Genomic DNA, 458,681 nt, shown 5'->3' on the forward strand with positions numbered 1-458,681 from the left:
GAAGGAAGTCCAGAACAAGCTCGCCGACGCGCGCAAGCTCCTCAACACCCTGACCGCGCAGGAGCAGGCGGCCCTGAAGACCGCGGACACGCGTGCCAGCCGGGACGCCGGGGACCGCATCGAGCTCGGCAACGAGGTGCCCGCCTCCGAGCGCGGCGCCGCCGCCCTCGCCGCCGCCAAGACCCAGATGGGCAAGCCGTACGTCTCCGGCGGCAGCGGCCCCAACTCGTACGACTGCTCGGGTCTGACGCAGTGGGCGTACGGCCAGGCCGGTGTGTCGATATCCCGGACCACCTACACGCAGCAGAACGACGGCACGAAGATCGGCCGCGATCAGCTCAAGCCCGGCGACCTGGTCTTCTTCAACAGCCTCGGCCACGTCGGTCTGTACGCGGGCAACGGCGTCATCGTGCACGCCCCGAAGCCGGGCGCCGTCGTCCGTCTCGAGTCGATGAGCACGATCGGCACCTTCCAGTTCGGCGTCCGGGTCTGATCCCCGGCTCCCTCGCCCGCTCGTCCGCGAGCTGATTCCCCGTCCGGCCCGGAACGTCTCCGGGCCTGCGGGGAGGTTGATCGCCACGCCGCCCGAACGGGCGAATTCCCGTAACCCGCGCTGACCCCACGCCCCGCTGATGACCTGCGTCTGAGGCGGGGCGTCACGTTGTGTACCCGTATGGGTCTTTGGCCACCGCGTAGTCGCACGGCTACTGTCTGCCGCGTTTCCCCCAACTCCGGGGGCACGTCAGCGGAAGGGAGTGCGGCTTCCTGTGGGGTCCCATCGCCGCCTTGTACCGTCCGGCTTCGACCGGGGCGCCCGAGGCGCCACCCTGTGCGTACTGACCGCCGCGGCCGCGGCCCTCGGCGTCCTGCCGGCCGGCGCCGCGCCGCAGGACGACACCCGTGCAGAGGTGGACCGGCTGTACGAGGAGGCCGAGCACGCCACCGAGTCGTACAACAAGGCCGACGAGCGCTCGGACACCCTGCGCGACCAGGTGGACAGGGCGCAGGACCGGATCGCCAGACAGCAGGACCGCATCAACACCATGCGGGACGCGCTCGGTTCGCTCGCCGGGGCCCAGTACCGCTCCGGCGGCCTCGATCCCTCGCTGGCGCTGATGTTCTCCGATGACCCCGACGAGTACCTCGACAAGGCGGCCGTGCTCGACCGGATCAGCTCCCGGCAGGCCGGGGAACTCAAGGAACTGCAGGGCGCCATGCGTGATCTCTCCCAGGAGCGCGAGGAGGCGACCCGCAAGCTCACCGAACTGGACAAGAGCCGTAAGGCCGTCGCCCGGCACAAACGCACCGTCGAGCAGAAGCTGTCCAAGGCACGGCAGTTGCTCAACGCGATGCCGGACGCCGACCGTGCCGCCTACGACCGGGCCTCCCGCTCGGGCGGCCGTGTCCCCGACCTCGCCGGCGCGGTCCCGTCCTCCGGCCGCGCGGCGGCCGCCGTCGCCGCGGCCCGCTCGGCCGTCGGCCGCCCGTACGTCTGGGGCGCCAACGGACCCACCGGGTTCGACTGCTCGGGCCTCACCCAGTGGTCGTACGCGCAGGCCGGTGTGGGGCTGCCGCGCACCTCGCAGGCCCAGGCGCACACCGGACGGTCGGTGCCGCTCTCCCAGGCGCAGCCCGGCGACATCGTCACCTACCGGGGCGACGCCAGCCATGTCGGAATGTACGTGGGCAACGGCCAGGTGATCCACGCGCCCTACCCGGGCGCCCCGGTGCGCTACGACCCGGTGGGCATGATGCCCGTCAACACCGTGACGCGCCCCTGACCTCGGTCCTGTCGTCACATTCCCGTCTGCCCCGCGGCGTCCGGCACGCACGCTCGCGGCGTTGCCGGAGAGTCCAAGTAGCTCCGCTACGAGGGCTCTCCGGCGCCTTGCGATCGCACGCACCGGACGCCGCGGGGCCCGCCCTCCGGGCGGACGACGGGAATGTGACGACAGGACCGCGGCCGGGCGCCGTACGATCAGGGTCGTGGCTGGTCGTGGGCGTGCGCCGAGGTGGGTCGTGGGGCTGTTGTTGGCCGCTCTCACCGCGTCGGCCGGCTGCGGCGGCGGCTCCGGGAACGACAGCGCCTCCGGTGACGTCCAGCGCGTGCTCGACACCCGGGCGGCGGCGGTACGCGACGGCAGCGAGCGGGAGTTCGTGGCGACGCAGGCACCGGCCGATCTCGTCGCCGGGGAACGGGCCGCCGCGCGCACCGAGTTCAGGAACCTGCGGGCGGTCCCACTCGCCGACTGGGCGTACCGCGTGACCGGCCTCCGTCGCTCCGGCGACCGTGCCACGGCCGACGCGGAGCTCCGCTACCGCATAGAGGGCTACGACAAGGCCCCCATCGTCACCGCCCGCACGCTGAGCCTCGCACGGGCCGACGGGCGCTGGTACGTGACCGACGACCGGCCCGCCAAGGACTCCAGCCAGCAGCTGTGGGAGCAGGGGGCCGTCCTGGCCGTACGCGGCGAGCACAGCCTCGTCCTGGGCGTCGGTCGCCCGCGCGACGCGCTGCGCCACTACGCGGAACTGGCCGACCGGGCGGTGCCCGCGGTGCGGGAGGCGTGGGGCGAGGACTGGTCGCGGCGGGTCGTCGTCCTCGTACCGAAGTCGCTGGACGGGATGGCGGGGCTGCTCGGGGCGCCCGCGTCCGGGTACCGGGGGATCGCCGCGGTCACCACGGGCGAGGCGGGCGGATCCGCGAAGGCGCCCGCCGACCGGATCATCGTCAACCCGGACGCGTACGGGGTGCTCGGCGCCTTCGGGCGGCAGGTCGTCCTCACGCACGAGACGACCCATGTCGCGACCCGCGCGTCGACCTCGGCGGCCACCCCGCTGTGGCTCTCCGAGGGGTACGCGGACTGGGTCGGCTACCGCGGCACCGGGCGCACCGCGCCACAGGCCGCGCCGGAGCTGGCGCGGGCGGTGGCCGAGGGCCGGGTGCCCACCGCGCTGCCTGGCGACGGGGACTTCGGCTTCGGCGGGGACGCGGGGGCGCTGGCACGGGCCTACGAGGGCGGGTGGCTGGCCTGCCGGTTGATCGCCGAGCGGTGGGGCGAGGTACGGCTGGGGGAGTTCTACCGGGCCGTGGGGGAGCACGAGAAGAGGGCGGGAGCGGTGGAGGCGGGGATGAAGGAGGTTCTGGGTACGTCGCTGGAGGAGTTCACGGGGTTGTGGCGGGCGTATGTGCGGGACCGGCTGGGCTGAGGGCCCTGGTGGCGCCCCGCCGGCCGATCAGCTCTCCAGTTGGGTGATCGCCTCTGCGAGCCATGCCCGTTCCGCCTCGCCCGTTGCCCGGGCCACCCGGAGCATGCCCTGGCGGAAGAGGTCGGCCGTCTCTTCCGCCCGTACCGGCCGCTCGTCCCGGTAGAAGAAGCTCGTCGGAGTGTCGAGGAAGTCCAGGCGCCTTCGGAGTACCGCCGCCTGCTCGTGGCGGTCGGGGAGATGCCGAAGGAACGCGAGCAGCGTGTTGAAGCGGACCTGGTCGGTGATCTCGACGTCCTTGGGGTGGCGCAGGCGTTCCAGGAGGGTCTCGCGGCCCTGCCCGGTCAGGGACAGGATGCGGCGCGGGGCGGCGCTCGACCCCGGCTCGGTGTGCTGGTCCAGCAGGCCCGCCGTGACCAGGCGGGTGATCGCGGGGTAGAGCGCGCCGTCGCTGACCGGCCGGACATGGCCGCTGAGCGCCTTGATGCGCTCCTTCAACTCGTATCCGTGCAGCGGCTCTTCGGAGAGAAAGCCCAGGATCGACAGCTCCAGCACTGGCGGCTGCTCCTTCGCTCGTGTGTCCTTGCGCGCCTCGTACCAGGCATGCTACCTCTTATCGAGCTACCTCTAAACGAGGTAGCTCGGATCGAGGGGGGTTCGGTGAACGACCACCGCAGGCAGCTGATATCGCTCGCTCATCCCGTGTACTTCTCCCTGCTGGCGAGCGTCACCGCCGGAATCATCAACACCGTCTGGGTCTCCCGGCTCGGCCCCGATGCCGTCGCGGCCGTCGCGGTCGCCACCAACGCCGAGAACGTGCTGCTCGGCGTCGCCCTGGTCTTCGCCTCCGGCACGACCGTCCTGGTAGCGCACGCAAGAGGTGCCCGGGACCCGGGCGCGCTACGGGCCGCCGTGCGAGGCGGCTGGGCCCTGTTCGCCCTGGTCACACCGGTCGTCGCGGTCGGTGGCCGGCTCCTGCGGGAACCGCTCGCGCGGCTCGTGCTCGGTGGCGACGACGGGGCCGCGCTCGCCCTCGCCGTCGGCTACTTCGCGATCTCCCTGCCGGGCATCGCCGTCTTCTTCGCGCAGAACCTCGTCGACGGCATCCTCAAGGGCGCGGGCGACACCAGGACCCCGATGCGGCTCGCCCTGCTCGCCAACGGGCTGATCCTGGTCCTCGACCCGCTGCTCATCCACTCGTACGGCGTCCGCGGCGCCGCCGCCTCCACGGTCCTGTGCCGTGGTGCGGCCCTCGCGGTGGGTCTGTGGGCGCTGCGCCGCAACAGCGTGCTCCGGGCGGCCGCGTCGGCCCGCCCCGCCGAGGCCACCGGGTCCGCGCTGCGCCGGACGCTCAGGACCGGCCTGCCCATGTCCGCCGACTTCACCGTGCGCCAGACCGGCGCACTCGTCCTCGTCGCGGTGGTGGCCCGGCTCGGCGTGAGCGCCGTGGCCGCGTACGCGATCGCGTACAAGGTCATGTACGTCGCCACGATGGCCTTCTACGCCGTGCGGCAGGCCGCCGCCATCCACACCGCGCACACCCGGGGGGAGGGGCGGGAGGAGCGGCGGGCCATCGGGCGGCAGGCCGTGCTGGTGTCCGGGGTGCTGGGTCTGGTGTCCGGGGTTCTGCTGCTCGCCCTCGCGCCCTGGATCATGCGGGCCTTCGGCGCCGGGCCCGATGTGGCGCACCAGGGGGTGCTGTTCCTGCGCTGTGCCGGGCCGTATCTGCTGCTGATGGCCTGCTGCATCGCGCTGGGCGGGGTGTTCGAGGGCGGCGGAGGCGCACCCGTGCTGCTGCGGGTGACGGCACTCGGCACGGCGGTTCAACTGGCGCTCGCGTACGCCTTGTCGGGGCTCGGTCTGCCCGGGATCTGTCTCGCGATGGCGCTCGCCATGGCCGTGCAGTGCGCGGTGCTCCTGCCGTGCCTGCGCCGTCAGGAGTTCAGCGGCTCCTGGGTGCGGGCCGTCTGAGCGGGCAGCTCGGCCCGGGTCGCGTACGACACCGTGTCGCGCCAGAGGAGGGTGCAGGCGGTGACGGACGCGGCGACCAGCAGGCCGTTGCGGATCACCAGCAGGGTGATGCCGAGGCTGTCACTGCCGACGACGTTCGCGAAATAGACGGGGAACTCCAGGACCGTGAAGAAGCACGCCGTCAGGACCATCCCGGCAGGCAGCCCCATCCGGCTGCCGCGGAAGGCCAGGCACACGGCGGCCAGACCGACCAGCCACACCATGTACTGCGGGCTGATCACCCGGCTGGTCGTCGTGAACAGGAGCACCGCCACGAAGGCGGCGTCCGCGAGCGTGTGCGCCAGGAAGCGTGTCGCCAGCAGCCGCCACATCAGCAGCCAGCCGAACGCGAGCCCCGTCAGCAGCAGGGCCGCCGTGCTCACCAGGGCCACATGCGGGCCGAGGAACTCCACCGAGCCGTAGTTGAGCAGGACCTGGCCCTCCCAGCCGTGGTGCCGGGCGATATGGAAGACCAGGGAACCGAGTGACTCGACCTCGGTCCCACGGTCGCGCTGGAAGGTCATGAACGCGAACGCGCCGGGCATCGACACCGCGAACAGCAGTGCCAGCCCCGCGGCCGTCGCCGCCGCCGAGCCCCACGCCTTCCGCTTCGCCGTGCCCACGAGCAGCAGCGCCGGCCACACCTTCAGCATCGCGCCGAACGCGACGAGCACGCCCATCACGCGCGGATGCCGGGCGCCCACGAGGATCGCGGCCACGACGACGGCCGTCACCATCACGTCGTACCGCGAGTAGACCGTCGGCCCGAGCAGCGGTACGCCCACCACCCACACCCAGGCGCCGCGCAGCGACTTGCCCGGGCGCCGGCCCGCGTACAGGAGCAGGGCGAAGGCGACCAGGTCGGCGAGGAAGGCGAGGACGAAGAACGCCGAGGTGTACTCGAGGAAGGGCAGCAGCGCGGGGGAGAGGATCGCGAGGGCCGCGGCCGGCGGGTACTGCCAGGTCACGTCGTCCAGCGGGAAGGTGCCGGTGCGCAGGATCTCGTACCAGCCCTGGTAGATCACCGAGACGTCGCTGGTGACATCGGGGCCGGGGAAGATCCACACCTTGAAGACGAAGAGCAACAGCATCAGCCTGGTCAGGCCCCAGGCCCCCACCAGCGGATACGGGAACCTCGCCCCCCTTGCTCCCGTCATGCCCACCTGTCCTCTTCCGTACGGATCCTGTGTGCGGCCATGATTCCCCGCGCGCCTGTGCGAGAGCCATGAAGCGCGGCCGTGCGGAGCTGCCGGGTGCGGGTTCGGTACGTCCGTGCTTTCGGTACTGTCGACGGCGATGCACAAGACCCTGATCGTGACCAACGACTTCCCGCCGAGGCCGGGCGGCATCCAGGCCTTCCTGCACAACATGGCGTTGCGCCTGGACCCCGAGCGGCTCGTCGTCTACGCCTCCACGTGGAAGCGGGGCCGGGAGGGAGCCGAGGCGACGGCCGCCTTCGACGCCGAACAGCCCTTCGTCATCGTACGCGACCGAACAACCATGCTGCTGCCCACTCCGAGGGTCTCCCGGCGGGCCGTGGGGCTGCTCCGGGACCACGGCTGCACGTCGGTGTGGTTCGGTGCCGCGGCACCGCTCGGGCTGCTGGCGCCCGCGCTGAGGAAGGCCGGCGCCGAGCGCCTCGTGGCCACGACGCACGGTCATGAGGCGGGGTGGGCGCAACTGCCCGGCTCGCGCGAACTGCTGCGCAGGATCGGCGAGTCGACGGACACGATCACGTATCTCGGCGAGTACACCCGCTCGCGGATCGCCGCCGCGCTGACGCCCGAGGCGGCCGCGCGGATGGCCCAACTGCCGCCGGGTGTCGACGAGAAGACCTTCCATCCCGGTTCGGGTGGTGACGCGGTCCGAGCCCGGCTCGGCCTGACCGACCGCCCGGTCGTCGTCTGCGTCTCCCGGCTCGTCCCGCGCAAGGGCCAGGACACGCTCATCCTCGCGATGCCGCGGATCCTGGCGAGCGAGCCCGAGGCGGTGCTGCTGATCGTGGGCGGCGGGCCGTACGAGAAGGACTTGCGCAGGCTCGCGCACGAGACCGGTGTCGTCGACTCCGTCCGCTTCACCGGGGCCGTTCCCTGGTCCGAACTCCCCGCCCACTACGGCGCGGGCGATGTCTTCGCCATGCCGTGCCGCACCCGTCGTGGGGGCCTCGACGTCGAGGGCCTCGGCATCGTCTACCTGGAGGCCTCCGCGACCGGGCTTCCCGTCGTCGCCGGCGACTCCGGCGGAGCGCCCGATGCCGTCCTCGACGGCGAGACCGGCTGGGTCGTCCGTGGCGGCTCCCCGGAGGACGCGGCCGATCGCATCGTCGCGCTGCTCGGCGATCCGGAGCTGCGGTGCCGGATGGGGGAGCGGGGGCGGGAGTGGGTCGAGGAGCGGTGGCGCTGGGATTTGCTGGCGGAGCGGTTGAAGGAGCTGCTGTAGGGCTGCGGCTTGCTGGTTCTTGGAGCTCGGCGGGGAAGGTTGTCGGGTGGGTGCGGGTGCGTCGTGGCTGATCGCGCAGTTCCCCGCGCCCCTAAAGGGGCTGGGGCTGCACCTGCCGTCTTTTCAGGGGCGCGGGGAACTGCGCGATCAGCCCCCACCGGGCCGCAGCCATCACAACCACCGGGCCCGTGCCACAAGAAGGACTCAGTGAGGCTCAGCCTCGATAGATGGCCTCGATCTCGTCCGCGTAGTCCTTCGCCACCACATTGCGCTTGAGCTTCAGGGACGGTGTGAGGTGGCCGGAGTCCTCGGTGAACTGGTGGGCGAGAATCCGGAACTTCCGCACCGACTCCGCCTTCGACACCGCGGCGTTGCCGTCGTCGACAGCGCTCTGGATCGCCGCGAGCAGATCCGGATCCTGTCCGAGCGACGCCGCGGTGGAACCCGCCGGCTTGCCGTGCTCGTCGGCCCAGCGGCCCAGGAACTCGTCGTCGACGGTGATGAGCGCGCCCACGAACGGACGCCCGTCACCGACGACCATGCACTCCGCGACCAGCGCGTGCGCGCGGATGCGGTCCTCGATCACGGCCGGGGCGACGTTCTTGCCGCCCGCGGTGACGATGATCTCCTTCTTGCGGCCGGTGATCCGCAGATAGCCGTCCTCGTCGAGCGTGCCGATGTCACCTGTGTGGAACCAGCCGTCGGCGAGCGCCTCGGCGGTCGCGGCCTCGTTGTTCCAGTACCCCTTGAACAGGTGCTCGCCGTGCAGCAGCACCTCGCCGTCGTCCGCGATGCGGATCACGGAACCCGGCAGCGGCTGGCCGACCGTGCCGATCTTCTGCCGGTCCCACGGGTTGAAGGCGGTGGCCGCGCAGGACTCGGTGAGGCCGTAGCCCTCCAGGACCGTGAAGCCGATACCGCGGAAGAAGTGACCCAGACGCTCACCCAGCGGGGCGCCGCCCGAGATCGCGTACTCGCCCTTGCCGCCGAGCACCGCGCGCAGCTTGCTGTAGACGAGCTTGTCGAACGTCTTGTGCTTGATCTTCAGGCCGATCGACGGGCCCGACGGAGTGTCCAGCGCGCGGCTGTACGCGATCGCCGTGTCCGCCGCCTTGTCGAAGATCTTGCCCTTGCCGTCCGCCTGCGCCTTGGCCCGCGCCGAGTTGTAGACCTTCTCGAAGACGCGCGGCACACCGAGGATCAACGTCGGCCGGAACGAGGCCAGTTCGTCCGTGAGGTTCTTGATGTCCGGGACCATGCCCAGCTTGATCGGCGCCATCATCGGCGCGACCTGCACGAGCCGCCCGAAGACGTGCGCGAGCGGCAGGAAGAGCAGTACCGAACACTCACCCGTACGGAACAGGGGGCGCAGCCGCTCCACGATGTTGCCGCACTCGGCGAAGAAGCTGCGGTGGGTCAGCACACAGCCCTTGGGGCGCCCGGTCGTGCCGCTCGTGTAGACGATGGTCGCCGGGTCGTCGGCCTTGGCGAGCGAACTGCGCTCCTCCACGGCCGCGTCCGAGACGTCCTTGCCGGCCCGGCCGAGCTGCTCGACGCCGCCGCCCTCGATCTGCCAGATGTGTTTGAGGTGGGGCAGCCCGTCGCGGACCGACTCCACGGCGGCCGCGTGCGCGTCCAGCTCCACGACGACGGCGGTCGCGCCCGAGTCGCCGAGGATCCACTGCACCTGCTCCGCCGAGCTGGTCTCGTACACCGGTACGGTGACCGCGCCCGCGCTCCAGATCGCGAAGTCGAGGAGCGTCCACTCGTAGCGCGTACGGGACATCAGGCCGACCCGGTCGCCCGGCGCCACGCCCGAGGCGATCAGGCCCTTGGCGGCGGCCTGTACCTCGGCGAGGAAGGTCGTGGCCGAGACATCCGTCCAAGTGCCGCCGACCTTACGGGCGATGACCGCCACGTCCGGATGCTGCGCGGCGTTTCTGCGGACGATGTCGGTCAGATTGCCGTCCGCGGGGACCTCGTACAAAGCCGGAAGGCTGAACTCGCGCAAGACTGCTGCTCCTCATAGGGCGCCGACGCCACGACTTCGTGTGATGCGACGGAGCGGTCCAAGGCTCGGGCGTGTGCTCTGGGACTCAGGTGGTTGAAACCCTGAGCACGACTGGACTGCCCGGACGTTACCCGCCGGTACTGCCTCTACGACAGGGGGGTCGGGTGAGATGTTCCCCGCGTCACACGCGTTGGTGTTCCTCTTGAGTGTTTCTCCACGCAGGGTAGTCCACCACGTTACTGACTGGGAGGTAACCGCAGGTCCGCCCGCGTCTACACACGTTTGCTCCACAGGCTTACCCTTGATCGCCATGGCAGGCACACAAGGCGGCGACGCCGACGACATCGGGGGCCCGGGCGGCGAGGCCCGAAAGACGCGCATCCATGTGGTGAGCGACGTGCACGGCAACGTCCGTGACCTGGTCAGGGCCGGTGACGGCGCGGACGCCCTGATCTGTCTCGGCGACCTCGTGCTCTTCATCGACTACGCCGACCACTCCCGCGGCATCTTCCCCGACCTCTTCGGCACCGAGAACACGGACCGCATCGTCGAGCTGCGCACAGCCCGCCACTACGAGGAGGCCCGGGCCTTCGGCGCGCGGCTGTGGGCGGGCGTCGACCGCGGACCCGCCATCGAGAAGGCCGTACGCAAGCAGTACGCCGAACTGTTCGCGGCGTTCCCCATCCCGACGTACGCCACCTACGGCAACGTCGACGTGCCGCCCCTGTGGTCGGAGTACGCCGGACCCGGCACCACCGTGCTCGACGGCGAGCGGGTCGAGATCGGCGGCCGCGTTTTCGGCTTCGTCGGCGGGGGCCTGCGTACGCCGATGCGGACGCCGTACGAGATCAGCGACGAGGAGTACGCGGCGAAGATCGAGGCGGTCGGAGAGGTCGACGTGCTGTGCACGCACATCCCGCCGGAGGTGCCCGAGCTCGTCTACGACACGGTGGCGCGGCGCTTCGAGCGGGGGAGCCGGGCACTGCTCGACGCGATCCGGCGCACCCGGCCGCGCTATTCGCTCTTCGGTCACGTCCACCAGCCCCTCGCCCGGCGGATGCGCGTCGGCGCCACGGAGTGCGTGAACGTGGGTCACTTCGCCGGAACGGGGAAGCCGTGGGTGCTGGAGTGGTGAGGGCCACCGGCGGTCGCAGGGGCGGGGGCGGCGGGCCGTCCGCCGCGCGGTAGCCTTCACGCTGCATACACAGGTAGGAAGCGTTCGTACCCCGACGAACACCCCTATGTCCGGACCGCATCTGGAGGAGCCACAGCGATGGCGGAACACACCAGCTCGAGCATCACGATCGAGGCGGCACCGGCCGATGTCATGGCGGTGATCGCCGACTTCGCCCGCTATCCGGACTGGACCGGAGAGGTGAAGGAGGCGGAGGTGCTCGCCACGGACGAGAAGGGCCGCGCGGAGCAGGTACGCCTCGTCATGGACGCCGGCGCGATCAAGGACGACCAGACCCTCGGCTACACCTGGACCGGCGACCACGAGGTCTCCTGGACCCTGGTCAAGTCCCAGATGCTCCGCTCCCTCGACGGCTCCTACATCCTCAAGCCCGCGGGCACCGGCGCCACCCAGGTCACCTACCAGCTCACCGTCGACGTCAAGATCCCCATGCTCGGCATGATCAAGCGCAAGGCGGAGAAGGTCATCATCGACCGCGCGCTGGCGGGCTTGAAGAAGAGGGTGGAGTCGGGCGAGAAGTAGGCGGCGCGGGTGAGTGGGGGCTGACTTCCAGCCCGTCCGGCGTTTGAGGACGAGGCCGTTCAGGCCGATCTCTCACCCACCCCCATCAGCCCCGCCCACCCCACCCAGCCCGTCCGGCGTTTGAGGACGAGCGCGTTCAGCGCGATGCCGGGGGTCTGGGGGCGGAGTCCCCAGGAACGTGATGGGACGGGTAGGGGCGGCGGGGGCGAGACCCTCTCTGCTCAGCCCGCCGGCCAGGCACAGGTACCGTTGACAGACATGCGCACCATCCTGATCACCGGCCCCGGCGGCTCCGGCCGCACCACCGTCGCCGCGGCCACCGCCCTGGAAGCCTCCCGCCAGGGAACCCGCACCCTGGTGCTCACAGCCGACCGCACCGACACCCTCGGCGCCACCCTCGGCACCCCCACCGGCGCCACCCCCACCGAGGCCGCCCCCCACCTCACCACCTGGCGCCCGGACGCCACCGACGCCTTCCGCACGGACCTCCTCGCGTTCCAGGACCGCGCCACCACCGCCCTCGACCTCCTGGGCGCAGCCCGTCTGGACGGCGAGGAACTCACCCCCCTCCCCGGCGCCGAGGAACTCGCCCTGCTCCGTGCCCTGCGCGACGCGGCCACGGCGGACACGTACGACCTCCTGGTCGTCGACCTGCCGCCCACCCCCCAGGCACTCGCCCTCCTCGCCCTGCCCGAACAGCTGCGCCGCTACCTCCGCCGTCTGCTCCCCGCGGAGCGCCAGGCCGCCCGCGCGCTGCGCCCCGTGCTCGGCCGTCTCGCCGGTGTCCCGATGCCCTCGGAGTGGCTGTACGAGACGGCGGCCCGCTGGGACGTCGAGCTGGCCGCCGTCCAGCTGGCCGTCGAGGACGCGGCGACGACCGTACGGCTGGTCGCCGAGCCGGGCCCGGCCGGCACCGACGCCGTACGCACCGCAGCCACCGGCCTCGCCCTGCGTGGTCTGCGCACCGACGTCCTGGTCGCGAACCGCGTCCTGCCCGACGCGTCCCCCGACACCTGGCTTGCCGCTCTCGCCGTACAGCAGCGCAAGGCGCTCGACGAGTGGCGTGACGAGTGGGGGCGGACGTTCGACGTGCGCGAGCTTCCGCACCTCGGCCGGGACCCGCGCGGCGCCGAGGACCTCGCCGCGCTGCCCGTGCCCGCGCCGGGCGAGGCCCCGGGACCGGTCGAGTGGCCGGTCGCCGACCGGCTCGCCGACGACGGCGTGCTCGTCTGGCACATCCCCCTTCCCGGTGCGATACGGGAGGAGCTGGACCTCGTACGACGTGGCGACGAACTCGTCGTCACCGCCGGGCAGTTCCGCCGGATCGTGCCCCTCCCGTCCGCCCTGCGCCGCTGCACGGTGGACGGCGCCTCCCTGCGCGACGGCGAACTGGCCGTCCGCTTCGCACCGGACCCGGACCTGTGGCCCCGGGAAAGGTGACCGAGTCCCGTTTCTGTGGCCGCGCACACGATGAACGGCGTACCCCCGTTCGGGTAACGTCGAGAGATACAGATCCCACGCTTGGAGTCCGCCATGAGCGATGAGCGCCCCACGTCCGACGCCGACGCCGCCAAGGACGCGCTCGACGAGGTGCGCGCGACCGACGCCGATGCCTGGGCGAAGGCGTGCGCCGAGGACCTCGCGGCGGAGAAGGCCCGCCGCCGCACCCAGTACGGCCAGCCGCCCGGCTCGGCCGCCGAGGAGCTGCGCAAGCTCGTCGACGCCGTCGCCGACAAGCTGTCCGGACTGCAGTCGCCGCTGCTCGGCGCGGTCGCCGGCGGCGCCGCCCAGCAGATGGTCAACCAGGTCGTGCAGCAGGCCAAGGCCGCCGTCGAGCCCGTCATCGAGCGCAACCCCGACGTCTTCGACCACCTGGCCACCGCCGGCTCCGAACTGCTCGCCGCCTACCGCTCCGCGGTCGAGGCGCAGGAGCGGCGCTGGACCACCCGTGACACCGCCCAGGGCCCCCGTGACGAGGGCACCGGTCCCGGTGAACACATCGACCTCGACTGAAGCCCCTCGGGTACGGTTGGCCGTAGCGGGGCTCGACCGAAACTGAGGGATTCATGGGACTCACCATCGGCGTCGATATCGGCGGCACGAAGATCGCGGCCGGCGTGGTCGATGAGGAAGGCAACATCCTCTCGACCTTCAAGGTGCCGACTCCGACGACGCCGCAGGCCATCGTGGACGCGATCGCAGCGGCCGTAGAGGGCGCCCGGGCGGGGCACGAGATCGTCGGCGTGGGCATCGGTGCCGCCGGATACGTCAACCGCCAGCGCTCGACGGTCTACTTCGCGCCGAACATCGACTGGCGGCAGGAGCCCCTGAAGGACGAGGTGGAGGCCCGCGTGGGCCTGCCGGTCGTCGTCGAGAACGACGCGAACGCGGCGGCGTGGGGCGAGTACAAGTTCGGCGCGGGCAAAGGCCACCGCAACGTCATCTGCATCACCCTGGGCACCGGCCTCGGCGGCGGCATCATCATCGGCAACAAGCTGCGCCGCGGGCACTTCGGCGTGGCCGCCGAGTTCGGCCACATCCGGATGGTCCCCGACGGCCTGCTGTGCGGCTGCGGCTCCCAGGGCTGCTGGGAGCAGTACGCGTCCGGTCGCGCCCTCGTCAGATACGCGAAGCAGCGCGCCAACGCGACCCCCGAGAACGCGGAGATCCTGCTGTCGCTCGGCGACGGCTCCCCCGACGGCATCGAGGGCAAGCACATCTCGATGGCCGCGCGCCAGGGCGACCTGGTGGCCGTCGACTCCTACCGTGAGCTGGCCCGCTGGGCCGGTGCCGGGCTGGCCGATCTGGCCTCGCTCTTCGACCCCTCCGCGTTCATCGTCGGCGGCGGTCTCTCGGACGAGGGCGAGCTGGTCCTCGACCCCATCCGCAAGTCGTACAAGCGCTGGCTCGTGGGTGGCAACTGGCGCCCGGTCGCTGACGTCATCGCCGCCCAACTGGGCAACGAGGCGGGGCTGGTGGGCGCGGCGGATCTGGCTCGGGAGCCCGACCCGATCATGTAGCCACGCTTCGACCGCCCGCCTTTCCCTCCGGGGTGGGCGGGCGGTTCTGTTTGTGGGGGTGCGGGTTGTGGGTTGTCTGCGGGTACGTGGGGGCTGGTCGCGCAGTTCCCCGCGCCCCTAAAAGATTGCGCAGTTCCCCGCGCCCCTGAAGGCGATAGCCCCCTGCGTTTAAGGGGCGCGGGGAACTGCGCGACCAGCCCCCACCGGCCCGCGGTAAAACCACGACCCGACACCCCCCGCCCTATATCTTGATCACCATGCCGACCAGCCCCGCAGCCAGTCCGCTACCAGCGTCCCGTACGGAATCCGACGGCTCGGCCGTCATCCGGGTCCTCAGCTACAACATCCGCTCCATGCGAGACGACACCACCGCACTCGCCCGCGTGATCGCCGCCTGCGAACCGGACCTCGTGCTGGTTCAGGAAGCCCCCCGCTTCTTCCGGTGGCGCAAGAAACTGGCCCGGCTGGCCGCCGCGTCCGGCCAGGTGATCCTCTCCGGCGGCGGCACGGCATCGGGCCCCGCCCTCCTCTGCTCGCTGCGGGCGACGGTCGAGCACACCGAGGACGTACTGCTCCCGCTCACCCCGGGACTGCACAGACGCGGCTTCGCCACCGCGGTCGTCCGCTTCGGCGGCGCCCGTCTCGGCGTACTGAGCTGCCATCTCTCCCTCCAGAAGGACGAGCGCCACGAGCAGGGCGGCATGCTCCTCGACCGCCTCGCAGCCCTGGGCACCCCGCACGCCGTCGCGGGCGGCGACCTCAACGAACGACCGAACGGCCGCACCTTCAAACGCCTGGCCACAGAGCTTCAGGACGGCTGGGCGGTGGCCCCCTGGGGCGCGGAGTACACCTCGACCCCCGCCGACCCCCATCAGCGCATCGACGCGCTCTTCGCCACGGAGGGCGTGGAGGTCCTGGGCTGCGGGGTACCGCTCGGCCACCCCGGCGTGACGGAGGCCGATCTGCGGGCCGCCACGGACCACCTGCCGGTCCTGGCGGCCCTCAGGGTGCCCGCCGCTCCCCGGCCATAGACGGGGCCCTTCCATAGGCGAGGGCCCGCCCGGAGCGTCTCCGGACGGGCCCTCGTACATGTACCGATACGGGCCGGGAACAGGGTCAGACGACCGCGCCGCGCCCCGGGTCGTCCTCGTCTTCGTCGTCGCCGCGCATACGGCCCACCAGCGTGGCGAAGCCGCCGAGGAAACCGCCGATGCCGATGGTGGCGAGCCACCAGGTCATGGTCCAGCCGAGCAGGACGGCGAGGAGCAGCAGGAGCGGGCCGCCGATCACGGCCAGCCAGGCGAACTTGGCCGTCGCGTCCGCGGCGGGCAGCGGGGGCGGCTCGGGCGGCACGAAGTGGCCCTCGTCGTCCTCGTCGAAGTCCTCCTCGGCCGGTTCGGGCATCGAGTAGTCGCGTGGGCCGGAGACACCGGGCGCGAAGGCGACGGAGCTGCCGAGCGGCTTCTCGGCGGAGGGCTCGTCCTCCGCCGCCGGCTCCGCGGCCTCGGTGGCGTCCGTTGCGCCCTTCGTGTCCTTGGAGGTCTTGGGGTTTCTCGCGCTCTTCGTGTCGGTGTCGCCCGAGTCGTTCGTCTCGGGCTCCAGGAGCGCCAGGTCCTCGATCGACTTGAAGGGCTTGGCGCCGGGCGGGTCGGGCGGTTCGTCGCCGTACCCCGCGACGATCGCCTCCCACGCCGCGGCCTCGTCGAACGACGGGCCCTGTTCCTCGCCGGACGGCGCGTCCTTCTCCTCGGGTTCGCGGTCCGCGTCGTGCTCAGCCACCAGTGGCCGTCCCTTCCTGCTGACCCGCCTGGCCCGCGCCGGTCTCCTTGCCGGCGCCGGGTGCGAGCCGGGAGACGAAGGCGAAGCTCTCCTCGAAGATCCGGTCCGCGTCGTGGTCCAACGTCGCGACGTGGTAGCTCTGTTCCAGGAGTATCTCCGCGACGTCGGTCGACGACACCCGGCTGAGGATGCGGGCCGAGTCGGCGGGCGGCACGACATGGTCCTGCGGGCTGTGCAGGAGCAGCATCGGCTGCGTCACCTGCGGGAGCTCGCCGTCGACCAGCCGGAAGAAGTTCCGCAACGAGTGCGCCGCGTGCAGGGGCACCTTGTCGTAGCCGACCTCGAAGCTGCCCTCCTTCGCGATGTCGCTGGTCAGACCCTTTGTCGTACGGACGAGATGCCGCAGTACGGGAAGGGCGTACGCCGACAGGCCGTGCACCTTGTTCGCCGGGTTGACGACCACGATGCCGCTGATCTCGTCGCCGTGCTTGGCGGCGAGCCGCAGGGTGAGGGCGCCGCCCATGGAGAGGCCGAAGACGAAGACCTGGGAGCAGCGCTCGCGCAGGGCGCGCAGCTCGCGGTCCACCTCCGCGTACCAGTCCTGCCAGCCGGTGAGCTGCATGTCCTCCCAGCGCGTGCCGTGCCCGGGCAGCAGCGGCAGCGCGACGGTCAGACCGCGCTCGGCGAGATACTCCGCCCAGGGGCGCAGCGACTGCGGAGAACCGGTGAACCCGTGGCAGAGAAGGACCCCGACCTCTCCGCCCTCGTGGCGGAACGGCTCGGCTCCAGGAAGGACCGGCACCTTCGGTCTCCTGTTCATTGAAGAGGGACGACTCATGGGACGACTCATGGAAGAAGGAGGCTCTTGGACGATGGCGGAAGGACGCTCTGGGAAGAAGGACGACTCATGAAGAGGGACGGCTGTTCATCGAGAACTGTTCATTCGGGAGAACGGTTCCCTGTTCATTCCGGGGCGACGCGACGACCGCCCCGAAGCTTCGAGGCGTACTTCACCGTACGCGACCGCACTGACACCGACCAGGGCCGTCGGGCCCTTTGACAGTGCTCCGAGTTAAGGTCTGACCGACAGACACAGGAGGCACTCGGTTGATCTACGGCGCAATGAAGTTTTCCATCGGAGGGCCCCTGAAGCTCGCTTTCAGGCCCTGGGTGGAAGGCCTCGAGAATATTCCCGCCGACGGCCCGGCCATCCTGGCGAGCAATCACCTGTCGTTCTCGGACTCGTTCTTCCTGCCCGCGGTCCTGGACCGCAAGGTGACGTTCATCGCGAAGGCCGAGTACTTCACGACACCCGGCGTCAAGGGCCGGATGACGGCCGCCTTCTTCAAGGGCGTCGGCCAGCTGCCGGTGGACCGCTCCGGAGGACGTGGCGCGGGCGAGGCGGCGATCAAGAGCGGCGTGGACGTCATCGAGCGCGGCGAGCTGTTCGGCATCTATCCCGAGGGCACGCGGTCGCCCGACGGCCGCCTCTACCGGGGCAAGCCCGGCGGCCTCGCGCGCGTGGCGCTCGCCACCGGCGCTCCCGTCATCCCGGTCGCCATGATCGACACCGAGAAGATCCAGCCGCCGGGGAAGGTGATGCCCAAGCTGATGCGCCCGGGCATCCGCATCGGCAGGCCGCTGGACTTCAGCCGGTACAACGGCATGGAGCACGACCGGTTCGTCCTGCGCGCCGTGACCGACGAGGTCATGTACGAGATCATGAAGCTCTCCGGGCAGGAATACGTCGACATCTACGCGACCGCCGCCAAACGGCAGATCGCGGACGAGGCGAAGGCGCAGAAACAGGCGCACAAGGAAGCCCAGAAGGAAGCCGAGCAAGCGCAGAAGGAAGCCGCACAGGCGGAGAAGCAGGCGGAGAAACAGACCGAGAAGGACGAGAAGGAACGGTCCGACTCCTAGACGCGACCGTCGGGGATGGGGTAGTGGGGGACATGGCCAAGCGCGAGAGAGTCATGAGGATGTCGGTCGAGCAGCCCCTGTGGCGTGCGCTGACCGGGTACCGGGTCCTGACGATGTTCTACGCGATCGGCCTCTTCGCCACCCACTACGGCAGCTTCGTCCGTCCCGAAGTGGCCATCGGCTACTACCTGGTGCTCATCGCCTGGACCTTCGGGACCCTGCCCAGGGTGGCCAACGCGGCCAGCTGCACCAAGCGCTTCCTCGCCGTCGACCTGACGATCGCGCTCACCGGCATCCTGCTCACGCCGGTCGCGGACGCCCACGACCGGATCGTGGCCGGCGGCCCGACCCTCCCGTCGATATGGACCGCGGGTTCCGTGCTGGCGTTCGCGATCAAGGGCGGCTGGCGCTGGGCGGCCTTCGCCTCGGCGCTCGTCGGCGTCGCCAACGTCGTCCAGCGCGGCGCGCTCAGCCAGGACACCCTCCACAACGTGCTGCTCGTCTGGGTCGCCTCCATCGCCATCGGATACGTCGTCGAGGTGGCCCGCGCCTCCGAGCGCACCCTCGCCCGCGCCCTGGAGATCGAGGCCGCGACGCGCGAGCGGGAGCGGCTCGCCCGCGACATCCACGACGGCGTCCTGCAGGTGCTGGCCATGGTGCAGCGGCGCGGTGCCACGCTCGGCGGAGAGGCCGCGGAACTGGGCCGCCTCGCGGGCGAACAGGAGGTCGCGCTGCGCACACTGGTCTCGGGCGGGCTCGTACCGGTCTCACGCGTGTCCGAGGACGAGGCCGAGGGCGCCCTGGTGCGCGCGGTGGACGAGCCGGACCCGGACGACGGAAGCCCCTGCGACCTGCGCTCGCTGCTCGCCCCGTACGCCACCGCGAAGGTGACCTTCTCCGCGCCGGGCACCCCGGTGCCGCTCGACCCGGCCGCCGCGAAGGAGCTGGCCGCCGCCGTCGGTGCCGCCCTGGACAACGTCCACCGGCACGTGGGCGCGGACGCCCGCGCGTGGATCCTGGTCGAGGACGAGCCGGACGAGGTGATCGTGACCGTACGGGACGACGGTCCCGGCATCCCCGAGGGCAGGCTCGCCCAGGCCGAGGGGGAGGGCCGCCTCGGCGTGGCCCTCTCGATCCGCGGACGGCTGCGCGAGATCGGGGGCACGGCCGAGCTGATCTCGGTGCCTGGCCAGGGCACCGAGGTCGAACTGAAGGTCCCGAAGGCGGACGTGACGAACGTGAAGGACCCGAAGGGTCCACGGGGGAAGGCGGAGCAGCGATGACAAGGGCGACAGGGAAGCAGACGAGGAAGCCGACGGGGAGGACCACGGAGGTCATGGCGAAGGCGAAGGCGGGACGGCGATGAGTGACGGACAGGGCGGCCCGATCAGGGTCATGGTGGTGGACGACCACCCCATGTGGCGCGACGCGGTCGCGCGCGACCTGGCCGAGTCGGGGTTCGACGTGGTCGCCACGGCGGGCGACGGCGAGCAGGCGGTGCGCCGTGCGCAGGCCGCCGCCCCCGATGTCCTCGTCCTGGACCTGAACCTGCCGGCCAAGCCCGGGGTGCAGGTCTGCAAGGAGCTGGTCGGGGTCAATCCCGCCCTGCGTGTCCTGGTCCTCTCCGCGAGCGGCGAGCACGCGGACGTACTGGAGGCGGTCAAGTCGGGGGCCACCGGCTATCTGCTCAAGTCGGCGTCCACGGACGAAGTGATCGACGCGGTGCGCCGCACGGCCGTCGGCGACCCCGTCTTCACGCCCGGGCTCGCGGGCCTGGTCCTCGGCGAGTACCGCAGACTCGCGTCCGACCCCGGGCCCGCCACGGGCGGCGACGAGCCCAAGGCGCCGCAGCTCACCGACCGTGAGACCGAGGTGCTCCGGCTGGTCGCCAAGGGCCTGAGCTACAAGCAGATCGCCGAGCGCCTGGTGATCTCCCACCGCACGGTCCAGAACCATGTGCAGAACACCCTGGGCAAGCTCCAGCTCCACAACCGTGTGGAGCTGGTGCGCTATGCCATAGAGCGGGGCCTCGACGACGCGTAAACCGTCCGCGTACCACCAAAGAGTGAAGACGCATGATCAACCCCCGCACAATTCACCGGAATTGACCTTCCGCCCTCTGCTGAAGTGACCTGGATCACTATTAGCGTGAGTCCCATCAGCCAACCGCGGCGAAGGGACTTTTCCATGCGGGTCGGAGTACTGACCGGAGGCGGCGACTGCCCCGGGCTCAACGCCGTCATCCGGGGCATCGTCCGCAAGGGCGTTCAGGAGTACGGCTACGACTTCACCGGCTTCCGGGACGGCTGGCGGGGGCCCCTGGAGGGTGACGCCGTCCGGCTCGACATTCCCGCCGTGCGCGGCATCCTGCCCCGTGGCGGCACCATCATCGGCTCCTCGCGCACCAACCCCCTCAAGGTCGAGAACGGCATCCGCCGGATCAAGGAGAACCTCGCCAAGCTGGAGGTCGACGCGCTCATCGCGATCGGCGGCGAGGACACACTGGGCGTCGCCGCGCGTCTCACCGACGAGTACGGCGTCCCGGTGGTCGGCGTCCCGAAGACCATCGACAACGACCTCTCCGCCACCGACTACACCTTCGGCTTCGACACCGCCGTCGGTATCGCGACCGAGGCGATCGACCGGCTGCACACCACCGCCGAGTCGCACATGCGGGTGCTCGTCTGCGAGGTGATGGGGCGGCACGCGGGCTGGATCGCGCTCCACTCGGGCCTGGCGGGCGGCGCGAACGTCATCCTCATCCCCGAGCAGCGGTTCGACGTCGACCAGGTCTGTGCGTGGGTGACCTCGCGCTTCAAGGCCTCGTACGCGCCGATCGTGGTCGTGGCGGAGGGGGCTATGCCGAAGGACGGCGACATGGTCCTCAAGGACGGGTCGCTGGACTCCTTCGGTCACGTCCGCCTCTCCGGGGTGGGGGAGTGGCTGTCCAAGGAGATCGAGCGCCGCACGGGGAAGGAGGCCCGCACGACGGTCCTGGGCCACGTTCAGCGTGGCGGAACTCCCAGTGCCTTCGACCGCTGGCTGGCCACCCGCTTCGGCCTGCACGCCATCGATGCCGTCCGGGACGGTGACTTCGGCAAGATGGTCGCGCTCCAGGGCACCGACATCGTGCGTGTCCCCATCGCCGAGGCCACGGCCCGCCTGAAGACGGTGGACCCCCGCCTCTACGAGGAGGTAGGAGTCTTCTTCGGCTGACCCAGGCTTTCCTCGCCCCCGCCGCCCCTACCCATTCCCGTCCCTTACTCAGGGGCTCCGCCCCCGAACCCCCGTATCGCGCTGACGCGCTCGTCCTCAAACGCCGGACGGGCTGAAGTTGTCGGCCCGGGCCGCGAAGATCCAGCCCCTCCGGCGTTTGAGGAGCGGGGGTTCGGGGGCTGGCCCCCGAGTAGTGACGGGAATGGGTAGGGGCGGCGGGGGCGAAAAACCTCCGGCACGCTTCACGAGCGTGGCGGCGGCCGGACTCTTCGTCCTCGACTACACGGCGGGCCGCCGCTCCGAGAACGTGCTGGTGCCCGCCCCCGCGACCACCTGAGCCACCAGTTCCCGTACGACGTCCGTGCCGCGCAGCGTCAGCACCGACTCCGGATGGAACTGGACCCCGGCGAAGCCAGGCCCGCGCAGCGCGTGCACCTCGCCCGCCGCGCTGCGGCTGACCTCGACCCCATGGGCCGCCAGTTCCACCGCAGCCTCGTCGTCGCAGCGCGCCACGAAGCTGTTGTAGAAACCGACGGTCTCCGTCCGGCCGAAGAGGTCGATGTCCGTCTGGGCACCCTGGTAGGGGATCTCCTTGCGGACGGTCTCCAGGCCCAGCTCCGCCGCGATCAGCTCATGCCCGAGGCAGACCCCCAGCACGCCGTGCCGGTGGCCGCGGATCACCTCCGCGGTCAGGCCGCGCAGGAAGGCCATCTTCGGGTCCGTCGTGTCCGAGGGGTCACCCGGACCCGGCCCCAGCACCAGCGGACCCTCGTGCGCGAGCACCGCCTCCCGCAGCCCCGGCTCGTCGTACCGCCGGACGGTCACCTCAAGCCCCGACGAGCGCAGCAGATGCGCGAGCATCGCCGTGAACGTGTCCTCCCCGTCCACGACCAGCGCATGGCCCTCCAACTCGGCCGACCGCTCCTGCATCCGCAGCCAGAACGGCGCCAGCGCCGCCCGCCGCCCGTCCAGCGCCGCCCGCACCCGCGGGTCGTCCGCGAGACTCACCCGTACGTCCGTGTCCCGCGGCCGGCCGGGGCGTACCCCCAGCGCAGCCAGCACCCCGGCCGCCTTCGCATGCGTCTCGGCGACCTCGCTCGCCGGGTCCGACCCCCGTACGAGCGTCGCGCCGACCGGGACCCGCAGCCGGCCGTCCCCGTCGATGTCGGCGGTCCGGATGAGGATGGGGGAGTCGAGGGTCTGGGCCCCACCCGAATCGCGCCCGATCAGCGCCAGGGCACCCGCGTAGTACCCGCGCCCGCCCACCTCGTGCCGCTCGATCACCCGGCAGGCGTTCTGCACCGGCGACCCGGTGACCGTCGCCGCGAACATGGTCTCCTTGAGCACCTCCCGCACATCCAGCGACGACTTGCCCCGCAACTCGTACTCGGTGTGCGCGAGATGGGCCATCTCCTTCAGTCGCGGCCCGATCACGACTCCGCCCATGTCACCGACCGTGCACATCATCTTGAGCTCCTCGTCGACGACCATCGAGAGCTCCTCGATCTCCTTGCCGTCGGCCAGGAAGCCCAGCAGGTCCTCGGGCGTCGGCCCCTCGGCGGGATAGCGGTACGTTCCGCTGATCGGGTTCATCACGACCGTCCCGCCGGACATCCGGACATGCACCTCCGGGCTCGCCCCGACCAGCGTCCGCTCTCCCGTGTGCACGACGAACGTCCAGTACGCGCCCCGCTCACCCACCAGCAGCCGCCGGAAGAGGGCCAGCGCGTCGGCCCGTCCGAACCCCGGGATCCTGCCCTCGTACGTCCGCCGGATGACGAAGTTCGCGCCCTCGCCCCGCCCGATCTCCTCGTGCAGCACCCGCCCGACGATCTCCGCGTACGCCTCGTCCCCGACGTCGAAGCCACCGCTCTCGACCCGCACGTCGTGCGCGGGCAGCTCCGACAGGGCCTGCTCCAGGGGGAGTTCGTACGACTCCTCGGGGGTGAGCACCGCGAGCGGGGTGCCGTCGTCGCGGACGTCGAAGCCGCGCTCCCGGATCTGGCGGTACGGGACGAGGGCGAGGCCCTCGGGGATGTCGGCCAGCCGCTCGTACTCGGTGACCGGGCCGAGCAGCAGCTCCACGGTGTCGTTCTTCTCGGCGGAGCGGCCCGGCGTACGGCGGCGCAGCAGGGCGAAAGGGCGGGGATCGTCCAGCAGGTCGAGCAGATTCATGGGTCCGGGTTCCTTCTCGGCGTCTCGTGGGAGAGGAGTGGAGAGGAACGGTCCCGGTCGCGAAAACACCGAAGGCCGCCCCTCGGGCGGCCTTCGCGAAGTCTTGCGTACGCGCAGTCAGTGGGCCGCCGGATGAGCGGTCCACCACCAGTTCTGGATCAAGTTCTGGATCGAGTGCGCGAACATGCGCCGCACCTTACCCCATGCGAAACCCTGTGTGACGGCGTACATACGGCGTACGCACGGCGTGCACATCGGGGCGTTCGATCGAGCGCGCCCCGTCTCAATTGATGAGCATGGGGATGGACGCCCGACACGACCCCGTAATGTTGAGGTCGTGACCGTGAACGCTAAGTCCAGCGCAAGCGCTGGCAACACCTGGCGAGACCTGCCCGCGGCGCAGCAGCCCGAGTACCCCGATGCCGAGGCTCTGCGCGATGTGATCGCGGACCTCGAGTCGTATCCGCCGCTCGTCTTCGCCGGCGAGTGCGACCAGCTGCGCGCCCGGCTGGGAGCCGTCGCCAAGGGCGAGGCGTTCCTGCTTCAGGGCGGCGACTGCGCCGAGGCCTTCGACGCCGTGTCCGCCGACCACATCCGCAACAAGCTCAAGACCCTGCTCCAGATGGGCGCCGTCCTCACGTACGCGGCGTCCGTGCCGGTCGTGAAGGTCGGCCGCATCGCCGGCCAGTACTCCAAGCCGCGCTCCAAGGGCACCGAGACCCGCGACGGCGTGACCCTGCCGACCTACCGCGGCGACTCGGTCAACGGCTTCGAGTTCAACGAGAAGGCCCGCATCCCGGACCCCGAGCGCCTGAAGCGGATGTACAACGCCTCTGCCTCCACGCTCAACCTGGTGCGCGCCTTCACGACCGGCGGCTACGCCGACCTGCGCCAGGTGCACGCCTGGAACCAGGACTTCGTGAAGACCTCGCCGTCGGGCCAGCGCTACGAGCAGCTGGCGCGCGAGATCGACCAGGCGCTGAACTTCATGCACGCCTGCGGGGCCGACCCGGAGGAGTTCAAGACCGTCGAGTTCTACGCCTCCCACGAGGCGCTGCTCCTCGACTACGAATCGGCGCTGACCAGGGTCGACTCCCGTACGGGCCACCTGTACGACGTCTCCGGGCACATGGTGTGGATCGGTGAGCGCACCCGTCAGCTGGACGGCGCGCACATCGAGTTCGCCTCGAAGATCCGTAACCCGATCGGCATCAAGCTGGGCCCGACGACGACGGCCGAGGACGCGCTGCAGTACATCGAGCGCCTCGACCCGGACCGTGAGCCCGGCCGGCTGACCTTCATCGTCCGCATGGGCGCCGACAAGGTCCGCGACAAGCTGCCCGAGCTGGTCGAGAAGGTCACCGCCTCGGGCGCGACCGTCGCCTGGATCACCGACCCGATGCACGGCAACACGTACGAGGCGGCCTCCGGCCACAAGACCCGCCGCTTCGACGACGTGCTCGACGAGGTCAAGGGCTTCTTCGAGGTCCACAAGGGCCTGGGCACCCACCCGGGCGGCATCCACGTCGAGCTCACCGGTGACGACGTCACCGAGTGCGTGGGCGGCGGCGACGAGATCTTCGTCGACGACCTGCACCAGCGCTACGAGACGGCCTGCGACCCGCGCCTCAACCGCAGCCAGTCCCTGGACCTGGCCTTCCTGGTGGCGGAGATGTACCGGGACCAGTAGTGGGCCGGCAGCCGTTTCGGCTGTTACAGGAGCATGCATTGGGGCGCGGATCACATACGATCCGCGCCCCATCGCACTTTTGCGGCTCAGGTCAGGCGGGTAAGGTTAGGTTAGCCTCACCGATTATCGGGATGGCACGACGACCCAACGAATCCCGTCGGGAGGTGATCCGCGTGTACGTCTGCAACTGCTTCGGGGTGACCGAGGCGCAGGTGAAGAAGCACGCGGACGAGGGTGCCTGCACCCCCCGGCAGATAGCGTCGGCCTGCAAGGCGGGCACCGACTGCGGCTCGTGCGTACGACGCATTCAGGCACTGCTGGGCAGGGGTGACTGCCCCCGGCGCGAGCTGGCCGACCAGGGCATGCCTGTGCTCTCCGAAGTGGAAGCGCTGGAAGAGGCCGCCTAGCTGTCCGGCCGGTTCAGCTGTCCGGCTGCTCGATGAGCTGCGCGATGTAGAGCGCCTCGCCGAGCTTCTCCACCAGCTCCAGCTGGGTGTCCAGATAGTCGATGTGGTGCTCCTCGTCCTCGAGGATCGACTCGAAGATGTTCGCGGACGTGATGTCGCCCTTGGTCCGCATCACCTCGATACCGCGCTTGAGCCGGTCGATCGCCTCGACCTCGACCTGCCGGTCCGCCTGGAACATCTCCGTGACCGTCTGCCCGACGCGGACGTGGAACAGCCGCTGGTAGTTCGGCAGGCCGTCCAGGAAGAGGATGCGGTCGGTCAGGATCTCCGCGTGCTTCATCTCGTCGATGGACTCGTGCCGCGTGTACTTCGCGAGCTTCGTCCAGCCGAAGTTCTCCTGCATCTTCGCGTGCAGGAAGTACTGGTTGATCGCGGTGAGTTCGGCGGTCAGCTGCTCGTTGAGGAATTCGATGACCTCGGGATCGCCCTGCATCGCAGAGGCTCCTTCCAAGCGGGGGGAACTGGCAGGTTGCGCCGCATGATTGCACCGGCGTAGAAGATCGTCCAGTAAGTGCATGCTTAGTAAGTAAGTACTTGCTTAGTCCTGGTTGTACCGAGTTGTCGGGGTCGATGCGTACCTGGTCATGCCCATCGTCCGAGGTCTGTCAGGATGGAGTCATGGGTCAGCCGGTGGGTCGTGAATCTGGAGAAGCAGCGCAGTCCGAGCTTCCGCCGGGGCAGCGACTTCAGCGGGGCTGGCCGGTCACGCACTACGGGCCCGTGCCGAAGTTCCGCCCCGAGCGCTGGGAGTTCAGGGTCTTCGGCGCCACCGCCGACAGCGAGAAGCACTGCTGGACCCACGAGGAGTTCACCGCCCTGCCGTACGCCACGGTCGTGGCCGATCTGCACTGCGTCACCAAGTTCAGCATGATCGGTGCGGAGTGGGGCGGCATCCCGGCCCGTACGATCCTGGAGATCGCCCCGCCCGCGCCCACCGTCACCCATGTGATGGTCTGGGCCGAGTACGGCTTCAGCTCGAATCTGCGCCTCGACGACTTCGCGTCCGACCGCTCGATCTTCGCCACCCACAAGGACGGCGAACTGCTCACCGCGGAACACGGCTTCCCGCTGCGTCTCGTCGTGCCGCAGCTGTACGCGTGGAAGGGTCCCAAGTGGGTGCGCGGCGTCGAGTACATGACGGCCGACCGCCGCGGCTTCTGGGAGGAGCGCGGCTACCACAACATCGGCGACCCCTGGCGCGAACAGCGCTACTCGTACCAGGAGGAGCCCGGGGACGGACCCGAGCTCTGAGCCCCGCGCTTTCCTGAGTTCCCGAGCCGGGTTTTCCGAGCCGAGCTTCCTGAACTGAGCCTTCCGGGCTGAGGTTCTTGAGGCTTCGCTCAGCCGTCCCGGAGCTTCTTCAGCCGCTCCACGTCCGCAGCGTGCCCCTCCTTGCCGCCGGGCGTCTCGATGATCAGCGGTACGCCCTCGGTGGCGGGGTGGGTCATCAGTGCACGGAACGGGTCCTCGCCGATGTGCCCGGCGCCGATGTTCTCGTGGCGGTCCTTGTGGGCGCCGGCCACGTCCTTGGAGTCGTTGGCGTGGATCAGTTTCAGCCGGCCCTCGCCGACCGTGTCCACCAGCAGGTCGAGCGTCTGGTGCATCCCGCTGGGCCCGGTGAGGTCGTGGCCCGCCGCGAAGATGTGGCAGGTGTCCAGGCAGACGCCCAGCTTCGGATGGGAGTCGAGCGCCTCGAAGTACGGTCCGAAGTCCCAGGTCCGTGAGCAGAGCGAAGAGCCCTGTCCGGCGGTCGACTCCAGCAGCAGGAACGGGTCGTCGTCGTGGGTCAGCTCGTCCAGCAGCGGCAGCAGGTGCTCGCGGACCTGCTTCAGCGCGACCGATCGCTCCCGGCCACCGGTCGCCGACCCCGTGTGCACGACGACGCCCAGCGCCCCGATGGCCCGCCCGCGCCGCAGCGAGTGCCGCAGCGACTCCACCGACTTCTCCACGGTCGCCTCGGTGTGCGAGCCGAAGTTGATCAGATAGGGCGCATGGACGTACGCGGGGATCGACTCGGCGGCGCAGGCCGCGCGGAACTCGTCGTCCTGGAGGGGGTTGCCGGGCGGAGTCGCCCAGCCGCGCGGGTTGGCGACGAAGACCTGGACGGTCTCGGCGGCCAGCTCGCGGGCGTACGAGAGGCCGACGGAGGCGAGGCCTCCGGCGACGGGGACATGGCCGCCGACGGGGTTGCGGGACTGCTGAGTGCTCACCCCTTCAGGGTGTCACGCGGTCCCGGTAACCCCGTCGGCGGCCATGTCCCTGCGGGTGCCTGGGCGCGCCCGGCATGCCTGCCTGTGCCTGCGCGCCCGTCTGCTGTTGTGCCCGTCTGCGTCTGCGTCCGCGTCAGCGGATCTCGATCGTGATCGTCGATCCCTCGGGTGCCGTGTCGCCGCCGTCCACCGACTGGCCCTTGACCGTGTCGCCGAAGAGGCCCAGCAGACCGCGGTCCTCCTCGACCTTGAAACCGGCCGCCTCCAGCTCCTGCTTCGCGTCGTCGACGCTGTCGCCCACGACGTCCGGGACCTCGATCATCTCCGGGCCCTTGGACACCGTCAGCGTCACGGTGTCGCCGCCGGCCGCCCTGGTGTCGGGGTCCGGTGACTGCTTGGCGACCTGGCCGGCCTCGTACTCGGACGTGACCTGCTCGGAGGCGACCTCGACCGTCAGACCGGCGTCCTCCAGCTCCTGCCTGGCGTCCTCCAGGTCGTCACCCACGACGTCGGGCACGTCCACCGGGTTGCCCTTGCTGACGGTGAGCGCGATCGCCGAACCGCCGCGGCGCTCGGTGCCCGCCCCCGGCTCCGTACGGATCACGAAGCCCACCGGTACGTCGTCGCTGAAGCCCTTGGTGACCATGCCCGCCACCAGGCCCTCGCTCTTCAGGCGCTGCTTGGCCTTGTCCAGCGAGTAGCCCTCCAGGTCCGGCACGCGCACGATCTCCGGGCCCTTGGAGACCGTCAGCGACACGGAGTCGTTGTCCCGGATCCGGGCGCCCGGTTTCGGGTCACTGCTGATGACCCGGCCGGGCTTGACGGTGTCGCTGAAGCTGCGCTTGACGTCCTTCACGTCGAGACCGGCGTCCGTGAGCTGCTTCCTGGCCTGCGCCTCGGTCTTCGAGAGCACCGCCGGGACATTGGTGAACTGGCCGGAGTTGATGTACCAGACGCCCGCGCCGAGGCCGAGGGCCAGCAGCACCACCGCGACGATCGCGAGCAGGCCGCGACGGGGCGCCAGCGAACGGCCGCCACGTCCACGGCGCGGCGGTTCGGGCGGCGGGGACGGCAGATAGCTCGTGCGGTTCAGCTCGGCGTCGTCGTCGTTCACCGGGAGCGGCCGCGGTACCGACAGCGAGAGCGGGATCACGCTCGTACGGTCGTCGGCGTTCTGGTGGTCCGTCGCGACCGCTTGCGGCGGGACGGCGTCCAGCTGGTCGGCGCTCAGCGCGTTCCGTGCGTCCAGGACCCGCGAGAGCAGCTCCACCGCGTCGTACGGACGGAGGTCGGGGTTGCGCGCGGTGGCCGTCGTGACCAGCTCGTCGAGCTCGTAGGCCAGGCCCGGCACGGACGCCGACGGCGGGGGCACGTCCTCGTGGAGGTGCTTGTAGAGCACGGTGGCGGGTGAGTCCCCGTAGTGCGGGCGGTCGCCGGTCAGCATCTCGAAGAGGAGGATGCCGCAGGCGTACACGTCGACCCGGGGGTCGGTCGTGCCGTTCTCTATCTGCTCCGGCGCGAGATACGACACCGTGCCGAGCACGGCCCCCGTCGTGCTGGTGACCGTGTCCACGGCCCGTACGAGGCCGAAGTCCGCCACCTTCACCCGGCCGTCGTCCCCTATCAGGACGTTCTCCGGCTTCATGTCGCGGTGCACGAACCCGGCGCGGTGCGCGGCGCCGAGCGCGGCGAGGACCGGCTCCAGGACGTCGAGCGCGGCCCGGGGCTGCAGCGCCCCGCGCTCGCGCAGCACGTCACGCAGGGTGCATCCGGCCACGTACTCCATCGCCAGATAGACGAAGTTGCCGTCCGTGCCCTGGTCGAAGACCTGCACCACGTTCGGGTGGGCGAGCCTGGCCACGGACTTGGCCTCGCGGATGAAGCGGTCGACGAACGTGGCGTCGGCCGCCAGCGTCGGGTGCATCACCTTGAGCGCGAGCACCCGGTCCAGGCGGGTGTCCACGGCCCGGTAGACCGTGGCCATCCCGCCGACCGCGATGCGCGCGTCGACGCGGTAGCGGCCGTCGAGCACGTGCCCGACGAGCGGGTCCTGAAGGGTCGTATCCACGCAGGTGAGTGTACGAGCCGCCACTGTCAACGCCGCCCGCACGGGCAAATCCGGGGCGGTACTGCAGCCGAGCTGTGACGGACGTCGCACGGTGACCGATCCGTGCGGCGCCTGGATTCAGACAGGTGTTCAGGCCAAAGGTCAGAAAGCCGGCCTTTCCGGGTCCAACCGGGCGACACCCTCCACGGGAGACGACGCCTCGGCGAAGTGACGGCGCGGGATACGCCCCGCGCGGTACGCGAGCCGGCCCGCCTCGACCGCGTGCCGCATGCCCTCGGCCATGAGCACCGGCTCCTGCGCCCGGGTCACGGCCGAGGCGAGCATCACACCCTGGCACCCCAGCTCCATGGCGAGCGCCGCGTCCGACGCCGTACCGGCGCCCGCGTCCAGGATCACCGGCACGCGCGCGTGCTCCACGATCAGCTGGAAGTTGTGCGGGTTGCGGATGCCCAGCCCGGACCCGATCGGCGACCCGAGCGGCATGACCGCGGCGCACCCCACGTCCTCCAGTCTGCGGGCGAGCACCGGGTCGTCGTTGGTGTACGGGAGGACCGTGAAGCCGTCGTCGACCAGGGTCTCGGCCGCGTCGAGCAGCTCGATCGGGTCGGGCAGCAGCGTGCGCTCGTCGGCGATGACCTCCAGCTTCACGAGGTCCGTGCCGAGCGCCTCACGCGCGAGCCGGGCCGTCAGCACGGCCTCCCCGGCGGTGAAGCAGCCCGCCGTGTTGGGCAGCACGCGGATGCCCAGCCGTTCCAGCACGGACAGGACCGAGCCGTGGGCCTCGGGGTTCACGCGGCGCATCGCGACCGTGGTCAGCTCGGTGCCGGACGCGACGAGCGAGCGCTCCAGGACGTCGAGGCTGGGCGCGCCACCGGTGCCCATGATCAGACGGGACGTGAAGGACGTACCGCCGAGGACGAAGGGATCGTCGGCCATGGGTCAGCCTCCTTGGACGGCGGTGAGGACTTCGACGCGGTCTCCCTCGGAGAGGAGGGTCTTCGACCACTGCGCGCGCGGGACGACGGTTTCGTTGAGTGCGGCGGCGACACCGGAGGGAGCCGCGGTGAGCGCGGCGACGAGGGTGTCGAGGGCGGTGTCCGGGGCCAGCTGCCGCCGCTCCCCGTTGACGAAGATGCTCATGCTCATGCGTGCTGCTCCGAGAGTGCGGCGGCGCCGAACCGCCTGGGTGTGAAGGGGCGGGCCACGTCCGGGAGTTCACCGGTGGTCAGGGCGTGCGCCATGGCGTCCCCGGTGACGGGTGTGAGGAGTACGCCGTTGCGGTAGTGGCCGGTCGCCAGCAGCAGCCCGGGGAGTCCGGTCGGGCCGAGCAGGGGCGCGTTGTCGGGGGAGGCCGGGCGCAGTCCGGCCCGCGTCTCGGTCAGCGGCAGTTCGGTGATGCCGGGGACGAGTTCGTGGGCGTCCCGCAGCAGTTCGTACACACCGCCGGCGGTCACCGTGGTGTCCCAGCCCTGCTCCTCGCTGGTCGCGCCGACGACCAGTTCGCCGCTCTCCCGCGGCACCAGATAGATGTGGCTGCCGCGCACGACCGCCCGCACGCTGCGGCTCAGGAAGGGCGCGAACCGCTTCGGGACGGTCAGTCGCAGCACCTGTCCCTTCACGGGGCGCACCGGCGGCAGCACGTCGTCGGGGACGCCCGTCAGACGCCCGCTGAGGCTGCCCCCGGCGAGTACGACCTGGTCCGCCGAAAGCTCGGTGCCGTCCGTCGTCACGACTCCGACGGCCCGGTCCCGTACGACGGTCAGACGGTCCGCCCACGTCCGGTGGAAGGTCACTCCGGCCCGCTCGCAGGCCGTGACCAGGGCGGCGGAGAGCCGCCGGGGATCGACCTGGTGGTCGCTGTCGACCCGGAGCCCGCCGCGCACGCCCGGCGCGAGCATCGGCTCCAGCCGCCGGCACTCACGGCCGCTGAGCCACTCCGACTCCAGGCCCGACCGGACTTGCAGGGCGTGCACTTCGCGCAACTGGGCGCGGTCGTCGGCGTCGAGCGCGACGGCCAGCGCGCCGCACCGCCGGTATCCGATGTCCTGGCCGGCGGCCTCGGTCAGCTCGGCCGCGAAGTCCGGATAGCGGCGCGCGGAGGCCAGGTTGAGGCCAAGCAGGGTCTGCTCGCCGTAGTGGAGTTCGGTGACGGCGGCCAGCATCCCGGCAGCGACCTGCGCGGCGCCGCCGCCGGGCTCCGGGTCCACGAGCGCGGTCGTGAACCCGCGCTGCGCGGCCCGCCAGGCCGTGACCAGGCCGATGATCCCGCCCCCGACGACCAGGACGTCCGACGTGCGCCTCGTATCGGTTGCATGGGAAGCATGGGTCGCATCGGTTGTGCCGGGTGAAACGGATGTCTCCGGTGTACGCGACATGGGCGTCCAGCCCCTCCCTTCGCCGGCATGACCCGGATCAGGTTCGTACGGTCGGAGGCCGTCCCAGCCTCCCTCTCAGCCCGGTGCGTCCGGACTCCCGCGAGTGCTTTACGTTGGCCACCCTAGCCCTTCGCCCCAACAGCCTGTAAGGGAGCCTTCACGCATGGCCCGCTCGCTCGACGGTCTCCTCCTCTCGCCGGTCGCCGACCAGGCGCCAGGTCAGGTGGGCACCCGCACCCGGTTCTCGTACCACGAGAAGGACGGCGAGATCTGGGCCGAGTACGCGGGCGGCGATGTCGTACGCGGTCACCTCGTGGGCACGCGCGAGGGCGACCGGCTCGACTTCCGGTACGTGCAGCTGAAGGTGGACGGCACCACCTCGTCGGGGCACTGCGTCTCCTCGGTCGTCGAGCTGGCCGACGGACGGGTGCGCCTGGAGGAGACCTGGGAGTGGGAGTCCCAGGAGGGCAGCGGGACGAGTGTGGTCGAAGAGGTCAACGAGGGCTGACGCTGTGCAACAGCTCACGGATCGCGCCCCTGACCGACGATTTCACCAGTGTCTATGGTGATCGTGTGAGCGAGCAGACGCAGGGACGGAGCCCGGCGGCGCGACGGAGCGCCGTGATCGTCGGGGCGGGCATGGCAGGCGTACAGACGGCCGTCGCCCTGCGGGAACGGGGCTTCACCGGAAGCGTGACCCTGATCGGCGCGGAGCCCCATCAGCCGTACGACCGGCCCCCGCTGTCCAAGGCCGTGCTGCTCGGCAAGGCCGAGGGCTCCGCCTTCGACGTCGACTTCGAAGCGCTCGACGTCGAACTCCGCCTGGGGCTCGAAGTGACCGGCGTGCACCCCTCGCGGCACGAGCTGGACACGGTCGACGGCCCGGTTCCGTACGACGTCCTCGTCATCGCCACCGGCGCCGAGCCGATCCAACTGCCGGGCGCCCAGGGCGTACCCGGCGTCCATCTGCTGCGCACGCTCGACGACGCCGAGCGGCTGCGCCCCGTCCTCGCCCGGCAGCACGACATCGTGGTGGTGGGCGCGGGCTGGATCGGCGCCGAGTTCGCCACGGCGGCGCGTGAGGCGGGCTGCGCGGTGACCGTCGTGGAGGCCGCCGACCGTCCGCTCGCCGGTGTGCTGCCCGAGGAGGTGGCCGCTCCGATGGCCGCCTGGTACGCGGACAGCGGGGCGGTGTTGCGCACCCACGCGCGCGTGGAGCGCGTCGAGCACGGCGAGGTGGTGCTCGACGACGGCTCGCGGCTGCTCGCGGGCGCCGTCGTCGTCGGTATCGGGGCCCGGCCCGCGACGGCCTGGCTGGCCGGTTCCGGGATCGAGCTCGGCGACCGTCGCGAGATCGTCGCGGACGACCATCTGCGCACCTCCGCCCCGGACGTGTACGCGGTCGGCGACTGCGCCTCGTTCCCGTCCGGCCGCTACGGCGAGCGACTGCTGGTCCACCACTGGGACAACGCCCTCCAGGGGCCGCGCACGGTCGCCGCGAACATCGTCGGCGAGACGTCCGCCGCGTACGACCCCGTGCCGTACTTCTGGTCCGAGCAGTTCGGCCGCTTCGTCCAGTACGCGGGCCATCACGCGTCCGCCGCCGCCCTCGTGTGGCGCGGTGACCCGGCCGGACCGTCCTGGTCGGTGTGCTGGCTCCGCGAGGGCCGCCTGGTCGCGGTCCTGGCGGTGGGACGGCCGCGGGACCTGGCGCAGGGGAAGCGGCTGATCGAGGCGGGGACGCCGATGGATTCCGGGCTTCTGTCCGATCCCGCGTTGCCGCTCAAGGGCGCGACCGCGTAGACGCTCCGCTGGGCCGCACGGTTGGAGGTCGTCCCGTGTCTGCGGGCCGTCCGTGGCTGGTCGCGCAGTTCCCCACGCCCCTGACGGGCGCGGCCCTGCGTGAGGGGGCCTGCGTGACACGGTCGCACCGGTCCGGGTACCGACTGTCAGTCCGAGATGGCAGGCTTGTGTTCGTGACCGAGATTGACGCAAAGATCGATGCTCTCGTCCCCGCCTGGCTCACCCTCCCCGACATCGCCGAACAGCTCGGCGTCGAGGTGACCCGCGTCCGGCAGCTGGTCAAGGAAGGCCAGCTCATCGCCGTACGCCGTGGTGAGAACCGAGCGCTGCACGTCCCCGCCGCTTTCATCGACGGGGCCGAACAGAAGGTCGTCAAGGGCCTGACCGGCACCCTGACGCTCCTGCGGGACGACGGCTTCACCGACGAAGAGATGCTCGAGTGGCTCTTCACCCCCGACGAGAGCCTGCCCGGTACGCCCGCGCAGGCTCTGAGCGAGAATCGCGGCACGGAGGTGAAGCGTCGCGCCCAGGCGCTCGCCGTCTGACCTGATCACGCCGTTCGGCGTACGGGCCGCGATCCTCACGGCCCGTACGCCACCGACACGACACGGGGGACCCACGCATGCCCGAATCCACCGCACGCGCCCGGCTCGCCGACGCCCGGGTGTACCTCTGCACGGACGCCCGCAGGCGCCAGGGCGACCTCGCCGACTTCCTGGACGCGGTCCTGGCGAACGGCGTGGACATCGTGCAGCTGCGGGACAAGGGCATGGAGGCGGCCGAGGAGCTGGAGCACCTCGCCGTCCTCGCGGACGCCTGCCGTCGGCACGGCAAACTGCTCGCGGTGAACGACCGGGCGGACGTCGCCCACGCCATCGGCGCCGACGTGCTGCACCTGGGCCAGGGCGACCTTCCGGTACCCGCCGCCCGGGCGATCCTCGGCGACGACGTCCTGATCGGCCGCTCCACGCACGCCGATTCGGAGGCAGCTGCCGCCGCCGTCCAGCAGGGCGTGGACTACTTCTGCACCGGCCCCTGCTGGCCGACCCCCACCAAGCCCGGCCGCCACGCGCCTGGCCTTGACCTGGTCCGGTACACGGCCGCACTGGTCACGGAGCGCCCCTGGTTCGCCATCGGCGGCATCGACCTCGGCAACCTCGACGAGGTGCTCGAAGCGGGCGCCCGCCGAGTCGTCGTCGTACGGGCCATCACCGACGCCGACGACCCGGGCGCGGCGGCGGCGGAGTTCGCGAAGCGCCTGCGTCACGCGTAGGTGTCCCGGGGCCGCGGTTGTCCGAGTGGTGGACAACAAATCGACAAAGCGGGCAAATTTCCCGGATCCGGTTGGGGGACCGCCGCACCCTGACTAACCTGCGGGTATGGCCCTCGGATCTGCTTCCACCAGGACGGACCGCGCACGCACGGTGCGTGACATGCTCGCGACCGGCAAGGAGACGTACTCGTTCGAGTTCTCCGCGCCGAAGACCCCGAAGGGCGAGCGGAACCTGTGGAACGCGCTGCGCCGGGTCGAGGCCGTGGCCCCCGACTTCGTGTCGGTGACGTACGGCGCGGGCGGTTCGACCCGGGCGGGCACGGTCAAGGAGACCCAGCAGATCGTCGCCGACACGACCCTGACCCCGGTCGCCCACCTCACCGCGGTCAACCACTCCATCGCCGAGCTGCGCAACATCATCGGCCAGTTCGCCGACGCCGGGATCCGCAACATGCTCGCCGTGCGCGGCGACCCGCCCGGCGACCCGATGGCCGACTGGGTGGCGCACCCCCAGGGCCTGACGTACGCGGCCGAACTCGTCCGGCTCATCAAGGAGTCCGGCGACTTCTGCGTGGGCGTCGCGGCCTTCCCCGAGATGCACCCGCGCTCGGCCGACTGGGACCGTGACGTGGCGCACTTCGTCGACAAGTGCCGGGCCGGCGCGGACTACGCGATCACGCAGATGTTCTTCCAGCCGGAGTCGTATCTGCGGCTGCGTGACCGGGTCGACTCGGCGGGCTGCGAGACCCCGGTCATCCCCGAGGTCATGCCGGTGACCAGCGTGAAGATGCTGGAGCGGTTGCCCAAGCTGAGCAACGCCTCGTTCCCGGACGCCCTCAAAGAGCGGATCCTCACAGCCAAAGACGATCCGGCGGCTGTACGCTCCATTGGCATTGAGTTCGCCACGGAGTTCTGCGCGAGGCTGCTGGCCGAGGGAGTCCCCGGACTGCATTTCATTACGTTGAACAACTCCACCGCGACGCTGGAAATCTACGAGAACCTGGGCCTGCATCACCCACAGCAGGCCTAGACCGGTCGCATCGTCGTACGACACACTGCGTAGCGGTCACCTGGGAGAGGGGCGTACATGGGCTGGACGGTCCTCTACATCGCATTCGGCATCGTCGCGCTATGGCTGCTCGGCGAGGTGCTGCTGCAGTACAAGGCGCGGCTGCGCTGGCGGCTGCTCGCCTTCGCCGGCTTCCTCGGGGTGGTCCTCGGTGTCCTGATTCCGAACGTGCTGGTCATCGGCCTGGGTGCCGCGGCCTTCGCCGTCGGGCAGACGTACGTCACGCTCTCGTTCCGCAGCGGCTTCGCATCCGGCTGGGCCGTCAACGGCCTCGGCGGCGGCGCCCGCCCGGGCGCCAGCAAGCGCCGCCGCGGCGAGGAGCGCAAGGACCCGACGCTGGAGGTCTCCGACCTCCACGCCGCGGAAACCACGACGTTCCCCAGCCAGGACTTCGGCCAGGACGACCCCTACGGACGCGACGACTCGGTCTTCGGACAGCGCCCCGAGACTCCCGCCGAGTCGACCTCGGTGTACGAACCGCAGCCGCTGCCCGACGACACGGGGCAGTACGGCGTCTACAGCGACGCCGCCTACGCCGCGGCCACCGACCCGGCGTACGCGGCCGCCGCGCAGGCCCAGGGACAGGCCCAGGGCCAGGACCCGCTCGGCCAGAACTACTCGTACGACGGCTACTCCGGCTACGACCAGCAGCAGTACGGCTACGACACCGGGCAGCAGCAGTACGCCGCCTACTCCGACCCGTACATCGGCACGCAGGCCTATGACGCCGCGTCGTACGGCCAGCCCTACGACGCCTCGCAGCAGCAGTACACGCAGCAGGGCTACACCCAGGACCCGTACGCCACCAACGGCGGTTACGTCGGCGAGACACCGGCCGGCGGTGTCTGGGTGCCGCAGCAGCGCAACACCGAGGACCCGTACGGCGGCGAACTCCCGCCGGAGCAGTCGTATCCGTACGACGGCAACGGGAACAACGGGACCAATGGCGGCAACGGACAGCAGGGCGGCGGGTACGACGAGCAGTACCGGTTCTGAGTCGGTACCGGTTCTGAGTCGGTACCGGTTCCGAGTCGGAGCCGGTACTGAGTCGGAGCCGGTACTGAGTGAGCCGGGCTCGACCGGGGCTCAACGCGCCCCGGTCGTCGCCCCGTCGCCGTCACTCACTGCGAGCCCCGGAAGTCCGGCCCCTCCACGACGAGTCCGGCGACCAGTGCGCCGGACATCCCCGCGTGCGGCAGTCCGCCGCCGGGGTGCGCCCAGCCGCCGACCGTGAACAGGCCCGGTACGCGGGTGCTGTTGGCGGGCCGCAGCAGGGTGCCGTCCACACCGGCCAGCGCGGGAGCGGGCACGGCGCCGCCCCCGGCCCCGGTCTCCCGCTCGGTGTCCACCGGGGTGCGCACCTCGCGCCACAGCACGCGCTCGCGCAGGCCCGGCATGGCCCGCTCGGCGGCCGTGACCATACGGTCCGCGAAGGCGTCGGCGGCACCCTCGGCGGTCCAGTCGTGGTGCGCCAGGGACGGCACCGTCGCCGTCAGCACCACGGACTCGTGGTCGTCGTCCGGACGCAGCAGCGCGTCGTCCGGCCGGTCCACCCACACGGTGGGCCGCTCCGCCGGCTTCCCGGCCCCGAAGACGTTCCGCTCGTCGGCGGGGTCCGTCGTGTGAACCACCGTGCGGTGTACGGCGCCTGGCTCGCGCGGGCCGCGCAGGGCGAGGCAGACGACGACCTTGCCGCAGGTCAGGGAAGCGGGGTGTGACTCGGGCACGTCACCCTCGTACAGACTGCCGCGACCCGTCAGGGTCTCCAGCAGCTCCGGCGGGCCGCCCACGACGAAGTCCGCCTCGGCGACCGTCCCGTCGCGCAGCTCCACGCCCGCCGCCCGGCCGTCCTTCTCCGTGACCGAAACGACCTCGGCGTCGAAGACGAACTCCACCCGGCGGGCCAGGCACCGCTCGTGCACGGCGCGCGCCAACTCCCGGATTCCGCCGCGCAGATACCAGGCGCCGAACGCGTGCTCCATGTACGGCAGGACCGCCGCGCTAGCCGGGGCGGTGTGCGGGTCGAGGCCGTACGCCAGCGCGTGGCTCTCCAGGAGGGCGGCGAGGCGTGGGTCGGCCAGCTCCCACGCGCCGACCTCCGCGAGGGTCCGGGCCGTGCGGGTGCGCAGCAGTCTGCGCTGCCGCAGCGCGGGGTAGGGCTCACGCTCCGCCAGCACCTGCCAGTTGGGCCACAGCGGCTCCTCCAGGAGCGGGCGGCGCGTCCGGTCCCAGGCCTCGCGCGCCCGGACCAGGAAGTCGCCCCAGCGCTCGCCCGCGCCCGCCCCGAGGGCCTCGTCCAGGGCCGAGACGACCCCCGCGCGGGAGGCGTTGGGCAGCGAGACCTCCGTGCCGTCGGCGAAGACGTGCCGTGCCGCCGGGTCGACCTGGACCAGGTCGACGCAGGCCTCCAGGGGCTCCTTGCCCGTCTTGACGAACAGGTCGCGGTAGACCGCGGGCAGTTGGAGCAGCCCCGGGCCGGTGTCGAAGGCGAAGCCGTCACGCTCGAAGCGGCCCACCGCCCCGCCGTACGTCGCCGCGCGCTCGTACACCACCACCCGGTGGCCCGCGACGGCCAGCCGGGCGGCGGCCGCCATCGCGCCCATGCCTGCGCCGATCACCGCAATTCGTGCCATGCCAGGGACTTTATCGGCCGCCACTGACAGCCGGTCTCCGGGCCTGTGCGGCAGGGGGACGCCGAACCGGGTCGGCCAAGGGACGACCGGGGCCGTCCAGAGGGACCGGGGCCCGCCAGGAGTCGGCTGGGGCCGGCCTGGAGCGGCTGGGGTCGACCTGGAGCGGCTGGGGCCTGGGGCCTGGGGCCGACGAGGAGTCGCAGGGGGCCGGTCAGGGCCGCCAGGTCCGCCGGCCAGCCGCCGGTCAGCCACCCGGTGGGCGTCCCACCCGTTCCGCGAGGCGTCTCTCCTCGCGGCGCTGGGCCCTGCGGCGCAGGAACCGTCTGATCCGCGAGACCAGGAAGTAGAGCACCACCAGACCGGTCACCAGCAGGACGCCCGCGATGATCGCCGCGGCCTGCGGGTTGAACATCGCGAAGGTGATGATCCCGGCGACCCCGAGATCCTCGGCGGTGCTCAGCACGAAGTTGCTGAACGGCTCCGGCGAGGTGTTGACCGCCATCCGCGTCCCGGCCTTGACGACATGGCTGGCCAGCGCCGACGAGCCGCCGATCGCCCCGGCCGCCAGCTCCGACAGCGAACCGCTCTGCCCGGCAAGCAGCGCCGCGACGACGGCCCCCGACACCGGGCGGATCACGGTGTGGACGCTGTCCCACACCGAGTCCACGTACGGGATCTTGTCGGCGACGGCCTCGCAGGCGAACAGCACGCCCGCAGCGATGAGGACCTCGGGGCGCTGCAGGGACTCGGGCACCTCGTCGGTCAGCCCGGTCGCGCCGAAGATGCCGAGGAGCAGCACCACCGCGTACGCGTTGACACCGCTGGCCCAGCCGCTGGTGAAGACCAGGGGGAGTACGGACACGGAGGCGATCGTAACCAGTCGGCAACGGCGCGTCCTGGGCATGAGTGCGTACGGCTGAGTATCCGTACCTAGGGAGTGAGTTGAGTACGCGCGCGGATGGGTGCCGACCTGCGTGAACGAGAGAGTGGAGGCACGGAAAGGGGCGCGGCTCCGGTACCGCCGACACGGGGCGGCGGAACGGTGCAGCGCCCTTGTCCGCTCCTTCCGCCGAGAAACTCGGCGGGAGCGAGACACGGGGGGACCCGGGGGAGACCGGAACGGGGGAACCAACGGGGAGTACGGGGAAACACGGGGGAGCACAAAAGGGGCGCCGGTCCGGCGTGGCCCGCGGGGGACGCGGCCACTTCGGACCGGCGCTTCACTTGTGTCCGAGCCCGTCCCCGCTGACCCTTCCCTGAAGCAGCCGGGACAGCGCCGAGTGGACGTCGTCCAGGGAGCGCTCCGGCTGGAACGCCTGCCAGTCCAGAGCCGCCACAAGCACCATGCCGACCAGCGCCGACGCCGTCAGCGGGGTGTCGATCTCGTCGCTCAGCTCGCCGTTCGCGATCCCGTCGCGCAGGACGTTCTCGACCACCGCGACGGCCTCCTGACGGACCACCATCAGGGTGGACTGCCAGGCCCGGTTGGTGCGCCACAGCTCGGCCACGTACAGCTGTGTGAAGGCCGGGTAGCGGTCGATGAAGACGAGGCCCGCGCGGATCATCGCGTCCAGTGCGTCGACCTTGCTGCCGCCGTCCCGGGCGGTCTTCTCGGCCGCCTCCCGGAGGGAGGCGGTGAGGAGTCCCACTCCGTGCCGGAGGAGCTCTTCGAAGAGGACGGATTTGCTCGCGAAGTTGTAGTAGACGGTGCCCTTGGCCACGCCGGCGCGTTCGGCGATCTCGTCGACCGTCGTGGCGGAGAAGCCCTGCTCCGCGATGAGGGTCACCGCCGCCTCGTAGAGCTTCTGCCGGGTCGCCTGTCTCCGGCCGCCGCCGCTGTCCACCGTCCTGCTGCTTTCCATGGCCCCGATTGTCACAGGCTCAGCTCCGGGTGCAGCCGGTCGAGGGTCCATACCTGCCGTCGCCGCGCGGACACGGCGCTGAGCGCGAGGGCGCCGACGGTGAACGCGGCGAGGACGGCGCACGCCTGCCAGACCGGGCCGAGGCCGCCGCCCGTGATGAGCCTCCTGAGGGCGTCGACCACGTAACTCATCGGCATGAAGGGGTGGATCGCGTTGAAGAACCCCGGACTGGTCTGCACGGGATACGTGCCGCCGGCCGACGTCAGCTGCAGCATCAGGAAGGCGAGGACGAGGATCCGGCCGGCCGCTCCGAAGCGGGCGTTCAGCCACTGCACGATCGCCGCGAAGCAGGCCGTCACCAGGAACAGGAAGCCCACCGTCCCGGCCGTCCGCGCCATTTCCAGGCCGATTCCCCAGTGCAGCACGGACATCAGCGCGACCGTCTGGAGCGCCCCCAGGGCGGCCACCGGCAGCCAGCCCGCCAGCGCGATGCGCCAGGCGGAGGAGCCCGCCGCGAGCGCGCGCCGGTTGAGCGGCGGAATCAGCATGTAGGCCACCATCGCGCCCACCCACAGGGAGAGCGGAATGAAGTACGGGGCGAAACCGGTGCCGTAGTTGGGCGCCTTGTGTAGGTCCTTCGAGGCGAGTTGTACGGGGTCGGCCATGACCTCGGTGCGCCGGTCGCGGTCGCTCTTGTCGTAGTCGGGGATCCGGCCGGCGCCGTCGTGCAGTCCGCCGGCGAGTTCGCCCGAACCGTCGACGAGCTTGTACATGCCCCCTTCGAGGTCGCCCGCTCCCGTGCTGAGTTCGCCGACACCGGTGTCCAGGTCGGCCGCGCCGGACTTCGCCGTGCCGAGCCCCGTGTGCAGTGTCTTCGCCCCCTTGGCGACCTTTCCGGCCCCCTTGTTGAGCGCGTTGACCTTGGAGACGGTCGTGGCGAGGTCCTCGGAGAGGTGCGGCGAGCGGTCGGCCAGCGCCTGGGCCTGCTTCTCCAGGGCGGCCAGATGCTTGTCGAGCGTGTCCAGGTCGCCGTCCTGGCCGGCCACCAGCGTGTTGACGTCGTCGGCGACCTTCGCCACGTCGGCGGCGGCCTCCTTCGCCTTCTTCAGCTCCGGACAGGCGGCGTCCGGCAGCGGCAGGGTCTCGCAGCGCGCTTTGTAGACGCTGTTCAGCGTGTCGGAGGCCGTGCGGGCGTCCTCGGCGGCCTTCGGGGCGGTCTTCACCAGCGTGTCGAGGTTGCGGCGGATGGCCGCGGCGGAGTCCGCGACGAGCTGGGCCGTGTCGCCGATCTCCTTCTCGTTGCCCTTCAGGAAGGGCCCCACCTTGTCCGCGACGCCGTTGACCTTGTCCGCGAGCGTCTGCGTCCCCTCCGAGACCTGCCGTGAACCGTCCTCCAGGTCGCCCGCGCCCTTGTCGAGCTTCTTCAGGCCGGCGGAGAGCTTGCCGCTGCCCGTCTCCGCGTCCTTCAGCCCGTCCGCGAGGTCCTTCGAGCCCTTCTTGGCCTTCCCGATCCCGCCCTTGAGCGTGTCGGCCCCCTTCGCGGCCTTCTCGGTCTCCCCGTGGATGTCGGAGAACGAGACGAAGATCTTGTCGAGGAACGACCGCGACGCCTTGGTCGAGGCGGCCGTCCGCACCTCCGCGAAGACCGTCCGCGAGATCTGCCCGACGATGTAGTTGTTCGCGTCGTTCGTACGCACCTGGAGGGCGCCCGTCTCCGGCGAGTCGCCCGAACTGGACGCGATCCGCCTACTGAAGTCGGACGGCATGGTCAACGACAGGTAGTACGTGCCGCTCTCGACCCCTTCGCGGGCCTCGGCGGCGCTCACCTCGTGCCACTCGAAGGTCTTGCTCTCGCGCAGCCCTTTGGTGATCTCGTCGCCCATCACGATCTTCTTGTCGGCCGCCGTCGCCCCCTTGTCGTCGTTCACGAGAGCCACGGGGATGCGGTCGAGACGGCCGTACGGGTCCCAGAACGACCACAGGTAGAGGGCGCCGTACAGCAGGGGCAGCAGCAGGAGCGCGACCAGGGCCGCGCGCGGGAGCCTTCCCCTGCCGAAGCGCCTGAGCTCAAGCGCGGCCAGCTTCGGCGAGCGCATCCGCGGCCTCCTTGTCTTCCGTGTCGTCCCGGCCGTCCTGATCGCCCTGGTCGGCTTGGTCCTGCGGGTCCTGCGGGTCCTGCCGGCCCTTCTGGACCTTCCGGGTCTTGCGGCCTTCTTCGCGGGCCGGTTCGTCGGCGGGCACCGTGGACACCACGACCGCGTCCTCGGGCGCCTCGCTGCACACCGCCACGACCGTGGTCCCGGCCTCGGTCAGGGAGCGCAACAGCGCCCAGACCTCGGCCCGTTCGGCCTGCGAGAGCTTCAGGTCGGTGTCGTCGATGCCCAGCAGCCGGGGACGGCCGATCAGGGCGAGCGCCACGGACAGCCGCAGTGCTTCGACGCGTTCCAGATCCCGAACCGCGGTCCGGGACCCCTTGGGCAGGGACTCGCGGTCGAGGCCGGCGGCGGCCAGAGCGCCGTCGACGCGCAGCCGAGCCTCCGTCACCCGCTCCGAGCGCGGCCGCAGCAGCCCGCGTACGGAACCGCCGAACCGTCGCTGGAGCAGGGCCCGTTCCCGCAGGTGCTCGGCGACGGACAGGGCGGGCTCCAGATCGGTGACACCGGGCACGTGGGCCAGCGCGCTGAACCTGCGGACGGCCGCCATCTGCTTCGGCAACTCCGACTGCCCGACCCGCGCGTGCCCCTCGGTGGGTTTCATCCGCCCGGTGAGCGCGAGCAGCAGACACGTACGCCCCGAGCCCGACGGCCCCTCGATCGCGATCAGCGAGCCGGGCTCCGCGTCGATGCCGACACCGCGGAACGCCCACCCGCGGGGCCCCTTGAGCCCGAAGTCCTCGGCCCTTACGCCGAGTCCGTGCGGACCGTCCACAACTTCCCCCACCCTCCGAGTCCTTGAGCCGACCGGTTTTTGAACTGACTGGTCAGTGCAAAAGCTATACCGAACCTGTGATCGAGGCAAAAGCCCAGGTCAGAACGGATTGTCAGTGGCATACCTCACGATGGACACATACGGCCACAGAGCCGTCACACAGACGACAGGAGGTTCGTCATGGCCACCTACCCCGCAGCCGCCGCCCGTCGGCGACGCGTCACCGGCCCTGCCCCCTCACTGACCGGCCCGGCGAGCGACGTGCACCCCGTGCTCCGCCGGGCCACGGCCCCGCCCGCCGCCCTCGACCTGCTCGCCCAGGCCCGTGCCGGACTCGACGAGGCAGCCCTGCTGGAAACGCCGAACGAGCGGTATGCCACGGCCCATCTCGCCGCCCTGCGCACCGCCGCCGCCGTGCTCGCCGCCCGCGGGCGCCCGGAGCCCAGCGCGAGGCGCCGGGCCAAGATCCGGAGCGCCTGGGAAGTGCTCCCCGAGATAGCGCCCGAACTCGCCGAGTGGAGCGCGCTGTTCGCCGCCGGTGCCCGCCGTCGTGCCCGCGCGGAGGCCGGTATCCAGGGCGCGGCGACCACCCGCGACGCCGACGACCTGCTGCGCGATGTGGCGATGTTCCTCCGTCTCGTCGAGCGCATGCTGGTGCTCCAGCCGGTCCTGCCGCAGCCTCGGCAGGAGCCCGAGCAGCCCGACCAGCGGTCTGACCGTGAGGCACCGGACGTGCCGGACGCGGGATGAACGGCTTCCGGGACCGCTGCGGACGGGTCACCAGGAGCCGCTGGAGACCGTCTCGGTGGGCCTGTACGGGCCTGTGGGGGCCTGTACGGGCCTGTGGGGGCCTTGTACGGGCCGCGGGGTCGGTCGGGGTGCACGGGGCCCCGGGTCGGTGTCGGGGCGCCGGGGCCGCCCAGGTCGTCCGGTACGGCTCCTGTCCTGTCCGGTACGGCTTCTGTCCTGTCCCGGCGCGGCTGCCCGTCGTGGCGCACGCCCGCCGCCGGGCAGGCCGGTGCCGGGCAGGTCCGCCGGTTCGCCCGGCAGGGCGGGGCCGCAGACGGGCGACGTCCGGCGCGCGAGACGGAGGGCCGGTGACGGGGCACGAGGCAATAGGGTTGGCACGCCTGCATCTCCCCGGCGCCGAACAGGGCGGGGGAGACATCCCCATCGCCCCATCGCTCCGCCGTACGCAAGGGCGGCGGCCGTGCCGAGGAGTCAACTGCCGTGTCGGACCCGATGCGCCCGCCCGTCTCCCACCACCGCCCTCAGCCGACGTCGCTGCGCTCCGACCCCTCGCGCCCCCGCGCCTCGCTCCGTACCGCCGTGGTCTGGGACGTTCTGAAGGACGCCCTCGACCGCCGGGTCAAGGCCACGGGCCGGGAGTCGCTGGACGTCCTCGACACAGGAGGCGGCAGCGGCAACTTCGCGGTGCCCGTCGCCCGGCTCGGCCACCGCGTCACCGTCGTGGACCCCAGCCCGAACGCGCTGTTCGCGCTGGAGCGCCGGGCCGCCGAGGCCGGCGTCGCCGACCGCGTCCAGGGCGTCCAGGGCGACGCCCACGGCCTCTTCGACGTCGTGGAGCGCGGCGGCTACGACGCGGTGCTCTGCCACGGCGTACTGGAGTACGTGGACGATCCCGCCGAGGGTCTCCGCAACGCGGTCGGGGCCCTGCGCCCCGAGGGCGTGCTCAGCCTGCTCGCCTCCGGCCTCGGCGGCGCGGTGCTCGCGCGCGCCCTCGCCGGCCACTTCACGGAGGCCCGGCACGCCCTCGGTGACCCGGACGGCCGCTGGGGCGAGGGTGATCCCGTACCGCGGCGCTTCACGGCCGACCAGCTCACCGATCTGGTCGAGGGCGCGGGCCTGCGCGTCGGTGCCGTGCACGGCGTACGGATCTTCGCGGACCTGGTGCCCGGCGTCCTCGTGGACACCGAACCCGGGGCCCTGGACGCCCTGCTCAAGCTGGAGGCCGCGGCGGCCGAACTCGCGGCCTTCCACTCCGTGGCGACGCAGCTGCATGTGCTCGGTGAGACTCGTGAGTCCGGCGAGACCTGAGCCGTCTCCCGTGAGGGAGCTGTGGAGGCGCGCCGCTGATCAGGGGCGCGACGGCAGATGGAGTACGCCACAGGCCCCCCGATCGGGCGCTCGGAGCCGTATGATCGAGGGAGACCGTCCGGCATGACGGGCCGGTCGCTGGGGAATCTACGCCTCAGTGGATCGGAACGCCATGGCGGGTTCCGGTTGGCGAATTGGCGCAGAGGGGCGGGTTTCACGGGGGCGATTCCCTGCCTATCCTGAAGGGGACCCCCGGTCGCCCCGGCGACTGCACGATGAGGAGGACGCCGTGCCGCTCTCGGAGCACGAGCAGCGAATGCTCGAGCAGATGGAGCGAGCGCTGTACGCCGAAGATCCCAAGTTCGCGACAGCGCTTGAGGGAAGCGGGCTGCGTACGTACACCCGGCGACGGGTCTACCAGGCGGTCGCCGGCTTCCTCGTAGGTATCGCGCTCCTCATGGCCGGAATGGTCGCACAGCAGATCTGGGTCAGCGTGGTGGGTTTTCTCGTCATGCTGGGCTGCGCGGTGCTCGCCGTCACCGGTTGGCGCAAGGCCCCCAAGCCGGGCGAACAGCCCGCCGCGGGTGCGCCGAGTGCGCCGGGCGCTCCGCAGGCCCGTCGTCAGGGCCGGCAGCGGCGCTCCATGATGGATCGCATCGAACAGCGCTGGCAGAAGCGCCGTGACGAAGGCGGCCAGTAGCCTCCGGGCCCGGGCCGACAGACGCACACACGTAAGGGGTGACCACCTTGGGGTGGCCGCCCCTTAGGCGTGCCCACGGGACTCAGCTCACCGGACTCAAGGGCGCCGCACGCTCAGGGGCGTCGCACGCCCAGGGCCGGAGCACGGGGAAAGCGAAGGGGGGTGTCCACCCGACCCGGGTGGACACCCCCCTTCCTGCTTGCCGAGCCGGACGGTCTCAGCCGCTGCTCTGCCCCGACGGGCGTCCTGACGGGCGGCGCACGGCCGCCGTCCAGCGGGCCATGGCCCGGGACTTCAGCGCGATCCAGCCCTCGGAAGCCGCCCACGCCACCCGTACGGCCGAGCGCGGTGCGAGCAGTGCGCGCAGACGCGTACCGCGGCTGACCGTGGCGTGCAGGCCCGCCGTCATCCGGCGTACGTCATCGGCGAGACCGGCGGTCGGCCGAGGACGTGGCGCGTACAGGACCTGCTCCACCGCGTCGGCGACCCGGTGGACGGAGGCCGCGGCCTCCGGTTCGAGATGCCCGATGCGGACGATCCGTGCCGCCGCCTTGCGGGGCGTCTGGGAGTCGTCCGGCGCGATACCGAAGTCCCACGCCGTATCGGTCACCTCCTGCCAGGCTGCCAGAGCGGCGGCCGCGGCGTCCTCCTCGGTGCGCCCGTGCGAGCCGAGCCGCACGGACCGGGCCCGCATCCGCCAGAGCATCGGCAGCAGCGGCACCGCGAGCGCGGCGAGCCCCGCCAGGGTGAACCCGAGGATCGCGAACCACGGCGGTCCGTCGTCCGTCGCTCCGAAGGCCGCCTGCGGAGACTCGCTGCCGCAGGGCTGCTCCAGCTTCTTCTCCGCCGCCGTGCAGCTCTCGCTGCTCGACGGTTCGGCGGACGGCGCCGAGGACGAGGAGCGCGAGGGGAGGTCCGGGTTGGGGAGCGTGGTGCCCGGCGTGTCCGTGCGGGTGTACTCCGGAACCGTGCCCCGGTTCGGGGTCGGCTCGAAGCGGGTCCAGCCCACGCCCTCGAAGTACAGCTCGGGCCAGGCGTGCGCGTCCCGCAGGCCCACCGTGTTCGTGCCGTCGGCCTGCGGCGAGCCCGGTGTGAAGCCCACCGCGACGCGGGCCGGGATGCCCAGCGTGCGGGCCATCGAGGCCATCGCGAAGGAGAAGTGGACGCAGAAGCCCTCCTTGTCCCTCAGGAAGCGCGCTATGGCCTGCGACCCACTGCCGACCTGCACCTCTGTGTCGTAGGTGAAGCCGCCTTCCAGGGCGAACCAGTCCTGGAGCTTCACCGCACGCTCGTAGTTGTTGGCCGAGCCGACCGTGACCGCGCGGGCAGTCTCCGCCACCACCGGAGGCAGTGACCCGGGGACCTTGGTGAACTCGCGCCTCAGCGCCGCGGGCGCCTCCGGCGCGTTGGCGAGCTGCTCCGCGGTCGGCTGCACTATCAGGCTCTTGACCGTGTACTCCTGGCCGCGCGTGGTCTGCCCGTGGTCGCCGACGAGCGTGCGGCCCACGGGCTCGTACCGCCACTTGCCGTCGATCCCCACCGCGCTGGCGGGGTAGGGCATGGGCAGCCAGTCCTGCGCGTACCAGTCCGCCGCGGAGATCCTCGTCTGGATCTCGGTGCGCCGGACGTCGTCACTGAGGCCCGGCGGCGTCGGGAACGACCCGGGGACGTCCTCGACATGGCGCTTGGCCGGCTTCCACGCCGTGCCGTCGAACTCGTCGAGCGAGACGATCCGCAGATAGAGGTCCTGCGTCTCCTCGGAGTTGGTGCGGTACGACATGACCTCGCGGTCCTCGTCCACGTTCAGGCTGTCGCGGAGCGAGACCAGCGGGTTCACCGCGGAGATCGTGCCGCCACCGCCGGAACCCGTGCCGACGCCGGCCCCGGTGCCGTCCAGCAGACCGCCGTCGAGCGCGGGCAGGGCGAGCGGCACCACCAGGGCGATACCGAGCGCGACGGCACCGATGCGCCGCCCCGTGCGAATCGGCGCGACCGCGCCCGCCGAGGGATCAGTCCCCGGAGTCCGGGGTCCGCCGCCGAAGACGCGGCCCCACTGCGAGAGCCGGTCACGTCCCTCGGCCAGCAGCAGCACCAGATAACCGGCCGCCGCCATCACGAACCACAGCCAGCTCGCGCCACCGCCCTCGGAGAGACCCGCGGCGACCGAGTACAGCGCGAGCAGCGGCAGTCCGGCCGGGGCCGCGCTGCGGAACGTCACCGCGAGGGCGTCCACCGCGAGCCCGATGACCACGACCCCGCCGACCAGCATCAGCCGGATACCGGGGGACAGCGGAGCCGGGATCGAGTACCGCCCGACGTCGTCACCGCCGGCCTGCAGCAGCTCCCCGAAGTGCCGGAACGCCTCCGGGCCGGGCAGGAGCCCGGCGATGGCCTGCTCGCGGGCGAAGAACAGTGTCAGCAGCGTCAGCGTCACGAGCGCCTGAACCGCGATCGTCACGGCCCGTGCCAGGGGCACCCGCCGGGTCGCCGCACCCACCGCGGTCTGCACCCCGAGCAGGAACGCCGCCTGAAGGATCCAGGTCGCCGGATCGACCAGCGGCAGCAGCGCCCCGGCCGCCATCAGTGTCGCCGCCACGGCGCACAGCGCGAGTCGCGCGCGTCCGCTCATGAGCCACCGCCCCCTGCCGTGCTTCCCGTCGACGCGACCCCGTTGCGCTGTCGGTCGGCCTCCCGCCACAGGTCGGCCAGGCCCGTGCCCGGCGGTACGGCCAGGGCGGTCCAGCCCGCCTCGCGAAGCATCCGAAGCCGCTCCTCGCTCTGTTCGTCGGCCGCGCCGCGCACCCACGTCTCACTGTCCAGCAGGAAGGCCACGGCCCCGCCGCTGCGCTGACGCATCTTGGCGAGCACGGTCGCCTGCTCCTCGTCCAGGTCGCCGAGGAAGGCCACCAGCAGCCCTTCGTTGCCGCCCCGCAGAACGTCGTACGCCCGTGACAGGCCCGTACCGTCGGAGTGGTCGATCACCGCGAGGGTGTCCATCATCAGCCCGGCGGCGTCCGCGGACTCCTGGCTGGCTCCGGCGAATCCGTCGGCGCCCTCGCCGGGCACCGAGGTGCCGGTGTCGGTCAACAGCCGTACCGAAAAGCCCCGCTCGAGCATGTGCACCAGCGTCGACGCCGTGCCCGACACGGCCCATTCGAAGGCCGAATCGGGGCCCGCGCCGTCGAAGGCGATGCCCCGGGTGTCCAGGAGCACCGTGCAGCGGGACCGCTGCGGCTGCTCCTCGCGGCGCACCATCAACTCGCCGTAGCGAGCGGTCAGTCGCCAGTGGACCCGGCGCAGATCGTCGCCGTAGCGATAGCCGCGAGGTATCACGTCGTCCTCGCCGGCCAGGGCCAGTGAGCGCTGCCGCCCGTCGCCGTACCCCTTCGCCTCGCCCGTCAGCCGCACCGGCGGCAGCGCCTCCACGCGCGGGATGACGGTCAGGGTGTCGTACGTCGAGAAGGAGCGGGTCAGTTCGCACATCCCGAACGGGTCGCTGAGCCGCAGCTGCAGGGGCCCCAGCGGATAGCGGCCGCGCAGGTCCGAGCGCACCCGGTAGGACACCTCGCGACGGCCGCCCGCCTCGACCCGGTCCAGTACGAACCGGGGCCGCGGCCCCAGCACGTACGGAACCCGGTCCTGGAGCATCAGCAGGCCGGTGGGCAGTCGCGAGACGTTGTCCATCCGCAGATGGACCCGTGCCTCGGACCCCGAGGGCACCCGCCCGGGGGAGAGGCGACGGCTGCCGGCGACCCGGTAGCGCGTGCGGTACAGCACGGTCGCGCAGACCAGTGGCAGCACGGCCAGCAGCAGCCCGACCCGGAGCAGATCGCTCTGCCCCAGGACGTACGCGCAGATCGCGGCCGCGATGCCGGCGGCCAGGAAGGACCGCCCGCGCGTGGTGAGACCGGCGAGTGCCGTACGCAGCCCGCCCTTGTCCTCCTCGGCCTGCGCCGTCGGCATCCCCCCGGTGGTCATCACAGCCTCCGGGGCGGCTGCTGGCCGAAGGCGGACGAGCCCCGGCCCATCGCCAGACCGCTCGGCGACTGGGGCGCCGCGGGCACGGGCGTGCGCTGGAGGATCTCCAGGACGACCTGCTCGGCCGTACGACGGTTCAACTGCGCCTGGGCGGTGGGCAGCAGCCGGTGGGCCAGGACCGCCACCGCGAGGGCCTGGATGTCGTCCGGCAGCGCGTACTCCCGGCCGCTGAGGGCCGCGGACGCCTTCGCCGCGCGCAGCAGGTGCAGCGTGGCACGCGGCGAGGCGCCGAGTCTCAGATCCGGGTGGTTGCGTGTGGCGCCGACCAGGTCCACGGCGTACCGCCGCACCGGGTCGGCGACGTGGACGTTGCGGACCGCGTCGATGAGCTTCACGATCTCGTGCGCGTGCGCCACCGGCTGGAGGTCGTCCAGCGGGGACACACCGCCGTGGATGTCCAGCATCTGCAGCTCGGCCTCCGCGCTGGGATAGCCGATGGAGACCCGGGCCATGAAACGGTCGCGCTGTGCCTCCGGCAGCGGGTAGGTGCCCTCCATCTCGACCGGGTTCTGCGTCGCCACGACCATGAACGGGCTGGGCAGCTCGTAGGTCGTGCCGTCGATCGTGACCTGGCGCTCCTCCATGGACTCCAGGAGCGCCGACTGTGTCTTGGGCGACGCGCGGTTGATCTCGTCGCCGATCACGATCTGCGCGAAGATCGCACCCGGTTTGAACTCGAAGTCCCTGCGCTGCTGATCCCAGATGGACACACCTGTGATGTCCGAGGGCAGCAGGTCGGGCGTGAACTGAATACGCCGCACGGAGCAGTCGATGGACCGCGCCAGTGCCTTGGCCAGCATGGTCTTGCCGACGCCGGGGACATCCTCGATCAGAAGATGTCCCTCGGCGAGCAGTACGGTCAGCGAAAGCCGCACGACCTCAGGCTTGCCCTCGATCACTTCCTCCACCGAACTGCGGACTCTCTCCACAGTGGCGGTCAGATCTGTAAGGCTCGCTCGATCGTCATAGGTCGTCACCCGGCCCTCCTCGGCCCGTTCTTTCCCGGGCCGACGCTCTGCGATGCGGACCGGCCCACCCCGAAACACGGACACCACGCGCGAATAGTTCCGCGTGACGCCACACCCGCATTCTTGTTGCCGTTACCTGTTCGTGTCACTCGCCTGTGGATAACTGGCCGCGATATGTCACGGCCTGGGGCCTTTGAGAGGGTCCAACTCGCGTCAGGTGGGGTCTATCTCACGCAGCAGGCCCGTCTTCACATCGAACACGAAACCACGTACGTCGTCCGTGTGCAGAAGGAATGGGGAGGTGCGCACCCGCTGCATGGACTGCCGCACGTCCTGTTCGACGTCCCGGAAGGCCTCCACGGCCCACGCCGGGCGCTGGCCGACCTCCATCTCCAGGTCGTGCCGGAACTCCTCGGTGAGGGACTCCAGGCCGCAGCCGGTGTGGTGGATCAGTACGACACTGCGGGTGCCGAGCGCGCGCTGGCTGATCGTGAGGGAGCGGATCACGTCGTCGGTCACCACGCCGCCCGCGTTGCGGATGGTGTGGCAGTCGCCGAGCTCCAGGCCCAGCGCGTCGTGCAGGTCGAGGCGGGCGTCCATACACGCCACCACCGCGACGTGCAGCACGGGACGGGCGTCCATGCCGGGGTCGGTGAACACGGCGGCGTACCGCTCGTTCGCCTCCACGAGGCGGTCGGTGACGGTGCCGCCGTTGGACATGGCGTCTCCGGAGTCTGTGGGAACGGATGCGGAAGTCGTCATATCTATAACGGTAGTGGTCACACGTCGTCCGGGCCTGCTGTGAGAGGGGACAAAGAACATCAATGAGCGTTGTTGTGAGGTAACCCACAAGGGTGGATCGACTACACCCGTACGGGTGGAAAAACCCGGTTTGGTGCTTCATTCGGGCCGAGAGCCGCGACGCGCAGGCCGGTTCGTTGACCGCGAGAGACCGTGGACTAAAGTGACGCGAAGCGGGAGACGGACACTCTCCCTGCTGGACTGCTACCCCCGGAGGACCGGTGACGAGCCGGGATCTCCCCACGTGCGCGGCGCGTACGTACGGCTCGGCCTCCTCCCGCTCCCGGTCGGCTGACGCTTCCGGCGCCGGCAGGCCTCCCCTTCACGGAGCGGGCGGGGACCCGGCGGTGCGTGCGCGCCGTGCCGGACCTGAGAGGGCCCCCTTGACCCAGAGCCGACACGTCCCGGTGATGCTCCAGCGATGCCTGGACATGTTGGCACCCGCGCTGGAGAGGCCGGGAGCGGTCGTCGTCGACTGCACGCTCGGCCTCGGCGGCCACAGCGAGGCCCTGCTCGCCCGCTTCCCCGAGGCCCGGCTCGTCGCCCTGGACCGCGACAAGGAGGCGCTGCGGCTCTCCGGCGACCGGCTCGCCCCGTTCGGAGACCGGGCCACCCTGGTGCACGCGGTCTACGACGAACTCCCCGACGTGCTCGACCGCCTGGACCTCCCGCGCGTCCAGGGCGTCCTCTTCGACCTCGGCGTCTCCTCCATGCAACTCGACGAGGCCGACCGCGGCTTCGCGTACGCCCAGGACGCCCCGCTCGACATGCGCATGGACCAGACGACCGGCATCAGCGCGGCCGAGGTGCTCAACACCTACCCGGCGGGTGAACTCGTCCGGATCCTGAGGGCGTACGGCGAGGAGAAGCAGGCCAAGCGGATCGTGTCCGCGGTCGTGCGCGAACGCGACAAGGAGCCCTTCAGCAACAGCGCGCGGCTCGTCGAGCTGATCCGCGACTCCCTGCCGCAGGCCGCCAAGCGCACCGGCGGCAACCCCGCCAAGCGCACCTTCCAGGCACTGCGCATCGAGGTCAACGGCGAACTCACCGTCCTGGAGAGGGCGATCCCCGCCGCCGTGACGTCACTCGCCGTCGGCGGCCGGATCGCCGTGCTGTCCTACCACTCCCTGGAGGACCGGCTGGTCAAGCAGGTGTTCGCCGCGGGAGCCGCCAACACCGCACCGCCCGGCCTGCCGGTCGTCCCCGAGCGCTACCAGCCCCGGCTCAAGCTTCTGACGCGCGGTGCCGAACTCCCCACCGAGGAAGAGGTCGCGGAGAACCGGCGCGCCGCCCCGGCGCGGCTGCGCGGGGCGCAGCGCATCAGGGAGGACGCCGAGTGACGGGAGGGTGTGTGAGTTGGACAACCGAACTCACCGGACGCGTGGGTCGCAGGCCCGGACCCATCAGCCGAGAACGCCGGCCCGAGGGGAGGGCGAGTGAGTAGCAGACCCGAACTGAGGGGGAGGGCGGCCCGGCTCGCGCGACTCTTCCCCACGGGCCCCGGACAGGCCGCCCGCACGCCCTTCGTGCTCCTGGTCGTGCTGCTGCTCGGCGGCGGCCTGATCGGACTCCTGGTCCTGAACTCCGCGCTCAGCGAAGGGTCGTTCCAGCTCGACGACCTCCAGAGGGACACCAAGAGCCTCACCGACGAGGAGCAGGCGCTCCAGCGGGACGTGGACGCCTACTCCGCCCCCGACGCCCTCCAGCGCCGCGCCCGCGAGCTGGGCATGGTGCCCGGCGGCGACCCGGCCTTCCTCAACCCCGACGGCAGTGTCCGCGGTGTGCCCAGCGCGGCCGCCGAGCAGTCGTCCGTGTCGGTCCCCGTGACCCGCCCGCCCGACGTGCTCCTCCCCTCGCCGTCCCCGACGCCCACCGAGAGCCAGGGACCCGCCGGGCCCCCGACGCCCGCCGAGGCCCCGGCGCCGGCGGCGTCCGCCGTGCCCACCGCGGCGCCCGAGCCGCTCGCGGAGACGCTCACGGAGCCGTCCCCCCAGACCACGCAGCCCGCTACGAATCCCGGCAGGTGACGGAAGTGTCCGACAGGGAACCCCCGCGCCGCCGGGTGCCCGCGCCCGCCAGGCCCGTACGGCCCGGCAGCCAGCGGCGGCCGGGGCCGGGCGCACGCCCCGCCCGCCGTCCGGCTCCCTCCCGGGGCCAGGGCCCGCGCGTCATCCGCCTCGGCAGCCCCCGCCCACGGCTGCGCCTGGTCAGCCTCGCCCTGGCCCTCGTACTGATCGCCTTCGTCGTCCGGCTCCTCCAGGTGCAGGCCGTCGACGCGAGCGAGTACACGGCCAAGGCCGAGAAGAACCGGTACCTCAGCCGCACGCTGGCCGCCGAGCGCGGCGGGATCACCGACCGCAACGGCGTCGACCTGGCGATCAGCGTGGACGCCAACGACATCACCGCCGACCCCACGCTGTTCACGCGCAAGGCGACGAAGATCGGCGACGCCCCCGAGCAGGCCGCCGCCCTGCTCGGCCCGATCCTCGACAAGGACCCCGACGAACTCGCCGCGAAGCTCCGGACCAAGAACACCCGGTACGTCGTGCTCGCCCGGCGCCAGACCCCCCAGGTCTGGACGCAGATCAAGGACCTGAAGAGCACGCTCGCGGAGAAGGCGGGCGAGGACGGGTCGGAGGTGAACGTCCTGGCGGGCGTCCTCCAGGAGCCCAGCAGCAAGCGGGTCTATCCCAACGGCGAGCTCGGCGCCGGGATACTGGGCTGGGTCAACGCCGACGGCAAGGGCGGCGGCGGCATCGAACAGCAGCTCAACAAGGAGCTGTCCGGCAAGGACGGCGAGATCCGCTACGCCCAGTCCGGCGGCCGGCAGGTGCCGACCGCGGGCTCCACCGAGAAGCCCGCCGTGGCCGGTTCCGAGGTCGAGCTGACCATCGACCGCGACATCCAGTGGGCCGCCCAGAACGCCATCGCCGAGCAGGTGAAGGAGTCCAAGGCGGACCGCGGTTACGTCATAGTGCAGGACAACAAGACCGGCGAGATCCTCGCGATGGCCAACTCGCCCGGCTTCGACCCGAACGACCTCTCCAAGGCCGACGGGAACGCCCTGCACAACTGGGGCCTCGAAGACGCCTACGAGCCCGGCTCGACCGCCAAGGTCATGTCGATGGCCGCCGTCCTGGAGGAGGACGCCGCCACGCCCGCGACGCACGTGACCGTGCCCAACCGGCTGCACCGCGGCGACCGGCTTTTCCGCGACGACATCGACCACCCGACCTGGTACCTGACGCTCAACGGCGTCCTCGCCAAGTCCAGCAACATCGGCACCATCCTGGCGACCGGCCAGCTGGGCAAGACGCAGCAGGAGGCCAACCAGGTCCTCTACTCGTATCTGCGCAAGTTCGGCATCGGCGACTACACGGGTCTCGGCTTCCCCGGCGAGACGAAGGGCATCCTCGCGCCCGCCGGCCAGTGGTCGACCTCCCAGCAGTACACGATTCCTTTCGGCCAGGGTGTGTCGATCAACGCGATGCAGGCGGCCTCCGTCTACTCGACGATCGCCAACGGCGGTGTCCGGATCGAACCGACGCTCGTCCGCGGCACGAAGGGTCCCGACGGGCGCTTCACCCCGGCCGCCAAGCCCAAGGAGACACGGGTCGTCAGCGAGAAGACGGCGAAGACCCTGGCGCAGATGCTGGAGTCCGTCGTGGACGACCGGGAGGGTACGGGCACCAAGGCGCGCATCCCCGGCTACCGCGTCGCGGGCAAGACCGGCACGGCCAACCGTGTGGATCCGGCCACCGGCCGCTACCACGGCTATACCTCCTCCTTCGCCGGATTCGCGCCCGCGGACAACCCCCGGGTGACCGTCTACTGCGCGATCCAGAACGCCACCAAGGGAAGCTACTTCGGCGGTCAGATCTGCGGGCCCGTCTACAAGGAGGTCCTGGAGTTCGCCCTGAAGACGCTCCAGGTGCCGCCCACCGGGGCCCAGGCCGCCAGACTTCCCGTCACTTTCACGCCCTGACCCGACCCGACCAGCCCCGACCACCCCCGGCCGGGCCGTCATCGGCACCGACCGGAACGCCATGCTCCAGCACCCCGGATCACCGACCAGGAACAGCTCGTGACAACGATCACTCCCGACCCCGGGAACCGCGGCACGCCGCACACACCGCCACGCCCCTCGCTTCGCTCCGGCGGGGGTGTGCCCGGTACGCTCACCGCCGTGCCACACGCTGATCAGTCCCAAACCACCCAGAAGGGCGTTCCTGTGACATATCCGGGGCCGCCGCGACCGGTTCAGAACTCCGCCACACCCCTCGCGGAGCTAGTGGCGGTAGTCGCCGATCAGATGGCGTCCCCGGCGCCGCAGGGCGCGCAGAGCGCCGTCGAGGTCACGGGCATCACCCATGACTCCCGGGCCGTGCGCCCCGGCGACCTGTACGCCGCGCTGCCCGGCGCCCGGATGCACGGCGCCGACTTCGTGACGCAGGCGGCCGGCCTCGGCGCCGTCGCCGTGCTGACCGACCCGACGGGTGCCGAGCGCGCGACGGCCACCGGTCTGCCGGTCCTCGTCGTCGAGGACCCGCGCGGGCAGATGGGCGAGCTGGCGGCCTCGATCTACGGCCACCCGGGCCGCGACCTGCTCCAGATCGGCATCACCGGCACGTCCGGCAAGACCACGACGGCGTACCTCGTCGAGGGCGGTCTGAAGACGGTCCGCAGCACCGGGCTGATCGGCACCGTGGAGATGCGCATCGGTGACGAGCGCATCAAGTCGGAGCGCACGACCCCCGAAGCGACCGATCTCCAGGCCCTGTTCGCCGTCATGCGCGAGCGAGGCGTGGACGCGGTCGCCATGGAGGTCTCCAGCCACGCGCTGGTCCTCGGCCGGGTCGACGGCTGTGTCTTCGACATCGCGGTCTTCAACAACCTCAGCCCGGAACACATGGAGTTCCACTCCGACATGGAGGACTACTTCCGGGCCAAGGCGCAGCTGTTCACGCCTAAACGCAGCAGGCTCGGCGTGGTCAACCTCGACGACGAGTACGGCCGCAGGCTCGCCAAGGAGGCCACGGTGCCCGTGGTGACGTTCTCCGCGGAGGGCCACCCGGACGCCGACTGGCGGGCCGAGGAGGTCCAGGTCGGCCCGATGGACTCGGTCTTCGTCGCGGTCGGCCCCAAGGGCGAGCGCATCACCGCCAAGTCGCCGCTCGCGGGCCCCTTCAACGTCGCCAACACCCTCGCCGCGATCGTCTCCCTCGCCGTCGCCGGGCTCGACCCGCAGACCGCCGCGGACGGCATCGCCGCCGTGCCGGGCGTGCCGGGCCGGCTGGAGCGCGTGGACGCCGGACAGCCGTACCTCGCGGTGGTCGACTACGCGCACAAGACCGACGCCGTGGAGTCCGTGCTGCGGGCCCTGCGCAAGGTCACCGAGGGCGAACTCCACATCGTCCTCGGCTGTGGCGGGGACCGGGACAAAACCAAGCGGATGCCCATGGGCGCCGCCGCGGCCCGGCTCGCCGACACCGCCGTACTGACATCGGACAACCCCCGCTCCGAGGACCCCCTCGCGATCCTCGCCACGATGCTCGCGGGTGCCGCGGAGGTGCCGGCGTACGAGCGCGGAGAGGTCCAGGTCTTCGAGGACCGGGCCGCCGCGATCGCCGCGGCCGTCGCCCGCGCACAGCCGGGCGACACGGTGCTGGTCGCGGGCAAGGGTCATGAGCAGGGCCAGGACATCGCCGGAGTGGTCCGTCCCTTCGACGACCGCCAGGTGCTTCGCGAAGCTATCCAGAAGACCCAGGGATGAACTTGTGATCGCCCTCTCTCTCGCCGAGATCGCCTCAGTCGTCGGCGGGCAGACACACGACATACCGGATCCGTCGGTCAAGGTCACCGGACGGGTCGTCAGAGACTCCCGTGAGGTGGAGCCAGGCAGCCTCTTCGTCGCCTTCGTGGGCGAGCGCGTGGACGGTCACGACTTCGCGGCGAGCGTCGTCGAGGCGGGCGCGGCGGCCGTGCTGGCGTCACGGCCCGTCGGCGTGCCCGCGATCGTCGTGGACGACGTCCAGGCGGCCCTCGGCGCCCTCGCACGCCATGTCGTCGAGCGGCTCGGCGCGACCCTCGTGGCCCTCACCGGCTCCGCGGGCAAGACCAGCACCAAGGACCTGATCGCCCAGGTGCTGCAGCGCAAGGCGCCGACGGTCTTCACACCGGGCTCGCTCAACAACGAGATCGGGCTGCCGCTCACCGCCCTCAGCGCCACCGAGGAGACCCGCTTCCTCGTCCTGGAGATGGGGGCCCGCGGCATCGGGCACATCCGCTACCTCACGGGTCTGACACCCCCGAAGGTCGGCCTCGTCCTGAACGTCGGCACCGCCCACATCGGCGAGTTCGGCGGCCGGGAGCAAATCGCCCAGGCCAAGGGCGAGTTGGTGGAGGGCCTGCCCCCGGCGGAAGCCGGCGGCGTGGCGGTCCTGAACGCCGACGATCCCCTCGTACGAGCCATGGCCTCGCGGACGAAAGCACGCGTGATCCTCTTCGGAGAGTCCGGCGAAGCGGACGTACGGGCCGAGAACGTGACGCTCACGGAGAGCGGACAGCCCGCGTTCAGGCTTCACACACCCTCCGGGTGCAGCGACGTGACCATGCGCCTGTACGGTGAGCACCACGTGTCGAACGCGCTCGCCGCGGCCGCCGTCGCCCATGAGCTGGGCATGTCCGCAGACGAGATCGCCACCGCGCTCTCCGAGGCGGGCACCCTCTCCCGCTGGCGGATGGAGGTCACCGAGCGCCCGGACGGCGTGACGGTCGTCAACGACGCCTACAACGCGAACCCCGAGTCCATGCGAGCCGCCCTGCGCGCGCTCGCGGCCATGGGCAAGGGGCGGCGGACCTGGGCGGTGCTCGGTCAGATGGCCGAGCTCGGGGACGAGGCGCTCGCCGAGCACGACGCGGTCGGACGGCTCGCCGTCCGGCTCAATGTCGGCAAGCTCGTCGCGGTCGGGGGCAGGGAAGCGTCCTGGCTGCAACTGGGCGCATATAACGAGGGTTCGTGGGGTGAGGAGTCGGTGCACGTGTCCGACACACAGGCGGCGATCGACCTGTTGCGCAGTCAACTGCGCCCGGGAGACGTCGTACTCGTGAAGGCGTCCCGGTCGGTCGGCCTGGAGCGGGTCGCAGAGGCGCTGGTCGAGGGCACCGAGGGTGAGGTTGCCGTCCGATGAATCAGATCCTCTTCGCGGGAGTCATCGGCCTCTTCCTGACTCTCGTGGGCACCCCTCTGCTGATCAAGCTGCTGGCACGCAAGGGCTACGGCCAGTACATCCGCGACGACGGCCCGCGCGAGCACCACGCCAAGCGCGGTACGCCGACGATGGGCGGTATCGCCTTCATCCTGGCCACGCTCCTGGCGTACTTCCTCAGCAAGGTGATCACCGGCCAGCCGCCGAGGTTCTCCGGAGTGCTGGTGCTCGGCCTGATGACGGGCATGGGCCTGGTCGGCTTCCTCGACGACTACATCAAGATCGTCAAGCGGCGTTCGCTGGGCCTGCGGGCCAAGGCGAAGATGGCCGGCCAGCTGATTGTCGGTGTCTCCTTCGCGGTGCTCGCGCTGCAGTTCGCGGACAACCGCAACAACACCCCGGCCTCCACCAAGCTCTCCTTCGTGCAGGACTTCGGCTGGTCCATCGGCCCGGTGCTGTTCGTGGTCTGGGCGCTGTTCATGATCCTTGCGATGTCGAACGGCGTGAACCTCACGGACGGTCTGGACGGCCTCGCCACCGGTGCCTCCGTGATGGTCTTCGGCGCGTACACGTTCATCGGTGTCTGGCAGTTCCAGGAGTCCTGTGCCAACGCGCAGACCCTCACCAACCCGGCCGCCTGTTACGAGGTACGGGATCCGCTCGACCTCGCCGTCGTCGCCGCGGCCCTGATGGGCGCCTGTTTCGGCTTCCTGTGGTGGAACACCTCGCCCGCCAAGATCTTCATGGGTGACACCGGTTCGCTGGCCCTCGGCGGCGCGCTCGCCGGCCTCGCGATCTGCTCCCGCACCGAGCTGCTGGTCGCGCTGCTCGGCGGTCTCTTCGTCCTCATCACCATGTCGGTCGTCATCCAGGTCGGCTCGTTCCGCCTCACCGGCAAGCGCGTCTTCCGAATGGCACCGCTCCAGCACCACTTCGAACTCAAGGGGTGGTCCGAGGTCCTTGTGGTGGTCCGCTTCTGGATCATCCAGGGCATGTGCGTGATCGTCGGACTCGGCCTCTTCTACGCCGGATGGGCAGCCCAGAAGTGACCACCGCGCCCGACTGGCAGAGCATGCACATCACCGTCGCCGGTCTCGGCGTGAGCGGCATCAGCGCCGCCCGCGCCCTGGCCGGCCTCGGCGCGTCGGTCACGGTCGTCGACGGGGGCTCCTCGGAGGCACACCGGGAACGGGCCGCCTCCCTTGAGGGGCAAGGCATTTCGGTACGTCTCGGAGATGCCGAGACGCTTCCCGAGGGCACCGACCTCGTCGTCACCTCGCCGGGCTGGAAGCCGGCCAGCCCCCTCTTCGAGGCCGCCGCCGAGGCGGGCGTGGACGTCGTCGGCGACGTGGAGATCGCCTGGCGCCTGCGCGGCCCCGACGCCGCCCCCTGGCTCGCCATCACGGGCACCAACGGCAAGACCACCACGACACAGATGCTCGCCTCGATCCTGGCCGCCGCGGGCCTTCGTACGGCCGCGGTCGGCAACATCGGCACGCCGATCGTCGACGTGGTCCAGGAAGGCGACGACGCCTACGACGTACTGGCCGTCGAGCTGTCCAGCTACCAGCTCCACTGGGCGCCCTCGCTGCGCGCCCACTCCGCCGCCGTCCTGAACCTCGCCCCGGACCACCTCGACTGGCACGGCTCCATGGAGGCGTACGCCGCCGACAAGGGACGTATCTACGAGGGCAATCGGGTCGCCTGCGTCTACAACATGGCCGACAAGGCCACCGAGGACCTGGTGCGCGGGGCGGACGTCGAGGAGGGCTGCCGGGCGGTCGGCTTCACGCTCGGCACCCCGGGCCCGTCCCAACTCGGCGTCGTGGAGGGCATCCTGGTCGACCGCGCCTTCGTCGAGGACCGGCACAAGCAGGCCCAGGAACTCGCCGAGATCGCGGACGTCCAGCCGCCCGCCCCGCACAACATCGCCAACGCCCTTGCGGCGGCGGCCCTGGCCCGCGCCTTCGGGGTGCCCGCCACGGCCGTACGGGACGGTCTGCGGGCCTTCAAGCCCGACGCCCACCGCATCCAGCACGTGGCCGACGTGGACCGGGTCGCGTACATCGACGACTCCAAGGCCACCAACACGCATGCGGCGGAAGCCTCTTTGGCGGCGTACGAGTCGATCGTGTGGATCGCCGGCGGGCTCGCCAAGGGCGCGACCTTCGACGGGCTGGTCGCCAAGTCGGCAAAGCGACTGCGGGGCGTCGTCCTGTTCGGCGCCGACCGGGCCCTCATCCGTGAAGCGCTCGCGCGACACGCGCCGGAAGTACCCGTGGTCGACCTCGACCGGACCGACACTGGGGCGATGCTCGCGGCGGTTCGTGAGGCCGCACGGCTCTCCGAACCGGGGGACACTGTCCTGCTGGCGCCGGCCTGTGCGTCCATGGACATGTTCACCAACTACAACAAGCGCGGCGACGCTTTCGCGGAGGCGGTTCGCGAACTCGGCGCCGTCGACGGCTGACCCGGGTCCGCCTCGCCCGGCGGCGCCGGGCACACCTGGGAGGGACGCGTGACACGGATCCGGCTGGGGCTTCGTCGGTGGCACTCCGCCGATGGCACGGCACTGCGCCGACCCGTCCCGCCCCCGGGGCCCGAACGTGCCGGGGGAATCCCGGGCGAACACTCCGGAGGGGTCCCGGGCGAACGGTCCGGAGGGATCCCCGGCGAACGGTCCGGGGAGATTCCCGGCGGGACGCCCTCCCACGGCATGGCAGGCGCCGCCGATGTCCAGTAGCCGTACCGGGCGTCCTCCCGTCCAGCGGGCCCCCCGCCGGCCCTCCGGCCCCCGCCCCCCTCGTGACAACCCCGTAGGCCGCCTCTACACGCGTGTACGCCGTGCCTGGGACCGGCCGCTGACCGCCTACTACCTGATCCTCGGCGGCAGCCTCCTGATCACCGTCCTCGGTCTGGTGATGGTGTACTCGGCCTCGCAGATCACCGCGCTCCAGCTGTCGCTGCCCGGGTCGTACTTCTTCCGCAAGCAGTTCCTCGCCGCCGTGCTCGGCGGTCTGCTGCTGCTCGCCGCCTCACGGATGCCGTCCAAACTGCACCGGGCGCTGGCCTATCCGATGCTGCTCGGCTCGGTCTTCCTGATGATCCTCGTCCAGGTGCCGGGGATAGGAGTCGCGGTCAACGGCAACCAGAACTGGATCTCGGTCGGCGGCCCCTTCCAGCTCCAGCCCAGCGAGTTCGGCAAGCTCGCCCTCGTCCTGTGGGGGGCCGACCTGCTCGCCCGCAAACAGGACAAGCGGCTGCTGGCGCAGTGGAAGCACATGCTGGTGCCGCTCGTTCCGGTGGCCTTCATGCTGCTCGGGTTGATCATGCTCGGCGGCGACATGGGCACGGCGATCATCCTCACCGCGATCCTGTTCGGCCTGCTGTGGCTCGCGGGGGCGCCCACGCGGCTCTTCGGGGGCGTCCTCGCCGTCGCCCTGACCATCGGCTTCATCCTCATCAAGACCAGCCCGAACCGCATGGCCCGTCTCTCCTGCCTGGGGGCCACCGAACCCCAGTCGGGCCCCGTCGACTGCTGGCAGGCCGTGCACGGCATCTACGCCCTCGCCTCCGGCGGGCTCTTCGGCTCCGGCCTCGGCGCCAGTGTGGAGAAATGGGGGCAACTGCCCGAAGCCCACACCGACTTCATCTTCGCCATCACCGGTGAGGAACTGGGCCTCGCGGGGACGCTGTCGGTACTCGCACTCTTCGCGGCTCTAGGCTATGCGGGTATCCGCGTGGCCGGACGCACGGAGGACCCCTTCGTGAGGTATGCCGCGGGAGGCGTGACCACCTGGATCACGGCCCAGGCCGTGATCAACATCGGTGCGGTGCTCGGCCTGCTGCCGATCGCCGGCGTCCCTCTCCCGCTGTTCTCCTACGGGGGTTCCGCCCTGCTTCCGACCATGTTCGCCATCGGACTCCTCATCGCCTTCGCGCGTGAGGATCCCGCTGCGCGGGCGGCGCTTGCGATGCGGCAACCCCGCTTTGGCAGAAAGCGGGCTGCGGTGAGAGGCTCCGCAGGGGCCGCGGGGCCTCGGAGATGGAACACGATGCGACGGCGCGCCGCGGCGCGTTCGTCCGGAGAGCGGTGAATTTCGGTGCATGTCGTACTCGCCGGTGGGGGGACCGCCGGCCACATCGAGCCCGCGCTCGCCCTCGCGGACGCCCTGCGCAGGCAGGACCCGACCGTGGGTATCACGGCCCTGGGCACGGAGCGCGGACTCGAGACCCGACTCGTACCAGAGCGAGGCTACGAACTCGCGTTGATCCCCGCGGTACCGCTGCCGCGCAAGCCCACCCCCGAACTGATCACCGTCCCCGGGCGGCTGCGCGGCACGATCAAGGCGGCCGAGCAGATCCTTGAGCGCACCAAGGCCGACGCGGTCGTCGGCTTCGGCGGCTATGTCGCCCTGCCCGCCTACCTCGCGGCCAAGCGCCTCGGCGTGCCGATCGTGATCCACGAGGCCAACGCCCGCCCCGGCCTCGCCAACAAGATCGGTTCGCGGTACGCCGCCAGGGTCGCCGTCTCCACACCGGACAGCAAGCTGCGCGACGCCCGTTACATCGGCATCCCGCTGCGCCGCTCGATCGCCACGCTCGACCGGGCCGCCGTACGCCCGCAGGCACGCGCCGCGTTCGGGCTCGACCCCGCCCTGCCGACCCTGCTGGTCTCGGGCGGCTCGCAGGGCGCCCGCCGCCTCAATGAGGTGGTCCAGCAGGCCGCTCCGTACCTCCAGCAGGCCGGCATCCAGATCCTGCACGCGGTCGGCCCGAAGAACGAACTGCCGCAGGTCCACCAGATGCCGGGGATGCCCCCGTACATCCCGGTACCGTACGTGGACCGGATGGACCTCGCGTACGCCGCGGCCGACATGATGCTCTGCCGCGCGGGCGCGATGACCGTCGCCGAACTCTCCGCCGTCGGGCTCCCGGCCGTCTACGTCCCGCTGCCCATCGGCAACGGCGAACAGCGGCTCAACGCCCAGCCGGTGGTCAAGGCCGGCGGCGGACTGCTGATCGACGACGCGGAACTGACGCCGCAGTGGGTGCAGACCAACGTCCTGCCCGTGCTCGCCGATCCGCACCGGCTGTTCGAGATGTCCCGCGCCGCCTCCGAGTTCGGCCGCCGGGACGCCGACGACCTGCTCGTCGGGATGGTGTACGAGGCGATCGCGTCACGCCGTTAGCGCGTGGCAGAAGGCAGGGGAGCGTGGCCGGACCGACCACCGCCGAACGCGGCGAACGGCAGCATCTGGACTCCGGCCCGCCCCGGCCACCCCTTCTCAGGAGGCTCCCGAAGCCTCGTAGGCTCATCATTCCGGTGGTCTGCCTCGCTCTGCTCGGCGCGGGCTGTCTCTGGGTGCTCTACGGCTCGCAGTGGCTGCGCGTGGAGCGCGTATCGGCTTCGGGGACACGGGTCCTGACGCCCGATCAGGTCGTCGAGGCGGCCGACGTTCCGGTCGGATTGCCGTTGATTTCAGTCGACACCGATGTGATTGAGGCGAGACTGCGCCAGAAATTGCCCCGAATTGACTCGGTTGACGTCGTGCGTTCCTGGCCCCATGGAATCGGGCTGAAAGTGATCGAACGCACTCCGGTTCTCATTGCCGAAAAGGGCGGAAAGTTCGTCGAAGTGGACGCCAAGGGCGTGCGTTATGCCACGGTTTCGCGCGCCCCGAAGGGCGTTCCCGCGCTGGAATTGGCGGTGTCCCGGTCCGCGGGCCTGCGCCGCTTCGGGACCGACCGGCTGATGCGCGAGGCGGTGCGCGTCACGGGTTCCCTTCCGGCCGCGGTCGCGCGTGACACCCAGGTCGTCAAGGTCCGTTCGTACGACTCCATCTCGCTGGAGTTGAGCGGCAACCGGACCGTGTTGTGGGGAAGTGGCGAGAAGAGCGGCGTCAAGGCCCGTACGCTCAGCGCTCTCATGAAAGCCGCTCCAGAGGCGCGGCACTTCGATGTCAGCGTTCCCACCGCCCCTGCGTCATCGGGGAGTTGACGCACATCCGCGCAGGCCAGCACCCTGGTTGGGCAGCGCTACGGCTGATCACATAGGGTGAAAAGAAAAACGGGAGGTTCGGCGTGTTCGTTGAACGTGCGCCACTTGTCGACTTAGTGTCCTGTTCGGAAGAGTCCAAGGAACAGACACACTGGTAACCCTAAACTTCAGCGTTAGGGTTCGGGTCGGCGTTCGGACCGTCCCATTCGGCATCAGTCGTCGGATCGCGAACGTGCGAGGCGGCGACACGTAACTCGAGGCGAGAGGCCTTCGACGTGGCAGCACCGCAGAACTACCTCGCAGTCATCAAAGTCATCGGTGTCGGCGGCGGTGGTGTCAATGCCATCAACCGGATGATCGAGGTCGGTCTCAAGGGTGTCGAGTTCATCGCCATCAACACCGACGCCCAGGCGCTGTTGATGAGCGACGCCGACGTCAAGCTCGACGTCGGCCGCGAACTCACCCGCGGACTCGGCGCCGGAGCCAACCCGGCCGTCGGCCGCAAGGCGGCGGAGGACCACCGCGAGGAGATCGAGGAGGTCCTCAAGGGGGCCGACATGGTCTTCGTGACAGCCGGCGAGGGCGGCGGCACCGGCACCGGCGGCGCACCCGTCGTGGCCAACATCGCCCGCTCGCTCGGCGCGCTCACCATCGGCGTGGTCACGCGTCCGTTCACCTTCGAGGGACGGCGCCGCGCCAACCAGGCCGAGGACGGCATCGCGGAACTCCGCGAAGAGGTCGACACCCTCATCGTCATCCCGAACGACCGGCTGCTGTCCATCTCGGACCGCCAGGTCTCGGTCCTCGACGCCTTCAAGTCGGCGGACCAGGTCCTGCTCTCCGGTGTTCAGGGCATCACCGACCTCATCACCACGCCCGGTCTGATCAACCTCGACTTCGCCGACGTCAAGTCCGTGATGTCCGAGGCGGGTTCGGCGCTCATGGGCATCGGCTCGGCCCGCGGCGACGACCGCGCGGTGGCCGCGGCCGAGATGGCGATCTCCTCGCCGCTCCTGGAGGCGTCCATCGACGGCGCCCGAGGCGTGCTGCTCTCCATCTCCGGCGGCTCCGACCTCGGCCTGTTCGAGATCAACGAGGCCGCCCAGCTGGTGAGCGAGGCCGCGCACCCCGAGGCCAACATCATCTTCGGCGCGGTCATCGACGACGCGCTCGGCGACGAGGTCCGGGTCACCGTCATCGCGGCCGGCTTCGACGGCGGACAGCCCCCGTCCAAGCGGGACACCGTCCTCGGTTCGTCCTCCGCCAAGCGTGACGAGCCCACACCGGCCCGGTCGGGCGACAGTCGCCCGTCCTTCGGCTCGCTGGGCAGTGTCACGCCGAAGGAGGCCCCGGAGCCCACTCCGGAGCCGGTCAGCAACGAACTGCCGTCGGTCTCCCCGCCGGTCCCGCCGTCGCGGACGTACTCCGACAGTGCGGCCGAAGAGCTGGACGTGCCGGACTTCCTCAAGTGATACGACAGCGCGAGACCGTGAGCGGCGCGCACTTCGCCTTCACCGACCGGTGGGGCGGGGTGAGCGCCGTTCCGTACGAGGAGCTCAACCTCGGCGGAGCGGTCGGTGACGACCCCGCTGCCGTACTGACCAACCGGGCGTGGGCCGCCAAGTCCCTGGGGCTCGACGCCAGTCGTGTGGTCTGGATGAACCAGGTGCACGGCAATGACGTCGCCGAGGTCGACGGGCCGTGGACCGACCCCCGGTCCACTCCGCCGGTCGACGGCCTGGTGACCGCGACCCGGGGCCTCGCCCTCGCCGTACTCACCGCCGACTGCGTCCCGGTCCTGCTGGCCGACCCGGTCGCCGGAGTGGTCGCCGCGGCCCACGCCGGCCGGCCCGGCATGGTCGCCGGGATCGTGTCCGAGGCGGTCGACGCGATGGAGTCGCTGGGCGCGGACCCCGCGCGGATCATCGCCCGCACAGGCCCCGCCGTCTGCGGCCGTTGCTACGAAGTACCCGAAGCGATGCGCGCCGAAGTGGCCGCCGTCGAGCCCGCGGCGTACGCCGAGACGAGTTGGGGCACGCCGGCGGTCGACGTGACCGCGGGGGTGCACGCGCAACTGGAGCGGCTCGGGGTGCGCGACCGGGAGCAGTCGCCGGTGTGCACGCTGGAGTCCGATGATCACTTCTCGTACCGCCGCGACCGCACCACCGGTCGGCTCGCGGGCTATGTGTGGCTGGACTGATGGGGCATGACGGACCGTAAGGCTCAACTCGCCGGAAACCTGGCGAAAGTGGAAGAGCGTATCGCGGCGGCCTGTGTGGCCGCCGGGCGCAAGCGCGAAGAAGTGACCCTGATCGTGGTCACCAAGACCTACCCGGCCGACGATGTGCGGATCCTGTCGGAACTCGGTGTGCGCCACGTCGCCGAGAACCGTGACCAGGACGCGGCGCCCAAGGCCGAGGCCTGTTCCGATCTGCCCCTCTCCTGGCACTTTGTCGGTCAGTTGCAGACCAACAAGGTGCGTTCCGTGGTGGGTTACGCGGATGTCGTGCAGTCCGTCGACCGGGCCCGGCTCGTCGCCGCCCTGTCGAAGGAGGCGGTGCGGCAGGAGCGCGAGCTGGGGTGCCTCATTCAGGTCGCACTCGATGCCGAGGAGACTGGACGGGGGGAGCGCGGTGGTGTAGGGACCGGTGGTATCGAGGAGTTGGCCGGTCTCGTGGCCGGGGCTCCGGGTCTCAGGCTCGACGGACTGATGACCGTCGCCCCGCTCACCGGACCGTACGCGGGGCGTGAACCGGCGGCGTTCGAGCGGCTGATGGATTTGTCGACTGACCTGCGCAGCGCCCATCCGGCTGCGAACATGGTCTCGGCAGGGATGAGTGCGGACCTCGAACAGGCCGTGGCAGCCGGAGCGACACATGTGCGCGTCGGTACTGCGGTACTCGGAGTCCGCCCCAGGCTCGGGTAACGTCGCCAAGAAGTCGGACCACAGCAGAAAATATGGTCATTACCACCATAGGTGGGCATAACGACCTCGTGGATCGCGGGCACTTGGCAACAGTCAGCCGATCCACCACAGAGCGGAGGACTCAGAGCATGGCCGGCGCGATGCGCAAGATGGCGGTCTACCTCGGCCTCGTGGAGGACGATGGGTACGACGGCAGGGGCTTCGACCCCGACGACGACTTCGAGCCCGAGCTTGATCCGGAGCCCGAGCGGGACCGCCGACGGCATGAGCCGTCGCATCAATCACACCAGCCGCATCAGTCTCAACGGGACGAATCGGTACGAGTGGTACAGCCGCCCGTGCAGCGGGATCCCGTGTCGCATTCCGCTTCGCTCACCGCGGAATCCGGGCGTCCCGCGCGAATCGCCCCCGTGGCGTCCATCACACAAGAACGTCAAAGCATGGAGAAGAACGCACCGGTGATCATGCCCAAGGTCGTGTCGGAACGAGAGCCGTACAGGATCACCACACTGCACCCCCGGACCTACAACGAGGCCCGTACCATCGGGGAACACTTCCGTGAGGGCACTCCGGTGATCATGAATCTGACTGAGATGGATGACACAGACGCGAAGCGACTTGTCGACTTTGCGGCCGGTTTGGTGTTTGGTCTTCACGGGAGCATCGAGCGGGTGACGCAGAAGGTGTTCCTGTTGTCGCCTGCTAACGTCGATGTCACGGCGGAGGACAAGGCTCGCATCGCAGAGGGCGGGTTCTTCAACCAGAGCTGAGACGCAGGACCGGACAAGGCACGGAAACAGGGGAGAGGGAAGCACGGATCATGAGCGTGGTTGCGCAGGTTCTGTACGTCGCGCTGATGTGTTTCCTCATCGTGCTGATCTTCCGGCTGGTCATGGACTACGTCTTCCAGTTCGCCCGCTCATGGCAACCCGGCAAGGCGATGGTGGTCGTTCTGGAGGCCACCTACACTGTCACTGATCCACCGCTCAAGCTTCTGCGGCGGTTCATCCCGCCGCTGCGTCTCGGGGGCGTGGCGCTCGACCTGTCCTTCTTCGTACTGATGATCATCGTCTACATCCTGATCTCCGTTGTGAGCCGGCTGTGAACGATACGGTCTTGCCGAACGCCGACGATGCCGACGACTACGTTGAGGTGAAGAGATGCCGTTGACCCCCGAGGACGTGCGGAACAAGCAGTTCACGACCGTCCGCCTCCGAGAAGGCTATGACGAGGACGAGGTCGATGCCTTCCTCGATGAGGTCGAAGCCGAACTGACCCGCCTGCTCCGCGAGAACGAGGACCTGCGCGCCAAGCTGGCCGCCGCCACACGCGCCGCCGCGCAGAACCAGCAGCAGGGCATGCGCAAGCCGCCCGAACAGCAGGATCCGCAGCAACAACAGGGTCCGCCGCAGGGCATGCGCGGTCCCGGTGCTCCCGTGCCCGCCGGCATATCGGGTCCGCCGCAGCAGCAGATGGGCGGCCCCATGGGCGGCCCGCCCCAGCTGCCGAGCGGTGCGCCGCAGCTTCCCGCGGGCCCCAGCGCCCAGGGTGGCCAGCAGGGTCCCGGCCCGATGGGGCAGGGTCCGATGGGCCAGGGCCCCATGGGTCAGGGTCCCGGTCAGATGCAGCAGCAGATGCAGGGTCAGATGCAGCAGCAGATGCCCCAGCAGATGGGCGGCCCGATGGGCGGTCCCATGGGTGGCCCGATGGGCGGTCACGGTGGCCCGCAGATGGGTCAGCCCGGTCAGGGCCCCGGTGGCGACAGCGCCGCCCGCGTGCTCTCGCTTGCGCAGCAGACCGCCGACCAGGCGATCGCCGAGGCCCGTTCCGAGGCCAACAAGATCGTCGGCGAGGCCCGCAGCCGCGCCGAGGGCCTGGAGCGCGACGCCCGTGCCAAGGCCGACGCTCTTGAGCGGGACGCGCAGGAGAAGCACCGCGTGGCGATGGGCTCCCTGGAGTCCGCCCGCGCCACGCTGGAGCGCAAGGTCGAGGACCTGCGCGGCTTCGAGCGCGAGTACCGCACGCGTCTGAAGTCCTACCTGGAGTCGCAGCTGCGTCAGCTGGAGACCCAGGCCGACGACTCGTTGGCTCCGCCGCGTGCTCCGGCCGCCGCGTCGCTTCCGTCGTCGCCGAGCCCGTCCATGGCTCCGGCCGGGGCGAGCGCGCCGTCGTACGGCGGCCAGCAGATGGGTGGCCCGGCTCCGGCCCCGCCGTCCTACGGTGGTCAGCAGCAGATGTCGCCGGCCATGACCCAGCCGATGGCGCCGGTCCGGCCGCAGGGCCCCTCGCCCATGCAGCAGGCGCCCTCGCCGATGCGTGGCTTTCTGATCGACGAGGACGACAACTGACGGCCTCCCGTACGCCTTAGGCGTCGGCAGCGTTCAGGGCGGAGCCCCGGATTACATCCGGGGCTCCGCCCTTTTGCGTGGGCGTGTGCGGCTCGGCCGAGTGCGTGTGCGTGTTCGGAGGACGCGGGCAGCTGTACGCGGGCACGCAACGCCGAAGGCCCGGTCCCGCCAAGATCTTTGGCGGGACCGGGCCTTCGAACTGTTGCTACGCCTTGCGGAGGCGGAACGTCAGCGACAGGGACTCGTCCGTGAACGGGGCGCCGTACGTGTCGTCCGCCTCGCCCTGGGCGAAGTCCGTGGCGAGGACCTCGTCGGCGATCAGGGCGGAGTGCTCGGTGAGCGCCGCGGTCACCTTCGGGTCCGTGGACGTCCAGCGCAGGGCGATCCGGTCGGCCACGTCGAGGCCGCTGTTCTTGCGGGCCTCCTGGATCAGGCGGATCGCGTCACGGGCCAGGCCGGCCTGACGCAGCTCCTCGGTGATCTCCAGGTCAAGGGCGACCGTCGCGCCGGAGTCCGAGGCGACCGACCAGCCCTCGCGCGGGGTCTCCGTGATGATCACCTCGTCCGGGGCGAGCGTGATGGTCTCGCCGTCGACCTCCACCGACGCCGTGCCCTCGCGCAGGGCCAGGGACAGCGCGGCCGCGTCGGCCTCGGCGACGGCCTTGGCCACCGCCTGGACGCCCTTGCCGAACCGCTTGCCCAGCGCACGGAAGTTGGCCTTGGCGGTGGTGTCGACCAGCGAGCCGCCCACCTCTGAGAGGGAGGCCAGCGCGCTCACGTTCAGCTCTTCCGTGATCTGCGCGTGCAGTTCACGGTCGAGGGCCGCGAACCCGGTCGCCGCCACCAGTGCGCGGGACAGCGGCTGACGCGTCTTCACACCCGACTCCGCGCGCGTGGCACGGCCCAGCTCCACGAGACGGCGTACGAGCACCATCTGTGTGGACAGCTCCGGATCGATGACGGACAGGTCCGCCTCCGGCCAGGACGTCAGGTGTACGGACTCGGGGGCGCCCGGGGTCACGGGCACCACCAGGTCCTGCCAGACCCGCTCGGTGATGAACGGGGTCAGCGGGGCCATCAGGCGCGTGATCGTCTCGACGACCTCGTGCAGGGTGCGCAGCGCCGCCTTGTCGCCCTGCCAGAAGCGGCGACGCGAGCGGCGTACGTACCAGTTGGACAGGTCGTCGACGAACGCCGAGAGGAGCTTTCCGGCGCGCTGGGTGTCGTACGCCTCCAGAGCCTGTGTCACCTGGTCGGTGAGCGCGTGGAGTTCGGACAACAGCCAGCGGTCGAGAACGGGCCTCTCCGCCGGGGCCGGATCGGCCTCGCTGGGCGCCCAGTTGGACGTGCGGGCGTACAGGGCCTGGAAGGCGACCGTGTTCCAGTACGTGAGGAGCGTCTTGCGGACGACCTCCTGGATCGTGCCGTGACCGACGCGGCGGGCCGCCCAGGGGGAGCCGCCGGCCGCCATGAACCAGCGGACGGCGTCCGCGCCGTGCTGGTCCATCAGCGGGATCGGCTGCAGGATGTTGCCCAGGTGCTTGGACATCTTGCGGCCGTCCTCGGCGAGGATGTGGCCGAGGCACACGACGTTCTCGTACGACGACTTGTCGAAGACGAGCGTGCCGACCGCCATCAGTGTGTAGAACCAGCCGCGGGTCTGGTCGATGGCCTCGCTGATGAACTGCGCGGGGTAGCGGGACTCGAAGAGTTCCTTGTTCTTGTACGGGTAGCCCCACTGTGCGAACGGCATCGAACCCGAGTCGTACCAGGCGTCGATGACCTCCGGCACGCGCGTGGCCGTCTTCTCGCACTGGGGGCACGCGAAGGTGACCTCGTCGATGAACGGGCGGTGTGGGTCGAGGCCCGACTGGTCCGTGCCCGTCAGCTCGGAGAGCTCGGTGCGGGATCCGACGACCGTGAGGTGGTCGTCCTCGCAGCGCCAGATCGGCAGCGGGGTGCCCCAGTAGCGGTTGCGGGACAGCGCCCAGTCGATGTTGTTGTTCAGCCAGTCGCCGTACCGGCCGGTCTTGACCGAGTCCGGGTACCAGTTGGTCTTCTCGTTCTCCTGGAGGAGGCGGTCCTTGATGGCCGTGGTGCGGATGTACCAGGACGGCTGCGCGTAGTAGAGGAGCGCGGTGTGGCAGCGCCAGCAGTGCGGGTAGCTGTGCTCGTACGGGATGTGCCTGAAGAGCAGGCCGCGCTGCTGGAGGTCCTCGGTGAGCTTCTCGTCGGCCTTCTTGAAGAAGACGCCGCCGACCAGGGGGACGTCCTCCTCGAACGTGCCGTCGGGGCGGACCGGGTTCACCACGGGCAGGCCGTACTCACGGCAGACCTTGAGGTCGTCCTCGCCGAAGGCGGGGGACTGGTGAACCAGACCCGTGCCGTCCTCGGTCGTGACGTACTCCGCGTTCACCACGTAGTGCGCGGGCTCGGGGAACTCCACGAGCTCGAACGGACGTTGATACGTCCAGCGCTCCATCTCGGTGCCCGTGAAGGACTGGCCGGTGGTCTCCCAGCCCTCGCCGAGTGCCTTCTCGACGAGTGGCTCGGCGACGACCAGCTTCTCGTCACCGTTCGTCGCGACGACATAGGTGACGTCGGGGTGGGCGGCGACCGCGGTGTTGGACACCAGGGTCCACGGGGTCGTCGTCCACACCAGGAGCGCGGCCTCGCCCGCGAGCGGACCGGAGGTGAGCGGGAAACGGACGAACACCGAGGGGTCGACGACCGTCTCGTAGCCCTGCGCCAGCTCGTGGTCGGAGAGGCCCGTGCCGCAGCGGGGGCACCAGGGGGCGACGCGGTGGTCCTGGACCAGCAGGCCCTTGTTGAAGATCTCCTTGAGCGACCACCACACGGACTCGATGTACTCGGGGTCCATCGTGCGGTACGGGTCGTTCAGGTCGGTCCAGTAACCCATGCGGGTCGTGAGCTCTTCGAAGGCGTCGGTGTGGCGGGTCACGGACTCGCGGCACTTGGCGTTGAACTCGGCGATGCCGTACGCCTCGATGTCCTTCTTGCCGTTGAAGCCGAGCTCCTTCTCGACCGCCAGCTCCACGGGGAGGCCGTGGCAGTCCCAGCCGGCCTTGCGGGCCACGTGGTAGCCGCGCATGGTGCGGAAGCGCGGGAAGACGTCCTTGAAGACGCGCGCCTCGATGTGGTGGGCACCGGGCATGCCGTTGGCCGTGGGCGGGCCCTCGTAGAACACCCACTCCGGGCGGCCCTCGGACTGCTCCAGGGTCTTGGCGAAGATCTTCTGCTCGCGCCAGAAGTCGAGCACGGCGTGCTCGAGGGCGGGCAGGTCGACCTGGGCGGGGACCTGGCGGTACTGCGGCTGTGTACTCGGCTGCGTATTCAACGAGCTTCCTCCGGCGGACTTTCTGCCTTCCGTCCGGAGGGACGAGAGCTGTGTTGTCACCTACGCCGTGTGCGGCGCGCTCCCGCGGTACCACCCTCCTTGGCTCTCCGCCGCTTCCTGCGCGCCGGTGAGCCCCCTCATTGGGGTCGCGATGCCGGGTCTACCGGCCGCTGCCTTTCGTGCCTCTCGGCTGCGGCTTTCTTCCGGCGGCTCCGGGGTGATCTTCACGTCGCGCCGGCCCCCGGGCTCGCACCGTCCCCGGGTCGCTCCTGGCTGCGTACGCCGCTACTCGTCCCCATCCACGCTTCTCGCTCCGCCCAGTGTACGGCGCCGGGCGGACAGCGGCCGACCGGTTTTCCCGGGCCCGCGGGCGAGGGGCGGCGGGGCGCCGGGGAGGTGCCCGGACTGACCCGAATGCCGAGGCGGCCGTGTTCGCATCCTGGGACGGCCGACTCGGCGGATTACCCGGCGGGGAGCTGGGCACAACGCTTGCAGGCTCGCCGCGCGGTACGGGCGGGGCGGGCGAATCGGGCGGCGTGCCCCGTTGCCGCGGGACTCAAGTCGATTTATCGTCCCAGCACGATTCGCGAGCAAGATCACAATATGTGAAGGGGCCGCGGCCATGGTGGCGAAGAAGACCGCCGTACAGCAGTCGGCATCCGGCAGATCCACGGGGGCGGAGCGTTCCGAGAAGGGCGCGGCGAAGCAGGGCGGGGCCAAGAAGACGGTCGGCGGCACGAAGACGGCCGGTCGGAGAACGGCCGCTACGAAGGAAGCCGGTACGAAGGAAGCCGGTATGGAGGCGGGCGTTACGAAGGCGGGTGCCACGAAGGTCGGCGTCACGAAAACGGCCGCTGTGAAGAAGGCCGCGGCGAAGAAGGACGCCGTGGGGACCGCTTCTCCGGAGAAGGCCGTTTCGAAAACGGCCACCAAGAAGGCGGTCGCGAGGAAAGCGGTCACCAAGAAGGTGGCCGCCAAGAAGTCGGTCACCACGAAAGGTGCCACCAAGGAGTCGGCCACCAGGAAAGTGGCTGCTCCGAAGAGGGCCGGCGCGGGGGCGGCCGTACCGAAGAGGGCGGTCGCGGCGGCCTCCACGGAGGGTGCGATCGCCGAAACGGCCGCCACGAAGAGGGTCGGGACCAAGAAGGCCTCCACCAAGAAGGCGGCCGCCAAGGGGGTTCCTGCGAAGAAGGCCGCCAGGAAGAGTGCCGCCGGCAAGGGGGCGGGTGAGGCGGGCGTCTCCGCCGCGGAGCCCTCGCGGAAGGCGGGCGGGAAGGGCACACGTACGGCCAAGAAAGCGGTCGCTGCAGCGGCCGAGGGTGCGGCGGAGGCCGCGAAGACGACGGGAGCCACGACGGTGGTTGCGAAGAAGACTCCTGGCACGGCCACGGCCACGGCGGCGAGCAAGGCCGGCGCGGTCCCCAAGGCACGGCTCGCCGCGGCGGAGCCAGGCGAGCTCGCGGTACGCCCCGGTGAGGACCCCTGGACCCCGGAGGAGGTCGCGGAGGCACGCACGGGGCTGATGTCGGAGGCCCTGCGGCTGCGGGCCGAGATCACGCACTCCGAGGAGTCCCTGGCGGGCCTGATGCGCGACTCCGGGGACGGCGCGGGCGACGACCAGGCCGACACCGGCACCAAGAACATCACGCGCGAGAGCGAGATGGCGCTCGCGGCCAACGCCAGGGAGATGCTGGAGCAGGACGAGCGCGCCCTCGAACGCCTGGACGCGGGCACGTACGGGCTCTGCGAGAGCTGTGGCAACCCCATCGGGAAGGCCCGTATGCAGGCCTTCCCGCGTGCCACCCTGTGCGTCGAGTGCAAGCAGAAGCAGGAGCGCCGTTACTGATCGGCCAATGATCCGATACTGATCGGCCCGGTGCGCCTCCTGAGCACATGGGCGCGGTGGGCCGTGCCGTACTCTCGTCCTCAGTCAGGCACCTAGGTTGAGGGACTCACGTGGCAGAGGCGGAGCGGATCATCGGTACGCCGGATATCCCGGAGGCGGCTGGCGCCGAGCCGGAGCAGACCGACCAGAGCGCGGCGGCGGGCGAGCGGTCCGACGCCCAGGGGGCGCAGGACCCGGCCGGGAGCGAGGGCTCCGACTCCGGTTCCGAGGAGGCGGCGGCCCCGGCCGGGCCCTCCAGGGGCAAGCGCCGGATCGCCGTGCTGTTCACGGTCGCCGTCCTCGCGTACGCGCTGGACCTGATCAGCAAGATGATCGTGGTCGCGAAGCTGGAGCACCACGAGCCGATCGAGATCATCGGCGACTGGCTGAGGTTCGAGGCGATCCGCAACGCGGGCGCGGCCTTCGGTATCGGCGAGGCCTTCACCGTCATCTTCACGGTGATCGCGGCGGCCGTGATCGTGGTGATCGCCCGGCTCGCCCGCAAGCTCTACAGCCTTCCCTGGGCGATCGCGCTCGGCCTGCTCCTCGGCGGTGCGCTCGGCAACCTCACCGACCGGATCTTCCGCGCGCCGGGCGTCTTCGAGGGCGCGGTCGTCGACTTCATCGCGCCCAAGCACTTCGCGGTCTTCAACCTCGCCGACTCCGCGATCGTCTGCGGCGGCATCCTGATCGTGCTGCTGTCCTTCCGGGGGCTCGACCCGGACGGCACCGTCCACAAGGACTGAGAGCCCGCCCACGGGCTGTCGGGAGGCACTGTTGTTCGGGCTCTGGTCAGGGGTGTCGGACCTGTCCGGCATACTCGACGGGTGAGCACCAGTCCCGAGATCCGTACCCTGCCCGTGCCCGACGGCCTGGAGGGCGAGCGTGTCGACGCCGCCATCTCCCGCATGTTCGGCTTCTCCCGCACGAAGGCCGCCGAGCTTGCCGCGGCGGGGAAGGTCACGGTCGACGGCTCGGTGGTCGGTAAGTCCGAGCGGGTGCACGGCGGCGCCTGGCTCGAGGTCGAGATGCCGCAGGCGCCCGCGCCCGTGCAGATCGTCGCCGAGCCCGTCGAGGGCATGGAGATCGTGCACGACGACGACGACGTGGTCGTGATCGTCAAGCCTGTCGGCGTCGCCGCGCATCCCAGCCCCGGCTGGTCCGGGCCGACCGTGATCGGCGGCCTCGCCGCTGCCGGGTACCGGATCTCGACCTCGGGAGCCTCGGAGCGCCAGGGCATCGTGCACCGCCTCGACGTCGGCACCTCGGGCCTGATGGTGGTCGCCAAGTCGGAGTACGCGTACACGTCGCTGAAGCGCCAGTTCAAGGAGCGCACGGTCGACAAGCGCTACCACGCGCTCGTCCAGGGCCACCCGGACCCCACCAGCGGCACCATCGACGCCCCCATCGGCCGGCACCCGAACCACGACTACAAGTGGGCGGTCACGGCCGAGGGCAAGCCCTCCGTGACGCACTACGACCTGATCGAGGCGTTCCGTGCGGCCTCGCTGCTCGACATCAAGCTGGAGACCGGGCGCACGCATCAGATCCGCGTCCACATGTCGGCCCACCGGCACCCCTGCGTCGGCGACCTGACGTACGGCGCGGACCCCACGCTCGCCAAGCGGCTCGGGATCACCCGGCAGTGGCTGCAGGCCGTGAAGCTCGGCTTCGAGCACCCCGGGGACGGCCAGTGGGTCGAGTTCGAGAGCGGCTACGCGGAGGACCTGCAGAAGGCGCTGGACCGTGTCCGGGAGGAAAGCTACGCATGAGTTCGCCGTCCTACGTGGTGCGTGTGGCCGAGGACCCCGCCGACCGTGAGGCCTGCTTCGCGGTGCGCAAGGAGGTCTTCGTCGTCGAGCAGGGGGTCCCTGAGGACCTCGAGTACGACGCGTACGACGCCGATGCCGTGCATGTGGTCGCGGTGCGCGAGGACGGGCTGCCGTTCGGTGCGGGGCGGCTGCTGTACGGCGAGGTGGCGGCCGCCAAGACCGGCGGTGAGCCCGGTGTCGGGTCCCTGGGGCGGCTCGCCGTCCTCAAGGCCGCGCGTGGACTCGGTGTCGGGGTCGCGCTCGTGCGGGGCATCGAGGACGCGGCACGCGCGCGTGGGCTGACGGCGGTGGATCTGCATGCGCAGACTCATGCGCTCGGGTTCTATGAGCGGCTGGGGTATGTGGCGTACGGGCCGGAGTTCTTCGATGCGGGGATCGCGCATCTGGCGATGCGGCGGGGGCTTTAGGGCGGCTGGGGTCCGGTTGTGGGATCGGCTGCGGGGTGGTGGGGGCTGGTCGCGCAGTTCCTCGCGCCCCTGAAAGACTGCGCGGTTCCCCGCGCCCCTGAAACACTGCGCGGTTCCCGGCGTCCCTGAAAAACTGCGCGGTTCCCCGCGCTTCTGAAAGATTGCGCAGTTCCTCGCGCCCCTTGAAGGGGCGCGTTTGTTGTTGAGTGGCACGCTTGGGGTCTGGCCTGTCTTGATCGTCTAGACCCAGTCCGGAGTGCTGACCGTGGATCAGTTGGCCCTGTTGTTCGTGATGTTGCTCGGGGCTGTGCTGAGCGTCCCGTTGGGGGACCGGCTCGGGCTTCCGTCGCCGGTGCTGATGACGCTGCTCGGAATCGTGCTGGCCGTCCTCGATTTCGTACCGAACGTGGACATCCCGCCCGAGCTGATTCTGCCCGCGCTGCTGCCGCCGCTGCTGTACGCCGCCGTACGACGTACCTCCTGGCGGCAGTTCACCGCAAACAAACGGCCGATCTTCCTGCTCGCCGTGGCTCTGGTGTTCGTCACCACCGCAGTGGTGGCCGTGGTCGCCCATGCGATCGTGCCCGGGCTGCCGATCGCCGCCGCCGTGGCACTGGGGGCGCTGGTGGCGCCGCCCGACCCGGTCGCGGCCACCGCCGTCGCGGGGAAGCTCGGGCTGCCGCGCCGGCTGGTGTCGATCCTGGAGGGCGAGGGGCTGTTCAACGACGTGACGGCCATCGTGCTGTACCACGTCGCCATCGCCGCGGCCGTCAGCGGCACCTTCTCGCTGCCGGGCGCCGCGCTCGACTTCCTGCTGTCCGCCGTCGTCGCCGTGGCGATGGGTTTCGGGCTCGGATGGGGCACCAACCGGCTGATGGACTACCTCGGGGACCCGACGCTGCAGATCGGGCTGACCCTGCTCGTGCCGTACGCCTCGTACGTACTGGCCGAGGAGCTGCACGGGTCCGGGGTGCTGGCGGTGCTCACCACCGCGTTGTTCCTGGCGGAGTACGCGAACGACGCCGACGACGTGATGACGCGGCTCGCCGGGCACACGTTCTGGGACATCGTCGACACGTTGGTCACCGGGGTGGCGTTCGGGCTCATCGGGCTGGAACTGCACAACGCGATCAGGACGGCGTCCGGGCGGTGGGAGGAGATGCTCGGGTGGGCCGCCGCGATCGTGGGGGTCGTCGTGTTCGTACGGCTGGCGTATCTGCTGCCCGCGACCTGGCTGACGAAGCGGTTGCACGCGAAGCGGGACCACGACGAGGACATTCCGACGAGCTGGCGGGAGACCGTCGTCATGTGGTGGGCCGGGATGCGCGGAGTGGCCTCCGTCGCCCTCGCGCTGGCCATTCCGCTGGAGACGGACAGCGGGGCGCCGTTTCCCAACCGGGACGAGATGGTGTTCATCGCGTTCGGGGTGATCATGGCGACGCTCGTGGTGCAGGGGCTGAGCCTGCCGTGGCTGGTCCGGAGGCTGGGGGTGCGGGCCGATACGGATCGGGAGCAGGAGTTCGAGAAGGCGCTGGCCCTGCGGGCGGCGAAGGCGGCGAAGCGGCGGCTGCGGGAGATCGAGGAGGTCGAGGAACTTCCGGAGGAGCTTTCCGAGCAGTTGTTGCGGCGGGCCTTCGACATCGGGTTCCGGATCAGTCCCGACATGGGGGAGGACGAGCGGCGGGAGGGGCACGAGCATCGCGTTCGGCGGATCAAGCGGGTTCGGCGGATTCAGGGGGAGATGTTGTCCGCGGCTCGGCATGAGGTGTTGGCCGCGCGTAGCGAGGCCGGGGCCGATCCTGAGGTGGTGGATCGGGTGTTGCGGCATTTGGATGTGCGGAGCCTTCGGTGATCTTTTGGGGCTTTCCCGCCCGCTCCGCCCGTTTCAACCTCTCCTGCAAGGCGGGGGTTTCTTGTGGGGGCTCGTCTTCGTCGGCGAGTGTGCGTTCGCTGTGGCTGAGCGCGCCGTTCCCCGCGCCCCTTTGGGGCGCGCCCCCGGCCTGCTAGCCCCGGCCCGTCCTCGGTGGTTCCACCGCTCGGCCCCGTGTTGTTCTCGGGGGTTGGCCTTCGTTGCCGTTCGGGTTGGTGCCCGGGGGGAGGATCGCGTCGGCCGTGTTGACTCGGGGCAGGGCGTAGGGGTGGTTGGCGGTCAGCCAGCGGACCATCTGTTCGCGGACGGTGACGCGGACCGTCCAGATGTCGTCCGCGTCCTTCGCGGTGACCAGGGCGCGCACCTCGATGGTGCTGGGGGTGGCGTCGGTGACGGCGAGGCCGTAGTCGCGGCCGTCCCAGGCGGGGCACTCGCGAAGGATGTCGCGGAGCTTGTCGCGCATCTCCTCGACGGGCGCGCTGTGGTCCAGGTGGAAGAAGACCGTGCCGGTCATCTGCACACCGCCGCGGGACCAGTTCTCGAACGGCTGGGACGTGAAGTACGAGACCGGCATGGTGATCCGGCGCTCGTCCCAGGTGCGGACGGTCAGGAAGGTCAGGGTGATCTCGTCGACCGTGCCCCATTCGCCGTCCACCACGACCGTGTCGCCGATGCGCACCATGTCGCCGAAGGCGATCTGCAGCCCGGCGAACATGTTGCTGAGCGTGGACTGCGCGGCCACACCGGCGACGATGCCGAGGATGCCGGCCGAGGCGAGCAGCGAGGCGCCGGCCGCGCGCATCGCGGGGAACGTCAGCAGCATCGCGGCGACCGCGACCACACCGACGATCGCCGACACCACACGCTGGATCAGCGTCACCTGCGTACGGACTCGGCGGACCCGGGCCGGATCGCGGTGGGCGTTGGCGTAGCGGGAGTACGAGGAGTCGACGATCGCCGTCGCGATACGGATCACCAGCCAGGCCGTGGAGCCGATGAGGACCAGCGTCAGGAGCTGGCCGATCCCGGCGGAGTGGTCGACGGCGATCTCGGCCTGGTCGTAGGACCCTCTCAGCAGCGCCGTGCACATCACGACCTGCAGTGGCAGGCGGCAGCGGCGCAGCAGGCCCCACAGAGGGACCCCCTGGTGGCGTTGGACGGCACGCTTGAGCAACAGGTCGGCGATCCAGCCGACCAGCAGCGTCACTACGAGCGAGCCGCCGACGACGATCAGCGGGCGCAGCACGTTCTCCATGCCCTCGACCGTAACCGGACAGGGGCCGTCATGAACATGTGGTCTCGGCCCCATCGCCCGTGGCCATCACCCGGTCCCGCCCGGCCCCGGCATTGTCGGTCGCGGCTGGCACCATGGGCTCATGAACATCATGCTCTTCCATTCGACCTACGGGCTGCGGCCCGCGGTGCGTGACGCGGCGGACCGGCTGCGTGCGGCGGGACACGAGGTGTGGACGCCCGATCTCTTCGAGGGGCGCACCTTCGAGACCGTCGAGGAGGGCAGGGCCTTCAAGGACGAGCTCGGCAAGGAGGAGCTGCTGAAGCGCGCGATCCTGGCCGCGGCCCCCTACTCGGACCGGGGAATCGTGTACGCCGGGTTCTCGCTCGGCGCGGCGACCGCCCAGACCCTCGCGCTCGGCGACAGCAAGGCCCGCGGGCTGCTGCTCCTGCACGGCACGTCCGACCTCGCGCCGAACGCCTCGGTGGACGATCTGCCGGTCCAGCTGCATGTCGCGGAGCCGGACGCCTTCGAGCCCGACGACTGGCTGAGCGCCTGGTATCTGCAGATGGGGAAGGCGGGCGCCGACGTGGAGATCTACAGATACGCGGGCGCCGGGCACCTCTACACCGACCCCGGCCTGCCGGACTACGACAAGGAGGCCGCCGAGGCCACCTGGCAGGTGGCGCTCGGCTTCCTCGACAGCCTGTAGCGCGGCTGTGGTCCGGTGGTAGCCGGCTGGGGTCCGGCGGCGACGGGCTCCGGCCCGGCCGTGCCGGATCAGACCGGGTCGTACACCCGCTCCACCTTCTGCGTGCCGCTGCGCGTGCGGTACGAACGGGCCCAGGACGTCGTCGCGTTCGCGGACGTGCGGCTGGACAGCACGTAGTAGTCCATCTGCGCCCGCTCGGTGGTGAGGTCCAGGACGCCGTAGCCGTGGCGGTCGGTGTCGACCCAGTGGACATGCCGGTTGGCGGCCCGGATCAGCGGTGAGGCGAGGGCGGAGACCGTGCCCTCCGGGACCTTGACGAGGTCGTCGAGGTTGTCGGAGGTCACCGACGTGACGACGAACTCGGTGGCGGCGGACGCCGACAGCGGATACGTACCGGCGTTGTACGGCACGTCGTTGGCCCAGGCCATGTGGATGTCGCCGGTGAGGAAGACCGTGTTGCGGATCGCGTTGTCCCGCAGATGCGTGAGCAGTTCGCGGCGGTCGTCGGTGTAGCCGTCCCACTGGTCGGTGTTGAGGGCCAGGCCCTCCTTGGGCAGGCCGAGCAGCTCGGCGAGCGGTTTCAGGAGTTCGGCGGAGAGCGAGCCGAGGGCGAACGGCGCGATCATGACGGAGTTGCCGACCAGCCGCCAGCTGGTGTCGGAGGACTTCAGCCCCGCTTTCAGCCAGTCGAGCTGGGCCCGGCCGGTGAGCGTACGGTCCGGGTCGTCCACCGAGCCGTTGCCGACCTTCACCTGCTGCGAGCGGTAGGAGCGCAGGTCGAGCAGCGAGAGATCGGCCAGCTTGCCGAAGCGCAGCCGCCGGTAGGTGGTCCCCTCGATCGCGGGCCGCACCGGCATCCACTCGAAGTAGGCCTGCTTGGCGGCCGACTGGCGGGCGGACCAGGTGCCCTCCGCGCCCTCGGTGTGGTTCTCGGCACCGCCCGACCAGGTGTCGTTGGCGAACTCGTGGTCGTCCCAGATCGCTATGGCGGGGGCGGCCGCGTGCAGGGCCTGAAGGTCCGGGTCGGTCTTGTAACGGCCGTGCCGGGTGCGGTAGTCGGCGAGGCTGACTATCTCGTGCGCGGGGGCGTGCGGGCGTACGACGGTGTCGCGCGTCCCGTACTCGCCGGTGCCGTACTCGTAGATGTAGTCGCCCAGATGCAGCCAGGCGTCCAGGTCGCCGCGCGCGGCCAGGTGCCGGTAGGCGGAGAAGTAGCCGGCCTCCCAGTTGGCGCAGGACACCACGCCGAAGCGCATACCGGCCACGGCCGCGTCATGGGCCGGGGCGGTGCGGGTGCGGGCGGCCGGTGAGTCCGTGCCCCCGCTGGAGAAGCGGAACCAGTACGCCGTGGCGGGCTTCAGACCGCGGATGTCGGCCTTGACGGTGTGGTCGGAGGCGGCGGTCGCGGTGGTGGAGCCCTTCGCGACGACGTTCGTGAACGCCTTGTCCGTGGCCACCGTCCAGCCGACCTGGACGTCAGGGCCGAGACCGGAGCCGGGTGTCGCCTCGGGCGTGGGCGTCACCCGGGTCCACAGCAGGACGCCGTCCGGCAGCGGGTCACCGGAGGCGACGCCGTGCAGGAAGGCGGGGGCCTCGGCGGCGCGGGCCGGCAGCGCGGCGGCGAGCGGGGCTCCGAGCACGGCGGTGGCCGCGGCCGCCTTGACCACCGTACGGCGGCGCGGGGCGGGGGAGTTGGGACTGGAGAGGGATCTGAGTCGACTGGTCACGGCCGATCAGATTACTGACGGGTAGCGCTTTCGGTAAGGCAGAAAACGTGAAGGGCGGGCGAACCCGGAAGAGTTCGCCCGCCCTTTCGCCGTGCGTAACGTGCGCCGCGCGTGTTGCTCGGGCTACTTGGTGACGCCCGCGTCCTTGAGCGCCGTCTGCCAGTCGGCGACGGTGCTCGGGTTCTTGATCACCTTGTCGTTGATCTTGATGGTCGGTGTCGAGTCGACACCCTTGGCGTCGTCGAAGGTCTTGCTCATCTTCATCGCCCAGGCGTCGTAGGTGCCCTTCTCGACGGCGTCCTGGAACTTCTTGTTGCCCTTCAGCGCGTCCACCGTGTCCGCCACCTTGATCAGGTAGCTGTCCTTGGAGAACTCGTCCTTCGTCTCCTCGGGGTGGTACTTCGTCGAGTACAGCGCGGTCTTGTACTCAAGGAACGCGTCGGTGCTCACATTCAGCGCGGCGCCGAGCGCGCTCAGCGCGTTCTTCGAGCCGTCGCCGCCGAGGTTGCCGTCGAGGAAGGTGCCGAGGGTGAAGGACAGCTTGTAGTCGCCGTCCGTCATGCCCTTGTTGACGGTCTCGCCGACGGTCTGCTCGAAGGAGGCGCAGGCCGGGCAGCGCGCGTCCTCGTAGAGGTGGACCGTGTTCTTGGTCTTGGAGTCGCCGGCCACGATGGTCGTGCCGTTCGTGCCGCTGGTGTTGGCGGGGGCGACGACCTTCGCGTCGGCGGCCGCGTCCCACTTCGAGGGCTCGTTGTTCTGTACGACGGCGTAGCCGATGCCGCCGGCTATCGCGAGCACCGCGACGATCGAACCGGCGACGATGAGCTGCCGCCTGGCCTTCTCGCGCTTGGCCTGACGCTCGCGCTCGACGCGCAGCCGCTCACGGGCCGCCGACTTCGCGGCCTGGCTGTTCCTCTTGCTCATGATGGTGTTCTCCGTGGTGATGACAGGTGGATGGGGACTGGCGTGCTCAGGCGAATACGGCCGAGCACGGCGGTCCACGCCGTCCCAGGGAGTGCACGAACAGGCGCGTACGCGTGGCGGCGACCCGGCGCGTGGGGCGCGGCAGCCGGCGTACGGGAGTGAAGTGGACGGTCACCGCGGCGACCGCGATCAGCAGGGGCCGGAAGGTGGCCGCGGCCACGGCGTCCAGGAGCTGGGCCAGGGCCCGCTCGCCGCGCCGCAGCCAGGCGGCCGCGAGCAGCCCCACACCGATGTGCGCGCCGAGCAGCAGCCAGGCGGCTGCCGGGTCGGCGTTCGCGAGCAGGGCCGCGGCGGGCTGGGTTTCGCCGCCGGTGACGCGCGCCAGCGGGGTGCCGACCTCGCCGCCGCACAGCACGTCGAAACCGACCGAGCGCAGCGGGCCGGCGACCGGGCCGCCCGCCTTGCCGTAACAGGCGTGCTGGCCGGCGGTGAACAGCGTGTCGGCGGCCAGCTCCAGCGGGATCAGCAGGGCGGCGATCCGCCCGAAGCCGCGCTCACGGCCCGCCAGCGCGTACGCGACGACGAAGACGGCACCCGCGATCACGGCCACGGTGGTGAGCGGCAGCGGGACCTGGGACAGCAGCACGTGCGACGCGGTGCTGAGTGTCACGACGAGTGCCGTGAACAGCGCCGCGCGCACGGCTCTGAGCTGGGTCCCGGATATGTCCATAGCGGTGGAGAGTGTCCCACGTACTCCTGTAAGAGGTCCCTAAAGGGTTCCTGTGCGTTGTGCGATGCCTACAGGCCCGGAATCCGGCCGTTACGGAAGAGGTCCACGAAGATCTGGTGGTCGGCACGCGCCCGTGCGCCGTACTCATGCGCGAAGTCGACAAGGAGGTCGCCGAAGCTGTCCTCGTCGCCCGCGATCGCCGCGTCGATGGCGCGCTCCGTGGAGAACGGCACCAGCTCCGAGTGGCCGCTCTCGTCGTCCGCCGCCGCGTGCATGGTGGCGGTGGAGCGGCCGAGGTCCGCGACGACCGCCGCGATCTCCTCCGGGTCGTCGATGTCGCCCCAGTCCAGGTCCACCGCGTACGGCGAGACCTCGGCGACGAGCTGGCCCGCGCCGTCCAGCTCGGTCCAGCCCAGCCACGGGTCGGCGTGCGCCTGGAGGGCGCGCTGGGAGATCACCGTGCGGTGGCCCTCGTGCTGGAAGTACTCACGGATCGAGGAGTCCGTGATGTGCCGGGAGACGGCCGGGGTCTGGGCCTGCTTGATGTAGATCACCACATCGTTCTCCAGGGCGTCGGTGGCGCCCTCCAGAAGGATGTTGTACGAGGGCAGCCCCGCCGAGCCGATACCGATGCCGCGGCGGCCCACGACGTCCTTCACGCGGTACGAGTCGGGGCGGGACAGGGACGCCTCGGGCAGCGTCTCCAGATAGCCGTCGAAGGCCGCGAGGACCTTGTAGCGCGTGGCCGCGTCCAGCTCGATGGAGCCGCCGCCCGGCGCGAAGCGGCGCTCGAAGTCGCGGATCTCGGTCATCGAGTCGAGCAGCCCGAAGCGGGTCAGCGAGCGGGCGTCACGCAGGGCGTCCAGGAGCGGGCCCTGCGCGGTGTCCAGCGTGAAGGGCGGCACCTCGTCGCTCTTGGCACCCGTCGCCAGGGCGTGGATGCGCTCGCGGTAGGCCGCCGCGTACGTCCGGACGAGGTCGGTGATCTGCTCGTCGCTCAGCGCCTTCGCGTAGCCGATCAGGGCCACCGAGGCCGCGAGGCGCTTGAGGTCCCAGGTGAAGGGGCCGACATACGCCTCGTCGAAGTCGTTCACGTTGAAGATCAGGCGCCCCTGGGCGTCCATGTACGTGCCGAAGTTCTCCGCGTGCAGGTCGCCGTGGATCCACACGCGCGAGGTGCGCTCGTCCAGGTACGGTCCGCCCCGCTTCTCCTGCTCCAGGTCGTGGTAGAAGAGGCCGGCCGTGCCGCGGTAGAAGGCGAACGCGGAGGCCGCCATCTTCCGGAACTTCACGCGGAACGCGGCCGGGTCGGCGGCCAGCAGTTCGCCGAAGGCGGTGTCGAATACGGCGAGGATCTGTTCGCCGCGTTGCTCGGCGCTGAGCTGCGGAACCGACATCGCTTGGTGCCTCCTGGTGCAGGTGGTGCATGACAAGTGGGACGGAAAGTGCCGTCCGCCGGAGCGGATGCCTCCGTCGTCTTCCAACGGACGAAGGTACGCGGGAGTGCCCGTTCTCCCCTCACGAAGGTACGGGGGAGACCGCTCCGAGTGTCAGTGCCGAGGCATAGACTTCGACGCTGTCCGCCAGACTGTTCGCAGCCGGTCGGACCGTCGTCGACACCTGTTCTTCTTGGAGGCCGAAGCCGTGTCAAAGCCGCCGTTCACGCACCTGCACGTCCACACCCAGTACTCGCTGCTGGACGGTGCCGCGCGGCTGAAGGACATGTTCGACGCGTGCAACGAGATGGGCATGACCCATATCGCGATGTCCGACCACGGCAACCTGCACGGGGCGTACGACTTCTTCCACTCGGCCAAGAAGGCGGGCGTCACGCCGATCATCGGCATCGAGGCGTACGTCGCCCCCGAGTCGCGACGCAACAAGCGGAAGATCAAGTGGGGTCAGCCGCACCAGAAGCGGGACGACGTCTCCGGCTCCGGTGGTTACACGCACAAGACGATCTGGGCGGCCGACAAGACGGGCCTGCACAACCTGTTCCGGCTGTCCTCGGACGCGTATGCCGAGGGCTGGCTGCAGAAGTGGCCGCGGATGGACAAGGAGACCATTTCCCAGTGGTCCGAGGGGCTGATCGCTTCCACGGGATGTCCTTCTGGTGAGCTGCAGACCCGCTTGCGCCTGGGCCAGTTCGACGAGGCGGTGAAGGCGGCCTCCGAATACCAGGACATCTTCGGCAAGGACCGGTACTTCCTGGAGCTGATGGACCACGGCATCGAGATCGAGAGCCGGGTCCGTGACGACCTGCTGCGGGTGGGCAAGAAGCTCGGCATCCCGCCGCTGGTGACCAACGACTCGCACTACACGTACGCGCACGAGGCGACCGCGCACGACGCGCTGCTGTGCATCCAGACCGGCAAGAACCTCTCCGATCCGGACCGCTTCCGGTTCGACGGGACCGGTTACTACCTGAAGTCGACGGACGAGATGTACGCCGTCGACTCCTCGGAGGCCTGGCAGGAGGGGTGTGCGAACACTCTCCTGGTGGCCGAACAGATCGACACGACGGGCATGTTCGAGGCGAAGAACCTCATGCCCAAGTTCGACATCCCCGACGGCTTCACCGAGGTCACCTGGTTCCAGGAGGAGGTGCGCCGCGGCATGGCGCGCCGCTTCCCCGGCGGCGTCCCCGACGACCGCCAGAAGCAGGCCGAGTACGAGATGGACGTCATCATCCAGATGGGGTTCCCGGGGTACTTCCTCGTCGTCGCCGACTTCATCATGTGGGCCAAGAAGCAGGGCATCGCGGTCGGCCCCGGCCGTGGTTCCGCGGCCGGTTCGATCGTGTCGTACGCCATGGGCATCACCGACCTCGACCCGATCCCGCACGGCCTGATCTTCGAGCGGTTCCTCAACCCCGAGCGCGTCTCCATGCCCGACGTCGACATCGACTTCGACGAGCGCAGGCGCGTCGAGGTGATCAGGTATGTGACGGAGAAGTACGGGGCCGACAAGGTCGCCATGATCGGCACGTACGGAAAGATCAAGGCGAAGAACGCCATCAAGGACTCCGCGCGCGTGCTGGGCTATCCCTACGCGATGGGCGACCGGCTCACCAAGGCCATGCCCGCCGACGTCCTCGGCAAGGGCATCGATCTGAACGGCATCACCGACCCCAAGCACCCGCGCTACGGCGAGGCGGGCGAGATCCGGGGGATGTACGAGAACGAACCGGACGTGAAGAAGGTCATCGACACCGCGAAGGGCGTCGAGGGCCTGGTCCGGCAGATGGGTGTGCACGCGGCCGGCGTGATCATGTCCAGCGAGCCCATCGTCGACCACGCCCCGGTCTGGGTGCGGCACACCGACAACGTCACGATCACACAGTGGGACTACCCGCAGTGCGAGTCGCTCGGCCTGCTCAAGATGGACTTCCTGGGCCTGCGCAACCTCACGATCATGGACGACGCCATCAAGATGGTGAAGGCCAACAAGGGCATCGACCTGGAGATGCTCGCCCTCCCGCTGGACGACCCCAAGACCTTCGAACTGCTCTGCCGCGGTGACACGCTCGGCGTCTTCCAGTTCGACGGCGGCCCGATGCGCTCGCTGCTCCGCCAGATGCAGCCCGACAACTTCGAGGACATCTCCGCCGTCTCGGCCCTCTACCGGCCGGGCCCGATGGGCATGAACTCGCACATCAACTACGCGGAGCGCAAGAACAAGCGCCAGGAGATCACACCGATCCACAAGGAGCTGGAGGAGCCGCTCGAAGAGGTCCTGGCGGTCACCTACGGCCTGATCGTCTATCAGGAGCAGGTCCAGAAGGCCGCCCAGATCATCGCCGGCTACTCGCTCGGCGAGGCCGACATCCTCCGTCGCGTGATGGGCAAGAAGAAGCCCGAGGAACTGGCGAAGAACTTCGTCCTCTACCAGGCGGGCGCCCGGAAGAACGGCTACAGCGACGAGGCGATCCAGGCCCTGTGGGACGTGCTGGTCCCCTTCGCCGGATACGCGTTCAACAAGGCCCACTCGGCCGCGTACGGACTGGTCTCGTACTGGACCGGCTATCTGAAGGCGAACTACCCGGCCGAGTACATGGCCGCGCTGCTCACCTCGGTCAAGGACGACAAGGACAAGTCGGCGGTCTATCTCAACGAGTGCCGGCGCATGAAGATCAAGGTGCTGCCGCCGAACGTCAACGAGTCCGAGCAGAACTTCGCCGCGCAGGGCGACGACGTGATCCTCTTCGGCCTCTCGGCGGTGCGCAACGTCGGTACGAACGTCGTCGAGTCGATCATCCGCAGCCGCAAGGCCAAGGGCAAGTACGGCTCGTTCCCCGACTATCTCGACAAGGTCGAGGCGGCCGCGTGCAACAAGCGCACCACGGAGTCGCTGATCAAGGCCGGCGCCTTCGACACGATGGGGCACACCCGCAAGGGCCTCACCGCGCACTTCGAGCCGATGATCGACAACGTGGTCGCGGTCAAGCGCAAGGAGGCCGAGGGCCAGTTCGATCTCTTCGGCGGCATGGGCGAGGACGACAGCAGCGAGCCCGGCTTCGGGCTCGACGTCGAGTTCACCACCGACGAGTGGGACAAGGCCTACCTGCTCGCCCAGGAGCGGGAGATGCTCGGCCTGTACGTTTCCGACCACCCGCTCTTCGGCCTGGAGCACGTGCTGTCCGACAAGGCCGACGCGGGCATCAACCAGCTCACCGGCGGCGAGCACGGGGACGGCGCGGTCGTCACCATCGGCGGCATTATCTCCGGGCTGCAGCGCAAGATGACCAAGCAGGGCAACGCCTGGGCGATCGCCACCGTCGAGGACCTCGCGGGCTCCATCGAGTGCATGTTCTTCCCGGCGACCTACCAGCTGGTCTCGACCCAACTCGTCGAGGACGCGGTGGTGTTCGTCAAGGGACGCCTCGACAAGCGCGAGGACGTGCCCCGGCTCGTCGCGATGGAACTCCAGGTCCCGGACCTGTCGAACGCGGGCACCAACGCGCCCGTGATCCTCACCATCCCGGCACTGAAGGTCACTCCGCCGATGATCAGCAGGCTCGGCGAGATCCTCAGCCACCACAAGGGCGAGAGCGAGGTGCGGATCAGGCTCCAGGGCCCGAGCAAGACCACGGTCCTGCGGCTCGACCGGCACCGGGTGAAGCCGGACCCCGCGCTCTTCGGTGACTTGAAAGTGCTGCTCGGGCCGTCCTGCCTGGCGGGCTGAACCGGTGGCCGACGTCTGAGACGGCCCGGACCGGCAGTCGGCAGACGAGAGCATACGAGAGGGGCGCATCCGTCGCGGATGCGCCCCTCGTCGTGCGTCTGGGCTTCGGCAGCCCTCAACAGGCCTCAACAAGCCTGGCGCGGGCCTCAGTTGTGGCCGAAGCGCTTCTGGTGCTTACGGGCAACATCGGCGGGGCTGCCCTGGGCCTGCGACATCGGCGAACGCTGCGCCTCCGCCGAGGACCGGTCTGCCTGCTCCTGCGCGCGCTCGGCCTGCGAGGAGCGGTCCTGCTGCCCGCCCTGCTTGCGGTTCTTGTTCTTGGCCATGGTGATCTGCCTCCTACGGGGGATCTCGGGGCCAGGGCCGGGACCAGACTCACATAGCGCGACAACAAGCGCATTTCGGAGAATTACCGTGCGTAATAAGCCCTGTCGGTGAGTGATCTCCCGATCCGCCACGCCGAAGATCGAGTTCCGGCCGTTAACCTCCGCAGGGTCGGGCAGACTCGAAGGAAGCCCGAAGCAAACCTCCCGGAAAGAGGGTGGATCGCGTGGACCGCTGCATTGTCCTGGTGGACGCCGGGTACCTGCTCGGGGCTGCTGCCAGTCTTCTCGCCGGGGATTCCTCCCGCTCCCGGATCACCGTCGACCACGCCGCCCTCATCCAGGGCCTGCGCGAGCGCGCCGAGTCCGACACGGAACGGCCCCTGTTGCGCATCTACTGGTTCGACGGCGCCCCCGACCGCGTACCGCAGCCCGAGCACCGCAGACTGCGGGTGATGCCGCGGGTCACGGTGCGCCTGGGTGCGCTGACCCGCAGCGACGGGCGCTGGGCGCAGAAGGGTGTGGACGCCGCCATGCACGCCGAGCTCACGGAGCTGGCGCGCAACCGGGCCTGCTCCGACGTCGTGCTCGTCACCGGGGACGGGGATCTGCTGCCCGGCATGATGGCCGCGAAGGAGCACGGGGTCGCCGTGCACCTGTGGGCCGTGCAGGCTGCCGACGGCGACTACAACCAGTCCGAGGACCTTGTGGCCGAGGCCGACGAGCGGCGTGTCCTCGACCGCGTCTGGATCACCAAGGCCGTACAGGCCAAGGATCTCGGCGGGGTCTGCGCGCCGCCGCCCGTCCCGCGGCCGGAGATCGCCGCGATCCTCTCCGCGCCGTTGCCCGAGTCCGCGCTGACCTCCGCGGGTGAGCGGCCCTCGCGGGACGCCGAGCACACGCAGGCCGCGCCCAGTGAGAACGGCACGGAGGAGAGGGTGCCGGCCGCAAAGGGCGGCGTTCCGACGCCGAAGGATCTGGCCGCGTTGCGGGCGCCCGGGACGCATGCGCATCCGCAGCCCGCGAACGCGACGCTGCGGTGGTCCTCCGACAAGGGGTGGGTCGACCGGCCCGGTACCGCGGCGGAGTCCGCGGAGGCCGCGCTGCTGCCCACGCTCGCGCAGCTCACGTCGGCCGAGCAGCGGTGGGCCGATCGTGAGGAGGACATCACGACGGTGGGTGGGGATCCGTACGAGGTCGGGCAGGTTTTTGCCCGGCGGTGGATGGGGCGGTTGTCGGACCAGGCCCAGTTGCAGAAGCTGTCGACGATGTATCCGCGGGTGCCGCATCGCATCGACGGGGAGTTGTTGCGGTATGCGGCTCGGTTCGGGCTGCTCGCGCACAAGGACGATCAGATCGATGAGCATGATCGGTATGCGATTCGGGCGGGGTTCTGGCGGGAGATCGATGTGCGGACCGCGGCCGAACATGCTCCCGCAGGGGAGTAGGGGGTTCGCTGAGGTTGGCTTGCCGCCGGCCTTGGAGGTTGTGTGTTGTCTGCGGGGGTGTGGGGGCTTGTCGCGCAGTTCCCCGCGCCCCTGGAGGGGCGTGAACCGGCGTTGTCGACCGCGGGTTCGTGGGGGTTGCTCGCGCAGTTCCCCGCGCCCCTGACGGGGCACGGGCCTGCGTTGTTCGCTGCGGGGCGTGGGGGTTGCTCGCGCCGTTCCTCGCGCCCCTGGCGGGGCCGATATTGGGTGTATGCCCGCCCCGGGCGTCGTTGTGGGGGCGGGACCCCGTACCCTCAGTCCTCGTGAGTATGCGCGCCGCACAGGGAGTCCGGAATGGGCACGGTGGGGATGTCGTGTGCGCGGTGCGGGATCTGACGAAGACCTATCCGGCGGTGCGCGGGCGGCGCGGAGCACCCGCGACGCCGGAGGTGCGGGCCACCGACGGGGTACGGCTCGACATCCGGCGAGGTGAGATCTTCGGGCTGCTCGGGCCGAACGGAGCGGGCAAGACCACCCTCGTACGGCAGCTGACCGGGCTGATGCGCCCCGACCGCGGCAGTGTCGAGATCCTCGGCCACGACATCGTGCGCCACCCCGAGCGGGCGGCGCGGATTCTGGCGTACCTGGGACAGGAGTCCACCGCGCTCGACGAGCTGACCGTGTCACTCGCCGCGGAGACCACCGGGCGGCTGCGCGGGCTCGACGTGCGCAGCGCGCGGGCCGAGCGGGACGCGGTCCTGGAGGAGCTGGGGCTCACCGCGCTGGCCTCGCGGCCGCTGAAGAAGCTGTCCGGCGGGCAGCGCAGACTCGCCTGCTTCGCCACCACACTCGTCGGCGCGCGGCCGCTCCTCGTCCTCGACGAGCCGACCACCGGCATGGACCCCGTCGCCCGCCGTGCCGTCTGGGGCGCCGTCGACCGGCGCCGGGTCGAGCACGCCACGACGGTCCTCCTGGTCACCCACAACGTCATCGAGGCGGAGACGGTCCTCGACCGGGTCGCCGTCCTCGACCGGGGCCGCGTCATCGCCTGTGACACCCCCTCCGGGCTGAAGGAGCAGGTCGCAGGCGAGGTGCGCCTCGAACTCGTCTGGCGCGAGCGCGCTCCCCTCGACGTGCCCGAGGTCGCCGCCCTGCGCGACCGGGCCGTAGAGTCGGGCCGTCGCTGGTCGCTGCGGCTCGCCCCCGAGGAGGCCCGCGCGGCCGTGGCGGCCGTCACCGGCGGCGCCGCCTTCGCGGCCCTGGACGACTTCACGCTCGCCACGCCGAGCCTGGAGGACGTGTACCTGGCGCTGGGCGGCAGCGCAGGAAACGTACGGGGGTTGGTCAAGGCATGAGCGTGCGGGCCTCCACAGCCGTACGGAACAGGTACAGGACGACAGCCGAAGCGAACAGGAGCCGCTCGACGTGAGTGTCGTACCCGCCGAGGTCCTGCCCGGCGCAGCCCGTGCGGACGGGAGCCGGCCCGGTGATGGCACGGACACGGAGGACGGAGTCCGTGCCGTAGCCGGGCTCGGGCCGCGCGCGCGGCTCTGGCCGGCCCTGGCCGCCGTCTACCGGGCGCAGCTCTCCCGGGCCCGGGTGGCCCGGATCCCACTGCTGTTCGTGGCGACCTTCCAGTCCGTCGGGATCATGGTCCTGATGCGCGGGGTCGTGGACGGCGGGGACGAGGCACACGCCGTGGTGGCCGGTTCGTCGGTCCTCGTGGTCGCGTTCGTGGCGCTCAACCTGCTCGCCCAGTACTTCGGCCAGCTGCGCGCCAGCGGCGGCCTCGACCACTACGCGACGCTGCCCGTGCCACCCGCCGCCGTCGTGCTCGGCGCGGCCGCCGCGTACGCCTCCTTCACCGTGCCCGGCACCCTCGTCACCGCCGTGGTCGGCTGCATGCTCTTCGGGCTGCCGCTGACCCATCTGTGGATCCTCATCGCCGTCATCCCGCTCGCGGGCGCTGCGCTCGCCGGACTCGGGGCGGCGCTCGGACTGCTCGCCCCGCGGCCCGAACTCGCCACACTGCTCGGACAGTTGGGCATGTCCGCCGCACTGCTGCTCGGCGTACTGCCGCCGGACCGGCTGCCGATGATCGTCCAGTACGCGCGTGACCTGCTGCCTTCCACGTACGGCGTCGAGGCCTTCGCGCTGGCCTTCGGGGCGAACCCGGACTGGGGTGTCGTCCTGCTCGACCTCGCCGTGTGCGCGGGCGTCGGCGTCGCCTCGCTGGCCGTGGCGACCTGGGCCTACCGCCGGGCGGCCGTCCGGTGACGCGGCTGACAGGCGGGCCTGGCACGATGTCGGTGTGACCGCACCGCTGACTCCGCCTCCACAGCCGAACCACCAGCCTCCGCACCACGTCTGGCAGGCGCCGCCCCCCGGGTACGCGCCCGGTCATGAGGAGGACGGCCCCGGGATGAAGACCGAACTGCGCGAGGCCGCCGTCATCACGGTCGCGACGGCGATCGGCGGCGTACTGCTCGGACTGCTGTGGTGCTGGCTGGCGCCGCGTGTGCCGCTGGTCTCGGACGGCGCGGCGGTCTACCCCAAGGATGTGGAGGGGGAGCAGGTCATCGGCGTGGACGGCACCTTCTCCCTGCTCGCGGTCGGCTTCGGCCTGGTCACCGCGGTGGTCGTCTTCCTGCTGCGGCGTCGCGGCGGCATCCCGCTGATCGTCGCGCTCACCGTCGGAGGCATCCTCGCCTCCCTGCTCGCCTGGCGCCTGGGCATCTGGCTCGGCCCCACCCAGGACGTGATCGCCCACGCCAAGGAGGCCGGCAAGGGCGTCACCTTCGACGCCCCCCTCGAACTCAACGCCAAGGGCGCCCTGCTCGCCTGGTCCGTCTCGGCCCTCCTGGTCCACCTGGGCCTGACAGCCCTGTTCGCCCCGAGAGACCCGGACCCGTACGGCCAGCCCCAGTTCCCTCAGAGCGGCCCGTAAGGGGCGCGGGGAACCGCGCGAGCAACCCCCACGCACCCGCAGCTGAAGGCGGTCCTACGCCGGGCGGTGCCCGTGGTTGGACCGCCCCTTCTTGACCCGCCACTTCCGCTTGCGCGTCTTCTTCGACATGCCCTCGGTACTTAACCGAAAACGGGCACCCCGTCGAGGGGTCACGCACGCCCGATGGGTGCCAGAACCGCATCCGTGAGCTTCGCAAGATCCTCCGGAGCGAGCTCCACCTCGAGCCCCCGCCGCCCCGCGGACACACAGAGGGTGGCGTGGGCCGAGGCCGACGCGTCCAGCACCGTACGCAGCCGCTTCCGCTGCCCGAGCGGCGAGATCCCCCCGCGCACGTACCCGCTGGAACGCTCCGCGGCGGCCGGATCGGCCATCGCGGCCCGCTTGCCGCCCACCGCCGAGGCCAGCGCCTTGAGGTCGAGCGAGCCGGCCACCGGCACGACGGCGACGGTGAGCTCCCCGTCGACGTCCGCGACCAGCGTCTTGAAGACCCGGTCGGGGGAGACACCCATCGCCTCGGCCGCCTCCTCCCCGTACGAGGGGTGCGAGGGGTCGTGCTCGTAGGCGTGGACCGTGAACTCGACGCCCGCCGCGGTGAGCGCCACGGTCGCGGGTGTCCCGCCCGACTGCTGCTGCTTCTTCGACTTCTTGGCCACGCCCCGTGCCCTTCGCCCTCGCCGGTCCACTTGCCCTTGCCGGTCCGCGTCGGTTGAGATCCGCGTCAGTTGAGACTCGTCGGGCCCCGCGTCAGCTCCGACGCGGGCAACGACGGCAGGTTGCGGATGATCGCGGTCTCCGCCCGCAGCAGCGTCAGCTCCTCGCGGAGCCGGGACGCCGTGTCCGGCGCCTGGAGCAGCCGCTGCTTCGCCGGTACGTCGAGCATCGCCGCGGCCGCGACCAGGTACGAGACGACGGCCGGCTCGTCCGGCAGCTCGGCCCCGGTCGACAGGGACCGCTCCCGGGCCCCCGCGAGCCGCTTCTGATACTGCCTGAAGGCCCGCAGCACGCCCTCGGCCAGCGCGCCGGCCTCCTCGCCGGGGTCTTCCTCCAGCTCCTCCAGTTCGGCCGTCAGAAAGGCACCGGAGGCGTCCACGGAGAGCAGCCGCACCCGGGTCGTACCGGTGGCCAGCACCTCGAAGCTGCCGTCGGCCCGTTCCCGGATGGTCGCCGCGTCCGCGACGCAGCCCACCTCGTGGAAGGCCTTCGCCGGGTCGTCGCCGAAGCCCGCCGCGGGCCCGCGCTGGGGTACGGCGGTCTGGTCGGGCATACCGGGCGCGGTGGACGCGACCTCGTGGCCGTCGCGGATGGCGACGACGACGAACCGGCGCGGATCGTCCTCGGGGGTCTTCAGGAGCTCGCGCATCATCGCGCGATAGCGCTCCTCGAAGACGTTCAGGGGCAGTACGAGCCCGGGGAACAGCACCGAGTTCAGGGGGAAGAGGGGGAGCCGGACGGTGGTCACGACGAGAAAGCCTAATGGTCACCGGAGGGCGCACGTCCGCCGTGCTCACTCCGTGGATACGGAAGATCCCCGTTGCGTAGTTTCAGGGGCATGCCCGAGGCCACCTCGATCCGTATTCCGTCGCGCAGTTCGAGGAACTGGCCGAGCGGGTCGTCCGAGACGCGGTCCCAGGGGAACGAGGTGGCGTACGGCCCGATCCGGTGCAGCTCCGCCAGCGCGTCCTGCCAGCGTTCGAGGCGGATCAGCACGTAGGTGAGCAGGTTGCGGACCTCCGCGGGCCAGGGGTCGGCGGTCGCGTACTCCCCGGAGACGGCGATCGCCAGGTCGGCCGCCGCGTCGAGGCGTTCGCGCGGCACGGCCGCTCCACCGCCCTCGGTCAGATACGCGAAGGCGGCGCGCACCGGCAGGGCCTGGACGAGGGAGCCGGGCAGCGCGTCCTGCGCGGCCCGCTCGGCGAAGTCGAAGCACTCACGGTGCGAGCCGTACCAGGCCGCGGACAGGTACTGGAGTGCGGCCACATGGCAGCCGTAGTGGTGCGGGGAGCGGCGTACGGCCTCGGTCCACAGCCGCTCGAACGCGGTGTGCGGGGTGTTCGTGCCCCGGGCGTGGTCGAGCGCGATGCGCCACGGCACCGGGTCGCGCGGGTCGCCCTCGGCGGCGGCGGTGATCAGCGGCCCGACCTGGCGCAGCAGTTCGGCGCGGGCCGGTGACTCCCAGCTCCGGCACACCGCGAGCTCGGCCTTGACCAGCAGGGCGTCCGGGTCGTGCGGGGCGTCGGTGCACCAGGCGTCGAACCACTCCGTCCGGGAGCGCGCGAAGGCGGCCAGGCGTGTCGCGTACCGGTCGCGGTTCTCCCACTCGGCGGCCTCCCGGGTGGTGGACAGCAGCTTCGCGGCGGTTCCGTACTCGCCACGGCCCGCGGCGACGAGAGCCGGTCCGAGCCGCTCGTCGGGCGCGTCTAGCAGTACCTCGTCGTCGGCGGACAGACCGGCGGCGAGGCGCGAGGTGTTCCGTGCCATCCGTGCGGTACGGAGGAGCGCGCGCAGCAGTGCCATGGTGGTGCCCATTGAAAACCCGCAGGTCGGACGGGTGCCAGGGGGTACGCGGTGACGCTTTTGTAACCGTGGTTTGGTTGCGTGCGGAATGGTCAAGGCCGGGTAAAAGGTGACTGTTGTTCAGGTGTCCGGCGGCTGTGCGCGACCCGGGTGAGAGGCCTGCTCAGACCCTGCTCGGCCGTTGCTCATCCCCTGCGCAGCAGCCGTGTCGCGCCCGCCGCCACCGTCGTGGCGAGGATCCAGCCCAGCAGGATCACCGCCGCGGACAGCCACTGCCAGCCGCCGCGCAGCTGCCAGTAGCCGACCTGGCCGAGATCGATGACCGGGAGCAGCAGGTCCAGGGCGAACAGCGAGGGGTTCCACGGCGGATGTTCGCCGCGTTTGAGCGGCGGATGGTCGGCGTGTGCGAAGGCTATGGAGGTCGCCGCCCACAGCACGGCCATCCACACGGCCGCCCGCCCCGGCCGGTATCCGTAGGCGACCGTCCAGTCCTGTGCGTACCCCCAGAGCTTGGCGGCGATCGGCAGATTCTCGCGGCGGTGGCGCTGCTTGGCGAGCAGCACCTCGCGGGCGTCCTCGTCCTCGCCGCCGTTGCGCAGCACGGTCGCCAGCCGCTCGTACGGCTCCGGGTTGTACTCCGGAGTCGCCGCGGCCACCCACTCCAGGCGCCGGGCCAGCGGGAACGGGCCGCGCGGTACGAGGTACTCGTACTGGAAGCCGCCCATCTGCAGCTGGCCCGCGCCCGGCCAGCTGGTCGCCTGGTCCATGAGGTTGACCACCTTCGCGCCGTTCAGCACGACCCGTCCGCGCTGTGGCCGCTCGCCGAGGAAGCGCAGCTCGGGCACCTGGACGCGGCGCAGCGAGACCTCCTCGCCGTCCCGCAGGATCAGGCGGGCCTGCTCGAAGTCGACCGCGTCCCCGAAGCGGCCGTCGTCGAGCCGGATCCCGCCCTCGCACTCGAACCGCTGGACGCGGGTGCCGCGCGCCGGGGTGCGGCCGCTGGTGTGGAGGGGGTCACCGACGCTCGCCGGGGTCAGATACAGCGTCCGCTCGACGGTCAGCTGCGGTGCGTTCAGCGCGCGGCGGCTCCCGTACGGATTGGCGAGCCGGCTGCCGCGCAGGCTGAGCGAGACGCCGACCTTCGCGCCGCGCAGGCTCAGCTCGCCGTGCGACTCCAGCATCTCGGCCTGGAGGTCCTGCCCGACGGTCATCCCGTCGCCGGTGAGGGAGCGCCCGCGTCGGTCCCGGTAGACGATCGCCTGGTTGAGCAGCAGGTCCGTGCCGATGTGCGCGTCGGTGAGGCGTACGCCGTTGTGGAAGCGGCAGCGCGGCAGATGCAGATCGCCCTCGGTGTGCACCCGGGCCGCCTCGAGACGCGGCACCGCGCAGTCCACCAGGCGCACGGTCGTGAACCGGGCCTCCGGCAGCAGGATCTCCTTCTCGAACCGGCAGCCCTTGATCTCGACGTACGGCTCGATCGTGCCGCCCGCGAGGTCGAGCACGTCGATGATCTGGACCCCGGTCAGCTTCAGGGAGGCGACGCGGCCGTCGAGCGCGGGCGGTCCGTCCAGCAGCAGCCAGGCCACTATCCGGGCCCGCACACAGCGCTCGGGACCCCATGGATGGCCGCCGTGCGGATCGTCGACGGTCGTGTCCCCGGCGCGCAGGTCGTACACGCTGCCGTTGCGGAACGCCTGCCACATCCCGGCTTCGGCGGCGGTCAGGTCATCGGGCAGTTCTCCGGCGCGGACGCCGGCCCCCTGGGTCACGGTCTTCCCTTTCTCCCCCGCTACTCGCGGGTTTCGTACAGTCGTTCCTGTGATGCCCGCTGGGTGACCGCCTGAACGCCAGTGGTGAAGGCGATCTTCCGGAACCCGCGCCAACAACGAAATCGGGCCACGTGCCCACCGGTGATCCGAGGCCTGTATCAGCGATTGATACAGCCGTCCGGCGCCCGATCCCCGTCTGAGAGAATTGGTTCGTGATCTCCCGAATCGATCTGCGCGGCGACGCCCTCCCCGAGGGCTCCGCTCTGCGCGACCTGCTGCCCCGAGCCGACTTCGACGTTTCGGCCGCCCTGGAGAAGGTGCGGCCGATCTGCGAGGCCGTGCATCATCGGGGAGACGCGGCGCTGATCGACTACGCGGAGAAGTTCGACGGCGTACGTCTGGAGTCCGTGCGCGTCCCGGCGGGGGCGCTCACCGACGCGCTGGAGCGGCTCGATCCGGCCGTCCGCGCGGCTCTGGAGGAGTCGATCCGCCGCGCCCGTATCGTCCACCGCGAGCAGCGCCGCACCACGCACACCACCCAGGTCGTGCCCGGCGGCTCCGTCACCGAGAAGTGGCTGCCGGTCGACCGGGTCGGGCTGTACGCGCCCGGCGGCAGGTCCGTCTACCCGTCGTCCGTGATCATGAACGTGGTCCCGGCGCAGGAGGCGGGCGTCGAGTCCATCGCCCTCGCCTCGCCCGCCCAGTCCGAGTTCGGCGGTCTGCCGCACCCGACGATCCTGGCCGCCTGCGCGCTGCTCGGGATCGACGAGGTGTACGCGGCGGGCGGCGCGACCGCCGTCGCGATGTTCGCGTACGGCACCGAGTCCTGCCCGCCCGCCAACATGGTCACCGGCCCGGGCAACATCTGGGTCGCCGCCGCCAAGCGCTACTTCGCGGGAAGGATCGGCATCGACGCCGAGGCCGGTCCGACCGAGATCGCGATCCTCGCCGACGAGAGCGCCGACCCGGCGCACGTCGCGTCCGACCTGATCAGCCAGGCCGAGCACGACCCGCTGGCCGCCGCCGTCCTGGTCACCGACTCGGTCGCGCTGGCCGACGCGGTGGAGAAGGAGCTGGAGCCGCAGGTCGCGGCCACCAAGCACATCGAGGACCGGATCGTCCCGGCGCTGAGCGGCAGGCAGTCCGCGATCGTGCTGGTGGACGGCGTGGACGAGGGCCTGCGGGTCGTCAACGCCTACGGCGCCGAGCACCTGGAGATCCAGACCGCCGACGCGAGCGCGGTCGCGGACCGCGTACGCAACGCCGGTGCGATCTTCGTCGGCCCCTGGGCGCCCGTCTCGCTCGGCGACTACGCGGCCGGCTCCAACCACGTCCTGCCGACCGGCGGCTGCGCCTGCCACTCCTCGGGTCTGTCGGTCCAGTCCTTCCTGCGCGGGATCCACATCGTCGACTACACGCGCGACGCCCTCGCAGAGGTGGCCCACCACGTGGTGGCGCTCGCCGAGGCCGAGGACCTCCCCGCCCACGGTGCCGCCGTCAAGGCAAGGTTCGACTGGAAGGTGCCCAGCAAGTGACCGGCATCGACGACCTCCCCGTACGTGACGAGCTGCGCGGCAAGTCCCCGTACGGCGCGCCCCAACTCGACGTCCCCGTACGGCTGAACACGAACGAGAACCCTTACCCGCTGCCCGAGCCGCTCGTCGAGCGGATCGCCGAGCGGGTGCGCGAGGCCGCGCGGAACCTCAACCGCTACCCCGACCGGGACGCGGTCGAGCTGCGCACGGAGCTGGCCAAGTACCTGACGAAGACCGGCAAGCACGCGGTCGGCCTCCAGAACGTGTGGGCGGCCAACGGTTCGAACGAGGTCATCCAGCAGCTGCTGCAGACCTTCGGCGGGCCCGGCCGCACGGCGATCGGCTTCGAGCCCTCGTACTCGATGCACGGCCTGATCGCGCGCGGCACCGGCACGGGATGGATCTCCGGCCCTCGCAACGAGGACTTCACGATCGACCTCGCGGCAGCCGAGCAGGCGATCGCCGAGAACAAGCCCGACGTCGTCTTCATCACCACCCCCAACAACCCCACGGGCAACGCGGTTCCGCCCGAGACGGTCCTCGCGCTGTACGAGGCCGCGCAGGCGGCGAAGCCGTCGATGGTCGTGGTCGACGAGGCGTACATCGAGTTCAGCCACGGCGACTCGCTGCTGCCGCTGCTCGAAGATCGGCCGAATCTCGTCGTCTCGCGCACGATGTCGAAGGCGTTCGGCGCGGCCGGGCTGCGCCTCGGCTATCTCGCCGCGCACCCGGCGGTCGTGGACGCCGTCCAGCTCGTACGGCTGCCGTACCACCTGTCGGCCGTCACCCAGGCGACCGCGCTGGCCGCCCTGGAGCACACCGACACACTGCTCGGGTACGTCGAGCAGCTGAAGACCGAGCGGGACCGGCTGGTCCTCGAACTGCGGGCGATCGGCTTCGAGGTGACCGAGTCGGACGCCAACTTCGTCCAGTTCGGGCGGTTCGACGGCGAGAACGGCTCCCACGAGGCCTGGCAGCGGATCCTCGACCGGGGCGTCCTGGTCCGGGACAACGGCGTACCCGGATGGCTGCGGGTCTCCGCCGGAACTCCCGCCGAAAACGACGCGTTCCTCGACGCGGTACGTGAGTTGAAGAAGGAGCAGAGCACATGAGCCGCGATGGACGTGTTGGAAGAGTCGAGCGGGTGACCAAGGAGACGTCGGTCCTCGTCGAGATCGATCTCGACGGATCCGGCAAGGTCGATGTGTCGACAGGAGTCGGCTTCTACGACCACATGCTCGACCAGCTCGGCCGGCACGGTCTGTTCGACCTGACCGTGAAGACCGAGGGCGACCTGCACATCGACTCGCACCACACCATCGAGGACTCCGCCCTCGCGCTCGGCGCCGCCTTCAAGCAGGCGCTCGGCGACAAGGTGGGCATCTACCGCTTCGGCAACTGCACGGTCCCGCTGGACGAGTCGCTCGCCCAGGTGACCGTCGACCTCTCCGGCCGCCCCTACCTCGTGCACACCGAGCCCGAGAAGATGGCGCCGATGATCGGCGAGTACGACACGACGATGACCCGGCACATCTTCGAGTCCTTCGTCGCGCAGGCCCAGATCGCCCTGCACGTCCACGTGCCGTACGGGCGCAACGCGCACCACATCGTGGAGTGCCAGTTCAAGGCGCTCGCCCGGGCCCTGCGGTACGCCTCCGAGCGCGACCCGCGCGCCGCCGGAATCCTTCCCTCCACGAAGGGCGCGCTGTAAAGCCATGACAGGCCTCAACACCATCCTCATCGTCGTCGGGCTCTTCCTGCTCGGCGGCGTCTACTCCTTCATCAAGCAGCAGATGCCGAAGGGCCTCATCGTGCTGCTGTCGATCGGTGCCGGCATGTGCCTTGTTGCGGGCGTCCTGAGGCTGGAGGTGTGGAATTGAGCTCCCCTTCCAAACGCGTAGTCGTCTTTGACTACGGCTTCGGGAACGTGCGCTCGGCGGAACGCGCCCTCGCGCGCGCGGGTGCCGACGTCGAGATAACGCGTGACTTCGACAAGGCCATGAACGCGGACGGCCTGCTGGTGCCCGGCGTGGGCGCCTTCGCCGCCTGCATGAAGGGGCTGAAGGAGGCGCGCGGCGACTGGATCGTCGGCCGTCGCCTCGCGGGCGGCCGGCCGGTCATGGGCATCTGCGTCGGTATGCAGATCCTCTTCGCGCGCGGCATCGAGCACGGCGTCGAGACCGAGGGCCTCGACGAGTGGCCCGGCTCGGTCGAGCCGCTGCAGGCCGACATCGTGCCCCACATGGGCTGGAACACCGTCGAGACCCCGGCGGGCTCCCAGCTCTTCGCCGGCCTGGACACGGACGCGCGCTTCTACTTCGTGCACTCGTACGCCGTCCACGACTGGAACCTCGAAGTCGCCAACCCGGCGATGCGCGCCCCGCTCGTCACCTGGTCGACGCACGGCAAGCCCTTCGTCGCGGCCGTCGAGAACGGCGCTCTGTGGGCCACGCAGTTCCACCCCGAGAAGTCCGGCGACGCCGGAGCGCAGCTGCTCACCAACTGGATCGGAACCCTGTAGACCATGGCCAAGCTCGAACTCCTTCCCGCCGTCGACGTCCGTGACGGCCAGGCGGTCCGCCTCGTGCACGGCGAGTCCGGTACGGAGACCTCGTACGGCTCTCCTCTGGAGGCGGCGCTCGCCTGGCAGCGGGCGGGTGCCGAGTGGCTGCATCTCGTGGACCTGGACGCCGCGTTCGGCACGGGGGACAACCGCGCGCTGATCGGCGAGGTCACCAAGGCGATGGACATCAAGGTGGAGCTGTCCGGCGGCATCCGCGACGACGCCACGCTCGCCGCGGCCCTCGCCACCGGCTGCACCCGGGTGAACCTCGGCACGGCGGCCCTGGAGACCCCCGAGTGGGTCGCCAAGGTCATCGCCGAGCACGGCGACAAGATCGCGGTCGGTCTCGACGTACGAGGTACTACCCTGCGCGGCCGCGGCTGGACCCGCGACGGCGGCGACCTCTACGAGACGCTGGAGCGGCTCAACAAGGAGGGCTGCGCGCGGTACGTCGTCACGGACATCGCGAAGGACGGCACGCTCCAGGGCCCGAACCTGGAGCTGCTGAAGAACGTGTGCGCGGCGACCGACCGCCCGGTGGTGGCGTCCGGCGGCGTCTCGTCGCTGGACGACCTGCGTGCCATCGCCGAGCTCGTGCCGCTCGGTGTCGAGGGCTCGATCGTCGGCAAGGCCCTGTACGCGAAGGCGTTCACCCTGGAAGAGGCCCTGGAGGCGGTGGCCAAGTGAGCGGTCTGCGACGCGTCTCGACCGGTGCCCCCTGGGAGGAGGCCTTCGGGTACTCCCGCGCGGTGGAGCTGCCGAACGGCCTTGTGCTGGTCTCCGGCTGCACGTCGATAGTGGACGGCGAGATCGCCGGAGGCGGCCCGTACGAGCAGGCGGTCAACGCGTTCAAGGTCGCGCTGGCTGCGCTGAAGCAGCTGGATCTCGGCCGCGAGGACGTCGTACGGACGCGTATGTACCTCACCCACGCCCGGGACGTGGAGGATGTCGGACGTGCTCACAAGGAGCTGTTCGACTCCGTCAGACCCGCCGCATCCATGATCATCGTCTCCGGTTTCGTGGACCCCAGCCTGGTGGTCGAGGTCGAGGTGGAGGCGTACCGAGAGGCACCCGAGTCATGACCCTGGCCGTTCGAGTCATCCCCTGCCTGGACGTCGACAACGGCCGGGTCGTCAAGGGCGTCAACTTCCAGAACCTGCGCGACGCGGGCGACCCCGTCGAGATGGCCAAGGTGTACGACGCCGAGGGCGCCGACGAGTTGACGTTCCTTGACATCACCGCGTCCTCGGGCAACCGCGAGACCACGTACGACGTGGTGCGCCGCACCGCCGAGCAGGTCTTCATCCCGCTCACCGTGGGCGGCGGTGTCCGTACGGCCGAGGACGTCGACAAGCTGCTGCGGGCGGGCGCGGACAAGGTCGGCGTCAACACGGCGGCCATCGCCCGCCCCGACCTGATCCGCGAGATCGCGGAGCGGTTCGGGCGGCAGGTGCTGGTCCTGTCGGTGGACGCGCGCCGGACCGCCGAGGGCACCTTCGAGGTCACCACCCACGGCGGCCGCAAGGGCACCGGTATCGACGCCGTCGAGTGGGCGCACCGGGCTGCCGAGCTGGGCGCGGGCGAGATCCTGCTCAACTCGATGGACGCCGACGGCACGAAGGACGGCTACGACATCGAGATGATCGAGGCCGTACGGAAGCACGTCACGGTCCCGGTCATCGCCTCCGGCGGCGCGGGCCGGCTGGCCGACTTCCCGCCGGCCGTCGCCGCGGGCGCGGACGCCGTGCTCGCCGCGTCCGTCTTCCACTTCGGCGACCTGCGGATCGGCGAGGTGAAGCAGGCGCTGCGGGAGGCGGGGCATCCGGTGCGGTGACGCTCCGGAGACTTGCTCTCGCGTAGGAGAGGTTCGGTAAGCCCCGGTCACCTGGTGGCCGGGGCTTACTCGCGGCGGGAAGGGAAAGGAAAGTTGCGCAATTTATGTTGCGCAACTTTCCTTTCGTATCTACCGTAGGGGCATGGTCGAGAAGGAGAACCGGGAGAACCGCCGGATCACGGACATGGGCACGCTCAAGGCGATCGCCCACCCCCTGCGGCTGCGGCTGTACCGGTCGCTGTTCGTCGCGGGTGTTGCCACCGCGTCCCAGCTCGCCGAGCAGGTCGACGAGGCCGTGTCACTGGTCAGCTACCACCTCCGCAAGCTCGCCGAACACGGGCTGATCGAGGAGGCCGAGCCGCGCAGCGCGGACGGCAGGGAACGCTGGTGGCAGCCCGCCTCGGAGGGCGTGAGCGTGCGGGACGAGGACTTCCGGGACGCGCCCGAACAGGCGGCGGCGCACACCGCGTTCGCCCGGCTCCTCGTCGACCAGCGCAGCGAGCTCTACCGGACGTACCTCGACGGGCGCCACGCCTGGGGCCCCGAGTGGAACCGCGCCGCCTCCGACTCCGAGACGACGCTCCGGCTGACCGCAGCCGAACTGAAGCGGCTCAACGAGGAGTTGCTCGCCCTCGCCAAGAAGTACGACGACGAGGGCCGCGCCGCCGAGGCGGCCGGTGACACCGAGGGGCGCGAGAACGTCGCGCTGCACCTGTACGGATTCCCGTTCCGCACCTGAGAGTTCGCCGCGCCCGCGCCGCGCGCCCGAGAGAGGCCGTCGTGACCGTCACCCCCGCGATATCCGAACCGCTCGCCGCCGAACGGGCCGCCCATCGGGACCCGAATGTCTTGCGGTGGCTCGGTGCGTACGCCGCGTCCATGGTCGGCGACAACGTCTACTACCTCGCGCTGACCTGGGCCGCCGTCCAGGCGGGAACGCCCGCGCAGGCGGGGTTCGTGGCGGCCGTGAGCGCCGTGCCGCGCGCCCTGCTGATGCTCGGCGGGGGAGTGCTGGCAGACCGGTTCGGTCCCCGGAAGGTCGTCATCGGCAGTGACGCCGTGCGGTGCGCGGCCGTGCTCGCGGTGGCCGCGCTGCTCTTCACCACGACTCCCGGGCTGTGGCCGCTGGCGCTGCTCGCCCTCGTCTTCGGCACGGTCGACGCGGTCTTCATGCCCGCGGTGGGCGCCCTGCCGGCCCGTATCACCGGCCGCGGCCAGCTCACCCGCGTCCAGGGCATGCGGGGCCTCGCCATCCGCTTCGCCAACGTCGTCGGCGCGCCGCTCGGCGGTCTGGGCATCGCGCTGGGCGGGCCGGCCGCCGCCTTCGGACTGGCCGGGCTGCTGATCGCCGTGTCAGTGCCGCTGCTGGTCTCCCTGCGGGTCGCCGACCTTCCCGGGGACGACAGGGCCGCCGAGCGCCCCACCGCCTGGAGCGACCTCCGCGACGGGTTGCGGTACATCCGCGGCCACCGCGTCCTCGCCCCGCTGATCGTCGTCATCGCCCTCGGGGACCTCGGCTTCGTCGGCCCGCTCAACGTGGGGCTGACCCTGCTCGCCGACGAGCGCGGCTGGGGCGCCTCAGGGGTGGGCTGGGTGCTCGCCGGGTTCGGCGTGGGCGCGGGCGCCGCCGCGCTGCTGCTCGCCGTACGCGGGGGCCTTCCGCACGCCGGACGCGTCATGGCGGTGACGATCCTGGCGGGCTCGGTCGCGGTCGGCGCCCTGGCCTACGTACCGAACGTCGTGGCGGCCGCGGGCGTCGCCGTCGTCGTCGGCCTGCTCACGGTCCTCAGCGGCGCCCTGTGCGGCGCACTGCTGCAGACCCGGTCCGACCCCGCCTACCTGGGCAGGGTCAGCTCCGTGGCCGGCATCGTCAGCCTCGGTCTCGCCCCGCTCAGCATGCCGCTGTCCGCCGCCGCGATCGGCGTGTGGGGCACGGGCCCGGTCTTCCTCGTCAGCGCGGCCGTGTGCGGCCTCGGCGGGGTGCCGGCGCTGTGCGTCCGTGACCTCCGCCGGGCCGAACTGCCGAAGTAGCCGAACGCCGAAGCAGCTGTCAGATGCCCAGCTGCTTCGCCTCGTGCAGCTTCACGATCGCGTCCTTGTCGCCCTCCAGTTCCACCTCGGCCGCGTTCTTGCGGCCGTACAGGAACAGCAGGAGCTCCGAGGGCTCGCCGGTGGCCGTGACGACCGGGGTGCCCCGGTGGGCGACCGCCGTCTGGCCGTCCGGGCGGCGCAGGACCAGGCCCGTGGGGGTGCCGCGGCCCATCAGACGGGCCGTGCGTTCCAGACGGGACCAGAGGGCGTCCTGGAAGACCGGGTCGAGCTCGCGCGGAACCCAGTCGGGCTGGGCACGGCGTACGTCCTCGGTGTGGACGTAGAACTCGATCGCGTTGGACGCCTCGTCGATCTGCTTGAGCGAGAAGGGCGAGAAGCGCGGCGGCCCCGTACGGATGAGCTGGATCAGCTCCTCGTACGGCTTGTCGGTGAACTCGGCCATCACCCGGTCCAGGCGTGAGGCGAGCTGCTTGATCAGGATGCCGCCCGCGGCATCCGGGCGGCGCTCACGCACGACCACGTGCGCGGCGAGATCACGGGTGTTCCAGCCCTCGCACAGAGTGGGGGCGTCCGGGCCCTCCGTCTCCAACAGATCCGCGAGGAGAAGTCGTTCACGCTTGGCATGGGTCGACATGCCTGCCAGCCTACGACTGCCTCCGGGGTCCGCCCAGTGGACAAGGGCACAGGAGTGTCGGACCGGCGCGGCACAATGGGCGTCATGACCAGCACGCCCCCGCCCAGCAGGCCCAGCGGCCTGGATCCCGAGATCGCCGCACGCCTCAGGCGCAGCGCCGACGGGCTCGTCCCCGCCATCGCCCAGCAGTACGACACCGGAGAGGTGCTGATGCTCGGCTGGATGGACGACGAGGCGCTGCATCGCACGCTGACGACCGGCCGGTGCACCTACTGGTCGCGCAGCCGCCAGGAGTACTGGGTCAAGGGCGACACCTCCGGTCACTTCCAGTGGGTCAGGTCCGTCGCCCTCGACTGCGACGCGGACACCGTGCTGGTCAAGGTCGACCAGGTGGGCGCCGCCTGCCACACCGGCGACCGCACCTGCTTCGACGCCGACGTGCTCCTCAAGGACGCGGGGGGCGCCGAGGGTGCCGTCGACACCACGGGCGCCGATTCCGGCGTACCGGCCGTGGATCAGTAAGGTCAGCCGCCATGGACCTCGAGACCTTCCGCAAGCTGGCCACCGACCGGCGTGTCATCCCCGTCAGCCGCAAGCTCCTCGCGGACGGCGACACGCCCGTCGCGCTCTACCGCAAGCTCGCCGCCGAGCGCCCCGGCACCTTCCTCCTGGAGTCCGCGGAGAACGGCCGCTCATGGTCCCGCTACTCGTTCGTGGGCGTCCGGTCGGCGGCGACCCTGACGGCCCGCGACGGCCAAGCCCACTGGCTCGGTACCCCGCCCGTCGGTGTCCCCGTCGACGGCGACCCCCTCGCGGCCCTGCGCGCCACCATCGAGACCCTGCACACGCCCCACGACCTCGTGCACGGCCGTGGCTCGTCCGGGCTGCCGCCCTTCACCGGCGGCATGGTCGGCTACCTCGGCTACGACATCGTGCGCCGACTGGAGAAGATCGGCCCCGGCGAGCGCGACGACCTGAAGCTGCCCGAGCTCACCATGCTGCTCACCAGCGACCTCGCGGTCATGGACCACTGGGACGGCTCGGTCCTGCTGATCGCCAACGCGATCAACCACAACGACCTCGACACGGGCGTCGACGAGGCGTACGCGGACGCGGTGGCCCGCCTCGACGCCATGGAGGCGGACCTCTCGCGGTCCGTCTCGCAGCCCCCGGCCGCGCTTCCGCCCTCCGAACTTCCCGAGTACACCGCGCTGTGGGGCGGCCCCGACTACCAGGTCGCCGTCGAGGACATCAAGGAGCGCATCCGGGCCGGCGAGGCCTTCCAGGTCGTCCCCTCCCAGCGCTTCGAAACACCGTGCACGGCAAGCGCGTTGGACGTGTACCGGGTCCTGCGGGCCACCAATCCGTCCCCGTACATGTACCTCTTCCGCTTCGACGGCTTCGACGTCGTGGGCTCCTCCCCGGAGGCCCTGGTCAAGGTCGAGGACGGACAGGCGATGGTGCACCCCATCGCGGGCACCCGGCCGCGCGGCGCCACGGTCCAGGAGGACCAGGCCCTCGCCGACGAGCTGATCGCCGACCCCAAGGAGCGCGCCGAGCACCTGATGCTCGTCGACCTGGGCCGCAACGACCTGGGACGGGTCTGCGAGCCCGGCTCCGTCGAGGTCGTCGACTTCATGTCCATCGAGCGGTACTCGCACGTCATGCACATCGTGTCCACGGTGACGGGCAGGGTGGCCGAGGGGCGTACGGCCTTCGACGTACTGACCGCCTGCTTCCCCGCGGGCACCCTCTCCGGCGCCCCCAAGCCCCGCGCGATGCAGATCATCGACGAACTGGAGCCCTCTCGGCGCGGGCTGTACGGCGGCTGCGTCGGCTACCTCGACTTCGCGGGCGACTCCGACACCGCCATCGCCATCCGGACGGCCCTGCTCCGGGACGGCACGGCGTATGTGCAGGCCGGCGCCGGAGTCGTCGCCGACTCGGACCCCGTCGCCGAGGACACCGAGTGCCGCAACAAGGCGGCGGCCGTCCTGCGCGCGGTCCACACGGCGAACCGGCTCGGCCGACCGTAGGCCGCACATCGGCCCGGACCGCGGGAAACGGCCCTACAGCCGGACGTACGCGGACAGTGGGACGCGAGTCACGTGAACCCCGGGTGACGGTTCGCCCGGTGTTCAGGCGATAGTGGAGTACGTGACTGCTGTTCCGCACCCCCGATCCGAAGCCCCCGGACCCGCCAGGTCCGGCCGCCGAAGCCTCGCCCTCGCCCTGCTGTTCGGCGCGCTCGGCGCGGTCGTCGCGCTGCTCGCCTCGCGGCAGGGCTGGGCCGAGGGCACCGCGACGGTGGCCGGCGGCGACTTCCCGCTGAGCGCCAAGGGCGGCGATGTGACGGGCGTGCCCGCGTCCCTCGCCATAGTGGGCCTCGCCGCTCTCGTCGCCGTCTTCGCCGTCCGCCGCGCAGGCCGTTTCCTGGTCGCCGGGCTCCTCGCGCTCTCAGGCGCGGGCACCGTCGTCTCGGCGCTCCTCGGCGCCTCCGACACCTCCGCGCTCGACGAGAAGGCGGCGCAGGCCTCCGGCGACAGCGGGGCGACCGTGGACGCCATGACCCACACCGCCTGGCCGTACGTGGCCGCGGCGGGGGGTGTGCTGCTGCTTCTCGCCGGCCTGCTCGCCCTGCGGTACGGGCGGCTGTGGCCTGCCATGTCCGGTCGGTACGAGCGCGACGGGGCTCCGCGGGTGCGCAAGCCCCGGGTCCCGGCCGACCCGGACCGGCCCGAGGAGATCTGGAAGGCGCTGGACCGGGGTGAGGACCCGACCGGTGCCTAGCGACCAGTGAGGATGCCGTACGTGGACTGCGGGCCGGTGGGGGCCGGTCGCGCAGTTGCCCGCGCCCCTTACGGGGCGCAGACCACCGCGTACCTTACGGGGCACGGACCCCGCCCCTGACGGGGCTCGATACCCCCGCGCAGGCCGCACGCGCGCGTGCGGGACAATGGTCGGCGAGCGTCCGACTCACACACGCACAGAGCAACACAGATCATGAGGAGCTAAGTCATGGCGGGCAGCAACCACGGTCACACTCCGGCCGCCTGGACCGGTGTCACCATCGCGATCATCGGGTTCTGCATCTCCGGTGCCTTCATGGTGATGGCCAGCCCGCTGGGCTTCTGGGCCGGCATGGTCGTCGTGGCCCTCGGTGGCGTCGTCGGCATGGCCATGAGTGCGGCGGGCCTGGGCAAGCAGAAGGCCGCCCCCCGGACCCACCAGGTGGCGTCCGCGTCCGCCGAGAGCTGACCTTCACGGCGTGCTGAGAGGCGGGCCCGGCTCCGAGTGCCGGGCCCGCCTCTTTCGCGTACGGACGCGCCCCTTCGCGTACGGGCATGTGTGCGGTGTGCGCCCCGGCGCGGCAGAATGCGTGGGGTGAACGCCGAAACCCGGAGGGTGACGCCCGCTCCAGGACCCGTGCCGCAGGGGTCCGTGGCCCGGCGGCTCCTCGTGCCCGGCGGGATCCTCGCGGCCGTGGCAGGCGCCTTCGCGTACGTGGGGGCCGTCGATCCGAACGAACCCGGGCACTACCCCGCCTGTCCGCTGCTCCAGTACGCCGGCGTGTACTGCCCCGGCTGCGGCGGACTGCGCAGCGCGCACGCCGTCGCGCACGGGGACCTCGTGGCGGCGCTCGGGGCCAACGCGGTCGCCGTCGTGGGGTATCTCGTGTTCGCCGTCGTGTGGACCGTCTGGGTGATCCGTACCGTCCGGGGGAGGCCGCTGCGCATCGATCCCCGTCCGTCCGTCCTGTGGGCCCTGGGCGCGTTGCTGCTGGTCTTCACGGTTGTCCGGAACCTGCCGTTCGGTGGCTGGCTGCATCCTTGATCAATCGGTGAATGTCCAGGTAGTGGGACCGGCGTCAACCGGATGCGAGGCCTAAGCCCTCCTCCGGATACCATCGCAGTGACCATCGGTTTCGTCTCAAGCGGGACGGACCCCGGTCAACCGCAGAAGCGCTTCAACTGTCAACCGTCAGGGAAGGGGGCCGCTCGCGTGAGTGTGCTCGACGAGATCATCGACGGAGTCCGTGCCGACCTCGCGGAGCGGCAGGCGCGCGTCAGCCTCGACGAGCTCAAGGAGCGCGCCGCGAAGGCTCCGGCTGCCAAGGACGGTGTCGCGGCCCTGCGCGGTGACGGCGTCAAGGTCATCTGCGAGGTCAAGCGCTCCAGCCCGTCCAAGGGCGCGCTCGCCGCGATCGCCGACCCCGCCGCACTCGCCGCCGACTACGAGGCGGGCGGCGCGGCCGTCATCTCCGTCCTCACGGAGCAGCGCCGCTTCGGCGGATCGCTGGCCGACCTGGAGGCCGTCCGCGCCCGGGTCGACATCCCGGTGCTGCGCAAGGACTTCATCGTCACCTCCTACCAGCTGTGGGAGGCCCGGGCGTACGGCGCGGACCTCGCGCTGCTCATCGTGGCCGCCCTCGACCAGCCCGCCCTGGAGTCCCTCATCGAGCGCGCCGAGTCCATCGGGCTCACACCGCTCGTCGAGGTGCACGACGAGGACGAGGTCGAGCGGGCGGTGGACGCCGGCGCGAAGGTCATCGGCGTCAACGCGCGCAACCTCAAGGACCTCAAGGTCGACCGCGGCACCTTCGACCGCGTCGCCCCCGAGATCCCGGCGCACATCGTGAAGATCGCGGAGTCCGGCGTCCGCGGCCCGCACGACCTCATCGCGTACGCCAACGCGGGCGCCGACGCCGTGCTGGTGGGCGAGTCCCTGGTCACCGGCCGGGACCCGAAGACGGCCGTCTCCGACCTGGTCGCCGCGGGAGCCCATCCCGCGCTGCGGCACGGACGGGGCTGACCCTTTCGGATGTGCGCCGACCGTTCCCTCGCCGCCACGACCACCCGTCCGGGCCCCGGCCCCGACGGTGGTCCGGCGCGCGTACGGTCGGCCGCCGCGGGCCCCTCGGTGGCCCGCGGCCCCTACGCACGGCTCGCCCGCGGCTGCCGTCCGCGCGGCTGCCGGGCCCCCGCGCGGCGCGTGCACGGACGCCGGGTGCGGTACGTCATCGGTGACGAGCCCGGTCAGGTCAACGGCATGCGATGGCGCCGGCGTGTACGCGCCACCGCCGACAGTGGGCTCCGCCCCGTCTCCTGACGGGAGCGCAGCCCCGTACGGCACCGCCGATCACCGCCGTGGGGCCTCGCGCCGTCGCGGCGCGGAGTGGTACGCCTCCACATGAGCGAACCGCCGGCGGCCGTGGCGCACACGTGACCGCCCGTCCGACCTGTTGACCGGGGCTGTCGCCCCTGCGAGGTAACCGCATGTCCAGCGAGTTCTTCATTCCCGACCCCGAGGGTCAGGTCCCCAGCGCCGAGGGGTACTTCGGTGCGTTCGGCGGAAAATTCATCCCGGAGGCGCTGGTCGCCGCCGTGGACGAGGTCGCCGTCGAGTACGACAAGGCGAAGTCCGACCCCGAGTTCGCCCGGGAACTGGACGACCTGCTCGTCCACTACACCGGCCGCCCCAGCTCCCTCACCGAGGTGCGGCGCTTCGCCGAACACGCCGGTGGCGCCCGGGTGTTCCTCAAGCGCGAGGACCTGAACCACACCGGCTCCCACAAGATCAACAACGTGCTCGGGCAGGCCCTGCTCACCCGGCGCATGGGCAAGACCCGGGTCATCGCCGAGACCGGCGCGGGCCAGCACGGCGTCGCGACGGCCACTGCCTGCGCGCTGTTCGGCCTCGAATGCACCATCTACATGGGCGAGATCGACACCCAGCGCCAGGCGCTCAACGTGGCCCGGATGCGCATGCTCGGCGCCGAGGTCATCGCCGTGAAGTCCGGCAGCCGCACGCTGAAGGACGCCATCAACGAGGCCTTCCGCGACTGGGTCGCCAACGTCGACCGCACCCACTACCTCTTCGGGACCGTCGCCGGACCCCACCCCTTCCCGGCCATGGTCCGCGACTTCCACCGCGTCATCGGCGTCGAGGCCAGGCGGCAGATCCTGGAGCGCGCGGGCCGTCTCCCCGACGCGGCCGTCGCCTGCGTCGGCGGCGGGTCCAACGCCATCGGCCTCTTCCACGCCTTCATCCCGGACGCGGACGTACGCCTCATCGGCTGCGAGCCCGCCGGACACGGCATCGAGACCGGCGAGCACGCGGCCACCCTCACCGCGGGCGAGCCCGGCATCCTGCACGGCTCGCGGTCGTACGTCCTCCAGGACGAGGAGGGCCAGATCACCGAGCCGTACTCGATCTCGGCCGGACTCGACTACCCGGGCATCGGCCCCGAGCACGCGTACCTCAAGGACAGCGGCCGCGGCGAGTACCGTGCCGTCACCGACGACGCGGCGATGCAGGCCCTGCGCCTGCTCTCCCGTACCGAGGGCATCATTCCGGCCATCGAGAGCGCGCACGCGCTGGCCGGCGCCCTGGAGGTCGGCAAGGAGCTGGGACCCGACGGGCTGATCGTCGTCAACCTGTCCGGGCGCGGCGACAAGGACATGGACACGGCCGCCCGTTACTTCGGCCTGTACGACGAGGGTGCCGACGCCGTCGTCGAGGCGGACGCCGACAGCGACAACGCGGAGATCGAGGGGGACGTCAAGTGAGCGGCAACATCCAGCTGTTGAGCGACACCCTCGCCGGTGCGAAGGCCGAGGGGCGGTCCGCGCTCATCGCCTACCTGCCGGCCGGCTTCCCGACCGTCGACGGCGGGATCGCGGCCGTCAAGGCCGTCTTCGAGGGCGGCGCGGACGTCGTCGAGGTCGGTCTGCCGCACAGCGACCCCGTCCTCGACGGACCGGTCATCCAGACCGCCGACGACATTGCCCTGCGCGGCGGCGTCAAGATCGCGGACGTCATGCGCACGGTCCGCGAGGCGTACGAGGCGACCGGCAGGCCCGTCCTCGTGATGACGTACTGGAACCCGATCGACCGCTACGGCGTCGAGCGCTTCACCGCCGAGCTGGCCGAGGCGGGCGGGGCGGGCTGCATCCTGCCCGACCTGCCCGTTCAGGAGTCCGCGCTGTGGAGGGAGCACGCCGAGAAGCACGGCCTCGCGACCGTCTTCGTCGTCGCGCCCAGCAGCAAGGACGCCCGGCTCGCCGAGATCACGAAGGCGGGCTCCGGCTTCGTCTACGCGGCCTCGCTGATGGGCGTCACCGGGACGCGTGAGTCCGTGGGAGCGCAGGCCCAGGACCTGGTGCGGCGCACCAAGGCCACCACCGACATCCCGGTCTGTGTCGGCCTCGGCGTCTCGAACGCCGAGCAGGCCTCGGAGGTCGCCGGCTTCGCCGACGGCGTCATCGTCGGCTCGGCCTTCGTGAAGCGGATGCTGGACGCCCCGGACGAGGCCGCGGGCCTGGACGCCGTACGCGCCCTCGCCGCCGACCTCGCGAAGGGCGTGCGCGGCACGGCGTGACCCATGTCCGTTCGAGCACGTAACGGACAATCCGCTCACTCGAACGGGTGGACCTGGGGCCGGGGAGGCGCGGTGCGCCTCCCCGGTTCGTTCTGCGGGATGTGAGCGAGAAGAACCGTGACGGAAAGCGCACCGCCCGCGAGCGGCTGGCGGAAGAGCGAGCGAAGCAGAAGACGGCCGAGAAGCGCCGGCGCGTGCTGATCGTGGGCGGTGCCGTCGTCTGCGTGCTGGCACTGGCCGCGGTCGGCGGTGTCCTGGCCGCGAACGCAGGCAAGGACAAGACCGACACGGCGGGCCCGGTGACGGCCCCCTCGGGGGCGAACGGCGACGACAGCCTCGCCATCCCCGTCGGCAAGGAGAGCGCCAAGTCGACCCTCACCGTGTGGGAGGACTTCCGCTGCCCGGCCTGCAAGAGCTTCGAGGACGCCTACCGCTCGACGATCCATGAGCTGACGGACGCCGGACAGCTCAAGGTCGAGTACCACCTCGCGACCCTGATCGACGGGAACATGGGCGGCAGCGGCTCCCTGCGCGCGGCCAACGCCGCGGCCTGCGCCCAGGACGCCGGGAAGTTCACCGCGTACCACGACGTGCTGTTCGAGAACCAGCCCGCCGAGACGGACGACGCGTACGCGAAGAACGGCAGACTGATCGAGCTGGCCGGCAAGGTCGACGGGCTGGACACCGGCACGTTCAAGAAGTGCGTCGACGACGGCTCGCACGACAGCTGGGTCGCCAAGTCCCACCAGGCCTTCCAGGGCGGCGGCTTCAGCGGCACGCCCACGGTGCTGCTGAACGGCAAGAACATCTACCAGGACCAGTCGATGACCCCGGCGAAGCTGAAGCAGATGGTGCAGCAGGCCGACAAGGCGTGAGCCGCGGAGCCTGAGGTCGAGCAGGAGGCCGGTGGGTCGCGCGGGCTTCTCGGGTGTCACATCCGCACCGGAGGCCCCGTGGGTCCCGTCGGTCTCGTTATGGAGCCGTAGCCCGGGCGGGTTGCCGTACGTGCCGCCCGGCAGGGTAGCGTCGACTCCGCCATGGAAATTGCCTACATCCCCAGCCCGTCGCGCGGTGTGCTGCACATCGGCCCCATTCCGTTGCGCGGCTACGCGTTCTGCATCATCATCGGCGTCTTCGTAGCCGTCTGGCTCGGCAACAGGCGATGGATCGCGCGCGGGGGCCGACCAGGCACCGTGGCGGACATCGCCGTGTGGGCCGTGCCGTTCGGTCTCGTCGGCGGGCGGCTCTACCACGTCATCACCGACTACCAGCTGTACTTCAGCGAGGGTCAGGACTGGGTCGACGCCTTCAAGATCTGGGAGGGCGGCCTCGGTATCTGGGGCGCCATCGCGTTCGGCGCGGTGGGTGCCTGGATCGGCTGTCGCAGCCGTGGGATCCCGCTGCCCGCCTGGGCCGACGCCCTCGCGCCCGGCATCGCCCTCGCGCAGGCCATCGGCCGTTGGGGCAACTGGTTCAACCAGGAGCTGTACGGGCGGGAGACGGACCTCCCCTGGGCGCTGCACATCACGTCCTCGACGGACGGCCGGGTGCCTGGCTACTACCACCCGACCTTCCTGTACGAGTCGCTGTGGTGCATCGGTGTCGCGGTCCTCGTCATCTGGGCCGACCGGCGCTTCAAGCTCGGCCACGGCCGCGCCTTCGCCCTGTACGTGGCCGCGTACTGCTCGGGCCGCTTCTGGATCGAGTCCATGCGGGTCGACGAGGCCCACCACTTCCTGGGGCTCCGCCTCAACGAGTGGACCTCGATCGTCGTCTTCCTCCTCGCCGTCCTCTACATCGTCCTGTCGGCCCGGCGCCGTCCGGGACGCGAAGAGGTCGTCGAACCGGGTGCCTCCGACGGGGACACCGACGACGGCGCGGCGGTGAAGCTGGACAAGAAGTCCGAGGACAAGGATTCGGCGGACGAGGACTCCGCGGACGAGGACTCCGCGGGCAAGAAGTCCGACGCTGAGAAGCCCGAAGCCGAGACGTCCGAAGCCAAGGACGAAGCCAAGGACGAAGCGGAGTCGGCGAAGAAGGCCTGATCTCTGTGGCCTGACGGCTGTTCGTACGTGGAGGGGGCGCCCCGAGCACTTGGGGCGCCCCCTCCACGCGTACGTGTACGACTAGCGGCGGCGGGCCAGTGCCAGGGTGCGATGGGCCGCCGCCACCACCGCCGCGTCGATGAAGCGGCCGTCCGGGAGGGCATGGGCGCCGGGGTGGGTGGCCGCGGCCTTGACGACCGACTCGGCCGATTCGATGTCCTCCGGGGTCGGGAGGTAGGCCGTCTCGATCACCGGGAGCTGGCGGGGATGGATGGCCGCGCGGCCGAGGAAGCCCAGCGCGCGGCCGTGGGCGCAGGACGCGGCCAGACCGGCGAGGTCGCGTACGTCGGTATGGACGGACTGGGGCGGCGGGGCAAGGTTCGCCGCCCGGGCGGCCAGGACCACTCGGGACCGTGGCCAGTCGAGGCCCGCGTCGTCGCGTACGCCGAGGTCGGCCCGGAGGTCGGCCTCGCCGAGCGCGATACCGCGCAGGGCGGGGTGGGCCGTGGCGATGGCGTAGGCGTGCTCGACGGCGAGGGCCGATTCCAGGAGGGCGTACAGGGGGATGTGCGGGACCCGGCCCGCCGCACGTACGACCTGGGCGGGGGCCGTGACCTTGGGCAGGCGGATGCCCGAGAGGCTCGACAGGTCCGGGAGCGCGGCGAGCGTCCGGAGGTCGGCGGCGGACTCCGGGCTGTCCAGGGCGTTGACGCGGACGTGCACCGGGACCGGGAGCGGGGACGGCTCGGACAGGAGGTCGGCGGTGGCGGTGCGGGCGTACTCCTTGCGGTCGGGAGCGACCGCGTCCTCCAGGTCGACGACGACCACGTCGGCCCCGGCGACCAGGGCCTTCGCCACCACTTCGGGGCGGTCGCCGGGAACGTACAGCCAGGTGAGAGGGAAGGCGTCGGTCGCTTCCGTGGTGTGGCCGGCTTCCGGGGTCACAGGGCGCCCTCCGATCTGAGCGTGGTGATCTCGGCCTCCGTCAGGCCGAGTTCGGCGAGGACCGTGTCCGTGTCGGCGCCGTGCGGGCGGCCCGCCCAGCGGATTCCGCCGGGGGTGTCGGTGAGACGGAAGAGGACGTTCTGCATGCGCAGCGGGCCCAGTTCGGGGTCGTCGACGGTCGTGACCGTGTCGAGGGCGGCGTACTGAGGATCCGTCATGACGTCGCGTACGTCCTGGATGGGGGCCACCGCCGCCTCCGCCTTCTCGAACTCCGCGATGACCTCCTCGCGGGTGTGGTCGGCGATCCATGATCCGACCGCCTCGTCGAGGACGTCCGTGTGGCGGGCCCGTTCCGCGCCGGTGGTGAACCAGGGTTCGGCGGTCAGGTCGGGGCGGCCGACCAGGCGCATCACGCGTTCGGCGATCGACTGGGCCGAGGTCGAGACGGCGACCCAACTGCCGTCGGCGGTGCGGTAGGTGTTGCGGGGCGCGTTGTTCTGGGAGCGGTTGCCCGTGCGGGGCTGGACATGGCCCAACTGGTCGTACCAGAGCGGCTGCGGGCCCAGGACCGTGAGGATCGGCTCGATGATCGCCATGTCCACCACCTGCCCGCGGCCCGTGCGGTCGCGGGCGGCGAGGGCCGTCATCACCGCGTACGCCGTGGCCAGGCCCGCGATCGAGTCGGCGAGGCCGAAGGGCGGGAGGATCGGCGGGGCGTCCGGTTCGCCGGTGATCGCGGCGAAGCCGCTCATGGCCTCGGCGAGTGTGCCGAAACCGGGGCGGTGCGCGTACGGGCCGAACTGGCCGAAGCCGGTGACGCGGGCCAGGACCAGGCGGGGGTTCGCGGCCGACAACTCCTCCCAGCCGAGGTCCCACTTCTCCAGGGTCCCGGGGCGGAAGTTCTCGATGATCACGTCGGCGGAGGCGGCCAGGCGGAGGAGCGTCGTACGGCCGCCTGTGGTGGAGAGGTCCAGCGTCATCGTGCGCTTGTTGCGGCCGAGGAGTTTCCACCACAGGCCGATGCCGTTCTTCGACGGGCCGTGGCCGCGGGACGGGTCCGGTCTGCGGGGGTGCTCCACCTTGATGACCTCCGCGCCGAAGTCGCCGAGCATCGTGGCGGCGAGGGGGCCGGCGAAGAGGGTGGCGAGGTCGAGGACACGGAGGCCGGTGAGGGGTGCCGGTGCGGTCACGGCGGTGTGGGTCATGGGTGGGGGGACTCCTGGTGGGGAGGGGTTCGCTCAGGTGGACGACAGTTGCGCTGTCAGGTCGGCGAGGGTGTCGAAGCCCGTGCCGTTGAAGTCGCCGATGGATGTGGCCAGTCGGTTCTTGAGAGGGGTCGTCCAGCGGGACGGGATCGCTTCGGGGTCGCCCGCGAGCAGGCCCGTGATCGAGCCGGCCGTCGCGCCGTTCGAGTCCGTGTCCCAGCCGCCCGACACGACACGGCAGATGGAGGCCGTGAAGTCGCCGTCCGCGTGGGTGAGGGCGGCGGCGAGCAGCGCCGTGTTGGGGATGGCGTGGACCCAGTGGTACGCGGCGTGCGTGGCGTGCAGTTCGTCGACGACCGTGTCGAAGTCCCGGTGTTCCATGGCCAGTTGCATCGCGTGGCGGACGGCTCGGGCGAGGCGGGAGTCGGGTGGGACGACCGTGAGGCCTGTGCGCAGGCAGTCGTGGATGTCGTTCGTGCCGGTGGCCGCCTCGGCGATGGCGGCCGCCGTGAACATCGCCGCGTAGACGCCGTTGGCGGTGTGGGTGAGGGTGGCGTCCCTGTGGGCCTGTTCCGCGGCGGTCGATGGGTCGCCGGGGTTGGTCCAGCCGTGGGCGTCCGCGCGGATCAGGGCGCCGATCCATTCACGGAACGGGTTGCGGTGGTGGGCCGTGTGCGGGGGTTCGATGCCTTCGAGGAGGTTGCGGTAGGCGACGCGTTCCGCGGTGAACGTGCGGCCCGCTGGGAGTTCGTCCAGCCAGAGGCGGGCCACGTCCGTGGTGGTGAAGTGCTTGCCGTGGCGTTGGAGCAGCAGGAGGTTCAGGAGGGGGTAGTTGAGGTCGTCGTCCTCCGGCATGCCGTCGATGTTCTCGGCGAGGGAGGTGGTCGCGGAGCGGCGGTTCCAGGGGTGGGTGGCCTTGAGGTGCGGGGGGACGCCCCGTTCTGTGAACCAGGTGGTCAGGGGCCAGTTGCCGGTGGCCCTGGCCAGTGCTCTGATGCCGTCCAGGGGGAGTTTTTCCACTGGCTTGCCCAGGAGGCAGCCTGCGGCTCTGCCCAGCCAGGCGGCTTCCAGGCGGGGGTGGAGTGTGGCGGGGGTCTGGGATGTCGTTTCTTCCCCAGACCCGCCCCTTCCCGAAACTGGGGGCGCTGCCCCCAGGCCCCCGGAGCTTCGGTTGAGGTCTGCTGTGCCCACCCTCCCCATCGCCCTTGCGGAACGCCCGCCCACAGCGGTGGAGAGGGGGTGCCAGTCAGGGCACAGAGCCCTGATCCTGGGCAGGGCTGTTGGCTCTTTGTCTGCCAACCTGCTTGGTAGGTCCGCCAGTTCGTCCAGGAGGTCCTGGGCCAGGGCCCGTAGGTAGGGGGAGGCCGGTTGGGGGGAGGCGCCTGCCCGTTGGGGGGACCGGGGGCCGCCCGCTCTGTGCCAGCGGGCGGCGATGGCCGATGGTTCGCGGCCGTCCTCCTCCGCCTGGTGGAGTTCGTGGCCCAGGAGGTCCTCCGGTTGGACCCAGGTCAGGCGGAGGGGGGTCATGACAGCTCCGCGTAGGCCGTCTCGTGGGTGCGGCGGCGGGTGGTGTCGCGGGTGAAGATCTCGCGGGTCACCTCTGTGAGTGTCGTCGCGGGGGACTGCAGGTCCAAGCGGCTGGACTCCGCCACCGTCTTGGCCCAGTCGGGCGGGATCTCCGCACCGAGGGCGCCCGCGAGGGCCCCGGACATCGTGGCGATGGAGTCGCAGTCGCGGCCGTAGTTCACCGAGCCCAGGACCGCGTGCCGGTAGTCGCCTCGGGAGATCAGCAACATGGCGAGGGCGACCGGGAGTTCCTCGATGGAGTGGATGCGGGAGGGGCGGCGGGCGCCGAGGGACGGGGTGCGGTAGTCGGGGCCGACCGTGTCGTAGGGCGCCACCGCCTCGCGCAGGGGGCGTAGTGCCGACTCGAAGTCCGAGTAGCGCGACGCCGTGTCGCAGACCGTTTCGATGGCCGCCCGTGTGCCGTCCTTCGCCAGGGACAGACAGGCGTCGACGACCGAGTCCGGCGTCGCGCCCGGTGTGCAGGCCGCCGCCACCCCCGCCGCGAAGACGCCCGCCGCCTCTCGCCCGTACGACGACTGGTGGGCGCCCGCGATGTCGAGGGCCTCGGCGTACGCGCCCGCCGGGTTGGCCGCGTTGACCAGGCCGACCGGGGCCATGTACATCGCCGCACCGCAGTTGACGATGTTGCCGGCGCCGGCCTCGCGCGGGTCCACGTGGCCGTAGTGGATCCTCGCCACCAGCCACTTCTCCGCCAGGAAGATCCGGTGGAGGGGGAGCGCCTCGGCCTCAAGTTCCGGGATCCAGCGCGGTGTCGTCATCAGGTCGGGGACCAGGTGGTCGGCGACGGCGTACGCGTCCAGGTGGTCGCGGACCTTCGCGTACACCCGTACCAGCGCGTGCGTCATCAAGGTGTCGTCGGTGACGTGGCCGTCGCCCTTGTGGTACGGGGCGATGGGGCGGGCCGTGCGCCAGTCGTCGCCGTTCCAGGGGCCGACGATGCCGTGGACCCGGCCGCCGTGGCGTTCGGCGATCCGCTCGGGGGAGTAGCCCTCGACGGGACCGCCGAGCGCGTCGCCGACGGCGGCTCCCACGAGGCTGCGGGTGATCCGTTCTTCCAGAGTTGCGGGTGCGGTGGGCGTCATGTCCGAATCATCCCCCTGAGAGGGCCAGTTCCGTGGCTGCCAGCAGTTCGGCGAGTTCCACCAGGTCCGTGCCGGTCAGCCGGGGGAGTGCGCAGCCCGAGAGCGTGCGGCACGCGTCGCGCCAGGAGTCCGGGATCGCCGTGCCGCCGCCGATCGCGCCGGTCAGCGCGCCGACGAGCGCGGGGGCCGAGTCCGCGACCCGGGACAGACAGGCGGCCGCGGGCACCGCCTCGGCGATCCGGCCGTGCGAGGCGGTCGCGAGGGCGAGGGCAACCGGGACGGTCTCGGCCGCGGCGATGCCGTAGCTGTAGACGTGGTCGACGATCTGGTGTTCCAGGAGCGGTACGAGGCTGAAGGCGCTGTCGGCCCCGCGGGCGAGCGTCAGCGCGTGGCGGGCGTTGCGGCCGATCTCCGTGGACTCCGGGAGTTCGGCGAGCGCGGCTGTCACACAGGTGTCGGCGTCCGCGCCGGCCAGGGCGAGGGCCAGCGCCGCCGCCATCGCCCGGGCGCCGTGCACGCCGTCGCCGTCCTGGGTGTAGCGGGCGTCGAACTCGGCCAGTTCCGCCGCGAGTCGGGGGTCCCCTGCGTGGGCCACCGCGAGCACGCAGGCCCGTACGCAGGCCGCGTCGTCGAAGTAGTGGGGGTTGTCGTGGCCGGTGGCGGGCGGGCGCAGGCCGGTGGCGAGGTTGCCGAGACCGGCTCGTACGGAGATGCGGGCGCGCAGGGGGAGTACGGCCGACTCGACCTCGGGGGCGCGGTCCGCTGCCGCGGCGACTTCGCTGGCAATGGCGTTCCAGGAGAGGTCGATGGCCGCGCGCATGCGGCGTTCTCGGCTCAGGTCGCCGAGTGCGCCGGGGTCGGTGGCGCGCAGGACCGCCTCCGCCGCGAACGCCGCCCACTCGGCGTCGTCCGAGGGTCCGAGTCTGAGGGGTTCGGGGGGTTGGTTCAGGGCGATGGGGACGGGGAGGGTGGTGGTGGCGTTCTGTTCGGCGAAGGTGTCCAGTTCTCGGGTGAGGCGTCTTGTCCATTCGGGCATGCGGGCGGCTCTGTGTCTGGCTGCGGGCCAGCCGGCGGCGTCGCCTGCGGCCAGGCCCAGCAGGAGGCCCTCGATTCGCCGTGGGGCCTCGGTCCGGTGTGCGATGTGCGGGTCCGTTGTGGCTTGTCGCGCAGTTCCCCGCGCCCCTGACGGGGCGGGGGTTCGGAGTGTGATGTGCGGGGCCGTGGGGGTTGGGCGCGCCGTTCCCCGCGCCCCTGAAGGGGCTGTAGTTCCCCGCGCCCCTGACGTGGGCGACTCTGGCGGGGCGCCCTCGTTCGGGTCGTTGAGTAGTTCTGGTGTCACTGGATTACCTCGTCCTCGTCCGGGGTCAGGAGGTCCGCCACGTCCAGGATGTGGTGGCCCTGCATGGATGGGAGGCAGCTGCCTTTCGCCGGGCCGATCGCCGCCGACCAGGTCGGGGGGATCGACGAGACGCCCTTCGTCGCGCCGGCCAGGGCGCCCGCCACCGCTGCCGTGGTGTCGGCGTCGCGGCCCATGTTCACGGCGGTGAGGACCGCTTCCGTGAAGTCGCCGTCGGCGGCCGCGTACGCGCCGAAGGCCAGGGCGACGGCCTCGGGGGCGAGGTCGGTCCAGGGGTAGCCGCCGATGACGACGGCGGAGCGGACGGCGCGTTCGCCGCGGTGGGCGCAGGCGACGGCGCGGCGCAGCGATCGGGCCGTCCAGGAGTCGTCGGGGATCACCGCCAGGGCCGAGGCGACCACCACCATCGTCGGGGCGCCCGCCATCGCCGCGGCCACGCCCGCCGCGACCGCCTGGCCGCCGTAGATGCCCTCGCCGTCGTGGCTCACCGAACCGTCGATGGCCACCAGGCGGGCGGCCTCCGCGGGGCGGCCCGCCGCGAAGACGCCGAAGGGAGCCGCGCGCATGGCGAGGCCGTCGCTCCAGGCGTGCCGGTGCTGGGCGGAGATCGGGGCGGCCAGGCCCCGCCGCAGGTTCTCCAGCGTGCCCCGCTCGCTGAAGCCCGCGCCCCGGAACGGACCCTCGTCCAGGTCGGCGATCCAGTGATGCCAGGCCGCCTCCACATGCCGGGGCGTGAGTGCCGAACCGTGCCGGGCCAGGAGCAGCCCGGAGAAGATCGCGTACTCCGTGTCGTCCGTGCCGGCCGGGGTGTCGGTGACGTATCCCGTGATGCGGCCCCAGCGTGCGCGGATCTCGGACGGCTTCATGTTCTCGGCGGGCGCCCCCAGCGCGTCCCCGACGGCGAGTCCCAGCAGCGCGCCGCGCGCCCGATCGCGGAGACCGGCGGAGTCCCCGGGGGCCGGGACCGAGGGAACGCAGGCAATCGAAGCCATGACGGTGCCTCTCCATCGCGGGGTCCCGGAAGGTCTGAGGGACCCTTTGCGGATCTGTCCCCACCAAGCGGTTCGGCGGAGCCTCGCGCGGCTCAGCGTCACCCGGTCGACATCTGTGCGCAGGTCTCTACGGATGAGCGAAGGGCGGTGAAAGCCCAGGTAAGTACGGCCTTCCTTGCTGGCGGGGGCGAAATTTCGGGCGTAGCTTGGGTGTTGTCCAAGAGTGGAAACAGTCTAAGTTTCAGTTCCTAGTAGCACTTCGGGAGACCCGGGCATGGCCATCATCGAGACCGAGGCGGCGCTTCACGAGGCGCACCGCGACAACCACACCCACCGGGACGTCAACGGCGGCTGGTTGCGCCCCGCCGTCTTCGGGGCGATGGACGGTCTGGTCTCCAACCTGGCGTTGATGACCGGTGTGGCGGGCGGTGCCGTGTCCCATCGGACGATCGTGATCACGGGGCTCGCGGGGCTGGCGGCCGGCGCCTTCTCCATGGCGGCCGGCGAGTACACCTCCGTCGCCTCGCAGCGCGAGCTCGTCGAGGCCGAACTCGACGTCGAGCGGCGGGAGTTGAGGAAGCACCCGAAGGACGAGGAGCGTGAGCTCGCCGAGCTGTACCAGACGCGGGGCGTCGAGCCCGATCTCGCCCGTGAGGTCGCCCGGCAGTTGTCGAAGGACCCCGAGCAGGCCCTGGAGATACACGCTCGCGAGGAGCTGGGCATCGATCCCGGTGACCTGCCCTCGCCGACCGTCGCCGCCGTGTCGAGCTTCGGCTCGTTCGCCCTGGGCGCCCTGCTCCCCGTACTTCCCTATCTGCTGGGCGCGACCGCCCTGTGGCCCGCTCTGCTGCTCGCGTTCCTCGGGCTCTTCGCGTGCGGTGCGATCGTGGCCAGGGTGACCGCGAAATCCTGGTGGTACAGCGGGCTGCGGCAGCTCGCGCTGGGCGGTGCCGCGGCCGGTGTGACGTACGCCCTGGGCAGTCTGTTCGGTACGGCCGTAGGATGACCGGCGCGCCGCCGAGTCGAGCAGCTATGCAAGGGACTGCATAAGTAGTCGTTACTCGGCGGTTTCGAATCCTTAACCACTGGGCATGAGCCGTAAGCGCTGCGGGCAATGACGCCTGCACAGCAATTGAAGCGTTGGGCGACGTTGCCTGCCGCGATCGGGCCGACGGTCATTGATCTGTCCGAAAAGGTCCCCTTGTTCAGCCGCCACGAGCGGCCTCCGCCGCGACCCGCGGCGTCCGCATGTTGGAACGCCGTATCCGGTTCCCGAGAACGGCTCCATCATGTAACCTGCACGAAATTTTGCACCTTTCGCAGAGGGCCAACGTCGTCCCTCGGCACTTGCATATGCCACGACGACGACGGGAGAGCCGATGCGTACGCCGCGCCAGCCGTCCCAGCACTCCGCGAATGGCCAGAACTGGTCCTTCATGGATGCTCGCCCTGCCGCGCAGGGGATGTACGACCCGCGCAACGAGCACGACGCTTGTGGCGTCGGCTTTGTGGCCACCCTCACCGGTGAGGCGAGCCACGCGCTGGTCGAGCAGGCGCTGACCGTGCTCCGCAATCTGGAGCACCGCGGCGCGACCGGCTCGGAGCCCGACTCCGGTGACGGGGCCGGCATCCTCTCCCAGGTGCCCGACACCTTCTTCCGTGAGGTGGCCGAATTCGAGCTGCCCGAGGCGGGCTCGTACGCGGTCGGTATCGCCTTCCTTCCGGAGGACACCGCCACCGAGGCCGTCTCACGGATTGAGACGATCGCCGCCGAAGAGGGCCTGACGGTCCTCGGCTGGCGCGAGGTCCCGATCGCCCCCGAACTCCTCGGCGCCACCGCCCGCTCGACGATGCCCCTCTTCCGTCAGATCTTCGTGACTGGGGGCACCTCCCGGACGGAGTCTGGGGGAGGTTTCAGCCAGGACATCGATCTCGACCGCAAGGCGTTCGTGCTGCGCAAGCGCGCCGAGCGTGAGGCCGACGTGTACTTCCCGTCGCTCTCCGCCCGGACCATCGTCTACAAGGGCATGCTGACCACCGGCCAGCTGGAGCCCTTCTTCCCGGACCTGTCCGACCGCCGCTTCGCCTCCGCGATCGCGCTCGTGCACTCCCGGTTCTCCACGAACACCTTCCCGAGCTGGCCGCTCGCCCACCCGTACCGCTTCGTCGCGCACAACGGCGAGATCAACACGGTCAAGGGCAACCGCAACTGGATGGTGGCCCGCGAGTCCCAGCTCGTCTCCGACCTCTTCGGGGACAAGGGTCTCGACCGCGTCTTCCCGATCTGTACGCCGGACGCCTCCGACTCCGCGTCCTTCGACGAGGTGCTCGAACTCCTGCACCTGGGCGGCCGTTCCCTCCCGCACTCCGTGCTGATGATGATCCCGGAGGCGTGGGAGAACCACGACTCCATGGACCCGGCCCGCCGCGCCTTCTACCAGTTCCACTCCACGATGATGGAGCCCTGGGACGGCCCGGCCTGTGTCACCTTCACCGACGGCAAGCAGGTCGGCGCCGTACTGGACCGCAACGGTCTGCGCCCCGGCCGCTACTGGGTCACCGACGACGGCCTCGTCGTCCTCGGCTCCGAGGTCGGCGTCCTCGACATCGACCCCGCGAAGGTCGTCCGCAAGGGCCGCCTTCAGCCCGGCCGCATGTTCCTCGTCGACACCGTCGAGCACCGCATCATCGAGGACGACGAGATCAAGGCCGGCCTCGCCGCCGAGAACCCGTACGCGGAGTGGCTGGAAGCCGGCGAGATCGAGCTGGAGGACCTCCCGGAGCGTGAGCACATCGTGCACACGCACGCCTCCGTCACCCGCCGCCAGCAGACCTTCGGCTACACCGAGGAAGAGCTGCGCGTCATCCTCGCGCCGATGGCCAAGTCCGGCGGTGAGCCGCTCGGCTCCATGGGCACGGACTCGCCGATCGCGGCCCTGTCCGAGCGCCCGCGGCTGCTCTTCGACTACTTCACCCAGCTGTTCGCGCAGGTCACCAACCCGCCGCTGGACGCCATCCGCGAAGAGCTCGTCACCTCGCTGCGTTCCTCCCTCGGCCCCGCCGGCAACCTCCTGGAGCCGACCGCCGCGTCCTGTCGCAGCGTCACCCTGCCCTTCCCGGTGATCGACAACGACGAGCTGGCCAAGCTCATACACATCAACGCCGACGGCGACATGCCGGGCATGAAGGCCGCGACGCTCTCCGGCCTGTACCGCGTCTCCGGCGGCGGCGACTCGCTCGCCGCGCGCATTGAGGAGATCTGCACCGAGGCCGACGCCGCCATAGAGAACGGCGCCCGGCTGATCGTCCTCTCGGACCGTCACTCCGACGCCGAGCACGCGCCGATCCCCTCGCTGCTGCTCACCGCGGCCGTCCACCACCACCTCATCCGCACCAAGCAGCGCACCCAGGTGGGCCTGCTGGTCGAGGCCGGCGACGTCCGCGAGGTCCACCACGTGGCCCTCCTCATCGGCTTCGGCGCCGCGGCCGTCAACCCGTACCTCGCGATGGAGTCCGTCGAGGACCTCGTCCGCGCGGGCACGTTCCTCCCCGGCATCGAGTCCGAGCAGGCCATCCGCAACCTGATCTACGCGCTCGGCAAGGGCGTCCTCAAGGTCATGTCCAAGATGGGCATCTCCACCGTCGCCTCCTACCGCGGCGCCCAGGTCTTCGAGGCCGTCGGTCTCGACACGGCCTTCGTCCAGAAGTACTTCATCGGCACGGCCACCAAGATCGGTGGCGTCGGCATCGACGTCATCGCCAAGGAGGTCGCCGCCCGCCACGCGAAGGCGTACCCGGCCAGCGGCATCGCGCCCGCGCACCGCGCCCTCGACATAGGCGGCGAGTACCAGTGGCGCCGCGAGGGCGAGCCGCACCTGTTCGACCCGGAGACGGTCTTCCGCCTCCAGCACTCCACGCGCACCCGCCGCTACGACATCTTCAAGAAGTACACGGACCGCGTGAACGAGCAGTCCGAGCGGCTGATGACGCTCCGCGGCCTGTTCGGCTTCAAGTCCGGCCGCGAGCCGATCTCCATCGACGAGGTCGAGCCGGCGAGCGAGATCGTCAAGCGCTTCTCCACCGGCGCCATGTCCTACGGCTCCATCTCCAAGGAAGCCCACGAGACGCTCGCCATCGCCATGAACCAGCTGGGCGGCAAGTCCAACACCGGTGAGGGCGGCGAGGACGCGGACCGCCTGTACGACCCGGCGCGCCGCTCGTCGATCAAGCAGGTCGCCTCCGGCCGCTTCGGCGTGACCTCCGAATACCTGGTCAACGCCGACGACATCCAGATCAAGATGGCCCAGGGCGCCAAGCCCGGCGAGGGCGGCCAGCTGCCCGGCCACAAGGTCTACCCGTGGGTCGCCAAGACCCGGCACTCCACCCCGGGCGTCGGTCTGATCTCCCCGCCGCCGCACCACGACATCTACTCCATCGAAGACCTCGCCCAGCTGATCCACGACCTGAAGAACGCGAACCCGCAGGCGCGGATCCACGTGAAGCTGGTCTCCGAGGTCGGCGTCGGCACGGTCGCCGCGGGTGTCTCGAAGGCACACGCGGACGTCGTCCTCATCTCCGGCCACGACGGCGGTACGGGCGCCTCCCCGCTCACCTCGCTGAAGCACGCGGGCGGCCCCTGGGAGCTCGGCCTCGCCGAGACCCAGCAGACGCTGCTGCTCAACGGCCTGCGCGACCGCATCGTCGTACAGACCGACGGCCAGCTGAAGACCGGCCGTGACGTCGTCATCGCCGCGATGCTCGGCGCCGAGGAGTTCGGTTTCGCGACCGCGCCGCTCGTCGTCTCCGGCTGCGTCATGATGCGCGTCTGCCACCTGGACACCTGCCCGGTCGGCATCGCCACCCAGAACCCGACCCTGCGCGACCGCTACACCGGCAAGGCCGAGTACGTCGTGAACTTCTTCGAGTTCATCGCCGAGGAGGTCCGCGAGATCCTCGCCGAGCTGGGCTTCCGCACCATCCAGGAGGCCGTCGGCCACGCCGAGAACCTCGACGTGGAGCGCGCGGTCACCCACTGGAAGGCGCAGGGCCTCGACCTGAGCCCGCTGTTCTACGTGCCGGAGCTGCCCGAGGGCACCCCGCTCCACCAGGTCATCGAGCAGGACCACGGCCTGGAGAAGGCGCTCGACAACGAGCTGATCAAGCTCGCCGCCGACGCGCTGGCCGCGGACTCCGCGACCGGTGCCCAGCCGGTGCGCGCCCAGGTCGCGATCCGCAACATCAACCGCACGGTCGGCACCATGCTCGGCCACGAGGTGACGAAGAAGTTCGGTGGCGCGGGCCTGCCCGACGACACCATCGACATCACCTTCACCGGGTCGGCCGGCCAGTCCTTCGGCGCCTTCCTGCCGCGCGGTGTGACGCTGCGCCTGGAGGGCGACGCCAACGACTACGTCGGCAAGGGCCTCTCCGGCGGCCGGGTGATCGTCCGTCCCGACCGGGGCGCCGACCACCTCGCCGAGTTCTCGACGATCGCGGGCAACACCATCGCGTACGGCGCGACCGGCGGCGAGCTGTTCCTCCGGGGCCGTACCGGCGAGCGCTTCTGCGTCCGCAACTCCGGTGCCACGGTCGTCTCGGAGGGCGTGGGCGACCACGGCTGCGAGTACATGACCGGCGGTCACGCGGTCGTGCTCGGCGAGACCGGCCGCAACTTCGCGGCCGGCATGTCGGGCGGCATCGCGTACGTCATCGACCTGAACCGCGACAACGTCAACGTCGGCAACCTCGGCGCGGTCGAGGAGCTCGACGACACCGACAAGCAGTGGCTGCACGACGTCGTGCGCCGCCACGCCGAGGAGACCGGCTCCACCGTCGCCGAGAAGCTCCTCGCCGAGTGGACCGTGTCGGTGGACCGCTTCAGCAAGATCATCCCCAGCACGTACAAGGCAGTGCTCGCCGCCAAGGACGCCGCCGAGCGAGCCGGTCTCACCGAGACCGAGATCACCGAGAAGATGATGGAGGCGGCGACCAATGGCTGATCCCAAGGGCTTTCTCAACCACGGCCGCGAGGTCGCCAGGACCCGTCCGGTGGACGTGCGTCTCAAGGACTGGAACGAGGTCTACGTTCCGGGCTCGCTGCTCCCCATCATCCCCACGCAGGCCTCGCGCTGCATGGACTGCGGCATCCCGTTCTGCCACAACGGCTGTCCGCTCGGGAACCTCATCCCCGAGTGGAACGACTACGCGTACCGCGAGGACTGGTCCGCCGCCTCCGAGCGCCTGCACGCCACGAACAACTTCCCGGAGTTCACGGGCCGGCTGTGCCCCGCCCCGTGCGAGTCGGCGTGCGTCCTCGGCATCAACCAGCCCGCCGTGACCATCAAGAACGTCGAGGTCTCGATCATCGACAAGGCGTGGGACAGCGGCGATGTCGCGCCCCAGGCCCCCGAGCGGCTCTCCGGCAAGACGGTCGCGGTCATCGGCTCGGGCCCGGCGGGCCTCGCCGCCGCCCAGCAGCTCACCCGGGCGGGCCACACCGTGGCGGTCTACGAGCGCGCCGACCGCGTCGGCGGCCTCCTGCGCTACGGCATCCCCGAGTTCAAGATGGAGAAGCGGCACATCAACCGCCGCATCGAGCAGATGCGCGCGGAGGGCACCCGCTTCCGTACGGGCATCGAGATCGGCCGCGACCTCAAGGCGACGGACCTGCGCAAGCGGTACGACGCCGTGGTCATCGCGGCCGGCGCGACCGTCTCCCGCGACCTGCCGGCCCCCGGGCGCGAGCTGAACGGCATCCACTTCGCCATGGAGTACCTGCCGCTCGCCAACAAGGTGCAGGAGGGCGACTACGTGGCGCCCCCGATCACCGCCGAAGGCAAGCACGTCGTCGTCATCGGCGGCGGCGACACGGGCGCGGACTGCGTGGGCACCGCCCACCGCCAGGGCGCGGCCTCCGTCACGCAGCTGGAGATCATGCCCCAGCCGGGCGAGGACCGTGCCCCGCACCAGCCCTGGCCGACGTTCCCCATGCTCTACAAGGTCACCTCCGCGCACGAGGAGGGCGGCGAGCGGGTCTACTCCGTCTCCACCACCCACTTCGAGGGCGACGAGGACGGCAACGTCCAGTGGCTGCACCTCGTGGAGGTCGAGTTCATCGACGGCAAGCTGACGCAGAAGGCGGGCACCGAGCGCAAGATCCCCGCCCAGCTCGTCACCCTTGCCATGGGCTTCACGGGCACCGACCAGGAGAACGGGCTGGTCTCCCAGTTCGGTCTCGACCTCGACGAGCGTGGCAACATCGCCCGCGACGCCGACTTCGCGACGAACGTGCCCGGCGTGTACGTCGCCGGTGACGCCGGCCGTGGCCAGTCCCTCATCGTGTGGGCCATCGCGGAGGGCCGCTCGGCCGCCCGCGGGGTCGACCGCTTCCTGACCGGGGAGAGCGAACTGCCCGCTCCGATCCGCCCCACGGACCGCTCCCTGATGGTCTGACGCTCCACCTCAACAGACGTCCCGTACAAAGGCGTACGGAACTGAACGCGGCGCCTGCCTTTTGTCCCCGACCGGACGATGGTGGGCGCCGTGGTGCGTCCGGGGTCTTTTCTCGCCCCCGCCGCCCCTACCCATTCCCGTCCCTTTCTGGGGCTCCGCCCCGGGCCCCGTGGGGTGCGGGTTCGTTGTGGCTGGTCGCGCAGTTCCCCGCGCCCCTGAAGGGGCGCGGGGAAACGGGGTCAGTCGAGCTTGTACGGCATGCCGTAGACCTTCCACTCCAGTGGGGTGCGGAGGTCGAGGTTGCCGTCGTACAGGAACCTTCGTTGGGCCGTGTCCACGCGGGTCGTGTCACGTTTTTCGGACTTCATGGTCGCGCGCCGGGTGTCCAGGAAGATGTCGAGATAGCTCTGCTCGTCGCCGCCCTCGGCGGGAGTGTCGGCCTCGGCCATGGCACGCTCGCGGATGCCGTGGAAGCCGGGGTCGCCAGGACCGTGCATGACCATGGCGTCGTAGTAGATGAACTGACCGAGCGCGCCCAGACCGTCCCGCTTGGCGAGGCGGACCGCCGGGTCGAAGTAGACACGGTCGCGCTGGGAGTCCTGGACACGCTTGAAGGCATCCTTCCGCGCCTCCTTCTTCCAGGCGGCGGTGAAACCGGGATCCAGGCCCTCGTGGGAGTCCGAGCCGTCGACGGAACGCAGGGCAGGGAGGTACGGCTCCAGGGCGTTGTCCGGGTGGGACTCGGTGTACAGCTCGACCAGCGTGAGCAGATCGTGCGTGCCGGTCGTGAAGCCGATGATCCCGGCGGTGTAGCCGCGGCCGTCGCCTATGTCCTCGATGTAGTCGTACTGGGCACGCCAGTCGAGGCTGGAGTTCTCGGCACTCGACACGATCCGCTGGGCCAGCTCCTTCTTCTCCGGGGAGTCCAGGTCGGCGTCGGCCGCCCCGGAGGAGGCCGACGGGGAGGAGGAGCTCCGGCTGTCGGAGGGCCCGCCGTCGCCCTTCTCACCGGGCACGGCGACGTACACCGTCACCGCGACGAGAGGGACGGCGACGAACATCAGACGGCCAGCGCGTTTCATGGGCAAAGAGTACGATCGGCCCGGAGTGCCGTGCCGCATCGGGTGGAGAAACCAGTGAGCGTCGGGGGAGGACCTGTGAGCGCGGAGGAACTGGCGCTGCTGCGGGCGGAGTTGGGCTCTCCGCCGCCGGAGAGCTTCGGATCGCTGGACGACACACAGGCCCGGACCCTCACACAGGCGCTGCGCCGGGCACGGGAGCGCCGGGCGTCCGGGCTGAACGAGGCCGTCGAGGACGCCCTGACCCTCGTACCGGCCCTGACCAGGGAACCCCTCCGCCGGATGCTCTTCCGTTAGCCAGGAGACCCCTCCCGCATGGACACACTGCGCAGCAGGGCCGAGATCCTGAAGCTCGCCCGCCTGCTGGATGTCGAACCACGGCAGCTGACGTTCCTCGAAGCACTGCCCGTCGAGGACGTACGGGCCTTCCGTGAGAGATCCGTCGCCGCGCTCTTCGACGACGCCCCCGGGATCCTCGACCGCATCGCCGCGAAGACGAAGCTGCTGCCCGCCGGTATCGCCGCGGGCATCTCGCAGAAGGCACTCGGACCGCAGCTGGCCGCCGCCCTCGCCGGACGCCTCGAACCCGGCCGCGCCGCCGACATCATCGAGCGGCTCCCGCCCGAGTTCACGGCCCGCTGCTGCCACCATGTCGACCCGCGCCGGATCGCCGGGATCATGGGCAGACTGGACGACGACATCGTCGTACGCATCGCCCTCGTCCTCGCCGACCGCCGCGACCACCTCACGATGGGCCGGTTCGTCGGGCATCTGCGGGACTCCGCGCTGCTGCGGATCCTGCCGCGGCTCGACGACGCGACCCTGCTGCTCACCGGCTTCGTCATCGACCACCCGGAACGGCTCGGCCGCATCGTCGAGCTGCTGGGCGAGGAACGGGTGTCGTCGGTCATCGCCTCCGCCGCCGACGCCGGGCTGTGGCCCGAGGCCATGGCCGTCGCGAGCATGGCCTCCGGTGAACAGCGGGCCAGGATCGCCTCCCTCACCGCCGCCCAGCCCGAGGCCCGGCTCGACTCCCTCGTCCGCACCACCGCCGAGCAGGACCTGTGGGAGTCGCTCCTGCCGATCGTGGCCGCGCTCGACGAGGACGAGCTGCGGGCCGTCGCCGCGCTGCCCGCTCTGCGGGACCGCGCGGTGCTCGACGGGCTCGTCCGCGGGGTCGTGGCGACCGGGCTGTGGGCGGAGTTCCTCCCGATGGTGGCCGCGCTGCCGCCGACCGCCCGGCGGATCGTCGCGAGGGCCGCGGGCGCGCTCTCCGATCCCGACCTCGACGCGCTGGCCGTCGGCGTCGAGAAGGAGGACCTCTGGGAACTGGTGTTCCCGCTGGTCGAGTTGATGGGCGACGGCGCCAGGCGGCGGCTCTTCGAGCTGCCGGCTTTCCGGGAGCGGGCGGCCGGTTAGGCTCACCCGGTCGGATCATGGCCGGAAGGAGCCCGCATGGCCGGGATCAGTCTCACCAAGGTTGAGGAGACCGCGCCCGCGCTGGTCAGCCTCTACAAGAGCGCGGGGGTCTCCCTCACCAAGCACGGCCTGAGCGGGCAGCGGGCCGCCGTCTATCTCGTCGTCGACTACTCGGGGTCGATGAAGCCGTACTACGCCGACGGCAGCGTGCAGGCACTCGCCGACCGTGTGCTCGGTCTGAGCGCGCACTTCGACGACGACGGGACCGTGCCTGTCGTCTTCTTCTCCACGGACGTCGACGCAGTGACCGACATCGCGCTCGACAGCCACGCCGGGCGTGTGGAGCGGATCGTCGCCGGGCTGGGACACATGGGCAAGACCAGCTACCACCTGGCGATGGACGCCGTCATCGACCACTACCTCGACAGTGGTTCCAAGGATCCCGCCCTGGTCGTCTTCCAGACCGACGGCGGTCCGATCAACAAGCTCGCCGCGGAGCGGTATCTGTGCAAGGCGGCGAAGCTGCCCCTGTTCTGGCAGTTCATCGGCTTCGGGGACCCGTCCAGCAAGCAGTTCGACTTCCTGCGCAGGCTCGACGACCTGGCCGTTCCGGGGAAACGGGTCGTCGACAACGCCGGGTTCTTCCACGCCGGCTCGGACCCCCGCCGGGGTGTCTCCGACGGTGAGCTGTACGACCGGTTGCTGGGCGAGTTCCCCCGGTGGCTGTCCGCGGCGCGGGCGGCGGGGATCGTCGCGTGACATCGTGCGGCCCGGCGGGGGCTGGTCACGCAGTTCCCCGCGCCCCTGAGGTGTGAGGTGGCTGGGGTCGTAGCTCGGCCGCGCCCCGCCAGGGGCGCGGGGAACTGCGCGACCAGCCACGACGGACCCGCGCGTCTCCACCGGCCTGAGCCACGTTCCTAAGGGGCGCGGGGAACTGCGCGAGCAACCCCACCGGGGCCGCAGCCGAATCGTGGACCCGTACAACCCCTTTGGCTTCGCAGAACGTCGTGACACTCTGAACTGAGCCTATGGGGAGGGCCAGGAATGGACGCGCGGAACAAGGTGCGAGCGCCACAGACGGGCAAGGGCGAGAAGGTGGCCGACTGGGCCGACGGCCGGCTCGGCATCTACACGCTGGCCAAGACCCAGATGCGCAAGGTGTTCCCGGACCACTGGTCCTTCATGCTGGGCGAGGTCTGCCTCTACAGCTTCCTCATCCTGATCCTCACCGGCGTCTACCTCACCCTCTTCTTCGAGCCCAGCGCCGCCGAGGTCGTCTACAACGGCTCGTACGAACCCCTCAACGGCATCATCATGACCAGGGCGTACGAGTCCACCCTCGACATCAGCTTCGACGTGCGCGGCGGACTGCTGATCCGGCAGATCCACCACTGGGCCGCGCTCGTGTTCGTCGCCGGAATGCTCGTGCACATGATGCGCGTGTTCTTCACCGGCGCGTTCCGCAAGCCACGCGAGCTGAACTGGCTGTTCGGCTGGACCCTGCTGTTCCTCGGCATCATCACCGGCCTGACCGGCTACTCGCTCCCCGACGACCTACTCTCCGGCACCGGCCTCCGCTTCGCGCAGGGCGCGATCCTCTCCGTACCGATCGTGGGCACGTATCTCGCGTTCTTCCTCTTCGGAGGGGAGTTCCCGGGACACGACATCATCTCCAGGCTGTACCCGATCCACGTCCTCCTGCTGCCCGGGATCATGCTCGGCCTGGTCGTCGCCCATCTGATCCTGGTCTTCTACCACAAGCACACCCAGTACCCCGGGCCCGGCCGCGAGCAGAAGTCCGTGGTGGGCATGCCGTTCATGCCGGTCTACATGGCCAAGGCCGGCGGTTTCTTCTTCCTGGTCTTCGGTGTGCTGTCGATGATGGGCGCGATCGCGACGATCAACCCCGTGTGGGCCTTCGGGCCCTATCGTTCCGATCTGGTCACCACCGGCGCTCAACCAGACTGGTATCTCGGCTTCTCCGAGGGGCTGATCCGGGTGATGCCGGGATGGGAGATCAACGCCTGGGGCCACACCCTGCAGCTGGGCGTCTTCATCCCCTTCTCCCTCTTCCCGCTGATCATGGTGGCGATCGGCGTCTACCCGTTCATCGAGGCGTGGATCACCGGGGACAAACGCGAGCACCACATCCTGGACCGGCCCCGCAACGTCCCCACACGCACGGGGCTCGGCGTGGCCTGGCTGAGTCTGTACGGGGTGCTGCTGATCGGCGGCGGCAACGACATCGTGGCCACGCATCTGCATCTGTCGATCAACGCGATCACCTGGTTCGTACGGATCGGCTTCTTCGTGGTCCCGGTGATCGCCTTCATCATCACCAGACGTGTCTGCATGGCGCTCCAGCGCAGCGACCGCGACAAGGTGCTGCACGGCAGGGAGTCCGGCGTCATCAGGCGGCTGCCGCACGGCGAGTTCGTCGAGGTGCACGAACCCCTCACCCCGGCCCAGCTGTTCACCCTCACCCAGCACGAACAGGACCCGCCCTACGACGTGGGCCCGCTCGTCGACGCGAACGGTGTCGAGCGGAAGGTCAAGCCGTCCCAGCGGCTGCGGGCGCGGCTCGCCCGGGCCATGTACGGGCAGAACGCGCAGATCCCCAAGCCGACCGTCGAGGAGTACCGCGAACTCACCAGCAGCGACGATCACCACCACTGAGCGGGCGGCTCCCCGCAGGGTCCAGCTATTCGAGGACCAGCTCCCGGCACTCTCCGGGCGTGCCCCAAGCCGTGCGCAACGCGCGGGCCTTGGTCAGCCACAGGGAGAGGTCGTACTCCGCGGTGTAGCCGATCGCGCCGTGCAGTTGCAGGGCGGTACGGGCGGTCGTGTACGCAGCCTCGCAGGCCGTGACCTTGGCGGCGGCCACGTCGGCCGGGTCCATGGTCAGGGCCGCGCCGAAGAGGAGCGGGCGCGCGAACTCCAACGCGATCTTGGCGTCCGCCAGTCGGTGCTTGACCGCCTGGAACGAACCGATGGGGACACCGAACTGGCTCCGCTGCTTGACGTACGCCACGGTCCTGTCGAGCAGGGTCAGTCCCACACCGAGCGCCTGCGCGGCGGTCGCGAGCCGGGCCCAGGTGAGGGCGTGGGCGGCGGTCGCGGCGAACTCGGGTCCGGCGGCCAGGAGTTCGCCGCCCGGCTTTGGGCGGGTGAGGCGCCGGGCCGGGTCGATGGACGTACGGACCGGGCCGTGCCCCTGCCCTTGGGCCAGCCTCAACTCGCCGCCTGCACCGCCTTCACCACCGTCCTCGCCGCTCTCGATCGTGAGGTGGATGGTGGCCGCATCCCCGTCCAACGCATACGAGCCGTACGGGCCGTCCAAGGCGGCCACCGTCGCGATCGTCTCCCCGGACGCCAGCCCCGGCAGGAACCTCTTCGCCAGGCCCGGTTCCGTCAGCAGCGCGGTCGCCGCCACCGTCTCCACCAGCGGGCCCGGTACCGCATGCCGCCCCAACTCCAGGAAGGCGACGGCCAGTTCGACGGGAAGCGGCCCGACCCCTTCGTACGCCTCGGGGACCGCCAGTGCGAACACCCCCGCGTCGGCGATACGGGACCACAGGGCCAGCCCGGCCGTATGGTCACCGGCACTCCACGACCGTACGACCGACGGGGTGTCCGCCGCCGTCAGCAGGGCGTCCAGCGAGTGGGCGAAGGCACGCTGTTCGTCGTCCAGGAGGAAACGCATCAGCGGCGTCCCTTCGGCAGGCCCAGGAGGCGTTCGGCGATGATGTCGCGCTGGATCTCGTTCGTGCCCGCGTAGATGGGACCGGCGAGGGAGAAGACGTACCCCTCGGCCCACCCGCTGTCCTCGTCGTCAGCGGTGGCCGCCAACTCCCCGTCCCCGCCCAGGAGATCGAGTGCCGTCTCGTGCAGCGCGATGTCGTACTCGGACCAGAAGACCTTGTTCAGGCTGGACTCCGGGCCGATCGGCTCGCCTTCGAGGAAACGGGAGGCGCCCGCGTAGGTGAAGAGCTGGTAGGCGCGGGCGCCGATCACCGCGTCGGCCACCCGGTCGCGGGTGAACGGGTCCCGGCCGCGCGCCCGCCAGAGCGCGGCCAGGCGGTCGGCCGAGGCCAGGAAGCGGCCGGGGGAGCGGAGGGTCAGACCGCGTTCGTTGCCCGCTGTCGACATGGCGACCCGCCAGCCCCGGCCGGGCTCGCCGATCACGTCCTCGTCGGGCACGAACACGTCGTCCAGGAAGAGTTCGGCGAAGGCCGGCCTGCCGTCCAGGCGGCCGATCGGGCGGACGGTCACGCCCGGCGCGCGCAGGTCGAACATCAGGTAGGTGAGGCCCTGGTGGGGCTTCGGGGTGTCCGGCTCGCTGCGGAACAGGCCGAACGCGCGGTCGGCGAACGCGGCCCGCGACGACCACGTCTTCTGCCCGCTCAACAGCCACCCGCCGTCCGTACGCACCGCCCTCGACCTGAGGGAGGCGAGGTCGGACCCGGCCTCGGGTTCGGACCACGCCTGTGCCCAGACGACCTCGCCGGACGCCATCGGCGGCAGGATCCGGGCCCGCTGCTCCTCCGTGCCGTGGTCGAAGAGGGTCGGCGCGAGGAGGCTGATGCCGTTCTGGCCGACCCGGCCGGGCGCGCCCGCCGCGTAGTACTCCTCCTCGAAGATCAGCCACCGCAGGAGCCCCGCGTCCCGTCCGCCGTACGCGGCCGGCCAGGACACCACCGACCAGCGGTCCGCGGCGAGTTCGGCCTCCCAGGCGCGGTGGGCCGCGAAGCCCTCCTCGGTCTCCAGGGAGGGCAGCGGCGGTGACGGGACGTGCGCGTGCAGCCAGGCGCGCGCCTCGGCGCGGAAGGCGTCCTGGTCGGCCGTGAAGTCGAGGTCCATCAGCGGCGATCCTTCCCTAACAAGTGTTTGGTAGGTTAGCGTGGCGTCATGACAGGCGTCGAGAGTCCGGCATACGTGCCCGGACACGGGCTGCTGAAGGGACGCACCGCGGTGGTGACCGCCGCCGCGGGCGCGGGCATCGGCGGGGCCACCGCGCGCCGCTTCCTGGAGGAGGGCGCGCGCGTGCTGATCAGCGACGCGCACGCGCGACGGCTCAAGGAGTACGAGGCCGAACTGGCCGGGGAGTTCGAGGGCGTCTCGGCGCTCGCGTGCGACGTCACCGACGAGGCCCAGGTCCAGGCGCTCTTCGACGCGGCCGTGCGGCAGCACGGGCGGCTCGACATCGTCGTCAACAACGCCGGTCTCGGCGGGACTTCGGACCTCGTCGACATGACCGACGAACAGTGGTCCCGGGTTCTCGACGTGACACTCAACGGCACGTTCCGGTGCACGCGGGCCGCCCTGCGGCTGCTGAAGAGGCAGGAAGGCGGCGGAGTGATCGTCAACAACGCCTCCGTCGTCGGCTGGCGCGCCCAGGCCGGCCAGGCGCACTACGCGGCGGCGAAGGCAGGGGTCATGGCGCTGACCCGGTGTGCGGCCCTTGAAGCCGCCGCGTTCGGCGTGCGGGTCAACGCCGTGTCACCCAGCCTCGCCATGCACCCGCACCTCGTGAAGGTGACCACCCCCGAACTGCTGGAGGAACTGACGGCCCGCGAGGCCTTCGGGAGGTACGCCGAGCCCTGGGAGGTCGCCAACGTGATCGTCTTCCTGGCGTCCGACTACTCCTCGTACATGACCGGAGAAGCGGTCTCCGTCAGCAGCCAGCATGCCTAGGACCACAATGGCTCCGTGCCCCCTACGAACGTGCCTCCCAAGAAGAAGCCCCAGGTGACCGCCGCGCCCGCCCGTCGTCGCGAACTCCTCGACACCGCCGCCGAGGTCTTCGCCGAGCAGGGCTACAACGCCACCACCGTCCGCAAGATCGCGGACCACGCGGGCATGCTCGCCGGCAGCCTCTACTACCACTTCGACTCCAAGGAATCGATGCTGGAGGAGATCCTGCGGACCTTCATGGACGAGCTGTGGGACGGGTACGACACCGTCCTGGAGGCCGAGCTCGGCCCGCGCGAGACGCTGGAGGCCCTGGTCACCGAGTCCTTCCGGGAGATCGACCGGCACCGCGCGGCCGTCGCGATCTACCAGCGGGAGTCCAAGCACCTCGTCGCGCAGGAGCGGTTCGCGTTCCTCGCCGAGTCGCAGCGCAAGTTCGAGAAGACGTGGCTGGCCACGCTGGAGCGGGGAGTGGCAGGCGAGGTCTTCCGGGACGACCTCGACATCCGGCTCACCTACCGGTTCGTGCGCGACACGGTGTGGGTCGCCGCGTCCTGGTACCGGCCCGGCGGACAGCACAGCCCGGAGGAGATCGCCCGGCAGTACCTGTCGATGGTCCTCGACGGAATCGCCGTACGGACGTAACCCCCTGGACCTGCTCAACCCACTGAACCTGCTCAACCCACTGAACCTGCTCAACCACTGGACCCACCGGACCCACTGAACCCATTGGAACCCACTGAGGAGCCCGAGGAGTCGTCATGGCCGAGGCCTACATAGTCGAAGCGGTCCGTACGCCAGTGGGGCGCCGGAAGGGTGGCCTCGGCGGGGTCCATCCCGCCGATCTGGGCGCGCATGTGCTGAAGGCCCTGGTCGCGCGGTCCGGTGTCGACCCGGCAGCCGTCGAGGACGTCGTCTTCGGGTGCCTGGACACCGTCGGGCCGCAGGCCGGGGACATCGCGCGGACGGCCTGGCTGGCGGCCGGTCTGCCCGAGGAGGTGCCCGGGGTGACGATCGACCGGCAGTGCGGGTCCTCGCAGCAGGCCGTGCACTTCGCCGCGCAGGGTGTCCTGTCCGGCACGCAGGACCTGGTGGTCGCGGGCGGCGTCCAGAACATGACGCAGATCCCCATCGCCTTCGCCTCCCGCCAGGCCGCGGAGCCGCTGGGGCTCACGGAGGGGCCGTTCGCGGGGAGCGAGGGCTGGCGGGCGCGGTACGGGGACCGGCCCGTCAACCAGTTCCACGGCGCCGAGTTGATCGCCGAGAAGTGGGGGATCAGCCGACGGGACCAGGAGGAGTTCGCGCTGCGGTCGCATCAGCGGGCGATCCGGGCCATCGACGAGGGGCGTTTCGAGCGGGAGACCGTGCCGTTCGGGGACGTCGCCGTGGACGAGGGGCCTCGGCGGGACACCTCGCTGGAGAAGATGGCCGGGCTGAAGCCGGTGGTGGAGGGCGGCACCATCACCGCCGCCTGTTCCTCCCAGGTGTCCGACGGCGCGGCCGCGATGCTGCTCGCCTCCGAGCGGGCCGTGCGGGAACACGGGCTCACACCTCGGGCGCGGATTCACCATCTGTCGGTGCGGGGGGAGGATCCGATACGGATGCTGTCGGCGCCGATTCCGGCTACCGCGTACGCCTTGAAGAAGGCCGGGATGTCCATCGGTGACATCGACCTCGTCGAGATCAACGAGGCGTTCGCGCCTGTGGTGCTCGCCTGGCTGAAGGAGACCGGGGCGGATCCCGACCGGGTCAATGTCAACGGGGGTGCGATTGCCCTCGGGCATCCACTGGGGGCGACCGGGGTGAAGCTGATGACCACGTTGCTGCATGAACTGGAGCGGACCGGTGGGCGGTTCGGGTTGCAGACGATGTGTGAGGGTGGGGGGCAGGCGAACGTGACGATCGTTGAGCGGCTTTAGGTTGTTCGGTCGGGTGCGGGTGCGGGTGCGGGTGGGGTGTGGCTGGTCGCGCAGTTCCCCGCGCCCCTGAAAGAGTAGGGGGCGCCTCCTGACGGGGCGCCCCACAATGGTGCCCTCGCAGCGCCGCGCCTCTAAGGATGAGCATGGCGCTGGTCCGGGAGCCCGCGCAGGACCGCCCCCGCTTCCGCCATTACGCGTTCCACCAGCTCCGCACACGACGGCAGGTCCTCTATCAGGCCTGCCACCTGGCCCGAGGCCATCACCCCCAGGTCCGTGCGGCCCTCGACCATCGAGGCGCGCAGCAGCATCGGGGTGTTGGCGGCGAGGAGGACCTGGCTCCAGGTGAGGTCCTTGCCGTGTTTCATGGCCAGGCCGTCGCGGACCATCTGCTGCCAGGTGAGGCCCGAGAGCTTTCGGAAGCGGGCGGCCCGGCGGATCGCCCGGGTCAGTGTTCTCGTACGGCCCGCCTCCTCAAGGGAGTTGACCAGGTCCGTGCGGAGCATGCGGTGGGGGAGGCCGTCCACGGCTGTCGTCACCGTCACGTCCTTCACCGTGGCCGCGAGGTACCGGGCCTTCACCGCGTCCGGGACCGTGGAGTCGGAGGTCAGGAGGAAGCGGGTGCCCATGGCGATGCCCGCCGCGCCGTACGCCAGTGCCGCGACCAGGCCCCGGCCGTCGAAGAAGCCGCCCGCCGCGATCACCGGTATGTCGACGGCGTCCACGACCTGGGGAAGGAGGACGGTGGTCGCCACCTCGCCGGTGTGGCCGCCGCCCTCGCCGCCCTGCACGATCACCGCGTCCGCGCCCCAGGCCGCGACCTTCTCGGCGTGACGGCGGGCGCCGATGGAGGGGATGACGACGACCCCCGCGTCCTTGAGCTCGGCGATCAGCTCACGGGAGGGCGCCAGCGCGAACGAGGCGACCCTCACGTCCTCCTCGATGATCAGCCGGACGCGGTCGCGGGCGTCCCCCGCGTCCGCGCGCAGATTCACACCGAACGGCGCGTCCGTACGGGACCTGACGTCCCGGACCGCCTCCCGCAGCTGGTCGAGCGTCATCGTCGCGGAGGCCAGGATGCCCAGCGCTCCCGCGTTCGCCGAGGCGGAGACCAGACGCGGGCCCGCCACCCAGCCCATCCCGGTCTGCACGATCGGATGCCGGACGCCGACCAGTTTCGTGAGCGCGGTCTCCATCAGCCTGGGACCCCACGGTCGCGCAGCCCCCGCGGGTCGATGACCTCGCGGATCAACTGCAGCTCCGCCGGGGTCGGTTCGCGGGTGTACGGGACCTCGTCGGGGATCGTCGGCTCGAACCCGGTCGCCGCCAGGACCTCCGCGACCGTCGCCCCCGGATGCAGCGAGGCGAGCCGCATCGAGTGGTCCGGCGTCGCGAAGTCGAACACTCCCAGGTTCGACACGACCCGGGGGATGCGGTGATAGCGGGTCGCCGTGGGACCGGCCGCCGCCGCGCTGTCGTACCCCACCCCGCTGATCATGTCGACCTTCTCCACGAAGACCCGCGTCGAGTGCTTGGGCACCCAGTAACTCACCGGGTTGTTCAGGGTGTTGACGGGCGCGCCCCGCACCCCGAGCAACTGCCGGGCCGGCCGCTCCCAGTCCCCGATGCAGGAAATGTTCTGGTTGCCGAACCGGTCGATCTGGCTCGCGCCCATCATCACGTGCCGACGCCCGCCGGTGACCATCGCGAGATGCCTGCGGTAGGGCAGCCACCCTTCGGGCGTGCCGTCCGGGCCGACGAGCATCGCCTCGCCGTCGGTGAGCAGGAGATCCGGGGCGAAGGTCCGCCTCGCGAGCCGGGCACCGACGGAGGGGACGGCACCCATGGGGCTCGCGAGCACCTCGCCGTTGTCCCGCCACGCCTCGGCACAGGCGATCACGCAGTACTCGGCGCGGGTGGGCGGGGGAAGAGGAGCGCCGCTGGGCGGGAGGAGCGGGGTGCCGGTCGGCCGGACCGGGTCGGGGAGGGTCGCGTCCGTCATCGCCGCTCCTCGTGCCAGGCCTGTGCGGCCGACTGGTAGGCCTTCTCGTCCCCGTACAGGAACCGCTCGGTGAACTCGGGCCACGGCGTCGTCGCGTACAGCTTCTGGAAGGGCTCGTCGCGGTCGTGGTCGGGGACGCAGGAGGTGGGGTGCGCGCCGCCGGGCGTCTCGACGACTCCCGTGACCGAGTGCCGGTTGACGAGGAGGGTCTGCGGCACCGCGTCGTCGAAGCGGTCCACCAGCCGCTCGCAGGAGACGTACGCGTTGTCCGCGGCCTCGCAGAAGAGGTCGTCGAAGTACGGGTCCGGGCCCAGATACTGGCCGTTGCCCGAGCGGTCCGCGCGGTTGACGTGGACGAGGGCCGCGTCCATGCGCAGGGCCGGCATGGCGACGAAGGTCTCCCGGATCCCGGTCGACGGGTCCTCGTACGGCGAAGTGACCGTCCGTAGGCCGGGGTTGACCCGCATGACGTCCGAACCGATGCCGGCCCGGACCGGCATGAACGGCAGCCGGTTCGCGGCGGCGTGCAGCCCCCACATGAACATCGCCTCGTCGACCTCCGTCAGCTCGAGGGCCCCGCTCTGCCGGGCTGCCCGGAAGTGCGGCTCCAGGGGGATCGAGTCGAGCGTCACGAAGGCCGCGACAAGCTTGCGGATCCGCCCCGCGGCGGCGAGCATCCCGACGTCCGGGCCGCCGTACGACACGACCGTGAGGTCCGTGACTTGGGAGCGGAGCAGCGCTCTGACCAGGGCCATCGGTTTGCGGCGCGAGCCCCAGCCGCCGATACCGAGGGTCATCCCGCTGCGGAGCCGGGAGACGGCCTCGTCGGCCGTCATCGTCTTGTCGCTCATTCCGTACCCCCTCCTTCCCGGTCCTTCCCGAACGTGTCCCTGACCCGGTCGCCCACCCCCGCGAGGTTCGCCTCGAACGTGAAGCCCTGCTCGAAGCGGTAGCTGCGGCGCACGTCCACGGGGTCGATGCCGTTGATCGCGGCCTTGGCCAGCCGGATCAGCTGCCCGTCCTTGCTCGCGATCTGGCCGGCCAACTCCAGCACGGCGGCACGCAGTTCGTCGCGTGGCACGACCCGCCACACCGACCCGTGCCGGTGCAGCTCGGCCGCGGTCGCCGTGCGCGAGGTGTAGTACAGCGCGCGCATCAGGTGCTGCGGCACCAGCCGGGCCAGATGCGTGGCCGCGCCCAGGGCGCCCCGGTCCAGCTCGGGCAGGCCGAAGGTCGCGTCCTCGCTCGCCACGATCGCGTCCGCGTTGCCCACCAGGCCTATTCCGCCGCCCAGGCAGAAGCCGTGCACCTCCGCCACCACGGGGACCTCGCACTCGTACACCGCGGCGAAGGCGTCGGCACAGCCGCGGTTGGCGCCGAGCAGGGCGCTGCCGCCCTGCGCCTGTATCTCCTTGATGTCCACGCCGGCGTTGAACCCCCGCCCCTCGGCGGCCAGCACCACACAGCGGACCTCGGCGTCGCGGCCCGCCGCGCGCAGGGCGTCGGCCAGCTCGAACCAGCCGCGCACCGGCAGCGCGTTCACGGGCGGGAAGTCGACCGTGACGACGGAAATCCCCTTTTCCGGGGACGAGGTGGAGACACCCATCAGCTCATCAGCTACCTTTCGACCAAACATTTGTTAGGTGCGCCGGTTGTGAAGGTAACAGCGAATACCGACGAGTGGGAGGCCCTGTGGACAAGCTGTCGGACGAGCCGTCAGGCAGGCCGTCGAAGGGTCCGTCGGACGAGCCGTCCGGCAAACGGCTCGTGGTGGTCACGGGCGGCACCCGGGGCGTGGGCGCCGGGATCGCCCGCGCGTTCGTGGAGGCGGGCACCGAGGTCGTGGTCTGTGCGCGCAGACCGCCCGAAGTTCCGGTCGACGGCGTCGAGTTCGTCCCCCTCGATCTGCGGGACCCACCGGCCGTGCGCGCCTTCTTCGACGGGCTGCCCCGGGTCGACGTGCTGGTCAACAACGCGGGCGGCGCCCCCTACCGGCTGCTCGCGGAGACGGACGCCGAGCGGCACGCGCGCGTGATCGAACTCAACCTCACCGCGCCGCTGACGGCGTCCCTGGCGGCGTACGAGCAGCTCAGGCGCGCGCGTGGCTCCGTCGTGATGATCGGCAGCGTCAGCGGGACACGGCCCTCGCCCGGCACGGCGGCCTACGGGGCGGCCAAGGCGGGACTGGAGAACCTCGCGCGCTCGATGGCCGTGGAGTGGGCACCGGACGTGCGGGTGAACACCCTCGTCGTGGGGATGGTCCGCACCGAGCTGTCCCATCTCCACTACGGGGGCGAGGACGGCATTGCGGCCGTCTCCCGCACCGTCCCCATGGGGCGGCTCGCCGAGCCCCTGGACGTCGGCAGGGCCGCCGTCTTCCTCGCGTCGGACGCCGCCGCGTACATCACCGGGGCCGGCCTCCTCGTGCACGGCGGGGGCGAGCGGCCCGCCTTCCTGGACGCGGCTACCGCCAACAAGGAGAAGGCCGACGAGCAGAAGGCCGACAAGGAAAAAGAGGGAGGAGAAGCGGGATGACTGCAGGCAGCGGAATCTGCGACGGGCGGGTCGTGATCGTCACGGGCGCGGGCCGCGGGCTCGGGCGGGCGCACGCGCTCGCCTTCGCGGCGGAGGGCGCGCGCGTCGTCGTCAACGACCTGGGCGTCGGACTCGACGGCTCGCCAGGGCCCGACAGCCCGGCCCGGCAGGTCGTCGAGGAGATCACGGCGGCGGGCGGCGAGGCGGTGGCGCACGGCGGGGACATCGCCACGACCGAGGGCGCCGCATCCCTCGTACGCACGGCCGTGGACGCCTTCGGGCGGCTCGACACGCTCGTCAACAACGCCGGGTTCCTGCGTGACCGGATGCTCGTGAACCTCGACGAGGACGACTGGGACGCCGTCATGCGCGTCCATCTGAAGGGCCACTTCCTGCCGATGAAGCACGCCGCCGCGCACTGGCGGGCGGAGGCGAAGGCGGGGCGGGTGCCGCAGGCGCGGATCGTCAACACCAGTTCCGGCGCCGGGCTGTTGGGGTCGGTCGGGCAGGGGAACTACAGCGCCGCCAAGGCCGGGATCGTGGGGCTCACCCTGGTGGCCGCCGCCGAGATGGGGCGCTATGGAGTACAGGTCAACGCCATCGCGCCCGCCGCGCGGACCCGGATGACCGAGGGCACCTTCGCCGAGACGATGACGGCGCCCGACAGCGGCTTCGACGCGATGGCGCCCGGGAACGTGTCGCCGCTCGTCGTCTGGCTCGGCTCCGCCGCGAGCGCCGGCGTCACCGGCCGGGTCTTCGAGACCGAGGGCGGCCGCATCACGGTCATGGAGGGCTGGCGGCCCGGCCCGAGCACCGACAAGGGGGCGCGATGGACCCCCGCCGAGGCCGGGGACACCGCGCTCAAACTGCTCGCGGAGGCGCAGGCACCCCAGCCGGTCCACGGAGCGCAGTAGTGCGATCGGCGTACGACACCTAGGAGGCCGACGCGCGGGGAACCCTTTGACCCCGCACCCCGTGCTCGCGAGGATGCCCAGCAGGGCGGGCCGTGCGGAGGTGGCTCAGGTGGAGTTCGTAGGGCGAACGGACAGCCTCGCGCTCCTCGCGGCGACGCGCGAGCGCGCCCGCGCGGGACACCCTCAGCGCGTACTCGTCGAGGGTCCGGCCGGGATCGGGAAGACCGCCCTCATACGCCGCTTCCTGCGCGACGACACACATGTGCTGTACGGGGCGGGGGAGGAGGCCGAGTCGGAACTGGCCTTCGGAGTACTGGAGCAACTGCTGGGCCGGGGCGGCAGTGGCACCGGGGACGGGACCGGGACTGGCGGCGGGCGCTGGGCGGACGCGCACGCGGCCGGGGCGGCGCTGCTGGAGGCCCTGGACGAGGCACAGGGGGCGAGCGGTGGCTCGGGCTCCGACGGCGGGGCCGCGCGCGACGCCGACGCCCCGGGCTCCGACGATCGGGCAGTACGCGGCCCCGGCGCCCCGGGCTCCGACGATCGAGCCGCGCGCGGCTCCGGCGCCCCGGACACTTTCGTGCCCGCCACCTCCGCGCCCGATACCCCCGCCCGCGACACCCGCGACACCCGCGACACCCCCGACACTCCCGCCCCCGGCACACCCGACACCCCCGTCGCCCTCGTCCTCGACGACGCCCAATGGGCCGATCACCTCTCCCTCCAGGCCCTCGCCTTCGCCGTGCGGCGGTTGCGGGCCGATCGGGTGCTCGTTCTCGTCGTCGTGCGGGACGCCGAGGACACGCGGCTGACCGCGGGGCTGCGGAGGCTGTTCACGGCGGACGACGCCGTGCGGGTACGGCTCGACGGGCTCGGGCCCGCCGAACTGGCCGAACTCGGCGGCGGGCTGGGCGTACAGGGGCTCACCGCACAGGCCGCCGCACGGCTGCACGCGCACACCGCGGGCAACCCTCTCCACGTGAAGGCGCTCCTGGAACAGGAGGGAGCCGGGCTCCTGGAGGCGCTCGGGGAGCCCGATGTGACGCCGCCCGCCCCCAAGTCGTTCACGGCCCTCGTGCTGGCGAAGCTCGCCGCCTGCTCGACGGCCGCCGACGCCCTGGTCTGCGCGGCCGCGGTACTCGGCACACACTGCACGGCGGCCGACGCCTGGGAGGTCGCGGGCGCGGACCTGCTCGACGAGGAGCGCGGGGCCGCCGACGTCCTCACCGCACTCGAAGAGGCCGTCCACACGGGCCTGTTGACCGAGACCCCGGGCGATCCGGTGATCCGCTTCCCGCACCCCCTCGTACACGCCGCCGTCTACCACCAGCTCGGCCCCTCCCGCCGCGCGGCCCTGCACCTGAGCGCCGCCCGCACCGTCCGGGACCAGGCACACCGACTGCGTCACCGGGCGCTCGCCGCGGCCGGTCCCGATCCGGAGCTCGCCGCCGAACTCGCCGCCCTGGGACGCAGGTTCGCCGCCGAAGGCGCCTGGGCGATCGCGGCAGGACAACTGACGGCCGCCGCCCGGCTCTGCCCGGACCCGGCGGTGTACGAGCAGTACACCCTCGAAGCCGTCGAGTGCGCCCTGCTCGCCGGAGACGTACCGGACATGGGCGAAGTCGCCCAGCGGATCGCGCAGTTCACCCCCGGCGGCTGGCGCAGCTATCTCCTGGGCAGGCTGAGCCTGTTCGACCTGGACCGCGCCGAGGCACTGCTCACGGACGCCTGGCACCGGTGCGACCCGGCGGCCGAACCCCTCCTCGGGGCACGTATCGCGGGCCAGTTCGCCGCCCTGCACGGCAGCATGTCGCACGGCGCCGAGATGGCCGAATGGGCCGACCTCGCGATCCGCCTCGCACCCGACGACACGGCCACCGACATGATCCGCGTCCTGCGCCTCAACGGCCTCGCCATGAGCGGCCGGGCCCCGCAGACGCTCGACGCTCTCGGCCCGCTGCCCGACCCGGCGCTCGCCACCCCCGCCCAGCTGGAGGAACTCCTCGGCCGCGGCACGCTGCGCGAGTGGACCGGCGACCTCACCGGCGCCGTACGGGACCTGGGCGGTGTCTTCGGCGCCTGCCACGGGCGCGCCGCCTCCTTCCGGGTGGTCGCCGCGACCGCGCTCGCCTCCGCCGAGTACCGCGCGGGCCGCTGGGACGACGCGATCGTCCACACCGACCTCGCGCTGTCCCTGGCCGCCGACACCGACCAGCCGCACATCGCCCTGTACTGCCGGATGCTCGCCGCCCAGGTGCACGCGGTGCGCGGCGCGTTCGCCAAGGCACAGGCACACGCACGCGTGGCCCGCGTCTACGCGGCGGGCGGCCATGTGAACCCCGCCCTGTGGGCCGCGCTCGCCGAGGCCCACCTCGCCCGCGCCCAGGGCAGGCCCGAGGAGGTCCTCACGGCCCTGGGGCCCCTGCTCGCGCTCGCCCCGCGCGGCGACCTGGAGGAGCCCGGCACGGTCCCCTGGGCCGACCTGCTCGCCGAAGCCTGGGCCGCCCTCGGCGACGAGAAGCGCGCCGTCCAGGCCCTCGCCCCGTACGAGGTCCTCGCCACCCAGCGCGGCCACCACGGGGCGCTGCTCGTCGCCGCCCGGGCCCGCGGCACCCTGGAGGCCGCGCGCGGCGACACCGTGGCCGCCGAGCGCGCCTTCCGCTCCGGCCTCAAGCACGCCGCCCATGTCGAGGCACCCTTCGACCGCGCGCTGCTGCACCTCGCCTACGGCGGCTTCCTGCGCAGGGCGGGCCGCCGCACCCGCGCCGGCGAGCAGCTGCGCACCGCCCGCGACCTCCTCGTACGCCTCGACGCGCCGCCCGATCTCGGGCGCTGCGAACGGGAGTTGGCGGCCTGTGGACTCGGGCCCGTCGGGTCCGCGGCCGAGCGGGAGCCACGGACACGTGGAGCGGCACTGCTCACGCCCCAGGAGCTGGCCGTCGCCCGCCTCGTCGCGTCCGGGCTCACCAACCGGCAGGTGGCACGCGAACTCGTCATCAGCGTCAAGACCGTCGAGTACCACCTCGGCCGGATCTTCCCCAAGCTGGGCGTCGACTCCCGTACGCGGCTCACGGCAGCGCTGGCCGCCGACGGGCCCGGGTCCGGACGATCCGAGTCCGGACACGCACCCTAGGGATTCCCCCGGGGCGCATCCCGGGGCGCCCGGACTCCCCCTGTCCGTACCGTCGGTCGGGCCTTCGCGGAAACAGTCGCGAAGGGAGCAGTAACCAACGGGGGATGAACAGAAATGCCGGAGAACACCCATCGAATGGTGACCGACGTCCCGCATGCCAAGGTGCGGGCCGTCACCGAGCGCGTCGTCCAGGAACTCACACTCGCCGCCGACAAGGTCGCCGCCCACTACGCGGAACCCGCCAAGTACCCACTGCCCGCGGACAGGACGGCCGCCGAGCACCTCGTCGCTCGGCGCTTCGACAGCCTCACCGACGAAAGGAAGAAGAAGGCGGCGGCCACGGTCCTCGCCGACCTCAAGACCGGCGCCGTACGGTCCCGACGCCTCGGTGACCTGGCCCGCGTCGACCTGCGCTCGCCCGCGTCGGTGGACACACAGGTCAAGCGCCTCGGCTTTCCCGAGCGGCTGAAGTTCCCGGCCGACGAACTCAGGAAGCCGCCGACTTCTCTCCTCCCCGAGGAGTCGGCCCCGCAGGGCCTGGCCGCCGTACCGGCCGCCCTGCACAGACTGGAACTGCGGATCCACCGGGTGAAGTGCGTGGACGAGACGTCCGAATGGGGATCCGACGAGATCCATCTCGCCGGGACCAGCGTGGACGAGAGCGGCGACACCCTGAAGATCGGCCAGTTCAAGGTCCGCAGCTTCGACGACGGCGACGTCAAGGTGTACGACCCGCCGCGCCGCTTCCACTGGTTCGGCCTCGACGAAGGCACCAAGTACCCGAAGTCGTACTTCGTCACGCTGGTGCTCGCCGAGGTCGACTGGGGCGGCCTCGCCGACTACGTGGGCGCACTGCTCGACCTCATCAAGAAGAAGGTCACCGCCTACCTCGCCGCGGCCATCGGCGGCGCGATCGGCGCCTCCGGCGGACCGGTCGGCATCCTCATCGGGATGGCCGTCGGCGCGGCCGTCGGCTGGGTCTTCGACCAGCTCAAGGGCCTCTTCGGCGACGAGGTGTTCAAGCCCGTCACCGTCAACGCGGTCATCCCCTCCCTCACCGGCCGCTGGGCCGGCCGGCCCTTCACGGCCCCGGCGGTCGCCGACTACCGAGGCCACGGCGGCCACTACCAACTGACGTACGACTGGCGCATGTACGACTGAGTACCGAGCAGCCCGCCCGGACCGGACCTCGGGGGACACGGGGGGACACGGGGGGACACGGGGGGATACGGGGGCCGGAAGGCCGCCGCCCGTCAACGGCACAGACGGACGGCGGCCTTCCGCTGCGCACCGACATCCCTCGCTGTTTGGGCATGGGCCGAGGGCAACTGGTCAAGGGGCGCGGGGAACTGCGCGACCGGCCACAACGCACCCGCACCCTCCCCACGGCCCATCACCCCGTCTTCACCCCGCCTTCGACTACGTGTCGCACTCCAGAACAGTCCGACACAACCCACACCGGGCCCGAACCCGCCCCCGCACAGGCACCCGAATCCGCTGATGACAGGTCGGACAGGGAAACGACACCCGCAACGGCCCGCGCCCGTCCGGCGCGTCAGGCCCGTCCGGCGTGAAGGCGTACGGGACGCCGACGGGCGCCGCCGCGACGACACGGTCCTGCGCATGACGCCGGTCCTTCGCGTAACGCCGCCGCCCCGCCCACCCCGCCGCGGTCAGCGGCGGCTGCCGTTCGTCGTGACGGGCCCGCGTCAGGCCCTTCGTGTACGCGGTGTACGCCTGCGGGCTGGTGAACCAGGTCGACGGATCCTCACCGAAGACCAGCGACCGCTTGGCCAGCACGTACCCGAACTCCTCCGGTGTCAGATAGCCCAGCTTCTGCGAGGACGCCGCGTCCTCCCGGTACGCGTCGAGCAGCAGCCAGCCCGCGCCGAGATACGTCGTCGCCGTGTCCGTGAGGATCTCGTTGTCGCGCGTGCCGGGGAACGACAGGTCGAGGCGGTGCAGATAGACGTGCATCACCTCGTGCGCGAGCGCCGCGCCGATGTCCCTGCGGTGGGTGCGGAACCGGTCGTTCAGCTCGATGAAGTACTCGGGGCCCGCGGCGAGCTCGACGTTCGCCGCGTGCTCCATCTCGCGGAAGCTCACGATCATGCGGGCATCCGGGAGACGGAAGTGCCGCACCAGCTCACGGGCCACCCGCTGGGCGCCCAGATGGAGATCGTCCGTGTCGCAGAACGCCACGTCGGCGGGGGCCACGCTGGTGGCGAAGGCGTGGATGGTGTCGTACGAGAGCCGTTTGTACAGCGCGGTGACCGCCGCCCGCACCGTGTCCAGGTGCGGGTAGCCGTGCTCGACCGGACCGCCGTTCGTCACGTCCGTACCCCCAGAGAGGCCCTGAACCCCCGTTCCACTTTAAGGGGACGCGAGCGGATTCTCCCGGGTTGGGTTGCCCGGTGGGGGAGTGAGATCCACCCTTGCCGCCCATGCGTCATGATCCTCATACTTCTGTGCGCTCTTCTGCGCACTCAACCCCCCATGAAAGGGATCATGTTGACAAACAGGGCAGTCAGTCTCCTCAAGAGATCCGCCTTCAAGCGGGCCGCGGCGATCGGTGCCGTCGCCCTCGCGACCGCCAGCCTCCAGCCCGTCGCCGCGCAGGCGGCGCCCGTGCCGGTCGTCGGCGGTACGCCCGCGGCGCAGAACGAGTTCCCGTTCATGGTCAGCCTCTCCATGGGCTGCGGCGGTGCCCTCTACAAGAAGGACGTCGTCCTGACCGCCGCGCACTGCGTGGACGGCTCGGGCAACACCACCCGGATCACCGCCACGGCCGGCGTCACCGACCTCAACGCCTCCGGCGCGATCAAGGTCAAGTCCACCAAGGTCCTCCAGGCCCCGGGCTACAACGGCAGCGGCAAGGACTGGGCGCTCATCAAGCTCGCCCGGCCCATCAACCTGCCCACGCTGAAGCTCGCGACGAACACCCGCTACAACAGGGGCACGTTCACCATCGCCGGGTGGGGCGACACCTCGGAGAACGCGGGTACGGGCTCCACGAAGCTCCTCAAGGCCAAGGTGCCGTTCGTCGCCGACCGCCAGTGCAAGCGGCACTACGGCAGCCGGCTCATCGCCGGGCAGGAGATCTGCGCCGGGGTTCCGCGCGGCGGGGTCGACACCTGCCAGGGCGACTCCGGCGGACCCATGTTCCGCAAGGACGACAGCGGGAAGTGGCTCCAGGTCGGGATCGTCAGCTGGGGTGACGGGTGTGCTCGGCCGCTCGTGCCGGGGGTGTACACCGAGGTGTCCACGTTCTCTTCGGCGATAGCCCGGGCTGCGGCGACGCTTTAGCCCCCGGCGGGGCGGGGTGGGCGTTCGCGGTGTTTGTGCCGTGGGCGCCTGCTTGTTTTCGGGTGCGGGCCGGTGGGGGCTTGTCGCGCAGTTCCCCGCGCCCCTTGGGAGTGGGGGCAGTGACGCGGTGACGGCGCTCTGTGTTCGCTAGTCTCCGCCGCCTGCCTCGCCTGCCTCGCCTGCCTCGCCTGCCTCGCCTGCCTCGCCTGCCTCGCCTGCCTCGCCTGCCTCGGCCGTGGCTCGCAGGGTCGGGGGGTCGGATGCCTCCTCGAATTCCAGCAGCCAGATCTCGTTGGTGCCCTCACGCAGGGCCGGGCCGGGGACGTACAGGGAGCGTTGGGGGCCGACGGACCAGTAGCGGCCCAGATTGAAGCCGTTGATCCACGCGAATCCCCTTGTCCAGCCGGGGAGTTCCAGGCGGGCGTCTCCCGCGCCGCGGACCGTGACCGTGCCGCGGTACAGGCCGGGGGCACCGGAAGCGGGAAGCGGGCGGAACGGCACCGGCTCCACACCGGTGTCGAAGGCGTCGAGGCGCAGCGCCCTCGCCCGCACCCCGTGCAGATACTGCCGTTCGTGCAGTACGCCGCCGGTGATGCCCTTCGGCTCCCCGGTGCGCGGGCCGTAGTTGACCCGGCCCAGCGACTCCACCCACAGGTCCACGCGCGCGGGACCGGCGACCGGCTCCTTGAGCTGCGGCTCGTCCTCGGTGAGCACTCCGGCCGGCTCTCCGTCGACGTACACCGTCGCCAGATCCCGCAGACCGCGCACGGTCAGCGGGTACGGACGGCGCGGTCCCGGAACGTCGACCGTGTAGCGGACCAGCCCCCGGTCGACATCCAGCTCCTCGAAGGTCGGCGGCACGGGCCGCTCGGTCTCGGGCCCGCCGAGCGCGTCGAGCACGGCGGACAGGGGTGACCAATCGGTGAGATCCACGGTGGCCGGGGAGCCCAACGAGGCCGGTGCGGAGGGCAGTTCGGGCAGCGGGCCGTCCGTGTACGCGGCGAGGAGCGACCGGAACCGCCAGAACTTCTCCGTGGGGCGCCCGTACTCGTCGATCGGCGCGTCATAGTCGTACGACGTCACGTCCGGCTCCAGCGCTCCGTCGTGCAGCGCGCCGCCGCCCCGGTTGGCGCCCGCCCAGCCCGCGAAGTTCGTGCCGCCGTGCGCCATGTAGAGATTGACCGAGGCCCCGCACTCCAGGATCTCCCGCAGCGCGTCGGCGGCGTCACCGGGATCGCGTACGACGTGCTCGGCGCCCCAGTGGTCGAACCAGCCGCACCAGAACTCCATGCACATCAGCGGACCCGTCGGCCGGTGCCGGCGCAGCGTCTCGAAGGCCACGCGCGCGTGCGACCCGAAATTCGCGGTCGCCAGGACACCGGGCAGGGAGCCCCCGGTGAGCATGTGGTCCTCTGGACCGTCCGACGTGAACAGCGGCACGCTCACGCCCCCCTCGCGCAGCAGGTCCGCGAGCCGGCCCAGATACACCTGGTCCGAGCCGTAACTCCCGTACTCGTTCTCCACCTGCACCATCAGCACCGGACCACCCCGGTCGATCTGCCGGGGCACGATCTCCCGCAGCAGGTGGGCGAACCAGCGCTCCACATGGCCCAGGAACCCCTCGTCACGGGTGCGCACGAGCGTGCCCGACCCGCCGGTCACCCAGTGCGGCAGCCCGCCGTTCTCCCACTCGGCGCAGATGTACGGACCCGGCCGCACGATCGCCCGCAGCCCGGCCCGCTGGGCGGCGTCCAGGAACCGGCCGAGCGCCTGGACGTCCCGGAAGGAGCCCGGCCGCGGCTCGTGGAGATTCCACGGGACGTACGTCTCCACACAGTTGAGGCCCATCGCCCGCAGCATCGCCAGCCGGTGCCCCCACTGCCCCTCGTGCACCCGGAAGTAGTGCAGCGCCCCCGACAGCAGCCGCACCGGCCGCCCGTCCAGCAGAAAATCGGTGTCCCCCACCGCGAACTCGGTCATGAGCACCACCCTGACCCCTGGCGGCGACCGGGTCCATGGACAAAGATCAGCGGTGATTGGACGCAGCTGACGGAGCACGGAACGGGCTTGCCGGCCGGGTGGGAGGACAGCCGATGTACCACACATGGATGCGGTTCTTCAGCCCCGGACCCGCCCATCACAAACTCGGCCTCGTCTGCCTCGGCGTCGGCCTCCAGTACGGGGCACTGCCCATCGTCGGACCCCGCACCCTCGACCACCACGTGGCCGTCGTGGTCAGCGCGGGACGCGGCTGGTTCCGTACCGTCGACGGGCGGTCCACGGCCGTCACCGCGCCCGCCCTGCTCTGGCTCACCCCCGGCGTACCCCACCACTACGCGCCCGACCCCGAGACCGGCTGGGACGAGGCCTTCGTCGACTTCACCGGGCCCACCGCCGACACGTACACCGAACTCGGCTACATCGAACCGGCCCGGCCCGTCGTCCCCCTCTCCGACGCGGGCCCCGCCCGCACCACCGTCGCCCGCATCGCCCGCGCCGCCCGCCTCGGCAACCCCCTCCTGGAGGTCGAGACCAGCGCAGCCGTCCACGAACTCCTCGTCACCCTGCGCCGCGCCCGCGCCGACACCGCCCCCGACGGCGAACAGGTCCTCCAGGCCCTCGCCCGCGACGCCTTCAAGCCGCTCTCCGTCGCCGACCACGCCGCCCGCCACGGCATGACCCCCGCCGAACTGCGCACCGCCGTGCGCCGCGGCGCCGGCTGCAGCCCCAAGGACTACCTCCTCGGGATCCGCCTCGGCCGCGCCAAGGAACTCCTCGCCGCCACCGAACTCCCCGTCGCCGCCGTGGCCAGACGCGTCGGCTACGACGACCCGGCCTACTTCTCCCGCCTGTTCACCCGCCGCGTCGGCACCGCGCCCGTGCGCTTCCGGGAACAACAGGGACGCACCGTCCCCGGCGGCTGGAGCAACCAGGTCCCCGATCCCGACGATCCGCCGATGCTCCATTCCCCGGGAACGCGATGACGGGGATTCTTCGGGAACCCGTTGATCGAACGGCCGCGCGCCACCCGCGGTACGCCACGTAGGGTTGCTCACCATGACCACCAGCAACACCGGAAACGCGGGCGGCGTCGACCCGGCCGTCCGCGCCGAACTCGCCCGGCTGCGCGAGAGCATCGACAACATCGACGCGGCCGTTGTCCACATGCTCGCCGAACGCTTCAAGTGCACCCAGCAGGTCGGCCACCTCAAGGCCGCCCACCAGCTGCCGCCCGCCGACCCGTCCCGCGAGGCCCAGCAGATCGCCCGGCTGCGCAGCCTCGCCGAGAACGCCAGACTCGACCCCGCGTTCGCGGAGAAGCTCCTCAACTTCATCATCGCCGAGGTCATCCGCCACCACGAGAGCATCGCGGACAGTGCCGGTGGCGCGGGCGGCGCGGACAAGTTGTAGGCCCGCCCTCTCGGCGTGCGCGCCGAAATGAGGCATCCTGCGCTGAGCACTCCTTGTCAGTACACGAGTACTCCCTGTCGGTCGGTTCGGACATAAGCTTGTCGTCCAAGCGAGGGGATTTCGCTCCATGCCGCCGGATGCCAAGATCCTCATAGTCGACGACCATGAGGAAACGCTCTACGCCCTGGAAAGCGCCCTGGCCCCGCTCGGCTACCACCTGACGCGGGCGACCAGCGGCGACGACGCGCTCAAGGAAGTCCTGCGCGGCCACGTCGGCCTGCTCCTCCTCGACGTACGCATGCCGGGCGTCAGCGGCCTCGACGTGGTCCGCTACATGCGGGGCGTGGAACAGACCCAGCTCATCCCGATCATCCTGGTCACCGGCTTCGGCCCCGACGCCGAACTCACCGCCACCGCCTACCGCCTGGGCGTCGCCGACCTCGTCATGAAACCCATAGACCCCTGGGCCCTGCGCACCAAGGTCCGCTACCTCTACGACGCCCACCAGCGCTACCGGTCCCTGGAACGCGAAGTACGCGAACTCCGCGCCCTGGTGAAGGAACCGCCGAGGGCCGGGCGCTACGTGGGCCCGGGAACGTAATCCCGGCCGAGGGGAACGCAACCCTGGCCGACGGGCAACGCAACCCCGACCGACCCGGGGCGCAACCCCGCCCGGACCAGGACACCCCTGTGCCGGATCACGCCCATCAGGCAGCATGGCACCCATGTCCGTACTGACGCGCGACGAAGCGCAGACCCGTGCCAAGCTCCTCGACGTCCACCGCTACCAGATCGAACTCGACCTGACGCGCGGCGACGAGATCTTCGACTCCCGTACCGTCATCCGCTTCACCACCCGCGCGGACGGGGACACCTTCGTCGAGCTCAAGCCCGCCGAACTGCGCTCCGTCACCCTCGACGGCCACCCCCTCGACCCGGACACCCTCTCCCTGGACGAGAACCGGCTGCCGCTCAAGGACCTCACGGCCGGCGAGCACGAACTGCGCATCGACACCACCATGCGCTACTCCCGCACCGGCGAGGGCATGCACCGCTTCACCGACCCCACCGACGGCGAGACATACGTCTACACGCAGCTGTTCATGGACGACGTGCAGCGCGTCTTCGCGGCCTTCGACCAGCCCGACCTCAAGGCCGTCTTCGAGCTGACCGTGACGGCCCCCGAAGGCTGGACCGTACTCGCCAACGGCATCACCGAGCGGCAGGACGACGGCAGTTGGCGGGCCGCCGCCACCCCGCTCATCTCCACGTACCTCGTCGCCGTCGCCGCCGGACCCTGGCACTCCGTACGCACCGAACACCGCGGCCTGCCCTTCGGCATCCACTGCCGCCGCTCGCTCGCCCCCCACCTCGACACCGACGCCGACGAGATCCTCGACATCACCCGCGCCTGCTTCGACCGCTACCACGAGAAGTTCGAGGAGCCCTACCCCTTCGACTCCTACGACCAGGCGTTCGTCCCCGAGTTCAACGCAGGCGCCATGGAGAACCCCGGACTCGTCACCTTCCGCGACGAGTTCGTCTACCGCTCCGCCGTCACCGACACCGAACGCCAGACCCGCGCCATGGTCATCGCCCACGAGATGGCCCACATGTGGTTCGGCGACCTCGTCACCCTGCGCTGGTGGGACGACATCTGGCTGAACGAGTCCTTCGCCGAGTACATGGGCTACCAGACCCTCACCGAGGCGACCCGATTCACCGACACCTGGACCGACTTCGGCATCGTCCGCAAGGCCTGGGGCTACGACGCCGACCAGCGGCCCTCCACCCACCCCGTCGCCCCCGACCCCGAGGCCGTCCCCGACACCGCCTCCGCGATGCTCAACTTCGACGGCATCTCCTACGCCAAGGGCGCCTCCGCACTACGGCAACTCGTCGCCTGGCTCGGCGAGAAGGACTTCCTCGCCGGCATCAACACCCACTTCGCCCGCCACAGGTTCGCCAACGCCACCCTCGCCGACTTCATCGAATCCCTCGCCGCGGCCACCGAACGCGACGTCCGCGCCTGGGCCGACTCCTGGCTGCGCACCACCGGCGTCGACACCCTCACCGCGTCCGTCACCGACCGGCCGGGGGAGTGGACCCTCACCCTCGACCGCGCGGGCAGCCGCCCCCACCGCGTCACCGTCGGCGTCTACGACCGCGACCTCAACGACAGCCGCGCACTCCTCCTGCGCGAGCGCTACGAGACGGACGTCCCGCAACAGCCGGCCCCCGAGCCCCGCACCGGCCCCCGTCCCGCCCTCGTCGTCCCCAACGACCTCGACCTCACCTACGCCAAGATCCGCCTCGACGAGGTGTCCTCCCGGACCGCCCTGCGCGGCATCTCCGACGTCCCCGACGCCCTCACCCGCGCCGTCCTGTGGAACACCCTGCGCGACATGGTCCGCGACGGCGACCTCGCCCCCGCCGCCTACCTGGAGACCGCCCGCGCCCACCTCCCCGAGGAGACCGACCTCGCCGTCGTCCAGGGCGTCCTCGGCTTCGCCGCCGCCCAGGTCGCCAACCGCTACCTGGCCGCCCACGAACGGCCCGCCGCCCTCGCCACCCTCACCTCGCTCTGCCGCGACCTCATCCGCCGCACCGAGGACGGCGACCACCCCGGCCTGCGCCTCATCGCCGTACGCCACCTCATCGACGTCGCCGCCCAGCCCGACACCATCAGCGCCTGGTTCTCCGAAGGGACCGTCCCCGGCGGCCCCGAACTCGACCCCGAACTGCGCTGGCGCATCCTCGGCCGCCTCGCCGTCCTCGGCGCCATCGACGACGCCGTCATCGACACCGAACTCGTCCAGGACCCCAGCGCCACCGGCCAGGAAGGCGCCGCCCGCTGCCGAGCCGCCCTCCCCGACCCGGTCGCCAAACGCGCCGCCTGGGACGCGATGTTCACCACCGACGACCTCTCCAACTACCTCTTCACCGCCACCGCCCAGGGCTTCTGGCAACCCGAACAGACCGACCTCGTGCGCCAGTACGTCGACCTCTACTGGACCGACGCGACAGCCGTGGCCGCCCGCCGCGGCCCCGCCATCGCCGAAGCAGCCGGCCGCTGGGCCTTCCCGGCCTACGCCATCACCCCCGAAACCCTCCACGCAGGCGAACAGTGCCTGACCGAAACCACCCCCACCCCCGCCCTCCGCCGCAAACTCACAGACCAACTGGACGACCTGGCAAGGGCATTGCGAGTACGAGAGGCATAGAGAACGGATCGGCGGGCCCGCACCCTTCGCGAACAGGGGCGCGGGCCCGCTTTCCTACCGGGCGTGGGCAACCGCCTGCTTTCGGTTTTCAGGGGCAGTCGGGCCGGCTTTCTCACTGGGGCGCCGCGAACCGCCATCTCTTAGGGGCGCGGGGAACTGCGCGACCAGCCCCCACCGACCCGCACGTCACCCACAACCCCGGCGCGAAGCGCCAAGAACCCCGGCGCGAAGCGCCAATACCCCCTTTCGAGTGCTGATCACCGCACTCTCCGGGCACGCAGCCCCAAACACAGACACGCTGGAAGTCCCCGCCCGCGCCCCGGAGGACGACCATGAGCCCGCTCGCATCAGGCCCCCAAGGCCCAGACACCCTGCGACCGCTGCTCACCACCGTGCTCGAAGCACTGAAGGCCGGCGCAGCCACCCGCGACGGCCCCCTCCCGCCCGGCGGCCCCACCGAGGTGGCCGCCTGCCTCCGCGAGGCCCTCGGCAACCCCCTCCCGGACCACGGCGACGAAGACGCCCTCCGCACCCTCGTCCAAGCCTTCGCGGCGGGCGCGGCCGACCCCGCGGACCCCCTCTGCACGGCCCACCTGCACTGCCCGCCCCTCGCCGTCGCCACCGCCGCGGACCTCGCCGCCTCCGTCCTCAACCCCTCCCTCGACTCCTGGGACCAGGCCCCGGCCGCCTCGGAACTCGAAGCCCTCGTCACCAGGGCCCTCGCCGCCGAGGTCTACACAGAGGTCCACGCGGCGGCAGGCCAAACCCAGACAGACAGCGACGCCCTCGTCACCACAGGCGGCACCGAGTCCAACCAACTCGCCCTACTCCTCGCCCGCGAACACCACGGCCACACCCAGCTCGTCTGCGCCGAGAACGCCCACCACTCCCTCCGCCGCGCCACCTGGCTCCTAGGCCTCCCCGAACCCGTCACCGTGCCCGCCCCCGCAGGCACCATGGACCCCACCGCACTCAACGAAGCCCTCACCGCACTCCAGGGCCCCCGCGGCTCGCTCCTGGTCGCCGCCACCGCGGGCACCACCGACGCCGGCCTCATCGACCCGCTCCCCGACATCGCCACCCTCTGCGAAGCCCACGGCGCCCGCCTCCACATCGACGCCGCCTACGGCGGAGGCCTCCTCTTCAGCGACCGCCACCGCCCCAGACTCGACGGCCTCGCCCGCGCCCACACCGTCACCCTCGACCTGCACAAACTCGGCTGGCAGCCCATCGCCGCGGGCCTCCTCGCCGTACGCGACCGGCACGATCTCGCCCCGCTCGCCCATCACGCCGACTACCTCAACGCCGACGACGACACCGAAGCGGGCCTGCCCGACCTTCTCGGCCGCTCCCTGCGCACCACCCGACGCCCCGACATCCTCAAGATCGCCGTCACCCTCAAAACCCTCGGCCGCACCGGACTCGGTGATCTCGTCGACCGGGTCTGCGAACAAGCCGCGCAGTTCGCCGAACTCGTCCACCGGCACCCCCGCTTCGAACTCCACGACCGGCCCACCATCAGCACCGTCCTGTTCCGGCCCACCGACGCCACCGACGCCACCGTGGCCGCCGTACGCCGCACCCTCCTCACCGAAGGCCGGGCAGTCCTCGGCCGCGCCCGCCTCGACGACCGCCTCTGGCTCAAAGCCACCCTGCTCAACCCGCACACCGGAGCCGACGACCTGGCCGCGCTCCTGAAACTGGTGGAAGGACACACCCCGCGATGACGCCCCCCACGTCCCCGACACCCCCCACGCACCCCAAACACCCCGTACACCACGAGCCCGAAGCCCCCCGCGACCTCGTGGGCATCGGCATCGGCCCCAACAACCTCTCCCTCGCCGCCCTCGCCCACCCCCTGGCCGAACTCGACACCGCCTTCTACGAACAGCGCCCCGCCTTCGACTGGCACCCCGGCCTCCTCATCGAAGGCACCACCCTCCAAGTCCCCTTCATCGCCGACCTGGTGACCCTCGCCGACCCCGCGAGCCCCTGGACCTTCCTCAACTACCTCAAGGCCCGCGACCGCCTCTTCCCCTTCTACTTCGCCGAACGGCTCCACATCCACCGCGCCGAATACGCCGCCTACTGCCGCTGGGTCAGCGACAGCCTCCCCGGACTCCACTTCGGCCACCAGGTCGACGCCGTCCGCTGGAACCCCGAACGTGACGTGTTCGAAGTCGACTTCACCCAACTCGACAGCGACGGCGAAGCCGAAGCACTCGGCCGCACCTACACCAGGAACATCGCCCTCGGCATCGGCACCGCCCCCTACATCCCCGAACCGCTCCGCCCCCTCGTCGAAGCCCCCGGCGTGCCCGTCATCCACGCCGCGGACTACCTCGAACACCGCGAACGGTTCCTCACCGCCGAACACATCACCGTCATCGGCTCAGGACAGTCCGGCGCCGAAGTCTTCCTCGACCTCCTCAGAAACCGCCCCGCCGGCCGCGAGAAGATCCACTGGCTCGCCCGCACCGAGGCCTTCGCACCCATGGAGTACTCAAAACTCGGGCTCGAACACTTCACACCCGACTACACCCGCTACTTCCACGCCCTGCCCGAACCCGTACGCGACCGGCTCGTCCCCGCCCAATGGCAACTCCACAAGGGCATCGACGCCGACACCATCGCCGCCATCCACGACGAGCTCTACCGCCGCACCCTCGACGGCGGCTGGCCCGACACCGTCCTCACCCCCGGCGTCCACGTCCGCACCGCGGGCCGCATCGCCACCACCAAGGTCGAACTCCACCTGGAACACGCCCAACAAGCCAGCCGCTCCCGCATCACCACCGACGCCGTCGTCCTCGCCACCGGCTACCGCGAACGCCCCCTCGGCCAAATCCTCGCCGGACTCGACCCCTACATGCGCCGCGACGCCTCCGAACGCCCCCGCATCGACGACCGCCACCGCCTCGTCCTCGACCCCTCCGTCACCGGAGCCGTCTACGTCCAGAACGGCGAACGGCACACCCACGGCGTCGGCGCCCCCGACCTCGGTCTCACCGCCTGGCGCAGCGCGAGCATCCTCAACTCCCTGACGGGCAAAGACCCCTACCCACTGCCGAGCCGAACGGCCTTCACGACCTTCGGACTCGCCCAGCAGCCCCAGATCCCGCCCGCCAGGCAGCAGCCACGGATGCTCACACCACTCGCCGAATAGAACCGAGCCAACCGAACAGCAGCCAACCAGCCGCGCAGCGGCCGGCCGACCGAACGGAAGCCGACTAGAAGACGGGCGTCCCCTCACGCGTCAGCTTCCAGTCCACCGACGCGAACTCCTTCGGGTCCAGCGAACCCTTCGCCGTCACCCACTCCGCGATCCGCGTACGGATCTCCGTCGACTCCGCCCACAGCTCCTTCGCCGACGCCACATGCGGGAACGCCCCACCGCCATTGGCCCGGTAGTTGTTCACCGCGAACACGAACTGCTGCGCGTCGTCCAACGCCACACCGTTGTACGAGAGGTTCTTGATCCGCGAACCCGCCGCCTGAGCGATGTCGATGTCGTACGCCAGACCCGACACATAGTCGTAGTTGTAGTCCGGCCGGTTCCCCGCGTTCGTCAGCTTCTCCACATCGACCGCGGCACCGACCGCCGTCTGCACGAAGTACTGCGCCGAGAACTCCAGGTACGCCCGCACCTGCGCACCCGTCATCAACTTCGCGACCAGCGTGTTGTCGTACACATACAGACTCGACAGATCCCGGATCGTCACATCCCCGGCCGGGATCTCCGACGTACGCGAGAACGGCGACGCCTGCGACAGCACCGGCAACGACGCGTACTCCGTCCCCGCCAACGCCGCCTTGACCACGTCCTCCTGGACCTTCGTGATCAGGTCGATGATCGGAGCGTCCTTGTACCGCGCTTCGACCGTCGTCAACGTCTGAGTCGCCGTCCCGACCACCTGGTTGACGTACGCCACGACCACGTCGTGCTCGTCCTTCAACAGCTTCGTGATCCTCGGGTCGTCGGCCACCGAGTTCGAATTGCGGACCGACGCCGACACCGACTCGACCGACCAACGCCCCTTCTCGAAGACCAACTCGAAGTCGAACAGCGACAACCGCTCCGCATACGCCAACGGCTCCGACAGAACGACCGTCTTCCCCGTCTTCGTGTTGGTGACCTTCAGCTCCGGAATCTCCACATGCGCGTGCCCGACCAGAATCGCGTCGATCCCCGGCACCTGCTGCGCCACCAACCCCGCCGAGTTCTCCACGTACGGCAACTGATCACCGTACGAGGACGTGCCCGAGGAACCCGAGTGCGCCGACACGACCACCACGTCCGCACCCATCGACCGCAGCTTCGGCACCCACTTCGCCGCCTGCTCCTCAAGACCGGGGAACGTCAACTTGCCCTGCACATAAGCCTTGTCCCAGATCGCGATACCCGGGTTCGTCAGACCCAGCACGGCCACCTTCACCGGCGGGGCGCCCTTCACATGGAACTTCTTCATGAAGTACGGAGGAAAGGCCGGCTTCAGCGTCTTCGCGTCCAGCGCGTTCGCACCCAACAGCGGGAAACGGCACTGCGACTCGAACTTCCGCAGCGTCTCGATTCCGTAATTGAACTCATGGTTGCCGAGCGCCACCGCGTCATAACCGATCGCGTTCATCGCCTGCGCCATCGGATGCACCGGACCACCCTTGGCGGTGATCGGGTCCACCTTCGCGTAGTAGTACGTCAAAGGCGTGCCCTGAATGGTGTCACCGGCGTCCAGCAACAGCGTGTTGCGCCGGCCCTTCTCCTTGCGGACCGCGTTCACCAGCGTCGAGATCCGCGCCAGACCCTGAGCGTTGCCCGCCGCGTCCTTGTACTCCGCGTCCTTGAAGTAGTCCCAGTTGAAGATGTGACCGTGCAGATCGGTCGTACCCATCACCGTCAGCGAGTACCGCTTCGGCTTCCTGCCACCCTTCGCCACCGCAGCCTCCGCCGCCTGAGCACTCGGCGCCACGACCGCACCGGCCAGGGCGACCCCCGCGCCGGTCACGGCGGACTTCTTCAGGAACTTCCGGCGGTTCAACGCCATGACGGGCCACTCCTCGGGAAACGGTCGACAACACGAGCAGATACGCGCGTAGATTCTGACCCGGTCATGACGTACGGCAACAGCCCCCGCAGGTTTCGATCTGATGACCGACAAGCCCCGGAAACGGGCCGCCGGTGACAGAGTGGGACGTATGACCTCACCCTCCGAAAGCTCCGAGGAAATCCGGTCCGCGGTCCCCTACGGCACACCCGACGCACCCCGAATCGCCGTCCGCGGCGAAGCCCACCTCGAAGTCGACCCCGAGATCGCCCGCATCGGCATCACCGTCAGCGCCCGCGGCACCGACCGCCGCGACGCCCTCACCGACCTGACCCGCCGCAACACCACCGCCCTCGACCTCGTCAAAACCTACGGCGACGCCGTCGAGAAACTGGAGACCGGCGCCTTCTCCATCACCCCCGAACTCACCAAACACGGCCGCGGCGAACGCATCCGCGCCTACCACGGCCGCGTCCACATCACCGCCGAACTCACCGACTTCACCGCACTCGGCGAACTCACCACCCGCCTCGCCGACCTCGACCTCACCCGCGTCGACGGCCCCTGGTGGGCCCTGCGCCCCGACTCACCCGCCCACCGCCAGGCCAGGCAACAGGCAGTACGCGAAGCCGTCCAACGAGCCCGCGAATACGCCGAAGCCCTCGGCACCACACTCGCCGCCCTCGTGGAACTCGCCGACATCGGCGCAGAGAACGCCCACCCCTACGGCATGGAAGCCCAGGCCACCCGGTCCATGCGCACCATGGCATTCGACGCGGCCGCCCCCGAAGGAGCCCCCGCCCTCGACCTCGAACCCGAACGACAGCATGTCTACGCACAGGTCAACGCCCGCTTCACAATGTCACCGCCGGTGCTCTGAGAGCCCTCCGAAATGCTCATCGGAGCGGCCCCCTGCACAATTCAACACTTGTCAACAGCCCTTCACGCAAAGGTTGTTGAGTAGTCATGCCCGGCCAATTCCCTACCCGCTGGTAAGGCCTAGGCTCGAACCATGCGCCGAGCAAAAATCGTTTGTACATTGGGCCCCGCCACCGACTCGTACGACCAGATCAAGGCACTGGTCGAAGCCGGAATGGACGTAGCCCGCTTCAACCTCAGCCACGGCAGCCATGCCGACCACGAGGAGCGCTACCAGCGCGTGCGAAAGGCCTCCGACGAGACCGGCCGCAGCGTCGGAATCCTCGCCGACCTTCAAGGCCCGAAGATCCGACTCGGCCGCTTCACCGAAGGACCCGTACTCCTTGAACGCGGAGACACCTTCACCATCACAGTCGAAGAGGGCACGGAGGGTGACCGCCAGACCTGCGGAACCACCTACTCCGGCCTCGCCGCCGACGTCACCACCGGCGAACGCATCCTCGTCGACGACGGCAAGGTCTGCCTCGAAGTCACCTCCGTCGACGGACCCCGCGTCCACACCACCGTCATCGAAGGCGGCATGGTCTCCGACAACAAAGGACTCAACCTCCCCGGCGTCGCCGTCTCCGTCCCCGCCCTCTCCGAAAAGGACGAGGACGACCTCCGCTGGGCCCTGCGCACCGGATGTGACGTCATCGCCCTCTCCTTCGTCCGCAGCGGACGCGACATCGAGGACGTCCACCGCATCATGGACGAAGAGGGCCGGCGCCTCCCCGTGATCGCCAAGGTCGAGAAACCCCAGGCCGTCGAGAACATCGACGACATCGTCGCCGCCTTCGACGGCATCATGGTCGCCCGAGGCGACCTCGGCGTCGAAATGCCCCTCGAACAGGTCCCGATCGTCCAGAAGCGCGCGGTCAAACTCGCCAAGCGCAACGCCAAGCCGGTCATCGTCGCCACCCAGATGCTCGACTCGATGATCGACAACTCCCGCCCGACCAGGGCCGAGGCGTCGGACGTCGCCAACGCGGTCATCGACGGCACGGACGCGGTGATGCTGTCCGGCGAGACGAGCGTCGGCAAGTACCCCATCGAGACGGTCCGTACGATGTCCCGCATCGTCGAGGCGGCCGAGGAGGACATCCTCGCGAAGGGCCTCCCGCCCCTGACCGACCGGAACAAGCCCCGTACGCAAGGCGGCGCGGTCGCCCGAGCGGCCGCCGAAATGGGCGATTTCCTGGGCGCGAAGTACCTGGTCGCGTTCACGCAGAGCGGCGACACGGTCCGCCGCCTGTCCCGCTACCGCTCCCCGATCCCGCTCCTCGCCTTCACCCCGGACGAGGCAACCCGCTCCCAGCTCAACCTGACCTGGGGCGTCGAGACCTTCCTGGGCCCGCACGTCGACTCCACCGACGCGATGGTCGACCAGGTCGACGAGCTGTTGTTGAAGTACGGCCACTGCGAGAAGGGCGACATCGTCGTCATCACGGCCGGCTCCCCGCCCGGAGTCTCCGGCTCGACGAACCTGGTGCGTGTGCATCACATCGGCGAGGACGACAGCCCCAAGTAGATCCAAGTGGGGGTGTGGGGTCAGTACTTGGGCCCCACGTGGGCGTCCATGAGGGCTACGGAGGCGCGGCGGGCGACGGAGATGTTGAAGGGGTCGCTGCCGCGGGCGAGAGTGGTCCACTCGACTCCGACCTTGTCGAGGGTGTCGCTGAAAAGCTTCCGGATGTCGTCCGACTTGTTGGCGAAGAAGTAGCGCGGGTACTCATAGCGCTTGCGCTCGCCGGCGACGAGCCGGGTCGTCCAGTTGGTGATGCGGCAGCCGTCGGAGTGGATGAGTCCGCGGATGAATTCCCATGGGCGGGCGTCGACAATCTCCTGTTGCCAGGGGGCGAGGACGATGGAGCGATTGTGCTTCTTGCCCGGACCGTGTTGGGGAAACAGGCAGTGCAGGTGCTTCGAGTACACCTTCACGTTGCGGCAGCCCGTCTTGCGGACGCGGCAGACGGAGTTGTCGGGGAAGACTGCGCGCATGGCCTGCTCGCAGTCGTCCATGAGTCCCGGCCAGGAGTCGGCACACGTAACCATGAGGTTGGGTACGCGGTGCTCGGAGTAGTGGCTGATGTGACCGTCTCCCAGATACAGGCCGAGTAGATAGCTGTACGCCTGTTCGTCGAGGTCTCGTCCGTCGCACCGGGGGCACTTCGGGTCGTGCTTCCCCGGACACTCGCCGCGTTTCGCGCGGTCCATGTGCTTCCAGTAGCTGACTGTCCCGGGCGGAACGTTGAATTGCCGCGCCACGTCCGCGTTCCTCGCGCCGCCGCGCAGGAGTGTGACTGCCTTCTGTCGTACCTCAGTGCCATGAAAGTTCATGCGAACACTCTGTGTGACTGATCGCGACTGTGCGCAGCAAAAAGCGGATGTTCACGAGAATGGGAACATCCGCTTAGCGGGAAACTGTGCCGGGTGCGGGATTCGAACCCGCAAGCCCTCTCAGGCAGAGGTGTTTGAGACCTCCGTGTATACCGTTCCACCAACCCGGCTTAAGTGGCTGCCGGAAGCATACCGGGTCCCCGCAGGTCGCTGCAGCTAGGTAGGCTCTTGAGCAGCAGCACTGCCCGGCCCGTACCAAGGAGCCCCCGTGACCGCCCCCGAGTCGCCCCAGCCCGTAGACGCGCCCGACGACGACAAGTCGCACGTGCCTCCGCTGACGACCCGTGTCGTCATCGCCGAGGACGAGGCGTTGATCCGTCTCGACCTCAAGGAGATGCTCGAAGAAGAGGGGTACACGGTCGTGGGCGAGGCCGGTGACGGTGAGCAGGCCGTCGAGCTCGCCCGGGAGCACCGCCCCGACCTCGTCATCCTCGATGTGAAGATGCCGAAGCTGGACGGCATCTCCGCCGCGGAGAAGATCGCCGAGGAGTCCATCGCCCCGGTGCTGATGCTGACCGCGTTCTCGCAGCGCGACCTCGTCGAGCGGGCGCGTGACGCGGGCGCGATGGCGTATCTGGTGAAGCCGTTCAGCAAGAGCGATGTGGTTCCGGCGATCGAGATGGCCGTCTCGCGCTTCACGGAGTTGAAGGCGCTGGAGAAGGAGATCGAGGATCTCACGACGCGTCTGGAGACGCGGAAGCTGGTGGACCGTGCGAAGTCCGTACTGCAGACCGAGTACGGGCTGACCGAGCCGGCCGCGTTCCGTTGGATTCAGAAGACGTCGATGGATCGTCGTATGTCGATGCAGCAGGTCGCGGAGGCGGTTATTCAGGACGCCGACGAGAAGAAGGCCGCGAAGGGCTGAGCAGCGAGCGTACGTACGGCTGAGGCCCGCACCCCGTGTCATCGGGTGCGGGCCTCAGCCGTATGAGAGGGGCAGGACTGAAAAGGGGCTCAGTCCTCGCCGAGGTACGCCTTGCGGACCGATTCGTCGTGGAGGAGGTCCTGGCCGGATCCGGAGAGGACGATGCTGCCGACCTCCATGACGTGTCCCTGGTCGGCGAGCGAGAGTGCTGCCTGGGCGTTCTGCTCGACGAGCAGGATGGTGGTGCCCTGGGACTTGAGTTCGGAGATCGTGGCCATGATCTTCTGCATCATGATCGGCGAGAGGCCCATGGAGGGTTCGTCGAGCATGAGCAGTTTGGGCTGGGACATCAGGGCCCGGCCCATGGCGAGCATCTGCTGTTCGCCGCCGGAGAGGGTTCCCGCGGCCTGCTTCCTGCGCTCCCCGAGGATGGGGAAGAGGTCGTAGGCGCGCTGGATGTCCTTCTCGATGCCTGTCTTGTCGTTGCGCAGGAAGGCTCCGAGGCGGAGGTTGTCCTCGATCGTCATGCGGGGGAAGATGTGCCGCCCCTCGGGGGAGTGCGCGAGTCCGAGGGAGACGATCTGGTGGGCGGGGGTCTTCTTCAGTGACTTGCCCTGGAACTTGATCTGGCCGCCGACGGGCTTGAGGAGGCCGGAGAGGGTGCGCAGGGTGGTGGTCTTGCCGGCGCCGTTGGTGCCGATGAGGGTGACGACCTGGCCGGCGTCGACCTTGAAGGAGATGCCCTTGACGGCTTCGATCTTGCCGTAGGCGACCCGGAGGTCCTCGACTTCGAGCAGTGCGGTCATCGGTCGTTCTCCTTGCGGGGCGCGGCGTCCGTGGAGGCTTCGGCCTGCGCCTCGGCGGCTTCGACCTCGGCGACCTCCTCCTGGCCGGGTGCGTCTTCGAAGGGTTCGCCGAGGTAGGCGGCGATGACGCGTTCGTCGCCCTGGACGGTTGCGCTGTCGCCTTCGACGAGTTTTTCGCCCTGGACGAGGACGGCTACGCGGTCGCAGAGGTTGAAGATGAACCGCATGTCGTGCTCGATGACGAGGACGGCGATGCCCATGTCCCGGATGGCGAAGACGAGTTCTTCGGTGGCCCGGGTTTCCTGGGGGTTCATGCCGGCGGTGGGCTCGTCGAGGAGGAGCAGGCCGGGTTCGCTGGCGAGGGCGCGGGCGATTTCGAGCTTGCGCTGTTCGCCGTAGGGGAGGTTCCTCGCGAGGTGGTCGCGCTTGGCGGCGAGGCCGATGAACTCGAGGAGTTCCATGGCGCGGTCTTCGGAGGCTTTTTCGGCCTTCTTGAAGCCGGGTCCGCGCAGGAGTGCGGACCAGAGTCCTTCTTTGGTGCGGGTGTGGCGGCCGACGAGGACGTTTTCCAGGACCGTCATGTTGGCGAAGAGACGGATGTTCTGGAAGGTGCGTGCGACGCCGGCCGCGGTGACCTTGAAGGACTGCGACGGCAGGACCGTGCCCTTGTAGCGGACCTCTCCCTCGGTGGGGATGTAGAGGCCGGTGAGGCAGTTGAAGAAGGTCGTCTTGCCGGCGCCGTTGGGGCCGATGAGGCCGACGATTTCTCCGCTGTTGACCTGGAGGTCGACGTTGCGTACGGCGGTGAGGCCGCCGAAGCGCATGGTGACGCCGCGTGCGTCGAGCACGGTTTCGCCGGGGGCGGTCGCGCCGGGGGCGGCGCCCTTGGTGGTGATGTCGGTAGTCATCGTGGTCAGGCCCCTGCCTTGCTGAGGACTGTGGGAGCTTCCGCTTCCTCGTGGAATTCGAGCTGGCGGCGCCGGTTCGGGATGAGGCCTTCCGGACGGAAGCGCATCAGCAGGACGAGCGCGAGGCCGAAGGCGAGGAGCTGGTAGTCGCCGAGGAACTGGAGCTTGGCGGGGATGAGGTAGAGCAGTGCGGCGCCGACGAGGGGGCCGCTGATGGTGCCCATGCCGCCGAGGACGACCGCTGCGAGCAGGAAGGCCGAGTTGGGCGGGACGACGTGGGCGAACTGGTACTGCTCGGGGGTCACGGTGTAGGTGACGTGTGCCTGGACGGATCCGGCGAGGCCGGCGAGGGCCGCGCCGAGTGCGAAGGCGATGAGCTTGACGCGGAAGCCGTTGATGCCCATGGCGAGCGCGGCGGTCTCGTCCTCGCGGATGGCGACCCAGGCGCGGCCGATGCGGGAGTCGCCGCTGCGGCGGAAGACGATCACGACGACCAGCGTGATGAGGAGCATCAGCAGGAAGTAGTTGGCGAAGCGCGCGATGGTGAATCCGGCGATGCTGTGCTCTTGGCCGAAGTCGAACCCGAGGATGTTGAGGTTCGGGATCGAGGAGATGCCGTTGGAGCCGTTGGTGATGTCGGGTCCGCTGGTGCCGTCCATGTTGAGGACGGTGATGCGGAAGATCTCACCGAATCCGAGGGTGACGATGGCGAGGTAGTCGCCGCGCAGTCGGAGGGTCGGGGCGCCGATGAGGACGCCGAAGACCATGGCGACGGCCGCGCCGAGGAGGGCGGAGGCCCAGAACGGCAGGTGGATGTCGAAGGGTGAGGAGGGGGAGCCGGAGACCATGGCCGCGGTGTAGGCGCCGACGCCGAGGAAGGCGACGTATCCGAGGTCGAGGAGTCCGGCGAGGCCGACGACGATGTTGAGGCCGAGGGCGACGGTGGCGAAGATCAGGATGTAGACGCCGATGGTCGCGTACTGGTCGTCGGACTGGGTGAAGGGGAATGCGGCGGCGGCGACGAACGCGCCGATCATGGTGACGTTGCGGTGCTTGGAGGTGAGTGCGGACAGCCTGTTGACGAGTCCGGCCTTGGCGGCGGCGGCGAAGCCGAGGCCCGCGGTGATGAGGAAGCCGATGAACTGTTCGTCGTATTCGGTGCCGATGCCGTAGGTGAAGACGGTCAGGCCGAGGGCCAGTGCGGCGACGATGACGAGGATTTCGGCGTACGCGGGCAGCTTGTGGGCCGGGGCCTTGGTGGTGCCGGAGGCGAAGGCTGCCTTGACGACGGTGACGTCGTAGCGCCGCTGGTGGCGGAACTGCTCCCAGGCGGTGTCGTCGGGGTCGTACGGGTCGGGTGCCGGCCGCTGGAACGGCAGGGAGAGCGAGCCGACCAGGGCGGCGAGGGTGGCGACGGCCACGACCCAGCCGCCGGGTTCGAGGTTGGCGAGGCCGCCGAGCTTGCTGCTGATCGCGATGATCGTGTACCAGGCGGTGGCGAACGCTGCGAGCGCGGCGAGCTTGATGGCGCTGTCGGCGCCTGCGGGGGTGAGCCAGCGCAGGCCCTTGACGCCGTAGGAGGAGAGGCCGAAGAGGGTGGTGAGGGCGCCGCCGATGAGGACGAGGACCTGCAGGCCGCCGGGGTAGCCGTAGAAGGTGAGGTCGCCGGGGAACGCGGAGGTCCAGGTCCAGGCGAGGAAGGTGGAGATGATGGTGAGGATGCCGCCGCCGGTGGCGAGGGCGCGTCCGATGTTCGGGGGGATGCCGATGAGTCCGGCGGTGGAGCCGGCCGGCTCCTTGGCGGGCGTCTGGGGGCTGGTGGTCTGTGTGGTCATAGGTCTCACGCCCTGTCCGCGACGCGCTCGCCGAGCAGGCCCTGTGGCCTGAAGAGGAGCACGAGGATGAGGAGTACGAAGGCCCAGACGTTGGCCCAGGACTGGCCGCCGAGCTGTGACATGCCGGGGACGTCGGCGATGTAGGCGGTGGCCATGGTCTCGGCGAGGCCGAGGACGACGCCGCCGATCATGGCTCCGTAGATGTTGCCGATGCCGCCGAGGACGGCGGCGGTGAAGGCCTTGAGGCCGAGGATGAAGCCCATGCGGAAGTCGATCTGGCCGTACTTGAGGCCGTAGGCGAGGCCTCCGACGGCGGCGAACGCGGCGCCGAGGGCGAACGCGACCACGATGATGCGGTCGGTGTTGATGCCCATGAGCTTGGCGGTGTCCGGGTCCTGCGCGGTGGCCTGCATGCCGCGTCCGGTCCGGGTCTTCATGACGAAGTAGGCGAGGACGGCCATGCTGATGGGGGCCGCGACGAAGAGGAAGACATCACCGGTCTGGATGGTGACGCTGCCGATCTCGAAGGGGCCGCCTTCGATCTGCGGGAAGGTCCGCGCCGACTTGGCGTTGGGGTACCAGGCCCATACCGCCTGCTGGAGGGCCAGGGAGAGGCCGATGGCGGTGATGAGGGGGGCCAGGCGTGGTGCGGTGCGCAGGGGGCGGTAGGCGAACCGTTCCGCTCCGACTGCGACGGTGACGGCGACGAATATGGCGCCGACGAGCATGAGCGGCAGGGCGATCCACATGGTGGTGCCGTTGGGGAGTACGTACAGATAGACCGTGAGCGCGCCGAAGGCCCCGGTCATGAAGATCTCGCCGTGGGCGAAGTTGATGAGCTGGACGATGCCATAGACCATCGTGTAGCCGATGGCGACCAGCCCGTACATGGATCCCAGTAGCAGGCCGTTGACCAGCTGCTGCGGCAGTTCGTTCACCGCATGTCCTCCGAGCGTTCGGATAGTCGAGGGAAGTGACCGGATGCGAGTCCGCGCGGGGCGCTTGTGGTGCAGCGCCCCGCGCGGCTCATTGATTGGTGCGGGTGTGGATCAGCCCGTGTAGGTGCCGGACTTGACCGCCTTCCAGGTCCCGCCCTCGACGGAGTAGACGGTGAGCTGCTTGTTGGTGGCGTCGCCGTACTCGTCGAAGGCGACCTTGCCGGTCACTCCGTCGAAGGTGACACCCTGCATGGCCTCGGTGACCTTGGCGCGGGCGTCGTCCGGAAGCTTGCCGTCGTTGTCCTCGACGACCTTCTTCACGGCCTCGATGATCGCCCAGGCCGAGTCGTAGGAGTAGCCGCCGTACGCCTCGTAGGCCTCCTTGTAGCCCGCGGCCTTGTAGCTGGCGACGAACTCCTTGGCGGAGGGGAGGTCCTCGACGGGCGCGCCGACCGAGGTGGCGAGGTCGCCGGTGCCGCTGGCGCCGGCCAGCTTGATGAAGTCGGCGCTGTAGATGCCGTCACCGCCGACGAGCGGGATCTTGGCGCCCGCGGCCTTGATCTGCTTGCTGAGCGGGCCGGCCTGCGGGTACTCGCCGCCGTAGTAGACGACGTCGGCACCGGAGCTCTTCACCTGCGTGGCGACGGCGGAGAAGTCCTTGGTGTCGGGGTCGATGTGCTGCGTACCGACGACCTTGCCGCCGAGCTTCTTGAACTCGTCGGTGAAGGTGGCGGCGAGGCCGGCACCGTAGGTCTTCTTGTCGTCGATGACGTAGACGCTCTTCTTCTTGGCGTCGTTGTAGACGTACTGCGCGGCGAACGGGCCCTGGATGGCGTCCGTGGTCGCGGTGCGGAAGTACGACTTGTACGGGCGGGCCTTCTCGCCGCCGTTCCACTTCGTGCCCTGGGTCAGGGCCGGGTTGGTGTTGGCGGGGGAGACCTCGACGAGCTTGGCGTCGTCGAAGACCTTCTGCATGGACTCGGCGACCGAGGAGTTCAGCGGGCCGACGACACCGAGGACGTCCTTGTCGGCGACCAGCTTGGTGGCGTTCTGCTGGCCCGAGGAGGGCTGCGCCTGGTCGTCGAGGGCCTCGACCTTGAAGGTGACGCCTTCGACGGTCTTCTCCTTGTTGGCCGTCTTGGCGGCGAGGTCCACGGAGTTCTTGATTCCGAGGCCCAGCGCGGAGAGGTCGCCGGTCAGCGGGGCGTCGACGCCGATGACGACGGTGGTGCCACCGCCGTTCGAGTCCGAACCGCCGCCGTCCTCGTCGCGCGAGCCGCAGGCGGTGAGGGTGAGTGCTCCCGCCGCCAACGCGGCGGTGATGGCGATGAGCGAACGTTGACGCACGATCAGCAGTCCTTTCCCTGGCACGGCCCTTCCTCGTGGAACGGGCCGAGTCGAGCGCTGGGCCGAAAATAATTCGAATCCGATGGCGCGGTGACTGGCCGTGACTCTAAGCGTGTCGGGGGAACGTGGAGGAGAGTCTGACTCATGCTGTGACGCTCTTGTTATGACACGAGGTAATGCAGAGCGGTACTCAGTGGGTGGATGGGCAGAATTCCGGCCGATTCGTCCCGTCCACATAGTGAGAACCTGCAGGACGCGCCGCGGTCATTTCAGGAGCGTCCTACCGTTTTGGTGATGACCGGGAGTCGTTGCTGCAGGCTACTTGCAGGGCTCCTGAGAGGTCGTGCGCATATCGCTCACCCAGGATGAAGCTGTGGTCTTCTATTGCACGCGTATTACGCAGAGTTACGTCCAGGAAAGGCAGAGCGGCGTTTGACGGCACATTCGCGCATTCCGTGACATGCATCGTGACGACGATCTTGTGGCCGAAACCGGGCTTGGTCCGGAACGGCGGGCGTGGGACCGATGTCAGCGAGAGGGTCGCGTAGGGCTGCGAGATGCGCACGATGGTGATCGTGGGTCCGGACTGCGCGGTGACCTGCACCGCGAAGCTGAAGCTTCTGCTGGGAGCGTCTGCGGGCGGGCCCTCCGTGCCGAGGTAGGTGACGGTCACCGCCTGGGACGGGTAGGGCGCTTCGGGCGGTGGCGGATCGTGGGGCCGGGTCGCGAAGAGGTAGCCGCCGCCCGCGACGACGGCGACCGCGGTGGCGGAGGCGAGCACGACACGGCGACGCCGCGCGTACAGGCTGGTCAGACGCTCGCGCGGGGACCCGGGGAGGAGTCGCGGGGCCGGTTCGACGGTGTCCCACGCGCGCGTGCCCTCGCCCGGCTCGACCGGACCGACGCCGCTCAACTCCAGGGCCCTCCCGTCGGATCGCCGTCGCGGTACCGCTTCGCGCAGCGTTCGCGCGCGTCGCGGTCGATCAGTTCCCGCGCCGCCTGTTCGCCGGAGCGCTTCTTCTCGGCCCGGGCCGCGTCCACGACCTCCATCAGGATCTCGTACTGCCCGTTGGACAGGCCCATCGACTGATAGTCCCCGTAGGTGTCGCTGTCCAGCACCTTCCGCGACCAGTGGGCGACGATCCGGGCGCACAGGTCCTCGGGAGGCGTGGCGGGCGGTGACGACGGAGTACCGGAGGCGGCCCCCGTGCCCGCCGCCTCGCCCCGCGGGCCGGACTCGCCGCATCCGGTGGCCAGCGCGCCGGTCAGGAGCGCCAGCGCAAGCACCGGCCCCCGCCAGGGGGCCCCACCCGTTCCCATCCCATGACGCTATGCCGCCCGGTGCCCGGGATCAACGCCGCCCGCGGACAAGGGTTTTCCGGTGGGTCAGTTCGTCGCGTTGACGCGCGCCGCGTCGCTCGGATTCACATCGCGCAGCATGCACGTCAGCCGCGCGCTGCACACCCGCTTGCCGTCCTCGTCACTGATCACGATCTCGTACGTGGCCGTCGAGCGGCCCCGGTGCAGGGGCGTGGCCACTCCGGTCACCAGGCCGGAACGGGCGCCCCGGTGGTGGGTGCAGTTCAGGTCGACGCCGACGGCGATCTTGGAGCTGCCGCCGTGCAGCATGGCGCCGACCGAGCCGAGTGTCTCGGCGAGCACGGCGGAGGCGCCGCCGTGCAGGAGCCCGTACGGCTGGGTGTTGCCCTCGACCGGCATGGTGCCCACCACGCGGTCCGCGGAGGCCTCGACGACCTGGACGCCCATGCGCGTGCCGAGGTGTCCGGCGGAGAACATGGCGACCAGGTCCACGCCGAGCGCCGCGTACTCGTCGATGACCTCTTGCGGGAACTTCGCGTGGTGCTGCTCGCCCATGGGTTCTGCTCCTTCGTCGTCGATCACGCCGCCCGAGCGGCCGCGCTCGCTAAGCGAACGCTCAGTTGGCTGCCGATTGTTCCAGACGTACGACGACGGACTTGCTGGCGGGCGTGTTGCTGGTGTCGGCGGTGGCGTCCAGCGGCACCAGGACGTTCGTCTCCGGGTAGTACGCGGCCGCGCATCCGCGGGCCGTCGGGTAGTGCACGACCCGGAAGCCGGGGGCGCGCCGCTCCACGCCGTCCTTCCACTCACCGACCAGATCGGTGTACGAGCCGTCGGCGAGGCCGAGCTCGCGGGCGTCCTCGGGGTTGACGAGGACGACCCGCCGGCCGTTCTTGATGCCCCGGTAGCGGTCGTCCAGGCCGTAGATCGTGGTGTTGTACTGGTCGTGCGAGCGCAGCGTCTGCAGAAGGAGCCGGCCCTTCGGGAGCCTCGGGTACTCGACGGGCGCGGCCGTGAAGTTGGCCTTGCCGGTGGCGGTGGGGAAGCGTCGCTCGTCGCGCGGGGCGTGCGGCAGGGCGAAGCCGTTCGGGTCGGCCACGCGCGCGTTGAAGTCCTCGAAGCCCGGGATCACCCGCGCGATGCGGTCGCGGACGGTCGCGTAGTCCTTCTCGAACTCCTCCCAGGGCGTGCGGGATCCGTCGCCGAGGACGCGGCGGGCGAGGCGGGCCACGATGGCGGGCTCGGACAGCAGGTGCTCGCTCGCGGGCTCGAGGCGCCCGCGTGAGGCGTGCACCATGCCCATGGAGTCCTCGACGGTCACGAACTGCTCGCCGCTGCCCTGCAGATCGCGCTCGGTGCGGCCGAGGGTCGGCAGGATCAGGGCGCGCGCGCCCGTGACGGCGTGCGAGCGGTTGAGCTTCGTCGACACGTGCACGGTGAGGCGGGCGCGGCGCATGGCCGCCTCGGTGACCTCGGTGTCGGGCGAGGCCGACACGAAGTTGCCGCCCATCGCGAAGAAGACCTTCGCCTTGTCGTCACGCATCGCGCGGATGGCCCGTACGACGTCGTAGCCGTGTCCGCGCGGCGGGGCGAAGCCGAACTCCTTCTCCAGGGCGTCCAGGAAAGCGGGCGCGGGGCGCTCGAAGATGCCCATCGTGCGGTCGCCCTGCACGTTCGAATGACCGCGCACCGGGCACACGCCCGCGCCCGGGCGGCCGATGTTGCCGCGCAGCAGAAGGAAGTTGACGACCTCGCGGATGGTCGGCACGGAGTGCTTGTGCTGGGTGAGCCCCATCGCCCAGCAGACGATGGTGCGCTCGGAGGCGAGGACCATGCGCAGGGCCTCGTCGATCTGCTCGCGCGTGAGGCCCGTCGCGGTGAGCGTCTCGTCCCAGTCGGCGGCGCGGGCGGCCTCGGCGAACTCCTCGTAGCCGTGGGTGTGTTCGCCGACGAACCTCTCGTCGACGGCACCCTCCGTGTCGAGGATCAGCTTGTTCAGGAGGCGGAAGAGGGCCTGGTCGCCGCCGATGCGGATCTGCAGGAACAGGTCGGTGAGCGCGGCGCCCTTGAACATGCCCTGGGGGGTCTGCGGGTTCTTGAAGCGCTCCATGCCCGCCTCGGGTAGCGGGTTCACCGTAATGATCCTCGCGCCGCCCGTCTTCGCCTTCTCCAGGGCGGAGAGCATGCGCGGGTGGTTCGTGCCCGGGTTCTGCCCGGCGACGATGATCAGGTCGGCCTTGTAGAGGTCCTCCAGGAGGACGCTGCCCTTGCCGATGCCGATCGTCTCGTTGAGTGCGGAACCCGACGACTCGTGGCACATGTTGGAGCAGTCCGGCAGGTTGTTCGTGCCGAACTCGCGGGCGAACAGCTGGTACAGGAACGCCGCCTCGTTGCTCGTGCGCCCCGAGGTGTAGAACAGCGCCTCGTCGGGGGAGTCGAGGCCAGTGAGCTCCTCGGCGACGATGTCGAAGGCGCGCTCCCAGGGCACCGCCTCGTAGTGGTCGGCGCCCTCCGCGAGATACATGGGCTGGGTGAGACGGCCCTGCTGGCCCAGCCAGTAGCCGCTGCGGGTCGCGAGATCGGCGACCGTGTGCGCGGCGAAGAAGTCCGGGGTCACACGGCGCAGGGTGGCCTCCTCGGCCACCGCCTTCGCGCCGTTCTCGCAGAACTCCGCCGTGTGCCGGTGCTCCGGCTCGGGCCAGGCACAGCCGGGGCAGTCGAAGCCGTCCTTCTGATTGACCCGCAGCAGCGTCAGCGCCGTGCGCTTCACACCCATCTGCTGCTGGGCCATGCGCAGGCTGTGCCCGACCGCGGGCAGTCCGGCGGCGGCGTGCTTCGGGCCGGCGACCTGCGGCGCGTCCTGAACCGGATCACTCTGGGGCGGCTTGCCGGCCATCTCGGCCTCCTCTTCGAGCACACGTATGAGGTACGCCTTCGATCCTCCCACGTGGTGGTGACAACGATCGCGGCCCGTCCGGGGCGATGATCGTGCGCGGTGTGAAAGTTGTGACGGACCACGGCGCGAGGGCGGTCGTGGAGGGCGGGGCGGGTCCGACTGTCAGTGGGGCGTGGCAGGATCGGGGGCGTGGCAGATTCAGCATCGAAGAAGACCGAGAACACCTCCGGCGGCGGACGCCCGCGGCTGATGCTCATGGACGGGCATTCGCTGGCGTACCGAGCGTTCTTCGCGCTGCCCGCGGAGAACTTCACGACGGCGACGGGCCAGCCGACGAACGCGATCTACGGCTTCGCGTCGATGCTCGCCAACACGCTGCGCGACGAGGCGCCCACGCACTTCGCGGTGGCGTTCGACGTCTCGCGCAAGACCTGGCGCTCCGAGGAGTTCACCGAGTACAAGGCGAACAGGTCGAAGACCCCGGACGAGTTCAAGGGCCAGGTCGAGCTGATCGGCGAGCTCCTCGACGCGATGCACGCCGAGCGGTTCGCCGTGGACGGCTTCGAGGCGGACGACATCATCGCCACGCTCGCCACCCAGGCCGAGGCCGCGGGTTTCGAGGTGCTGATCGTCACCGGCGACCGCGACTCCTTCCAGCTGGTCTCCGAGCACACCACCGTGCTCTACCCCACGAAGGGCGTCTCCGAGCTGACGCGGTTCACTCCGGAGAAGGTCTTCGAGAAGTACGGCCTGACGCCCGCGCAGTACCCCGATTTCGCGGCCCTGCGCGGCGACCCGTCCGACAACCTGCCGGGCATCCCCGGGGTCGGCGAGAAGACCGCCGCGAAGTGGATCAACCAGTTCGGGTCGTTCGCGGAGCTCGTCGAGCGCGCCGACGAGGTCAAGGGCAAGGCCGGGCAGAACTTCCGCGACCACTTGGACGCGGTCAAGCTCAACCGCCGCCTCACGGAGATGGTGCGTGACGTCGAGCTGCCGAAGGCGGCCGCCGACCTGGAGCGCGCTCCTTACGACCGCACGGCGGTCGCGATGGTCCTGGACACCCTGGAGATCCGTAACCCCTCGCTGCGGGAGCGGCTGCTGGCCGTCGACCCCGGGGCGGAGGAGGCGGACGCCGGTCCGCCGGCCGCCGCGGGCGTCGCGGTGGACGGCACGGTCCTCGGCGCGGGCGAGCTGAAGCCGTGGCTCGCCGAGCACGGCACCGCGGTCCTGGGCGTCGCCACGGTCGACACCTGGGCGCTCGGCACGGGCTCGGTCGCCGAGGTCGCCCTCGCCGCGGCCGGCGGCGCCGCCGCGTGGTTCGACCCGTCCCAGCTGGACGAGGCCGACGAGAACGCGTTCGCGGCCTGGCTCGCCGACCCCGACAAGCCCAAGGTGCTGCACAACGCGAAGGCCGTGATGCGGGTCTTCGCCGAGCACGGCTGGAGCATCGAGGGCGTCTCCATGGACACCGCGCTCGCCGCCTACCTCGTCAAGCCGGGCCGCCGCTCCTTCGACCTGGACGCACTGTCCCTGGAGTACCTCGGCCGTGAGCTGGCGCCCGCCGCCACGGCCGACGGGCAGCTCGCCTTCGGCGCCGACGAGGGCGCCGAGGCCGACGCGCTGATGGTGCAGGCCCGCGCGATCCTCGACCTGGGCGAGGCCTTCACCGAGCGCCTGAAGGAGGTCGGCGCGGCCGACCTGCTGCGTGACGTGGAGCTCCCCACCTCCGTGCTCCTGGCCCGCCTGGAGCGGCACGGCATCGCGGCCGACAGGGCCCACCTGGAAGCCATGGAGCAGATGTTCGCGGGCGCCGTCCAGCAGGCGGTGAAGGAGGCGCACGCGGCCGCCGGGCACGAGTTCAACCTCGGCTCGCCCAAGCAGCTCCAGGAAGTCCTCTTCGGTGAACTGGGCCTGCCCAAGACGAAGAAGACGAAGACCGGCTACACGACGGACGCCGACGCGCTCGCCTGGCTGGCCGGCCAGACCGACAACGAACTGCCGGTCATCATGCTCCGCCACCGCGAGCAGGCGAAGCTCCGCGTCACCGTCGAGGGTCTGATCAAGACGATCGCCGCGGACGGCCGCATCCACACCACGTTCCACCAGACGGTGGCCGCGACGGGCCGCCTCTCGTCGCAGGACCCGAACCTGCAGAACATCCCGGTCCGCACCGAGGAGGGCCGCGCGATCCGCCGCGGCTTCGTCGTCGGCGAGGGCTTCGAGTCCCTCATGACCGCCGACTACAGCCAGATCGAACTGCGCGTGATGGCCCACCTCTCCGAGGACGAGGGCCTCCTGGAGGCCTTCACCTCCGGCGAGGACCTCCACACCACCGTCGCCTCCCAGGTCTTCTCCGTCGAGGGCACGGCCGTCGACGCGGAGATGCGCCGCAAGATCAAGGCGATGTCGTACGGCCTGGCGTACGGATTGTCGGCCTTCGGCCTCTCCCAGCAGCTCAACATCGACGCCGGCGAGGCCCGCGCGCTGATGGACACGTACTTCGAGCGCTTCGGCGGTGTACGGGACTATCTGCGCCGGGCGGTCGACGAGGCGCGGGCGACGGGATACACGGCGACGCTCTTCGGGCGCCGCCGCTACCTCCCCGACCTCAACAGCGACAACCGCCAGCGTCGCGAGGCGGCCGAGCGGATGGCTCTGAACGCGCCGATCCAGGGCACGGCGGCGGACATCGTCAAGATCGCCATGCTCAATGTGGACCGGGCCCTCCGCGAGGCCGACCTCAAGTCCCGCATGCTCCTCCAGGTCCACGACGAAATCGTCCTGGAGATCGCCCCGGGCGAGCGCGCCAAGACCGAAGAACTGGTCCGCCACGAGATGGCCAACGCGGTGCACCTCCGAGCGCCCCTGGACGTCTCGGTCGGCTCGGGCGCGGACTGGGAATCGGCGGCGCACTAGCTCCGCTGGGGTGCGGTATCCGGGTGCGGCCCGGTGGGGGCTGATCGCGCAGTTCCCCGCGCCCCTGGGTGGGTGGGGGTCGGTGTGGTTCGTCGGCTGCGAGTGCGATGTGGCTGGTCGCGCAGTTCCCCGCGCCCCTTACTTTTAAGGGGCGCGGGAACTGCGCGACCAGCCCCCACCGGCCCGCACCCGACGAACAACGCCCCCCGACCCCACCCAACCCCCGGAGGCCCCGTCACCCACGTGGCCCCCGACCAGAAGCCCCCAGCGGAGCGCCCCGCAAGGATGCGGGCATGGGTCCTCACATACGACACATACGGCGCGTACACGCACAGCGCGCACAGCGCATACAGCGCGCACGGTGCGTACGCCACTGCCGCACCGCCCTGGTCGCAGCCCTCGCCTCCGTGCTCCTCACCCCGGTCCCCGCCATCGCGGCAACCGCGGCCAGCCCCAGAATCCCGGCCGGCGCCACGACCAGACGCGTCCCGGCCGACACGGCCGAGTGGACGGACTGGCAGCTCCGGCAGGGCGCCCCGGGCCACCACGCCTCCTCGGCCGACCCCACCGACACCGTCACCTGCCAGGCACCCCACGCCCCCGACCTGGCCGCCCGGCTGTCCCAGGACATCCAGGCGGCCCTGTCGGGGAGGGACGGCACGGTCTCCGTGGCGGTCCACGACGACTCCGGGCTGACCTGCGAACGCGCGGGCGAGCGGCAATACGACTCGGCGAGCGTCGTCAAGGTGCTGATCATGGAGGGACTGCTCCGCCGGGCCGAGGAGCTGGGGCGCCGGCTCACGCAGTGGGAGGAGACGAACGTACGCCCCATGATCGTCAGCTCCGACAACGACTCCACCGCGCGCCTCTGGGCCGACCTGGGCCGCAGCTATCTGAGCGACTTCCTCACCCGCGTCCGTACCAGCGCCACCCTCCTGGGCCCGGGCCGCTACTGGGGCCTCACCCGCACCACGGCCACCGACCAGTTGCGTTTGCTGGCCGTACTGACGAACGCCCAGTCCTTCCTCCGCACCCGCGCCTACGGCCTGAAACTGCTCTCCGAGGTCCGCTCGGACCAGCGCTGGGGCGTCCCCGCCGGCATGCCGCAAGGGCTGACGGCACACGTCAAGAACGGCTGGCTGCCCAGAGCCACCCACGGCTGGCGCGTCCACAGCATCGGCGCCTTCACCGGCGAGGGCCGCAGCTACCGCATCGTCGTCCTGTCCCACGACAACCCGACGATGGCGTACGGCGTCCGCACCATCGAGCGCATAGCCCAGGCCGTCCACCGGGGCCTGGGCCAGGGCCGCGGCGTCGGCCGCGACCTCACCCCGGAGACCGCGATCAGCGAGGAGTCGGACGGCTCGGCTCCGTACGAGCCGCTGCCTGGCTGGGACGAACCGGAGCCGGACGCCACACCCTGACCGCCACGCCGTACAGCGCGAGGCCGACGGCGAGACCCGCCCCCGCCCCGAAGCACACGGTGGGAATCAGCTCCCAGGGCTTCGCGTCGGCCGACCAGTGGTCCCACCAGCGCGTCGCCCGCCGCACCGCGGCCACCGTCGCGCAGCCACCGATCACGGCCGCCGCGAGCCACCGGTCCCGTACGGACAGCACCGGCACCCCCACGGGCTCGGTGTCGCGCTGCCGTCGGAGGGCGACCACCACGAAGGCGGCGATCACCACCGCGGCGACCGCCGAACCGCCGTACTGCAGATACCAGTAGAGCGGCGAGCCCGCGATCTCCTGCCCGAGGACCGGAAAGACCCGCATGCCCCACCGGTCGAGATGCGTGAACGCGTCCCACACGACATGCGTCAACGAACCGACCACCGCGGACACGTACCACCACAGGGCCAGTGACGGCCGGACGCGGGCGCGCGGCGCACCGCAGCGCAGAAGAGCCCCGACGCGTCCCTGCCGGGCGCGCGGCAGCAGAGCCACCAGCGGCTCGCGCAGCACCAGCCAGGCGCCCACGAGCGCCCAGGCGACCAGGACATCGACCGTGAACACTCCGGTGAAGGAGTGCGTGAAGTCGCCGAACTCCATCGCCTCCGGCAGCACACTCGCCGCGTAATAGGTCATGTCGGGCGCGAACGAACCGGCCACGAGCAGGGCCGGAACCAGTCGGCCGCGTCCGGTCCCGTCGGTGCGCATGGCCGGCAGAACGGCCGCGGCATGGCTGAGGGTGAACGGCAACGGGGCTCCTTGCGAACGGCATTGACCGCGATCGACCGCGCGCGACGGCCTGTCGGCCCCGAACGGTCCGGGCGATCCCTTGATCGATGACGCTCAGTATGAGGTCAGCAGTTCCCGTGGGTCCCGCATGTCCCCAGGAGGCCAGGGCAGGAGAAACGGGATATGGCCAACCGGTGAAAAACGGGCACGAACGGGTGTCTGCGCAACGGAAGTTGTCGTAGGGTCGCCTGGGTCGCCGTGCTGGGGAGTGCGGCCGGACAACAGGAAACGCGCGAGGCGCGGGCGATCGTCCACGGGAGGGGTTCACGCAATGGCGGCGCAATTCGGCAGGCGAGTTGTCAAGGGGGCGGCAACCACCGCTGTGGCCGCGGTCGCGGTCGCGGCGCTGTCCGCGTCCCAGGCGCCGGGCGTGACCGACACCGCGCAGGGCAGACAGAACACCGGTTCCCAGCCCTCGTCCGACCCGGACGCCGACAACAGCGCCACCGGCAACTCGCCGTACTACACCGACCTCCCGCCGCTCAACAGCCCCACCCCGACGCCGACTACGGGCACCGGAACGCCGACCGGCACGGGCGAGGCCGAGGCCGGCATACCCGCGACCGTCCTCGACGCCTACAAGAAGGCCGAGGCGGCGCTGGGCGAGTCCAAGCCCGGCTGCAATCTGCCCTGGCAACTCCTCGCCGCCATCGGCAAGGTCGAGTCCGGCCAGGCACGCGGCGGCCGCGTCGACGCCAACGGCACCACGATCACCCCGATCCTCGGCCCGGTCCTCAACGGCAACGGCTTCGCGAACATCACCGACACCGACGGCGGCGCGTACGACGGGGACACCACCCACGACCGTGCCGTCGGCCCCATGCAGTTCATCCCCTCCACCTGGGAGTGGTCGGGCCGCGACGGCAACGGCGACGGCAAGAAGGACCCCAACAACATCTACGACGCGGCTCTCGCCGCCGGCGGCTACCTGTGCCGGTTCGGCTGGGACCTGTCGGACAAGGCCGACCTCAGGCGCGCGATCCTCAGCTACAACAACTCGACGCACTACCTGAACACGGTCCTGTCGTGGCTGGAGTACTACCGCAAGGGCACCCACGAGGTCCCGGACGGCACGGGCACGCTGCCCTCCGGCCGCAGCGACGACAACAACGGGTCGAGCTCCTCCCCGACGCCGACACCGACCCCGCCGGGCACGACCCCGCCCAGTTCCCAGCCGCCGGGCGGCGGCGGTTCCACGAGCCCCAGCCCGAAGCCGCCCACCACGACCCCGCCGCCGAGCACGCCGCCGACGACTCCCGCCACGCCCACCGACACGGTGGACCACCTGGAGGACGCGGGCACGGCCAAACTCACCGCGACCGCGGGCGACGCCTTCGCCGAGAAGATCGCCACCCGCACCGAGACCGAGGCAGGCAAGGCCGTCGCGAAGGTCCGGGTCCGGTTCACGATCGTCGGCGACACCGACTCCGTCTTCACCGGCGGCGAGAGCGTCGCGACCGTCGTCACCAACAGCTCCGGCGTGGCCACCGCGCCCGCCCTCAAGGCCGGCGAGAAGACGGGCGACTTCACGGTCCGCGCCACCGTCGTCGGCCGTGCCGTCTCCGGCCTCGACTACAAGGCGACGGTCACCGCGCGCCAGGCCGACGCACTCGCCCGCACGAGTGACACCGCGCTGACCTGCGTCGCGGGCGGCGAGTTCGCGGACCAGGTCGAGCTGAAGGCGACCTACAAGGGTGCCGCAGCGGACGGCGTCGCGGCCACCGCCACGCTCATCAAGGCGGCGGACGACGCGACCGCGAACGACAAGGGCCCCTACTTCAAGGACGCGGACGGCAAGACCGTACGGACCCTCGCGGGCCTCAAGACGGACGCGAACGGCCTGTTGAAGCTGCCGAAGCTGTACGCGGACGACACGGCCGGCACGTTCCTGCTCCGCATCAACACCACCGGCGGCGCGACGCTCACGGTCGAGCTGAAGGTGACGGCGGCGGCAGCGACCGCCTCACCGAGCCCCTCCGCCTCGTAGCCCCGTAGGCCTGCGGAACGACGGTGCCCCTCCACCCGGCCGGGTGGAGGGGCACCGTCGTTCTGTGTGTGCAACGTGTTCTCATCTCGCCCGCCCGTTGCTACGGTGCCCGACCTGACGATGTATCAGCTTCGCCGAGTCGGGAGGCCCCGCATGCGTGCCCTGATCGCCGCCGCGACCGGTCTCGCCGTCGCGCTCGCGCTCGTCCTCACCATCACTGCCATGGGTTCACCGGCGGGCGAGACGTCCCCCAAGCCGCTGCTCACCACCGTCCCCAGCCACCCGTGACACACGCCCGCACCGCACGCCCGTGACGCACACCCCCGACGCACAGGGAGGGCCGCCGAGATGCGCCGCAAGGCCAGCCTGATCCTGCTCGCCCTCGCCGTGTTCTTCGCGGCGCTGTCCCCGCTGACGCGCTGGTACGCCTTCCCGCGCCTCGCCAAGATCCCGGCCGACCAGTACCAGGACATGGTCCTGGAGGCGAAGGACGCGACCCTCCTCGACTACGGCACGATGACGGCCAAGAAGGTCGACAAGGTCACCGTCGTACAGACCCTCAAGGGCAACGTCGAGGCCTCCGAGAAGATCGAGAAGACCGCGGGCCGCGACGTCGTCGTCTGGGACGGCCTCTCCTACGTCCAGGGCCCCGACGGCAAGATGGTCTCCAAGATCCCCGAGCGCTACATCTTCGACGCGCACACCCAGGAACCCGTCCACGCCACCGGCGAGATGGTCGACGGCGACCCCGTCAAACGCGAGGGCATCGAGTTCAAGTGGCCCTTCCTCACGGAGAAGAGGGACTACGAGTACTTCGACGCACAGGCCCGCATCACCGCACCGATCCACTACAAGGGCGAGCAGGACTTCCGGGGCGTAAACGTTTACTACTTCGAGCAGACCATCCCCTGGACCAAGGTGCCCTTCCCGAAGATCATGCCGGTCGAGGGCATCACTCCGGAGTCGGTCGCCAAGACGGGCACGACCCGCTGGTACACCACGGTCCGCAAGTTCTGGGTCGAACCCACCACCGGAGCACCCGTCTACGGAGAAGAGATCCACAAGGAGGAACTGCGCGGCGGCACGCTCCTCGGGGACCGCGAAAAGGTGACCGCCTTCGCCGGGCACGTGAAGATACGCGAGGACTACATCCGCTCGACGGTCGACCTGGTCAAGTCCCAGCGGCTGCTCGTCCTGCTGATGACCTCGTACCTGCCGTGGGGCTTCCTGATCCTCGGCGCAGGCCTGCTGTCGCTCTCCCTCTACCTGGAGGCCCGCAGCCGCCGCCCCGGCGACCCCTCACCGACGGAGACCCGCGAACCGGAACCGGTCAGCGCCTGAGGCGCGCGTTCGTGTGCCGGGTCGGTTCGGCGGTGGCTGGGTCCTCGGGCCACGGATGCTTCGGATACCGGCCGCGCAGCTCCGCCCGTACGCCCCGGTAGCCGTCCCGCCAGAAGGACACCAGGTCGGCCGTCACGGCGGCCGGGCGGCCCGCGGGCGACAGCAGATGCACGACCACGGGCACCCCGGCGACGGCCGGCGACTCCCGCGCCCCGAACATCTCCTGCAACTTCACCGCCAGCACGGGCCGTTCCGGATCCGCGTAGTCCACCCGGATCCTGGACCCGCTCGGCACCTCGATGCGCTCCGGCGCCAACTCGTCGAACCGGGCCGCCTCCCCGGACGCCCACGGCAACAGCCGGCCCAACGCCTGCCCGGCGTCGATCCGCTCCAGATCGGCCCGCCGCCGAGCCCGGCCCAACTCCGGCTCCAGCCACTCGTCCACGCGCGCGTGGAGCGCGTCGTCCGACACATCGGGCCAGGGGGCACCGAGCCGGTGACGCAGGAACCCGAGCCGCTGCCGCAGCACCTCGGCGTCCCGGGACCACCGCAGCACCCCGAACCCTTCCTCCCTCAACCCCTCAAGAAGAGCCTCCCTTACGAGCCCGGGCTCGGCGTTCCGCAACGGCCGTACGGTCAACTCCACCGCGCCCAGCCGCTCGACCCGCCGCGCCACGACGTCCCCGTCGGCCCAGCGCACCTCGTCGCTCTTGCCGTACAGGGCCCCGGCCGCCTCGCGCGCGACCGCCTCGTCCACCACGGCCCCGAGCCGCACGCGCGCGTGCCCCGCACCGACGGGCCGATCGGCAACGGCGACAGCGATCCACGAGGCGTCCCGCAGCCCACTCCCGTCCCCCACCTCGGCCCGAGTACCGGACACCATGAGAAAAGAGCCCCCTTGCTTCCGGGCAACCCGCTCGGGAAAGGCGAGGGCGGCGACGAGCCCCACGGCACGGTCGTCGGTAGGGGCTTCGCCAAGGCGCGCCCCATCAGGGGCGCGGGGAACTGCGCGACCAGCCACGGACGGCCCGCATGTATCGAACAGCGCATCCCGCGGAGCGCTCGGCGCGGGCGCCGACGCGGACCGCAGTCGCCGAACTTCGGTGCGCCACCGCCCGGCATAGGCGTCACCCCCACGCCGCGCCGCCCGCAAGGCAGCGGCAAGATCATCCCCGTACTCCCGAGGCGGCTCCTCACTCAACAGGGCAACCACCTCAGCAGCGCGCTCCGCACCCACGGAGTGCCCCGCGTCCAGCAACGCCCGCCCCAGCCGCGGATGCAACCCGAGCCGAGACATCCGTACACCCCGCTCCGTCGGACGCCCGTCGGAGCCCACCGCGCCGATGGCCTCCAGAACGCCCCGAGCGGCCGCCATGGCGCCTCCCGGCGGCGGATCCAGCAGCGCCAGCCCCGACGCGTCGGGATCGCCCCAGCAGGCCGCCTGGAGGGCGAACGCCGTCAGGTCGGCCACCTTGATCTCCGGCGCCGGGAAACGCGACAGCCGCCCGTCCTCAGCCTCGGCCCAGCACCGGTACACCGCGCCCGGTGCCTCGCGCCCGGCGCGCCCCGCCCGCTGCCGGCCGGCCGCCTGCGAGGCCCGTACCGTCGCCAACGCGCTCAGCCCCCGCGCGTGATCGACCCGGGGCTCGCGCGCGAGCCCGGAGTCCACGACCACCCGCACGCCCGGAACCGTCAGCGACGACTCGGCCACCGACGTCGAGAGGACCACCCGGCGCCGCGTACCCCCGGACAGCACCGCGTCCTGCACCGCGGCCGGCGCCCGCCCGTGCACCTGAAGCACCTCGACATCACCGAGCCCGCCGAGCTGCCCGGCGACCCGCGCGATCTCCCCGACACCGGGCAGGAAGCACAGGACGTCCCCGTCGCGTTCGGAAAGCGCCCGCCGCACCACCGACGCCACGTGCGTCAGCAGCACCGGGTCCACCCGCATGCCGTGCGGCGGCCGTACGGGGCGTACGGGCGGCGCCCAGACCACCTCGACCGGGTAGGACACGCCCTCCGCCTCGACCACCGGAACCTCGCCCAGCAGCCTCGCCCACCCCTCGGCGTCGGTCGTGGCGGAGGCGGCCACCAGCCGCAGCTCGGGGCGCAGCGCGGCCTGTACGTCCAACAGGAACGCGGCCACCGTGTCGGCGTCCAGATGCCGTTCGTGGCACTCGTCGAGCACGACCACGTCGACGCCCGCCAGTTCCTGGTCCCGCTGCAGCCGTTGCAGCAGCACACCGGTCGTGACGACCTCCACGCGCGCGCGTGGCCCGACCACCCGCTCCCCGCGCACGGTGTACCCGACGCTCTCGCCGACCTTCTCGCCAAGCAGCCACGCCATCCGCCGCGCGGCCGCCCGCGCCGCGATCCGCCGCGGCTCGGCGACCACGACACGGCGCATGGGCCCGTCGCCGACCAGACCGGCGAGCACGAGCGGCACGAGGGTCGTCTTGCCGGTGCCGGGCGGCGCGACCAGCACGGCACCGCCGTGCGCGTCCAGGGCGTCGCCCAGGCCGGGCAGCGCACCGCGGACGGGCAGGAGGTCCAGAGCGTCGTAACGGATCACATGCTCAGTCTCTCCCGCAGCCTTCGGCCGGGGGTGCCCCCAACTAGCTTCGCTCGCACACGAAGATCGCCGAGCCGGGGATGAGGTTTCCCCGAAGGGGCGACCAGCCGCCCCACTCCTGGGTGTTCCAGGCGGGCCACTGCGGCTCGACCAGGTCGACCAGCCGGAAACCGCCCGCCACCACGTCCCGGACGCGGTCGCCGACCGTCCTGTGGTGCTCGACGTACACCGCGCGGCCCGCGTCGTCCTGCTCGACGTACGGCGTGCGGTCGAAGTACGAGGAGGTCACGGTCAGTCCCTCGGGGCCGGGCTCGTCGGGGAAGGCCCAGCGGATCGGGTGCGTGACGGAGAAGACGAACCGGCCGCCGGGCCGCAGCACCCTGTGCACCTCCCGCAGGACCTTCACGGGGTCCGCGACGAACGGCAGCGCCCCGTAGGCGGAGCACGCGAGGTCGAAGGAGGCGTCCGCGAACGGGAGTGCGCCGGCGTCCGCCTCGACGAGCCCCACCCCCTTGGCGCCGATCCGCAGCGCGTGCTGGAGCTGGCGGTGCGAGAGGTCCAGGGCGACCGGACGGGCCCCCTGGGCGGCCAGCCAGCGCGAGCACTGGGCGGCACCCGCGCCGATCTCCAGGACGTCCTTTCCGGCCAGTTCCTCCATCGGTCCGAGCAACTCGGCCTCGATCTCGTCGAGGCCCTCTGGGCCCCACACGAAACGGTCGTCGCCGAGAAACGTGCCGTGCTCGACCTGGTACTCGTCCGCGTTCCGGTCCCACCAGCCACGATTGGCGCGGGTGCTCTCGCCGGACCCCGCCTCCCGTCGTGTCGCCTCGGGCTCGAACGGTTCGGGCTCTTGGATGATCGGCTCCCTCGTACTAATCTGCGGTCTCTTCCGTCCGACCCGTCCGCGGCGGCCGTCACGCAAGGGGTGCCGCAGGGCCCTGGTGGCCTCGTGAGACGGGTCTTGTGCCGGGTATGCGGCGATCCGCCCCGGGTGTGCGCCTTCGCGCATTGACCCTGTCCGGCTGCCCCCGTATGCTACAAGTTGCGCTGCGGGCCTGCGCTCCTCAGACGTAGCAGGCTGCGCTCGCATCTGTTGTATGTCCCCTCGGTTTTCGAGGCGCCACCGGCAAGTGTTCGTCATCGAACACGCCCGGATTCGGCGCTTCCTTGGCTGTCCGGCTTCTTCAGAGCGAAACGGGCTCCCGGCGTAAGCAGTACCTACGACTCACTGTCCGTACCGGAGCCCTTACCCACATGACGAGCAGCACCGAGACCACCGCCACCACCCCGCAGGTTGCGGTCAACGACATCGGTAACGAGGAAGCCTTCCTCGCCGCGATCGACGAGACGATCAAGTACTTCAACGACGGCGACATCGTCGACGGCGTCATCGTGAAGGTCGACCGGGACGAGGTCCTGCTCGACATCGGTTACAAGACCGAAGGTGTCATCCCGAGCCGCGAGCTCTCGATCAAGCACGACGTCGACCCCAACGAGGTCGTCAAGGTCGGCGACGAGATCGAAGCCCTTGTTCTCCAGAAGGAGGACAAGGAAGGCCGCCTGATCCTCTCGAAGAAGCGCGCCCAGTACGAGCGCGCCTGGGGCACCATCGAGAAGATCAAGGAAGAGGACGGCATCGTCACCGGCACCGTCATCGAGGTCGTCAAGGGTGGTCTCATCCTCGACATCGGCCTCCGTGGCTTCCTGCCGGCTTCTCTCGTCGAGATGCGCCGTGTCCGCGACCTCCAGCCCTACGTGGGCAAGGAGCTCGAGGCGAAGATCATCGAGCTGGACAAGAACCGCAACAACGTGGTCCTGTCCCGCCGCGCCTGGCTCGAGCAGACCCAGTCCGAGGTTCGCCAGACGTTCCTCACCACCCTGCAGAAGGGTCAGGTCCGCTCCGGCGTCGTCTCCTCGATCGTCAACTTCGGTGCGTTCGTGGACCTGGGTGGCGTCGACGGTCTCGTTCACGTCTCCGAGCTCTCCTGGAAGCACATCGACCACCCCTCCGAGGTTGTCGAGGTCGGCCAGGAAGTCACCGTCGAGGTCCTCGACGTCGACATGGACCGCGAGCGTGTCTCCCTGTCGCTCAAGGCGACGCAGGAAGACCCGTGGCAGCAGTTCGCCCGTACGCACCAGATCGGTCAGGTCGTCCCGGGTAAGGTCACCAAGCTCGTTCCCTTCGGTGCGTTCGTGCGCGTCGACGAGGGCATCGAGGGTCTGGTCCACATCTCCGAGCTGGCCGAGCGCCACGTGGAGATCCCGGAGCAGGTCGTCCAGGTCAACGACGAGATCTTCGTCAAGGTCATCGACATCGACCTCGAGCGTCGCCGGATCTCGCTGTCCCTGAAGCAGGCCAACGAGTCCTTCGGTGCCGACCCGGCCTCGGTCGAGTTCGACCCGACGCTCTACGGCATGGCCGCGTCGTACGACGACCAGGGCAACTACATCTACCCCGAGGGCTTCGACCCCGAGACCAACGACTGGCTCGAGGGCTACGAGTCCCAGCGCGAGGTGTGGGAGAACCAGTACGCCGAGGCGCAGACGCGCTTCGAGCAGCACCAGGCTCAGGTCATCAAGTCCCGCGAGGCGGACGCCCAGGCCGAGGCCGAGGGTGTCGCCACCCCGGGTGCGGCTCCGGCCGCCTCCGGTGGCAGCGGTGGCGGCGGTTCGTACTCCTCGGAGTCGGACGACAACTCCGGCGCCCTGGCGTCGGACGAGGCGCTGGCCGCCCTCCGCGAGAAGCTGGCCGGAGGCCAGAGCTGATCGCACACCTTCTAGGCAGTAACTAGCTGGTGACTGCGGGCCCGCACCCTTCTGGGTGCGGGCCCGCAGTGCGTTGCCGGTGCCCGGAGCCTCGCGTCGGCCCCGACCGGAGCCTGGAGTTGACCCTGCCCTGGGCCTGCGCACAGGGGGCCTCGCCGGCGCGGGCACGAAGGCGGACGGCCCGCTTCTGCGACGACGGCGTTGCACTGTCATGGCAAGGTCAAAGCCGGTGGCAGCGCATGAGAAGCAGGTAAAAGGGGGCAGCGAACGGGGGTGAGCGGGGAATGCTCGTGTCCTGGTCCGCGTTGTGGAGTACGAACACGAGGAGGAGCGGTCACTGTGCTTGATCCGCAGGGTTTGTACGCATGGGAGCCGAAGGGCCTGGCTGTCGTCGACATGGCGCTCGCCCAGGAGTCGGCCGGTCTTGTCATGCTCTACCACTTCGACGGATACATCGACGCGGGCGAGACCGGCGACCAGATCGTCGACCGGCTGCTCGACTCGCTGCCCCACCAGGTCGTGGCCCGCTTCGACCACGACAGGCTCGTGGACTACCGCGCCCGGCGCCCACTCCTGACGTTCAGGAGCGACCGCTGGGCCGACTACGAGGAGCCCACCCTGGACGTGCGACTCGTCCAGGACGCCACCGGCGCACCGTTCCTGCTGCTGTCAGGACCCGAGCCGGACGTCGAGTGGGAGCGCTTCGCCGCGGCCGTCCAGCAGATCGTGGAGCGCCTCGGCGTGCGCCTGTCCGTGAACTTCCACGGCATTCCCATGGGCGTACCGCACACGCGCCCCGTGGGCCTCACACCGCACGGCAACCGCACGGATCTCGTCCCGGGCCATCGCAGCCCCTTCGACGAGGCCCAGGTCCCCGGCAGCGCCGAGTCGCTGGTCGAGTACCGCCTGATGCAGGCCGGACACGACATCCTGGGCGTCGCCGCCCACGTGCCGCACTACATCGCCCGCTCTCCGTACCCGGACGCCGCGCTGACCGTCATGGAGGCCATCACCGCGGCCACCGGTCTGGTCCTGCCCGGCATCGCACACGCCCTGCGCACCGAGGCGCACCGCACGCAGACCGAGATCGACCGGCAGATCCAGGAGGGCGACGAGGAACTCGTCGCGCTCGTCCAGGGACTTGAGCACCAGTACGACGCCGCTGCGGGCGCCGAGACGCGGGGCAACATGCTGGCCGAGCCGGTGGAGATTCCGTCCGCGGACGAGATCGGGCTCGAATTCGAACGGTTCCTGGCGGAGCGGGAGGGCGACGCGTAGGCGCTCCGCTGAGGGCTCGTATTTGGCTGCGGGTTCGTTGTGGCTGGGCGCGCAGTTCCCCGCGCCCCTGTAGGGCGCCCCGTCGGGGCGATTCCTGTGGCGGGGCCTAAGCTCGTGGGCATGTTGAAGGTTGGTCTGACCGGTGGGATCGGTGCCGGTAAGAGTGAGGTGTCGCGGCTGCTCGTGGAGCACGGCGCCGTGTTGATCGATGCCGACAGGATCGCGCGGGAGGTCGTCGCGCCGGGAACAGCGGGGCTCGCGGCGGTCGTGGACGCCTTCGGCGAGGACGTGCTCGCCGAGGACGGCAGCCTTGACCGGCCCAGGCTCGGATCGATCGTCTTCGCGGACGCCGAGAAGCTCGCCGTGCTGAACACGATCGTGCACCCACTGGTGGGCGCCCGCTCCCGCGAACTCGAAGAGGCCGCCGCGGAGCACTCCGTGGTCGTGCACGACGTCCCCCTGCTCGCCGAGAACGGCCTCGCGCCGCTCTACGACCTCGTGATCGTCGTCGACGCCAGCCCCGAGACCCAGCTCGACCGGCTCGTGCGGCTGCGCGGCATGACCGAGGAGGACGCCCGCGCCCGCATGGCCGCCCAGGCCACGCGCGACAAGCGCCTGGAGATCGCGGACGTCGTCATCGACAACGACGTACCACTGGAAGCCCTGCAGCGGCGCGTACGGGACGTGTGGGCGGATCTGGTCCGGCGGGCCCGGGCGGCCTCGGAATAGTGGGCCCCTCGGGGGCGTTGATTCCGTGCAGTGAGGGAAGGACTCAGCCGTGCCCGAGACCAGCGGATTCACCGGACGTACTCCGGAGACGCATGTCATCGACTTCCGTGCCGCCGAGCAGTTGCTCGCCGCGCGGGATCCGCGGGGTGCGGTGAAGCTGCTGGACCGAGTCATCGCCGCACATCCCGAGAACACCGCGGCCCGGCTGCTGCGCGCGCGTGCCTTCTTCGCGGCGGCGCAACTGCGGCCCGCCGAGCTGGAGTTCACCATCGTGCTGGAGCGCGAGCCGGACAACGCGTTCGCGCACTTCGCGCTCGCCCGCACCTACGAGCGCTCCGGCCGCTCCGACCAGGCCCTACGCCACTTCAGGCTCGCGGCGGCGCTGGATCCGCAGCCGGAGTATCTTGCCGCGGCGCGGTTCGACTCCTGAGGCGCGGGGCGAGTTCTGCGCGCGGGACGACTCCTGACACGAGCCTGTTGGCGCCGAGAAGCTGAGAGCCGGGCCGCGAAGTACGCGAAGTACGCGCTCTAGAGGCGGTGTTCCGGCGGGCGGTACGGCGGGATGTCGGGGCCAGGCTGGTAGTGGGGACCCTGGCGGATGTGTCTGAGGACCATCCACAGGTCGACGGTGACGATCAGCCACAGCACTCCGCAGGCGATCGCCCAGCCCGGCCGCCCGACGAGGAGGAACGCGACCGTCCCCGCGATCGCCCAGACAAGACCCCACACACTGAGCCACAGGCGCGTTCTCAGCACACTGCGCGCAGTCGTCGGTTCACTACCCGTACGCATCGGGACCACTACTCCTACGGGGAAACGTACTCTTCGTGGTGCACGTTCACCAAGAGGCGGACGAACGGGGAGCAACTGTGCTGGTGGAGGAGCTGCGGGCGGACGAGAGGCTCGCCGGATGGCTGAAGGACCTGGAGAGCGAGGGAGAGCCCGACGGTCCACGGGCGGAGGACGTCCTGCCTGACGCGATCGCGCTGCCGGACGTCCTGCTCGACCTGTCCGTGCCGCACGAGTACGTCAACGAACTCGTCGCGCTGCGCGGCAGGCTGGTGGCGGACCCGGAGGCGATGACGCTGCTGCGGCGGTGCGTCGCCCGGTTCGTACGCGGCATGGGGGAGATCGGCAAGGGGTGGGAGCCGCCCGCGTTCCCGGAGTCCACCGGAGCGCTGGGGCGCACCTTCCATGTGTTCGTCTTCCTCGCCGCGCTGCCGTATGTGCGCGCCTATCACCTGCAGCGGGGCGTTCCGGCGGACGTGTCCCGGCGCACCCTCGCCGACCTGGGCCGGCACATGGCCGTGCACCGGCGACGCGTCGGCACCAGCGGGCTGCTGGTGCCCTGGTGGATCGGGCTGCACTTCCACGGGGAGCTGTACCAGCTGGGGCGGCTCCAGTTCCAGCGCGCGCGGCTCGGCGGCCACACGGGGGAGGCGGCCTCGGCCGCGGGACTCGACACCGGCCCCGGAGACCTCTGTCTGAGCGTGCACATCGCCGACTTCCGGGGACCCCTGTCACCGGAGGCCTGCGACCAGTCGCTGGACCTGGCAAGGGAGTTCTTCGCCCGCCACTACCCGGAAGAGCGGTACGCGGTGGCGGAATGCCACTCCTGGCTGCTCGACCGGCAGTTGCAGCGGTACCTTCCGGCGGACTCCAACATCGTGAGTTTCCAGGAGCGGTTCCGGATCGCGTACGAGGAGACGAAGGCGGACGACAAGGGTCCCGTCGGATTCGTCTTCGGCGACCCGGAGCTGCCGGTGGAGGGGTTGCCGCGGCGCACCAGGGTCGAGCGGGCGGTCGGTGACCATCTGCGGGCGGGCGGCCACTGGTACGGCGGGCATGGCTGGTTCGCGTGGTGACCGGACCGGGAGGACCGGGAGAGCCGGGAGAACCGGGAGAACCGAAAGATTTGTGACCGGCTCACGCCATCGGTGGTCAACTGCCGCTCAGTTCCTGGCCAGTTCGAGGTGTCACTCGAACGAGTGGTGTGGGGGGTGGCGGGAACGGGGCGGCGGGCACGGGCCGTTGGGCTGGTATGACGATCGAGATGCGTGAGGGACACGAAGGGACAGGGCCCGGCGCCATCACGCCGGACGGCTGCGCGGTGGAGCTGTACTCGCGCCTGTCCGTCGGGGACGAGCCGGACATCATCGCCGGGGCCGTGCCGGCGGGGGCGCACATTCTCGAACTGGGCAGCGGCGTGGGGCGTATGACCCACCCGCTCCTGGAGCGGGGATTCACGGTGACGGCGGTGGACGAGTCGGCCGAGATGCTGGAGCGGGTGCGTGGGGCGCGCACGATATGCAGCCCCATCGAGACACTCGACCTGGCGGGGGAGAGGTTCGACGTGGTGATGCTCGCGTCGTTCCTCGTGCACGACGGAGACGACGCGGTGCGGCGCGGGCTACTCGACGCCTGCCGGAGCCATGTCGCGGACGACGGGTGCGTGCTGATCCAGCGCGAGGGGGAGGACTACCACACGAATCTGCCGCGCGAGCGGCAGGATCCGAGCGGGTTCACGATCCGGATTCTGTCGGCGGAGCCGGTCGGGAACGGGGTCAACTCGGTGCGGGCGGAGTATGTGTTCCCGGACGCGGTATGGACGCAGACGTTCCTCGCCCGACCGCTCACGAAGGAGGCGTTCGAGGAGGCGCTGGGGGAGGCGGGGTTGAAGGTCGACCGGTATCTGACGGAGGACCGGGTGTGGGTGCGGGCGGTGCCGGCGTGACGGTCTGACGACTTGAAGTGGTGAAGCCCCTTGCGGGGCAACGAGTTCTTCGTGCGGCGATGAGTTTCGGACACCGGGCCGGTCTTCCTCTGTGACAGCAACGCGCACCGCTTCTCACAGGAGGCCCCCATGTTCGAGACCACTGCCACCGTCACCTCCGGCACCGGCACCGGCACCGGCACCGGCACCGGCCCCCGTACGGTCATCGCCGAGTCGGCGACCGCTCGTGGGCGTCGTGCCCGCCTCGCCCTGCGGGGACTGCAGGTGCTGCTCGCTCTCTTCTACGCGTTCGCGAGCGCGCTTCCCAAGCTCATCGCGCACCCCTCGGCGGCCGAGGTGTTCAACGAGATGGGCTGGGGCAGCGCGGGGATGTACAGCATCGGTGTGCTCGAACTGGCCGGTGCCGTCGCGCTGTTGATCCCGGTGCTCTCGTCGGTGGCGGCGGTGTCGCTGGGCGCGCTGATGGTGGGCGCGTTCATCACCCAGGTCACGGTGTTCGGAGGGGAGAACGCGGCGACCCCGCTCATTCTCATACTCCCGCTGGCTCTCATAGCCTGGGCCCGGCGAAGGGATGCCGCCGAGCTGTCGAGGCTGATCCGCCGACGCGCCTGAGCGCGGACGGGGTTCGGACGGCCGTCCGGCGGGGCCTACCAAGGCCCTGCCGGACGCTGGGCTGCCTGCTCGCCGTGGAGTTCCGGGTGCCGAATCCGAGGTGCCGGGTCTGGGCATGCCCCTTCAGGGGCGCGGGGAACTGCGCGACCAGCCACGGACGGCCCGCACCCAGCGTCCTAACCCTCCTGCGGCTGCGGCTGCGGCCACGGCCTCGGCCAGGGTCAAGACGTAGGAGGCGCCCCGGGGCCACCATCAGGCGCCCCAAGCCCCCGCAGCCGTTCCAGTTCCCGCCGATCCCGCTTGGTGGGCCGCCCCGTACCCCGGTCACGGACACCCGCCGGGGCGACGGCCTCGCGAGGCGGAGGCGGCGGACTGTTGTCGACAAGGCACTCGGCGGCGACCGCCGCCCCGACCCGCTTACGGATCACACGCTTCACGACCACGACCCGCTCCCGGCCGTCGTGCCGCAGCCGGACCTCGTCGCCGACGCGGACGGTGTGCGCGGGCTTGACGCGTTCGCCGTTCACCCGGACATGGCCTCCGCGGCAGGCGCTGGCACCCATCGAACGCGTCTTCACGAGGCGTACGGACCAGATCCAGCTGTCGACGCGCACGGTCTCACCGGTCGCGGGCGCGGCCGCGACCGCTTTCTCGGCCACGTTCGCGTCGGCCACGTTCGCGTCGGCCCCGGCGGCGTCGGAGCCGCCCCCGCCGGTCCCGTCCTTGCCGTTGCCCTGAGTCCCTGAAGCCATGGTCCGACCTTAGTCCTCGACGGCCGGGCAGTCGGAACCGTTTTCCGCCGGGCATACCGTGGAGGCATGGAGCAGGAGCGCAGCCTGGCCGAGTTGGACGAGCGGATCGCCGGGTGTCGGGCCTGCCCGCGGCTGGTCGACTGGCGGGAGGAGGTGGCCCGGACGAAACGGGCCGCCTTCGCGGACTGGACGTACTGGGGCCGCCCGGTGCCGGGCTTCGGGCCGCCGGACGCCTCGCTGCTGGTGGTCGGACTCGCGCCCGCGGCACACGGCGGGAACCGTACCGGGCGGATGTTCACGGGAGACCGGTCCGGGGACGTGCTGTACGCGGCGCTGCACGATGTGGGGCTGGCCTCCCGGGCCACCTCCGTGAGCATCGACGACGGGCTTGCCCTCCACGGCGTACGCGTCACCTCACCCGTGCACTGCGCGCCGCCCGCCAACAAACCGACGCCGGAGGAGCGGGACACCTGCCGCCCCTGGCTGGTGAGCGAACTGCGGCTGCTCAGGCCCACCCTTCGCGCGGTCGTCGTGCTCGGTGCCTTCGGCTGGCAGGCCGCGCTGCCCGCGTTCGCCGAGGCGGGGTGGACGGTGCCCCGGCCCCGTCCTGCCTTCGCACACGGGGCACGGGTCACGTTGGAGGGCCCCGATCGGCCGCTGGAGCTCTTCGGCTGCTTCCACGTCAGCCAGCGCAACACCTTCACGGGTCGGCTCACCCCCGAGATGCTGCGAAACGTGCTGCGCACGGCGGCGAAGGCGGCGGACCTGCCGACCCGAACGTACGAGGGCTAGCGTCGCGCCCGGTCCCGTTCGCCCGCCGACTGCACGAACTGCAGCTCAAGGGTGGCCGGGGGAGGGGCGATACCGGGGCCGCCGGCCTGCGCCCAGCGGAGTATCTCGTCGGTGCAGTCGTCGCCCATCGACCAGCCGATCCAGACGGGCCGGCCGCCTCGCCTGCGGCCCTCTCCCGACGGCTGTACGACGATGATGTTGGCTTGATCGCACGGGCCGAGGCAGTCCGTCGTACGGACCGCGAGGCGGCCGGCGGAAGCCTCGGCCGCCGCGCGCAGCCGGTCCAGCTGCCACTCGTGGTCGTAGTCCGGGTACTTGCGCGCGTCGCCGCAGCAGCAGCCGCGGCAGACGACGAGCGTGCAGGGACGGGTCCTCGCGGCACCTATGGCCGTACGGACGGTCACACTTCTCCCTCGGAGCCGGAGCCGGAGCCGGAGCCGGAGCCGGAGTTGGCGTTGGCGTTGGTACTGGCATGGGCGGCGGGGCCGGGCCCGGTGTCGCCGTCGCCGTCGCCGAAGAGGTGGCGCACTGTCGAGCGGTAGTTGGCCTGTACGTGGGCCAGGGCGCGGGCGCGGGCTCGTTCACGGTCGCCGGAGGCGATGGCCGCGTACAACTCGCGGTGTTCGGCCAGGAGTTGGGGCCACTCCTCGTTCTGGCGGGTGAGCCAGCGCAGTCGGCCGTCGACCGGCTCCATCACGGAGATCAGCAGACTGTTGCCGGCCATCGCCAGGATCCGGTCGTGGAAACGGGTGTTGATGTCGGTGATCGCCTCCGCGTCGTCCGCGCGGGTCGCGGTCGCCGCACGGTCGAGGAGCTCCTCCAGCTCGGCGAGATCGGCCCGGGTGGCGCGCTGCGCGGCCAGACCGGTGGCGTACACCTCCAAGGCCTCACGCAGCTCGAAGAGTTCCGCGACGTCCGTCGGGGTCAGGCGGCGTACGACCGTGCGGCGCGGGGTCTCGAAGAGGACGAAGCCCTCCGCGACCAGGGCCCGGATCGCCTCGCGGACCGGTACGCGGGAGACCCCGAACCGCTCGGCCAGCTCGCGTTCGACCAGCCGGTCGCCGGGCAGCAGCCGCCCGGCGATGATCTCCTGCCGCAGCGAGCCGAGGACCCGCTCGCGTACCGCCCCCAGCGGTTCCACCGTTGTCATGGGTCCATCCTCGCCGAACCAGGGACGGTTTTACCGAGCTGTAACCGTACGGACATGGCGAGATGTCGTCGGCGGCGAGACCATGACGTCAGTTTGGTATACCAAAACTGCGAGCGGCTGCTCCTCGGCCTCAGCTCTCAGCCTCCCCCACACTCGCCACGCTCCCCGCAGTCCTCCCGTCGTCCCCTCGCTCATGGAGGCCTTGTGTCCCTCGCCGATCCAGCCACAGCCACCGGCACACCGGCGTTCGTCCCCGATCCCCGGCTCACCAACGAAGACCTCGCGCCCGCGGGCAAGCGAAACTGGAAGGTCTTCGACCTCTTCGCCATGTGGATGTCCGACGTCCACAACCTCGGCAACTACACGTTCGCGGCGGGCCTGCTGGTCCTCGGTATGAACGTCTGGCAGATCTTCACGTCCCTGCTCGTCGGCTTCGTGCTGATCTACGTCGGCATGAACTGGATGGGGAAGATCGGACAGCGCCACGGCGTGCCATTCCCCGTGATCAGCAGGATCAGCTTCGGCGTGTGGGGCGCCAACATCCCGGCCTTGATCAGGGCCGTCATCGCCATCATGTGGTACGGCATCCAGACCTATCTGGCCTCCGTCGCCGTCAACATCATGCTGCTCGCGGCCTGGCCCGGCCTGGAGTCCTGGACCCACAGCTCCTTCCTCGGCCTCGACGCGCTCGGCTGGGTGTCCTTCCTCTCGCTGTGGCTGCTCCAGGCGCTGATCATCAGCCAGGGCATGGAATCCGTACGGAAGTTCCAGGACTTCTGCGGTCCGGCCATCTGGCTCGTCATGATCGCCCTCGCGATCTGGATCCTCGCCAAGGCCGACTGGACCATCTCGCTCACGACGACTCCGAACCCGGTCTCCGTCGGTGAGCAGTGGCGCCAGTGGTTCGGCGCGATCGGGCTGATCCTCGCCACGTACGGCACGCTGATGCTCAACTTCTGCGACTTCTCGCGCTTCGCGCCCGACTACAGGACGGTCAAGCGCGGCAACTTCTGGGGCCTGCCCATCAACTCGACCGCCTTCGTGATCGTGTCGGTCATCGTCACGGCCGGCTCGCTGGAGGTGTTCGGCAAGGCGATCACCGACCCGGCCCACCTGGTCGCCGAGATCGGCAACACCTGGGTCCTGGTGCTGGGCGCGCTGACCTTCGCCATCGCCACCATGGGCGTCAACATCGTCGCCAACTTCGTCTCGCCCGCGTACGACCTGGCCAACGTCTGGCCGCAGAAGATCACCTTCAAGGTCGGCGGTCTGATCAGCACGGTGGCCGCGCTGGTGGTGACCCCGTGGAACCTCTTCTCCAACCCCACAGTCGTCCAGTACTTCCTCGGCGGTCTCGGCGCCTTCCTCGGCCCGCTGTTCGGTGTGATCATGCTCGACTACTTCTGGGTCAAGCACGGCCGCATCGACGTCGACGAGCTCTTCAACGCCGAGCCCGGATCGCGCTACTACTACCGCAAGGGCGTCAACCCCAAGGCCCTGTGGGCGTTCCTGCCCGCGGCGGCGGTCTCGGCGGTGCTCGCACTGGTGACGACCTTCAGCGAGGTCGCCCCGTACTCGTGGTTCATCGGGACGGCCCTGGCCGCCGGGCTGTACGCGCTCCTGTGCCGCTCCGAGCGCGCCGCGGCCGCCGTCACCGAGCCGGCGTCGGCTTCGACCTCGGCTCCCGTGGAGGGCTGAACGTGCGGATCGTCGTCACCAACTGCAACACGACGCAGGGGATGACCGAGGAGATCGTGCGAGGTGCCCGGGCCGCTGCAGGCCCGGGCACCACCGTGCTCGGACTCACCCCCGCCTGGGGACCCGAGTCCGCCGAGGGCTGGCTCGACAGCTATCTCTCGGCGGCCGCCGTCATCGACACCCTGCGGACGTACGAGGGTCCGTACGACGCCGTCGTCCTGGCCGGCTTCGGGGAGCACGGGCGCGAGGGCGTACGGGAACTCGTGGACGTACCCGTCGTCGACATCACCGAGGCGGCCGCCCATCTCGCGTGTCTGCTCGGGCGGCGGTACGGCGTCGTCACCACGCTGGAGCGGTCGGCCGGGCAGATCGAGGACAGCCTGTACGGAGCCGGGGTGGCCCAGAACTGTGCCGCCGTCGTGGGCACCGGGCTCGGCGTCCTCGACCTCGGCGACTCGGAGCGTACGGAAGCCGCCTTCGTGGCCGCCGCCGAGCGGGCCCGGGACGCGGGCGCCGAGGTCCTGGTGCTCGGGTGCGCCGGGATGACCGGGCTGCAGCGGGCGGTGGGGGACAAGCTGGGGCTGCCGGTCGTCGACGGGGTGGGCGCCGCGGTGAAACTCGCCGAGTCGCTGGTGTCGCTGGGCCTGACGACGAGCAGGGCGGGAAGCTACGCCAAGCCCCTGCCGAAGCGGCGTACTTGGGGGCCGCCGTCGGAGTGATTCTCCGGGCCCCCGAGGCGGCGAACGAGGTGGCCGGGCGCGGCTGACCGCAGACTCCGGGGGAGCGGTGCCGGCACGTGGGCGGTGCCCCGCAGAGGAGTCGCCGCCGTTGCCTCCGGCGGTGGGAACGGAGTCGGTCGTGGTCGCTGGTGTGGGTCCGGGTGCCTGTGTCCGGTTGCTTGCTGGTGGCCGGGGTCAGGGTCGGGGCCGAGGCCGTGCCGGGGGGCGGGTCCGGGTGGTTGCCGGTGTGCTTGCCGCTCTGGTGGTCGCCGCGTCGACGGTCGTGTGTGGTGCCGGGACTTCGGGTGCACGTGAGGCGTCGGGTGCACGTGGGGTGTCGGGTGCACGTGGGGTGTTCGGTGTCGGTCCGGCCGGTCCGGACGTGAAGGGGCGCGACGCCGTGGATTCCTTCTGGGTCGATCCCCGTTCCCGCGCCGCCCTGCAGGCCGCCGAATGGCGACTCACGGGACGGACCGCGGACGCCCTGCTCATGGACCGGATCGCCACGCGTCCCCAGGCCGAGTGGCTCAACGGCCCCGCGTCCCGGGCGGTGGTACGGGCCCGCACCACCGCCGCCGCACGACAGGGACGTACGGCCGTACTCGTCGCGTACTACATCCCGCACCGCGACTGCGGGTCCTACTCGCAAGGCGGGGCCCGGAACGCCGCGGGCTACCGGAAATGGGTCGACGAGTTCGCGGCGGGGCTCGGCGACCGGGACGCGTATGTGATCGTCGAACCGGACGCCGTGGCGCAGACGGTGGCGGGCTGCGCCTCGGTCGTGGCCGAGGAACGGTACGCGCTGCTGGCGTACGCCGTGGACCGTCTCAAGCGGCAGCCCGGTACTCGTGTCTACCTCGACGCGGGCAACTCCGCCTGGCTGCCGGACACTTCGCGACTGGTCGAGCCACTGACACAGTCGGGCATCGCCCGCGCCGACGGCTTCGCGCTGAACGTCTCCAACTTCCAGACGGACGCGGCCAGTTCCGCGTACGGGAATCAGCTGTCGGCGGCTCTCGGCGGCAAGCACTTCGTGATCGACACCAGCCGCAACGGCAACGGGCCCTACACCGGCACCGATTCCTGGTGCAATCCGCCCGGCAGGGCCCTGGGAACACCGCCGACCACGGCCACGGGCGCCCCGCTGATCGACGCCTATCTGTGGATCAAGCGGCCGGGCGAGTCCGACGGCACCTGCCGGGGCGGCCCGACCGCCGGGCAGTGGTGGCCGTCGTACGCGCTGGAGCTGGCCCGGAACTCCCGCGGCTGAACCGGGCTGGTCCAGGAGGTCAGTCGGTCGAGGGGGTGTCGTCGAGGACGCGGTCGTCGAGGTGTGCCGAGAAGTGGTCCGCCTGCCGCGCCATGATGTCCCGCATGGACGTGCCGCGCGGTACGTCGTACACCGTGCCCGGGAAGTCCAACTCCCTTTGCACCTCCCACAGTTCGTCATGCCGGCCAGGCGCGAAGAGCTGGGCCTCCGGGGCCCCGACGGCGATCCAGCCGATGGGTACGACCGAGCCGGGCGGCAGGATCGAGTTGACCTGCAGCACGCTGTTGATCCGCAGCTCCGAACCGGCGCCCGCGACGGCTCCGGGGAAGACGGAGGCTCCGGTGGCCACGAAGACCTCGTCCTCGATCCGGGCGCCGTTGACATGGGCGTGCGGTCCGATCAGTACGGCGTTTCCGATGAGCGCGGGGTGGCGCCGCCGTCCCCGTACGAGGGCGTTCTCCATCACGACGACGTCATCGCCGGTCCTCACCTCCCCGTCCTCCGCGGTGAGCACGGCACCGTGCAGTACACGGGCCCGTTCGCCGAGGGTGACCGCGCCACAGAGGACGGCGGTCGGCGCGACGTACGCGGAGGCCGGGACGACGGGGCGCTGCCCGCGGTGTTCGATCAGCATGGGGGGACTCTAGGCCTGGTCGGAAGCGGGGTCCGGGACCACGGCCGTGGCCGTGATCTCCACGAGCTGGCCGGTGTATCCGAGGCACGAGACGCCGAGGAGGGTGGAGGAGTGCGGGCCGACGCTGAGGCGGGAGGCCTCCACGACCTCCCACACCTCGGAGAGCACCGCGGGGTCACCGCTCACGACATACACGTCGGTGTACGCGACGTGCTCGAAGTCGCTGCCGATCGCCCGGAGTTGCTCGCCCAGGTTCGCGATCACCCGCTCGGCCTGCCGTACCGGATCGCCCGGGCCGACGAGCTCGCCGTCGTCGTTGAGAGGCACGGACCCGGCGAGGAAGGCGAGACGCGTGCCCGCTTCGACGACGGAGGCGTGGGAGTAGGTGGGCGGCTTGAAGAGGGTGGGGACGGTGACGCGCTTCAGCATGGGTGGCCTCCCGCGGACGGATCGGTGGATGTCGAGGGAATCGGTGGCTGTTGAGGGGCAACCCGCCGATCATGCGGCCCCGGCTTGCGGGGCCGCATCCGAATATCCTCCGCCGATCCTCCGCGAGGTGTTGTCGGCCACCGTCGGCCGTCACCTGATGGCCGACTCGGCCGTCACCCGATGGTGGGCTGGGCAGTCACCTGGTGGTGAACTGGGCCGTCCCCAGGGTCGCGAACCACTCGCGTATCAGCTTCTCGTCGTTCGTCGCCGCGAGTGAGAGGAGCAGCAACAGCCGGGCCTTCTGCGGGCTCAGGTCCTCGGCACCTATGACGCCGGTGGTGCCGGTCGAGTCGTACACCGCGCCCGATCCGGTACGGGTGGTCGACGCGAACGTCACCCCCTTCTTCACCGCGTCCGTCCGCGCGGTCGACATCGCGGGTGATATGCCCCCGGCGCCCGTGCCCGCCGTCACGACCCCCTTGGCGCCGCCGTCCGCGAATGCCTTGATCGCCTCGCCGCCCGCGTCCTGGTACGAGTACGCGATCTCCACCTTCGGCAGCGGCTTGCTCTCCTCCTTTGTCTTCTCCTTTGTCTCCTCCTTGGCGCTCACCCTGCCGACGATCCGGTCCAGGTCGAAGGGCGTACGCCAGCCGGCCTTGCCGCACTTCTGGACGCGGGCCGGTGCCCGGTTGAGCCTGATGTTGTCCTGGTCGACCGTGCCGAGCACCCCGGAACGTCCGCTCTCGAAGGTGTCCATGCGCAGTGCGTTGGTCTTGCGGACCTCCCGGGCGGCCTGGATCTCGTCGTTGAGCATGACGACGGTTCCGAAGCACTTGGTCTTGCGGCTCGCGGCGAGCTTGATGGCGTTGTAGAGGTTGGCCGGCGCGTCCGTGCCGATGACGGTCCACGGCCGCATCGATCCCGTGAGGACGACCGGCTTGTCGCTGCGCACGGTCAGGTCGAGCCAGTACGCGAACTCCTCCATCGTGTCCGTACCGGTGGTGACCACGACGGCGTCGTTCTTCTTCAGCGCGGCGTCCACGGATGCGGTGAGCTTGCGGTAGTCCGCGATGGAGTACCCGCTAGACCCTTTGTTCCCGAACTGCTCGGTCGTCACGTCGGCCAGGCCGTCCACCTCCGGCCGCAGCTCGTCCACCATCTTGGAGATCGCGAGCTGCCCCGACCGGTAGTCCTGGAACGAGACGCGGTTCGTACTGACCCCGGAGATGGTCCCGCCCGTACCGATCACCGCCACTTCGGGCAGATCCTTCCTCTCCTCGGCATGGGCGCTCGCGCCTGCCAGCGAGACTCCGGCGGCGACGGCGAACGAACAGAGCAAAGCGGCTGTACGGTGGGCGATTTTCACGGGTGGCACGGCTCCTTGCGGGTCGGTGATCGGCGCTCGCCCGCCGACCGTAGGAAGCGGTGTTTTCCCGGGCGTTGCGTGTAGGTGTCAATCACTGTGCGCGCCGATCTCCCCGGCCGGCGGGCCGAGTTGCCGGTCGCGCACCTGCCGCTCGCACTCCTCCGCGAGCTCCGGATACGCCTCGGCGATGGCGGCGTGGATCCGCTGCCGCAGGTAGTCGACCTTCCATTGGTCGAGCGATGCACGATCGCTGCTGGGAGGGCTGGGAGGGCTGGGAGGGCTGGGAGGGCTGGGAGGGCTGGGAGCGCTGGGAGGGCTGGGAGCGCTGGCAGGGCTGGGAGGGCTGGAGGTGTCGAGGGTGCCTGCGGTGCCTGCGATGGCTGTGGTGCCTGCGGCGTCTGTGGCGGTCTCGGTCTCCCGCCGGGCGCGGTGCTCGACGGCTCGTCGCGTCAACTCACCGGCGTCCATCCGCGGTACTTCGATGGGCGCGGCCAGAATCCGGGCCAGTACCTCCCGCCGCCGGCGCGCCACGGCCTCCCGCCCTCTGCGGCCCACGGCCTTGCGCACCGCACCTGATCGCCGCGCCGCGAACGCCGCTCCCGACCGGAACTCCGCGCTCTCCTCGGCGGCTTCGACCCGCTCGACGCGATACATCCGGATCCAGGGCGCCGAACGGAAATGCGGATGCGCACTCAGCCGGTCGGGCTCCCCCAACAGCCGGCGCACTGTCCCGTCGGACCACCCCCGCGCCCGCAACCCGGCAGCCGAGACATGCGTACGAGCCGGTTCCCTCTGTGATTCCCCCGGATCGGGCGCACCCTGCATCGTCATCACTACCTCCCCCGTCGTGACGCTGCGTGACACATCAATTCGTAACGCACGCCACTGACAATCAGGAGAAAGAGCAGGTCAGAGTGGTTCAGGCAGTTCAGAGGAGGTCAGGGCAGGTCAGACGGTGGGCTGAGGCTCCCAGCCCTGGTTCCGCAGCACGTCCGACACGTCCGGAGCCCGGTAGTGGTCCCCCTTGAGGACCTTGCCGTCGGCCCGGCGGCTCACGCGCCCGTCGGGCCCCAGCTTCGTCATGTTGGCGCGATGGATCTCGGCGATCACCGCGTCGAGGTCGATGCCGTGGACGAGCGCGGTGCCGTACGCGACGTACACGACGTCCGCGAGCTCGTGCGCCAGCCGGTCGAGCGGCCCGGCGACGGCGACCTCCGCCACCTCGGCGGCCTCCTCGGCCAGCAACTCGCCGCGATGGGCCGCGAGTTCAGGGGAGACCTCGGTGGGTGTCGTGCGGGCGTCGAGTCCGAAGGCCAGATGAAATTCATGGACGAGACGTGCGGGGGAGGAGGGGGAGGAGTGCATCCGGGGATTTTATCGAGGGGCGTCGACAGGGCCGGTAACCGGAACCCCTATGCTCCGTTGAGTCTTCAAGCATGGCTGGAGTGTGGGCCCCATACGCCCCGCCGCCGTCAGGAACGACCAGGAACACCAAAGGAAGCCCCATGACTGTTCCCCCCACCACCCCCACCCCTCCCACTCCTTCCTCCTCTCCCACGTCCCACCGTGCCCGGTCCCGCGTCACGCGGCGCGGGCTGATCGGTGCGGCGGGCGCGGTCGCGGCGGGCGCCGCGCTCACCCCCGTCGTGATGGCCAACACCACCTCGGACGCGGCCGGTTCGGACACCACCGACGCCGAGCCCGGTACGACCTCCGAGACCTTCCCGAAGACCCGCGCCAAGGAGGCCACGGGCGAGGCGCCGGTGGAGGCCGCCTTCCCCATCGGTTACGTGGGCGTGCGCTGGGCCGGCACCCGTGAGGCCACCGGCGGCGGCATCCGGTTGACCGACGCCGACGGCGGCAAGGGAGCCTGGAAGTCCCTGAGCGGCAACGGCTGTTCGGACAGCAACGGCGGCGCGCTGCTCATCCCCGTCGACCGGGCCGCGGGCTACGAGCTGAAGGCGCCGGACGGAGCCACCGGGCTGCGTTCGCTGGCCATCGACACGACGCGCGGCCCGAGCCGCAAGGTGGCGGTTCCGGCGGACACGACCCGGGTGCGTGGTGTCGCCTACCTCTCGCGGGCGGCCTGGGGCGCGGACGAGAAGCTCCGCTTCAAGCCGGACGGCACGGAGAACACGCCGACGGCGTACTACCCGTTCCAGACGTTCACGGTCCACCACACCGCCACAGCCAACGATGACCCGGACCCGGCCGCCACGGTGCGCGCGATCTACCAGCTCCACGCGATCACGAACGACTGGGGCGACATCGGCTACCACTTCCTCATCGATGCCAAGGGCACCGTCTACGAGGGCCGTTACTCGGGCGACGACGGCGTCGCGGCCCACGACGCCGACGGCAAGCTCGTGACCGCCTTCCACGTGGGCGGTTTCAACTCGGGCAACCTCGGCATCGCCCTCCTCGGCAACCTGATGGAACAGGGCCCGACCGACGCCGCCCGCGCGTCCCTCACCAGCCTGGTCCGTGCCTTGACCCGCTTCCACGGGGTCGACCCCCAGGCCCAGGTCACGTACACCAACCCGATCAACGGCACCACGAAGGACGTCCACGAGATCAGCGGCCATCGCGACTGGCTGTCGACGGAGTGCCCGGGCGACGTGATGTACGGGGAGCTCGCGACGCTGCGAAAGGCTGCGGCGGGCACCGGCTGAACAGCATCGCCGGGTGCCGCGGGGGTACCGTCTGGTGCCCCCGCATCGCTGTCTCCCGCGCTGCCCTCCCCGTACGCAATACGTCCGTCGGGCACGGGCGTTCGGGATCACTCCCACCGGAGTGTCCGCCCGACCTCGCGTACGGGGATGGACCGGTACTGGCGCACGCGGAAACGGCCGGACGGCGTACGAGGACACGGATGCGCGCTGATTCAGGAGCCCCGGCAGTCGACGTACGGCACAGCTCTCACGCCTTCGGCCGGAGGACGGGAGCGGGCGCGCCGATGCGCGACTCGCCCGCCCCACGCGACCCGCACGAGTGGCCTCGCGTGGCCGCTCCATGCCCGCTAGGGATGGCTTCCGTAGGCCTCGACGGAGACCAACGGAGACCACACGGGGGACGGAGTCGACCATGACGACGGAACGACCGCAGCCGAATCCGCAGCCGAATCCGCGGCGGAATGCGCAGCCACAGCCTGACGACATCGGTGGAATCCTCATCCACCGCGGGCTGCGCGAGGAACTGAGCCGGCTGGCGGACGCCGCCGAGTCCGGCCGACGGGCCGAACGGGTCCAGGAACAGATTGAGCTGGTGATCGCCGTTCTCCATCAGCACCACCATGGCGAGGACGAAAAGCTTCACCCCCTGGTACGTGACCGGGAGCCGAGCATCGGCACCATCCTCGACGAGCTGGAAAAGGAACACACCCTCATCCAGAAACTCGCCGACGACGCGGCCGACCGCACCCGCCCCCTTCCCGAACGCGCCCCGGTCATCCGCGAACTGCTGGACGTCCTGCGCCCTCACCTCGCCCTGGAGGAGGCCGAGGTCTTCCCGGCGATCACTCGCCAGATCAGCCAGGCCGAGTTCGAGGAGTTCGTCAAGGGCGAGCTCAAGGCAGCGGGCCCCCGACTGCCCGCCCTCTTCGGCATGCTCCTGCACTACGCCCTGCCCGGCGAACGCAAACGCTTCCTCGCGGATGTGCCCACGCTGATCGCGCTGCTGTGGAGGGCGTTCTGGAGGCGGGGATACGAGCGGAGGGTGGCGCGGGTTTATGGGTGAGCGCGTGCCATAAAGGGGCGCACCCCGGGGAGTCCTCGGTTGCCGTGCGGGGGCGTTGTCGGTCGCTCCGGCTACCGTGGAAACCCTTACGCGTATTCGAAGGGGGCCCGATGGACGCGGAGTTGGCGGCGCTGGCGGCGGCCGGGGCGACGGCGCTCGTGCAGCAGATGGTGACCGACGGCTGGGCGAACGTACGGGATCGGGTCGTCGTTCTCTTCTCGCGAGGCCGGGACGAGCAGGCCGTCGTGGGCGAGTTGGAGGAATCGCGGGCCGATCTCGTCGCCGCGAGGGACGCCGACGACGAGGAGGCCGCGGCGGACGTCCAGGCGTCCTGGCGCACCCGCCTCCGGCGCACGCTGCGCGACGATCCCGCGGCCGCCGCCGAACTCCGCGCCCTGCTGGACGAGTTGACCCCGCCCTCCACGGCCCCCGCCCCGGGCTCCCTCCGCAACACCATCACGGGCGACGTGCGGCACAGCGCCGTGGTCCAGGCGCACACGGTCAGCGGCGGAGTAACGATCGGAGTGCCACCGCGACGACTGTGACGCGCACCCCGCGACGATCGTGACGCGCACTCCCGGAGCGCGGCCCGCGCCTGGAATGACAGCGTCGTGATTGACGCCCTGTCCCCGTGACCACGAGCCCTGTGGCCGAGAGCCCTGTGAGCAGCGACCCTATGAGCAACAACCCTGCGAGTGAGCGACCGCCTGTGAACGACCATGCTTTCCTCGACACCGTCACCGACCGCCTGGCCGCCCTCCCGGCGGTCCGGGCGGTGGCGCTCGGCGGCTCCCGGGCCCAGGGCACGCACACGCCCGACAGTGACTGGGACCTGGCCGTCTACTACCGCGGCGACTTTGCCCCCGCCGCCCTCCGCGCCATCGGCTGGGAGGGCGAGGTCTCAGAGATCGGCGGCTGGGGAGGCGGTGTCTTCAACGGCGGCGCGTGGCTCACGATCGACGGCCGCCGCGTGGACGTCCACTACCGAGACCTCGACGTCGTCGAACACGAGCTGGCGGAGGCGGAGGAGGGCCGCTTCCACGTAGAGCCGCTGCTCTTCCACCTCGCCGGAATCCCCAGCTACCTGCTGGTCGCCGAACTGGCCGTCAACCAGGTGCTCCACGGCACACTGCCCCGACCGGCGACCTACCCGGAGAAGCTCCGCCCCACCGCCCACACCCGCTGGCACGACACCGCCCGCATGACCCTCGCCTACGCCAAGGTCAACCACGCCCCGAACGCCCGCCGCACAGAGGTCGCAGGCGCCATCGCCACAGCCGCCATGCAGGCCGGGCACGCGGTACTGGCGGCACGGGGCGAGTGGGTGACGAACGAGAAGCGGCTGCTGGAGCGGGCGGGATTGAGGGGCGTCGACGACATCATCGGCTCCCTGTCCGCGGAATCGGACGTGGCTCCGTTGCTCCAGGCCATTGAGGCGACCCAGGCGCTCTTCGAAAGGGCGAGTCCGCAACGGACGACGAACTCCTGACCCTGACAACGAACTTCATAGCGTAAGGAAATACAGAGTGCGGGTGCTCATCTCCCCCTCGTACGGGAGTGCCGGGACACGACGCCATTGGGCGGACACGGTCGATCAGCTGGTGGACTTCACGCTCCCGCGCTACGACGCGGTGCTCACCACCGAACAGCGCGACCAACTCCGGGCATTGCACGAGGACGGGAACGCCCGGTTCTGGGGCGCGACGCCCGCGCATGACCGGAAGCTGGCCGACGTGGTCACCGGCGACGTGGTTCTGTTCACCGGCCAGAACCAGGTGCGCGCGATAGGCGAGGTGGGGGCGATCTTCCGCAATCGCGCGCTCGCCGATCTCCTGTGGCCGCCGCGGGACGGTGAGCAGAGCTGGCACACCGTCTACAGCCTCTTGGACTTGGTGCCGACAGACATTCCGTACGTGGAGCTGAACGCCGCCATCGGGTACAGCCCCGCGTACAACTTCCCTGGCCAGATGGTTCTGCGGGACGACAAGGCACGTTCGGTACTGGAAGATTTCATGATCACGCCGGACACGGAATGGCAGACGCTGGTCCCGCAACTGACCGGGCGGCAGTCGGGCATTCGGGACCGGGATGTGGTGCGAATTGCGGCCATGGAGGAACTGCGGACGCATCGGACCGGGTATCGGCGGAGCCGACGGCTGATCGTCGTCGATCGCCGCGAGGCGGTACTGGTTCGCGAGTATCGGCAGCATCTCGCTGATCGTGGTCTGACGGCCCAGCGGTTCTACTGTGCTTCCGGTATCAGCGACATGTATGTCGAAAGCGTCGATGGCTCGGAAGTGATAGAGGCCAAGAGCACGGCGAGTCACCTCCATGTGCGTCAAGCCCTGGCCCAGCTTCTCGACTACGGACCGCACAGCCCGGTTCCCGCACAACGGCTCACAGGGTTGTTCCCCGAACTGCCGGCGCGTGAGGACGTGGAGCTGTTGCATCGCTATGGCGTCGACTGCGTCCACCGGGAGAGCCCGGGCGTCTTCCGGAGGCTGCCCGCGGTGAGCGAGCGGCGGATCGTGATGCGTGAGATCTGGTCCGGAGCGGACCACGTCGCCGAATAACCCTTGGAAAAGGTCAAGTTGACACTGCTACCGTCACCGACGTGGCGAAACTCAATCAGATCATCGCGGTCGAGAAGGGCATCAAGTCCAAGTCTCATCAGGACCTGACGGCTGCTCATCATGGGCTGCAGAAGCCGGCGTTGCTGGCCGGTATCTCGCGTACGTATCAGCCCAAGGACGAGGAGGGTGAGCAGTTGCCGCCCGAGTCGACTCGGGTGCAGGTGCAGGCCGAGGATGTGCTGCGGGACACCGCGGCCACGCTGACCCGGCTGTTCGACGTGACCGCCACCAAGGACTGGGCCAACTGCACGGCCCGCGCGGACGTCAAGGTGGACGGGCGGGTGCTCGTCGCCGACGTTCCGGTGTCCTATCTGCTCTTCCTGGAGAAGCAGCTCACCGATCTCAACACCTTTGTGCGGAAGCTGCCCGTGCTCGACGCCTCCGAGTCGTGGGTGCAGGACCCGTCGACCGACGCGTGGAAGACCGAGCCGGTCAGGACGCTGCGTACGAAGAAGGTCCCGCGCAACCACGTGAAGGCGGAGGCGACCGACAAGCATCCGGCGCAGGTCGAGGTGTACTACGAGGACATCCCTGTCGGGTACTGGACGACCGTGAAGTTCTCCGGCGCCCTGCCCGCCCGCCGCGTCAACGAACTGCTCGACCGTGTCGAGAAGATGCAGCAGGCCGTCAAGTTCGCCCGGGAAGAGGCGAACGGCGCCGACGTCACCGACCAGCGCGTCGGGGACGCCGTGTTCGGCTACCTGTTCGGGTAGCCTCAGAGACTCCCCGGCCAACAAGAAGGACGGCCGGGGTGCGCGAGGAGCGCAAGCTGAAACTGAAGCTTGTCGTGACTTCGCGGTTCCAGTGGAGGTTCGAGTCCTCCCCGCGGCACCAACCCGGCACCCGTACCTCTCGTACAGCCCGTACAACTCGTACGAGGTGCCCATCGCGCCGCGGTAGCCCAACTGGCAGAGGCAGACCGCGATCAATCTCAGACTATTGCTCCAGACTCAGCATTCGCCGCCGATCGCCGGATCGACCGGACTCAGGCTCCGGGCGTCGAAATGCCGGTTCAAGTCCGGCCCGCACAGCTCGATGTGCGGTGGTCCAAAGGCAGGACGCGGCGACATAACACTGACCTGAGTTCTCAAGCGTGCCGGTGTGCGACATGGGTGGCATCACAGGGCTCGGAGGCCGGCTACGCCTCCGAGCCCGCTCCCGTCCGCCCGCGATGCGATGGGCTCGCCCGGACTGCCTCTGCCGCTGCAGGGCCGCCGCTGCCTGACCGCCTCCGGAAGGCGTGCGCCGGGCCCGCCCCCGATTGCGTACATAAAGAACGCGGCCATCACGACATTCGTCACACCCGCGAAACGCATAGGTCCCTTACTCTCCAGGAACCCGACCTACCGTAAGCACCACCGCCCAGGCCGACGTCGCCCGAAGGCATGCCATCCGCAACCGCCCTCGTCCCGACAGGAGCCCCGTGCCCGTGCCGCGACCTTTCTCCGTTGCCCTGCCTCCCTGGCTCACGCATGCGCTGCGTGCGCAAAGGGGGCCCGTGCCGTGGAACGCCGTTGTGCGCGGGGCGCTCGCCGCCGGGCCGCTGTTGCTCGTGGCCGTGGTCGTCGGGCAGGAGTCCGTCGGGGTCATGGCCGCTCTGGGAGCCATGCTCGCCGGGATCAACGACCGGCCCGGGAGCCGGCGGACCGCCGTGCACCGCATCGGGGTGCCCGGGCTCGCCGGGGCCGCGGGGCTCGTCGTGGGCACGTACGCGGGAGAGGGCCTCGGAGCCGTTCCGCTGACCTTGATACTCACCGCCCTCGGTCTGCTCGCCGGGGCCGTGAGCGCCATTGGGCCCGTGTCCTCCGGGGCCGGTACGCAACTGCTCGTCGCCGCGGCCATCGGGGCAGGAATGCCACTGCCCGAACCCGGGTGGCAGCGGGCGTTGTTCTTCCTGGCCGGAGCCGCCTGGCTGATCGTGCTGCGGCTGGTGCTGCCCACGCCCGGCGCCCTCGCCCATGACTTCCGGTTCGACGGCGAGCGGGTGGCCGTCGCGGATGTCTACGACGCCATCGCCGAGTTGCTCGCCGCCGCCGGCGGCGAGCAGGCCGGGGCCCGTCGGGCCGCCCTCACCGCCGCGCTCGATCACGCACAGGACGCGCTCGCCGGGCCGAGGCTGCGGCGGTACGCCAGTTCCTCCGCCGAGCGGCGGCTGCGGGCGCAGTACGCCGCCGCGCTGCCGCTCGCCGAGGCCGCGACCGCCCTGGCCTGGGCCGGAGACCCGCTGCTCGCCCGTACGGCGGAGGGGCCGCGACGGCTCGCCGCCGCCGTACGGACCGGCGAGCCCTGCGGACCGCTGCCCGCGCCCGCCCGGTCCGTACCCGGACTGCGCGCCCTCGACGACGCACTCCTGCACGCCGCCGAGACCTTCGACCGCGGCGGCAAGAAGTCCGGCGGCCGGCAGATCGACGGGAACACGGCCGGTGACGAACACGGCGCTGCCCCCCACAGCGACGCCGGCACCAACCCCCTCGACCGTGGCGCCCGGCAGACCGCGCACAAGGGACTGCGCCTGCGACCCTTCCGCACCAAGGCCCTGCTCCGCACCGTCACCGGCGCGGGCGGCCGTGAGTACGGCTTCCGCGTCGCCCTCTCCTACGGAGCCAGCGCGGCCGTCGCGCAGGCCCTGCACCACGTGCACTGGTACTGGCTGCCCGCCACCGCCGTCTTCCTCGTGAAGCCGGACCTCGGTCCGCTCGTCTCGCGCGTGCTCAACCGGGCGGCCGGCACCGTCCTGGGCGCCCTCGTCTTCGCGGGGTTCGCGGCCGTGCTGCCCCGCCCCGAGGGGCTGGTGGCGCTCGTGGCGATCAGCGGCGCCCTGATACCCGTCGCCACCAGGCACTTCGCCGCGCAGACCGCCGTCGTCACCGTCCTCGTACTCGCCCTCGTGATGGTCGGCGGGGAGCCGGAAGCCTCCTGGAGCCGTATCGGCGAGACGCTGCTGGCCTGCGCGATCGTGCTGATCGTGGGCCATCTGCCGGCTCCGGGACAGCGCGGCGGGAACGTGAAGACCCGCCTCGCCCTCGCCACCGACGCCGCCCACGCGTATCTCACCCACGTGCTGAGCGGCGCCGACGACCGCGCCGCCCGCTGGGCGCTGCGCCGCGAGGCCTACCGGAAGCTGGCCGAGGCCCGTGCCGCGATCGACCGGGCCGCCGCCGAACTGCCCACCCTGGCCCGGCACACGGAAGGCACCGACGAGGTCGCCGCCACCCTCGAACGCCTCGTCGACACCACCACCGCCTGCGCCGTCCACCTCGACGACACGGGCCGGCTCACCCCGCGGCACACCGAGCGCCTCGCCACCCTCCTCGACGAACTCGTGGAACAGCGCGAGCGCGCCGGCCTCGCGGACCCGCCGGCCAACCTCCTCAGCGCCTGAGCGGCCCGTCCGCCAGGACTCCCCTCGGCCTCAGGGCCCGAAACGCTTCCCTCAGGGTTCTATCCGCGCCCACACCGGCGCATGGTCCGAGCCCGCCGCGTCCCGTCGTGCCCCCGGGTTCCCGTCGACCGACGGCAGCGGGGTCGGCCGGACCGGCGTCCCCGTCCCCGCCCCGGTCACATGGTCGAGCAGCAGCCGGCTGACCAGTATGTGGTCGATCAGTTCGGGACGGCCGGAGTGGACGCGGGAGAAGCGCTGCTCCTCCGGAATCAGGGGCGCGATGTTCCAGAGCCGGGCCGCGTCGCCCTTGTCGGGCCGCTCGAAACCCGGCGTACCGATCTCGGAACCGGGCGGGCCCTGCAGGATCTGGGTCGTGGCGGCCGCGACCTCGTCGTTGAGGTCGCCGAGCACGGCCACGTTCCGCTCCTTGCCCCTGCCGTCGAGGAGGTCGTCGGCGACGGCACGCAGCGTCGTGGCCTCGGCGGCCCGCCGGTACAGGGCGTACGCGCCGTAGCGGGCCCGCTCGCCCTCGTTCCGCGGCTGGAACCGGCCGCCCGGGAACGTCAACAGCTTCGACTTGAGATGGCAGACCGCCACGGTCAAGGTCATCCCCTGCATGGTTATCTCCGTGGCCAGGAAGCCGCGGCCCGTCCGGGAGACGGGCTCACCGTCGTCGTCACCCTGAACCGGTCGCAGCGGTGCGGGGAAGGCGTTCGTGTCGATGATCGTCCGCGGTTCCGGGCGGCTGAGGAAGCCGACCCTGATGCCGCGGCTGTCCGGATGCTCCGAGAGCGCGATGTGCCAGTCGCCGTCCAGCATCCCCGCCAGGTCCGCCAGCGCCTCCGGATCGCCGACCTCCTGCACGCCGAGCAGCGTGGGGTCGAGTTCCGTGACGACCGAGGCCAGAGCGGTGAGCTTCGCCTTGTACGCGGCCTCGCTGCGCGGTCCGAACGCGCCGCCGGGCCGGTACAGGTTCTCCAGGTTCCACGTGCCGAGGAGCATGCCGGGCTCCTTCCCGGACGCGCCGTCCAAGGGGCGCCGCCCGTCGAATGGTGAGGCCAGCGTGCGCGGGAAACCGCCGGGGCGACAGGGCCGGGACAGGATGCGTGGTTCACGTCACCCGACGGCACGATCCCGTCGTACCGTGGCGTGATGACCTCGCCCGAGCCCACGCCCGACGCGACGACCAACAGCTCTGCCGGTTACGGGGCCCACCCGCCCGGCACGAAGACCCCGGCCGATGTCCCGACAGATGTCCCGGCCGATCTCATCATCACCCGGTGCACCGCCCTCGTGCACGACGATCACGAGCAGATCGGCTTCGTCGAGGACGCCACCATCGTCGTACGGGGCGGCCGCATCGAGAGTGTCATCGCCGGGCCGGTCGACGTCGACGTCCCCGCCGCGGAGCACACCGTGCGCATCGACGCGCGTGGCCAGGTCGCGATGCCCGGCCTCGTCAACTGCCATACGCACGCCCCGATGGTCACCCTGCGCGGCATCGCGGAGGACCTGCCCATCGAGGAGTGGTTCAACGACTTCGCCTGGCCCATCGAGTCCAACCTCCAGGAGAAGGACGTGGAGTTGGGTGCGCGGCTCGCCTGCGCCGAGATGATCCGGGGCGGCGTCACCTGCTTCGCGGACCACTACTTCTCGATGGACACCGTCGCCGCCGTGACCGCCGAGAGCGGGATGCGCGCCAACCTCGGACAGGCCTTCTTCTCCTCCCAGGGCGCCGAAGGACGCGAGCAGTCGCTGGAGTTCGCCCTCCGCCACCGGGACACCGCCGACGGCCGCATCACCACGTCACTCGCCCCGCACGCCCCGTACACCGTCGAGGACGCCGACCTCGCCGCCACCGCCCGACTGGCCCGGGAACACGGCCTGTTGGTGCACATCCACGCCTCCGAGAACCGCGACCAGGCCGACACCAGCCTCGCCCGCCACGGCCGCACCCCCATCGAGGTGCTGGCCGACGCCGGGCTCCTCGACACCGACCTGCTCATCGCGCACGGCACCGGAATCATGGAGCGCGACCTGCCCGTACTCGCCCGCGCCACCGGCCGGATCGCCGTGGCCAGCGCGCCCCGCGGCTACCTCAAGTTCGCCTGGCCCACGACGACTCCGGTACGGGCCCTGCGTGAGCTCGGCATCCCCGTGGGCCTCGCCACGGACGGGGCCGCGTCCAACAGCTCCCTGGACGTGTGGGAGTCCATGGCCCTCACCGCGCTGGTGCAGAAGTTCACCGAGAGCGACCCGCGCCTGCTGACCTCCCGACAGGCACTGCACCACGCGACACTGCAGAGCGCGCGGGCGGTCGGCCTCGGCGAGGAGATCGGCAGCCTCGCGCCGGGGCGCCGGGCCGACATCATCCTCGTCGACGTGAGCGGTCCGCACACCCAGCCCGTGCACGACCTCGCCGCGACCCTCGTGCACAGCGCCCGCGCCGGCGACGTACGCACGACGATCGTCGACGGGCGGGTGATCATGCGCGACCGTGAGCTGCTCACGCTCGACGTGCCCGCGATCGTGCGGGAGATGAACGAACGGATGCCCGCGCTGATCGACCGGAGCCATGGCAAGCGGATCCAGGACTACGACACGTGAGCGCTCCGCTGGGTGTGCGGGTGTGGGGGTGTGCGGTTCGTTTGCCGCGGGCCGGTGGGGGCTTGTCGCGCAGTTCCCCGCGCCCCTTTCGGGGCGCTTAGGGTTGGCCCATGTCCACTGACCAGGACCTTCCTACCGACGGCCTCCTCACCCATCCGTACGCCGTTTACGATCGGCTGCGCGATTCCGCCCCCGTGCATCGCATCACCGGTCCCGACGGCAGTCCCGCCTGGCTGGTCACGCGGTACGGCGATGTGCGCGAGGCGCTGGCGGATCCGCTTCTCTCGCTGGACAAGCGGCATGCGCTGCCCGGTGGTTACAAGGGTTTCGCTCTCCCGCCCGCCCTGGACGCGAACCTTCTCAACATGGATCCGCCCGACCACACCCGCATCCGCCGCCTGGTCGGCCGGGCCTTCACAACGCGCCGCGTCGAGCAACTGCGCGTCCCCATCAGGCAGACCGCCGACCGGCTTCTCGACGCACTGGGCGCGCACGGCGGCACGGACCTGATCGCCGCCTACGCCGCGCCGCTTCCCATCACCGTCATCTGCGACCTGCTCGGCGTACCGGATGAACACCGTCGCGACTTCCGGGCCTGGACCGATGTGCTCGTCGCGCCGGACCCGGCCAGGCCGCAAGCCGCCAAAGAGGCCATCGTGGCGATGCTCGGCTTCTTCACCCAACTCCTCGCCGACAAGCGGAAAGAGCCCGCCGACGACCTGCTCTCCGACCTCATCGCGGTCAGGGACGAGAGCGACAGCGCGGAGAACGGCCGGCTCACCGAGGACGAGTTGATGTCGCTCACCTTCCTCATCCTCTTCGCGGGTTACGAGAACACGGTGCAGCTCATCGGCACCGCGGTCCTCGCGCTGCTCCAGCACCCCGACCAACTGGCCGCTCTCCGCGCGGACCCCACCCGACTCCCGGCGGCCGTCGAGGAGTTCATGCGCTACGACGGACCGGCCCTGCTGGCCATCCGCCGCTTCCCGCTGCAGGACGTGACGATCGGCGACGTCACCGTCCCGGCGGGCGAGACGGTCCTGCTGTCCCTGGCCGCCGCCGACCGCGACCCCCGCCGCTTCCCCGACGCCGACCGGTTCGACCTCGGGCGCGACGCCACCGGACATCTCGCGCTCGGACACGGCATCCACTACTGCCTGGGCGCACCACTGGCCCGACTGGAGACGGAGATCGCCCTGGCCGCACTCCTGGAACGCCTCCCCGACCTGAAACTCGACGGCGACCCGGACGACCTCCGGTGGCGACCGTCCCTCCGCGCCCGGGGCCTGCTCACGCTTCAGGTGACGTACTGAGAAAAGAAATTCCGCGCCCCACCGATGAGTTCCGTTCCCTCCTCCGGTCCACCCAGGGAAAGCACCGCACCGGAGGAGGGGCAAATGACGCTTCCGCGGATCGTGTCGCGCGACGAGTGGCGCGGCGCACGCGAGGAACTGCTGGTCAGGGAGAAGGCGGCGACCCGCGCGCGTGACGCTCTGAACGCCGAGCGGCGGCGACTGCCGATGGTCGAGATCGACAAGGAGTACGTCTTCGAGGGCGGGGACGGCAAGGCGACGCTGTTCGACCTCTTCGAAGGGCGGCCTCAACTGGTCGTCTACCACTTCATGTTCGCGCCGGAGTGGGACGCGGGCTGCCGCAGTTGCTCGGGCTTCGTCGACCAGATCGGGCACCTCGCGCATCTGCACGCGCGGGGCACCGAGTTCGCGGTGGTCTCCAGGGCGCCGTACACGAAGATCCTGCCCTTCAAGGCGCGGATGGGATGGACGGTGCCCTGGTACTCGTCGTACGACAACGACTTCAACCACGACTTCCAGGTGTCGTTCGAGGGGCATGACGGCAGCGTCGGAGGCCAGAGCCACGAGCCCTATGAACGGCCGGGGCTGAGCTGTTTCCTCCGCGACCGTGAGCGGATCTTCCACACGTACTCGACGTACGAGCGCGGACTCGACGGACTGGGCTCCGCCACAAGTCTTCTGGACCTCACCGCCCTCGGCCGGCAGGAGGAATGGGAGCTGCCGGAGGGGCGCGCGTCGGCACTGGGCGCGCCCGCGGGCAGCGAGCGCGTCCGATACCACGACGAGTACGAGGACTGAGTCCTGGCCACGCGAAGCGTCAGGTGTTTCACAAGGTGTGATGACCGCGTGTCAGCTACGTCTCAGTAACGTCACTTCGCGAGACGTCCACCCCATGTTTGGCGTTTAACTCTTCAAGGGCTCTCAAGAGGTCTCAGGAGAGCAGCGCTAGATGGAGGTGCAACGTGGTGAACGGGCGAACGGTGCTGGAGCGCTTTCCCGCCGGTGGGCCGCGTGGTTCGTGGCCGGCCGAGGAGTTCGCGCAGGCGCGCCGCCTGGAGGGGCAGCACGTCGAGGTCGTGATGGACCTGTCGACGGATGCCTTCCTGGTGGTCGTACGGGAACTCGCCGAGTGAGCCGGGCCGACCACCGCCGCCGGAAGCCTCATCCGGCCTTCGGCGCCGGAACCTTGGCCGCGAACTGCTCCGCCTGGAGCGAGTACAGCTCGGCGTAGACCCCTCCCGAGGACAGGAGCTCCTCCGGAGTGCCGGACTCCACGAGTCGGCCCTGGTCGAGGACGTGCACCAGGTCGGCGTGGCGCACCGACGCGAGGCGGTGTGTGATGAGAATGACCGTCTGACCGGTACCCGCCAGGGCCCGGATCTTCTCGAAGACCTCCAGCTCGGCACGGGCGTCGAGAGCCGCCGTCGGCTCGTCCACGACCAGGATCGCGCCCCTGCGGTAGGCCGCCCGCGCGATACCGAGCCGCTGCCACTGGCCGCCCGACAACTCGTGGCCGCCACTGAACATTCGGGCCAGCAGCGTGTCCAGACCGCGCGGCAGATCGTCTACCACGTTCTCGGCGCCCGCCTCCGTGACGGACGCGCGCAGCCGCTCGTCGGTGAGCGGCGCCGACGTCCGGCCGATCGCGACGTTCACCCGGGCCGTGAACGGCCACCTCTTGAAGTCCTGCGCCACCATCGCGATGCGCTCGGCGAGCTGGTGCCGGTCGACGGTCGCCGCGTCCACGCCGTCCCACAGGATCCGGCCCCGCTGCGGTGCGTACAGGCCCGACAACAGCTTGACCAGAGTGGTCTTCCCGGAGCCGTTCTCCCCGACCAGCGCCACGATCTTGCCGAGCGGCACGCTGAGCGTCAGGTCCGACAGTGCGGGGCGGGCCGCACTGCCCGGGTAGGTGAACGTGACGTTCTCGAAGCGGATCTCGCGCGGCTCCTCGGGCAGCGGCTCGCCGCCGACCGGGATCGCGCGCTCGGCCGCCTCCACGTACAGGCGTTGAAGATCCCCGACGAACAGGGCGTCCTCATGGAGGCTGTTGACCTCCAGGACGAGTGTGTCGAGATTCCCGGAGCCCGTACGGATCGCGATCACCGCCGTGCCCGCCACGGACAGTGCCATCGCACCGCCCAGCAGCAGCCCGCCGAGCGTCGCGTACGTCGCCACGGTCGCGAGGCCCGTCCAGGCGGCCGCGATCAGCCCGGTCCGTGCCCCCAGCCGGGCCAGCCGGGCCTGTTCCGCCTCGGCGGACTCCGACATCGCGCGGAAGTGCCGCAGCAGGAAGGGGCCGACCCCGTGGACGCGGATCTCGGGCGCCGCGGCGGGCTCGGTGAGCAGACCGCTGATCAGCTGGCCGGCCCGGGCATGCTGCACCCAGGCGTGGAACGACGCGTAGCGGTGCCGCGCCATGGTCAGCGCGCCCCAGGCACTCGGCAGCGTCATCGTCACCAGCAGCGGCAGCAGTGCCGGGTGCAGGACGGTGAGGACACCTGCCGCCGCGACCAGCGAGATCATCGCGTTCACCACGCGCGCGGCGATCCGGATCATGCGCCGGGCGGACGAGGCCCCGTACTGTGCCGTGTCCAGGAGCTTGTGGAAGGCCTCGTCCTCGATCGCGGACAGTTCGACCGCAGCGGCCCGCTCCAGATAGAGCTCCGTCGCGACGCGCTCCACCTTCGGTTCGAGGCGGCCCGTGGCGTACGTCGAGGCGGCCCGCAGCAGCGCGGCGAGCAGCATCACGACGGCGACCGTGACGAGTGCGGGCACCGCGTCACGCAGCCGGTCCTGCACCGAGCCGGTCGCCATCAGCCGCCCCAGGACGCTGTTGACGGCGAGCAGACTCACCGCCTGGGCGAGGCCCCGGCACACCTCGGCGCCCAGCACGATCCGTGCGGCCTGGCGGTCCGCCTGCCAGGCGAGCCGGAAACTGGACGCCAGCAGCGCGGGCAGCCGCGTCACCATGGCCCGGAAGTTCAGCTCCAGAAACGCGTCGGAGTGCTGAGACCAGCCCATGTCGTAGCGCAGGGGACCGCCGAAGAGCAGCCGCTCGGACTCCGAGGGCTCGGGTCCGGACGGCTTGGGCTGGGACGGGTCGGATTCGGACGGCTTGGGCTCGGACGGTTCGGGCTCGGGTTCGGCCGTGCCGGCCGTCCCGTTCACGGATCCGGTCTCCGCGGATCCCGTCTTCACGGGTCCCGTCTCCACAGACCCCGTCTTCGCGGGCCCCGTCGGCCCGCTCTTCTTCGTGGTTCTCCGCCCGGTCTTCTTCGCAGCTCCCGCAGATTCCGTCGGTCCCACCGGTGACCTCCCCCGATCGTGGACGAACGGCCACTATCGCGGCGCGGGACGTCATCGGGCAGGGCGCGCGCCCGGTCCGCCACGGCGTAACCGGAGCACGCCCGGGCGCTCAGGACCGCGCGCTGTGGGGGCGCGCCGCGAAGGGCGCGGGGCTGTGAAGCAAGCGGCTCCGCCGCGGGGCGCGGCCGCCCACGACTACCCGCAGACGAATGCAGCCACCAGCGGAGCGCTCACGCGCTGACCGGCCTCGTCCAGGCAGGCGGAGTCCCCGTCAACCGGCACAGCGCCAGATAGAGCGGGATCGGCGGAGTGTAGGGAAGCGTGCCGCCAGGCTTGTGGATGAGCCCGGGGAGGCCGGGCGAGGCGGGTACGAGCGCCCCCGTGGCGTAGTGCGCGGGCGCAGGCCACTCAAGAGCGACGTCGGAGTCGGAGGGCACGAGCCACCACCAGTGCGTGCTGTCGGCGTACACACAGCCGACGCGTGGCAGGCGGGGCATCAGGAGCGGGCCGAGTCTCGCGGGCATGGCCACCGCGTCACAGCCCAGCGGTGCCCGCATGCCCTCCGGCACGGTCAGCCGCCGCGAAGGCCCGGTCCCGGACGTCGTCCGCAGGCCGCGCTCCAGGCGGACCAGCGTGTCCAGGTTCAGCACCCGTGGCGCACCGGCCGACGTTGCCCTCACACCCATTCAGCCCCCGTCCGTTCTCCAATTTTTCCGAACCATCCGGAAACGGCTGTCGCCGCACCAGCCGGAAAGCGGCCGGAACGGTCAGGTCACTACCAGTCGTGCCCGGCCGGGGGCGCCTGCGAGCCGCTCGGCTCCGCATGCGCGTGTTCCCCGTGCGCGTGTTCCCCGGTCGGCGAGGAGCCGGCTGGGGCCGGCCGGCTCCTCGCACTCCAGCCCAGGTCCGACCGCGGTTCGGCGCCGTTGTTCGCCGACCGCGGCAGTTCGGCCCAGACCAGCAGTCCGGGACCGGTTTCCTGGGCGCCCCAGGCTGTGCACATCGCCGCGACGAGAAGCAATCCCCTCCCGTGCTCCTCCTCGGGACGTTGTGGCGACGGGTGGGGCTCACCCGGCGCACACCCCTCGTCACGGACTGCTATCCGCACCAGGTCGCCGCCGTCGTGCAGCTCGCACACCACATGACGGCTCGCCGTGTGCACTATGGCGTTGGTGACCAGTTCGGAGACGACGAGCTCCGCCGTGTCGCAGGTGTCCTCACAGACCGACCAGCCCGAGAGCCGGGCACGCGTCAGATGCCGGGCCTGTGCTGCGGAGCCCGGATGTGCGGCCAGCTCGAAGCGGAACCGGCGCTCGGCTGCTGCCTCGGGGCATGCCCCAGCGGCGGCACCGAGACGGAACCGGTCCTCGGCTGCGTCTGTTCCTAACGGCGCGGACGGAATCACGTTTGCCACTATCTCCCCGTCGTGAACACTTGGCAAGTGTCACTCTGAAAATTGCAGAGTGCAGTGTTCCGGGCCGTATGGCCATGGCACACTGCTCGCAACAGCACGTGGCGCGGCGTCAGTTGGGTACCCGGTTCGGGGCCCGAACGGGCGCCGCCCGGGCTGTCCGGACAAAGTGGAGGTGGACGTGAGCGAGCCGCGGTCCGCGCCGACGGTCGGGCAGGTCGTCCTCGGACGGCGCCTGCTTGACCTGCGGGAACGCGCGGGGCTCAAGCGCGAGGAGGCAGCACGCATCCTGCGTGTCACCTCCGCCACCGTCCGCCGTATGGAGATGGCCGAGGTAGCGCTCAAAATCCCGTACCTCCAGCTCCTGCTGAAGTCGTACGGCGTCTCCGACGAAGAGGCCGAGGCCTTTGTCGCCCTGGCGGAGGAGGCGAACCTGCCGGGCTGGTGGCAGCGCTTCCATGACATCCTGCCGGGCTGGTTCTCGATGTACGTCAGCCTGGAGGGCGCGGCCGTCCTCATCCGCTCGTACGAACCCCACTTCGTTCCCGGAGTGCTGCAGACCGAGGAGTACGCGCGTGGCGTCATGGAATCCGGCGCCATCGGCCAGACCAGACCCGAGGACATCGAGCGCCATGTGGCGCTGCGCATGCAACGCCAGGAGCTGCTGACGCGCGAGGGCGCGCCCCGGTTCTGGGCCGTGATGGACGAGACCGCCGTGCGCCGCCCCGTCGGCGGCCCCGAGGTCATGCGCGCCCAGATCGACAGGCTGCTCGAGGCCACGAAGCTGCCCAACGTGACACTGCAGATCGCCCCCTTCTCCTCGGGGCCGCACGCGGGCACGTACGGGCCCTTCGTGCTGTTCCGCTTTGCCATGCCCGAACTTCCGGACATGGTCTACAGCGAGTACCTGACCGGCGCCGTCTACCTGGACGGACGTACCGAGGTGGCAACCCATCTCGAGGTCATGGACCGCATGGCGGCGCAAGCCGCCACGGCACATCGCACGAAGGAGATCCTGCTGGATCTCCGCAAGGAGCTGTGAATGGATCGCATCAAGACCCGGATACGCAACGCGCGGATCTACAACGGCATGCCCGCCAGGGAGCTGGGCAGCGAAGGCTGGCACAAGCCGTGGAGCGGCGGCAACGGCGGCAACTGCCTGGAGGCGATGAAGCTCTCCGACGGCCGGATCGCGGTCCGTCAGTCGGCGGATCCGGACGGTCCCGCCCTCATCTACACCCCCGGCGAGATGACCGCGTTCATCCAGGGAGCCAAGGCGGGGGAGGCCGACTTCCTGCTCTCCTGAGGCCGCCGACCGGCCGTTCCTTGATCCGCTTCCACTTGTCCCACGTGCTTCCTACCTTGGCATTCAGTTGATCCAGTGACCCAGTCGATTCACCACCAGGACCACATGCGCCTAGGCGCGTCCACCAGCCGGCTCACCGCCACGATCGGGAAGGGCGGCTGCTCGGCACGGTCCTGGCCGAGGCTCAGCGCGTAATAGATCTGCTCGATCGAAGGCGGTCCGACCGCGAGGTTGCGCCGGACCGCCGCCGACGGGGACTCCTGCCCGGACTGCACGAGATACGCCGCGGCCATCGTCCCCGTACGGCCCACACCCGCCCCACAGTGCACGAACACCGGCCCCGGGGCCGCGCCCACGACGCTCAGGAAGCGTCGTACCTGGTGCGGCGTCGGGGTCTGTCCGTCCCGGATCGGCAGCCGTACGGCATCGAGACCGGCCCTGGCGGGCCCGGCCAGCTGGGAGGCGCTCAGGTCCTCGGCCCGCAGGTCGACGACCGTGGTGAAGCCGAGCCGGGCCAGCTCCCGGTAGCCCGCGGGGGAGGGCGCGGCGCCCCGCCACAGCGCCCCTTCGGCGTCCACGGGCTGGAAGTGGTGGATGCCCTGGACCGCGTGCGTCCCCTCCGGCTCGGGGGTCTGTTCCCGGGTCCAGTACGACAGCGCGAGGATGCCCAGCGCACCGGTCGCCCAGAGGGCGAGATAGCCGAGACCGAGTGCGGCGAGGGCACGCAGCACCGTTCTGCGCAGGGATCTGCGCGGACGGCCGGTGGGCAGGGTGGTGCGGGGAGGAGACGGGGCGACGACAGCCATGGGCGACCCGGAGGCTCGGGGACGAGGGGCGCGGGCTCGGGGAGGAGGGGCGCCTTGGCATCGTAACCCGGGCCGCCGGGGCGAGAGTTGTCCGTGTATGGCAGAAGTTGCACATGTGGGGGAGGGGGCGGAAGCGACCGGAGTTTCCGGTTCGTCGGGTGCGTGCTCAGTCGTCGTCCGCGTCCGCGTCGCCGATGCCGACCACCGTGAGGTGCGTACGGTCCAGGCCGGTGTCCTCCAGACAGCCGCGCAGCCGCATCCGGTCGTGGTCGGTCAGCGCGGGCTGGACCACGCCCGCGAAGAGACCGTCGCCCAGTTTGCCGAGGGTGGCGCGGTTCAGCGGTACGGACGTCGAGTCCCGGCAGCGTTCCCAGAGCTGGTGCGCGGCGAGCGATTCCCGCTCGGCGGTCATGTTCGTACCGCGCATGTCGACCTTCAGCAGCAGGGAGGTCGCCTCGGAGTTCTTCGCGTCCTCCTCGCGGGTCTGGGTGAGGTCGGCGAGCCCCACGACGAGCGCGCCGATCAGCGCGGCCCCGACCACACCCACGGTGAGCACGCGCACGGTACGGCCGTGCCGCCCCCGCGCCCCGATGGGTGGCAGGTCGTCCAACTCCTCCACCTCGTCCAGGTCGTTCTTGCCGTGCGGATCGGCGTTCCGGGCCGGATCGGGTGCCGCCAGGACGGCGAGCCGCCCCGCGAGCCGTCGTTCCGCCGTGGGCCGGGCCGTGGCCGACGCGATCCGTTGCACGATCCAGGCGAGCCCGGAGAGCAGCACACCGGTGACCATCAGGACCGGCACGAAGACGTACGTACGACTCGTCGGCTCGTCCAGCCAGCGGAACCGGTCGCCCGCCGGCCGGGCGTCCTTCTCCCGCAGCCGCGCCAGCACGTCCTCCTGCCGACGGTCCGCGTCACGCATCCGCTCCTCGATCCGCGCGAGCCGCCCGAGCAGCACGATCCCGAGCAGCATCACCTCGACGACCAGCAGCAACACCCCGCACAGGATGGCCCGTTGCCACTGCCACCGGTACAGATAGATGACGACGTACGTCCCCGCCCCCGCGGCCGCCGCGCTCCCGAAGAAGTAGGCGACGCGTCTCATCGGAGGTCTCCCCGGGGCTCCTGACCGAGGACCTGTCGTCGTGCCTGTTGTGCCTGTTGTACCTGTTGGTCCTCCCGTTGTTCCTCTTCTTCCCGCTCCCGCACATGTACGTCGCCGGTGGTGCCGTCGACCGTGAGACGGGACCCGGGCGGGAAGCGGCGTACGGCGTCCGTGGCGCCGACGACCGTCGGCAGGCCGAACTCCCGGGCCAGCACCGCGAGATGGGACAGCGGGCTGCCCGTCTGCGCGACGAGCCCCGCGAGACCGGGGAGGAGCGGGGCGAGCGCGGGGTCGAGCGTGCGGACGACGAGTACGGGGTCGGCGGGCCGGGGTCCGGTACCGTCCCAGGCGGTTCCGGCGGCCCGTCCGCCGGACACGCCTTGGCCCGCGCCCGGACTCCTGCCCTTGCCCTTGTTCTTGAATTTGCCCTTGCCCGTGGGCTGTTCGGCGACGACCGTGCCGCCCTCCGCGAGCCGGAACGCGTCGGGCAGGGGAGCCGACACGGCTCGTGGCAGACGTTCCTTGAAGTCGCCGGGGAGACGGCCGTGTTCGAGTGCCTCGACGAACTCCCGCCACCGCAGCAGCCCGACCTTCGACGCCTCGCCCAGACCGCCCCGTACGACCAGCCGCCGCGCCGCCTCCCGGACGAGCCGCACCTGGAGTTCCTGCACCCAGCGGATCCGGAGGCGCAGGGCCTCACGGGGAGGAAGCGAGGGGAGGCGCGGGGCCGGGAGCGTGTCCACGGCGGGGAGGGTGTCCGTGGGAGCGGCGCCCTGGTGTGACGCCGGTGCACCCTCCGGGCGTCCGGGATCCGCCGGGAGCCTCAACTCCCTGCCCAGACCGGGGGCCGTCAGCGCCAGTACCAGCGGCTGCGCCGCCACCATTCGATCGTCCGGTACGCCGAGAGCGCGGGACTCGGTGAGGGCGGCGAGGGCCGAGCCCGCGGCCGTGGCGCGGGGCTCGGGGAGGAGAGCGCCCGCGAGAGCCTCCTGGGCGTGCAGGGAGACCAGCACGGTTCGGGTCCAGCGGAGGGTGGAGAGGAGGTCGGGGCGGGTGAGCCGGTCCGCGGACGGTGTCTCGGCGAGCCGGCGGTCGACGTCCGCGACGAGGTCCACCGCGAGACCGGGCAGCGCCGACGTCAGCCGGCCCACCCGCCACGCGGCGGCCAGCCGGCGGGCACCCGGCGCCGGGTTGAGCAGCGCGAGCCACCGGCTCCGGGGCGGTGCGGCGCCCAGCAGCCGCAGATCCGCCGCGGCCCGCCCGCCGACCGACGTGACGACCGGGACCGAGCGCAGCTGCCGCCGGGGCGCGGTGCCCCCGATGTCCAGCGCGGCGGCCAGCCCCCGCGCCATCGGGGCCACCCACAAGTCCTCTTCCAGCGGCTCCAGTTGATCCGGCAGCGTCTCCGCCACCGGGCCGGGGCCGAGCAGCCGCGCACCGCGCGCGGGCCGCGCCGCCATCGCCGTGATCGGCCTGCTCTGGAAGAGCCACAGCCGCCCCGACGCGTCGAACCCGAACTCGATGTCCTGTGGCCCGCCGAAGACCCCGCGCGCCCGCCGCGCCAGCCGGGCCAGGCGACGCAGTCCGTCGGCGCCGAGCAGCCCTTCTGGGTCGTCGGGCTCGGTGCGCAGCAACCGTCCCCAGCGGCTCAACCAGTAGTTCGTGCCGGGCTGTTCGCCGCTGACCAGGGAGTCGGGCCCGCCCCGCACCGCACTCACCAGCATCCGGTCCGTCCGCCCCTCCACGGGGTCCGCGCCGAACATGACCCCGCCGACTCGGGCCGCGAGCATCGGCTGCACCAGCACGGCCATCGGAGCCACCGTGCCGTCGGGCCGGTGCGCCGAGTCGAGCACGGTCCGCACGGCCGCCCGGAACTCGTGCCAGCCCTGTACGTCCAGCACGGACGCGAACTGGCCCGCCAGGGACGACTCCTGGGTGTCCTCCTGCGGTGAGGAGGACCGTACGACCAGGGGGCGTGTGCCGTCGGCGGAGAGCTCCCGCCAGGCGCGGCGCAGCGCTTCCAGGTCGCCGTCGTCTGCCCACTGGCCTGCCCACTCGCCCGCCCAATCGCCGTACGGCACGACGAACCCCGGCAGCACCGGCAGCCCGGCCAGCGCGGCGCGCGCCAGATGAGCCGCCTTGGAGCCTGCGAACGGGATGCGTGCCGCCCGCGGATCGCTCAAGGGGACCGCTTCCGCGGCGAGTCGAGGAACTTCGGGGGCGGTCCGAGGAAACCGGGAGGCCAGCGGATCGCGTATGCGGGGGACACCGCCCTGGTCGTCCCCGTCGCGTGCACCGTCTCCATGACGTTCGTCGACCGTCGTCATCGAACACCCTCCAGGACCGACCGCCAACAGGGGGGACGCGCGGGGGTGGCCCTGCGCCTGACGACGGAACGAAGGATGGGGGCGAGCTGCCGTCCGACCGGGGTACGGCCGGGGCGACAACGCGCCTCCTACAGCCGAGGATCCCACTTGCTGTTGTGTTCCATGTCATCCGGAAGTCGGATTCCGGCCGACTGCCTGCTCCTCACCCAGTACTCACTCGGCAGCACGCGCTCCTCACCCGGTACTCACGGTGGCGGCAGCGCCGCGCACAACGCCTCCAGCGCGGCCCCGTACGCATGCTCCGAAGGCGTCGCGTACCCCACGACCAGACCGTCCGGCGCGGCCGTGGACGCCTCCGGGTGCCGGAACTCCGCGAGCCCGTCCAGCGCGAGGCCCTGCCACACGGCGGCCTTCACCGCGGACTGCTCGCTCCCGGGCGGCAGCCGCAGCACCGCGTGGAGCCCGGCCGCGATCCCGGTGACCTCGACGTGCGGCGCGTGCACGGCGAGCGCGTCGACCAGCCGGTCCCGCCGCCTCCGGTACCGCTGGCGCATCCGCCGCACATGACGGTCGTACGACCCCGAGACGACGAAGTCCGCCAGCGTCAGCTGGTCCAGGACGCTGGCCCACGCCTCCCGCTCGCCCTTGGCCTCCAGGACCCCCTCGACGTACCGCTCCGGAAGGACCATCCAGCCCAGCCGCAACGCGGGCGACAGGCTCTTGCTGACCGAGCCGATGTGGACGACCCGCTCCGGGTCCAGGCCCTGTACGGCCCCCACGGGCTTGCGGTCGTAACGGAACTCCCCGTCGTAGTCGTCCTCCAGAATCACCCCTCCACGCGCGCGTGCCCAGTCGATCACGGCGGCTCGCCGCGCGGGATGCAGCGGTCCACCGGTCGGGAACTGGTGGGCGGGCGTGAGGAGTACGGCCCGCTCCCTGTCCAGGCCGTCGACCCGGGCGCCGTCCTCGTCGAGCGGCAGGGGGACGGTCCGTACGCCCGCCGCCGTCAGCAACTCGCGGTGGAAGGCGAGGCCGTACGACTCGACGGCCAGCGGACCGCGCAGCACCTCGGGGAACAGCAGCCGCAGGGCGTGCGCGAAGCCGGAGCAGATCACGATCCGCCCCGGCTCCGTACGGACGCCACGCGCGCGTGCCAGGTACTCCGTCAGCGCCACCCGCAGTTCGATCCGGCCGGCGGGATCACCGGGCCCGAACGCCTCGTTGGGCGCCTGCCGCAGAGCCCGCCGGTACGAGGCCAGCCACGCGGCGCGCGGGAACGACGACGCGTCCGGCGTGCCCTGCCGCAGGTCGTGGCGCGGTCCACGCGCGCGTGGGGGTGCCTTTTTGGGTACGCGCGCGTGGACGCCCAGCGGTTCGGCCCGCTCGGCGACCAGGGTGCCCGAACCCTGCCGCGCGGTCAGCCAGCCCTCGGCCACGAGCTCGGCGTACGCGTCGGCGACCGTGTTGCGGGCCACACCCAGATCGGCGGCGAGCGAGCGGTACGGAGGGAGACGGGTGCCCGGGGCGAGGCGCCCGCTGCGGACCGCCTCGCGCAGGGCGCGGATCAGAGCGGCGCGGCGGCCACCAGGACCCGACAGTTCCAGATGCAGGTCGGCGCCGATGCGCTCCGCCGAATTGACCCACGAATTCGCCATGGAAATGCACCCTACAGGGGGTCTATCCGGCTCGTAGATTCATGGTCATGACGACGAACACGACACCCACCATGAATGTGACGCACACGGCGGCGAACGCCCGGATCAACTTCGCGAAGGCCGCTCCGAAGGCGTTCCGCGCCCTCGTCGGCTTCGACATCGCGGCCCGTGAGGGCCTCGACCCGGCACTCGTCGAGCTGATCCAGATCCGCGCCTCGCACCTCAACCACTGCGCCTACTGCCTCCACATGCACACCAACGACGCACGCAAGGCGGGCGAGAGCGAGGACCGGCTGCACATGGTCGCCGTGTGGCGCGAGGCCCCGCACTTCTTCACCGAGAAGGAGCGCGCGGCCCTCGCCCTGACGGAGGCGGTGACCCTGGTCGCCGACGGCGGCGTCCCGGCCGACGTCTACGCCGAGGCCGCGGCCCGGTTCGACGACGAGGAACTGGCCCAGGTCCTGGCACTGATCTTCGCGATCAACACCTGGAACCGGGTCGCCCTGTCGACGGCGAAGATGGCGGGGACGGACGAACGCTGAGGAGCGGGAGCGGGAGCGGGAGCGGGAGCGGGGAGCCGGGAGCCGGGAGCCGGGTGGTGGGTGGTGGGTGGCGGGAGCCGGAGCCGGAGCCGGAGCCGGGTGGCGGTCGGCGGGTGGGAGTGGCGGTGCCGGGTGCGTGGTGGCTACGCGGTCATCGGGCGGTCGTACGGTCCGATCGGCGCCGGCAGCCGAGAGGTGCCCGTCAGATGGCGGTCCACCGCCGCCGCCACCGCCCGCCCCTCGGCGATCGCCCACACGATCAGGGACTGGCCGCGCGCGGCGTCCCCCGCCGCGTACACGCCGGGCACGTTCGTCGCGAAGTCCGCGTCGCGGGTGATCGTGCCACGGGGGTCGAGCCCGAGTCCGAGCTGGTCGACGAGGCCGTCGGAGCGGTCGGGGCCGGAGAAGCCGAGCGCGAGCAGCACGAGGTCGGCGGGGAGCACTCGCCCGGTCCCGGGGCGCGGGCGGCGCTCCGCGTCGACCTCGACCAGATGCAGCGAGCGCACCCGCCCGGCCGCGTCACCGGTGAAACGGAGCGTCGACGCCGCGAAGAGCCGCGCGTCCGCGTCCGCCGCGGGCGCCGTCTCCAGGTCCCTGGCCTCCTCGTGCGCCGCGGACAGCCGGTAGATCCTCGGGTACACCGGCCAAGGGTCGGCGTCCTCGTCGCGCTCCTCGCCCGGCTGTGTGTAGATGTCCAGCTGCGTCACGGATCTCGCGCCCTCGCGCACCGCCGTACCCAGACAGTCGGCGCCCGTGTCACCACCACCCACGATCACGACATGCTTGCCCGCCGCCGACAGCGGTGACGTCTCCAGATCCCCCTCGCACACCCGGTTGGCCAGCGGCAGATACTCCATCGCCTGATGGATGCCGCTCAACTCCCGCCCGGGAACCGGCAGTTCACGCCAGGCCGTGGCACCCACGGCGAGCACGACCGCGTCGTACCTGGCCCGCAACTCGGCCGCCCCGACGTCCCGGCCGACGGCGGTCGACGTACGGAACTTCGTCCCCTCCGCCCGCATCTGCGCGACCCGCCGCTCCAGGTGCCGCTTCTCCATCTTGAACTCGGGGATCCCGTACCGCATCAGGCCGCCGATCCGGTCGTCCCGCTCGTACACGGCGACCGTGTGCCCGGCCCGGGTCAGCTGCTGCGCCGCGGCGAGCCCGGTGGGCCCCGAGCCGATCACCGCGACCGTCCTGTCGGACAACCGGTCCGGCGGCCGTGGCGGCGCGAACCCGTCCTCCCAGGCCCGGTCGGCGATGGCGACCTCGACGTTCTTGATGGTGACCGCCGGCTGGTTGATCGCCAGGACACAGCCCGCCTCGCACGGCGCGGGGCACAACCGGCCGGTGAACTCGGGAAAGTTGTTCGTCGCGTGCAGCCGGTCGCTCGCCGCCCGCCAGTCGTCGCGCGAGACCAGGTCGTTCCATTCGGGGATCAGATTGCCCAGCGGACAGGCGTCGTGGCAGAACGGGACACCGCAGTCCATGCACCGGTCGGCCTGCGTGCGGATGATCGGGAGCAGCGCCCCCGGAACGTACACCTCGTCCCAGTCATGGACCCGCTCCCCGACGGGGCGCCGCGGCCACTCCTCGCGGGAGGCATTGAGGAAACCCTTGGGATCGGCCATGGCCGTCTCCCTCACGTACGTGAACGGGGCCCCTGCGCTCTCCGTCTCCGACGCCATCGTCCGGGCGGCGGGCCGAGGGCCTGTCGGCAGACTCTTCCCGCCACGATACGACGCCGTGGCCGCGCCCGCCTCGGACGTGCGCGGGCACATCCACCGGAGGGCGCGGCCACGTGGGCCGACGAGCGTGACCGGGTACGCCTCAGGTCAGCGCCAGTACGTACGAGATCGCGGCGGCGGCCGCCGCGACCGTGCGGACGTGGTTCCACATCGTCCACTCGCTCACATACGTGGGCCAGTACGCGACGGCCTCCGGCGTACCGGCCTCCATCGTGGCCAGCTTGTTGTTGCGCGGGACGTTGGCCGCGATCGTGACCCCGAAACAGCCGAACAGATACAGCGCACTGCCCAGCAGCATCTCCACCGTGCCCTCGTCGGGCCACAGCACGAACGTGACCACCGCGAGCACGGCACACATCACGGCCGACCCGATGAACAGGAACATGAACGCCGGCATCAGCGCGGTCACGTTGATCGCCTGCATCGCGGCGACTCCCTGCGCCGGCGGCAGGGCGGCGAGGCCCTTCATGACGAATGTCGAGAACCCGATGAAAACGCCGGCCACCAGCCCCGTGCCGAGCACCCCCACCATGGTGATGACGAAGAACGGTCCCTCGATCATGGCAACTCCCGCGTAAGTAGAACCCTTGGGCAACAACCCGCGCACCGCTCCCAGAACCGCCGGTCCGGACGACCCCGAACCCCAAGATCCTGCCCGGCACTCCCTGTCACCACAAGTGAAATGCCGTACGGGAAGCGTGACCATGGCCGAGGAACTCGGGGGCATGTTCGGTCGTCTCGGGACGGGGTCCGGGTGGGATCCGGACGGGATCCGGACGGGATCCGGGGCAGACCCGGGATGGGCGTGGGATGGGTGCGGGATGGACCTGAGACAGCCCTGGGGTGGGGGCGGCCGGAGAGTCGGGGTGTGGCCGAGGGCTGTTCGGGTGAGTGGCTGGGGGGTCTCGCTCTCTCCCCCCGCATTTGCCTCACCTCCGCTCTGCCTCACCCCTGCTTTGCCTCACTCCTGGCTTTGCCCCGCCCCCGCCTGCGCGCCACCCCGCGAGCGTCGCCTCGACCGTGGGAGCGATCCGGCGCCGTGCCTCATGCCGCGGAACGCCGCTCATCAACAACTGGTCGTACGGGGTCTCCGTGTGCCGGACCGCGGCGCGCACCGCCGATGTCACCGCGCCCTCGGACAAGGCGCGCCCGGCAGCACTGCGGCCCACGCGCCCACTGCCCCGCACCGAGGCGTGTCCGGCGATCGCGCACGCTCGATCGTCCGGACAACCGGGAAACAGCCGCCGGATCTCCTTGGCGAACGCCTCCGTGAACCGCACATCCTCCGCGGCCCGCCGCCGCGCGTCCCGTGCCCGGCGCCGGCGCCGCGCCTCCGCGTCCGCCAGGCACCGCTCCTCGGCCCGCGCGAGCGCCGCCTCCTCGACGAGCACACCCTGCCGCTCGTACCGGCCCCGCCGCCGGTGGAACCGTACGACCACCGCCGACAGCGAACTGCCCTCCCGCGATCTCCGCGTCAACGCCGTGTCCCCTCGCGGCAGGAACACCAGATGCCCGAGGTCGGCGCAGTCGAGACACCGAGGTGTCCCCTCCTCCAGCACGAGCAACGAGAGCGGCCCGCCCCGGCACTCGGCACAGTGTCGCCGCTTGACCGGCTGGACGACGAGAAGCCCGGTACGGGGCGGGGGAGTTGCCGTGGTCGTCATGGGTGTGTCATTCCCGCCCGCCGAGGCGGCCCGTCCGGCTCACGCCAAGAATCCAGTTCACGCCGAGAACCCGGTTCACACCGAGAAGCCGACGATCCGCTCGGGCACGACACGGACGATCACGCGGACCTCGTCCTCCTTCTCCGAGGGAGGGTCGACCCCGAGGTACTTGTGCGAGAGCTCGTACGGGAGGCGCTTGCCCTCGTCGGGGAGGATCTCGGCGGTGCCGCGGATCTCCACCGAGGTGTAGGGGTTGGCGAGGTCGTAGACCGAGACGCTGATCCGGGGGTCGCGCCGGAGATTACGGATCTTCTGCCGACCTTCGGTCGACGAGAAGAGGACGGTGTCGCCCTCGCGCTTGAACCAGACCACCGAGTTCTGGGGAGCCCCGCCCGGGCCGAGGGTGGCGACGCTGGCGAAGTTCTTGCCGTCGAGGAGTACGCGGACCGAGTCGTCGAAGGAGATCGTCATGCCGTCAGACTAACTATATGCGCATGCATGTAAAAGTCCTTTCGTGAGAATCGTGGGAATCGTGAGACGGACGCCCGGCCTCGGGTCATCCGTTCCACGCCGGGTGGCGCGGGTCGTCCGCGCGCACCAGGACGTCGGCCGTGTCGCCCGGCCCCGTCTCGCTCTCGTAGCGCTCGTACGCGGGAAGCGTCCAGTGCTCGCTCTCGGGGGTGCGCCGGCGCAGCGCGGCCGGTGAGAGGCGTACATGGACGGTGAGGTCGAACGGGAACCAGTGGTGCAGCAGTAGTGGACCGTGCAGCAACAGCACGGCGCCGGGCGGGAGTTGGACGTACGGGCTACGGGTTGCCCGGTCGGTGGCCGGGTCCCAGAGGTCGGGCAGGACACGGCCGTCGCCGCCGGCTTCCAGCGGGCCGAAGACCTCGCGCCACAGGGCACCGGTGTCGAACCAGCCGTCGTAGTACGCCTCGACGTCCTGGTGGCCGTACTCGAACCGGAGCGAGGCGGGCCGCAGGAAGTCCTCCGTGCCGACGACGAGCGCGGACCGGCCGCGCGGGCGCAGGGCCTCGGCGACGAGTTCGGCGAGATCACCGGGCCGGGCGGCCGGAGCCCCGTCGAAGGCGACACGCGGCCAGGGGCTGCCGTCCGCCGGCTTCAGGTCGAGCAGACGCTCGGCGAGGAGGTCGCCGAGCCGGTCCCAGGTGATCGCTTCGAGTCGCACCCGGCCCATGATGCCGCGCGGGCGGACGGGAGCGGCGGGCCGGGATGTCGGGCGGAAGCCGCGAACTTCCGGGTGCGTATCTCCTCGTACCCGGCGAGAATGTAGGGCGCCGGGACTAGCGGTGCCTCCCCGCGCCGCGCCGGCCGTCCGGCACCGGGAGGTACTACATGACCACCGCCGGAGACATCATGCACCGCGGCGCCCAGTGGATCCCCGCTCACGAGACGCTGGACCGTGCCGCCCAGCTGATGCGTGAGCTCAATGTGGGCGCGCTGCCCATCAGCGACGAGAACGAACGGCTCTGCGGCATTCTCACGGACCGGGACATCGTGGTCGGCTGCGTGGCCATGGGCCATGACCCGGCACGCATCACCGCGGGGGAGATGGCCAAGGGCACACCGCGCTGGATCGACGCGGGCGCCGACGTGAGCGACGTACTCGGCGAGATGCAGGGGCACCAGATCCGCCGCCTTCCTGTGATCGAGAACAAGCGCCTGGTCGGGATGATCAGCGAGGCCGACCTGGCCGCGCATCTGACGGACGAACAACTCGCGGGCTGGGCCGAGAGCGTCTACGCGAAGAGCGCGGCACGCTGACCCCGAGGTCCCAGCGGCGCGACCGGGAGATCCGCCGAGCCCGGCCGACTGACGCGCGCTCGTCCGGCCGTACGCGCCGGACGAGCGGTGTCACAGCCAGCCATTGCGCTTGAACCCCCGGTAGAGCGTGGAGCACACGATGGCGATCACGCCGACCGCCATGCCGTAACCGAACTTCCAGTGCAGCTCCGGCATGTAGTCGAAGTTCATGCCGTAGACCCCGCAGACCATGGTCGGCACCGCGATCAGCGCCGCCCATGCCGTGATCTTCCGCATGTCCTCGTTCTGCGCGACGCTGACCTGCGCGAGATGCGCCTGCAGAATCGAGTTGAGCAGTTCGTCGAACGCGGCTATCTGCTCGGCGGCCCGCAGCTGGTGGTCGGAGACGTCGCGGAAGTACGCCTGTATCTCCGGGTCGATCACCCTGATCGGCCGGGTGGCGAGATCCATGATGGGGCGGCCGAGCGGGACCACCGCCCGCTTCAGCTCAAGGAGTTCACGCTTGAGCTGGTAGATGCGCCCGGGGTCGGCCCGCGCGCCGTTCGCGGCGAACACATCCGTCTCGACCTGGTCGATGTCCTCCTGAACCGAGTCCGTGACGTTCAGATAGTCGTCCACCACATGGTCCGCGATCGCGTGCAGCACCGCGGCCGGGCCCTTGGCGAGCTGCTCGGGGCGGGCCTCCAGTTCCTCGCGCAGCGGTCCGAGCGAACCATGCCTGCCGTGCCGCACGGTGACCACGAAGTCCTGGCCGACGAACACCATGATCTCGCCGGTGTTCACCACCTCGCTGGTCGCGGTCAGTTCGGTGTGCTCGACGTAGCAGACCGTCTTGAACACCGCGAACAGTGTGTCGCCGTACCGCTCCAGTTTCGGGCGCTGATGGGCGTCCACCGCGTCCTCGACGGCCAGCGGGTGGAGGTCGAACAACTCGGCGATGCCCGCGAACTCCACCTCCGTCGGTTCGTGCAGCCCGAGCCAGACGAATCCGCCGTCGGCCTTGCGGATCCGCTGCACCGTCTCGACCAGATCGCGGCCGGCGGGGACCCTCGACCCCTCTTCGTACGCCACGCAGTTCACCACCGCGGTGCCCAGCGGAGACCGGGCGGGGTGACTGAGGTCGACACGGGCGCGCCGTCGAGTCAGCCGTGCCACCCTGCGGAGGCCGCCGACCTTGCTCAGGCCCGTGACCTTCCGCAGATTCCCTGCCATGGACATCTGGATCTCCTCGCGTGGATCTCCCCGCGCCGCACTCTGCGCCTTGCCGCGGCCAGTCTGCCAGGATGTTTTGACGGCCGGGAAAGCCTGTGGGAACGGAGTATTCCGTTCCGTATCCACTGTCTCTGCCGGTACTGACGAGGCGTCGACGGCCGTTGGTGGGCCGAGCGCGACGCGCTTGACATCGGGAGCGTCAACCATCATGGACAAGCGGGACAACTGGGATGATCGGCGCATGACGCGAACCGACGGGTATCTCCTCGACAACCGGCAGACCGAGGCGGGTCAGCGTTTCGACGCCCTCGCCGCTCTCTTCGACCCCACGACGTTCCGGCACATCGAACGGTTCGGCATCGGATCCGGCTGGCGCTGCTGGGAGGTCGGTGCGGGCGGCACGTCCGTGGTGTCCTGGCTCGCCAAGAAGGTCGGCCCCACCGGCAAGGTCGTCGCGACCGACGTCGACACCTCCTGGGCCACCTCGGCGTTCCGCCCTCCCGTCGAGCTGCGCGTCCATGACGTGGGCGTGGACGAGCCGCCGGGGGAGGGCTTCGACCTCGTGCACGCCCGGCTCGTCCTGGTCCATGTGGCGGACAGGGAGCGGGCGTTGTACTCGATGATCAGAGCGCTGCGGCCCGGCGGACGGCTCCTGGTCGAGGACGCCGACCCGGCGCTCCAGCCGCTGGCCTGCCCCGACGAGCGCGGCCCCGAACAGCAGTTGGCCAACCGGCTGCGCCACGGGTTCCGTGAGCTGCTCACCGAGCACGGCGCCGACCTCGCGTACGGGCGCCGGCTTCCGCGTCTGCTGCGCGAGGCCGGGCTGCGACAGGTCGAGGCCGACGCGTACTTCCCGATCACCTCGCCGGCCTGCGGCGCGCTGGAGTCCGCGACGATCCGTCAGGTCCGCGACCGGCTCGTCGCCGCGGGCCTCGCCACGGACCAGGACATCGACCGGCACCTCGCGAACGTGGCCACGGGCGGGATGGACCTGGCCACGGCACCGCTGATCTCGGCGTGGGGGCGCAAGGTGTAGCGGTGCGTGGTGAGGGTGCAGTGCACCGGCCGCAGTGCCCTGCAAGGGCGTAGTGCCCTGCGAGGGTCGAAGGGCTTGCGCCTCGCCGAGGCGGGCCTCGGACGCTCGCGCCTCCGCAGCCGGCCCGGAGCGGCCTGGGGTGGATCGGGGCGGTCCGGGAGGTCCGGGTCGGCTATCGAGGCGGATCGGAGTGGCCTGCGGGCCGGATCGGAGTGGCTCGCGGGCCCGGGAGGCCTACGCGTTCGTCGTCGGCCTCCCGCCCACCTGTTCCACCGCCCGTGCCCCGGCCCGGCACCCCTCCGCGGCGGCGTCATCCGGTCGGGTGCCCGCGAGGAGCGCGGCGAGGAAGGCTCCGGTGAAGGCGTCCCCGGCACCCGTGGTGTCGACCGGGGTCGCGGGCACCGCCGGAACCCGGGCCAGGACCTCCCCCGACCGGGCGACCAGGGCTCCGGCCCCGCCCTGCTTGACGACCACCAGCGGAACGTGGCGGCTCAACTTGGCCGCCGCGTCCGCCGGATCGGGCAGACCGGTCAGCAGACAGGCCTCGTCCCGGCTGGGCAGCAGGATGTCGACGCCCTCGGTGAGCGCGAGGAAGCGGTCCACCCCCAGCTCCGTGAGGAACCCCGCCGACGCCGGATCCACGCTCACCGGCACCCCACGCGCGCGTGCCGATTCCATCGCAACCGCCACCAGCGCGCGGCACGGCTCCGAGAAGAACAGATAGCCCGACAGATGCAGCCGGGCGACACCGTCGAGCAGTGACTCCGACCAGTCGCCGGGGGTGAGGCGCAGGGACGCGCCGCTGTCCGTGAGGAAGGTGCGCTCCGCCGAAGCACCCGTGTCCACCAGGCAGATCACCGTCCCGGTCGGCGCCTCGGGGTCGATGACCAGGAGGGGGCGTACCCCCGAAGTGGCCAGCTCGCGCTCGTGCCACGCGGCCGAGTCCATGCCCACCTTGCCGAGCAGCCGTACCTCCGTGCCGTCCCGGCGGGCCGCCCAGCACGCGACGTTGGCGCCCGCGCCGCCCGGCACGGTCCGGACGACGGCGGCCGTGTCGGTGCCGGACGCGAGCGGCCCACGGTGCCGGGCGACGACATCCGTGACGACGTCTCCGACGACCAGGAGAGCCCCGCCCGGAGTACCACCGGGAGCCCCGCCGGGAGTTCCGCCGGGGCCACTCGCCCCGGTCACGCGCCTGCCCAGGCCGTCGCGATCCGCCCCGCGAGCCGTACGTTGCCGCGTACCGCCGCCAGGTTGGCGCTCAGCGATGCCCCTTCGGTGTGGCGCACCAGATAGCCGAGGAGGAACGGTGTCACCGCCTGGCCGCTCACGCCCTCCGCCTCGCACGCGTTCAGCGCGTCGGCGAGCACGCGCGCGTGGAGCTCGGGATCGAGCTGCTCCGCCTCCGGTACCGGGTTGGCGACGATCAGCGCCGACTCGGGCCCGTCGAGCGCGTCCTGCGCGCGCATGACGGCCGCGACCTCGCCGGGCGACTCCAGGGTCCAGTCCACCGGGTGACCCGAGTCGGACAGATAGAAGCCGGGGAAGTTCGTCGTCCCGTATCCGGCGACCGCGACCCCCAGCGTCTCCAGCCGCTGCAGGGTCGCCGGCACATCCAGGATCGACTTCACCCCCGCGCACACCACCGTGATCCGGGTGCGGGCCAGGAGCCCCAGATCGGCGGACTCGTCCTGCGTCACCGTCCACTCCCGGTGTACGCCCCCGAGCCCGCCCGTCGCGAACACTCGTACGCCCGCCTGCGCGGCCAGCAGCGCGGTCGCGGACACCGTGGTCGCCCCGCTGACCCCCGCGGCGACCGCGAGCGGCAGATCGCGATGCCCGAGCTTGCGGATGCCGTCCTCGTTGGCGACCCGCTCCAGCTGCTCCTTGTCGAGACCCACGCGAGGCTGCCCGTCGAGCACGGTGATCGTCGCGGGAACGGCACCTTCCTGGCGTACGGCGTCCTCCAGCTCCAGCGCCACCTGGAGATTGCGCGGACGCGGCAGCCCGTGCGCGATGATCGTGGACTCCAGTGCCACCACGGGCCGCCCCGCGGCGAGCGCCTCCCGTACCTCTTCGGAAACCACCAGCACGCGCGTGCCTCCTGTCTGTCGGTTCTCCCCTCATCCCTGGCGGGCGACGCGCCCGGCCAAACCCTTGCGACCAGCACAACGGGGCAGCAGCCTGAGGCCATGACGGACAACTCGACACGTCTCGACCATGTCGTCCTCTGGGTACGCGACCCCGTGGCCTCGGCCGACTTCTACGAGAAGGCGCTGGGCCTTGAGCCCATCAGGGTCACCGAGTTCGCCGCGGGAAAGGTGGCCTTCCCCTCCGTGCGCCTCAACGAGGAGACCATCTTCGACCTCGCGCCCCTGACGATGGCTCCCCGCATGGACGTCGTCCCCGACGCGGCCGCCAGTGCGGGCCACCCGGTCAACCACGTATGCCTGTCCCTCCCGGGGGAGGACTTCGACGCGCTCCGCGCCCGCCTGGAGGAGCGGGCCGTCCCCCTCTCGGACTTCACCCACGACGCGTACGGCGCCCGCGGGAAGGCCAAGCGGAGCTTCTACTTCCGCGACCCGGACGGGAACGTCTTCGAAGCGCGCCACTACGAGTAGCTCCCAGGCCTGGGAGCAGCGCTCAGAACGGGAAAAGGGGTGTCCACGCGCGCGTGGACACCCCCTTTTCCCTTCGGGGCTCAGACAGACCTCGCCCCGTTCAGTGCCCCGTGCGGATCGAGGACGTACTTGCGGCTGGCGCCCTGATCGAACTCGGCGTAGCCGCGTGGAGCGTCCTCCAGACCGATCACCGTCGCGTTGACGGCCTTGGCGATGTGCACGCGCTCGTGAAGGATCGCCTTCATCAGCCCCCGGTGGTACTGCATCACCGGACACTGCCCGGTCGTGAAGCGGTGGCTCTTCGCCCACCCCAGACCGAGCCGCACCTTCAGCGTCCCGGTCCGCGCGTCCTGGTCGATCCCACCGGGGTCGTCCGTGACGTACAGGCCCGGAATGCCGAGCGCGCCACCCGCGCGCGTGATGCCCATCAGCGAGTTGAGGACCGTGGCGGGTGCCTCCGGCGCGTCGGGACCGTGCGCCCGCGCCTCGAAGCCGACCGCGTCGACGGCCACGTCCACCTCCGGCTCACCCAGGAGCTGGTCGATCTGCTCGCCCACCTCGCCCTGGCTGACGTCGACCGTCTCGCAGCCGAAACTCCTGGCCTGCGCGAGACGTTCGGCGTTCAGGTCGCCGACGATGACGACGGCGGCGCCCAGCAGCTGCGCCGACGCCGCGGCCGCGAGACCGACCGGCCCCGCCCCGGCGACGTACACCGTTGAACCGACCCCGGCGCCCGCGGTCACCGCGCCGTGGAAGCCGGTCGGGAAGATGTCCGACAGCATGGTCAGATCGAGGAGCTTCTCGCGCGCCTGGTCCCGGTCCGGGAACCGCAGCAGGTTGAAGTCCGCGTACGGGACCATGGCGTACTCCGCCTGGCCGCCGACCCAGCCGCCCATGTCGACATAGCCGTAGGCCGCCCCGGGGCGGGCCGGGTTGACGTTCAGACAGATGCCGGTCTTGCGTTCCTTGCAGTTGCGGCACCGCCCGCATGCGATGTTGAACGGCACCGAGACGATGTCCCCGACCTCGACGAACTCGACGTCCGGGCCTCGCTCCACGACCTCCCCGGTGATCTCGTGCCCGAGGACGAGCCCCTCGGGCGCTGTCGTCCGGCCGCGCACCATGTGCTGGTCGCTGCCGCAGATGTTGCTGGCGAGCACCTTGAGAATGACTCCGTGCCGGCACTTGCGGCCGATGTTCGCGGATGCCACCCCTGGCCCGTCCTGCAGTTCGAGCGTCGGGTAGTCGATGGTCCTGACTTCCACCGCGCCCGGCTTGAGATACGCGACTGCCCTGTTCCCGCTCATACGTGATCGCCGTCCCTTCGGCCCCGTGACTTCGGATGCCAGTGGCTGTGCGCATGGCGGAGTCTGCTACCGCCTCACCGTTCCGGCCAGCCTTCGCGCGGGTCTCCGTGGGGACGTCACGAAGTGGCGGGCCGGCCCCGGGTGAACAGCGCCAGGGCGCCGAGCGGCAGCAGCAGACAGGCGGCGACGAGATTCAGCCAGCCGTAGCTCGCCTGGGCGACGACGAGGCCGGCCGCCGCGCCGCCGAGACCCGCCGCGGTGTTCATGGTCAGGTCGGACAGGCCCTGTGCGGCGGCGCGGGCGGGCTGCGGAACGGAGTCCGTCAGGAGCGCGGAGCCGGAGACGAGACCGGCCGACCAGCCGAGACCCAGCAGGAAGAGCCCGGCGGCGGTCTGTGTGTGACTGCTGCCGGCGGTGCCCGCGAGCAGCGCCGCACAGGCCAGCAGCCCCACGGCGAGACCGATCACCGCCAGCCGCCCGAACCGGTCGGACAACCGGCCCATGACGGGCGAGAACGCGAACATGCCCGCGATGTGGATGCTGATGACCAGCCCGATCAGATCGATGCTCGCGCCGTGGTGACCGAGATCGACCGGTGTCATCGACATGACCGACACCATCGCCGTGTGCGAGACCGCCACGGTCACCAGGGCCAGCCGGGCCCGCGGCGAGGCCCGGACGGCGGCCGCCCCCGCCCGTATGGAACGCGCGGCGGGGGACTGCTCCTCGAGCGGCGCCAGCGCACGCGCGGTGAGCAGCGGGTCGGGCCGCAGCAGCACCGCGATCAGGAGCGCCGCCATGAGGAAGACCCCGGCCGCCCAGAGGAAGGGGCCGGCCGCCTCCGGTATGCCGAGCCCGGAGACGCTGCGACCGGCGGGCGCGGCGATGTTGGGGCCGAGGACCGCGCCGATCGTCGTGGCCCACACGACGTTGGAGATGGCGCGTGCCCGCCGCTCCGGCTCGGCCAGGTCCGCTGCCGCGAAGCGCGCCTGCAGATTCGCGGACGAGGCCGCGCCGAACGCCGCCATGCCGAGCAGCAGCAGCGGAAAGTTGTCCATCGCCGCGGCGACCACGACGATTCCGGCGCCCAACGCTCCGATGAGGTAGGCCAGCACGAGCCCCGGCCGGCGGCCGCGCGCGGTCATCAGTGCGGCGAGCGGCACGGAGAGCACGGCCGTCCCCGTGACCGTCGCGGTGGGCGCCAGTCCGGCCAGCGACTCGGTGCCGGCGACCTCCTGGGCCAGTACGACCGCGAGCGCGATACCCGTGGCCACACCCAGCCCGCCGAGGATCTGGCCGACGACGAGAACGGCGGCCGTCCGGCGCCGCAGTGCCGGCAGCGCCTCCGCGTCGACAGGCCCGCCGACCGGCCGCTCGACGGCGGTCACCGACACCGTCCCGCGGCACTACAACTCAGCGCGCCTACCCTGCCCGCAGCCGCGAACCGCACCGTTTCGGACACATCCCCGCGCGTGATCGATGTGGTCACCGGCGCATCCTCCCCCTGGTCCTGACCTCAGAACAACGGCTCCGGCAGCACTCCTTCCAGCGCCAGCAGCTTCCGCTTGGTCTCCAGGCCGCCCCCGAACCCGCCGATCCCGCCGTCACTCTCCACCACCCGGTGGCACGGCACGACGACCGGCAGCGGATTGGCGCCCATGGCCATGCCCACCGCCTGAGCGGCCCCCGGCTGGCCGACCCGCCGGGCCAGGTCGCCGTACCCCACCACAGAGCCGTACCGAACGCCGGACGCCAGCTCGCGCAGCACCTGGCGGTTGAACCCGGAGATCAGGGACCAGTCCAGCGGCAGGTCGAAGTCCTTGCGCTCGCCCGCGAAGTACGCCGAGATCTGACGTATCGCCTCGGCCAGGAGCGGGGACTGAGGTGCCTCGACGGGCTCGGTGCCGAACCTGGAGGCGAGCCGGTCGAGTGCCTTGTCGCGCACCGCGTCCGTGGCGTGGAAACCGACGCTGACCAGGCCTTCGCCGGTCGCGGCCAGCAGCAGCGGACCGATGTCGCTGTCGACGACGGCCCACACCACTCGCTGCTCGTTCTGCCCATGGCTGTCCATGCGCTCCACGGTACGGCGCACCACTGACAACGCCGGTGGCACGGACGCGTGCGAGCGTCCGTGCCACCGGCGAGAGCTTGTGAAGGCGGGCTCAGCCCTCGTTCAGCGCCTCCTGCACCACGTCCGGCTTGTTCGTGATGATGCCGTCCACGCCGAAGCCCGCGACGCGCCGTGCGTCCGCCGCGGTGTCGACGGTCCAGGTGGAGATCTCCAGCGGCTTGCGGTGCGGTCCTTCGAGCGCGTGGATCGCGGTGACGTAGCCGAGGGAGATCGTCGTGTGCGACGAGTTGATCTGGTCGGCGAACTGCGCGTACGCGGGCAACTCCGCGACCGACGGCGTACCCAGGAAGCCCGTCTTGATGTCGGGCCGCAGCGCGTGCACGGTCCTAAGGCTGTCCGCGCTGAAACTCTGTACGACCAGCTTGCTCCGAACGTGGGCCGGACCCAGCCAGCCCTCGTTGCCGAGGACCTTGAGGGTCTCCCGCTCGATGCCCGGGTAGAGAGCGGGATTCTTGATCTCCAGGACGAGCTTCTGGTGATTCCGTGAAACCCGGTTCATGTACTGCTTCAGGGTCGGTACGTGCGCGCCCGCGTACCGCGGGCTGAACCAGCTGCCCGCGTCCAGCTGCGCGATCTCCGCGGCGGTGAAGTCCTTGACCTTCCACGGGGCCCGCCCGGGGAAGACCTCCTCGACGTTGGTCGTGCGGTTCAGGCTGTCGTCGTGGATCACCACGAGCTGGCCGTCCTTGGTGCGCTGGACGTCGTTCTCGACCCAGCGGAATCCCAGGTCGTCGGCCTTGTCGATGGCGGCCAGGGTGTTCTCGGGGGCGTAGGCCGAGGCGCCTCGGTGGGCGATGACCTGAGTCCGGTCGGTGTCCGGTGCGGCGTGGGCGGTGGGTGCGGGGAGAACAACGACAGCGGCTCCCAGGAGCGCGGTGGTCGTGGCGGCGGCAGCGCGCGCGTACATGCGTACTCCTTGCGTCTGTGTTCACGGACCGTCCTAGAGTGACAGCAGAGGGTCAACAGTAGGGGGGTGCAGGATGGCCACAGATTGAATGGAGTTGCCCATGTCCGATCACGCTTGCCGCACAAGTGCGGCAAGGTCGTGATTCTTTGCCGGAAAATCGTTCGAGCGTTCCGGGGCGAGTCATACTCTCTGCGTCAACCCTGACCGCCGTGGCGGTCCTGGGACGGGGGCATCTCACGAATTTCCGGGACTCATCAGGGCGGAAGGGCAACCGCGCATGCAGGGCACGGTCGACGGATTCAGCTACGGACTCGTCACGCCGCTGGTGGCGTACCTGATGGCCTGCCTCGGTGGAGCGCTGGGTCTGCGCTGCACCACGAGATCGATGCTCGTCACCCGCTCCTGGCGACCAGGCTGGCTCGCCCTCGGTTCGGCGGCGATCGGTTCCGGCATCTGGACCATGCACTTCATCGCGATGATGGGCTTCTCCGTCCAGGAGACACCGGTCCGCTACGACAAACTGACGACGTTCGCGAGCCTCGGCGTCGCGATCGTCATGGTCGGCATCGGGATCTTCATCGTCGGCTACAAGGGAGCCTCCGGAACCGCCCTGTTCACCGGGGGCACCATCACAGGTCTCGGCATCGCCTCGATGCACTACCTGGGCATGGCCGGAATGCGACTCAACGGAAAGCTCGAGTACAACACCTTCACCGTTTCCGCCTCGGTCGTCATAGCCGTCGTCGCCGCGATCGCGGCCCTGTGGGCGGCGGGTCAGGTCCGCGGCTTCATGTGGAGCGTGGGCGCGAGCCTGGTCATGGGTCTCGCCGTCAGCGGTATGCACTACACCGGCATGGCCGCCCTCAACGTCCATCTGCACAGCGCCACCAGCACCCCGTCCGGGGACTCGCCCGCGACCCTGCTGGCCCCCCTGATGGTCGGCCCCCTGGCCTTCCTGCTGCTGGCCGGTGTCGTCGTGATGTTCGACCCGCTGATGGTCATGGGCAAGCCCGACTGGAGCCCCGCCGAGCAGAAGCCCGGCATCCCGGCCCACACCGTCCGCCACACCGGCCGCCGGTCCGTGCCGGGCCAGCGCCGGAGCTCCAGGCGCCCCGGTTCCCGCACCCCGCAGAACTGGTGACGCGACCCCGTTGTCAGTGCGGGGTCGTACGGTGGAACCCATGCGGCCCGTATCAAAGATCGAACGCACGGTGGCGCCCTTCGAGGTCGTCAGCCCCTACCAGCCCAGCGGCGACCAGCCCGCTGCCATCGCCGACCTCGAGCGGCGTATCCGCGCAGGTGAGAAGGACGTGGTCCTTCTCGGCGCGACCGGCACCGGCAAGTCCGCCACCACCGCGTGGATGATCGAGAAGCTCCAGCGCCCCACTCTCGTGATGGCGCCGAACAAGACGCTGGCCGCCCAGCTGGCCAACGAGTTCCGCGAGCTGCTGCCGAACAACGCCGTCGAGTACTTCGTCTCGTACTACGACTACTACCAGCCCGAGGCGTACGTCCCGCAGTCGGACACCTACATCGAGAAGGACTCCTCGGTCAACGAGGAGGTGGAGCGCCTGCGCCACTCCGCGACCAACTCGCTGCTCACCCGCCGGGACGTCGTCGTGGTCGCCTCGGTCTCCTGCATCTACGGCCTGGGCACGCCGCAGGAGTACGTGGACCGCATGGTCAACCTCAAGATCGGCGACGAGATCGACCGGGACGACCTCCTGCGCCGCTTCGTCGACATCCAGTACACGCGCAACGACCTGGCGTTCACCCGCGGCACCTTCCGCGTCCGCGGCGACACCATCGAGATCTTCCCGGTCTACGAAGAGCTGGCCGTCCGCATCGAGATGTTCGGCGACGAGATCGAGGCCCTCTCCACACTGCACCCGCTCACCGGCGAGATCATCAGCGACGACCAGCAGCTGTACGTCTTCCCGGCCTCCCACTACGTCGCGGGGCCCGAGCGCCTGGAGCGCGCCGCCAACGACATCGAGAAGGAACTGGGCGAGCGTCTCTCGGAGCTGGAGAAGCAGGGCAAGCTCCTGGAGGCCCAGCGGCTGCGGATGCGCACGACGTACGACCTCGAAATGCTCCGCCAGATCGGCTCCTGCTCGGGCGTCGAGAACTACTCGATGCACTTCGACGGCCGCGAGCCCGGCTCCCCGCCGAACACGCTGATCGACTACTTCCCGGACGACTTCCTGCTCGTCATCGACGAGTCGCACGTCACGGTCCCGCAGATCGGCGCGATGTACGAGGGCGACGCCTCCCGCAAGCGCACCCTCGTCGACCACGGCTTCCGGCTGCCGTCCGCCCTGGACAACCGCCCCCTGAAGTGGGAGGAGTTCCAGGAGCGCATCGGCCAGGCCGTCTACCTGTCGGCGACACCGGGCAAGTACGAGCTCTCGCGCGGCGACGGCTTCGTCGAGCAGATCATCCGCCCCACCGGCCTCATCGACCCCGAGGTCGTCGTCAAGCCCACCGAGGGCCAGATCGACGACCTGGTGCACGAGATCCGCAAGCGCACCGAGAAGGACGAGCGCGTCCTGGTCACCACCCTCACCAAGAAGATGGCCGAGGACCTCACCGACTACTTCCTCGAACTGGGCATCCAGGTCCGCTATCTGCACAGCGACGTCGACACCCTGCGCCGCGTCGAGCTGCTGCGCGAGCTGCGGGCCGGCGAGTTCGACGTCCTCGTCGGCATCAACCTCCTCAGGGAGGGCCTCGACCTGCCCGAGGTCTCCCTGGTGTCGATCCTCGACGCCGACAAGGAGGGCTTCCTGCGCTCCGGCACCTCCCTGATCCAGACCATCGGCCGCGCCGCCCGAAACGTGTCCGGTCAGGTCCACATGTACGCCGACAAGATCACCCCGGCGATGGAGAAGGCCATCGAGGAGACCAACCGCCGCCGGGAGAAGCAGGTCGCGTACAACACGGAGCGGGGCATCGACCCGCAGCCCCTCCGCAAGAAGATCAACGACATCGTGGCGCAGATCGCCCGCGAGGACGTCGACACGGAACAGCTGCTCGGCTCGGGCTACCGCAAGTCGTCGGACGGCAAGGGCGCCAAGGCCCCCGTGCCCGCGCTCGGCGGGAAGGCGGCCAAGGGAGCCAAGTCCGCCAAGGGCAAGGCCAAGGACACCGTCCCGACCGACCGGCCCGCGGCGGAACTCGCCGAGCAGATCGAGGAGATGACGCAGCGGATGCGCGCCGCCGCCGCGAACCTGCAGTTCGAGATCGCCGCCAGGTTGCGTGACGAGGTCTCTGAGATGAAGAAGGAACTGCGACAGATGAAGGAAGCCGGCATCGCCTGACACCCGGAGTGGCGCGCTGTGTTGCAAGACCGACACAAAGTGTGCACCAGGGTTCGGCGCTGTCAGTGGCTCTGCGTAGGGTTGCTGGTCAACCGCAGGACTCTGCGGCAACAGGGGACAGTTCGAGAGGGGAACAGCGCGTGACGGTCAACATGACCAAGGGTCAGGCCATCAGTCTGCAGAAGAACGACGGAGGCACGCTGACCGCGGTCCGCATGGGGCTCGGCTGGCAGGCCGCCCCGCGACGTGGCCTGTTCGGCTCTCGCACCCGTGAGATCGACCTTGACGCGTCCGCCGTGCTGTTCGCGGACAAGCAGCCGGTCGACGTGGTGTTCTTCCGCCACCTCGTCAGCGACGACGGCTCCGTGCGCCACACCGGTGACAACCTCGTCGGCGGCGTGGGCCAGGGCGGCGACGACGAGGCGATCCTCGTCGACCTCGCGCGCATCCCGGTCCACATCGACCAGATCGTCTTCACCGTGAACTCGTTCACGGGCCAGACCTTCCAGGAGGTGCAGGACGCGTTCTGCCGCCTGGTCGACGAGACCAACGGCCAGGAGCTGGCCCGCTACACCCTGGCCGGCGGCGGCCAGTACACGGCGCAGATCATGGCGAAGGTCCACCGCGCGGGCACGGGCTGGCAGATGACCGCTCTCGGCACGCCGGCCAACGGCCGCACCTTCCAGGACCTGATGCCGGCGATCCTGCCGCACCTGTAGGCAACCCGGCACCCGGCGCACGAGCACATAGGGGGAACGAAGGCGATGACGGCTGAGCTGGTCCGGGGGCAGAACCACCCGCTGCCCCAGGCCCGACTTGAGATCCGGGTGTCGGCCGGAAAACCGATCGTGGCCGGGGCCACGCTCAGCGACGAACAGGGCACGGTGCACGGTGTCGAGTGGGTGGCCCATCCGGGCTCACCCACTCTGCCCGGCCTGGAGGTCTCCAAGCAGGCGGCGGCCGACCACCGCCTCGCGTGCGACCTGGACGCCCTGCCCGAGTCCGTGCACCGGGTCAGCGTGCTGCTCGCGCTGCCCTCCGGAGGCAGCGGGCCCGTCAGGTTCGGCTCCGTCGCCGCGCCCTTCATCGCGGTCACCGGACTCGACGGCTCCGAGGTCGCCAGCTACACGATCACGGGGCTGGACGCGGAGTCGGCCGTCGTCGCACTCGAGCTCTACCGCAGGCAGGGCGCCTGGAAGGTCCGAGCCGTGGGCCAGGGATACGCGGGCGGCCTCGCCGAACTCCTCGCCGACCAGGGCCTGCCCGAGGCCCGCCAGCTCGCGGGCAGCATCAACGAAGCGGTCGCCCAGGGCCTCGCCCGTTCGGTGGCAGCGCCCCCGCCGCGCACATCGGAGGGCGACCGCTCGCGGCACGCGGCGACCCCGGCGCTCGGCCAGAACCAGGGCGGAGCCACGCCCCAGGGCGCCCCCGGCCACGTATCACCGCAGCACGGACACCCGGGCGGGCAGGGACACACGGCGTCCGGCGCTCCCGGGCACGCGACACCGCAGGGCGGCCACCCCGTAGGGCCCGGGCAGCCGGACCCGTCCGCCGTCACGCAGCCCGCCGGTCCCGGAGCCGGCGGACCCGTCAACTACAGCCACCCGGGGCGGCAGGCCGCCGCGCCTCCGCCGCCCCCGCCGACAGCGCCCCCGGCCCGGCCGGGACAGCCCGCGCAGCCCGTCGCGGGCGACGCGACCGGCTGGTCCATGGAGGAACGCCTGTACAACCAGGTGTGGGGCATGTTCGAGGACCTGGCCCGCGCCACGGCCGCGTACCGCAGCGCGGTCGACTTCGCCGAGTCGCGGATGGAGCAGGAGCTCGACAAGGTCCTGTCCGACCCGCGCAGCCGCATCGGCGGACAGGGCGACGCGGCGCGTGAGGCAGCCCGCGCCAAGCATTCCCAGCTGATCGACCGGGCCAGGGAGGCACTCGACCGCGATCTCGCCCAGCTCACCGCCGAGGCAGAGGTCGTCGAGCCCGCGCTGCCGCCCGCCTTCGCGCGCTGGGACAACCCTGTCTGGCAGGGCTACCGGGTCCCGATGGAGATCCCCATGGCCCTGCGCCTGGGCGACCTCCATCTGCCCGAGAGCGCGGGCCTGAGCATTCCGATGCTGGTGCGGCTGCCGCTGGAGCGCGGTCTGTGGATAGACAGCGGACGCGCCGGATCCTTCGACGGTTCGATCGCAGATTCCGACGACCTGCGCCGCCTCGGCATGGACACGGCGGTGGCGATCGCGGCCCGGCTGCTCGCCGTCTACCCGGCGGGCGAGTACACACTGCATGTCATCGACCCGGCGGGCTCCGGTGCCTCGTCCCTCGCGCCTCTCGTGCAGACCGGTGTGCTCAACGGCCCGCCTGCCGCCGGTGCCGCCGGGGTGACCGACGTTCTGGCCCGGCTCACGCAGCGCGTCGATCTCGTACAGATGGCGATCCGCGGCGGCGCGGCCGACTCCCTGCCGCCCGGCCTCGACACGGCCGAGCAACTGCTGATCGTCAACGACTTCCCGCACGGTTTCGACGACCGTGCCGTGACCCAGCTGCGCTATCTCGCGGACGAGGGCCCGGCCGTCGGCGTCCATCTCATGCTGGTCGCCGACCGGGAGGACGCCACCGCCTACGGGCCGCTGCTCGACCCGCTGTGGCGCTCGCTGCTCCGGCTCACGCCCACGCCCGACGACCACCTCGCCGACCCATGGGTCGGGCACGCGTGGACCTACGACCCCTCGCGCGTCCCCCCGGGCAGCCAGGTGCTCCAGCACGTCCTCACCCAGGTCGCGGCGGCCCGTCGCTCCTGGAACCGCTGAGGCCCCGCGCACCCTTTACCAAGAGTTCTTCAAGTCGCCTGACCAGCACTTTTGGTTCTTCTTTTACCAATCTCTTTACCTTTCCTTGGTGATTGGGGTACTGTCGTCCGTGCGGAGGGGAGTACTCCCTACCTACTGCGGCGTACCCGTCAATACGGATCTGGTTCAGATCCCGGGGCGTCGGCCCGAGTGCACCGGGCGCGTCACGCGCCCCACATGCATCGGGTGGAAGAGACCTCCGGCAGCGACGACGCTGACACTTGCCGTTACGTACTGCCGGAGGCGCAGTGGATGTTTCCGTGACCCTTTGGGTCCTGACGATCGTGGGCCTCGCGGCCCTCATCGCGGTCGATTTCTTCATCGGCCGCAAGCCGCACGACGTATCAATCAAGGAAGCCGGAATCTGGACGATCGTCTGGATCGTCCTGGCCGCGCTGTTCGGCCTCGGACTGCTCGTCTTCTCCGGGGGCCAGCCCTCCGGAGAGTTCTTCGCCGGCTTCATCACCGAGAAGTCGCTGAGCGTCGACAACCTCTTCGTCTTCGTCCTGATCATGGCGAAGTTCTCCGTGCCCACGCAGTACCAGCAGCGGGTGCTGCTGGTCGGTGTGCTCATCGCGCTCGTCCTGCGCGCGATATTCATCGCCGCGGGCGCCGCGATCCTCGCGAGCTTCGCGTGGGTGTTCTACATCTTCGGCGCGTTCCTCATCTACACCGCCTGGAAGCTGATCCAGGAGGCCCGGGCGGACGAGTCGGACGAGGACTGGGAGGAGAACAAGCTCCTCAAGGCCGCCGAGAAGCGCTTCGGAGTCGCCGACCGCTACCACGGCACCAAGCTGTGGATCCAGCAGAACGGCAAGCGGGTCATGACGCCGATGCTGGTCGTCATGCTGGCGATCGGCACCACCGACGTGCTCTTCGCGCTCGACTCGATCCCGGCGATCTTCGGCCTGACGCAGGACCCGTACATCGTCTTCACGGCCAACGCGTTCGCGCTGATGGGTCTGCGGCAGCTGTACTTCCTGATCGGCGGACTGCTCAGGAAGCTGGTCCACCTCAGCTACGGCCTGTCGGTGATCCTCGGCTTCATCGGCGTCAAGCTGGTGCTGCACGCCCTGCACGAGTCCGGCGTCCATGTCCCGGAGATCTCCATCCCGGTCTCGCTGGGCGTGATCTGCGCGGTCCTGGTGGTCACCACGATCACCAGCCTCATGGCCTCCAAGAAGCAGGCGGCGGCCGAGGCGGCGCAGAGCGACGACGAAGGCGCTCCGAAGGACAGCATCGAGGCCTGACCACGTCGGACGTAGAAACAACCAGCACCGGGAGCGGCCCGCGGCGAATTGCCGACCACCGCTCCCGGTGCTTGCTTGTTTCATGAGCGCGTTTCCCGGCCCGGGGACGCCGTGGCCGGATGGAGGCACCGATGAAGTTCGTGCAGATCATCGACTTCGAGACCGAGCGCCTGGACGAGATGCAGCAGCTGCTCCAGGAAGCCGGGGAGCGCAACGCCGGGAAGCCTGGTGGGCCCACGTACCGCGTGCTTCTCCAAGACCGCGACAACCCCCGTCGCTACATGGCCCTGATCGAGTTCAATTCGTACGAGGAGGCCATGAGCAACAGCGACGACCCCGAGACGGCCAAGCTGGCCGAGCAACTGGGCGCGCTGTGCGTCGGTGAGCGCGTCTACACCAACTGCGACGTACGGGAAATGGGCCCGCTCAAGTAGCCCGTGCGAGCCGTGAACGGGGCCCGTGCGACCGGAGTGCGGGCCCCGTTCACCTCTGCGACGATCGCTGCATGATCGTTGGGCTCCGGTCACTCGTGACGCAGTGGACGGCCGTCGTGCCCGCGCTGGCGGTCGTCCTGCTGGTCTTCACCTGGGGCCGCGATCTGCCCGGCGCCGTCGTCGCCGTGGTGACGCTGGTACTGGCCGGGGCCGTGCTGGCCGCCGTGCACCACGCCGAGGTGGTCGCGCACCGGGTCGGCGAACCGTTCGGCTCACTGGTCCTCGCCGTCGCCGTCACGATCATCGAGGTCGCGCTGATCGTCACCCTGATGGCGGACGGCGGCGACAAGAGCTCCACACTCGCCCGCGACACCGTCTTCGCGGCCGTGATGATCACCTGCAACGGCATCGTCGGACTGAGCCTGCTCGTCGCCTCGCTGCGGCACGGGATCGCCGTCTTCAACGCGGAGGGCACCGGCGCCGCCCTCGCGACCGTCGCGACGCTGGCAACTCTCAGCCTGGTGCTGCCGACCTTCACCACCAGCAAGCCGGGCCCCGAGTTCTCCACCGCCCAGCTCACCTTCGCGGCGCTCTCCTCGCTCGTCCTCTACGGCCTGTTCGTGGCGACCCAGACCGTCCGGCACCGCGACTACTTCCTGCCCATCACCCGGCAGGGCGAGGTCATCGACGCGGACGACCACGCCGACGCCCCGTCCTCCAGAAGCGCCGGCATCAGCCTGGGCTTCCTTGGACTGGCCCTCGTCGGCGTGGTCGGCCTCGCGAAGGGCGTGTCGCCCACCATCGAGTCCGGAGTGGAGGCGGCCGGGATGCCGCACTCCGTGGTCGGCGTGATCATCGCCCTGCTCGTCCTGCTCCCCGAGACGATCGCCGCACTGCGCTCCGCCCGCCGTGACCGGGTGCAGACCAGCTTGAACCTCGCCCTCGGCTCGGCGATGGCCAGCATCGGCCTCACCATCCCCGCCGTGGCCATCGCCTCCGTCTGGCTCTCCGGCCCGCTCGTCCTCGGCCTCGGCGCCACCCACATGGTCCTGCTCGCCCTGACCGTGGTGGTCAGCTCCCTCACCGTGGTCCCCGGCCGAGCCACCCCCCTCCAGGGCGGCGTCCACCTGGTCCTGTTCGCGGCGTACCTGGAACTCGCGATCAACCCATAGAGGCCGCGGGCCCGCCCCGTAGGGGCGCGGGGAACTGCGCGATCAGCTACGGACGGCCCGCAGCCGCCACTCAACCTGTTATTCGAGCTCTTGGGCGTATCAGTGAACCCAGTAAGGGTTCACCCCGTGGCCGGCTCCGTAGCCACAACAGCCACCGGCCGAGTCTCCGGCAGCAACGCGAAACACCCCAGACTGAGTAGCGCGATACCCGTCAGATAGGCGGCCACCCCCCAGGGCACCCGCCCGCTCTGCTCGGCGACCGCCGTGGCCACGATCGGCGTGAGCGCACCCCCGAGCACACCGCCCAGGTTGTAGCCGACGGCCGCACCGGTGCACCGCACCCGCGGCTCGTACAGCTCCGGCAGATACGCGGCGATCACGCCGAACATCGTCACGAACGCGATCAGCGCGACCAGGAAGCCGAAGAACATCAGCAGCGGTTCACCCGTCGACAGCAGCGCGATCATCGGGAACATCCACAGGGCGGTACCCGCGCAGCCCGCCAGGCACAGCGGCCGCCGTCCGTAGCGGTCGCCGAGAATCGCCACCACCGGAGTCAGCGCACCCTTCACCACGACGGCCGCCATGATGCAGGCCAGCATGACCGTACGGCTCACCCCGAGCCGCTCGGTCGCGTAGGCGAGGGACCAGGTCGTCACCGCGTAGAACACCGCGTATCCGATCGCGAGCGCCCCCGCCGTCAGCAGGACGAGCCGCCAGTGCTCGCGTACGACCTCGGCGAGCGGCACGCGCGCGTGCTCGCGCAGTTCGAGGAACTGAGGGCTCTCCGCCAGAGACGACCGCAGCCACAGCCCCGCCGCCGCGAGCACGCCCGCCGCCCAGAACGGCACCCGCCAACCCCAACTCGCGAACTGCGCCTCGGAGAGCGTCGCCGAGAGCACCAGCATCACCCCGTTGGCGAGGACGAACCCCACCGCGGGCCCGATCTGCGGGAAGCTCGACCACAGCCCGCGCCGGTCGGGCGGAGCGTGTTCAGCGGTCAGCAGCACCGCCCCGCCCCACTCCCCGCCGAGCCCCAGCCCCTGCAGAAAGCGCAGCACAAGGAGCAGCACGGGAGCTGCCGTACCGATGGAGTCGTACGTCGGTACGCAGCCGACCGCGACGGTCGCGGCGCCGGTCAGCAACAAGGAGATGACGAGAACGGGCCGTCGTCCGTGCCGGTCCCCGATGTGCCCGAACAGGACCGAGCCCAACGGCCGCGCCACGAACCCGACCCCGAACGTCCCGAAGGCCGCCAGCGTCCCCGCCACCGGCGAGAACGTGGGGAAGAAGAGCGGGCCCAGGACGAGCGCGGCCGCTGTCCCGTAGACGAAGAAGTCGTAGAACTCGATGGCCGTCCCGGCAAGGGAGGCCGCCGCGAGCCGCGGCATGGAAGGGGGCTTTACTGTGCGTGCACGGTGCATGCCGCGTCAACTACCCACGGTCACCCAGGGTTACGGGGGCGCGTGGGGGCCCGGTGGCCTCAGTAGGTCACCGTGATGCGCCGGGCGGGTCCGTCCACACGGATCACGCCCCCGTAGGGGATGACGATCTGCGGGTCGGTGTGTCCGAGGTCCACATCGAAGACGATCGTGGTGTCGGGGGCGTACGCCCGCATGGCGCGCAGTATGGCCTCGCGCTGTTCCGCCGCGTAACGGGCGCCCTCCGCAGGGCTGTTGGGGCGTTCGAAGGACCACGTCTTCGCCCGGCCCATCAGCAGCGCGGAGAAACGCCGGAGCAGTCCGCGCTCGCCCATGCTCCGCAGGACGCGGAAGACCTCCTCACCGCTCGGCAGTTCCTCCGAGGTCTCCAGGAAGAGCACGCCGCCGTCGTGAACGGAGAGGTCGCGCGGGATCTCCCGGTCGGCCATCAGCAGCCAGGCCAGGATCTCCAGACAGCCGCCCCAACTGCGGCCCTCCACCACCCGGTCGGCGTTGACCCAGGTCCATCCGGTGCCGGGCCGGGTCTCCGGTTCCGACTCGAAGGTCGCCGGGTCCGCCCAGTCGCGGTCGACGTCGCGCCACCGCTCGGCCGGACGCAGTTCGTACTCGCCCGAGCCGAAGAGCGCCGCCCGCACGGATTCGGCGGTCAGCGGGTCCATGGCGCCGGGCCGGCCCAGCTCACACATCACGCTCGCGCCGTGGTAGCCGACGATTCCCGTGTTCCACAGGTGGGCGAGCAGGTTCGTGTTGTCGCTGTACCCGAAGAACGGCTTCGGGTTGGCGCGGATCAACTCCCGGTCCAGCAGGGGCAGCACGGTGATCTGGTCGTCACCGCCGATCGACGCCATGACCGCCCTGACGTCCGGGTCGGCGAACGCCGCGTGGATGTCGTCGGCCCGTTCCTGGGGCGTCGAACCCATCCTCCGGGTCGCCGGGTACTCGACCGGTTCGAGGCCGAACTCCTTGCGCAGCCGCTCCAGGCCCAACTCGTACGGCAGCGGAAGGACCCCCGGCAGCGCGGCGGACGGCGAGATCACGGCCACCCGGTCGCCGGGCACGGGCTTGGGCGGGTACGCGGGAGTCGTCATGCGAGGGAGGGTAGGGGCCGTCCCGGTGTCGGCGCACCGTGATAAACCGGGTCCGAGCAGCGGTCCCGAACGGGCCGAGCCATTCGACCGGACCGGAGGAACCGTGCCCCGCACCCTCGCCAACGCCCCGATCATGATTCTCAACGGCCCCAACCTGAATCTCCTCGGGCAGCGCCAGCCGGAGATCTACGGCTCCGACACCCTCGCCGACGTCGAGGCGATGTGCGCCAAGGCGGCGGCAGCGCACGGCGGCACGGTGGACTTCCGCCAGTCCAACCACGAGGGCGAGCTGGTCGACTGGATCCACGAGGCACGCCTCGGCCACTCAGGAATCGTGATCAACCCGGGCGCCTACTCACACACCTCGGTCGCGATCCTGGACGCCCTCAACACCTGCGACGGGCTCCCGGTCCTGGAGGTCCACATCTCCAACATCCACAAGCGCGAGGAGTTCCGCCACCACTCGTACGTCTCGCTCCGCGCCGACGGCGTGATCGCGGGCTGCGGGGTGCAGGGTTACGTGTTCGGGGTGGAGCGGGTCGCTGCGCTGGCGGGAGCGGCCCAGGCGGAGGCCTGACGGGAGGGTCTGACGGTGCCTGGCGGAAAGCCTGACAGAAGGGCCTGACGGAGGCGCGAGGCCGTCGACTACAGCCGGCCCGCCTCCACGATCCGGCGCAGAAAGCGCCGCGTGCGTTCCTCCCGCGGGTCGCCGAACACCTCCTCGGCCGTGCCCCGTTCCAGTACGACGCCGCCGTCGAGGAAGCAGATCTGGTCCGCGACGTCACGGGCGAAGCCCATCTCGTGGGTGGCCAGCACCATGGTCATACCGTCGTCCTTCAAGTCCCGCACGACAGCGAGGACTTCACCCACCAGCTCCGGGTCGAGGGCCGCGGTGATCTCGTCGAGGAGCAGCAGCCTGGGGCGTACGGCCAGGGCGCGGACGATCGCGGCCCGCTGCTGCTGGCCGCCGCTCAGCCGGTCCGGGTACTCGCCCGCCTTGGCGCCGAGGCCGAGCCGGTCGAGCAGCTCACGGGCGTGCGCCTCCGCCTCCGCGCGGTCCACGCCGTGCACACGGCGCGGCGCCAGCGTGATGTTCTCCAGGACGGTCATGTGCGGAAACAGGTTGTACGCCTGGAAGACCACGCCGATCCGGCGGCGCACCGCGTCCTGGTCGGCCCGGGGGTCGGTGATCTCCTCGTCGTCCAGCCAGATGGCGCCGTCGTCGATCTCCTCCAGCAGGTTCGCGCAGCGCAGCAGCGTCGACTTGCCCGAGCCGGAGGCCCCGATCAGCGCCGTCACCGTGTGCGGGGCGACCTCCAGATCGACGTCCCGCAGGACGACCGAGTCGCCGAAGGTCTTGCGGACGGCCTCCATCCGCAGCACGGGCACGCCGGAGTCCTTGGGTGTCTCGCTCATATGTTCCCTCCCTGCGCCTGTCGCCGGTCCATCCGCGCCGTGACCCAGTCGGTGAAGCGGGTCATCGGGATGGTCAGCGCGACGAAGACGAGTCCCGCGACGATGTACGGCGTGTAGTTGAGGCTGCGGCCCACGATGATGTCCGCGGCGCGCACGGCGTCGACCGCGCCGCCGATCGAGACGAGCCCGGTGTCCTTCTGCAGCGACACCAGGTCGTTGAGCAGCGGCGGCACCTGACGGCGTACGGCCTGGGGGAGCACCACGTACCGCAGCGCCTGCCGGTTGTTCAGCCCCAGCGAGCGGGCCGCGGCGCGCTGCGAGGGGTGGACCGACTCGATGCCGGCGCGGAACACCTCGGCGACGTACGCCGAGTACGTCAGGGTGAGCGCCGTCCCGCCGAGCAGCACCGGATCGACCGTGATGCCCTGCAGTCGCAGTGCCGGCACGCCCAGTACCACGATCATCAGGTTGATGATCAGCGGCAGCCCGCGGAAGAAGTCGGTGTACGCGGCGGCCAGCGCCCTCAGCGGGAAGAACACCGGACCGCGCAGGGTGCGGGCGACGGCGATCAGCATGCCGAGGACGAGGACCGCGGCGCCGCACACCAGCAGGAGCCGGACGTTCAGCCACAGCCCTTCCAGGACCTTGGGGAACGCCTCGCGCGCGTACTGCGCACTGAAGAACGTCTCCTTGGTGCGCGGCCAGCCGGGCGCGTTGACGACGACGAGGTAGAGGACGACGCCGGTCACGAGGGTGGACAGGGCTGCGATCGCCGTCGCGCGGCGGGCACGGGCGCGCTTGTACCGCTCCCGCTCTATCCGCCGCGGCGACGGGACGTACGCCTCGCGCGCCTCTCCCTCGCCGGAGTCTCCTTCCGGATCCCCGCCCGACTCCTCCTTCACGACCGTCACTTGAGGACCGGTGCGTCGACGGCGTCGGACAGCCACTGCTTCTCGACGGCGGCGAGGGTGCCGTCCTCGCGCAGGGCGTCCACGGCGTCCGTCACGCACGAGGTGAGTGCGCTGCCCTTGTCCAGGACGAGCCCGAACTGCTCGGGCGCAGCGCCCTGGTTCTCGAACTGCCCGACGATCCGCGCGTCCGTCACCTCGGCCGCGGTGATGTAGAACGCGGTCGGCAGGTCGACCACGATGGCGTCCACCTGGCCGTTCTTCAGCGCGGACTTGGCCTGGTCGTTCTTCGCATACGCGGCCGGCTCCTCGGTCGGCTTCACCACGTCGTTGATGTAGTTCAGGCTGGTGGTGCCGACCTGGGCGCCCAGCTTGACGCCCTTGAGGTCGGCGATGCTCTTGGCCTTCGCGGCCTTGGAGTCTTTCAGCGCGATGACGGCCTGACGCACGTCGTAGTAGCCGGACGAGAAGTCGACGGCCTTCTTGCGCTCGTCGCTGATCGACACCTGGTTGATGTCGAAGTCGAAGGTCTTCTCGCCGGGCGCGAAAGCCTTGTTGAAGGGCACGGTCTGCCAGACGACATCACTCTTGTCGTAGCCGAGCTGCTTGGCCACGGCGTATGCGACGGCCGACTCGAAACCTTCGCCGTTGGCCGGCTTGTCGTCCTTGAACCAGGGCTCGTAGGCGGGTTCGTCGGTCGCGATGGTCAGCTTCCCGGAGACCTCGGTGCTCAGTTCGCCCTTGGCGCACGCCTCGGCGCCGGAACCGGAGGGCTTGTCGGAGGCCTTCTCCTCGGGCTGCGGGGCGCAGCCGACGGCGACGGCGAGCAGAGCGACGGTGGCGGTGGACGCGGCACGGCGCAAGGCGCGTTGGGCAAGATGCATGGCGGGAGAGTGGCAGTGGGCAGGCCCGTCTGTCGAGGTCACAGGGGCAACTGTCCGGATGATGGGAACCGGTGTTGCAATGGTGTGAACTCGTGGGGCGCCAGGGCGTCATGGCGTCGGCTTCCTGGGCGGTGGCCGCCGGACGTCGGCCACCGCTGCCAGGGCGGGGCCGCCGGCCGAGGGCGGGGATCGATAGGCCGGCGACCCGTCCGCGCAGGAGCCGTCATCCTGTGCGGGACCAACTACCAGTGGACCGCGCGCGCCCCGTGCGCCGGGAGCGCGTGCGGGGCACCGGAGTGTGCGCTCCGTTCACACGGGGCGCGCACCGGCGCGCACGGCCGGGGACCGCACACCCGACATCGGACGCCTCACCAACTCCGGCCCGGTGCCCGAGAGTTCGCCGGGCCTGGGTCCGAACAGCTCACCAAGGCCCACTCGGTGGCGTTCACCAACCCCGCGCGTGCCACTCCGGCAGATGCGGACGCTCGGCGCCCAGCGTCGTGTCGTCGCCGTGTCCCGGGTAGACCCAGGTCTCGTCCGGCAGCGCGTCGAAGATCTTCGTCTCGACGTCGTGGATCAGACTGGCGAACGCCTTCGCGTCCTTACGTGTGTTGCCCACACCACCCGGGAAGAGGCAGTCCCCCGTGAACACATGCGGATGCCCGTGCGGGTCGTCGTAGACCAGGGCGATCGAGCCGGGCGTGTGGCCCACCAGATGGCGTGCGGTCAGTTCCACGCGACCCACCCGGATCGTGTCGCCGTCCTGGACGGGCACGTCCGTCGGGACGGGGATGCCGTCGGCGTCGTCCCGTCCCGCGTACGTGCGCGCGCCCGTGGCCGTCACGACCTCCGCGAGTGCCTGCCAGTGGTCGCCGTGCTGATGCGTGGTGACGACGGACGCGATGCCGTCGTCACCGATCAGCGTGAGCAGCGTCCCGGCGTCGTTGGCCGCGTCGATCAGCAACTGCTCGTCCGTGGCACGGCAGCGCAGCAGATAGGCGTTGTTGTTCATCGGGCCGACCGCGACCTTGGAGATCATCAGATCCCGCAACTCGTGCACATCCGCAGGGCCGCCGACCGTCACCGCTCCGCTGTACGTCATGACGCCCAGCCTATAGCGGGGGGAGGGCGGGCAGCGGACCGCCGTCGACGCTCAGCGCGGACCCGTCGAGGCGGCCCGCGAGCCAGCCGAGGAGGGCGGGCGCGGGGCCGGTCACGGTCACTTCCGCACCACCCTCAGTGTCCACCGCTCGCTCCGGGCCGCTGTCTGCGGAGTCGCGTCCCGTCCTCCACGCGCGCGTGCCGTCGGTCACGCGCGTGTGCGGCACCTCGGGGTGCCCGGCGAAGCGGTCCGTGAGGAAGACGATCTCGCGCTCAACGAACTCCGCCGGGAGGTCCTCCAGGTCGTATCCGATCCCCAGATCGACGTGGTGCAGCTCGACCTCGATCCACCGCCGGAACGGCACCCGGGACGCCGAGTCGGTGACGCCGTTGCGCAGCTCCACCGTGCGGGACCAGTCCGCGGGCGCGGCCCCCGTCTCCTGGAAGCGGGCCGCGCTCTCGCGCAGGTCGGTGAGCTGTGTCTCCAGGGGGCGCGGGGCGTCCCGCCCGATGTCGGCGTCCCGGGCCTCCCCGGAGACGTACATCGGCCGGCCCTCGAGGACGTTCACGAGGGCGTCCGCGTTGCGGGCCAGGTGGGCCAGGACATGGCCGCGGCTCCAGCCGGGCAGCCGTGACGGCTCGGCCACGGAGACGTTGTCCAGTTTGCCGACTGCGGTGAGGAGCCGCTCGGTCGCGTCACGTACAGACGCCAGGTCGCGCACATGATCGTTCATGGGCCCGACGATAGTCCCGCCACACGTTTGGGTGAAGGTTGCGGGTGGCCGCCGTTAATCGAATGCGCGTGCTATATGGTCGGGTGCGGCGTCGGGCATGCTGGAGGGCCCGGGATTGTTGTGAAGCAGGGAAACCAGACCGGCGCTGTCAGTGGCTCCCTCTAGTCTGAAAAAGACGGGGGCCCCGTCGTCTGAAAAGCCGGGGGCCTCGCCCCTGTCACTTCTCTCAAGAAAGGTGCGGACCGGCGTGGCCGACCGTCTCATCGTCCGTGGAGCGCGCGAGCACAATCTCAAGAATGTCTCGCTCGACCTCCCGCGCGACTCGCTCATCGTCTTCACGGGCCTGTCGGGGTCGGGCAAGTCCTCGCTGGCCTTCGACACGATCTTCGCCGAGGGCCAGCGGCGCTACGTGGAGTCGCTCTCCTCGTACGCCCGGCAGTTCCTCGGCCAGATGGACAAGCCGGATGTCGACTTCATCGAAGGCCTCTCCCCGGCGGTCTCCATCGACCAGAAGTCGACCTCGCGCAACCCGCGCTCGACGGTCGGCACCATCACCGAGGTCTACGACTATCTGCGACTGCTCTTCGCGCGCATCGGCAAGCCGCACTGCCCCGAGTGCGGGCGCCCGATCACGCGCCAGTCGCCGCAGGCCATCGTCGACAAGGTCCTGGAGCTGCCGGAGGGAAGCCGCTTCCAGGTCCTGTCGCCGCTGGTGCGCGAGCGCAAGGGCGAGTTCGTCGACCTCTTCTCCGATCTCCAGACCAAGGGCTACAGCCGCGCCCGGGTCGACGGCGAGACGATCCAGCTCACCGAGCCGCCCACACTGAAGAAGCAGGAGAAGCACACCATCGAGGTGGTCATCGACCGTCTCACGGTCAAGGAGGGCGCCAAGCGCCGTCTGACCGACTCCGTGGAGACCGCCCTCGGTCTCTCCGGCGGCATGGTGGTTCTCGACTTCGTCGACCTCCCCGCCGACGACCCCGAGCGCGAGCGCATGTACTCGGAGCACCTGTACTGCACGTACGACGACCTGTCCTTCGAGGAGCTGGAGCCCCGCTCCTTCTCCTTCAACTCGCCCTTCGGCGCCTGCCCGGACTGCACGGGCATCGGCACGCGCATGGAGGTCGACCCGGAGCTGATCGTCCCGGACGAGGACAAGTCCCTCGACGAGGGCGCCATCCACCCCTGGTCGCACGGCCACACCAAGGACTACTTCGGACGCCTCATCGGAGCCCTCGCGGACGCGTTGGGATTCCGGACCGACATCCCCTTCGCCGGTCTTCCGCAGCGCGCCAAGAAGGCACTGATCCACGGACACAAGACGCAGATCGAGGTCCGCTACCGCAACCGGTACGGCAGAGAGCGTGTGTACACCACGCCCTTCGAAGGGGCCGTCCCCTTCGTGAAGCGCCGGCACAGCGAGGCAGAGAGCGACGCGAGCCGCGAGCGCTTCGAGGGCTACATGCGCGAGGTGCCCTGCCCCACCTGTCAGGGCACGCGCCTCAAGCCGGTCGTCCTCGCGGTCACGGTCATGGAGAAGTCCATCGCCGAGGTCTCCGCGATGTCCATCAGCGACTGCGCGGACTTCCTGGGCGAGCTGAAGCTCGACGCTCGTGACAAGAAGATCGCCGAGCGCGTCCTGAAGGAGGTCAACGAACGACTGCGGTTCCTGGTCGACGTAGGCCTGGACTACCTCTCGCTCAACCGCGCCGCGGGCACCCTCTCCGGCGGCGAGGCCCAGCGCATCCGCCTGGCGACCCAGATCGGCTCGGGCCTGGTCGGCGTGCTGTACGTGCTGGACGAGCCCTCCATCGGCCTGCACCAGCGCGACAACCACCGGCTCATCGAGACCCTGGTCCGGCTGCGCGACATGGGCAACACGCTCATCGTCGTCGAGCACGACGAGGACACCATCAAGGTCGCCGACTGGATCGTCGACATCGGTCCCGGCGCGGGCGAGCACGGCGGCAGGGTCGTGCACAGCGGTTCCCTGAAGGAGCTGCTCGCCAACGACGAGTCGCAGACCGGTCAGTACCTGTCCGGCAAGAAGGCCATCCCGCTGCCCGACATCCGGCGCCCGCACGACCCGTCCCGGCAGCTCACGGTGCACGGCGCCCGCGAGAACAACCTGCAGGACATCGACGTGTCGTTCCCGCTGGGCGTCCTCACGGCCGTCACGGGAGTCTCCGGATCCGGCAAGTCCACGCTGGTCAACGACATCCTGTACACGCATCTGGCCCGCGAGCTGAACGGCGCCAGGAGCGTTCCCGGGCGGCATACGCGCGTGGACGGCGACGACCTCGTCGACAAGGTCGTGCACGTCGACCAGTCGCCCATCGGCCGCACCCCGCGGTCGAACCCGGCGACGTACACCGGAGTCTTCGACCACGTCCGCAAGCTGTTCGCCGAGACGACCGAGGCGAAGGTCCGCGGCTACATGCCCGGCCGTTTCTCCTTCAACGTCAAGGGCGGCCGCTGCGAGAACTGCGCGGGCGACGGCACGATCAAGATCGAGATGAACTTCCTCCCGGACGTGTACGTCCCGTGCGAGGTCTGCCACGGTGCCCGCTACAACCGGGAGACCCTGGACGTCCACTACAAGGGCAAGTCCATCGCCGACATCCTGAACATGCCGATCGAGGAAGGCATGCACTTCTTCGAGGCGGTCCCGGCGATCTCCCGCCACCTCAAGACGCTGAACGACGTCGGCCTCGGCTATGTCCGGCTCGGCCAGTCCGCGACGACCCTGTCCGGCGGTGAGGCCCAGCGGGTGAAGCTCGCCAGCGAGCTCCAGAAGCGCTCCACCGGACGCACGGTGTACGTCCTGGACGAGCCGACCACCGGTCTGCACTTCGAGGACATCAGCAAGCTGCTCACCGTGCTGTCCGGCCTGGTCGACAAGGGCAACACGGTCATCGTCATCGAGCACAACCTCGATGTCATCAAGACCGCCGACTGGGTCGTCGACATGGGCCCCGAGGGCGGTGGCGGCGGTGGCCTCGTCATCGCGGAGGGCACACCCGAGGAGGTCGCCGGGGTTCCGGCCAGCCACACGGGCAAGTTCCTGCGGGAGGTCCTGGGCGCCGAGCGCGTCAGCGACGCCTCGGAGGTGAAGGCCCCGCGCAAGACGGCCGCCAAGAAGGCGGTGGCCGCCAGGTCGACGACGAAGAAGACGGCGACGGCCAAGACCACCACAGCAAGGGCCACGACCAAGGCCACCACCGAAAAGGCCGCCAACAACACGGCCACCAAGAAGGCGGCCGCGGTCACGAAGAAGGCGACCCCGGCGAAGAAGACGACGAGGGCCCGCAAGGCCTGAGGCGGCTTCGCGGCCCACGTCCGACGCGCCGCGCTCCCTGGGAACTCACCAGGGGGCGCGGCGCGTTGCCGCTCTCTAGAAAACGCCCACCTCATGCGCGTACGGCGGTTCCGCGCCCGCACGTGAGCAGGTGATCGCCGCGGCCCGTGCGGCGAACCGCAGCAACTCGTGCCAGCCGTCGGCGCCCAGACCCGCGAGCGCCGGCCCGGAGAGCGCGTCGCGGGCGGCGAGGCCGTGCAGCAGCGCGGCGTTCACCGTGTCGCCCGCGCCGATCGTGTCCACCACGTCGACGGGTTCGCCTGGCACGGAGTACTCCCCGCCGTCACGGGTGAAGGCGGTCAGCCCGTCGCCGCCCCGCGTGACGACCACGGCGGAAGGGCCCGAGGCCAGCCACTCACGCGGAGTGCCGCCGAGCCACTCCGCGTCCTCCTCGGACAGCTTGAGCAGCGACACCGACGGCAGCCAGCTCTTGAACCGGGCCCGGTAGGCGTCCGCGTCCGGGATCAGCACCGAGCGGATGTTGGGGTCGAGCGCGGTGAACACACCCTGCGAGGACGCGATCCGCATCAGCTCCTCGTACGCGGTCGCACCCGGCTCCAGCACGAGCGAACAGGTGCCGAACGACACCGCCCTCGTCCCGTCCGGGAGTTGGGAGGGCGCCGAGAACAGCCGGTCCGCGGTGCCCTCGACATAGAAGGAGTACCGGGCCGAACCGCCCGAGCCGATCGACGCGACGGCGAGGGTGGTCGGCTCGTTGCCCCGCTGCACGGACGACACATCGACGCCCGCCTCGCGCAGTCCGCCGACCAGGGCCTCGCCGAAGGCGTCCTGCGAGATCCGCGAAGAGAAGGCCGCGGGGGAGCCGAGCCGGCCCAGCGCCACCGCCGTGTTGTAGGGGCCGCCGCCGCGCCGCGGGTCGAGCCCCGCGAGCGCGCCCGCCTCACGCGGCACCAGATCGATCAGGGCCTCACCGGCGACGACGATCACGAGTCGGATCCTTTCTCGGGGCAGCCGCACGAGGTGCGGTGCACGAAGGCGGAGGGCAGCCGGACCGTACGGGCCTCGCGGCCGGGGGAGTCCAGCCGGTCAAGCAGCAGCCGTACGGCCTGGGCACCGATCTCCCTGCTCGGCTGGGAGATCGCGGTCAGCCGGGGCGAGAAGAGGTCCGCCCAGGAGAAGTCGTCGAAGCAGCACAGGGCCAGGTCACGAGGCACGGACAGGCCCCGCTCGCGCACGGCCCGCAGCGCGCCGATGGTCATCGCGTTGTTGGCGGTGACCAGTGCCGTCGGCGGCGCCGGGAGCGACAGCAGGGCGTCGGTCGCACGCTCGGCGCCCGCCGCCTCGGAGTTGCCGGGGACCACGAGCCGCTCGTCGTACGGGAGTCCCGCGTACGCCAGGCCGTGCCGGTAGCCGGAGATCCGCTCACTCGTCGTGCTGAGCCCCGGCAGGCCCGCGACCAGGCCGATCCTCTTGTGACCCAGCTCGGCGAGATGCCTGACCAGGAGCGTGAGGGGTTCGGTGTTCTCCGCGCAGACCTGGTCGAACACGAAACCTGGTGCCGTCCGGTCGCCGTCGACCAGCCGGTCCAGGAACACCGTCGGTACGTCGTGCCGCCCGAGGTAGCCGAGAAGCTCCTCCGGATGCGCGGACGGCGCGACCAGCATGCCGTCCACCCGCCGCTCGTGCAGCAGTTGCACCACCTTGCGCTCATGCGCCGGATCGTCGTGCGGGTCCGCGATCAGCAGGCTGTAGCCGCGCTCCAGGGCACCGGCCTCCACGCCCTGAAGGATCTCCGTGAAGTACGGGTTGCTGATCGCCGACACCGCGAGCCCGATCGACCGGGTGCGCGAGGTGACGAGAGATCTGGCCAGGGTGTTGGGCGTGTAGCCGAGTTCGTCGATGGCGTCGAGCACGGCCTGGCGGGTGGCCGGCCGCACCGGGCGGGTGTCGTTGAGCACGTGCGAGACCGTCGCGACGGACACGCCCGCGCTCCGGGCCACGTCGACCATGGTCGCCATGGGTGCGCCCCTCCCTCGCCCTCGCCGACGCCCGCGTCGGGCGCCGTCCCGGATCGGACCGTACCCGATGCCACGGGAGACGTAAACGCTTACGTAAACGTTTACGTCTCGGGCTCCCGAGTCAGGCCCTCGCCATGGCTGCTCGGCGCGTCACCACGGCGGCCCGGCCCCTCACGACGGCGGCCGGCCCCTCACTCCCAGTCCCACCCGATCCCCACGATCCCCGACCGCACCCGCTGCTCCACCACATGGACCGACCGGTGGCGGTCGCTCAGTGCCAGCTCCTGGCGGCCGCTCCGTGGTGCCGCGGCCGAGTGCTGGGTGAACCGGTGGCAGCGCACGGGCAGCGTGTCCTCGGCGAAGCGCACCTGAAGGGCGTACTGCCCGCCGGAGAAGCCGAACCCGCGGACGTACTCGGTGCACGCGCCGGCCGTGCCGTCCTCGACGCCGTACCGGAACAGGAAGGTGTCGCCCGCGCGCAGCCGGGTGTCGAAGAGCAGCTCGGCGACGAGGACACCGGTGTCGTGGTGCCACAGGACGCGTCCCGTGCGGCAGTTCTCCAGGGCGTGCACCGCCATGTCCTCCGGGGTGCATCCCGGGTCGCCGTGGTGGATGGCGACGAAGCGGTCGATGCCCTCCTTGTGGGCGCGCACGATGTGCTGGGAGTCGCGTCCCAGCAGCTCGCGCCGGGCGCCGATCCGTACGCGCTCGTGGTGGCCGATGGTGTGCAGTCCGCCGTCGAGCGGTGAGTCCAGCTCGGCCAGCAGCTTCTCCAGGGCGCCGGATGCCTCCACCAGGGAGCGGTACGAGCGGGCCGCGGTGCGTTCCGCCTCGGGGCGCTCGTCGGCCTTCGCGAGCAGCCGGATCAGCGACTCGTCCGGCAGCTGGAGTATCTCCTCCAGGGCGCGCACGGCCCGCAACGACTCGGGACGCTGTGGACGCCGGGCGCCCTGCTGCCAGTAACTCAGGCTCGTCACACCGACCTTGACCCCGTACCGCGTCAGATGGTGCTGCACACGCTGCAGCGGCAGTCCACGGGTGGCGATCGCGGCGCGCAGGGCGACATGGAAGGGGCCGCCCCGCAGGGCCGTCTCCAGCTCCGCCGTGGCGGCGTCCGCGTGTTGTGTGCCGTCCCGCATCCAGGGGCCTTTCTGTGAGTGCCCGCAACGGCTGGTCGGGCCGTTCGGGCTGGTCATAGGGGCCACACGGTCGGCGTGCGGGGGGCATTCGCGTCCCCGCGCGGTGGTGCCCGCCCCAAGTCACCCCGCATTGAAGCGTGTTGATCAGGCCCGGACAACACCTGGTGCGCAACCTCGCTGTCATGACGCGTTCCCCACCATGTCGGTCAGGGCGTTCGTCTCAGGGCTCCAGCAGGTCCCGGATCGTCCGTGCCGACAGTGCCGACTTGGGCAGGAAGCCGCGGGCGGGGCTGTCCGCCACCAACTCCTGGAAGTCCTCCAGGGAGTGCGTCGAGATGAGGATCACGGCGGGCACGGTGTCCGCGAGCAGCCCCGCCACGTCGAGGCCGCTCTCGCCGTCGAGGTCGAGATCGACGAGGGCGACGTCCGGGGCGAGTTCACGCGCGCGCGTGAGTGCCTCCGCGCCCGTCGAGGCGACGCCGACGACCCGGACCCCGCCACGCTCCAGCAGGGCGCGCGCGGCCTCCAGGAACCGGGCGCTGTCATCGACGATGAGACAGCGCATGGACATGCGGACAGCTTCCCAACCAGCTGCCGGGTTGGCTTTCCGGCTAGCCGGTAAGTGCTGAAGTCCCATGCCGGAAAACTTCGTTCGAGCTCACGCAGCGCAGTGGCGGGTGACGCGCGGTAGCATGTCGCTGCCCTGGGGTGACCGTGTCCTTTCGGTCTGGTGGGGGTGCGTGATGAGGAAGCTCGACAGGGAAGCCGGGACGCACCGTACGCGCCGTGCGGTCCTCGCGGGATTGCTGTCCGCGGCGCTGACCGTCGCCGGCTGCGACGGGGGCGGGGACGAAGGCGGAGGCGGAGGCGGGGACGAGCGCTCCGCGAGGCGCGGCGGCGACACCACGTGCGACGGCAGGCTCGAAGGCACCACCGACATCACCGTGTGGTTCCACGCGGGACCGAGCGGTGAGCTCGACACACTGCGCCGCCAGGTCAAGGACTTCAACGCCGCGCAGAAGGACGTACGGGTCGAGCTGATCACGCTTCCCGAGGCGCGCCCGTACGACGAACTGGTCGTCTCCGCGGCCGCCAGCGGCGAACTGCCCGACCTGCTCGACTTCGACGGCCCGAACCTCTACAACTACGCCTGGTCGGGCAAGCTCAAGCCGATCGACTCCTGTGTGCCCGAGGCAGTGAAGGCCGATCTCCTGCCCTCGATCCGCAAACAGGGCACCTATGAGGGCCGGTTGTGGGGTGTCGGCACCTTCGACTCCGGGCTCGGCCTCTATGTACGCCCCTCCATCCTCAAGAAGGCCGGCATCCGTGTCCCGAGCGGCCCGGACGACGCCTGGACGGCCACCGAACTGACCGGCATCCTGCGGAAGCTGCGCAAGGAGGGCTACGAAAAGCCCTTCGACCTCCGCCTCAACTACGCGCGCTCTGGCCAGGAGTGGAACACGTACGGGTTCGCGCCCGCCGTCTGGTCGGCCGGTGGCGACCTCATCGACCCCAAGGACCTGCGGACGGCGGAAGGTTTCCTCAACGGGCCCGAGGCGGTCGGGGCGATGACCACCCTCCAGAACTGGGTCGAGGAGGGTCTTGTCGATCCGAACAAGGACGACAAGGCCTTCACCGGCGGGCGCAGCCCCGTCTCCTGGGTGGGGCACTGGACGTACCCCGAGTTCAGCGAGGCGTTCCCGGACGACGTGCGGATCGTTCCGCTGCCCGACTTCGGCAGGGGAACCGTCACCGGGATGGGCTCCTGGCAGTGGGGTGTCACCGCGGGCGCCGTCGACGGGGACGCGGTCTGGCGGTTCCTCGCGTACCTCCTGGAGCCCCGGGAGGTCCTGCGGATGAGCCGGGCCAACGGGGCGATCCCGGCGACGGACAGCGCCGTCGAGCTCTCGCCGAGGTTCGCCGAGGGCGGTGCCGAGCACCTTTTCATCGAGCAGCTGAGGAGCGGAGTCGCGCGGCCGCGGTCGCAGACCCCGGCCTACCCGGCGGTCAGCGGTGCCTTCTCGCGGGCCTTCGCGGAGATCATGCTCGACCGTGCCCCGGTGAAGGCCGCCCTGGACAAGGCGGTCCGCCGGATCGACAAGGACCTGGCCGACCACCAGGGTTACCCGTCGGCCGGGCCATGAGACCCGGCGGACGACGTACCCCGGGCGGTACACGCGGGCCCGAGGACGCGGAACGAAGGCTGCCGGGCATCGTACGGAGATCGGCCGGCGCGCGCGGCCCTCTCCGCCTGCGGAGGCCCGGCCGGGGCGGACGGCCCGGACTTCCTGGCGGGCCCGGACTTCCTGGCCGGTCCGGACCCCCTGGACGGACCGGACGAACCGGCGGGCCCGGACGAACCGGCCGCACCCGCACCGGAACCCCGCTGCTCGCCCGGCTGCGCGTCGGCACCAAGCTCATGCTGTTGGTGCTGCTGCCGGTCTCCGGGCTCCTCGCCTTCACGGTCTTCTCGGCCGTGACCGACTGGCGCGAGGCGCGCACCCTGCGGGAGTTCAGGACCGCCACGCGCGTCTCCTTCGCCCTGACCGGGCTCACCGAGGCACTGGCCCGTGAGCGCCTCGCCGAGGTCCTCGCGGCGGTGGACCCGGACCGGCCGGGCGTGACGGCCGAACGGGACGCCGCCCGGCGCGCCACGGACCGGGCGCTGGCCGCCGCGCGGGAAGGCGCCGAGCACGGCACCGGGCAGCCGGACGTCCTCGGACAGCTCGACGCCAAGGGCCGGCAGCTCTTCGCGACCAGACTGGAGGCGGGCAGCGGCTCGTTCACCCCGATGGAGACCGAGCAGACGTACGCGAGCCTCACCAACGACCTGCTCAACACCGTCCACCATCTCGACTCGGGCCGCCCCTCACGGGCCTCCGGCCGTGCCGCGGACGGCTATCTGGCCGCACTGGAGGCCATCGAGGCCGCCGAGCGCGAACGCGCCGACCTGGCCGTCCTGTTCGCGACGGGCCCCGGCAACGCCCCTGGAGCCACGGGCAACGCCCCCGGTGCCACGGGCGACCCCTCGCAGGCACTGAGCGACCCCTGGCAGGCCCTGGAGGCCGCCCAGCTCGACACCTTCCGGCAGAACGTCTCGGGACGGCTCAAGGTGCGGCTGTCGGGCGTGCTGCTCCAGCCCGCGGGCCGTACGGTCCGGGCCACGCGCGAGGCCCTCGCCGCGGGTGACACCGCGAAACTGCCCTCCCTGGAACGCTGGTTGGCCGCCTCCACCAGCCGCCTCACCGCCCTGCGCGCGATCGCGGACGCCGCCGAGGACGAGCTGGCGACCGCCGCCGACCGTGATCTGCGGGCCGTGAAGGAGCGCGGCGAACGCGAACTGGGCCTCTCCGTAGTGGTCCTTCTCGCCGTCACCGTCCTCGCGCTGACCCTGCGCCGCTCGATCAACCGCCCCCTCACCGAGGTGTCCGAGGGCGCCAAGGCACTCGCCGACGGCGACCTGTCGTACGACATCCGCTACACGGGACGCGACGAGATCGGCGACGTGGCCGACACCTTTCGCGAACTCCACGTGACCAGCGAGCGGTTCGCCGCCGAGATCCGCGCCATGAACACGGCGATCGACGACAACCGGCTCGGCCACCGGGCCGATGTCGCGGCGTTCGGCGGGACCTGGGCGCAGCTGCTGCGCGGTATGAACGCCACGATGGCGTCGTTCGCCGCCGCCCACGGACGGCGCGACAAGGCCGAACAGGAGCTGGAGAGCATCTTCAACCTCTCCCTGGATCTGCTGTGCATCAGCGGGCTCGACGGCTACTTCAAGCGTGTGAACCCGGCCTTCGAGAGAACACTCGGCTACCCCGGCAGGACCCTGCTGTCCAGGCCGTACCTCGACTTCGTGCACGAGGAGGACCGCGACCGCGTCCAGGCCATCCTCGACCGGCTGGCGACCGGCGCCGAGGTCGTCGAGTTCGAGAACCGCTACGTACGCGGCGACGGCACCGAGTGCTGGCTCCAGTGGAGCTGCCGTCCCGTCATCGAGGAGGGCCTCATCTACGCCGCCGCGCGCGATGTCACCGAGAGCCGCCGCGCCGCCCGCGAACAGGCCGCGCTGCGCAGCGTCGCCACCCTGGTGGCCCGCGGCGTCCCGCCGCACGAGGTGTTCACGGCCGTCGCGCACGAGGTGGGACTGCTGCTGAGCACGAGTTCCGCGGCCGTCCTGCGGTACGAGGCCGACGGCGCCGCCACCGTCCTCGGCTCCGCCCGTACGGCCGCGACGGAGGGGCAGGAGGCGGCGCGGGCGGTGGCCGCCACCGGGCGCGCGGCCCGCGTCGGCCGTTCCGTCGGGGCGCCGATCGTCGTCGACGACCGCCTCTGGGGCGCCGTCGTCGTGTCCGCCTCGCGCCCCGAACCGCTGCCCAGGGGAACCGAGTCGCGCCTCGCCGACTTCACGGAACTCATCGCCACCGCCATCGCCAACGCGGACAGCCGCGCCCAACTGGCCGCCTCACGCGCGCGCGTGGTGGCCGCCGGTGACGCGTCCCGGCGGCGCCTCGAACGCGATCTGCACGACGGCGTCCAGCAGCGTCTCGTCTCGCTCCAGCTGGATCTGCGCACGGCCGAGTCCATGACGGAGGACCAGCCGGCCGAGCTCGTCGAGCAGCTGGCGCACATCGGCAAGGGCCTGGACGACGCCTTCGAGGACCTGCTGCAGATCTCCCGGGGCATCCATCCGGCGATCCTCTCCAAGGGCGGCCTCGGCCCCGCCCTGCGCGCCCTGGCCAGGCGTTCCGCCGTACCCGTGGAGCTGGATCTTGAGCTGCCGGGAGCCCGCCTCCCGGAACGGATCGAGGTGGCCGTCTACTACGTGACCTCCGAGTGCCTCACCAACGCCGCCAAGCACGCGCGCGCGACGGTGGTCGAGGTACGGGCGAGGGTGTACGAGGACGTCCTGGAGGTCGTCATCGGCGACGACGGGGTCGGGGGAGCCGAACCGGGCGGCGGCTCCGGGCTGATCGGGCTCACCGACCGGGTCGAGGCGACCGGCGGCAGGCTCACCGTCAGAAGCCCGCCGGGCAGAGGGACCACACTGATCGCACGGCTGCCCCTGCCGAGGTCCGCCGCGGAGTGACCGGCGGCTCTTCCTGTTCCGGCCGGCGGCCCTCCCCGGACTGAACTGCGGTCGTCTCCCGACCGGTCGACAGCCGTCTCCGGCCCGACCGACGGTCGTTTCCGGTCTGACGGCGGTCGTCCCCGGACACGTGACTGCCCGGAACGCACGCGGTGTCGGACGTCCAGCGAGGGGGAGTCCTGGACTCGGTGACGTACGCACGCTCCGGGCGGTCTGCACGGACGGTGAGGCGGCCGTCCGGCCTCAGGGGCGGGGCGTCCCGCCGTTCGGTGCCGACCGCAGGCGCTTGGCGCGCACGATGTCGGGGTCGCGGGGGTCGAGGCCGGACAGCAGGCCGTCCGAGTACCGCTCCTCGTCCCCGTACGGGGAGAACTCGTCCTCGTACGGCCGCACACGGACCGACCGCCGTCGCTTCTCGATCCGTGTCTGTCGCATCTTCCGCAGCCTTTCGGTCATCGGCCCGCCGCCCCTCGCCCGGGGCGGCGGACCACCTGCATCTGCACTGCTACGAGCATTCCCTCGAACTGTCTTCGTGTCGTCACGGCCAGCCCCCGAAACGGCTTCCGGTTCTCCACCATTGCCCACCTGCGGCTAGCCGTAACCGGCCATGTCCGGCAGGCTGTTGGAGGCGTACCGCAGACGCGCACCGCACCGGTCGGCCGAGCGGACGGGGAGCACCATGGACGCAGCACAGCCGCCCGCGCGCGGGACGGTCGTCCTGGCCGACGACGACGTCCTGCTCAGAGAGGGTCTGGCCAGCCTCTGCGAGCGGCTCGGCTACGAGGTGGCGGGCCAGGCCGGCGACGCGAACGGGCTCCTGGAACTGGTGGCCGAGCACGTGCCGGACCTGGTGATCGTCGACATCAGGATGCCGCCCACCCAGTCCACGGAGGGGCTGAAGGCGGCCCGGGGCATCCGTGAGCGGTATCCCGACCTCGGCATCCTCGTGCTGTCCGCCTTCGTGGAGGTCGAGGACGCCCTGGAGCTGCTCGCGAGCGGGCGGCGAATCGGCTATCTGCTCAAGAGCCGGGTCACGGTCGTGGACGAGTTCATCGAGGCGCTGGAGCGCATCCGCAAGGGCGGCTCGGTCGTCGACCCCTCCCTGGTGCGGGAGCTGGTCTCGGCCCAGCGCCGGGACGACCCGCTGTCCTTCCTCAGCACCCGGGAGCGGGAGGTGCTGGAGCTCATGGCCGAGGGCCGCTCGAACGCCGGCATCGGCCGGCGGCTGTGGGTGACCGAGGGCACCGTCGAGAAGCACGTCCGCAGCATTCTCGGCAAGCTCCGGCTGCCGGAGGCCGCGGACGACCACCGGCGGGTGCGGGCGGTGCTCACGTTCCTGGAGTCACGCTGACCCGCTCCGCTGGAAGGGGCGCACGAAGGTCGTGCGCAGTCTGCGGGCCGGCCGTGGCTCGGCGCGCAGTTCCCCGCGCCCCTTACGGGGCGGGTCAAGGGGCGCGGGGTGTCCGGCACGGCGTCCGCGGTGTCACACCCCGCCAGTAGGGTGTGAGACATGGCCGACCCCTCCAGCTACCGCCCCAAGCCGGGACAGATCCCCGACTCGCCGGGGGTCTACAAATTCCGCGACGAGCACCGCCGGGTGATCTACGTCGGGAAGGCGAAGAGCCTGCGCCAGCGCCTGGCGAGTTACTTCCAGGACCTCGCCGGCCTCCACCCGCGCACGCGCACGATGGTCACCACGGCCGCGTCGGTGGAGTGGACGGTGGTGTCCACGGAGGTCGAGGCGCTGCAGCTGGAGTACTCCTGGATCAAGGAGTTCGACCCCCGGTTCAACGTCAAGTACCGCGACGACAAGAGCTATCCGTATCTCGCGGTCACCATGAACGAACAGTTTCCGCGCGTGCAGGTGATGCGCGGCCAGAAGAAGAAGGGCGTGCGCTACTTCGGTCCCTACGGACACGCGTGGGCGATCCGCGACACCGTGGACCTCCTCCTGCGCGTCTTCCCCGTACGGACGTGCTCCGCGGGCGTGTTCAAGAACGCCGCGCGCACCGGCCGCCCCTGTCTGCTCGGCTACATCGGCAAGTGCTCCGCCCCCTGTGTCGAGCGGGTCTCCCCCGAGGAGCACCGCGAACTCGCCGAGGAGTTCTGCGACTTCATGGCCGGCCGCACGGGGACGTACATCCGCCGCCTGGAGCGACGGATGACGGACGCGGCGGAGGAGATGGAGTACGAGCGGGCCGCCCGCCTGCGCGACGACATCGAGGCCCTCAAGAAGGCCATGGAGAAGAGCGCCGTCGTGCTCGCCGACGCGACGGACGCCGACCTGATCGCGCTCGCCGAGGACGAGCTGGAAGCGGCCGTGCAGATCTTCCACGTACGCGGCGGCCGGGTCCGCGGCCAGCGCGGCTGGGTCACCGACAAGGTCGAGGCCGTCACCACGGGTGACCTGGTCGAGCACGCGCTGCAGCAGCTCTACGGAGAGGAGACCGGCGACTCCGTACCGAAGGAGGTGCTCGTCCCGGCGCTGCCCGAACCGGTGGAGCCCGTCCAGGAGTGGCTCGCCGAGCGCCGCGGGTCGAACGTGTCGCTGCGGATCCCGCAGCGCGGCGACAAGAAGGCCCTCATGGAGACGGTCCAGCGCAACGCGCACCAGGCGCTGGGCCTGCACAAGACCAAGCGGGCCTCCGACCTCACCACCCGCTCCCGGGCCCTGGAGGAGATCGCCGAGGCCCTCGACCTGGACAGCGCGCCGCTGCGGATCGAGTGCTACGACATCTCGCACCTCCAGGGCGACGACGTCGTGGCGTCGATGGTCGTCTTCGAGGACGGGCTGCAGCGCAAGGGCGAGTACCGCCGCTTCCAGATCAAGGGCTTCGAGGGCCAGGACGACGTCCGGTCCATGCACGAGGTGATCACCCGCCGCTTCAGGCGGTACCTCGCCGAGAAGGAGAAGACCGGCGAGTGGGCCGACGGCGAGAACGGGCTCACCGAGGAGGACGGGCGGCCCAAGCGGTTCGCGTACCCCCCGCAGCTGGTCGTCGTCGACGGCGGACAGCCGCAGGTCGCCGCAGCCCAGCGCGCGCTGGACGAGCTCGGTATCGACGACATCGCCGTGTGCGGCCTGGCCAAGCGCCTCGAAGAGGTCTGGGTGCCCGGCGAGGACGACCCGGTGGTGCTGCCACGTACCAGTGAAGGGCTCTATCTTCTTCAGCGTGTGCGCGACGAGGCGCACCGCTTCGCGATCACCTACCAGCGCACCAAGCGGGCCCGGCGGTTCAGGGCGAGCCCGCTGGACGACGTGCCGGGCCTCGGTGAGACGCGCAAACAGGCGTTGATCAAGCATTTCGGCTCGGTGAAGAAGCTGCGGTCCGCGACAATCGACCAGATCTGCGAGGTTCCCGGCATAGGCCGCAAGACGGCCGAGGCGATCGCCGTGGCCCTCGCCCAGGCGGTCCCGGCGGCACCCGCCGTGAACACCGCGACTGGAGAGATCATGGAAGACGAGGAATTCGCGACAGAGGAGTACGCGACAGACGCGGAATCCGAGACGACGGCGGGTTCCGCGGGGGAGCCCGTGTCCGCGGGCTCCTCGGACGAACGACGGGGGCAGGAGAGATGACCGAGCACGAGCAGGAAGAACCCTCGGCAGGGCGCACGGCGGAAACCGAACCGTCCGCGGCCGGAACCGGGGAACCGCACACGGCTGAAACAGAGGCATCGCACAGCGAGGCACGCGAGGATCGAACGCAACGAGAGGCGGCCGGCGAGGCAACCGGCCAGGAAGCCGACGAAGCGGCACAGAAAGACGGAGCGGAAGTGAACACGGGCACGATCATCGAGACGGCCGGCGTCCCCGAGGCGGCCATTCCGGAGCTGGTGATCATCTCCGGGATGTCGGGCGCGGGCCGGTCCACCGCCGCCAAGTGTCTGGAGGACCTCGGCTGGTTCGTCGTCGACAACCTGCCGCCCGCGCTGATCCCCACCATGGTGGAGCTCGGCGCCCGCTCGCAGGGGAACGTGGCACGGATCGCGGTCGTCGTCGACGTCCGCGGGCGGCGATTCTTCGACAACCTGCGCGAGTCCCTCGCGGACCTGGAGACCAAGCACGTCACCCGGCGGATCGTCTTCCTGGAGTCCTCGGACGACGCCCTGGTGCGCCGCTTCGAGGGAGTGCGCCGACCGCACCCCCTCCAGGGCGACGGCCGCATCGTCGACGGCATCGCCGCCGAGCGCGAGCTGCTGCGCGAGCTGCGCGGCGACGCCGACCTGGTGATCGACACCTCCAGCCTGAACGTGCACGAGCTGCGCGCCAAGATGGACGCCCAGTTCGCGGGCGAGGAGGAGCCCGAGCTGCGGGCCACCGTCATGTCCTTCGGCTTCAAGTACGGCCTGCCGGTCGACGCCGACCTGGTCGTGGACATGCGGTTCCTGCCCAACCCGCACTGGGTCCCGGAGCTGCGCCAGTACACCGGCCTGAACGAGGAGGTGGCCGCGTACGTCTTCAACCAGCCCGGCGCCAAGGAGTTCCTCGACCGGTACGCCGAGCTGCTCCGGCTCATCCAGACCGGCTACCGCCGCGAGGGCAAGCGCTATGTGACCATCGCGGTCGGCTGCACCGGCGGCAAGCACCGCTCCGTCGCCATGTCGGAGAAGCTCGCCGCCCGTCTGGTGTCCGAGGGAGTGGAGACGGTCGTCGTCCACCGGGACATGGGCCGCGAATGACAGGACGTAGTCCGCGGCTGAGCAGACTGCGGCGGATGGCCCCCGAGGCACGCGGGGGCAAGCCCGTCGAGGGCCGTGGCGCCAAGCCGCGCCGCCGCGGCGCCCAGCCCAAGGTCGTCGCGCTCGGCGGCGGCATGGGCCTGTCCGCCTCGCTCGCCGCGCTGCGCCGCATCACCGGCGACCTCACCGCGGTCGTGACGGTCGCCGACGACGGCGGATCCAGCGGCCGGCTGCGCGACGAGCTGGGCGTGCTCCCGCCCGGCGACCTGCGCAAGGCCCTGGCCGCGCTGTGCGGCGACGACGACTGGGGCCAGACCTGGGCGCGCGTCATCCAGCACCGCTTCCAGTCCAAGGGCGAGCTGCACGAGCACGCGGTCGGCAATCTGCTGATCGTCGCCCTCTGGGAGCAGCTCGGTGACCATGTCCAGGCCCTCGACCTGGTCGGCAGGCTGCTGGGCGCGCACGGGAGGGTGCTGCCCATGTCCGCCGTGCCCCTGGAGCTCCAGGCGCTCGTCAAGGGCCACGACCCGGAGCGGCCCGAGGACATCGACACCGTCCGCGGACAGGCGACCGTGGCGCTCACGCCCGGCGAGGTGCAGTCCGTGCACGTCGTGCCGCACGACCCGCCCGCCGTCCCCGAGGCCGTCGCGGCGGTCCTCGACGCGGACTGGGTGGTCCTCGGCCCCGGCTCCTGGTTTTCCTCGGTGATCCCGCACCTGCTCGTGCCCGAGCTGCTCGACGCGCTCACCGAGACGAAGGCCCGCCGGGTCCTCTCCCTGAATCTCGCTCCGCAGCCCGGAGAAACCGATGGCTTCTCCCCGCAGCGTCATTTGGAGGTTTTGGGACGACACGCCCCTAAACTCGCCCTGGACGTGGTGCTGGCCGACGAGGCCGCCGTGCCCGACCGCGATTTACTGACCGATGCCGCCAAGCGGTTCGGCGCCGCGGTCGAGCTGGCGCCCGTGGCCCGGACCGATGGGTCTCCGAGGCACGATCCGGAGCTGTTGGCCGCCGCGTACGACCGTATTTTTCGGATGCATGGAAGGATCGGCCCATGGCGATGACGGCAGCGGTGAAGGACGAGATCTCCCGGCTTCCCGTCACCCGGACCTGCTGCAGAAAGGCGGAGGTCTCCGCCATCCTGCGGTTCGCGGGCGGCCTTCACCTGGTGAGCGGCCGCATCGTGATCGAGGCGGAGCTGGACACGGCGATGGCGGCGCGCCGGCTGAAGCGGGACATCCTGGAGATCTTCGGCCACAGCTCCGAGCTGATCGTGATGGCTCCGGGCGGTCTGCGCCGCGGCTCCCGTTACGTCGTACGGGTGGTCGCGGGCGGTGACCAGCTGGCCCGCCAGACGGGGCTCGTGGACGGCCGTGGCCGCCCGATCCGGGGTCTGCCGCCGCAGGTGGTCTCGGGGGCCACCTGCGACGCCGAGGCCGCCTGGCGCGGGGCCTTCCTGGCGCACGGCTCGCTCACCGAGCCCGGCCGCTCGTCCTCCCTGGAGGTGACCTGCCCGGGCCCGGAGGCCGCGCTCGCGCTGGTCGGCGCCGCCCGCCGCCTGTCGATCGCCGCGAAGGCCCGCGAGGTACGGGGCGTGGACCGGGTCGTCGTCCGGGACGGGGACGCCATCGGCGCCCTCCTGACCCGCCTCGGCGCCCACGAGTCCGTGCTGGCCTGGGAGGAGCGGCGGATGCGCCGCGAGGTCCGCGCCACCGCCAACCGGCTCGCCAACTTCGACGATGCCAACCTGCGCCGCTCGGCCCGCGCGGCCGTCGCCGCCGGGGCCCGCGTCGGGCGCGCCCTGGAGATCCTCGGCGAGGAGGTCCCGGAGCACCTCGCGGCCGCCGGGCGGCTGCGCATGGAGCACAAGCAGGCCTCCCTGGAGGAGCTGGGCGCGCTCGCCGACCCGCCGCTGACCAAGGACGCCGTCGCGGGCCGGATCCGCCGGCTGCTCGCCATGGCCGACAAGCGGGCCCAGGACCTCGGCATCCCGGGGACGGAGTCCACGCTCACCGAGGAGATGGCCGACAACCTCGCGGGCTGAATCAGGGAGACCGTCGCGGGCCGAGCCACGGAAATCGCCGCGGCCCCGGCGCGCCGCAGCTCCCCGGGCCGGTCCGCGGACCCGTCGGTGGCGCTCCACCGACACCGTGGCTGTCGGCCCGAGATCCTCAACACGCCGGTGCGTGCGCCCATTTGGGGTAACCGCACCGGCGTTTTGCTGTCCTCGACGCGCTCTTGACTTGACCATGAAGTGTCATGAGCCTGGCATCTGTTCGCTGCTGTGGCGGACAACTGCAAGGGGGGCTCATGAGACGAAGAGCGAGATCGATCCTCGCTGCCGGCGCGCTCCTGCTCGGCGGAGTGGCCATCGCACCCATGGCACAGGCAGAACCCGGCGCCGCGAAGGCCCCGGGCGCGGACGAGGTCAAGGTCTTCCGCGCGGACGTCACGAAGGAACAGGTACCCCTGCTCCTCGCGGCCGGCCAGGACAGTCACGAACTGGGCGAACAGGTCCCGGACAAGGGCACGGCCACGGTCGAGGTCTACCTCACCGACAAGCAGGCCGACCAGCTGGAGAACAAGGGCGTCGACCTCGCCGAGCACAAGCTCTCGGCCAAGGCACGCGCGCGCGTGGCCGCCGCGGGGGACGGGGTCTACCGGCCCTACAGCGGCAAGGGCAACCTCCAGGAGGAGATCCTCAGGACCGGGCAGCAGAACCCGTCCCTGACGAAGGTCGTCTCCATCGGCAAGACCCTCCAGGGGCAGGACATCCTGGCCCTCAAGCTCACCAAGGGCGCCAAGAAGACCAAGGACGGCGCCAAGCCCTCCATGCTGTACATGTCCAACCAGCACGCCCGTGAGTGGATCACGCCCGAGATGACCCGGCGTCTGATGCACTACTACCTGGACAACTACGGCAAGGACCAGCGGGTCACCAAGCTCGTGAACTCCACCGAGCTGTGGTTCGTCCTGTCCGCCAACCCGGACGGCTACGACTGGACGTTCAAGGCCGAGGGCGACCGTCAGTGGCGCAAGAACATGCGCGACGTCAACGGCGACGGCGCCTGGACCACCGGTGACGGCGTCGACCTCAACCGCAACTTCTCCTACAAGTGGGGCTACGACGACGAGGGTTCGTCGCCGTTCCCGACCAGCCAGACCTATCGCGGCGCGAGCCCCGGCTCCGAGCCCGAGACCAAGGCACTGGACGCCTTCGAGAGGCGGATCGGCTTCGACTACGGCATCAACTACCACTCCGCCGCAGAGCTGATCCTCTACGGAGTCGGCTGGCAGGTGGCGACGCCGAGCCCGGACGACGTGCTCTACAAGTCGCTCGCCGGAACCCCCGAGAACCCGGCGATCCCCGGCTACCGCCCGCAGGTCTCCTCCGAGCTCTACACGACCAACGGCGAGGCCGACGGCCACGCGTCCAACGTCAACGGCACGGCGATGTTCACCCCCGAGATGTCGACCTGCCAGACCGCGTCGAACGTCGACCCCAACGACGCCTGGAACGCGGTGGACTGCGAGTCGATCTTCACCTTCCCGGACGACGAGAAGCTGATCCAGCAGGAGTTCGCCAAGAACGTCCCGTTCGCGCTCTCCGTCGCCGAGGCCGCGGCCAGGCCCGACCAGCCGAAGTCCTCCGTCGGCATCGACGCCCCCGACTTCACCCCGGCCCCCTTCACCACGTCGTACTCCCGCGGCGCCGACCAGGAGATCACGGTCGTCGCCCGAAAGTCCGTACGCGACAAGGAGCTCAGGTACCGCGTCAACGGCGGTCGTACGGAGGACATGGCGCTCAAGGCCTGGAAGGGCGGCGAGACCTTCGGAGGCGAGGACAACCTCTACTTCGACGAGTACCGCGCCTTCGTGGCGGACGGCGACCCCGGCGACAAGGTCGAGGTCTGGTTCACCGGCGAGACGAGGAGCGGGAAGCCCACCTCCAGTGAGCGCTTCACCTACACCGTGGCCGAGCGGCCGCGCGCCGACACGCTGGTGGTCGCCGAGGAGGGTGCCGCCGCCGCGACGCAGGCACAGACCTACGTCGACGCCCTGAAGGCCAACGGCCGCAAGCCCCTCGTCTGGGACGTCGCCACCCAGGGCGTGCCGGACGCGCTCGGCGTCCTCGGCCACTTCAAGAGCGTCGTCCACTACACCGGCGCCGACCGCCCCGGATACGCCACCCAGCTGCAACTGCGCGCCTATCTCAACGAGGGCGGCAAGCTGATCGAGGCGGGCGAACAGGCGGGCGGCAACGTCGCACTGCCGGGCGCCCTGACGAACGACTTCAGCCAGTACTACCTCGGCGCCTACTCCCGTACGACGACACCGGGCGTCACGTCCTTCACCGGCTCGGGCAAGCTCGCCGGAGCCACGGGAGCGCTCGGCGGCGCACCCGGCAACCCGCTGAACGCGGCGGGCGCGTACAGCGTCACCTCGGACACGCTGCCCGTCGGGACGTTCCCGCAGTTCGCGAGCGCGGGAGCCGGGGCGTACCCGGGGACCGTCAACCCCTACGGTCCCTTCGCGGGCGCCTCCATGGCGGCGGTCACGCACTCCGACTACGCCTGGAACCGTCTCACCCGCACCATCGACCTCACCGGGGTCACCGCGGCCGACGCGCCCACCCTGCGCACGCAGCTCCTGTGGGACACCGAGGCCGGCTACGACCACGCGGCGCTCGAAGCGCACACGGCCGGGGCCGACGACTGGACCACGCTCCCCGAGAAGGGCGGCGCCACCAGCACCGCGGTTCCCGCGGAGTGCGAGGCCGGGTACTTCATCCAGGCGCACCCCGCCCTCAAGCGCTATCTGACCCCGGGCTCCGCCGGCTGCACCCCGACCGGCACGAGCGGTGCCTGGAACAGCTTCACCGGGGCCTCCGACGGCTGGCAGGAAGTCGACTTCGATCTCTCCGCGTACGCCGGAAAGACGGTGGAGGTGTCGCTGAGCTACATCACCGACCCGGGATCGGGCGGCCACGGTGTCCTCGCCGACAACGCCTCCGTCGTCCTCGGCGGCACGGCCGGCCAGACCGACGGATTCGAGACCTCGCTCGGCGCCTGGAGCGTTCCCGGACCGCCCGCGGGCAGCCCCGCGGTCGTGAAGGACTGGGGTCTGTCCGGCGAACTCTTCAAGACGTACGGAGCGGTCACCACGCGTGACACCGTGCTCCTCGGCTTCGGCCTGGAGCACGTCACCGCGGCCGCCGACCGAACGGCCCTGCTGGGCAAGGCCCTGGCGGCTCTGCGCAGCTGACAAGGGCGAACAAGGGCGTCAAGCCCGGGCGGTCCGTACCCCTACTGGTGGGTACGGGCCGCCCTGCCGTGTATGGGGCACTCGATGTCACTCCGGGAGCGTCAGGGAGGTAGGGTCGTAGGCGGTCGGGGACATCCCATACAAACTCGCCGGCGTCCAAAGCCGGCGTTCCTAACGAGGAGATCGGTTCGTGACGATCCGCGTAGGCATCAACGGCTTTGGCCGCATCGGTCGTAACTACTTCCGCGCGCTGCTGGAGCAGGGTGCAGACATCGAGATCGTGGCTGTCAACGACCTGGGTGACACCGCGACCACCGCTCACCTGCTGAAGTACGACACCATCCTGGGCCGACTCAAGGCCGAGGTGTCGCACACCGCCGACACGATCACCGTCGACGGCAAGACGATCAAGGTTCTTTCCGAGCGCAACCCCGCCGACATCCCGTGGGGCGAGCTGGGCGTCGACATCGTCATCGAGTCGACCGGCATCTTCACCAAGAAGGCCGACGCCGAGAAGCACATCGCCGGTGGCGCCAAGAAGGTCCTCATCTCGGCCCCGGCCAAGGACGAGGACATCACCATCGTGATGGGCGTCAACCAGGACAAGTACGACCCGGCGAACCACCACGTCATCTCGAACGCCTCCTGCACCACCAACTGTGTGGCGCCGATGGCCAAGGTTCTCGACGAGAACTTCGGCATCGTCAAGGGCCTGATGACGACGGTCCACGCGTACACGAACGACCAGCGCATCCTGGACTTCCCGCACTCGGACCTGCGCCGCGCCCGCGCCGCCGCCGAGAACATCATCCCGACCACCACGGGTGCCGCGAAGGCCACCGCCCTGGTCCTCCCGCAGCTCAAGGGCAAGCTGGACGGCATCGCGATGCGCGTCCCGGTCCCGACCGGCTCGGCGACCGACCTGGTCGTGACGCTGCAGCGCGAGGTCACCAAGGACGAGGTCAACGCCGCGTTCAAGAAGGCCTCCGACGACGGCGACCTCAAGGGCTTCCTGACCTACACCGAGGACCAGATCGTCTCCTCGGACATCGTCGGTGACCCGGCCTCCTGCACCTTCGACTCCTCCCTGACCATGGTCCAGGAGGGCAACACGGTGAAGATCCTCGGCTGGTACGACAACGAGTGGGGCTACTCCAACCGCCTCGTGGACCTCACGGTCTTCGTCGGCGGCCAGCTCTAAGTCCCGGAGCAAGGCCTCTCGATGTGAGCACAGGGCTCGGGCAGCGCACCGCCGCGCTGCCCGAGCCCTGTGCCGCGTGCTGATCGATCAGCCCTCTCGGACCACTTGAGCCCTCTTTAGGAGCCCCCTCATGAAGACGATCGACGAACTTCTCGCCGAAGGCGTGGACGGCAAGCGGGTCTTCGTCCGCGCCGACCTGAACGTGCCGCTGGCCGACGGCCTCATCACCGACGACGGCCGCATCCGCGCCGTCCTGCCGACCGTCAAGGCCCTCGCCGAGGCGGGTGCCAAGGTGGTCGTCGCCTCGCACCTGGGCCGCCCCAAGGGCGCCCCGGACCCCGCCTTCTCGCTGCTCGCCGCCGCCGAGCGCCTCGGTGAGCTGCTGGGCGCGCCCGTGGCGTTCGCCCAGGACACGGTCGGCCCCGCCGCGCACGACGCCGTGAACGGGCTGCAGCCCGGCCAGGTCGCGGTCATCGAGAACCTCCGCTTCAACGCCGGCGAGACGTCCAAGGACGACACCGAGCGCGGCGAGTTCGCCGACCGGCTCGCCGCCCTGGCCGATGTCTACGTGGGCGACGGATTCGGTGCCGTGCACCGCAAGCACGCCTCGGTCTTCGACCTCCCGGCGCGGCTGCCGCACTACGCGGGCTACCTGATCGCCACCGAGGTCGGTGTCCTGAAGAAGCTCACCGAGGACGTCAAGCGCCCCTACGTGGTCGCGCTCGGCGGCGCCAAGGTGTCCGACAAGCTCGCCGTGATCGACCAGCTGCTCGGCAAGGCCGACCGGCTGCTCATCGGCGGCGGCATGGCGTACACCTTCCTCAAGGCCAAGGGCCACGAGATCGGCAAGTCCCTCCTCCAGGAGGACCAGATCCCGGCGGTCCAGGAGTACATCGAGCGGGCCGAGAAGAACGGCGTCGAGCTGGTCCTCCCCGTGGACGTCCTGGTCGCCTCCGAGTTCCCGGACCTGAAGACCAAGGCTCCGGCCAACCCCACCACCGTCGCCGCGGACGCCGTCCCGGCCGACCAGATGGGCCTGGACATCGGTCCGGAGTCCCGCAAGCTGTACGCATCGAAGCTCACCGACGCCGCCACGGTCTTCTGGAACGGTCCGATGGGCGTCTTCGAGCACCCCGACTACGCCGAGGGCACCAAGGCGGTCGCCCAGGCCCTTCTCGACTCCCCGGCCTTCACGGTCGTCGGCGGTGGCGACTCCGCCGCGGCCGTCCGCATCCTGGGCTTCGACGAGACGGCATTCGGCCACATTTCGACCGGCGGCGGCGCCTCCCTCGAATACCTCGAGGGCAAGACGCTCCCCGGCCTCGCCGCACTGGAGGACTGACCCCGTATGACCACTCGTACGCCGCTGATGGCGGGCAACTGGAAGATGAACCTCAACCACCTCGAGGCCATCGCCCATGTCCAGAAGCTCGCCTTCGCCCTGGCCGACAAGGACTACGAGGCCTGTGAGGTGGCGGTTCTGCCGCCCTTCACCGACCTGCGCTCGGTGCAGACCCTGGTCGACGGGGACAAGCTCAAGATCAAGTACGGCGCCCAGGACCTGTCGGCGCACGACTCCGGTGCCTACACCGGCGAGATCTCCGGCTCGATGCTGGCCAAGCTCAAGTGCACCTACGTGGCGATCGGCCACTCCGAGCGCCGCCAGTACCACAACGAGACCGACGAGGTCGTGAACACCAAGGTCAAGGCCGCCTACAAGCACGGCCTCACCCCGATCCTGTGCGTCGGCGAGGAGCTGGACGTCCGCGAGGCGGGCAACCACGTCGCCCACACGCTCGCGCAGGTCGAGGGCGGTCTCAAGGACCTCCCGGCCGAGCAGGCCGAGACGATCGTGATCGCGTACGAGCCCGTCTGGGCCATCGGCACCGGCAAGGTCTGCGGCTCCGACGACGCCCAGGAGGTCTGCGCGGCGATCCGCGGCAAGCTCGCCGAGCTGTACACGCAGGAACTGGCCGACGCCGTCCGTATTCAGTACGGCGGCTCCGTGAAGGCCGGCAACGTCGCCGAGATCATGGCGAAGCCCGACATCGACGGTGCCCTGGTCGGCGGCGCGTCCCTGGACTCCGAGGAGTTCGTCAAGATCGTCCGCTTCCGCGACCAGTGAGCCGCGTTCCGTGGCGATCCGACGACCTGTGAGTAGGCCGTAGCGGCGTTACGTCGTACCCTTGCGGGGGCCGGGCGGCTTCGTACCCGAAGCACCGGCCCCCGTCGTCCGTTCCAAGTCCGAGGAAGTTGGTCCAGCCGTGGTTATGGGGTTCTCGATCGCCCTGATCGTCTTCAGCCTGTTGCTGATGATGCTGGTGCTGATGCACAAGGGGAAGGGCGGCGGCCTGTCCGACATGTTCGGTGGCGGCATGCAGTCCTCCGTCGGCGGCTCCTCGGTCGCCGAGCGCAACCTCGACCGCATCACCGTGGTGGTCGGTTTGCTGTGGTTCGCGTCCATTGTGGTGCTGGGTCTTCTGATGAAGGTCAACAACTGATCACCGCCCGACACCGCTGCACCAGCACAAACGCACATTACGCAAGCACATTCCGCACGTAAGGCCCCATGTACGGTACGCGCCCGCAAGCGCGGCCTATCATGGGGCTTGCGTCTTGCGGCGGGGTGTAACTCCATCTACTAGACGCGCGTTGGGCCTTACGTAGACTGAGGCGCTCGCAGCGAAGCGAAACGCCGACTCGCTTTGCGGCACCATTACGCAGGGAGTTACGACCGTGGCAAGTGGCAACGCGATCCGAGGAAGCCGGGTCGGGGCGGGGCCGATGGGCGAGGCCGAGCGTGGCGAGTCCGCGCCGCGGCTGCGCATCTCCTTCTGGTGCTCGAACGGGCACGAGACGCAGCCCAGCTTCGCCAGCGACGCGCAGGTCCCCGATACGTGGGACTGTCCGCGCTGCGGCTTCCCCGCAGGACAGGACCGGGACAACCCGCCGGACCCGCCGCGCACCGAACCGTACAAGACGCACCTCGCGTACGTACGGGAACGGCGCAGCGACGCGGACGGCGAGGCCATTCTCGCCGAGGCGCTCGCCAAACTGCGGGGCGAGATCTAGGAGTCGAGGTCCGGCCGGACACCCACGGGTGTCCGGCCGGACACGTTTGGGACGCGCACCGGGACTGTGCCCGTGCCTTCCTCCCCTGCCGCGCTGATACGCGTGCTCCAGCCGGACGTATCTGTTGTTGAGCCGGACGACGGCGGGACGACAGCTCACGTCCCGCCCTGATCAATTAGGTTGGGACCGGCAGCGGGGCAAGGTACGCAGCACAGGCAGGAAAGAGGCGGAAGTCCCACATGAACGCAGACAGCCGTACCAGGCTCGACCAGACACCCGAGTGGACCGCTCTGGCCGGGCACCGGGAGGAACTCGGCGAGGCGCAGCTCCGTGAGCTGTTCGCCCGGAACCCCGGACGCGGTACCGGATACACGCTTCAGGTCGGCGATCTGCACGTCGACTACTCCAAGCACCTCGTCACCGACGAGACGCTGCGGCTGCTGCGCGCGCTGGCCGCCGCCACGGACGTGTTCGGACTGCGGGACGCCATGTTCCGCGGCGAGAAGATCAACACGACCGAGGGCCGCGCGGTCCTGCACACCGCGCTGCGCGCCCCGCGCGACGCGGTGGTCGAGGTCGACGGCGAGAACGTCGTACCGGCCGTGCACGCCGTCCTCGACAAGATGGCCGGCTTCGCCGAGCGCGTCCGTTCGGGCGAGTGGACCGGGCACACCGGCCGCCGCATCAAGAACGTCGTGAACATCGGCATCGGCGGCTCCGACCTCGGCCCGGCGATGGCCTACGAGGTGCTGCGGTCCTTCACCGACCGCGACCTGACGGTCCGCTTCGTGTCGAACGTGGACGGGGCCGACCTCCACGAGGCCGTACGGGACCTGGACCCGGCCGAGACGCTGTTCGTCATCGCCTCGAAGACCTTCACCACCATCGAGACCATCACCAACGCGACCTCCGCCCGGAACTGGCTCCTCACCGAGCTGAAGGCCGGTCAGGAAGCCGTCGCCAAGCACTTCGTGGCGCTGTCGACGAACGCCGAGAAGGTCTCGGACTTCGGTATCGACACGGCCAACATGTTCGAGTTCTGGGACTGGGTCGGCGGCCGTTACTCGTTCGACTCGGCGATCGGTCTGTCGCTGATGATCGCGATCGGGCCGGACCGCTTCCGGGAGATGCTCGACGGCTTCCACCTCGTCGACGAGCACTTCAGGACCGCGCCCGCCGAGTCCAACGTGCCGCTGCTCCTCGGCCTGTTGGGCGTCTGGTACGGCAACTTCCACGACGCCCAGTCGCACGTGGTGCTGCCGTACTCGCACTACCTGTCCAAGTTCACGGCGTACCTCCAGCAGCTCGACATGGAGTCCAACGGCAAGTCCGTGGACCGCGACGGGCGTCCCGTGGAGTGGGAGACGGGCCCCGTCGTATGGGGCACGCCGGGCACCAACGGACAGCACGCGTACTACCAGCTCATCCACCAGGGCACGAAGCTGATCCCGGCGGACTTCATCGGCTTCGCCGAGCCGGTCGCCGATCTGCTGCCGGGGCTTGTCGCCCAGCACGACCTGCTGATGGCCAACTTCTTCGCGCAGACGCAGGCGCTGGCCTTCGGCAAGACGCCGGACGAGGTGCGGGCGGAGGGCGTGCCCGAGGAACTGGTGCCGCACAAGACGTTCAAGGGCAACCACCCGACGACCACCATCCTCGCCCGCGAGCTCACCCCGTCGGTGCTCGGCCAGCTCATCGCCCTCTATGAGCACAAGGTGTTCGTGCAGGGCGCGATCTGGAACATCGACTCCTTCGACCAGTGGGGCGTCGAGCTCGGCAAGGTCCTCGCCAAGCGTGTGGAGCCCGCGCTGACGGAGGGTGCGGACGTGCCGGGCCTCGACGAGTCCACCACCGCGCTCGTGGCCAAGTACCGGGAACTGCGGGGCCGGAAGTAGTCGTGGAGTAGTCGTGTGGGTCGAGAGGCGGACGGCGGTTCAGGCGTCCGCCTCCCGTAGAATTCCCGGCGATCATGGCGTCGAGGGCTCGGGGGAGCTGAACATGGCTGGTTCGCGCGGAAGATGGCTCAGCCGCAACCTGTCGGTGGCGTCGATTCTGCAGCCCAAGGCCGTGGCCCAGGCGGTGTTCCACCCGGCGTGGATCCCACCGGCGGTCGATCCGTCGGTCGAGCGCCTCAAGCGTGTACGTGTCATTGCCGGAGCTGTGGCGGCGTTCGGCGTGTACACGTTCGTGGAGGGCAGGTTCGACTTCAACGAGGTACTCGAGAACATCGTGGTGGCGGCCCTCGTGCTGCTGTTCATCACCCCGCTGACCGTGGGCGTGATGCTCTTCGTCTGGCGGCGCACCGGCAGGATCCGCGAGTTGCGGGGATCCCTGTTCAACTCGCTCAAGCTGCTGCTCCTCTTCATCGTCATGGTCGTCGGGACGGTGCTGCTGTGGCTGTTGTCGATCCAGCTCGGCACCATCTGGACTGTGGTGCTCGGCCTGCCGGCGATGTGGATCACCGGCATGCTGATGTACGGGGCCGTGCAGCTGTCCGGGAACTTCTTCGGTTCCGCCGTCGTGCACCGCGCCCTGCCGGCGCTGCTCGCCACCGTGACGACGTGGCTGATGGCCCTTCCGGACCTGGTCACCGGTGATCTGCACGGGCTCAGCTTCAAGCTGGGGATCGTCTTCATCCTGGGCGCCCCGCTGACGGTCACGGGCATCGCCGCCCTGGAGCTGCACCGGCTCCGACGCCACCACGGCATCCGGCTGTCCGCGCATCCGGCGACGCTCCCGCCGCCGCGGCCGTACGCCCCGAACAACGGGTTCGTGCCGCCCCAGGGGAACATGTACCCGCCGCCCGGTCAGCCGTACGCGCCTCCCGGTCAGCCGTACATGCCACCGGGGCAGCCGTACGGACCGCCTCCGGGCCAGCCGTACCCGCCGGGCAACGGCGTTCCGCACCCGCCGTACGTCCAGGGCAACCCGTACGGACCGCCCCAGCCGCCGCAGTCGCCGTACCGGTCCTGACCGACCTGATCCAACCGATCTGATCCAACCGACCTGATCTGACCGATCTGATCTGACCCGGCGGCTCAGGCCACCGCGCTCAGGGTGTCCGCGAGCCGGCGGCGGGCCGACCGGGCCGCGGGCAGGGCGGCCAGCGCGGCGGCGCCGAGCACTGCGGCCGTGCAGAGGAGCAGCAGGAGTCCGGGGGAGGGCGCCTGGGCGATCCCGGCGCCGATACCGCTCGATCTGCCCTGTGCGTCGATCAGCCAGTGGGCGAGCGGCACCCCCAGTGCCGCGGCGACGAGGACCGCGGCCAGCGCCGTGCACCCCGTGGCCGTCACCGTGATCGCGGTGATCTGCCGCGGGGTCAGCCCGATGGCCTTCAGCGCCAGCAGATCCCGCTCGCCCTCGCGCACCGTGCCGCCGATCGCCGTGAGCAGCTCGATGAGACCGATCAGCGCCAGCACGGCGATCAGCCCCACGACGACCCCGCGCAGCGGCGACAGCCCGTCGGCCGGGTTCGGCACGGCGTGCACGCTGATGTCTCCGTGCGCGGCCTCGGTCAGCTCGGCGGCCACCCGCTGCGGGTCCGCGCCCGGGCTCAGCTGGAGCTGGTAGAGGGCAGGTCCGAGCCCCGGGTGGTTCTCCCGGAGGGTGTCGAGCGAGGTGGAGATGACCCGGCCGCCGTTCTCCGGCTCGATGCTGCGCCCGACGATGTGCAGGATCTGCGGCTCCGCGCCCACCGTGATCCGCACCCAGGCCCCCACGCGCACGTCCAGCAGGTCGAGCAGACCCTGACCGGCCACGGCCTCGTCGGGGCCGCGCGCGGCGCGTCCCTCCGCCAGCGAGAACGGGTACGGATCCTTCTGCGTGCCGAGCCCGCGCAGGGCGATCGTGCCCGTCTGGCCGGGGACCAGGGCGGCCACCTCGACGCCCGGGTGGACGGCGTCGACCTGCGGGTTCCGGGCGAGCAGGGCGCGTACGTCCGGATCGGTCAGGGTCTCGTCGGCCCGCACGGTGAGCGCGGCCGCGAGACCGAGCTGGTCGGGCCTGCTGTGGAAGCGGTCGATGGTGCTCCAGGCGCTCATGGCCACCACGATCAGCAGCAGCGGCAGCGCGAGGCGGGCGAGCGTGGCCAGCGAGCGGGGCCGGCGTGAGAACGCCTTGTGCCAGCCCAGGACCAGCGCGGACGGCAGCCGCAGCCCGAGCGCCCCGCGCGCCAGGCCCGAGAGCCGGCCGCCGAGCGGTGCCCCGGCCCGCAGCCCCGGCACCGGAGGCACCTGCCCGGCCCGCCAGGCCGCGAGCCCGGTCGTCGCGGCGATGAACAGCACCGCGGCCACGGGCACGGCGAGCAGCGCCGCCGTGTGCCCCGGCAGCCCCTGCCACACACCGACCGCGTCCCCGAGACGCCCAGGGACCCGGCTGCCCAGGGCCTGGATGACGACGGTGGCGAGCACGGCGCCGAGGAACGCGAACGCCACATGCTGGAGCAGGAAGATCCGCACCACCTGGCCCGGGGTGAAGCCGATCGCCTTCAGGACCGAGATGTCCCGCAGATGGCCACGGATCCGGGTGCCGATCGCCCCGTGCACGGCGAGCGCGGCGGCGACCAGGGCGCCGAGACCGAACAGGCCGAGGACCTGGCCGAGCAGCCGGTTGCCGCCCTGGGCCTCCGACCGCGCCTGCTGCCAGTGCGAGACGTCGGTGACCGCTCCCGGACCGAGCAGGGTGACGGCACGCTGGACGGCGTAATTCGTGTCACCGGGATCGGTCAGCCGCAGGCCGGTCACCTGGCCGCCGCGCCCGTCCGTCTGGCGTACGGCGGAGGGCAGGGCCCACACGAGGCCCGACCGCTCCCCGGGGCTGTAGCGGGGTTCGGCGCTGTCGGCGACGCCGAGGACGGTCAGGGTCCGTGCGGTGCCGGGGACGGTGAGTGTGTCCCCGGGCTCGGCCCACAGCGCCCGGGCGAGGCTGCTCTCCAGCACCACACCGTCCGGCGCGGCGGGGTCGAGCCAGCGACCGGAGGCGAGCAGCGGACGGCCGGTCGCGGGCCGGCCGACGATGCCGCGCAGCTCGACGGAGGCCCGGGTGCCGCGCGACTCGACGGTGGCCGCCGCGGTGGGGTAGGGGCCCGCGACGGACGTGACGTCGTCCACCTCGGCGAGTTCGCGCGCGTCGGCCGACGGGCCGGTGTGGATCCACACGTGCGCGCCCTGAGACTGGGTGAAGACACGCTGCCAGGGGTTGGTCGCGTACCCGAAGAGTGCCGTGGCCAGGAGCAGCGAGGCGACGATCCCGGCGGTGGCGAGCACGATGAACAGCGCCTCGCCGCGATGCGTGCGCAGATCGGCGTGCGCCCAGCGCAGGGTGGCCCGCACGGCGGCTCAGCCCCTCGGCTCGCGCACGAAGGGCCGGTTCCGCGGCCCGTGCACGAGGGACCGGTTCCGCGGCCCGTGCACGGCGGAGAGGTCCTGGCGGATGGCCTTCGACAGAGGCTCGCGCACGGCGCTCAGTCCCTCAGTTCCAGCACGCCGGATATCCCCGTGCCGCGCGCGGGCGCGGTGCCGAGCTCCGCGTCGTCGGCGATACGGCCGTCGAAGAAGCTGATCACCCGGTCCGCGGCGCTCGCGAGCCGTGCGTCATGGGTGACCAGCACGATGGTCTGGCCGCGCTCGTGGAAGCGGGACAGCAGCCGGGTCACCTCGCGGGTGCCCTTGCTGTCGAGGCTGCCCGCGGGCTCGTCGGCCAGCAGCAGGGGCGGATGGTTGACCAGGGCACGGGCCAGCGCGACCCGCTGCTGCTCGCCGCCGGACAGCTCGCCCGGCATGCTGCGCTCCTTGCCCTCCAGTCCCAGCTCGGCGAGGAGCTGCTCACGCTCGGCGCGCGCCTGCCTGGGGGAGAGGCCGGCGAGCAGGGCGGGCAGCTCGACGTTGTCGGCGACCGACAGGTTCGAGACCAGGTTGAAGAACTGGAAGACGATGCCGATACGACGCCGGCGCTCGACCGCCCAGCGGGCCTCGCTGTAGGCGTCCGTGCACGTGCCGTCCAGCCAGATGCTGCCGGAGTCCGGTCGCTGGAGCCCGCCCAGCAGATGCAGCAGCGTCGACTTCCCGGCGCCCGAGGGGCCCGTGACGGCGACGAACTCACCCTGTCGTACGGCGAGATCCACGCCCCGCACGGCATGCGCGGGCGCGCCCTCGCCGTAGTGGGTCTTGACCAGGCCCTCGGCACGCAGCAGGGGAGCGCCCTCGGCGCGCGACGAAGGAGCGGTGCGGCTCACTCCAGCTCCTCCAATTCCTCCTGGCAGCGTTCCAGCCAGTCGAGGTCGGCCTGCAGATGCAGCATGGCGCCCTCGATGAGCAGCTGGGAGATGCGGTTGTCCCGGCTCTCGGTGGCGGCGAGTTTCGACAGACTGCGCATGGTGTTCAGGTACTCGCGCCGCTGCTTGTTGATCAGGGTGATCTGGTCGGCGAGTCCGGTCTGCGGCGCGAGCGCGAGCTTCATGAAGAACTCGTCCCGCACACGCGGCTCGTCCGCCGTCTCCTCGTACCAGGCGCGCAGCGCCTCACGCCCGGCGTCGGTGAGGTGGTAGATCTTCTTGTTGGGCCGGCTCGACTGCTCGACTTCCTCGCCCTCGATCAGTCCCGACTTCTCGAGGCGGCCGAGCGTCACATATATCTGGCCGACGTTCGGCTGAGGGTACGCGGAGCCCAGCAGTTGCTCAAGGTCCTGCTTGAGCTCGTATCCGTGGGCCGGGCCGCGCGCCAGCAGGGCCAGGAGGGGCAGCCGCACCAGTGCTCTCCTCCGCCTTTTCTCTCGGTTCGCCTTCGGGGCGCTCCAGCCGGTGTTGAGGGGCCGATGTGCCGCAGGCCCTAGTATCGCCCATACCTAACAGGTATACATGGCCTCTGACTCCGGGCGAAGGTGTCCGGCAGCCGGTGCACCAAGGAGGAACCTATGCGGTGGATACGTGCCGCGGGTAGGGGACTCCTGGTCGCGGCGGTGGTTCTGACCGGTTACGTCGCCTCGGGCGCACAGGCCGACGGAGCGCGCGGCGGCGGCCGGGGTCCGCTCACGCTGGCCACCGCAGGGGATCTCACCAGCTATCTGGGGCCGCTGCTGGACGGCTGGAACCGTACCCATCCCGGCGAGAAGGTCACGCTCGTCGAGCTCCCGGACTCCGCCGACGAGACCCGGGCGCAGATGACCACCGATCTGCGCGGCGGTGACCGGAACCGCTTCGACATCCTGAACATCGATGTCGCCTGGACCTCGGAGTTCGCCGCCGCCGGCTGGATCTCCCCGCTGTCCCGGGACCGCTTCCCGCTCGACGGCTTCCTGCCGCAGGTCGAGGACACGGCGACGTACGACGGACGGCTGTACGCGGTCCCGTACGTCACCAACGCGGGACTGCTCCTCTACCGCAAGGACATCCTCGACAAGGAGGGCGTCGAGCCCCCGCGCACCTGGGCCGAGCTGGAGAAACAGGCGAAGGACATCGCCCCGAAGTACGGACTCGACGGTTACGCGGGCCAGTTCCTGCCCTATGAGGGGCTCACGGTGAACGCGGCCGAGGCGGTCTACTCGGCGGGCGGCACGATCCTCGGCGACGAGGGCGAGCGCGTCACCGTCGACTCGGCGGCCGCCCGCGAGGGCATCGGCTTCCTCGCCCGCGGCGTGCGGGACGGCTGGATCCCCAGGAAGGCGCTGACGTACAAGGAGGAGGAGTCCAAGCAGGCCTTCCAGGACGGTCGGCTCCTCTTCCTGCGCAACTGGCCGTACGCCTATGTCGGCGCCTCCGCCGAGGGCTCGGCGGTCGCCGGGAAGATCGGCGCGGTGCCGCTGCCCGGGCCCGACGGGCCGGGCGCGAGTGTGCTCGGCGGCTCCAACCTCGCGGTCAGCGCGCATGCCCGCCACCCCGACTCCGCCGCACGCCTCATCACGTACCTGACGAGCGAACGGGTGCAGCGGCAGGTCCTCACCAAGGGCGCGCTGCCGCCCGTGCGGGCCGCCCTCTACCGGGACCCGGAGCTGATCCGGCGGTTCCCGTACCTGCCGACGCTCCGCGCGAGCGTCGCGGCGGCGGCGCCGCGTCCCAAGAGCCCGCGCTACGACCAGGTCAGCCTGGCCGTGCAGGCCGTGGTGCAGGACGCGATGACCGGGCGCCAGACGCCCGAGGCCGCGGTGCGACGCCTCGCCCGCGAGCTGGCGGACATCTCCCGCCGGGGCTGAGCCCTCTCCCGGCACGCTCGACGGATCCTAGTTACTTGTTAGGTAACGCGCACGTCTCACCTTCGGTCTCGGTGGATAGAAATATCCTCATATAAAATCCCAACTTCTCGGGACTCTCCGCCTACTCGTTGACACCTGCGCGACACGGCTACTTAACATGCATGCATAACCGGAGGCACGCACAGACAGGTCAACGGGTGACGATCGACATGCACCGCTGGTGGCGCGACGCAGTGATCTACCAGGTCTACGTCCGGAGTTTTCTGGACAGCACCGGCGACGGCATCGGCGATCTCGCCGGGGTCAGGGCCGGACTGCCGTATCTGAAGAAGCTGGGCGTCGACGGCGTCTGGCTCAGCCCCTTCTACCCCTCGCCGCAGCACGACCACGGCTACGACGTGGCCGACTACTGCGACGTCGACCCGGTCTTCGGCGATCTCAGCGAGTTCGACCTGCTGATGACGGACGCCCGGCGGCTCGGCATCAAGGTGCTCCTGGACATCGTCCCGAACCACTGCTCGGAGGAGCACCCGTGGTTCCAGGAGGCACTGGTTGCGGCACCGGGCAGTGAGACCCGGGCCCGCTTCCACTTCGCCGACGGCCGCGGCCCGGACGGCTCCGAGCCGCCCAACAACTGGCACTCCATGTTCGGCGGCCCCGCCTGGAGCCGGGTCACCGAGCAGGACGGCACCCCCGGCCAGTGGTACCTGCACATGTTCACGCCCGAGCAGCCCGATCTGAACTGGCGCAACCCCGAGGTCGGCGCCCACTTCGACCACGCCCTGCGCTTCTGGCTCGACCGGGGCGTCGACGGCTTCCGCATCGACGTCGCCGCCGGCCTCTACAAGCACCCCGAGCTGCCGGACGCGCCCGACCCCGAGGCCGACGCCCGCACCCGCGACTCGGTCAACCCGCTCGCCTGGAACCAGCCCGAGGTGCACGACGTCTGGCGGCACTGGCGCTCGGTGTGCGAGGAGTACACCGCCCGCGACGGCCAGGAGCGGCTGCTCGTCGGCGAGGTCTCCGTGCCGACCGCCCGCGAACACGCCCTGTACGTACGCCACGACGAGCTGCACCAGGCCTTCTTCTTCGACCTGCTCAGCGCGCCCTGGAACGCGGACGCCTTCCGCAAGGTCATCTCCCACGCCATGCAGGACATCGCGGGCACCGGCTCGACGGTCACCTGGGTCCTCAACAACCACGACCAGGTCCGCACGGTCACCCGCTACGGCGAACTGGGCACCGAGGGCAGCGGCCTGGGCGCCGCCCGCGCCCGAGCCGCCGCACTGCTGATGCTGGCGCTGCCCGGAGCCGCGTACATCTACCAGGGCGAGGAGCTCGGGCTGCCCGAGGTCGTCGATCTGCCCGACGACGTGCTCACCGACCCGATCTTCCGCCGCACCGGCAGCCGCGCCCGGATCCGCGACGGCTGCCGGGTGCCGCTGCCCTGGTCGGGGCACGCCTCACCGTTCGGCTTCACCTCCGGCGCCGAGAGCGCCAAGCCGTGGCTGCCGCAGCCCGCCTACTTCGCCGAGTACGCCACCGACCGCGCCCTCGCCGACACCCATTCCTTCTGGCACCTCTACCGCGACGGACTCCAACTGCGCGCCGGACTGCCCCAGTTGGGTGAGGGCGCGCTGCGCTGGCTGGACACCCAGCCCGGCGTCCTCGCCTTCGTCCGCGGCGACGGCCTGGTCTGCGCCGTCAACTTCGGTACGGCGCCGACGCCCGCGCCGGTCTCCGGCACCCCCCTGTTGTCCAGCGGCCCCTGCGCGCCCGGCGTCCTGCCCGGCTCGACGGCCGCCTGGTGGATCAGCGACTGCACCAACCCCTGAGCGGCCGACTCCCGCACCACCCATCTCGGCCGACCGCCCGTCAATTCCCCTGCGCCCGAAGGAACATCAACGATGATGCGACGACGTACGACCCTGCTCACGAGCTGCATAGCCCTCGCCCTGTCCCTCGGTGCCACCGCCTGCGGAGGCGGCGACGTCTCCGCAGGCGGTGGCGACAAGCCGCTCAGCGGCCAGACGATCAACGTGGCCGGTGTCTGGTCCGGCAGCGAGCAGAAGAACTTCCAGAAGGTCCTGGACGCGTTCACCGAGAAGACCGGCGCCAAGACCCAGTTCACCTCCACCGGTGACAACGTCTCCACGGTCGTCGGCAGCAAGATCGAGGGCGGCAACGCCCCCGACGTGGTGATGGTCCCGCAGGTCGGCGTGCTCCAGCAGTTCGCGAAGGAGGGCTGGCTCAAGCCGCTCTCCAAGACGGCTCAGAAGTCCGTCGACGGCAACTACGCGAACGTGTGGAAGAACTACGGCAGCGTCGACGGCACCCTGTACGGCCTCTACTTCAAGGCCGCCCACAAGTCGACCGTCTGGTACAGCCCCGACGCCCTCGACGAAGCGGGCGTCGAGACGCCGACGACGTACGACGCCATGCTGGAGGCAGGGCGGACCGTCTCGGAGTCGGGCCTCGCGGCCTTCTCCGTCGCCGGACAGGACGGCTGGACACTCACCGACTGGTTCGAGAACGTCTACCTCTCGCAGGCAGGACCCGAGAAGTACGACGCCCTGGCCGCCCACAAGATCAAGTGGACCGACCCGACCGTGGTCGAGGCCCTCACCACCCTCGGCAAGCTCTTCAAGGACAAGGAGCTGCTGGCCGGCGGCCAGAAGGGCGCGCTGAACACCGACTTCCCCGGCTCCGTCGAGAAGGTCTTCGGGCCCGAGCCCTCGGCGGGCATGGTCTACGAGGGCGACTTCGTGGCCGGTGTCGCCAAGGACCAGTTCGGCAGGAAGATCGGCGAGGACGCGGACTTCTTCCCCTTCCCCGCGGTCGGCACCGGCAAGGCACCCGTGGTCAGCGGCGGCGACGCGGCCGTCGTCCTCAAGGACGGCAAGAGCCAGAAGGCCGCCATGGAGTTCCTGGAGTACCTCGCGACCCCCGAGGCCTCCGCCGTCTGGGCCGAGGTCGGCGGCTTCCTCTCACCGAACAAGAAGCTCGACCTCGCCTCCTACGGCGACGACATCACCCGCGAGACCGCCAAGTCCCTGGTGGACGCCGGGGACTCGGTCCGCTTCGACATGTCGGACCAGGCCCCGGCCGCGTTCGGCGGCACAAAGGGCGCCGGCGAGTGGAAGCTCCTCCAGGACTTCCTGCGCGACCCGTCCGACCCGAAGAAGACCGCTGCCGCGCTGGAGCAGGCGGCGGCCAAGGCGTACAAGGGCTGATCGCCGTGACCGCCACGCTCCTCAAAGAGGCGAGTCCGCCGCCCACCGCCCCGGCGGACCGCGACCGCAGGCGGCGCGCCCGGCGCCGGGCCCGGATCATCGCCCTCGCGTTCGTCTTCCCCGCCCTGCTCCTGCTCGGCGCGCTCGTCGTCTACCCCGTGCTGTTCTCCGTGGGCCGCAGCTTCTTCGACGCCTCCGGCAACCGGTTCGTGGGCGGCGACAACTACACCGAGATGTTCCGCGACCCCGCCACGCTCAAGGCCGTCCGGAACACGGCCATCTGGGTCGTCGTCGCACCGACACTGCTCACCGGTCTCGGCCTCGTCCTCGCCGTCCTGGTGGAGAAGATCCGCTGGGCGACGGCGTTCAAACTCCTGCTGTTCATGCCGATGGCCGTCTCCTTCCTCGCCGCGGGCATCATCTTCCGGCTCGCGTACGACGAGGACCCCGAGAAGGGCGTCCTGAACGCCGCCGCCGTCTCCGTGCACGACGCCTTCAAGGACGCGTCGTCGTACCCGAACGCCCGGGCCCGTGACGGCCAGGGACTGACCAAGGCCGCCGACGGCTCGTACGGTACGACGGCCACGGCGTCGCCCGGCGACACCGTCGGGCTCGGCCTGGTGGGCGTACGCGCCGAGGACCTGCCGGGGAGCGCGCGACCCGCGTATCCGGCGTCGACCGGGAAGGCGTCGGCCGACGAACTGCGCGGCGTCGTCTACCTGGACTTCACACGGGGCGGGGGAGGGGAGCAGGGCAAGGTCGACAAGGCCGAGAGCGGGCTGCCGGAGATGAAGGTCGAGGCGGTGCGCGACGGGAAGACCGTGGCGAGCGGCACGACCGCGGCCGACGGCTCCTTCCGCTTCCAGGGCCTCGATCCGGGCTCGTACACCGTGCGGCTGCCCGCGTCGAACTTCGCCCCGCCGTACGAGGGCGTCTCCTGGCTCGGCCCCGCGCTCGTCACGCCCGCCATCATCGGCGCGTACCTGTGGATCTGGACCGGCTTCGCCATGGTGCTGATCGGGGCCGGGCTCGCCGCCCTGCCGCGTGACGCGCTGGAGGCGGCCCGGATGGACGGCGCCAACGAGTGGCAGATCTTCCGCCGGATCACCGTGCCGCTGCTCGGGCCCGTCCTCACCGTGGTCTTCGTGACCCTGGTGATCAACGTGATGAAGGTCTTCGACCTCGTCTACATCATCGCGCCCGGCCCGGTGCAGGAGGACGCCACCGTGCTCGCCACCCAGATGTGGCTGGTGTCCTTCGGCGGCGGCAACAACCAGGGCCTGGGCAGTGCGCTGGGCGTGCTGCTCCTGCTTCTGGTGATCCCCGCCATGGTCTTCAACGTCCGCCGTTTCCGAGGGAGTCAGCGATGAACGCGATCAGGCGGGGGCTCGCGAGCAGCCTCGTGCAGGCGTTCCTGGTGCTGGTCGGCCTGATATGGCTCACTCCGCTCGCCGGGCTGTTCCTGTCCTCGCTGCGGTCCGCCCAGGAGACCGCGACGGGTGGCTGGTGGACCGCGCTGGCCTCTCCCGCGCAGCTCTCCTTCGACAACTACTCGGCGCTGCTGGGCAATTCGGGGATGACTCAGGCGTTCTGGAACACGGTGCTGATCTCGGTGCCGACGACAGTCCTTGTCGTCGTCATCGCCGCGCTCGCCGGGTATGCCTTCGCGTGGCTGGACTTCCCCGGCCGTGATCCCCTTTTCCTCCTGGTGGTCGCGCTGTTGGTGGTGCCCGTGCAGATCGGGTTGCTGCCGGTGGCCAAACTCTTCGGGCAGATGGGGCTGTTCGGCACGATTCCCGGAGTCGTGTTGTTCCACGTCTCGTACGGGCTGCCGTTCGCGATCTTCCTGCTGCGGAACTACTTCGCGGAGATGCCCAAGGAGATGCTGGAGGCGGCTCGGATGGACGGGGGCGGGGAGTGGCGGATCTTCACGCGGCTCGTGCTGCCTGTTGGGCGGCCCGCCATCGCCAGTCTTGCCATCTTCCAGTTCCTGTGGGTCTGGAACGACATGCTGGTCGCGTTGTTGTTCGCCGACAGTTCTTCGCAGCCGTTGACGGTTGAACTCCAGTCGCAGATCCGGCAGTTCGGCAGCAACATCGATGTGCTCGCGCCTGGGGCGTTTCTGTCGCTGGTGGTGCCGGTGGTTGTCTTCTTCGCCTTCCAGCGGCACTTTGTGCAGGGGGTTATGGCGGGGTCTGTGAAGTGACCGCCGGTGGGGGCCGCCGACGGGTTTTCGCCCCCGCCGCCCCTACCCATTCCCGTCCCTGACTCAGGGGCTACGCCCCCGAACCCCCAAAGGACCAAAAGATTGCGCAGTTCCCCGCGCCCCTAGGTACCCAGGTACCTAGGGGCGCGGGAACTGCGCGACCAGCCCCCACCCACCCGCACCCGAAATCGCTCCGAACGGGGCCTGGGGCGGAGCCCCAGAAAGGGACGGGAATGGGTAGGGGCGGCGGGGGCGAAAAAAGGCCCCCGCCGCCCCTGCCGTCCGTCAGGGTGAAGCCGGTGGATACAGCGAGCGCGGGAGTTGGGACGCCGCGGCGGAGTCCAGCAGCCACAGGGTGCGTGACCGGCCGCGGGCGCCCGCGGCCGGCGCCTGGATCTCGCCGGCGCCCGAGAGCGCGATCGCCGCAGCCTGCGCCTTGTCCGAACCCGCCGCCAGCAACCACACCTCCCGCGCAGCCCGAATCGCAGGCAGCGTGAGAGTGACACGGGTAGGCGGCGGCTTGGGGGCCCCATGGACCCCCACCACAGTCCGCTCCGTCTCACGGACGGCCGGCAGTTCGGGGAAGAGGGACGCCACATGCGTGTCCGGACCGACGCCGAGCATCAGCACGTCGAAGGACGGAACCGGACCGTGGTTCTCCGGCCCGGCGGCCACGGCGAGTTCGGCCGCGTAGGCCTCCGCCGCCGCGTCCGCGTCCTTGCCGTAGGGCCCGTCCGACGCGGGCATGGCATGCACGCGCTTGGGATCCAGCGGCACCGAGTCGAGCAGTGCCTCACGGGCCTGGGTGACATTGCGCTCGGGGTCGCCCTCGGGCAGGAACCGCTCGTCGCCCCACCACAGTTCGAGCCGCCCCCAGTCGATGGCGTCCCGGGCGGGCGCGGCCGCGAGCGCCGCGAGGAGCCCGTTGCCGTTGCGGCCACCGGTCAGCACGACCGAGGCGTAACCGCGCGAGGCCTGTGCGTCCACGACCTTCGTGATGAGCCGGGCCGCGGCGGCCTGGGCCATCAGTTCCTTGTCACGGTGGACGACCAACTGGGGAGTGCTCACTACGAGTCCGCCTTCTTGACCGGGGGCATCTGGGCCGGAGTCGGACGGCCGGCGTCGCTGTCGCCCGCAGAGGAGCCCGCCGAGGAGCCGGCCGGGGAGGCGGGCAGTGCCAGTGCGGACGTCTTCGCGGGGTCCGCCGACGCCTCCGAGTCCGGCACCTTCTGCCGGACCGGGAGCGACTCCGGGCCGCGCGCGGACGCCTCGGCCCGCTGCGTGGCCGACGGGATCCCGCCCAGCCGGTCCACCCCGAACCGCAGCGCGGAGGCGTATGTGTCGTCCGGATCGAGCCTGCGCAGCTCCTCCGCGAGCAGCTCGGACGTCTCACGCCGCTTGAGTGCCACCGCGCGGTCCGGCTGGCCGGGCAGCGCCAGCGTGGCCATCGCCCCGTCCGACCGGTGCAGCGTGATGGGGCCGCCGGTGGTCTCCAGCCGCACCTGGGTCAGACCGGGACCGGCGGAGACGGCCCGCCGGACGTGCACGTGGAGGCGGTCGGCGAGCCACATGGCGAGCAGCTCGACGCTCGGGTTGGCCTCCTCGCCCGCCACCTCGACGGAGACGACCTCGCACTCGATCTGGTCGAGGGCGGCGGCCAGCATCGAGCGCCACGGGGTGATCCGGGCCCAGGCCAGATCGGTGTCGCCCGGCTCGTAGCTCTCGGCCCGGGACCGCAGCTCCTCGACGGGCTTCTCGGCCGCGTAGCTGTCGGTGACCCGGCGCTGGCCCAGGGCGCCCAGCGGGTCGCCCGCCGGATCGCGCGGGGCGTCCACCGACCACCAGACCACCACCGGCGCGTCCGGCAGCAGCAGCGGCAGGACGACGGACTGGGCGTGGTCGGAGACCTCGCCGTACAGCCGCAGGACCACCGTCTCGCCGGTGCCCGCGTCCGCGCCGACCCGCACCTCGGCGTCAAGACGCGACTTCGTGCGGTCGCGGGGAGAACGCGAGACGCGCTTGATCACCACGAGCGTGCGCGAGGGGTGCTCGCGCGAGGCGTCGTTGGCGGCGCGCAGGGCGTCGTACGCGTTCTCCTCGTCGGTGACGATGACGAGGGTGAGGACCATGCCGACGGCTGGGGTGCCGATGGCCCGGCGGCCCTTCACCAGCGCCTTGTTGATCTTGCTGGCCGTGGTGTCCGTGAGATCTATCTTCATGGGCGACGCCAGCTCCGTCCGTCTCGCTTGAGCATTTCGTCCGCCTCGACGGGGCCCCACGTTCCGGACGGGTACTGCGCGGGCTTGCCGTGCTTGTCCCAGTACTCCTCGATCGGGTCGAGGATCTTCCAGGACAGCTCGACCTCCTCGGTGCGCGGGAAGAGGTTCGAGTCGCCCAGGAGGACGTCCAGGATCAGACGCTCGTACGCCTCCGGGCTCGACTCCGTGAAGGACTCGCCGTACGCGAAGTCCATCGAGACGTCCCGGATCTCCATGGAGGTGCCGGGGACCTTGGAGCCGAAGCGGACCGTGATGCCCTCGTCGGGCTGGACGCGGAAGACGATCGCGTTCTGGCCCAGCTCCTCCGTCGCCGTGTGGTCGAAGGGGGAGTGCGGTGCACGCTGGAACACGACCGCGATCTCGGTGACACGGCGGCCCAGGCGCTTGCCGGTCCGCAGGTAGAACGGAACGCCCGCCCAGCGGCGGTTGTCCACCTCCACCTTGATCGCCGCGTACGTGTCGGTCTTCGACTTGGGGTCGATGCCGTCTTCCTGGAGGTAGCCGACGGCCTTCTCGCCGCCCTGCCAGCCCTCGGCGTACTGCCCGCGGACCGTGTTCTCGCCCAGGTCCCGGGGCAGCTTCACCGCGCCGAGGACCTTGGTCTTCTCGGCGGCGAGCGCGTCCGCGTCGAAGGAGGCGGGCTCCTCCATGGCCGTGAGGGCCATCAGCTGGAGCAGGTGGTTCTGGATGACGTCACGGGCGGCGCCGATGCCGTCGTAGTAGCCGGCGCGGCCGCCGATGCCGATGTCCTCGGCCATCGTGATCTGCACGTGGTCCACGAAGGACCGGTTCCAGATCGGCTCGAACATCTGGTTGGCGAAGCGCAGCGCCAGGATGTTCTGGACCGTCTCCTTGCCGAGGTAGTGGTCGATGCGGAAGACCTGGTCCGGGGCGAAGACCTCCTCGACGGTCGTGTTGAGGTCCTCGGCCGACTTGAGGTCGTGGCCGAAGGGCTTCTCGATGACCGCGCGCCGCCAGGAGCCGCTCGTCTGGTCGGCGAGGCCGTGCTTCTTCAGCTGCCGGATGACCACCGGGAACGCGGACGGCGGCACGGAGAGGTAGAAGGCGAAGTTGCCGCCCGTGCCCTGCGCCTTGTCCAGCTCGCCGATCGTCTCGCGCAGCCGCTCGAACGAGTCGTCGTCGTCGAAGGTGCCCTGGACGAAGCGCATCCCCTGGACGAGCTGCTGCCAGACCTCCTCACGGAACGGTGTGCGGGCGTGTTCCTTGACGGAGTCGTGGACCTCCTGGGCGAAGTCCTCGTTCGCCCACTCGCGGCGGGCGAAGCCGACGAGCGAGAAGCCCGGGGGCAGCAGACCGCGGTTGGCAAGGTCATAAACGGCAGGCATGAGCTTTTTACGGGACAAATCGCCCGTGACCCCGAAGATGACGAGGCCCGACGGCCCCGCGATACGCGGGAGCCGTCGGTCCGCCGGGTCACGCAGCGGATTGCTGCTTGACAAGATTTCAGCCCTCCGAGGGGGCGAGGCGCTCGAGCTCTGCCTCGGTCGACTTGAGCAGGTCGTTCCAGGACGCCTCGAACTTCTCGACGCCCTCGTCCTCCAGGAGCTGGACCACGTCGTCGTACGAGATCCCGAGCTTCTCGACCGCGTCGAGCTCGGCACGGGACTGCTCGTACGTACCGGCGATGGTGTTGCCGGTGATCTTGCCGTGGTCCTCGGCGGCGGCCAGGGTCGCCTCCGGCATGGTGTTCACCGTGTTCGGCGCGACCAGGTCGTCGACGTACAGGGTGTCCTTGTAGGCCTTGTCCTTGACGCCGGTCGAGGCCCACAGCGGACGCTGCTTGTTGGCCTGCGCCTTGTCGAGCGCGGCCCAGCGGTCCGAGGAGAAGACCTCCTCGTACGCCTCGTAGGCCAGTCGCGCGTTGGCGAGACCCGCCTTGCCGCGGGCGGCCTTCGCCTCGGGGGTGCCCAGGGCGTCCAGCTGCTTGTCGATCTCGGTGTCCACGCGGGACACGAAGAACGACGCCACGGAGTGGATGCCGGACAGGTCGATCCCGGCGGCCTTGGCCTTCTCCAGGCCCGCGAGGTAGGCGTCCATGACCTCGCGGTAGCGCTCCAGCGAGAAGATCAGCGTGACGTTGACGCTGATGCCCCGGCCGATCGTCTCGGTGATCGCGGGCAGGCCCGCCTTGGTCGCCGGGATCTTGATGAGCGTGTTCGGACGGTCGACGAGCCAGGCCAGCTGCTTGGCCTCGGCGACGGTCGCCTGCGTGTTGTGCGCCAGGCGCGGGTCGACCTCGATGGAGACCCGGCCGTCCTGGCCCTGCGTGGAGTCGTAGACCGGGCGCAGGATGTCGGCGGCGTCACGGACGTCCGCCGTCGTGATCATGCGGATGGCCTCTTCGACGGTGACCTTGCGGGCGGCGAGGTCACTGAGCTGCTGCTCGTAACCGTCACCGCTGCTGATCGCCTTCTGGAAGATCGACGGGTTGGTGGTGACGCCCACGACGTGCTGCTGGTCGATCAGTTCGGCGAGGTTGCCGGACGTGATCCGCTTGCGCGACAGGTCGTCCAGCCAGATCGCGACGCCTTCCTCGGAGAGGCGCTTCAGTGCGTCTGTCATGGAAAATGCATCTCCTACGTGTCGTATGTCAGCGTCAGCGCTGGGCTGCGGCGATCGATTCCCGCGCTACGGCGGCCACGTTCTCGGCAGTGAAGCCGAACTCCTGGAAGAGCACCTTGCCGTCGGCCGAAGCACCGAAGTGCTCCAGGGAAACGATGCGACCGGCGTCCCCCACGTACTTGTGCCAGGTGAGACCGATACCGGCCTCGACCGCGACCCGTGCCTTCACGTTCGGCGGCAGGACGCTGTCCCGGTACCCCTGGTCCTGCTCCTCGAACCACTCCACGGAAGGCATGGACACGACCCTGGTCGGGGTGCCCGCGGCCTCCAGCTGCTCACGCGCGTCGACGGCCACGTGCACCTCGGAGCCGGTCGCGATGAGAACGACCTCCGGGGTGCCGGTGGACGCCTCGAAGAGCACGTAACCACCCTTGGCCGCATCCTCGTTGGCCTCGTAGGTCGGCACGCCCTGACGGGTCAGCGCGAGGCCGTGCGGGGCACCCTTGCCGAAGACCTTGGTGTAGCGCCTGAGGATCTCGCGCCAGGCGATCGCGGTCTCGTTGGCGTCCGCCGGACGGACGACGTTGAGGCCCGGAATGGCGCGCAGCGAGGCGAGGTGCTCGACCGGCTGGTGCGTCGGACCGTCCTCGCCGAGACCGATGGAGTCGTGGGTCCACACGTACGTCACCGGCAGGTGCATCAGCGCGGACAGGCGCACCGCGTTGCGCATGTAGTCGGAGAACACCAGGAAGGTGCCGCCGTAGATACGGGTGTTGCCGTGCAGCGCGATGCCGTTCATCTCCGCGGCCATCGAGTGCTCGCGGATACCGAAGTGGATCGTGCGCCCGTACGGGTTCGCCTCCGGCAGCGGGTTGTCCGCCGGGAGGAACGACGAGGTCTTGTCGATCGTCGTGTTGTTCGAGCCCGCGAGGTCGGCCGAGCCGCCCCACAGCTCGGGGATGACCGCGCCGAGGGCCTGCAGGACCTTGCCGGAGGCCGCACGCGTGGCGACGCCCTTGCCCGCCTCGAAGACCGGGAGCTTCTCCTCCCAGCCGGTGGGCAGCTCGGTCGCGGCGATGCGGTCGAACTCGGCGGCACGCTCGGCGTTGCCGTTGCGCCACTCCTGGAACGACTTCTCCCACTCCGCCTTGGCCTGACGGCCGCGCTCGCCCAGCGCGCGCGTGTGGGTGATGACCTCGTCCGAGACCTCGAAGGCCTGCTCCGGGTCGAAGCCCAGCACACGCTTGGTGGCCGCGACCTCGTCGTCGCCGAGCGCCGAGCCGTGCGCGGCCTCGGTGTTCTGCGCGTTAGGGGCCGGCCAGGCGATGATCGAGCGCATCGCGATGAACGACGGCTTGTCGGTCACCAGCTTCGCGGCCTCGATCGCGTCGTAGAGGGCGTGCGGGTCGAGGTCGCCGTCCGGCTTCGGGGCCACGCGCTGCACATGCCAGCCGTACGCCTCGTACCGCTTGACCGTGTCCTCGGAGACCGCAGTCTCCGTGTCGCCCTCGATCGAGATGTGGTTGTCGTCCCACAGCAGGACCAGGTTGCCCAGCTGCTGGTGGCCGGCCATGGAGGACGCCTCCGCGGAGATGCCCTCCTGGAGGCAGCCGTCACCGGCGATCGCGTAGATGAAGTGGTCGAACGGGGAGGAGCCGGGGGCCGCCTCCGGGTCGAACAGACCACGCTCGTAGCGGGCGGCCATGGCCATGCCCACCGCGTTGGCGACACCCTGGCCGAGCGGCCCGGTGGTGGTCTCCACGCCGGGCGTGTGCCCGTACTCCGGGTGGCCCGGGGTGCGGGAGCCCCACGTCCTGAACGACTTCAGGTCGTCCAGCTCAAGACCGAAGCCGGCCAGGTAGAGCTGGGTGTAGAGGGTCAGGGACGAATGACCGGCTGACAGCACGAAGCGGTCGCGGCCGGTCCAGTCGGGGTCCGCCGGGTCGTGCCGCATCACCTTCTGAAAGAGGGTGTAGGCGGCGGGCGCCAGGCTCATCGCCGTACCCGGATGGCCGTTGCCGACCTTCTGTACGGCGTCGGCGGCCAGGATGCGGGCGGTGTCGACGGCCCGCTGGTCCAATTCGGTCCACTCGAGGTCTGTTGTGGTCGGCTTGGTGCTCACCCTGGGTCAGGGCTCCTCTCCACATGTTCCACATGTCGAATGCCGGTGCACGTCGCGCCCACCGGCTCGCTGTCGAGCCTACCCCCGTAGGAACGCGCATTTTTTCGAGTCATTCCAGACTGCCGGGACTCTCCCTCTTCCGCCTCCCGACCGGCGCGTTCCGTGTTCGGCAAGTGAATACGGAGCCGCTCATCCGACTGCTCAACGCATTGCCGATCAGTCCTGCGCGGGGGCCTTTCAACACGACCCGACCCCCGCGAAGGCCGGGGTCTGGGCAACGTCTACAGTGGCGTGGTACGCGCGAGCCTTTACCGGGAGTTCACACCCGGAGCTCGCTGAAATGTCTCTGTCAGGGGTGTGCGTGACGGCCGTTGAATCCCGTCCTGCGGGTGTGCTCGGGGCGAGTCAGGGCGCGAAGCGGGGCACGAACCACCGGCCGTTCTGGGCTCGGGTCAAGGCGTTCGTCGCTCTCACCAAGCCGCGGATCATCGAGCTGCTGCTGATCACCACCGTTCCGGTGATGTTCCTGGCGCAGCAGGGCGTGCCCGATCTGCAGCTGGTGCTCCTCACCTGCGTCGGCGGCTATCTGTCGGCGGGCGGCGCGAACGCCCTGAACATGTACATCGACCGTGACATCGACGCGCTCATGGAGCGCACGGCACAGCGTCCACTGGTCACCGGCATGGTCAGCCCACGCGAGTGCCTCGCCTTCGGCATCACGCTCGCGGTCGTCTCGACGCTGCTGTTCGGGTTCGCCGTCAACTGGCTGTCCGCGTGGCTGTCGCTCGGAGCGCTCCTCTTCTACGTCGTCGTCTACACGATGATCCTCAAACGCCGTACCTCGCAGAACATCGTGTGGGGCGGGATCGCCGGCTGCCTTCCGGTGCTCATCGGCTGGTCGTCCGTCACGAACTCCATGTCGTGGGCGCCGATCATCCTCTTCCTCGTCATGTTCTTCTGGACGCCGCCGCACTACTGGCCGCTCTCCATGAAGGTGAAGGCGGACTACGCCCGCGTGGGCGTGCCGATGCTGCCGGTCATCGCCTCCAACAAGGTCGTCGCGCGGCAGATCGTCCTCTACAGCTGGGCCATGGTCGCCGTCTCCCTGCTCCTGACGCCGCTCGGCTACACGGGCTGGTTCTACACGGTCGTCGCCCTGGTGACCGGTGGCTTCTGGCTCTGGGAAGCACACGGGCTGCAGACCCGGGCCAAGGACGGCGCCGTGGGCGCCAAGCTGAAGGAGATGCGGCTCTTCCACTGGTCCATCACCTACGTGTCGCTGCTGTTCGTGGCTGTGGCTGTGGACCCGTTTCTGAGGTGACCCTCCGGTAGAGGGGTGGTCGGGGCGTTGTCGGCTGCGGGCCGGCCGTGGCTGGTCGCGCAGTTCCCCGCGCCCCTGAGGGGCACTATGGCCGGCGTGGGTGCGTGGGCAAGGCCACTTGACCCGGGCGTCGCCGAACGATCTACCCGTCGGTAGCATCCTGGGCATGGCAGACACCCAGCAGGTTGACGAGGGCGCCGGTACCAAGCAGGCCGCCAAGGCGGAGCGCCATGCGGCGAAGCTCGCCAAGCAGATCTCCTCCTTCGCGCAGGCCCACGGCGGCGCCGAGGGACAGATCGCGTACATCGGCCAGAAGGGCGCCCGCATCGTCCTCGTCGGTGAGGACGGCGGCTGGGGCGACCTCGTGGCCCCCACCTTCGCCATCGCGGAACAGGCCGTGAAGAAGTCCGGCATCACCACCCACGAGGACTTCGACGGCGAGTTCGCCAACAAGGTCAAGACAGGCCCGTACGAGTGGACCCGCATGGCAGGCATCCAACTCGGCGGCCCGAGCAACACCTGAATCCGGCCCCAGCCCCGTGCCCCAAAGGGGCGCGGGGAACTGCGCGAGCAACCACATCCGACCCGCAGGTCAGCAACACCCCGCGCCCCCCACCACCCACCCGCCAAACCCGCGGAGCGCTTCGCACGGGGTGTGGGCGCCCAACACCTGACACCCGGTTCACCCGTTAGGCCCTTTAATAAAGGCAGGGCCCATTCGCGGGGAGTCCGGATGATCGAAACGCCGTCGCTGGTGGATCAGTACTGCCACGGCGTGCTGCGGACGGAGCTGGGTCTCGGCACCTTCGAGGCCCACCTCGCCCGGGGCGAGGGCCCGCCCGCAGCGGGGACCACGTTCTTCGACACACAGACCGGTTTCGCCGTACGCCGCTGGTGTCCGCCCCTGCTGGGGCTAGAACCCCACTGTCCGCCAGCCCGCTACCTTGCCCGACGCCGGGAACTCGGCGTCCTGGAGGCGGGGCGCAGGCTGCTGCGGGGGAGCGGGATCACGACCTATCTGGTCGACACCGGTCTGCCGGGTGATCTGACGGGGCCCGGCGAGATGGCCTCCACGGGGGCCGCGCACGCCCACGAGATCGTCCGTCTGGAGCCGCTCGCCGAGCAGGTCGCCGACACCTCCGGAACCGTCGAGTCGTTCCTCGCCAACCTCGCCGAGTCGGTGCACGGGGCGGCCGCGAACGCCGTGGCCTTCACCTCGGTGGCGGGCTTACGGCACGGACTGGCGCTCGCGCCCGAACCGCCCGGGCCGGGAGAGGTGCGCGGCGCGGCGGCGCGGTGGCTGGCCGGGCGCCGGGTGGGCGGCGAACTGAGCGATCCGGTGCTGCTCAGGCATCTCCTGTGGATCGCGGTCGCCTCCGGTCTGCCGCTCCAGTTGCACGCGGGGCTCGGCGAGCCCGGCCTGCGCATCGACCGCAACGACCCGGTCCTGCTCACCGACTTCGCCCGTGCGACGGCCGGCCTCGGCACGGACCTGGTCCTGTTGCACGGCTACCCGTACCACCGCCACGCGGCGCATCTCGCCGGGGTCTTCCCGCATGTGTACGCCGATCTGGGCGCCGCCCTCGTCCGCACCGGGGCCCGCGCGTCGGCCGTCCTCTCCGAGATCCTGGAGCTCGCCCCCTTCGGCAAGCTCCTCTTCTCCAGCGGTGCACATGGTCTGCCCGAACTTCATGTGGTCGGGGCACGTCTCTTCCGTGAGTCGCTCGCCAAGGTGCTCGGCACCTGGGTGGCCGAGGGCGCCTGGTCGCTGACCGACGCACAGCGGGTGGCGGGACTGATCGCGGCGGGGAACGCGCGACGGGTGTACGGGGTGGAGTGAGACGGGGTGGAGTGAGACGGGTGTACGGGGTGGAGCGGGCTGTACAGACTGTGTATATGACACGCAGCGACGCGACCGACCGGCTCCTCGACCGCTTCCGTACCGAACTGCGCGATCTCGCCCCCGCTGCCGTGTGGGCCCATGGCTCGCTCGGCGGTGGCGACTACCGGGAGGGCATCAGCGACCTGGATCTGATCGTCGTCCTGGACGGCCCGATCACGGCGAGGACGCTCTGGAAGGTGGCCCGGCTGCACGCCCGTCTGCGTGCCGAACCGCTCGTCGCCAAGCTGCACTGCAGCTATCAGACGCGCGACACGGTCGACGGCGCAGAGCGGCGGCACCTCACCTGGGCGCACCAGCAACTCTTCAAACGGACGGTCACACCGGTGACCCGGCGCGAGCTGCACACCTTCGGGCTGGTCCTGGAGGGAGAGCCGCCCGGAACTCTGCTGCCCCAGGTGACGGACGACGAACTCGCCGAGTTCGTCGTCCGGGACCAGCGCGACTTCTGGCGACGGCAGGTGGACCGGGCCGACAACTGGACGCAGGACGTCTGGGTGGACCTGGGGCTGGTCACCCACGCCCGCGCCACGGTCACGCTGAAGGACGGGCGGCTGATCACCAAGCGCGAGGCACTCGATCTGCTGCCCGGTCTTGGCGCGCCCGCCGAGCTGGTCGCGGACATCAGGCGGCGGCGGTACGAGGAGCCCGGAGCACCGGTCCAGGAGTGGACGGCCCGCAGGGCGGAGCTGACCCGCGGCTACCTCGGCCCGGCGATCGACCGCCTGGTGGCCGCGTACGAATGACCCTCACGCGTCACGTGACGCACGTGACGCGTGACCTCACATGACTGCGCGGCGCTCACGACGTGACGTGCGCGTCGCTCACGCGCGTGTGAGTGACGACTGTGTCGACTGGGCGGGCAGATCCGCCACGACCTCCGGCCGTTCCCGCAATGCCAGCAGCACGCGGAGCGTGGCGATCCACACCAGGCAGGAGCCGAACATGTGGAGGCCGACCAGGACCTCCGGAAGGTCGGTGAAGTACTGGACGTACCCGATGGCCCCTTGGGCGAGGAGCACCAGGAAGAGGTCGCGGGTGCGGTGCAGGGGCCCCTTGGGCGCGTCGACGGCCCTGAGGACGAACCACAGGGCGAAGGTCAGCGTCACCACGATCCAGGCCAGCACGGCATGCAGCTTGGTGACGTTCTCCCAGTTCAGCGGGATGCGCTCGACCTCGCTGGAGTCGCCCGCGTGCGGGCCCGCGCCGGTGACGACCGTACCCACCGCGATCAGCAGGACGGTGACGGCGACGAGGATCCACGCCATCTGCTGCACCGGCCTGCCGACCAGCGGGCGCGGGGCGTCGTCGCCCTCGCGGGTGCGCTGCCACATCACCGTGGCGACGGCGATCAGGGCGGTGGAGAGGAGGAAGTGGGCGGCGACCGTGTACGGGTTGAGGCCCACGAGGACGACGACACCGCCGAGGACCGCGTTGCCCATGACGACCCAGAACTGCGCCCAGCCGAGCCGGGTGAGGCTGCGCCGGTAGGGCTTCTGCGAGCGCGCGGCGATGATCGCCCAGCCCACCGCGGCACACAGGACGTACGTCAGCATGCGGTTGCCGAACTCGATGACGCCGTGCACGCCCATCTCGCTCGTGGTGGTGAGCGAGTCGTCGGTGCACTTGGGCCAGGTCGGGCAGCCGAGACCCGAGCCGGTCAGCCGGACGGCACCTCCGGTCACCACGATCAGTACCGCCATGACGAGCGCGGCGAGGGCGGCGCGCTGAACCGTCCGGGGCGAGGGGGTCCAGCGTTCGGCGATGAAGGCGAGCGGGTTGCGCACGGCTTGGGCGGCATCGGCTCGGGTCACGTTTGGCACGGGCTCCATCGTAGGGGGCCGCTTGTGCACGCTTTCACGAGCCCCCTCCCCGCGTCGGTCGCCCGCCATCGCCCGATCACTCCCAGCGGAAGAACCTCCCGGCGGCGGCGAGGCCCACGACCGCCCATACGGCGAGGATCCCGAGGTTCCCCCACGGCATCCCGGACCCGTGCTGGAGGACGTCCCGCAGGCCCTCCGACAGGGCCGAGATCGGCAGCAGGCCGAGCAGGTCCTGGGCCGCGTCCGGGAACTTGTCCAGCGGGACGACGACCCCGCCGCCCACGAGCAGCAGCAGGAAGACCAGGTTCGCGGCGGCCAGCGTGGCCTCCGCCTTCAGCGTGCCCGCCATCAGCAGACCGAGGCCCGAGAAGGCCGCCGTGCCCAGGACCAGGAGCAGCAGCACGGCGAGCGGGTTGCCCTCCGGCGACCAGCCGAGGGCCAGGGCGATCACCGTCACGAGGAGCACCTGGAGGACCTCGGTGACCAGGACGGAGAGGGTCTTGGCCGTCATCAGCCCCCAGCGGGGCAGCGGCGAGGCGGCGAGCCTCTTCAGCACGCCGTACCGCCGCTCGAAGCCCGTGGCGATCGCCTGGCCCGTGAACGCCGTCGACATCACGGCGAGCGCGAGAATGCCGGGCGCGAGGAAGTCGACCGCCTTTCCCTCGCCCGTGTCGACGACGTCCACCGCGCTGAACAGCACCAGCAGCAGCGTCGGGATGATCACCGTCAGGAGCAGCTGCTCGCCGTTGCGCAGCAGCATCCTCGTCTCCAGCGCCGCCTGCGTCGCGATCATGCGGGGGAGCGGGGCGGCTCCCGGCTTCGGCGCGTACATGCCCGTGCCTTCGCTTGCGCCTTCGCCCGTGGTCCGGGCGTCCGTTCCCGCGGTCATCCGCGCAGCTCCTTACCGGTGAGCTCCAAGAAGACGTCCTCCAGGGTGTGCCGCTCCACCGAGATCTTCTCCGGCATCACCCCGTGCTGGGCGCACCAGGTGGTGACGGTCGCGAGCAGCTGCGGGTCGACCTTGCCGCCCACCCGGTACGAGCCCGGTGTCAGCTCGGCCGCCGTGCAGTCCGCCGGGAGGGCCTTGAGGAGGGAGGCCACGTCGAGGCCGGGGCGGCCGGAGAAGCGCAGGGTGTTCTCGGCGCCGCCGCGGCACAGCTCCTCGGGGGTGCCCTTCGCCATGACACGGCCCGCGTCGATGATCGCCACGTCGTCGGCGAGCTGCTCGGCCTCGTCCATGTGGTGCGTGGTGAGGATGACCGAGACACCGTCGGTGCGCAGATCGCGTACGAGGTCCCAGGTGGCCCGGCGGGCCTGTGGGTCGAGTCCCGCGGTCGGCTCGTCCAGGAAGACCAGTTCGGGGCGGCCGACCACGGCCATGGCGAGCGCGAGGCGCTGTTGCTGGCCGCCGGAGAGCCGCCGGTACGTCGTGCGGCCGCAGCTGCCGAGGCCCAGGCGCTCGATGAGCGCGTCCACGTCCAGCGGGTGCGCGTGCAGCTTGGCCATGTGGCGGAGCATCTCGTCGGCGCGGGCGCCCGAGTAGACACCGCCGGACTGGAGCATCACACCGATGCGGGGGCGCAGCGCGGAGGCCTCGCGCACCGGGTCGAGACCCAGCACCCGGACCGTTCCGGAGTCGGGCCTGCGATATCCCTCGCAGGTCTCGACAGTGGTCGTCTTGCCGGCGCCGTTGGGTCCGAGGACGGCGGTGATGCCCGCCCGGGCCACCAGATCCAGGCCGTCCACCGCGGTTTTCCTGCCGTACCGCTTCACCAGGTTTTCGACCTGGACGACGGTCTCACTTCGCATGGGCGGCCTCGCTTCGCATGAACGCCAAGTCTAGGGACGGCCGGGCGGGACCCGGAGGGCGGGTCGAGTCACGAGCGGCGTGAGGCGGGCGCGTCGTCGGTGACCCACTCCTCGCGCGAGCGGTGTGTCTGGAGCCACCGCTCCGCGTACGCCACCGCGTCGGCCACGGGGAACAGCCGGGTGTCGGCCGCGCCCACGAGGCCCCGTACGACAGGGCGGTCCCGTTCGAAGTCGGCGCCCAGTTCGTCGAACCGCTCCGAGCTGATCGAGACCTCGGTCACGACCTCCCAGCGGGAACCCTCGGGCGTACGGACCGGCCGGCCCACCGCGACACGCGGGGAGGGGATCCGGTATTCGGCGAGGTGGAAGGCGGTGCAGGAGTCGTAGCCCGCGCCGAGCAGCAGGACGCGGGCGCCCATGGCCTCCAGGCGGGCCAGCGGGCTGCGCTCGCCGAGGCGGCAGTCCGGGGCGTGGTCCTCGACGATCTTCGACGCGCGCGGCCCGATCGCCGCGAACGAGGTCTGCGGGTGCACGCTGCGCAGGGCGCCCGGCCAGGTGCGTACGGTCTCCGGGACCACGCCCACCCCGCGCGTGGGCGTGATGAGCGGGTCGTACCCCGGCATCGTGGCGCGGATCGTCTCCCACCAGGCCTCGGGGACGGGCGGGCTGGTCCACAGGGCGGGGTCGGAGAGGCCGCCGGACTGAGTGGGGACCACGAGTGTGCCGTCCGGACCGAGCGCGTCGAGCAGTCCCTCGACGACCGCGATCGGGCCACCGTTGACCCATCCGAGGGAGCTGAGCGACGAGTGCGCGAGCAGGATCTCGCCGGGGCGTACGCCGAGCGTGCGCAGGTCCGCCGCGAGGGTGGCTCGGGTGACTAGTGGGCCGGTCGGAGGGGGTGTCGGCATGGTTCGGCAGTCTCCCCGACAACCCCTCGCCCTGCCACCGAATTGATCGATCAAAGATCATTCCCGCAGGTCAGATTAGGTTTACCTAAGTGATGCACCGCACCCCGGGTGGCGTGGACGCGGCTTGTCACTCTCTGAGGAATTACGCAACAATGGCGTTGTGAAAAACGTTGGCGAGGCCCCGCAGGAGGAACTCGCGACCGGTGAGCGCTCCACGCGCAACCGTGTCGCGCGGTCCATCCTGGACCACGGCCCGTCGACAGTGACCGACCTCGCGGGCAGGCTGGGCCTCACCCAGGCCGCCGTGCGACGGCACCTCGACGCGCTCGTCTCGGACGACGTCGTGGAGGCCCGCGAACAGCGGGTCTACGGCGCTCGTACGCGCGGGCGGCCCGCCAAGGTGTTCGCCCTGACCGACTGCGGCCGGGACGCCTTCGACCAGTCCTACGACAAGCTCGCCGCCGACGCCCTGCGCTGGATCGCGGAGCGCGAGGGCGGGGACGAGGCCGTCGTGGCCTTCGCCCGCGCCCGTATGGCGGCCCAGGCCGACACCTACCGCAAGGCGGTCGACGCCGCCGCCCCCGAAAAGCGCGCCGAAGCCCTGGCCAAGGCCCTGAGTGCGGACGGGTACGCTGCTACGGCGCGCAGCGCACCGGTCGGCGAGCAGCTCTGCCAGCACCACTGCCCGGTCGCCCATGTCGCCGAACAGTTTCCGCAGCTCTGCGAGGCGGAGACCGAGATCTTCTCCCAGCTGCTCGGCACGCATGTCCAGCGGCTGGCCACCATCGCCCACGGCGACGGTGTCTGCACCACCTTCATCCCAAAGATTTCCAAGCACGATTTTCACGGCCATGACGCATCTGCAAGTACCGCCGGGAGGAACCCCGCATGACGCTCCCCATTGAGGAGACTGCCCACCCCGAGCTCGAGGGTCTGGGTACGTACGAATACGGCTGGGCCGACTCCGACGTGGCCGGTGCCTCTGCCAAGCGCGGCATCAACGAGGACGTCGTCCGGGACATCTCTTCGAAGAAGAGCGAGCCGGAGTGGATGACCAAGCTCCGCCTCAAGGGCCTGCGCCTCTTCGAGAAGAAGCCCATGCCGAACTGGGGCTCGGACCTGTCGGGCATCGACTTCGACAACATCAAGTACTTCGTGCGCTCCACGGAGAAGCAGGCGGAGTCCTGGGAGGACCTGCCCGAGGACATCAAGAACACGTACGACAAGCTCGGCATCCCCGAGGCGGAGAAGCAGCGCCTCGTCGCGGGCGTCGCGGCCCAGTACGAGTCCGAGGTCGTCTACCACCAGATCCGTGAGGACCTGGAGGAGCAGGGCGTCATCTTCCTGGACACCGACACCGCCCTGAAGGAGCACCCGGAGCTCTTCAAGGAGTACTTCGGCACGGTCATCCCGGTCGGCGACAACAAGTTCGCGTCGCTGAACACCGCGGTGTGGTCCGGCGGCTCCTTCATCTACGTGCCGAAGGGCGTGCACGTCGAGATCCCGCTCCAGGCCTACTTCCGTATCAACACGGAGAACATGGGCCAGTTCGAGCGGACGCTGATCATCGTCGACGAGGACGCCTACGTCCACTACGTCGAGGGCTGCACGGCGCCGATCTACAAGTCGGACTCCCTGCACTCCGCGGTGGTCGAGATCATCGTGAAGAAGGGCGCCCGCTGCCGTTACACGACCATCCAGAACTGGTCGAACAACGTCTACAACCTGGTCACCAAGCGCGCCGTGGCCTACGAGGGCGCGACCATGGAGTGGGTCGACGGCAACATCGGCTCCAAGGTCACCATGAAGTACCCGGCCGTCTACCTGATGGGCGAGCACGCCAAGGGCGAGACCCTGTCCATCGCCTTCGCGGGCGAGGGCCAGCACCAGGACGCCGGCTCCAAGATGGTCCACATGGCGCCGAACACCTCCTCCAACATCGTCTCGAAGTCCGTGGCGCGTGGTGGCGGCCGTACGTCCTACCGCGGGCTCGTCGAGATCGGCGAGGGCGCCCACGGCTCCAAGTCGAACGTGCTGTGCGACGCGCTGCTCGTGGACACCATCTCCCGCTCGGACACGTACCCCTACGTGGACGTCCGCGAGGACGACGTGTCCATGGGTCACGAGGCCACCGTCTCCAAGGTCAGTGACGACCAGCTCTTCTACCTGATGAGCCGGGGCATGACCGAGTTCGAGGCGATGGCCATGATCGTGCGCGGCTTCGTCGAGCCCATCGCGAAGGAGCTGCCCATGGAGTACGCCCTTGAGCTCAACCGGCTGATCGAGCTGCAGATGGAAGGCGCGGTCGGCTGACGCACCCTTGCGTCCAGGCAGCAGGCGGCGCGTCCTCAGTGGCGAGCCGAGGATCGTAATAGAAAGCGAGCACTACGACAGCCATGGCTGAGGCTCAGAACTCCACGGTGGGGTCCTCCACCACCGCCGGATCGATCGCGGTGGCCGCCGAGTCGACCGTCGCCACGCGCATGAGCGCGCCCCCGTCCTTCGACGTGGCGGACTTCCCGGTCCCCCACGGCCGCGAGGAGGAGTGGCGGTTCACCCCGCTGGAGCGCCTGCGCGGGCTGCACGACGGCACCGCGGTCGCGACCGGCGTCGGCGTGAAGGTCGACATCGACGCGCCCGAGGGCGTCACGGTCGAGACCGTCGGCCGTGACGACGCCCGGCTCGGCAGGGCGGGCACTCCGGTGGACCGCGTCGCCGCCCAGGCCTACTCGGCCTTCGAGAAGGCCGGCGTGATCACCGTCCCCAAGGAGACGGTCCTCACCGAGCCGATCCGCATCGCCGTGCACGGCGAGGGCGGCGTCGCCTACGGCCACCAGGTCGTGGAACTCGGAGCCTTCGCCGAGGCCGTCGTCGTCATCGACCACACCGGTGACGCCGTGCTCGCCGCGAACGTCGACTACGTCCTGGGAGACGGCGCCAAGCTCACTGTCGTCTCCGTCCAGGACTGGGACGACAAGGCCGTCCACGTCGGCCAGCACAACGCGCTGATCGGCCGCGACGCCACCTTCAAGTCCTTCGTGGTCACCTTCGGTGGCGACCTCGTACGCCTCCACCCGCGGATCGCCTACGCCGGCACCGGCGGCGAGGCCGAGCTCTTCGGCCTGTACTTCACGGACGCCGGCCAGCACCAGGAGCACCGCCTCCTGGTCGACCACAACGCCCCGCACTGCAAGTCGAACGTGGCCTACAAGGGCGCGCTCCAGGGCGACGGCGCCCACGCGGTGTGGATCGGCGACGTCCTCATCGAGGCCACGGCCGAGGGCACGGACACCTACGAGATGAACCGCAACCTGGTTCTGACCGACGGCGCCCGTGTCGACTCCGTGCCGAACCTGGAGATCGAGACCGGCGAGATCGTCGGCGCCGGACACGCCTCGGCGACCGGCCGCTTCGACGACGAGCAGCTCTTCTACCTGATGGCCCGCGGCATCCCCGCCGACGAGGCCCGCCGTCTGGTGGTCCGCGGCTTCTTCGCCGAACTGGTCCAGCAGATCCGCGTCGCAGACATCCAGGAGCGCCTTCTCGCCAGGATCGACGAGGAGCTGGAGGCGTCCGTCTGATGAGTACGTTCGTACGCGCCTGTGGGCTGGGCGAGCTGGAGGACGACACCCCCAAGAGGGTGGAGCTCGACGGCACGCCGGTCTCGGTCGTGAAGACCGAGGGGGAGGTGTTCGCGATCAACGACATCTGCTCGCACGCGAACGTCTCGCTCTCCGAGGGCGAGGTGGAGGACTGTCAGATCGAGTGCTGGCTGCACGGCTCCGCGTTCGATCTCCGCACCGGCAAACCGTCCGGCCTGCCCGCGACGCGCCCCGTCCCCGTATACCCCGTAAAGATCGAAGGGGACGACGTGCTCGTCTCCCTCACCCAGGAGTCCTGAGGAACCCATGGCAACGCTTGAAATCCACGACCTGCACGTCACCGTCGAGGCCGACAACGCCACGAAGGAGATCCTCAAGGGCGTCGACCTCACCGTGAAGCAGGGCGAGACGCACGCCATCATGGGCCCGAACGGCTCCGGCAAGTCGACGCTCGCCTACTCGCTCGCGGGTCACCCCAAGTACACGATCACCGGCGGCACCGTCACCCTCGACGGCGAGGACGTCCTGGAGATGTCCGTCGACGAGCGCGCCCGCGCGGGCCTGTTCCTGGCGATGCAGTACCCGGTCGAGGTCCCCGGCGTCTCGGTCTCCAACTTCCTCCGCACGTCCGCCACCGCGATCCGCGGCGAGGCCCCCAAGCTGCGCACCTGGGTCAAGGAGGTCAAGGAGGCCATGGAGCGCCTCAACATGGACCCCACCTTCGCCGAGCGCAACGTGAACGAGGGCTTCTCCGGCGGCGAGAAGAAGCGCCACGAGATCCTCCAGCTGGAGCTCCTCAAGCCGAAGATCGCGATCCTCGACGAGACCGACTCCGGCCTGGACGTCGACGCCCTGCGCGTCGTCTCCGAGGGCGTCAACCGCGTCCGCGAGTCCGGTGAGGTGGGCACCCTGCTCATCACCCACTACACGCGCATCCTGCGCTACATCAAGCCCGACCACGTGCACGTGTTCGCGAACGGCCGCATCGCCGAGTCCGGCGGCGCGGAGCTCGCCGACCAGCTCGAGGCCGAGGGCTACGACAAGTACGTGAAGGGTGGCGCATCCGCGTGACACAGCTGCCGGGCCTCCTCACGAGTACATCCCTGCTCGACGAGGCGATCCGCAAGGACTTCCCCATCCTGGACCGCACGGTCCACGACGGTAAGAAGCTCGTGTACCTGGACAACGCGGCGACCTCGCAGAAGCCGCGCCAGGTACTGGACGCCCTGAACGAGTACTACGAGCGCTACAACGCCAACGTCCACCGCGGTGTGCATGTGCTCGCGGAGGAGGCCACGGCGCTGTACGAGGGCGCTCGCGACAAGGTCGCCGCGTTCATCAACGCGCCGAGCCGCGACGAGGTGATCTTCACGAAGAACGCCTCCGAGTCGCTCAACCTCGTGGCCAACATGCTCGGCTGGGCCGACGAGCCCTACCGCGTGGACCACGAGACCGAGATCGTCATCACGGAGATGGAGCACCACTCCAACATCGTGCCGTGGCAGCTGCTGGCGCAGCGCACGGGCGCGAAGCTGAAGTGGTTCGGCCTGACCGACGACGGCCGGCTCGACCTGTCCAACATCGACGAGATCATCACCGAGAAGACGAAGATCGTCTCCTTCGTGCTGGTGTCGAACATCCTGGGCACGGTCAACCCGGTCGAGGCGATAGTGCGCCGTGCGCAGGAGGTCGGCGCGCTCGTCTGCATCGACGCCTCGCAGGCGGCCCCGCACATGCCGATGGACGTACAGGCCCTGCAGGCCGACTTCGTGGCCTTCACCGGCCACAAGATGTGCGGCCCGACCGGCATCGGCGTCCTCTGGGGCCGTCAGGAGCTCCTGGAGGACCTGCCTCCGTTCCTCGGCGGCGGCGAGATGATCGAGACCGTGTCGATGCACTCGTCGACGTACGCACCCGCCCCGCACAAGTTCGAGGCGGGCACCCCGCCGATCGCGCAGGCGGTCGGGCTGGGCGCGGCGATCGACTATCTCTCCGCGATCGGCATGGACAAGATCCTCGCCCATGAGCACGCGCTCACCGAGTACGCGGTGAAGAGGCTCGGCGAGGTTCCGGACCTGCGGATCATCGGCCCGACGACGGCCGAGGACCGCGGTGCGGCGATCTCGTTCACGCTGGGTGACATCCACCCGCACGACGTGGGCCAGGTTCTCGACGAGCAGGGCATCGCGGTGCGCGTGGGCCACCACTGCGCGCGGCCCGTCTGCCTGCGGTACGGAATTCCTGCGACCACACGAGCGTCGTTCTATCTGTACTCCACGCCGGCCGAGATCGATGCTCTGGTCGACGGCCTGGAGCACGTACGGAACTTCTTCGGCTGAGGAGCTGGCTGAGTCGTGAGGCTTGATTCGATGTACCAGGAAGTCATCCTGGACCACTACAAGCACCCGCACGGGCGCGGTCTTCGAGATGGCGACGCCGAGGTGCACCACGTCAACCCGACGTGCGGCGACGAGATCACGCTGCGCGTGAAGTACGACGGCACGAAGATCAGCGACGTCTCGTACGAGGGCCAGGGCTGCTCCATCAGCCAGGCATCGGCCTCCGTGCTGAACGAACTGCTCGTCGGCAAGGACCTGGCCGAGGCGCGGAAGATCCAGGAGACCTTCCTGGAGCTGATGCAGTCCAAGGGCCGTATCGAGCCGGACGACACGATGGAGGAGATCCTCGAGGACGCGGTCGCGTTCGCGGGGGTCTCCAAGTACCCGGCCCGCGTGAAGTGCGCGTTGCTGAGCTGGATGGCCTGGAAGGACGCGACGGCCCAGGCCCTGGGCGAGGCCGACGCCGAAAGGAAGACGGCATGAGCGAGACCATCGAGATGAAACCGGCCTCCGAGGAAGAAGTCCGCGAGGCCCTGTACGACGTCGTCGACCCCGAACTGGGCATCGACGTCGTCAACCTCGGGCTGATCTACGGCATTCACATCGACGACGCGAACATCGCGACGATCGACATGACCCTGACGTCGGCGGCCTGTCCGCTCACCGACGTCATCGAGGACCAGGCCAAGTCCGCCACGGACGGCCTCGTGAACGAGCTCCGCATCAACTGGGTGTGGATGCCGCCGTGGGGCCCCGACAAGATCACGGACGACGGCCGCGACCAGCTTCGCGCGCTGGGCTTCAACGTCTGATTCCGTCTGTACGTGTTGTACGTGTGCGGCCCCCGGCATGATGCCGGGGGCCGCGTTCGTTTGTCGTCCGGGCCGGAGCCGGAGCCGGAGCCGGAGCCGGAGCCGGGGTCGGGGTCGGTCGGCCCCGGCTGCCGGGGAGTTGCTCAGCCCAGGCCCTTCACGAGCCTGAACGCCGAGTCCGCCCGGTAGAGGTGGCTGTTGTCGAACGATTCGAGGCGGATCTCGAAGTTGCGGTGGCGCAGGAAGCGGCCGCGGTAGTTGTACGACTCCAGCATGACCGCGTCGTTGAAGGACGATGGGCGGGGGCAGAACGTGGCGTCCTGCTTGAAGAGCTCGGAGCCGTTGTGGCGGTCGGCGCGGAGCCGGAACTGATAGTGGCGCAGATAGCGGTTGTCGCCCAGGGAGAAGGACACACAGCTGGAGTCGGCGATACCGGGGACGACCTTGAAGGTGGCCTCGTCCCTGGTCCGCGACGAGCTGTGGGAGCCCACCTGGTCGAGTCGCACCGAGTCGCGGTCGAGGTGCCAGTAGCGGTCGGGGTAGTTGACCGCCTGGACGGACTTCCCCGAGGAGGCGGGCCTGGACGCGGGAGGCTTGGCGGAGGCGGACTTGGACGGCCGCGGGTCCGAGTCCGGCTTCGTGCCGCCCTGCTGCTGGGCCTCGGGCGAGGCGGAGCCGTCCGCGGCGGCCTTGGAGGACTCGGGGGCGGCGAGGCCGCTCTTCCCGCTGGGTGCCGTGGCGGGGGGCGGGCTGGGTATGAGCGGCTCGTCCGCCGCGGAGGTGGTGTTCTTCGTCTTGTCCTTCGCCGAGGTGTCCGGGTCGTCGTCGAGCACGACGACGGCTGTGACGGTGGAGGCGAGAACCGCCACGAGGAGTGCTCCCGCGAGCCAGAGCCTGCGGGTTCCGGGTACGCGTGACTCGTCCACGGTTTCGCCGGTCTCCCACACCTTCGCGGGGCGGGCGGACGGGTCGGGAGCGGACCCGGGGTTTCTTTCAGGCATGCGAGGTTCCCCCAGCGTCGCCGAAGGCGGACGCGGATCGGTCATGTGGGTCGTGGCACAAGAGGAGGCGGAGGCCGCGGACACGCGTGACGGCTGTGGCCGGAGGATCCGCGTGCGCGACGAGGGGAACATTAGTAGAACTTGTGGGCCCCGCGTAGCGTTTCTGAGAGCGGTTTCTGCCAGGAACGCCGGGGGTTCTGCGGCCAGTTGACGGTGATCGTCGGGTCCGGCGGCCCGGGGAAAGATAGTTCAAGGCTTAAGGATTCGAGATCAGGGCCGCGGGAGGGGCGATCTCGGCGCCCGGGGCGGGGGGTTCGGACGCCGAGATCGCCGGCTCTCCCGGTGGAGGCGGAAGTTCCTCTCAGGGCCAACACGTTATGAAAGAAGGCGCCCGAGGCGTCGCGTGGACCGATGCCCAATCGTGTCCGTGCCGCGAGGGCCGGTGCCCGACGTGTGTGGCGAGGACCGGTGCCCGGCGCCGCCCGCGAGGAGCGGTACTAGCGCGTCGCGAAGGCCGACAGGAGTGCGGCGATCCGTTCGCGGGAGCCGCCGTTCTGGACCGGGGCCGCAGTGAGCACGTCCAGATGCTGGTAGCCGGGCAGGACCACGGGGTTCTTCTCCGCGGGGATGTGGTCCGCGAGGATCCCGTCGCCAGCGACGAAGGTGATCGTGGGGTTCGCGGTCAGGCCGCCGGGGTGCGCCATGTTCCGTGCGATCCGCGGGTCGTCGACCAGGGAGAGGTCGGTGACCAGCTTCGTCGGGAAGTAGTCCTCGGTGAAGTCCAGCGGCTGCTCGGAGAGGCTGCGGGCCAGCTCCCCGATGTCCGAGACCTCCTTGGCGGCCGTCGTGAACGGCGTGCCGTCCGCCGAGCGGTGCACCGGGTCGTCCGGCGCTCCCACCCGGTCGAAGTTCCGCCAGGTGTGGAGCGGGCCGGCCGGCTGGTCCGGGATCGCCTTCAGCTCCGTACCGAACAGGGCCGGTGAGCCCTGGACGTCGTTCGAGACCGGGAAGTTCTTGTCCACGAGCCGGCCGCCGTCGAAGAGGCCCACGCTGGTCTGGATGAAGGACAGGGGCGCCGAGTTGTCGTCCATGAAGGCGCCGAGGACCGCCGCGTTGGTGAGCCGGAAGTCGCGGATCGTGGGCCTGCCCGACAGGAAGACGGCCGCGTCCTTGGAGAACATCGTGCGGGACGTCGTCTCGATGTTGGCGTTCGACGGCAGGTCGTCCTGGAGGGTGGAGCGCGCGTCGGGTGCGGTGCGCGCCGCGAGGCCGCTGATCGCGAGGACGTTCATGATCTCGGGGTTGATCACCGCGGGGAGCGCGAGGAAGCGGGGCAGGACACCGCTGCGCAGACCGGCCTGTACGACGGTGTGGCCGAGGCCCGTCTCCGGGACCGTGCCCCTGGGCAGCAGGCCGCCGTTGAGGGTGCCCGAAGTGCCGTTCAGGTCATCCAGGTTGGTGGCGATCGTCGTGTCCAGGGCGAAGTAGCCCGCGCACTGGCTGAAGCCCGCGTCCGTCGTCGTCGCGGGGTTCCCGTCGAAGTCCCAGGTGGCGAAGACACCGGTGAGGACTCCGCCGAGCGAGTGCCCGCCGCACATCACCTTCTCCTTGCGGAGCCTCTGGTCGGGCAGTTCGGCGGACAGCAGGTCGTACTGGTCGCGGACCGTGCGCTCCAGACCGACCTCGGCCAGCCAGCCCACCTGATTACTCGTCAGAAAGCCGTCGAAGGAGCGTCCGTCGACCTTCTCGCCCTCGTAGTAGTAGCCAACAGCCTTGGCGGTACTGCCCGTTGAGATCCCGGTGTTGTCCTCAAGGCAGTTGGAGCGCCGGTCCAGGGCCCAGAACTCGATGTGCTCGCCCTTCTCGGCGGCCGCCCTCACCGTGTTGCGGGCCACGCTGTCGAAGGCGCCCGCGCCCTCCAGGATGCCGGGCTGGGCGACCAGGATCCGGTCGGCGTCGGCGGACTTCGACGGCCCCTCGGAGGAGCGGTAGCGCAGGTACGACAGCCGGTCGCAGCGCTCCGGGTGACCGCCCACCGAGGCGGGCAGCGGGATCCGTACCGAGACCACGGTCTCGGTGATGCCGGGGACCGGGGAGCCCGAGGCCACCGGGGTCTCGGTGCGGGCGGCCTCGGCGCCGGCCGGTGCTCCGTCGGCCGACGACGTCACGGTGAGCGCGGCCGCGCCGAGCGCTCCGGCGGTCAGGGCGCGCAGCCACCGGCCGCGTGGGCGGGGGACTCCTGTGCTCATGGTCTCTCCATCGGGACGACGGCGGGTCCGGGGTACCGAACGGTAACCATCGGTAACTTCCGTATGCCATAAGGAAAATGAGCAAACAGGCGCGGCCGGTCGCGCACATTCGCACAGTGGCTCGGTGGCGGGGCCCGGTGCGCGGCGGGAGACTGCGGCGTATGGCTGTCTCCTGGTATCAAGTCGTCGTCGACGCCCACGACCTGCCGTCGCTGGCCCGCTTCTGGTGTCAGGTCCTCGACTGGCGCGTGCTGTTCGAGACCGAGGACGAGATCGTCATCGGGGCCGACCCGAGTGCCCTGCCCGGCATCTGCTTCGTACCGGTCGGCGAGCGCAAGACAGGCAAGAACCGGCTGCACATCGACCTCACGCCCGACGACCGGGACGCCGAGGTCGAGCGGCTCCTCGCGCTCGGGGCCCGGCGGGCGGACGTCGGCCAGGGCGAGGACGTCACCTGGGTCGTCCTCGCCGATCCCGAGGGCAACGAGTTCTGTGTGCTGCGGCCGAAGAAGACACTCCTCGACTGAGGTCGGCCCGGCTGGGGCGGTGGAGTTGTGTACAGGCGTACGTATCGATGCGTACACTCGTACACATGGGATACGTGCTGCTCGCCGGAGCCATCGCCGCAGAGGTGGCCGCCACCACAGCCATGAAGTACAGCGACGGCTTCAGCAAACTGTGGCCCTCGCTGGTGACCGCGATCGGTTACGTCGTCGCGTTCGCGCTGCTCGCACAGACGCTGAAGACCGTCGCGGTCGGCACGGCCTACGCGATCTGGGCGGGGATCGGCACGGCGGCCGTCGCGGGCATCGGGATGATGTTCCTGGGCGAGGGCATGAACACCGCCAAGTTCGCCGGGATCGTGCTGATCATCGGCGGGGTCGTGGTGCTGAACCTGGGCGGGGCGCACTGATGCGGCACCGCCCCGTGGGAGCCTGCTCGCGCCGCCCGGCGGGAGTCCGCTGATGGTCCGGCGCTACGACCCCGAGCGGCGGCAGCGGATCATCGACGCGGCGATCCGTGTCGTCGCCGACAAGGGCATCGGCGGGCTCAGCCACCGCTCGGCCGCGGCCGAGGCCGATGTGCCGCTCGGCTCGACGACGTACCACTTCAAGACCCTCGACGAGCTCATGGTCGCCGCGCTGCGCCAGACCAACGAGGGCTTCGCGAAGGTCGTCGCCTCGCGGGGCGCGCTGGAGGACACCGGGGCCGATCTGGCCGGTGAGCTCGCCGGTCTCCTGGGCGAGTGGCTGGGCGGCGACCGCACGAGCGTGGAGCTGGAGTACGAGCTCTATCTCGCCGCACTGCGCCGCCCCGTGCTGCGGCCCGTCGCCGCCGAGTGGTGCCAGGACCTCGCCGAGCGGATCGGCCGCCGCACGGACCCCGTCACCGCGCGGGCCCTCGTCGCGGTGATGGACGGGATCTGTCTGCAGGTACTGGTGACAGGGGCGGAGTACGACGAGGAGTACACACGCGAGGTGCTGGCCCGGGTGATCCCCTGAATCCCGCTGTCCGTCAAGCGTGAACCTTTCGCGGCCCTGCGGGGAACAGGGGTGAAAGGCTCGGCACGACGAAGCAGGGGGAGGACTTGTGACCGGACCACCGGCACCTGAGGCCGGGGTGCACGACGACGCGGAGGTCGTCGCCCAGTCGCTGGAGGACCCGGAGCTGTTCGCCCGGCTCTACGACCGGCACGCGCCCGACATCCACCGGTACGCGGCCCGGCGCCTCGGGGACGGCGCCGCCGACGACATCACGGCGGACACCTTCCTCACCGCGTTCCGCATCCGCGGCCGCTACGACCTCACCCGCGCCAACGCACGCCCCTGGCTGTACGGCATCGCGGGCAACCTCATCGGTAAACAGCGTCGCGCCGAGGTGCGGGCGCTCAAGGCGCTGGCCCGCACCGGGCACGACCCCGTCGCCGCCTCCTGGGTCGAGGAGACCGAGAGCCGGGTCGCCGCACAGGCACCGCTCGCCGGAGCCCTCGCCGCACTGCCCGCGGGGGACCGGCACGTACTGCTGCTCATCGCCTGGGCCGACCTCAGCTACCAGGAGGTTGCCGAGGCACTGGACATCCCGGTCGGGACGGTCCGCTCACGGCTCAACAGGGCCCGGCGCAAGGTGCGTACGGCGCTGGGCGCGGACCCCGCGTTCCTGCCCGACACCCCGGAGGTGGTCTGACGTGGACGAGATGACCGCGGTACGCGAACTGCGGGCCGAGACACCCCTGCCCCCGCGCACACGGCTCGTGCCGGGGCGTGACGCGCTGCTGGCGGAGGCCGCGCGCGGTCGCCGGAGCCGGGGACCGCGCGCCGACTGGCGGCTCGCCGCCGTGGGCGCCGCGGCCGCGATCACGCTGGCGGCGGTGCTCGGCACCCAGGTCGTGGGCGACGGGGGGCACGAGACGCTGCCGGGGGCCCGGTCGACGTATTTCCTGGAACTGGGCAGTGCGAAGGACCTGTTGACCGACGCCGCGGACGTGATCGCGGCCGGTCCCTCGGTCACCGCCCGCGACGGCCAGTGGATCTACGTCAAGAGCGGCGAGGTGAACCTCACGGACGACTCGCAGCCGGGGACGAGCGAGACCTGGATGAGGTACGCCGATCCGTCCATGGAGGACGGGAAGGCGGGCGACGACCATTCGCCGAGGGAGGAGTACGAGTTCCTCAAGGGCCTGCCCGACGACCCGAAGAAGGTACGGGCGAAGGCGCGCGCGTTCTTCTACGCCACCGACAGGACGGAGACCCGCACCCAACACGAGTACCGGGCCCTCACCGCGGTCCTCGGCCGGGCCTACGCGTACGACGCCGGGGATCTCGCCAAGGTCTACCGGGCCCTGGCCACGATTCCCGGCGTACGGGCCGCGCAGGTCCAGGACGCGGCGGGACGCGACGCCGTCGCGGTGTACCTCAAGAGCGAGGACCCGACGGCGAACCGGGACGAACTCCTCCTGGACCCGGAGACCTACCTCTACAGCGGTCATCGCTGGGTGGCCCGGAGCGACGGCGGCCAGTGGCAGAAGGGGGACGCCGTCATCGGCGGGGTGCGACTGGCCGTGGCGGTGGTCGGCAAGAAGGGCGAGCGGCCCTGACCTGGACTGCCCGGGTTCGTCCGGCACGACCCCGCCGGACAGGCCCCGGTGCGCCCGGCACCTGAGACGCCGGGCGCACTGGTTGGCACCCGCGGGCCCCGGCCGGTTAGGTTTCCCTCATGACCGACACGACTGCTACTCGCACCACCGGCGCCGTCGCCGCCGGGCTTGCCACGCTCGCCGCCGACGGAACTGTCCTCGACACCTGGTTCCCGGCCCCCGAACTGGCCGCCGAGCCCGGCCCCTCCGGCTCCGAGCGGCTGTCCGCCGAGCGCGCGGCGGAGCTGCTCGGCGAGGGCGCCGTGAAGGCGATCGGCCCGGACGCCCGCCGTGGCGTCGAAGTGGTCGCGGTCCGTACGGTCATCGCCTCGCTCGACGAGAAGCCGGTCGACGCGCACGACGCGTACCTGCGTCTGCACCTGCTCTCGCACCGCCTCGTGAAGCCGCACGGGCAGAGCCTCGACGGCCTGTTCGCCCACCTCGCCAACGTCGCCTGGACCTCGCTCGGCCCGGTCGCCGTGGACGACGTGGAGAAGGTCCGGCTGAACGCCCGCGCCGAGGGCCTCCACCTGGCCGTGACGTCCATCGACAAGTTCCCGCGCATGACGGACTACGTGGCGCCGAAGGGCGTCCGCATCGCCGACGCCGACCGGGTCCGCCTCGGCGCGCACCTCGCCGAGGGCACCACGGTCATGCACGAGGGCTTCGTGAACTTCAACGCGGGCACGCTCGGCACGTCGATGGTCGAGGGCCGTATCTCCGCCGGCGTCGTCGTCGGCGACGGCTCGGACATCGGCGGCGGCGCGTCCACCATGGGCACGCTGTCCGGCGGCGGCAATGTCCGCATCACGATCGGCGAGCGCTGCCTGATCGGGGCGGAGGCGGGCGTCGGGATCGCCCTCGGTGACGAGTGTGTCGTCGAGGCGGGGCTGTACGTCACCGCCGGGACGCGGGTCACGATGCCGGACGGGCAGATCGTGAAGGCCCGTGAGCTGTCCGGGGCGTCCAACATTCTGTTCCGGCGGAACTCGGTCACCGGGACGGTGGAGGCGCGGCCGAACAATGCGGTGTGGGGTGGCCTCAACGAGATCCTCCACAGTCACAACTGAGCCCCGCGGTTGTTTTGTGAACCTGGCGCCCTCCCACTTGCTGTGGGAGGGCGCCAGGTTCTTTGGGGTCGGACGTCGGGTGCGGGCCCGGTGGGGGCTGGTCGCGCAGTTCCCCGCGCCCCTGAAAGCGGGGCTGCGCCCCTGGCTTTTATCTTCTAGGGGCGCGGGGAACTGCGCGACAAGCCCCCACCCACCCGCACGTCACCATCGGACCGCAGGAATTCCGCGCCGTCAGGCATAGCGGGGGTCCGCCCGGGACGTCAGTACGGGTGGGAGCGGGGGAGAACCCGCTGGGGAAGAGAAGGTGACGATGGATGCCCAAGGGCACGAGCGGTTCCGGGAATTCGTGGAGAACCGGTCATCGGCGCTGCTGAAGACCGCCGTGCTGCTCAGCGGCGGCGACCGCCACGCGGCCGAGGACCTGCTGCAGAACGCGCTGGTCAAGGCAGCCGGACGATGGCAGCGGATCGACGAGCCGGAGGCGTACGTACGGCAGATCCTGTACCGCCAGCAGGTGAGCCGATGGCGGCTGAAGTGGCGCCGACGGGAACTGACGGTCGCCGAACCGCCCGAGGGGACGGGCGGGGCCGCGGCGGACGCCTCCTCCGCGGCCGACCTGCGGATCGTGATGCGCGGAGCGCTGGCGCGGCTGACCGCCCGGCAGCGGACCGTGCTCGTACTGCGCTACTTCGAGGACCTGCCGGAGGCCGACGTGGCCCGGATCCTCGGCTGCTCGGTGGGGACCGTGCGGTCCACCACCCACCGCTCGCTCGCTCGGCTGCGGGCTCTCGCGCCGGAACTGGCCGCTCTGGGACCCGCCGACGCGGAACAGAGCCCGTCCCGCGACTTCTCACCGGTGGAGGTACGTCCGTGAACATGGATCAGCTGGTGCGCGACGCCCTGCACGAGCAGGCCGCGGACACCACGACGACACCGTCCGGCTTCGCGGGCCGCGTCCTCGCCGTCCGGCGACGCCGCCGGACCCGTACGATCGCCGGCGCCGCGGTGGCCACGGCGGTCGCCGTCGCCGTCGGGGTGGCGGTTCCGATGCTGGACGGGGGCAGGGACGAGCCCCGGCTCGCCAGCCAGAAGAACCAGAGCGACATCATCGCCCACCCGGACCAGTCGCCGCCGCGCGACCTCATCGCGGCGGGCAACACCGCGATGGCCGCCTACTACACGTACAGCACCGTCAAGGAGAGTGCGGACCGGGGCGTCACCCGGCGCACGTACCACCTCCTCGACCAGGAGACCGGCAAGTACGTGAAGACCACGAAGTGGTCCATCCTCGACGTCGCTCCCGGCATGCGCACCGCCGCCGTCCTGGAGCAGAAGCTGCCGACCAAGCGGATCGGGCTGCTCGACCTGCTCACCGGCGAGGTCGAGCGCTGGATCCCGGTCGACCGCGGTGTCGCGGGGGTCAGGTTCTCTCCCGACGGCAGCAAGCTCGTCGCGACGACGTACAGCGAGAACCCCGACCTGCGGGTCAAGGCGGACTACGACAGCGACGGCGACGGCAAGAAGAACGACTGGACGACGCAGTTCGGCGAGTCGTACCGGACCGGCTTCTACGTCCTCGACGTCGACTCCGGCAAGGGCTCCTGGAGCAAGGTCACGGTGCACGACGACGAGGACATGCCCGGGGGATCCCTCAACGCCCGTCAGGACTTCGCCTTCAGCAGTGACGCCAAGCTGGTGTACTCGGGGCTCACCATGGAACCCCACGTGCAGTACTACGACTTCGAGGGCAAGGAGGCCGCCACGCCCGCGAACGAGAAGTACCTGCACTGGTCCGTCGGCGCCCGCCTGTCCCCGGACGGCAAGCTCGCCGCCGGCGACTTCGCGGGGGGCATCAAGACCACCGCCTCCGAGATCAACGACCCCTACACCGGCAAGCGGCTCCACAAGATCCCCGGACAGCAGCTGCTCGCCTGGGTCGACAACAAGCGGCTCATCGCCTTCGACATCGCACCCGGTACGAACGAGTTCCACAACCGGCTCGTGCTCGTCACGATCGGCAGCGACAAGACCGTCCCGCTGAGCGGTTTCCGCAAGGGGAACGACGGTGCGGCGGGGCGTTGGACGCCGGTCTTCGCCGAGCGCTGAGCGAGCTCCGATCACACACCGGCCGGGGCTGCCACCAGCCGCTCGTACGCCGTCCGCAGCCCGTCGACCGTCTCCCGGCCGGCGGGCCGCAGTGGTGCCCGGACCGGACCCGCGGGCAGGCCGAGGGCGCCGAGCAGGGCCTTCGCCGTCACCGTGCCGGGCAGGCCGGAGCCCATCATCAACTCCGTGAGGGGGATGGTGAGTTGCTGCCGCCGGATCGCCTCGTCCGGGTCGCCGCCCTCGAACGCGTCCAGGATCGAACGGAAGTGACGCGGAATCACATTCGCCACCGTGCTGATGTATCCGGCACCACCGATCGCGTACATCGCGAGGACGTACTCGTCGCAGCCCGTGTAGTACGCCAACTCCGTCGCGGCCAGCACCTTCTGGGTGCCGAGCAGGTCGTACGCGCAGTCCTTCACCGCCACGATCCGCGGATGCCCGGCCAGCCGCAGCATCGTCTCCGGCTCGATGCGTGTCCCCGTGCGGCCCGGGATGTCGTACAGCGCCAGCGGCAGTCCGGAGGCGTCCGCGATCGCGCGGAAGTGTGCCTCGACGGCGTCCTGCGGGGGCCTGCTGTAGTACGGCGTGACCACCAACAGGCCGTCCGCGCCCGCCTTTTCGGCCTCCAGGGCGAGCTCGGTGGTGTGGCGGGTGTCGGCGGTCCCGATGCCCGCGACGATCGCGGCGCGGTCCCCGACGGCGTCCGCCACCGCCCGCACGAGCGCCGACTTCTCGGCGTCCGTCGTGGTCGGCGACTCCCCGGTCGTCCCGGACAGCACCAGCCCGTCGCAGCCCTCGGAGACCAGCCGGTCGGCCAGCCGCTGCGCACCGTCCAGGTCCAGCAGTCCCTCGTCGGTGAAGGGCGTGATCATCGCGCAGAGGGCACGGCCGAAGGGCGGGGTACGTCGTGAGGTCATGGAGGTAGTCTCGGCACCTCCATCCTGAAGCTCCACTTAATTCTTCTACGGGATATGGGTAAGCGGTTCTTATCGGTTGCCGCATTCGAGGTGGCAGGGGCGCTCTAGGAACTCGCCCCCGTTTCGGTCACCATGGCGGGGACGGTAGAAGGTCGTCTGTCACGGGAGGCGTCATGAAGCTGGGCAAGGCACTCGCCACCGGGGTCGCGGAGGAGCAGCCGCACCGGGAAGAGGAGGAGCTCCGACTCCCCGAGGAGATCGAGGAGTTGGAGTCCGCGGTCGAAGAGGTTCCGGTCGCGCGATGAGGATGCGGCTCCCCGAGGAACGTCCGGCGGAGCCGCCGACCGGATTCAAGATCGCCCACCCGATGCTGTCCCAGGACGGCACGAGGGCCGGGTTCACCGGTGTGTCGCTGGGCGGCGCGCTGCCGTACGGAGTGCTGGACGAGGCGCACTGCGTCTACGGCCTGAGGCACCGGGCACCGCACCGCCGCTGCGACTGCGGTTTCCACTGCGTGCACGAGCGCACGGCGGCCGAGGCCATGCTGTGCACCGCCGAGCACCGGAGCGCCGTACTCCTCGAAGTGACGGTCCTCGGCGCCTACATCCGCTTCGAGCTGGGCTTCCGGTACGCGCGGCAGCGGGTGCGTACCGCCACGGTCGGCCCCTGCGCGTGCGGCGCCGTCGCCGTGGCGCTGGCCGACGCGGGATGGGGCAGGCCCGGCTGGCGGGGCTTCGCGGCCTCCTGCGCCGGCTGCGTGCGCGGCCGTACGGCGGTGTCGCTCGCGACCTTCGCCCGGCTGGGCGGGGAAGGGCTGGGGGTACGGGCCGGGGGCGGTGTCGTGCCGGGCGCCGGTGACGGACTGCCCGAGGGGCTCGGGGTCTCCGAGCTCGTCGCCGAGGCGGCGCTGCTGCAGGCCCGGCTCGACTGGTTCCAGAGCCAGCTGGCACGACTCGGCGATCGCGGGGCCGGACAGGGGTGACGTCGGCCCGGCAGGGTACCCGGGCGTCCCGGACGAAAGGAGGCGGGACGCCGTGACCGGAACCATGGACCGGCGGCCGGGCGAGCAGCACTCGGTCGGTGAACTCGTCGGACAGGCCACCGAACAGCTCTCAGAGCTCGTACGACAGGAAGTGCGGCTCGCGAAGGAGGAGCTGGCGCAGAAGGGCCGGCGGGTGGGACGCGGCGGCGGGCTGCTGGGCGCGGCCGGTGCCGTCGCCTACGTGGGGCTGATGGCCCTGGCCGCGACCGGTGCGGCCGCGCTCTCCCTCGTGCTGCCCGTGTGGGCGGCGGCGCTCATCGTCACGGCCGTGCTCTTCGTGGTCGCGGGCGTGCTGGCGAGGACCGGCCGGGCCCAGCTCGGCCGCGCCGCCCCGCCGATGCCCGAGGAGGCGCTCGACAGCGTCCGGGCCGACGTCGACGAGATCAAGGAAAGGGCGCACCGATGAAGGACATGAACGATCCCGCGGAGCCCGGCAAGGCGGCGGACAAGGCCGCCGGCGGAGCGAAGGGCCCGGACGAACTGCGACAGCAGATCCAGGAGACCCGGGGGCAACTCGGCGACACCGTCGAGGAGTTGGCGGCGAAAGCCGATGTGAAGGCCCGCGCGCGGGCCCGGGGCTCCGAACTGAAGGGCAAGGCCTCCGAGGCCGGACACACCGTGCAGGACAAGGCCACACAGGCAGGCCATGTCGTACAGGACAAGGCCACCGAAGCCGGTCACGTCGTACAGGACAAGGCCGTCCAGGCCGGCCACGTCGTGCAGGACAAGGCCGTTCAGGCCGGGCACGTGGTGCAGAGCAGGGCCACGCGGGCCGGACACGCCGTCCAGGACAACGTGCCCCGGCCGGTGCGCACGGCCGTGACCAACGCCGTCCAGGCCGGAAAGCGGCACCCCGGGCCCGTACTGATCGCAGGGGCCGGAGCGGTGGTCGCGGTGGGCCTGCTGCGGCGGCGCCACAACGGACACCACTGATACACACCTTCGGCGACGGTCACTGACCGGCGCTGCACGACGAGCGGCGGAGCCCAGGCTTTGGGCTCCGCCGCTCGTCGTGCGCCTGTTGTCTGGGGGCGTGGGCCTGGTCGGTTCCGTCGCCCGGGGCGAACCCCCGCCCGCGATGCCGGTGCTTGACCTGAAGTCCGGTTGAGGTCCGAGGGTGGAGCCGTAGGCACCGATCAGCGATCACTGGAGTTCGTGATGACCCGTCGTACCGACGCGCACCCCGCGATGACCCGCCCCGAGGTGGGAGCGCCCTTCTTCAGCACCTGGCGGGTGGGGACGCCCGAGCGGCAGAAGGAGACGGTCGAGGCGATCGCCGCCACCTGGGAGCGCAGGGCGTGGCCGGCCGAGGGGCTGCTCGGCTACCACGTCTACACCGGGGAGGACGGCACGACCCTGCTGCACCACTCGCAGTGGCGGAGCGAGCAGGACTACGAGGCGTTCGTGAAGGTCCACCGGCAGGAGCGCGTGGACGAGGTGGATGTGGCCGTGCCCGGGATCGAACGGGTGGGGCTCGGCCGCTACCGGCGCTACCGCAGCGGCGCCCAGGAGGCGGAGACCCGGGTGCCGGGGTGTGTCGTGATCGTCGAGATTGAGTTCGAGGGACCGGACCCCGACCGGCAGCGCGCCTGGGTGGACGCCGTGTTCGAGGCCCTGGAGAGCGAGCCGAACCTCAGTCCCGGCGGTATCTCCGCCCACTTCCATCTGAGCACCGACGGCACGAAGGTCCTCAACTACGCCGAGTGGGAGACCGCGCAGGCCCACATCGACGCGCTGGCGGCCCCGGGCGGCGGCGTCGGCTCCCGTACGCCGCAGTGGGAGCGCGTACAGACGTACCCCGGTCTGAAGCAGTCCACGGTCCGCCGCTACACCCACGCCCTCGGCCTCGTCCCCGAGTGATCACCGGCACCCCCAGGAAGAGAACCCCCAGGAAAACAGCCGACAGGAAAACAACCGACAGGAAGAACCGTCTGGACAAAAAAAGTTTTCGGTGAGACGGTGGAGTCATGTTGGACGTGACCGTGATCGAGGACCCGGCGGCTGCCGCCGCCTCGCTGGACCCCATAAGGGCCCGGCTCCTGGCCGAGCTGGCGGCAGGACCCGCGTCGGCCGCCATGCTGGCCGGCAAGGTCGGACTGCCGAGGCAGAAGGTGAACTACCACCTGAAGGCGCTGGAGCGGCACGGCCTGGTCGAGCTCGCGGACGAGCGCCGCAAGGGGAACGTCACCGAGCGGCTGATGAGGGCGACCGCCGCGTCGTACGTCATCTCGCCGCTCGCGCTCGCCGCCGTGCAGCCCGACCCGGACCGCTTCCGGGACCAGCTCTCGGCGCGATGGCTGCTCGCGCTCGGCGCCCGGCTGGTGCGGGACGTCGGCACGCTCATCACGGGCGCCACGAAGGCCCGCAAGCGGCTCGCCACGTACGCGCTGGACGGCGAGGTGCGCTTCGCCTCCGCCGCCGACCGGGCCGCGTTCATCCAGGAGCTGACGGCCGGCGTCGGCGCCCTGATCCGCAAGTACGACTCCGCCGACGCCGAGGGGGGCCGTGACCACCGGATCGTCGTGGCGGTCCATCCCACGGTCAAGCCCGGTACGGCCGGCCCGGCCGGCGCATCTGACGCATCCGGTACGGCCGAGGGGCCCAAGGCTTCCGAGGCGTCCGCAGCGGCGCCCGAACTCACCGACTGACACGCCTAGTTGACGCGCAGGAGCAGACCATGTCCAAGGAATTCGAGATCGCCCGCGAGTTCGAGGTCGACGCCACACCCGACCAGGTGTGGGACGCCGTCACCAGCGGCACCGGCGGCTGGCTGTGGCCGATGGAGCCCCCGGAGCCGCGCGAGGGCGGCCGGGGCCCCTGGGGATCCACGGTCACCGCCTGGGACCCGCCGCACAAGTACACCAACCGCCTTGAGGGCGTCGACGAGAACTCCGAGCAGACCCTCAACCAGCTCGACTACACCGTCGAGCCGCGCGACGGCGGCCGGCGCGCCTGGGTGAGGTACGTGCACAGCGGGATCTTCGTCGACGACTGGGACAACCAGTACGACGGGGCGAGCAGGCATACCGACTTCTACCTCCACACCCTGCGCGAGTACCTGACGAGGTTCGCGGCCAGGCCGGCCGCCTTCGCCACGTTCGACGGGCCCGAGGCGTCCAAGGGGGCCGACGCCTTCGCCGCCGTGGGCCGTGCGCTCGGCCTTGGCGACGACACCGCGGAGGGCACGCGCGTACAGGCCCAGGGCCCCGACGGCCAGGTGCTGGACGCCGTCGTCGACTTCCGCAACCCGTACTTCATCGGGCTGCGCACCGACGACGCCCTCGTCCGCTTCTTCGGCCGCAACCACTGGGGTGCGCCCGTCGGCATGAGCGTCCACGACTTCGCCCCGGGCGCCGACGCCAAGCGGAACGAAGCCGCCTGGCAGGGCTGGCTGAACCAGGCCTTCGGAGCCTGACGCCCCACGCGGACACCGGTGAGCCCGGCCCCCCTGACGTGGGGCCGGGCTCACCGGCGTGTTCGTGCGGCGACCACGGGCTTCCTGTGCTGACTACGGGCGGAAGCGCAGCACCTGCGGGTCGTGGTCGCTGATCTGGTCGGAGAACTCCGAGTTGATGTGCACGCTGTCGTACGTGAAGTCGCAGTCCTTGCGGATCGACGGGCTGATCAGGATCTGGTCCAGGACCTGGCTGTTGCCCTGGTAGTCATAGCTGTAACGCTCGCTCTTCGGAAGGGACTTGACGGCCGACCACAGGGCGCCGTCGTCCTCCAGGAGCTTCGTCGTCTGCGAGAACTCGAAGTCGTTGATGTCGCCGAGCGTCACGACGTCCGCGTTCCTCTGCTTCGCCAGGATGTCCTTGACGAAGGCGTTGACCGCGGTCGCCTGGAGGTGGCGCTGCGTCTCCGAGCTGCGCGCCGGCGGCTGGAACTGCGAGTGCAGCGACTGGTCGCCGCCCTTCGACGCGAAGTGGTTCGCGATCACGAAGACCGACTTGCCGCGGAAGGTGAACTCGCCCGCGAGCGGCTTGCGGCTGTTCGTCCACGCGGCGTTCGCCGGGTCGATACGGCCCGGCGAGACCGTGAGCTGCGCCTTGCCGTGCACCTTCGTGACGCCGACGGCCGTCGTGGCGTCGCCGCCCGCGCGGTCCACGAACGACACGCGCTCCGGGTTGTAGAGGAACGCCTGACGGATGTTGCCGCCCGGCTCGCCGCCGTCCGCGAGGTTCACCGGGTCGATGGAGCGCCACTCGTACGCCGGGCCGCCCGCGGCGACGATCGCGTCGATCAGCTTCTGCATCGTCTGGTCGGCGGCGACCGTACCGTCGTTCTTCGCGCCGTTGTTGTCCTGGATCTCCTCCAGGGACAGGATGTCCGGCGACTGCAGGTGGTCCACGATCGCGGCCGCGTGGGCGGCGAACGTGGCGTCCGTCGGGTCGAGGTTCTCGACGTTGTACGTCGCCACCGCCAGCTCCGAACGCGACTGCTTGCGCGTCGTCTCGCGCTCCAGGCCGCCGGCCTCGACCGTGCCCAGGGTGCGGGCGGTCAGCGTGTAGCCGCCGAACTGGGTGTAGTCGAGCGGACCTTCGGTGGTGCCCTTGAGCGTGTCGCCGACGTTCGCCGTCGGGAACGGCTCGGTGGCGGTCGGGATCAGCGACTGGATCTGCAGCCGGCCGGTGTTCTGCGAGGAGTACGCGCCGTAGACCGTGCCGCCGCGGCGGTTCGGGTTCTCGTGCGGCTTGACCGTCACCCAGAGCTCGGAGAACGGGTCGGTCGCGGTGACCACGCGCGACGAGCCGATCGCGACGTTCATGCCCTCCAGGGACTCGTAGTGGTCGAGGGCGTACTTCTTCGGCCGCAGCGTCAGACCGTTGACCGAGCCGCTCGCCGCCGCGTCGCCCTCGGGCGTGTACGCGTCCGGTACGGAACGGCTGTTGATGACGGTCGCCTTGGGCAGCGCGTTGCCGCTCGACACCACCGTCACCGTCGGCCGGGTGATCTCCGTGACCGACTGGTTGCCGGACGAGGCGCCGCCCGGCACGAACTCCGTGACCGTGCCGGAGACGGTGACCGAGTCGCCGACCGCGACCTTCGGCGTGGAGCTGGTGAAGACGAAGACGCCCTCGCTGGTGGCCGGGTTGTCGTCCGCGGACGGACCCTGGATCCAGAAACCGCGGGACGAACCGTAGGTTCTCGTGCCCGTGACGATGCCGGCCACATCCGTGACCTGCTGGCCCGCGAGCGGGGACGTACGGGTGGAGCCCTGGATGTCATGGACGGCCACGGCGTCCGCGTGGGCGGGCGAGGTGACGACCACCGCGGAGACCGTGGAACAGACGGCGGCGACGGTGAGCGCGGCTATGCGTGCGGAAGACTTGCTCGGCAACGGGATCCCTCCGGGGACGTGCGTGGGCGCCGGGACGAGGGTGGCGCGGTGAACGGACGAGGGTGGAGCTGTGGAACACGTCGTACGTGGGTGGAGCGGTGGAACGAAGGCGAACGAAAGCAAGGGTGGAGCCGTGGGGGGAGCCGTAACCTGTGGGGCGGTCCGTGACGCGCGTAGAAGCCGCGGCGGACTGCTACTCGCGAGTTTCTACGCGCGTCAATCTCGTGTCTGGCCACGGCACTTGTCAAGGTTTCCCGAGTTAACACTTCTGACAGGTTCATGAACCGGGCGGCATGGGTCCAAATCCGTCTAGGCTGAGGCTGCGTGTCCGGGGCGGCCGGCAGGCGTTTTCCCGGGCGGCCCGCGGGCCTCGTGTACGTCCGAGATGTACGCCCGAACGTTCGTCCTAGGAGAACCAGCCGATGTCAGACAGTTCCCCCCTGCCGCCGGTGCGTCTGCACTCCGAAGCGGAGCTCGCGCGGGACGCCCTCGCCACGCCGCTTCTCTCGCGTGCCGTGCGGCTCGCCCGCTGGGCCGGTCCGGAGACCAGGGTCGGGGCCGGCGGCGAACTCGTCGAGGAACAGCTGCCGGCCGCCGCCGCGGAGCTCGGCCTCGACGGAGGGGACGCCGCGGCCTACGCGAGCGAGGCCTGGCGGGTGGCCGTCGACACCGGGCTCGTCGAGGTTGTGGACGAGGAGGAGGGCACCGTCACCGCGGGCGCCGACCTGGCACTCGTCGTCTCGGGAGCACCGCAGGACGTACTGGGACTGTGGCTCGGCGCCCTTGAGGCGGTGCTGGCCGACGCCGGCGTGCCCGACCTCGACGACCTCGTGGAGGCCATGGGCGAGGGCGGCGAGGTCGACTTCTCCCAGCTGGACTGGGATCCGGAGGCCGAGGCGGAGTTCCTCGACGGGGTCCTCGGCAACCTCTACCTGCTGACCTCCAGCGAGGACGGGCCCGGCGACGGCCCGGTGCCGCTTCCCGCGCTCGCCGCCTCGATGATCGTGCCGGACGACATGGGGGAGCCCACCAATGACGTCCTGGAGCAGGTGTCGGACGCGATGATGCGGCTCGACGACCAGTTCCGGCTGCTTGAGCCGATCGGGCTCGTCGACTTCCAGCCCGTCGACGAGGCACTCATGGCCGACGCCGACGAGGAGCCCGCGGCGCCGGTCGACGACACCGACGTCTCGCGGTACGGGATGGTGCGGCTCACCCCCCTCGGGGTGTACGGGATCCGGGCGCGGCTCCTCGAAGCCGGGTTCGCGGCGCCCGCGGTGGGCGACCTCGCGGACAAGGGGGCGGACGTGCTGCTCGACGGCACCTCCGCGTTTCCGCCTGCGGCCGCGCAGGCCGAGACCGAGCAGTGGCTCGACCGGCGTGAACCCCTTTCCGCGGCGCGGGAGTTGCTCGCGGCGGCGAAGGGTTCCGACGCCGGGGCGCCGCTGCGGCGGCTGCGCTGCCAGCAGGCCCTTTCGCTGGTCGGCGCGGAGGCCTCGCCCGCGCTCCGTGAGGTGCTCGACGATGCCGAGCTGGGCGGGCTCGCTCGGGTCTGGCTGACAGAGCGGGGGGCCTCGGACGTGCCCGCGCCTTCCGAGGGGATGGTGTTCTGGCTGACCGTCGACACGATTGCCGCGCAGCTTGCCGCGGAGGGGAATTCCGCGGAGTTGCAGGCGCTTGTCGAGGGGCTTGCGGCGCAGCACGGGTCGTTTTTCGCGGCGGCCTGGCGGGTGGATCATCCTGCTACGCCGGATGTGCTGGAGGCGATGGGGCGGCTGCATCCCGACAAGAAGGTCGCCAAGGAGGCGCGGAAGGCTGCGTTCAAGGCTCGGTCGCAGCAAGGGGGGTAAGGGCGGCGGGGGCGAAAGAAATCCTGGTTGTCAGGGCTCGTCCTCGCCCATGGCCAGGACTCGGACCGGGATGCCCTCCAGCTCGTCGGGGACGACGTCCTCGGGGCGGAGCCGGTCGCGGGGGACCTTGCGGGTGACGAAGACGACGATGACGTCCTCGCCGGACTCCTCGTCACGCCCACTGCCGACACCGCTCACATTGGCCAGCGCCATCAGCCGTTCCTCATGGCGGTGGCTTGCCTGACGCGCGTCCACTTCGGCTCGCCTCCCATGGGTCGTACGGGTCCTTGGTAGGGAGATTATTCCGACCAACAGTTCGCATGCGAGGACTGATGGGCCGTACGGGGCGGCATTGCTCCGGACGGGCGGAAGCGACGGAAGCGGCGGGATCCGGCTGGTCAGGCCGGATCCGACCGGATTCACGTAAGCGGGCCCTGGGAAGTCGGCCCGCGTTCAACCGGCGTTCAGCCACGGGCGGCACGGTGTGGCCGACAGTCGGGTCCGCCACCCCCCACGCGTCACCGCCTCGCCACGGTCACACTCCACCGTCACAGGAGACAGCATGTCGCTCACCCGCAGGGACTTCGCCAGACGATCCGCGATCACCGGCGCCGGTGTCGCCCTGATCGGCAGCGTCGGCACACTCGCCACCGCGCCCGGCGCCCTCGCGTCCACGGACACCGAGACCACGGGCGACGCCGACGACGATGCCGACCACGCCGACAGGCACGGCGGAGCCGTCGGCTACGGCCCGCTGCTGCCCGACCCCAAGGGCGTCCTCGCGCTGCCCGCCGGGTTCCGGTACCGCGTCATCACGTACAGCGGGAAGACCAAGCTGGAGTCGGGCGAGTTCACCCCCTCCAACCACGACGGCACGGCCACCTTCGACGGCCCGCGCGGCACGACCCTCCTCGTCAACAACCACGAGCTGAAGGGCCCGCGCGCCAACTGGAAGTACCCGGTCCCGCTCACCGAGGGCCTCGTCTACGACCCGGCCGCGTCCGGCGGCTGCACGGTCGTCGAAGTGCGTCCGGGCGGCGCGGTCGCCGAGTGGGTCGGCATCGCGGGCACCTCCACCAACTGCGCGGGCGGCAGCACCCCCTGGGGCACCTGGCTCACCTGCGAGGAGAACTCCGACCGCGCCGGCGTCAACGGCATGACCAAGGACCACGGCTACGTCTTCGAGGTCGACCCCTCCGACCGCCGCGCCAACCGCAATCCCAAGCCCCTGAAGTTCTTCGGCCGCTACGACCACGAGGCCGTCGTCATCGACCCCAAGCGCGGCCACGCCTACCTCACCGAGGACGCGGCCGGCCCCAACGGCCTCTTCTACCGCTGGACCCCGCCGAAGGGCTTCCACTACGGCCCCGGCAGGTTCCGCACCCTCGCCGACGACGCGGGCGTGCTCCAGGCGCCCAAGTGCTACGACTCCGGCGGCCGCCCGGTCGACGACCTCTCCCGCGCCACGAAGATCGGCACGGTGTACGGCGTCGACTGGGAGGACGTCCCCGACCGCGACGCGAAGACCGTCGACGTGCGCAAGCAGTTCGGCCCCGGCGAGGTCACCCGCGCCCGCAAGCTCGAAGGCATGTGGTGGGGCGACGGCGGCGCGTACATCGTCTCCTCGTACGCCCGTGCCGAGAGCCCCGTCCAGCACGACGGCCAGGTCTGGTTCTACGACCCCAAGCGCCGCACGCTGACCCTGAAGGTCCTCCTCGGCGTGAACCCCGACCCGTCCAAGGACGGCGCCTTCGACGGTCCCGACAACATCACCGTCTCCCCGTACGGCGGCCTCGTCATCGCCGAGGACGGCGAGGGTGTCTCGCACCTCTTCGGCGCGACCGACAGCGGCCGTACGTACCCCATCGCCCGCAACGACCTCAACATCGGCACCGAGGCGGAGCCCGAGTTCAGCGAGTTCACCGGCGTCACCTTCTCGCCCGACGGAAGGACGCTGTACGCCAACATCCAGGAGCCGGGCATCATGCTGGCGATCACCGGTCCCTGGCGGCGTCAGAAGCGCGGCTGAGCCCCGTTTCGTACGCCAGACCCCTGGACGTGGAGTAAACCCGTCGCCCCCCGTGTTGTGACACCTGTTGCCACCTGGGAGGGGACGGGAGCCGATGAGCCTTCGCCAGTACGAGTACGCCCTGGCCGTTGCCGAGGAGGGCTCGGTGACGGCGGCGGCGGAGCTGCTGCACGTCGCTCAGCCGTCGGTGTCCCAGCAGATCCGCGGTCTGGAGCGGGAACTCGGCGTGCAACTGTTCGCCCGTACGCCGACCGGACTGGTGCCCACCGTGGTCGGCCGTGCGTTCCTGCGGGAGGCGGAGGTCGCGGTCAGCGCGTCGCGGCGGGCGAGGGCCACGGCACGGGCCGGTGCCGACGAACTGGTGGGCGAGCTGGTGGTCGCGGCGCAGATGGGCTTCGGCACGCGGCAGCTGCCGGGCGCCCTGGGCACGTTGCGTCGCCGCTTCCCGCGGCTGGAGGTCACCGTCTTCGAGGAGCCGAGCTCCGCCGAGCTGGAGCGGCTGTGCCGCCGGGGCGTGTTGAACCTTGCCCTGATGGCCGCCTGCGAGCGGAGCCCCTCCGACGCCCACCACCTCGGCGACGAGAAGTTCGTCGTGGTGCTGGGCGCCGGGCACCGGCTGCTCGCCGCGGACGCGGTCGAGCTGCGCGAACTGGCGGGGGAGCCGTGGGTGAGGTTCGACCGCGACAGCGCGCTCGACGGCGTGCTGCTGAACGTGCTGCGGGACAACGACCTGACCCCGACCACGGCCGCCCGTGTGTCCCAGACCGCGACGGCCGTGCGCTGGGCCGCCCACGGGCTGGGGGTGACGCTCGTCCCGGCCTCCGCGGTGCCCCACGGCTATGAGCACCTCGTGCGTCCGGTGTTCCCGGTCGTGTCCCAGCCCGTCATCGCCGTGCTCAGGCCCGGCGCGGGCCCGGCGGAGACTGCCCTGCTCGAACTCCTGCGTGAGGAGACCTGGTCCGAGTCCGTTTCCCTCTCGCCTTCCCTCTCACCCTCTCTCTGATCTTCCTTTTCCCTCTGACCTTCTTTCTCGCCGGTGTCCTGAATTCCGTCGGTGTCAGCCCCTGGGGAATTCGCCGCCGTCCACGACGAGATTGCTTCCGGTCACCCAGCTCGCCCGGTCGGACACCAGGAACACCACCGCGTCGGCGATGTCGTCGGGCTGCCCCTCGCGCCCCAGCGGCACCGGGCTGTTGTTCTCGCCCTGCGCCGGGTCCAGCCGCGCCCACTGCTCCCGTGTCAGTTCGCCGCCGGGGGTGGCGGTTCGGCCGGGAGTCACGGTGTTGACCCGGACTCCGGACGGGGCCAGCTCCAGGGCAAGCCCCCGGCTGTAGTTCTCCAGCGCCGCCTTCGCCGCCGTGTAGTGCAGGAACGGGGGCGGTGTGGCGGGGACCGCGGCCGAGGAGATGTGCACGATCACTCCCGAACGCCGTTCGCGCATCCCCGGTACCAGCAGCGAGTCCAGCCGCACCGAGGCCAGGTAGTTCAGGTCGAGTTGGTCCTGCCACTCCTCGTCGGGGATGGCCGAGGTGCTCTCGTACGGTCGTGCCCCGCCCGCGTTGTGGACCAGGATGTCCACCCCGCCGAGCACCTCCTGGGCGGCCGCGGCGAGCGTCTCCGCCCCTGCCCGTGTCCGTACGTCGGCCGCCACGAAGGCGGCTCCCTCCGGCACCGTGCTCGTCGCCGACCTGGCGGTGGTGAGCACCTCGGCGCCCGCGTCCAGGAGTTGGCGCACTATGGCCTCTCCTATTCCGCGAGAACCACCTGTGACCAGGGCCCGCTTTCCCTTGAGTTCCTGCGTTCCCGATCCGTTTTCGATCGTGGTCATGCCACCGGCCCTCTCGATTGCGTATTCGTCCGCTCGTTGAGCATCTCGTCGAGCTGTTTCACCGTACGTTCGGAAAAGAACGAGGGGCAAAGACGAAAAGTCAGCAGGTGCCATAGGGAGTTCCTATGGCGGCCCGGTCGCCCCGGCGACCCCTGGCCTCCTCCGGCTCAGGGGCCTTGTGCGGAGGTGACCTGTCCAGTGCGCCCGTACGAAATAATCGTTCGCCCGGCCCGCGGTGCGGGTCCTACAGTGATGAACGTCCAGGTGCGAAGGCAGGACCTACTTCCACTGATAATGGGGCGGCCGCGGGTTCGAGTCCCGTCACCGGTACAACGCGCCGGTGTAGCTCAGGGGTTAGAGCACCTACGTCGGTTCCGCCGGCCTTGAACTCTGGACACCACAACTTCATGCACCTCCCGGTGCGATGGTGGCGGCTACTTCTCTTCCAAAGAATCCAGGCCGCCGCCGACTTGATCTCGGGAGGCGCAGCAAATGGTGTGTGCCCGGTGCGTAGGCAGCGGATACTTCGGGGACTTGGTGGGAAACCGTGCGGGTTCGAATCCCGTCATCGCTTCGGGCGATGTGGCGGAATGGAAGACGCGCCAAGTGATAAGACCGCCGCCGACCCGATCTCGGGCACGCTCCATTTGCTGTGCCTCCCGCCGAAACACCCACTGAATTCGGGGGAATTCATCATGGCGCGATTCAACACCAAGGCGGCGAAGGCCCAGGGCACTTCGCGGGTCACCTCGACCGGGCGCGTACTGCGCACCTACGAGGGCGGCCGCGGCCGTGAGCGCGACGCTCGTTCCGAGCTCTTCCTGCTGGCGATCGCCAACCTCGTCTCGCAGAACACCTTCTACGAGACCGGCGACGCCCGGGACGACCGGTTCGCCGCGCTCGTGCGTGAGCTGGCCGTCAGCGACCCCTCGTGGACGGCGAGCATGCTGGCCTGGCTGCGCGGCGAGGGCAACATGCGGACCGCGTCCATCGTCGGCGCCGCCGAGTACGTCAAGGCGCGCCTCGACGCGGGCGCCACGGACGGCCCGGCGAACCGGCAGGTCGTCGCGTCCGTGCTGCGGCGTCCGGACGAGCCCGGCGAGCTGCTCGCGTACTGGACCGCGCTGTACGGCCGCAACATCCCCAAGCCCGTGAAGCGCGGCATCGCCGACGCCGTACGCCGGCTCTACAGCGGCAAGTCGCTGCTGAAGTACGACACGGCGTCCAAGGGCTACCGCTTCGGCGACATCCTCAACCTCGTGCACGCGGCACCGGACCCGGACAAGCCGTGGCAGGGCGACCTGTTCCAGTACGCGCTCGACCGGCGGCACAACCCGGACACCGCGGTCGTGCCCAAGTCGCTGCCCGTCCTGGCGGCCCACCGTGACCTGATGGCACTGCGGCCCGCCAAGCGGCGCAAGGTGGTGACCGGTGCGCACGGCGCGCAGCGCCTCGCGGACGCGGGCATCACCTGGGAGGCGCTGGCCGGCTGGCTGCAGGGCCCGATGGACAAGGCGGCCTGGGAGGCCGTCATCCCGTCCATGGGTTCGATGGCCCTGGTACGGAACCTGCGCAACTTCGACGAGGCGGGGGTCTCGGACGAGGTGGCCGCCCTGGTGGCCGCCCGTATCAGTGACCCCGCGGAGGTCGCGCGTTCTCGGCAGTTCCCGTTCCGGTACCTCGCCGCGTACCAGCACGCTCCTTCGCTGCGCTGGTCGTACCCGCTGGAGCAGGCGCTCGGTCACTCGCTGGCCAACGTGCCGGCCCTGGGCGGTCGCACGCTCGTACTCGTCGACCGGTCCGGGTCGATGTTCTACTCGCGGCTGTCCGACCGCTCGGAGCTCAACCGGGCCGACGCGGCGGCGATCTTCGGCACGGCGCTCGCGCTGCGGGCGGCGGACGCGGATCTCGTCGAGTTCGGTACGACCAGCAAGCGGGTGAGGTTCCGTCGGGGCGAGTCGGTGCTGAAGGTGCTGGAGCGTTTCGGCGACCTCGGCGGGACGGACACGACCGAGGCCGTCCGCAAGCACTACAAGAAGCACGACCGCGTGCTGATCGTCACGGACGAGCAGGCCACGTACAGCCACTACGGCGACCCGACCGAGCAGGTTCCGGCGAACGTGCCGGTCTACACCTGGAACCTTGCCGGGTACCGGGCGGGCCACGGGCCGTCCGGGGCGGGGAACCGGCATGTCTTCGGTGGTCTGTCGGATGCCGCTTTTCGCATGGTTCCGCTGCTTGAGGGGGCCCGGGACGCGGACTGGCCCTGGGCCTGTTGAGCGAGCCGTGCTCTGGTGCTCTGCAGCTCTGTGTGAGTGCGGCCCGTACTTCTGTGCGGGTCGCACTCTTGTGCCGGCTTCCATCTGACATCTAACATTTCAGTTCATGGGAGCGATACGGCCCGTGCCCCGGACCCTGCTCAGGGACCGTGCGTACGAGGCGATACGGGACGCCATCGTCGCCGGCGACATCGCGCCGGGTGCCGTCGTGCGGGACGCCGAGCTGGCGGAGCTGCTCGGGCTCTCGCGGGCGCCCGTACGGGACGCCTTCTCGCGGCTCGTAGACGAAGGCCTGCTGGAGTCCAAGCCGCAGAGCTACACGCGGGTGACGCCTGTGGTGGCCGCCGATGTGCGGGACGCCGCGGCCGTCGTCGGCGCCATGCACGAGCTGGTCACCCGGGCGGCGCTGTCCCGGCTTCGCCCCGGCGATATCAGTGCCATGCGGGAGGCCAACAAGTGTTTTGCCGCGGCCGTGCGCGACGGTGACGTGGCCGCCGCGCTGCGTGCCGACGACGAGCTGCACGACGTACTGGTCCGGGTGAGCGGGAATCGTGCCGCCGCCGCCACCGTCGCCCGCTACACCCCGCTCATCCGGCGCCTGGAGCGGCGGCGGTTCGGTGAGGGCGGCAACTGCCGTTCGGCCGGGCTGCACGACGAGCTGATCGACGCCTGTGCCGTCGGCGATGTGGACGAGGCCGTCCGTGTCACGGCGGAGATCTGGCGTGGCCTCGAAGACCTGGCCGATCTCGACACCTGATCCGTGGAGGGTCCATGTCCCTTGCCTCGTACGAGCGTTATCCGCTGTTGTTCGGACCTTCGCCTGTTCATCCGCTGGAGCGGTTGACCAAGCATCTTGGCGGGGCCTCGTTGTGGGCCAAGCGGGAGGATTGCAACTCCGGGGTCGCCTATGGGGGGAACAAGACTCGCAAGCTGGAGTATCTGGTTGCTGACGCGCTTGCGCAGGGGTGCGACACGCTTGTTTCGATCGGGGGCGTGCAGTCCAATCACACTCGGCAGGTCGCGGCCTGTGCCGCGCGGGCCGGGCTCAAGTGTGTTCTGGTGCAGGAGAGTTGGGTGGAGTGGCCCGACTCCGTCTACGACAAGGTCGGGAACATTCTGATCAGTCGGCTTGCGGGGGCCGATGTGCGGCTTGTGCGGGCCGGGTTCGGGATCGGGTTCAAGGAGAGCTGGGAGCGGGCGCTGCGGGAAGTTGAGGAGGGGGGTGGGAAGCCTTACGCCATTCCTGCTGGGGCTTCCGATCATCCGCTGGGCGGGCTCGGGTTTGCTGGGTGGGCCTATGAAGTCGCCGAGCAGGAGCGGGAGTTGGGGGTCTTCTTCGACACCGTGGTCGTTTGCTCGGTGACCGGGTCCACTCAGGCTGGGATGGTTGCCGGGTTCGCCTCGCTGGAGGAAGGCGGGGGGCGGGGGCGGCGGGTGCTTGGCATTGATGCGTCGGCCGATCCTGTGCGTACTCGTGAGCAGATCGCCCGGATCGCCCACGGGACGGGACAACTCATCGGTGTGGAGAAAGAGTTGACCCAGGCTGACGTCGAGCTGGACGAGCGGTACCACGCCGGGACCTATGGCATTCCGGACGAGGCGACTCTCGAAGCGATGCGGCTTGCTGCTCGTACCGAGGGGATGGTGACTGACCCTGTGTACGAAGGGAAGTCGATGGCCGGGATGGTTGATCTCGTCGGGCGCGGAGAGATCGAGCGGGGCTCCACCGTGTTGTACGCCCATCTTGGAGGGCAGCCTGCCTTGAATGCCTACAGCGCGTTGTTCTGAGGGTGCGCCTGGGGTTGTCCGGGGTGGGCGGGGCCGTGCCGGTATGTCACGTTCGCGACCTCCGGGCGTACTGCCCTGGGTTTCGTCGGTGGGCGTTTCCAGTGGGAGCCGTACGTCGCGAACGTTGACATACCGGCACGGCCCCGCCCCCTTGTGCGCTCGCGGCTGCGGGGGGTTTGGGGGTGTTCCCTCGGTGGGTGTGTCGTGGTGGGCGGTTACAGTGCACTTCGTGCGGGGTGATGAGCGGCTGGGGTCGAGTGGCGGGCAGGTCGGCGGGGGGCGTCGGCGGGCCACCATCCATGACGTTGCCCAGATGGCCGGGGTGTCGCGGCAGACTGTTTCGCGGGCTGTCAATGACAAGGGTGAGATCGATCCGGGCACCAAGGAGCGGGTGCTGGAGGCCGCTCGGGTGTTGGACTATCGGCCCAGCCGGTTTGCTCGGGGGCTGGTGCGGAAGGGGACCGTGACGGTGGGTCTGGTGATTCCGGACCTGATGAATCCGTTCTTTCCCGAGGTGGCCGCCGGGGTGCTCGAGGCCGCCGAGCTGCGTGGGTGGCAGGTGGTCGTGTGGGACTCCCGTACCGATGAGGCCCGGGAGCGGGAAGCGCTTGATGTGCTGTCCCATCAGGCCGATGCAGTTGTGGGGTACTTCAAGAACGAGGACGACGTGCTGGCGCGGCGGCTGGGTGGTGTGCCGTTGGTGCTCTTGGAGCGTGGGCCGCAGCGGACTCGGTTCGGGGCCGTCGGGATTGATGTCGCCGGTGGGATGGAGCAGGGGCTCGCTCATCTGGTCCGGGCCGGGCATCGCAGGATCGGCATGCTGGACGGGGAGCGGAGTGAGGGTCCCGGTGAGCGCCGGGAGGCGTTTCTGCGCGAGGTGCGGCGGCATGGGCTGGCTGTCGACGACAGTTGGGTCGTGCTGTGCCCGGAGCAGAGCGTGGCTGGTGGTGAGGCGGGTGCGGAGCAGTTGCTGCGTGTTCGGCCGGAGGTCACCGGCGTGGTGGGCTTCAACGATCTGATCGCCGTTGGGGCCATGCGTGCCGCTCGGCGTCGGGGGTTGCGGATTCCGGATGATCTGGCCGTTCTGGGCTTCGACGGGCTTTCCCTGGGGGAGCTGGTGGAGCCCGCCCTCACTACCCTGCACATCGACAAGCGGCGGTTGGGGCGGCTGGCCGTCGAGCAGGTGGCTCGGCTGCGGGCCGGCGAGGAGCCGCTGAGCGGCACGGACGCCTGGGTCATTCCCGAGCTGGTGGTGCGGGCCTCCGCCTGAGTTCCCCACCGCAACAGATAGCGCTTACACATGTCTTGACACTCATTTTCGGCCGCCTCGATACTCGACGGCAACGTTCACGTGAACGTTCACGGAGCTCGACATCGTTGTCCCTCCCGAAAGTGAGTGCGCGCCTATGCCACACCGAACGATGTCTCGCAGGGGGCTGCTGGGGGCCTCCCTCGGCGCCGCGCTGCTCGGTCTGCCGGGATGCGGGGCGGGCAATGGCTCGGCCTCCGCGGGCACCGATCATCTGAGCCTCTGGTACTGGAAGGGCTCACTGAGCGACAAGCTGCTCGCCACCGCTCGGCGTGCCGTACCCGGTGTGCCGGGGCTGAAGGTGAAGGGCTCTCAGATACCCGACGGGGACATCGACTCGAAGGTCCGTACGAGTCTTGCCGCCCGTGCCTATGTGCCGGATCTGACGGTCGTGAACTCCGACAATCTCGCCACGTTCTTTCCCGACGAGAACGAGTTCCTCGACCTGCGGACGCTGGGTGCGGAGAGCGTCCGTGATCAGTACCTCGACTGGAAGTGGAAGGGGTGCTTCGCTCCGTCGGGGCGGATGATCGGCTTCCCCCTCGATGCAGGGCCGACCGCGCTCTACTACCGCCGGGATCTCTTCCGGCGGGCCGGGCTGCCCGACGAGCCGCAAGCCGTTGCCGAGGAGGTCTCCACCTGGGAGAAGTACCTCGCCGCCGGGCGGGCGCTCCGGAAGGGGCCCGGCAAGCCGTATCTGGTGAGCAACGTCGGCAACGTCTTCCAGCAGGTGCTGCTCCAGAGCCCCAAGCAGTTCGTGGACGCCGACAATCGGTTCATCGGCGACCAGGCGCACGTCAAGCGTGCCTGGGACCTGTCCGTGGAGATACTCCGGCAGGGGCTCAGCGCCCGGATCGTGGACGGCACGCCCGACTACAACGCGGCCATGGGCGGGGGACGCATCGCCTCGATGACCACGGCGGTGTGGGCCATCAACGGACTGAAGGACACCGCGCCGAAGACGTCCGGGGCCTGGCGACTGACCACCATGCCGGACGGGCCCGCCAACTACGGCGGGTCGTACGTGACCCTGACCCGCTACTGCCGTGACCCGGAGGGCGCCTTCGCCTTCGTGAAATGGCTGCTCGGCCCGGCGAACCAGCTCAAGAGCTACCAGGAGATGGCCCTGTTCCCCACCACTCCGGCCGCCTACGCCGACCCCGCGATGCACAGGCCCGACCCCTTCTTCGGCGGTCAGCGGCCCATCGACGTCTTCGGCCCGGCCGCCCAGAAGGCTCCCGTCGTCTACTTCAGCCCGTACGAGGAGACCGCCAACACCCCGTTCTTCCAGGAGCTGACCAATGTGGAAGCGCTCGGCAAGAAGCCCGAACGGGCCTGGCGGGACGCGGTGAACACCGCCGAGACCACGCTGACCCGACTGGGGGTGAGCTGACATGGCCACAGTCGCAGACCCGGCGGAGGCCGGCACCCCCGCGGCCGACGAACGGCGACCTGTCCGTCGCTCTCGTGCCACCGCCCCGGGCGGGCGTCGGCGCCATGGGCCGCCGCTCCTCGCCATCTCGCCGTTCTATGTGCTCTTCGCCGTCTTCGGCGCCTTTCCGGTGGTCTTCTCGCTGTACCTGTCCTTCCAGGACTGGGACGGCATCGGTGACATGCGCTTCGTCGGTTTCAAGCAGTACGGCTGGCTGCTCGAGGACTCGGTGTTCTGGCACTCGGTGCTCAACACCTTCGAGATCTGGTTCCTGTCCACGGTGCCGATGCTGTTCCTGGCCCTGGTGCTCGCGTTCCTGCTGCACTCGCAGGTCCGGTTCACCGGTGCGTACCGGGTGGCGTACTTCATCCCCAACGTCACCTCGATGGTCGCCATGACCGTCGTCTTCGGATCGGTCTTCGCCCAGACGGGCCTCGCCAACTCGGCGCTGAGGATGGTCGGGATGGACGGCGTCGGCTGGCTGTCCTCCGAGTGGGGGATCAAGGTGTCCCTCTCCATCATGATCATCTGGCGGTGGGTCGGCTACAACGCCCTGATCTTCCTGGCGGGCCTCCAGGCCATTCCCACCGAGCACTTCGAGGCCGCCCGCGTCGACGGGGCGAACAGCTGGCAGACCCTCTTCCGGGTCGTGCTGCCGCAGTTGCGGCCGGTGGTCCTCTTCGCCGCCGTCACGTCCACCATCAACGGCCTGCAGATCTTCACCGAGTCCCAGGTGCTCTTCCAGTCGACCGACGTCGGAACCACCGGCGGACCGGGTCAGGAAGGCATGACCATCGTGCTCTATCTGTGGCAGAAGGCCTTCAAGGACCACCAGTTCGGCTATGGCGCCGCGATGGGCTGGCTCCTCTTCGCGATCATCGCGGTCTTCACGCTCATCAACTGGCGGCTGGTCTCCGGCTCCGACCGCGAGGACCGCGCAGGTATCCGGTCACTGCTGCGACGCAAGGGGGCCCGCAATGGCCGTTGACGGCAAGGAGCGGACTACCGGCAGTGCGGGGCTCGCCATCGGCTCCGGCAGTCGGCTCACTCGGATCTGTGTGCGGGTGGTGCTGCTGCTCGGTGTGCTGATCTCGCTCTTCCCCTTCTACTGGCTGGTGGTGATGGCCTCCGGCACCACCCAGGACATCTACAGCTATCCGCCCAAGCTGGTGCCGGGACCGCATCTCCTGGACAACATGGGGCGGGTGCTCGACACCGTCGACTTCTTCGGCTCGCTGTTCAACACCGTCGTCGTCGCCGTGGTCGGGACCGCGCTGGTGCTGTTCTTCGACTCGCTGGCCGCGTTCGCCTTCGCCAAGTACGAGTTCCCGGGCAAGAAGTTCCTCTTCGGTGGCCTGATGGTCACGTACATGATCCCCGCGCAGCTCTCCCTGGTGCCGCAGTTCGTCACCATGGCGGAGTTCGGCTGGGCCGGCTCACTGAATGCGCTGATCATTCCCGGGGCGGCCAACGCCTTCGGCATCTTCTGGATGCGCCAGTACGCGCAGAACTCGCTGCCCGACGAACTGCTCGACGCCGGGCGGATCGACGGCGCCGGATTCTTCCGGCTCTACTGGCAGGTCGCGATGCCGTTGTTCCGGCCCGCGCTGGCGTTCCTCGGCATCTTCACCTTCATCAGCATCTGGAACGACTACATCTGGCCGCTGGTCGTCATGATCGACCCCGACAGGGTCACCCTCCAGGTTGCCCTGGCCAACCTCAACGTCCTCTACAACACCGACTACTCCCTGGTGATGGCCGGTGCGTTGATGAGTGTCGTCCCGCTGATCATCGTGTTCCTGATCGGGGCGCGGCACTTCCTCAGGGACCTCGCCGCGGGGGCCACGAAGATGTGACCCGACCACGAAGATGTGACCGGCCGCTGAAGATGTGACCCGGCCACGAACGTGCGGGGCGCCACCCATCGATGGGTGGCGCCCCGCACGTTCGTGGTGGACGGGAGGACTACAGGGCCTGGGCCGACGGCTTCACCATGCCGCGGACCGTGCGGGACTTGACGAAGTTGCCGAGGGCCGTCATCTCCCACTCGCCGGAGAACTGCTTGATGAGCTTGGCCATCATCACGCCGGTCTGCGGCTCCGCGGTCGTGAGGTCGAAGCGGACCAGCTCCTCGCCCGTGGCGGCGTCGAGGAGACGGCAGTAAGCCTTGGCGACCTCGGTGAACTTCTGGCCGGAGAAGGAGTTCACCGTGAAGACCAGGCCGGTGACCTCCTGGGGGAGACGGCCCAGGTCCACGACGATCACCTCGTCGTCACCGCCGCCCTCGCCCGTGAGGTTGTCGCCGGAGTGCTTGATCGCGCCGTTCACGATCGAGAGCTTGCCGAAGTAGCAGCTGTCGATGTGGTTGCGCTGCGGGCCGTACGCGATGACCGACGCGTCCAGGTCGATGTCCTTGCCGCGGTACGCCGGCTCCCAGCCGAGGCCCATCTTCACCTGGGAGAGGAACGGGCGGCCGCCCTTGACCAGGGACACGGTCTGGTTCTTCTGGAGGCTTACGCGGCCCTTGTCGAGGTTGATCTTCCCGGCGCCCGGGGCGGGGGCGGCGGGTGCCGCCGGGGGCGCGGGCGGTGCCGCCGGGGTGGTGACGGGCGGGGCCGGGGGCGCCACCGGGGTCTGGATCGTGGGGGCCGGCGGGGCGACCGGGGCCGCTGCCGGGGCCGCCGGCTCCTCCACCGTCACGCCGAAGTCCGTGGCGATGCCCGCCAGGCCGTTCGAGTACCCCTGGCCGACCGCTCGGGCCTTCCACGCGCCGTTGCGCAGATAGACCTCGACGATCACCAGGGCCGTCTCCGAGCCGAGCTGGGGCGGGGTGAAGGAGGCCAGTACGGAGTTGTCGTCGGCGTTGCGGATCGTCGCCGTCGGCTCTACGCCCTGGAAGGTCTGGCCCGCGGCGTCCGGGCTCGCTGTGACGACGATCTTCTCGATGCCCGGGGGCACGGCCGTCGTGTCGACCGTGATCGAGTCGGGGCTGGTGCCGCCGCCGGAGCGGTACGTCACGCCCTGGCCGGTCGGCTGGTTGTAGAAGATGAAGTCGTCGTCGGAGCGCACCTTGCCGTCGGCGGTGAGCAGCAGGCCCGATACGTCGAGCCGCACCGGGGCGGCGACGTCCACCGTCACGCGGGTGACGGGGAGAGGGATGTTCGAGCCGGGGGTCATAGCTGTCATGCCCCGTGAACGACCGGGCCCGCTTTACCGTTCCCTTACCTGACCGCCAATTGGGTCAACGCGCGTCTGTGCAGGTCAGAGGCGGTCGTGGGCCGTCAGTGGCGGTTTCGGGGGTGGTTGCGGGCCGTTCGTTCGTTGCCCCGCTTGTAGTTGCCCGTCCAGCGGGCCATGACCAGTTGGGGGTCGCCGGATTCCACTTCCGCGAGGAACTGGGTGGCTCGGGGGCCGCGGAGGGTGGTGGCGGGGTGGGTTCCGTGGGTGATCTTCACCGTGCCGTCGGGGTGATGTGTGTAGGCGAAGCCGTGTGGGCGGGGCATGGGGGGATGGTAGGTCGGCGGGGTGGCCGGCCCAAGGGTTTTTCGCCCCCGCCGCCCCTACCCATTCCCGTCCCTGACTCAGGGGCTACGCCCCCGAACCCCCAAAAGACTGCGCAGTTCCCCGCGCCCCTTAAAGGGGCGCGGGGAACTGCGCGATCAGCCACAACGCACCCGCACCCGAAATCGCTGCGGACGGGGTCTGGGGCGGAGCCCCAGGGGATGGGAATGGGTAGGGGCGGCGGGGGCGAAATCCTCCTACGGGACCACCACGATCTTTCGGCCGACGCCCGAGGCGAACTGGTCCAGGGCCTGGGGGTACTGGTCGAGCGGCAGGCGGTCGCTGATGAAGATGTCCGGGTCCAGGACACCTGTCGCGAACAGCTCCGCCGCCCGCTCGAAGCTATGGAGAACGGCCATCGAGCCGGTGATGGTGATCTCCTGGTTGTAGATGCGGTACGGGTCGATCGTGACCCGCGTCGCATAGTCGGCCACGCCGAACTGAAGGAACGTGCCGGCCTTGGCGACCCGCTCGAGCCCGTCCTGGATCGCCGCCGCGTTGCCCGTGGCGTCGACGACGAGGTCCCACCCCTGCGGCCGGTCCAGCTCGTCGGCCCCGGTGGCGGTCGCCGAGACACCGAGCCGCTCGGCCGTGGCGAGCCGCTGCGGATTGATGTCGACCACGTCGACGCTCGCCGCACCCGTCCGCTTCGCCAGTTCCAGCATCATCAGGCCCATGGTTCCGGAGCCGTAGATCAGGACGTGGGCGCCCAGCCGGGAGTTCAGCACGTCGTAGCCGCGGACCGCGCAGGAGAGGGGCTCGACCAGGGCCGCGTCCTGGGTACGGATGTGATCGGGGAGCTTGACGCAGTTCGCCACGGGGGCCACGGCGTACTGGGCCGCGCCGCCCGCCGTCGTCACGCCGATCGCCGCCCACCGCTCGCAGAGGTTGTTGTGGCCCGTACGGCAGAACCGGCACTCGTAGCAGTAGAGGGAGGGGTCCACGGCCACCCGGTCGCCGAGCGACAGCTCGGTGACCTGGGTGCCCACCCCGACCACCTCGCCCGCGAACTCGTGGCCCGGCACGATGGGCAGCTTGGGCGCGAACTCGCCCTGGAGGATGTGCAGATCGGTGCCGCACAGGCCGCAGGCGGCGACCTCGACGACGACCTCGCGGGGGCCCGGCGTCGGGTCCGGGACCTCGGCCACGACGGCACGGCCCACGGACTCGATGACTGCGGCCTTCATTTCACGGCTCCCAACGACAGGCCCTGGACCAGTTTGTCCTGGGCGGCGAACCCCGCGGCGAGCACCGGCAGGGAGATGACGAGCGACGCGGCGCACACCTTCGCCAGGAACAGGCCCTGGCTGGTGATGAAGCCGGTGAGGAAGACGGGGGCCGTCTCCGCCACCACGCCCGTGAGCACCCGGGCGAACAGCAGCTCGTTCCAGCTGAAGATGAAGCAGATCAGGGCTGTGGCCGCGATGCCCGGCAGGGCGATGGGGGCCACGACCCGCGCGAGGATCGTGGGCAGTTTCGCGCCGTCGATCTGCGCCGCCTCGATGATCGCCACCGGGACCTCGGAGAGGAACGACTGCATCATCCAGACCGCGATCGGCAGGTTCATCGAGGTGTAGAGGATGACCAGGAGCCAGATGTTGTCCAGCATTCCCGTGTTCTTCGCGAAGAGGTAGATCGGCAGGAGGCCCGCCACCACCGGGAGCATCTTCGTGGAGAGGAAGAAGAACAGGACGTCGGTCCACTTCTTCACCGGGCGGATCGAGAGCGCGTAGGCCGCGGGAAGTGCCAGGACGAGGACGAGGAGCGTCGACGTCAGCGATGCCACCGTCGAGTTGATCAGCGACGGCCAGGGGCTCGCCCCGCCGCCCGTGCCGAAGAACTCGCGGTAGCCGTCGAGGGTGAGCGCGGCCCCGAAGGACGGCGGATTGGTCGCCGCGTCCTCCTCGGAGTGGAAGGACGTCAGGGCCATCCAGGCGATGGGCAGGAAGAAGACGATTCCGGCCAGCCAGGCGACCAGGCCGAGGCCCCTTCCCCTGGGGCGGCGGGGGCCGGGGTTGCCGGCTTCGGTACTACGGGGACGTACACGGATCGCGGTGGCGCTCATGCGCGGCCCACCTCCTCGCGGAACAGGGACGAGACCACGCGCAGCGCGAAGGTCGCGATGATGATCGAGCCGATGACGACCAGGACGCCGGCCGCGGAGGCGAGGCCGTTCTCATGGGCCTGGTAGAAGCTCTGGTAGACGGTGTAGGGCAGGTTCGCGGTGCCCAGGCCGCCGGATGTGATGGTGAAGACCGCGTCGAAGTTCTGGACGATGTAGATCGAGCCCAGCAGGGCGCCCAGTTCGAGGTAGCGGCGCAGGTGGGGCAGGGTCAGATAGCGGAAGACCTGCCAGTCGCTCGCGCCGTCGACCTTCGCGGCCTCGATCTGCTGGTGGTCGCGGCTCTGCAGTCCTGCCAGCAGGATCAGCATCATGAAGGGCGTCCACTGCCAGACGAGGGACATCTCGACGGCGAGCAGCGGGGTGTTGGAGATCCAGTCCGGCTCTGGTCCGCCCACATAGTGCAACAACCCATTGAGCAGGCCGTATTCGGGGTTGTAGAGCACATGCTTCCAGAGCAGGGCCGCCGCCACGGGCACCACCAGGAAGGGCGCGATCAGGAGCGTACGGACCACACCGCGGCCCCGGAACTTCCGGTCCAGGAGGAGGGCGAGGCCCAGGCCCAGGATGAGGCTGGCCAGGACGACGGTGACCGTCAGCAGGATGGTCGTCCAGACCGACTTGCGCAGGGCCGCGTCGGTGAGGACCTCGGAGTAGTTGCCGAAGCCGGTGAAGCTCCGGGCGTCCGGGTAGAGGGAGTTCCAGTCGAAGAAGGAGATCACCAGCGTGGCCACGAAGGGGAGCTGGGTCACGGCGACCATGAAGATCAGGGCGGGGAGGAGCGGGGCCCGGGTCGCCCAGGCGCGCATGCGGCCCGAGGGACGCTTCTCGGTGCGTACGGATGGTGCGGCTACTGGAGCCGTTGTCGTGGCGGTCATCGTCCCTCGTACTCCTCGGCGATCTCCTCGGCCAGCTTCTGGGACTTGTTCAGGGCCGACTCGACGGACTGGCGTCCGGCGATGGCCGCGCTGATCTCCTGCGAGACCTTGGTGCCGAGATCGGTGAACTCGGGGATACCGACGAACTGGATGCCGGGCGCGGGCCGCGGCTGCACGCCGGGGTCGGTGGGCCGGGCGCCCTCGATGGCCTCCTTGGTCATCTCCTGGAACGCGCCGGCCTCCTTGCGGTAGTCGGCGTTGGTGTATGTGGAGGCGCGCTTGCCGGCCGGGACGTTGGACCAGCCGATCTCGTCGCCCACCAACTGCTCGTACTCCTTGCTGGACGCCCAGGAGACGAACTTCCAGGCCTTGTCGGGGTTCCGGGACGCGTCCTGGATGCCCCAGGCCCAGGTGTAGAGCCAGCCGGAGGACTCGGTCTTCTCGACGGGCGCCGGCACGTAGCCGATCTTGCCCTTGACCGGGGACTTGGCGGACTCCAGGGAACCGGCCGCTGACGTGGCGTCGTACCACATGGCGACCTTGCCCTGGGTCATGTTGTTGAGGCACTCGGCGAAGCCGGCCTGGGGTGCGCCTGCCTCGCCGTGGTCGCGGACGAGGTCCACGTAGAACTTCACCGCCCGTTCCCACTCGGGGGAGTCGAGCCGCGCCTTCCAGCTCTTGTCGAACCAGGTGCCGCCGAAGGTGTTCACGACCGTGGTGAGCGGGGCCATGACCTCGCCCCAGCCGGGCAGGCCGCGCAGACAGATGCCCTTCATGCCCGACTCGGCACCGTCGGCCTTGGCCGCGAGGTCGGCCACCTGGGTCCAGGTCGGTCGCTCGGGCATGGTGAGGCCCTTCGCCTCGAACACGTCCTTGCGGTACATCAGGAAGGACGACTCGCCGTAGAAGGGCTGTCCGTAGAGCTTGCCGTCGTCCGCGGTGAGGGACTGGCGCATGGGCTTGAGGACGTCCTGCTCGTCGTAGGCCGGGTCCTTGGCGACGTACGAGTCCATCTCGTGCAGCCAGTCGTTCTTGGCGTAGATCGGTATCTCGTAGTTGGACAGGGTGGCGACGTCGTACTGGCCGGCCTGGTTGGCGAAGTCCTGGCTGATCTTGTCGCGGACGTCGTTCTCCGGCAGCACGGTGAAGTTCACCTTGATGCCGGTCTCCTTGGTGAAGTGGGCGGCGGTGAGCTTCTGCAGCTCCACCATCTGCGGGTTGTTGACCATGAGGACGTTGATGGAGTTGCCACCTGAGCCCGCTCCGCCCGCTCCGGCCCAGCAACCGGAGAGCAGCGGGGCGAGCAGCGTCCCTGCGGCGACCGCGACGAGCGTCGCGCGCGGCCTCCGTCGGCTCTGGGTTCGCATGGATCGCTCCTGGATGTATCAGTACATATGGGATGAAGCAGGGGAGTGTGATGCCTCTGTAGTGGGTCAGTTGGTTTTTCGAACTCTGTGGGGACCGGGGTGCGGTCTCTGTTTCAGACCCGGATGACCTGGGGGCCCTGCATCGAGTAGCGGTGGGCCTCGGACGTGGGCAGGAGGGTGCTGGTGACGATCGCCTCCAGTGCACTGATCTCCGCGAACCGGCAGAAGCTCACGGCGCCGAACTTGGTGTGCACCCCCGCGAACACCGTGCGCCGGGCTGCCCGGATGGCCTGTGACTTGACCTCGCTGACGGCCGGGTCCGGGGTGGTGAGGCCGTGTTCGCGCGAGATGCCGTTGGCTCCGATGAACGCCAGGTCGATGACGAACCCGGCGAGCATCTTCGTCGTCCAGTGGTCGACGGTCGCGAGGGTGCCGGGCCTGACCCGGCCGCCGAGCAGCAGCACCGTCGTGTTGTCGGCCTCGGCGAGCGCTCCCGCCGTGGCCAGGGACGCGGTGACCACGGTCAGCGGCCGGTCCCTGGGCAGTGATTCGGCGATGAGCTGAGGGGTGAACCCCTCGTCGACGAAGACCGTCTCGGCGTCCCCGAGCAGCTCGGCCGCGGCGGCCGCGATCCGGCGCTTCTCGGGCACATGGCTGGTGGCGCGGAAGGCGAGCGTCGTCTCGAAGCCGGCGCTCTCCACCGGATAGGCGCCGCCGTGCGTGCGGCGGACGAGTCCGTGGTCCTCCAGGGCGCGCAGATCCCGTCGTACGGTCTCCTTGGCGACGCCCAGCTCGGCGGCGAGCTCGTTCACGTCGACGGCGCCGGTGCGGCGGGCGCTCTTCACGATCTCCCGCTGACGTTCTTCCGCGCTCATGCCCGACACCCGCTCTCCGTGCTCACTGCCCGTTCGGGCCCGGTGGGGCCCATGGGGGAAGTTCTACAGCGGGTACGCGCCACTGACCAGGTCTGTTGCGGGCCCGATGGCGCCCGTATGTGACCGTAACGAGCGACGGCTGCCCGTGCCGGACCTGCGGTGGAGCGGAATTCGGGCAGTGGGCATGCCCGAACGGCGGGACGGGCGGGCCCGTTCGGTGCCCGCTCGCCCCGTGAGGCGGTCCGTGCGCGGTGGCCGGACGGGTCGGCGGTGGCGGATGTGGCCGGACGGCAACCCCGGCCCGTGTCCGCGCGTACGCGTGTGTCAGTACGGCCAGACCGGCGGGTTGGTCACGAAGTGGCCGCCCAGACGGGTGTGGTCCGGGTTCCGCGGATCCAGCTCGCCCTGCTCGGCGATCAGCTTCTCGGCGTACTGCTCGGAGTCGTCCTGCGGCTCGTAGCCGAGGCCCCGGGCGGTGGTCAGGTCCCACCACAGGCGGGTGTTCGCGGAGGAGCCGTAGACGACGGTGTGCCCGACGTCCTCGGCGGTCAGGGCCGCGTGGAAGAGGCGGGCACCGTCGCCGGGGCTCATCCAGACCGAGAGCATGCGCACGCTGGTCGGCTCCATGAAGCAGGAGCCGATCCGCACGGAGACGGTCTCCAGGCCGTGCTTGTCCCAGTAGAACTGCGCCAGGTCCTCGCCGAACGACTTCGACAGTCCGTAGAAGGTGTCCGGGCGGCGCGGGGTGTCGATGGGGATGAGCGTTTCCGGGGCGTGCGGCGCCTCGCCCTCGGGGTGCGGGGCGAAGCCGACCGCGTGGTTGGAGGAGGCGAAGACGATGCGCCGGACGCCCTCCTCGCGCGCCGCCTCGTACAGGTTGTAGGTGCCCTCGATGTTCGCCTTGAGGATCTTCTCGAAGGTGGACTCCAGGGATATGCCCGCGAGGTGGATGATCGCGTCCACGCCCCGCACGGCCTCGCGCAGGGCCTCCTTGTCGCCGAGGTCCGCGGTGACCGCGCCCGGCTCGCCGTCGATCGGGAGCAGATCCAGGAGCCGCAGCTCGTAGCCGTAGGCGGGCAGCAGTCCTCGCATCAGGGTGCCGAGACCGCCTGCGGCGCCGGTGAGCAGAACGGTGCGGGGAGCGGGCATCCTCGGGTCTCCTTGAATCGATAGCCGTCACCGTGTACGGCATTCACATCCGTGGACACGCTAGGGATCGTCGACGGACCGCGTCAAGTGTCGCGCGGAGTGGTGAAATCCGCTCCCCTTCCGTGCTCTTTCTGCTCCCTTGTTGCTCCCGCAATGCATGCCGGTCCGCTTGACCGCCCCCAAGAGGGCGCCTTAGCGTGGAAGTGTTCAGGGATATGGACATGGATCAGAAACGTGCACGAGTCGGCGTGTGCGTGCATGCTCATGCTCTAGGGAGAGCCCGTGACGTCAGCCCCCCTTGCCAGTCGACTCAGTATCCCGAGCGGGCCGCTGTTCTTCCCCGTCACCGCGTACGACCGCGACGGAGCCGTCGACCTCGACGTCTACCGCGAGCACGTCCGGCGGGGCGTCGAGGCCGGGGCCGCCGCCGTCTTCGCCTGCTGCGGGACCGGGGAGTTCCACGCGCTCACGCCCGAGGAGTTCCAGGAGTGCGTACGGGCGGCCGTCGAGGAGACGGCGGGCCGTGTCCCCGTCGTCGCGGGCGCCGGGTACGGGACCGCGCTCGCCGTGCGGTACGCGCGGCTCGCAGAGGAGGCCGGCGCGGACGGGCTGCTCGCCATGCCGCCCTATCTCGTCGTCGCCGGGCAGGAGGGGCTGCTGCGGCACTACACGGAACTGGCCGCCGCCACCTCGCTCGACGTCATCGTGTATCAGCGGGACAACGCCGTGTTCACGCCCGAGACCGTCGTCTCGCTGGCCCGCGCCGAGGGGATCATCGGCCTCAAGGACGGGCTCGGCGACCTCGACCTGATGCAGCGCATCGTGAGCGCCGTGCGGTCCGAGTACCCGGGCGACTTCCTCTACTTCAACGGACTGCCGACCGCCGAGCTCACCGGCCTCGCCTACCGCGGCATCGGCATCACGCTGTACTCCTCCGCCATCTTCTGCTTCGCGCCCGAGATCGCCCTCGCCTTCCACCAGGCCCTGGGCTCCGGCGACGACGCCACCGTGAACCGGCTCCTCGACGGCTTCTACCGGCCTCTCGTCGAACTGCGCGCACAGGGCCGCGGGTACGCTGTCTCGCTGGTCAAGGCGGGCGTACGGCTGCGGGGGCTCGACGTGGGCGAGGTGCGGCCGCCGCTGCACGAGCCGTCCGAGGACCACGTCAAGCAGCTCGCCCAGCTGATCGAGCGCGGATACGCGCTTCTGGAGGAGGGCAAGTGAAGGCGTCGACCTTCGTCTATCCGTGGGACGTCAACGGCGACCCCGACGCGGCGGCACGCATCGCCGGGCTCGGCGTACAGCAGGCGACGCTCGCCTCCGCGTACCACTCCACGCGCGCCCTGACCCCCCGCCACCCCCGGCACCGCGTCGTCACCGCACCGCACGCCGCCGCGCTCTACCCGACGGACGCCGCACGCTGGCAGGGCCGCAGGCTCCGGCCGTACGCCGCCGGGGACTGGGCGCCCGGCGACGCGTACGGGGAGGCCGCGTCGGCTCTCGCGGGGGCGGGGCTCGACGTGCACACCTGGGTGGTGCTCGCGCACAACTCCCGTATGGGCGTGGAGTTTCCGGACACCTCGGTGGTCAACGCCTACGGGGACCGCTACTCGTGGGCCCCCTGCATCGCTCAGCCCGACACGCGCGCGTACCTCGTCGATCTGGCCGTCGAGGCGGCCGTGCGTCCCGGCGCCGCGGGCACGGAACTGGAGTCCCTCGGCTGGTACGGGCTGCCGCATCTGCACGCCCACGACAAGACGGCGGGCGTGGCACTCGGGGACGCCGGCACGTATCTGATGTCGCTGTGCTTCTGTCCCTCCTGCGGGGACGGCTATACGCAACTGGGGCTCGACCCTGACGAGTCGGCCGCCTCGGTCCGGCGTGCCCTGGAGCCCGTGTGGCGGGGCGAGGCTCCCGTCGAGGGCTGGGAGGACGTCGAGAAACTGCTCGGCGCCGAGCTCGCGACGGCCACGCGCGCGTGGCGTGACTCGGTCGCCCGGTCCCTCCAGACGGAGGCCGTCCTCGCCGTCCGCGCGGCCGCGCCCGAGGGGTTCCAGATCCTGCTGCACGCGGACCCGGTCTCCTACCGCGTCGGTGCGAACGTCGGTGTGGACCCCGGGCACATCCTGTCGGTCGCCGACGGAGTGGTCGTACCGTGCGCCGCCGGGCCCGAGCCGCTGATCCCCTTCGCCGAGCAGGGAGTTGACGGGGCCGTGCTTGCGGCCAACTTCACCGTGGTGAGCGGGATGGGCGGCCGTCCCGCGACACTCGTCGAGGACGTGACGCGGGCGGTCGGGCTGGGAGCGACCGAAGTGCGGCTGTATCACGCGGGGTTGGCGTCCGACGCGGATCTGTCGCTCGTGGTCGAAGCGATTGGGGCTCTGCGGTAGGCGTAGTGATCAGTCTGCGGGTTCGGTGGGGGCTGGGCGCGCAGTTCCCCGCGCCCCTGTCGGGGCGCGATGGCGCAGTCGCAGCAGAGGCGTGACCGTCACGAGTCGTACGAGCCCGAGTGCCGTCAACAGCACGCGGTGGTCGACCAGTTCGACCAGGCCCGCGCCCAGCGCCAGTCCCACCGCCGTCGGGGCGAACAGCAGGGTGTTGGCGGTCGCCGTCGTGCGGCCCAGCAGGGTGTCCGGGGTTTCGCGCTGGACCGCGGTGAGTGCCGCGATCAGTACGCAGGGCAGTCCGATGCCGACCGCGGCCGCCGAGGCGAGGACCACCGTGTCGTGGGGGAGCGCGCGAGCCGTCACGGCCACGGCGGTGAGCGCGATGCCGTATCCGGCGAACCGGCGCTCGCCCAGGCGGCGCAGGAGCGGGCCCGCGGCCAGGCCGACCGCCACCGAGCCGACGCCCTGGGCGACGTACAGGACACCCACGTACGCGGGGGAGTGGCCGAGGCCATCCACCACCGCGTAGATCAACGCGCCGTTGACGCCCGAGAAGAGCATGGTCGTGCCGCCCGCGACGACGAGCGGGCGCAGGGTCGCGTGGCCCCACAAGTAGCGGGCGCCTTCGGCCGTTTGGGCGCGCCAGCCGGCCGTGGTGGTGGCCGTGGGCGGCTTCGGCTCGTGTACGCGCAGGAGCGTGTAGAGGCCCGCGGCCAGGGCGAAGGTGACCGCGTCCAGGAGCGCGACACGGGCGCCCCCGTACGCCGCGTAGAGGCCCGCTCCCGCGAGCGGTGCGAGGAGCTTCATGCCCTCGTTGGCCGTCATGCGCAGGCCGTTGAAGTCGCCGAGGAGCTGTTTGTCGACGGCCGTGGCCACCAGGGCCGACTCCGCCGCGTCGTGGACGACGCCCGCCGCTCCATAGACCAGGAGCACGGCGAAGAGGACCCATAGGGTGCCGGGGGAGTCGACGGTGAACAGGGGCAGCAGGAGTGCTGCCAGGCCCAGGTTCGTCCACACCAGCAGCGGCCGGCGGCGGGTGCGGTCCGCGAGGGTGCCGAGGGCCGGGCCGATCAGCGTGGGCGCCCAGAGGGCGAAGACGCAGAGAGCGGCCAGGCCGTCCGAGCCGGTCAGATCCTTCACCCAGATCCCGGACACCAGCCACATCGCCGACGAGCCGAACCCGGAGACCACGACTCCGCCGAGGTACAGACCCGCGTTGCGGTCTCGCAGGACACGGGTCACCGCCCATGTCTGTGTCGATGTCGTCATGCCTGGTCATCGTGGGGCTAAGGCCCCGGGCCGGACATCGGGCAGGTGCCTTAGCGGGGACGCCGCCGGAGCGGCAGCGGGGCCGTCGGGATGAGGAGAAGCCTCGCCGGGAGCCCGCTGGAAGCCCGCCGGGCTTCAGCCTGGCTCCCGCCGGGCTTCAGCCTGGCTCAGATGGTGAGGACGATCTTGCCCCGGGGATGACCCTTCTCCAGGTGGCGGATGGCGTCGGCGGCCTCGGCGAGTGGGTAGGTGCGGTCGATGGCCGGGGCGATCTTGTCCTGCTCGGCGAGTTCCTTGAGGGTCAGCAGGTCCTCGCGGCGCGCGACCGAGATCAGGTTGCCGAGGTTCTGGCCGATGAACGGCGAGAGCATCACGGCCCGCAGGCCGCGGCTCATACCGCCGAAGAAGTCGGTTCCGCCCTCGCCGCCGACGATGACGAGGGTGCCGCGCGGGGTGAGGGCGCGGCGGAGGACGGGCAGGGGGCGAAGGCCCGCGTTGTCGACGATGACGTCGTAGCGGTGCGGGCCGTCGGTGATGTCCTCGCGGGTGTAGTCGATGACGTGCGAGGCGCCCTGGGACCGTACGAAGTCCGCGCCCGTGGGGCCGCAGACGCCGGTGACCTCGGCGCCGTACATCGCGGCGAGCTGGACGGCGTAGCAGCCGACGCCGCCGGATGCGCCGATGACTAGGACCTTCTGGCCCGGCTGCGGACGGCCCTTGCCGCTGAGAGCCTGGAGGGCGGTCATGCCGGAGACGGGGAGGGCGACGGCCTGCTCGAAGGTGAGGTTGGCCGGTTTGAGGGCGATCTTCGCGGCCTTGGCGCGCGCGTACTGGGCGAACGAGCCCTCGCAGTTGCCGAAGATCTCGTCGCCCGGCTTGAACTCGGTCACCTTCGCCCCGACGGCCTCGACCCGGCCGGCACCGTCCCAGCCCCGTACCGGGTTCTTGGGCTTGCGGAGCCCCAGGGCGACGCGTGCCACATAGGGCCGGCCCGTCATGAGGTGCCACACCTCGGGGCCGACACCGGCCGCGCGCACCTCGACGAGCACCTCGTCGTCGCGGGGCACGGGGCGGTCGATGTCGCGCAGTTCCAGGAGGTCCGCTGTTCCGTAGGCATCCTGAACGATCGCCTTCATGGCGTGGCTCCCCTTCACGGTCCCCGGCACCGGACATCCCGGTGACATCCGGTATCCCGGTGTGCACCGAGCATCTCGACGGCTCGAACGCCTGACCAGACTCCTGAGCACGATCTTGGGGGTGGGAGCGATGAGTTTTCGTACGGCCGACGGTCTACCCCCTGAAGACCCCCTGACGAGAGGAGCCCGGAATGGGCGACGGCGGTACCACTCCCAGCACCCTTGACCTGGGGCCGCAGGCCCTGATCGTGGCACGCCTCGCGGAGGAGGTGGGCGAGGAACAGCTGGACGCCGTGACACCGTGTCCGGAGTACGCGGTGCGTCATCTGCTCGGGCATCTGGCCGGGCTGTCCATGGCCTTCCGGGACGCCGGGCGCAAGGACCTCGGGGCCACGACGGACACCGACCCCACCTCCCGGCTGCCGGACGTGACGCCCGGCTGGCGCGCCGAACTGCCCAAGGTGCTCGGCGAGTTGGCCGAGGCCTGGCGCGATCCGGCCGCGTGGACGGGCGAGACCCGCGCGGGCGGTGTGGACCTGCCCGGCGAGGTCGCGGGCATCGTCGCCGCCGACGAACTCGTCGTGCACGGCTGGGACCTGGCCCGGGCGACCGGTCAGCCGTACGCCCCCGACGCGGCGGCCCTCGACGCGGCGTACGAGATGCTCGCGCCCTCGGTGGACGATCCGTCGCGCGGAACCATCTTCGGGCCGGTCGTGCCCGTGCCTGAGGGGGCGCCCCTGCTGGACCGGGTGATCGGGTTGAGCGGCCGGGACCCGGAGTGGGCGCCCACCGGCTGACACGGCACACTCCCGGCGAAGTGCCTTCGCCGAGTTGCAATGGCACATGAGTGGCACATGGATGGTGCGGGGCTCGTGGTGAGCCGGATGGTCGTGTGCGGCGGGTTCACTCCCGCCGTGCGCGAGGTCGGCGCCTGTCGGCATCGCGAGGGCGAACGGATTCGCCTGTCTTCGGAGAGCGTCGGAGCGGCCTCGGGCCCCGACCTCGAATCGAACTTCTTTTGTCAGAAGCGTTGACGAAACACAGGGGCGCTCCTACTTTCATCGCGTCGTACTTCGTACGTCATATATGAGACGCGATACGTGAGATCAGATACGCGAGCCCCTGATCCCTTGGGGACTCCGTTACCCCGAGAGGCGCGCATGACCTCTGTGCCCACGCCGATCCCCTCCCGCACGCAGTTCGTGCTGGAAGGGATCAAACACCGCATCCTCACCGGGCAGTTGACCCCGGGACAGGCCCTGGTCGAGACCGAGCTCGCCGCACAGTTCGGGGTGTCCAAGACCCCGGTGCGCGAGGCGCTCAAGACCCTGGCCGGCACCGGGCTCGTCGTGATGAACCAGTACAAGGGCGTCACGGTGCGCATGGTGGACGCGGACATGGCGCGCGAGGTGTACGACGTGCGGCTGCTCCTTGAGCCGGAGGCCCTGCGGCGCTCCGTCCGGCGCGGCTCCTCCCTCGACACGGCGCGCGAGGCGCTCGAACGCGCCGACGCCGCCACCGACACCGCCCAACGCTCCCTCGCCAACCGCGAGTTCCACCGTTCCCTCTACGTCCGCTGCGGCAACCCGCTGCTCGGCCGGATGCTCGACGAGGTCCGGGACCAGGCCGCCCTGGTCTCCGCGGTCGCCTGGGCCGCCAACCCGTCCTGGGAGCGCGAGGCCGCCGAGCACCGGGAGATCCTGCGGCTCGCCCTCGACGGCGACTCGGACGGCGCGGCGCGCGCCCTGCACTCGCACATCGCCTCGTTCGTGCAACGGGCCTTCCCCGAGGCCCAGGGAAAGGGTGAGCAGGAATGACCGCGACCACGACCGCGTTCGAGGCCGGCCGGGCCGCTCTCGCCGACGTGGTGGCGATCCCCGTGACCCCGTTCGCCGAGGACGGCTCCATCGACCGGGAGGTCCACCGCGTCCTGCTGCGCCGGGTGCTCGACGGCGGCGTACGCATCCTCACACCCAACGGCAACACCGGTGAGTTCTACGCCCTGAGCCCCGAAGAGCGGCGCACGGTGACGGAGTTGACCATCGAAGAGGCGGGGGACCGGGCCACCGTCCTGGTCGGTGTCGGGCACGACGTGCCGACCGCGGTCGCGTCCGCCCGCCACGCCCGCGAGCTCGGGGCACAGATGGTGATGGTCCATCAGCCCGTCCACCCGTACGTCTCGGAGGGCGGCTGGGTCGACTACCACCGGGCCATCGCGGAGGCGGTTCCCGAGCTGGGCGTCGTCCCGTACATCCGCAACCCGGTGCTCGCCGGCGCCAGGCTCGCCGAACTGGCCGACGCCTGCCCGAACGTCATCGGCGTGAAGTACGCCGTGCCGGACGCGGCCCGCTTCGCCGCGTTCGCGCGGGACGCCGGTCTTGAGCGCTTCGTGTGGGTGGCCGGACTCGCGGAACCGTATGCGCCCTCGTACTTCTCGGCGGGCGCGACGGGCTTCACGTCCGGGCTCGTGAACGTCGCCCCGGCCGTTTCGCTGAACATGATCGAAGCGCTTCGATCCGGTGACTACGCGGGTGCCATGAAGGTGTGGGAGCAGATCCGTCGTTTCGAGGAACTGCGCGCGGCCAACAACTCCGCCAACAACGTGACGGTCGTGAAGGAGGCCCTGGCCTCGCTCGGCCTGTGCCGTCGCGAGGTCCGCCCGCCGAGCAAGCAGCTCCCCGAGTCCGAACGGGCCGAGGTCGCCGCCATCGCCGCGGGGTGGTCGATATGACCGACGCCGAACCGACGACACCGGGCGCCGACCCGACAACACCGGGTGCGAACCCAGCGACACCGGGCGCCACCTCGGACGAGAGTCAAACCCCGGACGCCCCAAAGCAGTTGCGTAGCCACCAGTGGTACGGCACCGAGGGCCTGCGCTCCTTCAGTCACCGCGCCCGCACCCGCCAGCTCGGCTACCTCCCCGAGGAGCACCTCGGCAAGCCGGTCATCGCGATCCTCAACACCTGGTCCGACATCAACCCCTGCCACGTCCACCTCCGCGACCGTGCCCAGGCGGTCAAGCGGGGCGTGTGGCAGGCAGGCGGCTTCCCCCTCGAATTCCCGGTGTCGACGCTGAGCGAGACCTTCCAGAAGCCCACCCCGATGCTCTACCGCAACATGCTCGCGATGGAGACCGAGGAGCTGCTGCGCTCGTACCCGGTGGACGGGGCCGTCCTCATGGGCGGCTGCGACAAGTCGACGCCCGCGCTGCTCATGGGCGCCGCGTCCGTCGACCTGCCGGCGGTCTTCGTGCCCGCCGGACCCATGCTGCCCGGCCACTGGCGCAACGAGGTCCTCGGCTCCGGCACCGACATGTGGAAGTACTGGGACGACAAGCGCGCCGGGCTCATCGGCGACTGCGAGATGACCGAGCTGGAGAGCGGTCTCGCGCGCTCGCCCGGTCACTGCATGACCATGGGTACGGCGTCGACGCTGACCGCCGCCGCGGAGGCTCTCGGGGTCACGGTCCCGGGTGCCTCCAGCATCCCCGCCGTCGACTCGGGGCACGAGCGGATGGCCGCCGCCTCGGGCCTCAGGATCGTCGAACTCGTCCGCAGGGACCGGAAGTTGTCCGACATCCTCACGGCCGATGCCTTCGAGGACGCGGTGACGACGGTCCTCGGACTCGGCGGCTCCACCAACGCCGTGATCCACCTCATCGCCATGGCCGGACGCGCCGGAGTCCGGCTCACCCTCGACGACTTCGACCGGATCGCCCGTACGGTGCCGGTCCTGGCGAACGTACGGCCCGGCGGCCGGACCTACCTCATGGAGGACTTCCACTTCGCCGGCGGACTGCCCGGGTTCCTGTCACGGATCACCGATCTGCTGCACCTCGACCGGCCGACCGTCTCGCACGACAGCCTGCGCGAGCAGCTCGCCTCCGCGCAGGTGCACAACGACGACGTCATCCGCACCCGTCAGAACCCCGTGGCCGCCGAGGGAGGCGTCGCCGTCCTGCGCGGCAACCTCTGCCCCGACGGCGCCGTCATCAAGCACATCGCCGCCGAGCCGCACCTGCTCAAGCACACCGGTCCCGCGGTCGTCTTCGACGACTACCGGACCATGCAACGCACCATCAACGACCCGGAGTTGGGCATCACGGCCGACACCGTGCTGGTGCTGCGCAACTCCGGGCCCAAGGGCGGCCCGGGCATGCCCGAGTACGGGATGCTGCCCATCCCCGACCATCTGCTGAAGCAGGGCGTCCGGGACATGCTGCGGATCTCCGACGCCCGGATGAGCGGTACGAGTTACGGCGCCTGTGTGCTCCACGTGGCGCCCGAGTCGTACATCGGCGGACCGCTCGCCCTGGTCCGCACCGGCGACTCCATCACGCTCGACGTAGAGTCGCGCGCGCTCCAACTCAACGTGGACGACGAGGAGTTGGCGCGGCGCCGGGCGGAGTGGACCGCGCCGCCCGAGCGTTACGAGCGTGGCTACGGCGCGCTCTACAACGAACAGATCACCCAGGCGGACACCGGCTGCGACTTCGCGTTCCTGGCACGGCCGGGCAAGGTGCAGGACCCGTACGCGGGCTGAGGGGCCGGTCCATCGGCGTTCTCTTCTGTCCGATATCTCGAACGATATATGCGAAGCGCTTCACCTAGTACTGCCCGGATAGCAAGCGCTTCCACAAAAGCGAAGAAACGAACGGAACGAACGGTACGAGCGCACAGCACCACCCGCACACCCCGAGAACGGAGAACAGTCATGGCCCAAGCCGCAGCCGTGGCGAAAAAGCCCGCGCCACCCCGGCGGCGCCGTGGCTCAGCGACGCCCCGCAGGCTCCCGTATCTGCTGATCGCCCCGGCGGGACTGCTGATGCTGGGCTTCATCGCCTACCCGGTGCTCAGCGTCTTCTACTACAGCCTGCAGAACTACAACCCCACCAAACCGTGGCGGAACGGCTTCGCGGGCTTCGACAACTTCGTGCACGCCTTCACCGAGGACCCGCAGTTCTGGGACACGCTGGTCTTCAGCGCCAAGTGGGTCGTCGTCGAGGTCGGGCTGCAGCTGCTGTTCGGTCTGGCGCTCGCGCTGATCGTCAACCAGACCTTCGTGGGCCGTTCGCTCGGCCGCGCCCTGGTCTTCTCGCCCTGGGCCGTGTCCGGCGTACTCACCTCCGCGATCTGGGTGCTGCTCTACAACTCCCAGACGGGCATCACCCGTTACCTCGCCGACATGGGCATCGGGGACTACGGCACGAGCTGGCTCTCCGACACCTCGACCGTCTTCCCCGCGGCGGTGGTCGCGGACCTCTGGCGAGGCGTCCCCTTCTTCGCGATCCTCATCCTCGCCGACCTCCAGTCCGTCTCGAAGGACCTGTACGAGGCCGCCGAGGTCGACGGCGCCAGCCGCTTCCGGCAGTTCGTGCACATCACGCTGCCTCACCTCAAGGACGCCATCATCCTCTCCACGCTGCTGCGCGCGGTCTGGGAGTTCAACAACGTCGACCTGCTCTACACACTCACCGGCGGCGGACCAGCGGGAGAGACGACGACACTCCCGCTCTACATCGCCAACACCAGCGTCGACGCACACAACTTCGGCTACGCCTCGGCCCTGACCACGGTCGCGTTCGTGATCCTGCTCTTCTTCTCGATGGTCTATCTGCGGCTGAGCAAGTTCGGAGGCGGGGACAAGTGATCACCAAGGACATCGACACCGTCGCTCCGACCGTGCCCGCACCGGTGGCCGACGAGCCGCCGCAGCGCCCGGGAAGGCGCAGGCGCGCCTGGGACGAGGCCCCGCGCTGGCAGATCTACGTCCCGCTCGGCATCTATCTGCTCTTCACGCTCATCCCCTTCTACTGGATCCTCCTCTTCGCCCTGCGCAAGCCCGGCTCGACCTCGCTCGTGCCCTGGCCCATGACCTTCGAACACTTCGACAAGGTCTGGAACGACCGCAGCTTCGGCACGTACTTCGAGAACAGCGTCTACGTCGGCGTCGCCACGCTCTTCATGACCACGCTCGTCGCGCTGGCCGGCGGCTACGCCCTCGCCCGCTTCGACTTCAAGATCAAGCGTGCCTTCATGCTGGCGCTGCTCTGCTCCCAGTTCGTACCGGGCGCGCTGCTCCTGGTGCCGCTGTTCCAGATCTTCGCCGAGCTCCAGATGATCAACTCGCTGGGCAGCGTCATCATCGCCGAGACCGTCTTCCAGCTGCCGCTGTCGATGATCCTGATCAGCGGCTTCATCCGGAACGTGCCGTACTCGCTCGAAGAGGCCGCCTGGGTCGACGGCTGCAACCGCTTCACGGGCTTCCGGGTCGTCGTCCTGCCGCTGCTGCGGCCCGGGCTGATCGCGGTCGGCTCCTTCGCCTTCGTGCACTCCTGGAACCACTTCCTGTTCGCCCTGATGTTCCTCAGCAACCAGGACAAGCAGACGATCCCCGTCGGCCTCAACAGCCTGATGAGCGCCGACAGCGTCGACCTGGGCGCACTCGCCGCCGGCGGCATCATCGCGGCCGTGCCCGTCGTGATCGTCTTCGCCTTCATCCAGAAGTGGCTGATCACGGGCTTCAGCGCCGGGGCGGTGAAGGGATGAGAGGGGTACGCACCTTCGCGCAGCGCACGAGAAGAGGGCGCCGCGTCCTCCAAGTCACCCTCGCCTGCGGTCTGTTGGCCGCGCCGGGGGCACCGGCGAACGCCGAGTCGCGGGACATCGGCCGCGACACCCTGCCCGCGAACGACGGCTGGGCCGCCGCCGACGGAGGTACCACGGGGGGTTCCTCCGCAGACGACGCCCACGTCTTCACCGTACGGAACCGGACCGAGCTGGTCCGTGCCCTCGACGGCGGCAGCGCGACCCCGAAGATCATCAAGGTCGCGGGGACGATCGACGCCAACACCGACGACTCCGGGAAGCGGCTGGACTGCGACGACTACGCGACCGGCGGCTACAGCCTGAGGAAGTACCTGGCCGCGTACGACCCGCGCACCTGGGGCGCGGCCAAACCGTCCGGTCCGCAGGAGGAGGCCCGCCAGGCCTCGGCGGCGGCCCAGGCCTCGCGGGTGGAGCTCGCCGTCGGCTCCAACACCACCATCGTCGGCCTCGGCGACAGCGCCGTACTCAAGGGCGCGAGCCTCCAGGTCCGCGACGCCGACAACGTCATCGTCCGCAACCTCGAACTCCGGGACGCCTACGACTGCTTCCCCGTCTGGCAGCCCAACACCGGCGGCCTCGGCGACTGGAAGACGGCGTACGACACGCTGTGGCTGCGCGGTGCCACCCATGTGTGGATCGACCATGTCACGGCGTCCGACAAGGGCCACCCCGACGAGGACGAGCCGACCCACTTCGGCCGCAACTACCTGCGCCACGACGGCCTGTTGGACATCACCAACGCCTCCGACCTGGTGACCGTCTCCTGGAGCCGGTTCGCCGACCACGACAAGGTGATGCTGATCGGCAACGGCGACACCGCCACCGGCGACCGGGGCAAGTTGCGCGTCACCCTGCACCACAACGAGTTCGAGTCCGTGGTCCAGCGGGCCCCGCGCGTCCGCTTCGGTCAGGTGCACGTCTACAACAACCGGTACGTCGTCCCGGCCGACGCCCACGACTACCGCTACTCGCTCGGTATCTCCACCGAATCGGCGGTCCACGCCGAGAACAACGCGTTCACCACCCCCGGCCACATCGAGGTCGCCGACCTGGTGAAGAGCTGGAACGGCACGGCCCTGCACCAGTCGGGGACTCTCTTCAACGGATTCCCAGTGGACCTGCTCGCCATCCACAACGCCTACAACTCCGGCAGCGAACGGGACCTGGCCGCCGACGTCGGCTGGACACCCACCCTGCACGGCACGGTCGACAGTGCCGCGAAGGCCGACCGCGACGTCGAGCGCGGCGCGGGAGCGGGGAGGATCCGATGAACACCGCCACCGGTCCCGGAACCGCTTCGATAGGGACCATGAACTCCTTCTCAGGGTCCCTGCCCTCGCACGAGTACCCCCTCCCCGTCGTCCTCGCGGGCGCCCGCGGCCACGGCCACTGGCACCTCGCGAACATCCGCCGCCTCCAGGACAAGGGCCTGGTGCGCCTCGCCGGTATCTGCGAGCTGACCCCGCTCACCGCGGCGGAGCTGGGCGGCTTCACCGCGCCCGGCGAACTGCCGGAGCAGTCGGCCGACTTCGGGGCCCTGCTGGACTCCACCGGCGCCGCGATCGCCGTGATCTGCACGCCGATCCCCACCCACACCGACCTCGCGCTCACGGCCGCAGCCAGGGGCGTACACCTCCTGCTGGAGAAGCCGCCGGCTCCCTCGTACGCCGAGTTCCGCAGGATGGCCGACGGGGTCGCCGCGGCCGGGGTGGTCTGCCAGATCGGCTTCCAGTCTCTGGGCTCGCAGGCCGTGCCCGCGATCCGGGAGCTGATCGCTCAGGGCGCGATCGGCCGGGTGGACGGCATCGGCGGGGCCGGGGCCTGGGCGCGCGCCGAGGAGTACTACCGCCGTGCGCCCTGGGCCGGGCGGCGCCGGATGAACGGGGTCGACGTCGTCGACGGGGTGCTCACCAACCCCCTCGCGCACGCCGTCGCCACCGCCCTCGCCCTCGACGGCTCCACCCGCGCCGAGGACGTCACCGGCATCGAGACCGAGCTGCTGCGCGCCAACGACATCGAGTCCGACGACACCTCCTGCGTCCGCGTCACCACCGCGGCCGGCCACCGGATCGCCGTCGCCGCGACCCTGTGCGCCGAGCACCCCGACGAGCCGTACGTCCTCGTGCACGGCACCAGCGGCCGGATCACCTTCTGGTACAAGCAGGACCGCGTCCTCGTCCAGCGGTCGGGACACGGCCCGCAGGAGATCACATACGGCAGGACCGATCTGCTGGAGAACCTCGTCGAGCATCTCGAAGGCCGGGCCGGACTGCTGGTCGCGCCGGACTCGACGGGTGCCTTCATGAAGGTCGTTGAAGCGATTCGACAGGCGCCGGACCCCGTCGCGCTGCCCGCCGACGCCTGGTACCTGAAGGCCGACGAGAACCGCCGGATCGTGCACGGAGTCGACGGACTCGTCACGGCCGCCGCCGACACCCTCGCCCTCTACTCCGAGCTGGGCGCCTCCTGGGCGCTCCCGAAAGAGGTGAGTACCTGATGAACAACGAGTCGCTGGTCCTGCGCGTGGCGGGCCGCCCGGTCGGCCGTTACATCACCCGGCCCGAGCTTCCGCCGAAGCTGTCGCCGCGTCCGTACTTCCACCCCGTCACCACCCTGGCCGGTACGGCTGTCACGGAGCTCAGCCCCGCCGACCACATCCACCACCTCGGCGTCGGTGTCGCCGTTCCCGACGTCGAGGGGTTCAACTTCTGGGGCGGTCGCACCTACGTACGCGACCAGGGGCCGACCGAGCTGGACAACCACGGGGCCCAGCGGCACTCCACGTTCCAGCTGCGCGACCCGGACGGCTTCGTGGAGGAGCTGCGCTGGGTCGCGGCGGGCGGTGAGCTGCTGCGCGAGCGGCGTACCGCCGCGGCGACCGAACTCACCGACACCGCCTGGGCGTTGGACTTCACGTTCTCGCTCACCAACACGACCGCCGAACCCCTGTCGATCGGCAGTCCGGCGACCAACGGACGGCCGGGTGCGGCCTACGGCGGCTTCTTCTGGCGGGCCCGCAAGGAGGCCGCCGCGCCCGAGGTGTTCACGGCCGGCACCGAGGGCGAGGAAGCCCTGCACGGCACACGCGCCGACTGGCTGGCACTCGCGGGCGCCAACTGGACGCTGGTGTTCGCCGGGGCCACCGAGCTGACCCGCCGCGACCCGTGGTTCGTGCGCACCGCCGAGTACCCGGGCGTCGGCTCGTCCCTCGCCCACCGGGAACGGCTGCCGATCCCGGCCGGGGACACCGTCGTACGCCGGGTCGTCACCGTCGTCGCCGACGGCCGCCTCGACCGGGGCGAGGCCGCGGCCCTCGTCCGCAAGGCGGTGAGCCCATGAGCGGCCAGAGCGCACCCGCCTTCACCGCCGACCTCGGCGACGGCACGTACCGCAACCCGGTCCTGAACGCCGACTGGTCCGACCCCGACCTCATCCGCGTCGGCGACGACTACTATCTGACGGCCTCCAGCTTCGGCCGTGTCCCGGGCCTGCCTTTATTGCACTCCCGCGACCTCGTCAACTGGACACTCGTCGGTCACGCCCTGCAACTCCTCGAACCTGCACGGGAATTCAGGAAGCCGCGGCACGACCGCGGGGTCTGGGCACCGTCGTTGCGCCACCACGACGACCGCTTCTGGATCTTCTGGGGCGACCCCGACCACGGCGTCTTCCAGATCAACGCCCCCGAGATACGCGGCCCTTGGACCCGCCCCCACCTCGTCAAGGCGGGCAAGGGACTCATCGACGCCTGCCCGCTGTGGGACGAGGAGACCGGCGAGGCGTACCTCGTGCACGCCTGGGCCAAGTCCCGCTCCGGCGTCAAGAACCGGCTCACCGGCCATCGGATGCGGCCCGACGCCACCGGTCTGCTCGACGACGGCAAGGTGATCGTCGACGGCGACCGCATACCCGGCTGGTTCACGCTCGAAGGGCCGAAGCTGTACCGCCACGACGGCTGGTTCTGGATCTTCGCCCCGGCCGGCGGCGTCGAGACCGGCTGGCAGGGCGCGTTGCGCTCACGCGACTTCTTCGGACCGTACGAGGAGAGGGTCGTCCTGGAGCAGGGCGACACCGACGTCAACGGCCCCCACCAGGGCGGCTGGGTGCGCACCCCGTCCGGCGAGCACTGGTTCGCGCACTTCCAGGAGAAGGGCGCGTACGGGAGGGTCGTCCACCTCCAGCCGATGCGCTGGGGCACGGACGGCTGGCCGGTCCTCGGCGACGAGGGCGCCCCCGTCTCCGTACACCGGAAGCCGGACCTGCCGCGGCAGCCGCTGTCGGCGCCCGCCACCGACGACGACTTCCCCGGCGGGCGGTTCGGACGGCAGTGGCAGTGGACCGCCAACCCGCAGGACGGCTGGGCGACGCAGCACTCGGGCGACGGGCTGCGGCTGGCCTGCGTACGGACGGTCGACGCGCAGGATCTGCGCAAGTTACCGAACGTGCTCACCCAGCGGCTGCCCGGGACCCCGTGCACCGTCGAGGTCGGGCTGCGACTCGACGCCGAGGAGCCCGGCGCGCGGGCCGGACTCGCCGTAGTGGGTGACGCGTTCAGCTGGATCGGGCTCGAACGGGGGGCCGACGGGACGGTCCACCTCGTGCACCGGTTCGCCGAGTCGGTCGCCGAGCGCGAGCGGGACGCCGCCCATCCGCGGCTCGCCCCCGAGGGACGGGTACGGCTGCGGATCGAGGCGGGCGCCGGGGCGCGCTGCCGCTTCTCCCACGACCTCGGCGACGGCTGGGAGCCGTCAGGCCAGGTCTTCGCCGCCACCCCCTGGCGCTGGGTCGGCGCACTGCTCGGCCTCGTCGCACTCGCGCCGACCGGCGGGGGACACGCCGGGGCGGCCACGTTCACCCGGTTCCGCATCACCGCGCCACCTGCCTGATCGCTGTCACCGTGCCACTTGCCTGACCGCCTCAAGTCATCACCGTTGTAAGCCTGTTGGGAGCCGCAATGACGCACTTCCGTAGCAGCAAGCGCTTGCCCGGACCGGGGCCAGGGCTTGGCCCCGGCCGGGTCCTGATCACGGTCACCGCCCTGGTGGCCGCACTGGGGCTCGGGGCCGTCGCCCCGGCCGAGGCGGTCTCCGAGAGCGTCGGCCGGACCGACAAGGCCCACGGTTTCGCGTCCCTGGAGGGCGGTACGACGGGAGGCGCCGGCGGCAAGGTCGTCACCGTGACCACCCAGGCCGGCCTGGAGCGCTACGCGGCAGCCGAGGAGCCGTACGTCATCCGGGTCGCCGGGACGATCAAGGCCGAGCCGTTCGGCGCGAACGTCGTCGTGGCCTCGGACAAGACCATCATCGGCGTCGGCACGGCCGGGGAGCTCGTCCAGGGCGAGCTGCACCTCACGCCCGGCACGCACAACGTGATCATCCGCAACCTGACGATCCGCGACTCGTACGTCGAGGGCAACTGGGACTGCAAGGACACCGACTTCGACGGCATCCAGATGGACACCGTCCACCACGTCTGGGTCGACCACAACCGCTTCTCGCGGATCTGCGACGGGCAGCTCGACATCCGCAAGGACAGCGAGTACGTCACCGTCTCCTACAACCGCTTCGAGAACAACAACAAGACCTTCGGCATCGGCTGGACGCCGAACGTGAAGACGCAGATCACCATCGACCACAACTGGTTCCGCGGCACGAAGCAGCGCAACCCCTCGGCCGACAACTGCGCCTACGCACACCTCTACAACAACTACATGACCGCCCAGGCGGACCCCGGCGACCCCGTATGGACGTACGGCAACTGGGCGCGCGGCAAGACCAGGATGGTCATCGAGAACAGCTACTACCAGGACGTCCAGCACCCCTACCAGGCCGACGCCACGGCCGAGTTGGTGCAGCGCGGCTCGATCCTGAAGAACACCGGCGGGCGCCAGGAGACGTGGGGCGCGGCCTTCGACCCGCGGGACTTCTACGACCACCGGCTCGACCCGGCGGCGGCCGTTCCCGCGCTGGTGTCCAGGCTCTCCGGTCCGCAGAAGGCACTGCCCGCCCGCCAATGAGCCCCTCCGGCCCCACGTGACTCCCGCCGGCCCCGCATGACCCTCTCCAGCCCCCCACAGCCTCACAACTTCACAGCGACACAACCCTCGTTGGATCCAGAAGAAGAGAGCCGATGATGAAGACCAGCATTCACAGGAGCAGCAGAGGCGGGCGCCGCCCGGCAGCCGCCGTCGCCCTGAGCGCGGTGCTCGCGCTGACCGCCACCGCCTGCGGCGACGACGGCAGCGGGGCCGCGGGCGACAAGGGCGCCGACGGCAGCGGCAAGGGCAAGGTCGTCTTCTGGGACAACAACGGCGGTGTCCGCACGGACATCTGGAAGGAGATCATCGCCGACTTCGAGAAGGAGAACCCGGACATCGACGTCGAGTACGTCGGGATCGCCGCCACCGAGTACCAGTCCAAGGTCGACACCGCGCTCCAGGGCGGCGGGCTGCCCGACGTCGGTGGTGTCGGCGCCGCGATGCTTGCCGGGTTCGCCGCCCAGAACGCGCTGGAGCCGCTGGACGACCGCCTCGGCAAGTCCTCCCTCAACGGCAAACTCAACGAGGACATGGTCAAGTCGCTGAAGGCCGCCGGCGGCCGGGACGACACGCTGTACTCCATCCCGACCTCCGCCAACAACGGCGTCCTCTACTACCGCACCGATCTGTTCGAGCAGGCGGGCCTGGACGAGCCGACCACCTGGGACAAGTTCTACGAGGCCGCCGACAAGCTCACCGACAAGGGCAAGAACGAGTTCGGCTACACCATCCGCGGTGGCGCCGGCTCCATCGCCCAGGCGCTCGACGCGATGTACGGACAGTCCGGCATCACGTCCTTCTGGGACTCCGCCAACGAGAAGACCACGGTCAACGACCCGAAGAACGTGGCCGCCCTGGAGAAGTACGTCGGACTCTTCAAGAAGGTCACCCCGGCCGCCGACCTCAACAACGACTTCACCAAGATGGTCGCCCAGTGGGACTCCGGAACGATCGGAATGCTCAACCACAACCTGGGCTCCTACCAGGACCATGTGAAGGCGCTCGGCGTCGACAAGTTCCGCGGCATTCCGCAGCCGGTCGGACCCGGTGGCAAGCGGGTCCAGGTCTCCAACCCCGTGGACGGGCTCGGGCTGTTCAAGAGCTCCAAGAACAAGGACGCCGCCTGGAAGTTCATCGACTTCGCGACCTCGAAGGCGGAGAACTCCAAGTTCAACGAGGCCGCGGGGCAGGTGCCGTCGAACAACGACGCCGCGAAGGACGCGTGGGTCTCGAAGGCCGAGCCCACGAAGCTTGCCGCCGAGGCGTTGTCCGACGGTTCCACGACCATCGTTCAGCTGCCGTACTACCTGCCCGACTGGAACACCATCTCCAAGACGGACAACGAGCCGGCGTTCCAGAAGGTGATGAACGGGTCGATGAGTGCCAAGGACTTCTTGGACACGCTGGCCGATCAGCTCAACGAGGCACAGACGGAGTGGAACGAGCAGAAGGGCTAGGCGGGCCTGCACTTTCCAGGTCGGTGAATTGGATTGACCGTGGGGAACTGCGGGGCCGTTGTGGCTGGTCGCGCAGTTCCCCGCGCCCCTGAAGGGGCGCGATCTTCCCCCGGCATGCCGGAAAACAGCTGAACTCCCTGCCTGAAAGGCGCCACCTCCAGCATCAACCGCAGCTTTCCCATGTCCGAAAGGCACATCGTCGTGTCACTCACCCGCAGACAGGTCACCACCGCGGCGCTTGCCGCCGTTCCCCTCGCCGTCGCGGCGACGGGGCCCGCCACTGCCGCCTCCCCGCAGGGGCGGCCACGTGGGCGCACGCTCTACATCGCCGGTGATTCCACCGCCGCCCAGAAATACGCCGATGCCGCGCCCGAGACCGGCTGGGGCATGGCGCTTCCGTTCTTTCTGCGGGAGCGGCCGGCTGTCGCCAACCATGCGGTGAACGGGCGCAGTTCGAAGAGTTTCATCGACGAAGGGCGTCTCGACGTCATTCTCGCCGCGATTCGGCCCGGTGATCTCCTTCTCGTTCAGTTCGGGCACAACGACTCCAAGGTCGCCGATCCCACGCGGTACACCGAGCCGTGGACGACGTATCAGGACTACCTCCGTCAGTACGTCGACGGGGCGCGGGCGCGGGGAGCCCGGCCCGTGCTGGCCACGTCCGTGGAGCGGCGGAAGTTCGACGCCGATGGGAAGGCCGTGGGGACCCATGGCGACTATCCCGCTGCCGTGCGGGGCCTCGCCGAGGAGGAGGGGGTGGCGTTGCTCGATATCCAGGCTCTGTCGATCGCGCTGTGGCAGGAGCTCGGTGTCGAGGAGACGAAGAAGTACTTCAACTGGACCGATGTCGAGCAGGACAACACGCATTTCAATCCGCCGGGGGGTATTGCTGTGGCGCGGATGGTGGGTGCTGAGTTGCTGCGCCGGCGGGTTTTGGCACGGCGGGATGTTCGGCGGCTCGACGAGGTGATTCCTGAGTCGTGGATCAGTTGGCCCGAGTACTAGTACTGCGGCTGAAGGTTCGTTTGTAGGTGCCGGTCCGTTGTGGCTGGTCGCGCCCCGCGGCGGAGCCGCAAATGTCACAGCCCCGCGCCCCTGGAAGCAGGGGCCGTCCTCGCTCTCCCTGTTCGGAAGGAACCCGCACTCATGCGTACTCGTATATGGCATGCCCATGTCATTACATCCCTTGCTGGATGCACCGCTCTCGTTCTCGGTGTCACCGGGACCGTCGCCCATGCCCAGGCCGTCCCGGTCACCCAGGCCGCCCAAGGGCGTGACCTCGGGCGGGAGACCCTTGCCGTCGGTGACGGCTGGGGGTCCGAGGGGGCCGGTACCACCGGTGGGGCCGGTGCCACCGCCGAGCACGTCTACACCGTTGCCGACTGGGCCGAGTTCAAGGCCGCGTTGAAGGCCGGTGGGGACGCGCCGAAGATCATCAAGGTCAAGGGCATGATCGACGCCGTCTCCGAGGGGTGCGAGGCCTTCGTCGCCGGGGGCTACGACCTCCAGCAGTACCTCAAGGACTACGACCCGGCGGTCTGGGGCAACGACGAGGTCGCCAGTGGTCCGCAGGAGGACGCGCGGGTCGCGTCCGCCGCCAACCAGGACTCGGAGATCAAGGCCAACATCCCCAGCAACACCACCATCGTCGGAGTCGGCAAGAACTCCGGCATCCTCGGCGGCAGCCTCCAGATCAAGGGCGTCTCGAACGTCATCATGCGCAACCTCACCGTTGAGGCCCCGCTCGACTGCTTCCCGAAGTGGGACCCGACCGACGACAACAGGACCGGCAACTGGAACTCCGAGTACGACGCCGTGGTCGTCTACGGCACCGATCACGTGTGGATCGACCACAACACGTTCACCGACGGGCGCTACCCCGACAGCGAGCGGCCGGTCCACTTCGGCAAGGTCTTCCAGCAGCACGACGGGCTGACGGACATCGTGCGCGGAGCCAACCACGTGACGGTGTCCTGGAACCGCTTCCAGGACCACGACAAGAACATGCTGATCGGGAACAGCGACAGCACCGCCACCACGGACGCCGGCAAGCTCAAGGTCACCATGCACCACAACCGCTTCGACGGGATCCTTCAGCGCTCTCCGCGTGTGCGGTTCGGACAGGTCGACGTCTACAACAACCACTACGTCGTGACGGAGAACCAGAAGTCCGACTACTACATCTTCGGCGTCGGCATCTCCTCGCAGCTCTACGCCAGTGACAACGCGATCTCGCTGCCGGCCGGAGCCGCCGTCGGCAAGGTCCTGAAGAAGTGGAACGAGGCGCCCCTCACCGCCGAGAACAACCACGTCAACGGCAAGCTGACGGACCTCATCGCCGTCCACAACGCGGAGATTCCCGAGGAGACCCTCCAGTCCGGCGCCGGCTGGAAGCCCACTCTCCGTACGAAGGTCGACTCGCCGCGGGCCGTGCCGGGCATCGTCAACAGCCGCGCCGGTGCCGGAAAGGTCTGCTGACCATGACCCTTCCGGCACCGGTCAGCAGACGGTCGTTCGTAGCGGCGAGCGTGGGGGCCGCGCTCGCACTGGGGCTCTCCTCCCAGGCCGAGGCCCAGGCTCACGCGCGTGGGCGCGCCCCCTTCGGGCGGTACGGCTCGCCGTCGGCCCGGTTGAACGAGCGCACCCTGTACGTCCACCCCGGCGGCCTCGGCGACCACACCACCGTCCAGGCCGCCGTGAACGCCGCTGGGGGTACCTCCCAGGCGTTCAGCACTGGGGGAGAGAGCGGGTACACGCTCGTCATCGCCCCGGGCACGTACAGGGAGACGGTCTCCGTGAGCGTCGCCCGTACGGGGATGACCTGGATCGGGGCCTCGGGCGAGGCGCGCGATGTCGTGGTCGTCCACGACAACGCGGCCGGTACTCCGAAGCCCGGCGGCGGTACGTACGGCACGACCGGGTCGGCGACCACCCTCGTGCAGGCCGACGGGTTCACCGCCCGGGACCTCACCTTCGCCAACGACTGGCTGCGCGCCGACCACCCCGGGATCAGTGGCACCCAGGCCGTCGCCATCAAGGTGCAGGGCGACCGGTCGGCGTTCCTGCGCTGCCGGTTCCTCGGCCATCAGGACACCCTGTACGCCGACTCGATGGCGCTCGGCACCTTCGCCCGGCAGTACTACCGGGACTGTTACGTCGAGGGTGACGTGGACTTCGTGTTCGGGCGGGCCACTGCCGTCTACGAGAACTGTCACTTCCGGACGCTGATCAGGGACGACCTGACCGGGGCCCCGTACGGGTTCGTGTTCGCGCCCTCCACCGCGGGCGCCAACCCGCGCGGCTACCTGGTGACCGGCGGCCGGATCTCCAGCGAGGCGCCGGACGCCTACTACAAGCTGGCCCGCCCGTGGGTGCCCAGCTCGGACACCACCGCCCGGCCCATGCTCACCGTGCGCGGGGCCCGTCTCGGTGCCGGGATCGACGCGGTCGCGCCCTACACCGACATGTCGTCGGGCTTCCCGTGGCAGGACCAGCGGTTCGCCGAGTACCGGAACACGGGACCGGGCGCCGTGGTCTCCGTACCGGAGAACCGGCCCCAGCTCACCGACGAGGAGGCGGCTTTCGCCACCCGGGCCGTGTACCTCGGCGACTGGACACCCTGGAAGGGGTGCTGACATGCGCCGGCGCACACTGCTCACCGGGATCGCCGGTGGCCTGGTGGCCGTCGGCACGACCCCCGCCTTCGCGGAGGCCCGCCGCCGTGTCCTGTACGTCCGCCCCGGCGGCTCCGTCCAGGACGCGGTGGACGCCGTGGAGGGGGAGGGGTGGACGATCGTCGTGCATCCGGGCACGTACCGCGAGGTCGTCAACATCCCCTCAGACAAAGGGGAGTTGACGCTTCGTGGTGCGTCCCGTGATCCGCGGGCCACCGTGGTCGTCTTCGACAACGCCAACGGCACGCCCAGGCCCGGCGGAGGCACCCACGGCACCGCGGGCTCCGCCACCCTCACCTCGGCGGCGCCCGGCTTGAGCGTCCGGGACCTCACCCTGGCCAACGACTGGCTGCGCGCCGACCACCCCGACATCACGGGCACACAGGCCGTGGCGGCGTACGTCACCGGGGACCGGTCGCGCTTCGAGCGGGTGCGGTTCCTCGGCCACCAGGACACGCTGTTCGCGGACACCACCACGCTGGACGCCTTCGACCGGCAGTACTACCGGGACTGCTATGTCGAGGGTGACGTGGACTTCGTCTTCGGGCGGGCGCGGGCCGTCTTCGAGCGATGCCACTTCCACACCCTCGACCGGGACGTCACGTTCAGACCCGAGGGCATGGTGTTCGCCCCCGCCACGGCCCGCGCGAATCCGTACGGCTTTCTCGCCGAGCGGTGCCGGATCACCTCGGGTGCCGAGGACGCCGCGTACAAGATCGCCCGGCCGTGGGTGCCTTCGTACGAGACCACCGCCCGGCCCTCGCTCGTCGTGCGGGACACCTGGCTGGGGCCCGGTATCGACGCGGTGGAGCCCTACACCAACATGCGCGAGGCGTATCCGTGGCAGACCATGCGGTTCCGTGAGTACGCCAACTCCGGTCCTGGCGCGCTGATTTCGGTGCCGGAGAACCGGCCGCAGCTCACGGCCGCGGAGGCCGCGTCGCACACCCGGGAGATGTACCTCGGGGACTGGAGCCCTTGTGAGCGTCGCCGCTCCTGAACGACTGCTCCCGACCGACTGCCCCTGACTCGACTGTCCTTGACCGACCGCTCCTGACGAAAGGTACCCGCACCCATGTCCCGTCCTACCGCTCTGACCCTGGGCGCGGCTCTCGCCCTCGGTGCCGGGCTCGCCGTGATCCCCACCCAGGCCCAGGCCGCCACCGTGGTCGTCAGCAACTCCACCGACCTGTCCAACGCCATCAGGAACGCCACCGCGGGCACCACCATCCAGGTGCGCGCCGGCACGTACTACCCGACGGCCACCCTCCAGTCGACCGCCAACGGCACATCGTCCAGCCGGATCCACCTCCAGCCGTACGGCTCCGAGACGGTGAAGATCGACGGCTCGAACCTTCCCGACGGAGACTGGATCTTCAAGCTGACCGCCGACTACTGGACCGTCTCGGGGATCACCTTCCAGAACTCCCCGGACAGCGCGGTCGTCTGCCAGTCCTGTGCCTCGACCGTCTGGGACAACATCAAGACGATCAACGGCGGCGACTCCGGCTTCACGCTCACCGGGGACAGCACCACCAACAACACCGTCCGGAACATCGACAGTTACGGCCACTACGACGCCGCCACCCACGGGGAGAACGCGGACGGCATCGCCATCAAGTTCGGCTCGGGCAGCGGCAACCTCGTCACCGGGGCGCGCCTCTACAACAACTCGGACGACGGCCTGGACTTCTGGTCGTTCTCGTCGCCGGTCACCGTCGAGCACACCTGGGCCATGGGCAACGGAAAGAACCGCTGGTCGGACTCGGCGTTCGCGGGCGACGGCAACGGCTACAAGCTGGGCGGCGACGGCGAGGTCGTCGCCCATGTCGTCAACAACTCCGCGGCCTGGGACAACGCGGGCAACGGCTTCACCGAGAACAGCAACAAGGGCGCCATCGTCATCAACCGCACCACCGCCTACGCCAACGCCAAGTGGGGCTACTACTTCGCCACCGGCGCCGCCAGGCTCGGCAAGAACCTGGCGGTCGGCAACAGCGGCGGCTCGGTGAGCAAGGGTTCGTCGGTCGTCTCGTCCGGCAACAACTGGGACTCGGGCATCTCGACGCCCGCCTTCCGGTCCACCAGCGCGTCGACCACGTACAACGCCCGCCAGTCCAATGGCGCGCTGCCCGTGACCACGTTCCTGACCACGGGCAGCACCACCATCGGCGCGACGATGGACTGAGACCTCAGCCCTGTCGTACCGGCCTGATCGACTCAAGGGTCGGCACCACCGGCAGAATCGTGCCGTCGGCCGCGAACCTCATGCGGTCGACGGTCGTCTCCCGGTGCGTGCCGTCCCCGCCCGCCAGGCCGGGCCCGTTGAGGCCGAACCGGTGGTAGACCATGTACCAGTCGTCCGTGCCGGGCGCGTTGACCACCGAGTGGTGGCCCGTGGCGAGGATGCCGTACTCCGGCCGCTTGGAGAGGATCGTGCCCCGCTTGGTCCACGGGCCGAGCGGGGACGGGCCGGTCGCGTAGGCGACGTGGTAGTTCTCGCTGCGGGTGTCGTCCTCGGACCACATGAAGTAGTACGTGCCCTTGCGCTCGACCACGAAGGAACCCTCCCGGAAGTTGTCCGGGGTGATGTCCTGGACCTTCGACGCGTCGAACGACACCATGTCGTCGTTCAACGGGACGACGTAACCGTGGCCGTTGCCCCAGTAGAGGTACGACGTTCCGTCGTCGTCCGTGAAGACCGCCGGGTCGATCATCTGGCCCTGCAGCGAACCGCCCTTCGCCACCAGGGGTTTGCCGAGGGCGTCCTTGAAGGGGCCGGCGGGCGAGTCGGCCACCGCCACGCCGATCTGCTGCTCGGCGCAGAAGTAGAAGTAGTACTTGCCGTCGCGCTCGGCGATCGCCGGGGCCCACGCGTTCTTGTCCGCCCACGACACATCAGGACCCAGGTCGAGGATCTCGCCGTGGTCCTTCCAGTGGACCAGGTCCTTCGACGAGAACGCCTTGAACTTCGTGCCGCTCCAGCCGGGGAAGCCGTCCGTGGTCGGGTAGATCCAGTAACGGCCGTCCAGGTACTGGATGTCGGGGTCCGCGTACAGCCCCGGCAGGACCGGGCTGCGGGTGGGTACGGCCTCCACGGTCCAGGTGCGGGTCGTGCCGTCGGCCGAAGTCACCTCGTACTTCTGCGGCTTGCGGAAGTCGCGGCGCGTGCCGGACGCCGGGCTCACCGTGGCACCCTCGCCGAGCCAGAGCTTCGGGGCGAGCCGTGAGAGGTTCTCGCCCGGCTTCATCGGCAGCACGACCTTGGAGGCCGCCTCGGTGACGATGGCGTACCCCTTCTGGTCCTTCACCGTCGCGTCCATGACCGAGGTGCCGACGGCCGGATACGCGGCGAGCAGCCGGTCGTACTCCGCCTGCGTGACCGGCATGACCGTGCCGTGCCGCGGGCTCGCGGGCAGCTGGTAGTTCTTCGACATCGTCCACCGGCCCGAGTCGAGGTCGGTCGTCTCGAAGGGCACGTAACCGCGGCCGCCGTACTCGTCGATGAACAGGTACCACTTCTCCTCGGTGTTGGACTTGAAGACCGTCGGGCCCTCCCCGCGGTCGATCGAGCCGCTGCCGATGCAGTCCGACACGAAGTCGTACGAGGTGTCCGTGAGGGAGGTCGACTTCTCCGCGGTGATGAACTTCGAGCAGGGGCTGGAGGAGGTCGGGTCCCGCTCGTCCTTCGTGTAGCGGTAGTAAGTGCCCTTGTTCTTCACGACCGTTGAGTCGATCACCGAGTAGCCGGGATCGTCCCAGACCTTCGGCGCGCTGAAGGTGCGGAAGTCCTTCGTCGTCGCGTACATCATCTTGTTGTACGTCGAGCCGGTGTGGTCCGGGTCGTCGTCGGCGTACAACTTGGACGCCCAGAAGACGACGAACTCCCCGAGCGAGTCGTCCCAATAGGCCTCCGGCGCCCAGGTGTTGCCCGCGCTGTCCGGCGAGACCTTCACCAGGCGCTGGTCGGTCCAGTGGACCAGGTCGGTGGACTCCCAGACCATGACGGACTTGCTGCCGTGCCGCTGGACGTCGTCCCAACTGCCGCTGGAGTTCTGGTACATGCGCAGGTCGGTCGCGATCATGTAGAACTTGTCGCCCTTGGGGGAGCGGATCACGAACGGGTCGCGCAGGCCCTTCTCGCCGGTCGTGGACGTGAGGACCGGCTTGCCGCCGTTCAACTCCCGCCAGTGCAGCGGGTCGTTGCCGCGGCTGAGGGCGTAGCGGATCTGCTCGCCGTCCGCGGTGCCCTCGCCGGTGAAGTAGGCGAAGAGATAGCCGGCGTACTTCTGTTTGGTCACGTGAGGTGCTCCGGACGGGGCTTCGGGTGGGGACTGGGGCTGGGCCGCCGGGCTCGGTGGGGTGGCGAGCAGGCTCAGGAGGAGGGCGAGGAGGGGGATCAGGAGCGTTCGCACGGTGCGGGGGCGCATGACACATCCTGTGGGGGTCTGGTGGATTCTGTTGGGATGGACTGCCCTCGGAGTGTCACCAGTGGCGTACGGGGCCGTCAATCGATGGAAGCGGACCCGGGGCGAGCGAAAGTTTCGATTCGTTTCGCGCGGGCCCGGCAACCTTTTCCGGGCAGGCGGCGACCAGGGATCAGAGGCGGGGCCGAGAAAAGAAAGCGGCCCCGGCCCCGCCTCTCTCCCCGTTCCCCAGGAAAGGAACGCCCCCGTGCGTCTCGGCACCGGACGGCACCGCAGGACCGGCACCCTCTCCGTCGCCACGGCGGTGGTCGTCGCCTCCGGGGCGGGAGGCGTCTACCTAGGCCTCGCGCCCGACGGGGCGAGCGCCGCCGGCACGACGGTGACCGTGTCGACCGCGGCGCAGCTGGAGTCCGCGGTCAGGAGTGCCACGGCCGGCACCACCATCCAGGTGCGCGGCGGCACGTACTACCCGACGCGGACCCTCAAGTCGGCGGCGAACGGCACGAGTTCGGCCCGGATCACGCTCCGGGCGCACGACGGCGAAAAGGTGCGGATCGACGGGGCGAAGCTCGCCGCCGGATCGGCGCTCGCCGGGATCGACGGCGACCACTGGACCGTCCAGGACATCACCTGGCAGAACTCGCCGGCCCTCGGATTCGTCGCCACCTCGTCCGTCGGAGGCGTCTTCGAGAACCTGGTCACCGCGGACAACGGCGACTCCGGGTTCACGCTGCGCGGGGACGGCACGACGGACAACCTCGTGCGGAACCTGCGCAGTCACGGCAACTACGACGCCGCGGGGCACGGCCGGAACGCGGACGGCATCGGCGTGAAGTTCGGCTCCGGCACCGGCAACAGGATCATCGGCGCCCGGCTCCACGACAACTCCGACGACGGCCTGGACCTCTGGCAGTTCTCCAGCCCGGTCACCGTCGAGCACTCGTCGGCGTACGGGAACGGCAGGAACCGCTGGAAGGACCGCGCCTTCGAGGGCGGCGGCCACGGGTTCGAACTCGGCGGAGGGGGTGCTTCGGTCGCTCATGTCCTCGACGACAACGAGGCCCACGGCAACAGCTCCGCCGGGTTCCACGTGCCCGGGCCACGAGACGGGCTCCGAGGTCGGGCCGGCAGGTCCGGACAGTAGAAGGGCGTGCGGTGCTCCTGGTCGTACGTCACTGGTAGGTGAGGTCGGCGGCGCTGTAGTTGCAGTGCGTGCCGTCGGGCCCCGAGCCGTTCGTCGGCGGCTCGGCACCGGTGTTGTTGCCGATGTACTTCTGGCACGGGACGATCTTCTTGCCGCTGTCGCCGATGATCGTGATGCCCCGCAGGGCCGCGGTGTCGCCGTAGTTGGTGTTGATGCCGACCAGCCGTGACCCCGGCGCGGTCACCTCGATGGTGTTGAAGATCGAGGTGCGCTTGTACTGCGTCGAGCAGTTGCCGCAGGAGCGGTACAGGGTCTTGAAGTCCTGGACGGCGAACTTGGACACGACGAGCTTGCCGCCGCCGTTGTGCTGGAAGACCTTGTCCGCGGCCTTCCTCGCGCCGCCGCCGTACACGGTGTAGGTGGCCGAGTTGCCGCCCCGGAAGGTGGCCGCGTCCTCGCCGACGTCCTCCCACCAGACGTTCTGCAGATTGCAGCTGCCCTGGCAGTGGATGCCGTCGGCGCCGGGCTTGCCGATGATGACGTTCTTCAGCGTCGCGCCGTCGGCCAGCCGGAAGATCGGGTCCTGGCCCTCCTCCTGGCCGTCACCGGCCAGATCGCCGCTGCCGTAGTAGCGCTTCATGCCGCCGTCCCGGGTTCCCGACACGGGGATCGTCGTGGAGACGGCCTCGCTGCCGCTGGCGGTCGGCCAGGTGGTGGCGGCGCTCGCCGACGACGACATCATCGTGCTGGTGACGATGGCGGCTCCGGTCAGGGCGAACGCCAAGAGCCCGCCGACGACGGCACGCCTCCGGCCGGTCCTGCGACGGTGACGTGCACGGCGTTCCGGTTCCACGCGTGAAGTCATGTCCCGATTCCTTCAGGTGGGGGGAGAGTGACCTTGCGTCTCCTGGTCGCCACCCGGAAGGCGGGGGTTGCCGCCCCTCGGAACTTTTCTACGAGTCGCCGTCGTCGTCGGACGCGTCGCGCGCGAAGTCGCCCGCCACGCCCAGCTGTTGGTCCCCGGCCCGCGCGCCGGCCGAGTACGTGTCGTCCCCGGCGTCGCGTCCGCCGCGGTCGTGGTCGTACTGGCCCGCGAACACCCACTCGCCCGGCCACACCGTGCGGCCCGACTTGAGCACCCAGGTGTAGACGAGGAAGCCGTCCTTCTCGGCGACCGTCACCGTGAAGTCGTCCTCGGGCGCCGAGCGCCAGGCGCCCGCGGAGGTGACCCCGCCGGTCTGCTTGACCTTCAACACGACTGTGAGCGCGGTGAGTTGCTCGCTCGTCCTCAGGGTCACATTGCTCTGCGCCCAGAACTCGTTGCTGTGCGGGTCGACCGAGCCGTCCGACCACAGCGGGCCGTCCTCGTCGTCCGCCTTCGCGGGCGGAACGACCGGCGCGGACCGTGTCGGCTTCGCCGTCGGGGAGTTCGGCGCGCTCGGTTTCTCCGGCGGGGGCGACGACTTGGCCGGGTCCGGCGGGACCGGGGCGCGGCTCGTGGCCTCCGGCGACGGGTCGGGGGTGGGGGAGACCGCGACCGTCTGGTCGGCCGCCTTGTCGTCCTTCACCGCGGACGCGACCGCGTAGCCGCCCACCGCGAGCACACCGGCGGCGGCAGCCGTGGCGCCGACGACACGGAACCAGCCGAGCGGCGACGACCGCGGGGAGGGATGCCGGGCACTCTCCGCGCCGGCCATGCCGCGTTCGACACGGGCCAGGATGTGCGCGCGGTCGGGCTCATGCGCCTCGGCCGCGTCCCGCAGCGTGGCGCGCAGCTCCTCGTGCACGTCCTTCATCGTTCCCTCCCTTCGGCTCCGGTGGCACGCAGTACCGCCGCGTGCATCCGCCGCGGAGCCTCCTGGGACCCCAGCAACCGCTGCAGTTCCGCCATCCCCTTCGACGTCTGGCTCTTCACCGTACCGACCGAGATTCCGAGGGCGAGCGCGGTGTCCTTCTCCGAGAGGTCGAAAGCATGCCGCAGAACCACGCACGCCCGCTTGCGGAACGGCAGTCTGCGCAGGGCCTCCTGGACATCGACCATGCCCGGTATGTCGGGGTTCTCGGTCTTGTCCTCGCGCTGCGACCAGAACAGCGTGATCCGTCTGCGCTCACGCACCGCGCTGCGGATCCGGCTCCTGGCCAGATTGGCGACCACCCCACGCGCGTACGCCACCGGGTGGTCCGCCGCGCGCACCCGGTCCCAGCGGTGCCACAGCGCGAGCAGCGCGTCCGCCGCCAGATCGTCGGCCGCGTCCGACTCGCCCGTCAACAGATGTGCCAGGCGTGCCAGTTCGGCGTAGTGGCGCTCGAAGAAATCGTGGAACTCCACGGAGGCGGCGTCGTCGACGACAGTGCCCACGGGCGACCTCTCCCTGTCGAATCCTGTACGAACGCCTGACGGCTCTCACGGGGTACGTGCGTATACGGCCCCTGCGTTGCGGGTGTGAAGGAACGGTGTCCTGTGGGGCGAGATCCGAGAGAGTATCAGGCGCTCGTACAGCGCTTCGAACATCGTATGGCGGGCCGAACTCGATTCCGTAACACGGGGAAAACCTGAAAACGGTTCAACGAGGGAACAATCCAGCCAGCATCCGCACTCTGAACACGCAGGTAACGAGGAGCATCCGCCATGTCCGAAACTGAGAAGGTGGCAGACCGGCCGAGCGCCGGACCACCCCCGGCGAACAGCGTCGACCGGTACTTCAAGATCTCCGCCAGGGGCTCCACCTTCGCCCGTGAAGTACGCGGCGGCTTCGCCACGTTCTTCACGATGGCCTACATCCTTGTCCTGAACCCCATCATCCTGGGCAGCGCCAAGGACAAGTTCGGTGACCAGCTCGACACCGTCCAGCTCGTCACCGCCACCGCACTGGTGGCCGCCGTCATGACGGTCATCATGGGCGTCGGCGGCAACCTGCCGCTCGCGCTCGCCGCCGGACTCGGCCTCAACGCCGTCGTCGCCTTCCAGATCGCCCCGCTGATGAGCTGGGACGACGCGATGGGCCTGATCGTCCTTGAGGGCCTGCTGATCTGCGTCCTGGTGGTGACGGGTCTGCGCGAGGCCGTCATGCACGCGATACCGCAGCCGCTCAAGCAGGCGATCAGCGTCGGCATCGGCCTGTTCATCGCCTTCATCGGCTTCGTCGACGCCGGGTTCGTCACCCGCATACCCGACGTCGCGAACACCACGGTCCCGGTGCAGCTCGGCGGCACCGGCGCACTGGCCGGCTGGCCGATCCTGGTCTTCTGTCTCGGAGTGCTGCTGACCATCGGGCTGCTCGCCCGCAAGGTCAAGGGCGCGATCCTGATCAGCATCGTGACCATGACGATCGTCGCGATCGTCATCAACGAGATCGCGGACATCAAGAGCTGGGGCCTGACCACACCGAAGATCCCCGACGACATCGTGGCCTCGCCCGACTTCGGGCTGCTCGGCGACTTCAGCCTGTTCGGCGCCTTCGGCGAGGCAAGCGTGATCACCGTCGTGCTGCTGGTCTTCACGCTGATCCTGTCGGACTTCTTCGACACCATGGGCACGGTCGTCGGCATCAGCGCCGAGGCCGGACTCCTGGACGAGGAGGGGAAGGTCCCCAACCTCGGTCGCGTGCTGCTCATCGACGGCGCCGCGGCGGTCGCGGGCGGCGCGGCCTCCGCCTCCTCCTCGACCTCGTACATCGAGTCGGCGGCGGGCGTCGGCGAGGGCGCGCGTACGGGCTTCGCGAACCTCGTCACCGGCGGGCTCTTCGCCCTCGCCCTGTTCATGACCCCGCTGCTGACGATCGTCCCGCTCCAGGCGGCCGCCCCCGCCCTCGTCGCGGTCGGCTTCCTGATGATGACCCAGGTCAAGCACATCGACTGGGACCGCTACGAGATCGCCATCCCGGCGTTCCTGACGATCGCCGTGATGCCCTTCACCTACTCGATCACCAACGGCATCGGGGCGGGCTTCCTGGCCTACGTCCTGATCAAGACGGTGCTGGGGAAGGCGAAGGAGGTCCACTGGCTGCTGTGGGGCACGTCGGTACTGTTCCTGATCTACTTCGCGATCGACCCGATCGAACAGGTCCTGGGAGTGAAGTAGCGGTCACCCTCAAGAGATTGCGCAGTTCCCCGCGCCCCTTGAAGGGGCGCGGGGAACTGCGCGACCAGCCCCCACCGGCCGGCAGCCGACGAACCGACCAACCGGAACCGTCAGTTCTTCAACGCGGCCTGCATCATCGCCTTCGCGACAGGCGCTGCCAATCCATTACCGCTGACTTCGGAGCGCGCCGCATTCGACTGCTCCACCAACACGGCGACAGCCACTTCCTTGCCGCTGGAGTCGTCCTTCGCGTACGACGTGAACCACGCATACGGCGTCTTGCTGTTGTTCTCACCGTGCTGCGCCGTACCGGTCTTGCCACCCACCGTCGCCCCGGAGATCTGCGCGTTCGTGCCCGTGCCCTCCTCGACGACCGTCTGCATCGCCGACTGCAACTGCTCGGCCGTGGACGAGCTGACGATCTCCTTCGAGTCCGTCGAGTCGTCGTAGTTCTCCAGTACGTTGCCGTCCGAGTCACTGATCTGCGACACCATGTGCGGCGAGACCAGCTTCCCGCCGTTGGCGATGGCGGCAGACACCATGGCCATCTGCAACGGCGTCGCGGTCACGTCGAACTGGCCGATGCCCGTCAGCGCGGTGGACGACTTCTCCATGTCCGACGGATACACGCTCTCGTACGCCCGCACGGGCACGTCCTGCGACTTGTCGTTGAAGCCGAACTTCTCGGCCATCGCCTTGAGCTTGTCCTGGCCCAGGTCGACGGCCATCTTCGCGAAGACGTTGTTGCACGAGTACTGGAGGGCGACACGGATCGTCGCGTTCTCACAGGGCGCGGACTTGCTCTCGTTCTCCAGGACCCTGGTCGTGCCCGGCAGCGTGTACGGGTTCTCGCTGTCGGTCTTCGTGTCCACCGAGGAGTACAGGCCGTCCTCCAGCGCGGCGGCCGCGACGACCAGCTTGAACGTCGAGCCCGGCGGCAGCGGCTGGCGCAGCGCCCGGTTCGTCATCGGCTTCTCCGGGTCCTTCGTCAGCTTCGTCCACGCGTCGGAGTCGCCGGCGCTGATCACCGAGGGGTCGTACGACGGGGTGGACACGACGCCGAGGATCTTGCCGGTCTTCGGGTCGATCGCGACGGCGGCACCCTTCTTGTCACCGAGCGCCTCGTACGCCGCCTTCTGCACGTCCGGGTCGATCGTGGTGACCACGTCACCCGGGTCGGCGCGCTTGCCGGTGACCGTGTCGAGGGGGTTCTTCAGACGGTTGTCCGTGCCGTCGAGCAGGTTCTGGTAGATGCCCTCCAGCTGCGTCGCCCCGAACACCTGCGAGCTGTAGCCCGTGACCGCCGAGTAGAGGCTGCCGTCGGTGTACGTGCGCTTGTACTTGAGGTCGCCGCCCTTCGTCTGCGCGGAACCGGTGATCGCGTCTCCGGCCACGATGATGTTCCCGAGCGGGTACGCGTACTGCTCGATCGCGTTCCGTCGGTTGTCCTTGCTGTCCGCGAGCGCCTGGCCTTCGTAGAACTGCACCCAGGTCGCCCGGACAAGGAGGGCGAGGACGAGCAGCAGGGTGAAGACGGAGGCGCGCCTGATCGTTTTGTTCATCCCGCTTGGAGGACGACCGGGACCGGTCCGATCGTTCCAATCCGCCCGGATTTCTCATGTGCCGTTCATCAAACCGGGCTCTCGGCCGCGTCCCTCGGCCGTGCCCCTCATGAGGCCGTGTCCTTCAGGAACCCCGCCTCGTACGCCGCGATCACCGCCTGTGTACGGTCCCGGGTCGCCGTCTTCGCCAGGACGGCCGCCACGTGCGTCTTCACCGTCGCCGGCCCGACGCCGATGCGGCCCGCGATCTCGGCGTTGGTCAGCCCGGCGGCCATCAGCCGCAGGACCTCGCTCTCCCGGCCGGTGAGCCTCGCCACCCAGGCCGGCGGTGCCGCCTTCGCCCGCCCGTACTCGGTGGCGAGCGTACGCACCGCCGCGGGGAACAGCAGGCTGTCGCTGTGCGCGACCAGCCGCACGGCCTGGACGAGCGCGTCGGCGTCGGCCCGCTTGAGCAGAAACCCGGACGCTCCGGCGCGCAGCGCCTCGTACACGTACGCGTCGTTCTCGAAGGTGGTCACCACGATGACGCGTGGGGGATCGGGCAGCGTCGCCAGGATCTGCTCGGTGGCGCGGATGCCGTCGATCCCGGGCATCCGGACGTCCATGAGGACGACGTCCGGCGCCAGCTCGCGGACGACGGACACGGCCTCGGCGCCCGTGGCCGCCTCGCCGACGACCTCCAGACCGGGCTCGGCCGTCAGGATGGCGCGCAGCGCGGTGCGCACCATGCGCTCGTCGTCGGCGAGAACGATCCGGATGGTCATACGGGTCCTTCCAGGGGGAGTCGTACGTGCAGCCGCCACACCCCGTCCACCGGCCCGGCCTCCGTGCTGCCGCCCAGGAGCCGGGCCCGGTCGGCGATGCCGCGCAGGCCGTGGCCGCCGCCGGGACGGGGGACCACGGCCGTCGGCGCGGGGTTCTCGGCGGTGATGGCCAGCTCCCTGCCGTCGGGGACCACCCTGATCCGCAGGGTCACGGAGGTCCCGGGGCCGGCGTGCTTGAGGGCGTTGCTCAGCGCCTCCTGCACGATGCGGTACGCCTCACGGGAGACGAGCGGGGGCAGCGCCTCGGGGTCGGCCTCCACGGCGGCGGTCACGCGAAGGCCGCCCGCGCGGGTGCGGTGGAGCAGACCGTCGAGGTCGGCGGCGAGCGTGGGCGAGGGAGCGGTCGCGGGGGTCGTACCGGGGGAGTCCGACGCGCCGCCGGGGGAGCCGGCATCGCGCAACACACCCAGTACGGCGTCGAGTTCGCCCACCGTGCGCCGCGTGGTGTCCTCGATCGCGGCCAGCGCCTCGCGCACGAACTCCGGGTCGCTGTCCAGGACCCGGCGGGCCGCGCTCGCCTGGAGCGTGACGGCGCTCAGCGCGTGCCCGACGGAGTCGTGCAGCTCGCGGGCCAGCCGGTTGCGTACGGCGAGGTCGGCGGCGCGCGCCTCGGCGGCGGCGAGCCGGTCCTCGGGCGTGGGCCCGAGCAGTTCCGGCGCCCAGCGGGCCAGCAGCGCGCCCGTGCCCGCCGCGCAGCCGGCGAGGGCCGCCAGCATCGCCGCACCCGCGACCGGGGAGAGCGCCAACGCCCAGGTGTGGTCGAAGAGTTCGGGCAGATCGAGCCGGGAGTCGCGCAGCCCCACGTAGAGCGGGAGCGCGATCAGCACCACCGCGAAGGGCGGCGTCGCGAGGGACATCCCGGCGATCACTCCGCCGAACCCCAGGTGCAGCGTGAACCACAGGGCCGTACGCCCCTTCGCCTGCCGGGTGCGCGCGGGCCCGTCGGCGAGACGGTCGCCGTCGACCCCGCACAGGGCGCGGACCACGGCCACCGACATCGGCCGGGTCAGCGGGAACAGCCCGGTGATCGCGGCGAGCGGCAGCCCGGCCCCGAAGGCGAGCAGCTGATGGGGCAGCGAACTGAACAGGTTCTGGGAGTTCGTGAACGGGCCGACGATCAGCTCGCCGACGAAGACGTACGGCATGGCGAGCGCGCCGCCGAGGATCAGATGGATCCACCGGCGACGCGTCCGCCTCCCGAACAGGGTCCGGGCGAACGCGGTCACGCCGACCGCTTCGCCAGGACGGAGGCACCGACGCCCGCCACGAGGATGCCGACGATCATCTGCCCAGCGTAGGTGAGGTTCATCAGGGTCGTCGGCTGCTCGGCGATGTCGTCCACACCGGCCAGGCTCGCCAGCGAGAGCCAGCCGCCCCAGCAGGCCACGGCCCCGGAACCGGTCCAGGCCAGGGCGAGCGGAACCTTCACGGACAGGGCGCGGCCGGGCCGCCGGAACGCGAGCAGATACGCGCCCGTGACGGCGGCGGCCAGGAAGACGACGTACATGCCCTCCAGCACATGGAAGTCGCCCGTACGGTCCTCGACGCGGGCCTCGTTGAGCCCGGTGGCCGAGCCGCAGGCCCACAGGAGATGGAGGGCGCCGGGGAACAGTGCGACGACCCCGGCGGCCACGGCTGCCGTCCGCTGTGTGGCCCGCCCCCGACCGGCGGGCCACTCCCGCCACAGATGCCCCCACCGGTCCCGCGCGTACAGCACGAACAGCGTGCCGAGCGCGAGCCCCTGCACGATGAACCCGGTGTAGACGACCCCGAACACCCACTCGTCGAGGAACGGCTCCTTCCCAGTGTCCCCGGCCCTGTTCACACTCCCGCCGAACGCCCTCACGAGCAGTTGCAGCGGATACCCGGTCATGATCGGGGCGAGCAGTCCGGTCGCGACCCACATGGGGAACACCAGCAGCCACGCGGGCACCCGCAACCCCCAGGGCCGCGTGAGCAGCAACGCCAGCACGATCACCGCACTGTCCAGCAGCACACTCGCCCCGTTGGCCACGGCCATCGCCACCCGATGGTCCAGCAGCGAGCTCCCCTCGGGAATCCCGAGCCGACTCCCGCCCAACCAGGCGACTTTGAGCCCGACGTAAGGCACACAGGCCACGACGGCGACGGCACACAGCACCCGCCGAGGGAGGGGTGTGGGGGAAGCCGGTGCAGGAGTGGAGGAGAGCATCTGTGTCATGCCATCCACGCTCCCGCTCAGCCCCGCCGGACACGTCCTGCGCAACGACGATCCCCCTCCGCCGCACGGGGGAGAGGGGGCGGGTCCCGCCCCTTCAGGGGCTCGGGGAACTGCGCGACCAGCCACGGTCAACCCGCGGCTCACAACCAACCGCAGCCCCAACGGCGCCCGAACGGCACCTCGGCGGAGCTTCACCCCTCCAGTGTCAGCACAACCTCGTCGATCTCCTCACCCCGCGCGTTCGCGAACCCCCGGTCCTGCCCGGAGACGCGAAACCCACACTTCTCCAGCACCCGCAACGACCCCACATTGTCCGCCGCCGCCCGAGCGAACAACGGACGCTCGGACACCGCATCGAGCAGCGCCAGCAAGGCCCCCGTGGCGATCCCCCGCCCCCAGTACGCCCGATCGATCCAGTACGTCACTTCGCGCTCGCCGGGCGAGCCGTACACCGCCGCGCTGCCGACCACGTCCCCGTCGACGAGGATCGTACGGTTGACGACGTCGGGCAGGGCGCGGATCCGCTTCCAGTGGGCGTCGAACGCGTCCCGGTCCGTAGGGTCCTTCGCGGTGAACGCGGCCATCCGCACCGACTCGGGATCCATCATCTGCCGGAAGAACACGGGCAGATCGCTGTCGTGGACCTCACGGAGCACGACCTCTCCGCCAGGTACGCCAGGTACGCCAGAAGCGCCGGAAAAGTCAGCCATGTCAGAGCCTCCGGGTGGCGAGAGTCAGCCGGTCCCGCGCGTCGAACAGCGCGTCCTTCACCATCTGCTCGTGCGCGGGCGTCAGCCGCGCCACCGGCACGGAGCAGCTGATCGCGTCCCGGGCGGGAGTCCGGTAGGGGATCGCGACGCCGAAGCAGCGCAGCCCCAGCGTGTTCTCCTCGCGGTCCACCGCGAACCCCTGCTCCCGCACCTGGTGCAGTTCCTCGATGAGCTTCTCCCGGTCGGTGATCGTGTGCTCGGTCAGCGCGGGGAGCGTCTCCGGGAGCAGCTTCCGTACCTGCTCGTCGGTGTGTGTGGCGAGCAGCGCCTTGCCGAGGGACGTGGAGTGCGCGGGCAGCCGGCGGCCCACGCGCGTGAAGGGGCGCAGGTAGTGCTGGGACTGGCGGGTCGCGAGGTAGACGACGTTCGTGCCGTCGAGGCGCGCCAGGTGGATGGTCTCCGTGGTGTCGTCGGAGAGGCGGTCCAGGGTCGGCCGCGCGGCCGCTACGACCTCGTCGCCGTCGATGTACGACGTACCGACGAGCAGGGCCCGTACGCCGATGCCGTACCGCGTGCCCGTCGCGTCCGTCTCGACCCAGCCGAGCTCGACGAGGGTCCGCAGGAGCATGTAGAGACTGGACTTGGGGTACCCGACGGCCTCCTGCACGGCGGCCAGGGAGTGCATGCCCGGGCGTCCGGCGAAGTACTCCAGCAATTCAACCGTCCGCACCGCGGACTTGACTTGTGCCCCGCCGCCCGTCTCGACTGCCGACATCGCCTTGACCCCCTAGTTGGCCGGGAAATAGTCTCCACAGCATATTCACCACCAGAGACAGCGTTCAGCATATCGAACGCCGCTGGTGAGTGGCACATGTACTGCGGCATTACATCTGGAGGGACCCGCGGTGGCAGCAGCACCAGTCTGGAGTGTCGACCCCCGAACCGGGAAGCAGCGCGAGCAGGTTGCGGTGGAAGCCACAGCCCAGGAGGTGGACGCGGCCGTCCGCGCGGCCCATGCCGCCCGGGGAGCACTCGCCGACCGCACCGTCCGTGCGGCCTTCCTGCGCTCCGCGGCCGACCAGCTCGAAGGGGCCAAGGAGCACCTGGTCGAGGCCGCGGACGCGGAGACCGCGCTCGGTCCGGTCCGGCTCACCGGCGAGCTCGCCCGCACCTGCTACCAGTTGCGGGCCTTCGCGGACATCGTGGACGAGGGCGAGTTCCTCGGTGTGGTGATCAACCACCCCGACGACACCGCCACCCCGCCGATCCCGGACCTGCGCCGCTACAAGGTGCCGCTGGGCGTCGTCGCCGTCTACTCGGCCTCGAACTTCCCCTTCGCCTTCTCCGTGCCCGGCGGCGACACCGCGAGCGCGCTCGCCGCGGGCTGCCCGGTCGTCGTCAAGGCGCACCCCGACCACCCGGGCCTGTCCGAGCTGGTCGCGTCCGTCCTGCGCCGGGCCGCCGCCCAGCACGACATCCCGGACGGTGTCCTCGGCCTGGTGCACGGCTTCGACGCGGGCGTCGAGCTGGTCAGGCACCCGCTGGTCACGGCCGCCGGATTCACCGGTTCGGTACGCGGCGGACGCGCCCTCTTCGACGCGGCGGCCGCCCGCCCCGCGCCGATCCCCTTCCACGGCGAGCTGGGCTCCCTGAACCCCGTCGTCGTCACCGAGGCCGCGGCCGCCGAGCGCGCCGAGGCGATCGGTACGGGCCTCGCGGGCTCCATGACGCTGGGCGTCGGCCAGTTCTGCGTGAAGCCGGGTCTGGTGCTGGCGCCCGCCGGCGCGTCCGGTGACCGGCTGGTCAAGTCGCTGACGGACGCGGTGAGCGACACGGACGCGGGCGTTCTCCTGGACCACCGCATGCGCGACAACTTCGTCGCGGGGGTCGCCGAGCGGGCCGAACTCCCGGACGTGGACGCCCCGGTGACCCCGGGCGCGGGCAGCGAGCACACGGTGAGCCCGGGCTTCCTGACGGTTCCGGCCGAGCGGCTCGCGAGCGAGGGCGAGTACGACCTGCTCCTCGAGGAGTGCTTCGGGCCGGTCACCGTCGTCGCGCGCTACGAGGACGAGGCCGAGGCGAACGCGGTGCTCGCGCGGCTGCCCGGCAACCTCACCGCGACCGTCCACCTCTCCACGGAGGAGACCGCCGGTGAGGGACGCGGTGCGGAGATCCTCGCCGAGCTGACGCCGCTCGCCGGTCGCGTCCTGGTCAACGCGTGGCCGACCGGTGTCGCCGTCGCGCCCGCCCAGCATCACGGAGGGCCGTACCCGGCGACCACCTCCACGTCCACGTCGGTCGGCGGTACGGCCATCGAGCGGTGGCTGCGGCCGGTGGCGTACCAGAACACGCCGGAGGCGCTGTTGCCGGCGGAGCTCCGTGACGACAACCCGTTGGGGTTGCCGCGGCGCTTTGACGGCCGTCTGGAGCGGTAGCGCTCCGCTGGGTTCGCTGTTGTCGGGGTCGTGTGTGAGCCGCGGGCCGGTTGTGGCTGGTCGCGCAGTTCCCCGCGCCCCCAAGGGGCGCCCCTGAAGGACCCCGCGCCCCTTTCGGGGCGTGGGGGTGGACCTGACAGACTCGGGGGATGGACTTGGAACTTCCTGGACTTCCCTTTTCTTTCCGGACGTACGGGCCCGACGGGCACTGGTCGTACGAGGACGGGGTGCTCACCGGGTGGGCGGGCGCGCGGCAGGACCGGTTCGTGCCGCCGACCGACGAGGGACTTGACCCCGCGTCCGACGCCCCCCGGCTGCTCGGGTCGCCGGAGGGGGACTTCCAGCTCATCGCCCGGGTCACGGTCGGTTTCGCCGGGGCCTTCGACGCGGGTGTGCTGTACGTGCATGTGGGCGAGCGGGCCTGGGCCAAGCTCTGCCTGGAGAACTCGCCGGATGTGCCCACCGTCTGCACGGTCGTCACCCGGGGCCACTCCGACGACGCCAACTCCTTCACGGTGGACGGCAGCTCGGTCTGGCTGAGGATCAGCCGCACCGGCCGCGCCTTCGCCTTCCACGCGTCGCGGGACGGCAAGCGCTGGACCTTCGTCCGCCTCTTCACCCTGGCCGACGAGAAGGAGACCGGCGCCGCCCTGATCGGCTTCATGACCCAGTCCCCGATGGGCGAGGGCTGTGTGGTCACCTACGACCACATCGAATACCGCCCGGACTGGCCGGCGGACCTCCGGGACGGCACCTGAGCCCCGGCCCCGTCACAGGCGTCTGACCAGCGGGGCCGTGGGGGATCGGGGAATTCCGGATCGGATTATTCGGGTGGCTATTCCGGGCTCTTTTCGGGTGCTTATTCAGCACAGCTTCCCGTATTCTTCTGCCCGCTTTCTCCGAACCTAAACGCTAAGATTTCGCGAACGCCAACCTCTTAATTCGGGCAGATCTCGTGGTGATTACGCGGCTGTGACGCAACACACAAGGCGCCCGGTTTGTCACTTGTTTTCGGGATAAAGTGGCGGCTTCCGTCGGGTGCTACGCGGCGTCCGCGCCCGCGTGATAACACAACGGGCGCGTCGACGTAACCCCCTCCGGCGATGCAATTTGAACTTTCGCTGGGTAAATTCAATCCGCATGACCGCCGCACAAGCAGACCTGCAAGCGGAATTCCTGGAAATGCCGGAAGGGCTGCGGATCGACCGTCCGCACGTGGTGGACGGAGCCGCACTCTGGCGCATTGCCAAGGACTCCGGGAACCTCGACCTGAACTCCTCCTACAGCTACCTGCTGTGGTGCCGTGACTTCGCCGGCACCTCCGCGGTGGCGCGCACGGCCGACGGCGAGCCGGTCGCCTTCGTCACCGGCTACATCCGGCCCGAGCGCCCTCACACGCTTCTCGTGTGGCAGGTGGCCGTCGACGCGGAACAGCGCGGACGCGGCCTCGCCGCCGCGCTCCTCGACGGACTGACCCTGCGGATCGCCCGCACACACGAGCTGACCACCGTCGAGACCACCATCACCCCGGGCAACACCGCCTCCGAGCGGCTGTTCACGTCGTACGCCGGACGCCATGGAGCGACCGTCGAGCGTGAGGTCCTGTTCGACACAGCGCACTTCCCCGACGGACCGCACGACCCAGAGGTGCTGTACCGCATCGGCCCCCTGTCGCACTGACGAACCCCCCACGCCTTGAGGAGCAACTCCGTGAGCATCACCCAGCCCGACCTGAGCGTCTTCGAGACTCTGGAGTCGGAGGTGCGCAGCTACTGCCGCGCCTGGCCCACCGTCTTCGACCGCGCGCAGGGCAGCCGAATGTTCGACGAGGACGGCCACGAGTACCTCGACTTCTTCGCCGGCGCCGGATCACTGAACTACGGGCACAACAACCCCGTACTGAAACGCGCCCTCATCGACTACCTGGAACGCGACGGCGTCACACACGGTCTCGACATGTCGACGACCGCGAAGCGCGGCTTCCTGGAGTCGTTCCAGAACCTGGTGCTGCGGCCCCGCGACCTGCCGTACAAGGTCATGTTCCCGGGCCCGACCGGCACCAACGCCGTCGAGTCCGCGCTGAAGCTGGCCCGGAAGGTCAAGGGACGGGAGTCGATCGTCTCCTTCACCAACGCCTTCCACGGGATGTCGCTCGGCTCGCTCGCCGTGACCGGCAACGCCTTCAAGCGGGCCGGCGCCGGCATCCCGCTCGTGCACGGCACACCGATGCCCTTCGACAACTACTTCGAGGGCAAGGTCGAGGACTTCCTCTGGTTCGAGCGGCTCCTGGAGGACCAGGGCTCCGGTCTCAACAAGCCCGCCGCGGTGATCGTCGAGACCGTGCAGGGCGAGGGCGGCATCAACGTCGCCCGCCCCGAGTGGCTGCGCGCCCTCGCCGAGCTGTGCGAGCGCCAGGACATGCTGCTGATCGTCGACGACATCCAGATGGGCTGCGGCCGGACCGGGGCGTTCTTCTCCTTCGAGGAGGCGGGCATCACCCCCGACATCGTCACCGTCTCCAAGTCCATCAGCGGCTACGGACTGCCCATGTCCCTGTGCCTGTTCAAGCCCGAGCTGGACATCTGGGAGCCGGGCGAGCACAACGGCACGTTCCGCGGCAACAACCCCGCGTTCGTGACGGCCGCCGCCGCGCTGGAGACGTACTGGGCCGACGGCTCCGCCATGGAGAAGCAGACGCGCGCCCGTGGTGAGCAGGTCGAGGAGGCGTTCATCTCGATCACCGAGGAGAACCTCGCCGACGTCAAGGAGTACCGCGGCCGGGGCCTGGTCTGGGGCATGGAGTTCCACGACAAGGCGCGCGCGGGCCTCATCGCCAAGCGGGCCTTCGAACTCGGCCTGCTCATCGAGACGTCGGGCCCGGAGAGCGAGGTCGTGAAACTCCTCCCGGCGCTCACCATCACCCCCGAGGAACTGGACGAGGGCCTGCGCATCCTCGCCCGCGCCGTCCGCGAGACCGCCTGAACCACCCCTGAACGGCCCCTGAACCACAGCGGCCACACCCACCGCACCAACCGCACATCAGCCTGAAGGAGGCTTCGCAGCACCGTGATAGTCCGTTCGTTCAAGGAGATCGAAGGCACTGACCGACACGTGAAATCGGCGTCGGGTACCTGGGAGAGCAAGCGCATCGTCCTCGCCAAGGAGAGGGTCGGCTTCTCCGTGCACGAGACGATCCTCTACGCGGGTACCGAGACGTCGATGTGGTACGCGAACCACATCGAGGCCGTCGTCTGCGTGGAGGGCGAGGCCGAACTCACCGACGACGAGACCGGCGAGAAGTACACGATCACGCCGGGAACCATGTACCTCCTCGACGGGCACGAGAGGCACACGATGCGGATCAAGGAGGACTTCCGCTGCATCTGTGTCTTCAATCCGCCGGTGACCGGACGGGAGGACCATGACGAGAACGGCGTCTACCCCCTGCTGACCGAGCCCGAGGAGGTCTGAACCGATGACGACCATCACCGACCTGTATCCCAGCCGCGGCACCAGCGAGGTGTCCGTGCCCCGGCAGGACCCGGTCGTCTGGAGCGAGCCCGGCACGCCGGGACCGATCCCCGGGGCCGACCTGCAGTCGTACGAGCGTGACGGTTTCCTCGCCGTCGACCGGATCATCGGCGACGACGAGGTCGCGCTCTACCACGCGGAGCTGGAGCGTCTGGTGTCGGACCCGGCGATCCGTGCCGACGAGCGCTCGATCGTGGAGCCGAAGTCGCAGGAGATCCGCTCGGTCTTCGAGGTCCACAGGATCAGCGAGATCTTCGCCCAGCTCGTACGCGACGAGCGTGTGGTCGGCCGCGCCCGGCAGATCCTCGGCTCGGACGTGTACGTCCACCAGTCGCGGATCAACGTCAAGCCCGGCTTCGGTGCGAGCGGCTTCTACTGGCACTCGGACTTCGAGACCTGGCACGCCGAGGACGGTCTGCCGAACATGCGGACGGTGTCCGTCTCGATCGCGCTGACGGAGAACCACGACACCAACGGCGGCCTCATGATCATGCCGGGGTCGCACCACACGTTCCTCGGCTGTTCCGGAGCCACGCCGGAGGACAACTACAAGAAGTCGCTGCAGATGCAGGACGCGGGCACGCCCTCGGGCGAGGCGCTCACCAAGTTCGCGTCCAAGCACGGCATCAAGCTCTTCACGGGCAAGGCCGGCTCGGCCACCTGGTTCGACTGCAACTGCATGCACGGCTCGGGCGACAACATCACGCCGTTCCCGCGCTCGAACGTCTTCATCGTGTTCAACAGCGTGGAGAACACGGCGGTGGAGCCGTTCTCGGCCCCGGTGCGCCGGCCCGAGTTCATCGGAGCGAGGGACTTCACCCCGGTGAAGTGACACCCGGTGAAGTGACCTGCGCCCATGGGCGATCGGCCCGGTTCCCGTCTCGTACGAGACGGGAACCGGGCCAACTGCCTTACAGCGCCGGGTAGTCCGTGTAGCCCTTCGCGTCCCCGCCGAAGAACGTCGCTCCGTCGGGCTCGTTGAACGGACCGCCGGTCCGCAGACGGGCGGGCAGGTCCGGGTTGGCCAGGAACAGCTGGCCGTACGCGACGAGATCGGCGACGCCGTCCTCGACGAGCGTCAGGGACTCCGGCCCGGTCGGCCCCTCGGTGGCCGGGTTCAGCACGAGGGTCCCGCTGAACCGCTTGCGCAGCGCGAGGGTCAGCTCACGCATCTCGACCGCCTCGGTGATGTGCAGATACGCGAGGTCCAGCGGCTCCAGCTCGGCCACCAGCGCGGTGTACGTCGACTCCGGCTCGGGCTCCTTGATGTCGTTGTACGGGTTGCCGGGCGAGAGCCGGATGGCGGTGCGCCCGGCACCGATCTCGGCGGCGACGGCCTTCACGGTCTCGACGGCGAACCGTATGCGGTTCTCGACGGAGCCGCCCCACTCGTCGGTGCGGTGGTTGGAGCCGGGGGCGAGGAACTGATGGATCAGGTAACCGTTGGCGCCGTGCAGTTCGACGCCGTCGAAGCCCGCCTCGATGGCGCCCCGAGCAGCGGTCACGAACTCCTCGACGGTGGCGCGGACCTCGTCGCCGGTGAGCTCGCGCGGGGTGATGAAGTCGAGGGGACCCTCGTGGGTGTAGACCTGCCCCTGGGCCGGCACGGGTGACGCGCCGACGTTGACGAGTCCCTCGGGCAGCAGGCTGGGGTGGCCGATCCGGCCCGCGTGCATGAGCTGCGCGAAGATCCGGCCGCCGGCGGCGTGCACGGCGTCGGTCACCTTCCGCCAGCCGGCGATCTGCTCGGCACTGTGCAGGCCCGGGGTGTCCGGGTAGCCCTGGCCGACCGCGGACGGCTGGATGCCCTCGGTGATGATCAGCCCCGCGGAGGCGCGCTGGGCGTAGTACTCGACGTTGAGGTCGGTGGGGGCACCGCCCTCGCCCGCCCTGCTGCGGGTCATCGGCGCCATGGCGATGCGGTTGGCGAGGGGTGTGCCGGACAGGTCGATGGGGTCGTACGCAGTGGTCACAACAGCTCCAGGAAAAGATTTATGTGGTCGGCCAATCATCTGAACCGAGAGCCACCCTAAACCATTCCTTGGCCGACCAAGGTAATCTCGGTGGGGGAAGGCCGGAAGACGGCCGGGAGACGGCGCGAGAGGGCGGGGGAGGCGGTGGGACGTACGGTGGACAGCACGTCCTCACGAACCCGGGAGCCGAGATGAGTGCCAGCCAGGAGGTCGCGGCCCCGCAGGCCGACCCCCTCTGTATCGACAAGCTGCCCTCCGCCGCCCGCGGCGGCCCGGTCAGCCACGCCATCTCACGGGTCGCCCGGCTGCACCGCACGACCGCGGCCAGGCTGCTGCGCGGGGCCGGGCTCTACCCCGGGCAGGAGTTCGTGATGATGCACCTGTGGGACCGGGGCGCGGTGCGTCAGTCGGACCTCATCAAGGCGGTCGACCTCGATCCGTCCACGGTCACGAAGATGCTCCAGCGCCTTGAGCAGTCCGGGCACGTGACCCGCAGCCCGGATCCGAAGGACCGGCGCGCGGTGCTCGTCGAGGCGACCGAGAAGAGCTGCGGACTGCTCGACGAGGTCACACTCGCCTGGGCCGGCCTCGAAGAGCGCGCCCTCGCGGGCCTGAGCCCGGCCGAGCGGACCCAGCTCGCCGGTCTCCTCTCCCGGATCGAGGCGAACCTCTGCACCGAGACGGGGGGCTGTCCCGCCCAGGACTCGTAGGAGCGGCAGCCAGGACGGCTACGGCTACAGCCAGGACAGGGCGGCCGCCCGCTCCAGTACGTTGCCCACGGCGTCCTCGTCGCCCGCGACTCCCCTCGGCACCTCGTCGGGTGTGTACCGGCCGCCCATGAGCAGGCAGAAGTCCACGGCGTCCAGGACGAGTTCACCCCGGACCGCCTCGTCCTCGGAGCCGAGCACCCACTCGGTGGAACTCTCGCCGGAGGTCACCGCGAACAGCACCGGCGGTGCCGTGGGCCCCAGCGCCATGCCGAGGACGCGGACGGCCAGCCGGACCAGCTGCCACAGATGGGCGTCCGGGGGCGGCGGCACGGCGAGACCGAGTGCGCGGCCGATGTCGTCCGAGTGGATCCACGTCTCGAAGGCGCGCACGACGAAGTGGTCGGAGACCGGCAGCCGTACACCCATCAACGTCGTCGCGCGCGCGGCCGGTTCGGGATCCACGGCCTCGGGCGTGGCCAGCAGCGCGGCGGCCCGAGCGGCCCACGTGGCCACCGTCTCCTGAGGGTCGCGCGTCCGCTCGTACGCGATGACGTCGGCGGTCCGCGTGTTCCAGGCCTCCTCCCACGGTGTGTCCTCGGTGGTCCGTGAGGGCGGAGTGTGGCTCTGCAGGCCCAGGCGCACGGCCAGTTGCTCGTCGGCGGCGATCAGATGGCCGACGGTGTCGCGGACGTCCCAGTCGTGCACGACGGGCGTGCCCCACGGCCCGTGGCCGTCCACCTCCCGCAGCAGCGCGCGCAGTCCGGCGACGGCGGCCGCGTACGGGGCCGCGTGCGCGGCGACCCGCGGCAAGGCGGGCCGGGACCGCAGGGCGAGGGCCAGCACACCGTCCGCTCCGGCCGGACCACCGACGGAGGCTCCCGCGGAGCCGCCGCCCGTCACTCCGGGGGCCGAACCGTTCCGCGAGACCGCGGCCGAACCGTTCCGCGCGGCGGGTGATCCGTTGCCGGCGGCGGCCGTCCCCGGTGACACGTCCAGCAGCCGTACGGTCTCGCGGAGCCGTTCAGCCTCCGCCGCACAGCTCTCGCAGCCGGCCAGGTGCGCCGGTACCGCCTTCTCGTCCGCGGGCTGCAGCGCGCCGAAGGCCCAGGCGGCCAGCAGCTCGGGCACACCGTCGTGGTCGTCGGTCACCGGACGCCTCCTTCCCCTGTCGCCATCATGCGCCCCTTTCCCACGCCGGATCCGGCGGCTCGGCCAAAGTCTCGGCCAACTTGCGCAGCGCGGACCGTAAGCGGGTCTTGGCGGTGCCCTCCGGAATGCCGAGCTCGACGGCGGCCTGGCGGTAGGTGCGGCCCGCGAAGTAGGCGAGGTGCACCACCTCCCGCTGCGGCTGCGGGAGTTCGGCCAGCGCGGAGTGCAGCAGCAGCGAGCGCTCGCGGTCGACGACTGCCTCGTCGGGCCCGGGCCCGGTGTCGGGGATGGCGTGCAGCGCGGAGTCGTCCGCCCCGGCGGCCTTGCGGTGCCGGGCCTCGCTGCGCACCCAGTCCACGGCCCGCCGGTGCGCGAGCACCGACAGCCAGGTGCGCAGCGAACCCCGGCGCGCGTCGAACGCGTACGGCCTGCTCCACAGCTGGGCGAAGACCTCCTGCGCCACGTCCTCGGCGGCCGCGGGGCTGTTCGTGACGCGCCCGGCGATCCTCCGCACGAGCCCGCCGTACGCCGCGTAGGCCTCGGACAACGCGGACTCGTCGCCGTACACCAGCCGCCGATGCAACTCCGCATCCGCGGGCGGCCGTTCGGACTTGTGGAGAGTTGGCTCCACCGGCACCACCACCTCGTGATGCCCTTCCTAGCGTCCCCGAGGACCCCGCGCCAGTGGGTCCGGCAATCAGTCCGACAGGACGTCCAGCAGACGATCGACATCCGCGGCCGTGTTGTACAGGTGGAACGCCGCCCTCAAGTTGCCCGCGCGGTCGGAGACCTCGATCCCCGCCCGGCTCAACTCCGGCTGCCTGTGGCCGAGTCCGGGCACGGAGACGATCGCCGATCCCGGCGCCGGAACCGGCTCCTGCCCCAGGCCGGCCAGGCCCGCGCGGAAGCGGTCGGCGAGGGCGAGGTCATGGGCGTGCACGGCGTCCACGCCCAACTCCTCGATCAGCTCCAGCGAGTGACGGGCGCCCGCGTACGAGAAGAGGCTCGGGCTCTCGTCGAACCGCCGCGCGGAGTGGGCGAGTTCCTCGACCGGCCCGTAGCAGCTGTCCCAGGGGTGCTCTCCCGCGACCCAGCCCGCGAAGATCGGGTTCAGTCCGCCCAGGTCCTCCGGAACGACCAGGAAAGCCACGCCCCGCGGGCAGACGAGCCACTTGAAGGCGACGGAGGACACATAGTCGTACGCGTCCGCCTCGACGGGCAGCCATCCGGTGGCCTGGGACGCGTCGATGTACGTACGGGTCCCGTGCTCGCGTGCCGCCTCGCGCAGCGCCGGCAGATCGACGATCCGGCCGTCCGCGGACTGGGCGGCGCTGACCGCGACGAGCGCGGTGCCCGGGCGCACCGACTCGGCGATCCGCTCCAGCGGCACGGTGCGCACCTTGAGGTCGCGGCGCATGTGGAAGGGGTTCACCACGGAGGTGAAGTCGGCCTCGGCGGTGAGGACTTCGGCGCCCTCGGGCAGCGAGGCGGCGATCAGTCCGCTGTAGACGGCGACGGACGCCCCGGCCGCGACCCGGCGGTCCGGGACTCCGACGAGGCGGGCGAAGGCGGCGCGGGCCGCCTCCACGTCGGCGAACATGTCCTGCGGCTGCCCGGCCGCCACGGACTCGACGCCGGCCCGCATGGCGTCGACCGCGCGGGCCGGGAGCAGCCCGGTGCTCGCGGTGTTGAGATAGGTGTTCTTCGCGGCGAACTCGGCACGGACGAGAGTCTCGAAGGTCTCCATGGGACCACTCTGCGGCCCGGGCATCTCCCCGTCCATTGCCGACTTCTACGTGGTCTCACCAAGCAACGCTTATGGATACGCCCCGACCTGCGCTTTTGCCGTCCCCGTCAGTTCTGCGGCACCGCACATCCGTCGGGGCCGCACGCCTCGGCGTCGTCCTGCTGGATCAGCTTCAGCGGGGAGTGGCTGCCCCATGCCTGCTCCAGGGCCTGCGCGAAGACCTCGGCGGGCTGGGCGCCGGAGACGCCGTACTTCCGGTCGAGGACGAAGAACGGCACGCCGTTCGCGCCCAGCTCGGCCGCCTCGCGCTCGTCGGCGCGGACCTCGTCGGCGTACGCGGCCGGGTCGGCGAGCACCTTGCGGGCCTCGTCGGCGTCGAGCCCGGCGGTGACGGCCAGCTCCACGAGCCGCTCGTCGTCGCCGAAGACGGACCGCTCCTCGGCGAAGTTCGCCTTGTAGAAGATCTGGATCAGCTCGTCCTGCCGGCCCCGCTCCTTCGCCAGGTGCAGCAGCCGGTGCATGTCGAAGGTGTTGCCGTGGTCGCGGTCCCGGGTGCGGTACTCAAGACCCTCGGCGGCCGCCTGCGTGCCGAGGTTCTCCTCACCGGCCTGCGCCTGCGCCTCGCTCATGCCGTACTTCTTGGTGAGCATCCTGATCACCGGCTGGATGTCCGTCTTGGCGCGCCCCGGGTCGAGCTCGAAGGAGCGGTGCACCACCTCGATGTCGTCGCGGTGCGGGAAGGCGTCGAGCGCCTTCTCGAAGCGGGCCTTGCCCACGTAGCACCATGGGCAGGCGATGTCGCTCCAGATCTCGACGCGCATGTGTTCTGCTCTTTCGACTCGTACGGACGGATGCGGAGGCGGCCCCCGCTTTCGTACGTGAACGTTCAACCGCCTGAGTTCATTCCGCGGGGCCGGTGGGGGTTGCTCGCGCAGTTCCCCGCGCCCCTGAAGCGGGGCTGCGCCCCTGCTTTTGTCTTTCAGGGACGCGGGAACTGCGCGACCAGCCCCCACCGGCCCGCAGACGGAATCAGGCCTCGGCCAGCGCGGCGCGCAGCGCGGTGAGGCAGGACCGGACGGAGTCCGGCGTCGCCGCGGGGCCGTAGTGGTTGACCCGGATCATCTCCTTGGCCAGGGCACCCCCACCCGCGGCGAGCGGCAACGTCGGGTCGGAGGCCAGCGCCCTGGCCACCACCGCGGAGGCATCGACCCCCACCGGCGTACGCAACGTCGTGGCGACCGGAGCCGCCGCCGAGTCCTCGTACACATACGGCTCGACACCCCGCCCAGCGTGAGCGCCCCCGCCCGGGTGGCCGCCGCGGCCGCCGCATGGCGGGCCATCACCGTGTCGAGCCCCTCCTCCTCGATACGGACCACGCACGCCTCCAGCGCGAGCATCTCCAACTGGGCCGGGGCGTGCAGCAGCGCCCTGCGCCCGGTGTCGATCCAGCGCTCCTTCCAGTCCAGGAGCGAGAGGTAGGAGCGGCGCGGAGCGTGCGGGTTGGCGGACATCCGGGCCCAGGCCCGGGAGCTCACCGAGACCGCGGAGACCCCCGCCGGCCCGCCCATCGCCTTCTGGGCGCCGATCACACACAGGTCCACGCCCCACGCGTCCGGCAGCACCGGCTCCGCGCCGATCGACGCCACCGCGTCCAGATAGAACAGGGCGCCGTGAGCCCGTACGACCTCGCCGATCTCCGCGACCGGGTTGGTGTTGCCGGTGGCGGCCTCCGCGTGGACGAGCGAGACGAAGTCGATCTCCGGGTGCTCGGCGAAGGCCTCCCGGACCTGCGCGGCCGTGACCGCCGTGTGGAAGGGGACGGCCAGGTCGTGCACCGTCGCACCGCAGTCCCTCAGCCAGTCGCCGAACGTCTGCCCGTACGGACCGGTGATCACGTTGAGAGCGGTCGTACCGGGGCCGGCGGCGCCGCGGATGGCGCCCTCCAGCGGCAGCAGCGCCTCGCCCTGGGTGATCAGTACGTCCTGCTCGGTGGAGAGCAGCCGCGCCACGCGGTCCTCGATCGACGCGAAGTGCGCGGCGCTCAGCGGTGCCAGGTCCAGGAAGGGGTGGGTCACAGCAGTGCTCTCTTCGTTCACGGATGGCGCTGTTCACGGATGGCGCTCACGGGGTAGACGCACACGAGCGTAACGGGCGGTTCCCCGCCCACCCCACCGATGACTTCTGAGGCCGGACGGCTCAATGGCCATGGGAATGGTTTGAGAGCCTCAAACCTTTCCTTATAATCAGAAGCCACAGTTCCCCCACAGGAGGTCAACCCCCGTGAAGATGGTCCTCGGGCGCCGGTCCCGCATGCTGGCCGCCACCACCGCGACGGCCGGGCTGCTGCTCGTCGCCGGCTGTTCTTCGGACGACGACGGGGGCAAGAAGACCACCGCGAACGGGGTCGAACTGGTGAAGGGCGGGCAGCTCACCACCTGCACGCACCTGCCGTACCCGCCGTTCCAGTCGGAGATCGACGGCAAGGTGCAGGGCTTCGACGTCTCGATCATCGACCTGGTCGCCAAGGACCTGGGCGTGAAGCAGGAGATCCTCGACCAGCCCTTCGAGAACTTCAAGACCGGCGGGTCCCTCAACGCCGGCCAGTGCGACCTCGCCGCGGCCGGCATGACGATCACCGACGAGCGCAAGAAGAACGTCGACTTCTCCGACCCGTACTTCGAGGCCACCCAGGCCGTCCTCGCCGACAAGAAGAGCGGCATCTCCTCCTTCGCCGACCTCAAGGGCAAGAAGGTCGGCGCCCAGGCGCAGACCACCGGTGAGGAGTTCGCGAAGAGCAAGGGCCTCGACCCGGTCTCCTTCGAGTCCTCCGACGCCCTCCTCAACGGCCTGCGCACCGGCCAGGTCAAGGCCGTCGTCATCGACTACCCGGTCGTCCAGGGCTGGCTGAAGGACAAGGCCAACGCGGACGCCTTCCAGGTCGCCGACAACATCAACACCGGTGAGGAGTACGGCTTCACGGTGAAGAAGGGCAACACCAAGCTCGCCGACGCCATCAACAACGCGCTGGCGGACGCGAAGTCCGACGGCACCTACAAGAAGCTGTACGAGAAGTGGATCGGCCCATACGACGAGGACGCCGCCTCCGCTTCCCCGTCCGCCGCCTCATGAGTGGGACGGATACCGAAGTCCAGCCCCGCAGAAGCGGTCTGACCAGACGTCAGAAGCGGGCCGTGTCGCGCGGCGTCCAGTACGCGGTGTTCGTCGCCGCACTGGTCGCCCTCGGCGTCTCGGCCGACTGGGGGCAGCTGCAGAACCAGTTCGCTCAAGTCGACCTGGCCGAGCGGATGTTCCCGGACATCATCACGCTGGCGCTGAAGAACACCGTCCTCTACACGGTGTCCGGCTTCGTCTTCGGCCTCGCCCTCGGTGTGGTCGTCGCCCTGATGCGGCTGTCCTCCGTGGGGCCGTACCGCTGGCTGGCCGGCATCTACATCGAGATCTTCCGCGGACTGCCCGCCCTGCTGATCTTCATCTTCGTCGGCGTCGCCGTGCCGTTGGCGTTCCCCGGCACGGAGATCCCGGGCGGCACGTACGGAAAGGTCGCGCTCGCGCTCGGCCTCGTCGCGGCCGCGTACATGGCGGAGACGATCCGCGCGGGCATCCAGGCCGTGCCCAAGGGACAGATGGAGGCGGCCCGTTCGCTGGGCTTCTCACATGCCCGGGCCATGGTCTCGATCATCATTCCGCAGGCGTTCCGGATCGTGATCCCGCCGCTCACCAACGAGTTGGTGCTCCTCTTCAAGGACTCCTCGCTGGTGCTGTTCCTCGGGGTCACCCTGGAGGAGCGCGAACTCTCCAAGTTCGGCCGCGACCTGGCCAGCGAGACCGCCAACTCGACACCGATCCTGGTGGCGGGCCTGTGCTATCTGCTGGTCACGATCCCGCTCGGTTTCGTCGTACGCCGCCTTGAGGCGAAGGCAGGGGAGGCCACCAAGTGAGCACTACGAGCAGCCCGGACCTCACGAAGGACGCGAGCGGCACGCCGGAGATCCAGGTCCGCGGCCTGCACAAGTCGTTCGGCGACAACGAGGTGCTGCGCGGCATCGACCTGGAGGTCCGCTCCGGCGAGGTCGTGTGTGTCATCGGCCCCTCCGGCTCCGGCAAGTCCACGCTCCTGCGCTGCGTGAACCTCCTCGAAGAGCCCACCAAGGGCCAGGTCTTCGTCGGCGGCACCGAGGTGACCCATCCCGACGTGGACATCGACGCCGTACGCCGCCGGATCGGCATGGTCTTCCAGCAGTTCAACCTCTTCCCGCACCTGACGGTGACCGAGAACCTCACGCTGCCGCAGCGCCGGGTGCTCGGCCGCGACAAGGAAGCGGCCGCCAAGGTCGCCGCCGAGAACCTCCGGCGGGTCGGCCTCTCCGAGAAGGCGGACGCGTATCCCGCCTCCCTCTCCGGCGGCCAGCAGCAGCGCGTCGCCATCGCCCGAGCGCTCGCCATGGGCCCCGAGGTGATGCTCTTCGACGAGCCCACCTCGGCACTCGACCCGGAACTCGTCGGAGACGTCCTCGCCGTCATGCGCATGCTCGCCGACGAGGGCATGACCATGATGGTCGTCACCCACGAGATGACCTTCGCCCGCGAGGTGGCCGACCGAGTCGTCTTCATGGACGCCGGCACCGTCATCGAGGACGGCCCCCCGACCCAGGTCATCACCAACCCCACCCACGAGCGGACCCGCCACTTCCTGTCCCGCCTACTGGACCCGGCAATGGCGGACGTGGAGGAGGAAACCCCGGACCAGCCAGGCGCCCCGTAAGGGGCGCGGGGAACTGCGCGACCAGCCACAACCAACCCGCAGCCGCCGAACTAAAGTGCACTCATGAGTGATCAGGCGGTACTGCACGTAAAGGGCCGTGTGCTCGTCACCCCCGACGACATCCGGGACGAACTCTGGGTCGTCGGCGGCAGAATCACCTACGAGCGCCCGCCAGGCGCTCGTGACATCCGCACAGTGAACGGCTGGGCCCTGCCCGGACTCGTGGACGCCCACTGCCACGTGGGCCTCGGCCCCAGCGGCCCCGTCGCAGACGACATCGCGGAGAAGCAGGCCCTGACCGACCGAGAGGCCGGCACCCTGCTCATCCGCGACGCGGGCTCGCCCTCGGACACCCGCTGGATCGACGACCGCGCGGACCTCCCGAAGATCATCAGGGCAGGCCGCCACATCGCCCGCACCCGCCGCTACATCCGCGGCTTCGCCCACGAGATCGAGCCGGACGACCTCGTCGCGTACGTCGCCCAGGAGGCCCGCCGGGGCGACGGCTGGGTGAAGCTCGTGGGGGACTGGCTCAACCGTGAGACGGGTGACCTCGGTGCCTGCTGGCCCCGCGCCGAGGTCGAGGCCGCGATCGCCGAGGCCCACCGCCTGGGCGCCCGGGTCACCGCGCACTGCTTCGCCGAGGAGTCCCTGCGGGACCTGGTGGAGGCGGGCATCGACTGCATCGAGCACGCCACCGGCCTGACCGAGGACACCATCCCGCTCTTCGCCGAACGCGGCGTCGCCATCGTCCCGACCCTCGTCAACATCGCCACCTTCCCGCAGCTCGCGGCCGGCGGCGAGGCCAAGTTCCCCCGCTGGTCGGCGCACATGCGACGGCTGCACGAGCGTCGCTACGACACCGTGCGCGCCGCGTACGACGCCGGTGTCCCCGTGTATGTCGGCACCGACGCGGGCGGCACGCTCGCGCACGGCCTGGTGGCGGGCGAGGTCGCCGAGCTGGTGACCGCCGGGATCCCGCCCATCGAGGCGCTGTCGGCGACGGCGTGGGGCGCCCGGGCCTGGCTGGGACGGCCAGGACTGGACGAGGGAGCACCGGCGGACCTCGTCGTGTACGAGGGAGACCCGCGGGCGGATGTACGGGTGCTGGCGGCGCCCCGACGAGTGGTGCTGAACGGCAAGGTCGTCGGCTAGGACCTGTCCGGGGCGGGCGGCGAGTTGACGGAGCGTAACCGTCCGCAGGGCCCGCTCGTTCTGCACTTCCGCGCATGCTCCGGCGCGTCAACCGGCGCGTTCGAGCCGATTCGGGCATCCGGGTGGAGATGGGGAACGCGCGTGCCGGACGATTCGAAGACGCGCACGGAAACTCCACGTATGGGTGAACTCCCGTCAGCTTGCTGACTGTTCACTCTCCGTGCGTAAGGATTCCCGCATCGACGCCGTCGGCGCTCCCCACAGGTCCCCGTGAGCGGAGCGTCCGGCGGCGTCGCGTCTCCAGTTCTGTCTCCCGTGGGGGTCCCACCACCTTGAACAGCAACGCTTTCCGCATGCCCGCACGCATGCCCGCACGCAGGTTCGCCGTCACCGCGGTGGCCACCGTCCTGGCCGCGGGTCCCGCGGTCCTGGCCGGCGCGGGCCCGGCCCACGCGACCGAGGACCACGGCCGCGCCAGTGCCGTCGTCCTGCGCACCGGGCTCGACGTCTCCCTGCTCAACAAGTCCGTGAACGTCCCGCTCACGGTCTCGCTCAACGACGTACAGGCACCGCGCAGCGCCGAAAAGACCGCGCTCACCGCCACGTTGGACGGGGTCGACGGCGGGCGGCCGTTCACCGTACTGGGCGCGGAGGTGGCCCGGTCGAGCGCGAAGGTCTCCGCGAAGAAGGCCGAGGGCTCGGTGAACCTCGCCCATGCCAAGGTGCATGTGCCGGGGCTGCCCCTGCTGTCCCTCATCGAGATCGAGCAGGTCGGCGCGAAGGCGATCTGCGTGGCGGGCGAGAAGCCGGTCGCCACCGCCAATCCGCTGGGCGCGGTGACGGTCCTCGGCAAGAAGACCACGGTGACCGCCGGTGGCCCGACCGAGGTGAAGGTGCCCGGCGTGGGCGAGGTGCGCCTCGACCTGGCGTCGACCCGCACCACCTCGCGTACGGCCGCCGCCACCGCGCTCCAACTCAAGGTGTCCATCAACCCGTTGAAGCTGAACGTGGCCGAGGTCGAGGGCACGGTCACCCTCGCCGAGGCCACCTGCGAGGCACCGGACGCACCCGCGTCCGCGGAACCCGTCGAGCCGGCGACCGAGGTGAAGCCACAGGGCGCGCCCGTCGACGAGGCCAACCTCGCCGAGACCGGCGGCAGTTCGGCGACACCGTACGTCGCCGCGGGCGCGGTCGCCCTGCTGGCAGCGGGCGGCGGAGCCGTCGCACTGGCCCGCCGCAAGAGGAACTGAGCACACCCTCGGCGGCCCGGACGTGCTGGGAGGCCCGGGCGCCCTCGGCGGTCGGGCGCGCACGGCGGTCCGGACCTCCTCGGCGGTCGGATGCGCACGGCGGTTCGGACGGGCTCAGTGGCTCGGGCGCGCGAACTCACCGGCGACAAGCAGGAGTTCGCGCGCTCGGTGCGTCCGGGGGAGGTCAGCGGTCCCGCAGGCTCACTGCCTGGTCCAGTGCCTGGAGGAAGCGGTTGACCGTCGCCCGGTCGCGCACCGCCAGGCGCAGCCAGGTGTCGTCGAGCCCCGGGAACGTGTCACCGCGCCGCACGGCGAAGCCCAGCCGGCGCAGCCGGGCGCGGACGGCAGCCGCCCCGGGGAGCCCGATGAGGACGAAGGGACCCTCGGCGGGCTCCGCGACACGGACGCCGTCGGACGCGAACTCCCTGAGTCCGGCGACCAGATGGGCCCGGTCGATCGCCACGCGACGGGCCGCGTGCTCCTGTTCGGCCAGCGCCCGCGAAGTCATACAGGCCTCGGCGGCCGCGAGCGCGGGCGTGGACACCGGCCAGAGCGGCTGGGCCCGTTCGAGCTCGGCGATCGTCTCGGGCGGGGCCAGGACGTACCCGATGCGCAGCCCCGCGAGACCCCATGTCTTGGTGAGGCTGCGCAGCACCACCAGACCCGGCACGTCCGTACGCCCCGCGAGGGTCTCCCGCTCGTCCGGAACCGCGTCCATGAACGCCTCGTCGACCACCAACGTCCGCCCGGGACGGGCGAGTTCGGCGATCAGGGCGGCCGGGTGGAGGACGGACGTCGGGTTGGTCGGGTTGCCGATCACGACCAGGTCCGCGTCCTCGGGGACGGCCGACGGGTCGAGCCGGAAACCGTCCTCGGCCCGCAGGAGCATCCGGTCCACGGTGTGCCCCGCGTCCCGCAGAGCCGCCTCCGGCTCCGTGAACTGCGGGTGCACGACCACGGGGCGACGGACCTTCAGAGCACGCGCCAGCAGCACGAAGGCCTCGGCCGCACCCGCCGTGAGCAGCACCCGCTCCACGGGCAGCCCGTGCCGCGCCGCCACCGCGGCCCGCGCGGCCCGCCCGTCCGGGTAGGCCGCGAGCCCCGTCAGCGACTCGGCGATCCGCGCACGCAGCCAGGCCGGCGGAGTGTCCGCGCGGACGTTCACCGCGAGGTCGACGAGCGCCGATCCGTCGTCGCGCACCTCGGCGTCACCGTGGTGCCGGAGGTCGTGCGTGTCACCGAGTCCACCGGAACCCTGTCCGCCGGTGGCCCGAGCCCCGACGCCCGGTCCGCCGCCGGGGCGGTGGTGTCCGCCCCGGCCGTCTCTGTCGTCCCTCTCAGTGTGCATGGGAGGGTGCGTGGCCGTCGTGATGGTGATGTCCGTGGTGGTGCCCGTCGTCGTCCGGGTGGAAGTGCGGCTGCTGGGGGAGCCCCACCTTGTCCTCGAACCCGGGCAGCGCGATGCGGTAGACGCAGGAGTCGCAGTTCATCCGCAGATCACCCTCGACCGCCTCCCGGTAGCGCTCCATGACCAGGTCGAGCAACTCCGGCTCCGGCCCGATGACATCGGCGGAGACCACGTCGGTCTCCGGATGCGCGGCCGCCCACCCCTCGGTCTGCTGCCGCACCCGGTTCGGGAGGATACCCGTGAAGAGGAAGTAGGGGAGCACCACGATCCGGCGCGCGCCCAGCTTCACACAGCGGTCCAGGCCCGACGGCACGTCCGGCGCGGCCAGCGACACGAACGCCGTCTCCACGCCCGCGTAACCCCGCCCCTCCCACAACAGCCGTGCCGCCTTGTGCACTTCGGCGTTGGCGTCCGGGTCGGTCGAGCCGCGCCCGACGAGCAGGACGGTCACCTCGGCACGGTCCGCGGGGGTCCGCGCCGAACCGCCGAGCGCCTCGTCGAGCCGCCGCTCCAGCACCGCGAGCAACGCCGGGTGCGGGCCCAGCGGACGCCCGTACGTGTACGAGATCCCGGGGTGCCGCTCCTTCTCGCGGCTCAGCGCGGCCGGGATGTCGCCCTTGGCGTGCCCGGCGGACACCAGCATCAGCGGGACGGCCGCGAACCGGCGCACGCCCTGCTCGACCAGTTCGGTCACGGCGTCGCCGAGCGGCGGCGGGGAGAGCTCGATGAAGCCGCCCGCGACGGGCAGTCCGGGGTTGCGGCGGCCCAGTTCCCGTACGAAGTCGCGGAAGGCCTCGGCACCCGCGTCGTCCCGGGTGCCGTGTCCGGCGATGAGCAGGGCGGGGGCGGGGGTGGTCACGATTTCTCCTTGGATTCGAACGGGGAACCGGCCCGGGACTCGGCCTCGGGCGCGGGGTGGGAAACGGCGTCGGGCACCGGGTGGGAAACGGGGTGGTACAGCAGGGCGTTGAGCGCGGCCGCGGCGACCGCCGAACCGCCCTTCTCGGACACGTTGCTCACGGCGGGCAGCCCGCTCTCGCGCAGCGCGGCCTTGGACTCGGCCGCGCCGACGAACCCGACGGGCAGCCCGATGACGAGCGCGGGGGAGGCGTCCAGGGTGAGGAGCTCCTCCAGCGCGGTCGGGGCACAGCCGATCACCCAGAGCGCGCCGGGCCCGACCTGCTCGTACGCGAGCCGGATCGCATGGGCGGAGCGGGTCAGCCCCGGGCCGGACACGGCGTCCTTGAGACGGCAGACGGTGCCGCGCCGGGTGATGCCCGCCGCGACCATCTCCACGTCCACGACGACGGGCGCCCCGTCGTGCAGCGCCCGGTGGGCCTTCTCCAGCGAGCCCTCGTCGGTCACCAGATCGCTCGCGTAGTCGAGGTCGGCCGCGGAGTGGATCACCCGCTCCACGACGGCACGGGTCAGGGGCGGGAAGTGCGAGGTGTCCAGACGGGCCCGCAGCCGCCGGAAGGACTCCTCCTCGATGGGGTGCACGATCCGGTTCTCCGGGAACACCCTGCTCACTGCGCTCACCTGGGTTCCTCCTGCCAGCGGTAGCCGCGGGGCGTCACCATGCGGCCGGCGATCTCACGGGTCGCCGTGTTGCCCACGGTCACCACCGTCATCATGTCCACCGTCGCCGGGTCGAGTCCCGAGAGGGTGGTGACACGGCTGGATTCGTCCGGCCGCGAGGCATTGCGTACGACTCCCACGGGCGTCGTCGGCTTCCGGTGCTGAGCAAGGATCGTCAGCGCCTTCGGGAGCTGCCAGTCGCGACCGCGGCTGCGCGGGTTGTAGAAGGTGACGACGAGGTCGGCCTCGGCCGCCGCGCGCACCCGGCGCTCGATGATCTCCCACGGTGTGTGCAGGTCGGAGAGGCTGATCGACACATGGTCGTGGCCGAGCGGCGCGCCCAGGATCGCCCCGGCCGCGAGCGCGGCGGTCACCCCCGGCACCCCGACCACGTCGATGTCGTCGGACGCCTCCGCGAGCGCGGGCGACGCCATCGCGTACACGCCCGCGTCACCGCTGCCGATCAGCGCGACCGCCTGCCCGAGCCGGGCCTCGGCGACGGCCGTCCTGGCCCGCTCTTCCTCGGCCCCGAGCCCCGACTTCAGGATCCGGGTGCCCGGCAGGAGCAGGTCGCGGATCTGGTCGACGTACTGGTCGAGCCCGACGAGCACCGAGGCGCGGCGCAACTCGTCCTTCGCGCGGGGCGTCAGCAGGTCCCGGGCGCCGGGACCGAGTCCGACCACCGCGAGCCGCCCGCGCCCGGGCCTGCGTACGACCGCGCAGGTCGCCATCGCGGGCCGCGCGGCCGACTTGCGCTTGGGGACGAGGAGTTCGCCGCCGCGCACGAGGGCGGCGGCCTCCGCCACCGACGGGGTACCGACGGCGGCGAGGGGCGCGTCCGAGGGGTTCGGCACGTCGACCGCCGCCAACTCCTCGGCGCCGTACGTCACCACGGGCACCCCGAGCCGCTCGGCCGCCCCGAGAATGCCGGGCTCCTCGGCCTTGGCATCCACGGTGGCGAGCTCGGCGACGGACCTCACCGAAAGACCCGCGTCCCGGAGCGCGTCCTGGACGAGCCCGAGCACCTCGTCGACGGGGGCGCCCTTGGAGGCGCCGACGCCCACGACGAGGGAGGGCGGCCGGAGCACGACCTCACGCTCGGCGGGCTCAACAGCCGTGTCACTGACGCGAATTGAGTACGCCCCGGCCGCGGCGACCCGCAGCGGCGGCAGTGGCCAGGCCAACTCGGCGTTCAGCGCGACCGGTTCGCCGTCCAGCATGGCCCGGGACACCCCGGCCACATCCCCTTCGACGGGCAGGCCGAGCGTGTCGAGCCCCGGTACTCCCACGGAGTCGGTCGCCGTCGTCACGACAGGCTCGGCACCGAGCAACTCGCCGACCTCACGGGCGAGTTCATTCGCACCGCCGCCGTGGCCCCCGACCAGGGACACCGCGAACCGCCCGCCCTCGTCGACGCACACGATGCCGGGGTCGGACGCCTTGTCGACGAGCAGCGGCGCGACGAGCCGCACCACGGCCCCCGTGGCGAGGAAGCACACGAGCTGCTCACACTCCGCGAAGGCCCGCCGCACGGCGTCCCCCACGGGGCCCTCGTACACACGGGTACGGCCCGGCCAGGCCGAGGCCACCCGCCGACAGCCCGCCGAACCGGCGGCCGTCGCGGAAATCAGGCCGATCACTGAGCAACTCCTTCACTACGTACCGGAGGCCGGACGCCCCACAGCAGAAAAACGGGGTTGGTCGCCGCGAGCCGGGTGACGTCCCCCGGCAGCGGCGCCAGCCGGGACGACTGCAGCAGTACGCCGTCACAGTCGAGCCCGGCCGCGACCAGCGCGTCCCGGACCGCCGGAACCCGGTCCAGGGCCGCCATCGCCACGACGACCGACCGCCGCGCCCGCCGGGCACAGGCGGTCACGATGGCGGGCAGTTCCCGCCCGCCCCCGCCGATGAACACGGCGTCGGGGTCGGGCAGGTCGGACAGCACGGTCGGCGCGGCGCCGTGCACGGCGGTCACGTCGACCCGGTGCGCGGCGGCGTTGGCGCGGACCCGCTCCACGCCGTCCAGGGTCTTCTCCACGGCGGTCACGGCGGCCCCCAGCCGTGCGCACTCCACGGCGACCGAGCCCGAGCCCGCGCCGATGTCCCACACGTGGTCACCGAGCCGCGGCCCGAGTCGGGCCAGCGCCAGCGCCCGTACCTCGAACTTGGTGATCATCGAGTCGCGGTGGGCGAACTCGCCCTCTTCCAGCGCCCACTGGGCGGGCCCTGGCGGCGGCCCGGCGATCGTGCGCACGGGGGAGAGGACGCGCGACTCGTCGAGACAGAGCACGACGCTCACCGCCGGCCCCCAGTCACGGGCGGCGGCCTCGGCGGGGGTGATCCGCTCGATGCGTTCGCCGGGGCCGGGGCCAGTGTCGGGGTGGGGGCCTGGGGCGGGGTTTGGGGCCGAGCCCGGGTCTGAGCCGGGGCCGGAATCCGAGCTGGAGCCGGGGCCCGAGCCCGAGCTGAAGCGGGGGCCCACGCCAGCGCCCGAACTCGCGCCCACGCCAGCGCCCGAACCCGCGCCCGTGCCGGAGCCTGAACCCGCGCCCACGCCGGAGCCCGTGTCCGCACCCGTGCCGGACCCCGCGCTCGGAACAGAGGCCGAAGCCGAGCCCGAGCCAGAGCCCGAGCCAGAGCCCGAGCCCGAGACGAAGCGGCGGCCCGCGCCCGTGTCCGTGCCGGAGGCCGCTCCCGGGGCAGCGGCCGAAGCCGAGCCCGAGCCCGAGCCCGAGCCCGAGCCCGAGCCCGAGCCAGAGCCAGAGCCAGAGCCAGAGCCCGAGCCCGAGACGAAGCGGCGGCCCGCGCCCGCGTCCTTGCCGGAGGCCGCTCCCGGGGCAGCGGCCGAAGTCGCATCCGCCCCCAGCGCTGAAACCGCACCCGCCCCCAACGCCGAAGCCACCACCAACACCCGCCCGCTGGACCGCAGCGCGGCCCCGAGTTCCGCCGGTCCGGATCCCGGACCGGTCAGCACCGCCACCTTGGGATGGGCCCGGCAGACGTTCACGGCGGTCCGCAGGTCACGCCCGTGCGCGCTCACGACCACCGCGTCGTCCCAGGTCAGCCCGATCCGCGCGAAGGCGGTCGCGACGGACGACACCCCAGGGTGGACCTCCAGCCGCTCGGCCCCGAAACGTTCGGCGAGGGCCCGGACGATCCCGAAGAACCCGGGGTCCCCGGAGGCCAGCACGACGACCCGCCCCTGGCCCTCCGGCTTCTCCAGGAACTGCTCGATCGCGTCGAGGGCGGGCGCGAGCGGACCCAGGACGACCCGCTCGGCCGTGTCCGGCATCGTCGTCGCGGCGGCCAGGTGACGCCGGCCGCCCACGACGAGCCCCGCCCCGGCCAACGCGGCCCCGGCGTCCGGCGAAAGGGGCGCCCCCGTACCCGTACCGACGACGGTGATCACGGAGTGACACCCTGTGCGCCCTGCGTACCCCGCGCGCCGCCCTGTGCGCCCTGCGTCCGCAGTGCCCTGCGGGCCTCGGGGTCGGCCTTGCGGAAGCCGTGGAAGTGGCCGGGGTGGTAGAGGTGCGAGCGGGTGCCGTGCGCGTCGAGGGCCGGGCCGACCAGGAACAGCGTGTGCTTCCAGAGCTTGTGCTCCTTGACGGTCTCCTCCAGCGTGCTGATCGTGCACTTCACGATCAGCTCCTCCGGCCAGGTGGCCTGGTACGCGACCACGACCGGCGTCGACGTCGGATAACCGCCCTCCAGCAGCTCCCGTACGAGCTGTCCGCTGCGGGCTGCCGACAGGAACAGGGCCATCGTCGTCCCGTGCCGCGCGAACTCCCGTACTTCTTCGCCCGGCGGCATCGGCGTCTTGCCGCCGCCGAGCCGGGTGAGGATCACGGACTGCGCGACCTCGGGGATGGTCAGCTCCCGCTGGGCGAGCGCGGCGACGGCGGAGAACGACGAGACACCGGGCACGATCTCGGTCTCGATGCCGATCTCCGCGCACCGGTCGACCTGCTCCTGGGTGCCGCCCCAGAGCGCGGGGTCGCCGGAGTGGATCCGGGCGACCTTCAGCCCGGTCTCGGCGGCGCGCTCGTACACCGCGACGACGTCCTCCAGCGACATCGTCGCCGAGTCCAGGATCTCGGCTCCCGCGCGTGCGTGTTCGAGGACCTCGGCCTGCACCAGGCTGGCCGCCCAGATCACGACGTCGGCCTCGGCGATGGCGCGCGCGGCGCGGAACGTCAGCAGGTCGGCGGCACCGGGCCCGGCCCCGACGAAGGTCACCTTGCCGGTGGGGGCATCGGCCATGGGATGGGGTCCTCTCCTACGAATGCTGCGGGTAACGCTGCCGGGGGTGGTGCAGGGGGTGGTGCAGGGGGTTTCGGGGTGCTTCGGGACATCAGGACACGTATTCCGGAAGCCGTGCGGGCTCGGGCGTGCGGCGAACGTGCGTGAACACGGGTCGATCGGATAGCAAGGGCGTATGGCGGTGTTCGTCGCGCTCGGCGCGTTCCTCATGACGCTGGCCGGCGGCTGGACGGCGCAACGCGTCACCGACCGCCGCCACCTCGTACTCGGTCTGGCAGGCGGCCTGATGCTGGGCGTCGTCGGCCTGGACCTGCTGCCGGAGGCGCTCGACGCGGCGGGCGACGAGATCTTCGGCGTACCGGCCGCGCTCCTGCTGTTCGTGGCGGGCTTCCTGCTGGCGCACCTGGTGGAACGCCTGCTGGCCGTCCGCCAGGCGGCGCACGGAGGCGAGGAACACAACGGCCGCGCGCCCGAAGTCGGGCTGACGGCCGCCGCCGCGATGGTCGGCCACAGCGCCATGGACGGCGTGGCGATCGGCGCGGCCTTCCAGGTCGGCGGCGGCATGGGAGCGGCCGTGGCCGTCGCCGTGATCGCCCACGACTTCGCGGACGGCTTCAACACGTACACGATCACGACCCTGTACGGGAACGCCCGCCGCAAGGCGGTCGCGATGCTGTTCGCGGACGCGGCGGCCCCGGTCGTGGGCGCCGCCTCGACGCTCTTCTTCTCCATCCCCGAGCATCTGCTCGGCGGCTATCTCGGCTTCTTCGGCGGCGCGCTGCTCTATCTCGCCGCCGCCGAGATTCTCCCCGAGGCCCACCACGAACACCCGGCCCGCTCCACGCTGCTGTGCACGATCGCGGGGGCTGCCTTCATCTGGCTGGTGGTGGGCGTCGCGGAGTGAGGCGCGCGGGTGGCGCCCTCCGACCGGAGTCACTGTTCTGACGGGAGTCACAGCTTGCCGCCGCGTCCGCCGTCGCGCCGCGCGGGCGCGATGAGCGTCGAGAGATAGGGCAGCGTGGTGCCGTCCAGCTCGCCCGCGGGCCGGATGGACTCCTCCGGCAGCCCCAAGGCCGACCCCCACACGGCGTCGTCGAGCCGCCCGGTCTCCCGCAGCGCCGCGGCGACCTCCTGCGCCAGCCGCCCGAACTTGTACGCGACGACGGTCCCGGGCCCGTTGAGCGCGTCCTTGAGCGCACCGGCCCCGGCGGTGACGGGCACGAGCGTCAGCGGCTCGGTGCCCTCCGTCAGCACAGCCCCGGACCGGGCGGCGAGATCCTGCATGGCGGTGATACCGGGCACGGTCTCGACGACGGTCCCCGGTACGAGGTCCTCGATGGTCTGCGCGAGATAGGTGAACGTGGAGTACACGTTCGGGTCGCCGATGGTCGCGAACGCCACGGTCCCGTGCGCACGCAGCAGCCCGGCCACTCGCTCCCCGGCGGCGTCCCAGGCGGCCTCGCGGCGCTCCCGGTCGGACCGCTCGTTGAGCGCGAAGACGACACGTACCACCTTGTCCTCGGGCACGTAGTGCAGCACGGTGGCCTCGGCGCGCCCCCGCTCCCCGCCATCCGTCCCATCGGGCGCGGCCATGACGGGAACGACGACGACATCGGCCGCCCGAAGGCAGTTGACCCCCTTGACGGTCACGAGCTCGGGATCCCCGGGCCCGACCCCGACCCCGATCAGCCTGCTGTTGCCCATGACCCGACACACCTCTCCACGAACCGACGGGCGACACCGGGCGCGGACGCCCAGTGCGTATGCAGATAACTCGCGTGCACGCCCTGCTGTACGAAACCTTCGACCCGCCGCACCGGAACGCGTACGCCCCAGGCCGGAGCGACCCCCGCCCCGGGCTCCACGACGGTCCGGTGAAACTCATGCCCGCGCATCCGGCTGCCGGCCTCGGCCAGCACACTGTCGGACACGGCGACGGCATCCCGATACCCCAGCGTCAGCCGCTCGTCCATCCGCGCCTTCGCGTCGATCACCCCGCACATGGGCCGACCGTCGAGCTCACGCGAGAGATACAGCAGCCCCGCACACTCGGCCGCGACGGGCGCCCCACGCCCGGCAAGCGAGGCAACGGCCTTACGGAGGGGCTCGTTGGCGGACAACTCAGGGCCGTACACCTCGGGAAACCCGCCCCCGATGACCAACCCCCGTGTCCCTTCGGGCAGTTCCTCGTCCCGAAGCGGATCGAAGGTGACAACCTCCGCGCCGGCGGCGGCAAGCAACTCGGCATGCTCGGCGTAGGAGAAGCTGAAGGCGGCCCCACCCGCGATGGCAACTCGCGGGCCATTCAGCCCGTCCGGCGTTTGAGGACGAGGCCGTTCAGGCCGATACGGGGGTCTGGGGGCGGAGCCCCCAGGGTCGGGAACGGGAAGGGGCGGCGGGGGCGAGGAAGCCAAGACCTCAGCCGCATCCCACGAGTCACCAGGCAACGCCCCAGCCCCACGAGCCAACGCGAACAACGCATCCAGGTCACACCCCTCCCGCACCTGCGAAGCCATAGCCGCAACAGCGGCAACCGCCTCCACCCGCCGCTCGGCAACAGGCACCAGCCCCAGATGCCGAGAAGGCGTCCCCACCTGCTCGGCCCGCCGCAGGACACCAAGCACAGGCACCCCGGACGCGTCCAACGCCTCCCGCAGCATCCCCTCATGCCGAGAGGACCCCACCTTGTTCAGGATCACCCCACCGATCCGCACCTCCGGATCCCAGGAGGCGAACCCATGCACAAGCGCGGCCACGGACCGCGACTGCGAGGAGGCGTCCACGACCAGCACCACAGGCGCCCGCAGCAACTTCGCCACATGAGCGGTGGAGGCCAGCTCCCCTTCCCCCGCGGCCCCGTCGAACAGCCCCATCACGCCTTCGACGACGGCGAGATCACACCCCCGCGCCCCATGGGCGAACAGCGGCGCGATCAACTCCGCCCCGCACAGATAGGCGTCGAGATTCCGCCCCACCCGCCCGGTGGCGAGCGCGTGATACCCGGGATCGATGTAGTCGGGCCCCACCTTGTGCGGGGACACGGCAAGCCCCCGCGAGGCGAACGCGGCCATCAACCCCGTGGCGACGGTGGTCTTGCCGCTGCCCGAGGAGGGCGCGGCGATGACCAGCCGAGGGACGGAAGAACTCACCACTCGATGCCCCTCTGCCCCTTCTGACCGGCGTCCATGGGGTGCTTGACCTTGGACATGTCGGTCACGAGGTCGGCGAGTTCGACGAGCTTCTCGGGAGCGTTGCGCCCGGTGATCACGACATGCTGGGTCCCGGGCCGGTCCCGCAGCACGGAGACGACCTCGTCGACATCGACCCACCCCCAGTGCATGGGATAGGCGAACTCATCCAGCACATAGAGCCGGTACGTCTCAGCGGCCAGATCCCGCTTGACCTGTTCCCAGCCCTCGCGGGCCTTCTCCTCGTTGTCCATCTGGGAGTCGCGCTGCACCCACGACCACCCCTCACCCATCTTGTGCCAGTCGACGGCCCCGCCCTCGTCGGAAGCCCCGAGCACCCGAAGCGCGTTCTCCTCGCCGACCTTCCACTTCGCGGACTTGACGAACTGGAAGACCCCGATGGGCCAGCCCTGATTCCAGGCGCGCAGCGCGAGCCCGAAGGCGGCGGTGGACTTGCCCTTCCCGATCCCGGTGTGCACGACCACGAGCGGCCGGTTCCGCCGCTGACGAGTCGTCAGTCCGTCGTCGGGCACCACACTCGGCTGTCCCTGCGGCATTACGCGGCCCTCCTGTTGTCGCCCTGAACATCCCTGACGAGCCCCGCGATCGAGTCGGCGCGCAGCTCGTCCAACGTCACGGCCGTACCGCCGAGTTCGCCCGCGAGCTGTCCCGCGAGCCCGAGCCGTACGGGCCCGGACTCGCAGTCGACGACCACGGACGCGACCCCGTCGGCGGCGAACAGCCGAGCGGCCCGTCCCGCCAGCGCCACCGGCTCGGGCCCGCCCGTCGCCCTCCCATCCGTCACCAGGACCACCAGTGCCCGCCGAGCCGGATCCCGCAACCGCTCCACCCGCAGCACGTCGTGCGCCCGCAGCAACCCGGCGGCGAGCGGCGTACGCCCGCCGGTGGGCAGCGACTCCAGCCGTACCGCGGCCGCGTCCACCGAGGAGGTGGGCGGCAGGGCGACCTCGCCCGTCGAACCGCGGAAGGTCACGAGCCCCACCTTGTCCCGCCGCTGGTAGGCGTCGAGGAGCAGCGACAGCACCGCCCCCTTGACCGCGCTCATCCGCTGCCGGGCCGCCATCGACCCGGAGGCGTCCACGACGAACAGCACGAGGTTCCCCTCACGCCCCTCCCGTGTGGCCTGCCGCAGATCGTCGCGCCGGACCACGAGACCAGGCCCGGACCGGCCGCGCGCCCGCTGATGGGGTGCCGCGGCCTGCACGGTGGCCGCCAGGTGCAGCTTGGTGAGGGCCCCTTGGGGCCGACGCGCCCCGGTGGTCCGCCCGTGCTCGGTCCGCGCCCGCGACCGCCGGCCGGCGGCGCCCTCGCCGAGACCCGGCACGCTCAGCACCTTCGTACGGAAGGGGTCGGCGGCCCGTACGGGAGCCTGTTCGCCCGCGCCCGGCGACGGGGCCTGGCCGTTCTCGGAGGGCTCGCCCTGCGCGGGCACCTCACCGGAACTCTCGGCGCCGCCGTCGTCGGGCCCTTCCTGAGGCGGCTGCCCGCCGCCCCCGTCGGGCCCGTCCGGATCCGGATCCTCGTCGCCGGAGTCGTCCGAACCATCGGAACTGCCGGAGCCCCCGGAGCCGTCGGAGTTCTCCCCGCTCCCGAACTCCTCCAGCGTCTCGTCGAGCTTGTCCTCGTCGAGTCCCGGCGCGTCGAAGGGGTTGCGTCGCCGCCGGTGCGGCAGCGCGAGCAGCGCGGCCTGCCGTACGTCCTCGGGCAGGACCTCCGTGCGCCCGGCCCACGCGGTGAGCGTGGTGGCGGTCCGGGCCATCACGATGTCGGCCCGCATCCCGTCCACCTCGAAGGCCGCACAGGTCGCCGCGATCTGCCGCAGCGCCCCGTCGCCGAGCACGACCGACGGCAACAGCTTCCGCGCGGCCACGATCCGCGCCCGTACCGCCGTCTCCTCGTCGGCCCAGCGCCCCGCGAAGCCGTCCGGATCGTCGTCGTACGCGAGCCGCCGCCGTACGACCTCGACCCGCTGGTCGGGCTCCCGCGAGGCGGCCACCTCGACCGTCAGACCGAACCGGTCGAGCAACTGCGGCCGCAGCTCACCCTCTTCGGGGTTCATGGTCCCCACCAGCAGGAACCGCGCGGCATGCCGTACGGAGACACCTTCGCGCTCCACGTACGAGGCACCCATCGCGGCCGCGTCCAACAGCAGGTCGACCAGGTGGTCGTGGAGGAGGTTGACCTCGTCCACGTACAGGATTCCGCGATGCGCGTCGGCCAGCAGGCCGGGCTCGAAGGCCTTCACGCCCTCGGCCAGCGCCCGCTCGATGTCGAGCGCGCCCACGAGCCGGTCCTCGGAGGCGCCGACGGGCAACTCGACCATGCGCGCCGGCCGCCCGACTCCCGCTCCCACCTCGTGGGGTCCGTCCGGGCACGCCGGGTCGGGCGCGGCGGGCGCGCACGAGAAGCGGCAGCCGGCGACGACGTCCACCTCGGGCATGAGCGCCGAAAGGGCGCGCACGGCGGTCGACTTGGCGGTGCCCTTCTCGCCGCGTACGAGCACACCGCCGACCGCGGGCGACACGGCGTTCAGGAGCAGCGCGAGCCGCAGGTCGTCCTGTCCGACGACAGCCGTGAACGGAAAGGGGGTACTCACTGGTCGTCGCCCTCCAAGTCGCCTTCGAGCTCCAGGTACGTGGCGCGCAGCCGCTCCAGCGTGTCGGCGTCCGGCTCGGCCCACAGCCCGCGGTCCGCCGCTTCGAGGAGTCGTTCCGTGATGCCGCGCAGGGCCCATGGGTTGGACTTCTTCATGAAGTCCCGGTTCTCCGCGTCGAAGACGTACTCCGCGCTGAGCTTCTCGTACATCCAGTCGTCCACGACCCCGGCCGTGGCGTCGTACCCGAAGAGGTAGTCGACGGTCGCCGCCATCTCGAAGGCGCCCTTGTAGCCGTGGCGCCGCATCGCCGCCATCCAGCGAGGGTTGACCACGCGGGCGCGGAAGACCCGGTGGGTCTCCTCGCCGAGGGTGCGGGTCTTGACCTGGTCGGGGGTGGCGGAGTCGCCGACGTACGCCTCGGGGCTCGCGCCCGTCAGATGGCGCACCATGGCGACCATGCCGCCGTGGTACTGGAAGTAGTCGTCCGCGTCGACGAGGTCGTGCTCGCGGGTGTCGACGTTCTTGGCGGCCACGGCGATCCGCTTGAACGCGGTCTCCATGTCCCCGCGCGCCGCCCGCCCGTCGAGCCCGCGCCCGTAGGCGTAGCCGCCCCAGACCGCGTACACCTCGGCGAGGTCGGCGTCGGAGCGCCAGTTGCGCGCGTCGATGAGGGGGAGGAGACCGGCCCCGTACGCGCCCGGCTTCGAGCCGAAGATACGGGAGGTCGCGCGCCGTCGGTCGCCGTGCTCGGCGGTGTCCTCGTCGGCGTGCGCCCGGACGTAGTTGCGGTCGGCGGGCTCGTCCAGCTCGGCCACCGCCCGTACCGCGTCGTCGATCAGCCCGACCACATGCGGGAACGCGTCCCGGAAGAAGCCGGAGATACGGACCGTGACGTCGATGCGCGGCCGGCCCAGCTCCTCCAGGCCGACGACCTCGAAGCCGGTGACGCGCCGCGAGGCGTCGTCCCACACCGGCCGGCAGCCCAGCAGCGCCAGGATCTCCGCGATGTCGTCGCCCTGGGTGCGCATCGCGGAGGTGCCCCAGACCGTCAGACCGACGGACTTCGGGTAGTCGCCGGTGTCCTGGAGGTACCGCTGCACGAGCGAGTCGGCGAGCGACTGCCCGACCTCCCAACTCAGCCTGGACGGGATCGCCTTGGGGTCGACGGAGTAGAAGTTGCGGCCGGTCGGCAGGACGTTCACAAGTCCGCGGGTCGGTGAACCCGAGGGGCCCGCCGGGACGTAACCGCCGTTCAGGGCAAGGAGGATGTGGTCGATCTCGTCCGTCGTACGGGCGAGTCGCGGCACCACCTCACGGCACGCGAACTCCAACACCGCGACGGCGTCGGGGAGTTCGGTGCCCAGGACCTCGCGTACGAGAGCGGGCACGGCGCCGACTTCCCAGGCGCGCTCCTCCATGCCCTCCGCGAACCGGCGGCACAGCTGCTCAAGGAGATCGATCGCGTCGGCCGCCGACCGCGAGGGACCCGGGACCAGGTCGCTCAGCTCGACCGGCACCTTCAGCGGCGCACCGGGCTCGCCCAGCAACTCCTTCTCGACCAGGCCGAAGTGCTCGGCGAGACAGGCCCGCAGACCCGGCAGCGCGTTCGCCGTCCCGCCCCACACCTGAGAGGCCCGCAACACGGCCAGTACGAGGTTCACGCGCGGCTCGGCCTCCGGGCCGCCGCCGAGAATGTGCAGGCCGTCGCGGATCTGCACGTCCTTGATCTCGCACAGATAGCCGTCGATGTGCATGACGAACTCGTCGAAGGCGTCGTCGTCCGGCTGGTCGTCCACATGCAGGTCGTGGTGCAGCTCGGCCGCCTTGACCAGCGTCCAGATCTGGGCCCGCACGGCCGGGGCCTTCGTCGGGTCGAGGTCGGACACGAGCGCGTACTCGTCGAGGAGTTGCTCCAGCTTCGCCAGATCGCCGTACGTGTCCGCGCGGGCCATCGGCGGTACGAGGTGGTCGACGACCGTGGCGTGCCCGCGGCGCTTGGCCTGGGTGCCCTCGCCGGGGTCGTTGACGATGAAGGGGTAGACCAGGGGCAGTTCGCCGAGAACGGCGTCCGGCGCGCAGCCGCCGCTGAGCCCGAGTCCCTTGCCCGGCAGCCATTCCATCGTGCCGTGCTTGCCCATGTGCACCACGGCGTCGGCGCCGAAGCTGTTGTCCAGCCAGCGGTAGGCGGCCATGTAGTGGTGCGACGGCGGCATGTCCGGGTCGTGGTAGATCGCGATCGGGTTCTCGCCGAAACCGCGCGGCGGCTGGATCATCACGACGACGTTCCCGAACTGCAGGGAGGCCAGCACGATGTCGTCGCCGTCCACGTACAGGTTGCCCGGCGGCTCGCCCCACGCCTCCAGCATTCCGTTCCGCAGATCCGGGTCGAGCTTGTCGAACCAGGCCCGGTAGTCGGCCAGTGGCACGCGCGCGGGGGCCGAGGCCAGCTGCTCCTCGGTGAGCCACTCGACGTCGTGGCCGCCCGCCGCGATGAGCCGGTGGATCAACTCGTCGCCGTTGTCCGGGTATTCGGTCAGGGCGTACCCGGCGTCCCGCAGCGCGTCGAGGACCCGAACCGCCGAGGCGGGGGTGTCGAGGCCGACCGCGTTGCCGACCCGGGAGTGCTTGGTCGGATAGGCGGTGAAGACGAGCGCGAGCTTCTTCTCCGCGTTGGGCTTGTGCTTCAACCGGGCGTGGCGCACGGCGATCCCGGCGACCCGCGCGGCCCGCTCGGGGTCGGCGACGTACACCGGAACGTCGTCGGGACCCTGCTCCTTGAAGGAGAACGGGACCGTGATGAGGCGTCCGTCGAACTCGGGGATCGCGACCTGCATCGCCGCGTCCATGGGGGAGAGGGCCGCGTCGGACCCGGCCCAGGCGGACCGTGACGAGGTCAGGCAGAGCCCTTGCAGGACCGGGACGTTGAGGTCGGCGAGCGCGCCGATGTCCCAGGCCTCCTCGTCACCGCCCGCGGACGCCTGCGAGGCGTGCGTGCCACCGGCGGCGAGGACCGTCGCGACCAGCGCGTCGGCCTTGCCGAGGATCTCGTACAGGCCGGTGTCGGCGTCGCGCAGCGAACCGCAGTACACGGCAAGGGCGTTGGCGCCCCGGGCCTCGATCGCGTCGCACAGGGTGTCCACGAAGGCGGTGTTGCCGCTCAGTTGATGGGCCCGGTAGAAGAGCACGCCCACGGTCGGACGGCCCTCGACGTACGCGCGCTCGCCGTGGACCCCGAACTCGGGCATCTTCCGCGGCTCTTCGAAGCCCTCGCCCGTCAGCAGCACGGTGTCGGACAGGAAGCGGGCCAGCTCGGTCAGGTTCTCCGGGCCGCCCTCGACGAGATAGCGCAGCGCCTCCGCGACCACACCGGCGGGCACGGACGACTCGGCCATCAACTCCGCGTCGGGGACGGACTCTCCGCCCAGCAGCACGGTCGGAATGCCGGACGCCCTGAGCGCGGCGAGCCCGTCCTCCCAGGCACGCTTGCCGCCCAGCAGCCGTACGACGGCGACGTCCGCGCCCCGGACCAGCGCGGGAAGCTCCTCCGCGACATCCACGCGGGTCGGATTGCCGATCCGGTACGCGGCGCCGGCGGCACGGGCCGCCAGCAGATCCGTGTCGGCGGTCGACAACAACAACACTGTGCTCATGCGGGCGCTCCCGGTGGAATGAAAGGCAGTCCTGTCGGCGCGCCGGACTCGATGAGCCGCCACAGCGCGTCCGTGTCCGCGTGTTCCTCGATCAGATCGCCGAGCCGGTCCAGCTGCTCCTCGCGCAGCGAACCGAACGACGTGTCGGCGGCCGGTACGAAGCGGCGCCCCGCGGCGGCCGCCACCTCGCGAAGGAAGGCCCGGCGGAAGCCGTCCGACTCCAGCGAGCCGTGCCAGTGCGTGCCCCAGACCTCGCCGACCCGGCAGCCGTCCAGGAAGGGTTCCCCGCCCGTGACCCGGGCGACCCCGTGGTGGATCTCGTACCCCTCGACGGGTTCGCCGAGCGCCTCGCCGACCGGCCGGGTCAGGGTCTTCTCCCGCGAGAACCGCACGCGCACGGGAAGGAGTCCGAGCCCGTCCACCTGGCCGGCGCGCGACTCGACCTCGTCCTCGATGTGCTCGCCGAGGATCTGGAAGCCGCCGCAGATGCCGAGTACGGGACGGCCTTCCGCGGCCCTTCTGGCGAGGGCGTCCGCGAGGCCGCGCTCCCGCAGCCACTCCAGGGCCCTGACCGTGCCCCGGGTGCCTGGCACGACGACGAGGTCGGCGTCGACGAGCTCCTCCGCCCGGTCCACGAACCGCACGACGACGCCCGGTTCGGCGGCCAGCGCGTCCACGTCCGTGAAGTTGGACATCAGCGGGATCGCGCAGACGGCCACCCGCAGGATGTCCTCGCCGACGGGGGCGGAGACCTCGGACTCCCGGACCGAGCCCCTCAGAGAGACCCTCAGCCCGTCCTCCTCGTCGATGCCCAGGCCGTGTTGGAAGGGCAGGACCCCGTACGTACGACGCCCCGTGAGGTTCTTGAGCATGTCGAGGCCGGGCTCCAGCAGGGACACGTCCCCGCGGAACTTGTTGACGAGGAACCCGGCGACGAACTCCTGGTCCTCGGGCGAGAGCAGCGCGACGGTCCCGAAGAAGGAGGCGAAGACACCCCCGCGGTCGATGTCGCCGACGACGAGCACGGGCAGCCGCGCGTTGCGCGCGATCCCCATGTTCACGATGTCCGTCCGCCGCAGATTGATCTCGGCGGGACTGCCCGCCCCCTCACAGATCACCGCGTCATACGTGCCCCGCAACTCGGCGAGGCACTCCAGCACGGTCCCGAGAAGCCGTTCCTGACGCCCGCCGTGATAGCCGCGGGCACTCATTTCCCCGACAGGTTTACCCATCAGGACGACCTGGCTGCTCCGGTCACTGCCGGGCTTGAGCAGCACGGGATTCATGAGCGCGGTCGGCTCCACGCGCGCGGCCTGCGCCTGCATGGCCTGCGCCCGCCCGATCTCGGCGCCCTCCCGCGTGACGAACGAGTTGAGCGACATGTTCTGCGCCTTGAAGGGCGCCACCTTGACGCCCTGCCGCACCAGCCACCGGCAGATCCCGGCCGTCACGACACTCTTGCCCGCGTCGGAGGTGGTACCGGCGACGAGCAGCCCGCCACCCGTTCCCCCGCTCGTTCCCCGGCTCATGACGTACGCCCCTTCGCGCGAAGGCCGTTGACGAGCAGCCGTCCGGCGACACTCACGCCGAGCGCGAGCCAGCCCACGCGCCGCGAGAGCCGTACGGCCCGCTCGATGTCCTCGACCTCCACGGCCCGTCCTTCACCGTTGAGGACGGGCCGCTGCTCGACCCGTCCCGCGTACGAGAGCGTCCCGCCCAGCCGCACGCCGAGCGCCCCCGCGAACGAGGCCTCGACGGGCCCGGCGTTGGGGCTCGGGTGCTTGGCGGCATCCGCACGCCAGGCGCGTACGGCCCCGCGCGGATCGCTTCCCGCGGCGGTCGCGAGGACGGCGGTGAGCCGTGCCCCCGGCCATCCCGCGACATCGTCGAGCCGCGCGGAAGCCCAGCCGTACCGCCGGTACTTGGGTGACCTGTGCCCGACCATCGCGTCGAGCGTGTTCACGGCACGGAATCCGACCAGCCCCGGCACACCGGCCGCGGCACCCCACATGAGGGCGCCCACGACGGCGTCGGAGGTGTTCTCGGCGACGGACTCGACGACGGCCCGGGCGATCCCGTCGGCGTCCAGCGCCTGTGGATCCCGCCCGCACAGATGAGGCAGCCGCTCCCGGGCCACCTCGATGTCCCCGGCGGCCAGCGCCCCGCCGATGGCGCGGGCCTCCCGCCCGAGGGAAGTCCCGCCGACGACGGACCAGGTGGCGGCGGCGGTCAACGCGACGGACCCGGTACGCGAGGCACGCACGCAACGGCCGGCGAGCGCGGCGAGTCCGGTGGCACCGCCCACACAGACGGCGGTGTGCAGCGCGCCCCACCCCCGGTGGTCCCGCCACAGCACCCGCTCCACGGCACCCGCGGCCCGTCCGAACGCGGCGACCGGATGCCCCCGGCGGGGATCGCCGAGCAGCAGGTCACCGAGAAGGCCGGCGGCGGCGCCGTACGCGAAGACGCGATCGGCACGCATCGGTTCAGCCGACCGTCAGGTCGGGCACAACCGTCGCTGGAAAGGCACTTGGGCAGCCGCGCATGGCGATTTGTCCTCACTCAGGGTGTCCGCGCCCTGGTTCGACGAGACCGGCGGCGAGAGTTCCTGGCTCCCGGGGTGTCGATTCCCCGGTAACAGTGGCGGGACCGCGCCGGATTCGCACCGGCTTCCTCTCCTGCCGCCGTACATGGCTCCGGCAGTCCACCACGCCCACGAACACCCGTCAACTTGCTGTTGACCTGCGACGGGAGAGTGTGCTGAGGCCCACACACGGACACGACTCCGCCCCGCCGACCGGGGGTCGGCGGGGCGGAGTCGTGCGTGACGGAGGTGCCGTACGCGTCAGGCGACGATCAGATAGATGCCGTACGCCACCGCCGCCGCGCACGCGGCGAAGCAGGCGTACGCGCCCGTGACCGCGAGGCTCGCGGTGCCGCCCTGGGCGGAGGCCGACTCGCGCTTGGAGAGGCCGACGATGCCGAGGGTGAAGAGGCCCACGAGGGCGACGGTGACGATGAGGCTGACTCCGAAGACGGAGCCGAGGGCTGCCCAGTCGATCTTCATGCTTGTGGGTTCCTTACACCGTGGCCGTACGGGCGGGCTCGGTGGCGTCCGGGCCCGGGATGGTGGTCTTGAGGTCGTCGGCCGCGGCGACCGTGCCCGCCGGCGGCGGGGTGACGGCGGCGATGGCGGTGGTCACGACGCCCGCGGGCTCGCCGTCGACATCGTTCACGTTGTCGACGGTGACGGGCTGGCGGCGGGAGAGCGTCCAGATGACCGCCGAGCCCGCGATCAGCAGCGCGCCGGTGAGGACGATGCCCCAGGTGCCCTGCTTGGTGAGGAACTCGGCGCCCGCGCCGACCAGTCCGGCGGCGGGGAGCGTGAGGCCCCAGGCGACGAACATCCGGGTCGCGGTCGACCAGCGGACGACGCCGCCCTTGCGGCCGAGGCCCGAACCCATCACGGCGCCGGAGCAGGACTGGGTGGTGGAGAGCGAGAAGCCGAGGTGCGAGGAGGCCAGGATGACCGTCGCGGCGCTGGTCTGGGCGGCGAAGCCCTGCGGCGGCGCGAGGTCGGTGAGGCCCTTGCCCATGGTGCGGATGATGCGCCAGCCGCCCAGGTAGGTGCCCAGCGCGATGGCGATACCGGCCGAGACGATGACCCACATGGGGGGATTCGACCCGGGCGCGAGCACACCGCCGGTGACCAGGGCGAGCGTGATGATGCCCATGGTCTTCTGCGCGTCGTTCGTGCCGTGGGCCAGCGAGACCAGGCCCGCGGAGGTGATCTGGCCCGCGCGGTAGCCCTTGGAGGTCGCCTGCTCACCGGCCTTGTTGCTGATGCGGTACGTCAGCCGGGTGGCGAGCATCGCGGCGAGGCCGGCCACCAGCGGCGCGGCGATCGCGGGGAGCAGGACCTTGGTGACGACGGTCGAACCGTTCACCGACGACCAGCCGGCCGACATGACCGCGGCACCGATCAGGCCGCCGAACAGTGCGTGGGAGGAGCTGGAGGGCAGACCCAGAAGCCAGGTCAGCAGATTCCACAGAATGGCGCCGACGAGCGCCGCGAAGATCACTTCGGTGCGGATGCCCTCTTCGTTGATGATGCCGCCGGAGATCGTCTTGGCGACCTCCACGGAGAGGAACGCACCGACGAGGTTCAGCACGGCGGACATGGCCACCGCCGTCTTGGGCTTCAGGGCACCTGTCGAGATGGTCGTCGCCATCGCGTTGGCTGTGTCGTGGAAACCGTTCGTGAAATCGAACACGAGAGCGGTGACGATCACGATTCCGAGGAGGAGCGTGATGTGTTCCATTTACCCAGGCTTCTCTTGGACGTCAGTGGCACAGGGACCGTAGGCAACCTGGATGAACGGAAGATGAACTGAGGGGGGCGGCAGGGTGGCCCAATGGAGGTGCCGCCACTCCGCTTGTGTCGGAGTGGCGGCAAGTGGTCTCGAACAGAGGCGGAATCCAGGGGTCCGCTACCCCTACTGTCCCCTCGCGAACGTCCTGAGCTGATTCAGGGATCCGTTGAAGAGATTCTGGTCACCCGGCAGACTGCCGCCGTTGTCGTACTGCCAGAAGGTCCAGAAGTTCCAGCCGGACGGCAGCGACCCCGCCGTCGAGCTGTAGCGGGCCAGCCACAGCGGATGGTTCGCGGCGAACGCGGCGCTGTTGCCCGTGCACATCTTCCACCAGTTGTAGTTGGTGTAGATCACCGGCCGGCGGCCGGTCTGCCGCTTCACCTCGTTGCTGAAGGCCTTGATCCAGCTGACCATCCTGGTCTTGCTCAGGCCGTAGCACTTCTTCTTGCCGTACGGGTTGTACTCGATGTCCAGCGCGGGCGGCAGCGTCCAGCCGTCCGCGCGCCAGCCGCCGCCGTTGCGCACGAAGTACGCGGCCTGTGTCGTCCCCGAGGACTTGTGCGGCAGCGCGAAGTGGTACGCCCCACGGACGATGCCCGCGCCGCGCGCCCCGTTGTACTGCTGGTTGTAGTAGGGATTGCGGTACGTGTGCGATTCGGTGGCCTTCACGTAGACGAACTTGGCGCCTTTGCTCTTCGCACTCGACCAGTTGACGTTCTTCTGGTGCGAGGACACGTCGTGGCCCTTGGGCTTGGCGGCCGCCGAGGCCGGCACCTCGGCGAGGGCGGTGCCGCCGAGCGCCAGCGTCGCCACGGAGGCGGCGACGAACCGGGCGCGCTGAAGGGACGGTTTGCGATCACGAGCCATGTTTCCCCCCGGAATGGCGACGTGCACGAAAAATCTCCCAGAGGTTACTGGAAGATCCTTGGAAGCCCGTCGCATGCCGGTCATTCGCTCCCGGCAGGCGATTCATGCCCTTGTGCGACCTTTCGGATGCGTCGGTCGCGCCCTAAAGTGCCCCGCCCGCCCCTGGGTTGAGCTGCGCGGCTGGCAGGATCGCGGCATGGCTGAGCAGCGGCGGGACGCAGGAGACGGACGGGACTCGGGGGAGCGGGACGCGCCCCCGGCGCGGGAGGCGCTGGAGCGGGCGTGGGACGACCTCGTGGCGACGGCCCGCCGGACGGCGGACGAGGGTCTGGTCGTCGGCACATCGGGCAACGTCTCGGTACGCGTGGGCGACACCGTCCTGGTCACGCCGAGCGGAGTGCCGTACGACCGGCTGGCCCCCGAGGACCTCTGCGGGGTCTCCCTCGACGGCCGGCAGGTGCTCGGTTCACTCGTTCCGACAAGCGAACTGCCCATGCATCTGGCGGTCTACCGTGCCACCGACGCGCGGGCGATCGTCCACACCCACGCGGTGCACGCCACGGCCGTCTCGACCCTCGTCGAGGAGCTGCCGCTCATCCACTACATGGCCGCCGCGCTCGGCGGTCCCGTCCGTGTGGCCCCCTACGCCACCTACGGCACGGAAAAGTTGGCCGAGAACATGCTCCGGGCCCTCCGGGACCGCACAGCCTGTCTCCTCCAGAACCACGGCACCCTCACATACGGAGCCTCCCTCCCCCAGGCCTACGACCGCACAGCCCAACTGGAATGGATGTGCCACCTCTGGCTGACAGCCTCATCCCTCCCCGGACACGCCCCCACGCTCCTGACCGGGGAACAGGTGAACGAGGTGGGCGAACGGCTGAGGGGGTATGGGCAGCGGCCGTGACGGGGGAGGACGGTGACCGTGATTGGGGGAAGCCGGTGGCGGTGGCGGTGGCAGGGGAGGCGGGCGGGTGCTGACGGTAACCGGGTGTGGGCGGTGGAGGCGGCCGGTGCGGTCGCTGACCTGACCGTCCGGGTACGGCCGCCGACGTGACCGGCTGCGCCCGCCGATCCCACCGGCTGCGCCCGCTGCCTGATCGTCGCCGCCGCGGTGCTGACGTGGTTGGTCGCCGAGGTGAACGACGCTCGCGTCGTCGGTCCCGCAGCCGTGGTGCTCAGCCGATACGCACCATTCCGGCCGTGCCGAATCCACATTCGCCCCATTTGACTGGCCGACAACGGGTTCCGTCAGGAGACTGGACCCGTGCGCACCGTGAATCCGACGGCAGCAGCCGTCACCGTCGCCATAGCCGGCGCAGCCACCGTCGCCGCCACGGTGGCGGCGGGCCGCTTCGCCAGCGACGCCGCTCTCAAGGCGCCGCCGGGCAAACCGCTGCCCACCGAACCCCGCCTCACCGTGCACTCCACGGCAGCGGGACAGATCACCCTGACCCGCGCCCTGGCCTCGCGGCGACCGGGCCTGTACGGCCTCGGCGGCGACGGCAGCCACGCGGTCGTCGGCCCGCTCCTGAACGCCGCCCCGCACTCCGCCGACACGGTCGTACGCCGTCTGGAACGGGTCACGCACGGCACCCTGGAAGCCGGGGACAAGGTGTGGTTCACCCCGGGCGTGCACATCGGCAACCCGAGCTCCGCCCTCGGCCTCGACCACGCCGACGTGGACGTCCCCGGCGAACTCGGAGCCCTGCCCGCCTGGTTCGTGCCCGCCGCCCGCGACACCTGGGTGATCACCGTGCACGGCCTCGGCGCCACCCGCGAACACCCCATGAACGTCATGGAGTTCCTGCACCGCCACCAGTTCCCCGTACTGGACCTCGCCTACCGCGGCGATCTCGGCGCGCCCCGCTCTCCCGACGGCCTGAACCACCTCGGCGAGACCGAGTGGCGCGACCTGGACGCGGCCATCCGCTACGCCGTGCGCTACGGCGCCGAACGGGTCGTCCTGCACGGCTGGTCGACCGGCGCGACCATGGCCCTGCGCGCCGCGGCCCACTCGGCCGTGCGCGAGAGGATCTCCGGCCTCGTCCTGGACTCGCCCGTCCTCAGCTGGGAGACCACGCTGCGCGCCCTCGCCACGGCCCGCCGCACCCCCGGCGCCCTGCTGCCGCTGGCCGTCCGCGCGGCTCAGGGCCGCACAGGGCTGCACGGCGACCGCATCGAGGGCGCCGCCGACCCCGAACGGCTCAAGGTGCCGATCCTCGTCCTGCACGGCCCGGACGACACGGTCGCCCCCTGGGGCCCTTCACGCCGCCTCGCCGAGCGCCGCCCCGACCTCGTCACCCTGCACACGGTCCGGGGCGCCCCGCACGGCGCCATGTGGAACGCCGACCCGGCCGGCTACGAAGAGGCCCTCCGCCGCTTCCTCACCCCCCTGATGTAGCGACCTCGTCCAGCGACCTCGTCGAGCGACCGCGTTCGGTGACTTCATCCAGAGCTTCGTCCAGCGAGCTCATCTCCTGACGCGGCCCTCTCCCCGTCCGCTGCCGGGGTGCCCGTTCCACCCGGTCCCGGACGTTCCGTTTAACTCCGTACCACCTACCCGTTCACGCCCCGGGAGCGCCCGCGGGGACCGGTGCGCAGGCCACCCCTGTGGCCCCTTGTGGCATTCCGTTTGGGTTTTCGGACCGTCAACCGGAAGACTGCCCCCGTGACGTCCCGTATCCCGCGCGACTCCAGGCTCCGACTCGTCCGCCCGCGAACCCTGGCCGCCGCCCCCCGAGCGATGACCCAGAGGCCCACGCGCCGACCCGCACCCCGCCCGCCGGAGGGCACACCGGCACCCGCGGAACTCGCCCGCATGGCGCGCTCCGTACTCGCCGGCGCGGCCCGTGTCGCCCGCTGGGCCGACGCCGTCCTGAGCTCCGCCAAGGACCGCGAGGGCACCGCTTCCCGCGGCACCCCCGAGGGCACCGGCACACTCTCCGACGCGACCGCTCAACGGGCCGCCACCGATCTGGCCCTGACCCCGGCTCAGGTCCGCGCGGACTGGGACACCGCACGACTCGCGGGCCTCGTCGAGGTGCACGGCGGCATCGCGCGCCCCGGCTGGCGACTGCGCGCCTGGAACCGCGACGACAGCGCCGTGCTGCGCGGCTGGGTCGCCCTCTTCGACGCCTGGTCGATCGCCCACCCCGGCCCCGACGGACGCGAGCCCGCCGCCGTCGCCGAGGTCGTCTCCGCGATGCCCCAGGTCCTCTCCTTCCTCCAGCTTTCCGCGGGCCCCGTCCCCGTACCGCAACTCCTCGACCTGCTCGAACAGCGCGTCACGGAACTGCGCACCGAGCGCTGCGAGATCCCCTACGGCCCGCAGCCCGAGCCCGTGGAGAGCCCCGCCGAGGACACCCCGCTGGCCCCCCTCCTCGACTGGGCGCTGCACGCGATCGCCGACGTGGGCGCCCTCACTTGTGCCGACGGCCAGGCCACGCTCACCCCGCTCGGCAGCTGGGCGGTCTGGGTCAAACTGGAGCAGATCTGCGTCGCCGCGCAGAGCCCCGCCGGGAACATCGAGCAGGGCGCCGAGGACATGCTCCGCGGCTGCGCCCAGCTGCGGCCGAACGCGGCCCGTGCCGAGTACCGCGCCTGGCTCGCCGCCCGAACCGTCGGCAGCGCCGTCACCGAACTCCTCGACGCCGCCCGCGGCGAGGACGCCCTCCTGCGCGGACTCGCCTTCGAGGCCCTGCGCGTCGTCGGAGCCCCCGCCGAGCCCGATGTCCGCTCCGTGTCCGACGAGACCCATCTGCGGCCGTACGCCCTGCTGTGGCTCGCCGAGCACGACGGGCACGACCCCGAGGACGCCCATGAGGTACTGACCCGCGACGAGGCCACCTGGCTGTGGGTCGACACCGCTGCGGCCGTCGCCGACCACGGCGAGGCCCCGCTTCTCGTACGGCACTTGGAGTCCGCCGTACAGCCGACCGTGCCGGCGCTGCTCGACGAGGTGCGGGCGGTCGGGCATCCGCGGACCGTGCAGGTGCTGGTCGCGCTTGCCGCGGCCCATCCCGATCCGGCGCTCGCCAAGGCTGTGCGGCGGGCCGCGTTCCAGGTCCACACCGGGGGTAGCTAGCCGCTCCGCGGGGCGCTTTGTGGGGGTGCGTGATTCGGCTGCGGGTCGGCTGTGGCCGGTCGCGCAGTTCCCCGCGCCCCTTGCGGGGCGCAGGGCGCGGGCCGGACCAGTGGTCTCAGGCCGTTATCTCCGGGGCGTACGTGCCGAAGCTCCAGATGTTGCCCTCGATGTCGCGGGCCATGTAGTCGCGGGAGCCGTAGTCCTGGTCGGTCGGGGGCATCAGGATCTCCGCGCCGTGGGCGACGGCCTGCTGGTGGTGTGCGTCGATGTCGTCCACGACGACGTACACCCCGGTGTGCGTCGAGCCCTTCATCGCCTCGTCGAAACGGCCGCCGGTGCCTCGGGAGCCGAGCATCACCGCGCCGTTGCCCTGCACCAGCTCGGCGTGCAGGACCTTGCCGTCCTCGCCCTCGTACACCGAGGCCTCGCTGAAGCCGAAGGCCTCCGTGAGCTGTTTGATCGCCGCCTTCGCGTCCGTGTACAGCAGTGTCGGGTAGATGCTCGGGCGCCCGCCGTCCGTGCCTGCCATGCCGATCACTCCCTCTGGTCCCGGTGCCGGAACATCGCCTGAATGTGACCTGCTCCACAGTCTTGCACCCGGCACTGACAACGCCCTGCCGAGCCGGATCCGGGCGGCCCCGGCAGGGATTTCGGCAGGGGCCGACAGGCCTCGCCCGCTCAGCGGAAGGTGTTGCAGCGCGCCATGTCGCCGGTGCGGTAACCCTCGTAGAACCACTGCTGCCGCTGCTTCGCCGAACCGTGCGTCCAGGACTCGGGCGTCACCCGGCCCTGGTACCGCTGCTGGATCCGGTCGTCGCCCACGGCGGCCGCCGCGTCCATCCCGTCACGGATGTCGGCGTCCGTGAGGCTGGTGATCAGCGGCCGGCCCGTCGACTCGTCCTTCGTGGTCGTCGCGTGGTGCGCCCACACCCCCGCGTAGCAGTCGGCCTGCAGCTCCACCCGCACCGCGTTGCTGGTCGCGCCCGTCCGCCCGTCCTGGGAACGGCTCAGCGTCCCCATCAGGTCCTGCACGTGGTGCCCGTACTCGTGCGCGACCACGTACGCCTGCGCGAACGGTCCGCCACTCGCGCCGAACCTCGTCCGCAGCTCCTCGAAGAAGCCCAGGTCCAGATAGACCTTCCGGTCTGCGGGGCAGTAGAAGGGCCCGACCGCCGACGTCGCCGCGCCGCACGCCGTGCCGACCCGTTCGCCGAAGAGGACGGTGGGCGACCGTGTGTACGTACCGCCGCGGCGCTCGAACTCCTGCGCCCAGAAGTCCTGGACGCTGTTGACCACCGCCACGATGCGGCAGTCCTCCTTGGCGTTCGCGTCCCGCCCCGTGCGGCACGTCTGCTGGACCTGGGCGAGGGACGAGGGGGTCGCCGCGGGCTGCTCGTCGCCGGAGGACAGGCCCAGCTGGTCGGGGCCGACACCGAAGAAGAGCCCCAGCAGGAGCGCGATCAGAGCCGCCGCGCCGCCGCCCACGGTCGCCTTGCCACCGGGGATCCGACTGCCCCGCACGTCCTGCACCTCGGAGGTGTCCAGATCGGCGTCGTCGTCGAACTGCATGGGCGCACCAGCCTCCGCGGACATCGTCCCCCTGGCGTCATCCTCGCCGGGCTCCCCGGGCGCGGCGCCGGGCGGAGGGCCGAACGGGGGACACCTCGCCACCGGCCCGCCGTGTCACGACGGCAGACCCGGCCGGGCCCCTCCGACGTGGCTACGCTCTGCGCCTGTTCCGCGGGTCGTACGCCGTGGGCCGTGGTCATCGAAGGGGAGCACAGTGGCCGTTCCACCGGCCGAGGCGCCGGAGACGCGACAAACCGCTTCCGGCCTCCTCGCCGCCCCGCTCCTCGCGCCCGCGCCTCTTGAAGCCGGGATTCTCGAAGCCGCGCCTATCGAAGCCGCGCCCCATGAAGCCCCGCCCCATGAAGCCGCGCTTCTCGACACCCCGCACTCCGGAGCCGCGCTCCCCGAAGCCCTCCCCCAAGAGGCCACCGCCCGCGCCTCCCACTCCGCCTCCCGCTCCCACTCCCGCCCCCGAATCCTCCGTGCCGCCCTCGGTCTCCTCCTGGCCGCCCTGCTGCTCGCAGTGGCCCACCAGGCGCGCCCGCTGCCCTACGGGGACCATTTCGTCGCCCACGCGCGCGTGGAGCACGAGACACCGCCCCGGCTGGTCACACGCGGGGCCACGGTCGAGGCGTACGACGAACGGACCGGGGAGCCGCGGTGGACCTACGGGCGCGAGGGCCGCAGGCCGCTGGCCGTGCTGCCCGCGCGCGGGGACGCGATCACGCTCTGGGACGACGGACTGGTCACTGCCACCTCCCACGGAGCCGTCCGCTGGCACAGGGGCCTACCCGGCGCAGCCGACTGGCTCGCGGACCACGGCGGCGCCGGAGTGCTGCGGAACCTCGACCGGGGGATGCTCGCCGTCGTCACCCCGCGGCGCGTCACCGCGTACCGCGTCGAGGACGGTGACCTGCGCTGGGTGCTGCCCGCGCGCAGGGGCTGCGTCTTCGCACCCGGGCGGGCGGTACGGCTCGGAGCGGTGCTCCTGGTCGCGCAGCCCTGCCCGGGAAGGGCCTGGACCGCCCAGCTGATCGCGGTGGACCGTCTCGGCCGGATCACCCCGCACCGCACTCCGCCGGGGCAATGAGCGTCACACTTCCGAACACCCGCACGCAGGAAAAGTGGTTGCACCGCCCCGTTAGACTTGGCCCATGGCCATTCTCCTCGCGCACTAGACGGCGTGAACGATCCCAGCCGCCCACCCCGTCATCAACCCTGCCCAGGAGTCTGTCCGTGATTTCCGCCTCCGGTGTCGAGCTCCGCGCCGGCGCCCGCGTTCTCATCGAGTCCGCGACCTTCCGCATCACCAAGGGCGACCGCATCGGTCTGGTCGGCCGCAACGGCGCCGGCAAGACGACCCTCACCAAGGTCCTCGCAGGCGAGGGCGTCCCCGCCGGCGGCACCGTCACCCGCTCCGGCGAGGTCGGCTATCTCCCGCAGGACCCGCGTACTGGCGATCTCGACATGCTGGCCAGCGACCGCGTCCTGTCCGCACGTGGCCTGGACACCCTGATCCGCAAGATGCGCGAGAACGAACAGCGCATCGCGAACGGCTCGGGCGCCACCCGCGAGAAGGCGATGCGCCAGTACGAGCGCCAGGAGACGGAGTTCCTCACCAAGGGCGGATACGCCGCCGAGGCCGAGGCCGCCACCATCGCCGCCGCGCTCAACCTGCCCGACCGGGTGCTCGGCCAGCCCCTCCATACGCTCTCCGGCGGTCAGCGCCGCCGTATCGAGCTGGCCCGCATCCTCTTCTCGGACGCGGACACCCTGCTCCTCGACGAGCCGACGAACCACCTCGACGCCGACTCGATCGTCTGGCTGCGCGACTACCTGAAGACCTACCGCGGCGGCTTCATCGTGATCTCCCACGATGTCGACCTGGTCGAGACGGTCGTCAACAAGGTGTTCTACCTGGACGCCAACCGCGCCCAGATCGACGTCTACAACATGGGCTGGAAGCTCTACCAGCAGCAGCGCGAGGCCGACGAGAAGCGCCGCAAGCGCGAGCGGCAGAACGCCGAGAAGAAGGCCTCCGCGCTCCACTCGCAGGCCGACAAGATGCGCGCCAAGGCCACCAAGACCGTCGCCGCCCAGAACATGGCCAAGCGCGCGGACAAGCTCCTCGCGGGTCTCGAGGCCGAGCGGAAGTCCGACAAGGTCGCCAAGCTGCGCTTCCCCGAGCCGTCCCCCTGCGGCAAGACCCCGCTGATGGCCGAGGGCCTGTCGAAGTCGTACGGCTCGCTGGAGATCTTCACCGACGTCGACCTGGCCATCGACAAGGGCTCCCGAGTCGTCATCCTCGGTCTGAACGGCGCCGGCAAGACGACTCTGCTCCGCCTCCTCGGCGGCGCCGAGAAGCCCGACACCGGCCAGGTCATAGAGGGGCACGGCCTCAAGCTCGGCTACTACGCGCAGGAGCACGAGACCCTCGACCCCGCGCGCACGGTCCTGGAGAACATGCGCTCCGCGGCCCCCGACCTGGACCTGGTCGAGGTCCGAAAGACGCTCGGCTCGTTCCTGTTCTCCGGCGACGACGTCGACAAGCCGGCCGGGGTCCTCTCCGGCGGCGAGAAGACCCGCCTCGCGCTCGCCACCCTCGTGGTGTCGTCCGCGAACGTCCTCCTCCTCGACGAGCCGACGAACAACCTCGACCCGGCCAGCCGCGAGGAGATCCTCGGCGCACTGCGCACCTACAAGGGCGCCGTCGTCCTCGTCACCCACGACGAGGGTGCCGTCGAGGCGCTCCAGCCGGAGCGGATCATCCTGCTGCCCGACGGCGTCGAGGACCTGTGGGGGTCCGACTACGCGGATCTGGTGGCCCTCGCCTGAGCCCGGCACGGAGCCCGGAGCGGCCCGCGGAAGCGGTCATCGGTGCTTGATCGAACCACTGATCCACTGCGTATGGATCATTCGGCTTATCCGTGATCCATCATCTGTGTGAGATCTCCTCGTACCGAGGTGTGTCCTACATCGATTTTCCGGCCGGGCCCCGCATTCCCAAGGGTCCGGCCGTCGCACGTCGCTGACCTGGCACTTCGTGGATGAACCCGTTCGGCCGTACGGACAAGCGCGCGCGGAATTCCGTATTCCGCTCATGGTGACGGGCTTCCATGACCCAAAGCTTGTCGCACGGACCTTGCCGAATGGGTGGCCAGGAAGCTCTTGAGGGGTGATCATGAGAAGTCCAGAGCGCACTTCCCATGAGGAGGCACGGGTGGCCGAGACTCTGAAGAAGGGCAGCCGGGTAACCGGCGCCGCGCGCGACAAGCTCGCGGCAGACCTGAAGAAGAAGTACGACTCCGGTGCGAGCATCCGGGCGCTGGCCGAGGAGACCGGCCGCTCGTATGGCTTCGTACACCGGATGCTCAGTGAGTCGGGCGTCACGCTCCGTGGGCGTGGCGGAGCGACGCGGGGCAAGAAGGCCGCGTCGGCCTGACGCCGGGCGGCTCCTCGTTCTCCGATGGTGGCCACCCGGTCGGTCGATTGACCGCCCGGGTGGTTACTGTGCAGTCACTTAAGGGTGTGCTCCTACGGCACCCGCTCTGACCGCACACATCGGAGGCCCCCCCATGGCTTCGTTCGACCCGCTGCTCGACAAGGACGGCGTACGGCTCACCGTCGACGACGCGATCGCCACGGTGACGCTGACCAACCCGGCCAAGCGCAACGCGCAGAGCCCCGCTCTGTGGCGGGCACTGGCCGAGGCGGGGCAGTTGCTGCCGGGCACCGTCCGTGTCGTCCTGCTGCGCGCCGAAGGCAAGTCCTTCTCCGCGGGGCTCGACCGGCAGGCGTTCACTCCCGAGGGGTTCGACGGCGAGCCGTCCTTCATCGATCTCGCGCGTCGTTCCGACGCCGAGCTCGACGCTGCCATCGCCGAGTACCAGGAGGGTTTCACCTGGTGGCGACGGAGCGACATCGTGTCCATCGCCGCCGTGCAGGGGCATGCCATCGGGGCGGGCTTCCAGCTCGCTCTCGCCTGTGACCTGCGCGTCGTCGCGGACGACGTGCAGTTCGCCATGCGCGAGACCAGCCTCGGGCTCGTGCCCGACCTGACGGGTACGCACCCGCTGGTGGGGCTCGTCGGGTACGCGCGAGCTTTGGAGATCTGTGCGACCGGGCGGTTCGTGCACGCCGAGGAGGCACAGCGGACCGGGCTCGCGAGCGTCGCCGTGCCTGCCGATCAGCTCGACGCCGCCGCGCGTGATCTCGCCGGGGCGTTGCTTGCCGCCCCTCGGGACGCGCTGATCGAGACCAAAGCGTTGTTGCAGGGGGCGGTGGGGCGTACGTATGAGGATCAGCGGGTTGCCGAGCGGGCCGCCCAGGGGCGGCGGTTGAGGGACCTCGCGGGTGTGGGTGACTGAGGTCGATTGTCGTCTGCGGGTGCGTGGGGGCTTGTCGCGCAGTTCCCCGCGCCCCTAGGAACCCGGGGTTACCGCTGTTACCAAGGCCGCCACCGATGGGTGATCCGGTAGTGCCTCGGTGGCCCTTTTGCGGACTGCTGTTGCCACGTCCAGCGTGCGTGTGGACGCCCCCGTCTCGAAATCCACGCGGACATGGCGACGGGGGAGGGACGCGGTGCCGGGGCGGGGCGCGATGTGGACCGCGGCCAGGCGGGTGACACCGGGGACGGATCGTACGGCGGTGGCCACGCGGGATTCGTCGGCGTCCAGCCGGAGGTCGGGGTCCCCGGAGCGTCCGTCGCACTCGTCCTCGTCCGCCGTGCCCGCAGCCTCCTCCAGCAGGCCCGTCACCCGCAGGTCCACCTCCGTGACTTTCAGGCCCAGTCGGTCCGTCGCCGCTGAGGTGAGAGCCGTCCGCAGGCGGGAGGCGGTTGCCGGGAGAGGTTCGGCCGGTGTGGCCGCGAAATCCGCCGTGATGCGCAGGGGGCCCGGAGGCAGCGCGCTCGGCGGGGGCGGGACGGCCGGCTCCGGGGTGTTGTCCGGGTCGGTGAGGGCGAGGCGTACGGCCGTGAGGCGTACGCCCGGCACGTCGCGGGCCGCGCGGCGCAGTACCGCGGTGGCCGCCGCCTCGGTGATCCATGCGCCGTCGTGCGCGCCCCCGAGGGGCAGCAGTCTGCCGAGGCCGAGCTGATTTCTGACCGCCTGGGTCCATCGGTCCGCCGTCATTGCCTCAGCCTGCCGCATCCCCGGCGCGCGACCGGGTAACCCGACTTAGTGTGGGCGGAGGGGCCTACCGAAAGGGATGCACGGCGATGAGCGACACGACTCAGCGGAAACGGCCGGAGACCCCCGAGGTCGAGCAGCCGGACCAGCAGCTCAGGAAGACCGGCGTGACCAAGCGCGGCGGTGGGGACCCGGCCGGCCGGGGGCGTACCACCATCGCCGACGGCGTGGTCGAGAAGATCGCCGGGCTCGCCGCCCGCGACGTCCTCGGCGTGCACGCGATGGGCAGCGGTATCTCGCGGACCTTCGGCGCGGTGCGCGACCGGGTCCCCGGCGGCGGTTCGAAGTCCGCCACACGCGGCGTGAAAGCCGAGGTCGGCGAGGTGCAGACCGCGCTCGACCTGGAGATCGTCGTCGACTACGGCGTGTCCATCGCGGACGTCGCCCGTGACGTACGGGAGAACGTCATCGCGGCCGTCGAGCGTATGACGGGCCTTGAGGTCGTCGAGGTCAACATCGCGGTCAGTGACGTGAAACTGCCGGAGGAAGAGGACGAGGAACCGGAGAGCAGGCTCCAGTGACGCGGTACCGGTGGTCCGCCGGTGCTCGCCGGTGACCTGCCCTGTCCGTCAGTGACCTGCTGAGGAGTGCACCATGAGCTGGGCCGTGATCGGCATGATCGCCGGAATGGCGCTGGGCTTCGCCGGGTACTTCGGCGGGTTCGGCGCCTTCCTCCTGGTGGCGGCGCTGGGCGCCATCGGCTTCGTCGTGGGCCGGTTCCTCGAAGGGGACCTGGACCCCGGTGAGTTCTTCCGCACGCGCGGCACCCGCGACGACCGGCGGCGGTGACGCGCGTGTCCGGTGAGTCCACCGCGGCCGGGGAGGCCGGTGAGCCCGCCGGATCCCGTGCGGTCGTCCGGCCCGGCAGTCCCGGCCGGACCGTCGCGGCGGCCGACCGGGGCGCGCTCCGGATCGCCGACCGGGTCGTCGCGAAGATCGCCGCACGCGCGGCGCGCGAGGCTCTCGACGTGCTGCCGCCCGACGCCGTTCCCCCGCACGCCACCGTGATCGTCCACCACGAGGTCGCCCGTGTCCGGGTCAGCCTCGAACTCGACTACCCCTCCGACATCGGTGGCCAGTGCGCTGCCGTGCGTCACCAAGTCGTTCAGCGGGTAGAGGCGTTGGCGGGGATGGAAGTGCCCGAGGTCGCCGTCCAGGTGGAGCGGCTGCACTCGGCGCAGACGCGCGGCGCGGCACAGGGGAGGACGCAATGAGCGAGTCCCACGGCTCCGAGAGCACCCAGCACCTGCCCGTCATCGAGAAGGCGGCCGAGAGCGAACTGGGCCAGTCCGCCTCCGCGGCGGACTACAAACCCCTGCCCGTCCTCGAAGAGGCCGACGACGCGGAAGGCCGCTTCTGGTCGGCCCGCCGCGTCCCCGCGGGCATCCTCGCGCTGCTGATCGTGGCCGGTGCGGGACTCCTGCTGTACGACGTCGCCGCGGTCCGCGCCGACCGGCCCGCCATGCACTGGCGCAGGTCCCTGGCCAACGAGCTCGCCGAGCGGCCCCTCGACGACACCTGGGTGCTCGTCGGCGCGGGGGTCGCGACGGCCCTCGGCGTCTGGCTGCTCGTGCTCGCCGCGACACCTGGCCTGCGGGACGTCCTGCCGATGCGCCGCGCCCACACCGAGGTACGGGCCGGCCTGCACCGGGGCGCCGCCGCCATGGTGCTGCGCGACCGGGCCATGGAGGTGTCCGGCGTGCGGTCGGTGCGGGTCCGGGTGGGGCGCAGGAAGGTCGACGTCCGCGCGGTGTCGCACTTCCGTGAACTCGACGACGTACGCGCCGATCTGGACGCCACGCTCGCCGACGGCATCAGGGGACTCGGGCTCGCCCGGCGCCCCGCGCTGTCGGTGCATGTCGCGCGGCCGGGCCGGAAGGGATGAGCTCGATGCTGAGGATCGTGAACCGGGTGCTGCTGGGCCTCGCGGGCCTGCTCCTCGTGGTGTTCGGCGGCTCCGCGCTCGCCGTCGGCCTCGGCGCGGACCCGCCCTCGTGGTGGATCCACGACGGACGGCACGACGTGCTGCTGAGCGACGCGGACCGGGCGAGGTGGCGGGACGACGGCTGGTGGTGGCCCACCGTCATCGCCGTACTCGCCGTGACCGTGCTGCTCGCCCTGTGGTGGCTCACGGCCGTACTGCGGCGGCGCCGACTCGCCGAGGTGCTCGTCGACACCGGCGACGGCGAGGGCGCGCTGCTGAGGGGCCGGGCCCTGGAGGGCGTACTGGCCGGTGAGGCGGGCGCGTTGGACGGGGTCGAGCGGGCCCACGTGTCACTCACCGGACGCCGCACGGTCCCCGAGGCACGCGTCCAACTCCTCCTGGAGCCCCACGCCGACCCCGGCGACGCCCTCCACCGCCTGACCACGGAGGCCCTGGCCCACGCAAGAGACTCGGCAGGCCTGGCCTCACTCCCGGCAGACGTACGCCTACGGGGGGTCAAGCACGGCGCGGAGAGGGTCAACTAAGGGCGTGCCCTGGAAGCGGGGAGGCGCAGCCTCCTGCTTTCAGGGGCGCGGGGAACTGCGCGACAAGCCCCCACCGACCCGCACCCACAAACGGACCCGCGGAGTCAGAACCCGTGCCGAGCCCCACCATCAACAGGCACCATGATCCCCGTCAGATAAGACGCAGCCGGAGACAACAGAAACGCGGCCGTACGGCCAAACTCTTCCGGCGTCCCGTACCGACGGAGCGGAATCCGCGCCTCATTGGCGGCCCGCGCGGCCTCCGGATCCGGCGCGTACCCATCCAGCTCGCGCACACGATCCGTGTCGATCCGGGCAGGCAGCACCCCCACCACCCGGATCCCCCGCGGCCCGAGCTCGTCGGAGAGCGACTTGGCGAACCCCGCGAGACCGGGACGCAGACCGTTGGAGATGGTCAGCCCCGGGAGCGGCTCGTGCACCGAGGCGGAGAGCACGAAGCCGATGACCCCGCCCTCGCCGAGCTCCGCGGCGGCCGCGCGGGCCAGCCGGACCGCGCCCAGGAAGACGGACTCGAACGCCGACTGCCACTGCTCGTCGGTGTTGTCGGCGACGAACCCGGGCGGCGGGCCCCCGACGCTGACCAGGATGCCGTCGAAACCGCCGAAGCGCTCGCGCGCGGCCGCGATCAGGCGCTCCGGAGCCGTCGGGTCGGAGTTGTTCACGGCCACGCCGTGCGCGTTCGGGCCGAGGGCCGTCGCGGCCTCGGCCGCCGTCTTCTCGTCGCGCCCCGTGATGATCACCTTCGCGCCGTCGGCGACGAGCTCACGCGCGGAGGCGTGGCCCAGGCCGCGCGTTGCTCCGGTGACGACGTAGACGCGGTCCTTCAGTCCAAGATCCATGGCCCTATCCTGCCCCCTCCTCGTCCGACCCTCCATAGCCGCCCCGGTGCCCTTCGCCGTCGAACAGGGTGAGGGCGGTGCCCACCAGACCGATGTGGCTGAACGCCTGCGGGAAGTTGCCGAGCTGGTGGCCGGCCACGGGGTCGTACTCCTCGGCCAGCAGCCCCACGTCGTTGCGGAGCGCGACGAGCCGCTCGAACAGGTCGAGGGCCTCCTTCGTACGGCCCGTCAGATGCAACGCGTCCGCGAGCCAGAACGAGCAGACGACGAACGAGCCCTCGTTGCCCGGCAGCCCGTCGATGGCCGTGGGGTCCGAGTCGTACCGGCGCACCAGTCCGTCGCGCGTGAGCTCCGCCCGGACCGCGTCCACCGTGCCGACCACCCGAGGATCGTCCGGCGGCAGGAAGCCGAGGCGGGGGATCAGCAACAGCGCGGCGTCCAGTTCGCGGGAGCCGTACGACTGCGTGAACGTGTTGCGCTCGGGGTCGTAGCCCCGCTCGCACACCTCGCGGTGCACCTCGTCGCGCATCGCGCGCCAGCGGTCCACGTCACCGCTCAGGTCCGGGTTCTCCTCCATTGTGCGGACCGTGCGGTCGGCG

The 458,681-nt window shown here is 70.6% G+C and carries 409 protein-coding genes, 1 tRNA gene, 5 pseudogenes and 2 riboswitches (2 of these 417 cut by a window edge); of the genes and pseudogenes, 244 read left to right on the plus strand and 171 right to left on the minus strand.

The features are described from left to right. The 3 genes from JEQ17_RS33770 to JEQ17_RS33780 form a co-directional block, all read left to right on the plus strand. Positions 1–493: the 3' portion of a C40 family peptidase gene (locus JEQ17_RS33770; protein ID WP_200398782.1), read on the plus strand. 539 nt of this gene lie to the left of the window's left edge; the window shows 493 of its 1,032 coding nt (coding positions 540–1,032); its start codon lies beyond the left edge, outside the window; the stop codon is at positions 491–493. Positions 494–767: 274 nt separating this feature from the next. Further along, positions 768–1,781, plus strand: a complete 1,014-nt coding sequence (locus tag JEQ17_RS33775) for a C40 family peptidase (RefSeq protein ID WP_200398783.1) — start codon at positions 768–770, stop codon at positions 1,779–1,781. Between the two features lie 205 nt (positions 1,782–1,986). Further along, the gene (locus tag JEQ17_RS33780; RefSeq protein WP_407700107.1) at positions 1,987–3,210 is read left to right on the plus strand and encodes a hypothetical protein; all 1,224 of its coding nucleotides are present in this window, start codon (positions 1,987–1,989) and stop codon (positions 3,208–3,210) included. 27 nt (positions 3,211–3,237) lie between these two features. On the opposite strand, the gene JEQ17_RS33785 is transcribed toward JEQ17_RS33780, so the two are convergent. Then, on the minus strand, positions 3,238–3,762 hold the full coding sequence (locus JEQ17_RS33785; RefSeq protein ID WP_200398784.1) for a PadR family transcriptional regulator: 525 nt from the start codon (positions 3,760–3,762) through the stop codon (positions 3,238–3,240). Between the two features lie 105 nt (positions 3,763–3,867). On the opposite strand from JEQ17_RS33785, the gene JEQ17_RS33790 reads away from it, so the two are divergent. Beyond that, positions 3,868–5,178: an MATE family efflux transporter gene (locus tag JEQ17_RS33790; RefSeq protein WP_200398785.1), complete on the plus strand. Its 1,311-nt coding sequence runs from the start codon at positions 3,868–3,870 to the stop codon at positions 5,176–5,178. On the opposite strand, the gene JEQ17_RS33795 is transcribed toward JEQ17_RS33790, so the two are convergent. Then, positions 5,142–6,374 (minus strand): glycosyltransferase family 87 protein, encoded by a 1,233-nt coding sequence (locus JEQ17_RS33795; RefSeq protein ID WP_200398786.1) that lies wholly within the window; start codon positions 6,372–6,374, stop codon positions 5,142–5,144. The genes JEQ17_RS33790 and JEQ17_RS33795 overlap by 37 nt on opposite strands. Positions 6,375–6,513: 139 nt before the next feature. Between JEQ17_RS33795 and JEQ17_RS33800 the strand changes: the two genes are divergently transcribed. After that, a complete protein-coding gene (locus tag JEQ17_RS33800) occupies positions 6,514–7,656 on the plus strand; it encodes a glycosyltransferase family 4 protein (RefSeq protein ID WP_200398787.1) in 1,143 nt (380 codons plus the stop codon). Between the two features lie 214 nt (positions 7,657–7,870). On the opposite strand, the gene JEQ17_RS33805 is transcribed toward JEQ17_RS33800, so the two are convergent. Beyond that, a complete protein-coding gene (locus JEQ17_RS33805; RefSeq protein ID WP_200398788.1) occupies positions 7,871–9,667 on the minus strand; it encodes an AMP-dependent synthetase/ligase in 1,797 nt (598 codons plus the stop codon). A 310-nt stretch (positions 9,668–9,977) separates the two neighbouring features. On the opposite strand from JEQ17_RS33805, the gene JEQ17_RS33810 reads away from it, so the two are divergent. The 6 genes from JEQ17_RS33810 to JEQ17_RS33835 all read left to right on the plus strand — a co-directional run bounded on the left by JEQ17_RS33810 (position 9,978) and on the right by JEQ17_RS33835 (position 15,435). After that, the gene (locus JEQ17_RS33810) at positions 9,978–10,802 is read left to right on the plus strand and encodes a metallophosphoesterase family protein (RefSeq protein WP_200398789.1); all 825 of its coding nucleotides are present in this window, start codon (positions 9,978–9,980) and stop codon (positions 10,800–10,802) included. A gap of 138 nt (positions 10,803–10,940) precedes the next feature. Further along, complete coding sequence (locus tag JEQ17_RS33815; RefSeq protein WP_055618724.1) at positions 10,941–11,384, plus strand: SRPBCC family protein; 444 nt, start codon at positions 10,941–10,943, stop codon at positions 11,382–11,384. Between the two features lie 258 nt (positions 11,385–11,642). Next, positions 11,643–12,824: an ArsA family ATPase gene (locus JEQ17_RS33820; protein WP_200398790.1), complete on the plus strand. Its 1,182-nt coding sequence runs from the start codon at positions 11,643–11,645 to the stop codon at positions 12,822–12,824. 93 nt (positions 12,825–12,917) lie between these two features. Next, positions 12,918–13,397 carry a DUF5304 domain-containing protein gene (locus tag JEQ17_RS33825; protein WP_200398791.1) on the plus strand — a complete coding sequence of 160 codons (480 nt, stop codon included), beginning with the start codon at positions 12,918–12,920 and terminating at the stop codon, positions 13,395–13,397. A 53-nt stretch (positions 13,398–13,450) separates the two neighbouring features. Further along, on the plus strand, positions 13,451–14,404 hold the full coding sequence (locus JEQ17_RS33830) for an ROK family glucokinase (protein WP_200398792.1): 954 nt from the start codon (positions 13,451–13,453) through the stop codon (positions 14,402–14,404). A 257-nt stretch (positions 14,405–14,661) separates the two neighbouring features. Continuing rightward, on the plus strand, positions 14,662–15,435 hold the full coding sequence (locus tag JEQ17_RS33835) for an endonuclease/exonuclease/phosphatase family protein (RefSeq protein WP_200398793.1): 774 nt from the start codon (positions 14,662–14,664) through the stop codon (positions 15,433–15,435). Between the two features lie 85 nt (positions 15,436–15,520). On the opposite strand, the gene JEQ17_RS33840 is transcribed toward JEQ17_RS33835, so the two are convergent. Next, positions 15,521–16,183, minus strand: coding sequence for a hypothetical protein (locus JEQ17_RS33840; protein ID WP_200398794.1), 663 nt, complete (start codon positions 16,181–16,183; stop codon positions 15,521–15,523). After that, complete coding sequence (locus tag JEQ17_RS33845; RefSeq protein WP_200398795.1) at positions 16,176–16,985, minus strand: alpha/beta hydrolase; 810 nt, start codon at positions 16,983–16,985, stop codon at positions 16,176–16,178. The genes JEQ17_RS33840 and JEQ17_RS33845 overlap by 8 nt, the downstream gene beginning before the upstream one ends. Before the next feature lie 320 nt (positions 16,986–17,305). Between JEQ17_RS33845 and JEQ17_RS33850 the strand changes: the two genes are divergently transcribed. The 4 genes from JEQ17_RS33850 (at position 17,306) to JEQ17_RS33865 (ending at position 21,322) form a co-directional block, all read left to right on the plus strand. Continuing rightward, entirely contained in the window at positions 17,306–18,106 is an 801-nt protein-coding gene (locus JEQ17_RS33850; RefSeq protein WP_200398796.1) for a 1-acyl-sn-glycerol-3-phosphate acyltransferase, read from the plus strand. Positions 18,107–18,138: 32 nt separating this feature from the next. Further along, positions 18,139–19,389 (plus strand): MacS family sensor histidine kinase, encoded by a 1,251-nt coding sequence (gene macS / locus JEQ17_RS33855; protein ID WP_200398797.1) that lies wholly within the window; start codon positions 18,139–18,141, stop codon positions 19,387–19,389. Positions 19,390–19,468: 79 nt separating this feature from the next. Beyond that, positions 19,469–20,149, plus strand: coding sequence for a response regulator (locus JEQ17_RS33860; protein ID WP_200398798.1), 681 nt, complete (start codon positions 19,469–19,471; stop codon positions 20,147–20,149). A gap of 144 nt (positions 20,150–20,293) precedes the next feature. After that, on the plus strand, positions 20,294–21,322 hold the full coding sequence (locus JEQ17_RS33865) for a 6-phosphofructokinase (protein WP_200398799.1): 1,029 nt from the start codon (positions 20,294–20,296) through the stop codon (positions 21,320–21,322). 279 nt (positions 21,323–21,601) lie between these two features. Here the strand turns inward: JEQ17_RS33865 and JEQ17_RS33870 are convergent, their stop codons facing one another. Further along, entirely contained in the window at positions 21,602–23,497 is a 1,896-nt protein-coding gene (locus JEQ17_RS33870; RefSeq protein WP_200398800.1) for an anthranilate synthase family protein, read from the minus strand. Between the two features lie 117 nt (positions 23,498–23,614). Beyond that, entirely contained in the window at positions 23,615–23,752 is a 138-nt protein-coding gene (locus JEQ17_RS50920) for a trp operon leader peptide (protein ID WP_407700108.1), read from the minus strand. 82 nt (positions 23,753–23,834) lie between these two features. Here JEQ17_RS50920 and JEQ17_RS33880 point away from each other — a divergent pair, with 82 nt between their 5' ends. Together JEQ17_RS33880 and JEQ17_RS33885 are read left to right on the plus strand one after the other, a co-directional pair. Continuing rightward, positions 23,835–25,187, plus strand: coding sequence for a class II 3-deoxy-7-phosphoheptulonate synthase (locus tag JEQ17_RS33880; protein ID WP_200398802.1), 1,353 nt, complete (start codon positions 23,835–23,837; stop codon positions 25,185–25,187). 131 nt (positions 25,188–25,318) lie between these two features. Further along, complete coding sequence (locus JEQ17_RS33885; RefSeq protein WP_200398803.1) at positions 25,319–25,594, plus strand: (2Fe-2S)-binding protein; 276 nt, start codon at positions 25,319–25,321, stop codon at positions 25,592–25,594. A 13-nt stretch (positions 25,595–25,607) separates the two neighbouring features. Here the strand turns inward: JEQ17_RS33885 and bfr are convergent, their stop codons facing one another. Continuing rightward, positions 25,608–26,087, minus strand: coding sequence for a bacterioferritin (bfr, locus tag JEQ17_RS33890; protein ID WP_143637901.1), 480 nt, complete (start codon positions 26,085–26,087; stop codon positions 25,608–25,610). 185 nt (positions 26,088–26,272) lie between these two features. On the opposite strand from bfr, the gene JEQ17_RS33895 reads away from it, so the two are divergent. Further along, positions 26,273–26,905, plus strand: coding sequence for a sulfite oxidase-like oxidoreductase (locus tag JEQ17_RS33895; RefSeq protein ID WP_200398804.1), 633 nt, complete (start codon positions 26,273–26,275; stop codon positions 26,903–26,905). An 89-nt stretch (positions 26,906–26,994) separates the two neighbouring features. On the opposite strand, the gene JEQ17_RS33900 is transcribed toward JEQ17_RS33895, so the two are convergent. The 5 genes from JEQ17_RS33900 to thiO form a co-directional block, all read right to left on the minus strand. After that, a complete protein-coding gene (locus JEQ17_RS33900; protein ID WP_200398805.1) occupies positions 26,995–27,864 on the minus strand; it encodes a deoxyribonuclease IV in 870 nt (289 codons plus the stop codon). Positions 27,865–27,997: 133 nt separating this feature from the next. Continuing rightward, entirely contained in the window at positions 27,998–29,932 is a 1,935-nt protein-coding gene (gene pknB / locus JEQ17_RS33905) for a Stk1 family PASTA domain-containing Ser/Thr kinase (protein WP_200398806.1), read from the minus strand. A gap of 141 nt (positions 29,933–30,073) precedes the next feature. After that, entirely contained in the window at positions 30,074–30,868 is a 795-nt protein-coding gene (locus tag JEQ17_RS33910) for a thiazole synthase (RefSeq protein ID WP_200398807.1), read from the minus strand. 3 nt (positions 30,869–30,871) lie between these two features. Further along, positions 30,872–31,072 carry a sulfur carrier protein ThiS gene (gene thiS, locus JEQ17_RS33915; RefSeq protein WP_055612073.1) on the minus strand — a complete coding sequence of 67 codons (201 nt, stop codon included), beginning with the start codon at positions 31,070–31,072 and terminating at the stop codon, positions 30,872–30,874. A 2-nt stretch (positions 31,073–31,074) separates the two neighbouring features. Continuing rightward, on the minus strand, positions 31,075–32,307 hold the full coding sequence (gene thiO, locus JEQ17_RS33920) for a glycine oxidase ThiO (RefSeq protein WP_200398808.1): 1,233 nt from the start codon (positions 32,305–32,307) through the stop codon (positions 31,075–31,077). Continuing rightward, positions 32,305–32,418, minus strand: a riboswitch (TPP riboswitch). Its footprint overlaps the gene before it by 3 nt. A gap of 52 nt (positions 32,419–32,470) precedes the next feature. Here thiO and JEQ17_RS33925 point away from each other — a divergent pair. The 6 genes from JEQ17_RS33925 (at position 32,471) to JEQ17_RS33950 (ending at position 37,448) form a co-directional block, all read left to right on the plus strand. Then, a complete protein-coding gene (locus tag JEQ17_RS33925; protein ID WP_200398809.1) occupies positions 32,471–32,815 on the plus strand; it encodes a hypothetical protein in 345 nt (114 codons plus the stop codon). Between the two features lie 65 nt (positions 32,816–32,880). Further along, a complete protein-coding gene (locus JEQ17_RS33930; protein WP_200398810.1) occupies positions 32,881–34,110 on the plus strand; it encodes an NAD(P)/FAD-dependent oxidoreductase in 1,230 nt (409 codons plus the stop codon). A gap of 173 nt (positions 34,111–34,283) precedes the next feature. Further along, a complete protein-coding gene (locus JEQ17_RS33935; RefSeq protein ID WP_143637890.1) occupies positions 34,284–34,655 on the plus strand; it encodes a helix-turn-helix domain-containing protein in 372 nt (123 codons plus the stop codon). Positions 34,656–34,732: 77 nt separating this feature from the next. Continuing rightward, positions 34,733–35,383 (plus strand): thiamine phosphate synthase, encoded by a 651-nt coding sequence (gene thiE, locus JEQ17_RS33940; protein WP_200398811.1) that lies wholly within the window; start codon positions 34,733–34,735, stop codon positions 35,381–35,383. 106 nt (positions 35,384–35,489) lie between these two features. Then, positions 35,490–36,413 carry a methylenetetrahydrofolate reductase [NAD(P)H] gene (gene metF / locus JEQ17_RS33945; protein ID WP_200398812.1) on the plus strand — a complete coding sequence of 308 codons (924 nt, stop codon included), beginning with the start codon at positions 35,490–35,492 and terminating at the stop codon, positions 36,411–36,413. A 57-nt stretch (positions 36,414–36,470) separates the two neighbouring features. Next, positions 36,471–37,448, plus strand: coding sequence for an SCO2102 family sporulation regulator (locus tag JEQ17_RS33950; RefSeq protein ID WP_200398813.1), 978 nt, complete (start codon positions 36,471–36,473; stop codon positions 37,446–37,448). A 125-nt stretch (positions 37,449–37,573) separates the two neighbouring features. Here JEQ17_RS33950 and JEQ17_RS33955 read toward each other — a convergent pair whose 3' ends face one another. From JEQ17_RS33955 to JEQ17_RS33975, 5 genes are all read right to left on the minus strand, one after another. Next, a complete protein-coding gene (locus JEQ17_RS33955; protein WP_200398814.1) occupies positions 37,574–39,085 on the minus strand; it encodes a phytoene desaturase family protein in 1,512 nt (503 codons plus the stop codon). A 244-nt stretch (positions 39,086–39,329) separates the two neighbouring features. Then, complete coding sequence (locus JEQ17_RS33960; protein ID WP_200398815.1) at positions 39,330–39,947, minus strand: DUF4126 domain-containing protein; 618 nt, start codon at positions 39,945–39,947, stop codon at positions 39,330–39,332. 358 nt (positions 39,948–40,305) lie between these two features. Then, complete coding sequence (locus JEQ17_RS33965) at positions 40,306–40,947, minus strand: TetR/AcrR family transcriptional regulator (RefSeq protein ID WP_200398816.1); 642 nt, start codon at positions 40,945–40,947, stop codon at positions 40,306–40,308. Positions 40,948–40,958: 11 nt separating this feature from the next. Continuing rightward, on the minus strand, positions 40,959–43,043 hold the full coding sequence (locus JEQ17_RS33970) for a YhgE/Pip family protein (RefSeq protein WP_200398817.1): 2,085 nt from the start codon (positions 43,041–43,043) through the stop codon (positions 40,959–40,961). Continuing rightward, positions 43,015–43,887, minus strand: coding sequence for an ATP-binding cassette domain-containing protein (locus JEQ17_RS33975; RefSeq protein ID WP_234048477.1), 873 nt, complete (start codon positions 43,885–43,887; stop codon positions 43,015–43,017). Before JEQ17_RS33975 ends, JEQ17_RS33970 begins: the two co-directional genes overlap by 29 nt. A gap of 168 nt (positions 43,888–44,055) precedes the next feature. Here JEQ17_RS33975 and JEQ17_RS33980 point away from each other — a divergent pair, with 168 nt between their 5' ends. The 3 genes from JEQ17_RS33980 to JEQ17_RS33990 all read left to right on the plus strand — a co-directional run bounded on the left by JEQ17_RS33980 (position 44,056) and on the right by JEQ17_RS33990 (position 46,633). Next, positions 44,056–44,625, plus strand: coding sequence for an SAV_6107 family HEPN domain-containing protein (locus JEQ17_RS33980; RefSeq protein WP_200398818.1), 570 nt, complete (start codon positions 44,056–44,058; stop codon positions 44,623–44,625). A gap of 480 nt (positions 44,626–45,105) precedes the next feature. Further along, entirely contained in the window at positions 45,106–45,933 is an 828-nt protein-coding gene (locus JEQ17_RS33985) for a class I SAM-dependent methyltransferase (RefSeq protein ID WP_200398819.1), read from the plus strand. A gap of 289 nt (positions 45,934–46,222) precedes the next feature. Next, positions 46,223–46,633: a DUF3040 domain-containing protein gene (locus JEQ17_RS33990; protein ID WP_143637869.1), complete on the plus strand. Its 411-nt coding sequence runs from the start codon at positions 46,223–46,225 to the stop codon at positions 46,631–46,633. Positions 46,634–46,850: 217 nt separating this feature from the next. On the opposite strand, the gene JEQ17_RS33995 is transcribed toward JEQ17_RS33990, so the two are convergent. From JEQ17_RS33995 to JEQ17_RS34010, 4 genes are all read right to left on the minus strand, one after another. Then, positions 46,851–49,262: a transglutaminase TgpA family protein gene (locus JEQ17_RS33995; protein WP_200398820.1), complete on the minus strand. Its 2,412-nt coding sequence runs from the start codon at positions 49,260–49,262 to the stop codon at positions 46,851–46,853. Continuing rightward, positions 49,259–50,611, minus strand: a complete 1,353-nt coding sequence (locus JEQ17_RS34000) for a DUF58 domain-containing protein (RefSeq protein ID WP_055612087.1) — start codon at positions 50,609–50,611, stop codon at positions 49,259–49,261. The genes JEQ17_RS33995 and JEQ17_RS34000 overlap by 4 nt, the downstream gene beginning before the upstream one ends. Next, on the minus strand, positions 50,611–51,648 hold the full coding sequence (locus JEQ17_RS34005) for an AAA family ATPase (RefSeq protein WP_200398821.1): 1,038 nt from the start codon (positions 51,646–51,648) through the stop codon (positions 50,611–50,613). The genes JEQ17_RS34000 and JEQ17_RS34005 overlap by 1 nt, the downstream gene beginning before the upstream one ends. A gap of 204 nt (positions 51,649–51,852) precedes the next feature. Continuing rightward, positions 51,853–52,401, minus strand: a complete 549-nt coding sequence (locus tag JEQ17_RS34010; RefSeq protein WP_200398822.1) for a beta-class carbonic anhydrase — start codon at positions 52,399–52,401, stop codon at positions 51,853–51,855. 422 nt (positions 52,402–52,823) lie between these two features. Between JEQ17_RS34010 and rsmH the strand changes: the two genes are divergently transcribed. The 16 genes from rsmH (at position 52,824) to JEQ17_RS34090 (ending at position 70,923) form a co-directional block, all read left to right on the plus strand. Next, positions 52,824–53,780 (plus strand): 16S rRNA (cytosine(1402)-N(4))-methyltransferase RsmH, encoded by a 957-nt coding sequence (gene rsmH, locus JEQ17_RS34015; RefSeq protein ID WP_200398823.1) that lies wholly within the window; start codon positions 52,824–52,826, stop codon positions 53,778–53,780. Between the two features lie 96 nt (positions 53,781–53,876). Next, entirely contained in the window at positions 53,877–54,467 is a 591-nt protein-coding gene (locus JEQ17_RS34020; RefSeq protein ID WP_200398824.1) for an FtsB family cell division protein, read from the plus strand. Positions 54,468–54,472: 5 nt separating this feature from the next. Next, positions 54,473–56,425 carry a peptidoglycan D,D-transpeptidase FtsI family protein gene (locus tag JEQ17_RS34025; RefSeq protein WP_325176299.1) on the plus strand — a complete coding sequence of 651 codons (1,953 nt, stop codon included), beginning with the start codon at positions 54,473–54,475 and terminating at the stop codon, positions 56,423–56,425. Between the two features lie 99 nt (positions 56,426–56,524). Then, entirely contained in the window at positions 56,525–58,213 is a 1,689-nt protein-coding gene (locus tag JEQ17_RS34030; protein WP_200398826.1) for a UDP-N-acetylmuramoyl-L-alanyl-D-glutamate--2,6-diaminopimelate ligase, read from the plus strand. 4 nt (positions 58,214–58,217) lie between these two features. Beyond that, on the plus strand, positions 58,218–59,630 hold the full coding sequence (locus tag JEQ17_RS34035; protein WP_200398827.1) for a UDP-N-acetylmuramoyl-tripeptide--D-alanyl-D-alanine ligase: 1,413 nt from the start codon (positions 58,218–58,220) through the stop codon (positions 59,628–59,630). Then, the gene (mraY, locus tag JEQ17_RS34040) at positions 59,627–60,697 is read left to right on the plus strand and encodes a phospho-N-acetylmuramoyl-pentapeptide-transferase (protein ID WP_200398828.1); all 1,071 of its coding nucleotides are present in this window, start codon (positions 59,627–59,629) and stop codon (positions 60,695–60,697) included. The genes JEQ17_RS34035 and mraY overlap by 4 nt, the downstream gene beginning before the upstream one ends. Continuing rightward, entirely contained in the window at positions 60,679–62,118 is a 1,440-nt protein-coding gene (gene murD / locus JEQ17_RS34045) for a UDP-N-acetylmuramoyl-L-alanine--D-glutamate ligase (protein WP_200398829.1), read from the plus strand. Before mraY ends, murD begins: the two co-directional genes overlap by 19 nt. Positions 62,119–62,380: 262 nt before the next feature. Beyond that, entirely contained in the window at positions 62,381–63,745 is a 1,365-nt protein-coding gene (gene ftsW / locus JEQ17_RS34050; protein ID WP_200398830.1) for a putative lipid II flippase FtsW, read from the plus strand. Between the two features lie 6 nt (positions 63,746–63,751). Beyond that, positions 63,752–64,840, plus strand: coding sequence for an undecaprenyldiphospho-muramoylpentapeptide beta-N-acetylglucosaminyltransferase (gene murG / locus JEQ17_RS34055; RefSeq protein WP_143637845.1), 1,089 nt, complete (start codon positions 63,752–63,754; stop codon positions 64,838–64,840). Between the two features lie 23 nt (positions 64,841–64,863). Further along, a complete protein-coding gene (locus JEQ17_RS34060; RefSeq protein WP_200398831.1) occupies positions 64,864–65,649 on the plus strand; it encodes a cell division protein FtsQ/DivIB in 786 nt (261 codons plus the stop codon). A 275-nt stretch (positions 65,650–65,924) separates the two neighbouring features. Next, positions 65,925–67,121 (plus strand): cell division protein FtsZ, encoded by a 1,197-nt coding sequence (gene ftsZ / locus JEQ17_RS34065; RefSeq protein WP_055612099.1) that lies wholly within the window; start codon positions 65,925–65,927, stop codon positions 67,119–67,121. Continuing rightward, positions 67,118–67,849, plus strand: a complete 732-nt coding sequence (gene pgeF, locus JEQ17_RS34070) for a peptidoglycan editing factor PgeF (RefSeq protein WP_200398832.1) — start codon at positions 67,118–67,120, stop codon at positions 67,847–67,849. The genes ftsZ and pgeF overlap by 4 nt, the downstream gene beginning before the upstream one ends. A gap of 6 nt (positions 67,850–67,855) precedes the next feature. Next, positions 67,856–68,575, plus strand: a complete 720-nt coding sequence (locus JEQ17_RS34075) for a YggS family pyridoxal phosphate-dependent enzyme (protein WP_200398833.1) — start codon at positions 67,856–67,858, stop codon at positions 68,573–68,575. 128 nt (positions 68,576–68,703) lie between these two features. Further along, positions 68,704–69,345: a cell division protein SepF gene (locus tag JEQ17_RS34080; protein ID WP_200398834.1), complete on the plus strand. Its 642-nt coding sequence runs from the start codon at positions 68,704–68,706 to the stop codon at positions 69,343–69,345. A gap of 50 nt (positions 69,346–69,395) precedes the next feature. Beyond that, positions 69,396–69,680: a YggT family protein gene (locus tag JEQ17_RS34085; RefSeq protein ID WP_055612103.1), complete on the plus strand. Its 285-nt coding sequence runs from the start codon at positions 69,396–69,398 to the stop codon at positions 69,678–69,680. 55 nt (positions 69,681–69,735) lie between these two features. Further along, positions 69,736–70,923, plus strand: a complete 1,188-nt coding sequence (locus JEQ17_RS34090; RefSeq protein WP_055612104.1) for a DivIVA domain-containing protein — start codon at positions 69,736–69,738, stop codon at positions 70,921–70,923. 205 nt (positions 70,924–71,128) lie between these two features. On the opposite strand, the gene ileS is transcribed toward JEQ17_RS34090, so the two are convergent. After that, on the minus strand, positions 71,129–74,281 hold the full coding sequence (gene ileS, locus JEQ17_RS34095; protein WP_200398835.1) for an isoleucine--tRNA ligase: 3,153 nt from the start codon (positions 74,279–74,281) through the stop codon (positions 71,129–71,131). A gap of 622 nt (positions 74,282–74,903) precedes the next feature. On the opposite strand from ileS, the gene JEQ17_RS34100 reads away from it, so the two are divergent. The 5 genes from JEQ17_RS34100 (at position 74,904) to JEQ17_RS34120 (ending at position 80,257) form a co-directional block, all read left to right on the plus strand. Beyond that, positions 74,904–76,127 carry a TraR/DksA family transcriptional regulator gene (locus tag JEQ17_RS34100; protein WP_200398836.1) on the plus strand — a complete coding sequence of 408 codons (1,224 nt, stop codon included), beginning with the start codon at positions 74,904–74,906 and terminating at the stop codon, positions 76,125–76,127. Between the two features lie 110 nt (positions 76,128–76,237). Beyond that, positions 76,238–76,912: a signal peptidase II gene (lspA, locus tag JEQ17_RS34105; RefSeq protein WP_200398837.1), complete on the plus strand. Its 675-nt coding sequence runs from the start codon at positions 76,238–76,240 to the stop codon at positions 76,910–76,912. Between the two features lie 81 nt (positions 76,913–76,993). Further along, positions 76,994–77,938 carry an RluA family pseudouridine synthase gene (locus JEQ17_RS34110; protein WP_200398838.1) on the plus strand — a complete coding sequence of 315 codons (945 nt, stop codon included), beginning with the start codon at positions 76,994–76,996 and terminating at the stop codon, positions 77,936–77,938. Beyond that, entirely contained in the window at positions 77,935–78,405 is a 471-nt protein-coding gene (locus tag JEQ17_RS34115; protein WP_200398839.1) for a GNAT family N-acetyltransferase, read from the plus strand. Before JEQ17_RS34110 ends, JEQ17_RS34115 begins: the two co-directional genes overlap by 4 nt. A gap of 265 nt (positions 78,406–78,670) precedes the next feature. Further along, positions 78,671–80,257, plus strand: a complete 1,587-nt coding sequence (locus JEQ17_RS34120; RefSeq protein WP_200398840.1) for a Na+/H+ antiporter — start codon at positions 78,671–78,673, stop codon at positions 80,255–80,257. Positions 80,258–80,408: 151 nt separating this feature from the next. Here JEQ17_RS34120 and JEQ17_RS34125 read toward each other — a convergent pair whose 3' ends face one another. Further along, positions 80,409–81,530, minus strand: coding sequence for a mechanosensitive ion channel family protein (locus tag JEQ17_RS34125; protein ID WP_200398841.1), 1,122 nt, complete (start codon positions 81,528–81,530; stop codon positions 80,409–80,411). Positions 81,531–81,651: 121 nt separating this feature from the next. On the opposite strand from JEQ17_RS34125, the gene JEQ17_RS34130 reads away from it, so the two are divergent. Then, positions 81,652–82,221 carry a dienelactone hydrolase family protein gene (locus tag JEQ17_RS34130; protein ID WP_200398842.1) on the plus strand — a complete coding sequence of 190 codons (570 nt, stop codon included), beginning with the start codon at positions 81,652–81,654 and terminating at the stop codon, positions 82,219–82,221. A 68-nt stretch (positions 82,222–82,289) separates the two neighbouring features. On the opposite strand, the gene JEQ17_RS34135 is transcribed toward JEQ17_RS34130, so the two are convergent. The 4 genes from JEQ17_RS34135 to JEQ17_RS34150 all read right to left on the minus strand — a co-directional run bounded on the left by JEQ17_RS34135 (position 82,290) and on the right by JEQ17_RS34150 (position 86,999). After that, positions 82,290–83,948 (minus strand): alkaline phosphatase D family protein, encoded by a 1,659-nt coding sequence (locus tag JEQ17_RS34135; protein ID WP_200398843.1) that lies wholly within the window; start codon positions 83,946–83,948, stop codon positions 82,290–82,292. Positions 83,949–84,071: 123 nt separating this feature from the next. Beyond that, a complete protein-coding gene (locus tag JEQ17_RS34140; protein WP_200398844.1) occupies positions 84,072–84,872 on the minus strand; it encodes a DsbA family protein in 801 nt (266 codons plus the stop codon). A 46-nt stretch (positions 84,873–84,918) separates the two neighbouring features. Further along, positions 84,919–85,602 carry a hypothetical protein gene (locus JEQ17_RS34145; protein WP_143637812.1) on the minus strand — a complete coding sequence of 228 codons (684 nt, stop codon included), beginning with the start codon at positions 85,600–85,602 and terminating at the stop codon, positions 84,919–84,921. A 68-nt stretch (positions 85,603–85,670) separates the two neighbouring features. After that, positions 85,671–86,999: a DUF2252 domain-containing protein gene (locus JEQ17_RS34150; RefSeq protein WP_200398845.1), complete on the minus strand. Its 1,329-nt coding sequence runs from the start codon at positions 86,997–86,999 to the stop codon at positions 85,671–85,673. A 247-nt stretch (positions 87,000–87,246) separates the two neighbouring features. On the opposite strand from JEQ17_RS34150, the gene dnaE reads away from it, so the two are divergent. Next, positions 87,247–90,786, plus strand: a complete 3,540-nt coding sequence (dnaE, locus tag JEQ17_RS34155) for a DNA polymerase III subunit alpha (protein WP_200398846.1) — start codon at positions 87,247–87,249, stop codon at positions 90,784–90,786. A gap of 146 nt (positions 90,787–90,932) precedes the next feature. Here the strand turns inward: dnaE and JEQ17_RS34160 are convergent, their stop codons facing one another. Next, positions 90,933–91,112, minus strand: coding sequence for a hypothetical protein (locus tag JEQ17_RS34160; protein ID WP_200398847.1), 180 nt, complete (start codon positions 91,110–91,112; stop codon positions 90,933–90,935). A 224-nt stretch (positions 91,113–91,336) separates the two neighbouring features. Here JEQ17_RS34160 and JEQ17_RS34165 point away from each other — a divergent pair, with 224 nt between their 5' ends. From JEQ17_RS34165 to JEQ17_RS34180, 4 genes are all read left to right on the plus strand, one after another. After that, positions 91,337–92,557: an NYN domain-containing protein gene (locus tag JEQ17_RS34165; protein ID WP_200398848.1), complete on the plus strand. Its 1,221-nt coding sequence runs from the start codon at positions 91,337–91,339 to the stop codon at positions 92,555–92,557. Between the two features lie 308 nt (positions 92,558–92,865). Next, the gene (locus tag JEQ17_RS34170; RefSeq protein WP_200401866.1) at positions 92,866–93,891 is read left to right on the plus strand and encodes an ABC transporter ATP-binding protein; all 1,026 of its coding nucleotides are present in this window, start codon (positions 92,866–92,868) and stop codon (positions 93,889–93,891) included. 70 nt (positions 93,892–93,961) lie between these two features. Continuing rightward, on the plus strand, positions 93,962–94,813 hold the full coding sequence (locus JEQ17_RS34175; RefSeq protein ID WP_200398849.1) for an ABC transporter permease: 852 nt from the start codon (positions 93,962–93,964) through the stop codon (positions 94,811–94,813). A 34-nt stretch (positions 94,814–94,847) separates the two neighbouring features. Further along, a complete protein-coding gene (locus JEQ17_RS34180; RefSeq protein ID WP_200398850.1) occupies positions 94,848–95,483 on the plus strand; it encodes an AAA family ATPase in 636 nt (211 codons plus the stop codon). A gap of 170 nt (positions 95,484–95,653) precedes the next feature. Here the strand turns inward: JEQ17_RS34180 and ybaK are convergent, their stop codons facing one another. The 4 genes from ybaK to JEQ17_RS34200 all read right to left on the minus strand — a co-directional run bounded on the left by ybaK (position 95,654) and on the right by JEQ17_RS34200 (position 99,787). Next, positions 95,654–96,157, minus strand: a complete 504-nt coding sequence (gene ybaK, locus JEQ17_RS34185) for a Cys-tRNA(Pro) deacylase (RefSeq protein ID WP_200398851.1) — start codon at positions 96,155–96,157, stop codon at positions 95,654–95,656. A gap of 65 nt (positions 96,158–96,222) precedes the next feature. Then, positions 96,223–96,963, minus strand: coding sequence for an LON peptidase substrate-binding domain-containing protein (locus tag JEQ17_RS34190; RefSeq protein WP_200398852.1), 741 nt, complete (start codon positions 96,961–96,963; stop codon positions 96,223–96,225). Between the two features lie 11 nt (positions 96,964–96,974). Beyond that, positions 96,975–98,030, minus strand: coding sequence for a hypothetical protein (locus tag JEQ17_RS34195; RefSeq protein ID WP_234048478.1), 1,056 nt, complete (start codon positions 98,028–98,030; stop codon positions 96,975–96,977). 173 nt (positions 98,031–98,203) lie between these two features. Beyond that, a complete protein-coding gene (locus JEQ17_RS34200; protein WP_200398853.1) occupies positions 98,204–99,787 on the minus strand; it encodes an oxidoreductase in 1,584 nt (527 codons plus the stop codon). Between the two features lie 212 nt (positions 99,788–99,999). On the opposite strand from JEQ17_RS34200, the gene hisD reads away from it, so the two are divergent. The 10 genes from hisD to JEQ17_RS34250 all read left to right on the plus strand — a co-directional run bounded on the left by hisD (position 100,000) and on the right by JEQ17_RS34250 (position 107,750). After that, on the plus strand, positions 100,000–101,322 hold the full coding sequence (gene hisD, locus JEQ17_RS34205; RefSeq protein ID WP_200398854.1) for a histidinol dehydrogenase: 1,323 nt from the start codon (positions 100,000–100,002) through the stop codon (positions 101,320–101,322). After that, the gene (locus JEQ17_RS34210; protein ID WP_200398855.1) at positions 101,319–102,434 is read left to right on the plus strand and encodes a histidinol-phosphate transaminase; all 1,116 of its coding nucleotides are present in this window, start codon (positions 101,319–101,321) and stop codon (positions 102,432–102,434) included. The genes hisD and JEQ17_RS34210 overlap by 4 nt, the downstream gene beginning before the upstream one ends. Continuing rightward, positions 102,431–103,033 carry an imidazoleglycerol-phosphate dehydratase HisB gene (gene hisB, locus JEQ17_RS34215; protein WP_200398856.1) on the plus strand — a complete coding sequence of 201 codons (603 nt, stop codon included), beginning with the start codon at positions 102,431–102,433 and terminating at the stop codon, positions 103,031–103,033. The genes JEQ17_RS34210 and hisB overlap by 4 nt, the downstream gene beginning before the upstream one ends. A gap of 4 nt (positions 103,034–103,037) precedes the next feature. Beyond that, positions 103,038–103,202 carry a hypothetical protein gene (locus tag JEQ17_RS34220; protein WP_200398857.1) on the plus strand — a complete coding sequence of 55 codons (165 nt, stop codon included), beginning with the start codon at positions 103,038–103,040 and terminating at the stop codon, positions 103,200–103,202. Then, on the plus strand, positions 103,193–103,843 hold the full coding sequence (gene hisH / locus JEQ17_RS34225; protein WP_200398858.1) for an imidazole glycerol phosphate synthase subunit HisH: 651 nt from the start codon (positions 103,193–103,195) through the stop codon (positions 103,841–103,843). The genes JEQ17_RS34220 and hisH overlap by 10 nt, the downstream gene beginning before the upstream one ends. A 3-nt stretch (positions 103,844–103,846) precedes the next feature. After that, positions 103,847–104,572 (plus strand): bifunctional 1-(5-phosphoribosyl)-5-((5-phosphoribosylamino)methylideneamino)imidazole-4-carboxamide isomerase/phosphoribosylanthranilate isomerase PriA, encoded by a 726-nt coding sequence (priA, locus tag JEQ17_RS34230; protein WP_200398859.1) that lies wholly within the window; start codon positions 103,847–103,849, stop codon positions 104,570–104,572. After that, positions 104,569–104,967, plus strand: coding sequence for a RidA family protein (locus tag JEQ17_RS34235; RefSeq protein WP_200398860.1), 399 nt, complete (start codon positions 104,569–104,571; stop codon positions 104,965–104,967). The genes priA and JEQ17_RS34235 overlap by 4 nt, the downstream gene beginning before the upstream one ends. Then, positions 104,964–105,719 (plus strand): imidazole glycerol phosphate synthase subunit HisF, encoded by a 756-nt coding sequence (gene hisF, locus JEQ17_RS34240; RefSeq protein WP_055612130.1) that lies wholly within the window; start codon positions 104,964–104,966, stop codon positions 105,717–105,719. Before JEQ17_RS34235 ends, hisF begins: the two co-directional genes overlap by 4 nt. 142 nt (positions 105,720–105,861) lie before the next feature. After that, positions 105,862–106,458 carry an ArsR/SmtB family transcription factor gene (locus JEQ17_RS34245; RefSeq protein WP_234048479.1) on the plus strand — a complete coding sequence of 199 codons (597 nt, stop codon included), beginning with the start codon at positions 105,862–105,864 and terminating at the stop codon, positions 106,456–106,458. Between the two features lie 41 nt (positions 106,459–106,499). Beyond that, positions 106,500–107,750, plus strand: coding sequence for an MFS transporter (locus JEQ17_RS34250; RefSeq protein WP_267924803.1), 1,251 nt, complete (start codon positions 106,500–106,502; stop codon positions 107,748–107,750). A 19-nt stretch (positions 107,751–107,769) separates the two neighbouring features. Here JEQ17_RS34250 and JEQ17_RS34255 read toward each other — a convergent pair whose 3' ends face one another. After that, positions 107,770–108,405 (minus strand): TIGR03085 family metal-binding protein, encoded by a 636-nt coding sequence (locus JEQ17_RS34255; protein WP_200398861.1) that lies wholly within the window; start codon positions 108,403–108,405, stop codon positions 107,770–107,772. An 84-nt stretch (positions 108,406–108,489) separates the two neighbouring features. Between JEQ17_RS34255 and hisI the strand changes: the two genes are divergently transcribed. From hisI to lgt, 11 genes are all read left to right on the plus strand, one after another. After that, the gene (gene hisI / locus JEQ17_RS34260) at positions 108,490–108,927 is read left to right on the plus strand and encodes a phosphoribosyl-AMP cyclohydrolase (RefSeq protein WP_200398862.1); all 438 of its coding nucleotides are present in this window, start codon (positions 108,490–108,492) and stop codon (positions 108,925–108,927) included. 11 nt (positions 108,928–108,938) lie between these two features. Further along, positions 108,939–110,441, plus strand: a complete 1,503-nt coding sequence (locus JEQ17_RS34265) for an anthranilate synthase component I (protein ID WP_200398863.1) — start codon at positions 108,939–108,941, stop codon at positions 110,439–110,441. A gap of 112 nt (positions 110,442–110,553) precedes the next feature. After that, positions 110,554–111,195, plus strand: a complete 642-nt coding sequence (locus tag JEQ17_RS34270; protein ID WP_200398864.1) for a TIGR02234 family membrane protein — start codon at positions 110,554–110,556, stop codon at positions 111,193–111,195. 228 nt (positions 111,196–111,423) lie between these two features. Next, the gene (locus JEQ17_RS34275) at positions 111,424–111,663 is read left to right on the plus strand and encodes an HGxxPAAW family protein (RefSeq protein WP_200398865.1); all 240 of its coding nucleotides are present in this window, start codon (positions 111,424–111,426) and stop codon (positions 111,661–111,663) included. 117 nt (positions 111,664–111,780) lie between these two features. Next, positions 111,781–112,239 carry a DUF2752 domain-containing protein gene (locus JEQ17_RS34280; RefSeq protein WP_200398866.1) on the plus strand — a complete coding sequence of 153 codons (459 nt, stop codon included), beginning with the start codon at positions 111,781–111,783 and terminating at the stop codon, positions 112,237–112,239. Positions 112,240–112,407: 168 nt separating this feature from the next. Further along, positions 112,408–113,217: an indole-3-glycerol phosphate synthase TrpC gene (trpC, locus tag JEQ17_RS34285; RefSeq protein WP_189840339.1), complete on the plus strand. Its 810-nt coding sequence runs from the start codon at positions 112,408–112,410 to the stop codon at positions 113,215–113,217. Positions 113,218–113,226: 9 nt separating this feature from the next. Beyond that, complete coding sequence (gene trpM / locus JEQ17_RS34290; RefSeq protein ID WP_234048480.1) at positions 113,227–113,514, plus strand: tryptophan biosynthesis modulator TrpM; 288 nt, start codon at positions 113,227–113,229, stop codon at positions 113,512–113,514. A gap of 167 nt (positions 113,515–113,681) precedes the next feature. After that, the gene (gene trpB, locus JEQ17_RS34295; protein ID WP_200398867.1) at positions 113,682–114,974 is read left to right on the plus strand and encodes a tryptophan synthase subunit beta; all 1,293 of its coding nucleotides are present in this window, start codon (positions 113,682–113,684) and stop codon (positions 114,972–114,974) included. Beyond that, a complete protein-coding gene (trpA, locus tag JEQ17_RS34300; RefSeq protein ID WP_200398868.1) occupies positions 114,971–115,786 on the plus strand; it encodes a tryptophan synthase subunit alpha in 816 nt (271 codons plus the stop codon). Before trpB ends, trpA begins: the two co-directional genes overlap by 4 nt. Before the next feature lie 101 nt (positions 115,787–115,887). After that, complete coding sequence (locus JEQ17_RS34305) at positions 115,888–116,661, plus strand: DsbA family protein (RefSeq protein ID WP_200398869.1); 774 nt, start codon at positions 115,888–115,890, stop codon at positions 116,659–116,661. Between the two features lie 162 nt (positions 116,662–116,823). Further along, positions 116,824–117,831: a prolipoprotein diacylglyceryl transferase gene (lgt, locus tag JEQ17_RS34310; RefSeq protein ID WP_200398870.1), complete on the plus strand. Its 1,008-nt coding sequence runs from the start codon at positions 116,824–116,826 to the stop codon at positions 117,829–117,831. 81 nt (positions 117,832–117,912) lie between these two features. Here the strand turns inward: lgt and JEQ17_RS34315 are convergent, their stop codons facing one another. From JEQ17_RS34315 to JEQ17_RS34340, 6 genes are read right to left on the minus strand one after another with little or no spacing between them, the layout of a single operon-like run. Continuing rightward, positions 117,913–118,776 (minus strand): HpcH/HpaI aldolase/citrate lyase family protein, encoded by an 864-nt coding sequence (locus JEQ17_RS34315; protein WP_200398871.1) that lies wholly within the window; start codon positions 118,774–118,776, stop codon positions 117,913–117,915. Further along, positions 118,773–119,981, minus strand: coding sequence for a CaiB/BaiF CoA transferase family protein (locus JEQ17_RS34320; protein ID WP_200398872.1), 1,209 nt, complete (start codon positions 119,979–119,981; stop codon positions 118,773–118,775). The genes JEQ17_RS34315 and JEQ17_RS34320 overlap by 4 nt, the downstream gene beginning before the upstream one ends. Before the next feature lie 33 nt (positions 119,982–120,014). Then, positions 120,015–121,508 carry an ADP-ribosylglycohydrolase family protein gene (locus JEQ17_RS34325; RefSeq protein ID WP_200398873.1) on the minus strand — a complete coding sequence of 498 codons (1,494 nt, stop codon included), beginning with the start codon at positions 121,506–121,508 and terminating at the stop codon, positions 120,015–120,017. Beyond that, on the minus strand, positions 121,505–122,650 hold the full coding sequence (locus JEQ17_RS34330; RefSeq protein ID WP_200398874.1) for an ADP-ribosylglycohydrolase family protein: 1,146 nt from the start codon (positions 122,648–122,650) through the stop codon (positions 121,505–121,507). Before JEQ17_RS34330 ends, JEQ17_RS34325 begins: the two co-directional genes overlap by 4 nt. A 7-nt stretch (positions 122,651–122,657) precedes the next feature. Then, positions 122,658–124,100, minus strand: coding sequence for an ADP-ribosylglycohydrolase family protein (locus JEQ17_RS34335; protein WP_234048809.1), 1,443 nt, complete (start codon positions 124,098–124,100; stop codon positions 122,658–122,660). Beyond that, positions 123,986–124,999 (minus strand): ADP-ribosylglycohydrolase family protein, encoded by a 1,014-nt coding sequence (locus JEQ17_RS34340; protein WP_200398875.1) that lies wholly within the window; start codon positions 124,997–124,999, stop codon positions 123,986–123,988. The genes JEQ17_RS34335 and JEQ17_RS34340 overlap by 115 nt, the downstream gene beginning before the upstream one ends. Positions 125,000–125,273: 274 nt before the next feature. On the opposite strand from JEQ17_RS34340, the gene JEQ17_RS34345 reads away from it, so the two are divergent. The 3 genes from JEQ17_RS34345 (at position 125,274) to JEQ17_RS34355 (ending at position 132,451) form a co-directional block, all read left to right on the plus strand. Beyond that, a complete protein-coding gene (locus JEQ17_RS34345; protein WP_200398876.1) occupies positions 125,274–126,005 on the plus strand; it encodes a VIT1/CCC1 transporter family protein in 732 nt (243 codons plus the stop codon). A gap of 373 nt (positions 126,006–126,378) precedes the next feature. Continuing rightward, positions 126,379–130,998: a glutamate synthase large subunit gene (gene gltB, locus JEQ17_RS34350; protein WP_200398877.1), complete on the plus strand. Its 4,620-nt coding sequence runs from the start codon at positions 126,379–126,381 to the stop codon at positions 130,996–130,998. Then, a complete protein-coding gene (locus JEQ17_RS34355; RefSeq protein ID WP_200398878.1) occupies positions 130,991–132,451 on the plus strand; it encodes a glutamate synthase subunit beta in 1,461 nt (486 codons plus the stop codon). Before gltB ends, JEQ17_RS34355 begins: the two co-directional genes overlap by 8 nt. A 239-nt stretch (positions 132,452–132,690) precedes the next feature. On the opposite strand, the gene JEQ17_RS34360 is transcribed toward JEQ17_RS34355, so the two are convergent. Further along, positions 132,691–133,533 carry a chitosanase gene (locus JEQ17_RS34360; RefSeq protein WP_200398879.1) on the minus strand — a complete coding sequence of 281 codons (843 nt, stop codon included), beginning with the start codon at positions 133,531–133,533 and terminating at the stop codon, positions 132,691–132,693. Positions 133,534–133,608: 75 nt separating this feature from the next. On the opposite strand from JEQ17_RS34360, the gene JEQ17_RS34365 reads away from it, so the two are divergent. The 4 genes from JEQ17_RS34365 (at position 133,609) to qcrB (ending at position 137,625) form a co-directional block, all read left to right on the plus strand. Continuing rightward, the gene (locus JEQ17_RS34365; protein WP_200398880.1) at positions 133,609–133,827 is read left to right on the plus strand and encodes a hypothetical protein; all 219 of its coding nucleotides are present in this window, start codon (positions 133,609–133,611) and stop codon (positions 133,825–133,827) included. A gap of 18 nt (positions 133,828–133,845) precedes the next feature. Further along, complete coding sequence (locus JEQ17_RS34370; protein ID WP_200398881.1) at positions 133,846–134,949, plus strand: magnesium and cobalt transport protein CorA; 1,104 nt, start codon at positions 133,846–133,848, stop codon at positions 134,947–134,949. 36 nt (positions 134,950–134,985) lie between these two features. After that, positions 134,986–135,708, plus strand: coding sequence for a vWA domain-containing protein (locus JEQ17_RS34375; protein ID WP_200398882.1), 723 nt, complete (start codon positions 134,986–134,988; stop codon positions 135,706–135,708). Positions 135,709–135,993: 285 nt separating this feature from the next. Then, positions 135,994–137,625: a cytochrome bc1 complex cytochrome b subunit gene (gene qcrB / locus JEQ17_RS34380; protein ID WP_200398883.1), complete on the plus strand. Its 1,632-nt coding sequence runs from the start codon at positions 135,994–135,996 to the stop codon at positions 137,623–137,625. 25 nt (positions 137,626–137,650) lie between these two features. Here qcrB and JEQ17_RS34385 read toward each other — a convergent pair whose 3' ends face one another. Both JEQ17_RS34385 and JEQ17_RS34390 read right to left on the minus strand, forming a co-directional pair. Continuing rightward, a complete protein-coding gene (locus JEQ17_RS34385) occupies positions 137,651–138,652 on the minus strand; it encodes an acyl-CoA dehydrogenase family protein (RefSeq protein ID WP_200398884.1) in 1,002 nt (333 codons plus the stop codon). Then, positions 138,652–139,809 carry an acyl-CoA dehydrogenase family protein gene (locus tag JEQ17_RS34390; RefSeq protein ID WP_200398885.1) on the minus strand — a complete coding sequence of 386 codons (1,158 nt, stop codon included), beginning with the start codon at positions 139,807–139,809 and terminating at the stop codon, positions 138,652–138,654. The genes JEQ17_RS34385 and JEQ17_RS34390 overlap by 1 nt, the downstream gene beginning before the upstream one ends. A 48-nt stretch (positions 139,810–139,857) precedes the next feature. On the opposite strand from JEQ17_RS34390, the gene JEQ17_RS34395 reads away from it, so the two are divergent. The 3 genes from JEQ17_RS34395 to JEQ17_RS34405 all read left to right on the plus strand — a co-directional run bounded on the left by JEQ17_RS34395 (position 139,858) and on the right by JEQ17_RS34405 (position 142,559). Further along, positions 139,858–140,643 (plus strand): SDR family oxidoreductase, encoded by a 786-nt coding sequence (locus JEQ17_RS34395; RefSeq protein WP_200398886.1) that lies wholly within the window; start codon positions 139,858–139,860, stop codon positions 140,641–140,643. Positions 140,644–140,673: 30 nt separating this feature from the next. After that, complete coding sequence (locus tag JEQ17_RS34400) at positions 140,674–141,285, plus strand: TetR/AcrR family transcriptional regulator (RefSeq protein ID WP_200401872.1); 612 nt, start codon at positions 140,674–140,676, stop codon at positions 141,283–141,285. A gap of 116 nt (positions 141,286–141,401) precedes the next feature. Beyond that, positions 141,402–142,559 carry an acetyl-CoA C-acetyltransferase gene (locus tag JEQ17_RS34405; RefSeq protein ID WP_200398887.1) on the plus strand — a complete coding sequence of 386 codons (1,158 nt, stop codon included), beginning with the start codon at positions 141,402–141,404 and terminating at the stop codon, positions 142,557–142,559. 131 nt (positions 142,560–142,690) lie between these two features. Here JEQ17_RS34405 and JEQ17_RS34410 read toward each other — a convergent pair whose 3' ends face one another. Genes JEQ17_RS34410 through JEQ17_RS34425 form a run of 4 tightly spaced genes read right to left on the minus strand, consistent with a single transcriptional unit; the run spans position 142,691 to position 146,164 of the window. Next, on the minus strand, positions 142,691–143,752 hold the full coding sequence (locus JEQ17_RS34410) for an NAD(P)H-dependent flavin oxidoreductase (RefSeq protein ID WP_200398888.1): 1,062 nt from the start codon (positions 143,750–143,752) through the stop codon (positions 142,691–142,693). Then, entirely contained in the window at positions 143,752–144,558 is an 807-nt protein-coding gene (locus JEQ17_RS34415; protein WP_234048481.1) for a CoA-transferase subunit beta, read from the minus strand. The genes JEQ17_RS34410 and JEQ17_RS34415 overlap by 1 nt, the downstream gene beginning before the upstream one ends. Then, the gene (locus JEQ17_RS34420) at positions 144,555–145,409 is read right to left on the minus strand and encodes a CoA transferase subunit A (protein WP_200398889.1); all 855 of its coding nucleotides are present in this window, start codon (positions 145,407–145,409) and stop codon (positions 144,555–144,557) included. Before JEQ17_RS34420 ends, JEQ17_RS34415 begins: the two co-directional genes overlap by 4 nt. Beyond that, positions 145,406–146,164 (minus strand): enoyl-CoA hydratase family protein, encoded by a 759-nt coding sequence (locus tag JEQ17_RS34425; protein WP_200398890.1) that lies wholly within the window; start codon positions 146,162–146,164, stop codon positions 145,406–145,408. Before JEQ17_RS34425 ends, JEQ17_RS34420 begins: the two co-directional genes overlap by 4 nt. Before the next feature lie 95 nt (positions 146,165–146,259). Between JEQ17_RS34425 and JEQ17_RS34430 the strand changes: the two genes are divergently transcribed. The 4 genes from JEQ17_RS34430 (at position 146,260) to JEQ17_RS34445 (ending at position 152,301) form a co-directional block, all read left to right on the plus strand. Further along, the gene (locus tag JEQ17_RS34430; RefSeq protein ID WP_200401874.1) at positions 146,260–147,093 is read left to right on the plus strand and encodes an SDR family oxidoreductase; all 834 of its coding nucleotides are present in this window, start codon (positions 146,260–146,262) and stop codon (positions 147,091–147,093) included. Further along, on the plus strand, positions 147,090–148,007 hold the full coding sequence (locus JEQ17_RS34435) for an SDR family oxidoreductase (RefSeq protein ID WP_200398891.1): 918 nt from the start codon (positions 147,090–147,092) through the stop codon (positions 148,005–148,007). The genes JEQ17_RS34430 and JEQ17_RS34435 overlap by 4 nt, the downstream gene beginning before the upstream one ends. Positions 148,008–148,116: 109 nt before the next feature. Continuing rightward, entirely contained in the window at positions 148,117–151,140 is a 3,024-nt protein-coding gene (locus JEQ17_RS34440; RefSeq protein ID WP_200398892.1) for an AAA family ATPase, read from the plus strand. Positions 151,141–151,254: 114 nt separating this feature from the next. Continuing rightward, a complete protein-coding gene (locus tag JEQ17_RS34445; RefSeq protein ID WP_200398893.1) occupies positions 151,255–152,301 on the plus strand; it encodes a hypothetical protein in 1,047 nt (348 codons plus the stop codon). A 258-nt stretch (positions 152,302–152,559) separates the two neighbouring features. Here the strand turns inward: JEQ17_RS34445 and JEQ17_RS34450 are convergent, their stop codons facing one another. Further along, on the minus strand, positions 152,560–153,474 hold the full coding sequence (locus tag JEQ17_RS34450) for a hypothetical protein (protein ID WP_200398894.1): 915 nt from the start codon (positions 153,472–153,474) through the stop codon (positions 152,560–152,562). Positions 153,475–153,648: 174 nt separating this feature from the next. On the opposite strand from JEQ17_RS34450, the gene JEQ17_RS34455 reads away from it, so the two are divergent. Beyond that, positions 153,649–154,446, plus strand: coding sequence for a S1 family peptidase (locus JEQ17_RS34455; RefSeq protein WP_200398895.1), 798 nt, complete (start codon positions 153,649–153,651; stop codon positions 154,444–154,446). Between the two features lie 147 nt (positions 154,447–154,593). On the opposite strand, the gene JEQ17_RS34460 is transcribed toward JEQ17_RS34455, so the two are convergent. Next, positions 154,594–156,426 carry a glycoside hydrolase family 35 protein gene (locus tag JEQ17_RS34460; RefSeq protein ID WP_200398896.1) on the minus strand — a complete coding sequence of 611 codons (1,833 nt, stop codon included), beginning with the start codon at positions 156,424–156,426 and terminating at the stop codon, positions 154,594–154,596. A 113-nt stretch (positions 156,427–156,539) separates the two neighbouring features. Between JEQ17_RS34460 and JEQ17_RS34465 the strand changes: the two genes are divergently transcribed. From JEQ17_RS34465 to JEQ17_RS34490, 6 genes are all read left to right on the plus strand, one after another. Next, positions 156,540–157,430 (plus strand): helix-turn-helix domain-containing protein, encoded by an 891-nt coding sequence (locus JEQ17_RS34465; protein ID WP_200398897.1) that lies wholly within the window; start codon positions 156,540–156,542, stop codon positions 157,428–157,430. A gap of 73 nt (positions 157,431–157,503) precedes the next feature. Beyond that, the gene (locus JEQ17_RS34470; protein WP_200398898.1) at positions 157,504–157,857 is read left to right on the plus strand and encodes a chorismate mutase; all 354 of its coding nucleotides are present in this window, start codon (positions 157,504–157,506) and stop codon (positions 157,855–157,857) included. A 127-nt stretch (positions 157,858–157,984) separates the two neighbouring features. Continuing rightward, a complete protein-coding gene (locus JEQ17_RS34475; protein ID WP_200398899.1) occupies positions 157,985–158,458 on the plus strand; it encodes a response regulator in 474 nt (157 codons plus the stop codon). 115 nt (positions 158,459–158,573) lie between these two features. Beyond that, complete coding sequence (pepN, locus tag JEQ17_RS34480; RefSeq protein WP_200398900.1) at positions 158,574–161,081, plus strand: aminopeptidase N; 2,508 nt, start codon at positions 158,574–158,576, stop codon at positions 161,079–161,081. 332 nt (positions 161,082–161,413) lie between these two features. Further along, a complete protein-coding gene (locus JEQ17_RS34485) occupies positions 161,414–162,808 on the plus strand; it encodes a pyridoxal phosphate-dependent decarboxylase family protein (RefSeq protein ID WP_200398901.1) in 1,395 nt (464 codons plus the stop codon). Further along, positions 162,805–164,247: a lysine N(6)-hydroxylase/L-ornithine N(5)-oxygenase family protein gene (locus JEQ17_RS34490; RefSeq protein ID WP_200398902.1), complete on the plus strand. Its 1,443-nt coding sequence runs from the start codon at positions 162,805–162,807 to the stop codon at positions 164,245–164,247. The genes JEQ17_RS34485 and JEQ17_RS34490 overlap by 4 nt, the downstream gene beginning before the upstream one ends. Before the next feature lie 64 nt (positions 164,248–164,311). Here JEQ17_RS34490 and JEQ17_RS34495 read toward each other — a convergent pair whose 3' ends face one another. Beyond that, positions 164,312–166,123, minus strand: coding sequence for a 5'-nucleotidase C-terminal domain-containing protein (locus tag JEQ17_RS34495; RefSeq protein ID WP_200398903.1), 1,812 nt, complete (start codon positions 166,121–166,123; stop codon positions 164,312–164,314). A 151-nt stretch (positions 166,124–166,274) separates the two neighbouring features. On the opposite strand from JEQ17_RS34495, the gene JEQ17_RS34500 reads away from it, so the two are divergent. Both JEQ17_RS34500 and pyk read left to right on the plus strand, forming a co-directional pair. Next, positions 166,275–167,003 (plus strand): SIMPL domain-containing protein, encoded by a 729-nt coding sequence (locus tag JEQ17_RS34500; RefSeq protein WP_200398904.1) that lies wholly within the window; start codon positions 166,275–166,277, stop codon positions 167,001–167,003. A 132-nt stretch (positions 167,004–167,135) separates the two neighbouring features. Continuing rightward, the gene (gene pyk / locus JEQ17_RS34505; RefSeq protein WP_200398905.1) at positions 167,136–168,572 is read left to right on the plus strand and encodes a pyruvate kinase; all 1,437 of its coding nucleotides are present in this window, start codon (positions 167,136–167,138) and stop codon (positions 168,570–168,572) included. A 20-nt stretch (positions 168,573–168,592) separates the two neighbouring features. Here the strand turns inward: pyk and JEQ17_RS34510 are convergent, their stop codons facing one another. Together JEQ17_RS34510 and JEQ17_RS34515 are read right to left on the minus strand one after the other, a co-directional pair. Next, positions 168,593–169,381, minus strand: coding sequence for a helix-turn-helix domain-containing protein (locus tag JEQ17_RS34510; RefSeq protein WP_200398906.1), 789 nt, complete (start codon positions 169,379–169,381; stop codon positions 168,593–168,595). A gap of 87 nt (positions 169,382–169,468) precedes the next feature. Then, a tRNA-Leu gene (locus JEQ17_RS34515) sits at positions 169,469–169,551 on the minus strand. A 98-nt stretch (positions 169,552–169,649) separates the two neighbouring features. Between JEQ17_RS34515 and JEQ17_RS34520 the strand changes: the two genes are divergently transcribed. Further along, complete coding sequence (locus tag JEQ17_RS34520) at positions 169,650–170,306, plus strand: ANTAR domain-containing response regulator (protein ID WP_189840381.1); 657 nt, start codon at positions 169,650–169,652, stop codon at positions 170,304–170,306. A gap of 89 nt (positions 170,307–170,395) precedes the next feature. Here JEQ17_RS34520 and JEQ17_RS34525 read toward each other — a convergent pair whose 3' ends face one another. The 9 genes from JEQ17_RS34525 to JEQ17_RS34565 form a co-directional block, all read right to left on the minus strand. After that, positions 170,396–171,112: an ABC transporter ATP-binding protein gene (locus JEQ17_RS34525; RefSeq protein WP_200398907.1), complete on the minus strand. Its 717-nt coding sequence runs from the start codon at positions 171,110–171,112 to the stop codon at positions 170,396–170,398. Further along, positions 171,109–172,020, minus strand: a complete 912-nt coding sequence (locus JEQ17_RS34530; protein WP_200398908.1) for an ABC transporter ATP-binding protein — start codon at positions 172,018–172,020, stop codon at positions 171,109–171,111. The genes JEQ17_RS34525 and JEQ17_RS34530 overlap by 4 nt, the downstream gene beginning before the upstream one ends. Positions 172,021–172,025: 5 nt before the next feature. Then, entirely contained in the window at positions 172,026–173,855 is a 1,830-nt protein-coding gene (locus JEQ17_RS34535) for a branched-chain amino acid ABC transporter permease (RefSeq protein ID WP_200398909.1), read from the minus strand. Between the two features lie 5 nt (positions 173,856–173,860). After that, positions 173,861–174,793 (minus strand): branched-chain amino acid ABC transporter permease, encoded by a 933-nt coding sequence (locus tag JEQ17_RS34540; protein WP_200398910.1) that lies wholly within the window; start codon positions 174,791–174,793, stop codon positions 173,861–173,863. Between the two features lie 111 nt (positions 174,794–174,904). Continuing rightward, positions 174,905–176,140, minus strand: coding sequence for a branched-chain amino acid ABC transporter substrate-binding protein (locus JEQ17_RS34545; protein WP_200401875.1), 1,236 nt, complete (start codon positions 176,138–176,140; stop codon positions 174,905–174,907). A 280-nt stretch (positions 176,141–176,420) separates the two neighbouring features. Beyond that, positions 176,421–177,053 (minus strand): Tat pathway signal sequence domain protein, encoded by a 633-nt coding sequence (locus tag JEQ17_RS34550; RefSeq protein WP_200398911.1) that lies wholly within the window; start codon positions 177,051–177,053, stop codon positions 176,421–176,423. Further along, the gene (locus JEQ17_RS34555) at positions 177,050–177,460 is read right to left on the minus strand and encodes a hypothetical protein (RefSeq protein ID WP_200398912.1); all 411 of its coding nucleotides are present in this window, start codon (positions 177,458–177,460) and stop codon (positions 177,050–177,052) included. Before JEQ17_RS34555 ends, JEQ17_RS34550 begins: the two co-directional genes overlap by 4 nt. 66 nt (positions 177,461–177,526) lie before the next feature. Then, on the minus strand, positions 177,527–178,015 hold the full coding sequence (locus JEQ17_RS34560) for a PaaI family thioesterase (protein ID WP_055615820.1): 489 nt from the start codon (positions 178,013–178,015) through the stop codon (positions 177,527–177,529). Between the two features lie 61 nt (positions 178,016–178,076). After that, on the minus strand, positions 178,077–180,356 hold the full coding sequence (locus tag JEQ17_RS34565) for an FdhF/YdeP family oxidoreductase (protein ID WP_200401876.1): 2,280 nt from the start codon (positions 180,354–180,356) through the stop codon (positions 178,077–178,079). A gap of 189 nt (positions 180,357–180,545) precedes the next feature. Between JEQ17_RS34565 and polA the strand changes: the two genes are divergently transcribed. Together polA and JEQ17_RS34575 are read left to right on the plus strand one after the other, a co-directional pair. Then, positions 180,546–183,272 carry a DNA polymerase I gene (gene polA, locus JEQ17_RS34570; RefSeq protein ID WP_200398913.1) on the plus strand — a complete coding sequence of 909 codons (2,727 nt, stop codon included), beginning with the start codon at positions 180,546–180,548 and terminating at the stop codon, positions 183,270–183,272. Between the two features lie 293 nt (positions 183,273–183,565). Further along, positions 183,566–184,696 carry a serine hydrolase gene (locus JEQ17_RS34575; RefSeq protein WP_200398914.1) on the plus strand — a complete coding sequence of 377 codons (1,131 nt, stop codon included), beginning with the start codon at positions 183,566–183,568 and terminating at the stop codon, positions 184,694–184,696. On the opposite strand, the gene JEQ17_RS34580 is transcribed toward JEQ17_RS34575, so the two are convergent. Further along, a complete protein-coding gene (locus tag JEQ17_RS34580) occupies positions 184,617–185,471 on the minus strand; it encodes a DUF4184 family protein (protein WP_200398915.1) in 855 nt (284 codons plus the stop codon). The two genes, JEQ17_RS34575 and JEQ17_RS34580, sit on opposite strands and share 80 nt — an antisense overlap. A gap of 310 nt (positions 185,472–185,781) precedes the next feature. Here JEQ17_RS34580 and JEQ17_RS34585 point away from each other — a divergent pair, with 310 nt between their 5' ends. The 3 genes from JEQ17_RS34585 to JEQ17_RS34595 all read left to right on the plus strand — a co-directional run bounded on the left by JEQ17_RS34585 (position 185,782) and on the right by JEQ17_RS34595 (position 188,838). Beyond that, positions 185,782–187,497 carry a lytic transglycosylase domain-containing protein gene (locus tag JEQ17_RS34585; protein WP_200398916.1) on the plus strand — a complete coding sequence of 572 codons (1,716 nt, stop codon included), beginning with the start codon at positions 185,782–185,784 and terminating at the stop codon, positions 187,495–187,497. A gap of 153 nt (positions 187,498–187,650) precedes the next feature. Further along, positions 187,651–187,785 (plus strand): SPW_0924 family protein, encoded by a 135-nt coding sequence (locus tag JEQ17_RS34590; protein WP_200398917.1) that lies wholly within the window; start codon positions 187,651–187,653, stop codon positions 187,783–187,785. A 60-nt stretch (positions 187,786–187,845) separates the two neighbouring features. After that, on the plus strand, positions 187,846–188,838 hold the full coding sequence (locus JEQ17_RS34595; RefSeq protein WP_200398918.1) for a DUF3068 domain-containing protein: 993 nt from the start codon (positions 187,846–187,848) through the stop codon (positions 188,836–188,838). On the opposite strand, the gene hrpB is transcribed toward JEQ17_RS34595, so the two are convergent. Together hrpB and JEQ17_RS34605 are read right to left on the minus strand one after the other, a co-directional pair. Next, positions 188,828–191,410, minus strand: coding sequence for an ATP-dependent helicase HrpB (gene hrpB / locus JEQ17_RS34600; RefSeq protein WP_200398919.1), 2,583 nt, complete (start codon positions 191,408–191,410; stop codon positions 188,828–188,830). The genes JEQ17_RS34595 and hrpB overlap by 11 nt on opposite strands. Before the next feature lie 43 nt (positions 191,411–191,453). Further along, positions 191,454–192,419, minus strand: coding sequence for a class I SAM-dependent methyltransferase (locus JEQ17_RS34605; RefSeq protein ID WP_234048482.1), 966 nt, complete (start codon positions 192,417–192,419; stop codon positions 191,454–191,456). Between the two features lie 245 nt (positions 192,420–192,664). Between JEQ17_RS34605 and rpsA the strand changes: the two genes are divergently transcribed. The 4 genes from rpsA (at position 192,665) to JEQ17_RS34625 (ending at position 196,613) form a co-directional block, all read left to right on the plus strand. After that, complete coding sequence (gene rpsA, locus JEQ17_RS34610) at positions 192,665–194,176, plus strand: 30S ribosomal protein S1 (protein ID WP_055617517.1); 1,512 nt, start codon at positions 192,665–192,667, stop codon at positions 194,174–194,176. Between the two features lie 339 nt (positions 194,177–194,515). Further along, positions 194,516–195,454 carry a PAC2 family protein gene (locus JEQ17_RS34615; protein ID WP_200398920.1) on the plus strand — a complete coding sequence of 313 codons (939 nt, stop codon included), beginning with the start codon at positions 194,516–194,518 and terminating at the stop codon, positions 195,452–195,454. Between the two features lie 120 nt (positions 195,455–195,574). Further along, positions 195,575–196,183, plus strand: a complete 609-nt coding sequence (gene coaE / locus JEQ17_RS34620) for a dephospho-CoA kinase (RefSeq protein WP_200398921.1) — start codon at positions 195,575–195,577, stop codon at positions 196,181–196,183. Positions 196,184–196,232: 49 nt separating this feature from the next. Next, positions 196,233–196,613 carry a tetratricopeptide repeat protein gene (locus JEQ17_RS34625; protein WP_055617514.1) on the plus strand — a complete coding sequence of 127 codons (381 nt, stop codon included), beginning with the start codon at positions 196,233–196,235 and terminating at the stop codon, positions 196,611–196,613. A gap of 98 nt (positions 196,614–196,711) precedes the next feature. Here the strand turns inward: JEQ17_RS34625 and JEQ17_RS34630 are convergent, their stop codons facing one another. Beyond that, positions 196,712–196,975, minus strand: coding sequence for a DUF6343 family protein (locus JEQ17_RS34630; protein ID WP_200398922.1), 264 nt, complete (start codon positions 196,973–196,975; stop codon positions 196,712–196,714). A gap of 131 nt (positions 196,976–197,106) precedes the next feature. Between JEQ17_RS34630 and JEQ17_RS34635 the strand changes: the two genes are divergently transcribed. The 3 genes from JEQ17_RS34635 to JEQ17_RS34645 all read left to right on the plus strand — a co-directional run bounded on the left by JEQ17_RS34635 (position 197,107) and on the right by JEQ17_RS34645 (position 199,529). Next, the gene (locus tag JEQ17_RS34635; RefSeq protein ID WP_234048810.1) at positions 197,107–198,048 is read left to right on the plus strand and encodes an acyltransferase domain-containing protein; all 942 of its coding nucleotides are present in this window, start codon (positions 197,107–197,109) and stop codon (positions 198,046–198,048) included. Between the two features lie 176 nt (positions 198,049–198,224). Next, the gene (locus JEQ17_RS34640) at positions 198,225–198,917 is read left to right on the plus strand and encodes a class I SAM-dependent methyltransferase (RefSeq protein ID WP_200398923.1); all 693 of its coding nucleotides are present in this window, start codon (positions 198,225–198,227) and stop codon (positions 198,915–198,917) included. A 129-nt stretch (positions 198,918–199,046) separates the two neighbouring features. Further along, positions 199,047–199,529, plus strand: coding sequence for a DoxX family protein (locus tag JEQ17_RS34645; protein WP_200398924.1), 483 nt, complete (start codon positions 199,047–199,049; stop codon positions 199,527–199,529). 221 nt (positions 199,530–199,750) lie between these two features. Here JEQ17_RS34645 and JEQ17_RS34650 read toward each other — a convergent pair whose 3' ends face one another. Next, a complete protein-coding gene (locus JEQ17_RS34650; RefSeq protein WP_200398925.1) occupies positions 199,751–200,281 on the minus strand; it encodes an RNA-binding S4 domain-containing protein in 531 nt (176 codons plus the stop codon). Between the two features lie 66 nt (positions 200,282–200,347). Here JEQ17_RS34650 and JEQ17_RS34655 point away from each other — a divergent pair, with 66 nt between their 5' ends. Beyond that, positions 200,348–201,073 carry a uracil-DNA glycosylase gene (locus tag JEQ17_RS34655; protein ID WP_200398926.1) on the plus strand — a complete coding sequence of 242 codons (726 nt, stop codon included), beginning with the start codon at positions 200,348–200,350 and terminating at the stop codon, positions 201,071–201,073. Here JEQ17_RS34655 and JEQ17_RS34660 read toward each other — a convergent pair. Together JEQ17_RS34660 and JEQ17_RS34665 are read right to left on the minus strand one after the other, a co-directional pair. Continuing rightward, positions 201,070–201,477: a (2Fe-2S) ferredoxin domain-containing protein gene (locus JEQ17_RS34660; protein ID WP_200398927.1), complete on the minus strand. Its 408-nt coding sequence runs from the start codon at positions 201,475–201,477 to the stop codon at positions 201,070–201,072. The two genes, JEQ17_RS34655 and JEQ17_RS34660, sit on opposite strands and share 4 nt — an antisense overlap. Further along, entirely contained in the window at positions 201,474–202,223 is a 750-nt protein-coding gene (locus tag JEQ17_RS34665; RefSeq protein WP_200398928.1) for a GntR family transcriptional regulator, read from the minus strand. Before JEQ17_RS34665 ends, JEQ17_RS34660 begins: the two co-directional genes overlap by 4 nt. A gap of 204 nt (positions 202,224–202,427) precedes the next feature. On the opposite strand from JEQ17_RS34665, the gene JEQ17_RS34670 reads away from it, so the two are divergent. From JEQ17_RS34670 to JEQ17_RS34680, 3 genes are all read left to right on the plus strand, one after another. Continuing rightward, on the plus strand, positions 202,428–203,921 hold the full coding sequence (locus JEQ17_RS34670) for an NCS1 family nucleobase:cation symporter-1 (RefSeq protein ID WP_200398929.1): 1,494 nt from the start codon (positions 202,428–202,430) through the stop codon (positions 203,919–203,921). A 2-nt stretch (positions 203,922–203,923) separates the two neighbouring features. Further along, positions 203,924–204,640 carry an aspartate/glutamate racemase family protein gene (locus JEQ17_RS34675; protein WP_200398930.1) on the plus strand — a complete coding sequence of 239 codons (717 nt, stop codon included), beginning with the start codon at positions 203,924–203,926 and terminating at the stop codon, positions 204,638–204,640. Between the two features lie 235 nt (positions 204,641–204,875). Continuing rightward, a complete protein-coding gene (locus tag JEQ17_RS34680; RefSeq protein ID WP_407700109.1) occupies positions 204,876–205,910 on the plus strand; it encodes a glycoside hydrolase family 6 protein in 1,035 nt (344 codons plus the stop codon). A 19-nt stretch (positions 205,911–205,929) separates the two neighbouring features. Here JEQ17_RS34680 and JEQ17_RS34685 read toward each other — a convergent pair whose 3' ends face one another. From JEQ17_RS34685 to JEQ17_RS34705, 5 genes are all read right to left on the minus strand, one after another. Further along, on the minus strand, positions 205,930–206,544 hold the full coding sequence (locus tag JEQ17_RS34685) for a gamma carbonic anhydrase family protein (protein ID WP_200398931.1): 615 nt from the start codon (positions 206,542–206,544) through the stop codon (positions 205,930–205,932). 9 nt (positions 206,545–206,553) lie between these two features. Beyond that, positions 206,554–206,973 (minus strand): RidA family protein, encoded by a 420-nt coding sequence (locus JEQ17_RS34690; protein ID WP_200398932.1) that lies wholly within the window; start codon positions 206,971–206,973, stop codon positions 206,554–206,556. Between the two features lie 196 nt (positions 206,974–207,169). Then, positions 207,170–208,339, minus strand: coding sequence for an asparaginase (locus tag JEQ17_RS34695; RefSeq protein ID WP_200398933.1), 1,170 nt, complete (start codon positions 208,337–208,339; stop codon positions 207,170–207,172). Positions 208,340–208,426: 87 nt separating this feature from the next. After that, positions 208,427–209,170: a hypothetical protein gene (locus tag JEQ17_RS34700; protein WP_200398934.1), complete on the minus strand. Its 744-nt coding sequence runs from the start codon at positions 209,168–209,170 to the stop codon at positions 208,427–208,429. A gap of 117 nt (positions 209,171–209,287) precedes the next feature. Further along, positions 209,288–209,704 carry a pyrophosphohydrolase domain-containing protein gene (locus tag JEQ17_RS34705; RefSeq protein WP_200398935.1) on the minus strand — a complete coding sequence of 139 codons (417 nt, stop codon included), beginning with the start codon at positions 209,702–209,704 and terminating at the stop codon, positions 209,288–209,290. Between the two features lie 140 nt (positions 209,705–209,844). On the opposite strand from JEQ17_RS34705, the gene JEQ17_RS34710 reads away from it, so the two are divergent. From JEQ17_RS34710 to JEQ17_RS34740, 7 genes are all read left to right on the plus strand, one after another. Then, on the plus strand, positions 209,845–211,011 hold the full coding sequence (locus JEQ17_RS34710; RefSeq protein WP_200398936.1) for a peptidoglycan recognition protein family protein: 1,167 nt from the start codon (positions 209,845–209,847) through the stop codon (positions 211,009–211,011). Between the two features lie 412 nt (positions 211,012–211,423). Then, positions 211,424–212,074, plus strand: coding sequence for a hemerythrin domain-containing protein (locus tag JEQ17_RS34715; RefSeq protein ID WP_200398937.1), 651 nt, complete (start codon positions 211,424–211,426; stop codon positions 212,072–212,074). 110 nt (positions 212,075–212,184) lie between these two features. Continuing rightward, positions 212,185–212,619 (plus strand): hypothetical protein, encoded by a 435-nt coding sequence (locus JEQ17_RS34720; protein WP_200398938.1) that lies wholly within the window; start codon positions 212,185–212,187, stop codon positions 212,617–212,619. A gap of 131 nt (positions 212,620–212,750) precedes the next feature. Continuing rightward, positions 212,751–213,563 (plus strand): nucleotidyltransferase domain-containing protein, encoded by an 813-nt coding sequence (locus tag JEQ17_RS34725; RefSeq protein WP_200398939.1) that lies wholly within the window; start codon positions 212,751–212,753, stop codon positions 213,561–213,563. 112 nt (positions 213,564–213,675) lie between these two features. Then, on the plus strand, positions 213,676–214,647 hold the full coding sequence (locus JEQ17_RS34730; RefSeq protein WP_200398940.1) for a hypothetical protein: 972 nt from the start codon (positions 213,676–213,678) through the stop codon (positions 214,645–214,647). A 41-nt stretch (positions 214,648–214,688) separates the two neighbouring features. Continuing rightward, positions 214,689–215,420, plus strand: coding sequence for a DUF7873 family protein (locus JEQ17_RS34735; protein ID WP_200398941.1), 732 nt, complete (start codon positions 214,689–214,691; stop codon positions 215,418–215,420). Between the two features lie 716 nt (positions 215,421–216,136). Next, on the plus strand, positions 216,137–218,089 hold the full coding sequence (locus JEQ17_RS34740; RefSeq protein WP_200398942.1) for an FUSC family protein: 1,953 nt from the start codon (positions 216,137–216,139) through the stop codon (positions 218,087–218,089). 51 nt (positions 218,090–218,140) lie between these two features. Here JEQ17_RS34740 and JEQ17_RS34745 read toward each other — a convergent pair whose 3' ends face one another. After that, positions 218,141–219,091: an endonuclease/exonuclease/phosphatase family protein gene (locus JEQ17_RS34745; RefSeq protein WP_200398943.1), complete on the minus strand. Its 951-nt coding sequence runs from the start codon at positions 219,089–219,091 to the stop codon at positions 218,141–218,143. A 150-nt stretch (positions 219,092–219,241) separates the two neighbouring features. Here JEQ17_RS34745 and JEQ17_RS34750 point away from each other — a divergent pair, with 150 nt between their 5' ends. The 4 genes from JEQ17_RS34750 to JEQ17_RS34765 all read left to right on the plus strand — a co-directional run bounded on the left by JEQ17_RS34750 (position 219,242) and on the right by JEQ17_RS34765 (position 223,142). Further along, on the plus strand, positions 219,242–220,696 hold the full coding sequence (locus tag JEQ17_RS34750; RefSeq protein ID WP_200398944.1) for an amidohydrolase: 1,455 nt from the start codon (positions 219,242–219,244) through the stop codon (positions 220,694–220,696). 110 nt (positions 220,697–220,806) lie between these two features. After that, positions 220,807–222,009 carry a cytochrome P450 family protein gene (locus tag JEQ17_RS34755; protein ID WP_200398945.1) on the plus strand — a complete coding sequence of 401 codons (1,203 nt, stop codon included), beginning with the start codon at positions 220,807–220,809 and terminating at the stop codon, positions 222,007–222,009. Between the two features lie 84 nt (positions 222,010–222,093). Further along, entirely contained in the window at positions 222,094–222,807 is a 714-nt protein-coding gene (locus tag JEQ17_RS34760; RefSeq protein ID WP_200398946.1) for a DUF899 domain-containing protein, read from the plus strand. Between the two features lie 164 nt (positions 222,808–222,971). Further along, a complete protein-coding gene (locus JEQ17_RS34765; RefSeq protein WP_186001198.1) occupies positions 222,972–223,142 on the plus strand; it encodes a hypothetical protein in 171 nt (56 codons plus the stop codon). A 28-nt stretch (positions 223,143–223,170) separates the two neighbouring features. On the opposite strand, the gene JEQ17_RS34770 is transcribed toward JEQ17_RS34765, so the two are convergent. The 3 genes from JEQ17_RS34770 to JEQ17_RS34780 all read right to left on the minus strand — a co-directional run bounded on the left by JEQ17_RS34770 (position 223,171) and on the right by JEQ17_RS34780 (position 226,732). Further along, positions 223,171–225,033, minus strand: a complete 1,863-nt coding sequence (locus tag JEQ17_RS34770) for an ABC transporter ATP-binding protein (RefSeq protein ID WP_200401880.1) — start codon at positions 225,031–225,033, stop codon at positions 223,171–223,173. A gap of 515 nt (positions 225,034–225,548) precedes the next feature. After that, positions 225,549–226,004: a hypothetical protein gene (locus JEQ17_RS34775; RefSeq protein ID WP_143637573.1), complete on the minus strand. Its 456-nt coding sequence runs from the start codon at positions 226,002–226,004 to the stop codon at positions 225,549–225,551. 89 nt (positions 226,005–226,093) lie between these two features. Beyond that, the gene (locus JEQ17_RS34780; RefSeq protein WP_200398947.1) at positions 226,094–226,732 is read right to left on the minus strand and encodes an ATP-binding protein; all 639 of its coding nucleotides are present in this window, start codon (positions 226,730–226,732) and stop codon (positions 226,094–226,096) included. Positions 226,733–226,910: 178 nt separating this feature from the next. Between JEQ17_RS34780 and JEQ17_RS34785 the strand changes: the two genes are divergently transcribed. Together JEQ17_RS34785 and JEQ17_RS34790 are read left to right on the plus strand one after the other, a co-directional pair. Continuing rightward, the gene (locus JEQ17_RS34785; RefSeq protein WP_200398948.1) at positions 226,911–227,771 is read left to right on the plus strand and encodes a helix-turn-helix domain-containing protein; all 861 of its coding nucleotides are present in this window, start codon (positions 226,911–226,913) and stop codon (positions 227,769–227,771) included. After that, complete coding sequence (locus tag JEQ17_RS34790) at positions 227,772–228,035, plus strand: DUF397 domain-containing protein (RefSeq protein ID WP_055616070.1); 264 nt, start codon at positions 227,772–227,774, stop codon at positions 228,033–228,035. A gap of 89 nt (positions 228,036–228,124) precedes the next feature. Here JEQ17_RS34790 and JEQ17_RS34795 read toward each other — a convergent pair whose 3' ends face one another. The 4 genes from JEQ17_RS34795 to pdxR all read right to left on the minus strand — a co-directional run bounded on the left by JEQ17_RS34795 (position 228,125) and on the right by pdxR (position 233,925). Continuing rightward, positions 228,125–228,841 carry a fused DSP-PTPase phosphatase/NAD kinase-like protein gene (locus JEQ17_RS34795; RefSeq protein ID WP_200398949.1) on the minus strand — a complete coding sequence of 239 codons (717 nt, stop codon included), beginning with the start codon at positions 228,839–228,841 and terminating at the stop codon, positions 228,125–228,127. 166 nt (positions 228,842–229,007) lie between these two features. Further along, positions 229,008–229,943, minus strand: coding sequence for a hypothetical protein (locus tag JEQ17_RS34800; RefSeq protein WP_200398950.1), 936 nt, complete (start codon positions 229,941–229,943; stop codon positions 229,008–229,010). Next, a complete protein-coding gene (locus JEQ17_RS34805; protein WP_234048483.1) occupies positions 229,940–232,126 on the minus strand; it encodes a PEP/pyruvate-binding domain-containing protein in 2,187 nt (728 codons plus the stop codon). The genes JEQ17_RS34800 and JEQ17_RS34805 overlap by 4 nt, the downstream gene beginning before the upstream one ends. Positions 232,127–232,515: 389 nt before the next feature. Continuing rightward, a complete protein-coding gene (gene pdxR / locus JEQ17_RS34810) occupies positions 232,516–233,925 on the minus strand; it encodes a MocR-like pyridoxine biosynthesis transcription factor PdxR (RefSeq protein ID WP_200398952.1) in 1,410 nt (469 codons plus the stop codon). 47 nt (positions 233,926–233,972) lie between these two features. On the opposite strand from pdxR, the gene JEQ17_RS34815 reads away from it, so the two are divergent. Then, complete coding sequence (locus tag JEQ17_RS34815) at positions 233,973–234,467, plus strand: carboxymuconolactone decarboxylase family protein (RefSeq protein WP_234048484.1); 495 nt, start codon at positions 233,973–233,975, stop codon at positions 234,465–234,467. Between the two features lie 143 nt (positions 234,468–234,610). Here JEQ17_RS34815 and JEQ17_RS34820 read toward each other — a convergent pair whose 3' ends face one another. From JEQ17_RS34820 to JEQ17_RS34840, 5 genes are all read right to left on the minus strand, one after another. Next, positions 234,611–236,098, minus strand: a complete 1,488-nt coding sequence (locus tag JEQ17_RS34820) for a glutamate synthase subunit beta (RefSeq protein WP_200398954.1) — start codon at positions 236,096–236,098, stop codon at positions 234,611–234,613. A gap of 199 nt (positions 236,099–236,297) precedes the next feature. Further along, positions 236,298–236,777, minus strand: a complete 480-nt coding sequence (locus JEQ17_RS34825) for an anthrone oxygenase family protein (protein WP_200398955.1) — start codon at positions 236,775–236,777, stop codon at positions 236,298–236,300. 367 nt (positions 236,778–237,144) lie between these two features. Then, entirely contained in the window at positions 237,145–237,879 is a 735-nt protein-coding gene (locus JEQ17_RS34830) for a DUF2293 domain-containing protein (RefSeq protein ID WP_200398956.1), read from the minus strand. A gap of 75 nt (positions 237,880–237,954) precedes the next feature. Continuing rightward, entirely contained in the window at positions 237,955–238,350 is a 396-nt protein-coding gene (locus JEQ17_RS34835) for a PPOX class F420-dependent oxidoreductase (RefSeq protein WP_200398957.1), read from the minus strand. A gap of 85 nt (positions 238,351–238,435) precedes the next feature. Further along, a complete protein-coding gene (locus tag JEQ17_RS34840; RefSeq protein ID WP_200398958.1) occupies positions 238,436–239,077 on the minus strand; it encodes a nucleoside/nucleotide kinase family protein in 642 nt (213 codons plus the stop codon). Positions 239,078–239,235: 158 nt separating this feature from the next. Between JEQ17_RS34840 and JEQ17_RS34845 the strand changes: the two genes are divergently transcribed. Further along, on the plus strand, positions 239,236–239,664 hold the full coding sequence (locus tag JEQ17_RS34845) for a CBS domain-containing protein (RefSeq protein WP_200398959.1): 429 nt from the start codon (positions 239,236–239,238) through the stop codon (positions 239,662–239,664). 90 nt (positions 239,665–239,754) lie between these two features. Here the strand turns inward: JEQ17_RS34845 and JEQ17_RS34850 are convergent, their stop codons facing one another. After that, entirely contained in the window at positions 239,755–240,882 is a 1,128-nt protein-coding gene (locus JEQ17_RS34850) for a magnesium and cobalt transport protein CorA (RefSeq protein WP_200398960.1), read from the minus strand. Positions 240,883–241,117: 235 nt separating this feature from the next. Here JEQ17_RS34850 and JEQ17_RS34855 point away from each other — a divergent pair, with 235 nt between their 5' ends. Then, positions 241,118–241,912: a methyltransferase gene (locus tag JEQ17_RS34855; protein WP_200398961.1), complete on the plus strand. Its 795-nt coding sequence runs from the start codon at positions 241,118–241,120 to the stop codon at positions 241,910–241,912. Between the two features lie 234 nt (positions 241,913–242,146). Here the strand turns inward: JEQ17_RS34855 and JEQ17_RS34860 are convergent, their stop codons facing one another. Continuing rightward, entirely contained in the window at positions 242,147–243,103 is a 957-nt protein-coding gene (locus JEQ17_RS34860) for a carbohydrate kinase family protein (RefSeq protein ID WP_200398962.1), read from the minus strand. Beyond that, positions 243,100–244,005, minus strand: a complete 906-nt coding sequence (locus JEQ17_RS34865; RefSeq protein ID WP_200398963.1) for a pseudouridine-5'-phosphate glycosidase — start codon at positions 244,003–244,005, stop codon at positions 243,100–243,102. Before JEQ17_RS34865 ends, JEQ17_RS34860 begins: the two co-directional genes overlap by 4 nt. 99 nt (positions 244,006–244,104) lie before the next feature. On the opposite strand from JEQ17_RS34865, the gene JEQ17_RS34870 reads away from it, so the two are divergent. Further along, a complete protein-coding gene (locus JEQ17_RS34870) occupies positions 244,105–244,533 on the plus strand; it encodes a VOC family protein (protein WP_200398964.1) in 429 nt (142 codons plus the stop codon). Between the two features lie 80 nt (positions 244,534–244,613). Here the strand turns inward: JEQ17_RS34870 and fdhA are convergent, their stop codons facing one another. From fdhA to JEQ17_RS34890, 4 genes are all read right to left on the minus strand, one after another. Continuing rightward, entirely contained in the window at positions 244,614–245,840 is a 1,227-nt protein-coding gene (gene fdhA, locus JEQ17_RS34875; RefSeq protein ID WP_200398965.1) for a formaldehyde dehydrogenase, glutathione-independent, read from the minus strand. A gap of 116 nt (positions 245,841–245,956) precedes the next feature. After that, entirely contained in the window at positions 245,957–247,228 is a 1,272-nt protein-coding gene (locus JEQ17_RS34880; RefSeq protein ID WP_200398966.1) for an MFS transporter, read from the minus strand. 128 nt (positions 247,229–247,356) lie between these two features. Continuing rightward, positions 247,357–247,911, minus strand: a complete 555-nt coding sequence (locus tag JEQ17_RS34885; RefSeq protein WP_200398967.1) for a methylated-DNA--[protein]-cysteine S-methyltransferase — start codon at positions 247,909–247,911, stop codon at positions 247,357–247,359. A 91-nt stretch (positions 247,912–248,002) separates the two neighbouring features. Next, on the minus strand, positions 248,003–248,878 hold the full coding sequence (locus JEQ17_RS34890) for a glycerophosphodiester phosphodiesterase (protein WP_200398968.1): 876 nt from the start codon (positions 248,876–248,878) through the stop codon (positions 248,003–248,005). Between the two features lie 277 nt (positions 248,879–249,155). On the opposite strand from JEQ17_RS34890, the gene JEQ17_RS34895 reads away from it, so the two are divergent. From JEQ17_RS34895 to JEQ17_RS34925, 7 genes are all read left to right on the plus strand, one after another. Beyond that, positions 249,156–250,019 carry an MHYT domain-containing protein gene (locus tag JEQ17_RS34895; protein WP_200398969.1) on the plus strand — a complete coding sequence of 288 codons (864 nt, stop codon included), beginning with the start codon at positions 249,156–249,158 and terminating at the stop codon, positions 250,017–250,019. A gap of 40 nt (positions 250,020–250,059) precedes the next feature. Continuing rightward, positions 250,060–252,198, plus strand: a complete 2,139-nt coding sequence (uvrB, locus tag JEQ17_RS34900) for an excinuclease ABC subunit UvrB (RefSeq protein ID WP_200398970.1) — start codon at positions 250,060–250,062, stop codon at positions 252,196–252,198. A 140-nt stretch (positions 252,199–252,338) separates the two neighbouring features. Continuing rightward, positions 252,339–252,917, plus strand: coding sequence for a TerD family protein (locus tag JEQ17_RS34905; RefSeq protein WP_151478427.1), 579 nt, complete (start codon positions 252,339–252,341; stop codon positions 252,915–252,917). Positions 252,918–252,962: 45 nt separating this feature from the next. Further along, entirely contained in the window at positions 252,963–255,005 is a 2,043-nt protein-coding gene (locus JEQ17_RS34910) for a TerD family protein (RefSeq protein ID WP_200398971.1), read from the plus strand. A gap of 287 nt (positions 255,006–255,292) precedes the next feature. Then, positions 255,293–256,294, plus strand: coding sequence for a TerC family protein (locus JEQ17_RS34915; protein WP_143637515.1), 1,002 nt, complete (start codon positions 255,293–255,295; stop codon positions 256,292–256,294). Positions 256,295–256,425: 131 nt separating this feature from the next. Then, entirely contained in the window at positions 256,426–256,728 is a 303-nt protein-coding gene (locus JEQ17_RS34920; RefSeq protein WP_200398972.1) for a hypothetical protein, read from the plus strand. Positions 256,729–256,799: 71 nt separating this feature from the next. Next, a complete protein-coding gene (locus JEQ17_RS34925; RefSeq protein WP_200398973.1) occupies positions 256,800–257,900 on the plus strand; it encodes a calcium:proton antiporter in 1,101 nt (366 codons plus the stop codon). Between the two features lie 119 nt (positions 257,901–258,019). Here the strand turns inward: JEQ17_RS34925 and JEQ17_RS34930 are convergent, their stop codons facing one another. Then, positions 258,020–259,291: an MFS transporter gene (locus JEQ17_RS34930; protein WP_234048485.1), complete on the minus strand. Its 1,272-nt coding sequence runs from the start codon at positions 259,289–259,291 to the stop codon at positions 258,020–258,022. Positions 259,292–259,383: 92 nt separating this feature from the next. Then, the gene (locus JEQ17_RS34935) at positions 259,384–260,430 is read right to left on the minus strand and encodes a S66 family peptidase (protein ID WP_200398975.1); all 1,047 of its coding nucleotides are present in this window, start codon (positions 260,428–260,430) and stop codon (positions 259,384–259,386) included. 103 nt (positions 260,431–260,533) lie between these two features. Here JEQ17_RS34935 and aroQ point away from each other — a divergent pair, with 103 nt between their 5' ends. Next, a complete protein-coding gene (gene aroQ, locus JEQ17_RS34940; protein ID WP_200398976.1) occupies positions 260,534–261,007 on the plus strand; it encodes a type II 3-dehydroquinate dehydratase in 474 nt (157 codons plus the stop codon). A gap of 68 nt (positions 261,008–261,075) precedes the next feature. On the opposite strand, the gene JEQ17_RS34945 is transcribed toward aroQ, so the two are convergent. The 5 genes from JEQ17_RS34945 to JEQ17_RS34965 all read right to left on the minus strand — a co-directional run bounded on the left by JEQ17_RS34945 (position 261,076) and on the right by JEQ17_RS34965 (position 265,473). Next, positions 261,076–261,846, minus strand: a complete 771-nt coding sequence (locus JEQ17_RS34945; protein WP_200398977.1) for an amino acid ABC transporter ATP-binding protein — start codon at positions 261,844–261,846, stop codon at positions 261,076–261,078. Then, positions 261,843–262,757, minus strand: coding sequence for an amino acid ABC transporter permease (locus JEQ17_RS34950; protein ID WP_200398978.1), 915 nt, complete (start codon positions 262,755–262,757; stop codon positions 261,843–261,845). Before JEQ17_RS34950 ends, JEQ17_RS34945 begins: the two co-directional genes overlap by 4 nt. Continuing rightward, positions 262,754–263,638: an ABC transporter substrate-binding protein gene (locus tag JEQ17_RS34955; protein ID WP_200398979.1), complete on the minus strand. Its 885-nt coding sequence runs from the start codon at positions 263,636–263,638 to the stop codon at positions 262,754–262,756. Before JEQ17_RS34955 ends, JEQ17_RS34950 begins: the two co-directional genes overlap by 4 nt. A gap of 445 nt (positions 263,639–264,083) precedes the next feature. Next, positions 264,084–264,740 (minus strand): MBL fold metallo-hydrolase, encoded by a 657-nt coding sequence (locus JEQ17_RS34960; RefSeq protein ID WP_200398980.1) that lies wholly within the window; start codon positions 264,738–264,740, stop codon positions 264,084–264,086. 10 nt (positions 264,741–264,750) lie between these two features. Continuing rightward, positions 264,751–265,473: a maleylpyruvate isomerase family mycothiol-dependent enzyme gene (locus JEQ17_RS34965; RefSeq protein WP_200398981.1), complete on the minus strand. Its 723-nt coding sequence runs from the start codon at positions 265,471–265,473 to the stop codon at positions 264,751–264,753. A gap of 247 nt (positions 265,474–265,720) precedes the next feature. Here JEQ17_RS34965 and uvrA point away from each other — a divergent pair, with 247 nt between their 5' ends. Continuing rightward, entirely contained in the window at positions 265,721–268,792 is a 3,072-nt protein-coding gene (gene uvrA, locus JEQ17_RS34970; RefSeq protein WP_200398982.1) for an excinuclease ABC subunit UvrA, read from the plus strand. Positions 268,793–268,867: 75 nt separating this feature from the next. Here the strand turns inward: uvrA and JEQ17_RS34975 are convergent, their stop codons facing one another. The 4 genes from JEQ17_RS34975 to JEQ17_RS34990 form a co-directional block, all read right to left on the minus strand. Next, complete coding sequence (locus JEQ17_RS34975) at positions 268,868–269,779, minus strand: carbohydrate kinase family protein (RefSeq protein WP_200398983.1); 912 nt, start codon at positions 269,777–269,779, stop codon at positions 268,868–268,870. Beyond that, positions 269,776–270,810, minus strand: a complete 1,035-nt coding sequence (locus tag JEQ17_RS34980) for a LacI family DNA-binding transcriptional regulator (protein ID WP_200398984.1) — start codon at positions 270,808–270,810, stop codon at positions 269,776–269,778. Before JEQ17_RS34980 ends, JEQ17_RS34975 begins: the two co-directional genes overlap by 4 nt. Positions 270,811–271,001: 191 nt before the next feature. Then, a complete protein-coding gene (locus tag JEQ17_RS34985; protein WP_200398985.1) occupies positions 271,002–271,949 on the minus strand; it encodes a hypothetical protein in 948 nt (315 codons plus the stop codon). A gap of 220 nt (positions 271,950–272,169) precedes the next feature. Next, complete coding sequence (locus JEQ17_RS34990; protein ID WP_200398986.1) at positions 272,170–272,520, minus strand: response regulator; 351 nt, start codon at positions 272,518–272,520, stop codon at positions 272,170–272,172. Between the two features lie 172 nt (positions 272,521–272,692). Between JEQ17_RS34990 and JEQ17_RS34995 the strand changes: the two genes are divergently transcribed. After that, positions 272,693–274,093 (plus strand): ABC transporter substrate-binding protein, encoded by a 1,401-nt coding sequence (locus JEQ17_RS34995; protein WP_234048486.1) that lies wholly within the window; start codon positions 272,693–272,695, stop codon positions 274,091–274,093. Between the two features lie 275 nt (positions 274,094–274,368). Then, the gene (locus tag JEQ17_RS35000; protein ID WP_200398988.1) at positions 274,369–277,041 is read left to right on the plus strand and encodes a PAS domain S-box protein; all 2,673 of its coding nucleotides are present in this window, start codon (positions 274,369–274,371) and stop codon (positions 277,039–277,041) included. Positions 277,042–277,284: 243 nt separating this feature from the next. Here the strand turns inward: JEQ17_RS35000 and JEQ17_RS35005 are convergent, their stop codons facing one another. Next, a complete protein-coding gene (locus tag JEQ17_RS35005) occupies positions 277,285–277,476 on the minus strand; it encodes a hypothetical protein (protein ID WP_200398989.1) in 192 nt (63 codons plus the stop codon). Between the two features lie 244 nt (positions 277,477–277,720). Between JEQ17_RS35005 and JEQ17_RS35010 the strand changes: the two genes are divergently transcribed. The 13 genes from JEQ17_RS35010 (at position 277,721) to JEQ17_RS35070 (ending at position 294,235) form a co-directional block, all read left to right on the plus strand. Next, positions 277,721–278,392: a response regulator transcription factor gene (locus tag JEQ17_RS35010; RefSeq protein ID WP_200398990.1), complete on the plus strand. Its 672-nt coding sequence runs from the start codon at positions 277,721–277,723 to the stop codon at positions 278,390–278,392. Between the two features lie 159 nt (positions 278,393–278,551). Beyond that, positions 278,552–280,621 (plus strand): excinuclease ABC subunit UvrC, encoded by a 2,070-nt coding sequence (gene uvrC / locus JEQ17_RS35015; RefSeq protein WP_200398991.1) that lies wholly within the window; start codon positions 278,552–278,554, stop codon positions 280,619–280,621. Next, a complete protein-coding gene (rapZ, locus tag JEQ17_RS35020; protein ID WP_200398992.1) occupies positions 280,618–281,724 on the plus strand; it encodes an RNase adapter RapZ in 1,107 nt (368 codons plus the stop codon). Before uvrC ends, rapZ begins: the two co-directional genes overlap by 4 nt. Beyond that, positions 281,721–282,788 carry a gluconeogenesis factor YvcK family protein gene (locus tag JEQ17_RS35025; protein WP_200398993.1) on the plus strand — a complete coding sequence of 356 codons (1,068 nt, stop codon included), beginning with the start codon at positions 281,721–281,723 and terminating at the stop codon, positions 282,786–282,788. Before rapZ ends, JEQ17_RS35025 begins: the two co-directional genes overlap by 4 nt. Continuing rightward, a complete protein-coding gene (whiA, locus tag JEQ17_RS35030) occupies positions 282,779–283,768 on the plus strand; it encodes a DNA-binding protein WhiA (protein WP_055615083.1) in 990 nt (329 codons plus the stop codon). Before JEQ17_RS35025 ends, whiA begins: the two co-directional genes overlap by 10 nt. A gap of 266 nt (positions 283,769–284,034) precedes the next feature. Beyond that, positions 284,035–286,989: a M14 family metallopeptidase gene (locus JEQ17_RS35035; RefSeq protein ID WP_200398994.1), complete on the plus strand. Its 2,955-nt coding sequence runs from the start codon at positions 284,035–284,037 to the stop codon at positions 286,987–286,989. Between the two features lie 190 nt (positions 286,990–287,179). Further along, positions 287,180–288,190, plus strand: coding sequence for a type I glyceraldehyde-3-phosphate dehydrogenase (gap, locus tag JEQ17_RS35040; protein WP_200398995.1), 1,011 nt, complete (start codon positions 287,180–287,182; stop codon positions 288,188–288,190). 130 nt (positions 288,191–288,320) lie between these two features. Then, entirely contained in the window at positions 288,321–289,532 is a 1,212-nt protein-coding gene (locus tag JEQ17_RS35045) for a phosphoglycerate kinase (RefSeq protein WP_200398996.1), read from the plus strand. A gap of 6 nt (positions 289,533–289,538) precedes the next feature. Continuing rightward, on the plus strand, positions 289,539–290,315 hold the full coding sequence (gene tpiA / locus JEQ17_RS35050) for a triose-phosphate isomerase (RefSeq protein ID WP_200398997.1): 777 nt from the start codon (positions 289,539–289,541) through the stop codon (positions 290,313–290,315). Between the two features lie 145 nt (positions 290,316–290,460). Continuing rightward, positions 290,461–290,691, plus strand: coding sequence for a preprotein translocase subunit SecG (gene secG, locus JEQ17_RS35055; RefSeq protein ID WP_055615078.1), 231 nt, complete (start codon positions 290,461–290,463; stop codon positions 290,689–290,691). Between the two features lie 235 nt (positions 290,692–290,926). Continuing rightward, positions 290,927–291,262 (plus strand): RNA polymerase-binding protein RbpA, encoded by a 336-nt coding sequence (locus tag JEQ17_RS35060; protein WP_003957010.1) that lies wholly within the window; start codon positions 290,927–290,929, stop codon positions 291,260–291,262. A 239-nt stretch (positions 291,263–291,501) separates the two neighbouring features. After that, on the plus strand, positions 291,502–293,157 hold the full coding sequence (gene pgi, locus JEQ17_RS35065) for a glucose-6-phosphate isomerase (protein ID WP_200398998.1): 1,656 nt from the start codon (positions 291,502–291,504) through the stop codon (positions 293,155–293,157). Between the two features lie 103 nt (positions 293,158–293,260). Next, positions 293,261–294,235 (plus strand): hypothetical protein, encoded by a 975-nt coding sequence (locus JEQ17_RS35070; RefSeq protein WP_200398999.1) that lies wholly within the window; start codon positions 293,261–293,263, stop codon positions 294,233–294,235. Between the two features lie 65 nt (positions 294,236–294,300). Here the strand turns inward: JEQ17_RS35070 and JEQ17_RS35075 are convergent, their stop codons facing one another. From JEQ17_RS35075 to JEQ17_RS35085, 3 genes are all read right to left on the minus strand, one after another. Then, positions 294,301–296,592 (minus strand): ABC transporter permease, encoded by a 2,292-nt coding sequence (locus JEQ17_RS35075; protein WP_200399000.1) that lies wholly within the window; start codon positions 296,590–296,592, stop codon positions 294,301–294,303. 131 nt (positions 296,593–296,723) lie between these two features. Beyond that, entirely contained in the window at positions 296,724–297,494 is a 771-nt protein-coding gene (locus tag JEQ17_RS35080; RefSeq protein WP_200399001.1) for an ABC transporter ATP-binding protein, read from the minus strand. After that, on the minus strand, positions 297,491–298,006 hold the full coding sequence (locus JEQ17_RS35085; protein WP_189840474.1) for a PadR family transcriptional regulator: 516 nt from the start codon (positions 298,004–298,006) through the stop codon (positions 297,491–297,493). Before JEQ17_RS35085 ends, JEQ17_RS35080 begins: the two co-directional genes overlap by 4 nt. Positions 298,007–298,171: 165 nt before the next feature. Here JEQ17_RS35085 and JEQ17_RS35090 point away from each other — a divergent pair, with 165 nt between their 5' ends. The 5 genes from JEQ17_RS35090 to JEQ17_RS35110 all read left to right on the plus strand — a co-directional run bounded on the left by JEQ17_RS35090 (position 298,172) and on the right by JEQ17_RS35110 (position 304,885). After that, the gene (locus JEQ17_RS35090) at positions 298,172–299,446 is read left to right on the plus strand and encodes an ABC transporter substrate-binding protein (protein ID WP_200399002.1); all 1,275 of its coding nucleotides are present in this window, start codon (positions 298,172–298,174) and stop codon (positions 299,444–299,446) included. Between the two features lie 161 nt (positions 299,447–299,607). Next, a complete protein-coding gene (locus JEQ17_RS35095; RefSeq protein ID WP_200399003.1) occupies positions 299,608–301,281 on the plus strand; it encodes a glycoside hydrolase family 13 protein in 1,674 nt (557 codons plus the stop codon). A gap of 72 nt (positions 301,282–301,353) precedes the next feature. Continuing rightward, the gene (locus tag JEQ17_RS35100; RefSeq protein WP_200399004.1) at positions 301,354–302,679 is read left to right on the plus strand and encodes an ABC transporter substrate-binding protein; all 1,326 of its coding nucleotides are present in this window, start codon (positions 301,354–301,356) and stop codon (positions 302,677–302,679) included. Positions 302,680–302,684: 5 nt separating this feature from the next. Further along, entirely contained in the window at positions 302,685–304,049 is a 1,365-nt protein-coding gene (locus JEQ17_RS35105; protein WP_200399005.1) for an ABC transporter permease subunit, read from the plus strand. Further along, positions 304,046–304,885, plus strand: coding sequence for a carbohydrate ABC transporter permease (locus JEQ17_RS35110; RefSeq protein ID WP_200399006.1), 840 nt, complete (start codon positions 304,046–304,048; stop codon positions 304,883–304,885). Before JEQ17_RS35105 ends, JEQ17_RS35110 begins: the two co-directional genes overlap by 4 nt. 285 nt (positions 304,886–305,170) lie before the next feature. Here the strand turns inward: JEQ17_RS35110 and pgl are convergent, their stop codons facing one another. The 5 genes from pgl to tkt are packed head-to-tail and all read right to left on the minus strand — an operon-like array spanning position 305,171 to position 311,869. Continuing rightward, positions 305,171–305,953, minus strand: coding sequence for a 6-phosphogluconolactonase (pgl, locus tag JEQ17_RS35115; RefSeq protein WP_200399007.1), 783 nt, complete (start codon positions 305,951–305,953; stop codon positions 305,171–305,173). After that, a complete protein-coding gene (opcA, locus tag JEQ17_RS35120) occupies positions 305,953–307,104 on the minus strand; it encodes a glucose-6-phosphate dehydrogenase assembly protein OpcA (protein ID WP_200399008.1) in 1,152 nt (383 codons plus the stop codon). The genes pgl and opcA overlap by 1 nt, the downstream gene beginning before the upstream one ends. Continuing rightward, entirely contained in the window at positions 307,101–308,627 is a 1,527-nt protein-coding gene (zwf, locus tag JEQ17_RS35125) for a glucose-6-phosphate dehydrogenase (RefSeq protein WP_407700168.1), read from the minus strand. The genes opcA and zwf overlap by 4 nt, the downstream gene beginning before the upstream one ends. A 1-nt stretch (position 308,628) precedes the next feature. After that, positions 308,629–309,747, minus strand: a complete 1,119-nt coding sequence (gene tal, locus JEQ17_RS35130; RefSeq protein WP_200399010.1) for a transaldolase — start codon at positions 309,745–309,747, stop codon at positions 308,629–308,631. A 34-nt stretch (positions 309,748–309,781) separates the two neighbouring features. Continuing rightward, positions 309,782–311,869 (minus strand): transketolase, encoded by a 2,088-nt coding sequence (gene tkt / locus JEQ17_RS35135; protein ID WP_200399011.1) that lies wholly within the window; start codon positions 311,867–311,869, stop codon positions 309,782–309,784. A 355-nt stretch (positions 311,870–312,224) separates the two neighbouring features. Here tkt and JEQ17_RS35140 point away from each other — a divergent pair, with 355 nt between their 5' ends. The 4 genes from JEQ17_RS35140 to JEQ17_RS35155 all read left to right on the plus strand — a co-directional run bounded on the left by JEQ17_RS35140 (position 312,225) and on the right by JEQ17_RS35155 (position 315,836). Then, positions 312,225–313,190, plus strand: a complete 966-nt coding sequence (locus JEQ17_RS35140; protein WP_200401881.1) for a heme o synthase — start codon at positions 312,225–312,227, stop codon at positions 313,188–313,190. Between the two features lie 166 nt (positions 313,191–313,356). Beyond that, complete coding sequence (locus tag JEQ17_RS35145) at positions 313,357–313,713, plus strand: hypothetical protein (RefSeq protein WP_200399012.1); 357 nt, start codon at positions 313,357–313,359, stop codon at positions 313,711–313,713. A gap of 210 nt (positions 313,714–313,923) precedes the next feature. Then, positions 313,924–315,030: an amidohydrolase family protein gene (locus JEQ17_RS35150; RefSeq protein ID WP_200399013.1), complete on the plus strand. Its 1,107-nt coding sequence runs from the start codon at positions 313,924–313,926 to the stop codon at positions 315,028–315,030. 56 nt (positions 315,031–315,086) lie between these two features. Further along, the gene (locus JEQ17_RS35155) at positions 315,087–315,836 is read left to right on the plus strand and encodes a nucleotidyltransferase domain-containing protein (protein ID WP_200399014.1); all 750 of its coding nucleotides are present in this window, start codon (positions 315,087–315,089) and stop codon (positions 315,834–315,836) included. 78 nt (positions 315,837–315,914) lie between these two features. Here the strand turns inward: JEQ17_RS35155 and JEQ17_RS35160 are convergent, their stop codons facing one another. From JEQ17_RS35160 to JEQ17_RS35175, 4 genes are all read right to left on the minus strand, one after another. Beyond that, positions 315,915–316,922 carry a COX15/CtaA family protein gene (locus tag JEQ17_RS35160; protein ID WP_200399015.1) on the minus strand — a complete coding sequence of 336 codons (1,008 nt, stop codon included), beginning with the start codon at positions 316,920–316,922 and terminating at the stop codon, positions 315,915–315,917. Between the two features lie 67 nt (positions 316,923–316,989). Beyond that, complete coding sequence (locus tag JEQ17_RS35165) at positions 316,990–317,802, minus strand: ABC transporter permease (RefSeq protein ID WP_200399016.1); 813 nt, start codon at positions 317,800–317,802, stop codon at positions 316,990–316,992. Continuing rightward, positions 317,799–318,722: an ABC transporter ATP-binding protein gene (locus tag JEQ17_RS35170; RefSeq protein ID WP_200399017.1), complete on the minus strand. Its 924-nt coding sequence runs from the start codon at positions 318,720–318,722 to the stop codon at positions 317,799–317,801. The genes JEQ17_RS35165 and JEQ17_RS35170 overlap by 4 nt, the downstream gene beginning before the upstream one ends. A 68-nt stretch (positions 318,723–318,790) precedes the next feature. After that, positions 318,791–319,630, minus strand: coding sequence for an aminoglycoside N(3)-acetyltransferase (locus JEQ17_RS35175; protein ID WP_200399018.1), 840 nt, complete (start codon positions 319,628–319,630; stop codon positions 318,791–318,793). 160 nt (positions 319,631–319,790) lie between these two features. Between JEQ17_RS35175 and JEQ17_RS35180 the strand changes: the two genes are divergently transcribed. From JEQ17_RS35180 to JEQ17_RS35215, 8 genes are all read left to right on the plus strand, one after another. Beyond that, a complete protein-coding gene (locus tag JEQ17_RS35180; RefSeq protein ID WP_200399019.1) occupies positions 319,791–320,522 on the plus strand; it encodes a helix-turn-helix transcriptional regulator in 732 nt (243 codons plus the stop codon). After that, a complete protein-coding gene (sufB, locus tag JEQ17_RS35185) occupies positions 320,519–321,943 on the plus strand; it encodes a Fe-S cluster assembly protein SufB (RefSeq protein ID WP_189840490.1) in 1,425 nt (474 codons plus the stop codon). Before JEQ17_RS35180 ends, sufB begins: the two co-directional genes overlap by 4 nt. 83 nt (positions 321,944–322,026) lie before the next feature. Then, the gene (gene sufD / locus JEQ17_RS35190) at positions 322,027–323,211 is read left to right on the plus strand and encodes a Fe-S cluster assembly protein SufD (protein ID WP_200399020.1); all 1,185 of its coding nucleotides are present in this window, start codon (positions 322,027–322,029) and stop codon (positions 323,209–323,211) included. Further along, positions 323,211–323,531, plus strand: coding sequence for a non-heme iron oxygenase ferredoxin subunit (locus JEQ17_RS35195; RefSeq protein WP_200399021.1), 321 nt, complete (start codon positions 323,211–323,213; stop codon positions 323,529–323,531). The genes sufD and JEQ17_RS35195 overlap by 1 nt, the downstream gene beginning before the upstream one ends. A 7-nt stretch (positions 323,532–323,538) precedes the next feature. Beyond that, positions 323,539–324,303: a Fe-S cluster assembly ATPase SufC gene (sufC, locus tag JEQ17_RS35200; protein ID WP_200399022.1), complete on the plus strand. Its 765-nt coding sequence runs from the start codon at positions 323,539–323,541 to the stop codon at positions 324,301–324,303. Next, positions 324,300–325,571 carry a cysteine desulfurase gene (locus JEQ17_RS35205; protein ID WP_200399023.1) on the plus strand — a complete coding sequence of 424 codons (1,272 nt, stop codon included), beginning with the start codon at positions 324,300–324,302 and terminating at the stop codon, positions 325,569–325,571. The genes sufC and JEQ17_RS35205 overlap by 4 nt, the downstream gene beginning before the upstream one ends. 15 nt (positions 325,572–325,586) lie before the next feature. Then, positions 325,587–326,054 carry a Fe-S cluster assembly sulfur transfer protein SufU gene (sufU, locus tag JEQ17_RS35210; protein WP_200399024.1) on the plus strand — a complete coding sequence of 156 codons (468 nt, stop codon included), beginning with the start codon at positions 325,587–325,589 and terminating at the stop codon, positions 326,052–326,054. Next, positions 326,051–326,383 carry a metal-sulfur cluster assembly factor gene (locus JEQ17_RS35215; RefSeq protein ID WP_055610947.1) on the plus strand — a complete coding sequence of 111 codons (333 nt, stop codon included), beginning with the start codon at positions 326,051–326,053 and terminating at the stop codon, positions 326,381–326,383. Before sufU ends, JEQ17_RS35215 begins: the two co-directional genes overlap by 4 nt. Before the next feature lie 143 nt (positions 326,384–326,526). On the opposite strand, the gene JEQ17_RS35220 is transcribed toward JEQ17_RS35215, so the two are convergent. Further along, positions 326,527–327,384, minus strand: coding sequence for an AbfB domain-containing protein (locus tag JEQ17_RS35220; protein WP_200399025.1), 858 nt, complete (start codon positions 327,382–327,384; stop codon positions 326,527–326,529). A gap of 497 nt (positions 327,385–327,881) precedes the next feature. Next, positions 327,882–329,633, minus strand: a complete 1,752-nt coding sequence (locus JEQ17_RS35225; protein ID WP_234048487.1) for a hypothetical protein — start codon at positions 329,631–329,633, stop codon at positions 327,882–327,884. A 161-nt stretch (positions 329,634–329,794) separates the two neighbouring features. Here JEQ17_RS35225 and JEQ17_RS35230 point away from each other — a divergent pair, with 161 nt between their 5' ends. From JEQ17_RS35230 to JEQ17_RS35265, 8 genes are all read left to right on the plus strand, one after another. Next, entirely contained in the window at positions 329,795–330,160 is a 366-nt protein-coding gene (locus JEQ17_RS35230) for a VOC family protein (RefSeq protein WP_200399026.1), read from the plus strand. 65 nt (positions 330,161–330,225) lie between these two features. Then, entirely contained in the window at positions 330,226–330,546 is a 321-nt protein-coding gene (locus tag JEQ17_RS35235) for a DMT family transporter (RefSeq protein WP_200399027.1), read from the plus strand. Between the two features lie 52 nt (positions 330,547–330,598). Then, positions 330,599–331,135 carry a TetR/AcrR family transcriptional regulator gene (locus JEQ17_RS35240; RefSeq protein WP_200399028.1) on the plus strand — a complete coding sequence of 179 codons (537 nt, stop codon included), beginning with the start codon at positions 330,599–330,601 and terminating at the stop codon, positions 331,133–331,135. An 88-nt stretch (positions 331,136–331,223) separates the two neighbouring features. Beyond that, positions 331,224–331,817 carry an RNA polymerase sigma factor gene (locus JEQ17_RS35245; RefSeq protein WP_200399029.1) on the plus strand — a complete coding sequence of 198 codons (594 nt, stop codon included), beginning with the start codon at positions 331,224–331,226 and terminating at the stop codon, positions 331,815–331,817. A gap of 10 nt (positions 331,818–331,827) precedes the next feature. Beyond that, complete coding sequence (locus JEQ17_RS35250; RefSeq protein ID WP_234048812.1) at positions 331,828–332,727, plus strand: CU044_5270 family protein; 900 nt, start codon at positions 331,828–331,830, stop codon at positions 332,725–332,727. A 119-nt stretch (positions 332,728–332,846) separates the two neighbouring features. Further along, positions 332,847–333,836, plus strand: a complete 990-nt coding sequence (dapD, locus tag JEQ17_RS35255) for a 2,3,4,5-tetrahydropyridine-2,6-dicarboxylate N-succinyltransferase (protein WP_200399031.1) — start codon at positions 332,847–332,849, stop codon at positions 333,834–333,836. Between the two features lie 310 nt (positions 333,837–334,146). After that, entirely contained in the window at positions 334,147–334,710 is a 564-nt protein-coding gene (locus JEQ17_RS35260; protein WP_200399032.1) for a SigE family RNA polymerase sigma factor, read from the plus strand. Next, positions 334,707–335,942, plus strand: coding sequence for a WD40 repeat domain-containing protein (locus tag JEQ17_RS35265; protein ID WP_200399033.1), 1,236 nt, complete (start codon positions 334,707–334,709; stop codon positions 335,940–335,942). The genes JEQ17_RS35260 and JEQ17_RS35265 overlap by 4 nt, the downstream gene beginning before the upstream one ends. A gap of 11 nt (positions 335,943–335,953) precedes the next feature. Here JEQ17_RS35265 and dapA read toward each other — a convergent pair whose 3' ends face one another. Further along, the gene (gene dapA / locus JEQ17_RS35270; protein WP_200399034.1) at positions 335,954–336,862 is read right to left on the minus strand and encodes a 4-hydroxy-tetrahydrodipicolinate synthase; all 909 of its coding nucleotides are present in this window, start codon (positions 336,860–336,862) and stop codon (positions 335,954–335,956) included. Positions 336,863–337,035: 173 nt separating this feature from the next. Here dapA and JEQ17_RS50555 point away from each other — a divergent pair, with 173 nt between their 5' ends. The 7 genes from JEQ17_RS50555 (at position 337,036) to JEQ17_RS35300 (ending at position 341,319) form a co-directional block, all read left to right on the plus strand. Next, complete coding sequence (locus tag JEQ17_RS50555) at positions 337,036–337,167, plus strand: hypothetical protein (RefSeq protein ID WP_267924805.1); 132 nt, start codon at positions 337,036–337,038, stop codon at positions 337,165–337,167. Further along, a complete protein-coding gene (locus JEQ17_RS35275; protein WP_200399035.1) occupies positions 337,164–337,844 on the plus strand; it encodes a hypothetical protein in 681 nt (226 codons plus the stop codon). Before JEQ17_RS50555 ends, JEQ17_RS35275 begins: the two co-directional genes overlap by 4 nt. Before the next feature lie 52 nt (positions 337,845–337,896). Next, a complete protein-coding gene (locus JEQ17_RS35280) occupies positions 337,897–338,310 on the plus strand; it encodes a phage holin family protein (RefSeq protein WP_200399036.1) in 414 nt (137 codons plus the stop codon). Positions 338,311–338,315: 5 nt separating this feature from the next. Then, positions 338,316–338,837 carry a DUF3618 domain-containing protein gene (locus JEQ17_RS35285; RefSeq protein ID WP_200401883.1) on the plus strand — a complete coding sequence of 174 codons (522 nt, stop codon included), beginning with the start codon at positions 338,316–338,318 and terminating at the stop codon, positions 338,835–338,837. Between the two features lie 225 nt (positions 338,838–339,062). Continuing rightward, on the plus strand, positions 339,063–339,764 hold the full coding sequence (locus JEQ17_RS35290) for an antibiotic biosynthesis monooxygenase (protein ID WP_200399037.1): 702 nt from the start codon (positions 339,063–339,065) through the stop codon (positions 339,762–339,764). Between the two features lie 107 nt (positions 339,765–339,871). Next, positions 339,872–340,552, plus strand: a complete 681-nt coding sequence (locus JEQ17_RS35295) for an ArsR/SmtB family transcription factor (protein WP_200399038.1) — start codon at positions 339,872–339,874, stop codon at positions 340,550–340,552. Positions 340,553–340,581: 29 nt separating this feature from the next. Then, positions 340,582–341,319: an SRPBCC family protein gene (locus tag JEQ17_RS35300; RefSeq protein WP_200399039.1), complete on the plus strand. Its 738-nt coding sequence runs from the start codon at positions 340,582–340,584 to the stop codon at positions 341,317–341,319. A 93-nt stretch (positions 341,320–341,412) separates the two neighbouring features. On the opposite strand, the gene JEQ17_RS35305 is transcribed toward JEQ17_RS35300, so the two are convergent. After that, on the minus strand, positions 341,413–343,245 hold the full coding sequence (locus JEQ17_RS35305) for an endonuclease/exonuclease/phosphatase family protein (protein WP_200399040.1): 1,833 nt from the start codon (positions 343,243–343,245) through the stop codon (positions 341,413–341,415). Positions 343,246–343,667: 422 nt separating this feature from the next. Between JEQ17_RS35305 and JEQ17_RS35310 the strand changes: the two genes are divergently transcribed. Continuing rightward, positions 343,668–345,095 (plus strand): hypothetical protein, encoded by a 1,428-nt coding sequence (locus JEQ17_RS35310; protein ID WP_200399041.1) that lies wholly within the window; start codon positions 343,668–343,670, stop codon positions 345,093–345,095. 30 nt (positions 345,096–345,125) lie between these two features. On the opposite strand, the gene JEQ17_RS35315 is transcribed toward JEQ17_RS35310, so the two are convergent. Next, positions 345,126–345,308 carry a hypothetical protein gene (locus JEQ17_RS35315; RefSeq protein WP_200399042.1) on the minus strand — a complete coding sequence of 61 codons (183 nt, stop codon included), beginning with the start codon at positions 345,306–345,308 and terminating at the stop codon, positions 345,126–345,128. Positions 345,309–345,657: 349 nt separating this feature from the next. Between JEQ17_RS35315 and JEQ17_RS35320 the strand changes: the two genes are divergently transcribed. After that, positions 345,658–347,124, plus strand: coding sequence for an alkaline phosphatase PhoX (locus tag JEQ17_RS35320; RefSeq protein WP_200399043.1), 1,467 nt, complete (start codon positions 345,658–345,660; stop codon positions 347,122–347,124). Between the two features lie 94 nt (positions 347,125–347,218). Then, positions 347,219–348,127, plus strand: coding sequence for a LysR family transcriptional regulator (locus tag JEQ17_RS35325; protein WP_200399044.1), 909 nt, complete (start codon positions 347,219–347,221; stop codon positions 348,125–348,127). 54 nt (positions 348,128–348,181) lie between these two features. Here the strand turns inward: JEQ17_RS35325 and JEQ17_RS35330 are convergent, their stop codons facing one another. Beyond that, positions 348,182–348,952, minus strand: coding sequence for an SDR family oxidoreductase (locus JEQ17_RS35330; RefSeq protein WP_200399045.1), 771 nt, complete (start codon positions 348,950–348,952; stop codon positions 348,182–348,184). A 695-nt stretch (positions 348,953–349,647) separates the two neighbouring features. Here JEQ17_RS35330 and JEQ17_RS35335 point away from each other — a divergent pair. From JEQ17_RS35335 to JEQ17_RS35365, 7 genes are all read left to right on the plus strand, one after another. After that, positions 349,648–351,231, plus strand: a complete 1,584-nt coding sequence (locus tag JEQ17_RS35335) for a TROVE domain-containing protein (RefSeq protein ID WP_200399046.1) — start codon at positions 349,648–349,650, stop codon at positions 351,229–351,231. A 106-nt stretch (positions 351,232–351,337) separates the two neighbouring features. Further along, positions 351,338–351,988 (plus strand): GntR family transcriptional regulator, encoded by a 651-nt coding sequence (locus tag JEQ17_RS35340; RefSeq protein ID WP_200399047.1) that lies wholly within the window; start codon positions 351,338–351,340, stop codon positions 351,986–351,988. Positions 351,989–352,002: 14 nt separating this feature from the next. Then, positions 352,003–353,019 (plus strand): 1-aminocyclopropane-1-carboxylate deaminase, encoded by a 1,017-nt coding sequence (locus JEQ17_RS35345; RefSeq protein WP_200399048.1) that lies wholly within the window; start codon positions 352,003–352,005, stop codon positions 353,017–353,019. 229 nt (positions 353,020–353,248) lie between these two features. Continuing rightward, positions 353,249–354,289, plus strand: a complete 1,041-nt coding sequence (locus tag JEQ17_RS35350) for a LacI family DNA-binding transcriptional regulator (protein WP_267924806.1) — start codon at positions 353,249–353,251, stop codon at positions 354,287–354,289. Between the two features lie 151 nt (positions 354,290–354,440). After that, positions 354,441–355,721 (plus strand): ABC transporter substrate-binding protein, encoded by a 1,281-nt coding sequence (locus JEQ17_RS35355; RefSeq protein WP_200399049.1) that lies wholly within the window; start codon positions 354,441–354,443, stop codon positions 355,719–355,721. A gap of 1 nt (position 355,722) precedes the next feature. Further along, positions 355,723–356,748, plus strand: coding sequence for a carbohydrate ABC transporter permease (locus JEQ17_RS35360; protein ID WP_200399050.1), 1,026 nt, complete (start codon positions 355,723–355,725; stop codon positions 356,746–356,748). Further along, positions 356,738–357,616, plus strand: coding sequence for a carbohydrate ABC transporter permease (locus tag JEQ17_RS35365; protein WP_200399051.1), 879 nt, complete (start codon positions 356,738–356,740; stop codon positions 357,614–357,616). The genes JEQ17_RS35360 and JEQ17_RS35365 overlap by 11 nt, the downstream gene beginning before the upstream one ends. Before the next feature lie 109 nt (positions 357,617–357,725). Here JEQ17_RS35365 and JEQ17_RS35370 read toward each other — a convergent pair whose 3' ends face one another. The 8 genes from JEQ17_RS35370 to JEQ17_RS35405 form a co-directional block, all read right to left on the minus strand. Beyond that, the gene (locus JEQ17_RS35370; RefSeq protein WP_200401885.1) at positions 357,726–358,937 is read right to left on the minus strand and encodes a TerD family protein; all 1,212 of its coding nucleotides are present in this window, start codon (positions 358,935–358,937) and stop codon (positions 357,726–357,728) included. A 104-nt stretch (positions 358,938–359,041) separates the two neighbouring features. Further along, positions 359,042–359,263, minus strand: a complete 222-nt coding sequence (locus JEQ17_RS35375) for a hypothetical protein (protein WP_200399052.1) — start codon at positions 359,261–359,263, stop codon at positions 359,042–359,044. 255 nt (positions 359,264–359,518) lie between these two features. After that, positions 359,519–360,508: a zinc-dependent alcohol dehydrogenase family protein gene (locus JEQ17_RS35380; protein WP_200399053.1), complete on the minus strand. Its 990-nt coding sequence runs from the start codon at positions 360,506–360,508 to the stop codon at positions 359,519–359,521. Then, positions 360,505–361,386 (minus strand): carbohydrate ABC transporter permease, encoded by an 882-nt coding sequence (locus tag JEQ17_RS35385; RefSeq protein WP_200399054.1) that lies wholly within the window; start codon positions 361,384–361,386, stop codon positions 360,505–360,507. The genes JEQ17_RS35380 and JEQ17_RS35385 overlap by 4 nt, the downstream gene beginning before the upstream one ends. Next, entirely contained in the window at positions 361,383–362,321 is a 939-nt protein-coding gene (locus JEQ17_RS35390) for a carbohydrate ABC transporter permease (protein ID WP_200399055.1), read from the minus strand. The genes JEQ17_RS35385 and JEQ17_RS35390 overlap by 4 nt, the downstream gene beginning before the upstream one ends. Next, entirely contained in the window at positions 362,318–363,688 is a 1,371-nt protein-coding gene (locus tag JEQ17_RS35395; RefSeq protein WP_200399056.1) for an ABC transporter substrate-binding protein, read from the minus strand. Before JEQ17_RS35395 ends, JEQ17_RS35390 begins: the two co-directional genes overlap by 4 nt. A gap of 113 nt (positions 363,689–363,801) precedes the next feature. After that, positions 363,802–364,572, minus strand: a complete 771-nt coding sequence (locus JEQ17_RS35400) for a DeoR/GlpR family DNA-binding transcription regulator (protein ID WP_143637268.1) — start codon at positions 364,570–364,572, stop codon at positions 363,802–363,804. Positions 364,573–364,887: 315 nt separating this feature from the next. Continuing rightward, the gene (locus JEQ17_RS35405; protein ID WP_200399057.1) at positions 364,888–365,712 is read right to left on the minus strand and encodes an NAD-dependent epimerase/dehydratase family protein; all 825 of its coding nucleotides are present in this window, start codon (positions 365,710–365,712) and stop codon (positions 364,888–364,890) included. A gap of 282 nt (positions 365,713–365,994) precedes the next feature. Between JEQ17_RS35405 and JEQ17_RS35410 the strand changes: the two genes are divergently transcribed. After that, on the plus strand, positions 365,995–366,936 hold the full coding sequence (locus JEQ17_RS35410; protein WP_200399058.1) for a 5-dehydro-4-deoxyglucarate dehydratase: 942 nt from the start codon (positions 365,995–365,997) through the stop codon (positions 366,934–366,936). After that, a complete protein-coding gene (locus tag JEQ17_RS35415) occupies positions 366,933–368,102 on the plus strand; it encodes a hypothetical protein (RefSeq protein WP_200399059.1) in 1,170 nt (389 codons plus the stop codon). Before JEQ17_RS35410 ends, JEQ17_RS35415 begins: the two co-directional genes overlap by 4 nt. Before the next feature lie 9 nt (positions 368,103–368,111). Here the strand turns inward: JEQ17_RS35415 and JEQ17_RS35420 are convergent, their stop codons facing one another. Next, on the minus strand, positions 368,112–369,368 hold the full coding sequence (locus JEQ17_RS35420; RefSeq protein WP_200399060.1) for an MFS transporter: 1,257 nt from the start codon (positions 369,366–369,368) through the stop codon (positions 368,112–368,114). A gap of 167 nt (positions 369,369–369,535) precedes the next feature. Beyond that, positions 369,536–370,504 (minus strand): NAD(P)-dependent alcohol dehydrogenase, encoded by a 969-nt coding sequence (locus tag JEQ17_RS35425; RefSeq protein ID WP_200399061.1) that lies wholly within the window; start codon positions 370,502–370,504, stop codon positions 369,536–369,538. 191 nt (positions 370,505–370,695) lie between these two features. Between JEQ17_RS35425 and JEQ17_RS35430 the strand changes: the two genes are divergently transcribed. From JEQ17_RS35430 to JEQ17_RS35510, 17 genes and pseudogenes are all read left to right on the plus strand, one after another. Further along, positions 370,696–371,301, plus strand: coding sequence for a TIGR03086 family metal-binding protein (locus JEQ17_RS35430; protein WP_200399062.1), 606 nt, complete (start codon positions 370,696–370,698; stop codon positions 371,299–371,301). A gap of 363 nt (positions 371,302–371,664) precedes the next feature. Then, the gene (locus tag JEQ17_RS35435; protein WP_200399063.1) at positions 371,665–372,321 is read left to right on the plus strand and encodes a GntR family transcriptional regulator; all 657 of its coding nucleotides are present in this window, start codon (positions 371,665–371,667) and stop codon (positions 372,319–372,321) included. Beyond that, positions 372,318–373,235 (plus strand): dihydrodipicolinate synthase family protein, encoded by a 918-nt coding sequence (locus tag JEQ17_RS35440; RefSeq protein ID WP_200399064.1) that lies wholly within the window; start codon positions 372,318–372,320, stop codon positions 373,233–373,235. The genes JEQ17_RS35435 and JEQ17_RS35440 overlap by 4 nt, the downstream gene beginning before the upstream one ends. Then, positions 373,232–375,049, plus strand: coding sequence for an L-arabinonate dehydratase (araD, locus tag JEQ17_RS35445; RefSeq protein ID WP_234048489.1), 1,818 nt, complete (start codon positions 373,232–373,234; stop codon positions 375,047–375,049). Before JEQ17_RS35440 ends, araD begins: the two co-directional genes overlap by 4 nt. Positions 375,050–375,220: 171 nt before the next feature. Continuing rightward, the gene (locus tag JEQ17_RS35450; protein ID WP_055616478.1) at positions 375,221–376,156 is read left to right on the plus strand and encodes a carbohydrate ABC transporter permease; all 936 of its coding nucleotides are present in this window, start codon (positions 375,221–375,223) and stop codon (positions 376,154–376,156) included. After that, positions 376,153–377,055 (plus strand): carbohydrate ABC transporter permease, encoded by a 903-nt coding sequence (locus JEQ17_RS35455; protein ID WP_200399065.1) that lies wholly within the window; start codon positions 376,153–376,155, stop codon positions 377,053–377,055. Before JEQ17_RS35450 ends, JEQ17_RS35455 begins: the two co-directional genes overlap by 4 nt. Next, the gene (locus JEQ17_RS35460; protein WP_200399066.1) at positions 377,052–378,386 is read left to right on the plus strand and encodes a pectate lyase family protein; all 1,335 of its coding nucleotides are present in this window, start codon (positions 377,052–377,054) and stop codon (positions 378,384–378,386) included. Before JEQ17_RS35455 ends, JEQ17_RS35460 begins: the two co-directional genes overlap by 4 nt. Positions 378,387–378,424: 38 nt before the next feature. Next, positions 378,425–379,612: a Gfo/Idh/MocA family protein gene (locus tag JEQ17_RS35465; protein ID WP_234048490.1), complete on the plus strand. Its 1,188-nt coding sequence runs from the start codon at positions 378,425–378,427 to the stop codon at positions 379,610–379,612. Continuing rightward, positions 379,612–380,454, plus strand: coding sequence for a DUF6807 domain-containing protein (locus tag JEQ17_RS35470; protein WP_407700110.1), 843 nt, complete (start codon positions 379,612–379,614; stop codon positions 380,452–380,454). Before JEQ17_RS35465 ends, JEQ17_RS35470 begins: the two co-directional genes overlap by 1 nt. Next, on the plus strand, positions 380,451–382,001 hold the full coding sequence (locus JEQ17_RS35475) for a glycoside hydrolase family 43 protein (protein WP_200399068.1): 1,551 nt from the start codon (positions 380,451–380,453) through the stop codon (positions 381,999–382,001). The genes JEQ17_RS35470 and JEQ17_RS35475 overlap by 4 nt, the downstream gene beginning before the upstream one ends. A gap of 68 nt (positions 382,002–382,069) precedes the next feature. Next, positions 382,070–383,116: pseudogene (locus JEQ17_RS35480) on the plus strand (pectate lyase family protein); the annotation flags it as partial. 131 nt (positions 383,117–383,247) lie between these two features. After that, positions 383,248–384,609: an ABC transporter substrate-binding protein gene (locus tag JEQ17_RS35485; protein WP_200399070.1), complete on the plus strand. Its 1,362-nt coding sequence runs from the start codon at positions 383,248–383,250 to the stop codon at positions 384,607–384,609. Positions 384,610–384,810: 201 nt separating this feature from the next. Next, complete coding sequence (locus tag JEQ17_RS35490; protein WP_200399071.1) at positions 384,811–385,614, plus strand: rhamnogalacturonan acetylesterase; 804 nt, start codon at positions 384,811–384,813, stop codon at positions 385,612–385,614. A 141-nt stretch (positions 385,615–385,755) separates the two neighbouring features. Continuing rightward, positions 385,756–387,087 carry a pectate lyase family protein gene (locus tag JEQ17_RS35495; protein WP_200399072.1) on the plus strand — a complete coding sequence of 444 codons (1,332 nt, stop codon included), beginning with the start codon at positions 385,756–385,758 and terminating at the stop codon, positions 387,085–387,087. Positions 387,088–387,089: 2 nt separating this feature from the next. Beyond that, positions 387,090–388,244, plus strand: a complete 1,155-nt coding sequence (locus JEQ17_RS35500; RefSeq protein WP_200399073.1) for a pectinesterase family protein — start codon at positions 387,090–387,092, stop codon at positions 388,242–388,244. A 1-nt stretch (position 388,245) separates the two neighbouring features. Further along, a complete protein-coding gene (locus JEQ17_RS35505) occupies positions 388,246–389,283 on the plus strand; it encodes a pectinesterase family protein (protein ID WP_200399074.1) in 1,038 nt (345 codons plus the stop codon). 75 nt (positions 389,284–389,358) lie between these two features. Then, entirely contained in the window at positions 389,359–390,471 is a 1,113-nt protein-coding gene (locus JEQ17_RS35510; RefSeq protein ID WP_200399075.1) for a right-handed parallel beta-helix repeat-containing protein, read from the plus strand. Between the two features lie 4 nt (positions 390,472–390,475). Here JEQ17_RS35510 and JEQ17_RS35515 read toward each other — a convergent pair whose 3' ends face one another. Then, positions 390,476–392,713, minus strand: a complete 2,238-nt coding sequence (locus JEQ17_RS35515) for a family 43 glycosylhydrolase (protein WP_200399076.1) — start codon at positions 392,711–392,713, stop codon at positions 390,476–390,478. A 244-nt stretch (positions 392,714–392,957) separates the two neighbouring features. Between JEQ17_RS35515 and JEQ17_RS35520 the strand changes: the two are divergent. Beyond that, positions 392,958–393,797: pseudogene (locus JEQ17_RS35520) on the plus strand (right-handed parallel beta-helix repeat-containing protein); the annotation flags it as partial. 85 nt (positions 393,798–393,882) lie between these two features. On the opposite strand, the gene JEQ17_RS35525 reads toward JEQ17_RS35520, so the two are convergent. The 3 genes from JEQ17_RS35525 to JEQ17_RS35535 all read right to left on the minus strand — a co-directional run bounded on the left by JEQ17_RS35525 (position 393,883) and on the right by JEQ17_RS35535 (position 396,213). Beyond that, entirely contained in the window at positions 393,883–394,719 is an 837-nt protein-coding gene (locus JEQ17_RS35525) for a pectate lyase (RefSeq protein ID WP_200399078.1), read from the minus strand. Positions 394,720–394,807: 88 nt separating this feature from the next. After that, entirely contained in the window at positions 394,808–395,650 is an 843-nt protein-coding gene (locus tag JEQ17_RS35530; RefSeq protein WP_200399079.1) for a hypothetical protein, read from the minus strand. After that, entirely contained in the window at positions 395,647–396,213 is a 567-nt protein-coding gene (locus tag JEQ17_RS35535; protein WP_055616464.1) for a SigE family RNA polymerase sigma factor, read from the minus strand. Before JEQ17_RS35535 ends, JEQ17_RS35530 begins: the two co-directional genes overlap by 4 nt. Positions 396,214–396,483: 270 nt before the next feature. Between JEQ17_RS35535 and JEQ17_RS35540 the strand changes: the two genes are divergently transcribed. Then, entirely contained in the window at positions 396,484–397,935 is a 1,452-nt protein-coding gene (locus tag JEQ17_RS35540) for an NCS2 family permease (protein ID WP_200399080.1), read from the plus strand. 110 nt (positions 397,936–398,045) lie between these two features. Here the strand turns inward: JEQ17_RS35540 and JEQ17_RS35545 are convergent, their stop codons facing one another. The 6 genes from JEQ17_RS35545 to JEQ17_RS35570 all read right to left on the minus strand — a co-directional run bounded on the left by JEQ17_RS35545 (position 398,046) and on the right by JEQ17_RS35570 (position 404,006). After that, positions 398,046–399,497 carry a peptidoglycan D,D-transpeptidase FtsI family protein gene (locus JEQ17_RS35545; RefSeq protein ID WP_200399081.1) on the minus strand — a complete coding sequence of 484 codons (1,452 nt, stop codon included), beginning with the start codon at positions 399,495–399,497 and terminating at the stop codon, positions 398,046–398,048. A gap of 107 nt (positions 399,498–399,604) precedes the next feature. After that, a complete protein-coding gene (locus JEQ17_RS35550) occupies positions 399,605–400,261 on the minus strand; it encodes a response regulator transcription factor (protein WP_200399082.1) in 657 nt (218 codons plus the stop codon). Further along, a complete protein-coding gene (locus tag JEQ17_RS35555; RefSeq protein WP_200399083.1) occupies positions 400,258–401,547 on the minus strand; it encodes a sensor histidine kinase in 1,290 nt (429 codons plus the stop codon). Before JEQ17_RS35555 ends, JEQ17_RS35550 begins: the two co-directional genes overlap by 4 nt. Then, positions 401,544–402,521, minus strand: coding sequence for a hypothetical protein (locus tag JEQ17_RS35560; RefSeq protein ID WP_200399084.1), 978 nt, complete (start codon positions 402,519–402,521; stop codon positions 401,544–401,546). The genes JEQ17_RS35555 and JEQ17_RS35560 overlap by 4 nt, the downstream gene beginning before the upstream one ends. 191 nt (positions 402,522–402,712) lie before the next feature. Continuing rightward, positions 402,713–403,231 carry a GNAT family N-acetyltransferase gene (locus JEQ17_RS35565; RefSeq protein ID WP_200399085.1) on the minus strand — a complete coding sequence of 173 codons (519 nt, stop codon included), beginning with the start codon at positions 403,229–403,231 and terminating at the stop codon, positions 402,713–402,715. A 1-nt stretch (position 403,232) separates the two neighbouring features. Next, the gene (locus JEQ17_RS35570) at positions 403,233–404,006 is read right to left on the minus strand and encodes an IclR family transcriptional regulator (RefSeq protein WP_055616458.1); all 774 of its coding nucleotides are present in this window, start codon (positions 404,004–404,006) and stop codon (positions 403,233–403,235) included. Between the two features lie 130 nt (positions 404,007–404,136). Here JEQ17_RS35570 and JEQ17_RS35575 point away from each other — a divergent pair, with 130 nt between their 5' ends. The 6 genes from JEQ17_RS35575 (at position 404,137) to thpD (ending at position 410,029) form a co-directional block, all read left to right on the plus strand. Next, on the plus strand, positions 404,137–405,666 hold the full coding sequence (locus tag JEQ17_RS35575; RefSeq protein WP_200399086.1) for an aldehyde dehydrogenase (NADP(+)): 1,530 nt from the start codon (positions 404,137–404,139) through the stop codon (positions 405,664–405,666). 149 nt (positions 405,667–405,815) lie between these two features. Next, complete coding sequence (locus tag JEQ17_RS35580; protein WP_200399087.1) at positions 405,816–406,424, plus strand: DUF1349 domain-containing protein; 609 nt, start codon at positions 405,816–405,818, stop codon at positions 406,422–406,424. Between the two features lie 382 nt (positions 406,425–406,806). Then, complete coding sequence (ectA, locus tag JEQ17_RS35585) at positions 406,807–407,346, plus strand: diaminobutyrate acetyltransferase (protein WP_190230211.1); 540 nt, start codon at positions 406,807–406,809, stop codon at positions 407,344–407,346. Between the two features lie 30 nt (positions 407,347–407,376). Continuing rightward, positions 407,377–408,648, plus strand: coding sequence for a diaminobutyrate--2-oxoglutarate transaminase (gene ectB, locus JEQ17_RS35590; RefSeq protein WP_200399088.1), 1,272 nt, complete (start codon positions 407,377–407,379; stop codon positions 408,646–408,648). Positions 408,649–408,732: 84 nt separating this feature from the next. After that, on the plus strand, positions 408,733–409,137 hold the full coding sequence (locus tag JEQ17_RS35595; protein ID WP_200399089.1) for an ectoine synthase: 405 nt from the start codon (positions 408,733–408,735) through the stop codon (positions 409,135–409,137). A gap of 4 nt (positions 409,138–409,141) precedes the next feature. Beyond that, positions 409,142–410,029, plus strand: a complete 888-nt coding sequence (gene thpD, locus JEQ17_RS35600) for an ectoine hydroxylase (protein WP_200399090.1) — start codon at positions 409,142–409,144, stop codon at positions 410,027–410,029. A 79-nt stretch (positions 410,030–410,108) separates the two neighbouring features. Here thpD and JEQ17_RS35605 read toward each other — a convergent pair whose 3' ends face one another. Next, the gene (locus tag JEQ17_RS35605) at positions 410,109–411,170 is read right to left on the minus strand and encodes an alkene reductase (RefSeq protein WP_200399091.1); all 1,062 of its coding nucleotides are present in this window, start codon (positions 411,168–411,170) and stop codon (positions 410,109–410,111) included. A 191-nt stretch (positions 411,171–411,361) separates the two neighbouring features. Between JEQ17_RS35605 and JEQ17_RS35610 the strand changes: the two genes are divergently transcribed. After that, complete coding sequence (locus JEQ17_RS35610) at positions 411,362–411,880, plus strand: MarR family winged helix-turn-helix transcriptional regulator (RefSeq protein ID WP_200399092.1); 519 nt, start codon at positions 411,362–411,364, stop codon at positions 411,878–411,880. Between the two features lie 24 nt (positions 411,881–411,904). Here the strand turns inward: JEQ17_RS35610 and JEQ17_RS35615 are convergent, their stop codons facing one another. The 5 genes and pseudogenes from JEQ17_RS35615 to JEQ17_RS35635 form a co-directional block, all read right to left on the minus strand. Next, positions 411,905–413,029 carry a maleylpyruvate isomerase family mycothiol-dependent enzyme gene (locus tag JEQ17_RS35615; protein WP_200399093.1) on the minus strand — a complete coding sequence of 375 codons (1,125 nt, stop codon included), beginning with the start codon at positions 413,027–413,029 and terminating at the stop codon, positions 411,905–411,907. A gap of 25 nt (positions 413,030–413,054) precedes the next feature. Then, positions 413,055–413,672, minus strand: coding sequence for an RNA polymerase sigma factor (locus JEQ17_RS35620; protein ID WP_055616448.1), 618 nt, complete (start codon positions 413,670–413,672; stop codon positions 413,055–413,057). A gap of 54 nt (positions 413,673–413,726) precedes the next feature. Beyond that, positions 413,727–414,776, minus strand: a complete 1,050-nt coding sequence (locus tag JEQ17_RS35625; RefSeq protein ID WP_234048491.1) for an aminotransferase class V-fold PLP-dependent enzyme — start codon at positions 414,774–414,776, stop codon at positions 413,727–413,729. Positions 414,777–414,883: 107 nt separating this feature from the next. Beyond that, complete coding sequence (locus JEQ17_RS35630) at positions 414,884–415,597, minus strand: DsbA family oxidoreductase (protein WP_200399095.1); 714 nt, start codon at positions 415,595–415,597, stop codon at positions 414,884–414,886. 208 nt (positions 415,598–415,805) lie between these two features. Then, positions 415,806–416,851, minus strand: a pseudogene (locus tag JEQ17_RS35635) (pyridoxal-phosphate-dependent aminotransferase family protein). Positions 416,852–417,056: 205 nt separating this feature from the next. Between JEQ17_RS35635 and JEQ17_RS35640 the strand changes: the two are divergent. From JEQ17_RS35640 to JEQ17_RS35660, 5 genes are all read left to right on the plus strand, one after another. Then, positions 417,057–417,905: a transporter substrate-binding domain-containing protein gene (locus tag JEQ17_RS35640; RefSeq protein WP_200399096.1), complete on the plus strand. Its 849-nt coding sequence runs from the start codon at positions 417,057–417,059 to the stop codon at positions 417,903–417,905. After that, entirely contained in the window at positions 417,902–418,735 is an 834-nt protein-coding gene (locus tag JEQ17_RS35645; protein ID WP_200399097.1) for an amino acid ABC transporter permease, read from the plus strand. Before JEQ17_RS35640 ends, JEQ17_RS35645 begins: the two co-directional genes overlap by 4 nt. Continuing rightward, complete coding sequence (locus tag JEQ17_RS35650) at positions 418,732–419,559, plus strand: amino acid ABC transporter ATP-binding protein (RefSeq protein ID WP_325176301.1); 828 nt, start codon at positions 418,732–418,734, stop codon at positions 419,557–419,559. The genes JEQ17_RS35645 and JEQ17_RS35650 overlap by 4 nt, the downstream gene beginning before the upstream one ends. 63 nt (positions 419,560–419,622) lie before the next feature. Beyond that, the gene (locus JEQ17_RS35655; RefSeq protein ID WP_200399098.1) at positions 419,623–420,714 is read left to right on the plus strand and encodes an amidohydrolase family protein; all 1,092 of its coding nucleotides are present in this window, start codon (positions 419,623–419,625) and stop codon (positions 420,712–420,714) included. Positions 420,715–421,067: 353 nt separating this feature from the next. Further along, complete coding sequence (locus tag JEQ17_RS35660) at positions 421,068–421,964, plus strand: SCO1860 family LAETG-anchored protein (RefSeq protein WP_234048492.1); 897 nt, start codon at positions 421,068–421,070, stop codon at positions 421,962–421,964. Between the two features lie 184 nt (positions 421,965–422,148). Here JEQ17_RS35660 and cobC read toward each other — a convergent pair whose 3' ends face one another. The 7 genes and pseudogenes from cobC to cobM form a co-directional block, all read right to left on the minus strand. After that, on the minus strand, positions 422,149–423,312 hold the full coding sequence (cobC, locus tag JEQ17_RS35665) for an Rv2231c family pyridoxal phosphate-dependent protein CobC (RefSeq protein WP_200399099.1): 1,164 nt from the start codon (positions 423,310–423,312) through the stop codon (positions 422,149–422,151). Continuing rightward, positions 423,302–424,231, minus strand: a complete 930-nt coding sequence (locus tag JEQ17_RS35670) for a sirohydrochlorin chelatase (protein ID WP_200399100.1) — start codon at positions 424,229–424,231, stop codon at positions 423,302–423,304. The genes cobC and JEQ17_RS35670 overlap by 11 nt, the downstream gene beginning before the upstream one ends. Next, a complete protein-coding gene (locus JEQ17_RS35675) occupies positions 424,228–424,902 on the minus strand; it encodes a precorrin-8X methylmutase (RefSeq protein ID WP_234048814.1) in 675 nt (224 codons plus the stop codon). The genes JEQ17_RS35670 and JEQ17_RS35675 overlap by 4 nt, the downstream gene beginning before the upstream one ends. Positions 424,903–424,907: 5 nt before the next feature. Then, on the minus strand, positions 424,908–426,590 hold the full coding sequence (cobJ, locus tag JEQ17_RS35680; protein ID WP_200399101.1) for a precorrin-3B C(17)-methyltransferase: 1,683 nt from the start codon (positions 426,588–426,590) through the stop codon (positions 424,908–424,910). Beyond that, positions 426,587–427,306: pseudogene (gene cbiT, locus JEQ17_RS50225) on the minus strand (precorrin-6Y C5,15-methyltransferase (decarboxylating) subunit CbiT); the annotation flags it as partial. The gene cobJ and the pseudogene cbiT, both read right to left, overlap by 4 nt. A 588-nt stretch (positions 427,307–427,894) precedes the next feature. Beyond that, positions 427,895–428,359 (minus strand): annotated as a pseudogene (gene cbiE, locus JEQ17_RS50230) (precorrin-6y C5,15-methyltransferase (decarboxylating) subunit CbiE); the annotation flags it as partial. Further along, complete coding sequence (cobM, locus tag JEQ17_RS35690) at positions 428,356–429,213, minus strand: precorrin-4 C(11)-methyltransferase (protein ID WP_200399103.1); 858 nt, start codon at positions 429,211–429,213, stop codon at positions 428,356–428,358. The gene cobM and the pseudogene cbiE, both read right to left, overlap by 4 nt. 175 nt (positions 429,214–429,388) lie before the next feature. On the opposite strand from cobM, the gene JEQ17_RS35695 reads away from it, so the two are divergent. Beyond that, positions 429,389–430,117: a ZIP family metal transporter gene (locus tag JEQ17_RS35695; RefSeq protein WP_200399104.1), complete on the plus strand. Its 729-nt coding sequence runs from the start codon at positions 429,389–429,391 to the stop codon at positions 430,115–430,117. 47 nt (positions 430,118–430,164) lie between these two features. Here the strand turns inward: JEQ17_RS35695 and cobI are convergent, their stop codons facing one another. The 10 genes from cobI to JEQ17_RS35745 form a co-directional block, all read right to left on the minus strand. Further along, positions 430,165–430,917, minus strand: coding sequence for a precorrin-2 C(20)-methyltransferase (gene cobI / locus JEQ17_RS35700; protein WP_200399105.1), 753 nt, complete (start codon positions 430,915–430,917; stop codon positions 430,165–430,167). Beyond that, on the minus strand, positions 430,899–432,362 hold the full coding sequence (locus JEQ17_RS35705; RefSeq protein ID WP_200399106.1) for a cobyrinate a,c-diamide synthase: 1,464 nt from the start codon (positions 432,360–432,362) through the stop codon (positions 430,899–430,901). Before JEQ17_RS35705 ends, cobI begins: the two co-directional genes overlap by 19 nt. Continuing rightward, a complete protein-coding gene (cobO, locus tag JEQ17_RS35710; protein WP_200399107.1) occupies positions 432,359–432,958 on the minus strand; it encodes a cob(I)yrinic acid a,c-diamide adenosyltransferase in 600 nt (199 codons plus the stop codon). Before cobO ends, JEQ17_RS35705 begins: the two co-directional genes overlap by 4 nt. Continuing rightward, positions 432,958–435,018, minus strand: a complete 2,061-nt coding sequence (locus JEQ17_RS35715; protein WP_200399108.1) for a putative cobaltochelatase — start codon at positions 435,016–435,018, stop codon at positions 432,958–432,960. The genes cobO and JEQ17_RS35715 overlap by 1 nt, the downstream gene beginning before the upstream one ends. Beyond that, on the minus strand, positions 435,015–438,668 hold the full coding sequence (cobN, locus tag JEQ17_RS35720; protein WP_200399109.1) for a cobaltochelatase subunit CobN: 3,654 nt from the start codon (positions 438,666–438,668) through the stop codon (positions 435,015–435,017). The genes JEQ17_RS35715 and cobN overlap by 4 nt, the downstream gene beginning before the upstream one ends. Continuing rightward, positions 438,665–440,197, minus strand: coding sequence for a cobyric acid synthase (locus JEQ17_RS35725; protein ID WP_200399110.1), 1,533 nt, complete (start codon positions 440,195–440,197; stop codon positions 438,665–438,667). Before JEQ17_RS35725 ends, cobN begins: the two co-directional genes overlap by 4 nt. Beyond that, on the minus strand, positions 440,194–441,150 hold the full coding sequence (locus tag JEQ17_RS35730) for a cobalamin biosynthesis protein (protein WP_200399111.1): 957 nt from the start codon (positions 441,148–441,150) through the stop codon (positions 440,194–440,196). The genes JEQ17_RS35725 and JEQ17_RS35730 overlap by 4 nt, the downstream gene beginning before the upstream one ends. Positions 441,151–441,248: 98 nt before the next feature. Next, positions 441,249–441,392, minus strand: a riboswitch (cobalamin riboswitch). A 121-nt stretch (positions 441,393–441,513) separates the two neighbouring features. Continuing rightward, on the minus strand, positions 441,514–441,735 hold the full coding sequence (locus JEQ17_RS35735) for a hypothetical protein (protein ID WP_200399112.1): 222 nt from the start codon (positions 441,733–441,735) through the stop codon (positions 441,514–441,516). A 13-nt stretch (positions 441,736–441,748) separates the two neighbouring features. Continuing rightward, the gene (locus tag JEQ17_RS35740; RefSeq protein ID WP_200399113.1) at positions 441,749–442,990 is read right to left on the minus strand and encodes an inorganic phosphate transporter; all 1,242 of its coding nucleotides are present in this window, start codon (positions 442,988–442,990) and stop codon (positions 441,749–441,751) included. 174 nt (positions 442,991–443,164) lie between these two features. Further along, on the minus strand, positions 443,165–443,908 hold the full coding sequence (locus tag JEQ17_RS35745) for a lysozyme (RefSeq protein WP_200399114.1): 744 nt from the start codon (positions 443,906–443,908) through the stop codon (positions 443,165–443,167). A 196-nt stretch (positions 443,909–444,104) separates the two neighbouring features. Between JEQ17_RS35745 and JEQ17_RS35750 the strand changes: the two genes are divergently transcribed. The 3 genes from JEQ17_RS35750 to JEQ17_RS35760 all read left to right on the plus strand — a co-directional run bounded on the left by JEQ17_RS35750 (position 444,105) and on the right by JEQ17_RS35760 (position 447,995). Further along, complete coding sequence (locus JEQ17_RS35750) at positions 444,105–444,815, plus strand: class II aldolase/adducin family protein (RefSeq protein ID WP_200399115.1); 711 nt, start codon at positions 444,105–444,107, stop codon at positions 444,813–444,815. 360 nt (positions 444,816–445,175) lie between these two features. Continuing rightward, on the plus strand, positions 445,176–446,312 hold the full coding sequence (locus JEQ17_RS35755; RefSeq protein ID WP_200399116.1) for an alpha/beta hydrolase: 1,137 nt from the start codon (positions 445,176–445,178) through the stop codon (positions 446,310–446,312). 267 nt (positions 446,313–446,579) lie between these two features. Then, positions 446,580–447,995 carry a hypothetical protein gene (locus tag JEQ17_RS35760; protein WP_200399117.1) on the plus strand — a complete coding sequence of 472 codons (1,416 nt, stop codon included), beginning with the start codon at positions 446,580–446,582 and terminating at the stop codon, positions 447,993–447,995. Positions 447,996–448,110: 115 nt separating this feature from the next. Here JEQ17_RS35760 and JEQ17_RS35765 read toward each other — a convergent pair whose 3' ends face one another. Both JEQ17_RS35765 and ypfJ read right to left on the minus strand, forming a co-directional pair. Then, positions 448,111–448,524 (minus strand): VOC family protein, encoded by a 414-nt coding sequence (locus JEQ17_RS35765; protein WP_055616248.1) that lies wholly within the window; start codon positions 448,522–448,524, stop codon positions 448,111–448,113. A gap of 149 nt (positions 448,525–448,673) precedes the next feature. Beyond that, complete coding sequence (gene ypfJ / locus JEQ17_RS35770; RefSeq protein WP_200399118.1) at positions 448,674–449,564, minus strand: KPN_02809 family neutral zinc metallopeptidase; 891 nt, start codon at positions 449,562–449,564, stop codon at positions 448,674–448,676. A gap of 214 nt (positions 449,565–449,778) precedes the next feature. Here ypfJ and JEQ17_RS35775 point away from each other — a divergent pair, with 214 nt between their 5' ends. The 4 genes from JEQ17_RS35775 (at position 449,779) to JEQ17_RS35790 (ending at position 453,931) form a co-directional block, all read left to right on the plus strand. Next, positions 449,779–450,654, plus strand: coding sequence for a hypothetical protein (locus JEQ17_RS35775; RefSeq protein ID WP_234048493.1), 876 nt, complete (start codon positions 449,779–449,781; stop codon positions 450,652–450,654). A gap of 146 nt (positions 450,655–450,800) precedes the next feature. Further along, a complete protein-coding gene (locus JEQ17_RS35780) occupies positions 450,801–452,399 on the plus strand; it encodes an ABC-F family ATP-binding cassette domain-containing protein (protein ID WP_200399119.1) in 1,599 nt (532 codons plus the stop codon). Positions 452,400–452,784: 385 nt separating this feature from the next. Beyond that, the gene (locus JEQ17_RS35785) at positions 452,785–453,006 is read left to right on the plus strand and encodes a helix-turn-helix domain-containing protein (protein ID WP_006123601.1); all 222 of its coding nucleotides are present in this window, start codon (positions 452,785–452,787) and stop codon (positions 453,004–453,006) included. A gap of 133 nt (positions 453,007–453,139) precedes the next feature. Then, the gene (locus tag JEQ17_RS35790; RefSeq protein WP_200399120.1) at positions 453,140–453,931 is read left to right on the plus strand and encodes an enoyl-CoA hydratase/isomerase family protein; all 792 of its coding nucleotides are present in this window, start codon (positions 453,140–453,142) and stop codon (positions 453,929–453,931) included. Positions 453,932–453,985: 54 nt separating this feature from the next. Here JEQ17_RS35790 and JEQ17_RS35795 read toward each other — a convergent pair whose 3' ends face one another. After that, complete coding sequence (locus tag JEQ17_RS35795; RefSeq protein ID WP_200399121.1) at positions 453,986–454,696, minus strand: nucleopolyhedrovirus P10 family protein; 711 nt, start codon at positions 454,694–454,696, stop codon at positions 453,986–453,988. A gap of 86 nt (positions 454,697–454,782) precedes the next feature. Here JEQ17_RS35795 and JEQ17_RS35800 point away from each other — a divergent pair, with 86 nt between their 5' ends. From JEQ17_RS35800 to amaP, 5 genes are all read left to right on the plus strand, one after another. Further along, the gene (locus JEQ17_RS35800) at positions 454,783–455,274 is read left to right on the plus strand and encodes an Asp23/Gls24 family envelope stress response protein (protein WP_200399122.1); all 492 of its coding nucleotides are present in this window, start codon (positions 454,783–454,785) and stop codon (positions 455,272–455,274) included. Positions 455,275–455,347: 73 nt separating this feature from the next. Continuing rightward, positions 455,348–455,542, plus strand: a complete 195-nt coding sequence (locus JEQ17_RS35805; protein ID WP_200399123.1) for a hypothetical protein — start codon at positions 455,348–455,350, stop codon at positions 455,540–455,542. A gap of 5 nt (positions 455,543–455,547) precedes the next feature. Next, positions 455,548–455,967, plus strand: coding sequence for an Asp23/Gls24 family envelope stress response protein (locus JEQ17_RS35810; RefSeq protein WP_200399124.1), 420 nt, complete (start codon positions 455,548–455,550; stop codon positions 455,965–455,967). Then, the gene (locus tag JEQ17_RS35815) at positions 455,964–456,638 is read left to right on the plus strand and encodes a DUF6286 domain-containing protein (RefSeq protein WP_200399125.1); all 675 of its coding nucleotides are present in this window, start codon (positions 455,964–455,966) and stop codon (positions 456,636–456,638) included. Before JEQ17_RS35810 ends, JEQ17_RS35815 begins: the two co-directional genes overlap by 4 nt. Positions 456,639–456,643: 5 nt before the next feature. After that, complete coding sequence (amaP, locus tag JEQ17_RS35820) at positions 456,644–457,222, plus strand: alkaline shock response membrane anchor protein AmaP (RefSeq protein ID WP_200399126.1); 579 nt, start codon at positions 456,644–456,646, stop codon at positions 457,220–457,222. 104 nt (positions 457,223–457,326) lie between these two features. Here amaP and JEQ17_RS35825 read toward each other — a convergent pair whose 3' ends face one another. Together JEQ17_RS35825 and JEQ17_RS35830 are read right to left on the minus strand one after the other, a co-directional pair. Then, entirely contained in the window at positions 457,327–458,082 is a 756-nt protein-coding gene (locus JEQ17_RS35825) for an SDR family oxidoreductase (RefSeq protein WP_200399127.1), read from the minus strand. A 4-nt stretch (positions 458,083–458,086) separates the two neighbouring features. Continuing rightward, a protein-coding gene (locus JEQ17_RS35830) for a glycoside hydrolase family 15 protein (protein WP_200399128.1) crosses the window boundary here: on the minus strand, positions 458,087–458,681 show its 3' end. It continues 1,226 nt past the right edge of the window; 595 of the gene's 1,821 nt are visible here — the last part of the coding sequence; its start codon lies beyond the right edge, outside the window; the stop codon is at positions 458,087–458,089.

Source organism: Streptomyces liliifuscus (assembly GCF_016598615.1).
Classification (GTDB): Bacteria; Actinomycetota; Actinomycetes; order Streptomycetales; family Streptomycetaceae; genus Streptomyces; species Streptomyces liliifuscus.

Excerpts from the sequence above, each read along its gene's own strand:
- JEQ17_RS34510 (WP_200398906.1), bottom strand. The coding sequence starts at position 169,381 with ATGAACTTTCATGGCACTGAGGTACGACAGAAGGCAGTCACACTCCTG.
- JEQ17_RS34470 (WP_200398898.1), top strand. The coding sequence starts at position 157,504 with ATGACCACCAGCAACACCGGAAACGCGGGCGGCGTCGACCCGGCCGTC.
- JEQ17_RS35560 (WP_200399084.1), bottom strand. The coding sequence starts at position 402,521 with ATGACACAGATGCTCTCCTCCACTCCTGCACCGGCTTCCCCCACACCC.
- pgi (WP_200398998.1), top strand. The coding sequence starts at position 291,502 with ATGAACGCAGACAGCCGTACCAGGCTCGACCAGACACCCGAGTGGACC.
- JEQ17_RS34775 (WP_143637573.1), bottom strand. The coding sequence starts at position 226,004 with ATGGGTGTGAGGGCAACGTCGGCCGGTGCGCCACGGGTGCTGAACCTG.
- JEQ17_RS35440 (WP_200399064.1), top strand. The coding sequence starts at position 372,318 with ATGACCGCGACCACGACCGCGTTCGAGGCCGGCCGGGCCGCTCTCGCC.
- JEQ17_RS35260 (WP_200399032.1), top strand. The coding sequence starts at position 334,147 with ATGGATGCCCAAGGGCACGAGCGGTTCCGGGAATTCGTGGAGAACCGG.
- JEQ17_RS35580 (WP_200399087.1), top strand. The coding sequence starts at position 405,816 with ATGGACTTGGAACTTCCTGGACTTCCCTTTTCTTTCCGGACGTACGGG.
- JEQ17_RS35380 (WP_200399053.1), bottom strand. The coding sequence starts at position 360,508 with ATGAAGGCCGCAGTCATCGAGTCCGTGGGCCGTGCCGTCGTGGCCGAG.
- JEQ17_RS35390 (WP_200399055.1), bottom strand. The coding sequence starts at position 362,321 with ATGACCGCCACGACAACGGCTCCAGTAGCCGCACCATCCGTACGCACC.
- lgt (WP_200398870.1), top strand. The coding sequence starts at position 116,824 with ATGGAAATTGCCTACATCCCCAGCCCGTCGCGCGGTGTGCTGCACATC.
- JEQ17_RS35150 (WP_200399013.1), top strand. The coding sequence starts at position 313,924 with ATGATCGAAACGCCGTCGCTGGTGGATCAGTACTGCCACGGCGTGCTG.
- JEQ17_RS34330 (WP_200398874.1), bottom strand. The coding sequence starts at position 122,650 with ATGACGCCCACCGCACCCGCAACTCTGGAAGAACGGATCACCCGCAGC.
- JEQ17_RS35805 (WP_200399123.1), top strand. The coding sequence starts at position 455,348 with ATGAGCTGGGCCGTGATCGGCATGATCGCCGGAATGGCGCTGGGCTTC.
- sufC (WP_200399022.1), top strand. The coding sequence starts at position 323,539 with ATGGCAACGCTTGAAATCCACGACCTGCACGTCACCGTCGAGGCCGAC.
- JEQ17_RS34890 (WP_200398968.1), bottom strand. The coding sequence starts at position 248,878 with ATGTACGCGCGCGCTGCCGCCGCCACGACCACCGCGCTCCTGGGAGCC.
- JEQ17_RS35625 (WP_234048491.1), bottom strand. The coding sequence starts at position 414,776 with ATGGAGACCTTCGAGACTCTCGTCCGTGCCGAGTTCGCCGCGAAGAAC.
- JEQ17_RS50920 (WP_407700108.1), bottom strand. The coding sequence starts at position 23,752 with ATGTGCACGCCGTGCGTACGCCGTATGTACGCCGTCACACAGGGTTTC.
- JEQ17_RS35070 (WP_200398999.1), top strand. The coding sequence starts at position 293,261 with ATGGCTGGTTCGCGCGGAAGATGGCTCAGCCGCAACCTGTCGGTGGCG.
- JEQ17_RS35505 (WP_200399074.1), top strand. The coding sequence starts at position 388,246 with ATGCGCCGGCGCACACTGCTCACCGGGATCGCCGGTGGCCTGGTGGCC.
- JEQ17_RS33865 (WP_200398799.1), top strand. The coding sequence starts at position 20,294 with ATGCGGGTCGGAGTACTGACCGGAGGCGGCGACTGCCCCGGGCTCAAC.
- JEQ17_RS35420 (WP_200399060.1), bottom strand. The coding sequence starts at position 369,368 with ATGACGACATCGACACAGACATGGGCGGTGACCCGTGTCCTGCGAGAC.
- JEQ17_RS35275 (WP_200399035.1), top strand. The coding sequence starts at position 337,164 with ATGAGGATGCGGCTCCCCGAGGAACGTCCGGCGGAGCCGCCGACCGGA.
- JEQ17_RS33825 (WP_200398791.1), top strand. The coding sequence starts at position 12,918 with ATGAGCGATGAGCGCCCCACGTCCGACGCCGACGCCGCCAAGGACGCG.
- JEQ17_RS35345 (WP_200399048.1), top strand. The coding sequence starts at position 352,003 with ATGTCCCTTGCCTCGTACGAGCGTTATCCGCTGTTGTTCGGACCTTCG.
- JEQ17_RS34985 (WP_200398985.1), bottom strand. The coding sequence starts at position 271,949 with ATGCGGGACGGCACACAACACGCGGACGCCGCCACGGCGGAGCTGGAG.
- JEQ17_RS50555 (WP_267924805.1), top strand. The coding sequence starts at position 337,036 with ATGAAGCTGGGCAAGGCACTCGCCACCGGGGTCGCGGAGGAGCAGCCG.
- JEQ17_RS35565 (WP_200399085.1), bottom strand. The coding sequence starts at position 403,231 with ATGGCTGACTTTTCCGGCGCTTCTGGCGTACCTGGCGTACCTGGCGGA.
- JEQ17_RS35500 (WP_200399073.1), top strand. The coding sequence starts at position 387,090 with ATGACCCTTCCGGCACCGGTCAGCAGACGGTCGTTCGTAGCGGCGAGC.
- pepN (WP_200398900.1), top strand. The coding sequence starts at position 158,574 with ATGGCACCCATGTCCGTACTGACGCGCGACGAAGCGCAGACCCGTGCC.
- JEQ17_RS35365 (WP_200399051.1), top strand. The coding sequence starts at position 356,738 with ATGGCCGTTGACGGCAAGGAGCGGACTACCGGCAGTGCGGGGCTCGCC.
- JEQ17_RS34920 (WP_200398972.1), top strand. The coding sequence starts at position 256,426 with ATGAAGTTCGTGCAGATCATCGACTTCGAGACCGAGCGCCTGGACGAG.
- JEQ17_RS35525 (WP_200399078.1), bottom strand. The coding sequence starts at position 394,719 with ATGACTTCACGCGTGGAACCGGAACGCCGTGCACGTCACCGTCGCAGG.
- JEQ17_RS34930 (WP_234048485.1), bottom strand. The coding sequence starts at position 259,291 with ATGCCGCGGCTCGCGGCGGCCTCCCTTGCCGGGACGGCCATCGAGTTC.
- JEQ17_RS35110 (WP_200399006.1), top strand. The coding sequence starts at position 304,046 with ATGAACGCGATCAGGCGGGGGCTCGCGAGCAGCCTCGTGCAGGCGTTC.
- JEQ17_RS35330 (WP_200399045.1), bottom strand. The coding sequence starts at position 348,952 with ATGACCACGATCGAAAACGGATCGGGAACGCAGGAACTCAAGGGAAAG.
- JEQ17_RS35730 (WP_200399111.1), bottom strand. The coding sequence starts at position 441,150 with ATGCGTGCCGATCGCGTCTTCGCGTACGGCGCCGCCGCCGGCCTTCTC.
- JEQ17_RS35645 (WP_200399097.1), top strand. The coding sequence starts at position 417,902 with ATGAGTGGGACGGATACCGAAGTCCAGCCCCGCAGAAGCGGTCTGACC.
- JEQ17_RS34475 (WP_200398899.1), top strand. The coding sequence starts at position 157,985 with ATGCCGCCGGATGCCAAGATCCTCATAGTCGACGACCATGAGGAAACG.
- sufD (WP_200399020.1), top strand. The coding sequence starts at position 322,027 with ATGGCTGAGGCTCAGAACTCCACGGTGGGGTCCTCCACCACCGCCGGA.
- JEQ17_RS35335 (WP_200399046.1), top strand. The coding sequence starts at position 349,648 with ATGGCGCGATTCAACACCAAGGCGGCGAAGGCCCAGGGCACTTCGCGG.
- JEQ17_RS35235 (WP_200399027.1), top strand. The coding sequence starts at position 330,226 with ATGGGATACGTGCTGCTCGCCGGAGCCATCGCCGCAGAGGTGGCCGCC.
- JEQ17_RS34850 (WP_200398960.1), bottom strand. The coding sequence starts at position 240,882 with ATGTCCATGGCAGGGAATCTGCGGAAGGTCACGGGCCTGAGCAAGGTC.
- JEQ17_RS34125 (WP_200398841.1), bottom strand. The coding sequence starts at position 81,530 with ATGGAGAACGTGCTGCGCCCGCTGATCGTCGTCGGCGGCTCGCTCGTA.
- JEQ17_RS34150 (WP_200398845.1), bottom strand. The coding sequence starts at position 86,999 with ATGTCGGTTCCGCAGCTCAGCGCCGAGCAACGCGGCGAACAGATCCTC.
- JEQ17_RS35355 (WP_200399049.1), top strand. The coding sequence starts at position 354,441 with ATGTCTCGCAGGGGGCTGCTGGGGGCCTCCCTCGGCGCCGCGCTGCTC.
- JEQ17_RS34130 (WP_200398842.1), top strand. The coding sequence starts at position 81,652 with ATGAACATCATGCTCTTCCATTCGACCTACGGGCTGCGGCCCGCGGTG.
- JEQ17_RS35370 (WP_200401885.1), bottom strand. The coding sequence starts at position 358,937 with ATGACCCCCGGCTCGAACATCCCTCTCCCCGTCACCCGCGTGACGGTG.
- JEQ17_RS34090 (WP_055612104.1), top strand. The coding sequence starts at position 69,736 with ATGCCGTTGACCCCCGAGGACGTGCGGAACAAGCAGTTCACGACCGTC.
- JEQ17_RS34710 (WP_200398936.1), top strand. The coding sequence starts at position 209,845 with ATGACTGTTCCCCCCACCACCCCCACCCCTCCCACTCCTTCCTCCTCT.
- JEQ17_RS34360 (WP_200398879.1), bottom strand. The coding sequence starts at position 133,533 with ATGAAACGCGCTGGCCGTCTGATGTTCGTCGCCGTCCCTCTCGTCGCG.
- coaE (WP_200398921.1), top strand. The coding sequence starts at position 195,575 with ATGTTGAAGGTTGGTCTGACCGGTGGGATCGGTGCCGGTAAGAGTGAG.
- JEQ17_RS35195 (WP_200399021.1), top strand. The coding sequence starts at position 323,211 with ATGAGTACGTTCGTACGCGCCTGTGGGCTGGGCGAGCTGGAGGACGAC.
- JEQ17_RS34755 (WP_200398945.1), top strand. The coding sequence starts at position 220,807 with ATGTCCACTGACCAGGACCTTCCTACCGACGGCCTCCTCACCCATCCG.
- JEQ17_RS35250 (WP_234048812.1), top strand. The coding sequence starts at position 331,828 with ATGACCGCGGTACGCGAACTGCGGGCCGAGACACCCCTGCCCCCGCGC.
- JEQ17_RS35745 (WP_200399114.1), bottom strand. The coding sequence starts at position 443,908 with ATGGCTCGTGATCGCAAACCGTCCCTTCAGCGCGCCCGGTTCGTCGCC.
- JEQ17_RS33850 (WP_200398796.1), top strand. The coding sequence starts at position 17,306 with ATGAAGTTTTCCATCGGAGGGCCCCTGAAGCTCGCTTTCAGGCCCTGG.
- fdhA (WP_200398965.1), bottom strand. The coding sequence starts at position 245,840 with ATGAGCGGGAACAGGGCAGTCGCGTATCTCAAGCCGGGCGCGGTGGAA.
- JEQ17_RS35005 (WP_200398989.1), bottom strand. The coding sequence starts at position 277,476 with ATGCGACAGACACGGATCGAGAAGCGACGGCGGTCGGTCCGTGTGCGG.
- JEQ17_RS35460 (WP_200399066.1), top strand. The coding sequence starts at position 377,052 with ATGAGAGGGGTACGCACCTTCGCGCAGCGCACGAGAAGAGGGCGCCGC.
- sufB (WP_189840490.1), top strand. The coding sequence starts at position 320,519 with ATGACGCTCCCCATTGAGGAGACTGCCCACCCCGAGCTCGAGGGTCTG.
- JEQ17_RS35340 (WP_200399047.1), top strand. The coding sequence starts at position 351,338 with ATGGGAGCGATACGGCCCGTGCCCCGGACCCTGCTCAGGGACCGTGCG.
- JEQ17_RS34655 (WP_200398926.1), top strand. The coding sequence starts at position 200,348 with ATGGAGCAGGAGCGCAGCCTGGCCGAGTTGGACGAGCGGATCGCCGGG.
- dapD (WP_200399031.1), top strand. The coding sequence starts at position 332,847 with ATGACCGACACGACTGCTACTCGCACCACCGGCGCCGTCGCCGCCGGG.
- uvrB (WP_200398970.1), top strand. The coding sequence starts at position 250,060 with ATGCGGCCCGTATCAAAGATCGAACGCACGGTGGCGCCCTTCGAGGTC.
- JEQ17_RS35470 (WP_407700110.1), top strand. The coding sequence starts at position 379,612 with ATGAACAACGAGTCGCTGGTCCTGCGCGTGGCGGGCCGCCCGGTCGGC.
- JEQ17_RS33815 (WP_055618724.1), top strand. The coding sequence starts at position 10,941 with ATGGCGGAACACACCAGCTCGAGCATCACGATCGAGGCGGCACCGGCC.
- JEQ17_RS34370 (WP_200398881.1), top strand. The coding sequence starts at position 133,846 with ATGGACACACTGCGCAGCAGGGCCGAGATCCTGAAGCTCGCCCGCCTG.
- hisI (WP_200398862.1), top strand. The coding sequence starts at position 108,490 with ATGACCAGCACGCCCCCGCCCAGCAGGCCCAGCGGCCTGGATCCCGAG.
- JEQ17_RS34925 (WP_200398973.1), top strand. The coding sequence starts at position 256,800 with ATGATCGTTGGGCTCCGGTCACTCGTGACGCAGTGGACGGCCGTCGTG.
- JEQ17_RS34825 (WP_200398955.1), bottom strand. The coding sequence starts at position 236,777 with ATGATCGAGGGACCGTTCTTCGTCATCACCATGGTGGGGGTGCTCGGC.
- mraY (WP_200398828.1), top strand. The coding sequence starts at position 59,627 with ATGAATCAGATCCTCTTCGCGGGAGTCATCGGCCTCTTCCTGACTCTC.
- JEQ17_RS35230 (WP_200399026.1), top strand. The coding sequence starts at position 329,795 with ATGGCTGTCTCCTGGTATCAAGTCGTCGTCGACGCCCACGACCTGCCG.
- JEQ17_RS35310 (WP_200399041.1), top strand. The coding sequence starts at position 343,668 with ATGTCAGACAGTTCCCCCCTGCCGCCGGTGCGTCTGCACTCCGAAGCG.
- JEQ17_RS34255 (WP_200398861.1), bottom strand. The coding sequence starts at position 108,405 with ATGTCGACCCATGCCAAGCGTGAACGACTTCTCCTCGCGGATCTGTTG.
- JEQ17_RS35515 (WP_200399076.1), bottom strand. The coding sequence starts at position 392,713 with ATGCGCCCCCGCACCGTGCGAACGCTCCTGATCCCCCTCCTCGCCCTC.
- JEQ17_RS34640 (WP_200398923.1), top strand. The coding sequence starts at position 198,225 with ATGACGATCGAGATGCGTGAGGGACACGAAGGGACAGGGCCCGGCGCC.
- JEQ17_RS34265 (WP_200398863.1), top strand. The coding sequence starts at position 108,939 with ATGGACCTCGAGACCTTCCGCAAGCTGGCCACCGACCGGCGTGTCATC.
- JEQ17_RS33885 (WP_200398803.1), top strand. The coding sequence starts at position 25,319 with ATGGCACGACGACCCAACGAATCCCGTCGGGAGGTGATCCGCGTGTAC.
- JEQ17_RS35530 (WP_200399079.1), bottom strand. The coding sequence starts at position 395,650 with ATGAAGGACGTGCACGAGGAGCTGCGCGCCACGCTGCGGGACGCGGCC.
- hisB (WP_200398856.1), top strand. The coding sequence starts at position 102,431 with ATGAGCCGCGATGGACGTGTTGGAAGAGTCGAGCGGGTGACCAAGGAG.
- JEQ17_RS35320 (WP_200399043.1), top strand. The coding sequence starts at position 345,658 with ATGTCGCTCACCCGCAGGGACTTCGCCAGACGATCCGCGATCACCGGC.
- JEQ17_RS35000 (WP_200398988.1), top strand. The coding sequence starts at position 274,369 with ATGCTGTTGGTGCTGCTGCCGGTCTCCGGGCTCCTCGCCTTCACGGTC.
- JEQ17_RS33860 (WP_200398798.1), top strand. The coding sequence starts at position 19,469 with ATGAGTGACGGACAGGGCGGCCCGATCAGGGTCATGGTGGTGGACGAC.
- JEQ17_RS34645 (WP_200398924.1), top strand. The coding sequence starts at position 199,047 with ATGTTCGAGACCACTGCCACCGTCACCTCCGGCACCGGCACCGGCACC.
- JEQ17_RS34435 (WP_200398891.1), top strand. The coding sequence starts at position 147,090 with ATGACTGCAGGCAGCGGAATCTGCGACGGGCGGGTCGTGATCGTCACG.
- trpB (WP_200398867.1), top strand. The coding sequence starts at position 113,682 with ATGTCCAGCGAGTTCTTCATTCCCGACCCCGAGGGTCAGGTCCCCAGC.
- JEQ17_RS33820 (WP_200398790.1), top strand. The coding sequence starts at position 11,643 with ATGCGCACCATCCTGATCACCGGCCCCGGCGGCTCCGGCCGCACCACC.
- JEQ17_RS35510 (WP_200399075.1), top strand. The coding sequence starts at position 389,359 with ATGTCCCGTCCTACCGCTCTGACCCTGGGCGCGGCTCTCGCCCTCGGT.
- JEQ17_RS34820 (WP_200398954.1), bottom strand. The coding sequence starts at position 236,098 with ATGGCCGATCCCAAGGGTTTCCTCAATGCCTCCCGCGAGGAGTGGCCG.
- thiS (WP_055612073.1), bottom strand. The coding sequence starts at position 31,072 with ATGAGCATCTTCGTCAACGGGGAGCGGCGGCAGCTGGCCCCGGACACC.
- JEQ17_RS34745 (WP_200398943.1), bottom strand. The coding sequence starts at position 219,091 with ATGCTCCTCGGCACGTGGAACCTGGAGAACCTGTACCGGCCCGGCGGC.
- JEQ17_RS34855 (WP_200398961.1), top strand. The coding sequence starts at position 241,118 with ATGACGCGAACCGACGGGTATCTCCTCGACAACCGGCAGACCGAGGCG.
- JEQ17_RS35395 (WP_200399056.1), bottom strand. The coding sequence starts at position 363,688 with ATGCGAACCCAGAGCCGACGGAGGCCGCGCGCGACGCTCGTCGCGGTC.
- JEQ17_RS35475 (WP_200399068.1), top strand. The coding sequence starts at position 380,451 with ATGAGCGGCCAGAGCGCACCCGCCTTCACCGCCGACCTCGGCGACGGC.
- JEQ17_RS33955 (WP_200398814.1), bottom strand. The coding sequence starts at position 39,085 with ATGGCACGAATTGCGGTGATCGGCGCAGGCATGGGCGCGATGGCGGCC.
- JEQ17_RS34990 (WP_200398986.1), bottom strand. The coding sequence starts at position 272,520 with ATGTCCATGCGCTGTCTCATCGTCGATGACAGCGCCCGGTTCCTGGAG.
- JEQ17_RS34525 (WP_200398907.1), bottom strand. The coding sequence starts at position 171,112 with ATGACCGCACTGCTCGAAGTCGAGGACCTCCGGGTCGCCTACGGCAAG.
- JEQ17_RS35010 (WP_200398990.1), top strand. The coding sequence starts at position 277,721 with ATGGACGCAGCACAGCCGCCCGCGCGCGGGACGGTCGTCCTGGCCGAC.
- JEQ17_RS34800 (WP_200398950.1), bottom strand. The coding sequence starts at position 229,943 with ATGAGACGCGTCGCCTACTTCTTCGGGAGCGCGGCGGCCGCGGGGGCG.
- JEQ17_RS34870 (WP_200398964.1), top strand. The coding sequence starts at position 244,105 with ATGACGGACAACTCGACACGTCTCGACCATGTCGTCCTCTGGGTACGC.
- amaP (WP_200399126.1), top strand. The coding sequence starts at position 456,644 with ATGCTGAGGATCGTGAACCGGGTGCTGCTGGGCCTCGCGGGCCTGCTC.
- bfr (WP_143637901.1), bottom strand. The coding sequence starts at position 26,087 with ATGCAGGGCGATCCCGAGGTCATCGAATTCCTCAACGAGCAGCTGACC.
- JEQ17_RS34010 (WP_200398822.1), bottom strand. The coding sequence starts at position 52,401 with ATGACGACTTCCGCATCCGTTCCCACAGACTCCGGAGACGCCATGTCC.
- JEQ17_RS35815 (WP_200399125.1), top strand. The coding sequence starts at position 455,964 with ATGAGCGAGTCCCACGGCTCCGAGAGCACCCAGCACCTGCCCGTCATC.
- JEQ17_RS34955 (WP_200398979.1), bottom strand. The coding sequence starts at position 263,638 with ATGCATCTTGCCCAACGCGCCTTGCGCCGTGCCGCGTCCACCGCCACC.
- JEQ17_RS34560 (WP_055615820.1), bottom strand. The coding sequence starts at position 178,015 with ATGGGCGAGCAGCACCACGCGAAGTTCCCGCAAGAGGTCATCGACGAG.
- JEQ17_RS34795 (WP_200398949.1), bottom strand. The coding sequence starts at position 228,841 with ATGGCTGTCGTCGCCCCGTCTCCTCCCCGCACCACCCTGCCCACCGGC.
- qcrB (WP_200398883.1), top strand. The coding sequence starts at position 135,994 with ATGGACGCGCGGAACAAGGTGCGAGCGCCACAGACGGGCAAGGGCGAG.
- JEQ17_RS34535 (WP_200398909.1), bottom strand. The coding sequence starts at position 173,855 with ATGACCACACAGACCACCAGCCCCCAGACGCCCGCCAAGGAGCCGGCC.
- JEQ17_RS34835 (WP_200398957.1), bottom strand. The coding sequence starts at position 238,350 with ATGACGATCTCCTTCGACGACTCGGTCCGCGTACTCCTCGACGGCAAG.
- JEQ17_RS34345 (WP_200398876.1), top strand. The coding sequence starts at position 125,274 with ATGGCCATCATCGAGACCGAGGCGGCGCTTCACGAGGCGCACCGCGAC.
- cobM (WP_200399103.1), bottom strand. The coding sequence starts at position 429,213 with ATGGCCGATGCCCCCACCGGCAAGGTGACCTTCGTCGGGGCCGGGCCC.
- JEQ17_RS34590 (WP_200398917.1), top strand. The coding sequence starts at position 187,651 with ATGCGTGCCCTGATCGCCGCCGCGACCGGTCTCGCCGTCGCGCTCGCG.
- JEQ17_RS34280 (WP_200398866.1), top strand. The coding sequence starts at position 111,781 with ATGCGTGGGGTGAACGCCGAAACCCGGAGGGTGACGCCCGCTCCAGGA.
- thiO (WP_200398808.1), bottom strand. The coding sequence starts at position 32,307 with ATGTCGCGTACACCGGAGACATCCGTTTCACCCGGCACAACCGATGCG.
- JEQ17_RS35570 (WP_055616458.1), bottom strand. The coding sequence starts at position 404,006 with ATGTCGGCAGTCGAGACGGGCGGCGGGGCACAAGTCAAGTCCGCGGTG.
- JEQ17_RS34690 (WP_200398932.1), bottom strand. The coding sequence starts at position 206,973 with ATGCTGAAGCGCGTCACCGTCCCCACCCTCTTCAAGCCGCCCACCTAC.
- JEQ17_RS34420 (WP_200398889.1), bottom strand. The coding sequence starts at position 145,409 with ATGAGCGACAAGACGATGACGGCCGACGAGGCCGTCTCCCGGCTCCGC.
- JEQ17_RS34960 (WP_200398980.1), bottom strand. The coding sequence starts at position 264,740 with ATGACGTACAGCGGAGCGGTGACGGTCGGCGGCCCTGCGGATGTGCAC.
- JEQ17_RS33810 (WP_200398789.1), top strand. The coding sequence starts at position 9,978 with ATGGCAGGCACACAAGGCGGCGACGCCGACGACATCGGGGGCCCGGGC.
- JEQ17_RS35325 (WP_200399044.1), top strand. The coding sequence starts at position 347,219 with ATGAGCCTTCGCCAGTACGAGTACGCCCTGGCCGTTGCCGAGGAGGGC.
- JEQ17_RS34935 (WP_200398975.1), bottom strand. The coding sequence starts at position 260,430 with ATGACGACTCCCGCGTACCCGCCCAAGCCCGTGCCCGGCGACCGGGTG.
- JEQ17_RS34495 (WP_200398903.1), bottom strand. The coding sequence starts at position 166,123 with ATGGCGTTGAACCGCCGGAAGTTCCTGAAGAAGTCCGCCGTGACCGGC.
- metF (WP_200398812.1), top strand. The coding sequence starts at position 35,490 with ATGGCCCTCGGATCTGCTTCCACCAGGACGGACCGCGCACGCACGGTG.
- JEQ17_RS34980 (WP_200398984.1), bottom strand. The coding sequence starts at position 270,810 with ATGGCGACCATGGTCGACGTGGCCCGGAGCGCGGGCGTGTCCGTCGCG.
- JEQ17_RS33970 (WP_200398817.1), bottom strand. The coding sequence starts at position 43,043 with ATGCGCTCGCCGAAGCTGGCCGCGCTTGAGCTCAGGCGCTTCGGCAGG.
- JEQ17_RS35285 (WP_200401883.1), top strand. The coding sequence starts at position 338,316 with ATGAACGATCCCGCGGAGCCCGGCAAGGCGGCGGACAAGGCCGCCGGC.
- JEQ17_RS34195 (WP_234048478.1), bottom strand. The coding sequence starts at position 98,030 with ATGGGCACCACCATGGCACTGCTGCGCGCGCTCCTCCGTACCGCACGG.
- JEQ17_RS34455 (WP_200398895.1), top strand. The coding sequence starts at position 153,649 with ATGTTGACAAACAGGGCAGTCAGTCTCCTCAAGAGATCCGCCTTCAAG.
- JEQ17_RS35735 (WP_200399112.1), bottom strand. The coding sequence starts at position 441,735 with ATGAAGATCGACTGGGCAGCCCTCGGCTCCGTCTTCGGAGTCAGCCTC.
- JEQ17_RS34220 (WP_200398857.1), top strand. The coding sequence starts at position 103,038 with ATGACAGGCCTCAACACCATCCTCATCGTCGTCGGGCTCTTCCTGCTC.
- JEQ17_RS33965 (WP_200398816.1), bottom strand. The coding sequence starts at position 40,947 with ATGGAAAGCAGCAGGACGGTGGACAGCGGCGGCGGCCGGAGACAGGCG.
- JEQ17_RS33995 (WP_200398820.1), bottom strand. The coding sequence starts at position 49,262 with ATGAGCGGACGCGCGCGACTCGCGCTGTGCGCCGTGGCGGCGACACTG.
- JEQ17_RS34575 (WP_200398914.1), top strand. The coding sequence starts at position 183,566 with ATGGGTCCTCACATACGACACATACGGCGCGTACACGCACAGCGCGCA.
- JEQ17_RS34460 (WP_200398896.1), bottom strand. The coding sequence starts at position 156,426 with ATGACCGAGTTCGCGGTGGGGGACACCGATTTTCTGCTGGACGGGCGG.
- JEQ17_RS34425 (WP_200398890.1), bottom strand. The coding sequence starts at position 146,164 with ATGGGTGTCTCCACCTCGTCCCCGGAAAAGGGGATTTCCGTCGTCACG.
- JEQ17_RS35465 (WP_234048490.1), top strand. The coding sequence starts at position 378,425 with ATGAACTCCTTCTCAGGGTCCCTGCCCTCGCACGAGTACCCCCTCCCC.
- murD (WP_200398829.1), top strand. The coding sequence starts at position 60,679 with ATGGGCAGCCCAGAAGTGACCACCGCGCCCGACTGGCAGAGCATGCAC.
- JEQ17_RS35155 (WP_200399014.1), top strand. The coding sequence starts at position 315,087 with ATGACACGCAGCGACGCGACCGACCGGCTCCTCGACCGCTTCCGTACC.
- JEQ17_RS35725 (WP_200399110.1), bottom strand. The coding sequence starts at position 440,197 with ATGAGCCGGGGAACGAGCGGGGGAACGGGTGGCGGGCTGCTCGTCGCC.
- opcA (WP_200399008.1), bottom strand. The coding sequence starts at position 307,104 with ATGAAGATAGATCTCACGGACACCACGGCCAGCAAGATCAACAAGGCG.
- JEQ17_RS35485 (WP_200399070.1), top strand. The coding sequence starts at position 383,248 with ATGAAGACCAGCATTCACAGGAGCAGCAGAGGCGGGCGCCGCCCGGCA.
- JEQ17_RS33925 (WP_200398809.1), top strand. The coding sequence starts at position 32,471 with ATGGCCCGCTCGCTCGACGGTCTCCTCCTCTCGCCGGTCGCCGACCAG.
- gltB (WP_200398877.1), top strand. The coding sequence starts at position 126,379 with ATGCGTACGCCGCGCCAGCCGTCCCAGCACTCCGCGAATGGCCAGAAC.
- JEQ17_RS34595 (WP_200398918.1), top strand. The coding sequence starts at position 187,846 with ATGCGCCGCAAGGCCAGCCTGATCCTGCTCGCCCTCGCCGTGTTCTTC.
- JEQ17_RS34485 (WP_200398901.1), top strand. The coding sequence starts at position 161,414 with ATGAGCCCGCTCGCATCAGGCCCCCAAGGCCCAGACACCCTGCGACCG.
- JEQ17_RS35220 (WP_200399025.1), bottom strand. The coding sequence starts at position 327,384 with ATGCCTGAAAGAAACCCCGGGTCCGCTCCCGACCCGTCCGCCCGCCCC.
- thpD (WP_200399090.1), top strand. The coding sequence starts at position 409,142 with ATGACGACCATCACCGACCTGTATCCCAGCCGCGGCACCAGCGAGGTG.
- JEQ17_RS35655 (WP_200399098.1), top strand. The coding sequence starts at position 419,623 with ATGAGTGATCAGGCGGTACTGCACGTAAAGGGCCGTGTGCTCGTCACC.
- pyk (WP_200398905.1), top strand. The coding sequence starts at position 167,136 with ATGCGCCGAGCAAAAATCGTTTGTACATTGGGCCCCGCCACCGACTCG.
- macS (WP_200398797.1), top strand. The coding sequence starts at position 18,139 with ATGGCCAAGCGCGAGAGAGTCATGAGGATGTCGGTCGAGCAGCCCCTG.
- JEQ17_RS35100 (WP_200399004.1), top strand. The coding sequence starts at position 301,354 with ATGATGCGACGACGTACGACCCTGCTCACGAGCTGCATAGCCCTCGCC.
- JEQ17_RS35495 (WP_200399072.1), top strand. The coding sequence starts at position 385,756 with ATGCGTACTCGTATATGGCATGCCCATGTCATTACATCCCTTGCTGGA.
- JEQ17_RS33910 (WP_200398807.1), bottom strand. The coding sequence starts at position 30,868 with ATGGCCGACGATCCCTTCGTCCTCGGCGGTACGTCCTTCACGTCCCGT.
- JEQ17_RS34000 (WP_055612087.1), bottom strand. The coding sequence starts at position 50,611 with ATGACCACCGGGGGGATGCCGACGGCGCAGGCCGAGGAGGACAAGGGC.
- JEQ17_RS34490 (WP_200398902.1), top strand. The coding sequence starts at position 162,805 with ATGACGCCCCCCACGTCCCCGACACCCCCCACGCACCCCAAACACCCC.
- JEQ17_RS35800 (WP_200399122.1), top strand. The coding sequence starts at position 454,783 with ATGAGCGACACGACTCAGCGGAAACGGCCGGAGACCCCCGAGGTCGAG.
- JEQ17_RS34665 (WP_200398928.1), bottom strand. The coding sequence starts at position 202,223 with ATGACAACGGTGGAACCGCTGGGGGCGGTACGCGAGCGGGTCCTCGGC.
- JEQ17_RS34275 (WP_200398865.1), top strand. The coding sequence starts at position 111,424 with ATGGCGGGCAGCAACCACGGTCACACTCCGGCCGCCTGGACCGGTGTC.
- JEQ17_RS34555 (WP_200398912.1), bottom strand. The coding sequence starts at position 177,460 with ATGGGAACGGGTGGGGCCCCCTGGCGGGGGCCGGTGCTTGCGCTGGCG.
- JEQ17_RS35315 (WP_200399042.1), bottom strand. The coding sequence starts at position 345,308 with ATGGCGCTGGCCAATGTGAGCGGTGTCGGCAGTGGGCGTGACGAGGAG.
- JEQ17_RS35750 (WP_200399115.1), top strand. The coding sequence starts at position 444,105 with ATGGCTGAGCAGCGGCGGGACGCAGGAGACGGACGGGACTCGGGGGAG.
- JEQ17_RS34340 (WP_200398875.1), bottom strand. The coding sequence starts at position 124,999 with ATGGCTTCGATTGCCTGCGTTCCCTCGGTCCCGGCCCCCGGGGACTCC.
- cobO (WP_200399107.1), bottom strand. The coding sequence starts at position 432,958 with ATGCCGCAGGGACAGCCGAGTGTGGTGCCCGACGACGGACTGACGACT.
- JEQ17_RS35795 (WP_200399121.1), bottom strand. The coding sequence starts at position 454,696 with ATGACGGCGGACCGATGGACCCAGGCGGTCAGAAATCAGCTCGGCCTC.
- JEQ17_RS35375 (WP_200399052.1), bottom strand. The coding sequence starts at position 359,263 with ATGCCCCGCCCACACGGCTTCGCCTACACACATCACCCCGACGGCACG.
- JEQ17_RS35740 (WP_200399113.1), bottom strand. The coding sequence starts at position 442,990 with ATGGAACACATCACGCTCCTCCTCGGAATCGTGATCGTCACCGCTCTC.
- JEQ17_RS34565 (WP_200401876.1), bottom strand. The coding sequence starts at position 180,356 with ATGGCCGGCAAGCCGCCCCAGAGTGATCCGGTTCAGGACGCGCCGCAG.
- JEQ17_RS34685 (WP_200398931.1), bottom strand. The coding sequence starts at position 206,544 with ATGCTGATCGAACACCGCGGGCAGCGCCCCGTCGTCCCGGCCTCCGCG.
- pdxR (WP_200398952.1), bottom strand. The coding sequence starts at position 233,925 with ATGGCGAATTCGTGGGTCAATTCGGCGGAGCGCATCGGCGCCGACCTG.
- JEQ17_RS34725 (WP_200398939.1), top strand. The coding sequence starts at position 212,751 with ATGAGCAACAACCCTGCGAGTGAGCGACCGCCTGTGAACGACCATGCT.
- JEQ17_RS34720 (WP_200398938.1), top strand. The coding sequence starts at position 212,185 with ATGGACGCGGAGTTGGCGGCGCTGGCGGCGGCCGGGGCGACGGCGCTC.
- JEQ17_RS34700 (WP_200398934.1), bottom strand. The coding sequence starts at position 209,170 with ATGACGATGCAGGGTGCGCCCGATCCGGGGGAATCACAGAGGGAACCG.
- JEQ17_RS34170 (WP_200401866.1), top strand. The coding sequence starts at position 92,866 with ATGCGCGCCGCACAGGGAGTCCGGAATGGGCACGGTGGGGATGTCGTG.
- JEQ17_RS35425 (WP_200399061.1), bottom strand. The coding sequence starts at position 370,504 with ATGAAGGCGATCGTTCAGGATGCCTACGGAACAGCGGACCTCCTGGAA.
- JEQ17_RS34910 (WP_200398971.1), top strand. The coding sequence starts at position 252,963 with ATGACGGCTGAGCTGGTCCGGGGGCAGAACCACCCGCTGCCCCAGGCC.
- JEQ17_RS34395 (WP_200398886.1), top strand. The coding sequence starts at position 139,858 with ATGACAGGCGTCGAGAGTCCGGCATACGTGCCCGGACACGGGCTGCTG.
- JEQ17_RS34650 (WP_200398925.1), bottom strand. The coding sequence starts at position 200,281 with ATGGCTTCAGGGACTCAGGGCAACGGCAAGGACGGGACCGGCGGGGGC.
- JEQ17_RS35825 (WP_200399127.1), bottom strand. The coding sequence starts at position 458,082 with ATGGATCTTGGACTGAAGGACCGCGTCTACGTCGTCACCGGAGCAACG.
- rpsA (WP_055617517.1), top strand. The coding sequence starts at position 192,665 with ATGACGAGCAGCACCGAGACCACCGCCACCACCCCGCAGGTTGCGGTC.
- JEQ17_RS34320 (WP_200398872.1), bottom strand. The coding sequence starts at position 119,981 with ATGACCCACACCGCCGTGACCGCACCGGCACCCCTCACCGGCCTCCGT.
- trpM (WP_234048480.1), top strand. The coding sequence starts at position 113,227 with ATGTGCGCCGACCGTTCCCTCGCCGCCACGACCACCCGTCCGGGCCCC.
- JEQ17_RS35430 (WP_200399062.1), top strand. The coding sequence starts at position 370,696 with ATGGGCGACGGCGGTACCACTCCCAGCACCCTTGACCTGGGGCCGCAG.
- cobI (WP_200399105.1), bottom strand. The coding sequence starts at position 430,917 with ATGGGCAACAGCAGGCTGATCGGGGTCGGGGTCGGGCCCGGGGATCCC.
- JEQ17_RS35360 (WP_200399050.1), top strand. The coding sequence starts at position 355,723 with ATGGCCACAGTCGCAGACCCGGCGGAGGCCGGCACCCCCGCGGCCGAC.
- JEQ17_RS34750 (WP_200398944.1), top strand. The coding sequence starts at position 219,242 with ATGACCTCGCCCGAGCCCACGCCCGACGCGACGACCAACAGCTCTGCC.
- JEQ17_RS34080 (WP_200398834.1), top strand. The coding sequence starts at position 68,704 with ATGGCCGGCGCGATGCGCAAGATGGCGGTCTACCTCGGCCTCGTGGAG.
- JEQ17_RS35160 (WP_200399015.1), bottom strand. The coding sequence starts at position 316,922 with ATGGAGCCCGTGCCAAACGTGACCCGAGCCGATGCCGCCCAAGCCGTG.
- tpiA (WP_200398997.1), top strand. The coding sequence starts at position 289,539 with ATGACCACTCGTACGCCGCTGATGGCGGGCAACTGGAAGATGAACCTC.
- JEQ17_RS34385 (WP_200398884.1), bottom strand. The coding sequence starts at position 138,652 with ATGCGTTTCCTCCTGGACGACGAACAGCGTGCCTTCGCCCACTCGCTG.
- JEQ17_RS34840 (WP_200398958.1), bottom strand. The coding sequence starts at position 239,077 with ATGGGCCGGGTGCGACTCGAAGCGATCACCTGGGACCGGCTCGGCGAC.
- dapA (WP_200399034.1), bottom strand. The coding sequence starts at position 336,862 with ATGACCTCACGACGTACCCCGCCCTTCGGCCGTGCCCTCTGCGCGATG.
- JEQ17_RS33950 (WP_200398813.1), top strand. The coding sequence starts at position 36,471 with ATGGGCTGGACGGTCCTCTACATCGCATTCGGCATCGTCGCGCTATGG.
- JEQ17_RS33795 (WP_200398786.1), bottom strand. The coding sequence starts at position 6,374 with ATGACGGGAGCAAGGGGGGCGAGGTTCCCGTATCCGCTGGTGGGGGCC.
- JEQ17_RS34355 (WP_200398878.1), top strand. The coding sequence starts at position 130,991 with ATGGCTGATCCCAAGGGCTTTCTCAACCACGGCCGCGAGGTCGCCAGG.
- JEQ17_RS35090 (WP_200399002.1), top strand. The coding sequence starts at position 298,172 with ATGCGGTGGATACGTGCCGCGGGTAGGGGACTCCTGGTCGCGGCGGTG.
- JEQ17_RS35095 (WP_200399003.1), top strand. The coding sequence starts at position 299,608 with ATGCATAACCGGAGGCACGCACAGACAGGTCAACGGGTGACGATCGAC.
- whiA (WP_055615083.1), top strand. The coding sequence starts at position 282,779 with ATGGCGATGACGGCAGCGGTGAAGGACGAGATCTCCCGGCTTCCCGTC.
- tal (WP_200399010.1), bottom strand. The coding sequence starts at position 309,747 with ATGACAGACGCACTGAAGCGCCTCTCCGAGGAAGGCGTCGCGATCTGG.
- JEQ17_RS33895 (WP_200398804.1), top strand. The coding sequence starts at position 26,273 with ATGGGTCAGCCGGTGGGTCGTGAATCTGGAGAAGCAGCGCAGTCCGAG.
- JEQ17_RS35450 (WP_055616478.1), top strand. The coding sequence starts at position 375,221 with ATGGCCCAAGCCGCAGCCGTGGCGAAAAAGCCCGCGCCACCCCGGCGG.
- JEQ17_RS34530 (WP_200398908.1), bottom strand. The coding sequence starts at position 172,020 with ATGACTACCGACATCACCACCAAGGGCGCCGCCCCCGGCGCGACCGCC.
- uvrC (WP_200398991.1), top strand. The coding sequence starts at position 278,552 with ATGGCCGACCCCTCCAGCTACCGCCCCAAGCCGGGACAGATCCCCGAC.
- JEQ17_RS35790 (WP_200399120.1), top strand. The coding sequence starts at position 453,140 with ATGGCTTCGTTCGACCCGCTGCTCGACAAGGACGGCGTACGGCTCACC.
- JEQ17_RS34760 (WP_200398946.1), top strand. The coding sequence starts at position 222,094 with ATGACGCTTCCGCGGATCGTGTCGCGCGACGAGTGGCGCGGCGCACGC.
- JEQ17_RS35170 (WP_200399017.1), bottom strand. The coding sequence starts at position 318,722 with ATGCGAAGTGAGACCGTCGTCCAGGTCGAAAACCTGGTGAAGCGGTAC.
- JEQ17_RS34145 (WP_143637812.1), bottom strand. The coding sequence starts at position 85,602 with ATGGACATATCCGGGACCCAGCTCAGAGCCGTGCGCGCGGCGCTGTTC.
- JEQ17_RS34085 (WP_055612103.1), top strand. The coding sequence starts at position 69,396 with ATGAGCGTGGTTGCGCAGGTTCTGTACGTCGCGCTGATGTGTTTCCTC.
- JEQ17_RS35630 (WP_200399095.1), bottom strand. The coding sequence starts at position 415,597 with ATGCGCGTCGAGATCTGGAGCGACATCGCCTGCCCATGGTGCTACGTG.
- JEQ17_RS34585 (WP_200398916.1), top strand. The coding sequence starts at position 185,782 with ATGGCGGCGCAATTCGGCAGGCGAGTTGTCAAGGGGGCGGCAACCACC.
- JEQ17_RS34245 (WP_234048479.1), top strand. The coding sequence starts at position 105,862 with ATGGTCGAGAAGGAGAACCGGGAGAACCGCCGGATCACGGACATGGGC.
- JEQ17_RS35045 (WP_200398996.1), top strand. The coding sequence starts at position 288,321 with ATGAAGACGATCGACGAACTTCTCGCCGAAGGCGTGGACGGCAAGCGG.
- JEQ17_RS34410 (WP_200398888.1), bottom strand. The coding sequence starts at position 143,752 with ATGGAGACCGCGCTCACGAAACTGGTCGGCGTCCGGCATCCGATCGTG.
- JEQ17_RS34415 (WP_234048481.1), bottom strand. The coding sequence starts at position 144,558 with ATGACGGACGCGACCCTCCCCGACCCGGTCCGGCCGACCGGCACCCCG.
- JEQ17_RS35175 (WP_200399018.1), bottom strand. The coding sequence starts at position 319,630 with ATGCCGACACCCCCTCCGACCGGCCCACTAGTCACCCGAGCCACCCTC.
- JEQ17_RS34705 (WP_200398935.1), bottom strand. The coding sequence starts at position 209,704 with ATGCACTCCTCCCCCTCCTCCCCCGCACGTCTCGTCCATGAATTTCAT.
- JEQ17_RS34325 (WP_200398873.1), bottom strand. The coding sequence starts at position 121,508 with ATGACCCCCCTCCGCCTGACCTGGGTCCAACCGGAGGACCTCCTGGGC.
- JEQ17_RS35435 (WP_200399063.1), top strand. The coding sequence starts at position 371,665 with ATGACCTCTGTGCCCACGCCGATCCCCTCCCGCACGCAGTTCGTGCTG.
- JEQ17_RS35540 (WP_200399080.1), top strand. The coding sequence starts at position 396,484 with ATGTCCGAAACTGAGAAGGTGGCAGACCGGCCGAGCGCCGGACCACCC.
- hisF (WP_055612130.1), top strand. The coding sequence starts at position 104,964 with ATGACCCTGGCCGTTCGAGTCATCCCCTGCCTGGACGTCGACAACGGC.
- JEQ17_RS33800 (WP_200398787.1), top strand. The coding sequence starts at position 6,514 with ATGCACAAGACCCTGATCGTGACCAACGACTTCCCGCCGAGGCCGGGC.
- JEQ17_RS34160 (WP_200398847.1), bottom strand. The coding sequence starts at position 91,112 with ATGGCCAAGAACAAGAACCGCAAGCAGGGCGGGCAGCAGGACCGCTCC.
- JEQ17_RS35550 (WP_200399082.1), bottom strand. The coding sequence starts at position 400,261 with ATGACCATCCGGATCGTTCTCGCCGACGACGAGCGCATGGTGCGCACC.
- cobN (WP_200399109.1), bottom strand. The coding sequence starts at position 438,668 with ATGAGCACAGTGTTGTTGTTGTCGACCGCCGACACGGATCTGCTGGCG.
- JEQ17_RS34830 (WP_200398956.1), bottom strand. The coding sequence starts at position 237,879 with ATGACGACCACGGCAACTCCCCCGCCCCGTACCGGGCTTCTCGTCGTC.
- ypfJ (WP_200399118.1), bottom strand. The coding sequence starts at position 449,564 with ATGCAGTTCGACGACGACGCCGATCTGGACACCTCCGAGGTGCAGGAC.
- JEQ17_RS34375 (WP_200398882.1), top strand. The coding sequence starts at position 134,986 with ATGGCCGGGATCAGTCTCACCAAGGTTGAGGAGACCGCGCCCGCGCTG.
- JEQ17_RS34390 (WP_200398885.1), bottom strand. The coding sequence starts at position 139,809 with ATGGACCTCGACTTCACGGCCGACCAGGACGCCTTCCGCGCCGAGGCG.
- JEQ17_RS34075 (WP_200398833.1), top strand. The coding sequence starts at position 67,856 with ATGACGGACCGTAAGGCTCAACTCGCCGGAAACCTGGCGAAAGTGGAA.
- araD (WP_234048489.1), top strand. The coding sequence starts at position 373,232 with ATGACCGACGCCGAACCGACGACACCGGGCGCCGACCCGACAACACCG.
- JEQ17_RS34115 (WP_200398839.1), top strand. The coding sequence starts at position 77,935 with ATGAGTTCGCCGTCCTACGTGGTGCGTGTGGCCGAGGACCCCGCCGAC.
- ftsW (WP_200398830.1), top strand. The coding sequence starts at position 62,381 with ATGTCCAGTAGCCGTACCGGGCGTCCTCCCGTCCAGCGGGCCCCCCGC.
- JEQ17_RS35145 (WP_200399012.1), top strand. The coding sequence starts at position 313,357 with ATGGCAGACACCCAGCAGGTTGACGAGGGCGCCGGTACCAAGCAGGCC.
- JEQ17_RS35385 (WP_200399054.1), bottom strand. The coding sequence starts at position 361,386 with ATGAGCGCCACCGCGATCCGTGTACGTCCCCGTAGTACCGAAGCCGGC.
- JEQ17_RS33870 (WP_200398800.1), bottom strand. The coding sequence starts at position 23,497 with ATGAATCTGCTCGACCTGCTGGACGATCCCCGCCCTTTCGCCCTGCTG.
- JEQ17_RS33835 (WP_200398793.1), top strand. The coding sequence starts at position 14,662 with ATGCCGACCAGCCCCGCAGCCAGTCCGCTACCAGCGTCCCGTACGGAA.
- rapZ (WP_200398992.1), top strand. The coding sequence starts at position 280,618 with ATGACCGAGCACGAGCAGGAAGAACCCTCGGCAGGGCGCACGGCGGAA.
- JEQ17_RS34815 (WP_234048484.1), top strand. The coding sequence starts at position 233,973 with ATGACGACGAACACGACACCCACCATGAATGTGACGCACACGGCGGCG.
- JEQ17_RS35025 (WP_200398993.1), top strand. The coding sequence starts at position 281,721 with ATGACAGGACGTAGTCCGCGGCTGAGCAGACTGCGGCGGATGGCCCCC.
- JEQ17_RS34445 (WP_200398893.1), top strand. The coding sequence starts at position 151,255 with ATGCCGGAGAACACCCATCGAATGGTGACCGACGTCCCGCATGCCAAG.
- JEQ17_RS34100 (WP_200398836.1), top strand. The coding sequence starts at position 74,904 with ATGGTGGCGAAGAAGACCGCCGTACAGCAGTCGGCATCCGGCAGATCC.
- JEQ17_RS35660 (WP_234048492.1), top strand. The coding sequence starts at position 421,068 with ATGCCCGCACGCATGCCCGCACGCAGGTTCGCCGTCACCGCGGTGGCC.
- JEQ17_RS35610 (WP_200399092.1), top strand. The coding sequence starts at position 411,362 with ATGAGTGCCAGCCAGGAGGTCGCGGCCCCGCAGGCCGACCCCCTCTGT.
- JEQ17_RS33830 (WP_200398792.1), top strand. The coding sequence starts at position 13,451 with ATGGGACTCACCATCGGCGTCGATATCGGCGGCACGAAGATCGCGGCC.
- ectA (WP_190230211.1), top strand. The coding sequence starts at position 406,807 with ATGACCGCCGCACAAGCAGACCTGCAAGCGGAATTCCTGGAAATGCCG.
- JEQ17_RS35295 (WP_200399038.1), top strand. The coding sequence starts at position 339,872 with ATGTTGGACGTGACCGTGATCGAGGACCCGGCGGCTGCCGCCGCCTCG.
- JEQ17_RS35240 (WP_200399028.1), top strand. The coding sequence starts at position 330,599 with ATGGTCCGGCGCTACGACCCCGAGCGGCGGCAGCGGATCATCGACGCG.
- JEQ17_RS34790 (WP_055616070.1), top strand. The coding sequence starts at position 227,772 with ATGGATCGCATCAAGACCCGGATACGCAACGCGCGGATCTACAACGGC.
- JEQ17_RS34770 (WP_200401880.1), bottom strand. The coding sequence starts at position 225,033 with ATGGGCTGGTCTCAGCACTCCGACGCGTTTCTGGAGCTGAACTTCCGG.
- JEQ17_RS33980 (WP_200398818.1), top strand. The coding sequence starts at position 44,056 with ATGGCCACCTACCCCGCAGCCGCCGCCCGTCGGCGACGCGTCACCGGC.
- JEQ17_RS35290 (WP_200399037.1), top strand. The coding sequence starts at position 339,063 with ATGACCCGTCGTACCGACGCGCACCCCGCGATGACCCGCCCCGAGGTG.
- JEQ17_RS34845 (WP_200398959.1), top strand. The coding sequence starts at position 239,236 with ATGACCACCGCCGGAGACATCATGCACCGCGGCGCCCAGTGGATCCCC.
- JEQ17_RS35165 (WP_200399016.1), bottom strand. The coding sequence starts at position 317,802 with ATGACCGCGGGAACGGACGCCCGGACCACGGGCGAAGGCGCAAGCGAA.
- JEQ17_RS35225 (WP_234048487.1), bottom strand. The coding sequence starts at position 329,633 with ATGAGCACAGGAGTCCCCCGCCCACGCGGCCGGTGGCTGCGCGCCCTG.
- JEQ17_RS34500 (WP_200398904.1), top strand. The coding sequence starts at position 166,275 with ATGACCTCACCCTCCGAAAGCTCCGAGGAAATCCGGTCCGCGGTCCCC.
- JEQ17_RS34140 (WP_200398844.1), bottom strand. The coding sequence starts at position 84,872 with ATGAGCAAGAGGAACAGCCAGGCCGCGAAGTCGGCGGCCCGTGAGCGG.
- JEQ17_RS34965 (WP_200398981.1), bottom strand. The coding sequence starts at position 265,473 with ATGAACGATCATGTGCGCGACCTGGCGTCTGTACGTGACGCGACCGAG.
- JEQ17_RS35695 (WP_200399104.1), top strand. The coding sequence starts at position 429,389 with ATGGCGGTGTTCGTCGCGCTCGGCGCGTTCCTCATGACGCTGGCCGGC.
- JEQ17_RS35215 (WP_055610947.1), top strand. The coding sequence starts at position 326,051 with ATGAGCGAGACCATCGAGATGAAACCGGCCTCCGAGGAAGAAGTCCGC.
- JEQ17_RS35035 (WP_200398994.1), top strand. The coding sequence starts at position 284,035 with ATGAGACGAAGAGCGAGATCGATCCTCGCTGCCGGCGCGCTCCTGCTC.
- JEQ17_RS34715 (WP_200398937.1), top strand. The coding sequence starts at position 211,424 with ATGACGACGGAACGACCGCAGCCGAATCCGCAGCCGAATCCGCGGCGG.
- cobC (WP_200399099.1), bottom strand. The coding sequence starts at position 423,312 with ATGCACACTGAGAGGGACGACAGAGACGGCCGGGGCGGACACCACCGC.
- JEQ17_RS34405 (WP_200398887.1), top strand. The coding sequence starts at position 141,402 with ATGGCCGAGGCCTACATAGTCGAAGCGGTCCGTACGCCAGTGGGGCGC.
- JEQ17_RS35545 (WP_200399081.1), bottom strand. The coding sequence starts at position 399,497 with ATGAACAAAACGATCAGGCGCGCCTCCGTCTTCACCCTGCTGCTCGTC.
- JEQ17_RS35300 (WP_200399039.1), top strand. The coding sequence starts at position 340,582 with ATGTCCAAGGAATTCGAGATCGCCCGCGAGTTCGAGGTCGACGCCACA.
- JEQ17_RS34995 (WP_234048486.1), top strand. The coding sequence starts at position 272,693 with ATGAGGAAGCTCGACAGGGAAGCCGGGACGCACCGTACGCGCCGTGCG.
- JEQ17_RS34885 (WP_200398967.1), bottom strand. The coding sequence starts at position 247,911 with ATGGACAGCCATGGGCAGAACGAGCAGCGAGTGGTGTGGGCCGTCGTC.
- JEQ17_RS34465 (WP_200398897.1), top strand. The coding sequence starts at position 156,540 with ATGTACCACACATGGATGCGGTTCTTCAGCCCCGGACCCGCCCATCAC.
- JEQ17_RS34630 (WP_200398922.1), bottom strand. The coding sequence starts at position 196,975 with ATGCGTACGGGTAGTGAACCGACGACTGCGCGCAGTGTGCTGAGAACG.
- priA (WP_200398859.1), top strand. The coding sequence starts at position 103,847 with ATGGCCAAGCTCGAACTCCTTCCCGCCGTCGACGTCCGTGACGGCCAG.
- secG (WP_055615078.1), top strand. The coding sequence starts at position 290,461 with ATGGGGTTCTCGATCGCCCTGATCGTCTTCAGCCTGTTGCTGATGATG.
- JEQ17_RS35405 (WP_200399057.1), bottom strand. The coding sequence starts at position 365,712 with ATGCCCGCTCCCCGCACCGTTCTGCTCACCGGCGCCGCAGGCGGTCTC.
- thiE (WP_200398811.1), top strand. The coding sequence starts at position 34,733 with ATGCCCGAATCCACCGCACGCGCCCGGCTCGCCGACGCCCGGGTGTAC.
- JEQ17_RS34605 (WP_234048482.1), bottom strand. The coding sequence starts at position 192,419 with ATGCGCGAAGGCGCACACCCGGGGCGGATCGCCGCATACCCGGCACAA.
- JEQ17_RS34895 (WP_200398969.1), top strand. The coding sequence starts at position 249,156 with ATGCAGGGCACGGTCGACGGATTCAGCTACGGACTCGTCACGCCGCTG.
- JEQ17_RS34945 (WP_200398977.1), bottom strand. The coding sequence starts at position 261,846 with ATGAGCGAGACACCCAAGGACTCCGGCGTGCCCGTGCTGCGGATGGAG.
- JEQ17_RS35765 (WP_055616248.1), bottom strand. The coding sequence starts at position 448,524 with ATGGCAGGCACGGACGGCGGGCGCCCGAGCATCTACCCGACACTGCTG.